The sequence below is a fragment of the Streptomyces rugosispiralis genome, from assembly GCF_024505145.1.
GTDB lineage: Bacteria > Actinomycetota > Actinomycetes > Streptomycetales > Streptomycetaceae > Streptomyces > Streptomyces rugosispiralis.
This window is the reverse complement of the sequence record NZ_JANIAA010000003.1, coordinates 57672-510447: the sequence shown is the minus strand read 5'-3', so window position 1 is coordinate 510447 and position 452776 is coordinate 57672. Positions and strand designations below refer to the sequence as shown.

Annotated in this window: 382 protein-coding genes, 12 pseudogenes and 3 riboswitches (1 of these 397 running past the window's edge); of the genes and pseudogenes, 205 read left to right on the top strand and 189 right to left on the bottom strand. The window is 71.9% G+C overall.

Features of this window, described 5'->3' with window-relative positions; genetic code table 11:
* Both NP777_RS08725 and NP777_RS08720 read right to left on the bottom strand, forming a co-directional pair.
* Positions 1–2415: hypothetical protein (locus tag NP777_RS08725; RefSeq protein WP_256649485.1), on the bottom strand; the 2415-nt coding region annotated here is incomplete at its 3' end.
* Positions 2416–2472: 57 nt separating this feature from the next.
* Positions 2473–4104, bottom strand: coding sequence for a purine-cytosine permease family protein (locus NP777_RS08720; protein ID WP_256649484.1), 1632 nt, complete (start codon positions 4102–4104; stop codon positions 2473–2475).
* Between the two features lie 447 nt (positions 4105–4551).
* Between NP777_RS08720 and NP777_RS08715 the strand changes: the two genes are divergently transcribed.
* A complete protein-coding gene (locus NP777_RS08715; protein ID WP_256649483.1) occupies positions 4552–5496 on the top strand; it encodes a LacI family DNA-binding transcriptional regulator in 945 nt (314 codons plus the stop codon).
* A 69-nt stretch (positions 5497–5565) separates the two neighbouring features.
* Here NP777_RS08715 and NP777_RS08710 read toward each other — a convergent pair whose 3' ends face one another.
* Together NP777_RS08710 and NP777_RS08705 are read right to left on the bottom strand one after the other, a co-directional pair.
* Positions 5566–6465, bottom strand: a complete 900-nt coding sequence (locus NP777_RS08710) for a geranyl diphosphate 2-C-methyltransferase (protein ID WP_256649482.1) — start codon at positions 6463–6465, stop codon at positions 5566–5568.
* A 17-nt stretch (positions 6466–6482) separates the two neighbouring features.
* Entirely contained in the window at positions 6483–7784 is a 1302-nt protein-coding gene (locus tag NP777_RS08705; protein WP_256649481.1) for a family 2 encapsulin nanocompartment cargo protein terpene cyclase, read from the bottom strand.
* A 753-nt stretch (positions 7785–8537) separates the two neighbouring features.
* Here NP777_RS08705 and NP777_RS08700 point away from each other — a divergent pair.
* Genes NP777_RS08700 through NP777_RS08690 form a run of 3 tightly spaced genes read left to right on the top strand, consistent with a single transcriptional unit; the run spans position 8538 to position 12893 of the window.
* Positions 8538–10796: an MMPL family transporter gene (locus NP777_RS08700; protein WP_256649480.1), complete on the top strand. Its 2259-nt coding sequence runs from the start codon at positions 8538–8540 to the stop codon at positions 10794–10796.
* A gap of 7 nt (positions 10797–10803) precedes the next feature.
* Entirely contained in the window at positions 10804–12204 is a 1401-nt protein-coding gene (locus NP777_RS08695) for a sensor histidine kinase (RefSeq protein WP_256649479.1), read from the top strand.
* Positions 12201–12893, top strand: coding sequence for a response regulator transcription factor (locus tag NP777_RS08690; protein WP_256649478.1), 693 nt, complete (start codon positions 12201–12203; stop codon positions 12891–12893). Before NP777_RS08695 ends, NP777_RS08690 begins: the two co-directional genes overlap by 4 nt.
* 201 nt (positions 12894–13094) lie before the next feature.
* On the opposite strand, the gene NP777_RS08685 is transcribed toward NP777_RS08690, so the two are convergent.
* Positions 13095–14321: an FAD-dependent monooxygenase gene (locus tag NP777_RS08685; RefSeq protein WP_256649477.1), complete on the bottom strand. Its 1227-nt coding sequence runs from the start codon at positions 14319–14321 to the stop codon at positions 13095–13097.
* Complete coding sequence (locus NP777_RS08680) at positions 14318–15724, bottom strand: MFS transporter (protein WP_256649476.1); 1407 nt, start codon at positions 15722–15724, stop codon at positions 14318–14320. Before NP777_RS08680 ends, NP777_RS08685 begins: the two co-directional genes overlap by 4 nt.
* Before the next feature lie 302 nt (positions 15725–16026).
* Between NP777_RS08680 and NP777_RS08675 the strand changes: the two genes are divergently transcribed.
* The 7 genes from NP777_RS08675 (at position 16027) to NP777_RS08645 (ending at position 23469) form a co-directional block, all read left to right on the top strand.
* Positions 16027–17322: a flavin-containing monooxygenase gene (locus NP777_RS08675; protein WP_256649475.1), complete on the top strand. Its 1296-nt coding sequence runs from the start codon at positions 16027–16029 to the stop codon at positions 17320–17322.
* A gap of 10 nt (positions 17323–17332) precedes the next feature.
* A complete protein-coding gene (locus NP777_RS08670; RefSeq protein ID WP_256649474.1) occupies positions 17333–17821 on the top strand; it encodes a RidA family protein in 489 nt (162 codons plus the stop codon).
* On the top strand, positions 17818–18492 hold the full coding sequence (locus NP777_RS08665) for a DUF1028 domain-containing protein (RefSeq protein WP_256649473.1): 675 nt from the start codon (positions 17818–17820) through the stop codon (positions 18490–18492). Before NP777_RS08670 ends, NP777_RS08665 begins: the two co-directional genes overlap by 4 nt.
* A complete protein-coding gene (locus NP777_RS08660) occupies positions 18492–19634 on the top strand; it encodes a M20 family metallopeptidase (RefSeq protein WP_256649472.1) in 1143 nt (380 codons plus the stop codon). The genes NP777_RS08665 and NP777_RS08660 overlap by 1 nt, the downstream gene beginning before the upstream one ends.
* A 58-nt stretch (positions 19635–19692) precedes the next feature.
* Positions 19693–21045, top strand: a complete 1353-nt coding sequence (locus NP777_RS08655) for an MFS transporter (RefSeq protein ID WP_256649471.1) — start codon at positions 19693–19695, stop codon at positions 21043–21045.
* 290 nt (positions 21046–21335) lie between these two features.
* On the top strand, positions 21336–22259 hold the full coding sequence (locus NP777_RS08650) for a LysR family transcriptional regulator (RefSeq protein ID WP_256649470.1): 924 nt from the start codon (positions 21336–21338) through the stop codon (positions 22257–22259).
* Positions 22260–22782: 523 nt separating this feature from the next.
* Entirely contained in the window at positions 22783–23469 is a 687-nt protein-coding gene (locus NP777_RS08645) for a DUF899 domain-containing protein (RefSeq protein ID WP_256649469.1), read from the top strand.
* A gap of 76 nt (positions 23470–23545) precedes the next feature.
* Here the strand turns inward: NP777_RS08645 and NP777_RS08640 are convergent.
* Positions 23546–23995, bottom strand: a pseudogene (locus NP777_RS08640) (AfsR/SARP family transcriptional regulator); the annotation flags it as partial.
* 44 nt (positions 23996–24039) lie between these two features.
* Positions 24040–24489 (bottom strand): MarR family winged helix-turn-helix transcriptional regulator, encoded by a 450-nt coding sequence (locus NP777_RS08635; protein WP_256649468.1) that lies wholly within the window; start codon positions 24487–24489, stop codon positions 24040–24042.
* A gap of 61 nt (positions 24490–24550) precedes the next feature.
* On the opposite strand from NP777_RS08635, the gene NP777_RS08630 reads away from it, so the two are divergent.
* Entirely contained in the window at positions 24551–25357 is an 807-nt protein-coding gene (locus NP777_RS08630) for an alpha/beta fold hydrolase (RefSeq protein ID WP_256649467.1), read from the top strand.
* Positions 25358–25384: 27 nt separating this feature from the next.
* Here NP777_RS08630 and NP777_RS08625 read toward each other — a convergent pair whose 3' ends face one another.
* Complete coding sequence (locus tag NP777_RS08625) at positions 25385–25975, bottom strand: TetR/AcrR family transcriptional regulator (RefSeq protein WP_256649466.1); 591 nt, start codon at positions 25973–25975, stop codon at positions 25385–25387.
* A 111-nt stretch (positions 25976–26086) separates the two neighbouring features.
* Between NP777_RS08625 and NP777_RS08620 the strand changes: the two genes are divergently transcribed.
* A complete protein-coding gene (locus tag NP777_RS08620) occupies positions 26087–26971 on the top strand; it encodes an SDR family oxidoreductase (RefSeq protein ID WP_256649465.1) in 885 nt (294 codons plus the stop codon).
* 66 nt (positions 26972–27037) lie between these two features.
* On the opposite strand, the gene NP777_RS08615 is transcribed toward NP777_RS08620, so the two are convergent.
* From NP777_RS08615 to NP777_RS08595, 5 genes are all read right to left on the bottom strand, one after another.
* Entirely contained in the window at positions 27038–27190 is a 153-nt protein-coding gene (locus NP777_RS08615; protein ID WP_256649464.1) for a hypothetical protein, read from the bottom strand.
* 188 nt (positions 27191–27378) lie between these two features.
* The gene (locus tag NP777_RS08610; RefSeq protein WP_256649463.1) at positions 27379–27813 is read right to left on the bottom strand and encodes a DUF6069 family protein; all 435 of its coding nucleotides are present in this window, start codon (positions 27811–27813) and stop codon (positions 27379–27381) included.
* Between the two features lie 396 nt (positions 27814–28209).
* A complete protein-coding gene (locus NP777_RS08605; RefSeq protein WP_256649462.1) occupies positions 28210–28776 on the bottom strand; it encodes a hypothetical protein in 567 nt (188 codons plus the stop codon).
* 93 nt (positions 28777–28869) lie between these two features.
* The gene (locus NP777_RS08600; RefSeq protein ID WP_256649461.1) at positions 28870–29442 is read right to left on the bottom strand and encodes a transporter substrate-binding domain-containing protein; all 573 of its coding nucleotides are present in this window, start codon (positions 29440–29442) and stop codon (positions 28870–28872) included.
* Between the two features lie 105 nt (positions 29443–29547).
* A complete protein-coding gene (locus tag NP777_RS08595; protein ID WP_256649460.1) occupies positions 29548–30789 on the bottom strand; it encodes a PP2C family protein-serine/threonine phosphatase in 1242 nt (413 codons plus the stop codon).
* A 494-nt stretch (positions 30790–31283) separates the two neighbouring features.
* Here NP777_RS08595 and NP777_RS08590 point away from each other — a divergent pair, with 494 nt between their 5' ends.
* The 8 genes from NP777_RS08590 (at position 31284) to NP777_RS08555 (ending at position 38459) form a co-directional block, all read left to right on the top strand.
* Positions 31284–32075: a class A beta-lactamase-related serine hydrolase gene (locus NP777_RS08590; protein WP_256649459.1), complete on the top strand. Its 792-nt coding sequence runs from the start codon at positions 31284–31286 to the stop codon at positions 32073–32075.
* A 208-nt stretch (positions 32076–32283) separates the two neighbouring features.
* Positions 32284–32988, top strand: a complete 705-nt coding sequence (locus NP777_RS08585) for a GntR family transcriptional regulator (RefSeq protein WP_256649458.1) — start codon at positions 32284–32286, stop codon at positions 32986–32988.
* Positions 32985–33809 carry a LamB/YcsF family protein gene (locus NP777_RS08580; RefSeq protein ID WP_256649457.1) on the top strand — a complete coding sequence of 275 codons (825 nt, stop codon included), beginning with the start codon at positions 32985–32987 and terminating at the stop codon, positions 33807–33809. The genes NP777_RS08585 and NP777_RS08580 overlap by 4 nt, the downstream gene beginning before the upstream one ends.
* Positions 33806–34564 carry a 5-oxoprolinase subunit B family protein gene (locus NP777_RS08575; protein ID WP_256649456.1) on the top strand — a complete coding sequence of 253 codons (759 nt, stop codon included), beginning with the start codon at positions 33806–33808 and terminating at the stop codon, positions 34562–34564. Before NP777_RS08580 ends, NP777_RS08575 begins: the two co-directional genes overlap by 4 nt.
* Complete coding sequence (locus tag NP777_RS08570) at positions 34561–35499, top strand: 5-oxoprolinase subunit C family protein (protein WP_256649455.1); 939 nt, start codon at positions 34561–34563, stop codon at positions 35497–35499. The genes NP777_RS08575 and NP777_RS08570 overlap by 4 nt, the downstream gene beginning before the upstream one ends.
* Positions 35500–35593: 94 nt before the next feature.
* A complete protein-coding gene (locus tag NP777_RS08565) occupies positions 35594–36046 on the top strand; it encodes a VOC family protein (protein ID WP_256649454.1) in 453 nt (150 codons plus the stop codon).
* Between the two features lie 251 nt (positions 36047–36297).
* On the top strand, positions 36298–37632 hold the full coding sequence (locus tag NP777_RS08560; RefSeq protein WP_256649452.1) for an MFS transporter: 1335 nt from the start codon (positions 36298–36300) through the stop codon (positions 37630–37632).
* A complete protein-coding gene (locus NP777_RS08555; RefSeq protein ID WP_256649451.1) occupies positions 37629–38459 on the top strand; it encodes a putative hydro-lyase in 831 nt (276 codons plus the stop codon). The genes NP777_RS08560 and NP777_RS08555 overlap by 4 nt, the downstream gene beginning before the upstream one ends.
* Before the next feature lie 30 nt (positions 38460–38489).
* On the opposite strand, the gene NP777_RS08550 is transcribed toward NP777_RS08555, so the two are convergent.
* Positions 38490–39902 carry a hypothetical protein gene (locus NP777_RS08550; protein WP_256649450.1) on the bottom strand — a complete coding sequence of 471 codons (1413 nt, stop codon included), beginning with the start codon at positions 39900–39902 and terminating at the stop codon, positions 38490–38492.
* A gap of 242 nt (positions 39903–40144) precedes the next feature.
* Here NP777_RS08550 and NP777_RS08545 point away from each other — a divergent pair, with 242 nt between their 5' ends.
* Both NP777_RS08545 and NP777_RS08540 read left to right on the top strand, forming a co-directional pair.
* Positions 40145–41050: an AraC family transcriptional regulator gene (locus NP777_RS08545; protein ID WP_256649449.1), complete on the top strand. Its 906-nt coding sequence runs from the start codon at positions 40145–40147 to the stop codon at positions 41048–41050.
* A 156-nt stretch (positions 41051–41206) separates the two neighbouring features.
* Positions 41207–41956, top strand: coding sequence for an SDR family oxidoreductase (locus NP777_RS08540; protein WP_256649448.1), 750 nt, complete (start codon positions 41207–41209; stop codon positions 41954–41956).
* Between the two features lie 174 nt (positions 41957–42130).
* Here the strand turns inward: NP777_RS08540 and NP777_RS08535 are convergent, their stop codons facing one another.
* The 3 genes from NP777_RS08535 to NP777_RS08525 form a co-directional block, all read right to left on the bottom strand.
* Positions 42131–43795 carry an alpha/beta hydrolase gene (locus NP777_RS08535; protein WP_256649447.1) on the bottom strand — a complete coding sequence of 555 codons (1665 nt, stop codon included), beginning with the start codon at positions 43793–43795 and terminating at the stop codon, positions 42131–42133.
* Positions 43796–43952: 157 nt separating this feature from the next.
* Positions 43953–45476, bottom strand: coding sequence for a glycoside hydrolase family 28 protein (locus NP777_RS08530; RefSeq protein WP_256649446.1), 1524 nt, complete (start codon positions 45474–45476; stop codon positions 43953–43955).
* A gap of 22 nt (positions 45477–45498) precedes the next feature.
* Positions 45499–48510, bottom strand: a complete 3012-nt coding sequence (locus NP777_RS08525; protein WP_256649445.1) for an alpha-L-fucosidase — start codon at positions 48508–48510, stop codon at positions 45499–45501.
* 225 nt (positions 48511–48735) lie between these two features.
* Here NP777_RS08525 and NP777_RS08520 point away from each other — a divergent pair, with 225 nt between their 5' ends.
* The 3 genes from NP777_RS08520 to NP777_RS08510 all read left to right on the top strand — a co-directional run bounded on the left by NP777_RS08520 (position 48736) and on the right by NP777_RS08510 (position 51804).
* On the top strand, positions 48736–49740 hold the full coding sequence (locus NP777_RS08520; protein ID WP_256649444.1) for a LacI family DNA-binding transcriptional regulator: 1005 nt from the start codon (positions 48736–48738) through the stop codon (positions 49738–49740).
* Positions 49741–49864: 124 nt separating this feature from the next.
* The gene (locus tag NP777_RS08515) at positions 49865–51307 is read left to right on the top strand and encodes an MFS transporter (RefSeq protein ID WP_256649443.1); all 1443 of its coding nucleotides are present in this window, start codon (positions 49865–49867) and stop codon (positions 51305–51307) included.
* Positions 51307–51804 carry a MarR family winged helix-turn-helix transcriptional regulator gene (locus NP777_RS08510; RefSeq protein WP_256649442.1) on the top strand — a complete coding sequence of 166 codons (498 nt, stop codon included), beginning with the start codon at positions 51307–51309 and terminating at the stop codon, positions 51802–51804. Before NP777_RS08515 ends, NP777_RS08510 begins: the two co-directional genes overlap by 1 nt.
* A 27-nt stretch (positions 51805–51831) precedes the next feature.
* Here NP777_RS08510 and NP777_RS08505 read toward each other — a convergent pair whose 3' ends face one another.
* From NP777_RS08505 to NP777_RS08495, 3 genes are all read right to left on the bottom strand, one after another.
* Positions 51832–52509 (bottom strand): response regulator transcription factor, encoded by a 678-nt coding sequence (locus tag NP777_RS08505; RefSeq protein ID WP_256649441.1) that lies wholly within the window; start codon positions 52507–52509, stop codon positions 51832–51834.
* Positions 52506–53657 carry a sensor histidine kinase gene (locus NP777_RS08500; RefSeq protein WP_256649440.1) on the bottom strand — a complete coding sequence of 384 codons (1152 nt, stop codon included), beginning with the start codon at positions 53655–53657 and terminating at the stop codon, positions 52506–52508. The genes NP777_RS08505 and NP777_RS08500 overlap by 4 nt, the downstream gene beginning before the upstream one ends.
* A 203-nt stretch (positions 53658–53860) precedes the next feature.
* Complete coding sequence (locus tag NP777_RS08495) at positions 53861–54523, bottom strand: hypothetical protein (RefSeq protein ID WP_256649439.1); 663 nt, start codon at positions 54521–54523, stop codon at positions 53861–53863.
* 279 nt (positions 54524–54802) lie between these two features.
* On the opposite strand from NP777_RS08495, the gene NP777_RS08490 reads away from it, so the two are divergent.
* Positions 54803–55336 carry a hypothetical protein gene (locus NP777_RS08490; RefSeq protein WP_256649438.1) on the top strand — a complete coding sequence of 178 codons (534 nt, stop codon included), beginning with the start codon at positions 54803–54805 and terminating at the stop codon, positions 55334–55336.
* 204 nt (positions 55337–55540) lie between these two features.
* Positions 55541–56185, top strand: coding sequence for an AAA family ATPase (locus NP777_RS08485; protein ID WP_256649437.1), 645 nt, complete (start codon positions 55541–55543; stop codon positions 56183–56185).
* A gap of 61 nt (positions 56186–56246) precedes the next feature.
* On the opposite strand, the gene NP777_RS08480 is transcribed toward NP777_RS08485, so the two are convergent.
* The 3 genes from NP777_RS08480 to NP777_RS08470 form a co-directional block, all read right to left on the bottom strand.
* Entirely contained in the window at positions 56247–56942 is a 696-nt protein-coding gene (locus NP777_RS08480) for a carbon-nitrogen hydrolase family protein (RefSeq protein WP_256649436.1), read from the bottom strand.
* A gap of 142 nt (positions 56943–57084) precedes the next feature.
* Positions 57085–58374 carry an MFS transporter gene (locus tag NP777_RS08475; RefSeq protein ID WP_256649435.1) on the bottom strand — a complete coding sequence of 430 codons (1290 nt, stop codon included), beginning with the start codon at positions 58372–58374 and terminating at the stop codon, positions 57085–57087.
* Between the two features lie 104 nt (positions 58375–58478).
* Positions 58479–59267, bottom strand: a complete 789-nt coding sequence (locus NP777_RS08470; RefSeq protein WP_256649434.1) for a DeoR/GlpR family DNA-binding transcription regulator — start codon at positions 59265–59267, stop codon at positions 58479–58481.
* A 178-nt stretch (positions 59268–59445) separates the two neighbouring features.
* Between NP777_RS08470 and NP777_RS08465 the strand changes: the two genes are divergently transcribed.
* The 6 genes from NP777_RS08465 to NP777_RS08440 all read left to right on the top strand — a co-directional run bounded on the left by NP777_RS08465 (position 59446) and on the right by NP777_RS08440 (position 66013).
* The gene (locus tag NP777_RS08465; protein ID WP_256649433.1) at positions 59446–60114 is read left to right on the top strand and encodes an HAD family hydrolase; all 669 of its coding nucleotides are present in this window, start codon (positions 59446–59448) and stop codon (positions 60112–60114) included.
* Positions 60115–60119: 5 nt separating this feature from the next.
* The gene (locus tag NP777_RS08460; RefSeq protein WP_256649432.1) at positions 60120–61190 is read left to right on the top strand and encodes a 2-hydroxyacid dehydrogenase; all 1071 of its coding nucleotides are present in this window, start codon (positions 60120–60122) and stop codon (positions 61188–61190) included.
* Entirely contained in the window at positions 61187–62647 is a 1461-nt protein-coding gene (locus NP777_RS08455; RefSeq protein WP_256649431.1) for an FGGY-family carbohydrate kinase, read from the top strand. The genes NP777_RS08460 and NP777_RS08455 overlap by 4 nt, the downstream gene beginning before the upstream one ends.
* Entirely contained in the window at positions 62644–64389 is a 1746-nt protein-coding gene (locus NP777_RS08450; protein ID WP_256649430.1) for a dihydroxyacetone kinase family protein, read from the top strand. Before NP777_RS08455 ends, NP777_RS08450 begins: the two co-directional genes overlap by 4 nt.
* A complete protein-coding gene (locus tag NP777_RS08445; protein ID WP_256649429.1) occupies positions 64386–64850 on the top strand; it encodes a ribose-5-phosphate isomerase in 465 nt (154 codons plus the stop codon). Before NP777_RS08450 ends, NP777_RS08445 begins: the two co-directional genes overlap by 4 nt.
* Before the next feature lie 176 nt (positions 64851–65026).
* Positions 65027–66013 (top strand): BtrH N-terminal domain-containing protein, encoded by a 987-nt coding sequence (locus NP777_RS08440; protein ID WP_256649428.1) that lies wholly within the window; start codon positions 65027–65029, stop codon positions 66011–66013.
* On the opposite strand, the gene NP777_RS08435 is transcribed toward NP777_RS08440, so the two are convergent.
* Entirely contained in the window at positions 65989–66843 is an 855-nt protein-coding gene (locus tag NP777_RS08435) for a class I SAM-dependent methyltransferase (protein ID WP_256649427.1), read from the bottom strand. The genes NP777_RS08440 and NP777_RS08435 overlap by 25 nt on opposite strands.
* Before the next feature lie 47 nt (positions 66844–66890).
* The gene (locus NP777_RS08430; protein WP_256649426.1) at positions 66891–67847 is read right to left on the bottom strand and encodes an alpha/beta hydrolase; all 957 of its coding nucleotides are present in this window, start codon (positions 67845–67847) and stop codon (positions 66891–66893) included.
* 191 nt (positions 67848–68038) lie between these two features.
* Here NP777_RS08430 and NP777_RS08425 point away from each other — a divergent pair, with 191 nt between their 5' ends.
* Positions 68039–68908 carry a helix-turn-helix domain-containing protein gene (locus NP777_RS08425; protein WP_256649425.1) on the top strand — a complete coding sequence of 290 codons (870 nt, stop codon included), beginning with the start codon at positions 68039–68041 and terminating at the stop codon, positions 68906–68908.
* Between the two features lie 10 nt (positions 68909–68918).
* Here NP777_RS08425 and NP777_RS08420 read toward each other — a convergent pair whose 3' ends face one another.
* Positions 68919–69494, bottom strand: coding sequence for a TetR/AcrR family transcriptional regulator (locus NP777_RS08420; RefSeq protein WP_256649424.1), 576 nt, complete (start codon positions 69492–69494; stop codon positions 68919–68921).
* A gap of 94 nt (positions 69495–69588) precedes the next feature.
* Here NP777_RS08420 and NP777_RS08415 point away from each other — a divergent pair, with 94 nt between their 5' ends.
* Positions 69589–70362 (top strand): oxidoreductase, encoded by a 774-nt coding sequence (locus NP777_RS08415; protein ID WP_256649423.1) that lies wholly within the window; start codon positions 69589–69591, stop codon positions 70360–70362.
* A 29-nt stretch (positions 70363–70391) separates the two neighbouring features.
* Here NP777_RS08415 and NP777_RS08410 read toward each other — a convergent pair whose 3' ends face one another.
* Positions 70392–71018, bottom strand: a complete 627-nt coding sequence (locus NP777_RS08410; protein ID WP_256649422.1) for a TetR/AcrR family transcriptional regulator — start codon at positions 71016–71018, stop codon at positions 70392–70394.
* Between the two features lie 70 nt (positions 71019–71088).
* Here NP777_RS08410 and NP777_RS08405 point away from each other — a divergent pair, with 70 nt between their 5' ends.
* Positions 71089–72753: an FAD-dependent monooxygenase gene (locus NP777_RS08405; RefSeq protein WP_256649421.1), complete on the top strand. Its 1665-nt coding sequence runs from the start codon at positions 71089–71091 to the stop codon at positions 72751–72753.
* A gap of 78 nt (positions 72754–72831) precedes the next feature.
* Here NP777_RS08405 and NP777_RS08400 read toward each other — a convergent pair whose 3' ends face one another.
* From NP777_RS08400 to NP777_RS08390, 3 genes and pseudogenes are all read right to left on the bottom strand, one after another.
* Entirely contained in the window at positions 72832–73827 is a 996-nt protein-coding gene (locus tag NP777_RS08400; protein WP_256649420.1) for an aldo/keto reductase, read from the bottom strand.
* Between the two features lie 84 nt (positions 73828–73911).
* Positions 73912–74928: pseudogene (locus tag NP777_RS08395) on the bottom strand (chitinase); the annotation flags it as partial.
* A gap of 639 nt (positions 74929–75567) precedes the next feature.
* Entirely contained in the window at positions 75568–76065 is a 498-nt protein-coding gene (locus NP777_RS08390; RefSeq protein WP_256649419.1) for a hypothetical protein, read from the bottom strand.
* 170 nt (positions 76066–76235) lie between these two features.
* Between NP777_RS08390 and NP777_RS08385 the strand changes: the two genes are divergently transcribed.
* Entirely contained in the window at positions 76236–76403 is a 168-nt protein-coding gene (locus NP777_RS08385; RefSeq protein ID WP_256649418.1) for a hypothetical protein, read from the top strand.
* A 271-nt stretch (positions 76404–76674) separates the two neighbouring features.
* Here NP777_RS08385 and NP777_RS08380 read toward each other — a convergent pair whose 3' ends face one another.
* Both NP777_RS08380 and NP777_RS08375 read right to left on the bottom strand, forming a co-directional pair.
* Positions 76675–78459 carry a coagulation factor 5/8 type domain-containing protein gene (locus NP777_RS08380; protein WP_256649417.1) on the bottom strand — a complete coding sequence of 595 codons (1785 nt, stop codon included), beginning with the start codon at positions 78457–78459 and terminating at the stop codon, positions 76675–76677.
* Between the two features lie 14 nt (positions 78460–78473).
* Positions 78474–79508: a chitinase gene (locus tag NP777_RS08375; RefSeq protein ID WP_391858471.1), complete on the bottom strand. Its 1035-nt coding sequence runs from the start codon at positions 79506–79508 to the stop codon at positions 78474–78476.
* Between the two features lie 437 nt (positions 79509–79945).
* Between NP777_RS08375 and NP777_RS08370 the strand changes: the two genes are divergently transcribed.
* The 8 genes from NP777_RS08370 (at position 79946) to NP777_RS08335 (ending at position 87925) form a co-directional block, all read left to right on the top strand.
* Positions 79946–81226: a ricin-type beta-trefoil lectin domain protein gene (locus tag NP777_RS08370; protein ID WP_256649416.1), complete on the top strand. Its 1281-nt coding sequence runs from the start codon at positions 79946–79948 to the stop codon at positions 81224–81226.
* Positions 81223–81741, top strand: coding sequence for a hypothetical protein (locus tag NP777_RS08365; protein ID WP_256649415.1), 519 nt, complete (start codon positions 81223–81225; stop codon positions 81739–81741). The genes NP777_RS08370 and NP777_RS08365 overlap by 4 nt, the downstream gene beginning before the upstream one ends.
* A 246-nt stretch (positions 81742–81987) precedes the next feature.
* The gene (locus NP777_RS08360) at positions 81988–83025 is read left to right on the top strand and encodes a substrate-binding domain-containing protein (protein WP_256649510.1); all 1038 of its coding nucleotides are present in this window, start codon (positions 81988–81990) and stop codon (positions 83023–83025) included.
* Positions 83016–83159: a hypothetical protein gene (locus NP777_RS08355; protein WP_256649414.1), complete on the top strand. Its 144-nt coding sequence runs from the start codon at positions 83016–83018 to the stop codon at positions 83157–83159. Before NP777_RS08360 ends, NP777_RS08355 begins: the two co-directional genes overlap by 10 nt.
* Complete coding sequence (locus NP777_RS08350; protein ID WP_256649413.1) at positions 83156–84244, top strand: mandelate racemase/muconate lactonizing enzyme family protein; 1089 nt, start codon at positions 83156–83158, stop codon at positions 84242–84244. The genes NP777_RS08355 and NP777_RS08350 overlap by 4 nt, the downstream gene beginning before the upstream one ends.
* On the top strand, positions 84241–85320 hold the full coding sequence (locus NP777_RS08345; protein WP_256649412.1) for an ABC transporter permease: 1080 nt from the start codon (positions 84241–84243) through the stop codon (positions 85318–85320). Before NP777_RS08350 ends, NP777_RS08345 begins: the two co-directional genes overlap by 4 nt.
* A complete protein-coding gene (locus tag NP777_RS08340) occupies positions 85317–86384 on the top strand; it encodes an ABC transporter permease (protein WP_256649411.1) in 1068 nt (355 codons plus the stop codon). The genes NP777_RS08345 and NP777_RS08340 overlap by 4 nt, the downstream gene beginning before the upstream one ends.
* Complete coding sequence (locus tag NP777_RS08335; protein WP_256649410.1) at positions 86381–87925, top strand: sugar ABC transporter ATP-binding protein; 1545 nt, start codon at positions 86381–86383, stop codon at positions 87923–87925. The genes NP777_RS08340 and NP777_RS08335 overlap by 4 nt, the downstream gene beginning before the upstream one ends.
* A gap of 107 nt (positions 87926–88032) precedes the next feature.
* Here the strand turns inward: NP777_RS08335 and NP777_RS08330 are convergent, their stop codons facing one another.
* The 5 genes and pseudogenes from NP777_RS08330 to NP777_RS08310 form a co-directional block, all read right to left on the bottom strand.
* Positions 88033–88752 (bottom strand): GntR family transcriptional regulator, encoded by a 720-nt coding sequence (locus NP777_RS08330; RefSeq protein WP_256649409.1) that lies wholly within the window; start codon positions 88750–88752, stop codon positions 88033–88035.
* A gap of 137 nt (positions 88753–88889) precedes the next feature.
* A pseudogene (locus tag NP777_RS08325) lies at positions 88890–89800 on the bottom strand (NAD(P)-dependent oxidoreductase); the annotation flags it as partial.
* A 22-nt stretch (positions 89801–89822) separates the two neighbouring features.
* Entirely contained in the window at positions 89823–90437 is a 615-nt protein-coding gene (locus NP777_RS08320; protein WP_256649408.1) for a histidine phosphatase family protein, read from the bottom strand.
* The gene (locus NP777_RS08315) at positions 90434–91921 is read right to left on the bottom strand and encodes an FGGY-family carbohydrate kinase (RefSeq protein WP_256649407.1); all 1488 of its coding nucleotides are present in this window, start codon (positions 91919–91921) and stop codon (positions 90434–90436) included. The genes NP777_RS08320 and NP777_RS08315 overlap by 4 nt, the downstream gene beginning before the upstream one ends.
* The gene (locus tag NP777_RS08310) at positions 91914–93506 is read right to left on the bottom strand and encodes an FGGY-family carbohydrate kinase (protein ID WP_256649406.1); all 1593 of its coding nucleotides are present in this window, start codon (positions 93504–93506) and stop codon (positions 91914–91916) included. Before NP777_RS08310 ends, NP777_RS08315 begins: the two co-directional genes overlap by 8 nt.
* A gap of 314 nt (positions 93507–93820) precedes the next feature.
* Here NP777_RS08310 and NP777_RS08305 point away from each other — a divergent pair, with 314 nt between their 5' ends.
* From NP777_RS08305 to NP777_RS08285, 5 genes are all read left to right on the top strand, one after another.
* Entirely contained in the window at positions 93821–94597 is a 777-nt protein-coding gene (locus tag NP777_RS08305) for a DeoR/GlpR family DNA-binding transcription regulator (RefSeq protein WP_256649405.1), read from the top strand.
* Between the two features lie 563 nt (positions 94598–95160).
* Complete coding sequence (locus NP777_RS08300) at positions 95161–96393, top strand: ABC transporter substrate-binding protein (RefSeq protein ID WP_256649404.1); 1233 nt, start codon at positions 95161–95163, stop codon at positions 96391–96393.
* A gap of 5 nt (positions 96394–96398) precedes the next feature.
* Positions 96399–97379: a carbohydrate ABC transporter permease gene (locus tag NP777_RS08295; protein WP_256649403.1), complete on the top strand. Its 981-nt coding sequence runs from the start codon at positions 96399–96401 to the stop codon at positions 97377–97379.
* Complete coding sequence (locus tag NP777_RS08290; protein WP_256649402.1) at positions 97372–98241, top strand: carbohydrate ABC transporter permease; 870 nt, start codon at positions 97372–97374, stop codon at positions 98239–98241. Before NP777_RS08295 ends, NP777_RS08290 begins: the two co-directional genes overlap by 8 nt.
* Before the next feature lie 43 nt (positions 98242–98284).
* A complete protein-coding gene (locus NP777_RS08285; protein WP_256649401.1) occupies positions 98285–99571 on the top strand; it encodes an alpha-L-fucosidase in 1287 nt (428 codons plus the stop codon).
* A 25-nt stretch (positions 99572–99596) separates the two neighbouring features.
* Here the strand turns inward: NP777_RS08285 and NP777_RS08280 are convergent, their stop codons facing one another.
* From NP777_RS08280 to NP777_RS08255, 6 genes are all read right to left on the bottom strand, one after another.
* Positions 99597–100865, bottom strand: a complete 1269-nt coding sequence (locus NP777_RS08280; protein WP_256649400.1) for an alpha-L-fucosidase — start codon at positions 100863–100865, stop codon at positions 99597–99599.
* Positions 100866–100906: 41 nt separating this feature from the next.
* Complete coding sequence (locus NP777_RS08275; RefSeq protein WP_256649399.1) at positions 100907–103990, bottom strand: glycoside hydrolase family 2 TIM barrel-domain containing protein; 3084 nt, start codon at positions 103988–103990, stop codon at positions 100907–100909.
* Positions 103990–104826, bottom strand: coding sequence for a carbohydrate ABC transporter permease (locus NP777_RS08270; RefSeq protein ID WP_256649398.1), 837 nt, complete (start codon positions 104824–104826; stop codon positions 103990–103992). Before NP777_RS08270 ends, NP777_RS08275 begins: the two co-directional genes overlap by 1 nt.
* A 9-nt stretch (positions 104827–104835) precedes the next feature.
* A complete protein-coding gene (locus tag NP777_RS08265; protein ID WP_256649397.1) occupies positions 104836–105819 on the bottom strand; it encodes a carbohydrate ABC transporter permease in 984 nt (327 codons plus the stop codon).
* Positions 105820–105822: 3 nt separating this feature from the next.
* A complete protein-coding gene (locus NP777_RS08260; protein ID WP_256649396.1) occupies positions 105823–107103 on the bottom strand; it encodes an extracellular solute-binding protein in 1281 nt (426 codons plus the stop codon).
* A gap of 240 nt (positions 107104–107343) precedes the next feature.
* Positions 107344–108393, bottom strand: a complete 1050-nt coding sequence (locus NP777_RS08255; RefSeq protein WP_256649395.1) for a PfkB family carbohydrate kinase — start codon at positions 108391–108393, stop codon at positions 107344–107346.
* 126 nt (positions 108394–108519) lie between these two features.
* On the opposite strand from NP777_RS08255, the gene NP777_RS08250 reads away from it, so the two are divergent.
* The 3 genes from NP777_RS08250 to NP777_RS08240 all read left to right on the top strand — a co-directional run bounded on the left by NP777_RS08250 (position 108520) and on the right by NP777_RS08240 (position 113975).
* Entirely contained in the window at positions 108520–109269 is a 750-nt protein-coding gene (locus NP777_RS08250) for a DeoR/GlpR family DNA-binding transcription regulator (RefSeq protein ID WP_137976861.1), read from the top strand.
* A 47-nt stretch (positions 109270–109316) separates the two neighbouring features.
* Positions 109317–110663, top strand: a complete 1347-nt coding sequence (locus NP777_RS08245) for a 6-phospho-beta-glucosidase (protein WP_256649394.1) — start codon at positions 109317–109319, stop codon at positions 110661–110663.
* Between the two features lie 171 nt (positions 110664–110834).
* Positions 110835–113975, top strand: coding sequence for an alpha-mannosidase (locus tag NP777_RS08240; RefSeq protein WP_256649393.1), 3141 nt, complete (start codon positions 110835–110837; stop codon positions 113973–113975).
* Here the strand turns inward: NP777_RS08240 and NP777_RS08235 are convergent.
* Positions 113970–114917, bottom strand: a complete 948-nt coding sequence (locus tag NP777_RS08235) for a cobalamin-binding protein (protein ID WP_256649392.1) — start codon at positions 114915–114917, stop codon at positions 113970–113972. The two genes, NP777_RS08240 and NP777_RS08235, sit on opposite strands and share 6 nt — an antisense overlap.
* A gap of 154 nt (positions 114918–115071) precedes the next feature.
* Positions 115072–115199: riboswitch (cobalamin riboswitch) on the top strand.
* A 36-nt stretch (positions 115200–115235) separates the two neighbouring features.
* Here NP777_RS08235 and NP777_RS08230 point away from each other — a divergent pair.
* Together NP777_RS08230 and NP777_RS08225 are read left to right on the top strand one after the other, a co-directional pair.
* Complete coding sequence (locus NP777_RS08230; protein WP_256649391.1) at positions 115236–115457, top strand: CbtB domain-containing protein; 222 nt, start codon at positions 115236–115238, stop codon at positions 115455–115457.
* Between the two features lie 21 nt (positions 115458–115478).
* On the top strand, positions 115479–116240 hold the full coding sequence (locus NP777_RS08225) for a CbtA family protein (protein ID WP_256649390.1): 762 nt from the start codon (positions 115479–115481) through the stop codon (positions 116238–116240).
* A gap of 118 nt (positions 116241–116358) precedes the next feature.
* Here NP777_RS08225 and NP777_RS08220 read toward each other — a convergent pair whose 3' ends face one another.
* Positions 116359–117000, bottom strand: a complete 642-nt coding sequence (locus NP777_RS08220) for a TetR/AcrR family transcriptional regulator (protein WP_256649509.1) — start codon at positions 116998–117000, stop codon at positions 116359–116361.
* A gap of 123 nt (positions 117001–117123) precedes the next feature.
* On the opposite strand from NP777_RS08220, the gene NP777_RS08215 reads away from it, so the two are divergent.
* Complete coding sequence (locus NP777_RS08215; RefSeq protein ID WP_256649508.1) at positions 117124–118614, top strand: FAD-dependent monooxygenase; 1491 nt, start codon at positions 117124–117126, stop codon at positions 118612–118614.
* A gap of 145 nt (positions 118615–118759) precedes the next feature.
* On the opposite strand, the gene NP777_RS08210 is transcribed toward NP777_RS08215, so the two are convergent.
* From NP777_RS08210 to NP777_RS08195, 4 genes are read right to left on the bottom strand one after another with little or no spacing between them, the layout of a single operon-like run.
* Complete coding sequence (locus NP777_RS08210) at positions 118760–120262, bottom strand: sensor histidine kinase (protein WP_256649389.1); 1503 nt, start codon at positions 120260–120262, stop codon at positions 118760–118762.
* Positions 120259–120963 (bottom strand): response regulator transcription factor, encoded by a 705-nt coding sequence (locus NP777_RS08205; protein ID WP_256649388.1) that lies wholly within the window; start codon positions 120961–120963, stop codon positions 120259–120261. The genes NP777_RS08210 and NP777_RS08205 overlap by 4 nt, the downstream gene beginning before the upstream one ends.
* A 29-nt stretch (positions 120964–120992) precedes the next feature.
* The gene (locus NP777_RS08200; protein WP_256649507.1) at positions 120993–122330 is read right to left on the bottom strand and encodes an MFS transporter; all 1338 of its coding nucleotides are present in this window, start codon (positions 122328–122330) and stop codon (positions 120993–120995) included.
* 14 nt (positions 122331–122344) lie between these two features.
* Positions 122345–122914, bottom strand: coding sequence for an alpha/beta hydrolase (locus tag NP777_RS08195; RefSeq protein WP_256649506.1), 570 nt, complete (start codon positions 122912–122914; stop codon positions 122345–122347).
* A gap of 382 nt (positions 122915–123296) precedes the next feature.
* Between NP777_RS08195 and NP777_RS08185 the strand changes: the two genes are divergently transcribed.
* On the top strand, positions 123297–123695 hold the full coding sequence (locus NP777_RS08185; RefSeq protein WP_256649387.1) for a RidA family protein: 399 nt from the start codon (positions 123297–123299) through the stop codon (positions 123693–123695).
* Positions 123696–123720: 25 nt separating this feature from the next.
* Here the strand turns inward: NP777_RS08185 and NP777_RS08180 are convergent, their stop codons facing one another.
* Positions 123721–124605 (bottom strand): NAD(P)H-binding protein, encoded by an 885-nt coding sequence (locus NP777_RS08180; RefSeq protein ID WP_256649386.1) that lies wholly within the window; start codon positions 124603–124605, stop codon positions 123721–123723.
* Between the two features lie 119 nt (positions 124606–124724).
* Here NP777_RS08180 and NP777_RS08175 point away from each other — a divergent pair, with 119 nt between their 5' ends.
* Both NP777_RS08175 and NP777_RS08170 read left to right on the top strand, forming a co-directional pair.
* Positions 124725–125408 (top strand): helix-turn-helix transcriptional regulator, encoded by a 684-nt coding sequence (locus NP777_RS08175; RefSeq protein ID WP_256649505.1) that lies wholly within the window; start codon positions 124725–124727, stop codon positions 125406–125408.
* Between the two features lie 193 nt (positions 125409–125601).
* Positions 125602–126603, top strand: coding sequence for a threonine ammonia-lyase (locus NP777_RS08170; RefSeq protein ID WP_256649385.1), 1002 nt, complete (start codon positions 125602–125604; stop codon positions 126601–126603).
* Between the two features lie 100 nt (positions 126604–126703).
* Here NP777_RS08170 and NP777_RS08165 read toward each other — a convergent pair whose 3' ends face one another.
* The 7 genes from NP777_RS08165 to NP777_RS08135 all read right to left on the bottom strand — a co-directional run bounded on the left by NP777_RS08165 (position 126704) and on the right by NP777_RS08135 (position 132987).
* A complete protein-coding gene (locus NP777_RS08165; protein ID WP_256649384.1) occupies positions 126704–126934 on the bottom strand; it encodes a DUF5133 domain-containing protein in 231 nt (76 codons plus the stop codon).
* 64 nt (positions 126935–126998) lie between these two features.
* Positions 126999–127817 (bottom strand): SigB/SigF/SigG family RNA polymerase sigma factor, encoded by an 819-nt coding sequence (locus NP777_RS08160; RefSeq protein WP_256649383.1) that lies wholly within the window; start codon positions 127815–127817, stop codon positions 126999–127001.
* 270 nt (positions 127818–128087) lie between these two features.
* Positions 128088–128684, bottom strand: a complete 597-nt coding sequence (locus NP777_RS08155) for a TetR/AcrR family transcriptional regulator (protein ID WP_256649382.1) — start codon at positions 128682–128684, stop codon at positions 128088–128090.
* Positions 128685–128830: 146 nt separating this feature from the next.
* Positions 128831–129682 carry an oxidoreductase gene (locus tag NP777_RS08150; protein WP_256649381.1) on the bottom strand — a complete coding sequence of 284 codons (852 nt, stop codon included), beginning with the start codon at positions 129680–129682 and terminating at the stop codon, positions 128831–128833.
* A 177-nt stretch (positions 129683–129859) separates the two neighbouring features.
* Complete coding sequence (locus NP777_RS08145; RefSeq protein WP_256649380.1) at positions 129860–130381, bottom strand: flavin reductase family protein; 522 nt, start codon at positions 130379–130381, stop codon at positions 129860–129862.
* A 99-nt stretch (positions 130382–130480) separates the two neighbouring features.
* The gene (locus NP777_RS08140) at positions 130481–131914 is read right to left on the bottom strand and encodes an LLM class flavin-dependent oxidoreductase (protein WP_256649379.1); all 1434 of its coding nucleotides are present in this window, start codon (positions 131912–131914) and stop codon (positions 130481–130483) included.
* 278 nt (positions 131915–132192) lie between these two features.
* Positions 132193–132987: an IclR family transcriptional regulator gene (locus tag NP777_RS08135; RefSeq protein ID WP_256649378.1), complete on the bottom strand. Its 795-nt coding sequence runs from the start codon at positions 132985–132987 to the stop codon at positions 132193–132195.
* 242 nt (positions 132988–133229) lie between these two features.
* Between NP777_RS08135 and NP777_RS08130 the strand changes: the two genes are divergently transcribed.
* From NP777_RS08130 to NP777_RS08115, 4 genes are all read left to right on the top strand, one after another.
* Complete coding sequence (locus tag NP777_RS08130; protein WP_256649377.1) at positions 133230–134573, top strand: flavin monoamine oxidase family protein; 1344 nt, start codon at positions 133230–133232, stop codon at positions 134571–134573.
* 114 nt (positions 134574–134687) lie between these two features.
* Positions 134688–135302, top strand: a complete 615-nt coding sequence (locus NP777_RS08125; RefSeq protein ID WP_256649376.1) for a hypothetical protein — start codon at positions 134688–134690, stop codon at positions 135300–135302.
* Between the two features lie 335 nt (positions 135303–135637).
* Positions 135638–136774, top strand: a complete 1137-nt coding sequence (locus NP777_RS08120) for an LLM class flavin-dependent oxidoreductase (RefSeq protein ID WP_256649375.1) — start codon at positions 135638–135640, stop codon at positions 136772–136774.
* 67 nt (positions 136775–136841) lie between these two features.
* Entirely contained in the window at positions 136842–137861 is a 1020-nt protein-coding gene (locus NP777_RS08115; RefSeq protein ID WP_256649374.1) for an LLM class flavin-dependent oxidoreductase, read from the top strand.
* Between the two features lie 30 nt (positions 137862–137891).
* Here the strand turns inward: NP777_RS08115 and NP777_RS08110 are convergent, their stop codons facing one another.
* Positions 137892–139178, bottom strand: coding sequence for a hydroxyacid-oxoacid transhydrogenase (locus tag NP777_RS08110; protein WP_256649373.1), 1287 nt, complete (start codon positions 139176–139178; stop codon positions 137892–137894).
* A gap of 237 nt (positions 139179–139415) precedes the next feature.
* Here NP777_RS08110 and NP777_RS08105 point away from each other — a divergent pair, with 237 nt between their 5' ends.
* Both NP777_RS08105 and NP777_RS08100 read left to right on the top strand, forming a co-directional pair.
* A complete protein-coding gene (locus tag NP777_RS08105; RefSeq protein WP_256649372.1) occupies positions 139416–139724 on the top strand; it encodes a hypothetical protein in 309 nt (102 codons plus the stop codon).
* The gene (locus NP777_RS08100; RefSeq protein ID WP_256649371.1) at positions 139721–139987 is read left to right on the top strand and encodes a hypothetical protein; all 267 of its coding nucleotides are present in this window, start codon (positions 139721–139723) and stop codon (positions 139985–139987) included. The genes NP777_RS08105 and NP777_RS08100 overlap by 4 nt, the downstream gene beginning before the upstream one ends.
* A gap of 96 nt (positions 139988–140083) precedes the next feature.
* Here NP777_RS08100 and NP777_RS08095 read toward each other — a convergent pair whose 3' ends face one another.
* Positions 140084–140854 carry an NADPH-dependent F420 reductase gene (locus NP777_RS08095; RefSeq protein ID WP_256649370.1) on the bottom strand — a complete coding sequence of 257 codons (771 nt, stop codon included), beginning with the start codon at positions 140852–140854 and terminating at the stop codon, positions 140084–140086.
* Between the two features lie 213 nt (positions 140855–141067).
* On the opposite strand from NP777_RS08095, the gene NP777_RS08090 reads away from it, so the two are divergent.
* Both NP777_RS08090 and NP777_RS08085 read left to right on the top strand, forming a co-directional pair.
* Positions 141068–141715 carry a TetR/AcrR family transcriptional regulator gene (locus tag NP777_RS08090; RefSeq protein ID WP_256649369.1) on the top strand — a complete coding sequence of 216 codons (648 nt, stop codon included), beginning with the start codon at positions 141068–141070 and terminating at the stop codon, positions 141713–141715.
* A gap of 92 nt (positions 141716–141807) precedes the next feature.
* Positions 141808–142581, top strand: coding sequence for an IclR family transcriptional regulator (locus tag NP777_RS08085; protein WP_256649368.1), 774 nt, complete (start codon positions 141808–141810; stop codon positions 142579–142581).
* A gap of 40 nt (positions 142582–142621) precedes the next feature.
* Here NP777_RS08085 and NP777_RS08080 read toward each other — a convergent pair whose 3' ends face one another.
* Entirely contained in the window at positions 142622–143002 is a 381-nt protein-coding gene (locus NP777_RS08080) for a VOC family protein (protein ID WP_256649367.1), read from the bottom strand.
* A gap of 136 nt (positions 143003–143138) precedes the next feature.
* Complete coding sequence (locus NP777_RS08075) at positions 143139–143657, bottom strand: DUF2165 domain-containing protein (protein ID WP_256649504.1); 519 nt, start codon at positions 143655–143657, stop codon at positions 143139–143141.
* A 194-nt stretch (positions 143658–143851) separates the two neighbouring features.
* Here NP777_RS08075 and NP777_RS08070 point away from each other — a divergent pair, with 194 nt between their 5' ends.
* The 7 genes from NP777_RS08070 to NP777_RS08040 all read left to right on the top strand — a co-directional run bounded on the left by NP777_RS08070 (position 143852) and on the right by NP777_RS08040 (position 150466).
* Positions 143852–144325, top strand: coding sequence for a carboxymuconolactone decarboxylase family protein (locus NP777_RS08070; RefSeq protein WP_256649366.1), 474 nt, complete (start codon positions 143852–143854; stop codon positions 144323–144325).
* Positions 144326–144372: 47 nt separating this feature from the next.
* The gene (locus NP777_RS08065; protein WP_256649365.1) at positions 144373–145302 is read left to right on the top strand and encodes an RNA polymerase sigma-70 factor; all 930 of its coding nucleotides are present in this window, start codon (positions 144373–144375) and stop codon (positions 145300–145302) included.
* A gap of 21 nt (positions 145303–145323) precedes the next feature.
* Positions 145324–145538, top strand: a riboswitch (cobalamin riboswitch).
* 60 nt (positions 145539–145598) lie between these two features.
* On the top strand, positions 145599–146639 hold the full coding sequence (locus NP777_RS08060; RefSeq protein WP_391858470.1) for an ABC transporter substrate-binding protein: 1041 nt from the start codon (positions 145599–145601) through the stop codon (positions 146637–146639).
* A 26-nt stretch (positions 146640–146665) separates the two neighbouring features.
* The gene (locus tag NP777_RS08055; RefSeq protein ID WP_256649364.1) at positions 146666–147694 is read left to right on the top strand and encodes a FecCD family ABC transporter permease; all 1029 of its coding nucleotides are present in this window, start codon (positions 146666–146668) and stop codon (positions 147692–147694) included.
* Positions 147691–148521, top strand: a complete 831-nt coding sequence (locus NP777_RS08050; protein ID WP_256649363.1) for an ABC transporter ATP-binding protein — start codon at positions 147691–147693, stop codon at positions 148519–148521. The genes NP777_RS08055 and NP777_RS08050 overlap by 4 nt, the downstream gene beginning before the upstream one ends.
* Before the next feature lie 98 nt (positions 148522–148619).
* Positions 148620–149066 (top strand): response regulator, encoded by a 447-nt coding sequence (locus NP777_RS08045; RefSeq protein WP_391858469.1) that lies wholly within the window; start codon positions 148620–148622, stop codon positions 149064–149066.
* A gap of 224 nt (positions 149067–149290) precedes the next feature.
* A complete protein-coding gene (locus NP777_RS08040) occupies positions 149291–150466 on the top strand; it encodes an epoxide hydrolase family protein (protein WP_256649362.1) in 1176 nt (391 codons plus the stop codon).
* A 32-nt stretch (positions 150467–150498) separates the two neighbouring features.
* On the opposite strand, the gene NP777_RS08035 is transcribed toward NP777_RS08040, so the two are convergent.
* The 4 genes from NP777_RS08035 to NP777_RS08020 are packed head-to-tail and all read right to left on the bottom strand — an operon-like array spanning position 150499 to position 155984.
* A complete protein-coding gene (locus tag NP777_RS08035; protein WP_256649361.1) occupies positions 150499–152880 on the bottom strand; it encodes a bifunctional salicylyl-CoA 5-hydroxylase/oxidoreductase in 2382 nt (793 codons plus the stop codon).
* Between the two features lie 11 nt (positions 152881–152891).
* Complete coding sequence (locus NP777_RS08030; RefSeq protein WP_256649360.1) at positions 152892–154559, bottom strand: AMP-binding protein; 1668 nt, start codon at positions 154557–154559, stop codon at positions 152892–152894.
* Positions 154560–154599: 40 nt separating this feature from the next.
* Positions 154600–155502, bottom strand: a complete 903-nt coding sequence (locus tag NP777_RS08025) for an acyl-CoA thioesterase (protein WP_256649359.1) — start codon at positions 155500–155502, stop codon at positions 154600–154602.
* Entirely contained in the window at positions 155499–155984 is a 486-nt protein-coding gene (locus tag NP777_RS08020; RefSeq protein ID WP_256649358.1) for a cupin domain-containing protein, read from the bottom strand. Before NP777_RS08020 ends, NP777_RS08025 begins: the two co-directional genes overlap by 4 nt.
* Positions 155985–156108: 124 nt before the next feature.
* Between NP777_RS08020 and NP777_RS08015 the strand changes: the two genes are divergently transcribed.
* On the top strand, positions 156109–156531 hold the full coding sequence (locus tag NP777_RS08015) for a RidA family protein (protein ID WP_256649357.1): 423 nt from the start codon (positions 156109–156111) through the stop codon (positions 156529–156531).
* Positions 156532–156599: 68 nt separating this feature from the next.
* Positions 156600–157451 (top strand): PaaX family transcriptional regulator, encoded by an 852-nt coding sequence (locus NP777_RS08010; RefSeq protein WP_256649356.1) that lies wholly within the window; start codon positions 156600–156602, stop codon positions 157449–157451.
* A 2-nt stretch (positions 157452–157453) separates the two neighbouring features.
* Here NP777_RS08010 and NP777_RS08005 read toward each other — a convergent pair whose 3' ends face one another.
* From NP777_RS08005 to NP777_RS07995, 3 genes are read right to left on the bottom strand one after another with little or no spacing between them, the layout of a single operon-like run.
* Positions 157454–157960, bottom strand: a complete 507-nt coding sequence (locus NP777_RS08005; RefSeq protein WP_256649355.1) for an inclusion body family protein — start codon at positions 157958–157960, stop codon at positions 157454–157456.
* 4 nt (positions 157961–157964) lie between these two features.
* Positions 157965–159812, bottom strand: a complete 1848-nt coding sequence (locus NP777_RS08000) for a thiamine pyrophosphate-binding protein (protein WP_256649354.1) — start codon at positions 159810–159812, stop codon at positions 157965–157967.
* On the bottom strand, positions 159809–161845 hold the full coding sequence (locus NP777_RS07995; RefSeq protein ID WP_256649353.1) for a flavin monoamine oxidase family protein: 2037 nt from the start codon (positions 161843–161845) through the stop codon (positions 159809–159811). The genes NP777_RS08000 and NP777_RS07995 overlap by 4 nt, the downstream gene beginning before the upstream one ends.
* A 1108-nt stretch (positions 161846–162953) precedes the next feature.
* Here NP777_RS07995 and NP777_RS07990 point away from each other — a divergent pair.
* From NP777_RS07990 to NP777_RS07980, 3 genes and pseudogenes are all read left to right on the top strand, one after another.
* A complete protein-coding gene (locus NP777_RS07990) occupies positions 162954–164159 on the top strand; it encodes an MFS transporter (protein ID WP_256649352.1) in 1206 nt (401 codons plus the stop codon).
* Between the two features lie 77 nt (positions 164160–164236).
* A pseudogene (locus tag NP777_RS07985) lies at positions 164237–164422 on the top strand (heme-binding protein); the annotation flags it as partial.
* A 107-nt stretch (positions 164423–164529) separates the two neighbouring features.
* On the top strand, positions 164530–165354 hold the full coding sequence (locus tag NP777_RS07980) for an aldo/keto reductase (protein WP_256649351.1): 825 nt from the start codon (positions 164530–164532) through the stop codon (positions 165352–165354).
* A 52-nt stretch (positions 165355–165406) separates the two neighbouring features.
* On the opposite strand, the gene NP777_RS07975 is transcribed toward NP777_RS07980, so the two are convergent.
* The 3 genes from NP777_RS07975 to NP777_RS07965 all read right to left on the bottom strand — a co-directional run bounded on the left by NP777_RS07975 (position 165407) and on the right by NP777_RS07965 (position 170826).
* Positions 165407–165994 (bottom strand): hypothetical protein, encoded by a 588-nt coding sequence (locus NP777_RS07975; protein ID WP_256649350.1) that lies wholly within the window; start codon positions 165992–165994, stop codon positions 165407–165409.
* Between the two features lie 82 nt (positions 165995–166076).
* On the bottom strand, positions 166077–167216 hold the full coding sequence (locus NP777_RS07970; protein ID WP_256649349.1) for an acyl-CoA dehydrogenase family protein: 1140 nt from the start codon (positions 167214–167216) through the stop codon (positions 166077–166079).
* A gap of 52 nt (positions 167217–167268) precedes the next feature.
* Positions 167269–170826, bottom strand: a complete 3558-nt coding sequence (locus tag NP777_RS07965; RefSeq protein ID WP_256649348.1) for an indolepyruvate ferredoxin oxidoreductase family protein — start codon at positions 170824–170826, stop codon at positions 167269–167271.
* A 185-nt stretch (positions 170827–171011) separates the two neighbouring features.
* Here NP777_RS07965 and NP777_RS07960 point away from each other — a divergent pair, with 185 nt between their 5' ends.
* A complete protein-coding gene (locus tag NP777_RS07960) occupies positions 171012–171452 on the top strand; it encodes an Lrp/AsnC family transcriptional regulator (protein ID WP_256649347.1) in 441 nt (146 codons plus the stop codon).
* A 1-nt stretch (position 171453) separates the two neighbouring features.
* Here NP777_RS07960 and NP777_RS07955 read toward each other — a convergent pair whose 3' ends face one another.
* Entirely contained in the window at positions 171454–171993 is a 540-nt protein-coding gene (locus NP777_RS07955; RefSeq protein ID WP_256649346.1) for a MarR family winged helix-turn-helix transcriptional regulator, read from the bottom strand.
* A 184-nt stretch (positions 171994–172177) separates the two neighbouring features.
* On the opposite strand from NP777_RS07955, the gene NP777_RS07950 reads away from it, so the two are divergent.
* From NP777_RS07950 to NP777_RS07940, 3 genes are read left to right on the top strand one after another with little or no spacing between them, the layout of a single operon-like run.
* Complete coding sequence (locus tag NP777_RS07950; RefSeq protein ID WP_256649345.1) at positions 172178–173242, top strand: alkene reductase; 1065 nt, start codon at positions 172178–172180, stop codon at positions 173240–173242.
* Positions 173243–173272: 30 nt separating this feature from the next.
* Positions 173273–174175, top strand: coding sequence for an AraC family transcriptional regulator (locus NP777_RS07945; RefSeq protein WP_256649344.1), 903 nt, complete (start codon positions 173273–173275; stop codon positions 174173–174175).
* Positions 174176–174234: 59 nt separating this feature from the next.
* Positions 174235–175419 carry an epoxide hydrolase family protein gene (locus NP777_RS07940; protein WP_256649343.1) on the top strand — a complete coding sequence of 395 codons (1185 nt, stop codon included), beginning with the start codon at positions 174235–174237 and terminating at the stop codon, positions 175417–175419.
* Positions 175420–175440: 21 nt separating this feature from the next.
* Here NP777_RS07940 and NP777_RS07935 read toward each other — a convergent pair whose 3' ends face one another.
* A complete protein-coding gene (locus NP777_RS07935) occupies positions 175441–176373 on the bottom strand; it encodes an SDR family NAD(P)-dependent oxidoreductase (RefSeq protein ID WP_256649342.1) in 933 nt (310 codons plus the stop codon).
* A 151-nt stretch (positions 176374–176524) separates the two neighbouring features.
* On the opposite strand from NP777_RS07935, the gene NP777_RS07930 reads away from it, so the two are divergent.
* Complete coding sequence (locus NP777_RS07930) at positions 176525–177391, top strand: helix-turn-helix transcriptional regulator (RefSeq protein ID WP_256649341.1); 867 nt, start codon at positions 176525–176527, stop codon at positions 177389–177391.
* A 72-nt stretch (positions 177392–177463) separates the two neighbouring features.
* On the opposite strand, the gene metE is transcribed toward NP777_RS07930, so the two are convergent.
* The 5 genes from metE to NP777_RS07905 form a co-directional block, all read right to left on the bottom strand.
* Entirely contained in the window at positions 177464–179782 is a 2319-nt protein-coding gene (gene metE, locus NP777_RS07925; protein WP_256649340.1) for a 5-methyltetrahydropteroyltriglutamate--homocysteine S-methyltransferase, read from the bottom strand.
* Between the two features lie 169 nt (positions 179783–179951).
* Positions 179952–180172, bottom strand: a riboswitch (cobalamin riboswitch).
* A 69-nt stretch (positions 180173–180241) separates the two neighbouring features.
* Complete coding sequence (locus NP777_RS07920) at positions 180242–180460, bottom strand: hypothetical protein (protein WP_256649339.1); 219 nt, start codon at positions 180458–180460, stop codon at positions 180242–180244.
* 124 nt (positions 180461–180584) lie between these two features.
* A complete protein-coding gene (locus NP777_RS07915) occupies positions 180585–181499 on the bottom strand; it encodes a helix-turn-helix domain-containing protein (protein WP_256649338.1) in 915 nt (304 codons plus the stop codon).
* A gap of 174 nt (positions 181500–181673) precedes the next feature.
* Entirely contained in the window at positions 181674–184730 is a 3057-nt protein-coding gene (locus NP777_RS07910) for an endo-alpha-N-acetylgalactosaminidase family protein (protein ID WP_256649502.1), read from the bottom strand.
* Between the two features lie 302 nt (positions 184731–185032).
* A complete protein-coding gene (locus tag NP777_RS07905; RefSeq protein ID WP_256649337.1) occupies positions 185033–185260 on the bottom strand; it encodes a hypothetical protein in 228 nt (75 codons plus the stop codon).
* 233 nt (positions 185261–185493) lie between these two features.
* Here NP777_RS07905 and NP777_RS07900 point away from each other — a divergent pair, with 233 nt between their 5' ends.
* The 5 genes from NP777_RS07900 to NP777_RS07880 all read left to right on the top strand — a co-directional run bounded on the left by NP777_RS07900 (position 185494) and on the right by NP777_RS07880 (position 193286).
* Positions 185494–186669 (top strand): sensor histidine kinase, encoded by a 1176-nt coding sequence (locus NP777_RS07900; protein WP_305889530.1) that lies wholly within the window; start codon positions 185494–185496, stop codon positions 186667–186669.
* Entirely contained in the window at positions 186670–187362 is a 693-nt protein-coding gene (locus NP777_RS07895; protein ID WP_256649335.1) for a response regulator, read from the top strand. It begins immediately after the preceding gene.
* A gap of 118 nt (positions 187363–187480) precedes the next feature.
* Positions 187481–190591, top strand: coding sequence for an isoleucine--tRNA ligase (gene ileS, locus NP777_RS07890; protein ID WP_256649334.1), 3111 nt, complete (start codon positions 187481–187483; stop codon positions 190589–190591).
* A gap of 50 nt (positions 190592–190641) precedes the next feature.
* Positions 190642–192249, top strand: a complete 1608-nt coding sequence (locus NP777_RS07885) for an amino acid adenylation domain-containing protein (RefSeq protein WP_256649333.1) — start codon at positions 190642–190644, stop codon at positions 192247–192249.
* A complete protein-coding gene (locus tag NP777_RS07880; RefSeq protein ID WP_256649332.1) occupies positions 192246–193286 on the top strand; it encodes a GNAT family N-acetyltransferase in 1041 nt (346 codons plus the stop codon). Before NP777_RS07885 ends, NP777_RS07880 begins: the two co-directional genes overlap by 4 nt.
* Positions 193287–193465: 179 nt before the next feature.
* Here NP777_RS07880 and NP777_RS07875 read toward each other — a convergent pair whose 3' ends face one another.
* From NP777_RS07875 to NP777_RS07810, 14 genes are all read right to left on the bottom strand, one after another.
* Positions 193466–194485 carry a class I SAM-dependent methyltransferase gene (locus NP777_RS07875; protein WP_256649331.1) on the bottom strand — a complete coding sequence of 340 codons (1020 nt, stop codon included), beginning with the start codon at positions 194483–194485 and terminating at the stop codon, positions 193466–193468.
* 40 nt (positions 194486–194525) lie between these two features.
* A complete protein-coding gene (locus tag NP777_RS07870) occupies positions 194526–195308 on the bottom strand; it encodes a class I SAM-dependent DNA methyltransferase (protein ID WP_256649330.1) in 783 nt (260 codons plus the stop codon).
* Positions 195309–195402: 94 nt separating this feature from the next.
* A complete protein-coding gene (locus NP777_RS07865) occupies positions 195403–196365 on the bottom strand; it encodes an LLM class flavin-dependent oxidoreductase (RefSeq protein WP_256649329.1) in 963 nt (320 codons plus the stop codon).
* Between the two features lie 2 nt (positions 196366–196367).
* Positions 196368–196628: a phosphopantetheine-binding protein gene (locus NP777_RS07860; protein WP_256649328.1), complete on the bottom strand. Its 261-nt coding sequence runs from the start codon at positions 196626–196628 to the stop codon at positions 196368–196370.
* Between the two features lie 46 nt (positions 196629–196674).
* Positions 196675–197679: an aldose epimerase family protein gene (locus NP777_RS07855; protein WP_256649327.1), complete on the bottom strand. Its 1005-nt coding sequence runs from the start codon at positions 197677–197679 to the stop codon at positions 196675–196677.
* Complete coding sequence (locus NP777_RS07850) at positions 197679–198248, bottom strand: hypothetical protein (RefSeq protein WP_256649326.1); 570 nt, start codon at positions 198246–198248, stop codon at positions 197679–197681. Before NP777_RS07850 ends, NP777_RS07855 begins: the two co-directional genes overlap by 1 nt.
* 2 nt (positions 198249–198250) lie before the next feature.
* Entirely contained in the window at positions 198251–199894 is a 1644-nt protein-coding gene (locus NP777_RS07845) for an aldehyde dehydrogenase family protein (RefSeq protein WP_256649325.1), read from the bottom strand.
* Complete coding sequence (locus NP777_RS07840) at positions 199891–201588, bottom strand: class I adenylate-forming enzyme family protein (RefSeq protein ID WP_256649324.1); 1698 nt, start codon at positions 201586–201588, stop codon at positions 199891–199893. The genes NP777_RS07845 and NP777_RS07840 overlap by 4 nt, the downstream gene beginning before the upstream one ends.
* A gap of 3 nt (positions 201589–201591) precedes the next feature.
* Positions 201592–202314 (bottom strand): cupin domain-containing protein, encoded by a 723-nt coding sequence (locus NP777_RS48055; RefSeq protein ID WP_256649323.1) that lies wholly within the window; start codon positions 202312–202314, stop codon positions 201592–201594.
* On the bottom strand, positions 202311–203507 hold the full coding sequence (locus tag NP777_RS07830) for an SIS domain-containing protein (protein ID WP_256649322.1): 1197 nt from the start codon (positions 203505–203507) through the stop codon (positions 202311–202313). The genes NP777_RS48055 and NP777_RS07830 overlap by 4 nt, the downstream gene beginning before the upstream one ends.
* Positions 203504–204310 carry a BtpA/SgcQ family protein gene (locus NP777_RS07825; RefSeq protein WP_256649321.1) on the bottom strand — a complete coding sequence of 269 codons (807 nt, stop codon included), beginning with the start codon at positions 204308–204310 and terminating at the stop codon, positions 203504–203506. Before NP777_RS07825 ends, NP777_RS07830 begins: the two co-directional genes overlap by 4 nt.
* Before the next feature lie 3 nt (positions 204311–204313).
* Positions 204314–205885 carry a pyridoxal phosphate-dependent aminotransferase gene (locus NP777_RS07820; protein WP_256649320.1) on the bottom strand — a complete coding sequence of 524 codons (1572 nt, stop codon included), beginning with the start codon at positions 205883–205885 and terminating at the stop codon, positions 204314–204316.
* Between the two features lie 59 nt (positions 205886–205944).
* Positions 205945–206862, bottom strand: coding sequence for a TauD/TfdA family dioxygenase (locus NP777_RS07815; RefSeq protein WP_256649319.1), 918 nt, complete (start codon positions 206860–206862; stop codon positions 205945–205947).
* Between the two features lie 18 nt (positions 206863–206880).
* A complete protein-coding gene (locus tag NP777_RS07810) occupies positions 206881–208110 on the bottom strand; it encodes an MFS transporter (RefSeq protein WP_256649318.1) in 1230 nt (409 codons plus the stop codon).
* A 375-nt stretch (positions 208111–208485) separates the two neighbouring features.
* Here NP777_RS07810 and NP777_RS07805 point away from each other — a divergent pair, with 375 nt between their 5' ends.
* The 6 genes from NP777_RS07805 to NP777_RS07780 all read left to right on the top strand — a co-directional run bounded on the left by NP777_RS07805 (position 208486) and on the right by NP777_RS07780 (position 213490).
* Positions 208486–208875: an NUDIX domain-containing protein gene (locus NP777_RS07805; protein WP_308405045.1), complete on the top strand. Its 390-nt coding sequence runs from the start codon at positions 208486–208488 to the stop codon at positions 208873–208875.
* 164 nt (positions 208876–209039) lie between these two features.
* Positions 209040–210098, top strand: coding sequence for a helix-turn-helix transcriptional regulator (locus NP777_RS07800; RefSeq protein WP_256649316.1), 1059 nt, complete (start codon positions 209040–209042; stop codon positions 210096–210098).
* Positions 210099–210538: 440 nt separating this feature from the next.
* The gene (locus NP777_RS07795; RefSeq protein ID WP_256649315.1) at positions 210539–211030 is read left to right on the top strand and encodes a hypothetical protein; all 492 of its coding nucleotides are present in this window, start codon (positions 210539–210541) and stop codon (positions 211028–211030) included.
* A 223-nt stretch (positions 211031–211253) separates the two neighbouring features.
* The gene (locus NP777_RS07790) at positions 211254–211481 is read left to right on the top strand and encodes a hypothetical protein (RefSeq protein WP_256649314.1); all 228 of its coding nucleotides are present in this window, start codon (positions 211254–211256) and stop codon (positions 211479–211481) included.
* A complete protein-coding gene (locus tag NP777_RS07785; RefSeq protein WP_256649313.1) occupies positions 211478–211828 on the top strand; it encodes a response regulator transcription factor in 351 nt (116 codons plus the stop codon). The genes NP777_RS07790 and NP777_RS07785 overlap by 4 nt, the downstream gene beginning before the upstream one ends.
* Positions 211829–211834: 6 nt before the next feature.
* On the top strand, positions 211835–213490 hold the full coding sequence (locus NP777_RS07780) for an AfsR/SARP family transcriptional regulator (RefSeq protein ID WP_256649312.1): 1656 nt from the start codon (positions 211835–211837) through the stop codon (positions 213488–213490).
* Positions 213491–213704: 214 nt separating this feature from the next.
* Here the strand turns inward: NP777_RS07780 and NP777_RS48050 are convergent, their stop codons facing one another.
* Positions 213705–214286 (bottom strand): CGNR zinc finger domain-containing protein, encoded by a 582-nt coding sequence (locus NP777_RS48050; RefSeq protein ID WP_256649311.1) that lies wholly within the window; start codon positions 214284–214286, stop codon positions 213705–213707.
* Between the two features lie 220 nt (positions 214287–214506).
* Here NP777_RS48050 and NP777_RS07770 point away from each other — a divergent pair, with 220 nt between their 5' ends.
* Both NP777_RS07770 and NP777_RS07765 read left to right on the top strand, forming a co-directional pair.
* Positions 214507–214749, top strand: a complete 243-nt coding sequence (locus NP777_RS07770) for a hypothetical protein (RefSeq protein ID WP_256649310.1) — start codon at positions 214507–214509, stop codon at positions 214747–214749.
* Positions 214750–214873: 124 nt separating this feature from the next.
* Positions 214874–215356 (top strand): molybdopterin-dependent oxidoreductase, encoded by a 483-nt coding sequence (locus NP777_RS07765; RefSeq protein ID WP_256649309.1) that lies wholly within the window; start codon positions 214874–214876, stop codon positions 215354–215356.
* A 42-nt stretch (positions 215357–215398) separates the two neighbouring features.
* Here NP777_RS07765 and NP777_RS07760 read toward each other — a convergent pair whose 3' ends face one another.
* Positions 215399–216250, bottom strand: coding sequence for a putative RNA methyltransferase (locus tag NP777_RS07760; RefSeq protein WP_256649308.1), 852 nt, complete (start codon positions 216248–216250; stop codon positions 215399–215401).
* Between the two features lie 779 nt (positions 216251–217029).
* Between NP777_RS07760 and NP777_RS07755 the strand changes: the two genes are divergently transcribed.
* The 6 genes and pseudogenes from NP777_RS07755 to NP777_RS07730 all read left to right on the top strand — a co-directional run bounded on the left by NP777_RS07755 (position 217030) and on the right by NP777_RS07730 (position 223176).
* On the top strand, positions 217030–217824 hold the full coding sequence (locus NP777_RS07755; RefSeq protein ID WP_256649307.1) for an IclR family transcriptional regulator: 795 nt from the start codon (positions 217030–217032) through the stop codon (positions 217822–217824).
* Between the two features lie 120 nt (positions 217825–217944).
* On the top strand, positions 217945–218184 hold the full coding sequence (locus NP777_RS07750) for a hypothetical protein (protein ID WP_256649306.1): 240 nt from the start codon (positions 217945–217947) through the stop codon (positions 218182–218184).
* A 61-nt stretch (positions 218185–218245) separates the two neighbouring features.
* Complete coding sequence (locus NP777_RS07745) at positions 218246–219385, top strand: Gfo/Idh/MocA family protein (protein WP_256649305.1); 1140 nt, start codon at positions 218246–218248, stop codon at positions 219383–219385.
* Between the two features lie 249 nt (positions 219386–219634).
* Entirely contained in the window at positions 219635–219772 is a 138-nt protein-coding gene (locus tag NP777_RS07740) for a hypothetical protein (RefSeq protein ID WP_256649304.1), read from the top strand.
* A gap of 243 nt (positions 219773–220015) precedes the next feature.
* Positions 220016–220759: pseudogene (locus NP777_RS07735) on the top strand (ThuA domain-containing protein); the annotation flags it as partial.
* A 29-nt stretch (positions 220760–220788) separates the two neighbouring features.
* Positions 220789–223176 (top strand): glycoside hydrolase family 95 protein, encoded by a 2388-nt coding sequence (locus NP777_RS07730; protein ID WP_305889521.1) that lies wholly within the window; start codon positions 220789–220791, stop codon positions 223174–223176.
* A gap of 104 nt (positions 223177–223280) precedes the next feature.
* Here the strand turns inward: NP777_RS07730 and NP777_RS07725 are convergent, their stop codons facing one another.
* The 9 genes and pseudogenes from NP777_RS07725 to NP777_RS07685 all read right to left on the bottom strand — a co-directional run bounded on the left by NP777_RS07725 (position 223281) and on the right by NP777_RS07685 (position 230940).
* The gene (locus NP777_RS07725) at positions 223281–223988 is read right to left on the bottom strand and encodes an HAD family hydrolase (RefSeq protein WP_256649302.1); all 708 of its coding nucleotides are present in this window, start codon (positions 223986–223988) and stop codon (positions 223281–223283) included.
* 5 nt (positions 223989–223993) lie between these two features.
* Positions 223994–225118: a TIGR03364 family FAD-dependent oxidoreductase gene (locus NP777_RS07720; protein ID WP_256649301.1), complete on the bottom strand. Its 1125-nt coding sequence runs from the start codon at positions 225116–225118 to the stop codon at positions 223994–223996.
* Between the two features lie 131 nt (positions 225119–225249).
* Complete coding sequence (locus NP777_RS07715) at positions 225250–226005, bottom strand: GntR family transcriptional regulator (RefSeq protein WP_256649300.1); 756 nt, start codon at positions 226003–226005, stop codon at positions 225250–225252.
* Between the two features lie 34 nt (positions 226006–226039).
* Positions 226040–227404 carry a pyridoxal phosphate-dependent decarboxylase family protein gene (locus NP777_RS07710; RefSeq protein ID WP_256649299.1) on the bottom strand — a complete coding sequence of 455 codons (1365 nt, stop codon included), beginning with the start codon at positions 227402–227404 and terminating at the stop codon, positions 226040–226042.
* 70 nt (positions 227405–227474) lie between these two features.
* Positions 227475–227570: pseudogene (locus NP777_RS07705) on the bottom strand (fumarylacetoacetate hydrolase family protein); the annotation flags it as partial.
* Positions 227547–227726, bottom strand: a pseudogene (locus tag NP777_RS07700) (aldehyde dehydrogenase family protein); the annotation flags it as partial. The pseudogenes NP777_RS07700 and NP777_RS07705, both read right to left, overlap by 24 nt.
* A gap of 144 nt (positions 227727–227870) precedes the next feature.
* A complete protein-coding gene (locus tag NP777_RS07695) occupies positions 227871–228446 on the bottom strand; it encodes a MarR family winged helix-turn-helix transcriptional regulator (protein ID WP_256649298.1) in 576 nt (191 codons plus the stop codon).
* 273 nt (positions 228447–228719) lie between these two features.
* Positions 228720–229466, bottom strand: coding sequence for a dienelactone hydrolase family protein (locus tag NP777_RS07690; protein ID WP_256649297.1), 747 nt, complete (start codon positions 229464–229466; stop codon positions 228720–228722).
* A gap of 532 nt (positions 229467–229998) precedes the next feature.
* Positions 229999–230940 carry a LysR substrate-binding domain-containing protein gene (locus NP777_RS07685; protein WP_256649296.1) on the bottom strand — a complete coding sequence of 314 codons (942 nt, stop codon included), beginning with the start codon at positions 230938–230940 and terminating at the stop codon, positions 229999–230001.
* 98 nt (positions 230941–231038) lie between these two features.
* On the opposite strand from NP777_RS07685, the gene NP777_RS07680 reads away from it, so the two are divergent.
* The 5 genes from NP777_RS07680 to NP777_RS07660 all read left to right on the top strand — a co-directional run bounded on the left by NP777_RS07680 (position 231039) and on the right by NP777_RS07660 (position 236080).
* On the top strand, positions 231039–232352 hold the full coding sequence (locus NP777_RS07680) for an aspartate aminotransferase family protein (RefSeq protein WP_256649295.1): 1314 nt from the start codon (positions 231039–231041) through the stop codon (positions 232350–232352).
* A 137-nt stretch (positions 232353–232489) separates the two neighbouring features.
* On the top strand, positions 232490–233416 hold the full coding sequence (locus tag NP777_RS07675; protein ID WP_256649501.1) for an ABC transporter ATP-binding protein: 927 nt from the start codon (positions 232490–232492) through the stop codon (positions 233414–233416).
* The gene (locus NP777_RS07670) at positions 233413–234228 is read left to right on the top strand and encodes an ABC transporter permease (protein ID WP_256649294.1); all 816 of its coding nucleotides are present in this window, start codon (positions 233413–233415) and stop codon (positions 234226–234228) included. Before NP777_RS07675 ends, NP777_RS07670 begins: the two co-directional genes overlap by 4 nt.
* A gap of 35 nt (positions 234229–234263) precedes the next feature.
* Positions 234264–235478 carry a sensor histidine kinase gene (locus NP777_RS07665; protein ID WP_256649293.1) on the top strand — a complete coding sequence of 405 codons (1215 nt, stop codon included), beginning with the start codon at positions 234264–234266 and terminating at the stop codon, positions 235476–235478.
* A complete protein-coding gene (locus NP777_RS07660) occupies positions 235475–236080 on the top strand; it encodes a response regulator transcription factor (protein ID WP_256649292.1) in 606 nt (201 codons plus the stop codon). The genes NP777_RS07665 and NP777_RS07660 overlap by 4 nt, the downstream gene beginning before the upstream one ends.
* 50 nt (positions 236081–236130) lie before the next feature.
* Here NP777_RS07660 and NP777_RS07655 read toward each other — a convergent pair whose 3' ends face one another.
* Positions 236131–237120, bottom strand: coding sequence for an alpha/beta fold hydrolase (locus tag NP777_RS07655; RefSeq protein ID WP_256649291.1), 990 nt, complete (start codon positions 237118–237120; stop codon positions 236131–236133).
* Between the two features lie 146 nt (positions 237121–237266).
* Between NP777_RS07655 and NP777_RS07650 the strand changes: the two are divergent.
* From NP777_RS07650 to NP777_RS07625, 5 genes and pseudogenes are all read left to right on the top strand, one after another.
* Positions 237267–237479: pseudogene (locus tag NP777_RS07650) on the top strand (hypothetical protein); the annotation flags it as partial.
* Between the two features lie 299 nt (positions 237480–237778).
* A complete protein-coding gene (locus NP777_RS07645; protein WP_256649290.1) occupies positions 237779–238717 on the top strand; it encodes a phosphate/phosphite/phosphonate ABC transporter substrate-binding protein in 939 nt (312 codons plus the stop codon).
* Positions 238714–239631 (top strand): phosphonate ABC transporter ATP-binding protein, encoded by a 918-nt coding sequence (phnC, locus tag NP777_RS07640; RefSeq protein WP_256649289.1) that lies wholly within the window; start codon positions 238714–238716, stop codon positions 239629–239631. Before NP777_RS07645 ends, phnC begins: the two co-directional genes overlap by 4 nt.
* Positions 239632–241410, top strand: a complete 1779-nt coding sequence (gene phnE / locus NP777_RS47685) for a phosphonate ABC transporter, permease protein PhnE (protein ID WP_308405044.1) — start codon at positions 239632–239634, stop codon at positions 241408–241410.
* A 109-nt stretch (positions 241411–241519) separates the two neighbouring features.
* Positions 241520–242248, top strand: coding sequence for a GntR family transcriptional regulator (locus NP777_RS07625; RefSeq protein WP_256649288.1), 729 nt, complete (start codon positions 241520–241522; stop codon positions 242246–242248).
* Positions 242249–242296: 48 nt separating this feature from the next.
* On the opposite strand, the gene NP777_RS07620 is transcribed toward NP777_RS07625, so the two are convergent.
* Positions 242297–243625: a family 43 glycosylhydrolase gene (locus NP777_RS07620; protein ID WP_256649287.1), complete on the bottom strand. Its 1329-nt coding sequence runs from the start codon at positions 243623–243625 to the stop codon at positions 242297–242299.
* A 127-nt stretch (positions 243626–243752) separates the two neighbouring features.
* Here NP777_RS07620 and NP777_RS07615 point away from each other — a divergent pair, with 127 nt between their 5' ends.
* Positions 243753–245732 carry an aconitate hydratase gene (locus tag NP777_RS07615; protein WP_256649286.1) on the top strand — a complete coding sequence of 660 codons (1980 nt, stop codon included), beginning with the start codon at positions 243753–243755 and terminating at the stop codon, positions 245730–245732.
* 10 nt (positions 245733–245742) lie between these two features.
* Positions 245743–246303 carry a YceI family protein gene (locus tag NP777_RS07610; RefSeq protein WP_256649285.1) on the top strand — a complete coding sequence of 187 codons (561 nt, stop codon included), beginning with the start codon at positions 245743–245745 and terminating at the stop codon, positions 246301–246303.
* A gap of 24 nt (positions 246304–246327) precedes the next feature.
* On the opposite strand, the gene NP777_RS07605 is transcribed toward NP777_RS07610, so the two are convergent.
* A complete protein-coding gene (locus NP777_RS07605; protein WP_256649284.1) occupies positions 246328–247854 on the bottom strand; it encodes a sulfatase family protein in 1527 nt (508 codons plus the stop codon).
* A gap of 150 nt (positions 247855–248004) precedes the next feature.
* Positions 248005–248982, bottom strand: a complete 978-nt coding sequence (locus NP777_RS07600) for an MsnO8 family LLM class oxidoreductase (RefSeq protein ID WP_256649283.1) — start codon at positions 248980–248982, stop codon at positions 248005–248007.
* A gap of 122 nt (positions 248983–249104) precedes the next feature.
* On the opposite strand from NP777_RS07600, the gene NP777_RS07595 reads away from it, so the two are divergent.
* A complete protein-coding gene (locus NP777_RS07595; RefSeq protein ID WP_256649282.1) occupies positions 249105–249545 on the top strand; it encodes a PPOX class F420-dependent oxidoreductase in 441 nt (146 codons plus the stop codon).
* A gap of 94 nt (positions 249546–249639) precedes the next feature.
* The gene (locus NP777_RS48045; protein WP_256649281.1) at positions 249640–253413 is read left to right on the top strand and encodes a CHAT domain-containing protein; all 3774 of its coding nucleotides are present in this window, start codon (positions 249640–249642) and stop codon (positions 253411–253413) included.
* 128 nt (positions 253414–253541) lie between these two features.
* Here NP777_RS48045 and NP777_RS07585 read toward each other — a convergent pair whose 3' ends face one another.
* Together NP777_RS07585 and NP777_RS07580 are read right to left on the bottom strand one after the other, a co-directional pair.
* Positions 253542–254198 (bottom strand): maleylpyruvate isomerase N-terminal domain-containing protein, encoded by a 657-nt coding sequence (locus tag NP777_RS07585; protein WP_256649280.1) that lies wholly within the window; start codon positions 254196–254198, stop codon positions 253542–253544.
* A gap of 116 nt (positions 254199–254314) precedes the next feature.
* Positions 254315–254779 carry an RrF2 family transcriptional regulator gene (locus NP777_RS07580; protein ID WP_037965781.1) on the bottom strand — a complete coding sequence of 155 codons (465 nt, stop codon included), beginning with the start codon at positions 254777–254779 and terminating at the stop codon, positions 254315–254317.
* 219 nt (positions 254780–254998) lie between these two features.
* On the opposite strand from NP777_RS07580, the gene NP777_RS07575 reads away from it, so the two are divergent.
* Both NP777_RS07575 and NP777_RS07570 read left to right on the top strand, forming a co-directional pair.
* Entirely contained in the window at positions 254999–257758 is a 2760-nt protein-coding gene (locus NP777_RS07575; protein ID WP_256649279.1) for an FAD/NAD(P)-binding protein, read from the top strand.
* A gap of 311 nt (positions 257759–258069) precedes the next feature.
* Complete coding sequence (locus tag NP777_RS07570) at positions 258070–258588, top strand: lytic polysaccharide monooxygenase auxiliary activity family 9 protein (protein WP_256649278.1); 519 nt, start codon at positions 258070–258072, stop codon at positions 258586–258588.
* A gap of 146 nt (positions 258589–258734) precedes the next feature.
* On the opposite strand, the gene NP777_RS07565 is transcribed toward NP777_RS07570, so the two are convergent.
* Positions 258735–259958, bottom strand: coding sequence for a DUF418 domain-containing protein (locus tag NP777_RS07565; protein ID WP_256649277.1), 1224 nt, complete (start codon positions 259956–259958; stop codon positions 258735–258737).
* Between the two features lie 164 nt (positions 259959–260122).
* Between NP777_RS07565 and NP777_RS07560 the strand changes: the two genes are divergently transcribed.
* Positions 260123–260911, top strand: a complete 789-nt coding sequence (locus tag NP777_RS07560) for a TetR/AcrR family transcriptional regulator (RefSeq protein WP_256649276.1) — start codon at positions 260123–260125, stop codon at positions 260909–260911.
* A 49-nt stretch (positions 260912–260960) separates the two neighbouring features.
* Here NP777_RS07560 and NP777_RS07555 read toward each other — a convergent pair whose 3' ends face one another.
* The 5 genes from NP777_RS07555 to NP777_RS48460 form a co-directional block, all read right to left on the bottom strand.
* Entirely contained in the window at positions 260961–261422 is a 462-nt protein-coding gene (locus NP777_RS07555; protein WP_256649275.1) for an ATP-binding protein, read from the bottom strand.
* Positions 261423–261513: 91 nt separating this feature from the next.
* Entirely contained in the window at positions 261514–262548 is a 1035-nt protein-coding gene (locus NP777_RS07550) for an ABC transporter substrate-binding protein (protein WP_256649274.1), read from the bottom strand.
* Positions 262549–262652: 104 nt separating this feature from the next.
* On the bottom strand, positions 262653–263447 hold the full coding sequence (locus NP777_RS07545) for an ABC transporter ATP-binding protein (RefSeq protein WP_256649273.1): 795 nt from the start codon (positions 263445–263447) through the stop codon (positions 262653–262655).
* Entirely contained in the window at positions 263420–264229 is an 810-nt protein-coding gene (locus NP777_RS07540) for an ABC transporter permease (RefSeq protein WP_256649272.1), read from the bottom strand. The genes NP777_RS07545 and NP777_RS07540 overlap by 28 nt, the downstream gene beginning before the upstream one ends.
* Before the next feature lie 131 nt (positions 264230–264360).
* Positions 264361–264444: a putative leader peptide gene (locus tag NP777_RS48460; RefSeq protein ID WP_391858472.1), complete on the bottom strand. Its 84-nt coding sequence runs from the start codon at positions 264442–264444 to the stop codon at positions 264361–264363.
* Positions 264445–264545: 101 nt separating this feature from the next.
* Between NP777_RS48460 and NP777_RS07535 the strand changes: the two genes are divergently transcribed.
* Entirely contained in the window at positions 264546–264965 is a 420-nt protein-coding gene (locus tag NP777_RS07535; protein WP_256649271.1) for a YjbQ family protein, read from the top strand.
* Positions 264966–265066: 101 nt separating this feature from the next.
* Here NP777_RS07535 and NP777_RS07530 read toward each other — a convergent pair whose 3' ends face one another.
* Both NP777_RS07530 and NP777_RS07525 read right to left on the bottom strand, forming a co-directional pair.
* Entirely contained in the window at positions 265067–267532 is a 2466-nt protein-coding gene (locus NP777_RS07530) for an FtsX-like permease family protein (RefSeq protein ID WP_256649270.1), read from the bottom strand.
* Positions 267526–268266 carry an ABC transporter ATP-binding protein gene (locus NP777_RS07525; RefSeq protein ID WP_256649499.1) on the bottom strand — a complete coding sequence of 247 codons (741 nt, stop codon included), beginning with the start codon at positions 268264–268266 and terminating at the stop codon, positions 267526–267528. The genes NP777_RS07530 and NP777_RS07525 overlap by 7 nt, the downstream gene beginning before the upstream one ends.
* Before the next feature lie 167 nt (positions 268267–268433).
* Here NP777_RS07525 and NP777_RS07520 point away from each other — a divergent pair, with 167 nt between their 5' ends.
* Entirely contained in the window at positions 268434–269723 is a 1290-nt protein-coding gene (locus tag NP777_RS07520) for a sensor histidine kinase (RefSeq protein ID WP_256649269.1), read from the top strand.
* Positions 269696–270355, top strand: a complete 660-nt coding sequence (locus NP777_RS07515) for a response regulator transcription factor (RefSeq protein WP_256649268.1) — start codon at positions 269696–269698, stop codon at positions 270353–270355. Before NP777_RS07520 ends, NP777_RS07515 begins: the two co-directional genes overlap by 28 nt.
* Before the next feature lie 28 nt (positions 270356–270383).
* Here the strand turns inward: NP777_RS07515 and NP777_RS07510 are convergent, their stop codons facing one another.
* Positions 270384–270857, bottom strand: a complete 474-nt coding sequence (locus NP777_RS07510) for an SbtR family transcriptional regulator (protein WP_256649267.1) — start codon at positions 270855–270857, stop codon at positions 270384–270386.
* Between NP777_RS07510 and NP777_RS07505 the strand changes: the two genes are divergently transcribed.
* A complete protein-coding gene (locus NP777_RS07505; protein ID WP_256649266.1) occupies positions 270844–271491 on the top strand; it encodes an SDR family NAD(P)-dependent oxidoreductase in 648 nt (215 codons plus the stop codon). The two genes, NP777_RS07510 and NP777_RS07505, sit on opposite strands and share 14 nt — an antisense overlap.
* 30 nt (positions 271492–271521) lie before the next feature.
* Here the strand turns inward: NP777_RS07505 and dacB are convergent, their stop codons facing one another.
* Positions 271522–272865, bottom strand: a complete 1344-nt coding sequence (gene dacB, locus NP777_RS07500; RefSeq protein ID WP_256649265.1) for a D-alanyl-D-alanine carboxypeptidase/D-alanyl-D-alanine endopeptidase — start codon at positions 272863–272865, stop codon at positions 271522–271524.
* A 311-nt stretch (positions 272866–273176) separates the two neighbouring features.
* Here dacB and NP777_RS07495 point away from each other — a divergent pair, with 311 nt between their 5' ends.
* Complete coding sequence (locus tag NP777_RS07495; protein ID WP_256649264.1) at positions 273177–274607, top strand: DUF1996 domain-containing protein; 1431 nt, start codon at positions 273177–273179, stop codon at positions 274605–274607.
* Positions 274608–274687: 80 nt separating this feature from the next.
* Here the strand turns inward: NP777_RS07495 and NP777_RS07490 are convergent, their stop codons facing one another.
* The 5 genes from NP777_RS07490 to NP777_RS07470 all read right to left on the bottom strand — a co-directional run bounded on the left by NP777_RS07490 (position 274688) and on the right by NP777_RS07470 (position 278655).
* Positions 274688–275626, bottom strand: a complete 939-nt coding sequence (locus tag NP777_RS07490; RefSeq protein WP_256649263.1) for a D-alanyl-D-alanine carboxypeptidase family protein — start codon at positions 275624–275626, stop codon at positions 274688–274690.
* Between the two features lie 119 nt (positions 275627–275745).
* Complete coding sequence (locus tag NP777_RS07485) at positions 275746–276426, bottom strand: HAD family hydrolase (RefSeq protein ID WP_256649262.1); 681 nt, start codon at positions 276424–276426, stop codon at positions 275746–275748.
* Between the two features lie 29 nt (positions 276427–276455).
* On the bottom strand, positions 276456–276953 hold the full coding sequence (locus tag NP777_RS07480; protein WP_256649261.1) for a hypothetical protein: 498 nt from the start codon (positions 276951–276953) through the stop codon (positions 276456–276458).
* A 14-nt stretch (positions 276954–276967) separates the two neighbouring features.
* Positions 276968–278104, bottom strand: coding sequence for a hypothetical protein (locus NP777_RS07475; protein ID WP_256649260.1), 1137 nt, complete (start codon positions 278102–278104; stop codon positions 276968–276970).
* Positions 278104–278655, bottom strand: coding sequence for a hypothetical protein (locus NP777_RS07470; protein WP_256649259.1), 552 nt, complete (start codon positions 278653–278655; stop codon positions 278104–278106). The genes NP777_RS07475 and NP777_RS07470 overlap by 1 nt, the downstream gene beginning before the upstream one ends.
* A 184-nt stretch (positions 278656–278839) precedes the next feature.
* Here NP777_RS07470 and NP777_RS07465 point away from each other — a divergent pair, with 184 nt between their 5' ends.
* Entirely contained in the window at positions 278840–279874 is a 1035-nt protein-coding gene (locus NP777_RS07465) for a lactonase family protein (RefSeq protein ID WP_256649258.1), read from the top strand.
* 98 nt (positions 279875–279972) lie between these two features.
* Here the strand turns inward: NP777_RS07465 and NP777_RS07460 are convergent, their stop codons facing one another.
* The 5 genes from NP777_RS07460 to NP777_RS07440 all read right to left on the bottom strand — a co-directional run bounded on the left by NP777_RS07460 (position 279973) and on the right by NP777_RS07440 (position 285311).
* Positions 279973–280971 carry a hypothetical protein gene (locus NP777_RS07460; protein WP_256649257.1) on the bottom strand — a complete coding sequence of 333 codons (999 nt, stop codon included), beginning with the start codon at positions 280969–280971 and terminating at the stop codon, positions 279973–279975.
* A 310-nt stretch (positions 280972–281281) separates the two neighbouring features.
* On the bottom strand, positions 281282–282547 hold the full coding sequence (locus NP777_RS07455) for an N-acetylglucosamine kinase (RefSeq protein WP_256649256.1): 1266 nt from the start codon (positions 282545–282547) through the stop codon (positions 281282–281284).
* A gap of 4 nt (positions 282548–282551) precedes the next feature.
* The gene (locus tag NP777_RS07450; protein WP_256649255.1) at positions 282552–283373 is read right to left on the bottom strand and encodes a phospholipid scramblase-related protein; all 822 of its coding nucleotides are present in this window, start codon (positions 283371–283373) and stop codon (positions 282552–282554) included.
* Between the two features lie 39 nt (positions 283374–283412).
* Entirely contained in the window at positions 283413–284090 is a 678-nt protein-coding gene (locus tag NP777_RS07445) for a uracil-DNA glycosylase (RefSeq protein WP_086885372.1), read from the bottom strand.
* Positions 284091–284222: 132 nt separating this feature from the next.
* Entirely contained in the window at positions 284223–285311 is a 1089-nt protein-coding gene (locus NP777_RS07440) for a WD40/YVTN/BNR-like repeat-containing protein (protein WP_256649254.1), read from the bottom strand.
* 257 nt (positions 285312–285568) lie between these two features.
* Between NP777_RS07440 and NP777_RS07435 the strand changes: the two genes are divergently transcribed.
* Both NP777_RS07435 and NP777_RS07430 read left to right on the top strand, forming a co-directional pair.
* On the top strand, positions 285569–286648 hold the full coding sequence (locus NP777_RS07435) for an NADH:flavin oxidoreductase/NADH oxidase (RefSeq protein ID WP_256649253.1): 1080 nt from the start codon (positions 285569–285571) through the stop codon (positions 286646–286648).
* A gap of 138 nt (positions 286649–286786) precedes the next feature.
* Entirely contained in the window at positions 286787–287170 is a 384-nt protein-coding gene (locus NP777_RS07430) for an ArsR/SmtB family transcription factor (protein ID WP_256649498.1), read from the top strand.
* Here NP777_RS07430 and NP777_RS07425 read toward each other — a convergent pair.
* From NP777_RS07425 to NP777_RS07415, 3 genes are all read right to left on the bottom strand, one after another.
* A complete protein-coding gene (locus NP777_RS07425) occupies positions 287084–288472 on the bottom strand; it encodes a nucleobase:cation symporter-2 family protein (protein ID WP_256649252.1) in 1389 nt (462 codons plus the stop codon). The genes NP777_RS07430 and NP777_RS07425 overlap by 87 nt on opposite strands.
* Positions 288473–288670: 198 nt before the next feature.
* Entirely contained in the window at positions 288671–290014 is a 1344-nt protein-coding gene (locus NP777_RS07420; RefSeq protein ID WP_256649251.1) for an FAD-dependent oxidoreductase, read from the bottom strand.
* A gap of 231 nt (positions 290015–290245) precedes the next feature.
* Positions 290246–290935 carry a DUF305 domain-containing protein gene (locus tag NP777_RS07415; RefSeq protein ID WP_256649250.1) on the bottom strand — a complete coding sequence of 230 codons (690 nt, stop codon included), beginning with the start codon at positions 290933–290935 and terminating at the stop codon, positions 290246–290248.
* A 192-nt stretch (positions 290936–291127) separates the two neighbouring features.
* On the opposite strand from NP777_RS07415, the gene NP777_RS07410 reads away from it, so the two are divergent.
* Positions 291128–292609, top strand: a complete 1482-nt coding sequence (locus NP777_RS07410; RefSeq protein ID WP_256649249.1) for an LVIVD repeat-containing protein — start codon at positions 291128–291130, stop codon at positions 292607–292609.
* 67 nt (positions 292610–292676) lie between these two features.
* Here the strand turns inward: NP777_RS07410 and NP777_RS07405 are convergent, their stop codons facing one another.
* The gene (locus NP777_RS07405; RefSeq protein ID WP_256649248.1) at positions 292677–293303 is read right to left on the bottom strand and encodes a TetR/AcrR family transcriptional regulator; all 627 of its coding nucleotides are present in this window, start codon (positions 293301–293303) and stop codon (positions 292677–292679) included.
* Between the two features lie 205 nt (positions 293304–293508).
* Entirely contained in the window at positions 293509–294222 is a 714-nt protein-coding gene (locus NP777_RS07400; protein WP_256649247.1) for an HAD family hydrolase, read from the bottom strand.
* A gap of 826 nt (positions 294223–295048) precedes the next feature.
* Between NP777_RS07400 and NP777_RS07395 the strand changes: the two genes are divergently transcribed.
* From NP777_RS07395 to NP777_RS07375, 5 genes are all read left to right on the top strand, one after another.
* Positions 295049–297892 carry a helix-turn-helix transcriptional regulator gene (locus NP777_RS07395; protein WP_308405043.1) on the top strand — a complete coding sequence of 948 codons (2844 nt, stop codon included), beginning with the start codon at positions 295049–295051 and terminating at the stop codon, positions 297890–297892.
* A 142-nt stretch (positions 297893–298034) separates the two neighbouring features.
* Positions 298035–299228 (top strand): cytochrome P450, encoded by a 1194-nt coding sequence (locus tag NP777_RS07390; RefSeq protein ID WP_256649245.1) that lies wholly within the window; start codon positions 298035–298037, stop codon positions 299226–299228.
* 126 nt (positions 299229–299354) lie between these two features.
* Entirely contained in the window at positions 299355–299549 is a 195-nt protein-coding gene (locus tag NP777_RS07385; protein ID WP_037961789.1) for a ferredoxin, read from the top strand.
* Positions 299550–299624: 75 nt separating this feature from the next.
* Positions 299625–300683 carry a 3-dehydroquinate synthase family protein gene (locus NP777_RS07380; RefSeq protein ID WP_256649244.1) on the top strand — a complete coding sequence of 353 codons (1059 nt, stop codon included), beginning with the start codon at positions 299625–299627 and terminating at the stop codon, positions 300681–300683.
* A gap of 319 nt (positions 300684–301002) precedes the next feature.
* Positions 301003–303792: a helix-turn-helix transcriptional regulator gene (locus tag NP777_RS07375; RefSeq protein ID WP_308405042.1), complete on the top strand. Its 2790-nt coding sequence runs from the start codon at positions 301003–301005 to the stop codon at positions 303790–303792.
* Positions 303793–303858: 66 nt separating this feature from the next.
* Here NP777_RS07375 and NP777_RS07370 read toward each other — a convergent pair whose 3' ends face one another.
* Positions 303859–304515: a class I SAM-dependent methyltransferase gene (locus NP777_RS07370; protein WP_256649243.1), complete on the bottom strand. Its 657-nt coding sequence runs from the start codon at positions 304513–304515 to the stop codon at positions 303859–303861.
* A gap of 231 nt (positions 304516–304746) precedes the next feature.
* On the opposite strand from NP777_RS07370, the gene NP777_RS07365 reads away from it, so the two are divergent.
* Genes NP777_RS07365 through NP777_RS07340 form a run of 6 tightly spaced genes read left to right on the top strand, consistent with a single transcriptional unit; the run spans position 304747 to position 310534 of the window.
* A complete protein-coding gene (locus NP777_RS07365; RefSeq protein WP_256649242.1) occupies positions 304747–305613 on the top strand; it encodes a 3-hydroxyacyl-CoA dehydrogenase family protein in 867 nt (288 codons plus the stop codon).
* Complete coding sequence (locus tag NP777_RS07360) at positions 305610–305885, top strand: acyl carrier protein (protein ID WP_256649241.1); 276 nt, start codon at positions 305610–305612, stop codon at positions 305883–305885. The genes NP777_RS07365 and NP777_RS07360 overlap by 4 nt, the downstream gene beginning before the upstream one ends.
* The gene (locus NP777_RS07355) at positions 305882–307015 is read left to right on the top strand and encodes an acyl-CoA dehydrogenase family protein (RefSeq protein WP_256649240.1); all 1134 of its coding nucleotides are present in this window, start codon (positions 305882–305884) and stop codon (positions 307013–307015) included. The genes NP777_RS07360 and NP777_RS07355 overlap by 4 nt, the downstream gene beginning before the upstream one ends.
* Positions 307012–308130: an HAD-IIIC family phosphatase gene (locus NP777_RS07350; RefSeq protein ID WP_256649239.1), complete on the top strand. Its 1119-nt coding sequence runs from the start codon at positions 307012–307014 to the stop codon at positions 308128–308130. Before NP777_RS07355 ends, NP777_RS07350 begins: the two co-directional genes overlap by 4 nt.
* A gap of 51 nt (positions 308131–308181) precedes the next feature.
* Entirely contained in the window at positions 308182–310242 is a 2061-nt protein-coding gene (locus tag NP777_RS07345) for a carbamoyltransferase family protein (RefSeq protein WP_256649238.1), read from the top strand.
* A 4-nt stretch (positions 310243–310246) separates the two neighbouring features.
* Positions 310247–310534: an O-linked N-acetylglucosamine transferase gene (locus tag NP777_RS07340; protein ID WP_256649237.1), complete on the top strand. Its 288-nt coding sequence runs from the start codon at positions 310247–310249 to the stop codon at positions 310532–310534.
* 93 nt (positions 310535–310627) lie between these two features.
* On the opposite strand, the gene mhpA is transcribed toward NP777_RS07340, so the two are convergent.
* The 3 genes from mhpA to NP777_RS07325 are packed head-to-tail and all read right to left on the bottom strand — an operon-like array spanning position 310628 to position 321737.
* Complete coding sequence (gene mhpA / locus NP777_RS07335) at positions 310628–312244, bottom strand: bifunctional 3-(3-hydroxy-phenyl)propionate/3-hydroxycinnamic acid hydroxylase MhpA (RefSeq protein WP_256649236.1); 1617 nt, start codon at positions 312242–312244, stop codon at positions 310628–310630.
* Positions 312245–312261: 17 nt separating this feature from the next.
* On the bottom strand, positions 312262–313047 hold the full coding sequence (locus NP777_RS07330; RefSeq protein ID WP_256649235.1) for an arylamine N-acetyltransferase family protein: 786 nt from the start codon (positions 313045–313047) through the stop codon (positions 312262–312264).
* The gene (locus tag NP777_RS07325; RefSeq protein ID WP_256649234.1) at positions 313044–321737 is read right to left on the bottom strand and encodes a type I polyketide synthase; all 8694 of its coding nucleotides are present in this window, start codon (positions 321735–321737) and stop codon (positions 313044–313046) included. Before NP777_RS07325 ends, NP777_RS07330 begins: the two co-directional genes overlap by 4 nt.
* Positions 321738–322177: 440 nt before the next feature.
* On the opposite strand from NP777_RS07325, the pseudogene NP777_RS07320 reads away from it, so the two are divergent.
* From NP777_RS07320 to NP777_RS07300, 5 genes and pseudogenes are all read left to right on the top strand, one after another.
* Positions 322178–322630, top strand: a pseudogene (locus tag NP777_RS07320) (tellurite resistance TerB family protein); the annotation flags it as partial.
* 69 nt (positions 322631–322699) lie between these two features.
* Positions 322700–323065, top strand: coding sequence for an ArsR/SmtB family transcription factor (locus NP777_RS07315; protein WP_256649496.1), 366 nt, complete (start codon positions 322700–322702; stop codon positions 323063–323065).
* A gap of 111 nt (positions 323066–323176) precedes the next feature.
* Positions 323177–323734: a DUF1707 SHOCT-like domain-containing protein gene (locus NP777_RS07310; protein ID WP_256649233.1), complete on the top strand. Its 558-nt coding sequence runs from the start codon at positions 323177–323179 to the stop codon at positions 323732–323734.
* 114 nt (positions 323735–323848) lie between these two features.
* Positions 323849–324313 carry a hypothetical protein gene (locus NP777_RS07305; RefSeq protein WP_256649232.1) on the top strand — a complete coding sequence of 155 codons (465 nt, stop codon included), beginning with the start codon at positions 323849–323851 and terminating at the stop codon, positions 324311–324313.
* The gene (locus NP777_RS07300; RefSeq protein ID WP_256649231.1) at positions 324310–324627 is read left to right on the top strand and encodes a winged helix-turn-helix domain-containing protein; all 318 of its coding nucleotides are present in this window, start codon (positions 324310–324312) and stop codon (positions 324625–324627) included. Before NP777_RS07305 ends, NP777_RS07300 begins: the two co-directional genes overlap by 4 nt.
* A 90-nt stretch (positions 324628–324717) precedes the next feature.
* Here NP777_RS07300 and NP777_RS07295 read toward each other — a convergent pair whose 3' ends face one another.
* Positions 324718–326691, bottom strand: a complete 1974-nt coding sequence (locus tag NP777_RS07295; protein WP_256649230.1) for an APC family permease — start codon at positions 326689–326691, stop codon at positions 324718–324720.
* A 304-nt stretch (positions 326692–326995) separates the two neighbouring features.
* Between NP777_RS07295 and NP777_RS07290 the strand changes: the two genes are divergently transcribed.
* Positions 326996–331234: a molybdopterin-dependent oxidoreductase gene (locus NP777_RS07290; protein ID WP_256649229.1), complete on the top strand. Its 4239-nt coding sequence runs from the start codon at positions 326996–326998 to the stop codon at positions 331232–331234.
* Between the two features lie 13 nt (positions 331235–331247).
* Here NP777_RS07290 and NP777_RS07285 read toward each other — a convergent pair whose 3' ends face one another.
* Both NP777_RS07285 and NP777_RS07280 read right to left on the bottom strand, forming a co-directional pair.
* Entirely contained in the window at positions 331248–332180 is a 933-nt protein-coding gene (locus tag NP777_RS07285; protein ID WP_256649228.1) for a M56 family metallopeptidase, read from the bottom strand.
* 15 nt (positions 332181–332195) lie between these two features.
* Positions 332196–332573, bottom strand: coding sequence for a BlaI/MecI/CopY family transcriptional regulator (locus NP777_RS07280; protein ID WP_256649227.1), 378 nt, complete (start codon positions 332571–332573; stop codon positions 332196–332198).
* 242 nt (positions 332574–332815) lie between these two features.
* On the opposite strand from NP777_RS07280, the gene NP777_RS07275 reads away from it, so the two are divergent.
* From NP777_RS07275 to NP777_RS07265, 3 genes are all read left to right on the top strand, one after another.
* On the top strand, positions 332816–334042 hold the full coding sequence (locus NP777_RS07275) for a glycosyltransferase family 4 protein (RefSeq protein ID WP_256649226.1): 1227 nt from the start codon (positions 332816–332818) through the stop codon (positions 334040–334042).
* Between the two features lie 82 nt (positions 334043–334124).
* Complete coding sequence (locus tag NP777_RS07270; protein ID WP_256649225.1) at positions 334125–334961, top strand: undecaprenyl-diphosphate phosphatase; 837 nt, start codon at positions 334125–334127, stop codon at positions 334959–334961.
* Complete coding sequence (locus tag NP777_RS07265; protein WP_256649224.1) at positions 334958–336499, top strand: hypothetical protein; 1542 nt, start codon at positions 334958–334960, stop codon at positions 336497–336499. The genes NP777_RS07270 and NP777_RS07265 overlap by 4 nt, the downstream gene beginning before the upstream one ends.
* A 27-nt stretch (positions 336500–336526) precedes the next feature.
* Here the strand turns inward: NP777_RS07265 and NP777_RS07260 are convergent, their stop codons facing one another.
* Positions 336527–338500, bottom strand: a complete 1974-nt coding sequence (locus NP777_RS07260) for a heavy metal translocating P-type ATPase (RefSeq protein WP_256649223.1) — start codon at positions 338498–338500, stop codon at positions 336527–336529.
* A 109-nt stretch (positions 338501–338609) separates the two neighbouring features.
* On the opposite strand from NP777_RS07260, the gene NP777_RS07255 reads away from it, so the two are divergent.
* On the top strand, positions 338610–339011 hold the full coding sequence (locus tag NP777_RS07255; protein ID WP_256649222.1) for an ArsR/SmtB family transcription factor: 402 nt from the start codon (positions 338610–338612) through the stop codon (positions 339009–339011).
* A gap of 100 nt (positions 339012–339111) precedes the next feature.
* Here the strand turns inward: NP777_RS07255 and NP777_RS07250 are convergent, their stop codons facing one another.
* Positions 339112–340080: a pirin family protein gene (locus NP777_RS07250; protein WP_256649221.1), complete on the bottom strand. Its 969-nt coding sequence runs from the start codon at positions 340078–340080 to the stop codon at positions 339112–339114.
* A 122-nt stretch (positions 340081–340202) separates the two neighbouring features.
* Here NP777_RS07250 and NP777_RS07245 point away from each other — a divergent pair, with 122 nt between their 5' ends.
* Positions 340203–340880 (top strand): O-methyltransferase, encoded by a 678-nt coding sequence (locus NP777_RS07245; protein ID WP_256649220.1) that lies wholly within the window; start codon positions 340203–340205, stop codon positions 340878–340880.
* A gap of 221 nt (positions 340881–341101) precedes the next feature.
* Here the strand turns inward: NP777_RS07245 and NP777_RS07240 are convergent, their stop codons facing one another.
* From NP777_RS07240 to NP777_RS07230, 3 genes are all read right to left on the bottom strand, one after another.
* Complete coding sequence (locus NP777_RS07240) at positions 341102–341791, bottom strand: phosphatase PAP2 family protein (RefSeq protein WP_256649219.1); 690 nt, start codon at positions 341789–341791, stop codon at positions 341102–341104.
* A gap of 142 nt (positions 341792–341933) precedes the next feature.
* A complete protein-coding gene (locus tag NP777_RS07235) occupies positions 341934–342869 on the bottom strand; it encodes a M56 family metallopeptidase (protein ID WP_256649218.1) in 936 nt (311 codons plus the stop codon).
* Between the two features lie 122 nt (positions 342870–342991).
* Positions 342992–343618: a DUF5134 domain-containing protein gene (locus NP777_RS07230; protein ID WP_256649217.1), complete on the bottom strand. Its 627-nt coding sequence runs from the start codon at positions 343616–343618 to the stop codon at positions 342992–342994.
* Positions 343619–343843: 225 nt separating this feature from the next.
* On the opposite strand from NP777_RS07230, the gene NP777_RS07225 reads away from it, so the two are divergent.
* Positions 343844–344263, top strand: coding sequence for a PPOX class F420-dependent oxidoreductase (locus NP777_RS07225; RefSeq protein ID WP_256649216.1), 420 nt, complete (start codon positions 343844–343846; stop codon positions 344261–344263).
* Positions 344264–344329: 66 nt separating this feature from the next.
* On the opposite strand, the gene NP777_RS07220 is transcribed toward NP777_RS07225, so the two are convergent.
* Entirely contained in the window at positions 344330–344716 is a 387-nt protein-coding gene (locus tag NP777_RS07220) for a VOC family protein (protein WP_256649215.1), read from the bottom strand.
* Positions 344717–344970: 254 nt separating this feature from the next.
* Between NP777_RS07220 and NP777_RS07215 the strand changes: the two genes are divergently transcribed.
* Positions 344971–345531, top strand: a complete 561-nt coding sequence (locus NP777_RS07215) for a GNAT family N-acetyltransferase (protein WP_256649214.1) — start codon at positions 344971–344973, stop codon at positions 345529–345531.
* A 116-nt stretch (positions 345532–345647) separates the two neighbouring features.
* Here NP777_RS07215 and NP777_RS07210 read toward each other — a convergent pair whose 3' ends face one another.
* Positions 345648–346331: a glycerophosphodiester phosphodiesterase gene (locus NP777_RS07210; RefSeq protein ID WP_256649213.1), complete on the bottom strand. Its 684-nt coding sequence runs from the start codon at positions 346329–346331 to the stop codon at positions 345648–345650.
* A gap of 308 nt (positions 346332–346639) precedes the next feature.
* Here NP777_RS07210 and NP777_RS07205 point away from each other — a divergent pair, with 308 nt between their 5' ends.
* Genes NP777_RS07205 through NP777_RS07195 form a run of 3 tightly spaced genes read left to right on the top strand, consistent with a single transcriptional unit; the run spans position 346640 to position 349931 of the window.
* Entirely contained in the window at positions 346640–348037 is a 1398-nt protein-coding gene (locus NP777_RS07205; RefSeq protein WP_256649212.1) for a DUF6421 family protein, read from the top strand.
* Positions 348038–348090: 53 nt separating this feature from the next.
* Positions 348091–348873 carry an SDR family oxidoreductase gene (locus NP777_RS07200; RefSeq protein ID WP_256649495.1) on the top strand — a complete coding sequence of 261 codons (783 nt, stop codon included), beginning with the start codon at positions 348091–348093 and terminating at the stop codon, positions 348871–348873.
* The gene (locus NP777_RS07195) at positions 348870–349931 is read left to right on the top strand and encodes a threonine aldolase family protein (protein WP_256649211.1); all 1062 of its coding nucleotides are present in this window, start codon (positions 348870–348872) and stop codon (positions 349929–349931) included. Before NP777_RS07200 ends, NP777_RS07195 begins: the two co-directional genes overlap by 4 nt.
* 54 nt (positions 349932–349985) lie before the next feature.
* On the opposite strand, the gene NP777_RS07190 is transcribed toward NP777_RS07195, so the two are convergent.
* Positions 349986–350717 carry a lysophospholipid acyltransferase family protein gene (locus NP777_RS07190; protein WP_256649210.1) on the bottom strand — a complete coding sequence of 244 codons (732 nt, stop codon included), beginning with the start codon at positions 350715–350717 and terminating at the stop codon, positions 349986–349988.
* A gap of 183 nt (positions 350718–350900) precedes the next feature.
* Here NP777_RS07190 and NP777_RS07185 point away from each other — a divergent pair, with 183 nt between their 5' ends.
* The 7 genes from NP777_RS07185 to NP777_RS07160 all read left to right on the top strand — a co-directional run bounded on the left by NP777_RS07185 (position 350901) and on the right by NP777_RS07160 (position 356860).
* A complete protein-coding gene (locus NP777_RS07185) occupies positions 350901–351260 on the top strand; it encodes a TlpA family protein disulfide reductase (protein ID WP_199334534.1) in 360 nt (119 codons plus the stop codon).
* Positions 351261–351318: 58 nt separating this feature from the next.
* Positions 351319–351399 carry a putative leader peptide gene (locus NP777_RS48455; RefSeq protein ID WP_346768659.1) on the top strand — a complete coding sequence of 27 codons (81 nt, stop codon included), beginning with the start codon at positions 351319–351321 and terminating at the stop codon, positions 351397–351399.
* 57 nt (positions 351400–351456) lie between these two features.
* Positions 351457–351963: a flavin reductase family protein gene (locus tag NP777_RS07180; protein WP_256649209.1), complete on the top strand. Its 507-nt coding sequence runs from the start codon at positions 351457–351459 to the stop codon at positions 351961–351963.
* Between the two features lie 263 nt (positions 351964–352226).
* A complete protein-coding gene (locus NP777_RS07175) occupies positions 352227–353012 on the top strand; it encodes an electron transfer flavoprotein subunit beta/FixA family protein (protein WP_256649208.1) in 786 nt (261 codons plus the stop codon).
* An 84-nt stretch (positions 353013–353096) separates the two neighbouring features.
* The gene (locus tag NP777_RS07170; protein WP_256649207.1) at positions 353097–354059 is read left to right on the top strand and encodes an electron transfer flavoprotein subunit alpha/FixB family protein; all 963 of its coding nucleotides are present in this window, start codon (positions 353097–353099) and stop codon (positions 354057–354059) included.
* 157 nt (positions 354060–354216) lie between these two features.
* Positions 354217–355512, top strand: coding sequence for a DUF6986 family protein (locus tag NP777_RS07165; RefSeq protein WP_256649206.1), 1296 nt, complete (start codon positions 354217–354219; stop codon positions 355510–355512).
* A 136-nt stretch (positions 355513–355648) separates the two neighbouring features.
* Positions 355649–356860 carry a hypothetical protein gene (locus NP777_RS07160; RefSeq protein ID WP_256649205.1) on the top strand — a complete coding sequence of 404 codons (1212 nt, stop codon included), beginning with the start codon at positions 355649–355651 and terminating at the stop codon, positions 356858–356860.
* 63 nt (positions 356861–356923) lie between these two features.
* Here NP777_RS07160 and NP777_RS07155 read toward each other — a convergent pair whose 3' ends face one another.
* On the bottom strand, positions 356924–357556 hold the full coding sequence (locus NP777_RS07155) for a GAP family protein (RefSeq protein WP_256649204.1): 633 nt from the start codon (positions 357554–357556) through the stop codon (positions 356924–356926).
* Positions 357557–357731: 175 nt separating this feature from the next.
* Between NP777_RS07155 and NP777_RS07150 the strand changes: the two genes are divergently transcribed.
* On the top strand, positions 357732–358115 hold the full coding sequence (locus NP777_RS07150) for an SHOCT domain-containing protein (protein WP_256649203.1): 384 nt from the start codon (positions 357732–357734) through the stop codon (positions 358113–358115).
* Positions 358116–358327: 212 nt separating this feature from the next.
* On the opposite strand, the gene NP777_RS07145 is transcribed toward NP777_RS07150, so the two are convergent.
* Both NP777_RS07145 and NP777_RS07140 read right to left on the bottom strand, forming a co-directional pair.
* Positions 358328–358780, bottom strand: coding sequence for a hypothetical protein (locus NP777_RS07145; protein WP_256649202.1), 453 nt, complete (start codon positions 358778–358780; stop codon positions 358328–358330).
* Positions 358781–358957: 177 nt separating this feature from the next.
* Complete coding sequence (locus tag NP777_RS07140; protein WP_256649201.1) at positions 358958–360022, bottom strand: LacI family DNA-binding transcriptional regulator; 1065 nt, start codon at positions 360020–360022, stop codon at positions 358958–358960.
* A gap of 145 nt (positions 360023–360167) precedes the next feature.
* Here NP777_RS07140 and NP777_RS07135 point away from each other — a divergent pair, with 145 nt between their 5' ends.
* Positions 360168–361145 carry an ROK family protein gene (locus NP777_RS07135; RefSeq protein ID WP_256649200.1) on the top strand — a complete coding sequence of 326 codons (978 nt, stop codon included), beginning with the start codon at positions 360168–360170 and terminating at the stop codon, positions 361143–361145.
* 370 nt (positions 361146–361515) lie between these two features.
* Here the strand turns inward: NP777_RS07135 and NP777_RS07130 are convergent, their stop codons facing one another.
* On the bottom strand, positions 361516–363525 hold the full coding sequence (locus tag NP777_RS07130; protein ID WP_256649199.1) for an NPCBM/NEW2 domain-containing protein: 2010 nt from the start codon (positions 363523–363525) through the stop codon (positions 361516–361518).
* A 261-nt stretch (positions 363526–363786) separates the two neighbouring features.
* Here NP777_RS07130 and NP777_RS07125 point away from each other — a divergent pair, with 261 nt between their 5' ends.
* From NP777_RS07125 to NP777_RS07110, 4 genes are all read left to right on the top strand, one after another.
* A complete protein-coding gene (locus tag NP777_RS07125) occupies positions 363787–365070 on the top strand; it encodes an ABC transporter substrate-binding protein (RefSeq protein WP_256649198.1) in 1284 nt (427 codons plus the stop codon).
* Positions 365071–365082: 12 nt separating this feature from the next.
* Complete coding sequence (locus tag NP777_RS07120; RefSeq protein WP_256649197.1) at positions 365083–365997, top strand: carbohydrate ABC transporter permease; 915 nt, start codon at positions 365083–365085, stop codon at positions 365995–365997.
* A complete protein-coding gene (locus tag NP777_RS07115) occupies positions 365994–366914 on the top strand; it encodes a carbohydrate ABC transporter permease (protein ID WP_256649196.1) in 921 nt (306 codons plus the stop codon). The genes NP777_RS07120 and NP777_RS07115 overlap by 4 nt, the downstream gene beginning before the upstream one ends.
* Positions 366915–367143: 229 nt before the next feature.
* The gene (locus NP777_RS07110) at positions 367144–368178 is read left to right on the top strand and encodes an NUDIX hydrolase (RefSeq protein WP_256649195.1); all 1035 of its coding nucleotides are present in this window, start codon (positions 367144–367146) and stop codon (positions 368176–368178) included.
* Between the two features lie 56 nt (positions 368179–368234).
* On the opposite strand, the gene NP777_RS07105 is transcribed toward NP777_RS07110, so the two are convergent.
* Entirely contained in the window at positions 368235–369596 is a 1362-nt protein-coding gene (locus NP777_RS07105; protein WP_256649194.1) for a dipeptidase, read from the bottom strand.
* A 171-nt stretch (positions 369597–369767) separates the two neighbouring features.
* On the opposite strand from NP777_RS07105, the gene NP777_RS07100 reads away from it, so the two are divergent.
* The 3 genes from NP777_RS07100 (at position 369768) to NP777_RS07090 (ending at position 373369) form a co-directional block, all read left to right on the top strand.
* Positions 369768–370973, top strand: coding sequence for a geranylgeranyl reductase family protein (locus NP777_RS07100; protein WP_256649193.1), 1206 nt, complete (start codon positions 369768–369770; stop codon positions 370971–370973).
* A 381-nt stretch (positions 370974–371354) separates the two neighbouring features.
* Positions 371355–372590, top strand: coding sequence for a sensor histidine kinase (locus NP777_RS07095; RefSeq protein WP_256649192.1), 1236 nt, complete (start codon positions 371355–371357; stop codon positions 372588–372590).
* A gap of 113 nt (positions 372591–372703) precedes the next feature.
* Entirely contained in the window at positions 372704–373369 is a 666-nt protein-coding gene (locus tag NP777_RS07090) for a response regulator transcription factor (protein WP_256649494.1), read from the top strand.
* 265 nt (positions 373370–373634) lie between these two features.
* On the opposite strand, the gene NP777_RS07085 is transcribed toward NP777_RS07090, so the two are convergent.
* The 5 genes from NP777_RS07085 to NP777_RS07065 form a co-directional block, all read right to left on the bottom strand.
* The gene (locus NP777_RS07085; protein WP_256649191.1) at positions 373635–374561 is read right to left on the bottom strand and encodes a DUF2797 domain-containing protein; all 927 of its coding nucleotides are present in this window, start codon (positions 374559–374561) and stop codon (positions 373635–373637) included.
* A complete protein-coding gene (locus tag NP777_RS07080; RefSeq protein WP_256649190.1) occupies positions 374561–374803 on the bottom strand; it encodes a DUF6332 family protein in 243 nt (80 codons plus the stop codon). Before NP777_RS07080 ends, NP777_RS07085 begins: the two co-directional genes overlap by 1 nt.
* A gap of 6 nt (positions 374804–374809) precedes the next feature.
* Positions 374810–375340 carry a DUF4442 domain-containing protein gene (locus NP777_RS07075; protein ID WP_256649189.1) on the bottom strand — a complete coding sequence of 177 codons (531 nt, stop codon included), beginning with the start codon at positions 375338–375340 and terminating at the stop codon, positions 374810–374812.
* A 346-nt stretch (positions 375341–375686) separates the two neighbouring features.
* Positions 375687–376421, bottom strand: a complete 735-nt coding sequence (locus NP777_RS07070; protein WP_256649188.1) for a maleylpyruvate isomerase family mycothiol-dependent enzyme — start codon at positions 376419–376421, stop codon at positions 375687–375689.
* Between the two features lie 53 nt (positions 376422–376474).
* The gene (locus tag NP777_RS07065) at positions 376475–377731 is read right to left on the bottom strand and encodes an MFS transporter (protein WP_256649187.1); all 1257 of its coding nucleotides are present in this window, start codon (positions 377729–377731) and stop codon (positions 376475–376477) included.
* Between the two features lie 17 nt (positions 377732–377748).
* On the opposite strand from NP777_RS07065, the gene NP777_RS07060 reads away from it, so the two are divergent.
* Positions 377749–378978 carry an ROK family protein gene (locus tag NP777_RS07060; RefSeq protein ID WP_256649186.1) on the top strand — a complete coding sequence of 410 codons (1230 nt, stop codon included), beginning with the start codon at positions 377749–377751 and terminating at the stop codon, positions 378976–378978.
* 12 nt (positions 378979–378990) lie between these two features.
* Here the strand turns inward: NP777_RS07060 and NP777_RS07055 are convergent, their stop codons facing one another.
* Positions 378991–379578: a DUF4865 family protein gene (locus NP777_RS07055; protein ID WP_256649185.1), complete on the bottom strand. Its 588-nt coding sequence runs from the start codon at positions 379576–379578 to the stop codon at positions 378991–378993.
* A gap of 226 nt (positions 379579–379804) precedes the next feature.
* Here NP777_RS07055 and NP777_RS07050 point away from each other — a divergent pair, with 226 nt between their 5' ends.
* Entirely contained in the window at positions 379805–380107 is a 303-nt protein-coding gene (locus NP777_RS07050; protein WP_256649184.1) for an SHOCT domain-containing protein, read from the top strand.
* Positions 380108–380529: 422 nt separating this feature from the next.
* Here the strand turns inward: NP777_RS07050 and NP777_RS07045 are convergent.
* Together NP777_RS07045 and NP777_RS07040 are read right to left on the bottom strand one after the other, a co-directional pair.
* A pseudogene (locus NP777_RS07045) lies at positions 380530–380970 on the bottom strand (ATP-binding protein); the annotation flags it as partial.
* A gap of 184 nt (positions 380971–381154) precedes the next feature.
* Entirely contained in the window at positions 381155–381490 is a 336-nt protein-coding gene (locus tag NP777_RS07040) for a hypothetical protein (protein ID WP_256649183.1), read from the bottom strand.
* Positions 381491–381642: 152 nt separating this feature from the next.
* On the opposite strand from NP777_RS07040, the gene NP777_RS07035 reads away from it, so the two are divergent.
* Positions 381643–382791, top strand: coding sequence for a PLP-dependent cysteine synthase family protein (locus NP777_RS07035; RefSeq protein ID WP_256649493.1), 1149 nt, complete (start codon positions 381643–381645; stop codon positions 382789–382791).
* Between the two features lie 106 nt (positions 382792–382897).
* Here the strand turns inward: NP777_RS07035 and NP777_RS07030 are convergent, their stop codons facing one another.
* Together NP777_RS07030 and NP777_RS07025 are read right to left on the bottom strand one after the other, a co-directional pair.
* On the bottom strand, positions 382898–383368 hold the full coding sequence (locus tag NP777_RS07030; RefSeq protein ID WP_256649182.1) for an SRPBCC family protein: 471 nt from the start codon (positions 383366–383368) through the stop codon (positions 382898–382900).
* Positions 383369–383392: 24 nt separating this feature from the next.
* Complete coding sequence (locus NP777_RS07025; RefSeq protein WP_256649181.1) at positions 383393–384238, bottom strand: DeoR/GlpR family DNA-binding transcription regulator; 846 nt, start codon at positions 384236–384238, stop codon at positions 383393–383395.
* A 203-nt stretch (positions 384239–384441) separates the two neighbouring features.
* Between NP777_RS07025 and NP777_RS07020 the strand changes: the two genes are divergently transcribed.
* Positions 384442–386823: a hypothetical protein gene (locus tag NP777_RS07020; protein WP_391858468.1), complete on the top strand. Its 2382-nt coding sequence runs from the start codon at positions 384442–384444 to the stop codon at positions 386821–386823.
* Here NP777_RS07020 and NP777_RS07015 read toward each other — a convergent pair.
* The 5 genes from NP777_RS07015 to NP777_RS06995 all read right to left on the bottom strand — a co-directional run bounded on the left by NP777_RS07015 (position 386793) and on the right by NP777_RS06995 (position 393657).
* Complete coding sequence (locus NP777_RS07015; RefSeq protein WP_256649180.1) at positions 386793–389228, bottom strand: right-handed parallel beta-helix repeat-containing protein; 2436 nt, start codon at positions 389226–389228, stop codon at positions 386793–386795. The two genes, NP777_RS07020 and NP777_RS07015, sit on opposite strands and share 31 nt — an antisense overlap.
* A 191-nt stretch (positions 389229–389419) precedes the next feature.
* Positions 389420–390022, bottom strand: a complete 603-nt coding sequence (locus NP777_RS07010; RefSeq protein ID WP_256649179.1) for an Rv1733c family protein — start codon at positions 390020–390022, stop codon at positions 389420–389422.
* Positions 390023–390103: 81 nt separating this feature from the next.
* Positions 390104–391861 carry a GAF domain-containing sensor histidine kinase gene (locus NP777_RS07005; RefSeq protein WP_256649178.1) on the bottom strand — a complete coding sequence of 586 codons (1758 nt, stop codon included), beginning with the start codon at positions 391859–391861 and terminating at the stop codon, positions 390104–390106.
* A gap of 115 nt (positions 391862–391976) precedes the next feature.
* A complete protein-coding gene (locus tag NP777_RS07000) occupies positions 391977–393170 on the bottom strand; it encodes a universal stress protein (protein WP_256649177.1) in 1194 nt (397 codons plus the stop codon).
* 61 nt (positions 393171–393231) lie between these two features.
* Positions 393232–393657 (bottom strand): ATP-binding protein, encoded by a 426-nt coding sequence (locus tag NP777_RS06995; RefSeq protein ID WP_256649491.1) that lies wholly within the window; start codon positions 393655–393657, stop codon positions 393232–393234.
* 260 nt (positions 393658–393917) lie between these two features.
* Between NP777_RS06995 and NP777_RS06990 the strand changes: the two genes are divergently transcribed.
* Positions 393918–394367: a Crp/Fnr family transcriptional regulator gene (locus NP777_RS06990; RefSeq protein ID WP_020873493.1), complete on the top strand. Its 450-nt coding sequence runs from the start codon at positions 393918–393920 to the stop codon at positions 394365–394367.
* A gap of 123 nt (positions 394368–394490) precedes the next feature.
* Positions 394491–395183 (top strand): response regulator, encoded by a 693-nt coding sequence (locus NP777_RS06985; protein ID WP_256649176.1) that lies wholly within the window; start codon positions 394491–394493, stop codon positions 395181–395183.
* A 397-nt stretch (positions 395184–395580) separates the two neighbouring features.
* On the opposite strand, the gene NP777_RS06980 is transcribed toward NP777_RS06985, so the two are convergent.
* A complete protein-coding gene (locus NP777_RS06980) occupies positions 395581–396078 on the bottom strand; it encodes a DUF6643 family protein (protein WP_256649175.1) in 498 nt (165 codons plus the stop codon).
* 237 nt (positions 396079–396315) lie between these two features.
* Between NP777_RS06980 and NP777_RS06975 the strand changes: the two genes are divergently transcribed.
* Positions 396316–397734, top strand: coding sequence for a TerD family protein (locus NP777_RS06975; RefSeq protein WP_256649490.1), 1419 nt, complete (start codon positions 396316–396318; stop codon positions 397732–397734).
* A gap of 49 nt (positions 397735–397783) precedes the next feature.
* On the opposite strand, the gene NP777_RS06970 is transcribed toward NP777_RS06975, so the two are convergent.
* Positions 397784–399112: a glycosyltransferase gene (locus NP777_RS06970; RefSeq protein ID WP_256649489.1), complete on the bottom strand. Its 1329-nt coding sequence runs from the start codon at positions 399110–399112 to the stop codon at positions 397784–397786.
* A gap of 80 nt (positions 399113–399192) precedes the next feature.
* Here NP777_RS06970 and NP777_RS06965 point away from each other — a divergent pair, with 80 nt between their 5' ends.
* Together NP777_RS06965 and NP777_RS06960 are read left to right on the top strand one after the other, a co-directional pair.
* The gene (locus tag NP777_RS06965; protein WP_256649174.1) at positions 399193–399987 is read left to right on the top strand and encodes a glutamate racemase; all 795 of its coding nucleotides are present in this window, start codon (positions 399193–399195) and stop codon (positions 399985–399987) included.
* Between the two features lie 98 nt (positions 399988–400085).
* Positions 400086–400643 (top strand): hypothetical protein, encoded by a 558-nt coding sequence (locus NP777_RS06960; protein ID WP_256649173.1) that lies wholly within the window; start codon positions 400086–400088, stop codon positions 400641–400643.
* 71 nt (positions 400644–400714) lie between these two features.
* Here the strand turns inward: NP777_RS06960 and NP777_RS06955 are convergent, their stop codons facing one another.
* Positions 400715–401740 carry an O-antigen ligase family protein gene (locus NP777_RS06955; RefSeq protein ID WP_256649172.1) on the bottom strand — a complete coding sequence of 342 codons (1026 nt, stop codon included), beginning with the start codon at positions 401738–401740 and terminating at the stop codon, positions 400715–400717.
* 203 nt (positions 401741–401943) lie between these two features.
* Here NP777_RS06955 and NP777_RS06950 point away from each other — a divergent pair, with 203 nt between their 5' ends.
* The 3 genes from NP777_RS06950 to NP777_RS06940 all read left to right on the top strand — a co-directional run bounded on the left by NP777_RS06950 (position 401944) and on the right by NP777_RS06940 (position 405627).
* The gene (locus NP777_RS06950) at positions 401944–402423 is read left to right on the top strand and encodes an NUDIX hydrolase (protein WP_256649171.1); all 480 of its coding nucleotides are present in this window, start codon (positions 401944–401946) and stop codon (positions 402421–402423) included.
* Positions 402424–402478: 55 nt separating this feature from the next.
* On the top strand, positions 402479–403285 hold the full coding sequence (locus tag NP777_RS06945) for a 3-hydroxybutyrate dehydrogenase (protein ID WP_256649170.1): 807 nt from the start codon (positions 402479–402481) through the stop codon (positions 403283–403285).
* Positions 403286–403506: 221 nt separating this feature from the next.
* Positions 403507–405627 carry a helix-turn-helix domain-containing protein gene (locus NP777_RS06940; RefSeq protein WP_391858467.1) on the top strand — a complete coding sequence of 707 codons (2121 nt, stop codon included), beginning with the start codon at positions 403507–403509 and terminating at the stop codon, positions 405625–405627.
* Here NP777_RS06940 and NP777_RS06935 read toward each other — a convergent pair.
* Positions 405621–407063, bottom strand: a complete 1443-nt coding sequence (locus NP777_RS06935) for an MFS transporter (protein ID WP_256649168.1) — start codon at positions 407061–407063, stop codon at positions 405621–405623. The two genes, NP777_RS06940 and NP777_RS06935, sit on opposite strands and share 7 nt — an antisense overlap.
* A gap of 212 nt (positions 407064–407275) precedes the next feature.
* Positions 407276–407956: a TetR/AcrR family transcriptional regulator gene (locus NP777_RS06930; protein ID WP_256649167.1), complete on the bottom strand. Its 681-nt coding sequence runs from the start codon at positions 407954–407956 to the stop codon at positions 407276–407278.
* A 123-nt stretch (positions 407957–408079) separates the two neighbouring features.
* On the opposite strand from NP777_RS06930, the gene NP777_RS06925 reads away from it, so the two are divergent.
* Positions 408080–409294 (top strand): cytochrome P450 family protein, encoded by a 1215-nt coding sequence (locus NP777_RS06925; RefSeq protein ID WP_256649166.1) that lies wholly within the window; start codon positions 408080–408082, stop codon positions 409292–409294.
* A gap of 74 nt (positions 409295–409368) precedes the next feature.
* On the opposite strand, the gene NP777_RS06920 is transcribed toward NP777_RS06925, so the two are convergent.
* The 7 genes from NP777_RS06920 to dhaK all read right to left on the bottom strand — a co-directional run bounded on the left by NP777_RS06920 (position 409369) and on the right by dhaK (position 417003).
* The gene (locus NP777_RS06920; RefSeq protein ID WP_256649165.1) at positions 409369–410730 is read right to left on the bottom strand and encodes a cytochrome P450; all 1362 of its coding nucleotides are present in this window, start codon (positions 410728–410730) and stop codon (positions 409369–409371) included.
* An 82-nt stretch (positions 410731–410812) separates the two neighbouring features.
* Entirely contained in the window at positions 410813–412174 is a 1362-nt protein-coding gene (locus NP777_RS06915) for a cytochrome P450 (protein ID WP_256649164.1), read from the bottom strand.
* A gap of 14 nt (positions 412175–412188) precedes the next feature.
* Entirely contained in the window at positions 412189–413112 is a 924-nt protein-coding gene (locus NP777_RS06910; RefSeq protein ID WP_256649163.1) for a terpene synthase family protein, read from the bottom strand.
* The gene (locus NP777_RS06905) at positions 413109–414188 is read right to left on the bottom strand and encodes a polyprenyl synthetase family protein (RefSeq protein ID WP_256649162.1); all 1080 of its coding nucleotides are present in this window, start codon (positions 414186–414188) and stop codon (positions 413109–413111) included. The genes NP777_RS06910 and NP777_RS06905 overlap by 4 nt, the downstream gene beginning before the upstream one ends.
* Before the next feature lie 719 nt (positions 414189–414907).
* On the bottom strand, positions 414908–415318 hold the full coding sequence (gene dhaM / locus NP777_RS06900) for a dihydroxyacetone kinase phosphoryl donor subunit DhaM (RefSeq protein WP_256649161.1): 411 nt from the start codon (positions 415316–415318) through the stop codon (positions 414908–414910).
* Complete coding sequence (dhaL, locus tag NP777_RS06895; RefSeq protein ID WP_256649160.1) at positions 415315–415950, bottom strand: dihydroxyacetone kinase subunit DhaL; 636 nt, start codon at positions 415948–415950, stop codon at positions 415315–415317. The genes dhaM and dhaL overlap by 4 nt, the downstream gene beginning before the upstream one ends.
* Positions 415951–416010: 60 nt before the next feature.
* Positions 416011–417003 carry a dihydroxyacetone kinase subunit DhaK gene (dhaK, locus tag NP777_RS06890; RefSeq protein ID WP_256649159.1) on the bottom strand — a complete coding sequence of 331 codons (993 nt, stop codon included), beginning with the start codon at positions 417001–417003 and terminating at the stop codon, positions 416011–416013.
* A gap of 141 nt (positions 417004–417144) precedes the next feature.
* Here dhaK and NP777_RS06885 point away from each other — a divergent pair, with 141 nt between their 5' ends.
* Positions 417145–419253, top strand: coding sequence for a pyridoxamine 5'-phosphate oxidase family protein (locus NP777_RS06885; protein WP_256649158.1), 2109 nt, complete (start codon positions 417145–417147; stop codon positions 419251–419253).
* A 136-nt stretch (positions 419254–419389) separates the two neighbouring features.
* Positions 419390–420568, top strand: coding sequence for an acyl-CoA dehydrogenase family protein (locus NP777_RS06880; RefSeq protein ID WP_256649157.1), 1179 nt, complete (start codon positions 419390–419392; stop codon positions 420566–420568).
* 36 nt (positions 420569–420604) lie between these two features.
* Here NP777_RS06880 and NP777_RS06875 read toward each other — a convergent pair whose 3' ends face one another.
* Complete coding sequence (locus NP777_RS06875; protein WP_256649156.1) at positions 420605–422998, bottom strand: ATP-binding cassette domain-containing protein; 2394 nt, start codon at positions 422996–422998, stop codon at positions 420605–420607.
* 250 nt (positions 422999–423248) lie between these two features.
* Here NP777_RS06875 and NP777_RS06870 point away from each other — a divergent pair, with 250 nt between their 5' ends.
* From NP777_RS06870 to NP777_RS06835, 8 genes and pseudogenes are all read left to right on the top strand, one after another.
* Positions 423249–423677: a helix-turn-helix transcriptional regulator gene (locus tag NP777_RS06870; RefSeq protein ID WP_256649155.1), complete on the top strand. Its 429-nt coding sequence runs from the start codon at positions 423249–423251 to the stop codon at positions 423675–423677.
* A 10-nt stretch (positions 423678–423687) separates the two neighbouring features.
* On the top strand, positions 423688–424104 hold the full coding sequence (locus tag NP777_RS06865) for a VOC family protein (RefSeq protein ID WP_256649154.1): 417 nt from the start codon (positions 423688–423690) through the stop codon (positions 424102–424104).
* 63 nt (positions 424105–424167) lie between these two features.
* Positions 424168–425111 (top strand): annotated as a pseudogene (locus tag NP777_RS06860) (oxygenase MpaB family protein).
* Between the two features lie 22 nt (positions 425112–425133).
* Positions 425134–427404, top strand: coding sequence for a serine/threonine-protein kinase (locus NP777_RS06855; protein WP_256649153.1), 2271 nt, complete (start codon positions 425134–425136; stop codon positions 427402–427404).
* 67 nt (positions 427405–427471) lie between these two features.
* Positions 427472–429028, top strand: coding sequence for a phytoene desaturase family protein (locus NP777_RS06850; protein WP_256649152.1), 1557 nt, complete (start codon positions 427472–427474; stop codon positions 429026–429028).
* A gap of 119 nt (positions 429029–429147) precedes the next feature.
* Positions 429148–430251 carry an NAD(P)H-dependent flavin oxidoreductase gene (locus tag NP777_RS06845; RefSeq protein ID WP_256649151.1) on the top strand — a complete coding sequence of 368 codons (1104 nt, stop codon included), beginning with the start codon at positions 429148–429150 and terminating at the stop codon, positions 430249–430251.
* A 77-nt stretch (positions 430252–430328) separates the two neighbouring features.
* Positions 430329–431900 (top strand): acyl-CoA synthetase, encoded by a 1572-nt coding sequence (locus NP777_RS06840; protein ID WP_256649150.1) that lies wholly within the window; start codon positions 430329–430331, stop codon positions 431898–431900.
* 227 nt (positions 431901–432127) lie between these two features.
* Positions 432128–432733, top strand: a complete 606-nt coding sequence (locus tag NP777_RS06835) for a chorismate mutase (RefSeq protein ID WP_256649149.1) — start codon at positions 432128–432130, stop codon at positions 432731–432733.
* A gap of 8 nt (positions 432734–432741) precedes the next feature.
* Here the strand turns inward: NP777_RS06835 and NP777_RS06830 are convergent, their stop codons facing one another.
* The gene (locus NP777_RS06830; protein ID WP_256649488.1) at positions 432742–433299 is read right to left on the bottom strand and encodes a GNAT family N-acetyltransferase; all 558 of its coding nucleotides are present in this window, start codon (positions 433297–433299) and stop codon (positions 432742–432744) included.
* A 34-nt stretch (positions 433300–433333) separates the two neighbouring features.
* Positions 433334–434962, bottom strand: coding sequence for an acyl-CoA synthetase (locus NP777_RS06825; protein ID WP_256649148.1), 1629 nt, complete (start codon positions 434960–434962; stop codon positions 433334–433336).
* Positions 434963–435137: 175 nt separating this feature from the next.
* Here NP777_RS06825 and NP777_RS06820 point away from each other — a divergent pair, with 175 nt between their 5' ends.
* From NP777_RS06820 to NP777_RS06795, 6 genes are all read left to right on the top strand, one after another.
* Positions 435138–435944, top strand: coding sequence for a crotonase/enoyl-CoA hydratase family protein (locus NP777_RS06820; protein WP_256649147.1), 807 nt, complete (start codon positions 435138–435140; stop codon positions 435942–435944).
* Positions 435945–436002: 58 nt separating this feature from the next.
* Positions 436003–436962 carry a Zn-ribbon domain-containing OB-fold protein gene (locus NP777_RS06815; RefSeq protein WP_256649146.1) on the top strand — a complete coding sequence of 320 codons (960 nt, stop codon included), beginning with the start codon at positions 436003–436005 and terminating at the stop codon, positions 436960–436962.
* Positions 436963–438039, top strand: a complete 1077-nt coding sequence (locus NP777_RS06810; protein WP_256649145.1) for a thiolase domain-containing protein — start codon at positions 436963–436965, stop codon at positions 438037–438039. It begins immediately after the preceding gene.
* Positions 438036–439202 (top strand): thiolase domain-containing protein, encoded by a 1167-nt coding sequence (locus NP777_RS06805; protein ID WP_256649144.1) that lies wholly within the window; start codon positions 438036–438038, stop codon positions 439200–439202. The genes NP777_RS06810 and NP777_RS06805 overlap by 4 nt, the downstream gene beginning before the upstream one ends.
* Positions 439203–439295: 93 nt before the next feature.
* Positions 439296–439541, top strand: coding sequence for a DUF397 domain-containing protein (locus tag NP777_RS06800; protein WP_037958670.1), 246 nt, complete (start codon positions 439296–439298; stop codon positions 439539–439541).
* 305 nt (positions 439542–439846) lie between these two features.
* The gene (locus tag NP777_RS06795) at positions 439847–441655 is read left to right on the top strand and encodes an AMP-dependent synthetase/ligase (RefSeq protein WP_256649143.1); all 1809 of its coding nucleotides are present in this window, start codon (positions 439847–439849) and stop codon (positions 441653–441655) included.
* A gap of 79 nt (positions 441656–441734) precedes the next feature.
* Here the strand turns inward: NP777_RS06795 and NP777_RS06790 are convergent, their stop codons facing one another.
* A complete protein-coding gene (locus NP777_RS06790) occupies positions 441735–442835 on the bottom strand; it encodes an isoafricanol synthase (RefSeq protein ID WP_256649142.1) in 1101 nt (366 codons plus the stop codon).
* 256 nt (positions 442836–443091) lie between these two features.
* On the opposite strand from NP777_RS06790, the pseudogene NP777_RS06785 reads away from it, so the two are divergent.
* Together NP777_RS06785 and NP777_RS06780 are read left to right on the top strand one after the other, a co-directional pair.
* A pseudogene (locus tag NP777_RS06785) lies at positions 443092–445954 on the top strand (ATP-binding protein).
* Positions 445955–446015: 61 nt separating this feature from the next.
* Positions 446016–446516 (top strand): hypothetical protein, encoded by a 501-nt coding sequence (locus NP777_RS06780; RefSeq protein WP_020873536.1) that lies wholly within the window; start codon positions 446016–446018, stop codon positions 446514–446516.
* 134 nt (positions 446517–446650) lie between these two features.
* Here NP777_RS06780 and NP777_RS06775 read toward each other — a convergent pair whose 3' ends face one another.
* Both NP777_RS06775 and NP777_RS06770 read right to left on the bottom strand, forming a co-directional pair.
* Positions 446651–448675 (bottom strand): N-acetylmuramoyl-L-alanine amidase, encoded by a 2025-nt coding sequence (locus tag NP777_RS06775; RefSeq protein WP_256649141.1) that lies wholly within the window; start codon positions 448673–448675, stop codon positions 446651–446653.
* A 167-nt stretch (positions 448676–448842) separates the two neighbouring features.
* Positions 448843–449946, bottom strand: coding sequence for an aminoglycoside phosphotransferase family protein (locus NP777_RS06770; protein WP_256649140.1), 1104 nt, complete (start codon positions 449944–449946; stop codon positions 448843–448845).
* Between the two features lie 247 nt (positions 449947–450193).
* Here NP777_RS06770 and NP777_RS06765 point away from each other — a divergent pair, with 247 nt between their 5' ends.
* Positions 450194–451702, top strand: a complete 1509-nt coding sequence (locus NP777_RS06765; RefSeq protein WP_256649139.1) for a DNA-binding protein NsdB — start codon at positions 450194–450196, stop codon at positions 451700–451702.
* 150 nt (positions 451703–451852) lie between these two features.
* Here the strand turns inward: NP777_RS06765 and NP777_RS06760 are convergent, their stop codons facing one another.
* Positions 451853–452776: the 3' portion of a PP2C family protein-serine/threonine phosphatase gene (locus tag NP777_RS06760; protein WP_256649138.1), read on the bottom strand. 651 nt of this gene lie beyond the right edge of the window; the window shows 924 of its 1575 coding nt (coding positions 652–1575); its start codon lies beyond the right edge, outside the window — the gene reads right to left on this strand; the stop codon is at positions 451853–451855.

Genomic DNA, 452776 nt, shown 5'->3' with positions numbered 1-452776 from the left:
GCCGGACTCGAGCGTCTCCGGCGCCGACCACTCCGGGGGGCGGTGACCGGCCGCGGCCGCGGAATCCGCCGTGGCGTGCGCCGGACCGGAAGCGTGCTCCGCGCCCCTGCGCACACGCAACAGGCGCAGCGCGTTCTGCTCCAGCCGCAGCACGACCGGGTTCCCGGCCGCTTCGAGGGTGCGTACGGTGCCGTCGGCGGCCTCCCATTCCTCGATGTGCCAGGGCCCGTCGGGCAGCAGGAGTTCCACCGTCCCCTCGGTCTCCGCGAAGCACGCGAAGCGGAAGCCGCCGACCGCGTCCGGGCCGCCGCGCCAGCGCACCGCCGAGCCCTCGGGCACGCGCGGCGTCGGCTCAGTCCGCTCACGCGGTGCGACGAGCCCGCGCAGCACCGCCTCCTCGGGGGCCGCCGGGAACAACTCCACGGCGGGGGCGAGGTCCGCCCAGTCCTCGGCGGCGGTCTGTGGGCCCTCCTGGTAGACGGCGGGCGTCGCGCCGCTGGCGAGCACCCGTACGCCCGATTCGGTCAGGCGGCGAAGTTGGCGCAGCGACGCGGCCGAGCGCAGCGTCGTCACGGCGGGGAGCACGAGCGCCCGGTACCGGCGGTCCCCGATCCACACCGCGCCTTCCGCCACGGTGGCGCCCTCGAGATCGCGCTCGTCCACGAGGTGGAACCCCACCCGGGATTCGGTGAGCGCGCGGGCCCACTCGCCCGTCGCCGACGCCTGCTCGCCGAGTTGACCCGCGGTCCACACCGTACGCAACGGGTACAGGACCGCCACATCGCACTGTGGTGACACCGGTTCGAGGAATTCGCTCAGCCGCGCGCTCTCGAGCGCGAACCGCGCGTGATGTTCGGCGAACCACGGCTCGAAGTTGATGCCCGGGGGAAAGTCGAAGCGCGGATTCCGCAGCGACTCGTGATCGTCTCCATGGCCGTGGGTCTGGTAGAAGCCGTGGAAGATCATCTGCCGCATGCCCTGCAGATGGTGGTTGATCGCCGTCGTGCGCAACTCCTGCAGGGTGAGCCCCCAGTGGCCGGACCACGGGGTCCCGCCTTCGGGCGGGGTGACGAAGTACTGCTCGACCATCGTCCCGCCGCGGCCGTGGTGGCGGGCGACCGAGTCGCCGAACACGGGGCTGAGCTGCACCAGGGCGTCCTGCGCGTCCACCGCGGTGAGATCGCGGTAGCCGTCCACGCCGAAGTGGTCGAGCCCGAAGTTCACGCGCAGGTCCCAGTTCGCGAACGCGGTGTCGAGCGCCCAGCCGCCGACGTGCCCGAGGACTTCATGGCCGGACTGCCGCAGGCCGTGGGCGTGGCTCCAGGTGCGCAGCTTGCCGAGGAACGTCTCCATCGCGTAGCCGCTGAAGTGCTCGTAGAACTGGGCGCGGAGGCTCAGCCGCTCCGGGTCGTCCCCGTCGAGCACGGCGGCGAGCACCTGGGGGGTCCGCCCGCCCCAGCGCTCCCGGATCGAGACGGCCAGGCTCTCGTGGAACGGCATCGCCGAACGCAGGTCTCCCGTGCGCTCCGCCCAGTCGTAGTACACGGCGTGCGGCTGGTCGAAGAACATATAGGCGACGGTGGAGCCGAAGAAGTCGCCCAGGGCGTCGGCGAAGGGCTGGTAGCCCGCCTCGATGAAGCGATCGACCGCGACCGGGTCGACGGGGTTCACGAGCCGGGAGGTCGCGCAGCGGGCGGAGACGAACACGATCGCCTCCGCGCCGTCGGGCACGGACTCGACGAGGCGGACACGGCACCTGTCGGCGGCGCCGTCCACGTGGCCGACCAGCTCGGGCCGCTCGGCGGCCGTGCCGCCGCGCTCCCCTTCCACGGCTCCTGTGGTGTCTGCGGCTTCCACGGCCTCCGTGTCTTCCACGGCCTCCGTGGCTTCGACGACGAGCGCGTACTCGACCCGCCAGTCGGCCCAGGCGACGACGCCGCCCTCGTAGTGCCAGTCCATCGCGGCCGGGCCGAGGTTCTCCGTCGCCGAGCGGATGCCGCTGAGCGAGCCCTCGCTCGCGCCCGCCGGGATCCGCACCCAGAACAGATGCCGTTCGCGCAGCTCGTCGTGGCCGGTCACGGCCCGGCCCGCCGCGTGGCCGGTCTGCCAGTTGTAGTCGTCATAGATGCCGACCACCATGCCGAGCTCGGCGGCCGTCGCGACGGCCGCACGGCACGCGGCGAGGTAGTCGTCGTCCAGGTAGCCCTCGATCGGGTACGACAACCGCGCCTGTACCTGGAAGCTCCGGATCCCGGCGTCGTGCATCTGCCGCACCTGGGCGCGGATCGTGTCCTCGTCGGGCAGCCGGTGCCAGAACCAGTAGGCGGCGGGCGCATGCCATGGATCCGGGTTCCGGAATCGGCACAGCGCGGTCTCCTGCGCGGACGAGGCGGGCAAAGCGGGCAAGGCGGACAAGGGGTCAGCTCCTCGAGCGGCGGCGAGACGCGCGAGGGTCTCGCCGCCACGGGTCGGTCAGCGTTCGGTGAAGTCGGCCGTGTTCCTGCGGGCAGCGTTCCCGCCGACCGCGCTGCTGTCGGCCGTGTTCCCGCCGACCGTGTTCCTGTCGGCCGCGTCGGGGGCCGGAGCCTCGGGCCCGCCGTCCTCGCGAGCGGCGTCTCCGCCGGTCACGAGCGAGTAGTCGGGCTTCGGGTCCAGCCCGAGTCCGAACGTGAGGATCGCGTAGAGCGCGGCGCCGAGTACCAGGGCGATGACGATGCCGAGCCCGCTCGACCCGAACACGCCGGTGCGGCCCTGCTCGGTGAGGAGGAATCCCGTGATCTTCGCGAAGTTCGGGTCGGAGCTGGTCACGAGGCCGAGGCCGACGACGGTTCCGGTGATCAGACTCAGGATCGCCGTCCAGCGCCCGTCGCGGCCGCCGTAGCCGCGCGGGTTCGCCATGCCGGTGTTCCAGCCCATGCGGCGCTGCCGGATGAAGTCGACGAGCTGGATGCCGCCCATGGTGCCCATCATCACGGCGATGAGCGACAGGAACGACTGGAACGTCGCGAGGAACGAGGTGGAGATGAACAGCAGGTAGAAGGCGCCCGCCGCGATGATGATCGCGTTGATCGCGGTCGTCACGGAGCGGCGCAGCGGCACGCCGACCGCCATGAGCGCGAGGCCGGAGCTGTACATGCCGGTGATGGCCGCCGAAACGAGCGAGATGACGATCACGATGGAGAAGGGGACGAAGAACCACATCGGCAGGAGCGCGGTGAGCGCCCCGATCGGATCGGACGCCGTGGCGGCGCCGAGCTTGGAATCCCCGCCGACGAGAAGCGCGCCGACGGCGAGGAGGATGACGACCGGCAGGCTGAGCCCGGTGACCGTCCAGCCGATCACGCCGCGCGCCGGGGTGTCGCGCGGGAGGTAACGGGCGAAGTCGCCACCGTAGTTGAGGAAGCCGAGGCCGACGAGGGTCATCGCCATGATGATGCCGCCGATGAACACCAGCGGTCCGCCGGCGGGGGTGTCACCGAGATGCGCCCACGCGATCTCGGGCACCATGAATCCGAGGAACGCGACCGTCATGATGCCGGTCACCCACGAGATCCAGACCTCGACCTTCATGATGAGCTCGTGGCCGAGGACGGAGACCGCCATCGTCAGGGCGAGCACCAGCACGAACCACAGCACGATCGTGGATGTGGCGCTCGATCCGTCCGTGTCGGCGAACACCGACGGCCACAGCTTCGCGAACAGGTTCGCACCGGTGGTCGAGGCAAGGGTGATGATCGTCACCTTCCAGCCCATATTGGACAGGTAGGCGAAGAACGCGGGGATCCTGTTGCCCTTCATGCCGAACGCGAACCGCGTCTGGGCGAGGGTCGGCAGTCCCGTGCGGGGCCCGCCGACCGCGAGGATGCCGACGAGGGTGGCCGATATGAGGTAGCCGACGGTCCCGGCGACGATCGTCTGCCAGACGTTCAGGCCGAGGCCGAAGACGAAGATGCCGTAGCTGATGCCGAGGATCGAGATGTTCCAGGCGAACCACACAGCGAACAGGCCCTGCGGCTTCCCGCGCCGTTCGGCATCGGGAACGGGATTGACGCCGTTCGATTCGACGGTCGTGCCTCTACGACCTTGCTGAGCCTCACTGCTCATGGAAGGGCGCCTTTCGGTGTGTGGCGGTGTGGGGGAGGAGCGGATGGTCGAGCTTCGAGCTCGGGGAAGTCATGGGTTCGTGTTCGGGGGTGCGTCGGCCGCGTCCGGGGATGACGCGGCTCCGCGTGAGAGGTGTGGCGTGTGCGGTGCGCCCCGCGCGGTGACCGCCGTCGCGCCCGCGGTGGGAGGCGTGTACGGCGGTGAGGCGTGGCGCTAAGGGGTCCTTGCACTATGAGCGACCCGGGCGGGCATAGTGCAAGGACCCCTAAGCGGCGGGGTGGACCGCTAAGCCGCTGTCGTAAGGTACTCTCACCGCCGGGAAAACCATTTCCGAACCAAAGCACGTCGACCCCTGCCGCGTCAATGGGTCGTCGAGACCGTCCTGATAGCATCGCCGGGCGGAAATCAGGGGAGATCAGGATGGGCTCGCGCATAGGCTTGAAGGACGTGGCGCTGCGCGCGGGGGTCTCGGTGCCGACGGCGAGCCGTGTGCTGTCCGGCGTTCAGCGCAATGTCGATCCGGAGCTGGCGCTGCGGGTGCGGAACGCATGCGATGAACTGGGCTACCGGGTGAACGCGGCGGCGCGGGCGCTGCGGATTCAGTCGACGGATTCCTTGGCGCTCGTCGTTCCGGCGATCGCGAACGCGTACTTCGCGGAGCTGGTGTCGGCGTATTCACGCCGCCTGGATCTTCAGGGCAAGCGGCTGGTGACGATCGACACGGGCGAGAGCCCGGAGAGCGAGGAGCGCCAGCTCGGCGCCATGGACCGGGTGCTGGTGGACGCGGTGCTCGTGGTGCCCGCGGCGTTCGAGCGCAGCGGCGCGGCGATCACGGAGCTCGCGCGCTCCAACCGCGTCGTGCAGGTCGACCGCCGCGCACGAGGCGTCGAAGCGCCCTCGGTACGGCTCGACAACGCGGCGGGGGTCCGCCTGCTCGTGGAGCACCTGCGGGCGCGGGGCCGCCGCAGCATCCTGATGGTCGACGCCCAGGAAGACTCCTCGTCGAGCATCGAGCGCACCGCCGCGTTCCGCGCGCTCGCCGGGCCGGACGACCGGGTTCTGGAAATGCCGAACTTCACCGTGGCGAGCGGCACCGACGCGGCGAAGCTCCTGCTCGCGAACCCCGGCGACACAGACGCGATCATCTGCACCGCCGACACGGTCGCACTCGGCCTGCTGACGGCGCTTCAGCACGCCGGTAAACGCGTGCCCGCCGAGTACGCGATCACGAGCTTCGACGGCACGTACATCTCCGACACCGCCGCGCCGGGCCTCACCACCCTGGGCTCGACCGCCGAGCGCATGGTCGAGGCCTCCCTCGCCCTCCTCGACGACGGCAGCGATGACGTCGTCCTCAAACCCGAGCTCGTGGTCCGCGGCTCCAGCGGCTGACCGCGCCCCGGGCGGGAACATGGGCGCCCGCTGGACCCATGCCCCCGCCCGCGGGACGGAGGCCGACGATCAGACGCGGTCGGCCGCGATGAGCAGGTACTGGAAGGAACCGTCCTCGTAGGAGTTGATGAACGCCTTCTCAATCCCTGTGACCAGGGAGGACGTGGCCCGCAGCTTCCAGTAGGGCAGGGTCGCGGGGGTCAGGTCGATGACCGCCTGCGGCACGAGGCGGTTGTCGGCCATGGCGCGCAGGTATTCCCGGCGGGAGTGGATGTTGCACTCGAAATGTGCGTTGATCTGGGAGACATACTTCGAGGGCTGGCCGTAACGCGGGTTCCAGCAGCCGGTGATGGTCACATAGCGGCCGCCGATCGCGAGGATGCGGGAGTGCTCGGCGAAGAGGTCTTCCAGGTCGACGTACATCGTTGACTCGTTGTTCCACGAGGCCGCGACCCGCCCGGTCTCGAAGGGCGTACCGAGCATGTTGCACACGCGGGCGTGGACGTGGTCCTCGACGCCGAGTTCGTGGGCCCGCCGGTTGGCGAAGTCGGCTTGCTTGGCCGACAGGGTGACGCCCTCGACCCGGCACCCGAAGCGCTGGTGGGCCATGACCATCGAGCCGCCGCGGCCGCAGCCGGCGTCGACGAGTGTGTCATCACGTTCAATGGGGCCGAGGTGGTCCAGGAGGAGTTCGGCCTGGGCCGACTCCAGGCGGTGGAGCTCGGCGATCAACTTCTTCTCGTATGCGCTGTCGTCGGCGTCGCCGAGGGCGGCGCGGTCGACCTCCCCGATGCCGTAGTGGTGGTGGTAAAGGCCGTCGACATCGCCGAGACGCAGGTTCACGGGCCTGGCCTCGCGGTCCCAGTAGCGGGCGATGTCGCCCTGGTAGGGGGTCGCCGGGGCGGGGATGAACATGGAGGCGCTGGAGGAGTCGGCGGCGACGTCGGCGCTGAGGTCAGTGCTGGTCACAGAGGGTTCCAATCTTTTTACCAGAAATCGGGCAGGCTGTAGCGGAAGGTGTTGGTCTGGTGCCAGTAGTGGTTGCCGTCGACCCACGCGGCCACGCCACGGAGAAAGCGCTGCACGGTCGGGATGGGGAAGGCGACGGCCGCGGCCGCGGCTTCGGCCTCGAAGTCGTGCATGAGGTCGTTGTGCACCTCGACCGCCTTCAGATAGGCGTCGCGGTCGGAGAGGCCCTCACGTTCGGCGATCACCACGGGCAGGTTCAGGTGTCTGCCCGGACCGGCGAGTTCCTTGGTGTACGAGTACAGGTCGTTCACGATGGTGGTGGCGTTTCCGGCGAGCGCGATGACCCGCTGCATGGCGGGCTGGGCGTGCAGATCGGCCGGTAGTTCATAGCCGCCGACGGTGTCGGTGATGGTGGGGCAGGGGCGGAAGTTGTTGAACTGGCGCATCGCCAGGTACTCCCACACCTCGGGGACGTGGTCCGTCTGGGCCCAGGCGGCCTCGGCGAGGTACCCCATGTGCAGACGGGCCATGTCGTGCCGGTACCGGTCGGCCTGGGAGGCACCGGCCGCTCGTACGAAGTACTCCATGGCGGAGCGGTAGGCGCGTCGGGGCGCGTCCGAGTGGAGCGACTCGGCCCATCGCGGCTGGTACTCCCGCGTCGTGTGCAGGGCGTCAAGGGCGGTGTGCGCCAGCAGAAGGCGTCCGCCGAGGCCGATGGGCGAGCCTCCGTGGTCCTCGCAGTAGCAGTCGTCCACCGCGTTCTCGGCCACCATCAGGCGGGTGGCGAGCATCAGGTGGTCGACGGTGGGAGCGTCCGGATGGCAGGCGACCATGTAACGCCCCACGGAGAAGCCGTCGAACTGCTCCTCCCACTCGTCGGGATACAGGTCCACCTCGTCCAGAGCCCAGGCCTTGATCCGGCGGCTGACCTCCTCCACCCGTACCGGGTCGGGCTCCGGCACGGGGTGGTGGTAGAGGCCCGGGACCGGGGTGCCCTCCGCCGGAACCGCCGGCGGTGCCGACGGCGTTGGCGGCTCCTCGCGCCGGGCCAGGTGCAGGCCCGCCGTGCCGAGGCCGCTCGGACCACGCAGGATCCGGTCCACGTCGGCGCCGGGTGTCCCCGCCTCGGCGGTGGGGAGGTCGGCGGGAAGGACGTCTACGGGAGGCGGGGCGGGCGAGGAAGGCGCAGGGGGGCGGGCACCGGTGGCGGCCTTGATGTCGTGGGCGCGGGCGGCGGCTTCGGCGAGGACGTTCGCCCCGGAGCGGGAAGCGGCCGCAGGCAGGCTCGATCGCGGAGGGGAGGGCTCAGGGGCGGGCATGCGTGGCTCCTCGGTGGGGTGGGTGGTCGTCCCGGAGGGGGCGGATGGCTGTCCCGGAGGTGGGTTGCGGTGGCTGTCCCGGAGGTGGGTTGGGCGGCTGTCCCGGGCCGTGGGCGTGCCTGGACGGCCCGAGCCGGTCCTGCAGTCGTGGCCGCGGGCGGTCTGCACGTTCCTCAACACGCCGAGCGCGCCCGGCACCAGGACAGCGGCGGAGCAGTAGGCGGTGACTGCTGTCCGCCACGGCCGCGTCAGGCAGATCTCCGTCGGCAAGTACGGCGATGTGCTTCCGGGCCGGTGTCAACTGTCATCGGGCGGGCTCTCTTTCATAGGGGAGGTGGCTGGCGCGCGTGTCACCGGGAAAGAGGAAGGGAGGGGGAACGTGCAGGAATCCCTCCAGATCTTCGGGAACACTAGCGGCTGATGTCCCCGGTCGGCCCGGAGAAGCCGTTGACGTTAACTCGATAAGATGATCTAGTCCCGCGCGATGTTTGCCCGGCCGGTTGATGGTCTGAGGAGCGCCGGTGGGGTCCGGCCGCGGCCCAGGTCACCGAACTCCTCACAGGTCGAGCCCCGCCCCGGCCCGAGCCGGCCTGTAGTGCGTAGGCACCAGGGACATATGAGTGGCTGGTCCGGGCGCACCAGACGAAGACGGCGGCGGGAGACGATGCCCGGCGCGGCACCGGAAGGAAGTGTTGGAGGCGCGTGAATCGCGCGCGTTTCCCCTTGCCTAGCGGTGTCTGGAGTGATCAACAGGTGGCGACATTTCTTTACCGGATCGGACGGTGGGCCTTCCGGCGGCGCCGGCTCGTGGGTGGTCTGTGGCTGGGCGTCCTGCTGCTGGCCGTCGCCGCCGCGGCCATGGCGCCGGAGGGGAAGGAAGAGGACCTCTCCATGCCCGGCACCGAGTCGCAGAAGGCGTTCGACCTGCTGGACGAGCGCTTTCCGCAGAGCAACTCCCAGGGCGCCGAGGCCCGTTTGGTGTTCCGGGCCCCGGACGGGCAGCGGGTGACGGCCAGGGAGCACAAGGCGGCCGTCGAGGACACGCTCGGCTCGCTGGACGCGGGCGAACAGGTCGCGTCGACCACCGACCCCTATGAGACCGGCGCCGTCAGCGAGGACGGCACCATCGCCTACTCCACGATCACCTACACCGCGGGCGCCGTCGACCTGACCGAGCGGACGAAGAGCGCCCTCGAGGACGCCGCGGACCAGGCCCGGGACGCGGGGCTGACCGTGGAGATCGGCGGCTCGGCCCTGGACGCGGAGGAGGAACCGGGCGGTACGACGGAGATCATCGGCGTGGCGGTGGCGGCCGTGGTGCTGGTCCTCGCCCTCGGGTCGCTGGTCGCGGCCGGACTGTCGCTGCTGACCGCCTTCGTGGGCGTGGCCATCGCCTTCGGCCTGGTCTCCGCGCTGGCCGTGCCGCTGGGCCTGACGTCCACCGTGGCGATCCTGGCGCTGATGCTGGGGCTGGCGGTCGGCATCGACTACGCGCTCTTCATCACCTCCCGCTTCCGCGACGAGCGCGCCCGGGGCAGCGAGCCGGAGGAGGCCGCCGGCCGGGCGGTGGGCACGGCCGGGTCCGCCGTCGTCTTCGCCGGTGCGACCGTCTTCATCGCCCTGGTCGGTCTTGGGGTCGTCGGAATCCCCGAACTCACCAAGATGGGCATGGGCGGCGCGGGCGCCGTGGCCCTCGCCGTACTCGTCGCGCTGACCCTGGTCCCCGCGCTGTTCGGCTTCTTCGGCAACAAGGTACTGTCCCGCGCCGTCCGCAAGGCACCCTCGAACCGCCGGTCGGGAGGCGAGCGCCCGCACCCGGTGCCCACCGCGGCCGGCCGGTCCGGGCTCGGCACCCGCTGGGCGCGGTTCGTGCTGCACCGGCCGGTGGCCGTGCTGATGATCGCCGGACTCGGTCTCGGCGCCGTCGCCCTACCGGCGCTGAGCCTCGAACTCGGGCTGCCCGGAGACGAGTCCAAGTCGGTGGAGACCACTCAGCGCCGCGCCTACGACCTGCTGTCGGAAGGCTTCGGCCCCGGCTTCAACGGCCCGTTGACCGTGGTCGTGGACGCGTCGAAGTCCGGGGACACCCGGGCCGCCACGAACCTGGTCGTCAAGACCGTACGCGGAGTGGACGGGGTCGCGTCGGTCGGTGATCCGGTGCTCAGCCGCACCAAGGACACGGCCGTCCTCACCGCCGTCCCGCGGACCGCGCCGAACAGCGGCGAGACCAAGGACCTGGTGCACGCGATCCGGGGCGCGGTCTCCGGCGTCGAGGCCGACACGGGCGCCACCATCCTGGTGACCGGCACCACCGCGATGAACATCGACATCTCCGAAGCCATGTCGGACGCCCTCATCCCCTATCTGACCGTGGTCATCGGCCTGGCGGTGCTCCTGCTGATGGTGGTCTTCCGCTCGGTCCTGGTCCCGGTCAAGGCAGCGCTGGGCTTCCTGCTGTCGGTGGGTGCCGCCTTCGGCGTCCTCGTCGCCGTCTTCCAGTGGGGCTGGGCGGCGGACCTGATCGGCATCGAGCAGACCGGGCCGGTCATGTCGCTGATGCCGATTCTCATCATCGGCATAGTGTTCGGCCTCGCCATGGACTACGAGGTCTTCCTCTTCACCCGGGTACGGGAGGCCCACGTCCATGGCGCGTCGCCCGGCGAGGCGATCGTGAGCGGCTTCCGGCACAGCGGACGCGTGGTGGCCGCGGCGGCGATCATCATGATCAGCGTGTTCGCCGGATTCATCGGGATGAGCAGCCCGACCATCCAGACGATGGGCGTCGGCCTGGCCGCCGCCGTCGCGTTCGACGCCTTCGTGGTCCGGATGGCGATCGCACCCGCGGTCCTGGCACTGCTCGGCCACCGGGCCTGGTGGCTGCCTCGTATCCTGAACCGTGTGCTGCCGAATGTGGATATCGAGGGTGAGGCATTGAGCAGGCGGGTCCCGGCCTCCGTGACCGTGCCGGACGCGGCGGTACCGCGGTTCCTCGTCGGCCAGGACCGGCGCTGAGCCGGCCATGACGAACACGGGTGGCGGCGGCCCGCGACCACGCGGCACGTGGTGGCGGGAGGGAGCGATCACGGCGACGGCGTTCGCGCTCTGTCTGCTCGGCGGCGTGGTGCGGGAGGACGGCCGCACGCTGTCATGGCCGCCTGCCGCCGCCTATCTCATCGCCGTGGTGTCCTGTGCCGTGCTGCCGGTGCGGCACCGGGCGCCCCTGGCCGCCATGGCGGCCACGACCGCGGCCGGCGTGCTGGTGCCGTTCCTGGGCCTGTTGCTGAGCCCGCTCGTCGTGGCCCCCGCCGTGATCACCGCCTACTCGCTCACCGCGCGCACCGAACGGCACGCGGTGAGCGCGGTGTCGCTCACCTCCGTTGCGCTGCTGGTCGCCTCCACCCCCTTGTTCGGGGCCCTCTCGTGGAAGGACGCGAGCAGGGTGGGGGCGGTGGCGGCGTTCCCGCTGGTGGCCGGCGTGCTCGGGCACTCGGCGCAGAACCGGCGGGCCTACCTGGCGGCCGTGGAGGAGCGGGCCCGGCGGGCCGAGAAGACCAGGGAGAGCGAGGCGCGCCGGAGGGTGGCCGAGGAACGGGTGCGCATCGCCCGGGAACTGCATGACCTGGTGGCCCATCAGATCACCCTGGCCAACGCGCAGGCCACGGTCGCCGCCCACTTCTTCGACGCCCGCCCGGAGCAGACCCGCAAGAGCCTGAACGAACTCGTCGAGACCACCGGCGACGCGCTCGACGAACTGCGGGCCACGGTCGGCCTGTTGCGTCAGTCCGGGGAGGCGGACGTGCCCGCCGATCCGGCCCCCGGGCTGTCCCGGCTCCCCACGCTCCTCGAGTCCTTCCACCGCGCGGGTCTGGAGGTTTCGGTGCACCAGGAGGGCACGGCCAGGCCGCTGCCGCCGGGCGTGGACCTCACCGCCTACCGCATCGTCCAGGAGGCCCTGACCAACGTGACCAAGCACGCAGGTACCGGTAGCGCCCGGGTGCGCCTCGCCTGGACGCGCGACCACGTGACCATCACCGTCGCCGACGACGGACGGGGCACCCGTACGGCGCGGACCGCGTCCACCGCACCGACCGCGTCCGCGCTGACGGACCGTCCGCCCGGTTACGGTCTGATCGGGATGCGCGAACGTGCCACCGCGGTCGGCGGGCACCTCTCCGCGGGCAGGCGCCCGGAGGGGGGCTTCCTCGTCTCCACCCGGCTGCCCCTCCCGCCCGCCAAGGACACGGCACGGAGGACTGACGGAGTGACAACCATCGAGGGGCGAATGGCCGACGGATCGACAGGCGACGTACGGACGGACGACGTACCGACGGGCGAGGTACGGGTGGGCGACGTACGGACGGACGACGGAAAGGCGGGCGACGTACGGACGGACGACGGAGAGGCGGGGGACGCGCCATGACGCTCCGCGTGCTGCTCGCAGACGACCAGGCCCTGCTGCGCGGGGCCTTCCGGCTGCTTCTCGACAGTGCCGACGACATCACCGTGGTCGGTGAGGCGGCCGACGGCAGGGAGGCGGTGAGACTCACCCGGGAGTTGCTCCCGGACGTGGTGATCATGGACATCCGGATGCCCGGGGTGGACGGTCTCACCGCCACGTCGGAGATCTGCGCGGACCCCGAACTGCGGGCCAGCCGCATCCTGATCCTCACCACGTACGAGACCGACGAGTACGTCGCTCAGGCGCTGCGCGCGGGGGCCGGCGGCTTCATCGGCAAGGGCATCGGGGCCGAGGACCTGCTGCACGCCGTCCGTACGATCGCCGAGGGCGAGACTCTGCTGTCCCCCGCCGCGACCCGCTCCCTGGTCGCCCGTTTCCTGGCCACACCGGACGACGCGCCGCGGCACCACCCCGAACAGCTCGCCGTGCTCACCCCGCGCGAACGCGAGATGGTGGCCCTGGTCGCGACCGGCCTGTCCAACCAGGAGATCGCCGAGCGGATGTTCCTCAGCCCCTTCACCGTCCGCGCCCACGTCCAGCGCGCCATGACGAAGCTGCAGGCCCGCGACCGGGCGCAACTCGTCGTCATCGCCTACCGGACGGGCCTGGTCCAGGCCGCCGCACCCGACGGCGGCACCGCCTCCAGTTAGGGCCTGTCTGGGGTTGTGATCTGGGCTCGCGGGGCGTGGCACGTACGCTCGCGGCGTTGCCGAAACGCCCTAGTAGCTCCGCTACGAGGGCCTTCCGGCGCCTTGCGATCGCACGCACCACGCCCCGCTCCCTGATCCAGATCACAACCCCAGACAGGCCCTAGCGCGGTGCCGCCGTCTCTCCGAACGGACTCCGTCAGGTCACGGCATGGCGGCGAATTCGGGCAGCGTAAGGGCCGAGTGGGCCGGTCGGGCCGGTGCGGAGGGCATGGTGACGAGGCCGCGCAGCATGGTGTTGCGTTGCTCCAGGGCCCGCGCCGTGGTGGGGAAGAGCGTGGCCGCACCGTTGTCGACCAGTGCCTGGTTCATGGCCACGAACTCGCGAACGTCGCGTTCGTAGGCGGCGAGGGCCGCGGTGTGGTCCCGGTTCGTGGCCAGGGCGTTGGCCAGCATGTAGGCACCGACCAGGGCGAGGCTCGAGCCTTGTCCGGTGAGGAACGAGGGTGCGTACGCGGCGTCGCCGACGAGCGCGACGCGGCCGTTGGACCAGTGGGGCATGCGGATCTGACCGGCCGTGTCGAAGAACAGGTCATCCGCCTCGCGCATGGCGTTGACCATGCCGGGAACCTCCCATCCCGCGTCCGCGAAGACCGTGGCGACCAGGTCCCGCTGGGCGTCGGGGTTGCGGAGGGCGCCGAACGGCGGTTCCGGCTGGTGGAAGTTCAGGAAGGCGTGCAGCTCGTCGTCGCCCCCGACCGCGTAGAGGGCCGCGGCTCTCCCGGGGGTGTTCCACATCATGAGTTCGCGGGAGAGCCCGAAGGTGTTCGGCATGGTGAAGATGGCGAAGCAGTAGCCGAGGTAGCGGTGGAACCGTTCCTCGGGGCCGAACACGGACTCCCGGGTATGTGAGTGCATACCGTCGGCGCCGACCACCAGGTCGAACGTGCGCTGTCGCCCACTGCGGAAAGTGATGTCGACCCCTTGTCCGGAGGACTGGTCGAGGGTGCCGATGGAGTCGCCGAAGAGGAATTCCACGTCGTCGCGGACTTTTCCGTGGAGAGTCGCGGTCAGATCCCCACGACGCACCTCGAGGTCCTGTCCCTCGACGCTGCCGGCGACGGCGGCCGCGCCGACCGAGGCCACTTCACCGCCGTCGGCGTCGAGGAAAGTGGCGTGACGCGAGTCGATGTGCGCGTCCCGCAGTCGCGGCAGTATCCCCATCCGCCGGACCACCTCGATCGCCGTACCGCGGATGTCGATCGGGTAGCCACCGTCGCGCGGCGCGCTCGCCTTCTCCACCACCGTGACCGCGAATCCGGCCCGGTGCAGCCAGTACGCGAGGGCGGGTCCGGAGATGCTGGCCCCGGAGATCAGGACCGTGCGCTTCGCGGTGGTACGCACGTCCATCGACAGACCGGTGGATGTCATGCCTGGGCTCCCTTTTTCTTCGTGATACGGACGACGAGCAGTGACAGCGCGGCGACGAGGCCGGCGACGACGAAACCGGTGACGAAGGACGATTCGGCAGGCAGGCCCGTCGTCGGGTCGGCCGCGGCGTCGAGGATCGCGGCGGCGATCTGGACGCCCAGGGCGATGCCGACCACGCGTGTCACCACGAGCACGCTGGTGGCGATGCCGGTGTCCTTGGTCTCGACGGCGCCGGCGGCGCTGGTGAGCAACGCCGTGGTAGCGGCGCCCGCGGCCATCGCGGCCAGCGCCTTCGCGAGGACGAGCTGCCATTCCGCGGTGTGCAGCGACACCAGGGCGATCATCGTGGCCGCGGTGACGACGGCGCCCACGCTGACCACGGCACGCAGACCGAATCGCCGCGCCGTGATCCCGCCGACCGAGTCGCTCACCGCCCCGGCGATGGCGCCGGGGAGCAGGAACAGTCCAATGTCGGTGGTGTCGGCTCCGAAGCCGTACCCGTCGCCCGGTACCCCGAACAGCTGTGGGAGCAGAAAGCTCACCATCCCGAAGCTGGTGGTGATGACGATGGTGAGCATGCACGCATGCCACATCGCGGGCTTCGCCAGCATGCGGAGATCGACCATCGGCGAGGCGGCCCGGCGCTCGACGACGACCCATCCGGTCGCGAGGGCGGCCACGACCACCGCGAGGGCCCCGATCGCGAGTGGCGGCAGGCCCTCGTCGCCCGTCACCCTCACGAGCCCGAGCATGAACGCGAGCAGCGTGCCGCTCAGCAGAACCACGCCCGGCCAGTCGAACCTGTACTCCGATTCGATCGGCGGATCATGCGGCATCAACCGGGCCACGACCAACGTCATCGCGATGATCACGATCGTCGGCAGCGCGAACATCCAGTGCCAGGAAAGTCCTTCCGCGATCGGCCCGGCGGTCAGCGTTCCCACCATGCCGCCGCCCGTGAACAGCGCCATGACCAGCCCCATCCCGAGCTGTGACTCTCCCGCCGGGAGGTGTTTGCGCACCAGGAGGAAGGAAAGGGGCAGCGCCCCCACCATGGCGCCCTGCAATACCTGACCGAGCAACAACACCGGCAGATTCGGGGCCAGGCCGGCCAGCAGACCACCGGCCGAGACCACGGCCATCAGCCGGACCAGCACCCGCTTCCCGCCGTAGCGGTCGCCGAGTTTGCCCGCGACGGGCGCGACGGCGGCGCCGGTGATGAGCACCGCGTTGGAGACCAGCGCCCCTTCGCCGGAGCTGACTCCCAGCTCACGTTGGAGCAGCGGGAGCGCCGGATCCACCACTGTCTGCAGGGTGCCGAGGGCGAGCGCCAAGATGCCGAGGGCACCGATCGACAGCCTCCCGATACGGACCGGGGGAACCACAACTTCGGATGTCGCCACCTGTTGATCACTCCAGACGCCGGTGGGCAAGGGGAACGCGCGAGATTCACGCGCCTCCAACCCTTCCTTCCGGCGCCCCGCCGGGCATCGTCCGTCGCCGCCGTCTTCCCTTGGTGCGCCCGGACCAGCCATGCGCGTGTCCTGGTGCCCACGCACTACGGGGATTGCTGAATCTATAAATCAGATCGCCTACCACGGAAACATCTGTTGGACAGAACTGCGGGCATGTCCAAGGATCCCTCGTGCGGTGGCCCGGTCAACGCGACACCGGGATGGACCACCGCCTGAGTGGAGGCTGAACGTTGAGTGAAGAGACCGAAGTAGTCGTCGTCGGGGCGGGCCAGGCCGGTGTGGCGATGAGCGAGCACCTGGGAGCCCACGGGGTGCCGCACATCGTGCTGGAGCGGCACCGTATCGCCGAGCGGTGGCGGTCGGAGCGGTGGGATTCCCTGGTGGCGAACGGGCCCGCGTGGCACGACCGGTTCCCGGGGCTGGAGTTCTCCGACGTCGACCCCGGCGTCCACCCCGATGCCTTCGCCTCGAAGGACCAGATCGCGGACTACTTCGTCACCTACGCCGAGAAGATCGGTGCCCCGATCCGGTGCGGTGTCGAGGTGACCTCGGTGCGCGGACTCCCCGGCCGGCCCGGCTTCCGGGTCGAGACCTCGGAGGGCTCCATCGACGCGCGCTTCGTCGTGGCCGCGACCGGGCCGTTCCAGCGGCCGGTGATCCCGCCCATCGTCCCGGACGGCGCCGTCCCCGTGCAGATCCACTCCAGCGGCTACCGCAACCCGGGGCAGCTCCCCGAGGGCGCGGTCCTGGTGGTCGGGGCCGGGTCCTCGGGGGTGCAGATCGCCGATGAGCTGCGCCGGTCCGGTCGCCGGGTCCTCCTCTCCGTCGGCCCGCACGACCGCCCCGCCCGCGAGTACCGCGGACGTGACTTCTGCTGGTGGCTCGGTGTGCTCGGGCGCTGGGACGCGGAGACGCCTCCGCAGGGTGCCGAACACGTCACCATCGCGGTCAGTGGCGCGCGTGGCGGCCACACCGTGGACTTCCGCGCCCTGGCCGCCGACGGCATCGAGCTGGTCGGTCTGACCACGTCCTACGACGACGGCGTGCTGCGCTTCGCGCCGGATCTCGCCACGAACATCGCGCTCGGCGACGCCAAGTACCTCGAACTCCTCCGGGCGGCCGACGAGTACGTCGAGCGCAATGGGCTCGACCTCCCCGAGGAGCCGGAGGCCCACGTCCTCGGGCCGGACCCGGCGGGCGTGGCCGACCCCAGGCCGGAGCTGGACCTGGCCGGGGCCGGGGTCACCTCGATCGTCTGGGCGACGGGCTTCGCCACCGACTACAGCTGGCTCGAGGTCGACGCGTTCGACGAGCACGGCAGGCCGGACCAGCGGCGCGGTGTGTCGTCCGAGCCCGGCGTCTACTTCCTGGGCCTGCCCTGGCTGTCCCGCCGCGGCTCGAGCTTCATCTGGGGGGTCTGGCACGACGCCCGGTACGTCGCCGACCACATCGCGACCCAGCGGGGCTACCTCGCGTACGGCACCACCGACCGGCCCGGCGCCACGCCGGCCGCCTGGAAGAACTGAGGAGCAGACGATGACCTCCACGAGCGAGGGCCGCCGGGCGAAGGCCGGCCCGGCCGTCAAGGCCCCGATCGTCGCCGGCGGGCACACCCGGATCCGCCCGTTCAACACCCGCGACACCTATCCCGAGCAGAACCTCGACAACGACCTCTGTCAGGCCGTCGTCGCCGGGAACACCGTGTACGTCCGGGGCCAGATCGGCCAGGACCTCGACACCAGCGAGTCGGTGGGCATCGGCGACGCCGGGGCGCAGGCCGAACAGGCCATGGCGAACATCGCGATGCTGCTCGAAGAGGCGGGCAGCCGGATGGAGCACCTGGTCAAGCTGACCATCTATCTGATCGACCCGCGCTACCGCGAGGCGGTGTACCGCACCGTGGGCCGCTGGACCAAGGGCGTCCACCCGATCTCCACCGGTCTGGTGGTCTCGGCACTGGCCCGTCCGGAGTGGCTGTGCGAGATCGACGCCGTCGCCGTGATCCCCGAGGAGGTGCGGGCATGACGTTCTCCCTGGTGGTCCGCGACGGCGAGCGGTTCGCCATCGTGGCCAGCTCGTCCAGCCCCGCGGTCGCCGCCCGGGTCGCCCATCTGCGGCCCGGGGTCGGCGCGGCGGCCTCGCAGAACATCACCGACCCCACGCTCGGCACCAGCCTGCTGGAGGGGCTGGCGGAACACGGCGACGCGGAACGTGCCCTGGCCGATGTCACCGGCGCGGCGCGCAACGCGAAGTCCATCGCCTACCGTCAGCTGACCGTGGTGGGCCGCTCCGGGCCCGGGTTCGCCCACAGCGGTTCGCACACCCTGGGCAGGTACGCCTCGGCCACCGCCGAGGGCGCGGTGGCGGCCGGCAACATGCTGTGCGGCGAGCACATCCCCGGCGTCCTCCTCGACGCGTACTCCGCCGCCACGGGAGAGCTGGAGGAGCGGCTGGTCATCGCCCTGAAGGCGGCCGTCGCGGCCGGTGGCGAGGAGGGCCCGGTGCACTCCGCGGGCCTCGCGGTCGTCGCGGACGTGGACTGGCGGGTGACCGACCTGCGCGTGGACTGGGCCGACGACCCCGCCGACCGGCTCGCCGAACTCCTGGCCGTCTGGCTGCCGCAGCGGGACGACTACGTACGCCGTGGCCTCGATCCCGCCTCCGCCCCCTCGTACGGCGTCCCGGGCGATCTGTGATGAGCGCGCTGAAGGAGGCCGCCCGGCGTGCGGTCGACCGGCACGCCGAGGAGCTGATCGGCCTGTCCGAGCGGCTGCACGCCGACCCGGAGACCGCCTGGGAGGAGCACCGGGCGGCGGCCGCCGTACCCGAGCCGCTGGACCGCGCCGGATTCGACGTCACCTCGTCCTATCTGGGTCTGGACACCGCCTTCCACGCCCGGTTCGGCAGCGGGCCGGTCCGGATCGCGCTGTGCGCCGAGTACGACGCGCTGCCCGGCCTCGGCCACGCGTGCGGGCACAACCTCATCGCGGCCAGCGCGGTCGGCGCCGCGCTGGGCCTCGCCGCCGTCGCCGACGACGCCGGCCTCACCGTCGAGGTCTACGGCACCCCGGCGGAGGAGGGCGGCGGCGGCAAGATCGAGATGCTCGACCGGGGCGCCTTCGCCGGGGTGGATCTCGCGATGATGGTGCACCCGGCGCCGGTCGACGTCGCCGAGGCCCGCCCGTTCGCGGTCAGTCACTCCAAGATCTCCTACACGGGGAAGTCCGCGCACGCCGCCGCCTATCCCGAGGCCGGGATCAACGCGGCCGACGCCTTCACCGTGGCCCAGGTCGCGATCGGGCTGCTCCGCCAGCAACTGCCGTCCTCCGCCCGGGTGCACGGCGTGGTGACCCACGCCGGGGACGCCCCGAACGCCATCCCGGAGCGGGCCACCGGCCGCTGGTACGTCAGGGCGGAAACCCTCGCCGAACTGGCCGAGCTCGAACCGCGCGTCATACGGGCCTTCGAGGCGGGCGCCCTCGCCACCGGGTGCGAGCTGGAGATCGAGCCGGAGAGCAAGCCGTACGCGGAGTTCCGTCACGACGAGACGGCCCTCGGCCACTACCGCGCGAACGCCCTGGCCCTGGGGCGGGAGTTCGCGCCGCCGGGGCAGGCCGCCCGGATGAACCGCGCCTCCACCGACATGGGCAACGTCTCGCAGGTGGTGCCCGCCATCCACCCCTACATCGGCATCGGCTCGCTGCCCGCCACCAACCACCAGCACGAGTTCGCCGCGTTCTGCGTGGGCGGGACCGCCCAGCGGGCCCTGCTCGACGGGGCGACGGCGCTGGCCTGGACCGGTGTGGACCGGAGCCCGGCCCGAGACGCGAGCCACTGACCGAGGCGGCACCCGCACAGCTCCGGCTCGTTCCACCCCATCCCCAAGGAGGCGCGCAATGCCCACCACTCACACCGACGTCACCGCGGCCGAGGTCGAGGTGGCCACCGACGCCGTCACACTGCGCAGAAGCGTCGCCGCGGGAGCCGTCGGCGTGTTCGTGCACTGGTTCGACTGGGCCGCCTACGCCTATCTCGCCGGCACCGTCGCGACCGTGTTCTTCCCGGACGAGAACAGCACCACCGGACTGCTCGCCGTCTTCGGCGTGTTCGCCGTGTCCTTCGGCATCCGGCCCATCGGCGCCATGGTGTTCGGGCCGCTCGGCGACCGGATCGGCCGCAAGCGCACGCTGTCGCTCGTCATCTTCATGATGTCCGGCGCGACCCTGACGATCGGTCTGCTGCCCGGCTACGCCGCGATCGGGGTCGGCGCCCCGGTGCTCCTGGTGATCCTGCGCCTGATCCAGGGATTCGCGGCGGGCGGCGAGTTCGGCAGCGCGGCGAGCTTCCTCGCCGAGAGCGCCCCCCGGCGCCGCCGCGGATTCGGGGTGAGCTGGCTGGAGGTCGGCTCCCTGCTGGGCTTCCTCGCCGGTTCGTTCGTCTATCTGCTGCTGTCGACCGGGCTCGACGAGGCCCAGCTGACCTCCTGGGGCTGGCGCGTCCCCTTCCTCATCTCCGCACCGCTCGGCGTCATCGGCTTCATCATCCGTAACAAGATCGAGGACACCCCCGAGTACCGGACGCTCGAGGCCAACGACACCGTGCCGCGCACCCCCGTACGGGAGCTGTTCCGCCACCACAAGCGGCGGCTGCTCCAGGCGGCGGGCCTGATGGCGGCCATGCACGTGCCCTTCTACGCGGTGCTGACGTACCTGGTCACCTACGAGACCGACCACCTGGGGCACTCGGCGGGCAGCGCCGCCCTGCTCTCCACGGTGATCTCGCTGCTGGGTCTTGTGCTGGTCCCGGTGTTCGGGCTGCTGTCCGACCGCGTGGGGCGCAAACCGGTCTTCGTCGGCGCCACCGCGGCCCTCCTGGTCGCCGCCACCCCCGCGTTCCTCCTCATGCGGACCGGGCTCGCCGGAACCTGGATCGCCGGTCTGCTGCTCGGTGTGATCCTCGCCGCGATCCTCGGCACCTACGCGGTGTGGTCGGCGGAGATCTTCCCCACCCGCACCCGCCAGAGCGGCCTGTCCATCGCCTACAACCTCACCGCCGCCCTGTTCGCCGGCACGGTCCCGTACCTGATGACCGTGCTCATCTCCGCGACCGGCTCCACCCTGCTGCCCGGCCCCTATCTGATGGTGTTCGCCGCCGGCGGTCTCATCGCCGCCCTGTCCCTGGAGGAGACCACCGGGTCCGCCCTGCTGCGCCCCGAGGACGTCGCCGACGCGTCCCCCGAGCGCGGCTAGGGCCTGTCTGGGGTTGTGATCTGGGCTCGCGGGGCGTGGCACGTACGCTCGCGGCGTTGCCGAAACGCCCTAGTAGCTGGCGGATCGGTGGAGGTCGGCTGCGGTCCGGTGGCGCCCCGAAGGGGCGCGGGGCCGTGTCGGCATGCGGCTCCGCCGCGCGGGCGCGAGCCGCCACGACGGCGCCGCGGACGATCGACGGCGGGTCAGGGCAGGTCCAGCGGAGCGCTTGGGCGCCGCAGCATAGGGTCGGCACCGGCACGGACACCGATCACCAGGCGCGAGGGTCAGGCATGACATCACCGGTGGGTTTCACCCTCCTGCAACTCCGCTACTTCCTCGTCGCCGCCGAGCGCGGTTCGATGACGGAGGCGTCGGGGGCGCTCCACATCGCGCAGTCCGCCGTGTCCGCGGCCATCCACAACCTGGAGCGCGATCTGCGGGTGCAGCTGTTCATCCGCCGCAGGGGCCGGGGACTGACCCTGACCCCCGCGGGGGAGCGGCTCCAGAGCCACGCGCGGGAGCTGCTGGCCCGCGCCCGCGAGGTCGAGCGGGAGGCCCGGGGAGACGGCGAGACGATCTCCGGGCCGGTGGCCGTCGGCTGCTTCGTGACGCTGGCCCCGTACTATCTGCCACCCCTGTTCAGCGAATGCACCCGCCGCTACCCGGGCATCGAGATCGACGTGGTGGAGGCGGAGACCGATCAGCTCGTCCAGGCCCTGGGCGCGGGGCGCATCGACTTCGCCCTCACCTACGGCCTCGGCCTGTCGGCCGAGCCGGAGCTGCACGGCGAGACCATCGCGCGGGCCCCGGCCTACGTCATCGTCCCGGCCGATCATCCGCTGGCCCGGCAGGGCACCGTGGAACTGGCCGAACTGTCCGCGGAACCCCTCGTCCTGCTCGATCTGCCGCACAGCCGCGACTACTTCCGCTCGCTGGTGGCCGCCACCGGCACCGCGCCCGATGTCCGCTACCGCACCCGGAGCTATGAAACGGTGCGCTCCCTGGTGGCCCGGGGACTCGGCTACTCCGTGCTGAACCAGCGGCCGGCCACCAGCCAGACCTACGGTGGCGGCGAGATCGCGGAACTGGAACTGCGGGACGGAAGCCCCCCGCTCGAAGTCAAGATCGCCTCGCTGAAGGGGGTGACCCAGACCGCCCGCGCCCAGGCCGTGATGGGGCTGCTGCGGGAGGTGGCCGCCCCCACGGTCCCGTGACGGACGGCGTGCGTCAGGCCGACGGCCCGCGGTGTTCCCCGTGGGCGGCCGCCCGGCCGCGGCCGCCGGCGCGTGTCCGGGCCATGAGGAGGGCGATGTCGTCCTCCGGGGGAGCGTCCGTGGTCATCCTCGCGATCACACGGGCGCACAGGTCCTCCAGACTCGCCGAGGGGCCGTGCAGCGCGGCGAGCAGCCGGCGGACGCCCGGCGCGTGCCAGGGTGCGGACGCGGGTGGCCGGGTCGTAGCCGGCGTAGAGGCAGGTTCCGCCGGTGATCGACGAGTACTCCGGGGACCAGGTGCCCGTCTCGGCGAGCCGGGCGGTGACCGGCCCCGGCTCTACCCGCCATCCCGATACCCTCCGTAGCCACCGATATCGGTCGATGTCTCGCCAAAAGGGTAATGCGCCGGGGTGCGGTCGGGGCTTTCCCGATCGGGTGGCCGGTCACCGATGAGTTCGGCGGCCGAGCGGGGTCTACACCTACACATCGCACGCCACACACATGATCAGGAAGGGGCCGTGGCATGACCGCCAACGCACTGCCGCCCGTTGTGGATGCCGACACCTGGCAGCGGGAGCTCGAAGCGCTGCGCGTCCGGGAGAAGGCCGCGACGCGGGAACTCGACGCGATCGCCGCCCAGCGCCGCCGCCTGCCGATGGTCGAGATGCCCGACTACACCCTCGAGGGCGAGGACGGGCCGGTTCGGCTGGTGGACCTCTTCGACGGCGGGAAGCAGCTGATCGTCTACAGCCACATGTGGTTCCCCGGTGAGACGTGGCAGTGTCCGGGCTGCACGGGGTTCACCTCGCAGTTCACCAGGCTGGAGCTCCTGGGCAACTACGACGCCCGGTTCGTCATCGTCACCCAGGGCCCGATCGACGAGGCACTCGCCTACAAGCGGCGGGTCGGGAACGCGATGGCCTGGTACTCCACGGCGAACAGCCCGTTCGGCGCCGACGTCGACGCCCCGCCCGGCGGTGGATTCGCCGTCAATGTGTTCCTGCGCGACGGCGACACCGTCTACCGCACCTGGCACACCAACGGCCGTGGCATCGAGCAGCTCAGCCACTCCTTCGCGCTGATCGACCTGTTGCCGTACGGGCGGCAGGAGGAATGGCAGGACTCGCCCGACGGGTGGCCACAGCAGCCCACTTACAGCCGGTGGGCCGTTTCCGAGGACATCGCCGCGCTCTACGGCCAGGGCACGTGAGGGTGGCCGAAGATCTCATGTACCCGTGAGGAGGACTCGTCGCATCGCGCGCTGTCGTGTTGTCGAGCCTGGATCGCAGTCGGCGGGTATCGGCGTAGACGGCGAGGGCTTCGGCCTGGCGGCCGCTGCGGTAGAGGGCCGGCATGAGCAGTTCGCGGAGTCGTTCGCGCAGCGGGTGGGCCGCTGTGAGCGCTGTCAGCTCGGAGACGGCTTCGGCGTGGTGGCCGAGTTCGAGGTCCAGGTCGAGGCGGGTTTCCCGGAGTTGGAGCCGCCACTCCTCGAGCCGGAGACGCTGGTTCTCGGCGAACGGACCGGGGACGTCGGCCAATGTCTCGCCCTCCCGGAGTGCCAGAGCCCTGCCGAGGAGTTCGCGTGCCTGCCGTGCTTCACCCGCCGCGTGTTCCCGCTCCGCCTGTAGGGCGAGGTCCTCCGCCACGGAGAGGCCGAGCGATGCCGGTACGATGCGCGGCGCGTAGCCCCCGGATTCGCCGGCGAGTACGTCAGCGTTGGGGCCGAAGGCCTTGCGCTCAGCTCGACCCAGTACCCCGCGCTCGTCATCGCGGTTCCGCGTCACGCCGGGGTGACGCCGTGGTCGGATTGATGGGGGTCGGCCTCGCCGTTGAGCTGTCGCAGCAGGCCGAGCAGGGTTGCCCGGTCCGCGGGCGGGAGGGGTGAGAAACACTCCGCCAGGACCTTCTGGCTGACCTGGTGACCGGCGGCCAGGGTCTGTTCCCCGGCGGGTGTGAGGCGATGTTCGATGCGGCGTCCGTGGCCCGGCCTGCGCTCCACCAGTCCCTGGGCGGCCAGGCGGCCCACGAGCGCCCCGAACGCCTGCTCGCTCTGGAACGTCACCGCCGCCAGCTCGCGTGCCGACGCTCCGGGCCGGCCGCTGATGGCGCGCAGCGCGTCCCACTGCGCCAGCGTCGTGCCGACCTCGCCCAGTGCGCTGTCCAGCGCTCGGTGCTGCCGGTACTGCGCCTGCTTGACCGCGCGCCCCAAAACCTGCAGATCAGCATCCATGCGGCAAGTCTACCCGCAATGAAACTAGCTTAATTAAAGAAGCTTAGTTAGAGTCTGAGTCATGACAACGGACATCAACTCCCTTGCCCATGCGGCCCCGTGCGACGACCTGGACCTCACCCTCTCCGAGTCGGGCACCGGCCGCCCGGTGCTCGTCCTGCACGGAGGCGGCGGGCCCGCCACGGTCGCAGGTATCGCCGCGCATCTCTCGCGCTCCGCGCACACGCTCACGCCCGTGCATCCCGGCTGGGAGGGGACGCCCCGCCCCGACTGGCTGACCGGCGTGGACGATCTGGCCCTGACCTATCTGCACCTCCTGCACGACCGCGGACTGCGCGACGTCCTGGTCGTCGGCTCCTCGCTCGGTGGCTGGATCGCGGCCGAGATGGCGGTACGGGACACCGCGGGTGTCATCGGCGGCCTCGTGCTGATCGACGCGGTCGGGGTGCGCATCCCCGACGAGCCGATCACGGACTTCTTCGCCCTGGACGCCCGCGGGGTGGCGGAGCATTCCTGGCACGACCCGGACCGCTACTACGTGGACCCCGCCGACGCGCCCGCCGGCCAAAGCGCCATCCGGCAGGCCAACATGGCCACCATGCGCGTTCTCGCGGGCGAGCCGTACATGCACGACGCGAAACTGCTGCGCCGGCTGCGGCGTGTGGACACGCCCGCACTCCTGCTGTGGGGGGAGAGCGACCGCATGGTCACCCCGGCCTACGGCGCCGCGTACGCCGCGGCCTTCGCCAACGCCCGCTTCGAGGTCGTCCCCGGAGCCGGCCATCTGCCGCAGATCGAGCGGCCCGAGGCCACGTTCGCTCTGATCGACGCCCACGCCCGCCGCACGGCCGACTCCGGCGCCGTCTGAAGTCCGGGCGGCTCCGGTGGGCGAGTCCTAGTCGAGTGCGGCCAGTGCCGCGCGGAGTTCATCGAGGGTGCGGCGGGTGAGTTCGGTGAGCGTCTGCTCGCTCGCCGGATCTGCCCACTGGTCGAAGGCGTCGTAGAAGGCGCGGATGCCGAGTTCGGCGGCGAGGCTCGCGGTCGGTTCCGGTACGCCGCGCCTGTGGAGCGCGTCCGTCACGGCCTCGGTGAGTTTGGCGCGCTTCAATGCGGCGCGCTCCTGGAGTTCGGTGTGACCGGCGATGACCGGGCGGAGCCTGGTGCCGACGTCGCGGCGGTCGTCGGTGAAAGTGGCGGTGAGGGCGTCGAGGGCCGCGCGGACCGCTTCGAGCGGTGTGACCGGGCCGTCCGCCGCGTCGATCGCGTCGATCGCGTCGATCGCGTCGGCGAGCAGCCGGGTGTGCGTGTCCTGGCCGGCGAAGAGCACTTCCCGCTTGTCGCGGAAGTGCCGGAAGAAGGTGGTCTTGGTCAGACCGGCTCGATCGGCGATCTCGTTGACGGTGGTGGTGTCGTAGCCCTGCTCGGTGAACAGCTCCAGCGCGGCGCGCACCAGCCGTTCCTGTGCGTTCGGTTCCCATCGAGCCATGCGCACAGCATAAGTGATGTGACTTGGTACCGTCACTTGGGCTACGGTGACGGTACCAAGTCACATCACTTTGCTCCGCTCGGGCGGAGCATGCCTCCAGGAGAGCTGCGCATGCGTGTTTTCGTCACCGGTGCCAGTGGCCATATCGCATCGGCCGTGGTGCCCGAACTGATCCAGGCCGGACATGAGGTCGTCGGCCTGGCCCGGTCCGACGCCTCGGCCGCCGCCGTCGACGCCCTGGGCGCCGAGGTGCGCCGCGGCGACCTCGACGACCTGGACGGTCTGCGCGAGGCCGCGGCCGACGCGGACGCGGTCGTCCACCTCGCCTTCAATCACGACGCCATCCACGCCGGGAAGTTCGCCGACGCGGTGGCGGTCGACCTGGCCGTGGTGCGGACCTTCGGCGACGCGCTGGCCGGTACCGGCAAGACCCTCATCGGCGTCGGCTTGACGCCCACCGGTGACGCGCGGCGCGACGCGGCGATAGCCGCCAACCCCCGCTCCGCCGTCGCGCGTGCGATCAGCGACTTCACCGAACGCGGCGTGCGGACCGTGCTCGTCGCGATCCCGCCGGTGACGCACAGCGCCCGGGACGGGGGCGGTTTCATCCCGATGCTGATCAAGATCGCCCGCGACACGGGCGTGTCCGGCTACGTCGGCGACGGCGGCAACCTCTGGCCCGCCGGTCACACCCTGGACGTCGGCCGCCTCTATCGGCTGGCGCTGGAGAAGGCCCCGGCCGGTTCGCAGCTGTACGCCGCGGCCGAGGAGGGCATCGCGGTGCGTGAGATCGCCGAGACCATCGGCCGCCACCTCGACGTCCCGGCCGTGAGCATCCCGGCCGAACGGGCCGCGGACCACTTCACGGGCTTCCCGTTCATCACCATGGACATCACCATGCCCAACGCGGACACCAGGCGGTTGCTGGGCTGGGAGCCGGTCCACCCCGGCCTGATCGCCGACCTCGACGACGGCCACTACTTCACCACCGGCTGACACCGACGGGCGTGGCCGGGCCAGGGGCCGGGGCGTCCGCGACACGCACCCGGCCCGAGCGCCTCATCAGGTGAAGAGCACCATGTAGGACGAGGTGAGGCCCGAGGCCAGCCAGAACGATCCGCCGGCGATACCGACGATGATCAGTACAGCCAGCGCACTGTCTATCTTTTCCACCAACGGGGACGGAGGCCGGGGCTCCAGGTCGTGTTCACTCATCCGCCCAACATATGCCAAGAAGTAGGTGTGTGCGGCAGCCTGTTGAGGTTTCTGTGACCACAGGTTGTCCCGAAAGACACCGCGCGTCCGCCGAAACAGGATCATTGGGCAGGAAGCTCACCGAAGACCATGCGATGGCCACGCGCTGTCGAAGACCGCGGAGACCTGGCCGGAGCCGTGCGACGCGGTCAGGCGTCCGTCGACGTGGTGGTCAGCGTGCCGATGCGCGGCAGGACGACGAGGAGCACGGCTGCCGCCGCGAGCAGATGCAGCACTTCGAGGGCTACGACGGTCAGGGCCTGGTCGGCGCCCACCAGCGGCCCGACGAGTAACAGCACCACGGCGATGGTCACGATCGCGGCGAAGGTACGCGTCGGCTGGGCCGTGCGCCGCGCGACGAGCAGCGCGACGGTGCCGCCGATCAGGCTCACCAGGAAGGCCGCGAGGCACGCCTGGACCGCGGTGACGGTGCTCTCGGTGCCGGACATGGTGACGTCGAAATCGGCCCCGGCGGCGTCGAAGATCAGGTAGCCGACGAGGACGGCGACCGCCGCGGCCAGGGCCGCGGGTATGACGAGGCGGGCGATGGCGGCGGTGGGGCGGGTGGATGCGGTGTCGGTCATGAAACTTCTTCCGTGGATGGGGAAAGTGGGTGGTGAGCAGCCCCGCGGATCGGTTGGGGCGGGGTCGGGGCTGTTTTGGGCCACGTCATTCTGGTCGTTGATCGTTTCAGAGGGCGCGCTTCCGGCCACTGGGCGAACCACCGGCAGACATGGCGAAGCCCCCCGAGGTCTGGGGTACCTCGGGGGCTTCGACGCGTCTACTCCTGGCGAAGCGCCTTGAGAGTGGCCTTTTCGGGTCGGTCGGCCCCTTGTCGCGTATGGGGCGAAGCGCATGTCTATGGGGCGAAGCGCACGTCGGGGTGGGGCGGAGAAGGCCCGTCGAGCAGGTGTCGCGGTCGGGTCGCGATGGCCTGTTTGCGGTGCGCGAGGTCTGTCAACGGGTGGTGTGCCGACGTGCTAGCCGAGGTTCCACCTGCCCGTGCGTTCCTCGTCGACTCCGTTTGCGTCTATCTGGTACGTCACGGCCGTGATCTTCGCGTCCTCCGGCACATCGAAGACGACCCAACCGGTGGCCCGCTTGCCCGGCGTGAGGATCAGCGGGATGGACAGGGACTCGCCGACGGTGGGGGAACCGGGTTTGCCGACGTACCCCTGCCCGGTCGAGTCGATGACCTTGGCTCCGTCGTACCCGCCCCGGTAGGTGCCCGTTCCGGTGCTGACGATCGTGAACTCCGTCGCGACCAGGCGCTTTCCGGCGGGAGCCTTGAAGTAGTCGACCGCCGCCTGGGCGCGGTCCACGTACTTCTTCAATGTGAAGTCGGCCCGGACCGTGCCCGTGGTGTCCAGGTTGCTGGGCGATCCCTCCAGCGCGAGGGTGTCGCCCAGCTTGCCGACCAGCGACCCCGCGCCGCTGGCCACGGCGTCGGGCGTCCGCTCACCGCCGGGTCCGGCGGCGCTGCTGGAGCCGGTGTTCTTCGTGGGTCCGGACTTGTCGCCGTCCCCGTCCGAACCGCCGCATGCCACAAGGGTGGCGGTGAGATCCTTGTACAGAACGGTGCGCAGGGAATGTGTGTTTCTATAACCGAACGGTTCCAAGAGGATCTCGCCCCGCGTCGTTCATCGCTCCGTCGGCGCGGCCAGCGCCGGGTTCTGTCCGGACCGGCCGAGCGCCTCGGCGACGAACCCGGAGGCCGTCAGGTGGGCCACGGTCTCGCTCAGGAAGCCCACGGTCTCCGGACGTCGTGTCCTCGTCGTTCCTACGGCCTGCCGGATGGTCATGAACGCGGGCTCGACCAGGCGCAGTTCGGGCCGTTCGGCGAGGTGCGCGGTGCGCGGCTGCCGGATTCCCGCCGCGGCCTCCAACTCCTCGGCGTGGAAGACGTCCACCCCCTCCGGGCCCCGGACCACGGTGGCGTGGCGCAGGGTGCGGGTGAGGTACAGGTCGTAGGCGGAGCCCTGCTTCACCCCGATACGGACGCCCGGACGGTCCACGTCCTCCGGCGTCCGCGGTGGGGACTCGGCCGGGACGGCGTACACCCCCTCGATGTGCACATACGGAGGGGTGAACGCGATCTCCGCCTCGCGGGCCGGTTCGATGGCGAGGAAGCACAGATCGGCGTGGCCGGTGGCCATGGCCTCGTAGGACTTGCGGGCCGACGATGTGCTCGACGAAATGGTCGCTCTGGCCAAGCCCGGCGCCACTGTGGCCGTGCCGGACGTCGACTGGCTCGCCACCCTGTTCCAGGCGTGGGGCACCCGGCCGGCCGGCGCGTGACCGGACGGGACCTCACAGACTCACAGCCGGACGACGATCAGGGCGATGTCATCGGGTCCGCCGTCGGCCACGCCGAGGCGGGTGAGCAGGGTGTCGGCCAGGTGGTCGGGGCCGAGAGAGGTGTGGCGGGCGAGGGTGCCGGTCAGGCGGCGCAGCCCGACGTCGATGTCCTCGCCACGGCGTTCGATGAGCCCGTCGGTGTAGAGCACGAGGGTGTCGCCCGGGGCGTAGGACACCGTGGCCTGTGGGCGGGGGAGGTGGTCGGCGACAAGGCCCAGCGGGGGGTTGGTGGCCTGGTCGAGCAGGTCGACCGTGCCGTCCGGCCGGGCCAGGACGGGCGGCGGGTGACCGGCGCTGGTGTAGGTGATGCGCTGGTGGCGGGTGTCGACGACGGCCTTGGCCGCGGTCGTGGCCAGCGCGCCCTCGAAGGTGCGGGCGTAGACGCTCAGGACGTCCATCGCCCTGCCGGGTTCGCTGATGGCGCGGACGGCGGCGGACAGGGCGCTGCGGAGCATGCCCATGACGGCGGCGGCCTCCAGCCCGTGGCCGACCACATCGCCGACCGCGACGGTGAAGGTGTCGGCGGACAGGTCCACCACGTCGTACCAGTCGCCGCACACATTGAGCGAGCGGGCGGCGGGCATGTAGCGCACGGCGATCTCGCGGTGTCCGGCCAGGTCCGGGGAGTGCAGCATGGCCTCCTGGAGGGTGAGGGCGGTGCGGCGCTCCCGGTCGTGGGCCTCGCGGAGTTCCTCGTTGAGGCGCTGGAGTTCCCGCGCCCGCGTGTACAGCTCGGCCTCCATCGCCTCGCGCTCCCCGCCCGCGTCCTCCGGTCTCGGGCGCAGCGGGCGGGTCAGCACGAACTCGGTCATGTCCTCCACCCGGTGGATGATCCACCGCACCTCTCCGTCGGGTCCGAGGACGGGTGTGTTGATGGGCGACCACCACTTCGCCCGGAACACTCCCGGACGCCCGGAGACGGGGATGTCGTACTTCTGCATCGCCATCGTGTCCGGTCGCTTCGAACGCAGGACCCGCTGGAGCGAGGCGTCCAGATTGCGTACCCCGTCGGCATCCGGGTCCGCCGGATTGTCGGGGTGGACCTCGAAGAGGTAGCGGCCGATCAGCTCCTCCCTGGTCCGCCCGGTGGCCCGTAGATAGGCCTCGTTGACCTCGACGATCACCAGGTCGGGGGCCAGTACCAGGTAAGGGCTGGGCGTGACGGCGAACACCGCCTGGTAGTCGATCCGCGGTGTGCTCACAGCCTTCTCCTGTTCGGCCCGGCCCCTGTCTGATCCCCGATTCTCGACTATGCGGCCCGCCCCGAGTGACGGACTGTCGGCTCGCCGACCATCGAGGGCGCCAACCGGGCGCTGACGTCCGCCCTCGCGCGGGGCGCCCGGGAGTGGTTCCCGTCCTGCGCCGGGGTGACGCCTCTCGCGGCGATCCCTGGCCACCCGGCGCCGGGCGGCCTCGCCGCGCCCTGTCGGCCCCCGGCGTGCTGTGCCGGTTGTGGAGCGATCTTGTGAGATTCGGACACGTTTTTGAACCTCGTCCACCGGTCGGTCGTCCTCCAGTGCTGGAGTACGGGGATGTCTTCGCGACGATGCGAAGGCCCCCGCGTGATGAACCGCACCGCGAGCGAATGGACAAGCACACCATGGGGCGACACCGACGAATATCCCGGCTTCCCCGGACCACTCTGGCGTCACGAGCGGCGCTGGCCGCGGGGGCACTCGTGCCGACGATCGCCTCGGTGGGGTCGGCTCACGCGGCCACTCCGCAGGCGGCGATCTGCACCTCGGACCGGCCGGGGCTCGCCGACAAGCTCTCCGAGGACATCAACGCGGCGCTGGACGGCTCCACCGCCACGACGGCGATCAGCCTCCACGACCGCACCACGAACACCACCTGCACCCTCGATGCGGACCGGACGTTCGACTCCGCGAGCACGGTCAAGGTGACCGTGCTCGCCACGCTGCTGTGGGACGCGCAGAAGGATGGTCGCGCCCTGACGCAGGAGGAGAAGGGCCGTGCCACGGCCATGATCACGAAGTCCGACAACGATGCCACCACCGCGCTGTGGAAGCAGCTCGGGACGGACAAGATCAACGGATTCCTCCAGGCCGCGGGCATGGCCAGCACCGTCCTCGACGGCGAGGGGCACTGGGGGCTCACCCAGATCACCGCCAACGACGAGGAGAAGCTCCTCGACCTGGTGACCCACGCGAACCCGGTGCTCGCCGAGGACTCCCGCGCCTACATCCTGAAGCTGACGGGCGAGGTCATCCCCTCGCAGCGCTGGGGGACCCCGGCCGGCGCGCCGGGCGACGCACAGGTGCATGTGAAGAACGGCTGGCTGGAGCGGGCCACGAACGGCTGGCGGGTGCACAGCCTCGGCGCCTTCACCGGTGGCGACCACGACTACACGATCACGGTGCTCTCGCAGGACAACGCCACCATGGACGACGGCATCGCCAATATCGAGGGCGTCGCCCGCGCGGTCCACCAGGACCTCGACGCACCCGCCTCCGGCGCGCGGCCGTAGCCGCGGTCCCTCCGGCCGGCGCGTCAGGGGAGCTCCTCGGGAGGCCCGGGTGCGGTGGCCGGGGGAGGGGGAGAGATCGTGATGGTGTCGCGGCGCCGGTCGTCGGGGTCCGGCGCCCGTCCGACGAGGCCACGCTCCGGTCCGGCGGACGGATTTTCTGCGGTCCGACCTCTTCACGCATCCGGTGCATGCACTGTATACACAGTATATGAGCCGAGAAGACAGAGGCCGCCGCGGTGACGCCCAAGGCGCCGACGCCCTCACCGACGAGCTGCGTCGGCTGATCGTCGAGGGCGTCTACCCGCCGGGCCACCGACTGGTCCAGGACGAACTCGCCGACCGTTTCGGGGTGAGCCGCATCCCGCTGCGGGAGGCCATGCGCACCCTCGCGAGCGAGGGTCTGCTGCGCTCGACGCCGGGCCGCGGCACATTCGTCACGGTGCTGGACCTCGAGGAGATCGACGAGATCTACAACCTGCGGCGGCTCATCGAGCCGAGCTTCGCCGAGCATGTCACCGAGCGGGTCTCCCGGCGCGACATCAGCCGGTTCGAGGAGATGGCGACCGCGATGGAGCGGGCCGCGGGGTCCGGCGCCGATATCTGGTCGCGGACGAACCTCGCCTTCCACCTGGACATGTACCGGCTGTCCCGGCTGCCCATGCGCTACGAGATCATCTCGCAGATGTACCACCGGCTGGAGCCGTACTCCCGGTTCTACGTGCACGGCACCTCGGCGTACGGCCGGGTCCACCATGAGCACGCCGCGATGGTCCAGGCGCTGGCCGACGGGGACGCGGAGGAACTGGCCCGGCAGATCACGGCACACATCGACGGCGGCCAGAAAGGGCTGCACACGGCCTGGGAGAACAGCGGCGGCGCGCTGCAGGCGTACTGGGCGGAGTCGGCCCGGTGACCGCCCTCGCGCTCAACACCGATGTGGGCGAGGGGTTCGGGGTCTGGGGGCCGGCCGACGAGGGCGAGCTGCTGGACCAGGTCACCGCGGCCAACGTGGCCTGCGGGTTCCACGCCGGGGACCCCGACATCCTGCGCCGCACCTGCGAGGCGAGCACCGCCCGGGGGGTGGCGATCGGGGCCCAGGTCTCCTACCGCGACCTGGCCGGTTTCGGCCGCCGCTTCATCGACGTACCGTCGGCCACGCTGGTCAACGAACTCCTGTACCAGATGGGCGCGTTGGAGGTGTTCGCCCGGCTCGCGGGCGGTCGCGTCGGCTATGTGAAGGCCCATGGCGCGCTCTACAACGCGGCGGCCCGGCACACCGGGCACGCGGCCGCGATCGTCGAGGCCGTCGCCCTCTACGACCGGGCGCTGCCGCTGCTCTGCCAGCCGCGCACCGCGGTCTGGGAGCGGGCGGTGGCGGCCGGGGTGCGCCCGCTGGCCGAGGGGTTCATCGACCGCGGCTACACCGACGAGGGGCTGCTGGTGCCCCGCTCCGCGCCCGGCGCCCTGGTCACCGACCCGGCCGAGGCGGCCGAACGCGCCCTGCGGATGGCGGAGTCGGGGACGGTGGTCTCGGTGAGCGGCGGCGTCGTGAGGATCGCCCCGGACGGCGGGGAGCTGGCCGCGCTGTGCGTACACAGCGACACCCCCGGCGCGGCCGGGCTGGCCGCCGCCGTACGGGAGGCGCTGGCGTCGGGGGGTGTCGCGGTGGGTCCGCCCGGTGCCACCGCGGGCCCGCCCGGAGCCGCCGCCGACCGGGTCGGGGCGCGGCCGTGACCCCGGAGGAGGTGCCTCCGGCGGACGTGGCCCCGGAGGAGGTGCCTCCGGCGGACGTGACCGCGGCGGACGTGGCCCCGGAGCAGATGCCTCCGGCGGACGTGACCCAGGCGTACCCGGCCCCTGGCAAAACGATTCTGCGGAGGGCCGGCGACCGGGGCTGGCTGATCGAGTGCGCGGACCGGCACCCGGCCGAGGTCGCCACCTCGATCCGCGCCCAGCCCTGGGCGTCGGGGCTGCGGGAAGTCGTGCCCGCCGCCACGACCGTGCTGGTGGTGGCCGAGACGGCCGCCGGGATGGGCACGCTCGCCGCAGGACTGCGCACCGTGCTCGACGGGACCGGCGCCCACCCCACCGGACCGCCACCCGGCAGACGGATCGTGATCCCGGTCCGCTACGACGGACCCGACCTGCCCGAGATCGCCGAACGCCTCGGCCTGGACCCGGAGGAGGTGGCGCGGCGGCACGGCGCGGGGGAGTACCGGGTCGGCTTCTTCGGCTTCGCGCCCGGTTTCGCGTATCTGGACGGCGTACCGGAGAGCCTCCGGCTGCCCCGGCTGTCCAGTCCGCGACCGAGAGTGGCCGCCGGGGTGGTGGCCATCGCCGGGAACCAGACGGTGGTCTACCCCGGCGGAACCCCCGGCGGCTGGCACCAGATCGGCGTCACCACCACCCGGCTGTGGGACGTGACCGCCGAGCCGCCGAACCGGCTCGCGGTCGGCGACCGGGTCGTCTTCGAGGCGGTGACGCCATGACGGTCACCTCCGCCGCCCCGGGCCGCCGGGTCCGCACCCGGCACCGGCCACCGGACCACGGCACCGGCCCGGAGCCCGCCGTACTGACGGTCGTCCGGGCGGGCCCGGCGGCCAGCGTGCAGGATCTGGGCCGTCCGGGGATGGCCCACCTGGGCGTGCCCGCCTCGGGTCCGGCCGACCGGCGCAGCTTCCGGCTCGCCAACAGGCTGGCGGGGAACCCGGAGGACACTCCGGCCCTGGAGGTCACCCTCGGCGGTCTCGCGATCACCTTGTCCGCCACCCGCCACGTGGCGGTCACCGGGGCCCCGGCGCCGCTGACGGTCGACGGGGTGCCGGTCGACGGCGCGCCGCGGCTGTGGCTGCGCGCCGGATCGGTGCTCGCCGTCGGCCGCCCGTGGGCGGGCTGCCGCACCTACCTCGCCGTCTCCGGCGGGCTCGAGGCGGAGCCGGTGCTGGGATCGGCCTCGCGCGACTTCCTCACCGGGCTCGGCCCCGACCCGCTGCGCGCCGGGGCGGAGTACGGACTGGGCCCGGCGCGCCCGGTCCCGGCGATCCCGCTGGAGCTGGCGTTCAGCGTCGTCCCGTGCGGCGGCCCGGCCACCGTCCGGTTCCGCTGGGGCCCGCGGCACGAGCTGTTCGACGCCGCGGACCGGCACCGGCTCACCACCACGCCCTGGCGGGTCTCCGCCCAGTGCGACCGGGTGGGCGCGCGGCTGACCGGACCGCCGCTGGCCATCGGCTCGGTCGACCTGCCCAGCGAGGGGACGGTGCGCGGCGCCATCCAGGTGCCGCCCTCCGGCGAACCGATCGTCTTCCTCGCCGACCACCCGGTCACCGGCGGCTACCCCGTCATCGGGGTGGTCACCGACGCCGACATCGATCTCGTCGGCCAGACCCTCCCCGGGGACGAGCTCCGGCTCGCCCCCATCCTCTGAGCCCCCTGAAAACCACCCCCTGAAAATCTCCGAACCCCCTGAAAGCCTCAGAACCCGCCTGAAACACCCTGAGAAACCTCAAGGAGACACGCACATGACCGCTCAGCCCGACTCCCTCGTCCCCTTCCACCTGGCCATCCCGGTGGACGACATCGAGGCCGCCCGCGAGTTCTACGGCAAAGTGCTCGGCTTCGCCGAGGGCCGCTCGGACACCAAGTGGATCGACTGGAACTTCGGTGGCCACCAGGTCGTCACCCACCAGGTCGGCGACGGCCCGTCCGGTACGCCGCGCGACGGCGTCGCCGGGACCAATCCGGTCGACGGCCACCAGGTGCCGGTGCCGCACTTCGGCCTGGTGTTGCCGGTGCCGGAGTTCCAGAAGCTGGCCGAACGGCTCACCGCGGCGGGCACGGAGTTCGTGATCGAGCCGTACGTCCGCTTCCAGGGCGAGCCCGGTGAGCAGTGGACGATGTTCTTCCTCGACCCGGCGGGCAACGCGCTGGAGTTCAAGGCGTTCGCCGACCTCGGACAGCTCTTCGCCGTCTGATCCGCCACCCGCCCGGCGGTCCTCATCCGCCCGGCGGGGTCTTCACCGACTCACCACCGACCCACCGACCCACCGACCCACCGACCCGCCGACCGCCGACCCACCGGCGCGGTGGCGCCCGGCCCGGCAGGACGACGGTCATCAGCAGGAGGACTGGTCCCGCGGATGACCGTCGTTACGGGCCCCCGGCGCCGTACCGGCGGCACTGACAGCACATCCCGGCCAAAGGACATGTCAGACCGGAGGAACCCATGACGAGCGTATCAACGGCCGCAACGGCATCCGGAGACACCGGGGACGCGGCCGCCGTGGCCACCGCGGCGCGCGGCGGCCCGCGCCGGGCGGCGCTGGCGGCGGCCGCCGGCACCGCCATCGAGTACTACGAGTTCGGCGTCTACAGCTATCTGGCCGTGGTCATCGGCCCGCACTTCTTTCCCGGGGACGACCCCACCGCCGCCCTGCTGGCCACCCTCGCGGTGTTCGGCAGCGCGTTCCTGATGCGGCCGCTGGGCGGCATCGTGCTCGGCCGGCTCGGGGACCGGGTGGGCCGCAAGCCCGTACTGATCCTCACCGTGACCGGGATGGGCGGCGCCACCGCGGCCGTCGGGCTGCTGCCCACGGCCGAGGCCGTCGGCGTGGCCGCGCCCGTCGCCCTGCTGGTGGTGCGGCTCGCGCAGGGGTTCTTCGCGGGCGGTGAGGTGACCGGTTCGGCCACCTATCTCGCCGAGTCGGCCCCGGCCGGGCGGCGCGGCTTCTTCGGGGCCTTCACCCCGGTCGGGGTGGCCCTCGGCGGCGGGGCCGCGGCGCTGGTCGCGGGTGTCACCACGACCGCGCTGAGCGAGCGCCAGCTCGAAGCCTGGGGGTGGCGCATACCGTTCCTGCTCTCGCTGCCGCTGATCGCCGTCGCCCTGATCGCCCGCAACCGGCTCGCGGACTCCGAGAGCTTCCTCGCGGCGAAGTCGGAGCGGGCCACCGCCAAGGCACCGCTGACCGAGGTGTTCACCCGCCACCGCGGCCCGGTGCTGAAGGTGACCCTGCTGGCCATCGGCTCCAACTGCGGCTACTGGGTCGGCCTGATCTTCATGAACATCTACCTGACCACCGACCTCGGCTACCCCAAGGACTCCACGTTCTGGATCATGGGCGGGATCAGCCTGTTCGTGGCCGTCCTGATGCCGGTGTGCGGGGCGCTGTCGGACCGGTGGGGCCGCAAACGGCTCATCACCGTCGGCTTCGCCGGGTACGCGGTCCTGGTCGTCCCCGCGATGCTGGTCATGGGTCTTGGCAGCTTCCCGCTCGCCGTCGCGGCCATGGTGGTGCTGGCCCTGCCGATGCCGGTCGTCCAGTCCGTCACGTATCCGACGTACGCCGAGCTGTTCCCGACCCGGGTGCGGTACACCGGGCTCTCGTTCAGCTTCAACATCGGCACCATCGTCGGCGGCGGGCTCAGCCCCTATCTGTCCACCTGGCTGATCTCGGCCACCGGCAGCCTGCTGGCCCCGGGTTTCCTGCTGATGGCGACCATGGTGGTCGCCCTGCTGACACTGCGCACCGTCACCGAGTCCAGCCACGGGGAACTGGCGTGACGGCCGCCGCTCCTTCGGGAGCCGGCCTTCCCGGTCCCGGGGACGTCCCCGCCACCCCGGCGGAGCTGCGGCGCCTGGTGGCGGACGGCCGGTGGACCGGGCCCACGGCCGGTCTGCTGGACGGGTACCAGCAGGCCAACCTCGTGATCGTCCCGCGCGACCTCGCCTTCGACTTCCTGCTGTACTGCACCCGCAACCCCGCGCCCTGTCCCGTCCTCGCCGTCACCGAGCCGGGCGACCCGGTGGTGCGGCTCGGCACGACCGTCGCCGACCTGCGCACGGACCTGCCGCGCTACCGGGTCTGGCACGACGGCGAACTCGCCGCCGAACCACACGACATCACCGCCCACTGGCGCCCGGACGCGGTCGGCTTCCTCCTCGGCTGCAGCCACACCTTCGAGGGCCCGCTGCGCGCCGCGGGCGTCCCGGTCCGGTACGCCCCGGAGTCCGCGGCGCCGCCCGTCTACGTCACCGACGTGGCCACCCGCCCCGCCGGGCGGCTGTCCGGACCGCTGGTGGTCAGCATGCGCGCGATACCGGCTCACCTCGTGGCGCGTGCCGTGGAGATCACCGCCCGCTATCCGGCCGGGCACGGTGCGCCGGTGCACATCGGCGACCCGGCGGCGCTCGGCATCGCCGACCTGGCCCGGCCGGACTTCGGCCCCTCCCCGGTCGTCGAGGACGGCGACGTCCCGGTGTTCTGGGCCTGCGGGGTGACACCCCAACTGGCGCTCCCCGCCACCCGGGCCCGGTACGCCATCACCCACTACCCGGGCCATATGTTCGTGTTCGACCACACCGTCGACGCGGGCCCGGCACCGGGGTGAACGGCCATCCGCGGTCCGGCGGCGGGCGTTTCAGGGAGCGATGCCCACACCGTCGATCCGGCTCCAGGCCCGCTCCTGGGCGGACGTCATGGCCGGCCACGCCAGTCCGCCCGGCCGGGGCCGGACACGGGAGGCGTACGGCTTGGGGTGGTAGCCGGAGTCGTAGAAGCACCCGGTGCCGTAGACGCGGTCGAACGTGGCGCATGCGGATGCGATGGACCGCGGTGTGGGCTTGGTTCCGGTGCGCGCCCAGGAGTCCAGCGCGGCGATGGAATCGGCGTACTCGGCGTCGCTCAGCTCGCTGTGTTCGCTCTCCTTGGTGAAGGTCTGCACGACGTTCTTCCCGTGGTGCGCGCCATCGACGGTCGCCCGGTACGCGGCCTCGTGCTCGACGAACGCCGTGGGGTCGTCGATGGCGTGCATCGTCAGCACCGGGATGGACACGCGCCCGGTGAGGTCGCTGTCGTAGGAGAGGTCACGCCGGGCGCCGGGGTCGGCGGAGAAGCGCTCGACGCCCGCGTTCAGCGCCGTGTCGTCGTGTGAACCGGAGTACCACACGCCCTGGTTGCCGAACGGATTGCGGTCGCCGAGCCGGCTGTGCACGATGTCGCGGAAGGTGAACACCGAGAACCGCAGATGGGACTCCAGGGTGCGCTCCGGAAGGCGGGTGACGGCGAGGATGTCGTCGAGGTTGCGCTGTTGGAGCGCGGTGCGTTCCTCGGGCGCGGAGGCGTAGCCGGTGCACTCCTGAAGGCGGGCGCGCAGCCCGGCCGTCGTCAGGGTGGACCCGGGGCGCAGCCCCTGCCAGAGCGGGTACTGGGGCTCGCCGGGGCGGGGCAGGTTGTGGCAGTAGTACTGGTAGACCACGCGCAGATCGACGCGATAGTCGTAGCCCCGGGAGCCGCCGCCCAGCACACCGCTGGTGAGGAGGGCGCCGTCGTAGGGGCCGTTCTTCTTGCCGTACGTCTCCACGACCTTGGCGGCCACGTTTCCGCCCCAGGACTGGCCGTGTACATAGGTCCGCTCGGGCCTGCCGAAGTCCGCCACGAACAGGCGGCGCAGATTCTCCGTGTCGGCGGCCGCCATGCGTGTTCCGTAGCCACCTCGCCGGTACGAGGAGCCCGCCCAGGCGTAGCCCTCGGACACCATCACCGACCAGCGGTCCAGGTCGCCGACGCTCCGCTCGGGATCGGACCCGTCACCCAGGTCGGGACCGCCGTGCGAGTGGACGATCAGCGACCCGTTCCACTTCTTCGGAATGGCGATCGCGTAGTACGCCCCGTCGCTGTCCTGGCCGGTGTAACACGTGGCCTTGTCGCCCACGCTCGCCGGGCACGCGACCGGCGCGGGGCGCGGCTGGGCCGCCTGGGCCGGACCGGCATTGCCCAGCGTCCCCGCGACGATGCCCGCGACGCCGACGGCCGATGCCACGGTGCGCCGCATACGCGTCAGGCTCCGCAGAAAGGAGGAAGGTACGTTCCGACTCGAGCTGTGCACAGCGACGCTCCTGACCTCAGTGGCGCTCCCTCGCGCCAAGCGTTGCGATGTTAAGGACACCTGTTCCGCCGGCACTATTGAGCAGGGAGTTCTGTTCTTAACGTTCTCGGGCGCGATGGCGTTGCGCGGGGGAGCCCGTGGACTCCGTCACGGGAGCGCGGACGCACGGTGGATGCTGCAATGGACGCATGTCCCTCGACGAGCTCCGCACCCTGCTGGCCAGGCACGCCCGGCCCGACTGGACCACCGCCATCGACGGCGTCCTCGTCTCGAAGGTCGACCGGCCGGATCCGCCGGCGCCCTCCATGTCCGGCATGGTGCTCGCGGTCATCGCCCAGGGCGGCAAACGCCTCGCGCTGGGCGACCGCGTCTATGCGTACGGACCCGGGCAGTACCTGGTGGCATCCGTCGACCTGCCCGTCACGGGCCAGTTCACCCGGGCCGACCCGGAGCGGCCGGCCCTGGGCTTCGGTCTCACGCTGGAGCCGTCCGCCGTCGCCGAACTGCTGCTGCAAGCCGGTCCCGGGGATACGCCCCGCGCGGGCGGAGGCGTTCCGTCGGGGATCGCCGTCAGCGAGGCTTCGGACGCGCTGCTCGACGCGGTGGTCCGGCTGCTGCGGCTGCTCGACGAGCCCCGTGACCGGGCGGTACTGGCGCCGCTGGTGAAGCGCGAGATCCTGTGGCGCGTGATCACCGGCGAGCAGGGCGCGACGGTTCGGCAACTCGGTCTGGCCGACAGCGGGCTGAGCCATGTCTCCCGGGCGGTGCGCTGGATCCGTGAGCACTACGCGGAGCCGTTCCGGGTCGAGGACGTGGCGCGCAGGTCCGGTATGAGTGTCTCCGCCTTCTACCGCAACTTCCAGGCGGTGACCGCGATGAGCCCCATCCAGTTCCAGAAGCAGATCCGGCTCCAGGAGGCACGGTTGCTGCTCGCCACCCATCCGAACGACGTCACCGGGGTCGGTCAGCGGGTCGGCTACGACAACCCGTCGCAGTTCAGCCGGGAGTACCGCCGCCAGTTCGGCGCGCCCCCGAGCCGGGACGCGGCCCGGCTGCGGAACACCGTACGCGCCCCCGCGGGCGTCCTGCCCTGAGCGGGGGCCGGGCCGGCGGGAGGATCGTGCAGGTGCGGGCGAGGATAGTTCTATCGTTTCCGCAGGTCGGAGCGGTGCAATGGGAGTGTCAGTTCGCCCGCGGAGCAGGAATTGCCTGTTCCGCCGCGGATCCCATCACATCGCAGGGGCCACACCATGAGCACCGTTCTGATCACCGGTACGTCGTCCGGGTACGGGCGGGAGACCGCCCTCCACTTCCATGCGCGGGGGTGGAACGTCATCGCCACCATGCGGACACCACGTCCGGGCGTCCTCCCCGAGTCGGACCGGTTCCGCGTCGTCGAGCTCGACGTGACCAGGCCCGAGAGCATCGCCGCCGCGTTCGAGGCGGCGGGGCCCGTCGACGCCCTGGTCAACAACGCGGGCATCCCGTCGATGGGGGTGTTCGAGGGCATCTCCATGGCCCAGGTGCGGGAGGTGTTCGAGACCAACACCTTCGGTGTGATGGCGACGACCCAGGCCGTGCTGTCCCAGTTCCGCGAGCGCGGCTCGGGCGTGGTGGTCAATGTGACCTCCAGCGTGGTGCTGGGACACATGCCGCTCACGACCGTGTACAAGGCGAGCAAGACGGCCGTCGAGGGGTTCACCTCATCCCTCGCGCTCGAACTCGCGCCCTTCGGCGTGCGGGCGAAGACGGTTGAGCCGGGCGCCTGCCTGACGACGAACTTCGGGGCCAGGGCGACGCACGATGCCCCGTTGCACGAGCTGGTCCCGGCGCCTTACGCGGCGTTCGCGAAGAAGTCCATGGACGACTTCGGGGGCCAGGACGTGTTCACCAAGGAGAGCGACGTGGCCGAGACGGTGTGGCGGGCCGTGCACGACACCACCGGCCAACTGCGCTTCCCGGCCGGTCCCGACGCGGTCCGGCTCGACCAGGCGAAGTGACCCGCCGGCGGGCGCGGTGTTCGTAGCTCCGGCGCGGACGGGGCGGACGGCGCGGACGGGGCGGACGGCGCGGACGGGGCGGACGGGGCGGACGGGGCGGACGGGGCGGAATCGGACGGGGCGGAACCCGCCGGAGGTCCCGCCCCGTCCCCTGTGCGTGTCGGACGCCGTCCGTCAGAAGCGGTCCGGGGAGCGCTGCGGAAGCGGGGCGCCGGGACGGACGTCCCGCTTCCGGTCCTCCCGGGCGCCGCCGTTGGAGTCGCCCGTCGCCTCGCAGGTCACGTCCTTCGCCGGCAGCTTGCCGGTGGTCAGGTAGTCCGCCACCGTACCGTCCGTGCACGCGTTGCCGCTCGGGTAGACGCCATGGCCCTCGCCACCGAGGACCGTCAGCATCCGCGAGCCCTTCAGGTCGGCGTGCAGGGCCTGACCGCTCGGCAGCGGGGTCTGGGAGTCCCACTCGTTCTGCACGACCAGCGAGCCGACCTTGTTGTTCACGACGGTGGCCCGCTCGACCGACCTGTCCCAGAACGCGCAGGGCTTGATGCTGGACGCGAAGTCGCCGTAGAGCGGGTAGCGGCCCTTGTCCTCGATGGCGTCCCGCCGGTAGCTCTCGGGGTCGCGGGACCAGGCGGCCGAGTTGTCGTTGCACACCACGGCCCAGAAGCTCGCGGTCATGTTGTCGGCCGGTACGTCCGCGGAGCGGGCGGCCGGACCTGGCGTTCCGGCCGGATCCGGGAGCTTCTCCGCCGAGGCGGGCCGGCCGGCCGCGGCCTTCTTCAGCTCCACGACCAGTTCGGTGCCCTCCCGCACGCTGAAGACCGCGGGGCGCATCATGCTCCGGACGTCATCGCCGGTGTACTTCTCCCCGTCCATCTCGATGGGCTTCTCGTTCGCCCGCTGGACCAGGTCCCAGAACGTCCGGTCGACCTTCTTCGGCGTGTCGCCGAGGCCGTACTTCTCGGAACGCGCGGCGGCCCACTCGGTCCACCGGTCGAACGCGGGCTCGGCGCCCTCCGCCCACCACTGGATCATCTTCCGCCAGGCACGCGCCGGATCGACCGCGCTGTCCACCACGACCCGGTCGGCCCGGTTCGGGAACAGCTGGGTGTAGACGGCGCCGAGGTACGTCCCGTACGAGTAGCCGAAGTACGAGAGCTTCTTCTCGCCGAGGATCGCCCGGAGCAGATCCATGTCACGGGCCGTGTTGCGCGTGGTGATGTGTTTGAGCGTGGCGCCCGACTTTTCACGGCACTTGTGTGCGACGTCCCGCGCCCAGGCGACGTCCTTGTCGAACGTCGCTTCCTTGTACGGCCGCAGCCAGTTCTCCTCCTCCGGCGTCAAGCCGCAGGTGACGGGCGTGCTCCGGCCCACCCCGCGCGGGTCGAAGCCGATGAGGTCGTAACTCTGCCGCGCGGACTCGGGCAGCATGTCCTTCATCTGCAGCGGCATGTCGAGCCCCGGCCCGCCGGGGCCACCGGGGTTGGCGAGCAGGATGCCGTGCCGCTTGTCCGGTGTGGTGGTCTTGATCCGGGATATGGCCATGTCGATTCGCTTGCCGCCGGGAGCCCGGTAGTCCAGCGGCACCTTGATCGTCGCGCACTGGTACTCCGCCGGTTTGTCGGCCTCGCACCGCTGCCACTTCGGCTGCTGCCTGACGTACGGGTCCAGGGCGCTCGCGGTGGCGGACGCCGGGGCGGCGGCCTGGGCGGTGCCGGTCTGTGCGGCACTGGTCTGAGCGGCACCGGCCTGGGCGGCGCTTGCCGTCGAGGTGGCGAGCGCGGGAGCTAACGTTGCCGTGACACCGATGGCCAACAGCGGCGCGAGACCTCGTCTACGCACGAACTCGTTCCTTCCGGTCGCGTATCGGGACAGGAACGATCATTCAGGGAGTGTGCGCCGGGGAACATCGGCCGTGCGTCTCCAACTCCCCTCCCCCTTGGGAGGGATGTGACGGCCGTGGGTGGTCCCCTGGTTGTACGGGCCACCCGCGCGTCGGTCAGGGTTGGGGCACCTCCTGGCCGTTGACGAACACCCGCCGGAAGGTCAGGTCCTCGGTGTGGACGACGCTGTCGGGGGCGCGGATGCCGGTGAACGTGGAGTGGGAGAGATGCACATCGCGCAGCTGGTCGGTCTCCAGGCCGACCAGCCGCAGCACGGACTGGGCGCCGTCGATCTCCATCCGGTCCAGGTGGATGTTCCGCACCGACACCGGCAGTGTCCCGTCCTCGCCACCGTTGTAGTCCATGGTCACGAAGGCGATGTCACGCTCCACGCCCTGCCCGGTGAAGTTCCGGATGTGCACACCGTCGATGGAGCCACCGCGCTTCTTGTTCGCCTTGACGTACAGCGGGTACTTGACGGGGTGACGGCCGGGGAAGTCCGACGGGTTGATCTGGCAGTCCTCGGCGAAGACGTCACGCACCCCGCCGGACATCTCGCTGCCGACCGTCATCCCGCCCCAGCGGCCGGAGAACCGGCAGTCGCGCACCACGATGTTCCTGCTCGGCACGTTGACCCGGTGGCCGTCCTCGTCCCGGCCGGACTTGACGGCCACGCAGTCGTCGTTGGTGTTGAACCGGCAGCCGGTGATGAGCACATCGGAGCAGCATTCGGGGTCGCAGCCGTCGGTGTTGTAGAGCGTGCTGTCCACGGTGACATCGCGCACGGTGACGTTGCTCGACAGCACCGGATGCACGGTCCACATCGGCGGGTCGACGATGGTCAGGCCGCTGACCATGACGTTGCGGCAGCGGTAGAACTGCACCATCTTCGGCCGCAGATGGTGGCCGTCGCCGAAGACGCGCCGCGCCACCGGCACCCCCGTGGCGCCCATCTCGCGCAGCAGCTTCTGGTCGGCCCCCTGCGGTCCGCTGTCGCGGTACCAGCTCTCCCACGGCCCGAGCCGCGCCTGTCCGTCGAGCGTGCCGGGGCCGGTGACCGCCACGTCCCGCTCGCCGTACGCGTAGATGAAGGGCGAGTAGTTGTAGGCCTCGGTGCCCTCCCAGCGGGTGAGCACCACCGGCAGGAAGTCACCCGGATCGGGGCTGAAGGCGATGGTGGCGCCCGCGGTGACATGCAGGTCCACCCGGCTGCGCAGATGGATCGCGCCGGTGAGGAACCGGCCCTCGGGGACGACGACATGGCCGCCGCCCGCGCGGTGGCAGGCGGCGATGGCGGCCCGGAACGCCGGGGTGTTCATCGTCCGCCCGTCACCGACCGCGCCGTAGTCGGTGACCCTGAACATGCGCCGGGGGAAGGCGGGCGGCCTGATCCGGGCCAGGATCCCCGGCACCGCGCGCCACGCCCCGGTGTAGGCGGCGGCCGCGCCGGTGTGCCACGTGGCTTCGCCGGTGTGCGGAGTGGCCGCTCCGGTGCGCGAAGTGGCCGCTCCGGTGCGCGAAGTGGCCGCGTACGCCTGCTCCGCGTACGCCTGCTCCGCGGACAGCGGCGGAAGCAGCGTGCCCACCGCCAGCAGACCGCCGGTGCGCAGCGCCGCGCGGCGGGAAGGTCTCGGGTGCATGGCCTGCCTCCTTGGCAACGCTCTAGCTGACGGAGATCCGGTCCAGATCGGGCGCGGACTCGGTGTCGTTGGAGATCCTGATGGTGTTGGCGCCGGGCTTCAGGGTGACGGGGAGGGCGGTCGTACGGGGCGTGGTGTTCCCGGTGTCGGTCACCGTCACCTTGGCCGCCGGGCCGCCGTTGACGCTCACCTGGAACGAGCGGGTGCCGTTGACCGTGTAGTCGAGGTGCAGCGTGTGCTCCCCGCCGTCGGCGACGACCACTTCGGGGAACACCATGGCCGCCTGCTCGCTGCCGCCGATGTTGCGCACCTTCTCGCCCCCGGAGCACGGGCCGCAGCCGGTGATGCCCGTGCTGCCGAACTGGTTGGCCGAGTCCTCCGCCTCACGCGCCCATATCCGGCCGGCGGGCAGTGGCCGCACCCGGACCTGGTCCGAGACCGACTTCTGCCGCCCGAGCAGCGCGTAGTCCGCCGTGACGGGGATGTCGGCCGACCCGGCGTCCTGGCCGGGCGGGGAGGTGACGGTCCAGGTGCCCCGCACCGTCTGGCCGAGCCGCAGCGACCGGGCCGTGACCGGCCCACCGTCCGCGGTCCAGCCGGCCGGCAGCCGGGGGGCAAGGCTGACGTTGTCGAGCTGCTCGTCCTCGTCCAGCCGGAGCGTCGCCGTGACGGTGAGGGACCGTTGCCCGGGGCCGGCCCACTGCAGACCGTGGGGCCGTACGGTGAGCGTGGTCTTGGGGGTGTACGAGGCCGGGGGCAGCGGGGCCACCGCGATCCGGTCCAGACCGGGGCCACGGCGGGCGGTGCTGAACACCTTCACCGTATTGGCACCGGCCTCGAGCGGCACGGACACCGCCGTGCTCTCCGGCACCTCGGAGCTGTCCGCGGCCACGGGCACCTCGACCGGTGCCGCGCCGTTGACACTCACCGACAGGGACGAGTCGGTCGCCGCGGTGTGGTCCAACTGGAGCCGGTAGTCGCCCTGTTCGGGCACGTGCACATCGCGGTACGTCACGGAGTCGCGCGGTCCGCCGCCGAGGCCGTCCACCCGCCGGCCGCCCGAGCAGGCGCCGCAGGCCACGGAGTGGGCCGCGCCCGACGGCCGGTTCTGCCATGCCTCGGCCTCCAGCGGCAGCGCGGTACGGGTGGTCCTCGAGCGGCCGTACGCCACCTGGATCTCGTCGATGCGCAGCTGGTTGTAGAACTCCGGCGCCTGCGGACCGCCCCACAGGCTGCGCACCTCCAGCTTCAGATAGCGGGCGGTCCGGTCGCCGATGTCGATGGTGCGCACCCCGCGCGCACTGGGCAGTGTGCCCGAGCGCACCTGGGTCCAGCGCTTGCCGTCGCCGCTGGCGTAGACGCGGTAGTCCTTGATGCGCGCGGAGTCCTCGGGGCGGCCGAAGGACGACCGGGCGTGCGTCGGGGACCACTCGCGCTGGTTCACCGCCAGCGCCGTGGTGTGCTTGCGTGCGCCGAGGTCGAGGGTGACGGAGACGGGCAGCTTGCCGTCGCTGTCCCAGTAGGTCTCGTAGTCGCCGTCGGCGAGGTCGGCCGCCGGGTGGCCGGTGCGCGCGGACGTGGCGGTGGCGCCGACACCCGACTGCGGGTAGAGGGGCCGTCGGCCGTCCGTCTCGACCTTGAAGACGGTGTCGTACGGATCCCAGTCGTGGATGCCGAGGATCGACAGATGGCCGCCGGACTGGCTGAAGCGCATCGCCTCGCCGGTGCGCAGGTCGGTGACCCGCCGCACGGTGTAGCCGTTGTCGCCCAGCCGCACCGTGTCGGTGCTGGGCCGGGTGACCACGTGCACATACTGGGTGCGGTCGCCGTTCTCGCCCCGGCCCACCGTGACCACGCCGTGGGCGCCGTCGTTCCAGAAGCCGGGCCGCATACCGCCGTACATGTAGCCGCCGCCCTCGACCCCGTACACCGACTCCCGGATGGGCTCGACCCACTTGCCCATGAAGTCGTTGAACTTCTCCTGCTGCGGTGGGAGTTCGCCGTTCACCATGGGTGTCTCGGCCATGAGCGACTTGATGGAGGAGCCCGCGTTGGTGATGTAACGGCCGGTGCTGAGCCGGGCGTCCACCTCGTGGTCACCGCCGTCGTACCACCAGTCGCCGGTGGTCGGCAGCTTGTAGTCGGCCTCGGTCAGCCGGGGCATGGGGACGGTCACGGCGGCGGGGTAGTCGTACGCCGGGGTCATGCCGGTCTTCTGCTCATTGCTGACCGTGTCCATGATCGGCGTGTCTTCGTTGTTGTTGCTCAGCAGCCAGTCCGGCCGGCGCTCGCGGATCTTCTCGTAGAGACCGTTCTCCTCCCAGTACTCGTTGTCGTTGTCGATCCAGAACCCCGACAGATCCGGGTACTTGTCCATGACCTCGAGGAACAGGTCGTAGCTGTACATGCCGAAGCCACGGCGCGTGGTCAGGTCCACCTGCCGGCCCTTGTACTTCGAGTAGGCGGCCGAATCCAGCGTCTCGGTGCCCGACTCGTTGTGCCACTGCGGGTCGTCGGTCATGTAGAGGATGATGTGCACGCCCTTGGCCTTGGCCGCGGCCACGAGTTCGCCGAGCAGATCGCGCCCGGTGGCGCAACTGCCGGGGATCTTCGAGGGCCAGGGGCGGGCGTAGCCCAGTCTGCTGTGGAAGGCCGCGAGCACGATGTACGAGGCGCCGAGCTTGCGCGCCTCGTCCACCCAGTAGTCGGGGTCCCAGCCGCCCTCGGTGACATCGCGCTCCCAGGTGGCGCAGTCGCGGTGCTGGGGGTGGGTGAACATGCCCCAGTGCAGGAAGAGCCCGGCGGTGGACTGGCGCAGCCACTCCTGCCGGGGGTGCTGGACCTCGGCCTGGGCGGGGGCGGCCAGGAGGCCGATGGCCAGGGCGAGTACGACCGCCGCGCACAGTGTGCGCCACCGGGAGCGGGTGGCGCGTGCGGCGCGTGTGGCACCGGCGGCGCGTGTGGCACCGGCGGCGCGTGCGATGCGTGTCGCAGGGACGCGGATGGGGCGGAGCGGGATCCTCGGCGTGGGCATGTCCTGTCCTCCGTGAACGTTCCCGTGAGCGTTCACGGAGCACTGTCCGGCCCACCCGGCCGCCGTGTCAATATGTGTGCGAGGTTGGGGTGTTCGGCTGTGGGGTTCCGTTGACGCCCGTCGTCACCGCGGTGATTATCGAGGAGGAGCGCTTCGGGGATCACCTCAGTGAGCGCTCCGAGTGCCACGTCGTACCGCGTCAGGGTGGGGAGAGGGGTGGGGCCCGTGCCCACGAGCGCCAGGCCGCGCCGCATCACCATCGAGGATGTGGCGCGCTCGGCCGGGGTGTCCCGGCAGACGGTCTCCCGCGCGGTCAACGACAAACCGGAGATCGACCCCGCCACGCGGCAGCGGGTGCTGCGGGTGGCCCAGTCGATGGGGTACCGGCCCAGCCGGTTCGCTCGTGGCATGGTCGGCCCGCGGCTCACCACGCTGGGGCTGGTCATCGCGGATGTGCTCAACCCCTTCTTCCCCGAGGTGGTTTCCGGTGTGCTGGCGGCCGCCGACGAGCGCGGCTGGCAGGTCGCCGTCTACAGCACCGGCTCCGCCCTGGAACGCGAGACCGCGGTGGCGCGGACCGTGGTGGACCAGGTGGACGCGTGTGTCGCCTTCCTGCTCGACCCCGGCGCCATCGGGCTCATCCACCGCTCCGGTATGCCCTTCGTCCTGCTCGACAACGAGCACCGGCCACCGAGCGTCAGCGGCGGGCGGATCGACTTCGCCACCGGCATGCGGCATGCGGTAGGCCACCTCGTCGAGCGCGGCCACCGGCGGATCGCGATGCTCGACGACCGCGGCCGCCCGGACGCCGGCGGCCACGGCACCCGCCACTCGCTGTTTCTCGGCGCCGCCGCCGAACACGGGCTGCCCGCCGACGAGGGGTGGGTGTTCCCGGCGGCCAACTCCCTCGAGGGCGGGGCGGCGGCCATGGACGACGTGCTGGGCGGTGGCTTCGGGGCGACGGCGGTGCTCGCGTACAACGACCTGATCGCCATCGGCGCCATGCGCCGCGCCCGCGCCCGCGGTATGCGGGTGCCGGAGGACTGCGCGTTCGTCGGGTGCGACGGGCTGACGCTGAGCCGGCTCGTGGACCCGCCGCTGACCACCCTGACGGTCGACAAGGAACTCCTCGGCCGGTCCGCGGTGCGGCAGGTCGCCGCGCAGATGGCCGGTGCCGGAACGGGGGAGACGGTGATCGTGCCACGCCTGGTGGTACGCGCGTCTTCCTGATCAACGCTGCCTTCCTGATCAACGCTGCCCGGTCCCGGGACATCAGGCCCTGTTTAGTTGTGTGCATATAATGATTGTGGCAACACAATTAAAGGGTGACAACACATTTAAACGGAGGCCCTCCATGCCCGATCTCGCTCCGCGGCGACGATGGCTCGTGCTGGCCATCTGCTGCATGAGCCTGCTGATCGTCAGTCTCGACAACACGATCCTGAACGTCGCCCTGCCCTCCATCCAGCGCGACCTGCACACATCGGTGTCCGGGCTGCAATGGACGGTCGACGCGTACACGCTGGTGCTGGCGAGCCTGTTGATGCTCTCCGGGTCGACCGCCGACCGGGTGGGCCGTCGCCGTACGTTCCAGGCGGGGCTGGTGATCTTCACCGCGGCCTCGCTGCTGTGCAGCCTGGCTCCCGGGCTCGGCTGGCTGGTCGTCGCGCGGATGCTGCAGGCGGTCGGGGGGTCGATGCTGAACCCCGTCGCCATGTCGATCATCAGCAACACCTTCACCGACCCCCGGGAACGGGCCCGTGCCATCGGTGTGTGGAGTGGTGTCGTGGGCATCAGCATGGCCGCCGGGCCGATCATCGGGGGCGCGCTGGTGGAGTCCGCCGGTTGGCGGGCGATTTTCTGGATCAACGTGCCCATCGGACTTGCCGCGCTCTTCCTGACCCGGAGGTATGTGCCGGAGTCCCGGGCGCCGCGGGCCCGCCGAGTGGACCCGGTCGGGCAGGCGCTCGTCGTCGTGCTGCTCGTCGCGCTGACGTACGCGATCATCGAGTCGCCGAACCTGGGCTGGACCTCTCCGGTGGTCGCCGGGTGCGCGGGCGCGGCGCTGTGTGCGCTGCTGGGGCTGCTGTGGTACGAACCGAGGCGCGCCGACCCGCTTATCGACCTGCGGTTCTTCCGTTCCGCGCCGTTCTCGGGCGCCACCGTGATCGCGGTGGCCGCGTTCGCCGGTCTGGGGGGTTTCCTGTTCGTCAGCTCCCTGTACTTGCAGGATGTGCGGCGGCTCGATCCGCTGCACGCCGGGCTGTTCATGCTGCCCATGGCAGTCATGGCGCTGCTGACCGCGCCCTTGTCCGGCCGGATGGTGGCCTCGCGGGGGCCGCGTACCCCGCTGCTGCTCGCCGGGGCGGCGTTGTGCGCGAGCGCCGTACTCCAGGCGCTCACCTACTCCGAGCACCTTCCGGTGACCCTGCTGGTCGTCGCGTATCTGCTCTTCGGCACCGGCTTCGGGCTGGTCAACGCTCCCATCACCAACACCGCCGTCTCGGGGATGCCCCGTTCGCAGGCCGGTGTCGCGGCCGCGGTGGCCTCCACCAGCCGGCAGACCGGCCAGTCCCTCGGCGTGGCCGTCATCGGTGCCCTCATGGCCGGGGGAGCGCACGCGGACCCGGCGGCCTTCACGGACGCGGCACGGACGGCATGGTGGATCATCGCCGGCTGCGGCGCCGCGGTGCTGGTCATGGGTACGCTCACTTCCGGCCGCTGGGCTCGGGCAACCGCCCAGCGCACGGCGAAGCGGCTCGCCGCCGAGGAGATCAAGGAGACGGTGAACGTCTGATGGAGCGCCCACATGACAACGAGCCGCACGAGCCGCACGAGCCGCACGAGCCGCACGAGCAGCACGAGGGGGACGAGGGGGACGACGAGACCGTCAGGACGGCGACCCGAGCCTGGCAGGGGTTGAACACGCTCCTGATGGAGCGTTACAACCGCCGCAAGGCGGTCGCGGAGAGCCTGGGCATGAGCTTCAGCCGCGTCAGAGCGTTGCGCCGGCTCGCCGCCGACCCGATCACCCTTCGCGAACTGGCCGAACGGCTGGGCGCCGACCCGCCCTACACCTCCGTCATCGTCGATGATCTCGTACGGCGCGGCCTCGCCGAACGCCTCACCAACCCGGCCGACCGCCGGTCCAAGCTGGTCCATCTCACCGAGGACGGCCAGGCGCTGGCCGCCCGCGCCATCGCGATCCTCACCACCCCGCCCGACGCCCTGCTCGCCCTGCCGCTCGAGGACATCCAGGCGCTCGACCGCGTGGTGGCCAAGCTCCTCGACTGAACTTCGAGCGGCACAGCCTGGATCCGGTCAGTCCAGGCCGTGGTCGCGGGCGTAGCGGGTGGCCGCGACCCGGTCGCGGGAGCCGGTCTTGGTGAAGACCCGGTTGATGTGGGTCTTCACGGTGTTGCCACTCAGGAAGAGGGCGGCGGCGATCTCCGCGTTGGTCGAACCGCGTGCCATCAGCGTGAGGATCTCCGCCTCACGACGGGTGAGGCCGTCCGGGAGCGGCCGGTCCGCGGCGTCGGGCTCCGGGGGAGGGGCGGTGGGAGCGCTCGCCGCGGCGAGCAGGGTGGCCTGGACCCTGGGGTCGAGGACGGAGAGCCCCGCGACGGCGCTGTGCAGGGTACGGGCGATGTGCAGGCGGTCCGCGTCCTTGGTGAGGTAGGCGCGGGCCCCGGCGCGGAGCGTCTCCAGGACGGAGGTGTCGTCGGCGTAGGTGGTCAGGACGACGACGGCGACCTCGGGATGTTCGGCGGTGAGTCGGCGGGTGGCCTCGGTGCCGTCGAGCACCGGCATGTGCAGGTCGAGGAGGATCGCGTCCGGGTGGTGCTCGGCGACCTGGTCGAGCGCTTGCCGTCCGTTGGCCGCGGAGCCGACGACGTCGATGTCCGGCAGCAGGTCGAGCATGAGGACCAGGCCCTCCCGCACGCTGGCCTGGTCGTCGGCGACCACGATCCGCAGCGGCCGGATGTCCTGGGCGCTCATCGCGGCACCTCGGCCCGGACGCGCCACTGTCCGTCCCGTACCCCCGCGTCGAGTGTCCCGTCCAGCAGCAGGAGGCGCTCGCGCATTCCGGTGAGGCCGTAGCCGCCGTCGACGGTGGCGAACGCGGGTGCTTGCCGAGGGGAAGGTGGTGCGCCGAGCGGGTTGTCGACGGTGAGCGTCACGTGTTCGTCCTCATAGGTCAGGGTGACCTCCACCGGCTGGGCGGGGGCGTGTTTGGCGGCGTTGGTCAGGGCTTCCTGCGCGGTACGGAAGAGGGAGAGGGCCTGGTCTGCCGGGAGCGGGGAGGGCTCGCCCTCGACCTTGAGCCGTACCGGAACGCCGTGCCGCTGCCGGTGGGTGTCCGCCATCGTGCCCAGTTCCTCGTCGAGCGGCGCGAGGTCGGAGCGCAGGGCGTGCACCGCGCGGCGGGTCTCGGCGAGCCCGTCGGCGGTCAGCCGCCTCGCCCCGTCGAGCACGGCGACGGCACGGTCGATGTCCCGGTGATCCGTCAACACGGCGCTCGCGGCCTGGATCTGGATGCTCAGGGCGCCCAGCGAATGGGCCAGTACGTCATGGATCTCACGGGCGATCCGGGCTCGTTCGTCCAGTACGGCCACCCGGCGCTGCTCCGCGCGCAGCAGATCGCTCTGGGCGAGCATCGCGGCCGATTGCTCGGCGCGTACCCGGTAGGCGCGCCGGTTGTGGCTCGCGATCAGGACCAGCGCCACCAGCACCGGATAGCCCAGTGCGAACCCGCGGCCCGCCCCGGCGACCAGGACCCCGGTCTCCAGGGCCACCACCGTGCAGCCCGCCACGGCCCAGCCCACCGGGAGGCTCAGCTCGGTGCCCAGGTGCATGACGGCCATCAGCGAGAGCCCGATGAGCGCTCCGGCGTGCGGGAAGGCGCTGGCGTAGCCGGAGAGGGCGGCGGCGACGCCGAGCAGGATCGGCATCCGCGGCGCACGCCGCGCGGCCTCGTCGCCGAGGGCGTGGGTGAACTCCCACAGCAGCAGCGCCAGGCCGCCCAGCGCGTACGTGACGACGGCCAGGGTCACCGCCCCGGCCCCGGCCGGAGGGCCCGTGAAGGTGTGCAGGCCGATGAACGCGTACGCGCCGGCCCTCATCAGCCATGACACCGTACGCAGCACGGATGCAGGATAGCGACCCGCGGACGGCTCGGCCGCGGCGCCGGGGGGTACCTCGTCCGCGGGCGCCGCTCCTTCGCCGGCTCGTGTGGATGCCGGGTGCGGGTCGCCTGCCGGGCGCCGCCCGGCCATCGCTGTTCCCGGCGGCGCCGGTCGGTGTCGTCCGGTCATCGCTGTTCCCGGCGGCGCCGGTCGGTGTGGTCCGGTCATCGCTGTTCCCGGCGGCGCCGGTCGCGTAGCAGGTCACGCGCCGACCGGTCGTTCGACGCCGCGGGGCCGGGATACTCCGTGGGCCGGGGCTGCCGCGTGGGCCGCTCCGCGCCGGGCGCCGACGGGTCGCCCGACCCGCCCAGCAGCCCCGCCAGCGCGCCCCGCATATCGAAGGGGCGGCCGTCCTTCTCCGGCGCGAACGGCACACCGGAGGCGAGGGCGCGCGGTGTGACGACGGCGGCCTGGCCGAGCCGGTTGAGGCCGAGCAGCATCAGGACGGGCGCCGAGGAGCCGGCCACGGGAGCGTGCAGCGCCATGGCGACGAGCGTCATCACGACCCGCGAGACCACCAGCGCGAGCCACAGCCACAGTCCGTACGCCGGCATCCGCGCCCACAGCACCCCGGCGCGCGGCTCCAGCCGCAGCAGCGCGCCCTGGGCGGTGCCGATTCCGGCCGCGATCACCGCGCTGATCACGAGGCAGGCGAGATCGGTCGTGGTGAGATGGCGGCCACCCTTGCCGAGGCTGGTGAATCCGATGACGGCGATGATCGCGGGAAGCAGGATCAGCCGCTTGCCGCGCAGCGGCTCGCCGCGTAGCTGACGCGCGACGACGAAGATCACGATGGCGATCGCGGCCAGCACTTGCAGCACGTTCACTGGAGGACTCCCGTCGGCCACGCTTCGGTCGCGTCGCCTGTCGACTCGCCCCGAGGCTAGGAAGGCCCGAGGGGCGCCGCGTCACCCCGAGCGGTGACCTCCGGGGTGATCCGTGGGGTGATCCGCGGGTGGTACCGGCGCCGGGAACCGGTACCACCGGGCGGCCGAAGTGATCACCCCGGAGGTCACCCTCCGCTACGGCGCGCGGGAACGCGTACCGGAACGAGCCTGAGCGGGCCGAATCCGCGGCACACCGTCCACCGAGAGGCTCGCCATCCCATGTCCACCATCGGTCAAGCCATGATCATCAACGGTGCGGTCCTGATCGCCGTCCTGGAGGCGGACCTCGGACCCCACCGCAAGATCGGGAAGCTGCGCGTCCTGCGGCCGCTGCTGATGGCCGCCGCGATCGTCCCCCTCTTCATCAAGAGCCCGGCCACCCACGGCTCCGGCCTGGCGCTCGAACTCGCCGCCGTCGTCGCGGGGTTGATCGTCGGCCTGCTGGCGATGACCTTCACCACGGTCTACGCGAGCCCCACGACCGGCAAGCCGGTCAGCCGCGCGGGCTTCGCCTACGCGGCGCTGTGGATCGTCGTGATCGGCGCACGGGCCGCGTTCTCGTACGGATCGGAGCACTGGTTCGCCCGGCAGCTGGGCCGTTGGATGGCCGACCACCAGGTGACCGCGGACGCCCTCACCGACGCGCTGCTGCTGATGGCCGTGGCGATGACGCTCACCCGAACCATCGGACTCGCCACGCGAGCGGCCACCGCCGGCCGCCGGGTGCCCGCCGCCGGGCCCGCAGCCGAGTAGCGGTGGCGTACGGTGCGACACGACACGCGGCCAGGATCGACTTCACCGTCAGCCGGCCATCGGATCCCCCCAGACAGGCCCTGGGCGACGGTCACGGCGCGCGGGTGAGCGTGCGCGCTCCCGCGACACCTCGGGGCCCACCAGGTACCTTCATCTGGTCGGCCCTCGGATCGGAGAGATATGCGGCCCGGACAGTACGAAGAAGTGGCCGACGCCGCGGAGCTCGCGGCGCGGCTGCGCCACGTCTTCTGGCTCGGTGGCGGGAGTGGCGCGGGCAAGTCGACCATCGCCCGCCGGCTCGCCGACCGCCACGGGTGGCGCCGCTACGCGACCGACGACGTGATGCGGGAACACGCCGGGCGGACCACCCCCGAGGAGGCGCCGTTTCTGCATCGGTTCATCGCCATGGACATGGACGAGCGTTGGGTGAACCGGTCTCCGGAGGTCATGCTCGAGACGTTCCACTGGTTTCGGGGTGAGGGCTTCGGCCTGATCGTCGAAGACCTTCTTCGTCTGCCGCCGGAGCCCTGCGTCATCGTCGAGGGGTTCCGGCTGCTGCCGCGTCTGGTGAAGCCGCTGCTCGACGCTCCTGAGCACGCCGTCTGGCTTCTTCCCACCCCCGATTTCCGTCAGGCCGCCATCCGGAGCCGGTCGGCGGCGGAGGAAGGGTTCGTCCGGAGGACCAGCGATCCGGCGCGGGCCGGGCGCAACCTCGCCGAACGGGATCGCATGTTCACCACGCGCCTCGAGAAGGAGGCCGAGCGCCTCCGGCTGCCCACCATCGAGGTCGACACCATGACGACGGAAGACGCTCTCGCCGAGCGGGTGAGCAGGGCGTTCCGACTCTGACGCGATGACTCCCGCGGCCGCTCCGCCCCGGCTCACTCGATGGAGCCGGGTGAAGCCGGGCTCATTTCACGAAGACCGCTCGCGCGATCCCATCGGGCGTGGCGCCCGCCTCGGCGAGCAGCTCCCCGGCCGCGGACCAGATGCCCGAACGGCCGGACGTACGGTCGAAGCCGCCGCCGGTCGGACCCGCGAAGGCCGCCGTGGCGACCCACACGCCGTGGTCGGCGGCGACCCGGCGGGCGCGCTCACCGTGGAGCCCGGCCTCGTGTTCGGCGTGCACAACACCGGCCACGTAGCCGTCGATTCCCAGCGCCGCCGTCTTCGCGGCGTGTTCGGGGAAACCGGTGTCGCGGCAGACGGCGAGCCCCAGCCGCCACCCGGCCACGTCGATCGCGGCGGGCTGTTCCCCGGGCACGAAGTGGACGGCCTCACCGCGGTGCAGGTGGACCTTTCCGTAGACCACCCGTGCGCCATCGCCGTCCAATGCCAGGATGCCGATGCGCGGACCCGCCACCGGCGCGCCGACCAGGGCGAGCGTCCCGGTCCCGGCGCACGCGGCGACGATCGGGGCCAGCCGCTCGTCGTCCGGTGCCACCGGTGTCGCGTCCAGCTCGTATCCCGTCAGCGACATCTCGGGGAAGACCACCACCCGCGCGTCCGCCGCCCGAACGGCCTCCGCGTGGGCCACCGCGTTGGCCGCCACGTCATGAGCGGCGCACCTCGGCTGCGCCACCGCGATGCTCAATGGCCGTGCCATCACCCCGGACTCCCCTCGTCGCGTCGCGCGAGCAGCCTATCCAAGCCCGTACGGCGGACATCGCCGGAACCTGGTGGAGGCGCTGCGCCGGCAGCCCGACCCCGTGGTTCGGGCTGCCGACGCGGGGCCCCGCACCCCAGGCTCAGGCGGGCGAGGAGGTGGTCGAAGCCGTGCCGGTCCGGGACCGCCGCCCGTCGTCCGCCGCGCTCGGGGCCGACGGCTCGCCGTCGCGTTCCTCGGGGAGCTTGAGCGTCAGCGTCAGGACGAGCGCGACCAGGTAGAGGGCGAGGAAGATCAGCGTGACTCCGCCGGCGCCGACGAGGGGGAGGAAGAGGCTGGCGACGGCCGGGCCGACGAAGGCCGCGCCGCCCGCGCCCAGGTTGAGCAGGGCCATCGAGCCGCCCTTGTTCTCCGGCGCCATCGACGGGATGAGGGCCGAGATGGGGACGAATCCCGCGAGGGTCGCGCCGTAGAACATGCCCGCGAGCACCGCGACCCAGTAGTAGTCCGGACCGAGCCAGGTCGGTACGAAGTACAGCGTCGTGACGCTGATCGCGCAGCCCAGCGCGCCGAAGCCGGCGATGGTCGTGCGCCAGCCGATGCGGTCGGAGAGGACGCCGAAGATGAGGTTGAAGAAGATGTTCGTGCCGTAGATGATCGCCAGCAGCTGGAGCCACTTGTCCTCGCCGAAGCCGACGTCGTCGGAGAAGATCCGCGGCAGGTACACCAGCATGCCGAACTCCGGAGCGGTGTTGATGACCCGGACCAGGCAGCCCACCAGCACCCGCGGATGGGTCCAGATGATGGAGACGGAGTTGCGCAGGCTCTCGCCGGTGGTGACCTCCGGGGGCGCCATCCGGTCGCCGCCGGGCCTGTTGCGGGCGCCGACCAGGGCGATGGCGCCGCCGATGAGGATGAGGGCGAGTGCCGACCACAGGGTGCCCAGGCGGCCGAGCGAGGGGATCGTCAGGCTCGACCACAGCGAGCCGAGGGTGGGCAGGCCACCGGTGAAGGCGAAGTAGAACCAGCCCACCGCGGTGCCCAGCCGGGCCTTCGGCGCCGTGTTGGTGATCCATACGAGGAAGCCGAACGCGAAGAGCGGATAGCCGAAGCCGCGGAGGCCGTAGAAGATCAGCATCATCGGGTAGTTCTCGGTGCCCAGCGCGAAGAGCAGGTACGCGGCGTCGAAGACGGCCCAGATCGCCAGGCCCGTCCACATCACCCGGCGTGGCCCCCACACCTGGCAGAGCGCGCCGGAGAACCACGACGCCAGCATGACGGCGATGCCGTAGACCGTGATGACGTACCCGGCCCGTACGTCCGTCGCCGCGCCGTGATCGGCCATGTACGGAGCGATGAAGCCGGATTCGACACCGTCGCCGATCATGAACAGGAGTACGCCCAGATAGCCCAGGACCAAGGGTTTCGGCATCGCTTCCTCCACTCTGCGGGGATGACGGAGTACGACCGCAGATACTCAAGCGAGCCGAGAGAAATATCAAGAGGTCTGGTAAGAATAACGAGATTCGTTGGTAACTACTCGGTCTCGACGACTCTCACATCCGTCAGCTCCCGCATCTCCCGGAGCAGCTCCTCGTCCACCGGACCGGTCAGCAGGACATGGTCGAAGGAGTCCACGCTCTCCAGCCGGTGCAGCGCGCGACGGCCCACCTTGCTGTGGTCCATCAGCAGTACGCTCGTCGCGCCCGCCTGCCGGGTCGCCCGCTTGATGCTGACGATCTCCTGCTCCTGGTGGAAGGTCATGCCCGCGGTGATCCCGGAGGTGGAGAGCACGCTCAGATCGACGGAGATGCCGCTGATCATGTCCATCGCCGGCAGCCCGATCCATGAGTCGTGGGTGCGCGAGTACTCGCCGCCCACGCAGATCAGCCGGATGCCCTCGGCGCTCCGCAGCTCCTCCGTGATCAGGCGGTAGTTGGTCACCACGGTCAGCGGCCCGACCTCGGGCAACAGCCGCGCCAGGGCCAGCGCCGAGGTCGAGTCGTCCAGCATCACCGACATCCCCGGGGCCACGAACCGCAGGGCGGCGCGGGCCAGCGCCCGCTTCTCGTCGGTGTGGGCGTGCAGCCGGAAGTCCGAACTGGACTCGAAGACCATCGAGGGCTGCGCGGAGACGCCGCCGTGGTACTTGCGCAGGATGCCGCGGTCCGCCAGTTCGGCGACGTCCCGGTGGACCGTCATCAGGCTGACGCCGGTCAGCTCGACCAGTTCGGACACGGCGGCGTCCCCCTGGGCCAGAACGTGCTCGACGATCAGTTGCTGCCGCTGTTGCCGCGCGCCGCGCGACGACGGGGGAGTAGTCATGTCCTCCATCCTGCCGTGTTTATTTCTCACATAGAACCAGTGACAACTCACGCTGTGACTGTTAATTTCGCTGTGACGGACACCGCCGGGTGCCACCACCTGGCGGACACCGCCGGGCGCACGGACATCTTCGTGCCCCGCCAGCCAGACATCATCAGCCGGGAGATCAGGGGTACGCATGGCCGACGCAGTGGTCTTCGACATGGACGGCGTGCTCGTCGAGAGCGAGCATCTGTGGGAGGAGCTGTGGGCCGGCTACGCCGCCGCGCGCGGCAGCGTATGGGGCCCGGAGCAGACGCGCGACGTCCAGGGGATGAGCGCCCCCGAATGGGCCGCGTACCTCACCCGGTTCTGCGCGGCGGGTGACCCCGCCGCCAGCACCGAACGGGAGGTCGTGGACGGCATGGTCCAGGCCCTGGCCGACGGCCGTATCGGTCTGTTGCCCGGAGCCCGCGAGATGATCACCGACACCGCCGAGCTGGCCCCCGTGGCGCTCGCCTCCTCCGCGCCGCGCCGGGTCATCGACGCCGTGCTCGTCCACCACGGCGTCGACCACCACTTCAAGGCGACCGTCTCCAGCGCCGAGGTGGAGCGCGGAAAGCCGAGCCCGGACGTCTATCTGGCCGCCGCGCGGGCCCTCGGCGTGGCCCCGGAGCGCTGTCTGGCGGTGGAGGACTCCAGCAACGGACTGCGCGCCGCCGCGGCCGCCGGGATGACCGTCGTGGCCATCCCGAATCCGCAGTACCCACCCGCCGAGGACGCCCTGGCCGCCGCCGCATACCGTTCTCCGGACCACCATGCCGTACGTGACTTCCTGCTCAGCAGGCTCGACCCCCGAGGGGAGTGACCGACATGACCACGGTCCTGGTATCGGGCGACGACTTCATCGCCCCCGAGCTCTTCTCCGCCGCCCTGAGCGAGAGCCTGCCCTCCGCCGGGCTGACCTTCCGCACCCTGCGCACCCGCTGGCCGAACGAACCCTTCGGGCCGGTCGGGGCCGACGGGCAGGGGAACGGCGGGGTCAAGGAGGCCAGCGGCACCGAGGAACAGGTGCTGGAGGCGCTCGGTGACGCGAGCGTCGCCGTCACCCAGATGGCGCCCTTCACCGCCCGGGTCATCCGCGAGGCACCCGGCCTGAAGTTCATCGGCGTGGCCCGCGGCGGCCCGGTCAACGTGGACGTGGCGGCCGCCACCGCCGCCGGGATCCCCGTCACCTTCACCCCGGGCCGCAACGCCGCCGCGGCCGCCGAATTCGCCGTCGGCCTGATCCTCGCCGCCATGCGCCGCATCACCCATGCCGACGCGGCCCTCAAGGAGGGCACCTGGCGCGGCGACTACTACGCCTACGAGAACGCGGGTCTTGAGCTCGACGGCGCCACCGTCGGCCTCGTCGGGTACGGGGCCATCGGCTCGATCGTGGCCCGGGTGCTGCGTGCCTTCGGCGCGGACGTCGTCGTCTCCGACCCGTACGCGGACCCGGCGCGGGCACACGCCGACGGCGTCGAGCTCACCGCCCTGGAGGACCTGCTGCGGCGCAGCTCCGTGGTGAGCCTGCACGCCCGGGTCACCCCCGAGACCCGGCATCTGCTGAACGCGGACAACCTCGCGCTGCTGCCCGAGGGCGCCGTCCTCGTCAACTCGGCCCGCGGTGAGCTGCTCGACTACGCCCCGCTGCCCGGCCTGCTGGAGTCGGGCCGGCTCGGCGCGCTCGCCCTCGACGTCTACGACATCGAGCCGCCCCCGGCCGACTGGCCGCTGCACAAGGCACCCAACGTCATCACCACACCCCACCTGGCGGGCGCCACCCGGCAGACCGCCGACCGGGCCGCCCTGATCACCGCCGGCGAGGCCGCCCGCTTCCTGCGCGGCGAACCGCTGCGGCACGTGGCCAATCCGGAGGTGCTGACCGGGAGCCGGCCATGATCGTCGGAGTCGACATCGGCACCTCGGTCACCAAGGCCCAGCTGATCTCCCGCGACGGCCGGACCACCCCCGCGCACGAGGCCCGCAGCACCGTCTACACCCTGCCCGGACACCGCGTCGAGCAGGACCTGGACGACGTCGTGGGCACCGTGGAGACCGTCGTACGGGCGGCGCTCGCCGACGCCGCGCAACTGGGCGACGAACCGGCCGAGGCCCTGGCCCTCACCGGGCAGGGCGACGGCCTGTGGCTGCGCGACGCCACGGGCGCCCCGGTCGGCCGCGCGCTGTCCTGGATGGACGGCCGGGCCGCGGACCGGCTCGACCGGTGGACCGCCGACGGCACCCTGCGCGCCCTGCACCGGCGCACCGGGGTCGGACTCTTCCCCGGCTCCGCGGCACCCCTGCTGGCGCATCTGGCCGAACACGAGCCGGAGCGGCTGGAGGCGGCCGAGGTCGCCGGATACTGCGTGGACGCCGTCGTGCAACGGCTGACCGGCGCCGTGACCGTCGATGTCTCCGACGCCTCGCAGCCGTTCCTCGACGTGGCCACCCGTACCTACGACGAGACCACGCTCGAGCTGTGCGGGCTGTCCGCACACCGCCGGCTGCTGCCGGACCCGGCGCCGCCCGGCACCCTGCACCGGCTGCTGCCCGACGCCGCCCGGCGGCTGGGCCTGCCCGCGGGGCTGCCGGTCTCGGCCGGGCCGTTCGACATCCCCGCCTGCGCCTTCGGCTCGGGGGTCGCCGAACCGGGGGAGGGCAACCTCATCATCGGCACCACCCTCGCCGCCCAGGTCCTGGACACCGAGCCGCGCCCGGCTCTCGCCGAGGACCCGGCCGGGATGGTGCTGGCCACCCCGTACGAGGGCCGGTTCCTGCGGGTCATGCCCGCGATGATCGGCACCGCGGGCCTGGACTGGCTGCTGAAGCTGCTCGATGTGAAGATCGATGCGCTGGACGCGCTGCTCGTCCAGTCCCCGCCCGGCGCCGCGGGCGTCACCGCGCTGCCGTTCCTGTCCACCAGCGGCGAGCGGGCGCCCTTCGTCGACCCGCGGGCCCGTGGCCGGTTCGACGGTCTCTCCCCGCTGGCCGGCCGTGCCGACCTGGTACGGGCGCTGTGCGAGGCCGTCGCCTACTCGGCCCGGCACTGCATGGAGACCCTCGGCGTCACCCGCACCGTCACCGCCTGCGGCGGTGGTGCGCGCTCCGGGGAGTGGGCGCGCATCTTCGCCGGTGTCCTCGGCGGCGACCTGGAGGTCTGCGACGACGCCGTGGGCATCCGCGGCGCGGCCCATGTCGCCTGGCGCTCCCTGGGCACCCCGGTCGACCCCGGCGCCTGGCGCGCCCGGCTCCGTACCGTCACCGCCGAGCGCGGGCTGATCGACCACTACGCCGAGGGCTACGCCGCCTACCGGCAGGCCCTCGACACCGCACGCGAAGGCTGGAGCACACGATGACCAGGCTCTTCAACGACCCCGCCCGGTTCACCGACGACATGATCACCGGCTTCGCCGCCGCCCATCCCGGGCACGTACGGGCCGTGCCCGGCGGTGTGGTGCGCGCCCGCCCCGCCCGCGCGGGCAAGGTGGCGGTGCTCACCGGCGGCGGCTCCGGCCACTACCCCGCCTTCTGCGGTGTCGTCGGCCCCGGATTCGCCGACGGCTCGGTCATCGGCGATGTCTTCACCTCCCCGTCGGCCGCCCGCGCCCGCTCGGTCGCCGAGGCGGCGGAGGCGGGCGGCGGGGTCCTCTTCCTCTTCGGCAACTACGCGGGGGACGTGATGAACTTCGGCCTCGCGGCACGGCAGTTGGAGGGCGACGGGATTCCCGCCCGCTGCTTCGCCGTCACCGACGACATCGCCTCCGCCCCCGCCGACCAGACGGCGCGGCGGCGTGGCATCGCGGGTGGCTTCGTCGTCTTCAAGACCGCGTCGGCGGCGGCCGAGGAAGGCGCCTCCCTGGAGGAGGTCGTCCGCGTCGCCGAGCACACCAACGCCCGTACCCGCACGCTCGGCGTGGCCTTCGACGGCTGTACCCTGCCGGGCGCCGAAGCGCCCCTCTTCACCGTTCCCGAGGGCCGGTTGGGCCTCGGCCTCGGCATCCACGGCGAACCGGGGGTCAGCGAGGACACCCTGGGCACCGCGGAGGACCTGGCCCGCGCCCTGGTGACGGGGCTGCTCGCGGACCGGCCCGCCGGGGTGGGCGACGGCGGGCGGGTCGCGGTCGTCCTCAACGGGCTCGGCGCCACGAAGTACGAGGAGCTGTACGTGCTGTGGGGCGCCGTGGCCCGCCGGCTGGAGGAGGCGGGGCTCACGCCCGTACGCCCCGAGGTCGGCGAACTCGTCACCAGTCTCGACATGGCCGGTTGCTCCCTGACCCTGAGCTGGCTGGACGAGGAGCTGGAGCGGCTGTGGCTCGCCCCGGCCGACTCCCCGGCCTTCTGCCGGACGCCACCGCCGGAACCCCCGGTGGACGACGCCGCCGTACGGCCCGCCGCGGCCCCGCGCCGCCCGGAGCGGTCCGCCGCCACCGCGTCCGGCGCGGCGGTCGAGGTCGCCGAACTGACCGTCCACGCCCTGCGCGCCGCCCGCGACGTACTGCACCGCGACGCGGAGGACCTGGGCCGGCTGGACGCGGTGGCGGGCGACGGCGACCACGGCCGTGGCATGTCCAAGGGCGTCGACGCGGCACTCGCGGCCGCCGAAAAGGCGCACACCGACCGGCTCGCCCCGGCGGCGGTGCTGGCCGCCGCCGGTGACGCCTGGGCGGCGGAGGCCGGGGGCACCTCGGGGGCGCTGTGGGGAGTGGGCCTGCGCGCCATCGGCGCGGCGCTGCCTGCCGACCGGGCGCCGGAGCGCGCGGAGTTGGCGTCCGCCGCCACGGCCGCGCTCACCGCAGTCACCTCGCTCGGCGGGGCCGAAGTGGGCGACAAGACCCTGGTCGACGCCCTCGCGCCGTTCGCCACCGCCTTCACCACGGGGCTGCGGAGCGGAGCCCCGGTGTCCGAGGCGTACGCGTCCGCCGTGGCCGCGGCCCGTACGGCCGCCGAGAACACCGCCGGGCTGCGCCCCCGCCTGGGCCGCGCCCGCCCACTCGCCGACCGCAGCGTGGGCACCCCCGACCCCGGAGCCACCTCACTCGCCGCGGTGCTGACCGCGGTGGCCACTCTCCCCGCGACGACAGGAAGCGAATCCGTATGACCACCGCGCGTCCCTTCCGGATCGTCGTCGGCTGCGACGACGCCGGTTACGACTACAAGGAAGCCCTCAAGCGGGATCTGCAGGCCGACCCCCGGGTCGCCGAGGTCATCGACGTCGGCGTGGGCAGCGACGAACACACCGCCTATCCGCATGTCGCGGTGGAGGCGGCCCGGCGGGTGGCCGAAGGCGCCGCGGACCGCGCGCTGCTGGTGTGCGGCACCGGCCTCGGCGTGGCCATCAGCGCCAACAAGGTCCCCGGCATCCGCGCGGTCACCGCCCACGACAGCTACTCGGTGCGCCGCTCGGTCCTCAGCAACAACGCCCAAGTCCTCTGCTTCGGCCAGCGCGTCATCGGCCTGGAACTCGCCCGCGCGCTCGCCGACGACTGGCTCGCGCAGAGCTTCGACGAGACCTCCCCGTCGGCGGAGAAGGTCGCCGCCATACGGAGCTACGAGGGCTGATCGCTGACGGGGCCGGGCCGCCGCGCGGCTCGGCCCCGGTGTCACGGGTCCCTCGCCACCGCCGGGGGCCATCACCGTCCGCGCGCCGGCCGTCGGCCGGCGCGCGTTCTCGCCGTCATACGGACGGTCCCGGACGCCGGGCTACGATGTGCCCGACGGAGGGGAGAAGTGATCACGTGTCACTCATCGACGCGCAGCCGTTCGTCGGTAGACATTGCGAATCGACCACGCTCGTCAACCTTCTGCGGCAGTGCGACATCGATCTGTCGGAGCCGCTCGTCTTCGGCCTCGGCAGCGGTCTGTCATTCGGCTACTGGCACACCAAGAAGATGCCGACGCCATTCATCGGGGGCCGCATCAGACCCGATCGGTTGACTGCCAATGTCACCGATTCGCTGGGTCTCCGGTTGACCGTCCGGGAGACGTCCTCGCCGAAGCGGGCGCGTGAGCGGCTGGTCCACGAGCTGGACTCGGGGACTGCCGTCGGACTCAAACTCGACCGCTTCCACCTCGACTACTCCACCGACCGCTACCGGTTCGCGGCCCACTACGTCGCCTGTATCGGGCGCGAGGACGACAGGTTCGCCCTGGTCGAGACCAGGCCGCTGGGGCTTCAGTGGACCTCCGGCGATGCCCTCGCGCTGGCCCGGAGCGCACGCGGCCCGATGAGCTCACGGAGCCTCTCGTTCACGATCAACCCGCCCGAGGGCTCGCTGCCCGACCTGGGTGACGTCGCCCGTCAATCCATTCGGACGACGGCCGAAGACTTCCTGAACCCCCCGATCTCCAACTTTGGATTCAGGGGAATGCGCAAGGCCGCCGGTCTGATGCCGGGATGGATGGACAACCTCGAATCCCCCGAAGAAGCGCTTGCCGAGATTTCCACGATCATGGAAGACGGGGGAACCGGCGGGGGACTCTTCCGCGCGATGTGGGCCGACTTCCTCGCCGAGGCCGCCGATCTCACGGGTGTCCCCGAGTTCCGCGATCTCTCGGACGCGTACCGCGTGGTGTCGAGGAAATGGACCGACGTGGCGGAACTCCTCCGCGAAGCGGGCACCGCCTCGTCCCGTGGCCCCGTTGAGCACGCCGCGAAGCTGGTGCGTGAACTCGCGGAGGAGGAACTGCATCTGATGCGTCAGCTCATGGAGCGTTCTCGCTGATGCCGCCCGGTCCGCCGGCCGACCCGGAGGACGCTCAGATAGCGGCGTGACGCCCTGTCGCCCATTCGGGTGAGGATGCGCTCGGCGATGGCGTCGAGCAGGGGCTCGCGGACATCGCGGTCGAGCCTCCGGTAGAGCGACGTCGAGCGAAGGTGATCGGCGAAGCCCTCGCCGTTGAACCACTGAACGGCCGGGTACCACCGGACCGTCGTCGGGCCGAACAGCCCGCCGGGGCCGTCGGCCGGCCCCCAGCCCTCGTCGGTGCCGCGTACGTCGTCCTCGAGCGGCGGATGGCCCCAGTCGGGGTTCCCGGGGCAGAACCGTTCGTGGAGATCGGCGGTCTCGGCGTACACCTCCGGCTCTCCCGGGCGGCGGACCACGACGTTGCCGAGCAGCGCCAGCCTGCCTCCGGGACGGAGCACATCGTGCGCTCGCCGCCAGCCGATCGACGGGTCGATCCAGTGCCAGGAGGACGCGGCCACGAGGGCATCGAAGCGTGCGCCGCGATCGTCCCACTCCTCGAATGTCGATGTCTCGACTTCGACGTTGGGGAAGGCGGCGAGCCGTTGGCGGGCGAGCGCGGCCATTTCCCGGCCCGGCTCGATGGCGGTCACCGAACATCCGAGCGCGGCCAGCGAGCGCGTCGCCTGACCGGTGCCGCAGCCCACCTCCAGCACCGACGACCTCTCGTCCACGCCCGAGATGGCGACGAGGTCCGCGAACAGCTCGTCGGGGTACCCCGGCCGGACCCGGTCGTAGACCTCCGCCACCTCGTTGAACACCCGACCGAGGGCACGTCGGTCCGCACGCTTCTCCGGATCACCAGTCACGAGCGCACAAGCTATGGGGCTCGGCCACGGGGACGCCACTGGTTAAATCAGCGCTGCCCGCCGGTCGGATGGCCGACGGGCACCGGGTGGGGTTTCAGGTGCTCGCCGAAGAACGCGGTGAGCTCGGCCACGGCGAGGGTGACGTATTCGTCCCTGTCGTACAGGTCGATGTGGCTGGCGCCGTCGATGATGACGAGCTTCTTGGGCTCGGCCGCCTTCTCGATCGCCTCCCTGCTGAAGTACGCGGTCTCCGCCTCCGAACCGGCGATCATCAGCAGGGGGCGGGGCGAGATGAGCCGGATCATCGCGTACGAGTCGTACTGGGCGATCAGGTCGATGCTGCGCAGCACCCATCCCTGGTTCGCGCGGGGGTGGTAGCCGCGCGGGGTGCGGTAGAACTCGTACGTCTCCCGGAACTGCCGGGTGGCGGTCTCCAGCAGCTCCTCGGCGTTGTCGGGAATCCACGCCTCCAGCCGCAGGGCCGCGCCGTGTGCCTCCGCGGTGCGCAGCGCGCCGGCCTGGTCGAGCATGGCCTGGAGGACCGCCGGGTCCTGTGTGCGGCCCAGTCCCTCGCGGAACACCGACCCGAGGTCCCCGGCGCTGACCGTGGCGACGCCCTTGATGCGGTGGTCGGTCTGCGCGGCGTAGGGAACGTAACCGCCGGACGCGCAGATGCCCAGCGCCCCGATACGGTCCGGGTCGATGTCGTCACGGGTGGTCAGATAGGTCACGGCGGACTTGATGTCCTCGGCTCGCTGGAAGGGGTTCTCCAGACCTCGCGGCTCGCCCTCGCTCTCGCCCTGGTAGGCGGCGTCGAAGACGAGCGCGGCGAACCCGGCGCCGGCCAGCCGCTCGGCGTAGATGCTCGGGCTCTGCTCCTTCACACCGCCTCCCGGGTGCGAGATGACAACGGCCGGCAACCGGCCGCCGCCGTGGTCGTCGGGGGTGAAGAGAATCCCGGCGATGGCGAGGTGGTCGCTGGGAAAGGTGACGTTGGCCTTCACGGTTCTGTGGCTCCTGGGTGGGTGCGGATGGTGGGTGCGGATGAGTGGGGCGGGCCGTCCGCCGGTCACGGCACCGACGCTCGCATGCGCCACGCGAGCGGGTAAGGGGCGTCTTCTGTCCCCGGACAACGCTGTCCTGGGACAGGCCAGGCCCCCTGTCACGACCGTCGTTGTTTGTCAGACTTGTGGCTATGAGCAGCAGCGACGCGCACCACAGCGAACTGGGCGCCTTCCTCAAGGCGCGGCGCAGGGAGCTGAGCCCGGCCCAGGTCGGGCTGCCCGATTCGGCGGGCAGGCGCAGGGTCAAGGGGCTGCGCCGGGAGGAAGTGGCCTTGCTGGCGTCGATCAGCCCCGACTACTACACGCGCCTTGAGCAGGGCCGCCGCCAGGCTTCCGAACCGGTGCTGGACATCCTCGCGCGCGTTCTGCGGCTCGACGACGGCGAGCGTGCCTACATGTTCGAGCTGTCCGGCCGGGACGCCGCCCGGCCCCGTCGGCGCACCGCGCAGAAGGTCCACCCGCAACTGCGGCGGCTGCTGGACGACCTCGCCACCACGCCCGCCGTCGTCCTGGGCCGGCGCACCGACATCCTGGCCTGGAACCCCATGGCCGCAGCCCTGTTCACCGACTTCGCGCGCATCCCGGTGGAGCAGCGCAACTTCGTACGGCTGGTCTTCCGCGAACCGGCCATCAGGTCGCTGTACCCGGACTGGGACTGGGTGGCACAGACCAGCCTGGCGCAGCTGCGCATGGAGGCCGCCCGGGACCCGAAGGATCCACGGCTGGCCAAGCTGGTGGGCGAGCTGTCACTTCAGGACCCCGACTTCCGGCGGTGGTGGGGCGCCCATCGCGTCGCCGTCCAGGGCACGGGCACGAAGGTCCTGCGGCATCCGGTCGTCGGCGAGCTCACCCTCGACTGGTCCTTCCTCACCTGCACCGACGACCCCGACCAGCAGCTCATCACCCTGACCGCCGAACCCGGCACACCCAGCCACGACCGGCTGCGCATCCTCGCTTCATGGGCCGCGCAGTCCGTCGGCCACCCGGTGGCGGACGACTGACGCGGGCCGTTCAGCCGCGGCTCGCCGCGCCGAGGCGCAGCCCGTCGTAGAGGATCGCGGTGATGCGTACCGCGTCGTCCTCCCACCCCTTGGCGCGCATTCCGCAGATGCCGCCGAGCGCGCGTAGCAGGACGCGTCCGCTGACGCCGGGGCGGATGGCACCGGCGGCGACCCCCGCGGCGAGCAGTTCGTCCAGGGCGCGAGCCATCTCGGCGCGTGCGTCGTCGAAGATCGGGGAGTCCGTCGCCATGATGCTCTCCAGCGCCTCGGCCATGCCTTTGCCCACGGCCGAGTGGGCCACGAGCAGCAGCAGGAAGCGGCGCAGAGCCTCGTCCGGGGCGTGGTCCGCGAGCAGCCGGGCGGGGGCCGCGCAGAGTTCGGCGACCTCCTGGCGGTACACCTCCGCGACGAGCGCTTCGCGCGTCTCGAAGTGGCGGTAGAGCGTGCCGACCGCCACCCCGGCTCGCCGGGCGATCTCCTCCACATGGGCGTCGGCGTCCCCGGTGAGGAATGCCTCGCGCGCCGCGGTCAGGAGCGCTTCGCGGTTACGGCGGGCATCGGCGCGCAACGGGCGTGATGACGGCAACGGTCCTCCATAAGGTGAGTCGGACTCCGGTTGTGTGTACAGTTTCTCGAGTCGGTTTCCGGAGTCCGGTTCACCTTACTGAAGGAGTACCCGAATGACGATCGTGGATGAGGGGTTCAGCGGCCTGCGAGTGCTGGTCACCGGCGGCAGCCGTGGACTGGGAGAGGCGACGGCCCGTCGCTTCGCCGCCGCCGGCGCGACCGTACTGACGGCCTCGCGCACCGCGCCCCCGGAAGACCTGCCGGCCACCTTCTTCCCCGTGGACCTGCGGTCCGAGGAGGGCGTGGCGGACCTCGGCCGACGGGTGCTGGACAGCGTCGGGGGCATCGACGTCCTGGTCAGCAACGCGGGAGCCGCGACCGCCCCGATGCCGACCCTCAAGCGGTCCGACGCGTCCTGGCTCGCCGACCTGGAGATGAACCTGCTCAGCGCCGTCCGGATCGACCGGGCCCTGGTGCCCGGGATGGTCGAGCGCGGCTCCGGCGTCGTGGTGCACGTCTCCTCGATCGCGAGTCGGCTCCCACAGCGTGCCGAGGCGTCGTACGCCGCGGCGAAGGCGGCGCTCAACGCGTACAGCCGCGAGCTGGCGACTGAGGTGGGGGAGCACGGCGTCCGCGTGGTGTGCGTGCTGCCCGGCTTCGTCGCCACGGAGGGAGCGGTCGGCCACCTCCAGCGGATGGCCGACCGCCAAGGGGTCACCTTCGACGAGGTGAAGCAGCAGATCGTGGACCACCTGAAGGTGCCGATGGGGCGCCCCGGCGAACCCGAGGACGTGGCGGAGATGATCGCGTTCCTCGCCTCCCACCGCGGCAAGTGGCTCACCGGGGCCGAGTTCCGGGTCGACGGCGGCATCATCCCGGTGGTCTGAGCCGCCCCCGCGACGGCCTCCGGCGAGACTCAACTCCCCGTCGGCGACGCCCTGTTCAGTCCACCCGCCAGCGCGTCGAAGGCGAGCCTCAGACGGCGTTGATGCGCGGCGCCGATCTCCTCGATGTCCGCTCCGGAGAGTCGTCGCTGCACCGTGTCGATGGCGACCGTGCGGTACGCGGCGACGAGCAGGGCCGCGGTCAGCGTGCTGTCACCGGAGAAGCGCGCGTCGGCGTCGAGTTCCGCCGCGAGTGTCTCCTCCATCTCGGACGCGAAGAGGCGGAGCCGTGCGATCAGCGCGGGGGACGCCATCACGGTACGCAGGAACGGCTCGACACCCTCCCCGAGCCCGGACAGCACATGGCGTTCCGTGGCCAGCGCGAGGGCGGCTCGGCGCATCGCTTCGACGGGGTCCATGTCATCCGCGCGCTCGCGGAGCACGGTTCGCACGGTGTCGAGGGCCTCCGGGAAGCGGTCGAACAGGAGGTCCTCTTTGCGGTCGAAGTGTGCGAAGACCGTCACCTTCGACACTCCGGCGGCCGCTGCGACCTCGTTGATGGTCACGTCATCGAACCCGCGCTCCAGGAACAGCTCGGTCGCGACGGAAGCGATGCGAGCCCGGGTCTGCGCTCCGCCACGGTCCCCTCGATTCGGCATGTGACAACGCTAGCCCTTCCCGTTACCTTTACCGAGTAAGTTTACCGGGTAAATGCAGAAGGAGCGTGTCATGCGGCGCAGCGATGTGATCGTCGTCGGAGCCGGGCCCACGGGGCTCTTCCTCGCCGGCGAACTGGCACTCCAGGGCGTACGGGTGATGGTCCTGGAGCGGCTTCAGGAGCCCGATCCGACGATCAAGGCCGGGTCGATCAATGTCGCCAGCGCGGAGATCCTCGACCGGCGCGGGCTGTTGCCGGCCGCGGAGGATGTGCAGCGCCGGCTGCTGGCGTCCGTCGGTGCCTTCGCGGGCCGCGGCCGGAAGAACGCCCTCGTCGACCAGTTGGACCGGGGTGCGCGGGGTGCGCGCCGCTTCCCGGTCGCCGGGCATTTCGCGGGCATGCTGTTCCGCGATGAGCTGGTCGATCAGGGCGACCCGGTGCTGGCCGCGCACACCGCGGCCTCGGGTGGCGTCCTCGTGCCCCAGTACGATCTCGAGCTGCTGCTCGGGGAGCACTGCGCCCGTCTCGGCGTGGAGGTGCGCCGCGGTGTCGAGGTGCGCGGTGTGCGGGTGCGCGATGCGGGTGGCACGCGACCCGCGGCGGAAGCGGACCTCACCGGCGACGCCGATGTCGTGGTGGAGACCAGCGCGGGCGAGATGACGGCCGGGTGGGTCGTCGCGGCCGACGGCGGCCGCGGCGCGATCCGCGGGCAACTGGGCATCGGCTTCACCGGCACCGATCCCCAACTGGTGGGGTACCAGGCGGTGGCCGACTTCGACGACCCCGGCGCGCTGAGCCGCGGCTGGACGTGGACACCCCGTGGCATCTACGCCTATGGCCCGATCCCCGGGCGCGTTCTCGTCGCCCGTTTCGGCCCGCGGCCGCAGGACCGCGACGCCCCCGTCACGCTCGACGAACTCCAGGAGGTCATACGCGAGGTCACCGGTGTCGATGTGACGCTCAAGGGCCTGCGCGGCCGGGCGACCCGCTGGTCCGACAACGCCCGGCAGGCCGAGTCCTACCGGCGCGGCCGGGTGCTGCTCGCGGGCGATGCCGCGCATGTGCACGCGCCGTTCAGCGGCCAGGGCCTGAACCTCGGCCTCGGCGACGCGGTCAACCTCGGCTGGAAGCTCGCCGCGACCGTGCGGGGAGACGCCCCGGCCGGACTGCTCGACACCTACGAGAGCGAACGCCACCCGATCGCGGCGTGGGTGCTCGACTGGACGCGGGCGCAGGTGGCCCTGATGCGCGGCGACGAACACACGGCGCGGCTGCGCGAAGTCGTCGGCGGGGAACTGTTCACCGTGCCGGGCGCGATGAACCGCGTGGTCGCGCTGACGTCCGGGATCACACAGCGCTATGACGTGGCCGATGGGGCGGCGGGGCCGGTCGGCGCGATCGCCGGGGATGTCGCGCTGTCCTCCGGCGACCGGCTCGCCGACCACGCCCACGACGGCCGTTTCGTCCTCGTCGACCGTTCGCCCGACGGGCGATTCGGGCGGGCCGTGCGGCCGATGGAACACCGGATCGCGTACGTGGCGGATCCCGCCTCCGCCACGTCGCCACCCAGCCTGCTCGTACGTCCCGACGGTGTCATCGCCTGGGCCGACTCGCGCGACAGCGCAACGTCCGAGGGCGCAACGTCCGGAACCGCCATGTCCGGCACCGCCATGTCCGACGACGGCGTCCTCAAGGGGCTCGACGCGGCGATTCAGCGGTGGGTCGACTCACGCTGAGCACACCGCATACCACACACCGCATACCACACACCGCATACCACACACCGCATACCACACACCGCATACCGCCTCCGCTCACCGCCCCAGGATCCGCTCGACATCGGCCATCTGCCCGGCCGTGAGCGGCCCCTTCGTGATCGCGCCCGCGTTCTCCTCGGCCTGGGCGACCGTACGGAAGCCGGGGATGGGGATCGTCCGCGGGCTGCGGGCCCAGATCCAGGCGAGGGCGCCCTGCGCGAGGGTACGGCCGTCGCTGGTGAGGATGGACCGCAGGGCGTCGACCCGCTGGAGCCAGGCCGGGTCCGCGCCCGCGTTCGCGATGAACCCCGGCAGCCAGGCGGGCGGTGCGTTGCGGATGTCCCCGCTGTCCAGGGCGCTCCCGGCGGTGTGCTTGCCGGCGAGCAACCCCATGGCCAGCGGGCTGCGGTTGACGCTGGCGAGGTCCGACTCCGCGCAGAGCGCGAGGAGTTCGGGCGCGTCCTGGAGGATGTTCAGGCGGTGCTGGACGGCCGCGCAGTGCGGGCCCTCGGCGAAGACGGCGGCCCGGGTGGGGTCATCGGTGCTCCACGCGTACCCGCGGATCAGTCCCTCGTGCACCAACTCCTCGCACGCCTCGCGGAGTTGGGCGGCCCGCTCGGGACCGGCGTCGGAGATGTGAAGCTGGTACAGATCGATGTGGTCCGTGTCCAGGCGTCGCAGCGAGGCGGTCAGGGCGCGGCGTACGTGCTCCGGCGAGTCGTCCTGGCCCTCGCGGATCCGGGTCCGCTCGTCGAAGACATTGCCCCATTTCGTGGCGACGACGACATCGCCGCGGCGCTTGCCGAGGGCCCGGCCGAGCACGCGTTCGCTGTGGCCGGTGCCGTACGCGTCGGCGGTGTCGAAGAAGGTCACGCCGAGGTCGAGTGCGCGCCGGATCGCGCGCACCGACTCGTCGTCGTCGACCTTGCCCCAGCCCAGGGGCTGCCCGTCGGTGGACTGCCACTCACCGCCGATGGCCCAGCAGCCGAAGCCGAGGGGGCTCACGTCGATGCCGCTGCGGCCCAGGGTCCTGTTGTGCGCCATGGTCTCCATGCCGGTGAACGGTAGGAGTTGAAGCGCACACGAAGGCAAGCCCCGGGCATGGGCGCCACCGACGCCCATGCCCGGGGCGATGGCTCAGCGGCCGTAGTAGGTGTCGAAGTTCTTCGAGAACTCGCCGCCGTTGAAGCCGTCCCAGTTGATCGACCAGGCCATCAGCCCGCGGAGGGCGGGCCAGCTGCCGTGGGGCTCGTAGCCGCCGCAGTCGCTCTTCTTCGTCAGGCAGTTGAGGGCCTTGGACACATCGCCGGGCGTGGTGTGGCCGTTGCCCGCGTTGGGGCTCGCGGGCAGGCCGATCGCCACCTGGGAGGGGTCCAGCGGGGGGAAGACGTTGTCGCTCTTGCCCGCGACGGGGAAGCCGGTGAGCAGCATGTCGGTCATCGCGATGTGGAAGTCGGCGTTGCCCATGTTGTGGAACTGGTTGTCGAGCCCCATGATCGGCCCGGAGTTGTAGTCCTGGACGTGGAGCAGGGTGAGATCGTCCCGCAGTGCGTGGATGACCGGCAGATACGCCCCGGAGCGGGGGTCCTGGCCGCCGGAGGCGCCGGAGCCGTAGAACTGGTAGCCCAGCTGTACGAAGAAGGTTTCCGGGGCCATGGTGAGGACGAAGTCGGAGCCGTACTTCGCCTTGAGCGACTTCACGGCCGCGATGAGATTGACGATCGAGGGGGTCTTCGGGTTCTTGAAGTCGGTGTCGCCGTCGTCCAGCGACAGCGAGTGGCCCTCGAAGTCGATGTCGAGGCCGTCCAGTCCGTACTTGTCGATGATCGCCCCGACCGACTCGACGAACTTGTCGCGGGCCGCGGTGGTGGTGAGCTGCACCTGGCCGTTCTGTCCGCCGATGGATATCAGTACCTTCTTGCCCGCGGCCTGCTTGGCCTTGATGGCGGCCTTGAACTCGTCCTCCGACTCGACGTTCGGGCATTCGCTCTGGGGGCAGAGGCTGAAGCGGATGTCGCCGGAGGTGGTGGAGGTGGGTTCGCCGAAGGCCAGGTCGATGATGTCCCAGCTGTCGGGGACATCGGCCATCCGGGTGTACCCGGAGCCGTTGGCGAAGCTCGAGTGGAGATAGCCCACGAGCGCGTGCTCGGGGAGTGCCGCCTTCGTGGTGGCGGAAGTGGTGCCCGTGTGGGAGGTGGTACCCGCGTCGGCGGTCGTCGTCGAGACCGTGGCGAGCAGCCCGGCCGCGGCGACGGAGGCGCACACGCCGGTCAGGACCCTCTTGCCGGAGGGGAAACGGAGGCTCATGGGGGCCGCTCCTTGGTGTGGGGGGAAGGCGGAGCTGAAGTGAGGGGGGGAGGAGGGGGATGGTGGGGAGTGATGGTCGGGAGGCATGGGGGAGGTCGCGCGCCCACGAGACAACAGGACTAGACCACTAGTGTCAATGGTCCGGACCAAATCGGGCGGCGGATCTTTACGTTCAGTGTTGCGTCGCCGCGGCGTTTGCTCCACGGCTGGTCGGCCGTATGCGGAGCGCCCCGCGGACGGGCTCAGCATCAACAAGAACAGCGTCCTCGGCCACTTGCGGCGCGACGGGCCCATGTCGGCCGGTGCCCTCGCCGCCGACGACCGTCAGCAGCCGCAATCCCTGACCCCGCGATATGGCGCAGCGTGACGCATGGCTGGACACCGCGCTGACCGGCCTCAATGAGACCGAGCGCCAGGTCCTGCTGCTCGCCACCCGTCTGATGGACCGCATCGCCGACTCTTGAAAGTGGCCCCGCGAGGCGGGCGTCAGACCGTGGACAGGTCGATGGCCCGGTCGACGTCGTCGGGGCGCAGCACTCGCAGAATGCCTTCGAGCAGGTAGTAGTCGGCGTAGGGGAGCGAGATCTCGACGCCGTCCTCGCTCGGGCGGTTGCGGGTGCAGCGTGCCACGATCGCCTCGGCGCGGGCCGAGTTCGTGGTCAGGCAGGTCCGCGACAGCGCGGTGAGCAGCCGCAGCGCCGCCTCGCGGTAGCGCGGTTCGCCGGTGGCCCTGGACAGGTCGAGCAGACCGCAGGCCATGACCGCGCCTGCGGAGGCGTCCTTGATGTCATGGGGTGCTTGTGGTGCGAGGTAGTCCCACACGGGGACGCTGTCCGGGGTGAGCGCGCCCAGCGCGAAGTCGGCGAGCTTCCGCGCGGTGGTGAGGAATTCCCGGTGGCCGGTCCGGCGGTGGATGGTGGTGAATCCGTAGATCCCCCACGCCTGCCCGCGTGACCAGCAGGAGGCCGGGCTGTAGCCCTGCACGGTGGCCGGGCCGAGCGGAGCGCCGGAGGACGGGTCGAAGTCGTAGACGTGCGGGGTGGATCCGTCCGGGCCACGCGGTGACCCATGACGGGTAGAAGAGGAATCCGAGGTCGTGGGTGCCGGTGTCGTTCTGGCGGGGGGCGAGCTTCTCCGCGGCGGCGAGGGCCAGGGTGCGGAACCGTTCCTCGCCGCTGTGCAGCCACGCCATCCACAGCGTCCCGGGCCAGAACCCGCCGACCCAGTCGCCGTTCTGGGAGTACGTCCACTTCTCGAACTTCGTACCGACCGGAAAGCCACTCACCCCCGGTGCGACCGCGCGCAGCTTCGCCACCGCGTAGTCCGCCGTCTCGCGGAAGGTGCGGAGCGTGGCGGCGTGGCCGGGGACCTCCGCCGCCTGGGCCGGGGGAGCGATCGAAGTGGCCGCCACCGCGGTACCGGCCGCGGTGGTCAGCAGGGCTCTCCGGGAAACGCTCATCAGTGTCCGCCCTTCACGAGTGGTGAATCCGACAAAGACATGACGACATGCGGTCCGTGCGCTCAAGCCGCCTGTGGGGCGCGGGCGACGTGCCCGCGCCCCACAGGCGAACCGGTGGAGCCGGTGGAACGGGATCAGGGGTACTCGGTCACGTTCGCCACGTTGCTGTTGGCGTCCGAGGGACCTCCCGTGCCATTGATGACATGGTTGATGGTGCCGGTGCCGCCGAGCGAGACGGTGACCATGTCGTGGAACTTCACATCCGGGCTCTGGGGAACCTCGAAGGCGTGCTCGGCGGTGACGGACTTGTCGGTGTTGAAGAAGCAGTAGCTGCCCAGGCCCCACGCCTCATGGCGGTTGACCGAGTCGGCCACCTTGTAGGCGGCGTACCCCTTGGTGGAGCCGTTCATCCAGGCGTCCTGGTCGGGCGGGTCGTAGGGCATCTCGTTCTGGTAGAAGTACGTGCGGCCGCCCTCGCCGTTCCATGTCGTCTGGTGCTTCTGGTAGTGCTCGACGAACAGGCCGTACATGGTCACGTCGTCGCCGTTGACGACGAGCCCGTTGTCGGCCGTGTTGGAGTCCCAGCCCACGCCGTCGCCGTGGTCGGCGCGCCAGATCCAGGTGTGGTCGCCGATCACGTTCGAGCTGTTGACCACCAGGCTGGTGGACGCCTTGCCCACGCCCGCGCCGCCGACCCGGAAGAACACATCGTGCAGCGAGGTGGGGTTGTCTGCGTGGTTCGCGGACGAGTCCTTCGGGCCGACCTCCATCAGCGTGTCGGAGTTATCGGTGCCCGCGTCGATGAGCAGGCCCGCGAGCTTGACGCCGTCCACATCGGCCACGTTCATCGCCGAGACCCCGTTGTCGGGAACGAGCGTAGCCAGTCCCAGGCCCAGTACGACGGTGTCGGGGTGGGTCACCTTCAGCGGTGTGTCGAGGTGGTAGACGCCCGGGGTGATGAGCAGGTGCTTGCCCGCGTCGAGCGCCGCGTTCATCTCCTCGGCCGTGGCGTCCGGCTTGGCGATGAAGAAGTCGCTCAGCGGGAGCGATGTGCCCTTCGGCGTACCGGAGGACCAGGACGTGCCCGTCGAGTCCTTGCGCACGTCCGGCACGAACACCTTGTACGCACCGTCGTCGTCGACGTACAGGAACGGCTTCTCACGGGTGACGGGTGACTTGTCGACGCGGGTGTACGGCGGGTTCGGGAAGTCCCCGGCCGGGGCGTTCCGCGCGCCGACGAACACCATGTTCCAGTTGGAGCCGGTCCAGCCGCCCCATTCGGTGTTACGGGAGAGCCACTGCTGCTGCGATCCGGACTTCACCTGCCCGTCGACCTTGGTGTCGGCCAGCAGACCGCCGCTGGACCAGCCGCCGTCGTCCAACTGCAGATCGCCCTTGAGGTGCATACGGCGGTACGGGGCGGCCTGTGAGACGGCCCAACGGTCCGCGCCGCCGTCCGGGTTGACGGCCAGGTTCTCGGCGTCGCGCCAGAAGTTCTGCGTGGCGTTGCCGTCGAACCAGTCGGCCTCGGCGTGCACCTGGCCGTTGATGGTGGTGTCGTCGGGCGACAGGCCGAGGCCCGCCACCTGGGTGTAGAAGCCGACGTTGGCCTTGACGTCGTACGAGCCGGGCTTGAACAGCAGGGCGTGCCGGGCCTGGCCGAACTGGTTCTTCTCCTGCTCGCCGAAGACCGAGTCGAGCTTGCCCTGGATCTCCTGCGCGGACGTCGACGGGTCGAAGATCTGCACATTGGGACCTAGGTCCGGCTCGGCGTCCGCGCCGTGCGCCGCCGGTACGGTCAGCGCCGCGGCGACGGCTCCGGTCAGCACCGCGAACGCGGCGGTGGCGCGGGCGACGCGGCGGCGTCGGCGGTGTCCGGGCGGGGTGGTGTCGCTCGTCCCAACAGTGTCGTGCGTCATGGTGATGTGCCCCCTCAGCCCTGGTACCGGGCGAATATCCCGGTGAACTGCCAGGGCTCCTGGGCGACTCCGGAGCAGGTGTCGTCGTTCGGGTAGTTGCCGGGGCAGGGGCGGTCGCGGTTGACGGACCAGAACGAGAGCCGCGACAGGTGGTGTTCGGAGGCGTAGCCCAGGATCGACTCGAAGTCGTCCGTGGTGACGGTCTCCTTGACGTCGGTGATGCCGTTCATCGAGGACAGGCCGCTGTGCCGGTAGGCGTCCTCGTCGCGGTAGCCGTAGGCGCCCTTGACGGCGTTCTTCAGCCCGTCGGTGGCCTGCTTGGTCAGCTCGGCCATGTTCTGGCCCTCGCCGCCGAAGTCGAACGGCATGATGGTCCAGCTGTCGGCCTCGAAGCCGGATTCGGCGGCCCGGCGGATCATGCCGTCGTCGGGACCGTGTCGATCACTGGGGAAGGTGACGTAGGTGAGCAGCCCCTGGTTGTCGGCCTTCACCTGCTTCAGGGCGTCGATCGTCTTCTGCTGGACGGCCGGGTCGTTGTAGGCGTCGCCCTCGATGTCGATGTCGATGGCCTTGAGACCGTAGGCGTCGATGACCTTCTGGTAGGCCCCGGCGAGGGCCTGCGCGTCGGCGCAGGACTGCTCCAGCTTGTTGCCGCTCGCGCCACCGAAGGACGGCACCACATCGCCGCCCTTGGCCCGTATGGCCTTCACGGCCTGCTCGTCGGCGCCGCCGGCCAGCGGGCGGCTGCCGTCCCACTGGGGGTCGCAGTCGCCCGCGTCGAGGACGAAGGCGAGGGTGAACCAGCCGACGCCGGTGGCGTCCATCACCTCGCCCGGGTCCGGGGGGTTGCCCCATCCGTTGTAGAGGTAGGGGGCCACGGCGGCGGGTGCGGCGGATGCCGAGGCGCGGTCCTGGCCGGTGTGGTCGGCCCAGGCGGCCGCGGTGGTGCTCGCGGCGGTGGCCGCGAGGGCCGCGGCCGCGGCCAGGACGGTCCGCCGGCGGCGGCGCCGCACGCGGTCCCGGGCGGAGAGGTCTTCGCTGTGATTCATGTGGGGGGATGCCTTCCTGACACGCGGACGGGCCCCGGCAGTGGGCATGTCCGTCGGACAGGCGCCGCCGTCGCAGCCCGCGACATGCGGTGTCCGGCCGGAAGGTCACGGCCGGACTCTCGGGCCCATATATTTCGGGAGTTGAACGTGTCTCGTCAATAGGTCCGCACCAATGAATGAGATGCCTTCAAAGCCCGAACTCGCTGGCCGCGTGGGCGGGGTCCTCGGCGGCGAACGGCCCTGCGCGCCGCGACTTGTTGGCATATCTGGTCCATACCAAACCCTTGACAGGCTTTTCCTTCACTTCTTAACTCACGTAATGAACTAAGTACCGCTCAGATCGCTCACGCACCCGGTCGGGGCGCCGTAACCACTTGGTCCGCATGCGCCTCATGCCTCTCCGCACCTGTCATCACCTGCTTCTGGAAGGGAGAGTCATGGACTCCCCGCGCTTACCCCGGCGACTGCTGGTGTCCCTCGTCTCGGCCCTCGCCCTCGTGTCGCTGTCCACCGGACTGGCACAGGGCACCTCGGCCTCCGCGGCGGGCCCCGCCGCGAAGTCCACCGCGAGACCCGCCACGGCGGCCGCCGTCACGTTCTCCGACGAGTTCGACGGGCCCGCCGGCTCCGCCGTCAACGGCGGCAAGTGGCAGATCGAGACGGGGGACAACGTCAACAACCACGAGCGGCAGTACTACACGGCGGGCAACAGCAACGCCGCCCTCGACGGCCAGGGCCACCTGGTCATCACCGCCCGCCGCGAGAACCCGGGCAACTACCAGTGCTGGTACGGACGGTGTGAGTACACCTCCGCCCGGCTGAACACCTCCGGCAAGTTCACCACCACCTACGGCCGGGTCGAGGCCCGGATGAAGATCCCGCGCGGGCAGGGCATGTGGCCCGCGTTCTGGATGCTGGGCAATGACATCGGACAGGTCGGCTGGCCCAACTCCGGTGAGATCGACATCATGGAGAACGTGGGCTTCGAGCCCTCCACGGTCCACGGCACCCTCCACGGCCCCGGGTACTCGGGCTCCGGTGGCATCGGCGCCGGGTACTCCCTCCCCAACGGCCAGGCGTTCGCCGACGCGTACCACACCTTCGCCGTCGACTGGAGCCCGAACGCGATCAGCTGGTCCGTCGACGGCACCGTGTACCAGCGGCGCACCCCCGCCGACCTCGGTGGCCGGCAGTGGGTGTTCAACAAGCCCTTCTTCGTGATCCTCAACCTCGCGGTCGGCGGCTACTGGCCCGGAGACCCCGACGGCAGCACCTCCTTCCCCCAGCAGCTCCTCGTCGACTACGTCCGGGTCAGCACCGACAGCGGACAGCCGAGCGGCGGTGCCATCACCGGTGTCGGTGGCAAGTGTGTGGACGTGGCGGGTGCGAACAACGCCAATGGCACGGCCGTGCAGCTGTATGACTGCAATGGAACCGCCGCGCAGCAGTGGACGGTTGGTTCCGATGGCACGATCCGTGCGTTGGGGAAGTGTCTGGATGTGGCGTCGGGTGGTACGGCCGATGGGACTCTGGTTCAGCTGTGGGATTGCAATGGGAGCGCGGCGCAGCAGTGGGCGGTTCCGGCGGCGCGTGACATTGTGAATCCGCAGGCCGATAAGTGTCTGGATGCCGCGGGCGGTAGTTCGGCGAACGGCACGCGGCTGCAGATCTGGACCTGCACCGGCGCCGCGAACCAGAAGTGGACGGTGACCAGATGAACACCGGCCTCCTGCGCGGATCGGGGATACGCGGGCTGCTCGGCGCCGCGGCCGCGGCTGCCCTCATCGACCAGCAGACCGTCAACACCGTGCGGTCGGCCGGTGGCGATGTCATCCCGTCCTTCGGCGGCTGGAGCGGCAACAAGCTGGAGAGCTCCTGGACCATCATGCCGTTCGACTTCGGGGGAGCGGGCCAGAACATGGGCCAGCTCACCATCCGCGCGGCCGAGGGGCTCAAGAACACGGTGAAGAGCGCCTACGGGTACTCGGACGACCAGGCGTACCGGCACTCCGGCATCTCGTCGATGAACGGCATCACCGACAACAGCGAGACGGTGACCGTCGACGACTTCCGCACCATCCTGGGTTACGCCCAGCAGAAGCACCTCGCGCGGCTGACCTTCTGGTCGGTCAACCGCGACCGGCCCTGTACCGGTGGCGGAGCCGACACCTGCTCGGGCGTCTCCCAGCAGCCGTGGGATTTCACACGCGTCTTCGCCCAGTACGGCGGCTGATCCACGGCTCGACGCATCCATTTCCTATAGGAACCTGAGAGGCGAGATCCGGTGCCCGACCCACGGGGGCGCCGGATCTCGCGCTTATCGGGCGTCTCGCAGGGGATTTTGTCGAGAGTCTTGACGGGGTCGCTCGACTGGCACACCATCGCGGCATCAATTTCCTATTTGATTCGTGGGGGTGAGGGGGTGCGTCTCCGGACCAGACCTCTGCTGCCGGGAGTTGTCGCCGTGGCGTTGCTGGCCATGTGCTCGACAGCCTGCACACTCAAGAACTCGGGTGAGCCGACCGGCGGGCGGGCCCCCGCGTCCGCACGGGCGGGCGGCGGCTCGGCCGTGCTCGCGGACGGGTCCGCCACCAAGGTCGCGCTCGTCCCCGGCGGCGCCCACCCCTACTTCCAGCCCTGGAAGACCGCCGGTGCCAAGGCGAAGAAGACCTACCGGCTCGGGGATGTGAGATTCGACGAGACGGCGGAGTGGGACCAGCAGAAGCAGAACAACCTGCTGTCCACGCTCGCCGCCCGCGGCTACAACGCCTTCGGTGTCTTCGGGGTCTCGCCGACCGACGTCAACACCACGTTCGCCGACCTGAAGTCGCAGGGCCTCGCCGTGGCATCGCTCGGCTCCTGCCCGGCGGGGAAGAAGAACGAGGCCGACTTCTGTCTCTCCACGGACGTCGAACTCGCCGCCTACAAGGCGGCCAAGGCCGCCATCGACGCCATGGGCGGCAAGGGCAGACTCGTCCATCTGACCAGCAACAACGTGGACGCCAACACCCAGCTGCGGATCAAGGGCGTGGCCAGGGCCGTCGAGGAGTCGGGCGGCAAGGTGCGGCTGCTGCAGACCGTCACCGACATCGACAAGGACCTGCAGACCGCGCAGAAGGCGGTGTCCGACCTGCTGACGGCCAAGGGCAACCAGATCCAGGGCATCGTCTCCACCGCCTACAACCCGGCCGTCGCCGCCGCCGACGCCGTCCGGAGCTCCGGTTCGCGGGCGAAGGTCGTGGCCATCGACGACGACGCCAAGATCCTTAGCTCGATCAGCCAGGGCACGGTCACCGCCACCGTCGTGCAGAATCCGGTGGGGCAGGCGGAGGTCGGGGCGTGGGCCCTCGCGCTGCTCCAGACCGAGCAGTGCGCGATGCGCGACCCCGGCCAGTCCATCGACTCGGGCTCGTTCGTCGTCACCAAGCAGAACCTCACGACCTACGACCGTGCGCGGAAGGCGAAGACCGCCCAGCTGAAGAAGCGGTTCGCCGACGACGTCCTGGCGTGCGGCTGATCCCCGCCGTCGCCGCACCGCAGAAAGTCGCCGCACCGCAGAAAGTCGCCGCACCGCAGAAAGTCGCCACACCGCAGAAAGTCGCCGCACCACAGAAAGTCGCCGCACCACAGAAAGCGGACATCACAGGATGAGCATCATCACCACCGCCACGGCCAAGCTGGCCGATATCGCCGTGGAGACCGACCGCACCGACGCGGTGCAGTCCTTCGTCAAGCAGGAGACGGTCCTCGTCGACCTCACCACGGCCGACGGCAGCGCGGGCACCGGCTACGCGTACACCATCGGCACCGGCGGCACCTCCGTACTGGCCCTGCTGCGGGACCATCTGCTGCCCGCCCTCATCGGGCAGGACGCGCGCAACGTCGAGGCGCTGTGGCGGCGGCTGTTCGCCCTGACCCGCGCGACCACCACCGGAGCCATCACCTCGCTCGCGCTCGCCGCCGTCGACACCGCGCTGTGGGACGTGCGCTGCAAGCGCGCGGGCGAGCCACTGTGGCGGCTGGCCGGCGGCCACCGCCAAGAGGTTCCGGTCTACGACACCGAGGGCGGCTGGCTCCATCTGACCGCCGACGACCTGGTGAAGGGGGCGCTGCGGGCCCAGAAGGCCGGATGGGGCGGCGTCAAGATCAAGGTGGGCAAGCCGCACCCCGCCGAGGACGCCGAGCGGCTGCGCGCGGTACGCGAGGCGGTCGGCCCCTCGCTGCACATCATGACGGACGCCAACCAGTCGCAGACGATGTCCGCCGCCCTCCGGCTGGCGGCCGCGCTGGAGCCGTACGACCCGTACTGGATCGAGGAGCCCCTCCCGGCGGACGACATCAGCGGCCATGCCCGGCTGGCGCGGGCGACCCGGATTCCCGTGGCCGTCGGCGAATCCCTCTACGCGCTCCCGCAGTTCCGCGGCTACCTCGAGACGGGCGCCGCCTCCGTCGTGCAGGTCGACGCCGCCCGTGTCGGTGGGATCACCCCCTGGCTCAAGGTCGCCCACACCGCGGAGAGCCACAACGTGATGGTGTGCCCGCACTTCCTGATGGAACTGCATGTCAGCCTCGTGGCCGCGGTGCCCAACGGCAGCTACGTCGAGCACATCCCGCAGCTGCGGGCCGTCACCCGCGGTGAGCTGACGATGCGTGACGGGATGGCCGTGGCGCCCGACCTGCCGGGCATCGGCATCGACTGGGACATGGACGCCATCGACGACCGGAGGGTGGCATGACGGCACCCGTCGCCCCGCCGGGCGGTGACACCCGCTCCGACCGGCCCACCCCCGCGCGCCCCGCGCACCGGCTGCCGTTCCGGGCCGACCAGCGGCTCGGCCTGCTGGTGCTCGTCGTCGGGCTCGGCGCCCTGTTCGGTGTGGTGCGGCCGACCTTCCTCGACGCGCGGCTCGTGCTGTTCCCGCTGTTCCGGGACGTCTCGACGCTGACCGTGGTGGCGCTCGCCCAGATGGTCGTCCTCTCGGTGGGGCATATGAACCTGGCCGTCGGGCGGATGGCCGCCTTCGGCGCGCTGTTCGCGGGGCTCGGATACGACCGGCTGGGCCTGCCACTGCCGCTCGGCCTGCTGCTGTGCCTGTGCGCCGGAGCCGCCATCGGCGCGCTGACCGGCTGGATCATCACCCGTACCGGGGTGAGCTCCTTCGTCGTGACCCTCGCGATGGACTTCGCGCTGCTGGGACTCGTCTCGCTGCTCTACTCGGCCCTGACCGAGAACGCCGCGTTCACCACCAAGCCCTCGGGGCTCGCGGAGCTGCGCTCGTACTCACTGGCCGACATCTGCGTCGGGCCCGTGTGCGGATCCCCGGTGATACCGCAGCTCGCGCAGTTCACCGTGCTGGCCCTGCTCGGCCTCGGATTCCTGTACGGCGCCACCCGTATCGGCCGGGAGCTGCTGCTCACCGGCGCGAACCCGGCGGCGGCGGAGCTGTCCGGCATTCCCACCGGCCGCCGTGTCGTCCTGGCGCACACGCTCTCGGGGCTGCTCGCCGCGCTCGCCGGATTCATGGCCGCCGTCGGCACCGGAACGTTCCGCGCCTCCATCGGGGACGACTTCATGCTGCCCTCGTTTCTCGGCTCGGTGCTCGGCGGCACCCTGCTCACCGGTGGCGTCGTCTCGGTCGTGGGAGCGCTGCTGGGCACGGCCCTGGTCGGCGTCATCCGCAAGGGGCTCGAACTGCTCGGGGTGGGTCTGGAGAGCCTGAACATCTACCTCGGCTGCGTGCTGCTCCTGGCCCTCTCGGCCGACCGGGTGCGCACCGTGGTGTCCCATCGCAAGGTGGTGCGTTCCACATGATGACGATCCGCGACCGGGGCGCCGCGGCCCTGCGCCGCTTCTCCCGCTCCACGACGACGACCCTGCTGTGCGTGGTGCTCGTCGGCTACCTCGCGCTGGGCGTGGCCTCCTCCGGCTCGTTCTTCGAGGGCCCGTCGGTGCGCACCTTCCTGCGGTACCTGGCCACGCCCGTCCTCATCGGGCTGGCCCAGATGGTGGCGCTGTGCGTGGGCCAGCTCAATCTCGCGGTCGGCGCGCTCGGTGGCTTCACCGCCTGCCTGATGGGCGTCCTCATGGCGGACCAGGGTGTGCCCGCCGGGGTCGCTGTGGTGGCCGGGGTGCTGGTGGCCACGGCCGTGGGTCTGGTGACGGGGCTGTTCATCGTGGTGACGAAGATCAACGGCTTTATCGTCACCCTCGGGACGATGACGATCCTCCAGGGGGCGCAGTACGGGCTGACCGGTACGCGCACCGTCGACGGATACTCCGCCGCGCTGAGGGACTTCGGCCGCGCGGCCCCGCTGAACGTGCCGCTGGTGTTCCTCACCGCGCTGGCCGCCGCGGCCCTGCTCGCCGCCTTCCTGTACCGCGCCACCGCCGGCCGGCGGCTGCTCGCGGCGGGCGGCAATCCGCTGGCGGCCAGGCTGTCGGGCATCTCCACCGACCGGCAGATCGTGCTCGCCCACACCGTGTCGGGGCTTCTGATCGGCGTGGCCGCCCTGACCGCGACGGCGTCGCTGCCCGGAGTCAACCGCAGCGTCGGCGGCGACTGGCTGCTGCCCAGCTTCGCGGCTCCCATCATCGGCGGTGTCGCGCTCACCGGAGGTTCGGTCGCGGTGCTCGGCACGGTGCTGGCGGCCTTCGTGATGCGGCTCATCGACGCCGCACGGGCGCAGTTCTCGCTCGACCCGAGCTGGGTGAACTTCCTCATCGGCGTGGTCGTGCTCGGCACGGTGGTGGGCGGCCGTATCCACCAGAGCCACGTGGCCAAGCGGGGCGGTTCGCGTGGCAGCGCACCGCCCGCACCACCGCGAGGCGACGCGCGGCCCGCCGCCGTGTCGCCGCACCCGGGAGGTTCCGGATGACCGACGTCCTTCTCGAATGCCAGGCCATCGTCAAGGTGTTTCCCGGCGTACGGGCCCTGGACGGCGTCGGCCTGCGCCTCACCGCCGGGTCCGTGCACGCGCTGCTCGGCGAGAACGGCGCGGGAAAGTCCACCCTCATCAAGGTCCTGACCGGAGTGCACACCCCCGACAGCGGCCGCCTCCTCTGGCGCGGTGGCGAGGTGCGTCCGCGCTCGCCGCTGGAGGCCACCCGTATCGGCATCGGCGTGGTGCACCAGGAGCGCAATCTGATCCCGGGCTTCTCGGTGGCCGAGAACATCACGCTGCAGAGCCCTCCCTCGCGCCGGGGTCTCATCGACCGCGCGGCCATGACCGACCCCGCTCTGCGCTGCCTCGGTGAACTGGGTCTGGACCTCGACCCGGACCGGCCGGTCCGTGAACTGTCCGTCGCGCAACAGCAGTTGGTGGAGATCGCGAAGGCCCTGTACACCGAGAGCCGGGTGCTGCTCCTCGACGAGCCGACCGCCTCCCTCTCCCCGCGCGAGGCGGAGCGCCTCTTCGAGGTCGTGCGGCGGCTGAAGGCCCGGGGGACGTGTGTCGTCTTCGTCAGCCACAAACTGGAGGAGGTGTTCGCCATCTGCGACACCGTCACCGTGTTGCGCGACGGTGCCTCCGTGCTCGAGTCGTCGCCGCTCGCCGAGCACACGCCGGACGACGTGGTCGGTCTCATGGTGGGCCGCGCCCACGCGGCGACCCAGCTGCGCCCGAGGGAAGTGGACACCTCCGCGGCGCCGGTGCTCTCGTTGGACGCAGTGTCCACCGCCGCCGGTCACCGGGACATCAGCCTGGACGTCCGGGCCGGCGAGATCGTCGGGCTGTACGGGCTGGTCGGCGCGGGGCGCAGCGAACTGGTCAAGGCCGTGCTCGGCCTCGACCGCGTCACCGGCGGCGAGATCCGGGTGCACGGCGAGCCGGTGCGCATCGCCTCTCCCCGGCAGGCGCTGCACCGCTTCGGCATCGGCTATCTCACCGAGAACCGCAAGGAGGAAGGGGTCTTCCTGGACCAGCCCATCGCCCGGAACATCACCGTGACGGTGTGGAAGAGGCTGGCGAAGGCGCTCGGTTTCGTCTCCGCGCGCGAGGAGCGGGACGTGGCGCACGACCTCGTCGAACGTCTCGGCATCCGCATCGCCGGGCTCGAGCGACACGCCGGTGAGCTGTCCGGCGGCAACCAGCAGAAGGTGAGCCTGGCGAAGTGGCTGGCGGCCGACACCCGGCTGCTCATCGTGGACGAGCCGACCGTGGGTGTCGATGTGCGCACCAAGCACGCCTTCCATGAGCTCATCTGGGAACTGGCCCGCGATGGCCTGCCCATTCTGCTGATCAGCAGCGACCTCGCGGAGATGATCACGCTCGCGGACCGGGTGGTGGTGATGGCCGACCACCGGATCCGCGGTGAGGTGGACAACGACCGCGACTACGAGCGGATGAGCGGCCGGATCATCCGCGTCATCCACGACCGCGCGACCTCGGCGGTGCGCCCGCGGGCGGTGGAGGCGTGACGCACGCGACGCGGCCCGTAACGCACGTGGCGCGGGTCGTGACGCACGTGGCGCGGGTCGTGACGTATGTGGCGCAGTGGTGCGGGGACCTGACCCACGTACGCGGGTCAGGACTCCTCGTCCCGGCCGAGCTGGCGCCGGAGGCTGTGGGCGAGGTGCTCCGCCATCGCCTCGGCCGCGCGGTCGGGGTTGCGGCGCAATATCGCGTGCACCACGCGCTGGTGCTCCGCGAGGGTCGGGTCATCGGCGCCGAGTTGGCTGCTCAGCCGGAAGATGTGCAGATGGGAGTGGAGCCGCTGCACCGCGTCCGCGAGCAGCGGCCGCCCGGACGCCCGGGCGATCGCGTCGTGGAGGCGCTGGTCGAGGGCGGCGAAGCCGCGGTAGGCCGCATAGCGCCCGGCGGCGGTCCCGGGGTGGGTGTGCATCTCCTCCGCGATCCGCTCGATGGCGTCGAGCTGGTCCTCAGTGGCGTTGACCGCGGCGAGCGCGGCCGCCCTCGGCTCCAGCAACTGCCGCATCTCGAAGAGCTCCTCGAGCCCCTGCCGGGTCAGCAGCTCGGTGGTGCGGTACCCCGACAGCGGCCGCTTCACCACCAGGCCGTCCGCCTCCAGCCTGGCCAGCGCCTCCCGGATGGGGGTCGGGGAGACGCCGAGGGCGCGGGACAGGGCCTCGATGCTGACGCGTGCGCCGGGGGTGATCTCATGGTCCATGACCATGGCCTTGATGTTCTCGTAGACGCTGTCCGAGAGCGCCTGCCGGGCGGGTGGCACATCCCGCCCCCGCCCTTCCCGCGGTGCCCCGGGCGCGGAGGTGTCCTGCGGCGGCATCCGGCCTCCTGCTGCTGATCGGGGCGTATCGGGGCAGCGACAGTTTACCCAGGTGAGGGACGCCGTTCAGGGGCGAGCCGAGGCGGGCCCGACCGTCGCGGGAACTGATCGGCGAGTGGCGTCACCCGCGCGGGGGGCAGCGCCTGGGGGTTGGCGCAGTGGGCGAGGGGTTCGCCGCGCAGAAACCGGGCCACTTCCGCCGCCACGATCCGGGCGGCCTTGTGCGCCACCTCGCGGCGTCGCACACCGCGTCGTAGTCGACCAGCGCGCCCCGTGCGCAGTTGACCAGCACCGCTCCGCGTGGCATGGACGCGATCCGGTCCCGGCCGATCATTCCGCGGGTCTCGTCCGTCACCCGGGCGTGGAGGGAGACGATCCGCGAGCGGGTGAGCAGTTCCTCCAGGGAGACCAGCCGGGCCACGCCCGCCACGGTGTCGGGTCGCACATAGGGGTCGTGGACGAGGACGGTGGCGCCCATGGCGGCCAGGGCCCGTGCGACACGGGAGCCGATGGCACCGAAGCCCACCAGCCCGATGGTCGAGCCGTCGATCTCGATGCCGCAGTTCTCGTAGTCGTAGGTGTCGCCCCGCCAGACGCCCCGCTTGAGGTCGGTGTGGACGTCGCCGACGCCCCGGGCGGCGGCCAGGATGAGGGCGAGAGTGTGTTCGGCGGTGGCCACCGCGTTGCGGCCGGGCGCGTAGCACACGGCCACACCGTGGCGGGTGGCCGCCTCCAGGTTGGCGTTGACCGGGCCGCCGCGGCTGACGCAGAACAGTTCGAGGTCGGGGCAGGCGCGCAGGACGCGTTCGGTGAGCGGGGCCATCTGTGTCACACAGATCCGCCGCCCGCGCAGCGCCTCGATGAGTTCCTCCTCGGTGCCGGACGCCTCGTCGACCTCGGCGACCTTGCCGAACGGTGTGTGCGGCCAGGGCAGTCGCAGCTCGCGGATGTCGAGTGCGCCGTGGTCGGGGACGGCGTTCCGCAACTCCCCGGTGAGCAGTCGGGGCAGCACGAAGTGGTCGCCGGCGGCGAGGACGGTGGTGGGCACGGTGGCACTCCGGAGGAAGGGGTCAGTCGGTGGTCGGGGCAGGGGCGTTGAGCCGCAGTAGCGAAGCCCGGCCGTCCCGCAGGCGCAGTTCGGTCAGGGCGCCGTTCTCCAGCCGGGGAAACACCTGGCGGTAGCGGGCGAGCGGAATGCCGAGCAACTGGCACAGCACGAGGCGGACGAGGGTGGAGTGGGCGACGACCAGGACACGTCCCTCGGGCACCTCATGCGCGATGTCCGTGAGACAGGCGATCGCGCGGTCGGTGGCCGCCGCCGGGTCCTCACCGCCGGGCAGGTGGTGGGCGACCGGATCGGCCAGGAACGCGTCCAGCTCCGCAGGGAACCGCTCCCGCATCTCCGCCCGGGTCAGCCCCTCGCCGCGCCCGAAGTCCACCTCGTACAGCCGCTCGTCGACGCGCGGGGTGAGGCCGAGCGCGGCCGCGGCGGGCCCGGCGGTGAGCCGGGCGCGGGACAGCGGTGAGCTGAGCACCGCGTCCAGCCGCTGTCCGGCGGCCCAGGCGCCGAGCTCGGCGGCCTGCCTGTGCCCGTGTTCGGTCAGTGGCACATCGGTGCGGCCGGCGTAGCGGTTCTCCGCGTGCCATACGCTCTCCCCGTGCCGTACGAGGACGAAGTCGGTCACTGGTCGGCCTTTCTGTGGGCGTGGGCGGCCACTTCCGGCTCCAGCCAGCCCCGGCGGACCAGTTCGTCCACGAAGCCGAGGTAGGCGGGCAGCAGCCGTGCGGTGCGGGTGGAATCGGGGCGCAACTCGACTCCGTCGCGCACCATGGAGGCGGCGGCCCGCTCCAGCGTGACGCCCGAGGCGGTGGCGGCGAGCACCGCCATGCCGACGGCGCTCTCGGCCTGCTCGGGCAGGGTCACGCTCCGGCCGAGGAGGTCGGTGCGCAGCTGCGACCAGTAGCGGTTGCGGGCGCCGCCGCCGGTCAGGCTCAGCGGGCCGTCCACGGGCGCGCCGATGTGATCCAGGTGGTCGAGGCAGAGCCGCTCCACACAGGCCACGCCGAGCAGACAGGCATGGAACTCCTCAGCCGCGCCGGAGGGTTCGCCCAGGACGAAGGGGTGCGCGTCGGGCGCGCGGAACGGGAACCGTTCACCCCGCTCGCCGACGAGCGGGTAGACGACCGCCGTGGAACCGGTGGCGGCGGCCGCTTCGGTGAGGGCGTCGGGATCGGCGCCGGGGAAGTGGCGGGGCAGCACCCCCGCGCCGCTGCTGGAGGCGCCGCCGGGCAGCCAGCCGCCACCGGGCCCGCGGTGGCAGTAGACCACCCCGGCGGGGTCGTGCACCGGACGGGGAGCGGCGCCCTTGAGGACGAGGGTGGTGCCCAGTACCGAGTTCCAGGCGCCCGGGCCGAGCGCGCCCGCCCCGATCTGGGCCGCGCAGCCGTCGGTCATCCCCGCGACCACGGGGGTGCCGACGGGGATTCCGGTGACGGCGGCGGCCCGCGAGCAGACCGTGCCGATCACCGTGCCGGGCCGTACGACCTCCGGCAGCAGGCCATCGGGGACGCCGAGGGCGGCCAGTTCCTCGGTGGGCCAGCGGTCGGCGAGCAGGTCGTAGCCGGTCTTCAGGGCGTGGCTTGCGTCGCCGGGGGTCTGCTGTCCGGCCAGCCGCCAGGTGATCAGGTCGGCCTGGTGCAGCAGCCGGGCCCCCGGCGGGACATCGGTGTGCTGGAGCAGCCACAGGAGTTTGGGCAGGGCCCAGGACGGCTGCATGGTGCGGTAGCCGAGCCTTTCCCATATCGCCGCGCCGACGGCGTTGACGCGCCCGGCGTGGTCCGCGGCGCGCCCGTCGTCGTACATCAGGGCCGGGGTGAGGGGCGTTCCGGACGGATCGGCGAGCAGGACGGTCCCGGAGGTGGCGTCCACCGCCACACCCCGCACCCGCCCGGCGTCGATGCCGCTCAGGGCCTCGCGGCAGGCGGCACCGGCGCCGGACCACCACTGCTCGGGGTCCTGTTCGTGGCGTACGCCGGCACGGTGGCTGGTCAGGGGGCGGGAGGCCGCGGCGAGCAGCGTCCCGGTGCCGTCCACGGCGACCGCGCGCACGCTCTGCGTACCGAGATCCAGGCCGAGATGGACGGCGTCGGGGGAGAGGGCGTCAGACATACGAGGTTTCCGGACGGGGGTCGTGGGGGCGCTGGGCGGGGGTGTCGGCGGGCGGCCGGGTCGGCGACGAGCCCGGTCCCCGGGTCGGCGGCGAGGCCGGTCCCCGGGACGGCGACCAGCCCAGGGTCCGGGCGGCGTCCCGCCAGGCGAGGTGTGCCGCGGACAGCTCGTCGTAGAGCGCGGCCCGGTCCGGGTCCGGCGCCCAACCGGCGCCCATACGGACGTACGTGGCGGCGGCCGCCTCCATGCTCCGCTCGGCGCCGGTGAGCACCAGACCGGTCAGGAAGGCGCCCTTCGCGCCCAGCTCGGTGTCGGTGCCGCGCGCCGTCGGGACGCCGGTGGCGTCGGCGATGAGCTGACACCAGCGGTCGCTGCCCGCGCCTCCGCCGCACAGCCGCAGCTCGCGCACCTCGGTTCCGGAGGCTCGCAGGCAGTCCCGTACGACGAGGGACAGCCCCTCGAAGACCGCGCGGGCCAGGTCGGCGCGGGTGTGGTCCAGCGACAGGCCCCAGAAGGTGCCGCAGGCCCGTCCGTCGAGGAACGGGGCGCGTTCCCCGGCGGGTGAGAGATAGGGGAGGAAGCCCAGCCCGGCGGCGCCGGGTTCGGACGCGGCGGCGAGGTCACCGAGCGCGGCGGGGCTCTCGACGGCCAGCGTCCGGCACGCCCAGTCCAGCACCTCGGTGCCCGAGAGGGTGGGCAGGGCGCGCAGCAGGCGGTCGTGGCGGCCGAAGGCGATGGTGACGCCGCACGGCTCGCCCGAGGCGTCCACGCATCGGCGCACCACCTCGGTGCACAGGGTGGTGCCGAGGATGGCACACGCCTGTCCGGGATCGACGACCCCGGCGCCGCGGGCGGTGGCGGCGATGTCGTAGGGCGCCATCACGACGGGAAGGCCGGTGGGGAGGCCCAGTGCGGCTGCCGCGTGGTGGGTGAGCTCGGCGACGCACTCGTCGTGTCCGAGGACACGCGGTAGCAGCCGGCGCGCCCACGCCAGGCCGAACAGGTCCACGATCGCCGGGTCGTACGCGCCCGTGGCGTGGTCGAGGAAGGGGGCCGACGCGTCGGAGGCGTCGATCGCCGTGACGCCGGTGAGGCTCAGGAACAGCCAGCCCGCCGCGGTCAGCGCGGTGTGCGAGCGCTCCAGGCGCGCCGGGTCGTGCTCGGCGAGCCAGGCGAGCACCGCGTTGGGCATGCCCGCGCAGGTGAGGGAGCCGTTGCGGCGGTACGCCTCGTCCAGGACGCCATCGGCCTCCCAGCGCGCGAGCAGCTCACCGGCGCGCCCGTCGGACCACAGGATCGCCGGTCCGGTGGGGCGGCCGTCGCCGTCGACCAGCCAGCAGCCGTCCCCCTGGGCCGTGAACGCGATCAGCCGCACCGCGTCATGTCCGGGCCCCAACTGGGCCAGAGCGCCGCGCACGGTGGAGACGACCCCGCGCCACACCGCGTCCATGTCCTGCTCGGCCCACCCGGGGTGAGGCCGCAGCACCTCCGTACCGACGCGGGAGACCGCCACTTCCCTTCCCTCGGCGTCGAACACGACGGACTTGATGACCGACGTGCCGACGTCGACAGTGAGAACCGTCATGACCGAAATACCTGCCCCTTCACCACGGCTGGAGCGGCGGCGTACCAGTGAATCGCCGCCGCCCCGGGGAACCGACGTCGCCGGCGGAATCCCGTGCCGGCAAACCCAGAGAATCGCCGCCGGTAAGCCACGTCAATCGGGGCGCGGTATTATCCCGCGGCCGGCCCACGGCACCGTGCGATGTCCTGGGCCACCGGCCCCGCACAGGGGGGACGCGGCGTCCCGTCCCCGTGTTACCTTCGCGTGAGTTTCACATCAGGTCGTCTCACATCGGTCCGCCGGGGTGGTGCGGAAGCGATAAGGAGCCGCCGGCCATGACCCGTACGGATGGGCAGGAGGAGCGGCGGCGCCGGCTGCGCGAGCTGGTCACGACCAAGGGCTTCGTCCGCACCTCGGACCTGGCGGCCGAGTTCGCCGTCAGTGTGATGACCATCCACCGCGACCTGGACGCCCTCCAGGCGCAGGGCTGGCTGCGCAAGGTGCGCGGCGGCGCGAGCTGTCTGCCGTCCACGCAGTTCCACGGCAGTGTCGGCGAGCGCATGACGACGATGACGCAGACCAAACAGCGGCTGGCGCGGGCGGCCGCCGAGGAACTGGCCCCCGGCCAGATCGTGGTGATCGACGACTCCACCACCTGCCTGGGCCTGACCCAGCACCTGCCCCACCACACACCGATCACGGTGATAACCAACTCGCTGCCCGTCATCGCGGCTCTGGCCAAGAAGCCCGGAACGGCGCTGGTGGCGCTCGGCGGCACCTACTTCCCGGCGTACGACGCCTTCATGGGACCGCACACCGCGCAGAGCATGTCCGCCTTCCGCGCCGATGTGCTGTTCATGTCCACCACCGCCGTCACCGCGGGCCGCTGCTACCACATGTCACCCGAAACGGTGCAGGTCAAGCAGGCGATGATGGCCGCCGCCGCACGTCGCGTACTCCTCGTCGACCATACGAAGTTCGCCAACCAGGGCCTGTACGCGCTGGCTCCGCTCACCGACTTCGACCTGCTCGTGGTGGACGACGCGGCACCGGCCGGGGAGGTGCGCGGGCTGCGCGAGCGCGGCGTCAACGTGCGCGTCGTCCCCCGGTGATGTCACGTGAACATCACGTCGATCTCACCCGAGAGCTGGGCCTTCGCCCTGCTGTACCTCGCGAGCGCTCTGATGTCGGCGTTCCGCACTCTCCCGCGCTCCGACGTGTCCGCCGTGGCGCGGTGTGAGACACATGGGGACTTGCCGGAGACGTCCAAGCTCTGACGCCGACGGCGGAAGATTTGGCGCGGAGATCGGGCCCGTACGACACCTTGACACTCCAATACATCGGATGTTCTGATGCCGATGCGTCCTGGTAAAAAGGGCCGGCCAAAGGAGTCGCAATGGGTCGGATCACGACAGTGACGGTCAGGGACTTCAGTTTCCGTACGTATCGAGCGCACCATGGAGCGGCCGCCGTACACACGGCGCCCGTCTTATTCGGTTTCTGACGTTCACCACACCCGCCATATCTTCTCGCCCCACTCCACTCATCGTGGTCGGGGCTTTCCCACAGCAGCCGCAGCGGCATCCGCATGCGCGTTCCACACCCGCGTTCCATGCCCGCGTTCCGTGCTGTCCGTGTACGGCCATCCGAGCACGCACATGAAGTGGACTCTGCTATGAAAAGACGACTCCTCGTCGGTGTTACCGCGGCGGCCGCCGCCTGGGGAATGCTGGTGGGATGTTCCTCCAGTTCCAGCACGTCCAACCAGTCGAAGGACAAACTCGTCTGGTCGATGTGGATCGCGGGCTCGTCCGACAAGGCAGCCTGGCAGCAGGTGGCGAATTCGGTGAGCGCCCAGGGCGGTCCGAAGGTCACGATCCAGGGCGCGCCTTTCAACGACTACTTCACCAAGCTCCGCACCCAGCTCAGCACCGGGAGCGCGCCGTGCGTCGTGAGCATCCAGAGTCTGCGCGCCGCGAATTACACCGATGTCCTGCGGCCGATCGACTCCTACGCCAAGAAGGGCGGGTTCGATCTTTCCGCGTTCGACACCACCGCCCTGAACGGAATGAAGGTCGACGGAAAGCTGTACGCCCTGCCGTATGACACCGGGCCCATGCTGCTCTTCTACAACAAGGACCTCTTCAAGCAGGTCGGTGCCGAGGAGCCGAAGCCCGGCTGGAAACTCGCCGACTTCACGGCGGCCGCGGCGAAGTTCAAGGCGGCGGGAAAGACGATGTTCGCCTCGAGTGTCGCGGACATGAATCTCGAATCGATGATCCTCGGCTACAACGGCGGCCGGGTCATCAAGGCCGACGGAACGCTCGATCCGTCGAACCCCACCTTCGCCAAGGGGCTCGACTGGCTCTCCTCGCTCGTCAAGAACGGCACCGCCACCCAGGCCGGCGCGGACAACGACACCCCCTCCAACAACTTCGTGTCCAAGAAAGTCGGCATGTATCTCGACGGCCCCTGGTCCCTGCTCAGCCAGAAGGACAAGGTGAAGTTCCCGATCGGGGTCACGACCATACCCACCGGCCACACCTCCGGTCCGTCCACCTTCTCGGCGGGCTCCGGATTCGGCATCTCCAAACAGTGCGCCTACCCCGACCAGGCGTTCACGGCCATCAAGACGATGACGAGCCAGAAGGTGCTCACCACCCTGGCGCGGCAGGGCCGGGCCTTCCCCGGCCGCACCGCCGCCCAGCAGACGTGGTACGAGAACGCGCACATCGACGGCGTGGAGAGCGTCCTCAAGACAGCCCAGAAGGCATCGACACCACTGCCCGGCAACAAGCAGAGCGACCAGCTCCAGCAGCTCTTCTCGCAGTACGGCATCCAGGCCGTCAACGGACAGCAGTCGGGCGCCGAGACCATGAAGTCCATCGCGGGCCAGCTCGGGCAGTGACGGCCGTGACTACCGAGCAGGCCGCCCCGGCCGAGGAGGAGGTGGTGACGGTGGAGGTGGCCGCCCCGGGCACCGCCATCGCGGTGGACGAGGAGCCCGAGGCGCGGCGCCCGGCCGAGATCGGGCGCCGCACATGGTGGGGCGCGGCGTTCGCCGCCCCGCACTCGATCGGGCTGGCGCTCTTCACCGTGGTCCCGATCGTCGCGTCCCTCGTCGTGAGCTTCATGAACTGGCCGATGATCGGCGGCCACACCTGGACCGGACTGGAGAACTACCGCCGGCTCTTCGATGATCCGATCTTCTGGGTCGTGGTGCGCAACACGGCCGAGTACGTGATCCTCTATGTGCCGCTGAACCTCGTGGTCTCCCTCGGGCTCGCGGCCTGGCTGACACCGCGGATCAGACACCGGCACATCTTCCGGGTGCTGTTCTTCATCCCGACCATCACCCCGCTGGTGGCGAACGTCGTCGTCTGGCGGATGCTGTACCAGCCCGACGGCCTCATCGACGCCACGCTCCAGTCGACCCTCGGCGAGCACGCCCCCAACTTCCTCGCCGACGACACCTGGGCGATGTTCGCGGTCGTGGCGATGAGCGTCTGGGCGGGGTTCGGCTACAACATGCTCATCTTCTCCGCCGCGCTCGACGCGGTGCCGGACAGCCAGATCGAGGCCGCCCAGCTCGACGGCGCGAGCCCGTGGCGGACCTTCTGGCATGTGAAGTTCCCGGCCATCTCGCCGTCGATCTTCTTCGCCACCATGATGACGCTCATCACCTCGTTCCAGGTGTTCACCCAGCCGTTCCTGCTCACCAAGGGCGGCCCGGGGACGGAGACGGAAACCCTCGTCCAGTACATCTACAACACCGGCTTCCAGAACCAGCAGCTCGGGCTCGCCTCGGCGGGCGCCTGGGTGCTGTTCGTGATCATCCTCGGCATCACGGCGGTCCAGTTCCTCGGCCAGAAGCGGTGGGTGCACTATGAGTAGCGGCATCAGTGGCGGCGGTACGCGGACGACGGGAGCGGCACCGCGGGTGCGGCGCGCGATCGGCTATGTGATCCTGTGCCTCATCGCCCTGGCCTTCATGGCGCCGCTCATCTACATGGTGGCCACCAGCCTCAAGCCCGAGTCGGACACCTTCACCACCCCGCCGACGCTCTGGGGCTCCGCGCTCCGGTGGCAGAACTACACCGACGTCTTCAGCTATCTGCCGTTCGCCCGCTTCATCCTCAACGGTGTCCTCGTCGCCGTCGTCGGCACCGCCATCAACGTGACCGTCGCGGCACTCAGCGGATACGCCTTCTCCCGGCTGCGCTGGCGCGGCCGCAACGTGGTGTTCCTGCTGTTCCTCGCGACCCTGATGATCCCGCAGGACGTCCTCGTCATCCCGATGTACGTGATGATGCAGAACCTCGGATGGGTGGACACCGTCCAGGCGCTCATCATCCCGTGGGCGTTCACCGCGCTCGGCGCGTTCCTGCTGCGCCAGTTCTTCCTGACCGTTCCCCAGGAACTGGACGACGCGGCCCGGGTCGACGGCGCCGGGACCGTGCGCACCTTCCTCAACGTGATGGTGCCACTGGCCCGGCCCACCCTCGCCGTGCTCGCTGTCTTCACCTTCATCAGCTACTGGAACTCCTTCCTGTGGCCCCTCGTGATCGTCAACGATGTCAACGCGCGAGCCACCATCCCGCTCGGCCTCCAGGCGTTCTTCGGACAGCAGGGCAATGAGTGGAGCCTCGTCATGGCGGCCTCGGTGATCTCGATGCTGCCGACCGTGATCATCCTCGTCCTCCTCCAGAAGCACCTCGTGCGCGGCATCGTCACCAGCGGCCTGGGCGGCCGCTGACCCCCTGTGCGCCTCCTCATCTCCGGGAAAGGAATCCCCCTCGATGGCCATCCCCGCCTGGTTCACCGAAGACCGCTTCGGCATGTTCATCCACTGGGGCCTGTACGCCCTGCCCGCCCGCCACGAGTGGGTGAAGAACCGCGAACGCATCACTGACGAGGACTACGACCGCTACTTCCGACACTTCGAACCGGACCTCTTCGACCCCCGCGAGTGGGCGCGGTCCGCCAAGCGCGCCGGAATGAAGTACATGGTGCTCACGACCAAGCACCACGACGGCTTCTGTCTGTGGGACTCCAAGCTCACCGACTACACCTCGATGAACACCCCGATCGGCAAGGACCTCGTCGCCGAGTTCGTCGAGGCCGTGCGCGCCGAGGGGCTGCGCGCCGGCTTCTACCACTCGCTCATCGACTGGCACCACCCGGACTTCGTCGTCGACGGCCTCCACCCGCGCCGTGACGACCCGCCGGAGGAGATCAAGCGGCTCAACGAGGGCCGTGACATGGCCCGTTACCGCGCCTATCTGCACGGTCAGGTGGAGGAGCTGCTGACCGGCTACGGCACCATCGACTACCTCTTCTACGACTTCTCGTACAAGGACGACGACCACCACGACGTGTGGAACGGCAAGGGCAAGGAGGAGTGGGGCTCGGAGGAACTCCTCGCGCTCACCCGCGGGCTGCAGCCCGAGATCATCGTCAACGACCGGCTCGCCATCCCCGGTGACCTCGTCACACCCGAGCAGTACCAGCCCGACAGGCCCATGGAGGTCGACGGGCAGCCGGTGGTCTGGGAGGCGTGCCAGACCCTCAACGGCAGCTGGGGCTACGACCGCGACAACCTCAATGTGAAACCGGTCGACCTGCTGGTCCGGATGCTCGTCGACGGCGTCTCGAAGAACGGCAACATGCTGCTGAACGTCGGCCCGACCGGACGCGGTGACTTCGACGCCACCGCCCTCGCCACGCTGGAGGGGATCGGGGCGTGGATGTCCCGCCACCAGCGCTCGATCTACGGCGCAGGGCCCTCCCCGCACCGCGCCCCGGTCGACACCCGCTACACCCAGCGCGGCAACCGCCTCTATCTGCACCTCTTCACCTGGCCCTTCGGCCATGTCCACCTGCCGGACCTGGCGGGCAAGGTCGAGTACGCGCAGTTCCTGCACGACGCGTCCGAGATCAAGTACCGCGAGATCGACCCGTCGATCAAGGCGCAGAACACCGGCCTCGGCGGCCAGCCGCCCGGCACCCTGACCCTGAGCCTGCCGGTCGTCCGCCCCGATGTGGCGGTACCGGTCGTGGAACTGTTCCTGCGCCAGGACACCTGACACCTGATCGGACCGCGCGGGCCGCTCAGAAGCGGCCCGCGCCCCGGTACAGGTCCAGCTCGCCATCCAGCTCGACGGCGAGGACCGTCGCGTGTTCGTCCAGGTCAGCGGCGCTGGGCGGGTCGATCCACAGCACTCCGGGTACCTCGTGCAGGCCGCCGGTGACCTGGTGGCCCAGCTCCGTGCCGGTGCCGAGGACGCCGACCCGCCGCACCGGGGTGCGCAGGCCGCGCACCCCGATGGGGCCGCGGGGAATGTCGAACACGGTGAGGTAGAGCGTGCGGCGGTCGGCGGAGAGCGTGCTGGGTCCGTAGTGGTGCCCGGCGGGCAGGCCCCGGACCGTGCCGTAGACGGCCTCGGCGTGGCGGGCGAGCCACGCGCCCATGCCCTCGAGGCGCTCGACCTGCTCGGCCGGGATGGTGCCGTCCTCCTTGGGGCCCACGGACAGCAGCAGGTTTCCGCCGCCGCCGATGGTCTCCGTGAAGTACCGGATCAGCCGGCCGGTCGACTTGTAGTTGTGGTCGTGGTGGCGGTAGCCCCATGAGTCGTTGAAGGTCAGGCACAACTCCCAGGGACCGGCGGGCGGTTCGATCGGCACACCCTGCTCGGGGGTGGCGTAGTCGCCCTCGCTGAGCATGCGCGCGTTGAGCACACACCGCGGCACCTCGGAGCGGATCAGCCGGGCCAGGTCCTTGATCCGCCACTGCTCCTCGGTGCGCTCCCACTCGCCGTCGAACCACAGCAGGTCGGGACGGAACCGGGTGGTCAGCTCCCGCACCTGGCCGTCCCGGTAGGCGAGGTAACGGGCCCACGCCGCCAGGTCCTCCTCTTCCTTCGGCACCTCGGCGTACGGGTTGTTCTCCTGCTCGGGCGGACGGCCCTCGTAGCGGGTGGAGGCGTAGTCGGGGTGGTTCCAGTCGTTGTGGGCGTAATAGAGGCCGACCTTGATGCCGCGCTCCCGCATCGCCGCCGCGTACGGGCCGACCAGATCGCGTCCGGCCGGAGTGTGCCGCACCACATTGAGGTCGCCCTCCGCGGTGTCCCACAGGGCGACGCCGTCGTGGTGGCGCGAGGTGAGCACGGCGTACCGGGCACCGGCACGGGCGAAGAGGTCCGCCCAGTCCTCCGGGGCGTAGTGGCGGGCGGTGAAGCCGTGTCGCTGCGCCATGTACTGGTCGTGGGGGACGTCGCCCTCGAAGAACGACCAGGACTCCTGGACGCCGTCGACGGCGTAGATGCCCCAGTGGATGAAGATGCCGAACTTGGCGTCGGGGAACCAGGGTTGCATGGCCATGGTGTGGTGAACTCCCGTTTCCTGGAGGGTCCTGGAGGGTCCTAGAGAGCGGAAAGCGTCCAGGACCAGCGGTATGTGCCGGGGCCGACGCGGTAGCGGGCAAGGGTGTCCGGGCCGCACGAGGCGGTGCCGACACCGCGGTGCGCGGCGTCGATGTGCACCACGCAGGTGTCGCGCGGGACCAGTTCGTCGTGGTGCGTGGCGGCGGCCAGATCGGCGGCGCGATGGCGGGTGACGGAGACCTGGCGCGGCGCGTCGAGGGCGATGTGCCACCGGTCGTCGAGCGTGAAGTGGCGCACCGCGTGCCGTCCGCCGCTCTCCTGCGGGCGCAGATACGGCGTGAACAGCTCGTCCACGGTGGCCTGGTGGTGCCCGACGGCCCCGCCCGCGCACCGGTCCGGATAGGTCTCCCAGGGGCCCGGCCCGTACCAGGCGAGGCGGTCGTGCCGGGCGGCCGTCTCGAAGACCGTGCCCACGCGGGGCACATCGGTCAGCCCGGCGGGCAACTCGGCCGTCTCCTCCACATGGATCCCGGCATGGATCCCGGCATGGATCCCGGCATGGATCCCGGCGTGGGTCCCCGCGTGGGTCCCGACACGGCTCCCGGCCCGGATCCCCTCCGGCACCGGTCGCAGCACCTGGCGGTGGCGCACCGGACCAGCGGTGGTGTCGTACTCCGCGAGGACGGTGACGGCCCCGGCGGCGTCCCGCTCGACGGACACCAGCCGGCGGCGCGCGGCATCGAGCCCCCAGGCCCGCCACCGCTCGCCGAGCCCGCCCAGCTCGTCATTGTCCGTCGGCGCCCGCCACAGCGAGAGCACCGGCGGCGCGGACAGCGCCGGATGGGCCAGCAGCCCGTCCTCGCCGACCTCCACCGGCGGCAGGCCGCGGCCGTCGACCGGCGTGGCGGACCCGGTGGACGTGGCGGACGCGGTGGACGCGGTGGACGCAGTGGACGCGGTGGACGGCGCACGCTCCCGCAGCCGCACCCGCGGCGTGCACACCTCGGTCCCGGCCGCCGCCCACGCCTCCGCCTCCGCCGTACGGACCCGCAGCGTCAGCCATGCCTCGCCGTCGCCGGACGCCGGCCCGGCCGGCAGGTCGGGCGGCAGCTCGACCGGGGCGCTCGCGCCCGGCGGGAGGTCCGGCAGTCGCGCCGGGACCGGCGGGTGGTCCGCGCCGTGCCCGTCGACGGACAGCACCCACTCGGCCGCCAGCCACGACAGATCGCGGAAGTGCTGGCGGTTGTGGACGCGCACCCCCTCCGCGTCGTGGGTCAGCCGCACCGGCGCGGCGATCTCCCGGTGCTCGTACAGGACCGGCTTGGGCGTGCGGTCCGGGAAGACGACGCCGTCCGCGACGAACGCGCCGTCGTTCGGCGTATCACCGAAGTCGCCGCCGTACGCCCAGCGCATCCCCGGCCCGGCGACCCCGCCGCCGTATCCGCCCGCGCCCGCGAGCCCCGCCGGGCGGCCGTCGGAGAGCCGCTGGAGGATGCCGTGGTCCCAGAACTCCCAGATGAATCCGCCCTGGAGACCGGGGGTGGACTCGATGGCCGCCCAGTAGTCGGCGAGGCTGCCGTTGCTGTTGCCCATGGCGTGCGAGTACTCGCACAGGATGAGCGGCTTGGTCTGCTCACCGGAGCGCGCGTGTGCGGTGATCTCGTCGATGGAGGCGTACATCGGGCAGACGATGTCGGTGACGGTGCCCGAGTGGGTCCAGCCGCGGTGCAGCGCCCCCTCGTACTGCACGGGACGGCTCGGGTCGTGGCGGCGCACCCACCCGGCCGCGGCGTCGTGGTTGGCGCCGTGGTCGGACTCGTTGCCCAGCGACCACACGATGACCGACGGATGGTTCTTGTCGCGCAGCACCATCCGCGAGACGCGGTCGGTGAACGCGGCGAGGTAGCGCGGGTCGTCGGCGATCTCGTGGGCGTGGTCGTGCGCCTCGATGTTCGCCTCGTCGACGACGTACAGGCCCAGCTCGTCGCAGAGATCGAGGAAGACCGGGTCGTTGGGGTAGTGGGAGGTGCGCACCGCGTTGAAGCCGAAGCGCTTCATGGTGACGAGGTCGGCGCGCATGTCGTCGTACGACACCACGCGCCCGGTCAGCGGGTGGAAGTCGTGGCGGTTGACCCCGCGGATGAACACCCGCTCGCCGTTGACCAGCAGATCCCGGCCGCGCACCGCGACATCGCGGAAGCCGACGCGGTGGTACGAGGTGTCCGCGACCGAACCGTCCGCGCGGTGCAGCCGGATCACGCAGCCGTAGAGGTGCGGGGTCTCCGCGGACCAGCTCCGCACCTCCGGCACGGCGGTGTGCAGCCGGGCCTCGCCGAGGAAGTCCGACACCCGCTCCTCGGCGGCGCACCAGGCGGCGTACTCCGCGTCGAACCGCAGCTCGCCGACGCCCTCCAGCGACCCGGTGACATACCACCCGGCGGGGAGGGCGCCGTGCGCCGAGCGGACCAGCACCTCGGCCCGCAGCCGCCCGTCCGCCGGTGCGGTGATCCGCACATCGGCCAGGTGCAGCGGGTCGACGGCGTAGAGGTACACGGATCGGGTGATGCCGCCGTGCCACCAGTGGTCCTGGTCCTCGATGTGCGAGGCGTCGGACCACTTGACCACCGTGAGCCGTACGGTGGTGCGCCCGCCCGGCCGCACGGCGTCGGTGATGTCGAACTCGCTTGCCAGGTGGGAGTCCTTGCCCATGCCCACGGGACGGCCGCCGGCCTCGGCCAGCAGCACGCTCTCGAAGGCCCCGACGTGGAGCACGATCCGCTTGCCCGCCCACTCCGCGGGGATGTCGACCTCGCGCTCGTACACGCCCGTCGGGTTCTTCGCCGGGGAGGCCGGGGGGAACTCCGGCCACGGCATCGTGAAGTTGGTGTAGTGCGGGAGGTCGTCGGTGCCCTGCGTGGTCCAGCAGCCGGGCACCCGGGCGGTTCCCCACCGCTCGGCGAGGGGCTCGTCGGGCGAGGGCAGCAGCTGGAACCGCCAGTCGCCGTCGAGCGCCGTCCGGCCGGTGTCCGTGGCGCCGCGCACCACCGCGTGCAGCGGCAGCCGGCGCCAGGACGTGAGCTCGGGCGTCTCCCAGGGGCGGGTGTACGGGGGCGGGTGGTGCATCAGCGGATGGCTCCCTTGGCCAGGTCGGCGATGAAGTGGCGGGCCGCGAAGATGAACATGATCAGCAGCGGGATCAGGGCCAGCAGGGCACCGGCCATGACCATGCCGTAGTCCGTCATGCTGTGCACGCTGTTGAGCTGGGACAGCGCCACCTGGAGGGTGACATGGTCCGGGTTGGTCAGGGCGATCAGCGGCCAGGCGTAGTCGTTCCACTGGCTCATGAAGGTGAAGATGCCGAGGAACGCCAGGCCCGGCCGGACCACGGGCAGGGCCACATGCCAGTACTGGCGCAGGAAGCTGCAGCCGTCGAGCCGCGAGGCGTCCATCAGCTCGTCGTGGATGGCGCCCGTCATGTACTGGCGCATCCAGAAGATGCCGAACGCGTTGGCCGCCGCCGGGACGATCAGCGCGGTGAGCGAGCCGATCCAGCCCAGCTTCGCCATGATGACGAACTGCGGGATGGCGGAGAGCTGTGCGGGCAGCATGAAGATGCCCATCATCAGCCCGAACAGCAGCTTGCGGCCGGGGAAGTCGAACTTGGCGAAGACGAACGCCGCGAGCGAGTCGAAGAACAGCACGAGGACGGTCACGGTGCCCGCGACGATCAGCGAGTTCAGCATCGACCCGAAGAAGTCGACGTTGTCGAAGAGGTGGCCGACGTTCTCCCGGAAGTGCGATCCGGGCCAGAGCTTCGGCGGGTACGAGAAGATCTCGCTGGAGGTCCGGGTGGCCATCACGACGGCCAGATAGAACGGGAAGATGGACAGCAGCACGCCCGCGATCAGCGCGGTGTGCAGCGAGACACCGCGGGCCATGGCCCCTTTGGTCCTGCTCATGACGGCCTCCTAGCCCTTTTCCCGGCGGTTGACCAGACGCCAGTTGATGAGGGAGAAGACCACCACGATCATGAAGATCGCCCAGGCGATGGCCGCTCCGTAGCCGAAGTCGTTGTTGTCGAAGGTCTGCTGGAAGAAGTAGAGGACCACCGTCTGTCCGGCGTGTTCGGGCCCGCCCGCGAAGGTCGACATGCCGTCGTTGCGGCCGAGCAGCACCTGGGACTCGGAGAACGACTGCAGGCCGGTGATCGTGGAGACCACCACGGTGAACAGGATGACCGGGCGCATCATCGGCATGGTGACCGAGAAGAAGGTCCGGACCGGCCCGGCGCCGTCGACCCTGGCCGCCTCGTAGAGCTCGGTCGGGATGGTCTGCAGACCGGCCAGGAAGATGATCGCGTTGTACCCGGTCCACTGCCAGGTCATCAGCGCGGCGACGGCCACCTTGATGCCCCAGGGCTCGTTCAGCCAGGCCACCTCGCCGATGCCGACGGTCCTCAGCACGGCGTTCATCAGGCCGAAGCTGGTGGAGAAGATGGAACCGAAGATGACGGCGACGGCGACGACCGAGGTGACGGACGGCACGAAGTAGGCGAAGCGGTACACCCCCTTGAAGCGCACCGCGGAGTTCAGCATCACGGCGCTGACCAGGGCGATGAACAGCATGGGCAGGGTGCCCATGGCCCAGATCTCGAGCGTGTTGACCACCGCGTCCCAGAACTGGGTGTCGGCGAGCAGATAGCGGAACTGCGAAAGCCCCGCGTACTCCATGTCCCCCAGACCGTCCCAGCGCTGGAAGGCGAGGAAGAGGGAGAAGCCGGCCGGGACCAGCCCGAAGCAGAGGAACAGCAGATAGAACGGTGAGATCGCCGCGTACAGCCGCCAGTGGCGGCGGATGCGGCCCTTGCCGCCGGACGGCGTCGCGCCCACCGTTCCGGTGGGGCTCGGCGCGGCCGCGATCGCCGCGGCCGGTGCGGTCTTCATGTCGGCCATGGCTCAGCTCACCCCCAGGTGGTCCGCGATGCGTCGGCATGTGCTCATGGCGTCCCGCCAGGCTCGCCTCGGGTCCTTGCCGGAGACGTGGACCGAGGTCAGCTCGTCCATGATCGGCTGCTTGAGGGCCATGTCGTACGGGCTGTTGTAGGCGACCTGGATCCGCTGGGCGGCTCGGGCGAAGATGTCGTTGGTGATCTGACCGCCGAAGAACGGGTCGGGCTTGCGCATCGCGGCCATCTCGTAGGACGCCGGGGTGGAGGGGAAGAGCGACGCCTCCACGAAGCCGCGGGTCTGGTTCCTGGGGCCGAGCAGCCAGGTGATGATCTCGAAGGCCACTTCGGGTCTGCGGCAGTACTTGGTGATCCCGAGGAACGAGCCGCCGTCGTTGGCCGGCCGCTCGGGCATCGCGGCCACCCGCCACTTGCCGGCGGACTTCGTCAGCTGCGACTTGAAGTCCCCGGACACCCACGAGGCGCCGAGCTGGCTGGGCAGCCTGCCGTCCTCCAGCGCCGCGGTCTGGTCGACCGTGCCGGACTTGAAGGGGGAGACGAGACCGCGCTGCTTGCACTCCAGCGCCAGATTCCAGGCGCGGACGATGTGCTCCTGGTCGCCGATGAAGTGGCGGTCCTTGTCGACGAAGCGCTTCGCCGACTGGCCGATGCCCATATTGAGGACCGCGAGCAGGTCGGTGACCAGGTACGCGCCCTTGACCCGGGTCCTCAGCCGCTCGCCCGCGGCGAAGTAGTCGTCCCAGGTGCTCATCGCGGCGGACACCTCGGCGGGCTCGGTGGGCAGGCCCGCCTTCCGGAAGACATCGGGGCGGTAGTAGTGCACACACGGCCCGGTGTCGATGGGGAAGCCGATCTGACGGCCGTCGTCGGCGGTGCCCTGGGCCCACTTCCAGTCCAGGTACTGGCTCTTGAGCCGGTCCGCGCCCAGCGTGTTGAGATCGATGAACTGGTCGGCGTTGGACAGCAGCGAGGCGATGTCCTCGCCCTTCAGGCCGGTGATGTCGGGCGCGTAGGCGCGGGCGGTCAGTGTCGTCAGCAGCTTGGAGCGGAAGTATCCGCCGATCTGGGTGGCCTTGAGGTCGACCTGGGTGAAGCGCTTGGCGGCGTCCTCCACCAGCTTGTCGCTCAGTCCACCACCCCAGTACCAGAGCGTCATGTTCCGGCCGGTCGATCCGGCCGGGACCGCACAGCCCGCGGCCGCACCGCCCAGCACGGCGGCCGAGGTGGTTGCCAGGCCCGCGCGAAGCAGTCCTCTGCGTGAGGGGTGCACTGCTTCACCGCCTTTCGGTGTCTCGTCGTTGAGGTGTCGGGGTGTTGCCGTGGGGGGGTGTCCTTGGGAAGGGGCTTCCGTGAAAAGGGTGTGGCGCCGCGGCACCACGGCGTGGCCGGCCACAGCGGTGTGGCGGTCACGGTGACGCGGTGGGGCACAGCGGTGTGGCGGTCACAACGGTGTGGCGGTCACAACGGTGTGGCGGGGCACAGCGGTGTGGCGGTCACCACGGCGCGGCGGTCACAGCGGTGTGGCCGGCGCCTCCGGTGGCGGCGGGCCGACGCCGGCCGGGATCCGGTCGGCGAGGAAGCCGTACGTCCGGCGGAGCTCCTCGGCGCCGGGGTCGGCCACGACCTCGCGCCACCACTCCGCGACGCCGCCCCAGCCGGGCGCCGCCAGCGCTCCACCGTGGCGACGGGTGGACAGCCCGGAGGCGAGCACCGCGAAGCGCAGCCGTTCGGCGAGCGGCCAGCCGGCCAGGGTGGCGGCGACGAAGCTCGCGCCGAAGACATCGCCGGCGCCCGTCGCGTCCAGGACATCGATGTCGAGCGCGTCGGCCTCGGCGTACTCCCCGGTGTCCTGGTCCACCGCGATCGCCCCGTCCCGGCCGCGGGTGACCACGGCGACCGGCACCAGGCCGGCGAGTGCGCGCAGGGCCGCCTCCGGGGTGGCGGTGCGGGTGTACGCCATGGCCTCGGCCTCGTTGGGCAGGAAGGCGTGGCACAGGGAGAGCTGGTCGAGCAGATCCGTGGACCACCGCTGGGAGGGATCCCAGCCGACGTCGGCGAAGACCCGGGTGCCGGAGGCGGCCGCCTTGGCGATCCAGTCCTGTGGTTCGGGGCCGATGTGCACGAGCGCGGAGCGGGCCGCCGGGGGGTCGCCGATCAGCTCGTCCTGGCCGTACGGGGGTTCCGCGCCGCCGGTGACCAGTGCCCGGTCCGCCCCCAGCGCGAGCGAGATGGTGACGGGCGTGTGCCAGCCGGTGGGTGCCGTACGGGACGGCGAGAGGTCGACGCCCTCCTGCCCGGCGAGCACCGCACGGCAGTAGCGGCCGTAGAGGTCGTCGCCGAACACCGTGGCGAGCGAGGTGCGCAGCCCGAAGCGGGCGGCGGCCACCGCGAGATTCGCGATACCGCCGGGGCCGCTGCCCATGCCCCTGGCCCAGATCTCCTCGCCCGGCACGGGTCCCCGGCCGAGGCCGGTGAAGACCAGGTCGTAGAAGAGCAGTCCGGTGAGCAGGACGTCGGGAGCGGTATCGCCCGGTGACCCGTGGGGGAGCGGCTCGCTCACGAGCGCGTCCTCTCGTCAAGGGTGTGCAAGTTCTGACGTGGATCGTGAGCCAATTGAGCAAACTTTTCAAGACCTAATCAAAAACAAGCATGGAGTTGATTGAAATTGCAGGGTAGTGTGCGGCGCATGCTGGCAGAGCGACGACATCAACTCATCCTGCGGGCATTGCGCTCCGGTGGTCCCGCGTCCGTGACCGACCTCTCCGCCGAGCTCGGGGTGAGCGCCGCCACCGTGCGCCGCGACCTGATCAGACTGGAGGAGGACGGTCTGCTCACCCGGGTGCACGGGGGTGCGGTGGCGGAGGACGGCGATCAGCCCTTCGCCGAGGTCGCCGAGGTCCGGGTCACCGACAAGGACGCCGTGGCGGAGCGCGCCGCCGCGATGGTCCAGGACGGCCAGACGGTGCTGCTCGACATCGGCACCACCGCCTACCGCCTGGCCCGGCAGCTGCACGGCCGCCGCCTCACCGTGATCACCAGCAATCTGGTGGTGTACGAGGAGCTGGCGGAGGACACCGGGATAGAGCTGGTGCTGCCCGGGGGCGTGGTGCGCCGGGAGTACCGCTCGCTGGTGGGCTTCCTCACCGAGGACAGCCTGCGCCAGTTGCACGCCGACTGGCTGTTCCTGGGCACGAGTGGCATCCGGCCCGGTGGCCATGTGATGGACACGACCGTGGTCGAGGTGCCGGTGAAGCGGGCCATGATGGCCGCCGCCGAGAAGACGGTGCTGCTCGCGGACGCCGGGAAGTTCCCCGGCCGCGGGATGGCCAAGGTGTGCGGTCCGCAGGACATCGACTTCGTGGTGACCAACGCGTCCGCGGATCAGGCCACATGTGCCGTCCTCGCCGAGGCCGGCGTCGAAGTGATCAAGGTCTGACCGCTCCCGGAGCGGACAGCGAGTCGGGACATCTCGGAGGTTCTTCAGTGAGACTGACCATTCTCGGCGGCGGTGGATTCCGGGTGCCGCTGGTGTACGGGGCGCTGCTCGCCGACCGCGGGGAGGGCCGGGTCACCGGCGTGACCCTGCACGACCTGGACGCCGGCCGGCTCTCCGCCATCGCCCGGGTGCTGGCCGAGCAGGCCGCCGACCATCCGGACGCGCCGACCGTCACCGTCACCACGGACCTGGACGAGGCCCTCAAGGGCGCCGACTTCGTGTTCTCGGCGATCCGCGTCGGTGGCCTGGAGGGACGGGCGGCCGATGAGCGGGTGGCGCTGGCCGAGGGCGTGCTGGGGCAGGAGACGGTCGGCGCCGGTGGCATCGCGTACGGACTGCGCACCCTGCCGGTGGTGGACCACATCGCCCGGCGGGTGGCCGCGCTCGCCCCGGACGCCTGGTTCATCAACTTCACCAACCCGGCCGGTCTCGTCACCGAGGCCATCTCCCGCCATCTGGGCGACCGGGTGATCGGCATCTGCGACTCGCCCGTGGGCCTGGGCCGCCGGGTGGCCCGGGTGCTCGGCGCCGAGCGCCCGCGGGACGCGTGGATCGACTACGTCGGGCTCAACCATCTGGGCTGGCTGCGCGGGCTGCGCTTCGACGGCCGCGACCAGCTGCCGCGGCTGCTCGCCGACCGGGAGCTGCTGGGCTCCTTCGAAGAGGGCAAGCTCTTCGGCCCGGAGTGGATCCAGTCGCTGGGCGCCGTCCCCAACGAGTATCTGCACTACTACTACTTCAACCGCGAGGCGGTGACGGCGTACCGGGAGGCCCGGCAGACCCGCGGCGCGTTCCTGTGCCAGCAGCAGGCCGGGTTCTACGACGCCCTGCGCGACCCGGCCGCGCCCGCGCTGAGGACGTGGGACAGCACCCGGGCCGAGCGCGAGGCCACGTACATGGCGGAGAACCGCGAGGCGGCGGGCGCGGGGGAGCGGGACGAGGAGTCCCTGACCGAGTCCGGCGGCTACGAGAAGGTGGCCCTGGCCCTGATGCGGGCCATCGCCCGCGACGAGCGCACGACGCTGATCCTCAACGTGCGCAACCGCACCACACTGGCCGCCCTGGACGAGGACGCGGTCATCGAGGTCCCCTGCCTGGTCGACGGCAACGGCGCCCATCCCGTGGCCGTCTCCCCGCTCCCCGCCCACGCCACCGGCCTGGTCTGCTCCGTCAAGGCGGTGGAGCGCGAGGCCCTCGCGGCGGCCGCCTCCGGCTCCCGCGCCACGGCCGTCAAGGCGTTCGCCCTGCACCCCCTCATCGATTCGGTCGAGGTGGCCCGCCGCCTGGTGGACGCCTACCGCCGGGCACATCCCGGGCTCGCGTACCTCAACTGAGCGGTCCGCAGGAAGTGCCCCGACACGCCGTCGATCGTCTGCGACGCCGTCGTGGCTGGTCGCGCAGTTCCCCGCGCCCCTTCGGGGCGCACGGGCGAACGCCCGGCGACCGGTGCCCCGAGCGACGCGGCCGACCCCACGCCGTCACCCCAACCCCGAAAAGAGTTCCCCGTGCACGACGAACGCCGCCGGATCGAGGAGCGCGTCGAGCGCGTCCACGACCAGCGCATCAAGCCCGCCGTCTACTCCGCCACCACCCCGCTGACCGTCGAAGCCTGGCACGCCCCCGGCGAGCCGGTGCCCTTCGCCGAGGCCGAGCAGGCCGCGTACGAGCCGTTCGCGATGGACACGCCCTGGGGCCCGCCGTGGGGCACCACCTGGTTCCGCATGCGCGGACAGGTGCCCGCGGAGTGGGCGGGCAAGCGCGTCGAGACGGTGATCGACCTCGGCTTCGTCGGCGACTGGCCCGGCAACCAGGCCGAGGCCCTCGTCCATCTGCCGGACGGCCGTCCGCTGAAGGCCGTCAACCCGCAGAACCAGTACGTGCCCGTGGCCCGTGCCGCCGTCGGCGGCGAGGAGATCCACTACCTGGTGGAGGCCGCCTCCAACCCGGACATCCTGGCCGACGACTTCATCGGCCCCACCCCGCTCGGCGACCGGCTCACCGCGGGCGACAAGCCGCTGTACACATTCAAGCGCGCCGACCTCGCCGTCCTCGACGAGGAGGTCTGGCACCTCTCCCTGGACGTACAGGTCCTGCGCGAGCTGATGCTGGAGCTGGACGCGCACGATCCGCGCCGGCACGAGATCATGACCTGTCTGGACCGGGCCCTGGACGCCCTGGACCTGGACGACATCCCCGGCACCGCCACCGACGCCCGCGCCGTGCTGCGGACGGCGCTGGACCGGCCCGCGCACGCCAGCGCGCACACCATGTCGGCGGTCGGCCACGCGCACATCGACTCGGCGTGGCTGTGGCCGATCCGCGAGACCAAGCGCAAGACGTCCCGCACCTTCTCCAATGTCACCGCGCTGGCGGAGGAGTACGAGGAGTTCGTCTTCGCGTGCTCGCAGGCCCAGCAGTACGCATGGGTGCGCGACAACTACCCGCATGTGTGGGCCCGTATCCAGCAGGCCGTCAGACGCGGCCAGTGGGCGCCGGTCGGTGGCATGTGGGTGGAGTCGGACGGCAACCTCCCCGGCGGTGAGGCGATAGCCAGGCAGCTGGTGCACGGCAAGCGCTTCTTCATCGAGCACTTCGGCATCGAGACCAAGGGCGTGTGGCTGCCGGACTCCTTCGGCTACAACGCGGCCTACCCGCAGCTTGCGAAGCTCGCCGGGAACGAGTGGTTCCTCACCCAGAAGCTCTCGTGGAACCAGACCAACAAGCTTCCCCACCACTCCTTCTGGTGGGAGGGCATCGACGGCACTCGTATCTTCACCCACTTCCCGCCGGTGGACACCTACAACGCCGAGTTCTCCGGCAAGGAGATGGCGCACGCGGTGCGCAACTACCAGGACAAGGGCGTGGGCACCCGCTCGCTCGCCCCGTTCGGCCACGGCGACGGCGGTGGCGGCCCCACCCGCGAGATGCTGGAGCGGGCCCGCCGCCTCGCCGACCTGGAGGGCTCGGCGCGGGTACGGGTCGAGCACCCGGACACGTTCTTCGCCGAGGCGAGCAAGGAGGTCCCCAAGGACCAGGTGTGGTCCGGGGAGCTGTATCTGGAGCTGCACCGCGCCACCTACACCTCGCAGGCCCGCACCAAGCAGGGCAACCGGCGCAGCGAACACCTGCTGCGCGAGGCGGAGCTGTGGGCGACGACGGCCGCGCTGCACGCGCCGGGCTACCGCTATCCGCTGGCGGATCTTGACCGGCTGTGGAAGACCGTGCTGCTGCACCAGTTCCACGACATCCTGCCCGGCTCGTCGATCGCCTGGGTGCACCGGGAGGCCGAGGCCGAGTACGCGCGGGTGGCGGCCGAGGTGCGGGAGCTCACCGAGCGGGCCCTCGACGCCCTCGCCACGACCGGTGACGGTTCGCCCGCCGTGTTCAACACCAGCCCGCGCGACCGCGCCGAGGTCGTCACGGTACCGGCGGATCTCGCCGCCGATCAGCAGGAGCTCACGGACGGGCAGACGCTCGCGGACGGTTCGGTGGCCGTGTGGACGCGCGTCCCGGCGAACGGCAGCGCACCGCTCGCCCCCCGGGGGACGCCGCCGCGGCCGGTCACCGTCCAGGGCCGGGTGCTGGACAACGGCCTGGTACGGGTGGAGCTCGCGGCGGACGGCACCATCGCGTCCGTACGCGACCTGGCGGCCGACCGCGAGGTGCTCGCGCCGGACGCGGCGGGCAACCTGCTCCGCCTCCACAGCGACCTGCCCAACTACTGGGACGCCTGGGACATCGACAAGCACTACCGGAACCGCTACACGGACCTCACCGACGCGGAGTCCGTCACGGTGGCCGAGGACGGCCCGCTGCTGGGGGCGCTGCGCGTGGAGCGCCATTTCGGCAAGGGCTCGCGGATCGCGCAGACCGTCGTGGTGCGGGCGGGCAGCCGCCGTATCGACATCGAGACGGAGATCGACTGGCATGAGGCGGAGAAGATCCTCAAGGCCGCCTTCCCGGTCGACGTGCGGGCCGACCACTCCCGCGCCGAGATCCAGTTCGGCCATGTGCAGCGCCCCACCCACACCAACACCAGCTGGGAGGCGGCCCGTTTCGAGGTGTACGGCCACCGCTGGGTGCACATCGGGGAGCCGGGCTACGGGGTCGCGGTGCTCAACGACGCCACGTACGGCCACGACGTCTCGCGCACCACACGGGAGTCGGACGGCGGGACGACCACGACGGTCCGGCTCTCCCTGGTGCGCGCTCCGCGTGTGCCCGACCCGGAAGCCGACCAGGGCAGGCACCGCTTCACCTACGCGCTGCTGCCGGGCGCGACGGTCGAGGACGCCATCGCGGAGGGGTACGCGCTGAACCTGCCGCTGCGCGTCGGCTCCGCGGCCCCGGCGGCCCCCGTGATCACCAGCGACCATCCGGCGGTGACGGTCGAGGCGGTCAAGCTGGCCGACGACGGATCGGGCGATGTGGTGGTGCGGCTCTACGAGTCGCTGGGCGGCCGGGCGCGTGCGGTGCTGCGCACGGGATTCCCGCTGGGCGGGGCCCAGGTCACGGACCTGCTGGAGCGCCCGCCGGCCGAGCGGCCCGCGGAGCTCTCGGCGGCCGGGGAGGACCAACTGGCCGTGACACTGCGGCCGTTCCAGATCCTCACCGTGCGGCTGACCCCCGCGGCACCCGCGTCATGACGTGACGTCCGGGCCACCGGACGCGGCGGCCGGGAGCGGGAGCGCCTCGGCCGCCGTCACCTCGTCCCCGGCCCGTACCCCGTGCAGGACGTGGGCCAGCACCTCGGCCCCGCGCACCACGCGCGGGCCGGGGCGGTTGAAGTAGGCCGGGCCGTCCAGCACCCAGACCCTCCCGGCCCGTACCGCGGGCAGGTCCGTCCAGCCCGGCAGGCGGGTGAGCAGGTCCGTCTCCCGCAGGGTGCGCTCGGGCGGGAAGCCGCACGGCAGGACCAGCACCACCTCCGGCCGGGCGGCCCGCACCGCCTCCCAGGTCATCGGGCTGGTGTGCTGCCCGGACGCGGCGAGCAGCGGTTCGCCTCCGGCGGTGGCGATCTGGTCGGGGACCCAGTGTCCGGCGGGCCACAGCGGGTCGAGCCATTCGATCGCCACGACCCGCGGCCGGGCCCGGCCCGCCACCGCCCGGCGGATGCCGTCGAGGCGGTCGCGCAGGACGGCCCGGCGCCGCTCGGCGCGCTCGCGCACCCCGAGCAGCTCGCCCACCGTCACCAGGCAGTCCAGTACGTCGTCGAGAGTGTGCGGCTCCAGGCTGAGCACGCGGGTGCCGGCGTCCAGCAGCCGGACGGCCCGGCTGACCTTCCGGTACGACACGGCGCACACCTCGCACAGGTCCTGGGTGAGCACCACATCGGGGCGCAGGGCCGCCAGCGCCTCGGTGTCGAGGGTGTAGAGCGACGACCCGGAGTGGGTCGCGCCGCCGACCGCGTCGGAGATCTCCCGGCTGGTGAGGGCGTCCTGGTCGAGGCCGGTGGCGGTCACCACGGGGAGGTCCGCCACCGCTTCCGGCGGCCAGTCGCATTCGTGGGTCCGGCCGGCCAACTGCTCGGCGAGCCCGAGTTCGGCGACGATGTCGGTCGCGGCGGGCAGCAGGGAGACGATGCGCATACCGCGACTGTAGGCGGGTTGACCGGGGCATTGGTGGCAGGCGAGGCGCGGGCGGCGGCGTGCCGTTGGTGTTTCCGCCGTCGGACCGCGGCGCGTCCTCGCGACGTCTCACCGGGTGGGCGGTCTTGGCCGGGCATCCGACACGCGGTACCGTCGATGCGATATCGACGATGGTCTGACGGAAGCCGGTGGGAATCCGGCACGGTCGCGCCACTGTGAACGGGACGTATCCGAAGGGGACGTTCCGTGAGTCAGACCCGCGGCCATCGTCCTGTGCACCACCGATGGGACGCGAACTCCCTCAAGGAGGCCACTGCCATGGCGCAGCATGTCGCGCAGCCGACAGCCACCACGCCCACCCTCCCCGCCACGCTGCCGCTGAAGGCGATAGCTCCCTGGGCCGCCTTCTTCGGCATCCTGATGCTGGTCCTGCTGTACTTCGTCGGCGCCGAGCAGGGCGCCACCGCGGTCGTCTCCGGCGAGGGCGTCCACGAGTGGGTGCACGACGCCCGCCATCTGCTCGGCTTCCCCTGCCACTGACGCGAGGGACGCCGCACCCCCATGAACTCCGCAACAGTGAGAAACCTGTTGGTGCGGGGCATGCTCGCCGGTCTTGGCGCCGGTGTGCTCGCCCTGATCGCCGCCTACTTCCTCGGTGAGCCGAACGTCGACCGCGCGATCGGCTTCGAGGAGGGCCACGCGCCCGCGCATGAGCACGAGGTCGAGATCGTCTCCCGTAGTCTGCAGTCCACCGCCGGTCTGGCCACCGGTGTGCTGATCTACGGGATCGCGTTCGGCGGCATCGCCGCCCTCGCCTACTGCGTGGCCCTCGGCCGCGTCGGCCGCTTCGGCCCGCGGGCCACCGCGCTGCTGCTGTCCGGCTGTGCGCTGCTCGCGGTCTATGTCGTGCCGTTCCTGAAGTATCCGGCCAACCCGCCCGCCGTCGGCAACGGCGACACCATCGGCGAGCGGACGACGCTGTACTTCCTGATGATGGTGCTCAGCGTGCTCCTCGCGATCGCCGCCACCATCCTCGGCAAGCGGCTCGCCCCGAAGCTGGGCACCTGGTACGCCACCGTCGCCGCGGTGGCCGCCTTCGCCGTCGTCATCGGGCTGGCGTTCGCCTTCCTGCCCGTCGTCAACGAGGTCCCGGCGGACTTCCCGGCCACCGTCCTGTGGCGGTTCCGGCTGTCCGCCCTCGCCATGCAGGTGATCCTGTGGGGTGGCTTCGGTCTCCTCTTCGGCGAGCTCGCCGAGCGGATGCTGAACCCCAGGCCCGCGAAGGCCGAGGAGAGCCGGGCGATGGCGGCCGCCCCGAACTGACCACGCCGAGACGCACGAGGGCCCGCGGAGCCATCCGGGGGCCCTCTCGCGTCGGGCGGGCACGTCCCGGCACCTGGCGGCCCGACGGCCCGGAGCCATCCGTGCGGGGCGCCTGGAGTCACTTCCGCGGGGGCAGGTGCCGCAGTCCGTTCTCCAGCAGCGCGAACGCGTGCTCCGCGTCGGCCACCGCATCCGCGTAGCGCTCGTCGGCCGGTTCCCCGTACGTCACGCGTGCGGTGTTGTCCTGCGCCAGTGACCACTGGACGGCGACGATTTGGACGGCGGCCAGCCGCGCGGTGAGTTCCGGGGTGTCCGCCGTCTCCCGCAGCGCCTGCGCGAGGGCACGTTCGGCGCCGGCCTTGAACCGCTCCATCCGGGCCACCAGCGAGGGTGTGTCGAGGATCATCCGGGTGAGCTTGAGGATCTGGGGATGGTCGTTCAAACCGGTGATCGGGTCCCGTTCGCGCAGGCCCTTGAGGAAGTGCTCGCGCAGTGCGGCCAGCGGGGTGGTGCGGGGCGGGCGGTCCCGTACGACGCGGGCGCTTTCGGTCTCGTGGTCGGCGAGGCGGTGCACCACGAGGTCTTCCTTCGCCGGGAAGTAGGCGAAGAGCGTGCGCTTGGACACCTCGGCGGCCTCGGCCACCTGGGCCACCGAGACCTGGTTGAAGCCGTGCTCGAGGAAGAGCGTGATCGCCGCCTCGGAGATCGCCGCGTGGGTCCGCTGCTTCTTCCGTTCCCGTAGCCCTGGCTTGCCGTCCACGTCGATCACCGTAGCAGAGTACTTGCCCCCAGAGGATTTCTGCACCTGGTATACATATAGACCGAGGCGAGAAATCGAGGAGGAGCGGCAGTGCCGACGGAGAAGACGGGGAAGAAGGAGACGATGGGGAACGCGGCCGACGTCGTCATCGCGGGCGCCGGCCCGACCGGGCTGATGCTGGCGTACGAGCTGGCGCTGGCCGGGGTCGAGACCCTGGTGCTGGAGAAGCTGGACCAGCGCATCGAGCAGGTGAAGGGCGGCGCGATCCAGCCCCGTACAGCCGAACTGCTGGAGTTCCGGGGGCTGTTGGAGCCGATGCTGCGGCGGGCCACCCCGCGTGACCCGGTGGGCGGGCACTTCGCGATGCTGCCCGTGCCCTTGGACTGCACTCCATGGCGGACCAGCCACAACAACCCGATCGCCATACCCCAGTGGGAGATCGAGGAGGTGCTCGAGGAGCGGGCGATCGCCGCGGGCGCGCGGGTTCTGCGGGGCGCCGCCGTCTCGAAGGTCGCGTCGGACGAGGACGGCGTGACCGTGACGGCGAACGGTCTGGCGGTGCGGGCGCGCTACCTGGCGGCCTGCGACGGCGGCCACAGCACGGTGCGGAAACTGCTTGAGCTGCCATTTCCCGGGCGGGCCGGGACTCAGCAGGCGGTGCTGACCGACATCCGGCTGACCGCGGTGTCCCCGCTGGTGCCGAAGCGGATGGGGCACATCAGCACCATGACCCGTCATGTGGGCGGCTACTGGGCCATGCTGGTCCCGATCGGCGGTGACCTCTACCGCTTCACCTTCGGGCGCGAGGACCAGGTGGACACCGCCCGCGACGCGCCCGTCACCCATGAGGAGATCGCCACCGCGCTGCGGGAGGTGTACGGCGAGGAGACCACCCTCGGGGCGGTGGACAACTCCTCGCGCTTCGGCGATGCCACGCGACAGCTGGAGCGGTACCGCGTGGGCCGCGTGCTGTTCGCGGGCGACGCCGCCCATATCCATTCGCCGCTGGGTGGCCAGGGGCTCAACCTCGGTATGCAGGACGCGATCAACCTCGGCTGGAAACTGGCCGCGGTCGTCCAGGACCGGGCGCCGAGCGGCCTCCTGGACAGCTACCACGCCGAACGGCACCCGGCCGCGGCCCGGGTCCTGCATCACACTTCGGCACAGCGCGTCCTGGCGGACACCAACCCGAGCGAGGACGTGGCCGCCCTGCGCGACATCTTCATCGAGCTGCTGCGGCTGCCCGATGCCAACCGCCACCTCGCCGGACTGATGTCCGGTCTCTCGCTGCGCTACGAGCTGCCCGGCGAACATCCCCTCACCGGGCGGCGCGTGCCGGACGCCGACCTGGTCACCGAGGCCGGTGCCACCCGGCTGTCGGCGCTGTTCGGCTCGGGCCACGCCGTTCTGCTCGATCTGGCCGGAACCGTCCCGGACGGCCTCCGGCTTCCGCCGCGCGTCGACCTCGTCCGGGCCACCTGCGCCGACGACCTGGGCGCCGCCGCCCTGCTCATCCGCCCCGACGGCTATGTGTGCTGGGCGACGGACACCTCGGCCGCCTGCGGCGAGACCCTGCTCGCCACCATCGGAAGCGGGCTGACGACGGTGCGCTGAGAGCCTGTGTCATATCCCCGGCCGGGCGTGCGACGCCTGGCACGCTCCCCCAGCTACCGCTGGGAGGTGCCCCCTGACGCCGCACGCTGATCCGACCGAGGATATGACACAGGCTCTGAGCCGGGCGCGTCAGGCCCGGCGGCGCTCAGCCGTCCAGGGGGAGCAGCACGCGGAACGTGGCGCCCTCGTCCGGGGCCGTGCGCACCTCCACCCGGCCGTGGTGGGCCGTCACCAGGGAGTGGACGATCGCGAGGCCGAGCCCCGCGCCTCCGCTCTCGGTGCGGCCGCGGGCGTCGTCCGCGCGGTAGAAGCGGTCGAAGGCGCGGGCGGCCTGCTCCTCGGACATCCCCGGACCCTCGTCGTGCAGCTCCAGCACGGCCAGACCGTCCTGGGTGCCGACGCCGATCCGGACCGGAGTGCCGGGCGGGGTGTGCGCCACCGCGTTGCCGACGAGATTGGAGGTGACCTGGCGCAGTCTCGCCTCGTCGCCGAGCACCGGCGCGCCACCCGGCGGCCCGCCGCCGGGCCCGGTGAGGGCGACCGGGCGCCGTGGATCGAGGGCGCGCAGGTCGTGCAGGGCGTCGACGGCCAGGGTGCGCAGGTCCATCGGGCTGGGATGGAGCGGGAGGTCCGTGGCGGCGGCGTACTCGTCGAGGCGGGCGAGCAGCAGCAGGTCCTCGACCAGCCGGACCAGCCGTGCCGCTTCCCGCTCGATACGGCCCATCGCGGCGTCGACATCGGCGCGCTCGGGCATGCCGCCCATCCGGTACAGCTCGGTGAACCCCTTGATGCCGAAGAGCGGGGTGCGCAGCTCGTGGCCGACGTCCGCGATGAACCGGCGCATCCGCTCGGCGACGGCCGCCCGCGCGGCGTCGCTCTCCTCGACCCGGTCCAGCATGCCGTTGAGCGCCGCGGCAAGACGGCCGAGTTCGGTGCGGGAGGCGGCCAACTCCGGGACGCGGCTGGACAGGTCGCCCTCCGCGATGGCCGCCGCGGTGGTCTCGATCCGGCGCAGCGGGCGCAGCCCGGCCCGTACGGCGAACCACCCGGCCCCGCCGAGCAGCGCCAGCACCAGGGAGTCGATGAGCAGCATCCGGGTGCCGAGCTGTCCGATCGTCGCGTCGACCTGGGCGAGGGAGGCCGCGACGACGACGCTGCCGCGGGCGCCCTCGGCCTGCTCATGTTCCTCTCCCCGCGCGTCGAGCGGTACGGCGATCACCCGCCATGCCTCGCCGCCGTCGGCGGCCGGGGCCTCGAAGGGCCGCCGGCCGCGCTCGCCGACCGCCGCCGCGTCGAGCGGGGGCAGGGCGGGAGCACTGTGCGCCGCGGGCCGGATGACCCGCTGGACGCGGCCGTTCGCGCCGACGGAGGCCAGATAGACATCGCCGGTCAGCTGCTGCTCCACGGTGTCGCGCACCCGCGATGTCCGATCGCCCGCCGGGCCGGACGGGTCGGTGAGGCGCGCGGTGTCCGTGGCGGCGGTGCGGAGCCGGTTGTCCAGCTGATGCAGCAAGTCGCGCTGGAGCAGCACGACGGCCAGGGCGTTGCTGCCGAGCAGGGCGGCCACGAGCAGCGTCAGGGCGATCGCCAGCAGCCGACCGCGCAGCGAGAGCCGGCCACGCGGCCCGCGTGCGGGGCCCTCGCTCACCGCGGCGGCCTGCGCAGTACATACCCGGTGCCGCGCACCGTATGGATCAGCTTCGGTTCGCCCAGGTCCACCTTGCGCCGCAGATAGCTGATGTAGGAGGCGACGATGCTGTCGTCGCCCCCGAAGTCGTACTGCCAGACCAGCTCCAGGAGTTGGGACTTCGACAGCACCCGCCCGGCGTTCTCCATCAGCACGCGCAACAGGCCGAACTCGGTGGGGGACAGCCGCATCGGCTGCCCGCCCCGGGTCACCTGATGGCTGTCCGGGTCCAGCTCCAGATCGCCGACGACCAGTCGGCCGTCCGACTGCCGACCGCTCACGCGGCGCAGAATGGCCCGGATGCGCAGCACCAGCTCCTCCAGGTTGAACGGCTTGGTGACATAGTCGTCACCGCCCGCCCTGAGCCCGCTGATCCGGTCCTCGGGCGCATCGCGGGCGGTGAGGAACAGCACCGGGGGATGGCCCGCCGCCGCGAGCGGACGCTGCCCGCGCAGCCGGTGGACGACCTCGAAGCCGTCGATGCCGGGCAGCATCACATCCAGCACGATCAGGTCGGGACGCCGCTCCCGCACCGCGGCCAGCGCCTCTTCGCCGGTCGCGACCGCGACCACGGCGAAGCCCGCCAGCCGCAGACTCGCGGAGAGCAACTCGCGGAGCGTCGGCTCGTCCTCCACCACCAGCAGCCGTTCCGATGCCGTCATCCGTCCCGCCCTCGCCCGTCGCCAGTCCTCTAGTCTCCCCCGCCCGCGCGGCGGTGGGTGCGCAGCAGGATGACCACGACCACGGCCGCGGCGATGAACGCGCCGGCGGCCAAGGCGATGTAACTGTGCACTCCCAGCGCCGAGTTCACCGTCTCTCCACCGACGACCGTGTTGGTGGACTTGAGTACGGCCGAACCCACGAACTTCAGGATCACCGCACCGGTCGCCACCATCACCATGACCATGCTGGACACCACGCCCTGCCGTTCCGGGGGTGCGAGCGTCGCGGCCATGTTGAAGCCTGATGTCACGAGCGTTCCCGCGGTCAGGCTCAGCAGGAAGGAGCAGACGACCGCGAGCGGGAGCACCGAGTCCCCCAGGAACATCCCGACGGTTCCCACCGTTCCGATCGCCACTCCGCCCGCCAGCGCCACGGCCGGTCCGAGACGGGTGCTGAGCACCCCCGCCAGGGTGCCGCCGAGCACGATGCCGATCGCCGGTATGCCGTACAGCAGGCCCAGCGCCCCCGGGGCGGCGAGCCCGTACCCGAGGCCCTGATCCGCCGAGACCTTGGCGATGAGGCCGAAGAGCGTGAGCATGCTCTGGTACGCGCCGGTTCCGAAGACGACCACGAGCAGCGTGAGCACCAGTGGCCCGCCGAGGTTTCTGATGTCGATCACGGGCTCGGGGATCCGGCTCGCCACCAGGAACCACCGGGCCAGTGCCGCGGCGCCACCGACGAGGAGGGCGAGCGGACCCACGGCGAACCAGCCGAACTCCGACCCGAGGCTCACATAGCTGAGCACCGCCGCCAGCCCGCCGCCGAGGAGGACGGCCCCGGCGATGTCGACCTTGCCCGGCGTCCTGATCGTGGACTGGGCGACGAGGCGGTGCACCAGGACCGCCGCGATGGCCGCGAAGACCGCCGATGCCACGAACACGCTCCGCCAGCCGAACTCCGCGGCCGTCACCTCGAAGAGGGCGGGCATGACGATGCTGAGGAGCGCGGAGCCGGAGGTCACGACGCCCGTGACGACCATCGCCATGTCCGGTGCGCACATGTCACGGATGAGCGCGACCGTGAGGAACACGGCTCCCACGGCCGCCCCCTGGAGCAGCCGCCCGAAGATGAACACCCAGAGATTGGGAGCGACGAGGCATACGAGGGCGCCCGCCAAGGCGGTGACCAACGTCGCCACCAGCACTCCGCGCTTGCCGTGGATATCGGCGCTCTTCCCGAGCAGCGGCGCCCACATCGCCCCCGCCAGCAGCGAGCTGGCGTCGATCCACGCCGACTGATCGGTGCCGAAGTGGTCGAGCATCTCCGGAAGGACGAGGAGCGGTGCGGTGACGACGGTGTCCACCATGGTGTTCACCAGGATCAGGATGGCCACCTGGCCGATGAGGCGTCTGTTCCACCTCTTGTGTGGTTCGCCGCCGAGCGGTCCTGCGCCGGTGCCGGTGCCGGTGTTCGCGCTGGTGCCGGCGCTCGTGGTGGCGCTGCCGATGCTGCCGTTGGGCATGAGGCGCACTTCCTTCTGTCCCTCTGGACCTGGTCGCGGTCGCCCGACGTCGTCGTGGCGCGTCGCACCACAGTGATCCGCTGTTCTGGGACGGCTCTGCACGAGTCCGGGTGTCGCATGAGAACCGGCAGTCGGGTCCGGGGGAAACCGGCAGGTCGCGGCAGCCGACCTGCCGGTGATTCACAGAAACTCACAGAAAGTGGGCGACGCCGCGCACCGGGCAGCCGGTGCCGGAGCCGCCGTGCGCCCTCGATGGGGGTGACGGGGTCGTGGGCGGAGGCGACCAGCAGGACGGGCGGGGCGTCGGGGCTGCCGAGCCGGGTGCGGTGGGCGGGCCGGTGGTGCCAGTAGGCGCAGGTGGACGCCTCGATACCGGTGAGGACCGGCCGTGGATCCAGCCGCCGTGTCCGGCGGATGTCGGCGGCCACCTGGCGGGGCGTGGGGGCGTGGCCGTCCGCGCACTTCACGATGCGGTTGGCGGCCTCGTAGTTGCGTGACTCCGGACCGTCGAAGGGCTCGTCGGGGCGGAGGGACCCGGTGCCGCCGTCGCGCAGGTAGCCGCGCAGGCCGTCACCCGTCGGGACATCCTCGACCACCTCGTCGCCCTGCCCCACGACCACGCCGACCTGGCCCTGATCCTCATCACCCACGACCTGGACGCGGCGGCCCTGGCCACCCGCATCGCCGTCCTGGAGGCGAGCGAACTGATCGAGCAGGGCCCGGCCCAGCAGGTGCTCACCACTCCGGGCCACCCGTTCACGGCCGACCTGACCCGCGCCTGGTCGGCCCTCACATGATTACGCTGCACCCATGAGTGAGCTGATCAGGATCCCCGCCCCGGACGGGGTCGCGCCCGCCGCCCAGTACTCCCATGTCGTCCAGGGCACCGGGCGGTTCGTGGCCGTTTCCGGCCAGATCGCCCTGGACGAGGCGGGCAACGTCGTCGGCGAGGGTGACCCGGAGGCCCAGGCCCGCCAGGTCTTCGAGAACCTGCGGCGCTGCCTCGCCGCCGCCGGTGCCACGTTCGACGACGTGATCAAGCTGACGTACTTCGTCACGGACATGGCCCATATGCCGGCCATCCGCGAGGCCCGCGCCGCGTGCATCCCCGACGACCGGCTGCCCGCCGCCTCGGCGGTGCGGGTCGTCTCGCTGGTGCGGCCGGAGTTCCTGATGGAGATCGAGGCATTCGCGGTGGTGGCCGGGTGACCACCGAGGACGGCCCGCGGATCGCTTACGAGATGCCGTCGGCGATCCGGTGTCGCAGATGGGCGTAGGCCCAGGCGGCGAGGGTGGTCGGGGTGGTGGTCCGGAGGGTGCGGGGCTGTTCTGGTACGAAGTCCTCGCGTAGGCCGGTCGACATGCCGAGCACGGCCTCGACCAGGCTCTCGGCCATCCCCGCCCGGCGGAGTCGCGCACGCATGGCGTCGTCGGTGATCCGCTCGACGGCGACCGGCCGGCCGATGGCGGCGGTGAGGATGTCGCCGACCTGCCGCCAGGTGAGGTCGGCGGGCCCGTGAACGGCCTGTACGCACCGGCCGGACCAGACGGGGGACAGCAGCCGGGTGGCGGCGACCTCGGCGATATCGCGTGGCGCCACCCACGCCATGGGCTGGTCGAGCGGCAGGATCACCTGGAGGGCGCCGGCGCGCAGGGCGTCGAGCTCGAATTCGAGATTGGTGAAGAAGTAGCCGCAGCGCAGATGGGTGACATCGACGCCGGTGCCGTCCAGAGCGATCTCGGTCCGTGCCAGTCCGTCGATCTCACCGGCGCCGTGGCGCTTCTCGGCGCCGACGCTGCTCTGGAACACCACCCGGCCGATCCGGTTCTCGGTGACGGCGCGCACCACGCCGCCGGTGGCGCGGGCGTATTCGGCGAGGGGATCCCCGTGGCCGCTGGTCGGGTTCACCCAGAACAGCGCGTCGATATCGCGGGTGGCGGCCGCCACCGCGTCGGCGTCGTACTGGTCGACCGGCACCGCCTCCACCTCGTCCCGGACCTCGGGCGCCAGCCGCCCGGGGTCGCGCAGCAGGACACGCGGCCGGACCCCGGCGCGGACCAGTGTGGCGACGACATGGCGGCCGACGTTCCCGGTCGGGGTGGTGACGGCGATCCGCATGGTGGCTTCCTCTCGTCGATGGCTCGACCGCACCCTAGGTACCGAGGCGGCCCGAACCTGTCCTCCTCTCCTGGAAGGCTGAGGGCATGGAGCTCGATCCGACGATCAGGACCTTGACCATGCTCACGCTGCTCCAGTCAGGGGGCGAGTGGACGGCCACCGAGCTGGCCGAACGGCTCGGCACGAGCGTCCGCACCGTGCGCCGCGACGCCCAGCGGCTGCGCCGCCTCGGGTACACCGTCGAGGCCCGCCCGGGACCGGGCAGCGCCTATCGGCTGAGCCCCGGGACCAGGATTCCGCCGCTGCTGTTCACCGCCGACGAGATCACCGCGCTGGTGGCCGGGCTGCATCTGATCCGCGCCTTCCTCCCCGGGGAGGCGGTCGCCTCGAGCGCGCTGCTCAAACTGGACCAAGTGCTGCCCCGCCCACTGCGACGCCGCGCGGCCGCCACCGACCTGGCCACCGAGGTGCTCCAGCAGCCCGGCGCCGTGGTCTCGGCGGCGACCGTCGGTGTGATCGCCGACGCGGTGGCCGAGGACGGCAGACTCCGCTTCCACTACACCGACCAGCGCGGCCGCGCCTCCACCCGCCTGGTCGAGCCGTACCGCCACTTCCTGCGCGCCGGACACTGGTACCTCGTGGCGTTCGACGCCGACCGGGACGACTGGCGCGCCTTTCGCCTCGACCGGATCACCGATATCTCCCGCGTGGCGGGCACCTACCGGCCGCACGCGTTCCCCGATGAGTCCATCGAGCACTGGCTGACCACCGACTTCGGCCGCGCCCCGCACGGCGTGGCGTGACGTTCCGGGACGCCCGAGGGTCCGCTGGAAGGTCCGCCGGTACGCGGAGGGCGCGGTGCCGACCGCGTCGCGGAACCAAGGTCTGGACGGACGCGGTGGCCGCCCGTGCGGCGGAGCCGATGCGCCACATTGACCGCGGCCGTGCCGGTCGGCTATCCACGGGGCAAGGACCTTCAGCGAGAGGACACCACCGTTGTCCGACATCCACGCCGACGGCGCCGTGCCCGGCTTCGGCATCGACGCCATCCACGCGGCCGCGCGGCGCCTGACCGGCCATGTGGTCCGGACGCCCCTGCTCAGCTCCCCGATGCTGGACGAACTCGTCGGCGCCCGCGTTCTGGTCAAGGCCGAATGTCTCCAGCTGACCGGCTCGTTCAAGCTGCGCGGGGCGCTCAACGCGCTGCTCACCCTGGACGAGGACGCCCGCCGCGCCGGGATCGTGGCCTACTCCGCCGGTAACCACGGGCAGGGCGTGGCCGCGGCGGCGCGGCTCGCCGGGTGCCCCGCGGTCATCGTCATGCCGAGCACCGCCCCGCGTATCAAGGTCGACAACTGCCGCTGGTGGGGCGCCGAGACGGTCCTGTACGACCCGGGGACCGAGGACCGGGAAGAGGTCGCCCGGAAGATCCTCGATGCGCGCGGGATGACGCTGATCCCGCCCTTCGACGACCCCCGCGTCATGGCCGGGCAGGGCACCGTCGGCCTGGAGATCGCCGAGCAGGCGCGCGAACTGGGACTGACCCCGGACACGGTGCTGGTGAACTGCAGTGGCGGCGGGCTCGCCGCCGGTGTGATCACCGCGCTCGACGACGCGTTCCCCGGCCTCGCGAACCACATCGTCGAACCCGCGGGCTTCGACAAGATGGCCCGGTCCCTCGCCACCGGCCGCGTATGCGCCAACCCCCACCCGCCGGACGGCCTCATGGACGCCCTCTCCGGCCCGGCGGCCGGTGCCCGCCCCCTGGCCGTCCTCCGCCACCACGACGTGACCGGCCTGACCGTCACCGACCAGGAGGTCCTGGCCGCCATGGGCACCGCCCACCGCCTCCTCAAGCTCGTGGTCGAGCCGGGCGGCGCCGCGTCCCTGGCGGCCCTGCTGTCCGGGAAGGTGGACGTCCGGGGCAAGGTCGTGGCGCTCGTGGCATCGGGCGGCAATGTCGATCCGGCGGTCTACCGCGAGGCCCTGGCGGACTGAAACCGTTCCACCGAGGGGCGCCGCGCCGACATCGCCCCGGCCGGGAAGATCAGGCGCCGAGGCCTCTCAGGCGCTGGGGCCTCTCAGGCGCCGAGGCCTCTCAGGCGCTGGGGACGAGGGAGTCGTCCTCGGGGTGGGCGCCGGGGAGCTGGTGCCGGGCGGCGATCAGAGCGGCGTCGATGTCCCGGGTGCCGGTGACGACGCACAGCGTGTACGCGACGTCGGCGAGCCGCTGCCGCGCCTCCGGGCTGCCGTTCTCGGCGTGCAGCATGCGGAGGGTCTCGTACTGCTGGATGAGGTCGGTCAGCACGGCGGGGTGGGCCATCAGCATGGCAGGCTCCTTCTTGTCCTGGGGACGGGGACGGGGACGGGGACTGGGGCGGGGCGGGGCGTTGCTATGCGTGGACCGGGATCCGGTCGGGCCGGGGCTCGGTCTCGACCTGGCTGCGGATCCGGGCGCAGCTTCGGGAGATGAGGCGGGAGACGTGCATCTGGGAGATGCCCAGCTCCTCGGCGATGCCGGCCTGGGTCATATCGCGGAAGAACCGCAGATACAGGATGTGCTGCTCCCGCTCAGGGAGCCGGTTCAGGCACGGCTTGACCGATTCCCGGGCGAGGACGGTGTCGTAGCGGGTCTCGGACCGGCCGAGGGTGTCGGCCAGCGAGTAGCCGTCGTCCGCGCCGGCGAGTTCGGCGTCCAGGGACAGGGACCGGAAGCTGTCGATGGCCTCCATCCCGGCGACGACGTCCTCCTCGCTCATGTCGGCGGCCTCGGCGACCCGGGCCACGGTCGGGGAGCGGTCGGTGCCTTCGGCCGCGGCGAGGTCCTGAATGGTGGCGCGGACCCTGTTGCGCAGCTCCTGCACCCGCCGGGGGACGTGGAGGTCCCAAGCGCAGTCGCGGAAGTACCGCTTGAGCTCCCCGACGATCGTCGGGATGGCGTAGGGCTGGAAGGCGCCGCCGCGTTGGGGGTCGTAACGTTCGACGGCCTTGACCAGGCCCAGGGCGGCGACCTGCTCCAAGTCCTCCAGATTCTCTCCGCGGTTGCGGTAGCGGCGGGCGAGGCGGTGGGCCATCGGCAGCCATGCCTCGACCAGCTTCTCGGCCAGTGCCTCCCGCTCGGGTCCCTTGGGCAGGGACGCCAGCCGCTCGAAGCCGGCCGCGGTGTCAGGAGTGTCGTCGTGGCGGCGGACGCCTGAACACGTGGCGCTCATCAAGGTCCTCTTCTCTCCCTGCTCGGTTCGCTGTCCAGCGGAGCGGGAGGCCGACATGGCACATCTGGGGCTCACAGCGCGCGGCACGCGCCTCCCGCCAGGTGTGCCTGCCTTCCGAAGCACCTTGGTCACTGACTCTTCTAGCCAGGGCCACGCAGCTCAAACCAATGAATTCACGAATCGTGGTTCGTGTTCGATTCTTCAGGAGTTGCCGCTGGCCACGGCGGCGGGGCACAGGGTGACGTCGGCCGCGCCGGGTTTACGGTCGCGTCAGTTGCTCATGACGCGACGCCAGATGGCGACGGTGGTCGCGGTCGCGGCGGAGTAGTCCTTCTCGGGGGAGCAGGCGGCGCGGTAGAAGGTCCGTTCCGTCAGCCAGCACAGTGCGTGGGCGAGCGCGGCGGCTCCGTCCGGGCCGCTCCCGTCGGGGATCCCCGCCCGCGCCAGCACCTGGGTCATGGTGCGGGCGAAGGCGTCGACCGTGTCGTTCCAGGCGGCTCCGATGACCGGGTGCAGCGCGGAGTAGTCCACCGCCGCCCGCATGACGGTGCCGTGCTCGCGCCAGACCCGCTCCACGCCGTGCACGGCCCGCTCCATCACCTCGACGGGTGGGGACGTCGCGTCCTGCGCCGTACTGTCGGCCGCGGCCCGGATGGTGCGCAGGGTGCGCTCGACGAGGGCGGCGAGGACCTCGTGCTTGTTGCCGAAGTAGAAGTAGAGGGAGCCACGGGAGATCCCGGCGCCTTTGGCGATCGCCTCGACCGTCAACTCCTCGAGGCCGGTGTGCTCGAGCAGCGCCTCGGCGGCGTCCAGGAGGGCCTGCTCGCGCAGGTCTCCCTTTCTCGGGGCGGCGCTGCGCCTTCCCACGGTGATCTCCCCTGATCGGCTCGCTCTTGCGAGCACTGTACTTCCGCCGGACCAGGACCAAGGACAGGGTCCAGGACGCCCGGGGCCCCAGGGTCCAGGACGCCCGGGGGGCGAGGTGTGGCCCTCGTCCTTGTCCGGCAGCGGGTTCACGCGCTGGTGATCTGCGCTCCGTCGGGGAAGTCCGTCGTCCGCGACAGCTTCTCCCAATCGCGGATGTCGTCGTCCACCGCCTGCCGGGCCGCCGCGACCAGGCGCAGCGCGTCCGAGCCCAGCACCAGGTGGCCGGGGGGCTCGGGGACGTCGAGGATGTGCAGCAGCGCCTCGGCGGCCTTCCGCGGGTCGCCCAACTGGTTGCCGCTGGCCGCTATCCGCGCCTCGCGGATCGGTGTGAACAGCGCGTCGTAGTCGGCGATGGTCCGCTCCGCGCGGGTCATCGACCGGCCCGCCCAGTCCGTACGGAACGAGCCGGGTTCGACGGCCGTGACATGGATGCCGAACGCGGCGACCTCCTTACGGATGCTCTCGAGCATGCCCTCGAGCGCGAACTTGCTGCCGCAGTAGGCCGACATCCCGGGCACCGCCATCAGCCCGCCCATGGAGGTCACCGCCATCAGGTGGCCCGCGCGCCGCTCGCGCATATGGGGGAGGACGGCCTGCAGTGTCGCCGCGGCCCCGAACACATTGGTCTCGAACTGTGCCCGGACCGCCGACAGCGGTGTCTCCTCGAAGATCCCCTCCAGGCCGTACCCGGCGTTGGCGATGGCCACGTCGAGCGGACCGACGGCCGCCTCGACCTCGTCGACCACGGCGCGTACGGCCACGTCATCGGTGACATCCAGCCGCCGCGCATGGGCCCGTCCCGGCGCCAGGGCCTCGAACGCCTCCCGGTCGGCTTCCCGGCGCACGGTGCCGACCACCGTATGCCCCGCGTCGAGCGCCCCCTCGGCGAACGCCCGGCCGAGCCCACTGCTCACACCGGTGATCAGGAAGGTCTTCATATCCGCTCACATCCCTTGGCCGCGGCAGTCGCGCCGCGCATAGACTCCGGCCCCTCCTCTCAAAAATCTACACCACGTCGATTTTTTTCATCGCGGTGTAGCCCGGGACCGGGGCCGGCAAGCTCGTCCGGTGTCCGGTGTCCGGTGTCCGGTGTCCGGTGTCCGGTGTCCGGCGGCTCAGGCGGCGACCGTGTCCCGATAGCTGCCGAGCCTGCCCTTGTGGAAGACCAGGGGCTCGCCGGGACCGGTGGACATGCGCAGTACGCGGGCGACGACGATGACGTGATCGCCGCCGTCGAGTTCCTGCTCCGGTTCGCAGTCGATCCAGGCGACGGCGCCGTTGACGCGCGGGGCGCCGTCGGGGGAGGGGTGCCAGGGCACATCGGCGAACTTTTCGCCGCTCTTGCGGGACAGCGACCGGCACACCGCGTCCTGTCCCTCGGCGAGGACGCTGGCGCTGAACCGGCCGCCGCCGCGGATCTTGGGCCAGCTGCTGGAGGTGCGGGCGATGCTGAAGGCGACCAGCGGAGGGTCGAGGGAGAGCGATGCGAAGGTGCTGACGATCAGGCCGACGGGCCGCGCCGAGGCGGGCTCCACGCCGGTCACCGCCACCACACCGGTGGGCAGGTGGGACATGACGTGCCGGAAGTCCGCCTGGTCGAGTTGGCGGCCGGAGGCGGTGGTCGGGGTGGTGGTCATGGTGATGCTCCCTTCGATGTGGTGGCGATGTGGTGGTGGCGTGGTGGTGGCGTGGTGGCGTGGTGGTACGGATGAGGGCGGCCGCCGTGCGCCGACGGATCAGACCGGTGTGCCGACGGGTGTGCTCACGGCGTCCGGAAGCTGGTCGCCCGCGCGCCGCGCGGCGCGGATCCTGGAGGCCGGGTGGTCGGGCAGGGTGCGGCGTAGGCCCGCGCCGTAGAAGCTCTCGCGCAGGGTGGTGGCCCGCTCGTCGTAGCCGTCGCGGGCCAGGCCCTGCCGCCGCAGCTCGGGGAGTGCCAGCTCGATGAAGTCCGCCCAGCCGCCGGGCTTGGTCGCGTAGCTGAGGTTGAATCCGTCGAGGCCGGCCTTGTCCCGCCAGGTGCGCAGTTCGGCGGCGACGGTCCGCGGGGAGCCGACGATGACCGCGCCGGTGCCGCCGATGCCGATGAACTCGGCGATCTGCCGGGAGGTCCAGGTCCGGGTGGGGTCCGCCCTGGAGAACATCTCCACCAGCGAGCGCGAGCCGTCCACGTCCGCGTACTGGAGCGGCAGGTCCGGGTCCAGCGTGCTCAGGTCGATCCCGGTCCAGCCCGCGTACCGGGCCAGCGCGCCCTCGTAGCTCACGTTCGCGAGGTGGCGCTCGTACTTCGCCCGCGCCTGCGCGTCGGTGGGCGCCACGATCACGGTGATCAGGGCGAGGATCTTGACGCTCCCGGGGTCACGTCCGGCCGCCGCGACCGCGGCCCGGATCCGGTCGACGCCGTGCCGGGTGAGTTCGGGTGTCATCGTGTTCACGAAGACCGCCTCGGCGTTCCGCGCGGCGAAGAGCATGCCGCGCGAGGAGGCACCGGCCTGGAAGAGCATGGGGGTCCGCTGCGGCGACGGCTGGCACAGATGGACGCCGGGGACCTCGAAGTAGGTGCCCTTGTGGCCGATGGGGTGGATGCGCCGCGGATCGAGATAGGCACCGGCTTCCGCGTCGCGGATGACCGCGTCGTCCTGCCAGGAGCTCTCCCACAGCTTGTAGCAGACCTCCAGGTACTCGTCCGCCATGTCGTAGCGCTTGTCGTGCGGGATCTGCGTACCGAGCCCGAGGTTGCGCGCGGCCGATTCGCTGTAGGAGGTGACGATGTTCCAGCCGACCCGGCCCGCCGTCAGATGGTCCAGCGTGCTGAACTTGCGGGCCAGCGCGTACGGCTGCTCGTACGTCAGGGACGAGGTGATGCCGAAGCCCAGGTGGCGGGTGACCGAAGCCATCGCCGGGACGATCAGAGCCGGGTCGTTGATCGGGAACTGGGCGGCGTCGCGCATCGCGGCGTCGGGGGATCCGCCGTAGACATCGTGATATCCGACGGTGTCGGCGAAGAAGATGCCGTCGAAGCAGGCGTCCTCCAGCATCCGGGCCATGTCGGTCCAGTAGCCCACGTCGGTGTAGCGCCGGCCCTCGTCCTCCGGGTCGCGCCAGGAACCCGCGGTCAGATGGGCGGGAGCGGCGACGTCGAAGGCGAAGAACTTCAGCGGCTGATTGCTCATGCTGCGCTCCAGGGCGAGAGGCGGGGCCTTCCTGCGGTGAAAATCCGCAGAGCACCTTGAGGTGAGGAGAGTGATGCCATTGCGGCGTTCAGTATGCGAACGCGGCGTTCATGTTGAGCATGCTGAAGTCTCGCGAGGGCCGGTGTCAACAGGTCGGCCGGACGCGGTACGTGCCCACGGCGGGGCGGAGTCGATAAATCGCCTACGGAGCGGAGGAGGGCATGCGGGGGCCACCGGCCCCGGGGGCGGGACGCCCGGATCACCCGGATCACCCGGATCTAGGCGGACGGCGAGTCCTGCCAGAACGCCTCGGTCAGGCGGTCGACGGTGGAGCGCATCTCCTGGAGGGCCTCGGGGATCCGGTCCCGGCCGAACCGGTACCTGGGCCCGTCCAGGGCCAGGATCGCCACCAGGGTCCCGGACGAGTCGCGGATCGGGCGCGCCAGGGACAGCAGCTCTTCCTCGAGTTCGTTGTCGATGACGCCGAAGCCCTGCTCGCGGACCTGCTCCAGATCCTTGAGCAGGGTCGCGCGGTCGGTGATGGTGCGCGAGGCGTAGGGCTCCAGCCGCTCCGGCAGGAGGGCGAGCACCTCCTCCACGGGCAGGTCGGCGAGCAGGACCTTGCCGGTGGAGCTGGCGTGCAGGGGGTAGTGCTCGCCGACCATGTTCCGCGGCACGATGCTGACCACGTGGGAGCCCGCGGCCTCGGCGATCAGCTCGACCCCGCCTCTGAGGTCCGGCACCGACAGGGTCACCGACTCGTTGAACCTGTTCGCCAGCTCCTGCAGCAGGGGCTGGGCGCGGGCGGCGAGGCCCGCGTGGGGGTCCGCGTAGCGGCCGAGTCGGGCCAGCTCCCAGCCCAGGATGTAGTTGTTCTCGACGCGGTCGACGAGCCCGCTCTGCTCCAGGCTGTAGAGCAGGCGGAAGGCGGTGGGCCGGGAGATCCCCGCCGCCTTGGCGAGGGTGGTCACGGTGGCTCCGGACCGGGGCTGGGCCGCCAACTCGCGGAGCAGCCGGACCCCTTTGGTCACGGACTTGTTGGTCATGTCCGCCGGTCCGGACGCGTCGCTCATGGGGCCCTTTCGTCGTGCGGATCGTCGCGCGGAGTCGCTCCGCGCGCGACCTTTCCCCTCACCGTACCGTCGGCCTGTTCAGGGAGTGAACGCCGTCACCGCGAGGAGCCGGGGGCCGCGGCCGCGCGAGGTCTTGACAGCGGGGCGGCGGGTGCGGCCCACTATCCGTACGCGCTGATATGAACGTCACGTTCAATATGTGGACGCGCCTCGGAGTCGGGGCTCTACGAAGGAGGACTCACGTGCTCGGGCAGGCAGACGTCGTCGTCATCGGAGCCGGAGTCGCCGGCCTGATCACCGCTCGTGAACTCGGCCGGAAGGGAGCGCGGGTCGTCGTCCTCGAGGCACGCGACCGGATCGGCGGCCGGACCTGGACCGATCACCGGCTGGGGCGGGACCTGGAGATGGGCGGCACCTGGGTGCACTGGGTCCAGCCGCACGTCTGGGCGGAGATCACCCGCTACGGCCTGGAGATCACCCGTGGCCCCCGCTCGGAGGAGACCTACTGGCTCGCCGGTGACCAGGTGCGCCGCGGGACCCTGGACGACTTCATGCGGCTCATCGACCCGGGCATGACCCGGCTGCTGGAAGACACCATGAAGTGGATCCCCCGCCCGAACGCGCCGCTGACCGTCCCACGGCTGGCCGACGTCGACCAGTTCAACCTCCAGGAGATGCTCGACGACCTCGAGCTGTCCATCGAGGAGCGGAACGCCAACGAGGCCGCGTGGGTCGGCCACTTCAACGCCCCGCTCGACCAGTGCGCCTACACCAGCGCCCTGCGCTGGACCGCCGCCACCGCCGGGTCCTGGCATCTCATGCACGAGGCATCCGCGATCTTCCGGCTCACCGGCTCCACCCGGAGTCTGGTGGAGGCCATCGCCGCGGACGCGGAAGCCGACATCCGCCTGTCGTCACCGGTCCGTTCCCTCACCCACGACGACCAGGGCGCCGAGATCACCTACGGCGACGGAGACACCATCACCGCCCGGCGTGTGGTGATCACCGTGCCGCAGAACGTCCTGCACCAGCTCGACATCGCCCCCGCGCTGCCGGACGGCAAGCTCCGCCCCAGCCTGGAAAAGACCGCCTCCCGCGGCGCCAAGGCATGGATCCGGGTGCGCGGCCGCATCAAGCCCTTCTTCGCCTACTCCTCCCAGGCCCACCCCCTCGCCGTCGTACGCACCGAGTTCGTCGGGGAGGACGACGCCGTACTGGTCGCCTTCGGCCCGGACTCGACCCGGATCGACGTCAACGACCCGCAGGCCATCGACGCGGCCCTGAAGGTCTGGCGCGACGACCTCGAGGTGATCGAGACCGGCGGCCACGACTGGATGGCCGACCCCTACTCCCAGGAGACCTGGCTGATCCAGCAACCCCACCACCTCACCCGCTACCACCGCGCCCAGCAGGAGAACACCGGAGTCCTGCACTTCGCCAGCAGCGACTACGCGAACATCTGGGCCGGTTTCATCGACGGCGCCATCGAAAGCGGCACCCGCGTGGCCCGCCAGGTCCACCAGGACCTCCAGGTTCACCAGGACCTCCAGGTTCACCAGGACCTCCAGCGGCCCTCCGCCCGCTGACCGGCATCACACGCCTCGGCGCCCACCCCGGGGCACTTCGGCTCCCCGCCCTGCACTCGGGGGGCGCGGTGGCGAGGTCCGCGAGGAGCCGCAGCGCCGCCGCCGAGGGGGAGGGTGAAGTGGGGCGGGCTGATCGGTTTCATCACGCTCGGGATGTGCGGCGGAACGACGGTCCTGCTGAGCCTGTATATGCAGGACGTCCTGGGCTGCTCCGCGCCGGCCACCGGTGCGGGCTTCCTCGCGGAGGGCATCGCGGCGCTCATCGGCGGCATGCTGGCCGCCCGGCTGATCGGCGCGCTCGGCACGGCGGGGGTCATGGCCACCGGCCTGGCCGTGCAGGGGCTCGGCACCGGCGCGATGGTCCTGCTGCCCGAGGACGGCGGTCCGGCGCTCCTCCTGCTGACCTCCGGGACCATGGGCTTCGGACATGTGCTGACCGTCGTCTCGTTCATCACCGCCATGACGTCCGGACTGCGGGACGACGAACAAGCCGTCGTGGGTGGCCTGTCGCAGCTGCCGCAGTTCCTCGGCGCCATCGGGACCGCATGTCTGGCGGCCATCGTCACCGCACGCACCAAGGCCCTGGCCACGACGGCGAGTCCGACGCTCGCCACGCTGGGCGGGCTGCACACGGCGATGCTCACGGCGGGGTTCGTCTGCCTCGTCGGCGCCCTCCTCGCGGTGCTGTTCCCGCGGCCGACCCCGTCCCGATGGGATCTGCCGCAATGAGACACCAAAAGGTGTCCATTGACAGCGGCCCTCGTGGTCACGACCATTGGGATATGCATTCGACGCATCCGGGCGTGCTCTGCCGCTACGTGGACTACCTGCGCACCTCCAGCGCGCTCTGTCGCTGACCGGGCGGTCGTACCGCCCCCGGAGGTCGGCACCCGCGGCCGACCACCTCCTGCCACCGGACCGGCCCGGAATTCCGCTCTTCCTCGGCACCGTGCGTTCCGTGCGCGCGTGTGCGGTGCTCGGGTACTCGGCTGCGCCGCGTTCATGACGGTCCGGCGGCCGCCCTTGCCGCGTACAACTCGCCTGCCCCGAAAGGCAATTGACCCATGTCCGCATCCGCCCCCGCACCCGCGTCCTCGGTCGAGTTCATCGGCATGATCGAGACCCAGGAGGTCTCCGAGACCCGGCCCGCCACCGGTCCGGCGATCGACCCGGAGTACACCACCCGCTTCGCCCGCGCCCACGAGGACGCGGGCTTCGACCGGATCCTCATCGGTTACAGCTCCCGCCGGCCCGATGGAACGCAGGTGGCCGCGCACGTGGCGGCCCGCACCGAGCGGATCGGTCTGCTCATCGCCCACCGCCCCGGTTTCGTCGCCCCCACCCTCGCCGCGCGGAGCTTCGCCACCCTCGACCAGTTCACCGGCGGGCGCGTGGCCGTGCACACCATCACCGGTGGCAACGACGCGGAACAGCGCAAGGACGGCGACTTCCTGGGCAAGGAGGAGCGCTACGGCCGCACCGACGAGTACCTGGGCATCCTGCGGCGTGCCTGGTCCTCCGCCGAGCCGTTCAGCCACGAGGGCCGCCACTACCGGTTCGAGGACTACTCCTCCGAGGTTCTGCCGCACCGGGCCACCGGCATCCCGCTGTACTTCGGCGGCTCCTCCGAGGCCGCCTACCGGGTGGGTGGCAAACACGCCGACACCTTCGCGCTGTGGGGCGAACCGCTCGCGGAGACCGCCGAGCAGATCGCCTCCGTACGCGCCGCCGCGGCGGCCGCCGGACGTGTCCAGGCGCCCGGGATCAGCGTGTCCTTCCGTCCGATCCTGGCCGCCACCGAGGAGTTGGCCTGGGAACGGGCCCATCGCGTCCTGGACACCATCAGGACCGGGGCCGGTCGCCCGTTCTTCCATCAGCGGAACGGCGAGCGCGCACCCCAGAACGCCGGGTCCCAGCGGCTGCTCGCGGCCGCCGCCAAGGCCGACCGCCACGACCGGGCGCTGTGGACCCCCACCGCCACCGCGACCGGCGCGGGCGGCAACACCACCGCACTCGTCGGCACCCCGGAGACGGTCGCCCAGGCGCTGCTGGACTACGTGGACATCGGCGCCACCACCCTCCTCATCCGTGGCTACGACCCGCTCGACGACGCCATCGACTACGGCCGCCACCTCATCCCCCTCGTCCGCCAGGAACTCGCCCACCGCGCCGCCATCCCGCTGTCCGTCCCGGCCGGGTGAACCACTCCGCGACAATGGAACGGCAATGGTGTGCGGCGGAGTACGCCGCGGACGCTGGAGGAATCCTGTGCCGCTGACCTCGAAACCCCTGCGGAAGCTGGGCTTCTTGACCATCGGGCTGTTCGACGCGGCCGACCCCCGCCGGGGCCATGAGTCGACACTCGAGATCATCGAACTGGGTGAACGGCTGGGTTTCGACAGCGCCTGGGTGCGCCATCGCCATCTGCAATACGGCATCTCCTCACCCGTGGCCGTTCTGGCGGCGGTATCGCAGCGCACCAGCCGCATCGAGCTGGGCACGGCCGTCATCCCCATGGGATGGGAGAATCCGCTGCGGCTGGCCGAGGACCTGGCGACGGTCGACATCCTGTCCGGGGGCCGTCTCAACCCGGGGGTCAGCGCCGGTCCGCCGCACCACTACGACCAGGTCAAGGGCGTGCTCCACCCCGACACCGCCGACGCCGAGGACTTCAGCCACGAGCGGGTGCGACGGCTGCTGGACTGCGTACGCGGCGAACCGGTCAGCGACTTCAGCGGTGTCGAGGGCTTCGAGCTGTTCTCCGACCGCGTCCAGCCGCACGCCCCGGGGCTCGGCCGCCGCATGTGGTACGGCGGTGGCAGCCTGCGGTCGGCCCAGTGGGCCGGGGAACACGGCATGAACCTGCTCACCAGCAGTGTGGTGAAGGCGGAGGAGTCCGAGGACTTCGCCGAGATCCAGCTCTCGCACATCCGGACCTTCCGCGCCCACCACCCCGACGGCGACCGTGCCCGGGTCTCCCAGGGGCTCGTCGTCATCCCCACCGACACCGCGACACCCGAGCAGCGCGCGAAGTACGAGCGGTACGCCCAGCAGCGGCTGCCGCGCACCGCCACCCCCCAGGGACCGGCGCGCATGATGTTCGCGCCCGATCTCGTCGGCACCTCCGAGGACATCGCCGAACGGCTCACCTCGCACGCCGCGTTCCGGGAGGTCGAGGAGGTGGCGTTCGCGCTGCCCTTCACCTTCGACCACGAGGACTACGTACAGATCCTCACCGACATCGCCACCGAGCTGGCCCCGGCACTGGGCTGGCGACCGGCCCCGTAGCGCTTCCCGGAGGCTGCGCGGGCTTCGTCCTCACCAGAGCGACAGCGAGCGGTCGAAGATCCCGGCGAGGTCGTCCTCGGTGACCTCGCGCGGGGCGGTGGCCAGCAGCCGCTGCTGCTTCATGGCGCCGTCCACCAGCGCGGGGATGTCGCCCTTGCCGTAGCCGACACCGCCGATGCCGTCGGGCATCCCGATGTCGCGCATCAACCGCTGGATCGCGGTGGGCAGATACTCGACCGGGTCGGCGGGGCGTTCCATCCCCGGGGCGAGGAGTTCCGCGGCCCGCAGATGCCGTTCTGGCTGGGCGCCGAAGGTGAAGCGGAACGCCTCCGGCGCGGTCAGCGAGACGGCCATCCCGTGCGGCACCATCGGCTCGTGCGCGGGGTAGCCGGCGGGGTGGAAGTCCTTCACCCGCCCGGCGATCGGATAGGCGTTGGCGTGCGGGATGTGCACCCCCGCGTTGCCGAAGCCGAGACCGGCGAAGGTGGCCGCCAGGGCCATGTCGGAGCGCGCCTCGGGGTCCCCGTCGCGGACCGCGGTACGGAAGGACCGCGCGAGCAGGTGCAGCGCCCGATCCGACCACGCGTCGGAGATGGGGTTGGCGCCGCAGTACGGCACCCGCTGCTCGGGGTGTTTGCGCGGGTAGGTGTCGTACGGGCGGGCCGTGTAGCTCTCCAGCGCGTGGCAGAGGATGTCCATGCCGCTGGCGGCGGTCACCCCGGCGGGCAGGGTGAGGGTCAGGTCCGGGTCGATGACCGCGAGCGTGGGCCGCAGCCGGGCGTGGCTGATGCCGGTCTTCACCTTCAGCTCCAGCACGTCCAGCACGCAGATGGTGGTGGACTCCGAGCCGGTTCCGGTGGTGGTGGGGACCGCGACCAGCGGTTTCAGCGGGTTGCCGGGCGCCAGCGCCCTGCCCACGGGCGCGTTGACGTAGTCCATCAGCGTGCCGGGGTTGGTGCTGAGCAGGTTGACGGCCTTGGCGGTGTCGATGCTGGAGCCGCCGCCCACCGCGACGAAGGCGTCCCACGGGCCCGACGCCCGCGCGTGGTCGACCGCCTCCCGCAGGCTGACGTCGGTGGGCTCCACACGCACCCCGTCGAAGACCTGGGCCTCGATGCCGAACGCGGTCATCCGTTCGGCGATGCGGTGTGGCGCGCCGGTGGCGGCCACCCCGGCGTCGGTGATCACGAGGACCCGGCGGACCCCGTGCTGGGAGAGGTCGAAGCCGATCTCGTCGGACGCTCCCGGCCCGAACTTCAGCGCCGGGGCGCCGTAGGTGAACACGGACTCGGGGCGGGCCGGAACGGTGCTGCTCATACGCGTCCCTCCTGGGGATCGGAGTAGGTCCCGGCACCGCGGCGAGCGGGGCTCGGAGCGTCGGCCGGGTCCGGACGATCAAGCGTAGAAGCCATCGGGGGCGAGCCGCATCGAGCGCGGCTGCTCGGCGTCGTGGCCGAAGACGACGGTGGCGTCCGACCGCTCGGCGATGCCGCGGATCTTCCCCACCGAGGCGTACCAGGCGGTCAGGTCTCCGCCGCCGTCGACTCGGCCGCGATGGAATCTGCCGCGGTGGACCCCGCCCTGGCCGATCGGCTCGATGGCCTCGAGACGGCCTATGCCGTCCAGGCCGCCACCCACGACCTGGCGATCGCGGCCGGTGAGCGGGCGATCGGCGACAAGGTCGGCCTCACGGCGCGGCCCGCGCGGGAGTCGTACGGTGCCGATGAGCCCGCCGCCGGGTATCTGCTCGCGAGCAGGTTGCTCGAGGACGGCGAATCCCTCGCCGCGGCCGGGCTGTTCGCCCCGCTGGCGGAAGTGGAGGTCGCGTTCGCCCTCGGCGAGGCGCTGCCGGTCCGCGGGTGACCGCGCGGGACGTGCGCGACGCCACCGCCGCCGTGACACCGGCCTTCGAGATCGTCGACAGCCGCCGGCGCGGCGGCGCGCGGACGCTCCCCACGCTCGTCGCCGACAGCACCAACGCCGCTCGCGCGACGGTGGGCCCCGCGGTCGCGCCGTCGGTGTGCGTGGACCCCGCGAAGATCGCCGTCACGCTGACGATCGGCGCGGGTGACCGCCTGGTGGCCGACCTCGGTGAACTGGGCCGGATCGCCCTCGACGTCAACTGACCACCAGGGGCCGGGGCCAGGACGTATGTGGCCTCAGCCCCTGTGCGTGTGGGGGCGGGGGCGTATGTGGCCTCAGCCCCTGCGCGTGTGGGGGCGTCAGCGCATCACGCGGTCCGCGGTGAGAACGCGGGGCGTCTCGGCCAGCAGGGCGCGCAGCCGGTCGGCGGACAGCGGGGCGCCCGGGTCCGCGGGGGGCCGGGTCTGGAAGGGGCGGCCGGACCTGATCTCCTCGCCCATCTTGGCCATGGCGGCCTTCAGCGCTTCGGCGTCGGCGAAGTAGGGCACCGCATAGGCGGCGGTCTCCGGCTCGAAGCGCCAGCTTTCGGCCAGGGGGCCGACGTCGACGGTGTCGAAGCCCAGCCGGCCGATCAGGGCGGCGGCGCTCGCCCTCGCCTCCGGGTCGTCGCCGGCGATCGGCAGGGCGGTGCGGTCGGCGGCTCCGGTGGGACGGGCGAGCGCCGGGATCTGCCCGTCGCCGATGTTGTTGAACGCCTTCACGAGCTTCGCGCCGGCCAGGTGCCGTTGAACGAGTTCGCTCGTGGTGATCTGGCCCGAGTCGAGCTCCTCGAAGTCCCCGTCGCGGAACGGGTAGTAGTTGATCGTGTCCAGCACGACCTTGCCGGTCAGCGCGGCGGCCGGGAGCTTGCGGTAGGCGGCCAGCGGGATGCTCACCACCACCCAGTCGCCCGCTCGGGCCGCCTCCTCGGGCGTCGCGGCCCGAGCGCGCTCCCCGAGTTCGGCGATGGTCCGGGCCAGGGTCTCGGGCCCGCGGGAATTGGACAGGACGACGTCGATGCCCGCCGCGATCGCGAGCCGGGCGACGTTCGTGCCGATGTTGCCGCTGCCGATGAAGCCGAGCGTTGCCATGAAAGAGGTCTCCTCATCTGACGGACCCGTGGTCCGCGGGCGCTTCTGTCTCAGTCTCCGAGCCGGGCCCGGGTGGGAACGGGTGCGGGGAGGCCGGGCCTCGCACACCGCCGAACCGGAGCGAGTGCTCCTGTTGACGGTAACACAATCGGAGCACTCGCTCCGTAATATCCGGAGCGAGTGCTCCGCAAAGCCGCCTGTACGCTGAATGCCGTGACCAGCGCCGACCAGTCCACGCCCCCGCGGCCCCCCGCCAGGCGCGCCCGCCGCGCGGACGCCGAGCGCAACCGTGCCGCGATCATCGAGGCGGCCGCTGTGGTCTTCGCCGAGCAGGGTTGCGCCGTCGACGTCCGTGAGATCGCCCGGCGCAGCGGCGTCGGCATGGGCACGCTCTACCGCCACTTCCCGACCAAGGACGAACTGCTCGCCACCGTCCTGGAGCGGGAATTCACCGCCTGGCTCACCGCCGCCCACCAGGCGGCGGCCGCGACGGAGGACCCCTGGGAGGCCCTGACCGGCTTCTTCGAGCAGGCCCTCGCCCACCAGGCCGGCAACCGGGCCCTCGTCGAGAGTCATACCGCCACCGGCGCCGCCTCGCGCGTGTGCGCCCGGCATCGCGAGGCCTTCATCGATGAACTGCGTACTCGCTGTGTGGACGCCGGACTGCTGCGCGAGGGGGTCACCACCGCGGACCTCGTCCTGCTCAGCGCCTCCCTGAGTCAGGTCATCCAGGCCACCGGCGACAGTCACCCCGGTCAGTGGCGCCGCCTTCTGCGCATCTCCCTCGACGGCCTCAGCAGCCGCAACACCGAACCACTGCCGGAGCCGGGGTCGCGCGCGGAGTCGTCCGCGAACGGCTGACCCGCCGACCGGAAGCCGCGTCCGCGCCGTCTGATATTTTGGACACCGTCTGCGCGAACGTGCTCCGCCGAAACGTGTGCTGGGAGGCCATCGTGGCGCGTCTCACCGCTCCGGCGCTTCGCCGGGGCCTGGACATCCTGGAACTGCTCATCGACCAGGATGAGGGGCTACGGGTCCCGGAGATCACCCAACACCTCGGCCTGCCCCGTGCCACCACGCACGAACTCGTCAACACACTGGCCGACCGCGGCTATGTGACGATCTCCAAGGAGACCGGACGCGTCGCGATGGGGCTCGGCGCCCTGCGTCTCGGCGCCGGTTACGAACGCGGGCTCGACCTCGCCACCGTGGGCCGGGAGTGCGCCGGCGAGGTGGCGCGGGAATGCGGTGAAACGGTCCAGGTCGTCGTGCGCGACGGCGGTTTCGCGGTGTTCGTCGTGCGCATCGACAGCAAGTACTCGGTCCGGCTGGTGTCCCAGGTGGGCAGCCGCCTGCCCGCCTCCTGCACCGCGGGCGGCAAGGCCCTGCTCAGCGCCCTCCCGGCCCGGGAACTCGACGAACTGTTCCCCGACGACAAGGCGCTGCGGCAGATGACCTCCCACAGCATCTCCACACGCAAGCGGCTCCTGTCCGAAATCGAAACGGCCCGCGAGCGCGGCTGGGCCGAGGAGTTCTGCGAGTCCAACGACCACGCGGCCTGCGTCGCCGCCCCGGTGCACGACCGCCTGGGCGACTGCGTGGCGGCCATGAGCATCTCGGTGCCCACCCCACGGTGGGGCGACGCGGAAAAGGAGCACTACGTCGAGCTGGTCCTGGGCGGTGCGAAGGCCATGGCGCAACGCCTGGGGGCGAGCGTGGCGTCGTAACCACGGCAGGAGGACGCACGCGCCCTCCTGCGAGCCCACATCAGGGCCACACATTGGCCTGCGCCCGAAAGGCCTCCGGATCGCTCTCCACCGGCAATACGCACACCAAGTGACCGCCCGGCACCCGCAGCACCCGGCACTCCTGCCACCGCGCGATCCGCTCGGCGCCCAGCGCGATCAAGCGCGCGGTCTCCGCCTCGACATTGTCGGTCTCGAAGTCCAGATGGATACGAGGCGCGTCGTCGACGGCCTGGACGGCGGTGACCAGCCCCGGAAGCGCCTCATGGAGCGTGGTGAATTGGGGTTCCGGCGGAAACGGCAGCGCGGTGACACCGAGCGCCGCCGACCAGAAGGCGGTTGCCCGCGCGACCTCGGCTTCGGGGGTATCGATCAGAACGGCGTACACACGGCTTCTATGCATGCACGGAACCTACCCACCTATTGAGCCCCGGCGGCGGGGCGTGCGCCCCCCCCCGCACGGGCTTCCTCCGGGGACGAACTCCGTCCGTGCGGGCCCGACCAGTCCGTGCGGGCCCGATCAGTCCGTGCGGGCCCGATCAGTCCGTGGAGTCGGGCTCGGCCCGCTCGGTCGCGAGCAGGTGAATGAGCAGCAGCACGATTCCGGAGATCAGGAAGACACGGGTGGCGGCCTCCAGCCCGTTCCACTGCTTGGACTGCCACATGGCGAACCATTCGCCGCCGATGGCGATGAACCCGGCGCCGAACAGCAGCATCAGCATCAACAGCCCCACGGTGCTGGCCTGACGGGCGCGGCGGACGCCGCCTCCGCGCAACCCCGCGCCCCACATGGCCGTCGCGGCGAGGAGGACCAGAGCGGCGACGGTCTCCCAGGCGATGATGGCGACGTAGGCGGTGTCCTGGAGCGCGGTGGACGTGATGGCCCGCCACATCAGGTCGTCGTCCTTGAACGTGGTGTCCATCGCCAGGACATGGCGGACGAATTGCTGATTGGTGTCGAAGTCGGTGATGTTGCCGAAGGCGACGAGCGCGATGTACAGCGCGATCGTCCCGGTGAGCACCGCCGAGATGGCGGAGTAGGCACGAGGGGAACGTATTCTGCCGGCTCGCTCGCTCACGATGACTCTGTCTCCCCGTTGTATTCCGTTGATCGGACCGAGCCGTAGCGTACAACTGTTTGGCTCAGTGGGCCCGGTGGCGGGGAGACGCAGGTCACATCTGTCCATGTCACAGGGGGTCGGGCCATCTCGTCTCAGGGGTGTAGCCACTGACAACCACCGAGGAGCACATCATGGACGCGCGACTGAACTACTCCGCCAGCCCGACCGCGGGCAAGGTCCTCAAGCCCGTCATGGCGGCGGGCAAGGCGGTCAAGGAGTCGCCGCTGCCGCCCGCCACGCAGGAACTGGTGGCGCTGCGCGTGAGCCAGATCAACGGCTGCGCCGGCTGCCTCGACATGCACACCAAGGAAGCCGCCGCGGCCGGTGAATCCGCGGTGCGGCTCCACTTGGTGGCGGCATGGCGGGAGGCCACCGTCTTCACCGACGCCGAGCGTGCCGCGCTGGAGCTGGCGGAGGCCGGGACCCGGGTCGCGGACGCGGCCGGTGGCGTCAGCGACGAGGTGTGGGCGAACGCCGCCGAGCACTACGACGAGGACCAGCTCACCGCCCTGGTGATCCTGGTCTCGTTCATGAACATGGTGAACCGGCTGAACGTCATCACTCGGCAGCCGGCGGGCAACTACCGGGCCGGGCAGTTCCACTGACCGGCGCTACGCTGTCCGGCCGGTGGTCCAGGGGGAGGGGAATCCGCGTGAGCGAGGTCGAGGAATTCGAGGAGCTGCGGCCGCTGCTGTTCTCGATCGCCTACCGGATCCTGGGCAGTGTGAGCGAGGCCGAGGACGCGGTGCAGGAGACGTGGCTGCGCTTCGACGCCTCGGCCACCCGGCCCACGTCCACCAAGGCGTATCTGTCGGCCACGGTGACACGCGTCTCGATCGATGTGCTGCGCTCCGCGCGGGTGCGACGGGAGGAGTACGTGGGCCCGTGGTTCCCCGAACCGCTGCTCAGCGATCCGTATCAGGATCCGGCCCGGGCGGTGGAGCTGGCCGACTCGGTGTCGATGGCGGCGCTGCTGCTCCTGGAGCGGCTCAGCCCGCTGGAGCGGGCGGTGTTCGTGCTGCGGGAGGTGTTCGCCTTCGGGTTCGACGAGATCGCCACGGCGGTGGGGCGGTCGGAGGCGGCATGCCGGCAGCTGCTGGTGCGGGCGCGGCGCCATATGGAGGCCGGGCGGCCGCGGTTCGCGGCGGACCGGCGGGAGCGGCAGGAGCTGGCCACCCGGTTCTTCGACGCGCTGAAGGACGGCGACGTGGGCGGGCTGCGGAAGCTGCTGGCCGCCGATGTGCGGCTGGTCGGGGACGGTGGCGGCAAGGCCCCGCAGCTGGCCAGGGCCGTCATGGGCGCGGAGAACGTGGCGCGGTTGCTGGGCGGTGTCTTCCCCTGGCTGCTGCGCGTCGATGTGTCGCTGGAGCCGCGCGAGGTCAACGGCCAGCCCGGCGCCATCTTCCGCGACCGGGACGGCAAGGTGCTCCACACCCTGGTCCTCGATGTGCTCGACGGGCGGATCCAGACCATCCGCACGGTGGTCAACCCCGACAAGCTGGGCCACCTCGGGCCGGTCGGTGACGCCTGGGCCGTGGACCGCGAGGTGAAGCGGGCACGTCGGCGGCCGAACCGACCGTGAGGCGGGGCCGTTCGGCGCTCTTGGTAGTCTCGGGGTGCCAGTCGTGCCACATCCGAGGCCAGGGAATCCGGTGTGAATCCGGAGCTGACGCGCAGCGGTGAGGGGGACGGGCGGGGCAAGACGACACCACTGGGAGGAGTCCGTGACGGCCGCGGGGCCGTCGCGAACGAGCACCGGGAAGGGGCCCCGTCCGGACGAACCCGAGTCCGAAGACCTGCTGGCACCTCCGCGCCCGGTGCGCGGAGGACGTCCGTAGGCCAGGCTCCGCGTACGAGCCCCGACCACCGAGGCTGCCCGTGCTCCGCTCCTTCCGCCGTACCGCGGCGTTCCTGCTCGCCCCCGCCCTGCTGCTCACCGCGTGCGGTGGCTCCGGCCATGACGGCGCGGGCGCCGGAAAGCCCGCCGGTTCGGGCTTTCCGCGCACGATCGACAACTGTGGTCACAAGGTCACGTTGACGTCCGCCCCGAAGCGGGCCCTCTCGCTCAACCAGGGCACCACGGAGATCCTGCTCTCCCTCGGCCTCGCCGACCGCATGGCCGCCACCGCCACCTGGACCGATCCGGTGATGAAGGGCCTGGAGAAGGCCAACGCCACGGTGGAGCGGCTGGCGGACAACGCGCCGTCCTTCGAGAAGTCCCTGGACCTCGAACCCGACTTCGTCACCGCGTCGTTCGTCTCCACGCTCGGCAGGGGCGGCGTGGCCACCCGCGAGCAGTTCGAGAAGCTGGGCGTGCCCACGTATGTCTCGCCCTCCGACTGCGCGGCGGGCAGGGACACCGACAGCGGTGGCGACGGCTCCCGCGACAAGCCCCTCACCCTTGATGTCGTCTACGGCGAGATACGCGATCTGGCCCACGCGTTCGGGGTCGACGAGCGCGGTGAGAGGCTGGTCGCACGGCTGAAGGGCCGCGTTCACAGAGCCACGGAGGGACTGGACGCCTCCGGTGTCTCCCTCATGTACTGGTTCGCCAACTCCCAGTCGCCCTACCTCGCCGGCTGCTGTGGCGCGCCGGGCGCCATCACCCGGGCGGTCGGGGCGGAGAACGCCTTCTCCGACACCCATGACGAGTGGCCGCAGATCAACTGGGAGACCGTGGCCGACCGCGACCCGGACGTCATCGTCCTCGGCGATCTCACCCGCAAGCAGCAGACCGCGGAGACCGCCAAGGCCAAGATGCGGTTCCTGGAGACAAACGCCGCCACCCGCAATCTCACCGCGGTGCGGAAGAAGCGGTACATCCTGCTGAGCGGGCAGGCCATGAACCCGACCATCCGCACCGTCGAAGGGGTGGAACAGGTCGCCGCCGGGCTGCGCGACTTCGGGCTCGCCAAGTGAGCACCCGCCAAGTGAGTACCCGCCAAGTGAGTACCCGGCGTGTCAGTACCCGCCTCCTGCTGCTGATCGGGGGAGGGCTGGCCGCGCTGCTCGCGTCGGTCGCCTTCGCCGTGACCATCGGTCCGGCCGACATCTCCACGGCCGACGTATGGGCGGCGGTCACCGCCCATCTCGGCCTGGGGGAGAGCACCTTGCCGCCGCTTCGGGACGGCATCGTGTGGAACTTGCGCATGCCGCGCACGCTGCTCGCCGCCGTGTGCGGGGCGGGACTGGCCCTCTGCGGGGCCGTGATGCAGTCCCTGCTGCGCAATCCGCTGGCCGACCCGTTCGTCCTCGGGGTGTCGTCGGGCGCCTCCACGGGCGCCGTCACCGTGGTCGTGCTCGGCGTGGGCGGCGGGGCCGTGTCCCTGTCGGCGGGCGCCTTCACCGGTGCGTTGCTGTCGTTCGGCCTGGTCCTGGTGCTCAGCCACAGCCTCGGCGGCAGCACCGACCGGGTGGTGCTGTCCGGGGTGGCCGTCATGCAGATGTTCTCCGCGCTGACCTCGTTCATCGTCCTCACCTCCGCGGACGCCGACACCACCCGGGCCGTGCTGTTCTGGCTCCTCGGCTCGCTCACCGGCGCCGGGTGGGGCGATGTGCTGCTGGGTACCGCCGTGCTGGCCGCCGTCCTCGTGGTCTGTCTCGGCTACGCCCGCACCCTGGACGCGTTCGCCTTCGGGGAGGAGGCCGCGGCGGCGCTCGGCGTCCGGGTGGCCCGCACCCGTCTCGTCCTGCTGTGCGCGACCGCGCTGCTCACCGCGACCCTGGTCAGCTCCGCCGGGGCCATCGGCTTCGTCGGCCTGGTCCTCCCGCATGCCACCCGCGCCCTCACCGGTCCCGGCCACGCCCGTCTGCTGCCGGTCACCGCACTGGCCGGGGCCGTCTTCCTGGTGTGGGTGGACACCGCCGCCCGTACCGTCATCGACCCCCAGGAGGTCCCGGTGGGCGTGGTGACGTCCCTCATCGGCGTACCGGCCTTCGTCGCCGTGCTCTACCGCGGCCGGAGGAAGGCATGACCGACTCCACCACGGAAACCCCCGACGTGGAGCCCGCCGCCACCCCGGAAGCGGGGTCCGGGCTCCGCGCCGACCGCGTCAGCCGCCGCACCGACGGCCGGCTGATCGTCGACGGCATCAGCCTCACCCTGCGCCCCGGCGAGACGGTCGGCCTGCTCGGCCCCAACGGCTCGGGGAAATCAACCCTGTTGCGGCTGCTCGCCGGGATCCTCACCCCCTCCGCCGGAGTGGTCACCCTGGACGGCCGCGCTCTGCCACAGGTCGGCCGCCGCGCCACCGCCCGCCGTATCGCCACCGTCGAACAGCACGCCCACACCCAGACCGAGCTGACCGTCCGCGAGGTGGTGGCCCTCGGCCGGGTCCCGCACCGGCGCGCCTGGGCGTCGGCCTCCGCCGCGGACACCCGGGCCGTCGACGCGGCCCTGGAGCGCGGCGGACTGACCGACCGGGCCGGTCAGTCGTGGCACACCCTCTCCGGTGGCGAGCGCCAGCGCACCCAGATCGCCCGAGCCCTCGCCCAGGAACCGCGCGAGCTGCTGCTCGACGAGCCGACCAACCACCTCGACATCCAGCACCAGCTCGACCTGCTCGACCTCGTCGTCAGCCTGCCGATCGCCACCGTGATCGCCCTCCACGACCTCAACCTCGCCGCGATGTACTGCGACCGCCTGCTCGTCCTCCACGAGGGACACGTCGTGGCCGAAGGCGCGCCCGGCGATGTGCTGACCCCGTCCCTGATCAAGCGGGTCTACGACGTCGAGGCCGTGGTCACCCACGATCCGGGCCACCCGGTCATCCGCTTCCTGCGCCGGTCACCGAGGCCGTGAGATGGTGGGCGGTACTCTGCCAACCGGTCGCACGAGCTGAGGAACCACCACGTGAGCGATGCGGCGGACCCCGGCCTCCCGCGGACGCCTCCATCCGTGTGCTGATCGCGGATGACCAGGCGATGGTGCGCACCGGGTTCCGGCTGATCCTCGACTCCCAGCCCGGCATCGAGGTGGCGGGCGAGGCCGCCGATGGCTCCGAGTGCGTGGAGTTGGCGCGGCGGCTCCGTCCCGAGGTGTGCCTGGTCGACATCCGGATGCCGACCCTGGACGGCCTGGAGGTGACCCGGCTGCTCGCCGGGCCCGGAGTGGTGGATCCGCTGCGGGTCGTCGTGGTCACCACGTTCGACCAGGACGACTACGTGGACACCGCGATCCGCAGTGGGGCCGGTGGCTTCCTGCTCATGGACGCCGGGCCCGAACTCCTGGTGGAGGCGGTGCGGTCGGCCGTGCGCGGTGGCGCGATGGTGTCCCCGGCGGTCACCGTGCGGCTCCTCCGGCAATGGGCGAGCCGCCCCCGCCGCGCCACCCGGGCGAACCCCTGACCGGCCGGGAACTGGAGCGGGCAGTTCGGCGGGGTGGACGAAGACCACGGCGCCGCATCAGCGACTGGGGACACCTCCCGGTCGGCCGGACCATCCTCGACCGGCTCGGACAGTTCCGCCTCGGCGCCCGCTCCCCGGCCCGGCCCGGCCCGGGACCACCGTGCCCGCCCTGAGCGCCCCGGCATTCCCGACGACTGACACGGGCGGCTTGTAGGGTACGTGGCATGCCGGATGCCTCGCCCCGACCCGAGCCGTTCACCCCGCGGACCGACCCGGCCGCGATCGAGGACCTCCGCGCGCGGCTGCGCGCGACGCGCTGGCCGGACGCTCCCGAGGACGCCGGGTGGGCGCTCGGGACCGACCTCGACTACCTCCGTGAGCTGGTCGCCTACTGGGCGGACGGGTTCGACTGGGCGGCGCGGGAGGCGGCGCTCGCCCGGCTGCCCCGGTTCCGGGTCCGGCTCGGCGGCCTCGGGATCCACTTCGCACACGTCAAGGCCGCCGCCCCGGCCGGGCCCGTGCTCCCGCTGGTGCTCAGCCACGGCTGGCCGGACTCGTTCTGGCGCTATACGAAGGTCATCCCGCACCTGACCGACCCCGGTGCGCACGGCGCCGACCCCGCCGACGCCTTCGACGTGGTCGTGCCCGACATCCCGGGCTACGGGTACTCCGACCGGCCCACCGGCCCGCCACTCGACTCCATCGCCGTCGCCGGGCTGTGGGCCGAGCTGATGGACGTCCTCGGCCATGAGCGGTTCGGCGCGGCGGGCGGGGACATCGGCAGCCATGTGAGCCGCTACCTCGCGCTCGACCACCCCGACCGGGTGGTGGCCGTGCACCGCATGGACGGCGGCCTGCCCGTCTTCACCGGCGACCCGGCCGACCTCGCGCCCGAGGAGCGCGCCTGGTTCGACAGCGTCACCGGCTGGGGCCAGGCCGAGGGTGCGTACGCCGCCATGCACCGCACCAAGCCGCAGACCGCCGCCTTCGGGCTCACCGACTCACCGGCCGGGCTCGCCGCGTGGATCGTCGAGAAGCTGCGGGCGTGGAGCGACTGCGACGGTGACATCGAGCGGAGCTTCACCAAGGACGAGATCCTCACCAACGTCACCCTCTACTGGCTCACGGGCACCATCGGCTCCGCGATGCGCATGTACCACGCCAACGCCGCCATCCCGCCCGCGCAGCACGCCCGCCGGGTCGAGGTGCCGTCCGGCTTCTCGCTCTTCCGCGGCGATATCGTCCGCCCGCCGCGGGCGTGGCTGGAGCGCACCACGAACCTCGTGCGGGTGACCGAGCCCGAGCGCGGCGGACACTTCGCACCGTTCGAGGAGCCCGAGCTCTACGCGGAGGAGCTGCGCGCCTTCTTCCGCCCCTACCGGGCGGCGGCGACGCGCTGACACCCGCTTCCGGCCCCGCTGCCACCCCCTCATCAGGGCACGGGGGCCGGAGCACGCGTCGGCGTCCAGCGCAGATGAACGGCCCGGTCGGTGGGGCCGGGCCGGAGCAGTGACAGCCGCGGCCGTACGGCGTCGGTGCGCGCGGCCGGGGGCTTGCGGCCGCCCGCGCCGAACTGCACCGGCCAGGTGGCGCCCGGGCCCCGGTACTCCTGCTCGGCCGCCGCGTGCAGGGTCCAGTGCGGGTCGTACAGATGGGCGCGGCCCACGGCGCACAGATCGGCGCGGCCCGCCAGCAGCAGCGAGTTGACGTCGTCGTACGAGGCGATCGCGCCCACCGCGATGACCGCGGCCCCGGTGGCGGCGGCCACCTCGTGGCGGATGCGGTCCGCGAACGGGGTCTGGTAGGAGCGGCCGAAGGCGGGTTGCTCGTCCTTGGTGACCTGGCCGGAGGAGACGTCGATGGCGTCCGCGCCATGGGCGATGAACGCACGGGCGATCTCCACGGCGTCATGCTCGGTGTTGCCGTCCGGCACCCAGTCGGTGGCGGAGATGCGCACGATCACCGGCCGTTCCGCGGGCCACACCTCCCGTACGGCGTCGAAGACCTCCAGTGGGAAACGCAGCCGGTTCTCCAGCGGGCCGCCGTACGCGTCGGTGCGGTGGTTGGCGATCGGGGAGAGGAACGAGGACAGCAAGTAGCCGTGCGCACAGTGCAGTTCGAGCAGATCGAACCCGGCCGCGGCGCCCCGGCGGGCGGCGGCCACGAAGTCCGCGGCGATCCGGTCCATATCGGCGCGGGTCAGCTCGCGCGGCACGGCCGAGCCGGGTCCGTACGGCAGCGGGGACGGGCCGACGACCTCCCAGTTGCCCTCCGGCAGCGGGTCGTCCATGCCCTCCCACATCAGCCGGGTGGATCCCTTGCGGCCCGAGTGGCCGAGCTGGAGGCCGATCCGGGCGGTGCTCCGCTCATGGACGAAGGAGACGATCCGCCGCCAGGAGTCGCCCTGCTCGTCGTTCCACAGGCCGGTGCAGCCGGGGGTGATGCGGCCGTCGGGCGAGACGCACACCATCTCGGTCATCACCAGTCCGGCGCCGCCCATGGCCTTGGTGCCGAGGTGGACGAGGTGGAAGTCGCCGGGCACGCCCTCGACCGCGGAGTACATGTCCATCGGGGACACGATCACCCGGTTCCTCAGCTCCAGCCCGCCCAGCCGGTACGGCTGGAACATCGCCGGTGCCACACCGTCGAGGCCCTGCGCGGCGGCGAAGGCCACGTCGACCCGGTCGGCGAACTCCGGGTCGCGGGTGCGCAGGTTGTCATAGGTGATGCGGCGGGAACGGGTCAGCAGGTTGAAGCAGAACTGGGTCGGCTCCTGGTGGACATACATCCCGATGTTCTCGAACCACTCCAGCGAGCCCTGCGCCGCCCGCTGGGTGGACTCCACGACCGGGCGCCGCTCGGCCTCGTACGCGGTCAACGCCCCCTCGGCGTCCGGGTGTTCATGCAGACAGGCGGCGAGGGCGAGCGCGTCCTCCATCGCCAGCTTGGTGCCCGAGCCGATGGAGAAGTGCGCGGTGTGGGCGGCGTCTCCGATGAGCACGAGGTTGCCGTGGTGCCAGCGCTCGTTCCGTACGGTCGTGAAGTTGAGCCACTTGGAGTTGTTGGCGAACACCTGGTGGCCGTCGAGTTCCTCGGCGAAGAGCTCGCGGACGCGCGCCACGGCGTGCTCGTCCGAGTCGCCCGGTGCGAAGTCGGCCCCCTCGGTGGCGTCGAAGCCCGCCCGCCGCCAGACGTCCTCGTGCATCTCGACGATGAAGGTGGAGCCGGTGGCGGAGTAGGGGTAGCCGTGCACCTGCACGACCCCCCATTCCGTCCGTTTGACGAAGAACTGGAACGCCTCGAAGACCCGGTCCGTGCCGAGCCACATGTATTTGCTGTGCCGACGGTCCAGGGAGGGGCGGAAGACCTCCGCGTGGGCGGCCCGCACGAGGGAGCTGACGCCATCGGCCCCCACCACCAGGTCGTACGAGGCGCGCAGCCGCTCGGTGTCCGGGGCGAGGGTGGAGAAGCGCAGGGCCACGCCGAGGTCGCGGCAGCGCTCCTGGAGCAGCCGGAGCAGTTCCTTGCGGCTCATGGCGGCGAAGCCCTGGCCGCCGACGGTGTGGCTCTCGCCCCGGTAGTGGATGTCGATGTCGGTCCAGCGGGCGAAGCGCCGGGCCATGCCCTGGGCGATGGTGGTGTCGGCGTTCTCGATGCCGCCGAGCGTCTCGTCGGAGAAGACGACGCCGAAGCCGAAGGTGTCGTCGGGGGCGTTGCGCTCCCAGACGGTGATCTCGTGGGCGGGGTCGAGCTGTTTCATCAGGGCCGCGAAGTACAGCCCGCCGGGACCGCCGCCGATGATCGCGATCTTCAAGGGGGTTCCTCTCAACTCTCGGCGACGGCCTCGGCGGCCGGCTCGTCCTCGGTGACCGTGCGCAGCAGCTTGAAGCGCTGCAGTTTGCCGCTGGTGTTGCGCGGCAGGGCGTGTCGGAACCGCACCTCGCGCGGGTATTTGTAGGGCGCCAGGACCCGCTTGACGTGGTCCTGGATCTCCTTCGCCTTGGCGGCGTCGCCGGGCACCCCGTCCCGCAGCACCACGAAGGCGCACACGATCGCGCCGCGCTCGGTGTCGGGGCGGGCCACGACGGCGGATTCCACGACGTCCGGGTGGGTGTCGATGGCGGCCTCCACCTCGGGGCCGCCGATGTTGTACCCGGAGGAGACGATCATGCTGTCGCTGCGGGCGTGGTAGTGGAAGTAGCCGTCCTCGTCCCGGTGGAAGATGTCACCGGTGACGTTCCAGCCCTCCAGGACGTAGTCCCGCTGGCGTTCGCCGCCCAGATAGCGGCAGCCGACCGGGCCGATGACCCCGAGTCTGCCCGGCTCCCCGGGGCCGAGTTCCGTGCCGTCGGGGCCGAGTATGGTGGCGCGGTAGCCGGGGACCGCCTTGCCCGTGGCACCGGGCCGGATGTCGTCTCCGGCCGCGGAGATGAAGATGTGCAGCAGTTCGGTGGCGCCGATGCCGTCGACGATCCCGAGACCGATGCGTGTCCGCAGCTCCTGCCAGGTGGCGCGGGGTATGTGCTCGCCCGCGGACACCCCGGTGCGCAGCCCGGCCAGCCGCCGCTCGGCGCCCTCGCGCAGGATCGCCCGGTAGGCGGTGGGCGCGGTGGCCAGGGCGGTGACACCGTGCCGCTCCACCAGCTCCGCGAGCCGCGGCGGAGTGGCGGACTCCGTGAGCAGGGCGCAGGCTCCGGCCCGCAGCGGGAAGACGACCAGCATGCCGAGGCCGAAGGTGAAGGCCAGGGGCGCGGTGCAGGCCACCAGGTCGTCGGGGAGCAGGCCCAGGGTGTGGCGGCCGAAGGTGTTGTCGATGGACAGGATGTCCCGGTGGAAGTGCATGGTGATCTTGGGCGCGCCGGTGGATCCGGAGGTGGGGCCGAGCAGCGCCACATCGTCGGCGGCGGTGTCCACGGTGGTGAACTCACCGGACTTGCCCGCCGCCCTGGCCACCAGATCGTCCGGGCCGCCACCGCCGTACTCCACCACCGTCAGCCCGGACAGCACGGTGTCCCGGACCGTACGGACGTCATCGGCGAACCGGTGGTCCACCAGGGCGATCGACGGCAGGGTGCGCTCGGCCACGGGGACGAGCTCCCGGGTGCGCAGGGCGGCCATCGTGGTCACCACCACGCCACCCGCCTTGAGGACGCCGAGCCAGGCCGCCACGGTCCAGGGGGTGTTCGGCGAGCGCAGCAGGACCCGCTGCCCCGGCACCAGCCCCAGGTCCTCGGTGAGCACCTGGGCCACCTGATGGGCGCGGATGCGCAGTTCGCCGTAGGTCCACACCTCGCCGGACGGGGTGCGCAGGGCGGGGCGGCCGGGGCCGAACAGCGCGGTGGGGGTGTCGATGAGTTCGGCGGCCGCGTTGAGCCGGTCCGGGTAGCGCAGTTCCGGCGTGGTGAACTCGAGGGTTGGCCACAGATGTGCGGGGGGCAGCCGGTCGCGGGTGAAGGTGTCGAGGTGCGCGGAGGGGGAGAGGGGAAGCGTCACGGAAGTGTCCTTCCGGGAGCCCGCTGGGAGGGGCAGCGGGTCAGGTGGGGCGGATCAGGCCCTCCTGGACCACGGTGGCCAGGTGACGGTGATCGCGCGTGAAGAAGCGCCCCGTGCCCAGGCCCCGGCCCGCGTCGGCCGCGACGGCTTCCTGGACGTAGAGCAGCCAGCCGTCCACCGGCCCCGGGCGGTGGAACCACATCGCGTGGTCGAGGCTCGCGGTGACCAGCCCGGGTCTGGCCCAGGGCAGGCCGAGCACCCGCAGTACAGGTTCGAGGATCGTGTAGTCGCACACATACGCCAGGGCGGCCAGGTCCCGCTGGGCGTCGGTCAGCCCGTCGACCGGGCGCAGCGGGTCGAAGGGCCTGAGCCAGACCGCCTGGTGCGGAAGGCGCTCTCCCTCGACGGTGAGATAGACCGGTCCGGGGACGTGCCGCATGTCGAAGCCGCGGCCGCCGGACCAGTACGCCTTGGACTCCCCGGTCATGGAGCCGCCGTCGCGCTCGGCGAGGTACTCCGCCGAACTGGGCAGGTCCTCCGGGTCGGGCACGTCCGCGCCGAGGCCGGTGTGGAAGGCCGCACCGGCCTCGCCCGCGGCGAATCCGGCCAGGCAGACGTACAGCGGCTTGCCGTTCTGGTAGCCGCGCACCTGCCGGGTGCTGTAGCCGCGGCCGTCGCGCACCACCTCCACCTCGTAGCGGACCTCGGCGCCGATGTCGGCGGGGCGCAGGAAGTAGCTGTGCATCGAGTGCGGTGACTTGCCGTCGGTCACCGACCGCATGGCCGCCGCCGCGGCCTGCGCCACCAGATCGCCGCCGTACGCCTTGGGCCAGGGGCAGGGCTGGGTGGTGGCGGTGAAGGCGAGGTCGAAGTGTTCGGGCTCGGTGGGCTTCAGGGTGACGGCGGCGGTGAAGACGGCGGAGGTGGGGGGCGTCCGGGTCATCGGCGGTCCAGCCAGTCGCGCAGCTCGGTGTCGGCGATATCGGGCAGGTTGACCACGATGTTCTCCGGCGTCCGGGTGGTCATCCAGGTCAGCGGCTTGGAGCGGGAGAGGTTGCACTCCACGTGCGGCAGATACGGCGGCACGAAGACCCAGTCGCCCTCCTCCATGTCGACGTAGTCCCGGAGTTGCTCGCCGAAGTAGATACGGGCCCGGCCGGACAGGACATAGCCACCGGTCTCGGCCTCGCCGTGGTGATGGGTCACCGAGCGATAGCCGGGTTCGTTGCTGACCTTGCCGAACCACAGACGGGTGGCGGGGGTGTGCTGGATGCTCACTCCCGAGACCCGGACGGCACCGCCCGAGTCGGCGGTGTTCGCGCTCTCGAGGCCGCCGCGCGTCACCACGGGGGCGACGATGCCACTGGGCAGCCGGTACATCGAATTGTCGCCCTCGAGGCGGTACTTGCTCAGATCGGGCTCCATGGGGTCGGCTCCGTTCAGTCGGGGACCAGGATCCGATGTCTCGTGTTTCTCACGGTCGTCATCTAAAGTCAATACACCTGTCCGGCCGTGGGACAGGACGGAACACAACCGAGCCGGAGGCCCCATGACCCCCGTCCCCGTGAACCCGCCCGATCTGCCGAAGCCCAGCGGCTACTCACACGGAACACTCGCCGGAAACACCCTCCACCTGGGAGGGCAGACCGCCCTCGATGCCGATATGAAGATCGTTCCGGGGGGCATCGTCGAGCAGTTCCGGCAGGCGTTCGGCAATCTGCTCACCACGCTGCGCGCGGCCGGCGGACGGCCCGAGGACCTGGTGAGCGTGACCATCTACCTCACCGACATCCCCGACTACCAGGCGCATGGCAAGGAGATCGGCAAGGTCTGGCGCGAGCTCGCCGGACCGGTCTACCCGGCCATGGCCGGCATCGGCTGTACGGCGTTGTGGCAGCCCGAAGCCATGATCGAGATCCTGGGCGTGGCCGTGATACCGGAGGAACGGCCGGCGGCACCGTTGCAGTACTAGGGCCTGTCTGGGGTTGGGACCGCGCCCGTGTGATCACCATCGCCGCGCCAGACGTTAGGGTGCCGGGAATGACCGCGCAGACGACACCGGCCACCACCGTGGCGGGCGAGCGGGAGTCCCGCCACGCCCCGCTCATCCTCACGCTCTACGGCCTCTACGCCCGGGGCGAGCACAACTGGCTCTCGGTCGCCTCGCTGATCGGCCTCATGGCGGACCTCGGTGTGGAGAGCCGGGCCGTGCGGTCCTCGGTCTCCCGGATGAAACGCCGCGAGGTGCTGCGCGGCGAGCGCCGCGACGGCGTCGCCGGGTACTCGCTCGCCGACTCGACCCTGCAGACGCTCGCCGAGGGCGACGTACGCATCTTCCGGCAGGCCAGGGCGTCCCGCGAGGACGGCTGGGTGCTCGTGGTGTTCTCCGTGCCCGAGTCCGAGCGCGAGAGGCGGCACGCCCTGCGGACGGCCCTGACCCGGCTGGGCTTCGGCACCGCCGCGTCAGGCGTCTGGATCGCCCCCGGACATCTGGCGGACGAGGCGCGGCGAACCCTGGAACGCCGGGAGCTGTCCGCGTACGTCGACATCTTCACCGGCGACCACGTGGCCTTCGGGGACCCGCGGGAGAAGGTGCGCTCCTGGTGGGATCTGGACGAACTCACCGCCATGTACGCGGACTTCCTGCACCGGTACGGCCCCGTGCTGGAGGCGGTGACGCACCGCGGGCCACAGCCGCTGGAGGCGTTCCGGACCTATGTGCCGATGCTGACCCAGTGGCGGCGCATGCCCTACCGCGACCCGGGGCTCCCGCTGGAACTGCTTCCCCCGGAGTGGAACGGCGTGGCCGCGGGCGAGCTGTTCGACCGGCTCCACACCCTGCTGAGTGCCCCCGCGGCGGCACACGCCGCGGGGGTCTTCCACGCCCGCTAGGTTCAGGAGCGCTTCTCGATGGTGATGAACGGGTCCCATTGGAAGTACCCGACCAACTGCTGGTCGCTGTCCAGGATCTGGAAGTAGAAGTGGTAGGTGACCTGGCCGACCTTGTTGACGTCCGCTTCCCAGAAGTGATCCTCGTAGTCCTGCGTTTCGAAGTCGGGCCGGTCGGTGGCCCCCTCCTTCGGCATCGGATAGGTGCCGTCGGCGACCACGATCCGCGGGGTGCTGATGAGCGGGTCGTAGCTCACGTACCGGTACAGCAGGGCGCAGTACTCGCTGTTGAGCGACAGCGTCGTCTCCCGCCACCTGATGATGTCCCGGGGGTTGGCCGAGAAGTTCAGCTCGGCCCCCGAGGTGCCGACGACGCGGTCCTGGCGCGTCGTCATGTAGATCAGGCTCTGGTCGATCTGTGTCGGCGAGTCGTAGTCCTTTGACGCGTCGGGATACCGCTTGGCGATTGAGTACGCATCGAACGCGATCAGCACGTTGATGATTTCCGACATGTTCCTACTCCCCTTTGACTTTGTACGCCATCGCCCGCGGATAGTCGTGCCGGTGCAGGCGGACCCGGACCAGCAGTGGGCCGGAGTTGACCGGGTCGGTCGCGTCGGTGAGGCGGGCCAGCAACTCGTCCAGCTCGGAGGTGTGCGCCACGCTGACGCCGTGCGCCGGGGTCTTCTTGCCGGAGAAGACATCCGCCAGCCGCTCGTAGTGCCACGGGTGGAGGACGTTGTAGAAGTCCGCGCCATCCGTGTCATCGGCGCCGTGGGCGTCCCGGTCCGCGAAGTAGTCCGGGTGCACCAGCATCTGCTCGATGCCGTAGAAGTGCCCGTTGTCCATCACGAACACCACCGACCGCAGCCCGAGCCTGGTGTGGGTGGAGATCTCCTGGCAGGTCTCCTGGAAGGCGCCGTCGCCGACGAACACCATCGGGCGGGCGTGGCCGCGCTCGGGGGCGAGCGCCGCGCCGGTGGCCGCGCCGACGGACCAGCCGATGGACAGCCAGCTGACCTGCGACAGGAACCCGCCCGCTGGCAGGGTCAGGTTCATCGAGCCGATCAGGGAGAACGCGGCGTCGGAGACCACCGTCCAGCTCTCCCGGGTCTCCTTGGCCAGGAAGTGGTTGATCCGGTCGAACACCCCGTCGTATGTGAGCCGTTCGCCGGACCCGGACGACGAACCGCCGGCGCGGAGCGTCGTGGCGCGGTGGTCCTCGAGGGAGGCGGGACGGCCCTCGGGCGCGCCGTGGTGGGCGTGGGCCTCGGCGAAGTAGTCGGCGGTCAGGCCACCGGAGCCGAAGCGCGCCACCAGCGCGTCCTGGAGGGCGGGTATCAGCCGGGCGAGCTGGACGTCGGGGAAGAACTGGGTGCCGACGCCGACACCGCCCCGGGCCGCCACCACCCAGTCCGTGCCGACGGACAGTTCACCGCCGAGGTTCTTCGAGGTGGACCAGGTGCCGAGGCCGATCCGGCAGGTGGCCCAGTCCTTGAAGATCGAGTGCACATCCGGATGGCTGGCCTTGCCGTTGTAGACGCCGTGGAACTGCGGCAGCCGCTCGTCGAGGACGGCCTTGGCGCCGACGGTGGTGCAGAACGGCACCCCGGTGGCCTGCGTCAGATCGGACAGCTGTCCGGAGAGGCGGAACCGCTCGACCTCCTCGCCCGCCCACACGATCGGGCGGGGCCTGCCGTCCGGTCCCGGGTGCTCCTCGACCAGGGCGAGGATCGCGGCGACGGCGTGGTCCAGCATGGTCCGGTTGCGGACGCTGAACGGCCGCTCGCGGCGCAGCAGTGGATCCTCGGCGACGGCACACGGCTCGTCCCACAGGTCCTCCATCACCTCCAGATAGACGGGTCTGCGCTCGGACAGACAGGCGGTGAGCGCGGCGTCGATCTGGCCGGGCGCCAGGCCCGGGTTGGAGATGACCTGAGCCTCCACGGTGACCTGCCGGTAGGCGTCCAGGTTGCTCTCCCGGCGCGGGCTCATATGGGAGGTGAGCAGGCCGAGGGCGCGGTAGTTCTGCCACTGCTCGTACGGCGGGCAGGCGTTGATGGCGATGAGCGGGACGTGCTCCACATACGCCCCGCCGCAGGCGTTGAGCAGGTTGAACGCGCCGACGCTGTAGGTGACCGCGGCCGCGCCGATGCCGTGGAGACGGGCGTAGGAGTCGGCGGCCTGGCCCGCGCCGCCCTCGGTGGGGGTGCCGACCCACTCGACGTCGCCCTCGGCCCGCAGGGTGGTGAGGAACGGGCCGAGGTGGTTGCCGGGCACCCCGAACAGATGGGTGATGCCCAGCTCGGCGAGGCGGCGGGCCAGATAGCGGGCGACCGTGCACTCGGGGGTGATCGCGGTCATGAGCCGCCCCCCTGGTCCGGGCCCGGGGTGGTGAGGGGCGGTGCCTGGTGGACGGCGGTGGCGGCGCGGATGGCGCTCTCCAGGGCGCCCTCGATCCAGGCGTGTTTGAGGGAGGTGTGCTCCCCGGCGAAGTGCACCGGGCCCTCGGGGCGGGAGGCGTCCAGGTGGAAGCTGGTCATCTGGTGCGGGGTGTACGTGGCGGCCTCGCCGAAGGCGTACGGGTCGCGGGCCCAGCTCTTGGTGGCGCCCAGGCCGGTGAAGAACACCTCGATGCGGCGGCCGTGCAGGGCCTGGAGGTTGCGCAGGGCGTAGACATAGCGCTCCACCTCGCGCATGGAGTCCCAGCGCGCGGCGTCGTCGGACCAGGAGTACGAGGCGAGCACCACACCGCCGGTGCTGCCCTCTACCGGGTGCGAGGGGTAGTAGATGAACCGGTTGGGGTTGTCGGTGGCGGAGCCGCCCCCGAAGCAGTGGGTGGCGGGGCGCACGGCCGGGCCGCGCAGCGGCATGACGCTGTTGACCTGGCGTAACTCCTCGGTGACCCCGCTGTCCTTGACCGCGGCACCGAGCAGGTCGCGGCCCGCCTCGGCGAGCGCGGGCACGGGATCGGCACCGGTCTCGCCGCCGCGCTGGTAGTACTCGTAGAGGCCGGGTGTGATGCTGTCGAGCTCCTCGCGCCAGTCGTCCTCGGTGAACTCCCACCACCGGTGGCTGAACTCCAGCAGCACCTTGGTGGCCGAGTCGTAGTGGGTCTCGATGATGGCGCGGCGCTTCTTGTACGACATCGAGGGGACGATCTCCACGAAGCGCAGGGTGGAGAACGGGATGGTGACGATCGCCAGGTCGGCGGTCCACAGACGGGTGGGGCCCGCCGGGTTGTCCTCGGCCACGGTCCGCACGGCCACGCCCCATCCGTCGGGTCCGACGGCGCCGGTGCCCTCGGGCGCGGAGTCGTGGCTGGGGTCGAAGTACTCCAGGCGGATCATGCGGTGACCGAACCGCACCTCGTCGCGCAGGCCCCGGTGGAGGGCGTCCGGAAGGCGCCAGCTGCCACCGGGTATCTCCCAGTAGCGCACACCGGGGCTGATGTCGGTGTGGCTCAGGAAGCTGTGGAAGAAGGAGAGATGGAGCCGCGAGGACATGTTCTCCAGCGTTCCGACCGCCTCGATGGCCTCGTCGCTGAGCCCGGCGTAGTCGCGCAGGAAGCCGCCCATCGAATAGCCGTCGAAGTCATGGATCACCCGGGCCCAGCCCTCGATCCACTCCTCGAGCGGCTTGTTGACCCGCTTCCCGTCCACGACGTCGGAGTAGTAGTCCCGCACGCTCTCCAGCGCGTCGTCGACCATCTGCACGGCGGGGGCGCGGACCTCGTCGTCGGTGAGGTGGAAACCCTCGTTGATCTTCTCCGGGACGGCGCCGTAGTCGGCGCGCCGCACCTGGACGCGGTTGGTGCGGATCCAGGTGTTGCCGCGCTTGTCGGGCGCGCGGAAGTCGGGGCTGTCGTCGCCGTAGGTCCAGGTGCGGCCGGTGAAGGAGGTGTACGTCACCGGGGGGACGGGGACATCGGGGCCGCTGCCGGTGGTGGGGTCGACGTCCACGTTGTAGAACAGGCGGCGGCCGAGCCCGAGTTTGTCGACGAGGGCGAGGACGAGCGGGTGGAAGTCGGGCAGCCGCATGGCACCGGCCTCGGCGTACTGGGCGGCGTCGTCGAACGGCTGATGGTGCTTGGTGGTGCGGAAGGTCTTGATGCGCCCGCCGGCCCGGCCGGTGTTGGCCTCCAGGATGGTGACGTCGTGGCCCGCGTCCTTCAGCAGACGGCCGGCCACCAGGCCGGTGATACCGGCGCCGATGATGAGGATCTTCTTGCGGGGGTGGCGGGTGACGCCGAGGCTGCCCGTGTCGATGAGGGTGTGGAGATAGCCGAGTTTGAGGTCGGTGTCGTCCGGTCCGATGAGGAGGAGTTCGCGGGCCAGCTTGAGACAGGTCTGCCAGCGCGCACGGGTGGCGGAGTTATCGCGTGGAGCGTCGGTCATAGCTTGCGATCGTAGATTTGCAGAAACGATTTCTCGTTTCTTCCACAAGGTAATGTGTAGGTAAAGTCCTAAAAGGGTGGACCTTGTGGCTGACGGAATTTCGACTTGCTGGAATTTCCCTGGAAGGAGCCCGAGATCCGGCTGAGGCCTGTGCTTCACCAGGGGCCGAAGGGGGGGAGCTGCGGCGGCGCCACCGACTCGGTGAACTCGGTGGTCATCGCGACGACGGGCGCAACGGGGCCGGGTCGGCCATATTCGCGATATGGGCGGATGTCGAACTCCTGCCCGATGATGAAGAAAGCGGCGCCGCAGCAACACCTGTGGCCGCTCGGATGCCGTTCAGAAACTCATTCCGGCCGGCCGACCGCCCATCCGAATTGGTTTCAGGCCGTCAAGGACGTGGCGTACGGGAAATGGGATGAGCGGGTTTCCGGCGCGCCGGAAACCCGCTCATCCGCCGTATGCGGACTCGGTGCGGGCTCGGCGCGGAGTCGGTCACCGCTTCCCGGCTCACCGCGTCGTGTGCCCGGCGTGGCGGCCCGTCGGGCGGGCGGACCCGCCAGGGTGTCGCGCAGGGCGGCGAGCCCGTCGGCGTAGCTGCCGTGGAAGAGCGCGACGGCCTCGTCGAGGGCCGCGACATCCTCGGCGATGCGGCTGGGCCGGGTCGCGCCCGGCGCCGGAGCTGTACGGGCCGCCGACGAGGCCGACGCCCTGGTCGGCCGCCGTGGGGGGGCAGGCGCTGCAGGGCGCGGTCGTGGTCCAGCGGTGTGCGGCGCCCGGCGGGCAGGAAGGCGTCCGGCTTCGGCTCGCCCAGGTCGAGGGTGGGCCCCCGCCCCCGGGGTGTGAGGTCAGCCGGGGGGCTCGCACCACCCCGGAATTCGGAGTGACGAGGGGGCAACGGGCGACGCCTCCAGGAGCCCACGGCCGCGATCAGGGGGATGAGCCGCGGGTACCGCGCCGCCAGGCCCGGCGCCTCGCGCAGGGCGCCTTCGCGGGTCGGCCGGGCCTGATACGCAGCACGAGCAATATAGCGCGTTTGCAAGTAGTGTGCTTGCAAGTATTGTGGATGCTCGTAAAGGGCGGTAGCAATCACTTGGAGTGAACTTTCATGCCCGTCGCACTGCTGGCCCTCGCCATCGGGGCCTTTGGGATCGGAACCACCGAGTTCGTGATCATGGGGCTGTTGCCCGAGGTCGCCCGGGACTTCGATGTGTCCATCCCCACCGCCGGATTCCTGGTGACCGGCTACGCGCTCGGCGTCATGGTCGGCGCGCCGCTGATGACCGCGCTCGGTACGAAGATCGCCCGCAAGCGCATGCTGATGCTGCTGATGGGGCTGTTCGTGGTGGGCAATCTGCTCTCCGCGCTGGCCCCCGCCTTCGGCGTGATGGCCGTGGGGCGGATCGTCGCCTCCTTCGCGCACGGCGCGTTCTTCGGCATCGGTTCGGTGGTCGCGGCCGACCTGGTCGCGCCCGAGAAGAAGGCCGGAGCCATCTCGATGATGTTCACCGGCCTGACCGTCGCCAACGTCGTCGGAGTGCCGCTGGGCACCTCGATCGGCCAGTCGCTGGGGTGGCGGACCACCTTCTTCCTCGTCGCGGGGCTCGGTGTGATCGGCCTGGCGGGCATCGCCAAGCTCGTTCCCGACATCCCCAAGCCGGAGGGTGTGCACCTGATCCATGAGCTGGCGGCCTTCCGCAACGCACAGGTGCTGCTGGCCATGGCGATGACCGTGCTCGGCTTCGGCGGTGTCTTCGCCGCCATCACCTACATCGCGCCGATGATGACCGAGGTCGCGGGCTTCGCCGACTCCTCCGTCACCTGGCTGCTGGTCCTCTTCGGCCTCGGCATGGTGGGCGGCAACCTCCTCGGCGGCCGGTTCGCCGACCGGGCCCTGATGCCGATGCTGTACGTGGCGCTGGGCGCCCTCGCGCTGGTCCTGGCCGCGTTCACCTTCACCGCCCACGACAAGATCGCGGCCGCCGTCTCCATCGCCCTGGTCGGCGCCCTGGGCTTCGCCACCGTGCCCCCGCTACAGAAGCGGGTGCTGGACCACGCGGCGGGCGCCCCCACCCTCGCCTCCGCCGTCAACATCGGCGCCTTCAACCTGGGCAACGCGATCGCGGCCTGGCTCGGCGGCCTGGTGATCTCGGCCGGACTCGGCTACACCGCGCCCAACTGGGTCGGCGCCATCCTCGCCGGATCCGCCCTGGTCCTCGCCGTCCTCTCGGCCGCCCTGGAGCGCCGCACCGCCCGCCGCGGCCACGAGGGTGCCACCTCCGAACCGGCCCACGCGTTCACCGGCCGGCACTGAGCCGCCCCGTACCGGACACCCAACACCGAACACCGCACTCCGAACCGCACCACCTCCATCAAGGAGACCGGCCCGCCATGAGCACCCCCGAGACCGCCGTCGCCCCGCTGACCACGAAGGACGCCGAGGCCCTCGTCCAGGCCGCCCGTGCCGCCGCCGAGGCGGCCGGGGTGGCGGCCGCGATCAGCGTCCTCGACGCCGGTGGCCATCCGCCGGCCTTCCGGCGCGACGACCGGGCCGTACTGATCGCGGGGGAGACCAGCAGATCCCGAACCACCGAGATCCCGAACCACCGAGTCCCCGAACCACCGAGACCCCAGAACCACCGACCAGCACAGCGCAGCACACCCACGACCCGACGAAGGACGCCATGACCTCCGTACCCAACCTCACCCTCCACACCGGCCTCGAGATCCCGCAGCTCGGCTTCGGCGTCTTCCAGGTGGAGGACGAGCGGACCACCGGCGCGGTGCTCTCCGCCATCGAGGCCGGCTACCGCTCCATCGACACCGCGGCCATCTACGGCAACGAGGGCGGCGTCGGCCGTGCCCTGGCCGAGTCCGGCGTCCCCCGCGAGGAGCTGTTCCTCACCACCAAGCTGTGGAACGCCGACCAGGGTTACGACTCCACCCTCACGGCCTTCGACACCAGCCTGGCCAAGCTCGGCACCGACTATGTGGACCTCTACCTGATCCACTGGCCGGCCCCCGCCCGCGACCTCTACCTGGACACCTGGCGCGCCCTGGAGAAGCTGCTGGCCGACGGCCGCACCCGCGCCATCGGCGTGTCCAACTTCCAGCCCGCCCATCTGCGGCGGCTGCTGGACCACAGTGGTGTGGTCCCGGTCCTCAACCAGGTCGAGCTGCACCCCTACCTCCAGCAGGGGGAGCTGCGGGCCTTCCACGCCCAGCACGACATCGCCACCGAGGCGTGGAGCCCGCTGGCCCAGGGCGCCCTTCTCGAGGACCCCGCCCTCACCGCGATCGCGCGGCGGCACGGCAGGACCCCCGCCCAGGTGGTCCTGCGCTGGCACCTCCAGTTGGGGAACGTCGTGATCCCCAAGTCCGTGACCCCGGCCCGCATCCGGGAGAACATCGACGTCTTCGACTTCACCCTCACCTCTGCGGACATCGAGGCGATCGGCGCTCTCGACCGTGGTCAGCGCACCGGGCCGGACCCCGACACCCTCAACTGACACTCCCGTTCCCCGGGAGGCCCGCCGGTGGGGAGCTGACCACCGCGGCCGGTCACCTGGACACGATCCGCAGGGTCGCCGTGCCGTTCTCCCCGGCGGCCATGAGGATCACCACGGCGCCGGGCTGGGCGGCCGGGCGCATGGTGCTCACCCTTCCGCACACGTTGCTGCTGCCGTGGTCGCGCAGCACGGTGAGGCACCCCTGGCCGGGGCCGCTCGTCCCGCCCTGGGAGTGGTTGCTGCCCGACTCCACCGTGTACGTGACCTTGTTCGGGCCGAGCTCGTCCACGGTCAGCGTGGCCGGACCGGCCGGGCCCTTGAAGCGGACCGTCACCCGCTCGGACACCGCGATCTCGCAGTTGCCGTCCGCGCAGGCGCCGACGTCACGCCCGTCCGCCGCCGACACCGACGGTTTCGCCGAGGCGCCGAGACCGCCCGAGGGGCTGCCGGAGGGGCTGCCCGAGGGCTGCGCGGAACGGGACTCCGACGGGTTCCCGCTGTGCGAGGGAGCCCCGTCGGTCGTGTCCGACCCGCCGCAACCTGCCACGGTCAGAGCGGCCAGCACCGCCGTCACCGCCGCCGTAAGGCCTGATCCCGGCTGCTGCGCTCGCGCCCCGCGCGTTCCACGTACCGATGTCATGGTGGTCATCATGACCGGCGTCCCGGCGTGCCCGGGTGCGACATTCCGTCACGGGGCCGATCAGGGGCCGGTCAGGGGCCGGTCAGGGGGCGAGCTGGCGGCTGATGATGAGCCGCTGGATCTGGTTGGTGCCCTCGAAGATCTGCATGATCTTCGCTTCGCGCATAAAGCGCTCCACGGGGAAGTCGCGGGTGTAGCCGTAGCCGCCGAAGACCTGGACGGCGTCCGTGGTCACCTTCATGGCGGCGTCGGTCGCCGTCAGCTTGGCGACGCTGGCCTGACGGGTGTACGGGCGCCCGTGGTCGCGGCGGCGGGCCGCGTCCAGATAGGTGGCACGCGCGGAGTCCACCGCGGCGGCCATGTCGGCCAGCAGGAAGCCGAGCCCCTGATGGTCGATGATCCTGCGGCCGAAGGCGGTGCGCTCGTGGGCGTAGCCGACCGCGGCGTCCAGGGCGGCCTGGGCGAGCCCGGTGGCGCAGGCGGCGACGCCCAGCCGGCCGGAGTCCAGGGCGCTGAAGGCGATGTGGAGCCCCTGGCCCTCGCCGCCGATGAGCCGGTCGGTGGCGAGCAGCGCGTCGTCCCAGAAGGCGGAGGTGGTGGGGATGGCGTGCAGGCCCATCTTCTCCTCGGGCCGGCCGAAGGTGAGGCCGTCGGTGTGGCCGGGCGCGAAGAAGCAGGAGATGCCGTCGCTGCCGGGGCCGGTGCGGGCGAACAGGGCGTAGAAGTCCGCCTTGCCGCCGTGGGTGATCCACGCCTTGGCGCCGTTGATCCGGTAGCCGTCGGGGGTCTTCTCGGCGCGGCAGGTCAGGGCCGCCGCGTCGGACCCGGCCTGGGGCTCGGACAGGCTGTACCCGCCGATGAGCCGGCCGCCGAGGATGTCCTCCGCCCAGCGTTCGCGCTGCTCGGTGGTGCCGAAGGTGAGCAGGGGGAAGGCGGCGAGGGTGTGGACGCTGGTGGCGATCGCGACGGCGGCCCAGCGCGCGGCCAGCTCCTCCAGCACCTGGAGGTAGACCTCGTAGGGCTGGCCGCCCCCGCCGAACTCCTCCGGGTAGGGCAGGCCCAGCAGCCCGGCGTCGCCCAGCAGGCGGAACAGGCCCTCGGGATAGGTCTCGGTGCGTTCGTGCTCGTCGACACGGAGGGCGAGCTCCTTGTCGGCGATCTCGCGGACGAGGTCGAGCAGGTCCTCGGCCTCACGGGTGGGCAGCAGGCGGTCGACGGGCATGAGGGGCGCTCCTGTGGTGCGGACGGGCGAGGCGAGGTGCTGCGGGCCGGGGTCAGACGGAGACGGCCGCGGGGGCGTCGGCGGTGGCGGTCAGATCGTCCAGGGCCGCGCGGGCCGTGGCGCGGAACTCCTCGACCCGGGCCAGCTTGATGTCCTCGTAGCCGCGGACGGCCTCGACGAGCCGCACCAGATCCTCCACGGCGGTGGCGTTACCGGGCGTCAGCCGGGCGAGGGCGTCACGGACCAGGCGCGGGTACTCCTCGATCAGCGCCCGCTCCTGACGGCGGACCTCGGCGTATCCGAACAGGTCGAGCCGGGTGCCCCGCAGCCGCCGCAGGGCGCGCAGGAGCGAGAAGAGGGCGGGCGCCGTGCGGCGGAGCCGGATCTTGCGCTTCATGCCCAGCGCACGCAGCGCCGGAGGGTGCAGCAGGACGGAGACGTCGGCGTCGGCACCGAACTCGTCCGCGACCCTGGCCCGTTCCACGGTGTCCAGATGGAGCCGGGCCACCTCGTACTCGTCCTTGTAGGCCATGAGCCTGTGCAGCCCCTCGGCGTAGGCGACGGCGATGCGCTCGCCCGCCTCGTCACCGGCCCGCCGCCGGGCCGTCGCGGCGACATCCTCCACCTCGGTGGCGTACCGCTCGGCGTAGGCCCGGTCCTGATAGCCGATCAGGTCGGCGGCGCGCAGGGCGATGGTGTCCTGGAGCGCTCCCGGCCGGGCGGCCGCGGCCGCGATGGTGTGCGCCTCGGGGGTGACCTCCAGGACCGGCCGTTCCGGTGTGGCGAGGGCGCGCCGTACGGCCTCGGGGTCGAGGGCGGCGGCGCGTCCCCAGCGGAAGGCCGCGAGGTTCTTCTCCACGGCGGCGCCCAGACGGATCGCGCCCTCGATGGCGTCTTCCGTCAGCGGGACGCAGCCGTGCTGGAAGGCGGCTCCGACCAGCAGCATGTTGGTCGGCATATGATCGCCGAACAGGGCCTCGGCCATGCTCTGCGCGTCGAGGTAGAGGTTGTCCCCGGGGCGGGTGGCCGACTCGATCCGCTCCAGGGCGTCGTCCGGGGAGCCGGGCACCACGACCCGGTTGGTCACCATGGCCGCGGTGGGGACGATGGCGGAGTTGACGACGGCGATGGTGTGGCCGGGGCGGGCGATGCGCAGATTGGTGTCGGCGGCCGCCCCGAGCAGATCGAAGCCGATGAGCACATCGGCGGTCGCGCGGGAGGCCCGCACGGCACCGGTGACCGGGGTGGCCGAGATCCGTACGTCGCTGACGACGGGCCCGCCCTTCTGGGCCAGCCCCGTCTGCTCCAGTCCGGCCGCGTAACGGCCGTCGAGATGGGCGGCCCGCTGCAGGATCTGTGAGACGGTCACGACGCCGGTGCCGCCGATGCCGGGCATCCGCAGCAGTGTGCTGTTCCCGGCCACCGCCGGGGTGGGCGCGGTCAGGGCCACGGGCGGCTGGGGGACGGCACGGGGCCGCGTGCCCTTCGCCTCCTTCGCCACCTTCGCCTCCTTGGCCATCTTCGCCTTCTTCGTCTTTGTCTTCGTCGTCTTCGGCTCGACGAGGAGGAAGGAGGGGCAGTCGCCCTTCAGACAGCTGAAGTCGGAGTTGCAGGACGCCTGGTGGATCCGGGTCTTGCGGCCGAAGGTGGTGTCCACGGGCTGCACCGACAGACACGTGGACACGTCCCCGCAGTCGCCGCAGCCCTCGCAGACCCGCTCGTTGATGACCACCTTCTCGGCGGGGGTGGGCAGCTGACCGCGCTTGCGCAGCCGCCGCTCCTCGGCGGCGCAGCGGTCGTCGTGGATGAGCACGGTCACGCCGTCGGTGGCGGCCAGCTCCTTCTCGGCCCCGGGCAGGTCGTCGCGGTGGCGCACCGTGGCGATCGGGTCGAGGCGTACGCCGCGGTAGTCGGCCGGTGCCGCGGTGGTCACCACGACCTTCCGTACGCCTTCCAGGGCGAGCCAGCGGGTCAGCGCCGGGACGTCCAGCCGCCCCTCGGGCCGCTGACCGCCCGTCATCGCGACGGCGTCGTTGTAAAGGAGCTTGTACGTCATGGTCACGCCCGCGGCCACCGCCGCGCGGATGGCGAGGGAGCCGGAGTGATGGAAGGTGCCGTCGCCGAGGTTCTGCACGAAGTGCCGGTCGTCGGTGAACGGGGCCAGGCCGATCCACTGGGCGCCCTCGCCGCCCATCTGGGTCAGCCCGATCTGATGGCCGCGGCCCGCGCCATCGAGGGCGATCATGGCGTGGCAGCCGATGCCCGCGCCGACGAGGGTGTCGTCGGCGGTGCGGGTGGAGGTGTTGTGCGGGCAGCCGGAGCAGAAGTAGGGGGTGCGCGCCGATACGGTGGGCAGCGCGATCCGGGGCGCGGGCGGCGGTGCCAGCGAGGCCAGCCGGGCGGTCGCGGCCCGCGGCAGCCGGTCCGGGCCGATGCGCCGGGCCAGGGCCTCGGCCACGTCCTCGGCCCCGAGGGTGCCACGGGCGGTGAGCAGCGGCCGGCCGTTCTCGCCGCGGCGGCCGACCACCACGGGCGCGTCGGCGCTGCCGTACAGGGCGGCCTTGAGGTGCCCTTCGAGGAAGGGCACCTTGTCCTCGACCACCAGGACCTGCTCCAGATCGCCGGTCATGGCCACCAGGTCCTCGTCGCAGAGGGGGAACGGCATCGCCAGCCGGATCAGCCGCACCCCGAGCGCCTCCATGTCCGCCTCGCCGATGCCGAGGTCGGCCAGGGCGCGCCGCACCACGGCGTACGAGGTGCCGGAGGCGACCACGCCCAGGGTGGCGTGCGCGGCGCCGAAGGTGATGCGGTTCAGCCCGGCGGCACGGGCGTAGGCGCGTGCCAGGTCCAGCCGGCGGGTGAGCATGTCGTGTTCGGCGTCCCGGGACGCGGGGCCGACGAGGGTGGGCGGCGCGCCGCGCGGGGCGGCGGGCGGGGCGGGGATGTCGGGCCGGAGCGCGTCCAGGTCCACGACCGCCGAGGCGTCCGCGATATCCGCGACGATCTTCAGCCCGGCCCAGAGGCCGGTGGCCCGGGACAGGGCCACGGCGTGCAGCCCGAATTCGAGGATCTCGGGTACGGAGCCGGGTGCGAGCAGGGGCATGGCCAGGCTCTGGCACATCGGTTCGCAGGAGCTGGGCACGGTCGAGGACTTGCTGCCCGGGTCGTCGCCGATCCAGGCCACCGCGCCGCCCAGCGCCGCCGTACCGGCCACCGTCCCGTGCCGCATCGCGTCGGCCGCGCGGTCGAGACCGGGGTTCTTGCCGTACCAGAACCCGGTCACCGCCTCGTGGCGGCGTCCGGGCACCTGCCCCAGCAGCTGGGTCCCGGCCACGGCGGTGGCGGCCAGCTCCTCGTTGAGGCCCGGCCGGAACACCACACCGGCGGGGTCGAGGAAGCGGCGTGCCCGGTCCAGCTCCAGATCGACCCCGCCCAGCGGTGAGCCCGGATAGCCGGAGACGAACGCGCGGGTGTCCAGACCGCGCGCCTCGTCCAGCCGGCGCTGTTCGAGGGTGAGCCGGACCAGGGCCTGGATGCCGGAGATCAGCACGCGGCCGCTGCGGGCGGTGTAGGGGGCATCGGGCGAAACCGCGGCGGGGTCGGTGCTCATGTGAGCCTCCTCGACATATCTGGGGTCCGGCTCAAGGACAGCAACACCCTCCGAAGGAGCACAAGTAACTTGCGGCGGATCCGGAACAAGACGCAAACTGCCGGGGAAATTCGCTGGGCCGACTAAAAGAGTTTGCGTGCGCTGTGCGGGTCGCACGGGTGCGCGCGGCGCGGAGTGGAGGGCCGATGCCCGAGTTCGACGATGTGGACCGGCAGTTGCTGCGCATGCTGCGCGACGACGGGCGGCGCACCTTCTCCGAGATGGCACCCGAGGTGGGATTGTCGGTGGCCGCGGTCAAGCGCCGGGTGGACCGGCTCAAGGACACCGGGGTGATCAAGGGCTTCACGGTGCAGATCGACCACACCAAGCTGGGCTGGGGCATCGAGGCGTTCGTGGAGCTGTCCTACACCGGTACGACACCGGTCGGGGAGATCGTCCGCACCTGCTACACGGTTCCCGAGGTGCAGGCCGTCTTCACCATCGCCGGTGACCCCGATGCCCTCGTGCACGTCCGGGTGCGGGACATCGAGCATCTGCAGCAGGTCATCGACGGGCTGCGCCGCGTCGGCCTGGTCACCGGCACCAAGACGCTGATGGTGCTGGGTTCGTGGACACGCCACGCCTGATCTAGGAGCGCCCGGAGTCCTCGGGGTCCCCTCCGCCTTCTCCCGCTTCTCCCGCTTCTTCCGCCTCTTGCGCTTCTTCCGCGGCGAGGTTCTTCTCGACCTTCATGAGGATCCTGGCGAAGGCCTCGCGCTCCCCGTCGTCGAGCCCGTCCAGGATGTGCTCCTCCAGCCGCGCCCAGGCCGCCGCGACCTGGGGTCGCAGGGCGTAGCTCCGCTCCGAGGCCCGGACGAGCATGACGCGGCGGTCCCGCGGATCGCGGGCGCGGGTGACATGCCCGCCCTGCTCCAGCCGCCGCAGCATCAGGGTCACGGTCGACGGGTCCAGGTCGAGCGCCCTCGCCAGTTCGGACTGCCGGACCGATCCCGCGTCCCACAGGGTCATCATCAGGAATTCCTGGCCGGAGCAGAGGCCGGTCGGGCGCAGCAGCCTGCCCCCGGCGAGCCGGTGCAGGCGGGACACCCGCGCCAGGGTCTGGCTGACGTGGCCGCCGTATCCGACCTCCGTGGCGTCCGCGTCGCTGTGCGGGAGCTCTGTGGTCATGGTGGCAAGGCTATCGTGGCCGACCAATCATTGGCCACCCAATGAATGGGTTATGGTGGCTTCGCCGTGAGATCGTTGGTCGCCCAATGATCTCGTTGCCGACTGTTGTGCCCCATCGACCGTCATGCCCCATCGACTGTCGTGTCCCATCGACCGCCATGTCCCATCGACCCCGGGAGCCGTTGTGTCCACACCCTTCGATCCGATCGACCTTGCCGGGCTGCGGCTCCGCAATCGCCTGGTCATGCCCGCCATGGGGCGCGCCCGTGCCTTCGGGCCCGGCAATACGGCCACCGACTCCATGGCCACGTACTACGCGCAGCGGGCCACGGCCGGGCTGATCATCACCGAGGGGTCGCAGCCGTCCGTGGTCGGCCAGGGCTTCCCCCACACCCCGGGGCTGCACAGCGCCGAGCAGATCGCCGCCTGGCGCCGCGTCACCGACGCGGTGCACGCCGAGGGCGGGGCGGTCTTCGCCCAGATCTCGCACGTCGGCAGGGTCGGTGACCCCGGGCTGCTGCCCGACGGGCTGATGCAGGTCGCTCCCTCGGCCGTCGCCGCACCCGGCCGGCTGTTCACCGCCGACGGGATGAAGGACTTCACCACCCCGCGCGAGCTGACCTCCCAGGAGGTGCGGGAGACGATCGCGGACTTCGCCCAGGCGGCACGGAACGCCATCGAGGCGGGGTTCGACGGGGTCGAACTGCACGCCGCCTACGGCTACTTGATCCACCAGTTCCTGGCCCCCAGCTCCAATCTGCGCACCGATGAGTGGGGTGGTTCGGCCGAGGGCCGGATCCGGTTCGCGGCCGAGGTGGTCGCGGCCGTGTCGGCGGCCGTCGGAGCGCGGCGCACCGGGATACGGATCTCGCCCGGGATCCGTTACAACGGCATCGAGGAGCCCGACCTCGAGGCCACGTACGTCCCGCTGATCCGCCGCCTGAACGAGACCGGCCCCGCCTATCTGCACCTGGTCGAGGACTCCCGCGACCTGACCGGCATCCTCCGCAAGGAGTTCTCCGGAGCACTCGTCCTCAACCCCGCGACGGACGGGTTCACCACCGCGGAGGAGCTCGCGCTCATCGAGGACGGTACGGCCGACATGCTGTCCTTCGGGGCGCTCTTCCTCGCCAACCCCGACCTTCCGGCCCGGCTGCGCGCGGGCGGGCCGTACAACACACCGGACCAGTCGACCTACTACGGCGGCACCGACAAGGGGTACATCGACTACCCGTATCTGAACGTCTGAGGGCCGACCTCCCCGGCCACGGTCGTGGCTATGCTCGATGCGGTGTTGTGTGACGTTCCTGGTTTCGACCTCGAGCCGTATGCCGGATTCGACGCGAACCCCTATGTCGAGCGGACCTTCAACAGCTGGGACAGCCTCGGCTGGCGGTCCCTGCTGCTGCAGCGGTTCGACCACACCGCCCGCGTGGAGCGGGTGGCGTTGCCCGCCACCGACGACCTGCATCTCGTCCTGACCGTCGCGGGCGACGCGGCCATGGAGATCTGTACCGATGGGCGCTGGCGGCAGCGGCACTGGACGCCCGGACAGCTGGATATGGCGGTTCCGGGCGTGGCGTCGGTACGCCGCTATCGGTCCGTGGTTCCCCTGCGGACCCTCCAGGTGCACATTCCACGCGTCACCGTCGCCCGTACGGCCGAGCAACTGGGCGGGGAGCGCGTCGACTACCAGCGGATGGCCGCGGCGGTGGCCTCGGGGGACCCGCTGGTCGAGCACACCATCCGGTCGTTGGGCGCGGCCCGCGAGGTCGATGACCTGTACGCGGAGTCCGCGGCGACGTTCCTCGCCGTGCACGTGCTCACCAGCGGCGTCCGGCCACCGAAGGCGCTCCGGCCGGGCGCCACCGGGCCCTGGGTGCACAAGGCCGTGGCGATGATGCGGGACCGGCTGGGCGGCCCCTTGACGGTGGCGGACCTGGCCTCCGAGGCCGGCTTCAGCGTGTACCACTTCATCCGGGCCTTCAAGGACGCCACGGGCCAGACGCCCCACCGCTATCTCACCCGGCTGCGGATCGAGGAGGCGCAGCGGCTGCTCCGGGCGGGTGGGCTGTCGGTGTCGCAAGTGGCCACGCGGTGCGGATTCGGCAGCCCCGGCTCACTGTCCACGGCGTTCCTGCGGCATACGGGCGTACGGCCGTCGGCCTACCGCAATCGCTGATCCGCGGACGGCAATCGCGCGCATTCCCGTGATCCCGGGGCGCTTCTAGCGTTCCTGGTGTGCCGACTTCTTCTTCACCGGGCGGAGCGACGCCCGACATCGAACCCTTTGCCATCTCCGTTCCCGACGCCGACCTCGAAGACCTGCGCCTGCGACTGGAACGGGTCCGCCTGCCCGAATCGGAGACCGTGGCGGACGCCTCCCAAGGTGTGCCGCTGGACCGGATGCGGGCGCTCCTCGCGGCGTTGCGCGAGCTGGACTGGCGGGCCCGCGAGAAGGCATGGAACGCCATCGGCCACTTCCGCACCGTCATCGACGGCCTGGAGCTGGCCTTCTGGCACGTACGGTCGCCGGAGCCCGGGGCGATGCCCCTGCTGCTGACGCATGGCTGGCCCGGGTCGGTCCTGGAGTTCGAGCAGGTCATCGGCCCGCTCACCGATCCGGCCGGCCACGGTGGCGACCGGGCCGACGCCTTCGACGTCGTCGTTCCCTCCCTGCCCGGGTTCGGGTTCAGCGGCCGTCCCGCGCGGACCGGGTGGAATCCCGCGCGGACGGCCGACGCCTGGGCGACGCTGATGAGCCGGCTGGGCTACGAGCGCTTCGGCGCGCACGGCGGCGACTGGGGTGCGTTCATCAGCACCGAGCTGGCCCGCCGCTTCCCCTCGCGGGTGGCGGGCCTGCACCTGACGATGCCGGTGGCCGGACCGCTCCCGCGGGACCGCGAAACCGCCACCCCGGCGGAGGCGCGGATGATCGAGCGGCGCGATCTGCACCTGGCCGACGGCTATGGATTCGGCATCCAGATGGGCACCCGGCCGCAGACCCTCGGCTACTCCCTGGTCGACTCGCCCGCCGGACTGGCCGCCTGGCTGGGCGAGAAGTTCGCCGCCTACGCCGACACCCGGGCCGAGGCGGGCGGGGGAGTGAGCCTTGAGCGCCAGGCCGAGGGCATCGCCCTCTACTGGCTCACCGGGACGGGAGCGTCCAGCGCCCGCTGGTACTGGGAGGCGCTGCGCTGGACACCGCGCGGCGCCGAGGAGGAGAACGCCCGGCCGGTGACCGTGCCGACCGCGTGCACGCTGTTCCCGGCCGAGCCATGGCCCACCGCCGAACGCTGGGCCGAGCGGCGCTATACGGATCTGCGCTCCTGGCACGAGATGGAGCTGGGCGGCCACTTCCCCGGACTGGAGCAGCCCGAGCCGCTGGTACGGGAGCTGCGCGACGCCTTCCGGGGTTTGCGATGACGGAGTGGCCCGCCGCGCCGCTCAGGCCAGGTGGGTCACGGTGAACCGCTCGACGGCGTCCCACAGTTCGCGCTCGCGCCGCGGGTCGTAGGACTCCTCCGACGACCGCGCCACCCGGGCGCGGTCGACGTAGGAGCCGGTCGGCGCCGTGGTCGTGCCCAGGACCACATCGGCGAGGTGGCGGCCCGCGGCACCACGCCCGGTGGCGAACGGCGTGAGGGCCATCACCGGCAGGACGCGCCGCATCGCGAAGCGGGAGAGCGGACCGGCGTTGCGGGCGAGACCGGTGCCGGGGACGAAGCCGGGGTTGTACGCGATGGCGTCGATCCCGGCCGGAAGCCTCCGCGCGTACTCGTGCACGAGATGGATGGCCGCGAGCTTGCTGGTCGAGTACGCGGTGCGCCCGCCCGCCGTGCTCGACGGTTTGGGGAAGGCGCCCGGACGGGCCAGGACATCGGGGGAGTTCCAGACCGGGCCGGGCACCATGCCCATGTTGTGCTTGAAGTCCCCGAAGTGGGTGTCGCTGACGGTGATCACGATCCGGGCGGGTGCGGCGAAGTGGTCCTGGAGCGCACGGACGAAGAGGTGGTTGGCCAGCACGTTGATGGCGAAGGTGGCCTCGTACCCGTCGGGGGACTCGGTCAGCGCGTTGGTGTACTGCATCCCCGCGTTGCCCACGAAGCCGCGCAGCGGTGGCAGATCACCGCGCTCCAGCCGGTCACGGATCTCGGTGGCGGCGGAGCGGACGCTCCGGAGCGAGCCGAGGTCCGCCGGGACGTACGAGACCGGGCGCCCGCCCGTGGCGAGCTCATCGGCGAGCCGGGCGCCGGAGGACGCGCGGGCCACGACGAGGAGGTGCGCGCCGGGCGACCGGCGCACGATGTGCTCCGCTGCGACCCGCCCGATCCCGCGGCTCGCGCCCGTCATCACGATGGTGTGTTCCGTAGCGGGCATGGAAGGCTCCCTCACTGGTCGGCCGATGGCACCCGGTCCGGGCGCCGCGGCTCCACGTTCGCCGCCCCCGGCCACGCCGACCAGTGCCGTCCCCGTCACTAGGACTGGCAGTACCCAGGCTCATCCGGCGCCGCGCGGCGAGAATGCCCCCATGGCTTCCTCCCGCTCCGACTTCGCCGCCCTGCTGCGCGCCTGGCGCGACCGCCTCGCCCCGGCCGACGCCGGCTTCGCCCCGAAGCCGAGCCGTCGCGCCCCGGGTCTGCGCCGCGAGGAGCTCGCCGAGCTGGCCGGACTCTCCGTCGACTACATCCTGCGCCTGGAGCAGGGACGCGCCAACCACCCGTCGGACCAGGTCGTCGGCGCCCTCGCCCGCGCCCTCCAGCTGTCCCGCGCCGAACGCGACCAGCTCTACCGGAGCGCCGGGCTGCTGCCGCCACGGGACGGGACGGTCAGCGCCCATGTGCCCCCGGGCATCCAGCGGCTCGCGGCGCGCCTGGGCGACGTACCGATCGGGGTGTTCACCGCCGACTGGACCCTGGTGTGGTGGAACGCCATGTGGAGCGCCCTGCACGGCGACCCCGCCGTCCTCCCGGCCGCCGAACGCAACCTGGCCCGCGCCCTGTTCGGCACCGGTGTCGGCCACGACTCGGTGCTCCGCGTGCGCCCCGAGCGCGGACCCGACACCTTCGAAACCTCGATCGTGGCCGACCTCAAGGACGCCGTCTCCCGCTACCCCGCCGACACCCGGCTCGCCCGCCTGGTGCGGGAACTACGCGCGGAATCCGAGGTCTTCGCCCGGCACTGGGCCACCCGGACGACCGCCGCCCAGCACACCTCCGACCGCAAGACGATCCGGCACCCGGAGATCGGCGACATCCTGCTCGACTGCGATGTGCTCATCGTCCCCGGCGCGGATCTGCGCATGGTCACGTACACGGCGGCGACCGGAAGCGGCGACGCGGGCAAGCTGGACCTGCTGCGCGTCACCGGCCCCCACCCCGCCGTACCCCGCCCGTGACCGGTCCTGTCCACGGCGGCGTGGGGCCGGGGCCGGAGCGCGTGGCGCCCCGGCCCCGGCCGGGCGTCCGGGTCAGGACGCGGGCAGCTCACCGCGGACCGTACGGGCCGCGGTGACCAGGTTCTCCAGTGAGGCGCGGGTCTCCGGCCAGCCGCGGGTCTTCAGCCCGCAGTCGGGGTTGACCCACAGCCGCTCGGCGGGGATGGCCTTCAGGCCCGTCCGCAGCAGCTCGGCCGACTCCTCCGCGCCGGGCACCCGCGGGGAGTGGATGTCGTACACCCCGGGCCCGGCCTCGCGCGGATAGCCGTGGGCGGCGAGCTCGCGGGCCACCCGCATATGGGAGCGGGCGGCCTCCAGGCTGATGACATCGGCGTCGAGGTCGTCGATCGCCTGGACGATGTCGCCGAACTCGGCGTAGCACATATGGGTGTGGATCTGGGTGCCGGGGCGTACACCGCCGGTGGTGAGCCGGAAGGCCTCGGTCGCCCAGGCCAGATAGGCGGGCCGGTCGGCGGTGCGCAGCGGCAGGGTCTCGCGCAGCGCGGGCTCGTCCACCTGGATGACCGAGGTCCCGGCCGCCTCCAGGTCGTTCACCTCGTCGCGCAGGGCGAGCGCCACCTGGCGCGCGGTCTCGCCGCGCGGCTGGTCGTCGCGGACGAAGGACCAGGCGAGCATGGTCACCGGCCCGGTGAGCATGCCCTTGACCGGGCGGTCGGTGAGGGACTGCGCGTACGCCGTCCAGCGCACGGTCATCGGCTCGGGGCGCGAGATGTCACCGGCCAGGATCGGCGGGCGGACGTAACGGGTGCCGTAGGACTGGACCCAGCCGTGCTGGGTGGCCAGAAAGCCGGTGAGCCGCTCGGCGAAGTACTGGACCATGTCGTTGCGCTCGGCCTCGCCGTGCACCAGCACATCCAGGCCGGTCTTCTCCTGGAAGGAGATCACCTCCCGGATCTCGGCCCTGACGCGCTCCTCGTACCCGGCCGTGTCGATCCGGCCCGCGCGCAGGTCGGCGCGGGCGGTGCGCAGTTCGCCGGTCTGCGGGAAGGAGCCGATGGTGGTGGTCGGCAGCAGCGGCAGGCGGAGGTGGGCGCGCTGGGCCGCGGTGCGCTCGGCGTACGGCTGGGAGCGGCGGGTGTCGGCCTCGGTGACCGCGGCGGCGCGGGCGCGGACGGCCGGGTCGCGGGTGATCGGGGAGTTGGCGCGGGAGGCGAGGCCGGCACGGTTCGCGGCCAGCTCGGCGGTGATCGCGCCGGTGCCGCCGGCCAGGCCCTTGGCGAGGGTGACGATCTCCGCGGTCTTCTGCCGGGCGAAGGCCAGCCAGCGCAGGATCTGCGGGTCGATGTCCCGCTCGGCCGCCGTGTCGAGGGGGACGTGCAGCAGTGAGCAGGAGGCGGCCACATCGACCCGGTCCGCCAGGCCCAGCAGGGTGCCGAGCGTGGCCAGGGACCTCTCCAGGTCGTTGACCCAGACATCGCGGCCGTTGACGACACCGGCGACCAGCCGCTTGCGGGGCAGCCCGCCGACGGCGGCCAGTCCGTCCAGGTTCGCCGCGGCGGCCTCCGTGAAGTCCAGCGCCAGCCCCTCGACCGGGGCCTTGGCCAGCACCGGCAGCGCCTCGCCGAGGCGGTCGAAGTACGAGGCGACCAGCAGCTCCGGGCGGTCGGTGAGGGCGCCGAGGTCGCGGTAGGCGCGCCCGGCCGCCTTCAGTTCGGCGGGGGTGCGGTCCTGGACCAGGGCCGGCTCGTCGAGCTGCGCCCACTCGGCACCGGCCGCCCGCAGATCGGCCAGGACCTCGGCGTACACCGGAAGCAGCCGGTCCAGGAGGGTGAGCGGCTCGAAGTCGGCGGGCGCGCCGGGCGCGGGCTTGGCGAGCAGGAGGTAGGTGATGGGGCCGACGAGGACGGGCCGTGCGGTCAGCCCGAGGGCCAGGGCCTCCCTCAGCTCCGCGACCTGCTTGGCGGAGTCGGCCGCGAACACCGTGTCCGGACCCAGCTCCGGCACCAGATAGTGGTAGTTGGTGTCGAACCACTTGGTCATCTCCAGCGGCGCCACCTCCTGTGTGCCCCGCGCCATCGCGAAGTACCCGTCGAGCGGGTCGGCGGCGACGGCGTCCCGGTGGCGGTCGGGGATGGCGCCGACCATGACGGTGGTGTCCAGCACATGGTCGTAGTACGAGAAGTCGCCCGTGGGGACTTCGTGGATGCCCGCCCCGGCCAGTTGGAGCCAGTTGGCGCGGCGCAGGCCGGCGGCGGTGGACCTCAGCGCGCCGGCGGTGACGCGGCCCTTCCAGTAGCCCTCGATCGCCTTCTTCAGTTCCCGGTTCGGGCCCTGGCGGGGGTAGCCGTACACGGTGGCCCGCGCTGCCGCGGCTGCGGACTTGGTGGTCACGGAGATCTCCTTCGCGAGATGAATCCCTGAGAGGTCCCGGCGACGGGAGGAGAGCGCGAAGGGTGACGGACCGGACGCCACGACCTCGCGCGGCAGGCGCGCGGTCGTCCGTCTGGTGCCTGTTCGCCGACCTGCCCTCGAGGTCACCGGGATGTCCGCGCACGGGTGGTCCGCACACGGGCAGATGGCAGGTCTTCGGACTCACGGGCGCGCCCTCCTTCGGAGGACACCTACTGGCCGTCGCTTCCCAGGCCCGCTCATCGGGCCCAGTGCGTATGACGGCGGTCGTTCCCGCTCACCGCTGCGGGGCAGTCCCGGATTCCCACCGGGTTCCCTCTTGCGACGCGTCCCGCCTGGCGGACGGGGCGAACCAGCTGCACCAGCCAGCCTACGGCACGGGAAACCCCCGGCCGCGCCGGCCGGGGGTTTCCGTTCCTCACGGGCTCGTGGCGCGGGGGGTCAGCACGAGCTGGAGTCCGACTGGCTCCCCAGGCCGACCGGGACGGTGATGAAGGAGAACTGGTTGCTGGCGCATACGCCGGGGAAGGTCGTGTTGCTGGCGTTGTTGACGGTGACATCGGGGCCGTCCTCCGCGACGGCGCCGGTGGCGCCGACGGCCAGGGAGGCGGCGGTGAGGGCAACCGCGGAGAGGGCGGTCAGGGCGGTCCGCATACGCATGGGAACTCCTTGCTGGGGATGAGCGGCCGGAAATGACCGGCTTCGCATGCATGGTGCCCCTTTGTCGGACGGATCGCGGCCCAACGTCCCCCCAATGGGGTAAGCCGCGTCAAGCGCTGTCACGTCATGCGCCACCGAGCCGTGCGTCGTCCGCCGGGGCGCACGGCGGGATCGTCGGCGGGCGGCTCGGGTCGGGGACGCGGTTGGTGAAACCGCCGGGGACCGAGCGGCACTGCTGCTCGCGGAAGCGGACCGGTGCGGTGCCCACGCGGCGGGCGAACAGCCTGCTGAAGTAGGCGGGGTCGTCGTAGCCGACGCGGCGGGCGATGGCGGCCACCGGCAGTTCGGTGCCGACGAGGAGTTCCTTGGCCCGGCCCAGCCGGATCCCGAGGAGGTAGTCCTTGGGGCTGCACCCCGCGCCGCGCCGTACCGCGGTGCGCAGTTCGGCCGGTGTCATGCCGTGCCGGGCGGCGTGCTCGGCCACCGACAGCGGCTGGAAGGCGTCCCGGGCCAGCGCCTGGAGCACCGGATGTCCCCCCGAGCCGGTCCCGGCGCGCACGTGGCGCAGGGCGACGAGGAGTTCATGGACGGCGGCGGCCGTCTCGACCTCCAGGAACGGATTGCCCTGGCGCGCGGCGCGGACGATCCGGCCGATGGCCGTACGGGCGGTGGCGGTGTCGGTGAGCGCGACCACCGGACGGTCCGGGTCGATATAGCCCAGATCGGCGTATGCGGCGGTGGCCGGTCCGGTGAAGTCGACGAACGCCTCGTCCCATCCGGTGACCGGGTCCGGGGCGTAGTGGTGGGTGACACCGGGGGTGAGCCAGAGCAGCGCGGGCGCGGTGACGGTACGGCGGCGGCCGTCCGCGCCGCGGAACCAGCCGCGGCCCGCGCTGATGACCACCGCCACATGGTGGTCCAGGACGCGCGGGCCGACGACGGGCAGGGCGCCGTGCTGGAGTCCGACACCCAGACACACCAGGCCGAGCCGGTGATGGGCCGGGCTGGGCGTGAAGTACCGCATCCAGGTGTGATACATCCGCGGTCCCCTCCGGTCGGCTGCGTCCCCGCACCCGCCGATCCTTGTCCACGGACCGCCCGCTCGCCAGGGGGCGAGCGGGGGCCGTGCGGCGGGGTGGACGGACGGGTAACCGGAAGTGGGGGCCGCGGGGAACGGGACGAGTGGGTGCGTCGGCCCGTGCCCGCCGCGGGGTCAGTCCAGTTCCTCCACGGTGAAGGAGTCGAGCGTGAACTCCGCGGTCCCGCTGTCACCGGTCTTCCGCAGCCCCACCCACAGCTCGCCGTCCGCGGGCGCGGTGACGGTGTAGCCGTGCGTGGCCCGCCCGGTGGCGGCGGGCAGCGGGGTGCGCTCCAGCTCGCGCGTCCCGGGCTCGTCCACGGCCGTGACCCACGCGTACTGACCGGCCGCCTCGTTGGCGTAGGTCAGGGTCACCCGGTAGCGCCGCCCGGGGCGGAAGCGTGCGGTGTGCGGCACGGTGCGATAGACGAGCCCCTGGTTCTCGCCGCGTGACTTCAGCGACTGGCCGCCTTCGAGCACGTCGTCGATCACCTTGCCGTTCCAGCCGGCCTGGGTGTACGGGGCGTGCCGCTGGGCGATATGGGTCCGGGGGTCGGTCACCCCGCCCGCGTCGCCCTTGACGAACGGGCCCCAGCCCTGGGGCACCCGCTCGAAGTCCTCGTACACCAGCGCGCCGGGCTTCGTGGTCCGCCGGGCCCGCACCACCCGCAGCCGGTCGAAGCGGACCCGGGCCCGGCCCGCCGCCACGGCGAGGGTGAGGGTGACGGGGCCGCCGCCCTCGGGGACGGTGAAGTGGGTGAACATCCGCTGGAAGCGGGTGCCGTGTTTGCGGTCGGCCGCCATGTGGTTGACGGCGGTCGAGGTCTCGGTCCAGTTCTCCGCGGTGACGCCGTCGGCGGTGTGCACCCGCAGCGCGGCCCGGCGCCGCTCACCGGCCGCCGCCCCCACCTCCACCTGTACGGAGGCCACATAACCGCCGGGGGCCAGCCGGCCGAGGCGCTGGCCGACGGTGGCGGCCGCGCCCTCGCCGATGACCAGTTCGTAGTCGCCCGGCGCGCCGCGTTCGACGGCGGCCGGGCCGGTGGTCTGCCAGCCGCGCAGCGAACCGGAGTGGAAACCGGGGTCGTACAGCGGGGTGCCCTCGCCCCAGCCGGGTGCCGCCTGGGCAGGGGCGGGGGAGCGCAGCACCACATAGGGGACGCCGGGCTGGGCGGTGATGCCGATGTGGCCGTCGCGCACCGGCAGGGTGACCGGCTCGGCGCGCCCCTGGTCGGTGAGGCGGTACAGCACCACGGACCGCCGCCCCGACCAGCCGCGCGGCAGCCGCCAACGGGTGGTGCCGCCCGCCGGGTTGTAGTGGTAGAGCTTGGCCGGGTCGGTGGCCTCGCGCGGCTCCCAGGGCAGCAGATAGCCGCCGCCGTCGTAGACCAGCCGCCCGTCGGTGGTGATGCGGCGGACGCCGCCGGTGTCGGTGACGGAGGTGGAGCCCGGCCCCTCGAAGGTGATCTCGTGCTCGCCCCAGGTGCGGATGGGGTACGCCTGGAGGTACTTGGCGGGCAGGCTGTGGGTCCAGATGAGCCGGTGGAAGGCGGTCCAGTCGGTCTTGCCGGTCCAGCCCTCGAAGTTGCCCATCCGGGGGATGCCGAGCAGGGTGGGCCACTTGTCGGCGAAGACGTCCTTCTGGTGGTTGCGGATGAAGCGGATCAGCCGGGAGTTGACACCGCGCGAGCTGTCCGGGCCGTAGTCGGTCTCGGTGGCCCAGTGCGACCACAGCGAGGAGCGCTCCAGCCCGTGGCCCCATTCGGTGGCCACCCGCCAGCCCTGCTCGCGCAGGGCCCGCTGGAGCCGGTCGGAGTTCCAGCCGGACTCGCGGAACACATCGATGTAGAGACCGGCGAGGGCCGGGTCGGTGTCGTTCCGCAGGTCCTGGAAGCGCCGGATGATGTCGCCGGAGACCAGGTCGCGGCGGGCGTCGATGCGGTACGACTGGTCCAGCCAGTCCCACTGCCTGTCGTGTCTGTCGACCAGGGTCTCGGAGAAGGCGTTGGCCACCGGATAGGACTCGGTGGCGTTGACGTGCACCGCGAAGTCGCTGTTCCAGTGGCGTCCGGAGCGCAGCAGGGTGTTGAGGTCGGCCAGGCCACCGGCGCGGGTGTTGTAGTTGCCCGCGTAGTCGGGGTGGGCGGAGTCATGGCCCTCCGACTGATAGCCCTTGAGCAGGGTGAACTGCCGCAGTCCATCGGTGGCCAGCGCGATGCGCTTGACGTTGTCGAGGGTGTCGAGGAACGGGTTGGTGGCCTGGCTGGCGAAGTTGAACGGGATGTGCGGGACGACCCGCAGATGCTGCTCGTCGGCGCCGAGCGGATTGACCATGATGTCGCGGAAGGCGATGGCGGCGTCCTGCCAGTCGATCACGCCGTCGCCGTTGCGGTCCCGGGTGAGGACCACGGTGGCCCAGGGCAGCGGTTCGGTGGCGCCGACGGGCGCGGTGGCGGCCCGGTGGGTCCATTCACCGCAGCCGAGCCGGGCGGTGATCTGCCCGTCCTCGCGCACCGTCTGCCGCCACAGCCGTCCGTTCTCCCACGTGGTCCCCGCGGCGGAGGAGGGCTTGTCGCAGACCGTGTTGGTCTCGACGGCGGCGGCGAGCCGGTCGGTGCTGACGACGGCGTACGCGCAGCCGATGGGGGCGGCGTCGGTGGGGGTGTCGGCCGTGGGCCGGACGACGGTGTCACCGCTCTTGGCCTGGTCGAGGTCGATCCGCGCGGCCAGCAGGGTGGCGCCCGGCTGGTCGGCGCGGACGCTGAGGAACGCGAGGCCGGGGATGCGCAGGGTGCCCACGCGCAGCGCGTCGGTGTCGGCGATCCGGGTGACCCGCCAGTCGACCTGCCATTCGCTGACCCGGACGCGGATGTCGATCTCGGTGTCCGCGCCGAAGGCGAGGGTGTAGCCGATGTGGTCGGGGCCGCTGGTGACGGCGGTGGTGCGGGGGGTGTGTTCGACGCCGTCGATGAGCACCGTGCGGACCGGCTCCCGCTGTCCGTACAGCACCGCGCAGCTCTCGCGGTCGGTGTACGCGACGATGCGCGGGAACTCCGGGTCCACCCGGACCTCCAGCCGCTTCGACCGCAGGGTGCGCTCGGTGGCGCGGACGGGTGCGGCGCCGTGGGCATGCGCGGTGCCACCGCCCGTGCCGACGGCCGTTCCGATTCCGGCCAGTGTGGTGGTGACCATGACCGCTCTGCGACCGGGCCGCCACTCCTCCGGCCGCCCCTCATCTGTACGGGTCAACGAGCCGCTCCTCCCTCGCTGGTGGGAACAGTGCTCCACCTTGGGACGGCGGCGGGGCGGCCGCCCATGGACAAGTGCGCGGTGGTGTTGGACTAAGGGGTCCTTGCACTATGCCCGCCCCGCCGCCCCGCCGCCCCGTCGAGCAGTCGAGCAGTCGGCTGTAGCGCAGCCGCAGCGCCCGCTCCAGCCGGCCGGTGCCGCCCCGGACGGGGAAGACGGCAGGGACTGTCCGTCCTGGTCGGCCGTCACCGCCGGGGCCCGCTTCCGGGGCCGCCGGCCTGTTCGGTGTCCGGTTCCTTGCGCGTGTGCGCCCAGCCGCCGAGCACCACGGTGACCAGCGCGATGAGTCCGAGGAGGACCAGCCGGCCGGTAAGGCCGCCGGGGACCCCGTCGACGATGCCCCACAGCGGCTCGGAGTCCGGGTTGAGCAAACCGCGGATCACCGCTTGGGCGGCCAGCGCTGTGATCACCATCCCGACCGCCTCGAGGGCCGTATAGCCACCCCTGCGAATCGTGCTTCTCCGCCTGGTGTTCGGTTGTCTCGGCATGTGAACGAGTCTGTCCGTGCGGAGCGGCGGGCACATCGGCCCGGCGGCTCGCATCGCCTTCGACCACGGGCGGGGCGGTGATACGACTCCGGTCGAGGGCACATCAGCCCCCGGTCCGCTGCCCTGCCGGAGTGTGTCGCGATAATGACCAGGTGAACATGGACGTCGCGGCACGGCTCGGGTGGTGGCAGCAGACCTGGCGGCTGGTGGCGGCCGCGGCGGTGGGCGCGCTCCTCTGGCTCTCCACCGGTGTGGTGCTGCGGGGGCAGGCGACCGGACCGGGCTCGTGGTTCTTCATCGGTGATCCGCTGGTGGCTCTGGGCTGTCTGACGGCGCTCGTGTGGCGGCGGCGGTACCCGCTGGCCGTCGCCATGACGGTCGTGATCGCCTCGACCGCGTCGGCACTCGCCTCCGGCGCCGGGTTTCTGGCGATGGTCTCGATCTCCACGCGTCGCCGTCCGGTGGAGATCGGGGTCGTCGCGCTGGCCCTCGTGACCGCGTCACAGCTCGCCGGCGGGATCTACCCGATCCAGAACACGCCCGGCGCGATGTGGTACCAACTCGTCTTCCCGGTACTGATCGCGGGCATCGCGGTGGCCATGGGCATGGCCATCGGCGCACGCCGCGTCGAGGTGCGGACCTTGCGGGACCGGGCGGAGAGCGCGGAACGGGAACAGACCGCACGAGCGGCGCAGGCACGGGCCCTGGAACGAAACCGGATCGCCCGCGAGATGCACGACGTGCTCGCGCACCGGATCTCCCTGGTCGCCATGCAAGCCGGAGTGCTGGACCACCGCGGCGACCTCACAGCCGAGGAGAACCGGGTGCTGGTCCGCTCCATCGCCGATGGCTCCCACCAAGCCCTGGAAGAACTACGGGACGTGCTCGGGGTGCTCCGGGCCGACCCGGGCCGCCCGGAACCACCGCAACCCTCCCTCGACCGAATCCCCGACCTGGTGGCCGACGCGCGCACATCCGGACTGGACGTCACGCTCACCACCACCGTGACGGGCACACCGTCCGACGTCGTCGGACGCACCTGCTACCGGATCGTCCAGGAAGGGCTGACCAACGCCGCCAAACACGCCCCGGGCGCGCATGTGCACATCACCCTCGAAGGAACCGCGGGCGGCACACTCGACGTCAGCGTCCGCAACTCCCCGGCCGCCAGGGCGACCTCGCCACCACCGGCGTCGGGATTCGGTCTGCTCGGCCTCGGCGAACGCGTCACCCTCGCCGGCGGAGAACTCGACCACCACCCCACAACCGGCCACGGATACCTCCTCACCGCGCGACTGCCCTGGCCGAACCCCACCCACGGAAAGAGAGCATGAGTGGATACCGAGCGGGAGCCGGTGCGCATCGTCATCGTCGACGACGACCAACTGGTGCGGATGGCGCTGCGACTCGTCCTCGAGGTCGAACCGGACCTGAGCATCGTCGCGGAGGCGGCCGACGGGGACGCCGCGATCACCGCGGTCGACGAGCAGCGGCCGGACGTCGTGCTGATGGACGTGCGGATGCCCGGCCGTGACGGTCTCAGCGCGACCCGGGAACTCCTCACCCGACCGGCCCCGCCCCGGGTGCTCATGCTGACCACCTTCGACTCCGACGATCTGGTGCTCGGCTCACTGCGCGCCGGAGCGCTCGGGTTCGTCCTCAAGGACACCCCGCCGGCGCGGATCATCGACGCGGTGCGGACCGTCGCGGAAGGGAACCCCGTGCTGTCCCCGGTGGCCACGGCACGGGTGATCGCCGCGGCCACCGGGCCACAGTCCGCCACGGCCCGCGACTCGTCCCGCGAAGCCGCGCGGAAGCAGCTGTCCACCCTGACCGAACGAGAACTCGACACCGCTCGGGCCGTCGCGGACGGGCTGGGCAACCCGGAGATCGCCGAGCGGCTGCACATCAGCGTCGCGACCGTCAAGGCGCACATCAGCAATCTGTTCGCCAAGCTGGCGGTGGAGAACCGGGTGCAGATCGCACTCCTGGTCCGCGACGCGGAGGATCCAGGAATCGCCGGGTAATCGCGCGGCCACGGCGGCACGTACGGCGATGTTTCCACGATTACCGGACGCTGCCCAGCCCCTCGTTAGAGTCGGCCCTCACTGCACTGCGGGCCGACCCTGCGAGGTTTACTGAGCGATGGCATATCCGATGGCCGGGGCCGATGGCGTACCCGCGAGACCACATTTTCCCGAGGTCGAACTCGACATCCTGGACTACTGGGAGAAGAACCACATCTTCCAGGAGACCGTGGCAGCGCGGAAAGCCGAAAACGCCGAAGAATTCGTGTTCTACGACGGGCCGCCGTTCGCCAATGGCCTGCCGCACTACGGGCATCTGCTGGCCGGCTACGCGAAGGACGTGGTGCCGCGCTATCAGACCATGCGCGGCCGCAGGGTCGAACGGCGCTTCGGCTGGACCTCGCACGGGCTGCCCGCGGAACTCGACGCGGAAAAGCAACTCGGCATCACCGCCAAGTCCGATATCGAGCGCATAGGCGTCGAGCGGTTCAACGAGGTGTGCCGTACGACGGTGATGCGCTATACCGGCGAATGGCGCGACTACGTCAATCGGCAGGCCCGCTGGGTCGACTTCGACGAATCCGTCAAAACCCATGACCTCGACTACATGGAGAGCGTCATGTGGGCGTTCAAGACCATGTGGGACAAGGGACTGATCTACCAGGGACATTCGGTTTCCTGGTATTGCGCGCACTGCGAGACCCCGCTGGCCAACGCCGAGAGCAGCGGCCGTATCGACGGCAGCGACACCCATCGCGAGGTGCCGGGCACCACCGCGGTCGTGGGCGTGCCGCTGGACGGCGGCGAGCTGCTGCTGGTGGAGTCCGAGCAGCCCTGGGCGCTGCCGGGCGCCACGGCGGTGGCGGTGCACCCCGACGCCGAGTACGCCGTGGTGGAGAGCGGCGGGCGGCGGCTGGTGGTGGCGGCCGACCGGCTCGACGCCCATGCCGATCTGGTGGGCGGCGGACCCGTGGTCGCCCGGCACCGCGGCGCCGAGCTGGCGGGCCGCCGGTACACCCCGCTGTTCGACTTCTCCGCCACCGCCGGCGACAGCCATGTCGTGGTGGCGGAACGCTTCGTGGACACCGCCGAGGGCACCGGCGCCATGGCCGTCACCCCGTGTTTCGACGAGCGGGACCACGCCCTCGCCACCGAGGCGGGCATCGGCCGGACCTACCCGGTCGACTCCGGCGGCCGCTACACCGACGAGGTGCCGCCGTGCGCCGGAGCCCCGGTGCTGGAGTCCGCCGAGACCGTGCTCGGCCTGCTGGAGGCGAGCGGCGCGCTGCTGGGCTCCCGGCCGCACACCCGCTCCCGGCCGCACTGCTGGCGCTGCGGCACCCAGCTGCTGCAACACGCCATCGCCACCTGGTTCGTCGCCGTCACCCGGATCCGCGCCCGGATGCTCGAACTCAACGAGCGGATCAGCTGGACCCCCGAGCATGTGCGGGACGGACAGTTCGGCAACTGGGTGGGCGGCGCCAAGGACTGGAACATCTCCCGAAACCGCTACTGGGGCGCCCCCATCCCGGTGTGGGTGTCGGACGACCCGGCCCACCCCCGGGTCGATGTGTACGGCTCCCTGGACGAGCTCGAGCGCGACTTCGGCGTACGTCCAGGCGATCTGCACCGTCCGTACATCGACGAGCTGACCCGCCCCAACCCCGACGACCCGTCGGGCCGGTCGGTGATGCGAAGGGTGCCCGAGGTGCTGGACTGCTGGTTCGAGACCGGCTCCATGCCGTTCGCGCAGGTGCACTATCCGTTCGAGAACGCCGAGTGGTTCGAGCGCCACTCCCCGGGCGACTTCGTGGTCGAGTACTACGCCCAGACCCGGGGCTGGTTCTACAACATGCACGTCATGTCGACGGCGCTGTTCGACCGCCCGGCCTTCGCCAACTGCACCGTCCTCGGTGTGGTGCTCGGCCACGACGGACAGGCCATGTCCAAGGCGCGCAACAACTACCTCGATGTCAACGACGTCTTCGCCCGCGACGGCTCCGACGCCATGCGCTGGTTCCTGATGAGCTCGCCTCTGCTGCGCGCCCGTGACCTGGAGGTCACCGAGGCCGGCAGCAGGGAGGCCCTGCGCCAGGTGCTGCTGCCGCTGTGGAACGCCTGGCACTTCCTGACCCTGTACGCGGGCGACACCGAGGGCGAAGTCCGCACCGACGCAGGCCATCCGCTGGACCGCTATCTGCTGGCCAAGACCCGTGACCTGGTCGAACTGACCACCCGCGCGATGGACGACTACGACCTCTCGCGCGCCTGCTCCGCACTCCGGGACCACCTCGATGTGCTGACCAACTGGTACATCCGCTGCTCCCGTGACCGGTTCACCGCCGGGGACCGCGCGGCCGTGGACACTCTGCACACCGCGCTCGAAGTGCTGTGCCGGCTGATGGCGCCGCTGCTGCCGCTCGTCACCGAGCGGATCTGGCGCGGGCTGACCGGCGGCCGGTCGGTGCACCTGACCACCTGGCCCGCGGCGGAGGAACTGCCGTCCGACCCGGAGCTGGTGCGGGTGATGGACCGGGTGCGCGAGGTCGCCTCGACCGCGCTCGGCCAGCGCAAGAGCCACCGGCTGCGGCTGCGGCTGCCGCTGGCGCGGCTGGTGATCGCGGACCCCGACGCCCCCGCGCTTGAGCCCTACACCGGGCTGCTCCGCGACCAGCTCAACGTCAAGGACGTGGCGCTCACCACCGATGTCTCCGCCCACGGCCGGCTGCGGCTGACCGTCGACCCCCGCAAATGCGGCCCCCGCCTCGGCGGGGCGGTGCAGGAGGTCATCCGCGCCGCGGCCACCGACGACTGGACCACGGACGAGGACGGAAACGTCGTGGCGGCGGGGCGGGAACTCCTGGCCGGGGAGTACGAGTTGCGGCTCGCCGCCGACGGACCGGGCGCCGTCGCCGCGCTGCCCGGCGGCGCGGGGCTGATCGTGCTCGATGTCGAGGTGACCGAGGAGCTGGCGGCCGAGGGCGCGGCACGCGACCTGGTGCGCGTGGTGCAGCAGGCACGCCGCGCGGCCGACCTCGAGGTGTCCGACCGCATCGCGCTGAGCGTCGAGCTGCCCGAGGCGGTGGCGGCGCGGATCCGGGCCCATGACGCGCTGCTGACGGCCGAGACCCTGGCCGGGCGCCTGACGTACGGCCCCCTCGCGGACGCCGGTCATGAGGGCGTCATCGGCGACGGCACCGCGGTCCGGGTGCACATCGACAAGCTCTGACCCGGCTCGACACGGCTCTGACACGGCTCTGATACAGGAAGAGAAAACGGATGACCCGTCTTGATGGGCTTGTGAGCGCACAGGCCACGCGAACACCGGACGCGGACGCGGTCGTGTTCGGCCCGACGCGGCTGACCTATCGGGAGCTGGACGAGCGGGCCGGCCGGCTGGCGAACGCCCTGCGCACCGGCGGGCTGCGCCCGGACGACCGGGTGTGCGTACTGGCGCCCAAGGGCCCGGACGCGGTGGTGTACCTGCTCGGTGTGCTCAAGGCCGGTGGCGTCTGTGTGCCACTGGACACGGCGTCGCCCGCGGACCGGCTGGTGTCCATCGTCAATCAGACCGGGCCGTGCCGGATCCTCGCCGACCGGCAGCGGACCCCACTGGCCACCGAGGTCTCGGCCGCCGCGGGGCCCGGCGCGGTGGTGGGCCTGTGCCTGCCCGAGGGCGACGCCACGGGCTCCCTGCCCACGGGCTCCCTGCCCACGGTCACCGCGGCCGATGTCGCCTCGGCGCCCACGAGCGCGCCCGAGCCGGTCGGTGGCGCATCCGATGTGGCGTATGTGCTGTTCACCTCCGGCTCGGCGGGGGAGCCCAAGGGCGTACCGCTCACCCACACCGCCATCATCCACTTCGTGACCTGGGCCAATGAACACTTCGGGCTCAGGTCCGACGACCGGATCTCCTGCCATCTCCAACTGCACTTCGACGGATCGCTGTGGGATGTGTACGGGCCGCTGATCTGCGGGGCCGAGCTGCATCTGGTCCCGCCGGAGGCGAGCCTGCTGCCCACCACGCTGGCCCAGTTCATCCGCGACGCACGGCTCACCCAGTGGCTTTCGGTGCCGTCCGTGCTCAGCGCGATGGCACGCCACGAGGTGGTGGAGAAGGACGACTTCCCGCAGCTGCGCCGGGTGTTGTGGGGCGGTGAGGTGTTCCCGCCCACGGATGTGGAGTACTGGATGCGGCGGCTGCCCCATGTCACCTTCACCGGGTTCTACGGCACCACCGAAACCACCATCGCCAGCTCCTTCCACACCCTGACCGAACTGCCCGACGAGGCGCTTCCGGTCGGCCGGGCCATCCCCGGCGAGTGGCTGGAGCCCGTCGACGACCAGCTGCGCCCGGTCGCCCCCGGTGAGGTGGGCGAGATGGTGATCGGCGGCGCGGGGGTCAGCCCGGGGTACTGGCGGGACCCCGAGCGCACCGCGACTTCCTTCATCGAGCTTCCCCCCGGCTCCGGGCGGCGCGCGTACCGCACCGGCGACCTCGGCAGCCGGGACGCGGACGGGCTGCTGCGCTTCCACGGCCGCGCCGACCGCCAGGTCAAGGTCAACGGCTACCGCGTGGAGCTGGACGAGGTGATGACCGAGCTGCACGCACTGCCGGAGATCGCCGCCGCGGCGGTGGTGGCGGCGCCGAGCCGCACCGGAGCGCCGCTGATCTGCGCGGCCTACACCCTCGCCGCCGGGGTCTCGCTGACCACGGCACAGGTGAAGGCCCGCCTCGGGAGCAAGGTGCCCGGGTACATGCTGCCCACCCGCTGGCTCGCGCTGGAGTCACTGCCCGTCAACGCCAACGGCAAGACCGACCTGCGCGCCCTCCAGCAGCGCTTCACCGCCGACGAGGCCGTCCCCGGCGGCGGTGGCGGCGCGTGACCGAGTTCTCCTTCACGGGCTGCGCGGCCCGGGACCGACTGGAGATCGCGGACTTCCAGGACTCGCTGTGGCGCGGCGGACGCCGCGCCAACCTGGCCTATATGGACTGGAAGTACGCCACCAACCCCCACCTCGACGACCGCTATGTCACCCTCGCCCGCGAGGGGGACGAACTGGTCGGCATGGTGGGGGTCTTCGGCGCGTGCTGGGAGGTGGCGGGGGAGCGGTTCATGCTGCCCTGCCTGACCGACACCGTGGTCGCCCCCCGCCACCAGGGCAGTCCGCTGTTCCGGATGCTCACCGACGAGGTGGTGGCACGGCTGCGCGCCGACGGGGTGCCCTGGCTGCTGGACTTCGGCGACCAGGGGGCCGGCCCCGCCATGCTGATGAACGGGTGGCGCCCGATCGGACCCTGGGCACAAGCGGTGGTCAAGCGCGCGAGGCCACTGGTGGCCGACCGGCCGTGGCATGAGCTGCCCGTCACGCGGGGGGCCAGGTCCGGTCGCACACTGCGTCCGCTGCCCGCCGTGGCCGCGGAGGCGATGGCGGGGCTGGTGGCCCGGCTGCCGGGCGGCGAAGGCCCGCGCCCGGCGCGGGACGCCGCGTACTTCCGCTGGCGCGCCGCCAACCCGCTGGCGCGCTACTTCCATCTGGTCGCCGGTGACGGCCCCATCGAGGGCCATCTCATCGGGCACCGCTCGGGCGTCGACACCGACGACGGCGAGACCCCGACGACCATCGTGGACTGCGAGGCCACCTCCGACGAGGTGTTCGCGGACCTGGTGGAGGCCGCCCTGGCGTGGCTGCCGGGCGCCGAGGTGCTGATGTGGACCCGCGATCTGTCCGCGGTACGGGTGGCGGCGCTGCGTTCGCTCGGCGCCGAACTCGACGCGCCCACGGGCCTGTTCACCCGCGATATGTACCTCCCCAGCCTGATGGTCCGGGCCACCGGCGCCGAGATGCCGCCCGCGCTGCGCCACCTCGACAAGGCGGACGGCTGGAATCTGAGCGGAGTGTCGGGCCGCGCCTGGCGTTGACATCGGCTGACCCGTCCCGACGGACGAAAGCGCCGCTCGCCCCCTTCCGGGAGGCGAGCGGCGCTTTCGTCGCAGCTCTACGGGGTGTCCGGCTTTCCCCTCCGCGCCTCTTCCCAACTGGGGCTCCGCCCCCGGACCCCGGGGGGCCAGGGGCGGAGCGCCCCGCCACGCGGCCGTGCTCAGTTGCTCGGGCGCAGCTCGAAGAGCAAACCGCCGGGCGGCCGGTTGAACTCCTGGACCGCCTCGCACTCCCAGCCCGAGGCGTCGAACGCGGTCATCCAGTCCGAACGCGTCGGCAGCGTCACCCCCATCAGCGCGTGGGCGAACTCGAAGCCCAGGGTGAAGATCGGCGTGTGCGGACCCGGCGCCACCTCGCTGCGCACCACATCGCACAGCAGGAACCGCTCCACATCGGGGAAGACCTCGCGGATCCTGCGCAGCACCGTCACGCACTTCTCGTACGGCCAGAAGTCATGCCCCATGAACACGCAGGTGACCACGTCGATCCCGGCGAACTCCGGCAGCTGGGGCAGCGCGTGCACATCGCCGTGGTGCACCGAGATCCGGTCCGCGAGGCCGGCCTCGGCCACGGAGGCCCCGGTCAGCTCCACGGCCGCGGGCGCGATGTCCACTCCCACGCCACGCACACCGGGGTGGTTTCCCGCGATGCGGATGAGCCGCTGGCCGGAGCCGCAGCCCAGGTCGCACACCGCACGGGGCGGCTGGTCTGCGAGGATCTTGTCGAAGCGCAGCTCGACCTCGACATCGCCGATCATCCGGGAACTCACCGCGACGGCCCGCATGTCCCGGTGGTAGAACTCGCCGTGCCGGTTCCGCTCCAGCGCGACATGCGGCGCCCGGCTGGTCAGCTCGCCGTTGCCACCGGCAATCCAGTAGAAGTAGCCGCGGTCGAGGTAGGCCGCCTCGAAGCCCGGCCCCGGGCGGGCGGAATGGTCGTCCAGCACGACGATCCCGGCCCACTCCAGGGGCAGCAGGATGCCGCGGAGCACGGCGGGGTCGATCCGGTCCTGGCCCTCCTGACGGCCGTCGAACCGGATCTCCCCGCGGTCCTTGAGGTCGTCGAGCAGCCCGAGTTCCACGGCGGCCGACAGCGCGGAGACCGCCACGGACGCGGAGAACAGGGAATCGGTGCTCGGAGTGGTCGCAGGAGTGGGGGTGAAGTGCGGTGTTGTCGTCATCACTGCTCCTTGTGTGGTGAGGGGGTGTGCCGGCGGCCGATCACTTCTGCTCGAGGGGCTTGCGGGCGCGGTAGATGGTGCGGCAGGGGACGGGGGTCAGGGAGCACGAGCCCGAGTCGCATTTGACGTAACGCTGCTCGAAGTCGTGCTCGGCCGGGACGAGGCCGGCCGACTCCAGCGCCCCGGCCACCTCGGCGTCGTCGTACTCCCAGCTGCGCAGCGTCTGGTCCACCCGCTGGGCGGACATCCCGCTGCCGAAGACGCCCGAGACGCGCAGCATTCCCGTCCGGGTGCCGTCGTCCCAGACGCCGCGCTTGACGATGACCGCCTCGTCGTCGTCGGTCAGCGTGATGTTGTTCCAGTGGCGGAAGTGCGATCCGGCGTAGAGGTCGAAGACGAACTCCCCGCCGGGGAGGAGCGCGTCGTGCACCGAGGTGAAGCACTGGGTCAGCTCCGCCACCGAGCCCAGGTGGTTGAGCGCCCCGTCCAGGCTCACGCAGGCGGCGGCCCGGCGCGGGGTGCGGAAGCTCCGGGCGTCGGCCTCGATCAGCGTGAGCGTGTCGTTCTCCACGGCGGGGGCGAGCTTCTTGCGCGCGATGTCCAGCATGGCGCTCGATCCGTCCACGCCGGTGGACCGCCAGCCCGCCGCGAGGAAGACCGACGCCGTGACGCCCGTGCCGCAACACAGGTCGATCACCGAGCGCTCCGGCAGCCCCTGCCGGTCGAGGTGTTCGGCGAGCCGGGGCGAGAAGGTGTGGACCCACCCCGTGTACCGGCTGTCGAAGAAGGCCGCGAAGCCGTCGCTGTAGTAGTAGTTCGCCATGGTGAGCCTCCGTGGGCCGCGGTGTGGGGGAAGGTGCGGGAAGGGGGGATGGGGGGAAGGGCGGATGAGGGGAAGGGGGATGGGGGCCGGTCGCTCAGCCGGCCGGGTGGGCGCGCAGCTCCGGGGCGACATGCCGGGCGAAGAGCTCGAGGGTCTGCCAGTCGACCGGTGGGCGGGCGCCGAGCAGGAAGTCGCGGACGCCCAGCTCCAGATAGGGCCGCAGCCGCTCCACGCACTGCTCGGGCGTGCCGAAGACCAGATACTCCGGCCACACCGGCGAATCGGGGCCCACCCGCTCCAGCAGCCGCTCCTTGCGCTCCAGCGCCTGCCGCTCGTCCTCGGCGAGGATCGCCCGGAACGTCACCGACTGGCGGATGGTCCCGGGGTCGCGGCCCACGGCGGCGGCGTGTTCGGCCAGCTTCCGAACCTTGCGGCGGTAGGTGTCCGGGGTTCCGGCGAGGGTGTTCCAGATGTCGGCGTGTTCCGCCACGATCCGCAGCATCCGCCGCTCGCCCTCGCCACCGATGACCAACGGCAGCCGCTGCTGGAGGGGGCGCGGCGCCAGATGGGCGTCCGCCAGTTGGAAGTGCTTCCCAGCGAAGGTGGCCGGTCCACCGGCCCACAGCGCCCGGAGCACCTGGCATGCCTCGTCCAGCATGTCCAGCCGGGTCCCGGCACCGGGGAAGTCGATGCCGTACTGGCCGTAGGCCAGATCCGCACCGGCCGCGCCCATCCCGAACTCCAGACGCCCGTCCGAGACATGGTCGATGGTGGCCGCGGTGGCGGCCGCCAGCGCCGGATGCCGCCAGGTGACCGCCGAGACGAGCACGGCGCAGCGGATCCGGCTGGTGCGTGCGGCGAGCGCCGCGAGCAGCGACATGCCCTCGAAGCACGGCCCCGCCGGGCCGCCCATGGGCGGGCGGAAGTGGTCGAAGAGGGACACCCAGTCGTATCCGAGCTCCTCGGCCGTCTGCCACAGCTCCAGCGCCTCGGCGAAGGCCGGGTACTGCTGGCCCGAGTGGACGCCCACCCGGACGGCGTCTCCGTGGATCCGCATGGTCAGCCGGCCTGTGGCGCGCACAGCGTGCGGACCGTGTCGGTGAGGGTGCGGATGGTGCGGAACACCTCGGGGGTGACCGCGTCGTCGGGGAACCGGAAGGTGAGGGTCTCCTCCAGGTCCACGATGAGTCCCGCCACCCCGAGCGAGCTCACCCCGAGGGACGACAGCTCGGCGTCCGGGTCCAGGTCGGTGGTGGCCGGTGGCGGCGTTTCCGCGCGGCGCCGCACGGCCTCCGCCACGGAAGCCATGAGTGGGTCCATGTACGTGATACCTCCTGTGGATCGGGCCCTTTGGGCGGGCGTCGGCTCAGTGGGCCGAGAAGTGATGAACGGTGCGATGGCGGTAGGTCTCGCCGGGGTCGAGACGCACCGGGGGGTAGTCGGCGCGGTTGGGCGCGTCCGGCAGCGGGCCGGCCTCCAGACAGATGCCGGAGCGCCGCCGCCCCGCGAAGCCGTCGGCCGAGTACACCCCCACCGCGGGCTGGTCGGTGACCACGCGCATGGTGCGCCCCGAGGCGGGGTCGTGCAGCCGCGCCGCCCAGTCCGGGCCGTCCAGGACGAAGCAGTTGTCCAGCCGCCGGCCGCCGATCGGTTTGGGCTCGCGGTGGTCAAGCGGGCCTCCGGTGAGGTCCGCGGGCGGCCCCGGGAGGGGGATCAGCTCGCCGTCGAAGACCACCGCCCGGGTGGCGTTGAGCGCGAGCAGATGGCCGTCGATCCGTCCGGCGCCGGCCAGGTTCCAGTAGGCGTGGTTGGTGAGCCCCACGATGGTGCTCGCGGTGGTCGTGGCCCGGTACTCGAGGGTCAACGTTCCCTCGCGGGAGACCTGGTAGAGCACCTCGGTGGACAGCGCGCCCGGGTAGCCCTGGTCGCCGTCCGGGCTGTCCAGGCGCAGCCGCAGCGAGAGCACACCGTCCGAGCGCTCCGCCTCCGCCTGCCACACATACCGGTCGAAGCCGAGGGCCCCGCCGTGGATGTGGTGGTCGCCGTCGTTGCGGTCGAGGTGGTGTTCGGCGCCGTCGAGCCGGAACCGGCCGCCCGCCACGCACCGGCAGTAGCGGCCCACGGTGGAGCCGACATACGGATTGGCCGCCCGGTCCTGATAGCTGTCGAGGTCCGGGAGGCGCACCACCACATTGCCGGTGCGGCCTTCCCGGTCGGGGACCAGGACCTCCACGAGCTGCGCCCCGTACGTCCACACCACCACGGCCAGGCCCTCGCCGGTGTCCAGGGTGTAGGCGTCCACCTCGGTCGGCCCCTGGCCGCGGTGGCCCGCGGTGGTGCCGACCCTCTCCCGCCGTATCGTCGCGCCCATCAGCCCTCCCGGTCCGGGCCGGAAGCCGCCGTGCGGAGCGTCTTCTGCAGGTGGACGCGGCGGCTGCCGCCCGCTTCGCCGAGCGTGGGCCCGTACTGCCGAAACCCCAGGATGTCCAGCAGCGACCGGGTCTCCCGCAGCTCCGGATTGGCCTCCGAGCGCAGCGCGTCCGCACCGGCCCGCGCCGCCTCCTCGATGGCGTGGCGTACGCAGCGCAGCCCCACCAGCGAGCCCTCCGCGAGCCACTCGGGCGCCACGGCCAGCCGGGAGAGGTGGATCGGCCGGTCCGCGTGCGGATACACCCCCTCGGCCACGGTGAACGGCCGGTCCCAGGTCAGGGTGAACATCCCGGCGGCGTGTGCGCCGTGGCGCAGCAGCCGCACCGAGCCGGACCGCACCCGGGCCTCGGTGGTCTCCGGGCGGCGCCGGGGCGCGGGGGTGCCGGAGGCCGCCGCCTGGTGGGCGTCGCACGCGCACAGCAGCGCGTGCGCCTCGTGCGGGTCGCGGCTCACCTCCCACCGCCACCCGGCCGTCGTCGCCCCCTCGGCCGGGAGCCGGGTCTCCGCCACGCTCAGCCCCTGCCCACGCGTACGGTCACGGTCTTGGGGCGCTGGTACTCGGTGAGCGCCAGCACGCTCATGTCCGTGCCGTGCCCGGAGCTGCCGCGCCCGCCGTGCGGGAGTTCCGCGGTCTGTTCCAGATGGCAGTTGACCCACACCTCCCCGGCGTTCAGCCCTCCGGCCAGCTCCAGGACCTCGTCCGTACGGGCGCCCCAGACGCTCGCCGCGAGCGCCTGCGGCACCGAGTTGGCCAGGGCCAGGGCCTCGGCGTGGCCGTCCGCCGCCTGCACGGTGAGCACCGGCGCGAACACCTCCTCCAGCACCGCCGGATCGTCCGGCGGCAGGTCGGCGAGGACCCGGCCGGGCCGCCAGTGGCCGCCCTCCTCGCCCGGCGGCGGGGCGAGCGGCGCGATGTGCTCGATGCCCGCCGCGCTCTGCCCGACGATCCGGTCGTAACGGGCCGCCTGGTCCGCGTTGTTGAGCGGACCGAAGTGGACACCGGCGCGCCGGTCGGCCATCGCCTTGGCCAGCCCCTCGACGGTCTCCAGGTAGTTCTCCCGGAGGGTGATGACCCGGGCGGGGGCGGCGCAGCTCTGCCCGGCGTTGTAGGTGGCGGCCCGTACGAGCGCCTCATAGGTGTCCGGCGGGGCGTCGGGCAGCACCAGCGCCGGGCAGTTGCCGCCGAGCTCCAGGCTGACGCGGCGCAGGCCCGCCCGGGAGACGATGTCGCGGCCGCCCGCCTCGCTGCCGGTGAACGCCACCGCGTCGATGTCGCTCTCCACCAGCAGCCGGCCGGTGTCGCGGTCGCCCGGCACGGTGAGCAGGACGCCGGGGCCCAGTGCGGTCGCCGCGTCCCGGGCCAGGAGCAGCGCGGTGTCCGGGGTGGTCAGCGCGGGCTTGAGGACCACCGTGTTGCCGGTGGCCAGCGCGGGCCCGATCCGCCACGCGGCCATCATCAGCGGGTAGTTCCAGGGCACGATCACCCCGATGACGCCCAGCGGCTCCCACCGCACCCAGCTCTCCCGGCCGGGCAGATAGTGCCCGCCCGCGGGCGAGATGCCGGCGCGCACCGCGCCCGCGTAGAAGCGCAGCAGATCGGCGCAGTTCGCCACCTCACCGGCCGCCTCGGCCGCGGGTTTGCCGGTGCCCGCCCGCTCGGCCTCGGCGTACTCGGCGGACCGCTCCTCGACCAGATCGGCGAAGCGAAGCAGCCGCCGTGCCCGGTCGCGGGGCGCGAGCGAGGCCCAGGAGGCCGTGGCGGCGCGGGACTCGGCCACCGCGGCCGCCACCTCCCGCTCACCGCCCGGGGCGATCCGCCGTCGCTCGTGTCCGGTGCGCGGGTCGGTCAGCACCGTCTCGGCGACGGCGGGGTCCTGCTCGGCGACGGCGGGGGTCTGCTCGGCGACGGCGGGGCCCTGCTTGGTGGCCACGAACGCGGCGATGCGCTCGACGGTGCGGAAGCTGTCCGGGGTCAGGTCGGCGGCGGTCACGCCGATGCCGAACTCCTTCTCCATCGCCACGAACAGATTCATGAAGCCGATGGAGTCGAGCAGACCGGTCCCGATCAGATCGGTCCCCGGTGGCGGCGGCTCGATCTGGAGGACCGCACACAGCAGGTCCATGACGCGGGAGGTCATCCCGGAGTCGGTGTTCATGGGGCACTCCTGGGGCTGGGCGGGGAGGTTGCGGGGGCCGGGTGCGGGTGGCCGGTGGCGCCGTGCCGTGCCGTGGCGGCCAGCCGGCCGGCGAGTTCCCGGCGCAGGACCTTGCCGGTGCGGGTCCTCGGGATGGCGTCGAACAGCTCCACCCGGCGCGGCAGCACCCCGGGCCGGAACGCCGCGGCCAGCGCGGGCAGCACATCGGGCGGGCCGTCGGCGCCGGGCACCGGCACCACGGCCGCCACGATCTCCTCGCCCAGGAAGCGGTGCGGAAGCGCGGCACACGCGGCGTCCCGCACCCGGGGCACGGCGCGCAGCACCCGGTCCATCTCGTCCAGGGAGACGGTCTCGCCCCCGACCTTGGCGATGTTCTTACGGCGCCCGGTGACCACGACGAAGGGCTCGGCGCGGTCCGGGTCGGCCACCTCCATCCCCAGGTCCTGGGTGTGGAACCAGCCGCCCGCGAACGCCTCGTCGGTCGCGGCCGCGTTGGCCTCGTAGCGGGACATCACATTGTGGCCGCGCACACAGATCTCTCCCACCTGCCCGGGGGCCACGCGCTCGCCCTCCGGGGTCAGCACCGCCACCTCGTTGCCGAACAGGGCCGTGCCGATCGACGGGATGTCGGTGTCGAGCATCAGCCGCCGGTAGGCGTCCTCGGACAGATCGGCGGGGAGCGTGGTGGAGAAGTTCACCGTCTCGGTCAGCCCGTAGCCCTGGAGCACCCGGGCGCCGAACCGGTCCCGTACGGCCCGCACGGTGCGGGTGGTCAGCGGTGCGGCGGCGGAGACGAAGTACCCGAAGTCGGAGCGGAGTTCGGGCGTCCGCCACGTCTCCAGCAGCGCCTCCAGCACGCTCGGCACGACGCTGGCGATCCGCGGCCGGAACCGCTGGAGCAGCCGGGGGTGGCGCAGCGGGTCGAAACCGGCCGCGAGCAGCACATGGGCACCGGCCGCCAGGACGCCGAGCACGGTGAAGTGCAGCCCGTTGACATGGTGGACGGGAAGGCAGCCCAGCAGCCGGTCACCGGGGCGCAGCCCGTGGTGGCGGCGAAGCGCCTCCGCGTTCACGGCCGCGTTGTAGTGGGACTGGGCCACCAGTTTGGACACCGCGGTGGACCCCGAGGTGGCGAAGAACAGGGCGTCCTGATCCGGGTGGAGCTCCGGCTCCGCGGGGTCGCCCTCCGGGTCCTCCAGGGTCCGCGGATCGGGGAGTACGACCGCCTCCGGCAGCGCCTCCGCGGACACCGACGGCGGCCGGAGCACCACCCGCGCCCGTACGGCCCCGGTCTGCTGCCGTCGGCGGTCGGCGGGGTCCTGCGGGCCGAGCAGCAGCAGGGGGCAGCCCGCCCGCAGCACCCCGAGGACGGCCACGATCGAGACCGGGTCGTTGACCGGGGCGAGGGCCACGGTCCGGCCGGGCGCCACCTGGAGCTCGGCGCGCAGCCATCGGGCCAGCCGCCGGCTCAGCCGGTCGGCCTCGCCGTAGCTGAGCGTGGTGAACTCACCGTCGTCCGCCACGGTGGTCAGGAAGGGGGCCCCGCCCCGGGTCCTGGCGTGGTGCGCCAGCCAGGACACCAGGGTGGGGTGCGGGGTCAGCCGGTCCTCGAAGGGGGCGCCACGGTAGGTGTGGGCCAGTTCGGCGTCGGTGCGTGGCGCGGACACCGCGCCGGTGGGGGATGGCGAGGCCATCGCTCACCCGAACCGGTGGGGGGAGTGGGTGCAGCCCTTCGCCGCGAGCTCCTCACCGCTGGTGGCCCGGATGTCGCAGAGCCGGCAGGTGATCTCCCCCAGCTCGCCCAGCAGCGCCGCGTACGCCGTCAGCTCCTGCCGGTCCGGGCTGTCCAGGCGGCGGTGCGGCGCGCCCACGGACAGGATCATGTGGTCGGTGACCGCGCCCACCGCGTGGGTGACGGCCCCCTGGACCATGTACACCTGACCCGGCTGGGTCCGCACGATCTCACCGGCCACCGCGATCGTCCCGGTGCCCGCGAGCACGAACAGCAGATGGTCCCCGGGGTGGGTGTGGGGTGCGAAACCGCTGCCCGCCGGGACATGGAGGATGTCGGCTCCCACATGGCCGCTGGACACCAGGGAGTGTCCGGTGGCGGCGGCCGTCTTCATCACCTTCGTGGGGCCGGGCTCCACCGTGATGCCGAGTTGCTGCGTCGAGCCGTCCAGACCGAGGTCTTCGGCCCAGTCGCAGATGAGCAGCGGGCCGGGCGGGGTCTCGGGCGCCTCGGGGCGCTCCTCGGCGGGCAGCCCGTCGGCCTTGGCGCGGCCGAAGACCGAGAGCAGTTCGAGCGATTTCGCCTTGCGCTCGGCGGGGTCGAGGTCGTGCAACTCCTCCGTCAGCAGGGAGATGATCTGCTGGGTGGACAGGTCGGTGGACGGGTCTTCCGTCGTGGTCCGGGTCACGGTGTCTCTCCGCGGTGTCGGGGGGTGGTCGGGGTCGGACGGGGCAGGTCGGCCAGGAACGGCGCCCGCCCCAGGTGTTGGGCCAGATGGCAGGAAAGAGGGGCGGCGAACACGTGGTAGAGGAGGGGCGAGAACTCCTCGCGTACCCGCCCGGTCACCGGCAGCGCGGCCCAGCCGTGCCGGGTGACGCCGGGATCGTCCTCGGGCGCCACGGTGATGACACGCCGCCCGAGCGCCGCCGCCCTCGCGGCCACTTCCGCGGCGTGCCCGTAGGTACGCCCCGGCGCGGCCACCACGATCACGGGCGTCCCGGGCGGGCGGGCGAACCGCTCGACATGGCACCACTCCTCCAGGTCCTGCCCGGCGGCGAAGACACCGGAGGTCTCGATCACCTTGGCGGCCGCGAAGAGCGCGGTGCCGTGGGAGGGGCCGCTGCCGAGCACGCTCAGCACGGCCGCGTCGGCGATGCGTTCGGCGATCCCGGGGCACCGGGACCGGGCCGCCCCGGCGGTCGCCTCGACCGGTCCGGCCAGCGCGGTCAGTTCGCCGCGCAGCGCCTCCGCCTCCCGCCCGGTCAGGCGGCCGCGCAGCACGCCGAGACGGATGGCGATCAGCAGCAGGCCCAGCACACTGGCCTGGTAGGTGCGCACACCCGGCGACCGCTCGGTGTCCGGCAGGGTGACCAGGAGGGTGTCATCGGCCGCCCGCGCCACCGGGCTGTCGGGCGTTCCGGTGACCGCGATGGCGTGCGCCCCGCCCGCACGGGCCCGTTCGGCCGACCGCACGACGAGCGGGGTACGGCCCGAGGCGGAGACCGCGAGGGTGAGTTCGTTACGCGGCTGGTGGCCGTCGGCACCGGGGTTTTCGCCGGGGCGGTCGACGGGGTGGCCGTACTCCACGAAGCGCAGCGCGTTCACCGGGCGGCAGTCCACCCCGGCCAGCGAGGCGAAGGCCATCCGCACGGCGCAGGCGGCGTGGTAGGAGTCGCCGTCGCCCACGATGCTCACGGTGTCCACCGCCGCCCACCGCGCGGGCAGCAGGGTGCGCACCCGCTCGTCGAAGGGCCCGGTGCGCTCGCGGAGGTCCCCGGCGAGGGCATCGGCCTGACGCAGCATCACCGCCGGGTCCAGAGATGGCGGTGGCGCCTGGATCCCGGCTCCGGCCCGCGGGCCGGGAGCGTTGCGGCCGGTCACCGCTCCAGCCCCCGTACGATGTCCACGTACTCCGCCACCCGGTCGCGGTCGATCTCGCCGCCCCAGCCGTCGTGCTCCAGGCAGGTGCCCACGAACGCCCCGTCCGCCGCGGCCACCAGCCGTGCGGCGTTCTCGTGGCGGGTGTGTCCGGCGAGGATCACGGGCAGGCCGGGGGCGGCCTCGCGGACCGAGGCGATCATCTCCAGCGCGGTGTCCTCGTCCGGGTGGCACAGCGACACCGCGTCGGCACCGACGGTCTTCGCCGCGCGTGCCACCTCCGCCGTGGTCTTCTGCCCGTCGGGCCACCGGAAGTGCATCGAGTCGATCTCGGCGATGATTTTGACGTGTTCGGCGCCGATCCGGCGGCGGTAGTCCATCACCGCCAGCGGATCGGCGCGCACCATGCCGTGCGCGGTGAGGGTCTGCCCCACCAGGGCGCCCGCGCGGATGTAGCCGCCGCCCGCCACCTTCGCCACCGCCAGGGACGCCTTGAGGGCGTTGCGCATCAGCTGCACCCCGATGTGGAACCGCTCGTCGGTCGCCTCGGCCACCGCGCGTGTGATCAGGCCCATGGCCACCGTGCGCGCCGGGTCGGACTCCTCGTCGACGGTGTACACCCGGTCCACGGTCTGGATCAGGCAGCCGTCCGCCCCGCCCTCGTACAGCGCCCGCGCGGACCGTACGGCGGTGTCGAGAATCCGGGAGAAGGAACCGTCCTCGTGGAAGGGGGTGCCGGGCAGCGGTGACAGGTGCACCATGCCGAGGACCAGCTTGTGACCGCCCGCGGTCAGCCATCCGTCCATGGGTCAGCCTCCGAGTCCGGGGGCGGCGTGGATACGCAGCCGGTCGAGGGCGGGGGCCAGCTCGTCCCACGGCCGGGCCGTGGTGACACGGACGACGCCGCCGGAGAGGCAGAAGTTGAGGATCCCGGGGAACACCGAGACACCGGTCTCCCGCAGGACATCGCGGAAACACCGGTAGGAGTCGTCCCAACCGGGCAGCTCCACCGCGGTGTTGATGGAGAAGCGCGGCGGAAGCACCCGGCCGGGGATCTCCGCCAGCCGTACGGTGGCCGCGTCCCGCAGGACGGTCAGGTCCTCGGCCCGGCGCAGCCGCTCGACGCGATAGCCCCGGTAGGCGTTCCGCAGCCGTGCCAGATCGATGTCGTACGAGGACTCGAACTCCTTGGCCTCGGCCGGACCCGGTGTTTCGACGCCCGTGATGAGCCACCGCTCCAGACGGGCGAGCACCTCGATGACCGTGTAGAAGAACGAGGGCGGGCCGCCGAAGGAGGACGACGCGTACTCGTAGTACTCGTCGATGAACGTCGGATCGGCCAGGAACCACCCGGCCTTCAGCCCCGGCGCCGACCAGGTCTTGGAGAGGCTGGACACCCGCACCACCTGGGGCGCGGCGCGATCCGCCGACCGCTTCTCGTAGTCCCCGAGCCATTCGTGGCACTCGTCCAGCACGATGACCGTGGACGGCGAGGCGGCCCGGATCAGCCGGGCCAGATCGGCCTCGGCCACGGCGGCGCCGGTCGGATTGCCCACCGTCTGGAGCATCACCAGCGGGGTGTCCGGGGTGAGCGCGGCGATCAGCGGCTCGAGGGAGGTCTGGCCGCCCTCGGAGGCCAGGGGCACCAGCCGCACATCATGCCTGCGGGCTATCGTCTCCACCAGTGGCGGGTAGTTGGGGATCGCGCACAGCGCCGGTGCGGCGGGGCGTGAGCCGCCGTGCAGCACGAAGTCGGCGAGCGTGCTGATGGCGAAGGTGCCGCCCATGGTGATGGCCACGTTCTCGGTGCCGTAGCGCACCCCCTCGATGCGGGCGTTCTCGTACGCGGCGATCGCCTCGCGCGCCGGGACCCGGCCGCGCGAGTCGGAGTAGCCGTACCAGTCCCGGTGGAGGGCGTAGCGGATGCACTCCTTCAGGCTCTCCGGCAACCCCCACCGCTCCTCGTCGATCGACCCGCTGGAGAGGATGTAGCGGGCGCTGTCCCGCAGCTCGCCGTAGAGGTCGTCGCGGAAGAACCAGTTGAACAGCTCCTTGACGAAGCGGACGGTGGCGCGGGAGGAGAGCACCTCCTCGGCCTCGACGGCCCGGCGCGGCCTGCTGGCGCGCCAGGTCTCGGCGAGCGCCGGGCGCAGGGCGTCGCCACCGAGCTCGTGCTCGACCCGTCCCAGCCACAGGTCCCGCAGCTCCAGCGGGTCGTGGGGGTCGCGGGCGCGGGCGTAGACCTCCAGGACACGGTGGTCGACACCGGGTGTGAAGACATCGCGGATGCCACCGGGACGCGGTGGGCGCGCCGCGGTCTCGCGCGCGTCCGGCGGGGCGTGACACGGACGCGGAGACGGTACGGATTCGAAGAGTTTCATGCGTTTCCCCGAGTGGGCCGCCCCTGTGGGCGAGCGTGAACGGATGGCATGGGCGGGCCCTACACGACGCGCAGGCGCTTGAGGTGCCGCAGCCGCGCCTCGGGCGTGGCCGAACCGCTGGTTCTCCCGTGGAAGAAGTAGGTGTTGTCGATGACGACGAGCAGTCCGCGCCGCCACTGGAGGCCCCGCGCGTGCTCGGGCGCGTACATGGCCGCCAGCAGCTCGCGGAGCGCGTCGCCCACGGCCGTGGCGTCCTCCTCCGGCCCCTCGTACGACCACCGGAGCTCATCGGCGAGGAAGTCGCGGAAGGAGAACACCCAGCGGTCCCCGACCCGCCGGGCGATCGTGGGAACACCGGGCCGGTCGCGGTAGCGGGTGCGGGAGAGCACGGCCAGCGTCTCCGGGGACAGCCGGCGCGCCACCTCCCGCATCGGCACGAGCACCGTCCTGGCACCCTGCGCCGCGTCCCCGGGGGCGAGGCACATCAGCACGATGTAGCGCGGCTGTGTGCCGACGGGGGCGCCACTGCTCTCGGTGTGCAGCGAGAGGTGGTTGACGGCGAAGGGCTGCAGGGACACATCGTCGGTGCGGGCGTGCTCGCTGCGCAGGTTGAGGATCACCTCCCGCTCCACGTACGGCGCGACGGCCGGGTCCCGTTCGGGCATGGCCGTGCCCAGGAACGCGCCGAGCGCGGTGAACCGGTCGTCGGTCAGGGGCTCGTCGAGCTGGATCGCGGCCAGGCCACGGCTCCAGAGCTGCTCGGACACCTCCTCGTGGAGGGCGTCGCGCGGCCCGGCCGTCAGATCCGGCCGGGGACGGCCGGTGACGTCGGCCAGCGGGACGCCGTTCCCCAGCAGCCGCTCGCGCGGTGTGCGGTGCGGATCGGCCGCGCCGGCCAGGAAGGTGCCGTGGGCGGGCCCGTCCCCGGCGCTCCGCACCGGGGGCCGGGCGGGGGAGAGGGCGGATCGATGTTCCATCGCAGTGCTCCTTGGGGGTCAGCCGCTGTGGGCGAGCCGCGGGGCGCGGGTGCGCTCGGCCCAGCCGACGACCGGCTTCATGGCCAGGCCGGCGAGGATGAACAGGCCGCCGAGCAGCAGCCAGCCGAGGGCACCGCCCTGGAGGACGGTGGCGGTGAGGAAGGTGGGCGCGATCATGGCGGAGGCCGCGTAGCCGGAGAAGAAGAACCCCTGGTACTGCCCCTGCTTGTCCGATGGCGCGAGGTCGAACCCGATGACCCAGGCACCGGCCGACAGCACCATCTCCCCGTACACGTGCACCGCGCCGGCCAGCAGCAGGAAGGCCACGGCCATCGCCACGCCGTCCGCCGACGACGCGGCGAACAGCACACACGCGCCGCACAGGACGAAACCGGCCCGCCGGACGGCCCGTACGGCGAGCGGAAGCGCGGACACCCGCTTGGCGATCCGCACCTGGAACGCCACCACGTTCCCCGTGTTGAGCAGGAACAGGGCCGTCACCATCCAGCGAGGCGCGTCCGTATGGCCGGCGATCCACAGCGGCACCACGATCTCCAGCAGCACCGCGTGCAGGGACAGCACCGCGCTCAAGGCGGTGACCAGGGCGAAGGGCCGGTCGCGCAGTACCGCGAGCCGGGGCTGCCCGGGGTCGCCCTGTTCCGCGGCCACCGGCGCCATCTTCGGCAGGGTGGTCAGCACGGCCGCGGCCACCAGGAAGGACAGGGCGTCCAGCACCAGGACGGTACGGAACGCGGCGGGCGAGCCCAACTGCAGGGCGATGCCCGCGAAACCGGCGCCCACCGCCACGCCCACATTGGTGATCGCGCGCAGATACGCCCGGGTCTCCACCAGGTCCGCACCCCGCAGGGTGCTCGCCACGCACGTCTGGAGGGCCGCCCGGCTGCCGCGCTCCAGCACCACGAACAGGCATGCCGATACGGTGAATTGGGCGAAGGAGCCGACGACGAGATAGCCGGCGGCCGCCAGCCCGTTGAGGGCGATCAGCAGCGCCGCCGTTTCACGCCCGCCGCGGCGGTCGGCCACATGCCCCAGGGGAACTCCGGCGAACAGCCCCACCGCTCCGGCGATGGTCAGCCCGAGTCCCAATTGGGGCACGGAAATTCCGACCACCGTGGTGAAATAAAGCGCCGAACACGTCATGAAGGCGCCCTGCCCCATGGTGATGAAGAGGGTCGCCAGGGCCAGCACGCGGCCCGGCCCCGAAGCGGGGAGAAGTCGATTCAGCACGCAGCCAACTGTAGGGATCGGGCGGAATTCGCCGGGAACTGTGAAAACGGCGGCGGCGGTTGGGGAAATGACCGCGCGATGACCGGAGCTTTCCCCGGGCCGCCGGTCCGCCGGGCCCGTGGGGGCCCGGACGGAGCCGGTCCGGTCGTGGGCTTCCCCACTGGTGCGGCGGCCAGATTGTTGTATGTTGCCTGCTGCCGCATGCAGAGGAAGCGGAGTGGGAGACTCATGGGGTACACGCGCGGACGCCGCGTCACACACTGTTCCTACTGCGGTACCGCCTTCGCCGAGGGAGCCGGCTGGCCGCGGGACTGCTCCGGGTGCGGTGAGACCCAATGGCGCAACCCACTGCCCGCGGCGGTGGTCCTACAGCCCGTGGCAACGTTGTCAGGCGGGCTGGGAGTGGTCGTGGTGCGCCGGGCCATCGAGCCCGCCCTGGGGCGGCTGGCGCTGCCCGGCGGCTATGTGGAGGTCGGCGAGACCTGGCAGGAGGGCGCCGTGCGGGAACTGCGGGAGGAGACCGGCCTGGCGGCCGATCCGGGGCGGGTCCGCCTCTTCGACGTGCACTCCACCCGCGACACCCTCGAGGTCTTAGCCCTGCTGCCGGTGCGCGACGCCGAAACCCTGCCCGAGGCCGCGCCGATGCCCGAGACGGCCGGATGGCAGGTCCTCGACGCACCGGTCACGCTGGCCTTCGACGGACATACGACGGCCGTCGCCGCCCTCCTGGGGACGGCCTCGCCCGGCGCGGCGGGGCTCGGGTGAACCCGTCCGCGGCGATGGACGTCTGTCACACCAGAGCGTTTCTGACAGGACCAGTGGGAGAAGAGAAAAGAAAGCGAAATGCTGCAGAGACACCGGCTGTCCGATGTCGGATTCCCGTCCGATGGCTCGTCGACAAGACTCCTCGGCGGACGAGGGGAGAGCCTGTGAAGCTGCCCATCCAACGGGCCGCTTGCGGTTCCGGCTATGTGAGCGACACCGAAGTCGCGGTGTATTCCTGCATACTGCGATTCCAGCAGGTGACCAGGAAATTCCTGTGCACGTTATCCGAGCTGGAAATGTCCGGGGAAGAGCTCGACGCGGCGGTCGACCGGCTGAAGGAACTGGGTCTGCTGCGCTCCCACTCGAAGGACCCGGCGCTGCTGGTGCCCGTCGATCCCGACCTGGCCGCGGCCGCGCTCACCGCCCCGATCCAGGAGTCCCTCCAGGAGCGGCGGCGGCAACTCGACCAGATCAGCGTCGAGTTCGGCCGGCTGCGGGCCCACTTCCTCGAAGGCAGGCGCCGTCACGCCGCCGGGAGCATCGAGGTGGTCGGACATCTGGACGAGGTACGGGCCGCCTTGAACCGCGCCTCCAACGAGTGCAAGGAGGAGGTGCTGAGCAGTCAGCCCGGCGGCGGACGGGCGCCCGAGGTGCTGGAGGAGGCGATCAGCCGGGACACGGCGTTACTCGCCCGCGGGGTGCGGATGCGCACCCTCTACAACCACACGGCCCGGTTCAACGCCCCGAGCCAGGCGTACGTGGCCGTCATGTCCGGGCTGGGCGCCGAATACCGCACCGTCCACGATCCCTTCGGCCGCCTGATCGTCTTCGACCGGGACCTCGCGTTCATCCCCGACGGGGACGGAAGCCTGGGGGCGGTGATCGTGCGCGAGCCGTCCGTCGTCGGCTATCTCTGCTCGGTCTTCGAGAACGCCTGGGCCCACGCCCGGCCCTTCTCCGACGCCGCCGTCGACGGTCTGGAATCCGTGGCGAAAGAGCTGGACGGAACGATCCTTCGCCTGCTGGCGGCGGGCTACAAGGATGAGGCGATCGGCCGCAGACTGGGGATGTCGCTGCGCACCACGCGCAAACACGTCGCCGACATCATGGACACCCTCGGCGCGGTGAGCCGGTTCCAGGCCGGAGTCCTCGCCGCCCGCGCCGGTCTGCTGGACCACGACGAGAGCGAACCGGACGCCGGGGTGAGCGAGGCCGCCCGGTAGCCGGCGCCCGTCCGGCGGCGGGCGGGGAGGTGAGGCCGCGACGGTGGTATACCGTCGCGGCCTCATGTGTTCCGGCGGAACGTGTCGGTCAGCGCGGCCTCTTGCGGCCTGGCCGGATGTGTCCGTCACCGCGGCCATGCGCGTCCTGGCCGAATGTGGCTGTCACCGTGGCCATGCGCGTCCTGGCCGAATGTGGCTGTCACGCCGGCGCGGGACCGCCGGTGCGTGACTGGCACACCGGGCCGCCGGCGCGCGAGGATGGGCAGCCGCCTGCGCGGGGGGTTCCGCGGACGACACTTCCGGCGGCCCACCGGGCCGTCCTCTGTCGTCAGCTGCCCATGCCTGCCGTGTGATCGGTGCTCGATCGCCTCGGAGAGCTTGCGTCGTTCCGTTGCCGGTGGCGGTCACGAGAAGCGACCTTTCGAGAGCGAAGGGCAAGGGTGTCCGATACCGACTGGGAACTCTTCCTCCGCGACCTGGCGCTGTGCCTGTCGACGTACCAGGACAGGGGCCCCGCGGTGGTGTGGCCCGAGCGTGCCCACAGCGTCCTCCCGAGCCTTGACGGGACGTACGGCGGGGAAGTGGCGGACACGGAGTGGCGGCCCGCGCCCCCCGGCGCGCGTGCCCGCCAACTGGCCGCCGATCTGGGCCATGTCATGGGCTACCCCGTCGAGGCGTACGAACGGCTGCTGCCGGCCGGGACGGCGCTCCCGCTCGGGCGTGTCGGCGCCGATGTCCTGCTCTTTCCGCTGAGCGGGGGAGCGCGCTGCCGCGTCGAGGACCCGGACCCCGTGGCCCACCGGGGCGGGGGTGTCGAACTGCGGCTGCGCGCCGGGGAGATGGTCTTCGTGCCCGCACGCCATTCCTGCACGCTCTCCGAGGTCTGGGCGCCGTGCCGGCTGCTGCTGTTGGTGCTCCACGCCACACCATGATCGCGCCAGTGCGGGGGCGGCCATGGGCCACTGACGCCTCCTCGCGGTGACGCCGGACGACCGAAGAATCCGATTCCGTCCGCTTATATCCCCCCCTCGTTTTGGTGCCGGGCACCTTGGTGAGCGGCGGAACGCGTGGTGCGGGGGCCGGGGTCGAGCCATGATCGACCCATCCGAGCCCAGGGCCGATTCCCATACCGGATCTCTTCCACCGGAGGCCAGAATGCGTACGTTGCTCCTCACCGCCGTCATGACCGCGATCGCCGCACCGGCCCTCTCGCTGTTCCTGAGCACGGCCGCACACGATCGAGCCGGAACCGGCACCGGCGGCCTTCACCCGCTGGCCGTCGCCGTGGACGCCACGCCCCTGGCGGCGGTCGGCGCCAAGTCGCCCGGTGAGGACGACACCGGCTGGGGCCTGCACGGCATGGCTCTGCCCTCGGGCCGATGAATGCCGGACGGCCCGGCCGTCAACCGCTGGACTTACTCAGCGACCGTGAACGCGAGGTGCTGGACCGCGTCCTGGAGGGGCACACCTACCCCTCCGTGGCGCGTGCTCTGGGCCTCAGCCCGCACACCGTCGACACCTATATGCGACGCATCCGTGCCAAGACGGGGGCCACCCATCGCCTGCAACTGCTGCGGCTCGCGATGGCCGACGCCCTTGAGACGGGTTCGCGGGCCACAAGGAACACGCGGGCCACAAGGGATACGGGGGCCACAAGGGATACGGGGGACGCAAGAAATACGGGGGACACGGGGGAAACACGGGGACAGGCGCATCCAGACAGAAGGTGAGGTTCCGTGGACTTCCACTTGCTCGGCCCCCTCGAGGTGCTCGATGACGGAGTGCCGGTGCCGCTGGGCGGAGTGATCAAGCGTGGGGCGCTCGCCCATCTGCTCATCCACGCCAACAGCGTGGTGGCCACGAGCAGGTTACTGGCCGCCCTGTGGCCCGGCGACACCCCGCTCACCGCCCGGAAGATGCTCCAGAACGCGGTCCGGGACCTGCGCCGGACCCTGTCCTGCGAACCCGGCTCCGAGGGGCGGGCCACGCTGCTGACCGACGCCCCGGGGTACCGGCTGCGGGTGGACCCCGACGCCGTCGATCTGCTCCGCTTCCGGCGGGCGGTGGAGCGCGGCCAGGCCGAGGTGGCCGCCGGCTCCCACGAGTCGGCCGCGCGGGTGCTGCGGGAGGCCCTGGGGCTGTGGCGGGGGCCCGCGCTCGCGGACCTCGTCGAGGACGGCCTCGTCTGGCCGGAGTTGACCGCCTGGGAGAACAGCCGGCTCAACGCCCAGGAGGACCTCTTCGAGGCCGAGCTGGCGTGCGGCCGTCACCACGCGGTCCTGGGGGAGCTGCAGGCGGTGGCCGCCGCCGAGCCGACGAGGGAGCGCCTGAGCTGTCAGCTCATGCTGGCGCTGTACCGCTGCGGACGGCAGACCGAGGCGCTCGCCGCCTACCGCCACCGCCGCGTGGAGCTGGTCGAGCGGTACGGCCTCGAACCCACCCGCGAGATGCAGAAGCTGGAGCGGGCGATCCTCGCCCACGACCCGGAGCTCGACCCTCCGTCCCGTCCCGCGCTGGTCGATGTGACGCCCCTGCCCAGGCCCGACACGGCGCGGGAGGCCCCGGCCGGCACCCCGGCCCAGGGCAGGGCGGGTCTCGCCGCGGTGGGCGGACGCGCCACCCGGCCGCGGCGGCTGAGCGAATCCACCGTGGAGCACAAGCGGATCAGCCTCGTTTGGGTGCGCCACGCGTTGGAGGGTCACGGCCACGATCCCTCGACCGTCCAGGACGCGCTGCGGGAGGCCGAGGGGGTGGTCCGCGAGGAGGTCGCACGGTTCGGCGGGACCATGGCCCATGCGGCCGGACCGGTCTTCTCGGCGCTGTTCGGCCACCCCGAGACGTGTGAGGACGACGCGGCGCGGGCGGTGCGGGCGGCGTTCGCGATGCGCGACCGTTTCACCGGCCGTGGCACGGGTCCCGCCGGTCCCGCCGGTCCCGCCGGTCCCGCCGGTCCCGCCGGTCCCGCGCTCAGGGGTCCCGGCCCCGCGTGTCTCCATGTCGCCGTGGTGACGGGCGACGCCTATCTGTTGTTCCGGCCGGGGGAGGCGGACACCGCCCCGAGGGTGATGGGGGAGGCGGCCGACCGGTGTTTCCGGCTGCTGGCGCTCGCCCCGCGGGGGCAGGTACGGGTATGCGAGGTCACCCGTCGCGCCAGCGAGCCCGACATCGCGTATCGCGTCGGCCCGGAGCCCCCCGATGGCTGGGAGGCCGTCCGGGTCCGCAGGCGGGGACACGGCATGGAGGTCCGTCAGGGACACGGCGCCGAGGTCCGCCATGGACACGGTGCGGAGGTCCGGCGTACGGCCGGAGCCGGACCCGGAGCCGGACCCCGGGAGTGGGCGGCGCTGCCCGCCCCGGACCCCGAGGAGATCCCCGCCCACGCCGCGCTGTGACGGCCGGGGCGCGGTGAGCGCCGAGGCGCCGCCTGGTCGGCGAGATCGACATCACGGTTCGTGAGATCGACGACTGCCTCGAGCACCTGGAGGAGTGGCTCGCCCCGCGGCCCACGGAGGTCACCGTCTCCCATCTGCCGGAGGGGACCACGGCCCGGACCGAGTCCGACCCGCTCGGTGGCGCCCTGGTCCTCTCGGCCTGGAACTATCCGATCTATCTGCTGCTGTCCCCCGTCGCCGCCGCGCCGGCCTTCTTCCGGGCCCGGTACGCGGCCACGTTGCTCTTGTTGCCACAGGTGTCGTACGCGTGCCAGCGCTGGGTGCGGCTGCGTGTGGTGTCGTAGAACGCGTGGTCGCAGCGGACATTGGCGCAGATACGGATGCGTGGCCAGGTGCCGTCGGAGACGAGCTCCGCCACCGCGAGGGTGATGCCGCCGAGCACGGGGTCGCCGCCCACCTGCCGCAGCCGCACCTTCCCGGGCTCCGGGAAGTCCTGCCGCAACGTGACGGAGGACGCGCGCTCGGCCAGCTGTGCCCAGCCGGGTGCCGCCGCGCCGTCCGGTGCGGTGATGATGTCCATGAGGGTCGTGCGCAGCGCGCGGATCTTGGCCATGCGCTGCGGTGACGGTCGCTCCGTGGCGGGCTGGCCGAACGGGCGCAGCACGGCGCTCGCCGTCTCGGGGTCCTGGAGCGTCTCCGGGAACGCCGTGCCGTGCGGCCGGGAGTTGAGCAGGTCCACGATCGCCTCGGCGGTCGCGGGGTTCCGCCGCCCGGAGTCCGATTCTTCTCTGGCCACCCAGCCAGGGTAGCGCAGGGTCTATTGACGAATGAGGCTTACACCCTGGTGGCCGTGCGTGCTATAACGTTCCGCCGTACACAGCCCCCGCCTCCCGTGGCTCGCGGAGCGCGAGCATCAGTCTGCCGGTGATCTCGCTGGGCTCGGCGGGCCTCGGCGGGGCCTGGCAGGCGGCGGCCTCCGCCAGGGGTTCGCCCTCGCGTACGTTCCCATCATCGGCATGCTGATCACCGGCCACTTCTCGCGCTTCGGCCAGGAGGGGGCGCGCTGGGCCTACGCCGCCTTCCTCGTGGCGGCCGCGCTGGTGGCCACCCGTCTGCTCGCCCGCTGGTTCACCGGCACCCTCGGCGAGACCGCCCTGCACCCCGGCTATCTGCTGCCGGTCTCCTCCGGGCCGTACATCGCGAGTATCACCGCCTCGGCACTGCGCCTCCCCGAGTCAACGGTGAGCCGTTTGTCCTAGCCGCAGATGCGAGGTAGAGGCAGGCTTCTCCCTCGCATGAGCGTGATCTTTGGTCTATGGGCATGGCATGTGCGTTTGCCCGGGATGGGTGTTCGGGTAACGCTCCTCCAGGAGGTGGTAGCCCGTGCGTGACTCCCTCGCGGCCGCCAGTACGGCCGCCGGTCCGATGGCGGAAGTCGCCCTCACCGGCGATCTGAGCCGCCCCGCCCGGCTGACGGTGTCCGAGCTGCTCTCCTGGCCCCAGCACGGGGCGCAGGTGAGTTTCGACTGCGCCACCAGTGGCATCCAGCGCCACCGCTTCACCGGGCCGTTCCTGCACGACGTCCTGATCGCCGCCGGCCCCGGTTTCGACCCCGCCCGGCGCAAGGACCGGCTGCGCTTCCTGATCGCCGTACGTGGCGTGGACGGCCACCGCGCGCTGCTGTCCTGGGCCGAGATCGACCCGGACTTCGGCCGTGCCCCCGTCCTGCTCGCGGTCACCATCGACGACACCCCGCTCGACCGCGCGGGCCCCCAGCTCGTCCTGCCCCAGGACCGCTGTGGCGCCCGGTACATCAGCGGTATCGAGGCGATCCGGGTGGACGGCGGATACACCGTCTGGACCTGACCCCGGCGAGCGGAGCGCGGTGAGGGCCGCCGGGGCCCGGCGTCAGACCAGCGGGCGGTACGCGGTGAGGGTGACGGACAGGGTCACATCGCAGGGCTCGGGCAGCCGCGCGATCCGCTCCTCCAGCCGTTCGCCCTGCTGATGCCAGGCGTTGGGGCCCATCCCCACCAGCTGCGGTACGGCCTTGTGGTCCAGCGCCATGGTGCTCCGCGACCGCTCGCGGGCCACCTCGGTGAAATGCGCCGAGAGCCGGTCGGCCAGCCGCTCGTCCTTCTGCTCGCCCACCCGCAGCAACCCGAGGGCCGCCACCAGCTCCCGTAGATGATCCGGCCGGGGCGTCACCACCAGCAGCACACCCCCCGGACGCAGAATCCGCCGCAGCTCGGCCGGATTGCGCGGTGCGAAGACGTTGAGAACCACCGACGCGGCCCCGTCGGCGAGCGGCAGCCCGTCCCAGGCGTCGGCCACCACCGCACTGATCCGGGGATGCGCCCGCGCGGCCCGGCGGGCGGCGAACTTGGAGATGTCGAGCAGGATCCCCTCGGCGTCCGGGAACTCCGGCATCACCCGGGCGAGGTGGTAGCCCGTGCCGCCGCCGATGTCCACGACACAGCCGGGGTCCCCGCCCGCCGCCTCCGGTGCCGTCTCGCGCGCCAGCGCGGCCAGTGCCCCGGCGATCGGCGCGTAGTGACCGGCGGCCAGGAAGTCCGCGCGGGCCGCCACCATGGCGGCGGTGTCCGCGCTGAACTTGGCGGCGCCACGCAGCAGATTGACATACCCCTGCTTCGCCACGTCGAAGCTGTGCCCCTGGAGGCACCGCAGCGTGCCGTCGGTCATCGTCATGGACCCGGAGCAGTACGGACAGTGAAGGTACCGAACCGCCTCTTTCCGCATCGTGTCCCCCGTTGCCGCCGTTGTCCTGACAGGAACCCAGCCTATGCGCAGGTCCCCGGGGTGCCGCGTACCCACCCCCCGCCTCGGTCGGCGGGCGCGCTCGTTCCTTGACATAGCACGAGAGGCCGGGCCGTCGGTGAATCGGAGGTGGCTCCCGCCGCGCCGGCTCCCGCCGCGGCGAGGGCCGCCGCGCCTAGGGCGCCCGCGGCGGTGCGGGTCGGAAAGGTCCGGCGCGTGGTGCCGGGGCTCTGTGCCATCTCACGTTCCTTCCGTGTCCGTGGCGGAGGAGCACCTCGGAGCCCTCGTCAGCGGGGGTCCTCGGTGACGGCGTCCGCGGTGCGCCGGCCGTGGGTGGGCCGGGGAGGAACCCAGCGGCCCGGCGCGGCGCGAGATGTCGTACCGCCCCGCGAAGCGGGACAGCGGCGGCGCCGCCACGTACAGCACACGGCTGCCGCGCGTCTCGGCCGCGAGCGCGGCCGCACCGCCGCCGCGGCGTCGCGGGTGTCCGGCCCGTACGGGGCCTCGGCGAGCGTGGCGTGTGTTTCGCCGACCGGTACGCAGCGGGGTGAGCGCGGGTGGGGCCGACCACGCGAGACCCGGCGCCGGAAAGGGGACAACTGGTCTGCGTACGAGCCTCCGCCCGATGCGAAGCGTTCGGAAGACCGAATGGCGTTGGAGTGACGGAACATAGGCTTGCCGTGATATAGCGTCAAGACGAGCTACGGAAGTTGTCGGGGACCGGGGCCGGTGCGGCGCCGGGCCGGGGAGCGGAGGCCGGCGTGGAATCGGTGTCGGGAGCAGCGCGGGTCCGGCGTCACGAGGACGTCAAATCCGCGGCGCGCGTCCTGGAAGTGCTCGAACTCCTGGGCGCCGAGGGTGCCCGGCTCTCGCTCGCCGACATGGCGAGCACCCTGTCCGTGCCCAAGAGCAGCCTGCACGCGGTGCTGCGCACCATGGAGTCGCGCCGCTGGGTGGAGACCGACCCGTCCGGAACGCTGTACAGCCTCGGCCTCAAGGCGCTGCTGACCGGCACCGCCTATCTGGAGAGCGACGACCTCGCCGGGATCGCCGGGCCCGTGCTCGACCTGCTGGCCGAGGAGACGGGCGAGGCCGTCCACCTCGGCCGGCTGGACCATACGGACGTCGTCTACCTGGCCAAGCGCGAATCCCGGCACGCCCTGCGGATGTACTCGGCGGTCGGCCGCCGGCTGCCCGCGCACGCCACCGCGCTGGGCAAGGCGATCCTGTCCCAGTACGACGCGGCGGAGGTCCAGCGCCGCCTCAACTGGCCGCTCCCGGCGCTGACTCCGAGCACCGTCACCGACCCGGACGAGCTGCTCGCCCAGCTCGCCGACGCCCGCAAGCGCGGCTGGGCGGAGGACGAGGGCGAGAGTTCGGTGGACATCCGCTCTGTGGCGGTCCCGCTCGGCACCGGGCACGACGGCGGCGACGCGATCAGCTGCTCGGCGCCGCGCAGCCGGATGGACGACGCCCGGCTGAGCGAGATCGCCGCCCATGTCGCGGAGGCGGCCCACTCGTTGCGCGTCCTGCTGAAGCGGCTCGGGGAGCACTGAGCCTCCGGGCCCCGCGGGCGCCCGGGTCCGGCCATATCCCGGCACGGTCATTGACACCGCTCCTGAACCCTCTTTACGTTCGAATGGACGATCGCCATTCGGCTATGGGAATGGGAGCGTATGTCCGCACCTCGCGAGCCGCACCTCCCGCCGGCCCAGGCCCCCTGGGTGGCGGAGCGCGGCGACAAGCTCCGCGTCACCGCCGTACGCACCTTCCTGACGACTCCTCAAGGCTGCCCGCACCTCTTCCCCGCCTTCGGCGTCCAGGAGGCGGCCACCTTCCGCGAGCCGGTTCTGGGGGTCTTCCCCGGCGCGATCGTGCCGCTGCGGACCACCGACGGGAGCGTGCGGAGGCCGTGACACCGAATGCGATGAGTGGATGGAAGCCCGAGACGCGGGCGCTGACCGGGAGGGGGCTGCCATGGGCGAGCCGCTGAGGATAGGGCTGGTCGGAGCGGGCAAGATCAGCGGGGCCTATCTGGACACGCTGCCACGGCTGCCGGGACTGCGCCTGACCGCCGTGACCGACCTCAACCGGGCCCGCGCGGAGGCCGCCGCCAAGACCGCGGAGGCGGCCGTCAAGAGCGCGCAGAGCACCGGCGGCGTGGCCGTCGCCGCGTCGGCCGACGAGCTGATGGCACGCGACGACGTCGACGCCGTACTCAACCTGACCATCCCGGCGGCGCACGCCGAGGTGGCGCTGGCCGCGCTCGCCGCGGGCCGGCATGTGTACGGCGAGAAGCCGCTGTCCGGCACCCGCGAGGAGGCCGACGCCATCCTGCGCGCGGCCGACCTCGCCGGGCTGCGGGTCGGCTGCGCGCCGGACACCGTGCTCGGTCCGGGCACCCAGACCGCGCGCAAGGCCGTGGACGACGGGCTCATCGGCACACCGGTCGCGGCCACCGCCTTCATGACCACCGCCGGGCACGAGGCGTGGCATCCGGACCCGGAGTTCTACTACCGGCCCGGCGGTGGGCCGCTGCTGGACATGGGCCCGTACTATCTGTCCGCCCTGGTGCATCTGCTGGGCCCGGTGGTCCGGGTCACCGGGGCGGCGTCCCGGCCGCGCGCCCAGCGGAGCGTCGGCAGCGGGCCGCGCGCGGGCGAGCGCTTCGCGGTCGAGGTGGACACCCATGTCACGGGCGTCCTGGAGCATCGAGACGGCGCGCTCACCACCCTGCTGATGAGCTTCGATGTGCACGCGGCCCGGCTGCCACGCATCGAGGTCCACGGCACTGAGGGCTCGCTGTCGGTGCCGGACCCCAACACCTTCGACGGCCCGGTGGAGCTCTGGCGCGGCGGCGCCTGGGAGCCGCTGGCGCCGTCGGCCGGATACCCGGGCTCCGCCCGGGGTTACGGCCTGGCCGACCTGGCGCGGGCACTCGGCGCGGGCCGCCCGCACCGGGCCTCCGCCGAACTCGCCCGGCATGTCCTGGACATCATGCTCACCCTGCTCGACGCCGCCCGGGAGCGGACCTCGCTGCCGGTCGGCACCACCTGTTCCCGTCCCGAACCCGTGCCCTTCACCGATGAGCTGTCCGCGTCGGCGGGCCACGGCTAGGGCCTGTCTGGGGTTGTGATCTGGGCTCGCGGGGCAGATCACAACCCCAGACAGGCCCTAGGGCGGTGTCGAGTACGGGCACAAGGGTTCCCGCCACCCTGCCGAAGGCCCGTACCGCGGCGCGGCGGCGTGCGCCTGCGCTCAGCACGTCCGCGAGTATCCCCCACCGCATACGGAGGACTTCCGAGCACAGGAAACGCCTGAGACTGCGCAGATCCCTCGCGCTGTTCGCCGGAACGCTGCTCACCGGTGCCACCACTGCGCCGCGTCGATGTCGAACGGTCCGTGCTGAGCCGCGAGGCCGCCGCGGTCGGGGCCGCGTCGGCCATCTTCCACGCCACGTTCACCCCGCGGCTGGCGGGCCGTCCCGCACCCACGAGGCGGTGAGCGGATGACCGGGCACAGGATTTTGTCAACGGGCTTTGCAAAGGAGGGCCGACTCGGTACGGTCCCCTTACGCTCAACGGACGCGGCCCCCTCACCGGGGCTCGCATCCGTGCGGCGCCCCAGGCGCGACGGTGCGCGCTGTGCCCAACCCCCTTTGAGAATCACACTTCTCCCCGGAGGTTCCCCGTGCACAGGAAACGTCCCGACCTGCCCACCCCCGGCCCCGCCCCGCGCCGCTCCGTGATGAGGGCCGCGGCCGGCGCCGTCCTGATCACCGCGGCGAACGCGCCCGCGTGGGCCGCGCCCGTCCGCAGGCGGCCGAAGGCGGGCCGGGTGCTGGTGTTCTCCAGGACGGCGGGCTTCCGCCACGACTCCATCCCCGACGGCATCGCCGCCATCCGGCAACTGGGCACCCAGGCCGGGTTCGCCGTCGATGCCACCGAGGACGCCACCGCCTTCACCCCCGGCAACCTCGCCCGCTACGCCGCCGTGGTCTTCCTGTCCACGACCGGGGACGTCCTCGACACGGGTCAGCAGACGGCCTTCCAGGGCTATATCGCGGCGGGCGGCGGCTACGCGGGGGTGCACGCGGCCGCCGACACCGAGTACGACTGGCCGTTCTACGGCGGTCTGTGCGGTGCCTGGTTCCAGTCCCACCCGGCGATCCAGCAGGCCACGGTGAAGGTCGAGGACCACGCCCACCCGGCGACGGCCCACCTCGGAAACGCCTGGGTCCGCACCGACGAGTGGTACAACTACCGCACCAACCCCCGTGGTACGGCCACCGTGCACGTACTCGCCGCGCTGGACGAGTCCTCGTACAGCGGTGGCACCATGAACGGCGATCACCCCATCAGCTGGTACCAGGCGTACAAGGGCGGCCGGGCCTTCTACACCGGACTCGGCCACACCAAGGAGTCCTACGCCGAGCCCGCCTTCCGGCAGCACCTCCTCGGTGGCATCACCTACGCCATGGGCGTGGCCAAGTGACCCCTGACGTCCCGCGCCGGCGGTTCATGACCCTCGCCGCCACGACCACCACGGGCCTCGCCGCCACCGGCCTGCCCGCCGGGTCCGCCCACGCCGCGCAGCACGGTGGCCATGAGGCGGCGGACCGGCCGCTGGCGCTGTGGTACCGCGCACCCGCCGCCGACTGGCTGAGCGCCCTGCCGCTGGGCAACGGGCGGCTCGGCGCGATGGTGTTCGGGGGGACCGAGACCGAGCGGCTGCAGCTCAACGCGGACACCGTCTGGGCGGGTGGGCCGCACGAGTACGACAACCACAAGGGCCTCGCCGCCCTGCCCCGCATCCGGCAGCTCGTCTTCGACGGAAAGTGGCCCGAGGCCGAGACGCTGATCAACTCCGACTTCCTCGGTGTGCCCGGTGGCCAGGCCCAGTACCAGACCGTCGGCAACCTGCTCCTGAAGCTGCCGACCGGCGGCCCGGTGGCCGGCTACCGGCGGGAGCTGGACCTGGACTCCGCGATCGCCACCACCACCTACACCCGCGACGGTGTGACGTACACCCGCGAGGCGTTCGCCAGCGCCCCCGACCGCGTCATCGCCGTCCGGCTGTCCGCCTCGAAGAAGGGCGCCCTGTCCTTCGGCGCCACGTTCGACAGTCCGCTGCACACCTCCCCGTCCTCGCCCGACCCGCTCACCGCCGCGCTCGACGGGACCGGCGACGCCACGGGTGGGGTGGACGGCGCGGTGGGATTCCGAGCGCTGGTGCGGGTGCTCGCCGAGGGCGGCACCACCACCAGCGCGGGCGGGTCCGTCACCGTCCGGGGCGCCGACGCGGCCACCGTCCTGGTGGCCATCGGCACCACCTATGTGAACTGGGAGAACGCCCATGGCGACGCGGCAGGCCGGGCGGCCGGGGACCTCAACCCGGCGGCGATCCGCCCGTACGGACAACTGCGCGGCCGCCATGTCGAGGACCACCGCGCGCTGTTCCGCCGCACCTCGCTGGACGTGGGCACCAGCGACGCGGCGGCCCTGCCCACCGACGAGCGGGTCGCCCGCTTCGCCTCCGGCGGTGATCCGCAACTGGTCGAGCTGCACTTCCAGTACGGTCGCTATCTGCTCATCGCCGCGTCCCGCCCCGGCACCCAGCCGGCCAATCTCCAGGGCATCTGGAACGACCTGACGAGCCCGCCCTGGGGCTCGAAGTACACCATCAACATCAATACCGAGATGAACTACTGGCCGGCCGCCCCCGCCAACCTCCTGGAGTGCTGGGACCCGGTCTTCGCCCTGCTCGACGAGCTGGCCGTGGCCGGGCGGTCCACGGCGCGCACCCAGTACGGCGCGGACGGCTGGGTCACCCACCACAACACCGACGCCTGGCGCGGCACCGCGCCCGTGGACGGCGCCTTCTGGGGCATGTGGCCCATGGGCGGCGCATGGCTGTCCATGGCCATCTGGGAGCACTACCGGTACACCCGCGACACGGCGAAACTGCGGGCGCGCTACCCCGTACTCAAGGGCGCGGCGGAGTTCTTCCTCGACGCGCTGGTGACCGATCCGACCACGGGCGCGCTGGTCACCTGCCCCTCCGTCTCCCCGGAGAACGCCCACCACGGCGGGGGCGGCGGCTCGCTGTGCGCCGGGCCGACGATGGACACGCAACTGCTGCGCGACCTGTTCGGCGCCGTGGCTGCGGCCGCCGACCTCCTTGGCACCGATGCCGCCTTCCGGGACCAGGTGCTCGCCGCGCGCGGGCGGCTCGCCCCCATGAAGGTCGGCGCGCGGGGCCAGCTCCAGGAGTGGCAGCAGGACTGGGACGCGGGCGCCCCCGAACAGCAGCACCGCCATGTCTCCCATCTGTACGGGCTGCATCCGAGCAACCAGATCAGCCGGACGCGCACCCCGGACCTGTTCGCCGCGGCGCGCACCACCCTCGTACAGCGCGGTGACGCGGGGACCGGATGGTCGCTCGCCTGGAAGATCAACTTCTGGGCGCGGCTCCAGGAGGGGGACCGCTCCTACAAGCTGCTGACCGATCTGCTGACCCCCGAGCGCACCGCCCCCAACCTCTTCGATCTGCATCCGCCGTTCCAGATCGACGGCAACTTCGGCGCCTGCGCCGGGGTGACCGAATGGCTGCTGCAGAGCCAGCACGACGAGCTGCATCTGCTGCCCGCCCTCCCGCCGAACCTGCCGGACGGCAGCGTCCGGGGCCTGCTGGCGCGGGGCGGTTTCGAGGTGGACGTCAGCTGGCGGGGCGGGGCGCTGGGCGAGGCGCGGCTGTTGGCACGGGCCGGAGGGCCGACGCGGCTGCGGACGGCGAGGGCCGTGCGGGTGACCTCCGGGGACGCACCCGTCGCCACCACCCGGCCGGAGCCGGGGGTCACGGCCTTCACCGCGAACGCGGGCGCCACCTATGTGGTCCGTCCCGGCTGACCGCGGACTCGGCTGCCGGTGGCCGGCTTCCGGGCGTCGGTGCGGGACGGGAGGTTCTTCCGGATGCCGTCCCGGCCGGGCTCGAAGCCCTCGAAGCGGATCCATCAGCCGACTTCCCGCAGCAGGGCGGGAAGGCCGGCCACCGAGTCCAGTACGTGGGTCGCCCCGGCCGCGCGGAACGCCTCGTCACCGTGGGCCCCGGTGCGCACCCCGGCGACCAGCCCCGCCCCGGCCCGTACCCCGCTGAGCACGTCGTAGGAGGTGTCGCCGACGACGGCCACCCGCGCCACGTCCTCCGCGGCCTTGGTCCGCAGGAACGCCTCCAGCACCATGTCCGGGTACGGCCGCCCGCGCCCGCCCGCGTCGGCGGGGCACAGGGTGAGCGGCACCAGACCGCGCCAGCCGAGCGCGTCCAGGATGGCGTCCTGGGTGACACGGGCGAAGCCGGTGGTGAGGACGACGGTGCGGCCGTCGGCGGCGAGTTCCTCGACGGCCTCGCGGGCGCCGGGGACGGGGGCGATCAGACCGCCGTCGACGAGTTCGCCGTACGCCCGCTCGAAGGCGGCGTTGGCGCGCTGGGCCAGCTCCTCGGCGCCGAACAGATGGCGGAAGACCGAGATCTTGGACTCGCCCATGGTGGCGCGCACATAGTCCAGCTTCTCGGCGTGGCCGGGGGTGCCGGGCTCGACGCCCAGCTCACCGGCGGCTGCGTCGAAGGCGCGCTCGACCAGGCCGCCGTCGGCGACGGTGGTACCGGCCATGTCGAGGGCCACCAGGCGGATGCCGCCGGTCATGGTGTTCGTGGTGGTCATGGGTGTCACCAGCCCTGCTCGTTCGCGGTGGTTTCGGCTATCGCGGGCGAGCAGGTCATACCGCGCCCGCCGGGCCCGGTGACCAGCCAGACCCCGTCGCGCACCCGCCGGCGGTGCACGACCCGGCTGGTGTCGGTGCACTGCGCGTACACCCCGGCCCAGCGGCGCCGGACCTTCGGCAGCGGGCGGCCGAGGAGGGACTCCACGACATCGGTGAGGTGGTCGTAGGGGTCCTCGAGGGTGTCGAAGGCGAAGGGGTGCTCGTACTCGTGGGTGTCGCCGATGGTCAGCCCGCCGTCGGCGCGCTGCACCATCAGCAGCTGCATGCGGTGCTCGGCGGCCGTGTCGGCCTGCGGCTGCCGCCCGTTCAGCTCGTCCAGGGCGGGGGAGGCGTACGCCGGGTAGTAGCGGAAGCTGTCGGCGTCGGCGACCGAGGTGGGCAGCGGCTCGCCGAGCGGGTCGGTCTGCATCATCTGGAGCCGGACGCGCCGTACGGGCAGGTCCGGACCGGCCAGCTCGCGCACCAGACCGCCCAGCCAGGCGCCGGTGCACAGCACGACGGTGTCACCGGTGTGCACCTCGCCGTGGTCGTCGCGGACGGCCCGCTCACCGATCACCTCCCGGACCTCGCGGCCGGGCAGGAAGGTGTACCCGGGGGCCTTCCGCAGCTCGGCGCGCAGGGCGACCTGGGCGGTGCGCGGCTCGACGGCCGCGTCCCGCTCGCAGTACAGGGCGGCGTCGAACTCCCCGCGCAGGGCGGGGTTCAGGGCCCGCGCCTCGTCCGGGGTCAGCAGCTGGTAGCCACGCGCGGCGGCGTCCGTGCGGGCCACGGCGGCGTTGGCCACGGCCCGCTCCAGCTCGCCGCGGATCGGGGTCAGGGAGCCGTTCGGGCGGAAGCCCAGCGCCGGTACCCGGCCGCCGATCTCCTCCCACAGCTCCCGGGCCCGCAGCGCGGTGTCCAGTTCCTCGCCGCCCGCCCGGCCGCTCACCCAGATCTGGCCGAAGTTGCGCAACGAGGCGCCGCGGGCCTCCGTCTCGCGCTCGATCTGTACGACCTCATGGCCGCGTTCCACCGCATGCCAGGCGTGCATGGTGCCCACCACGCCGGCTCCGACGACTATCACTCTCACGTCCGTCACGCTCCATCGCATCGGGGAACCGGAGACATCCGGCTGACAGCGAAAGCGTGAACCGGGCGCCACGTTTGGACTAGACCCGTTATCCTTTCGTGATGTCGCAAGAGGGGTTAAAGGGGTATTTTTCAGCCGCGCAGATGGGTCGTGAACGAGAACCGGTCACCCCGGTACAGCGTTCGTACCCGCTCCAGCGGACGGCCCTCGGTGTCCCGTGAGACACGGTGGATGAGCAGCATCGGAAGGGCCGGCGGGGTGCCGATGATCAGGGCCTCGCGCGGCGTGGCGAGCACGGTCTCGATCCGCTCGTCGGCGTCCCCGAAGGCGATGCCCCGCTCGGCGAGATGGGCGTAGAAGGACGAGTCCGGATCGAAGGCGGTGTTCAGATCGGGCACCCGCGCCGCGGCCACATACGTGCTCTCCAGCCCGACCCGCTCGTCGTCCGCGAGCAGCACCCGCTCCAGGTGCCAGACGGGCTCGCCCCGGGTCAGACCGGTCTCGGCGGCGAGCGCGTCGGGGCAGGGGAAGCGGTCCAGGGTGACGAGCGAACGGCCGGGGGTGCGCCCCTGGCGCCGTACGCCCTCCGTATAGCTGGCCAGCGACAGCGGCTGCGCCAGCTTGGGCCCCGCCACCACCGTCCCACGGCCCTGCCGCCGCAGCTTTCCCTCGAGCACCAGCTCGCGCAGTGCCTGCCGGACCGTCTCCCGCGCGACCTCGAACCGCTCGGAGAGGTCGCGTTCGGTGGGGATGGGCGCGCCCTCGCCCAACTCGTCGACGAGCAGGGCGATACGCGCCTTGACGGCGTAGTACTTGGGCACCCGGCCGTGCTCCGGGATGCCGGAGCGGACGGGGGCGCCGGGGGCCTGGTCGTTCGGGTAGTCCACGCGGAGATCGTCGCAGACGGTGCGGGGGCGGCCGTCACGGACGCGCGAGCCGCTCCAGACGCTCGTGGAGCTGGACGACATAGCCCTCGGACTCCGGCTTCATCAGCACACTCCGCAGGACGCGGGCCCCGTCGGCGTCCCGGACGAGCTTCGGATGGAGGGCGGTCAGGCGATCGGCGCCGACGCGGAGCGTGCTCACGAAGACGGGGTCGTCGCTGTCCGTCATCCCCTCCTGGAGGACGCGGTTGCTGGCCGCGTCGATCTGCGACAGCGTGGCGGGCTCGGTCACCGGGAAGTAGCTGACGATGTCCAGCTCCGGGGCCTGGTAAAGCTCCAGACGCTCCGAACCCTCGATCAGTTCGGCCCAGCGCAGCGCCGCCCGCCGGCCCGCCGCGAGCGACTGCCCCAGCCCCTCCCGGGTGGGCGGTATCAGCTGGAACGTGAGCCACAGGGCGGCGGCCGCGGCGCCCGCGCGGGAACACTCCAGACTGATCTCGCCGAGGTGCAACTCCTCGGAGGTGAAGTACGTGTACGGCGAGTCGTGCAGATAGAACCGGCCCACCGAGGGATCGCGGAACAGCACGGCGCCGCAGCCGTACGGCTGGAGGCCGTGCTTGTGCGGGTCCACGACGATGGAATCCGCCTCGGCGATGGCCCGCCACGGCTCCTCGGGCAGGCCCTCGGGGCCCGGCGCCCCGGCCAGCAGGGTGAAGAAGCCGCCGTAGGCGGCGTCGACGTGGATGCGCACGTCGTAGCGCTCGCGCAGCGCCAGCGCCTCGTGGATCGGTTCGACGGCCCCGAGCCCGGTGGTGCCCGCGGTGAGCACGACGGTGCCGACGCGGCCGGTCCGCAGGACCCGCTCCAGCGCGTCGAGATCGATCCGCCCGAGGTCGTCCACCGGGACCGGATGGCCCTCCACCCCCAGGACACCGCACATCCGGCCGTGGGTGTAGTGGGCCTCGGTGCTGTAGGCCACGCCCTTGCCGGGGTGCAGTTCGCGCGCCACGAAGAGCGCCTCGAGGTTGGCGATGGTGCCGCTGGTGGTCAGATGGCCGAGGTGGGTGTCGTAGCCGAACATCGTGGCGAGCTGCTGGACGGCCTCCCGCTCCATCTCGGCGGTGGCCGGACCGCCGTCCAGGGCGTGGTTGTTGGGATTGATCAGCATCGCCGTGAGGTAGCCCACGACCGCCGCCGGATGCGGCGGCTTGAGCATCTGGCCCGCGTAACGGGGGTGGAAGAAGGGGTAGTTGTCCTTGAGCCGCTCGGTGAAGACCTCGAACGCGGCGGCGAACCGGTCGTCGTCGACCGCCAGCGCCGGATGGGCCTGGTAGGGGCCGAAGCTCTTCACCCAGTCGGCGTTCGACGCCACGGCCGTGGCGAGCCAGGCATTCAGATCCATGTGGTCCACTCCTTGGTCGGGCCGGAGGTTCTGTTCGGGGCCGCTGGTGCGGTCAGGGCCGCTCGGGCGGGCGGATGCCGCGGAACTCCCAGTCGGTGACCAGCCCCGGCCCCAGCGGGCGCAGGGTGTCGGACCCCTTCACCCGGAGCATCGAACCGGCGTCGGTGCCGACGATCGCCGGCTCTTCGAGGCGCTCCCCGGCGCCGTCGGCGATGGCGTGGAGGACGTGGGCGCGCTCGGCCGGGGGAGTGGCGGCCCAGCCGGGGAAGGCGGCCCTGGCGGCGGCCACGGCGGCCTCGGCGATGCCGCCGCGGGCGCGCTCACGGCTGTGTCCGGCCGTTGGGGCATGTCCCGGTCCTCCATTTTATTTGATCCCAAACAAGCTAGCCGTGCCGCGGGGCCGGGTCAAGGTCGCCCAGGCGGCCGGGGCCTGGGGAACCGCTCCGGGGAGGTGTCCGGGCCGCGGTCACGGGCGCGAGCGGCGGCCCGAACGTCGCGGGGCGAGATCCCTTCCGTCGAGCAGCTGCCGTCGGCGCTCCTCGCCGTGCTCCTCCAACTGCGCCACGATGGCACGCAGCCCGTTGGCCAGCCGCAGACACTCCTCGGCGCTCAGCGGCGTGGCGACGAACGCCTCTTCGGCGTTGAACGCGGGGAAGAGGCGCTCCATGAGCTCCTCGCCCTCGGGGGTGATCGAGAGCAGCACGCGCCGCCCGTCCTCCGGGTGGGGCGCGCGGGCCACGAGGTGACGCGACTCGAGGGTGCGCGCGATCCCGGTCAGCGTCCCCTTGGAGATGCCCGCCTCTTCCGCGACCGACCAGGTCTCGGCCTCACCCCAGATCCACAGCACCCACAGCACCACGAAGCCGGTCCAGGTCAGATCGTGCGGGCGCAGCGCGGAGTTCTCCAGGTGCTGGCGGACGGCCGCGGCGGCGCGGTGGATGTTCGCGACCGCGGCCATCTGTTCACGCTGCAACTCGAAGCCGCCGAGGCGTTCCTGGACGGCCTGTTCGGTCTCGGCGATGGATCGGCGGCGCCCGGACACGGTGGATCCTCCTCGGCTTCGGGCGGCCTGGGCCGCCGGGTGATTCGTTCGTGCTCAAATGTAGCCCCGGGCGCGGTGGGTGCCGGGCGACGGCGGCGCCGGGGGCTGGGCGACGGCCGCGCCCCGGCCCGCGGACGGCCGCGCACGCCGGAGCAGCCGACCTGGAAGCCGACGACGAGCTCACCGACGCGCTCGGCAAGCCCTTCGTCGGTCTCAGGCAAGGTCTCAGACGAGGCCTCAGACGAGGTCCCAGACTCAGACGAGGTCCCAGACTCAGACGAGGTGCCGGGCGAAGAACCTCAGCGTGCTGTCCAGCTCGAAGGCCGGGACCTCGCCGTGTGCGCCGGGGTTGGCGTGCAGTGTCTTCTCGGCCGAGGCCAAGGCGTCGAAGAGCGCCAGGCTCTGGTCACGCGGCACCCGCTCATCGTCCCACTGCACCAGGAACTCCACCGGGACGGTGATCCGCGCGGCGGCCTCGGCCGAGGCCAGGGCTCCGCCCAGGCCCAGTACCGCCGCGCGGACCCGGGGTTCGGCGGCGACGAACGGGACGCCGAGCCCGCAGCCCAGCGAGATTCCCCAGTAGCCCACCGGACCGGCGCCGACGTGATCGAGTCGCTGGACCGCGTCCAGGACCGCCCGCCATTCCGGGACGGTCCGGCGGGCCACGAGCGCCTGGAAGTCGGCTATCAGCGGGGCCAGTTCCGCTCCGGCCGCCACACGCGCCTGGTTCTCGGTGGCGATCCGGTGGTACTCCTCGTGCGGTGGCCGGTCGCCGTGTCCCGGCACATCGACCGCCACCGCCGCGAAACCGCACTCGGCCACGAAGCGGTGGGCACGGGCCAGGATGTCCGGGGCCTTCTTGTGCTGACCGCCGCCGTGCCCCAGCAGGATCAGGGGGCGGGTACCGGCGGCGCCCTGCGGCGTCCACAGCACGCCGGGAATCTCGCCGAGGGTGAAGAGCTGTTCGCGGACACCGTCGGACGACGTTTCGCCGTACGGCATTTCAGAGATGAAGCGCATTGCGTCGCAAGCCTTTCGGGATGCCTTCTACGGGCACTCCCTAGGCCATGCGGGAGAAGGGGGCCCGATCTGTCACAGCGTTGATCGGTCTCACCTCCTCGGTTCGCGGCAGCGCACGGCGGCACCGAAAGTATCACGCCCCGCCCGCCGGGCCGTGGGCGCGAACGGGCCACGGCCTGGCAGCGGATGGTGGAGCGCCGGTCAGTGGCTACGGGTGCGCTCGGCGCCGTACTGCTCGTCGGTGCTGTGCTCCAGCCAGGTGGTCTCCGGCCGGTCGTCGTCTGAACCACTCCGCCGGGCCCTTGCCGGTGGCCCGCTGCTCCATGAACTGACAACCAGATCCGCGGCTGCGTCGCCCGGCTGCGCGCCCTCGCCGGAACCGACCCCGACAGCCCCCGACCACGACGCCGTCCTCCTGCTGGACCTGACCGCCCCGCAACACCGAGCCGAGCCCGTCCGAGCGGCGGCGATAGCCGGCCGGACCGGGCGGCCACGCCATCCCCGAGCGCCCGAGCGCCCGAGCGCCCGGCCGTCAGCGGTCCCGGGCGGGGTGCTGGTTCCGCTGGTTCGGGGCGGACAGGGCCGGGATCTCGGGGTGGTCGCGCAGGGCCGCCACGACCGCGTTCACCGCGGCGCGCTGCGTCGTACCGCGCCGCACCGCGATGGTGATGTTGCGGTGCACCGGTGTGCTCAGCTCGCGGGTGGCCACGGCGTGGTCCGGGGTGATGGCGAGGGCGGGCAGCAGAGTGATCGACCGGCCCGACTCGACGTGTCGCAGCAGCATCAGATAGTTGCTGAACCGGCAGGCCACCCGGGGTTCGAACCCCGACTCACGGCACAGCCGCACGGTCAGGTCCGCCATGTACGACTGCGGTCGGTCACACGCCCAGGTCTCCTCCGCGCACGCCGCCAGGTTCACCGTCGTACGGCTGGTGAGCGGGTGGTCGCGCGGCAGCACCAGCACGATCGGGTCGGTTCCCAGCGGGATGACCTCGAGGTCCGCGCCCCACGAGAGGCCGACGTAGTCGGTGGTGGTGACGATGACGTCCGCCTCGCCCGCGCGAAGGGCCGGTCCGCCCTCGTGCGGCTCCAGCTCGATCAGTTCCAGGTGCAGTCGTGGATGGGTGGTGGCCAGGCGTGTCGCCGCCGGGACCGCGAAGGTGTAGATCGCGCTCTGGAACGCCCCGAGCCGGACGGTGCCGATGGGCTCGTCGTTCAGCGCGTGCAGCTCGGCCTCGGCCTCCGCCATCTGGTCCAGGATCTCCCGGCCCCGGCGGGCCAGCAGCAGTCCGGCCGGGGTCAGCCGCACCGTGCGCCCGGTCCGCTCGATCAGCCGGCAGCGGGTCTCGGTCTCCAGGACCGCCAGTTGCTGGGACACCGTCGACGCGCTCAGGTGCAGCGTCTCGGCGACCGCGCGCACGGTGCCCAGGGTTTCCAGCAGGCTGAGCAGCCGCAGCCGACCCGAGTTGAGCATGGGCCCGATACTACGGTTCCGCTGTGCGGTTTCAGCGAACAGAACGGTCGGATCTGTGCGATGGACGCGCGCAGTGGTGCATCCCTAACGTCGTTCGTATGGATCCCGAGACTGCCGGTGGCGCCGTGGAGCGCCACCTCATCCGCTACTCCGGCCGAGCCGCGTTCACCCCCGAGGTCATCGCCCGCGCCGCGGGCACATCGGTGTTCACCGAGAGCGGCCGCGAGCTGCTCGACTTCACCTCCGGCCAGATGAGTGCGATCCTCGGCCACTCACATCCGGAGATCGTCGCCACGGTGCGCGAGCAGGTCGCCCACCTCGACCATCTGCACAGCGGTATGCTCAGCCGCCCGGTCATCGACCTCACCCGGCGGCTCGCCGAGACCCTGCCCGACCCCCTCGACAAGGCGCTGCTCCTGACCACCGGCGCGGAGGCGAACGAGGCCGCGGTGCGGATGGCGAAACTCGTCACCGGCCACCATGAGATCGTCTCGTTCGCCCGGTCCTGGCACGGCATGACCCAGGCCGCCGCGAACGCCACCTACAGCGCCGGGCGCAAGGGCTACGGACCCGCCGCGCCGGGCAACTTCGCACTGCCGGTACCGGACCGCTTCCACCCCGACATCGTCGACGCCGAGGGCGCGCTCGACTGGCGCCGCCAGCTCGACCTGGGCTTCGACCTCATCGACGCCCAGTCGGTCGGCAGTCTCGCCGCCTGCCTGGTCGAGCCGATCCTCAGCTCCGGTGGCGTCATCGAACTCCCGCCGGGCTATCTCGCCGCCCTGGCCCGGAAGTGCCGGGAGCGGGGCATGCTGCTGATCCTCGACGAGGCGCAGACCGGGCTGTGCCGCACCGGCGACTGGTACGCCTTCGAACACGAGGGCGTCGTCCCGGACATCCTCACGCTGTCCAAGACGCTCGGCGCGGGGCTGCCGCTGGCCGCCGTGGTGACCAGCCCGGAGATCGAGCAGCAGGCGTACGACCGGGGGTTCCTGTTCTTCACCACCCACGCCGGCGACCCGCTGCCGGCGGCCGTCGGCAACACCGTCCTCGACGTTCTGGTCCGCGACCACCTCGACAAGCGTGCGCGCGAACTCGGCACGGCACTGCGCGGTCAGCTCGATGAGCTCGCCACCCGCCACGATGTCGTCGGGGACGTCCGCGGCCGCGGGCTGCTGCTGGGCATGGAGCTGGTCGGCGACCAGGTGCTGGGCGCCGGTGGCGCCGACCGGCTCGGCGCGGCCGTCACCCGGCGCTGCTTCGAGCTCGGGCTGCACATGAACATCGTCCAGTTGCCCGGCATGGGCGGCACCTTCCGGATCGCGCCCCCGCTGACCGCGAGCGACGACGAGATCGCCCGTGGTGTCGCCATCCTCGACCAGGCGCTCACCGACGCCCTCCGCGGCATCTGACGCCATGTCATGTGTTCGCATGACGCCACGTCATGGGTCCGCGTGACGCCATCTCATGAGTCCGCATGACATCTGTCATGCGGACTCATGACACACCGCACTCCTCCCGGACCCGCCGTGCCGGAAACCTGGAAGGCATGGACACCGTCATCGAGACCGCCGACCTACGGCGGCACTACAAGGGCTTCGAGGCCGTGCGCGGCATCGACCTCACGGTCGCCCGTGGCGAGCTCTTCGCGCTCCTGGGGACCAACGGGGCCGGTAAGACCTCCACCCTCGAGGTCCTGGAGGGGCAGGCCACCCCCACCTCCGGGTCGGTTCGGGTGCTGGGCGCCGACCCGTACCGCGACCGCGCCGCCGTACGCCCCCGGATCGGGGTGATGCTCCAGGAGGGCGGCTTCCCCACCGAGCTCACGGTCACCGAGACCGCGCGCATGTGGGCGGGGTGCACCAGCGGCGCCCGTCCCGTGGCCGAGGCCCTGGAGCTGACCCGGCTGACCCAGCGGCGGGCGGCGCGGGTCAAGCAGCTCTCCGGTGGCGAGCGCCGCCGCCTCGATCTCGCCCTGGCCCTGCTGGGGCGGCCGGAGGTGCTGTTCCTGGACGAGCCGACGACCGGCCTGGACGCGCAGTCCCGCCACGAGACCTGGGAGCTGATCCGGGAGCTGACGGAGCAGGGCACGACCGTGCTGCTCACCACCCACTACCTGGAGGAGGCGGAGCAGTTGGCCGACCGGCTGGCGATCATGCACGCCGGGCGGATCGCCACCTCGGGCCGGGTCGCCGACGTGGTCGCCGAGCGGCCCTCGCGGATGAGCTTCGAGCTGCCCCTGGACTACTTCATCGGCGATCTGCCACCGCTGGCACCGCTGGGGGTGACCAGGCAGGAGAACACCGGGCGTACGGTCCGGCTGGAGACCGCCGACCTTCAGCGCACGGCGACTGCGCTGCTGCTGTGGGCCCGGGACAAGGACGTGGCGCTGCGCGGGTTCGACGCCCGGTCGGCCACGTTGGAGGAGGCGTTCATGGAGATCGCGAAGGGCCTGGAGAGCGAGGGGGCACGATGACGACGTCAGCAGCCCGTACGGGACGCACCCACGCGGCCACGTCCACCCGGGTCACCGCCGTCGACCGGCTGACCGCCCTCGGCCGCGCCGAGCTGACGCTGCTGGCGCGCAGCAAGGCGTCCCTGGTCACCGCGGTGGTCCTGCCGAGCGTCATGGCCTTCGCGATGCGCGGCGTGGTCAAGGAGCTGGACCTGGGCGGCACCGGCCTGTCGGTGGCCACCGTCATGCTGCCCGCCGCGCTGGCGATGGCGCTGTTCTTCTCCGTGTACACCAACCTGGTCGGCGTGTATGTGCTGCGCCGCGAGACCCTCGTACTGAAGCGGCTGCGCAGCGGCGAGGTGCGCGACTGGGAGATCCTGGCCGGCAGCGCCCTCCCGGCGTTCCTGCTGGCGGTCGTGCAGTCCGTGCTGCTGGCGATCGGGATGACCGTGTTCCTGGACGCGGACGCGCCGGCCGCCCCGCATCTGGCGGTGTTCGGCCTGCTCGTCGGCGTGGCCATGCTGGTGGCCGCGGGAGCGCTGACGGCGGCGTTCACCCGGACCGCGGAGAGCGCACAGCTGACGTTCCTGCCGTTCCTGCTGGTGACCATGGCCGCCTCCGGGGTCTACGCGCCGCGTGCGGTGATGCCGGACACGATGGCCGACATCGCCGCCTGGCTGCCGTTCTCGCCGGTGATGGACCTGCTGAGGGGCGGCTGGACGGGCGACCTGGACGGTCTGGACCAGCTTCGGGCGGCGCTCCTCGCGCTGGCCTGGACGGGCCTGGCAGTGTTCGGTGTGCGTCGGTGGTTCCGCTGGGGACCGCGGGGTTGAGGACGGCGGAACCGAAGGTGATGGAGACGATGAGTATGAGCGTGGATGTCTGGGTGGAGCGGTTCGGGGGCCCGGACGGCCCCGAGCGCTACCGCCGCTACACGCTCGCCACCGTCGTCTTCCTCGCCGCCACCGAGGCGGCGCTGTGGGCGTTCTGGATCGCGACGACGGAGGCCGGCACGCTCGGGTTGGCCCTGGTGGCGGGCGTGGGCACGGTGCACGTCGCCGTCCAGGCGCGGCTCTCCCGCGCCGCCCTGCTCCACTACCTCGGCGCCGGACCGCGCCCGGTCTGGCTGGTCGCGCTGTACGCCGCCGTCACCGTGGCCATGGCCGCCCTGGGCTGCGCGCTGCTGGCCACCGGACGCATCCACGGCGGGAACCTGGCGGCGTATCTGGTCTGGCTGCTGATGTACTACGCCGGTCCGCCGATGCTGGCGCTGCCGCGTCGCGCCGGGGCGATGGTGGTCGGGGCGGTGCCGGTGGTGGCGCTCGGCGCGGCGGCGGCCAGCGGGCTGTCGGGCGGGTCGCTGGCCCTCGTGATCGGCGCCGGCCTGCTCATGGTTCCGTTCATGGCCATCGCGCTACGGGTCTCGGGGTGGAGCGTGCGGCTGATCGAGGAGCTGGCCAGGGCGCGGGCGACGCAGGCACGGCTGGCGGTGGCGGAGGAGCGGCTGCGGTTCGGCCGCGATCTGCACGATGTGCTGGGCCGTAACCTCGCGGTGGTGGCGCTGAAGAGCGAGCTCGCGGTGGAACTGGCCCGCCGGGGCCGGGAGGAGGCGGTGGCCCAGATGGAGGAGGTGCAGCGGATCGCGCAGGAGTCACAGCGGGAGATCCGCGCGGTGGTGCGCGGCTACCGCACCGCCGATCTGCACGCCGAACTGGCCGGTGCCCGGTCCGTCCTCGAAGCGGCCGGGATCGACTGCCGGATCGAGAACGGCCCGGCGGCGCGGCTGCCCGCCCGGACGCAGGTGGCGCTCGGCTGGGTGGTCCGCGAGGGAACGACGAACGTGCTGCGCCATGCGCAGGGCGCGTCCCGCTGCGAGGTGTCGGTGCGCACCACGATCTCGGGCTCGGTGGCACTGCTGATGGAGAACGACGGGGCGGACCCGGACCCCCGACCGGGCACCGGCAGCGGTCTGCCGGGGCTGCGCGAGCGCCTGGCCGAGGTGGACGGCGCCCTGTCCACCGAACGGCACCCGGACGGGACCTTCCGACTGACCGCGACGATTCCGTGGGAGACGGCCGAATGATCAGGGTTCTGCTGGCCGACGACGAACACCTCATCCGGGGCGCGCTCGCCTCCCTCCTCGCGCTGGAGGACGACATCACCGTGGTGGCGGAGGCCGCATCGGGCGACGAGGCACTGGCCATGGCCCGCGCGCACCGCCCCGACGTGGCCGTCCTGGACATGCGGATGCCCGGACACGACGGGGTGTCGGTGGCGGCGCTGCTGCGCGAGGAGGTGCCGGAGTGCGCCTCGATGATCGTCACCAGCCATGCCGGGGCCGGGGCGCTGAAACAGGCGCTGGCGGCGGGCGTGCGCGGCTTCGTGCCCAAGACGGTGTCCGCGCGGCGACTGGCCGAGATCATCCGTACGGTGCACACGGACGGCCGCTACGTGGACCACGAACTGGCGGCGGACGCGATCGCCGCGGGCGAGTCGCCCCTCACTCCCCGCGAGGCGGAGATGCTGTCGCTGGCCGAGGACGGGGCACCGGTGGCGGAGATCGCGTCCCGCGCCGCGCTGTCGCCCGGGACGGTGCGCAACTACCTCTCCGCCGCCGCGGCCAAACTCGGCGCGGAGAACCGCCATGTGGCGGCGCGGATCGCCCGCGAGCGCGGGTGGCTGTAAGGGGTTCGCGCCGGCTCGCCGGACACCTGCCGGCGGTCGTCGGCAGCCGGTCAGCGCGGACGCCGGCCTCGGCGGCCGACGAGGAGGGCGCTACCGCCCAGGAGCAGCGCCGCCGCGCCCGCGGTCACCCACGCGACGGCCGTGTCGGCGGGCCGGGACTCCGCCCGGGTGCGGGAGCCGGAGGCGTTGCCCGCGGGCGACGGCCGGGCCGAACCGGTGGCCGTGGCGGCCTTGACGATGAGGTCGGTGACCGCCTGGGGGTGGGCGATCATGGCCACGTGGGAGGAGTTGATCTCCACGGTGTGCGAGTGGGCGCGCTTGGCCTCGAAGCGCTCCTGCCGGGGGTTGATGGTCTTGTCCTGACGGGCGACGAGAAACCAGGACGGGATCTGCCGCCACGCCGCCGCCTTGGCCTTCTCCGAGAACGCGGCCGTACTGGCGGGCCGTTGGGTCACCGCCAGCAGCCTCGCCGTACTCGCCGGCAGATCGGCGGCGAAGACCCGGTGGAGCTTGTCCCGCTTGAGGTACAGATCCGTGCCCCGCACCCCGCCACCGGCCCGGTAGGGCACCGCCCTGGTGGCGGTGGCGAGTTCGCTGGGGTACCGGGCGGCCAGCGACTGCCCGCTCTCCCCCTTGTCGGGCATCAGCGCGGACACGTACACCAGCGACTTCACCCGGGAGTTCCCCGCCGCGGCCACGCTGATGACCGAGCCGCCGTAGGAGTGGCCCACCAGCACGAGCGGGCCCTTGACGCTGTCCAGGACGGAGGCGATGTACGCGGAGTCGGTGGTGAGGCCGCGCAGCGGGTTGGCGGGGGCGACGACGGGATAGCCGCGGCGCTCCAGCCGCTGGATGACACCGTTCCAGCTGGAGCCGTCCGCGAACGCGCCATGGATCAGGACCACCGTGGGTTTACGGGCCGCCGCGTCGTCCTCCGCGGCGGCCGGGGCCGCCACCGCCGCGCACGCCGCGACAGCGCACCCGGCCGCCACGGCACGTGTGCGGATCCGTCCGGAGCCGAGAGCCGGAGACGCCGCCATGGTGTTCTCGCTTCCCTTGAGGGCTTTGGCTCCTCAACGGTCGCCGGACCCGCGGCACATGGCCGCACAGCGGCGTCCGACCGGGTGAGACGGCTGATCCATGGCCGGTCCACCCGGGTGGCACGGCGCCGAATCATGGCCTGATGCCCTGGACGGTGGTCAAGAGCAACGACAAGAAGCGGGCGCGGGTGGAGGCCATGCGCAGTGTGCTCGCCCGTTTCGACTACTCCGACAAGGACGAGGAGGTCGTCGGCACCCCCGACCCGCGCATCGTGGGCGCGGCGGCGGGCCTGTTGGAGGAGGGCGAGGACGACGCGAACGACGCCACCGGCGAAAGCAGCGACGGCGACGGGCGGTGACCAGCACACCGAAGACGCGCATCGAAGACCGGCGCGGCCGAAGACCGGCGCACCGAGGACGCGCACCGAAGCCGTACGCCAGGGCCGGGCCCGCACGCCGGGGCCCGGCCCTGGCGCGCGGTGGCGCGTCGGACCGCCCCGGGTTGTCCGGTCAAGCCGCCCGTTGTCTCCCGCATCGTTCAGACGGCCGTAACCAACGACGCGGGGTGTGCACACCTGTTCTCCGCAGGGTTGGCGTCATCCCCGGTGCCCTCACTCCCCGAGAGGCCCGATTCGCCCCACCGCCCGAAGGACGACGCATGCCTCGCAACCTCCGCATCCCCCTCGCTGCCGCGCTGCTGCCGCTTGTGCTCACGGCCTGCGGGGCCAGCGCCTCCGACAACGGCTCCACCTCGGAGGGACGGGACCCCGGCAACCTGGTGGTCGCGGCGATCCCGTCGGAGAACTCCACCTCGCTCGCCCAGCAGTACGCGCCGATCGTCAAACTGCTGGAGGCCGAGACCGGCAAGAAGGTCCAGATGCAGAAGGCGACCAGCTACGCCGCCGTCATCGAGGCGCAGCGGGCGCACAAGGTGGATGTCGCGCTCTACGGTCCGCTCTCCTACGTCGTCGCCAAGGACGGCGGAGTGGGGGTGAAGCTGGCCGGTGCGCTGGTCAGCGCCAAGGGCGGGAAGCCGGGCTACCAGTCGTACGGCATCACCCGCAGCAGCAACAAGGACATCAAGAGCCTCGCCGACTTCAAGGGCCACAAGGTGTGTTTCGTGGACCCGACCTCGACGTCCGGCTATCTCTACCCGCAGTCCGGTCTGCTGAAGGCGGGCGTGAAGCCCGGCGACTACACCAAGGTCATGGCGGGTGGCCACGACGCCTCGGCGCTGTCCGTCGCCTCCGGTGACTGCGACGCGGGCTTCGCGTTCGACACCATGGTGGACAGCGATCTGATCAAGCAGGGCAAGCTCAAGAAGGGCCAGCTCAAGACCGTCTGGAAGTCCACCGAGATCCCCGGCTCGCCCGCCGCGGTCTCGACCGACCTCACCGCGAGCCTGCAGAAGAAGATCGTCGACGCGTTCGAGACCAAGGCCAACGCCGACTACATGGAGTCCAAGGGCTACTGCTCAGGCGACGGCTGCAAGATCGACGACAACTGGGGCTTCGTCGCGGTGAAGGACTCCGACTACGACAGCGTCCGCGCCGTCTGCGATGCCACCAAGGACGCGCAGTGCAAGGACGGCTCGTGACGGCCCCGGCCCCGACCGCCGCGCATGTCACCGGCTCCCCGGCCGCCGCCGGGGAGCCGGTGATCCGGCTGGACGGTCTGACGAAGCGGTTCGGCAGCGGCGCCGACTCCCTGCTCGCCCTGGACGATGTGTCGTTCGAGGTGCGGCCCGGCGAGGTCGTGGCCCTGCTGGGGCTGTCCGGCTCCGGCAAGTCGACGCTGCTCTCCCTGCTCGACGGGCTCCAGCCGCCGACCTCCGGCGACGGCACGGTCCTCGGCACCGCGCTGGCCCGCGCCGGCCGGTCCGAGCTGCGCGCTCTGCGCCGCCGGATCGGCTTCGTCTTCCAGCAGTTCCATCTGGTGGGCCGGCTCAGCGTCCTGGAGAACGTGTGCACCGGCGCCCTCGGGTCGCTGCGCGGGCCCCGGCTGGGGCTGCTCAGCTATCCGCGGGCGGTGCGGGAGCGCGCACTGGACGGGCTGGAGCAGGTGGGCCTGGCCGCGCACGCCTTCCAGCGGGCGGACACCCTGTCCGGCGGCCAGCAGCAGCGCGTCGCGGTGGCCCGCGCCCTGATGCAGGAGCCCGGTCTGCTGCTGGCCGACGAGCCGGTGGCCTCCCTCGACCCCGAGTCCTCGGCCCAGGTCATGCGGCTGCTGGCGCGCGTGGCGCGGGAGCGGGAGCTGACCGTGCTGTGCAGCCTGCACCAGGTCGATCTGGCGCTGTCCTGGGCGCACCGGATCGTCGGTCTGCGGTCGGGCCGGGTGGTGATGGACGTCGCCACCGAGGGCATCGACCGCGCGACGGTGATGCGGCTGTACGAGGAGGTGGCCGCCGAGAGTGCCGAGGGCATGGCCGCGGCCGTCGCGGCGGGCGCGACCGTCGCCCGCCACCCCGTCTCCGCGTCCGCACTCGTCCCAGCGCTCACGAAGGGGGACTGAGTGTCGGTAGTCGAACGGCATCCCGCGGCCGCGCCCCCCGGCGGCCCCGACCCGGGTCCCGGCGCGGCGCGTTCGCACCGGCGGACCCTGGCCCGGCCCACCGCGGCCGGGCTCGGCGCGGCCATGGCACTGCTGCTGTGCGTGGGCGGCGGGGTCTGGGCGTTCATCGCGCTCCGGCTCAACATCGCCACGCTCATGGACAGCGCCGACAACGCGGTGGCCTTCCTCTCGCGGGCGCTCCCGCTGGACTTCCCGCCGGTCGGTGAACTGCTCTCGCTGATCTGGCAGACGCTGGCCATCGTGGTCTCCGCCACCGTGCTCTCGGTGGTGCTCAGCGTGCCGCTGGCCCTGCTGGCGGCCCGTAACACCACCCCGGGGACCGCCGCCAGGGCCGCCTCGCGCGGGGTGATCGTGCTGTGCCGCGCGGTCCCCGAGGTGGTCTTCGCCATCGCCGCCTTCCGTGTCTTCGGGCTGGGCGGGATGACGGGTGTGGTCGCGCTCGGTGTCCACTCCGTCGGCATGGTGGGCAAGCTGTACGCCGACGCCGTCGAGCAGACCGACGAGGGCCCGCGCACCGCGCTGCGCGCGACCGGCGCCGGGCGGCTGCAGCAGATCACCGGCGCGGTGCTGCCGCAGGCGCTGCCGTCCCTGGTGGCCACCGCCCTGCACCGCCTCGACATCAACCTGCGCGCCTCGGCCGTGCTCGGCTTCGTCGGCGTCAACGGTCTGGGGTACGCGCTGTCCACGGCGATCACCACCCTCGACTACCGGCGGGCGATGGCGATCGCCCTGGTCCTGCTGCTGCTCTGCTTCGTCGCCGAGTCGATCTCCGGCGCCATCCGGCGCACCCTGCTCCAGGACGTCACCGCGCGACGGCGGCCCCGCCGTTCGTGGCCGGTGTTCCCGGGCGTGCGCCGCGCCGACCGGCCGGGCGGCACCATCGCCGCCGCCGCGGGCGCCGACGCGCCCCCGGCCGACGGTGCCACGCCCGTACGGCGCCGCAGCCTGCCGCGCTGGAGCGCCCGGCGGATCCGCCGGGCCACCTGGCTGGTGCTCACCGTCGCCCTGGTCGTGGCCTCGGCCGTGCGCTCCGGCCTGTCGTGGGGCACCCTGCGGCGCGGCGCCGAGTCGTTCCTCCCGACGCTGGGCGACTTCCTGCCGCCCGGCACCGGCGGGATCGGCGGCCAGCTCTGGGACGATCTGTGGGTCACCGTCCAGATCGCGCTCGCGGGCACCCTCATCGGGCTGGTCCTGGCGCTGCCGCTGGGCACTCTCGCGGCCCGGAACGTGGTGGGGTCGCCCCGGGTGGCGCGGTTCTTCCGCACGGTCATCCTCCTGGTGCGGGCCATCCCGGAACTGGTCCTGGCGATCGTCTTCGTCGTCGTGACCGGCCTGGGCGCGGTCTCCGGCGCGCTGGCCCTCGGCGTCGGCTCGGTCGGTCTGCTCGGCAAGCTGGTGGCGGACTCCCTGGAGGAGACCGAGCCCGGCCCGGCCCGCGCCCTGGTAGCCACCGGTGCCCGCAGGCACCAGGTGTTCTTCGGGGCCGTCCTGCCCCGGGCCTGGCCCGCGGTGGTGGGGCATCTGCTGTACCAGCTGGACGTCAATCTGCGCTCGGCGACCCTGCTCGGTATCGTCGGCGCCGGTGGCATCGGCTACGACCTGCTGAACGCGGCCCGGGTCCTGCAGTTCCCGGTGGTCACCACCATCGTGCTGACGGTGCTTGCGCTGGTGCTGCTCATCGAGGGGCTGGCCGTCTGGGTGCGCAAGGTGTACGCCTGATCCGCCCGGCCGGAGGACACGACAACTGTTCCCACCGTTCACCCGCTGGAAGCGGAGTGGTTCATTTCACTGACTTGTCCGGACAACTGGTGAGGTCCAGAGTGGCGAGGTGCCCAGTCGAAACCGCTACACAGAGATTGCCGAGGTGCTCGCCGCCGAGATAGCAGACCAGCCGACTGACGTCCGCGTCGCCAGCGAGCACGAGATCGCGGCCCGCTTCGGCGTCAGCCGGGCGGCCGCCCGGTCCGCCCTCCAGGAGCTGGAAGGCCGCTATCTGGTCCGCCGGGTCCGGGGCGCGGGCACCTTCGTCAACCGTCCGCTGGACTATGTGCTCTCCCAGAGCCGGGTCCCCTCGATGCACCAGACCATCCGCGAGGCGGGCGGTGTGCCGCGCACCGTGGTACGCGACGTGACCACCGTCCCGGCCACCGGCGCCATCGCCGAGCGGCTGGAGCGCGAGGAAGGCAGCGCGGTCCATCTGCTGGTCCGGCAGTCGTACATCGACGGCCTGCTCAGCGGCTGGTCCCAGGAGTGGATCCCGATCGACATGCTGCCGGAGCTGGACGCGGCCGTGCACGCCGTGGAGTCGCTGGACTCCATCCTGCGGCAGATGTGCGGGGTGACCCCGGTGCGCTCCTGGTGCCGGGTGAGCAGTGTGCTGCCGGACCGGCAGGTGGCGGAGGGGCTGGAGACGGCGCACAACCGGCCGGTGTGGCTGGTGGAGAGCCTGAGCCGGGACGCGGCCTCCGGCCGGGCGGTGATGTGCAGCTCCAGCTGGTCCCGCCCGGACAGCATCCGGATCATCGTGGAACTCGACGGCCCGGCCGACGCCCCCTGACCCCGCCCGGCCCCGTCGCCCCGCCACCCGGGCGACGGGCCCGGTCGTTCACCGGTGGCGGCGTTGGACGTACAGCCGACGGCCCTCCGGACCGGTCCACTCCAGCCGTACGACACCGGGCACGGCGGCGTCGGCGACGCGTGACGGGTCGGACCAGTAGCCGAAGTTCGGGTTGCGGAAGAACGTGGCCCACAGCCGGCCGCCGTGGTCCTCGAAGACGTTGTTGTGGCCGGCCCCGACCCCCGCGGTCCACCGCTTGGAGTACGGCCCCTCGAAGCGGTCCGAGACGGCGATGACGGCGTCGTAGTGGTATTGCGTCCGGCCCGGACCGGGCGGGTCGTAGGCGTAGCGGGTGCTGCCGTCGGGATTGACCGACGTCCGGTTCCACGCGGCCTGGAGGAGGTAGTACGCGCCCCCGTACTTGAACACGTACGCACCCTCGAGATACGGCTCGGGGGCGTAGGGCCGCTGGCGGAACGTCGGGAGGCCGGTCGTCGGGACGATGTCCTCCATGTCGTCCCGGAACCTCGCGTACAGGTTGTTGTGCAGCACGAGCCACGCGTCGTCGCCCTCGGAGAAGAGGCTGCCGTCGATGTGGTGGTACGCGCCGGGCTCGATGAAATCCGGCCCCCCGATGAACGGATCGCCGAAGGGCTTGTCGTGATTGCCCTCGACGAGCCGGTACGGGCCCTCGACCCCGCCCTCGCTCACCAGCAGGAACGAACCGACCTTCCGGGAGTGGTCGCCCATGCACGCGACGATGTACCAGGTGCCGCGGAAGTAGTGCAGCTCCGGGGCCCAGACATTGCCACGCTTGCCGAACCGCTCGTCGTACCAGTACTCCTGCCACGGGGCGACGACGGTGCGTCCGGGCCGGTTCTCGCCGACGAACTCGGGCGACCACACCTTGCCCCGCTCGGCGCCCGGCCGGATGCCGGTGGTGTCGGCCAGCCTCCAGGGGCCCCGCAGGGACGGGGCCACCCACACGAAGATGCCGTCGTTCCACGGGCCGGCGGCGGTGAGCCCCGGCACCCGGGTGGTGCCCGTGGCCACGTAGACCGGACGGCCGTCCACGACGAAGCAGTTGACGTAGGTGTCCCGCATCCAGACCAGGCCGCGGTCCCGGTCGCGGGGGCGCGGCTCGAGCGGGAGGATGAAGGAGTTGTCCTTGCGCGGCCACAGGTCGGGGCGGGTGTCCGCGAGGCCGTAGGGCTCGGGTTCGGGCCAGTTCGACGGGTATCGCCGCATCGCGGCGGCCTCCGGGGGCGATGCCTGGGCGGCCGCGGGCAGTCCCGCCGCCACGCCCAGGGAACCCGCGACTCCGGCCAGCAATGTGCGTCTGTGGATGGGCGACCTGTTCTCGGAGCTGGTTGGCATGGGCACAGCATGCGGATGCCCGCTGATTTACGTCAAGAGCCAGGAAAAAATATGACGCGGCGCGGACCGGGTACCCGATGTGGGCGCCCGGAGGGCCCGGACGCTCCGCCCGGAAAGGCGGTGGCCCATGGATCTGCCCCGTGCCCGTGCGCACGGCACCGTGACCCAGCGGCTCATCGGTGATCATCTGCTGACCGGCCGGATGGAGCCGGGGGAGGAGATCGCGCTGCGGGTGGACCAGACGCTGACACAGGACGCCACCGGTACGCTGGTGATGCAGGAGCTGGAGGCGCTGGCCCTGGACCGGGTCCGTACCGAGGCCAGCGTCCAGTACGTCGACCACAACATCCTCCAGGCCGACGAGCGCAACGCCGAGGACCACCTCTTCCTGCGGTCGGCCGCCCGCCGCTTCGGCCTGTGGTTCTCCAAGCCCGGCAACGGCGTCTCCCACCCGACCCATATGCACCACTTCGGCGCCCCCGGCAAAACCCTGGCCGGCTCCGACTCGCACACCTGCGCCGCCGGTTCCCTGGGCATGCTGGCGATCGGCACCGGCGGCCTGGAGGTGGCGCTCGCCATGGCCGGACGCCCGCTCCACCTCACCATGCCGAAGGTCTGGGGCATCCGGCTGACCGGGGAGCTGCCACCGTGGGTCAGCGCCAAGGACGTGATCCTGGAACTGCTGCGCCGCCACGGGGTGCAGGGAGGCGTCCATCGTGTCCTGGAGTACCACGGCCCCGGTCTGGCCTCCCTCACCGCGATGGACCGCCACGTCATCGCCAACATGGGGGCGGAACTCGGCGCCACCACCACCGTCTTCCCCTCGGACGGGGCGGTGCGCGGCTTCCTCGAAGGGGTCGGGCGCGGCGAGGACTTCGTCGAGATCACCGCGGAGGAGGACGCGTCCTACGACCTCGACGAGGAGATCGACCTGTCGTCCCTGGAACCGCTCATCGCACGGCCCACGTCCCCCGGAAACGTCGTGCCGGTCAGGGAGGCCGCCGGGGAGCCCATCGCCCAGGTTGTCATCGGCTCCTCCGCCAACCCCGGATTCCGCGACTTCGCCGTCCCCGCCGCCATGGTGGCCGGGCGCCAGGTCCCGGCCGGGGTGAGCTTCGACATCAACCCGACATCCCGCGAGATCCTCCAGGACCTGACCCGCCTCGGCGCCACGTTCGACCTGATCGCCGCCGGTGCCCGCATCCATCAGTCGGGCTGTCTGGGCTGCATCGGCATGGGACAGGCCCCGGCCTCGGGAAGCAACTCCCTGCGTACCTTCCCGCGCAACTTCCCCGGTCGGTCCGGCACCGCGGACGACGCGGTGTGGCTGTGCTCACCGGAGACCGCCACGGCCTCCGCGCTGACCGGCGCCATCGTGGATCCGCGCGACTGGGCGGACCGCGTCTCGGCGGCGGCCCCTCCCACGCCGGACGCCCCCGACCCGCCCTCGAACAACGACGCCATGCTGGAACCACCGCTGCCACCGGACGAGGCCGCGCGCGTCCCGCTGGTACGCGGCCCCAACATCTCCGCCCTGCCGGAGCTGGATCCGCTGCCGGACAGCATTCACGGCCCGGTGCTCCTCAAGGCCGGTGACGACGTCTCGACCGACGAGATCTCCCCGGCCGGGGCGGACGCCCTGCCCTACCGCTCCAACATCCCCAAGCTGGCGGGATTCACCCTCATCCGGCTGGACCCCGACTACCCGCGGCGCGCCGAGGCGGTCCGGGAGGACACCGGGCATCTCATCGTCGCCGGTGCGAACTACGGACAGGGCTCGTCCCGCGAACACGCCGCCATCGCCCCGCGCTACCTCGGTCTGCGAGCCGTCATCGCCAAGTCCTACGCCCGCATCCACTGGCAGAACCTGGTCAACTTCGGTGTGCTGCCGCTCGAATTCGAGGACCCCGCCGACTACGACCGCGTCGGCCCCGACGACCGGCTGCATATGTCCGGTCTGCGCGACGCCCTCGCCCCGGGCGGCGCTCCGACCCTCCGCGTCCGCAACGCGACCCGGGACGAGGAGTACACCGTCCGCCACCGCCTCTCGCCCCGGCAGCGGGAAGCGGTGCTCGCGGGCGGTATCATCCCGGCTCTCGCACACTGAGGTGAGTGCTATGACACTGAGCGACGGTACGTATCGGATAGGCCCGCCGGACGCCCGGCTGCTGATCAGGACCAGCCGTACCGGGCTCGGCCGGCGGGCGGGACACGATCTGACCCTCGAGGTCACCCGGTGGTCCGGGGACGTGGCGGTCGCCGCCGGCGCCCCTGAGCGGTCGTCGGTGAGCGTGACGGTCGAGACGGACTCTTGGGACATCCGGGAGGGGACCGGCGGGCTGAAACCACTCACCGACGGCGACCGGGCCGACATCAAACGGACGCTGGAGGGGAAGGGGCAACTGCACACGGCGGAGCACCCCACGATCACCTTCCGCTCCACCCACATCACCGGTACGCCTCAGTCCTTCGAGATCACGGGCGACCTCACCATCAAGGGCCGGACCCACCCGGTGACGCTGCGCGGGAGCGCCGATCCGGACGGCACGCTGCGCGGCTCGGCGTCCATCACCCAGTCCACCTGGGGCATCAAGCCGTACGCCGCGTTCCTGGGCGCGCTGAAGCTGGCCGACGAGGTCCGGGTGGAGTTCATATGCCCCGGCGTGGCGGGCCGTTGAGGGCCCGCCACGCCGGGGGTTTCGCTAGCTGTCGCTGCCGGTCCGGGACGCGTCCTGGCAGCTCTCCGCGCCCTTGCACCGCTGGAGCGCGGTGAGGGTGCGATGCAGGGCGGCACGTTGCTCGGCCGTGAGGGACGCCGCCCGGTTGTCCAACTGCTCGGGGTCGGCGTCCAGATCGTAGAACTCCCGCTCCCCATCGGTGTATTCGACATAGAGGGAGTCATCGGTGCGCATCGCCGCGTAGGTCGGGGGGTCGCCCGCGTTCTTGGGCGCCGCGTCGGGATCGCCCTTCCTGGACGCCGCGCGATGGTGCTCGACCAGGACGGCCTCGCGCCACTCCTCCTCCGCGCGTCCGTGCATCAGGTCGTTGAGGCTGCGCCCGTCCACGGTCGACGGCGGGTCCACGCCCGCGAGGTCCAGGAAGGTCGGGTTGAGATCGACGTTCTCCGCGAGCCGCGACACCTTCTCACCGGCCGGAACATCGGGTCCGGTGACCATCAGCGGCACGTTGACATCGGTATCGTAGGCGGTCTGCTTTCCGGTGCGGAGCCGGTGTTCGCCCATGTGGAAGCCGTTGTCCGACCCGAACACGATATAGGTGTCGTCCGCCAGACCCTTGTCCTCGAGTGTCTTCTCCATCTGACCGATCATGGCGTCGACCGCCTGGACCGAGCGCACTCGCTTGGCGAAATTCCGGTCGATCCTCGCCTTCTCCTTCGACGTCAGCGGCGACAACGAGCGCTGCCACTTCGGCGCGTTGCGGGTCGCCTTGTCATAGGCATCGGTCCGCGGCGCCTTGAGCCCCGGGAACTTGTCCTTGTCGCGCGGCGCGGGTGTGTAGGGGCCGTGCGGTGCGAACGTGGCCACCTCCAGCATGAACGGCTTCTTCTTCTCTTCCGCCGAGGAGCCGATGAACGAGGTGGCCTTCTTCGACAGGACATCCGTCAGATAGTCCTGGGGGGCCTTCCCATAGGGCACGACCTTGCCATTCTCGTTCAGCTCGTAGTCGTACTCATGGTAGCCCTCCCCGGCGACGTCCCACTCGTCCCAGCCGGAGGGCACATAGGGCTTGCCGGTGCCGTTCTTGTCGCCCGGCTGGTATCCGTTGAGGTACTTGCCCATGAACCCGGTGCGATAGCCGGCGCGTTGCAGCGCGGGCCCGAAGGTCTTCTTCTCGTTGCCGTTCTTCAGGAAGGCGCGGTAGCCGCCGTCGTCGCCGCTGTTGGTGAAGACACCGGTGTTGTGCGGGTACTGCCCGGTGAGGATGGATGTGCGCGACGGGCAGCACAGCGAGTCGGTGGCGAAGAAGTTACTGAAGGTCGTCCCCTTCTTCTGCATCTCCTGTACGTGCGGCATGTACTTCACGAGATTCCATGCCAGGTCGTCGGTGAGGACGTACACGATGTTGGGCTTCGTGCCGGAACGCGAGGCGTCGGGGCCGGAGGTGGCATCGTCGGCCGTGTTCACCGTTCTGCTGCACGAGGCCAGCATGGTGACGGCCAGGGCCGCACACAAGGCGGCGAGGACACGTGGACGGCGACTGCCGAACATGGCGCAACCTCCTACGAGTTGTGCGTCTTCGTCGCCGGGAACCGTAGGAGACGGCTTTGTGTGATTCTTGTGAGACACCGGCGCCCCGGGCCATGAGCGGCCCGGGGCGCCTGCCGTGAGTCTGTCCGAGCAGTGCCGAGGCGCCGTCGCCTACGGCGTGGCGGCGTGCTGTTTGACGAGTTCGTAGCTGCGCAGGCGCGCGGCCAGCGCGTAGACCGGTGTGACCAGCATCAGCTCCTCCGCGCCGGTCGCCTTCGCCACCTCCGTCAGCCGCCGCAGGACGGTCTCGGGCGTGCCGTACGCCTGATGGGCCCCGAACGCCGCGACCCCCGCCCGCTCCTCGGCGGTGAACGGATGCGCCGACGCCTCCTCGGGCGAGGGGAACGGGACCTCGCTGTGCCCCTTGAGCAGACCGGCCTTGACGACGTTCATCGGGCCCGCCAGCCACCCGGCCTCGTCCTCGGTCTCGGCGCAGATGGTTTCCACGCACACCAGGACACGGGGGCTCTCGCACCACGGGGAGGGGGAGAAGTGGGCACGGTAGTGGTCGAGCGCGGCGAGGGTGTTGTCGGGGCGGATGTGATGGGCGAACGCCATGGGCAGGCCGAGCCGCGCGGCGAGCGCCGCACCGGCGTCGCTGGAGGCCAGCAGCCACGGCTCCGGGAGCGTGCCGAGCGCGACCTCCTCGACCAGGAACCGCAGCGTCGCCGCCACATCGTCCCGGTACCCGTCGTCCGTCGTCGGACCGGCGCCATGCCGCAGCGCCCGAGCCGTGGCCTCGTCGAAGGTGCCGGGACCGCGGCCGATGCCCAGGTCGATCCGGTCGGGGTGCAGCGCGGCGAGGGTGCCGAACTGCTCCGCCAGCATGATGGGGGCGTGGTTGGGGGCCAGTACGCCTCCGGAGCCCAGCCGGATGGCCGAGGTCGACGCGGCCGCGTGGGCGGTCAGGACCACGGGTGGGAAGGCGCCGATGGCGGGGGAGTGGTGGTGCTCGGCGTACCAGAGTCGGCGGTAGCCGAGGGCGTCGAGACGCTGGGCGAAGGCGGTGGTGTCACGTAGCGTGTCCACGGCTCGCGTACCAGCTTGGACCATGGCGACTTCCAGCGCGGAGAGCGGCACATCGATCATGCTCCGAGCATACGGAGTGCCGGTGGTGTGCGGCAGCGGTTCCCCTGACCCCGGGTGTTCGGAACCCCCGTGGTCAGGGTATGCGTTGACGGTTTGGCCTTACGAAAGAGGAGCGCGACCGCATGGCTGCCACGCTGGACGACATCACCCGCACTTGGCTTCGGGAACCCCGGTTCTGGCAGGTGGCCACGCTCAACCCGGACGGTTCGCCGCAGCTGACGCCGATGTGGGCCGATCTGGAGGACGGCCTGGTGGTGATCAACACCTCGGCGGGCCGGATCAAGGAGGAGAACCTCCGGCGTGATCCCCGCGTGTCGCTGTGCTGCATGGACACCGAGGACCCGTATCACCGGGTGGAGATCCGGGGCAGCGCCGTCCGTTTCGTCGAGGGCGATCCGGCCGTACGGGTGATGGACCGTCTCGCGCGGAAGTACCTGGGCACCGAGACGTTCCCCTGGCTGGCCGACGGCGAGGTGCGGGTGGCGGTCTACATCGAGCCGCACCATGTCCACCGCGTGGCCGGCGTGGAGAAGTTCCGGCCGGGGGTGCTGCCGGACGCCTGAGAACGCCCCGCGGCCGCTCGAGTGGGGACCGTACTTCCCGCTCCGTGGGATGGTGGTCGTCAGGGGACGTATCCGGACATCGGGGGAGTGCGGAGTGGACGAGGAACGACGCCGCGAGGACGGCGACGACGGCGAGGACGGCGAGGACGGTGCGCGGGCCCTGCGCGTATGGGCCACCCTCGCGGCCCGCCAGGCCCAGGACGTGTTGCGTCGCGCGGCGGACGACCCGGCACGGCCCGTCGCGCTGTCCCGGACGATCGAGCATTTCGCCGCCATCGAGCGGCTGTTGCCCGCGGACGATCCGCTCCGGGACCACTTCGTGCCCTTGCTGGGCGTCATGGTGTGCATGCGGTTCGTCGGCCGTGAAACGGGCGACACGTCCGAGGACGCCCGGCTCGAGCGCGAGCATGCCCTGCGCCATCTGCGCTGGGCCGACCGCACCAGACCGCTCACCGACCCGTTCGCGGTGAAGGCCCGCAGCGCGCTGCTCCAACTGCTCGTCCCGGAGCACTGCGCACGGGCCCTGCGCGCGTGGCGCGACGGCCCCCGCCGGAAGCCGCCGCTCCGGGCCTCCGGCCCGCGGCCGCCGACCGCGTCCCCGCCGGAGGACCTGGCGGAGGCCAGGGAGGTGCTGAAGCGCCTCACCGCCGGCCCGGAAGATCCGGACATGCGTGGGATCCTCGGATGCCTCGCGTCCGAGATCGACCCTGCGCGGCCCTCGCCCTCGTCCTCCTCCCAATTCTCCGCCCCGCCCGGGGGGAGTTCGCCGATCGCCACGGAGCCGCCCGCCGGGGTGGAACCCGGGGAACGCGCCGAGGACCCGCCGGCCGACGCCGTCCAGGGCGTGCTGCGCTGGGCCACGGACGACATACCGCGGTTCACGGAGCTGGTGGTGTGGCTGTACACGGCCGTGGGCCGGCGCGCGAACTCCCCCGAGGAGGCCGACGCGGAAGTGGCGGCCCTGGGCCTGGACCGGCCGGGCCTCGCCCCGCTGCGCGAGCTGCTGACCGGGCTGGGGTCGGGCGCGGGCGACCCCCGGGCGCTGGCCCAGGACGTCCGGCGCGGCGCGGACGTGGCCCGGCGGGCGCTGCGGGAGCTGCCGGCGCACACGCCCGAACGGGCCCGCATCGCCAGGCTGCACGCCGTCCTGCTGGTGTGGGCCAACCTCCTGGTGCCCGGCACGATGGACTTCGACGAGCTGGACGAGGCCATGGCCGAGCCGGGGCCCGACCCCGCCGACCGCCCCGGCGGCCCGGGGTACGTCGGTGTGGAGCAGCAACTGGCCACTCTGGTCGATTCCGTACGGGTCTCCCAGACCGGCGATCTGGCGCACCTGGAGACGAGCGTCGGCCGGATCCGGGGGATCGTCGACTCATTGTCCGAGGACGGCGAGGGGGCCGCGGCCGTCCGCCGTGCCCTGGCCTTCGGCATGGCCGGGAGTCTGGACGCGGTGGCGACGCTCGGGGGCAGCCTCCAGGCCGCCGACGCAGCCCTGAACCTGGCCAGGGAAATGCGCGCCGCTCACGAGTTCGAGGGCTCACCGCCGTCCTTGAACACGCTCACCGCGGTGGTGTCCGCCTGCCAGCACGAGCTGGCTCTGGCCCGCCGCAGCGGGGACTTCACCGTGCTGCCGCGCCTGGTCGAGGAGCTGACGGACCTGTACGCCGTCCTGCCGCCCGACCAGGAGAACCGCTTCGCCGTCGCCGCCGTGCTGGCCGAGGTCCACCGGGAGCAGGCGGCCCGCGACCAGGACCAGGCCGGATTCCGCGCCGCGGCCCGGTATCTGAGGGAGGTGGTGGCGACCGACCCGCGGCAGCTCGCGCCCATACTCATGCCGTACTTCCCGGCCGTGCGCGTCTCCGCGCTGCTCCAGTTGATGATGATCGAACCCAGCAGGGACGCGGCCGACGAGGCCATCGCGGAGGTCCACCGGACCGTCGAGGGACCGCGGCCCACCCCCCACGAGGAACTCCGGCTGCGCTACCAGCTCGGCCGGGCCCTGCTGCACACGGCCCGCCACCTCGACGACCCGGACCTGCTCGACCTGAGCATCACCGAGCTGTCCCGGGCCCGCGAGCTGATCGTCGGAGGAGACGGTCTGCCGCACACCGCCGACGCCCTGACCCAGCTGTCCGAAGCCCACTGGCTGCGTCGCTCGCGCGGCGGGCCGCGCGCCGACGAGGACCGGGTGGCCGGCCTCGCCGCCAGAGGCCAGGCGCTGGCCAGGCTGTCCTCGGACGTCCTCCTCCAGCCCGGCTCCGAACACGGCCTGGCCGTGGCCCGCTTCGGGTCGGCTCAGGCGCTGTGGCTGGCCTACTGGAGCACCGTGTCCGGCCGTCCGGCCAATGCGGTGCACGCGCTGGAACTGGGAAGGGCCCTGGTGCTGCGGGCCGGTGCCGCGTCCCGTGGCATGCCCGAGACGCTCGAGGCCCGGGGACACCCGGACCTGGCCCGCCAGTGGCGCGCCGAGGTCGCCGCGGACCCGCCCCAGCCCGACACCGCGGCCACCGTGCCGGGCTGGGCCACCGGCCCGCGGATCCCGGGCGGCCTGCGCCGCAGGGCACTTGAAGCGCTGGGCGCGGGCAAGGGCGCGGACGCCTGGAAGCTGCTCGACCCCCCGGACGTGCCGACGCTTAAGGCCGGGCTCACCGCGGCCGGTGCCGATGCGCTCGTCTACCTCGTCCCCGGGCAGGCCCCCGGCATGCCAGGCGTCGCCCTGATCCTGCGCCCCGGCACCGGCGACGAGCGGCCCACCGTCCTGAAGCTGCCGCTGCTGACCCCCGGCAGCCCGCCGCTGGAGCGCTACCTCGACGTCACCGCCCGGCGTTCCGGGGCAGCCGGCGGCACGGCCGACCCGGGCCGTCGGACGGAGTGGGACGGGCCGTGGGAAGCGGCGTTGCGCGAACTGTGCGACTGGGCCTGGCCCGCCGCGATGGGCCCCGTCCTGGCCGCCGTGGGCCCGCTCCACCAGCCGCCCAGGATCGTGCTGGTGCCGTGCGGGCCACTCGGCGCGGTCGCCTGGCACGCGGCCCGTACCCCGTACGGGAGCGACGGGCGCGAGTACCGGTACGCCTGTGCGGAAGCGGTGCTCAGCTACGCTCCCTCCGGCGCCGAGTTCCTGCGGGCCGCGCCCCGGGACCGGCTGCCCATCACCGCCGGGCAGGTCCTGGTCGCCGACCCCGAACTCAGCCTCGTATGGGCCGAGATCGAGGCGGAGGCGCTGCACACGGCGTGCTACCCCGACGGCCTCCGCTACGGCGAGTTCCCCACGGCCGACGTCAGCGACGCGCCGGGGACACCCGAGGACATCCTGGCCGCCCTGCCCGGTGGTGCCTCACCGGCGGCCGTGCTGCACATCTGCTGTCACGCCCTGGCCGGTCCTGACCCCACGCGCTCGGCACTCTGGCTCGCCGCCCCGCCCGCCGGTCCCGAGGACGCCGGACGCCTGACCGTGGCCCGCATCCTGGACGGCGCCGTCACCCAACAGCCGGGCGGGGCGGGCCCGTTGGTGGTGCTCAGCGCCTGCGAGACGGATCTGAGCACCCGCGACCACGACGAGGCCCTGACCCTGTCCACCGCGCTGGTCGCCCGTGGCGCGGCCGATGTCATCGGCTCGCGCTGGGCCGTGAACGACGCGCCGACGGCCCTGATGATGGCCGTCTTCCACGACTTCGTCACCGCACACGGCCTCGCCCCGGTGGACGCCCTGCGCGCCGCCCAGCTCTGGATGCTCGACCCGCGCCGCGAGCCCCCGCCCACCCTCCGCGGCGAACTCCGCGGCGAGGCCACCCGCACCGACCTCGACCACATCCACTTCTGGGCCGCCTTCACCCACCAGGGCAACCCGGCGGCCCGGGGTGCGCGCTGACCCCGGCTCCGCGCCCCGCGCCGTCCGGCCGGAGAACGGAGGCCGGAGAACGGAGGCCGGACGACGGAGGCCGGACGACGGAGGCCGGACGACGGAGAACGGAGAACGGAGGTCGGAGGACGGAGGGGCTATCCGAGGACGAGCGGGAGCTTCGCGGCCAGTTCGCCCAGGTCGGCCCGCTCCTCGGCGGTCGGGGCCCGTCGTCCGGTGCCGACCAGCAGCGTGTCCTTGTCGGACCACCCCGCGGGGAACGCCGCCCCGGCGATCCTCTCCAGCATCCCGCGCGCCCCGGCGAGGCTCTCGGCGGGAGGGTCCGCCGCGCCCGGGAGATGGGCGATCAGGTCGAGATGGTGCAGGGTCCACTCCATGACGTACGCGGAGAGGTAGTCGCCCGCGGTGAGCACCACATCGCGGGTGCCGACCCGGACCGCCGGGTCGGCGAGCCCGGCCGCGCGCCCGGCGGCGGAGCCCACGTCGTCGAGGTGGAACTTCAGCAGCCACGGGTCCTCGTACGCGGCGGCCAGCCGGACGATCAGCGCGTCGAGCGGGTCGTCGCCGGTCGGCGGCGTGTCGGCCACTTCCCAGTAGGTCACCGCGTCGCGCGTGGGTTCCGCGTCGGTGGGGGTCGCCAGGGTGATCAGGACGTCCTGGGCGTCGATGACCAGGTGGCACACCAGGTCCCGTACAAGCCAGCCGGCACAGCCGGAGGGCCGTGCGAAGTCCTCGTCCGGGAGCTCGGCGACCGCCGTGCGCAACGCCGTCCACGAGCGTGAGAAGAGATCCACGGCCGCAAGCTAGCAGCGCGCCGCCCGCCCCGCGACCGATTTCCTCCCGGCCCCGCGAACGCCCAACCCGGTCTCGGAAGCGGGCGGTTGGGGCCGATACCGGCGGCCTCAGCCCATCACGTGTCGTAGTGGCGGACGTCGTCCAGGTATTCGCGCGCCCGCTCCTGGACCAGCGGGGGCAGCTCCCCGGCGGCCAGATCCGCGAAGGTGGTCTTCTCCAGCACCTGCCGCAGACTCGCCCGCACCGCGCGCCACACATCGGGCAGCACCGCCGCGGCTCCGGGGTACTCCAGACCGCTGAGGCCCACGTCCCGTACGTTGGCCAGCGGGCCGTCGATGGCGCGGATCGCGTCGGCGAGGGTGATCTCCCGCGCCGGGCGCGCCAGCAGATATCCGCCTTCCGGGCCCCGCACACTGCGCACCAGATGGGCCAGGCGCAGCTCGCGCAGGATGCCGAAGAGGAAACGCAGGGGGATGTCCTGCCGGGTCGCCACCTGTTCGGCGGTCAGGGCTGAGCCCTCCGCGGCCGCCAGTTCGGCCATCGCCCGGACGGCATAGTCCGACTTGGCTGTGATCCGCACCAGGGCAAGTTATCACGCACGTCCGTTTCATGGGGCCGGGCCCCATACCACCGGCTTGGGCATCCACCCTGGTGGGACCAAGGGTGCCTCGTTGTTCCACCATGAGTTCACCAAGTTCATTGAATTGGTGAACTTAGCTGGCTAGCGTACCGGTTGCGTGAGTGGGGCATCGATCCTTTCCCGCTCCGCCGCCGGTTCCGGGGAAGCAGGAGGTATCACATGGCATCGCCAGAGCCGTGTAGCACGTCAGGGCCGTGTACGAGGACCGTCGCCGTCGTGGGGGCGGGGGCCGCCGGCGCGCTGGTGGCGATCCAGCTCTGCGAGACGGCGGCACGCCGCCGGGTCCCGTTCGAACTCCTGCTGATCGACCCGGCCCCGGAGGCCGGCCGTGGCATCGCCTACTCCACCCTCGACCCGCGCCACCGCCTCAATGTGGTGGCGGGCAAGATGAGCTGCTACCCCGACGATCCCGGACACTTCGTGCGGTGGCTGTGCCACCACGGCGAACCGGGTGTGCGGAGTGGCGACTTCGCGGAGCGCTACCGCTACGGCGCCTACCTCGCCGACACCCTCGGCCGAGCCATCATGGCCGCCCAGGGCGTCGTCACCGTCCGCCGACTGCGCACCCGGGCCACCGGCTGCCACTGGACCACCTCCCCCGGCGGGGACCCGCGGGCCCGGCTGGAACTCGCCGACGGCCGTACCGTCGAGGCGCATCGCGTGGTGCTGGCCACCGGTCCGTCCCGCGCCACCGCCGGCTGGGCCCCCGGGGATCTGCGTGGCAGCGACCGCTTCATCGCCGACCCCTGGGCGCCGGGCGCACTCGACGCCGCCCTCCAGGACGGCCAGAAGGAGGATGTACTCCTCGTCGGCACCGGGCTGACCTCGGTGGACATCGCCATGACGCTCGACCGCCCCGGCCGCACGGTGCACAGCGTGTCCCGTGGCGGAAGGCTGCCGCAGGCGCATGCGGTGGACCCGCTGCCCGCCGCCACGTGTGCGACGCCACTGCACGGTCTCCCCCTGACCGCGCTGCGGGCCGCGGTACGTCAGCACGTCGGCCGCGTCATGCGCACCCACGGCGACTGGCGGCCCGCGGTGGACGGGCTGCGCCCGGTCACGGCCGAGATCTGGGCGTCGATGTCCACCGAGGAGCGGGCCGAGTTCGTGGAGCGGGACGGCTCGTTGTGGAACACCCACCGCCACCGCATGCCCCCGGCCACCGCCGAGGCGGTCGGGCGCATGCGCCGCACCCGGCGGATGCGGACGTACCAGGGGCGGCTCGCCGCCGCCTCGGCCCGGCCCGACGGCTCCCTGACCGTGTCCCTCGCCTCCGCCGACGGTCCCCGCACGCTGCCCGTGGGCTGGGTGGTGGACTGTACCGGGCCGGGCCTGCGGCTCTCCGACACGGCCGACCCGCTGTGGCGGAGCCTGCTCGACCAGGGCGCCGCGCTGCCCGGCCCGCTGAGCATGGGCGTCGCCACCGACCACGGACGGCTGCGCGGCGCCGGCGGCGGCACCCCCCGCCCCCTGTGGACCCTCGGCGCGCCCCGCCGCGGCGAGTTGTGGGAGACCACCGCCATCCCGGAGATCCGGGCACAGGCCGCCACCATCGCCGAGGCCGTCCTCGACCCGTGGACGGCCCCCGCGCTCCCCGCCACCGGCGGCCCCGCCCGGCGCCGGACACGTCGGCCCGTGGACACCTCGGGCCTTCCCCTCAGCACCCACGCGGCCGCCGCCACCGCCTACCGCCTCGGCGTGGACCGGCTGCTGAAGGTCAGGACCGGGGCCGCACAGGCGCTCCGCCGATCCGTGGCGCTCGACCCCGGATTCGCCGTCGGTCACGCCGCGCTCGCGCTCATCGGCCATGAGTGCGGGGCCGACGTGGATGTCCCGCGCGCCCTGGCCGACGCCCGGCGCGCGGTGCGCGAGCGCGCCGACGACTACGAACGCTCCTTCGTGGACGTCGTCTCCCGCCGCGTCCTGCACTCACCCGCGGACGGTGACGCCGCCCTCCTGCGCCACCTGGAGGAGTACCCGGGTGACGCGCTGGCGCTCGCCGTCGCCGTACCCACCATCGCCTTCTCCGGTCTGCGCGATCTCGACGGCGGCACCGCGCTCCACGTGGTCGAGCGCACCGCCCCGGCGCACGGGGAGGGCTGGTTCCACACCTCCCTGCTCGCCTTCATGCGCCAGGAGCAGGGCCGTTACGACGAGGCCGGGGTCCTGGCCGAGCGGGCCCTGGCCGCCGAGCCCGCCTCCGGCCACGCCATGCACGCCCTCGCCCATGTGCACTACGAGTCAGGTGACCACCAGGCGGGCCGTGAGCGGCTCGAACGATGGCTGGCCCACCAGGGCCGGGGTGGAACACACCGCGCCCACTTCTCCTGGCACGCCGCCCTGCACGAACTCGCCCTCGAGGACACGGGGGCGGTGCGCCGCCGGTGGGCGGAGCAGTTGTCGCCGGGGAAGGTGTACGGGGTCCGCGCCCTGGTCGACTCCGGCTCCCTGCTGTGGCGCGCCCGGCTGGCGGGCGCGTGGCAGGGCCCGTTCCCGATCGGCGACGTCCTGGACACGGCGCCCGCGGATGTCCTGGAGCGTCCGGCCACCGCGTTCGTGGCCCTGCACTCCGCCATCGCCCTCACCGCCGCGGACGACCTGCCGGGGCTGCGACGGCTGCGGGCCCACGCGCTGCGCGCCGACGAGGTGCAGCGAAGTGTCATCGCCCCGCTGTGCGCGGCGTTCGAGCACATCCTGGAGGAGCGCTGGACGGACGCGGCAGGTGGATTGGAACGTCTCCTGCCACGGCTCCCGGGGGTGGGCGGCAGCGCCGCGCAGCGCGAGATCGTGGAGGAGGCCCTGCTGTACGCGCTGGTGTCCGCGGGCCGGTGCGAGGCGGCCCGGGATCGCCTGGAGGAGCGGCTGGACCGCCGTTCCTCTCCCCACGACAGGCGACGGCTGACGGCCCTCTCCTCCTGACCGCGCCGCGAACGCCCGCGGCGGGCTGGTCCGCGGCGTCGATGTTCTCGTTCCGACCGCGTGGCGCCCCGGCCCGGATTCCCGGGCCGGGGCGGTGACTTGTGCGCGGATGACAGTGGACCAGACCACTTCCGTCCGATGTCTTGACCGTGAACAGACAGAGGGTATGGTCTAGACCTAGTGCGGCGCTGATTCACGGCCGCCCCTTGCGGCCCAAGCGTTCCGTGCAGCCACCCCCCACATCCCCCCACATCCCCACCTTCGGCAAGGACTTCCCGTCTGGCGTGGGGCCTCGCCGTGAAGGAGTTGGCATGAACATGAAACGAAAGTTGGCGGTTGTCGTCGGCGCGGGGATAGCCCCCATGATCGCTCTGAGTCTCCCCGCGAGCGAGGCCAGCGCGCACGGCTACATCTCCACCCCGCCGAGCCGCCAGGCCCAGTGCGCGGCCGGGACCGTGGCCTGCGGCGACATCAAGTACGAGCCGCAGAGCGTCGAAGGCCCCAAGGGGCTGACGAGCTGCAGCGGCGGCAACGCGAAGTTCGCCGAACTCGACGACGACGGCAAGGGCTGGGCGGTCACGCCCATCCCGTCCAAGGCCGACTTCACCTGGAAGCTGACCGCGCGTCACGCGACCAACACCTGGCAGTACTTCGTCGGTGGCCAGAAGGTCGCGGAGGTCGACGACGGCGGTGCGCAGCCGGGCGAGACCGTCACCCATCAGGTGGACTTCGGCAGCCTGAAGGGCAAGCAGAAGGTTCTCGCGGTCTGGAACATCGCGGACACCGCCAACGCCTTCTACGCCTGCATCGATGTGAACATCGGCGGCTGATCGCGAGCGGGTGAACGCGAGCGGCTGACCGCGGGCCGTTGACCGCGGGCCGTTGAACACCGAAGGCCGTTGAACACCGAAGGCCGGTCGCCTCCGAGGCGGCCGGCCTTCGGCGTCGCCGTGAGCGCGGTGCGCATGGCGCTCGGCTACCGGGGTCCGTATGTAAGCCTGCGCAGCAGCTTCTCGGCGGGCCCCGGAAGCGAACGGCGCTGCAGGAGATGGGCCCCGGCCACGGTGGCGAGCCAGACCAGGACGGCGCTCAGACACGCGGTGAGCGTCGGGCTGCCGGTCCGCTCTCCGAGCGCGAGGGCGAAGGGGGAGAGCAGCACCACCCACGCGAGGGACTGGAACAGATAGCCGCTCAGCGACCGCCGGCCGAGAGCCGCCAGCGCCGTCACGGGAAGCTTCCGCCCGGAGGCGGAGCGGGACTTCGACAGGCGCAGGGCGATGAGCCCGAAGAGTGCCACATATCCCGGGCCGCCGAACTGGCCGCTCACTTCGTACAGGCTCAGGAACGCGTCCGCGGTGGCGTCGTCGACATGTACGAATCCGCCGCTGACCAGGCCGATCGGCACCCCGCCCGCGAAGGTGACGCCGAGTGCGACCACGGCGGTGCGGACCAGCAGCCGCCGGTGGCGGGCCGGGTCCTCCAGGACGCCGCGCCGCGCGGCCCACGCGCCCAGCCAGACGATCGCGATGAATCCCAGCACGGTCAGCGTGTGGATCGGCCACTCGCGGAGCCGGTCGGCCACGGAGGTGAGGTAGTCGGGGGCCGAGAGCGAATCGACATCGTCCGTCGGCACGGCGGCGGACCCCGGGCCGCCGTGGGTGGCGCGGTACACGGCCACGGCCGCCAGGGCGGCGGCGTACACCACCGTGCAGCCCCACAGCCACAGCACGACGCGCTGCACACGTTCGCCGCGGCGCAGGAGCAGCAGGGTGAAGACGATGCCGACGATGCCGTAAGCCCCCAGGAAATCACCGAAGTTGAGCAGTGCGGCATGGACGAGGCCGAAGGCGATGAGCCATGCGTTGCGCTTCAGCAGCACCGAGCGGGCCGCGCCCGGCCCCGACCCCTCCGCGTCCTGTCTGCGGGTGAGCTGCACCAGCCCGTAGCCGAACATCACGGCGAACATCGGATAGGCGCGGGCGTGCACGAAGACGAACATGGCGAGGTTGAACGGGCGCTCCCAGCCGTGCGGCGACGCCTCCGCGCCCGGCTGGTTGCCGAAGGTGGCCACCGCGGCGTTCGCGAGGGCGATGAACAGCAGCATGGTGCCCCGCGCCAGATCGGGGGCCAGGGCCCGTTCGGTCGGGCGGACGGGGCCCCGTGCGGGGCCCGGGGCATGGGACTGCGTTATGGCTGTCACCTGGATCTCTCTCCGTCCTGACATGAGGGCCCAGCGGACAAGGGGCATGGGTGGACCCTCTCCGTCCGGGCTTAGTATAAGCCATAATCTATATGGCAGATACTAAGTAGCGGTAGGTCATGATGTACCTGGTGAGAAACCGAGGTACGAGGAGGAGAGGCGCCATGTCGGCCGAGCAGGAGGAGGCGCCCGCCGAACTGGCCCGACTGTGGAGGCTCCCGGTCTCGGCCTCGGGCCTCGGCCGGCCCGCCGCGCTCGACACCGAGCGCGTGGTGCGGACGGGAGTGGACCTGGCGGACCGGGACGGGCTGGCGGGCGCGACGCTGCCGAAGATCGCGAAGGAGCTGGGCGTCTCCCCGATGTCCCTCTACCGCCATGTGGGGTCCAAGGACGAGCTCCTCGTCCTCATGCGGGACCTCGCGCTCGGCGATCCGCCAGAGGTCGAGACCGCGCCGGACCGGTGGCGCGAGGGGCTACGGCAGTGGACCGTCGCCCAGCGGCTGGTCCACCACGACCGCCCCTGGCTCCCTCGCCTCCCCATCGCGGGGCCGCCGATGGGGCCTCATGAGATCGCCTGGATGGAGGCGGGTCTGAGCGCGCTGAGCGGCACGGAGCTGGACTGGGCCGCGAAGGTCGGCAGTCTGACCCTGCTCAGCGGCTATGTGCGCCACGTCTCCCTGTTGTCCCAGGAACACGCGCAGGGCAGGAGCGAAACGGGACTGAGCCAGGAGGAGACCGAGCGGGCCTACGGCAGGACCCTGGCGCGGCTCATCACCCCGGACCGCTTTCCGCAGGTGGCGCTGTTGTTCTCGTCGGGCCTGTTCGAGGCGGCGCCCGACGGGGCGTACGACGATCCGGCGACCGACCATGACTTCGTCTTCGGCCTCGAACGCGTCCTCGACGGGATCGCCGTGGCCGTCGACCGCGCGCGGGCGGGGACGGGGACGGGCTAGAACGGGACGGGGCAGGGGTCGATGACGTCACGCGGGGGCACGGAGGGAGTCAACTCGGTGTCGGGGCGGTGGCACGCCCCGACACCCGTCCTCTCCGGGCGATGACCGCGGTCACGGTCTTGCCCCCCGGCTCCTCGCTGACGGTCGTGGCCGTGGCCATGCCGCTGATCATCGGCCAGCCGAAACCGCCGGTCTCGCCGCGGACGTCCGGAGTGCGCCGGTGTGGCGGTACGCGGCTGGCATCGCCGACCGCGATGGTGATGGCGTCGGGGTCGGCCGACACGCGCAGTGAGCAGAACCGGCCACCCGAGTGCCGTACGGCATTGGTGACCAGCTCCGAGACGACCAGCATCACCGCGTCGGCGGCGCCCTGATCGGGCGCCGGACGCAGGCCTTCCAGAAAGGTGCTGGTGAGATGTCGTGCGTGCGCGGCAGCTTCGGGGCGGCATTCCAGGGTCTCCCGCACCGCGGACGGCGAGGCGGCCGTCCGCCGGGCCGTGGCGGTGTGCATGACGCTCACCTCGTTTCATCGGGTGTGTATCGCGCGGCTGGCGGTTTCCACGCGCTTACCCGATGCGGCGCTCCCGAAAAGGGGTGTCCTCTCAGGATCCCTTTCCGTAGGTGCGCGGTGCGGAGGTGGAGGGCGGCAGATCGCCGTTGAAGCGGGTGTCGACGTAGTCGGCGAACGAGAAGCGGCGCGGGGTGAGCTTCAGCTTCGCGAAGGTGTCCGCGATCTGCTGCTCCGAGGCGATGGCGGGCTTGTCGACGGCGACGTACACCCGGGTGCCGTTGGTCCGCTTCACCGAGTCCAGCGCCACCTGGTACGGCAGCCCGGTCTCCTTGCCCCACACCTTGGCCCACTCCTCGGGGTGCTTGTAGACCCAGTCCTGGGCCCGGCGCAGCCGCCCGAGATAGTCCTTGATGGCCTTGACCTTCTTCTTGTCCTCGAGGGAGGAGGGGTTGGCCACCTGGAAGTTGAGGCCGTTGACCACGCCCCGGCCCGTGGTGAGGACCCGCGCGTCCGACTGGCGCAGCGCCTGGGAGGTGTACGGGTCCCAGACGGCCCAGGCGTCCACTTTGCCGCGGGTGAAGGCGGCCAGGGCGTCGGCGGGCTGCAGGAGGTTGACCTTGACGTCCTTGAGCGAGAGCCCGGCCTTGGCGAGCGAGGCGACCAGCTGGTAATGCGCCGAACTGCCCTGCGCGACCGCCACCGACTTGCCCTTGAGGTCGGCCGTCTTCTTCAGCGACGACCCCTTCTTGACCAGGATCGTCTCGCCGTCGGAGGTCCCGTGCTTGGCGGCCACGACCTTGATGTGGGACTTGGCGGCCGCGGCGAAGACCGGCGGGGTGTTGCCGACCCCGCCGATGTCCACGGCCTTGGCGCTCACGGCCTCCAGGATCGGCGGGCCGGAGGTGAACGTCGACCACTTGATCTTGTAGGGGAGGTTCTCGAGCTGCCCGGCGGCGCGCAGCACCGCCTCGTCATTGCCCTTCTGGTCACCCACGTTGAGGGTCACATCGCCCTTGCCGTCGGTGTTGCCGGAGGAGCCGGAGTTGTTCTGCGCGTGCGAGCTGACGCAGGCGGACAGCAGCAGGGCGAGGGGAAGGGACAGGGCGGGGACGATACGCCATCTCATGTCAGCAGGGTCCGTTCGGGAGGTGCGGGCAGTGCGGGTGGCGCGGGGAGTTCTGGGGGATTTCGGGCTGGACCTGGCCGGTTCGGGAGGGACCGGGCGGCCGTTCAGGCGACCTTGTGGACGGCCGGTTCGGGCGCCTGCACACCCAGCCGGTCCAGCAGCTCGGTGCGCAGCTCGGCGAGGAGCGGATCGGCGATGTCGCGCGGCCGGTCCCGGTCCACCCGGACCTGATGCGCGATGACGCCCCCGTCCATCACCAGGACGCGGTCGGCGAGCAGCAGCGCCTCCTCCACGTCATGCGTGACCAGCAGCACCGCGCAGCCGCGTCGCTGCCACAGCTCGGCCACCAACTGCTGGGCGGTGATCCGGGTGAGCGCGTCCAGCGCGCCGAACGGCTCGTCCAGCAGCAGCAGATCGGGCTCGCGCACCAGCGCACGGGCGAGCGAGGCGCGCTGCGCCTCACCGCCGGAGAGGGTCTTGGGCCAGGCGTCGACGCGATGGCCGAGCCCGACCTCGTTGAGCGCCCGCTCGGCCACGGCCCGCCCGGGACGGCCGGGCAGCCCGAGCAGCACATTGCGCCAGACCCGCTTCCAGGGCATCAGCCGGGGTGCCTGGAAGGCGACGGCCTTGCGGCGCGGCACCAGCACCTCGCCCTCGATCTCCCGGTCCAGCCCGGCGAGCACCCGCAGCAGCGTGGACTTGCCGCAGCCACTGCGGCCGAGCAGCGCCACGAACTCGCCCGCCGGTACGTCCAGTTCGAGGTTGTCGATGACCGCGCGGCCGTCGAACGAGCGGGTCAGCGAGCGCACCCGCACCGCGGCTGCGCCGCTCTCGCCGCCCTGCTCCTGCCCCGACTCCTTTTCGACGGAGTTCACTTGCCGGTGAAGTTCGGTCGCCATTGCAGCAGCAGCCTCTCCAGAGTGCGGACGATGAAATCGGCGAGCAGGCCGAGGGCGGCGTAGACGATCAGGCAGACCACGATCACATCGGTCTGGAAGAACTCCCGTGCGCGGTTGAGCAGAAAGCCGATCCCGTCGTCGGCGTTGATGGTCTCGCCGAAGACCAGCGCCAGCCAGGCGGTGGCGAGGGAATAGCGCAGCCCGGTCATCGCGCCGGGGAGCGCGCCGGGCAGTACCACATGGCGGATCAGCCCCCAGCGGCCGAGCCCGAGCGAGTTCCCGGCCTCGATGAGCTGGGCGTCCACGCCACGGATGCCCGCGTAGACGTTCAGATAGAGATGGAAGGTGACACCCAGCGCGATGAGCGCGATCTTCGGGGCCTCACCGATGCCCATCCAGATGATGAACAGCGGGATCATGCCGACCCAGGGGATGCTGCGCAGCATCTGCACACTCGCGTCGACGAGGTCCTCGCCGAGCCGGGACAGCCCGGAGACCAGCGCGAGCGCGACGCCGATGACACCGCCGAGCGCCAGCCCGATCAGCACCCGTTGTACGGACACCAGCATGGCGTGCGGGAGGGTGCCGTCCTTGAGCAGGTCGGAGGCGGTACCGGCGATGGTCCCGGGAGAGGCCAGGGTGTCGGAGGGCAGGACACCGGTGGCGCTGGACACCTGCCAGAGCACCAGCAGCAGAAGGGGTCCGGTCGTACGGCGCAGCCATCGCGGCACGGAGCGGCGGCGCGCCGAGAGCGGCACGACCGGTTCGAGAACCGGGGACATGGGGGCTCCACAAAGGGGTACGCCTCGACGCCCGTACCGGCCCGTACCCGCCGTACGAGACGACGATCAGCACGGTACGGCGGAACGAGACCGAGGCGAGGGGGAGGAGAGGCGGGGGAGGGAGAGAAAGGTCAGCGGGGGCCGGGACACGCGGCGGACGCCACCCGCAGCAGGTCGATATGACCGCGCGTGGTGAGCAGGGCTGACGTAAACATGCCCTCGAAGCTAGCGAGGACGTCCGGAACCGGTCAACGGTGTCTTGATCCTCGGACCTTTGTTGCGGGAGTTTTACGCGGCGGCGTATCAGGATGGTTCCATGAGCACATTCCGTACCCACACCATCAGCGTCACCACCGGATCCACCGAGACCGTCGCCGACCTCACCGCCGACTGCGAGGCGTACCTGCGCGAGGTGGCGGACGGCGGCGACGGCCTGCTCAACGTCTTCGTCCCGCATGCCACGGCCGGGATCGCCATCCTGGAGACGGGCGCAGGCAGCGACACCGATCTGCTCTCCGCCCTCCGCGACCTCCTCCCCGCCGACGACCGCTGGCGCCACCGTCACGGCAGCCCCGGCCACGGCCGCGACCATGTCCTCCCCGCCTTCGTACCCCCGCACGCCACCATCCCGGTCATCGGCGGCGGGATGGCGCTGGGCACCTGGCAGTCGGTGTGCCTGGTCGACACCAACCGGGACAACCCCGAACGCCAGGTGCGGCTGAGCTTCCTGGGCTGAGCTGAACGGCGGTTGATATGGGCCGACATGGGCCGACACGGGCCGGTGAGGGCCGACGTGGATTGACGTGGGCCGGCATGGGCCGGTGTGGGCCGGCGTGGTCACTCCCGCAGCCCCGCCAGCGCCACCGCCCGGCGGCGGAGGGCGAACGCGGCGGGGGCGACCGACGAGACCACGGCGAGTACCGCGCAGGCGGCCACGGCCGCGCCGACGGCCGTCCAGGGGAGGGCGATCGTGGTCCGCACCGACAGCAGGGCCAGGGCGCTCCACATGCCCACCAGGTTGAGCCCGGTGACCAGGAGGCCCAGGACCGCGCCGACCGCGACCACCGTCAGCGCCTCGGCGCCCACCAGCCGCAGCACCTGCCAGGTGGTGGCTCCGGCCAGGCGCAGCACGGCCAGGTCGCGGACGCGTTCGGAGGTGGCCATCACCATGGTGTTGGCCACGGAGATGCCCGTGTAGAGGAGGGCGATGCCGAGGACCAGCAGAAAGCCGAGCCGGGTCGTGCGGTTGGTCCCGGGGTAACTCGCCCTCACCCATTGGTCCTTGGTGAACACGTGGCCGCCGGTGGTGCGCACCGCCGCACGCAGCCCGGCGGCCGCGGCGCCCGGGTCGGCGCCCTGCGCGAGGGCGATGTCGACCCGGTCCACGGTCGCACCGGGCGCGTTGCGCGGGGTGACGTGGACGCCGTTGTCGCCGGTGCCGGTGGCCATCACCGCGGCGATCCGCAGCGACCGCTCCGTGCCGTCGCCGAGCCACACCCGCACCCGCTCGCCCACGGTGTGCCGTTGCCACTCGCCATTGACGATGATCGAGTCGTCGTCCAGATCGCGCGCCTTCCCCGCCACGATCGGCAACCGGGACGTGGTGGCGAGCGCGCCCGGATCGGCGGCGCGGGCCTCGGACTTCATGAGCGACACGCCGTCCTCCAGGACGTAGACGGCGCTCGACGAGGTCGCCGACACCTCGACACCGGGCACCTCGCGCAGCCTGCGCAGCGCCGCCGTATCGAAGCCCGCACCCCCGGCCGGGGTGACGACGAAGTCGGCGGCCGTCCGCTGCCGGGTCTCGGCGGCCCGCGCCCGGTTCAGCGTCGCGGTGGCGCCCAGGAGCGAACCGGCGAGGGCGACCGTGACCAGAACGGGCGCCGCGATGGCGGCCGTACGGCGCACACCGGCCGCGGCGTTCTCCCGCACCAGCATGCCGCCGGCACCCGGCAGCCGGGCCGGGAGCCAGGCGATCAGCCGGGTCAGCGGCCGCACCGCCACCGGTGCGAGCAGCGCGACCGCGCTGATCAGCAGCATCGGGCGGCTCACATAGGTCTTCCGGTGCAGCAGGTCGCCAGGGTCGGTGAGCAGGGTCAGGCACAGCGTCACGGCGGCGGTCACCAGCAGGGCCAGGCCGGAAAGCCATCGGCCCCGGGTCATCGTCCGGCCCGTCCCGCTGTCCGCGGACGCCTCGCGCAGCGCCTGGGCGGGGCCGGCGCGCCCCGCCCGCCAGGACGCGGCCGCCGCACCGCACAGCGCGACGCACAGCCCCGTCCAGAAGGCCAGGTGGTACGGCCAGACATGGTCGCCGATGGCGAACCAGCGCGGCGCGAGACCACCGTCGGCCACCCGGCCGGCCAGCCGTGGCGCGCCGTACGCGCCGAGCAGACAGCCGGTGGCCGAGGCGGCCGCACCGACCACGAGCGCTTCGGCGAGGACCATCCGGCGGATCTGGCCCGGGGTCGCCCCCGCCACCCGCAGCAGCCCGAACTCCCGGCGCCGCTGGGCGACCGCGAACGCGAAGGTGGAGGCCACCACGAACACCGACACGAAGGCGGCGACACCGCCCGCCGTGCCGAACATCGCGTTCATCGCGGTGAGGGCCTCCCGGTCCCGGTCCGGGTCGGGGTCGGCCCGGTGGCGTTCCCGCCCGGTGAGGACCCGGACCCCGTCGCTGCCGCGCACCGCCTCGCGGACAGCCGCCGGGTCGGCGTCCACGACGAGCTGGACGCCGGTCGGTGACAGCCGGGCGGCGTGTGCGTCGGTGTAGAAGACGGCGTTCTCGAAGCCGCGCCCCGCGACGGTTCCGACGACCCGCACGGTGCCGCGGTCGGTCCGTACGCGGTTCCCCGGGCTCGCCCAGCCCCCGCTGACCACGACCTCGTCGGCCGCGCGGGGCGGGCGTCCCGCGTCGATCCGGTACGGGGCGAAGGCGGCGGTGGACCAGGGGTGCCCCACGAGGTCGTCCGGCCCGCCCCGCGCCCGTACGGCGAAGGACCGGTCCATGACGACGGCGCCGAGCCTCCGCAGCTTCGCGACGGTCCCGGCGGGCACGGCACGCGGGTGTGCGAGCCTCTGGACCTGGACCCCGGCCGAGGTGTCCACCCGCAGGGTGTCGGCTCCCCTGACCACGACCGGCGCGGCGGCGAACCGCTCGGGCCCGCGGTCGGGCGCATCCAGGGACGAGGCGAGCGCCAGGCCCATCGCCGCGGTCAGCGCGACGCCCAGGGCGAGGGCGACGAAGCTGCCGGCGAAGGTGGCCCAGCGGGTGCGCAGGGTGCACAGGGCGACGCTCAGCACGGCACGGCCTCCAGCGTGGCCATGTGCGCGGCGATGGTGTCGGCACCTGCCCCGGCCAACTCGCCGCTCACCCGCCCGTCGACGAGGAAGAGCACACGGTCGGCGCAGGAGGCGGCCACCGGGTCATGCGTGACCATGACGATCGTCTGGCCCTCGCCGTCGGCCATCCCGCGCAGCAACGTCAGCACCTCACGGCCGGTCCGCGAGTCGAGGGCCCCGGTCGGTTCGTCGCCGAAGAGCACATCGGGCCGGGTGATCAGGGCGCGGGCCAGGGCGACACGCTGCTGCTGGCCACCGGACAGCTCCGCCGGACGGTGCCGCGCCCGCTCGCCGAGCCCGACCTGCTGGAGCACCTCACGCACCCGGGCCTTGGCGGGGCGGTGACCGGCGAGGCGCAGCGGCAGCGTCACATTCTGCTCCGCGGTCAGCGCCGGCAGCAGGTTGAACGCCTGGAACACGAACCCGACGCGCCGGCGGCGCAGCAGGGTCAGCCTGGTCTCGCTCAGCCTCGTCAGCTCGGTCCCGGCCACGGTGACCGACCCCGACGTCGGGCGGTCCAGCCCCGCGGCGCACTGCAACAGCGTCGACTTGCCGGATCCCGAGGGGCCCATGACGGCGGTGAACGATCCCCTGGGGAACGACAGCGAGACGTCGTCGAGCGCCGTCACCGCGCCATCCCCGGAGCCGTAGCGTCTGCTGACCGAACGCAACTGGATCACGTCGTTGTTGTTCATCTGTCCCCACTCCGCCGGGTTGCCGTCCTCGGTGATCTCACGAAACCGCGCGGAGGCACCGCGCCGCAGTACGGCGGGGGCGAGACCTGGGGTAGGGCCAGGCATACCCCCGAAGGGCTCCCTGGCCCGATGGCACCGGCGGGACCGGGCCTTCTACGGTGACCTCCATGCATCCGCGCAACGTGTGGCACGCCATGGCCGGGCCTGGCTTCCTGCTGTCGGCGTGGCCGTGGCGCGCCGCCGGTTATCTGCTCAGCGGAGCGGTGACCGGTGCCGTCGCGCTCGTGATGATCGCGGCCACGGCGGCGGCCGGAGCCGTTCTCGCCCTCGTACTGGTCGGGGTCCCGCTGCTCGTCCTCGTGGCCCTCGCCGGAATCCCGGTGGCCTGGGTGGAACGGCGGCGGATGCGTCTGATCGACGCGGACCCCGCCGTCGACCCGCACCGGGCGCCCCTCGCCCATGGCCTCTGGGCCTGGCTGACCACGCGGACGAGGGAGCAGGCGACGTGGCGGGAGCTGGGCCATGCCCTGCTGTTCGCGGTGGTGCTGTGGCCGGTCGACGCGCTCGTCGTCGCCGTCGCCCTGCTCTGCCCGCTGTCCATGGCCGCGACCCCGCTGCTGATGGCCACGGTCGGCGGTGGCCAGGAGACGAAGGTGCTCAAGCAGTGGACGGTCACCACCTGGCCGTCGGCCCTCGCGATCGCCGTGCTCGGTGTGGTGCTCCTGATGCTGGGCGGCTATGCCCTGGGGGTGGTGGCGGGCGCCCGGAGCGGTCTGACACGTCTGCTGATCGCTCCGGGCGAGGCCGAACTGGGCACGAGGGTGGTCGAGTTGACCCGTTCCCGGCTCCGGCTGGTGGACGCCTTCGAGGCGGAACGGCGGCGCATCGAGCGCGATCTGCACGACGGGGCGCAGCAGCGGCTGGTGGGACTGACGATGACGCTCGGCCTGGCCCGCCTGGACGCACCTGCCGGGCCGGTCGCCGATCAGCTCGCGAAGGCCCACCGGGAGGCGGACGAGGTGCTCGCGGAGCTGCGCGAACTCATCCGCGGCATCCACCCCAAGGTGCTGTCGGACCATGGCCTCCCCGCGGCCGTCGCCGACGCCGCGGACCGCTCCGCGATCCCCGTGGACGTGGATCTGGCCCTGTCCGGACGGCTGCCCCAAGCGGTGGAGGCCGCCGCGTACTTCGTCGTCCGCGAGGCCCTCACCAACGTCGCCAGGCACAGCGGGGCGAGCCGCGCGGAGGTGAGCGGAGGACACCGGGACGGCCGGCTGTTCCTCCAGGTGCGCGACAACGGCCGGGGCGGTGCGGACACCGGCGCCGGTACCGGCCTGACCGGACTCGCGGACCGGGTCGCGGCGCTGGATGGCAGAATCTCCCTGTCCAGCCCGCCGGGCGGACCGACCCTGTTGCGTGTGGAGATTCCTTGCGTACGGACCGACCGCTCCGCGTAGTACTGGCCGAGGACAGTGTGCTGCTGCGGGAGGGGCTCATCGGCCTGCTCGGCCGCTGCGGGCATGACGTCGTCGCGGCCGTCGGCGACGCTCCCGCACTGCTCGCCGCGGTCGAGGAGCACGCTCCCGACATCGTCCTGACGGATGTGCGGATGCCCCCGGGGTTCCAGGACGAGGGCCTGCACGCGGCGGTGCGGCTGCGCGAGACGCTGCCCACGCTGCCCGTCCTGGTCCTCAGCCAGTACGTACAACGGACATACGCCGCGGAACTGCTGGACTCCGGTGACGGAACGGGCGTCGGCTACCTGCTGAAGGACCGGGTCGGGCAGGTGGCGGACTTCGTGGCCGCCCTGTGCGAGGTCGCGGACGGTGGCACCGTCGTCGACCCCGAAGTGGTGCGCCAGTTGCTGCGCCGACGCCGCGACCCGCTGGAGCGGCTCACCGCGCGGGAGCGGGAGGTGCTGGGGCTGATCGCGGAGGGCAAGTCGAACGGTGCCATCGCCCGTGAACTGGTCGTGTCCGAGGCGGCCGTGGGCAAACACATCGGCAGCATCCTCACCAAGCTGGACCTCCCTCCGGCGGAGGAGACCCATCGCAGGGTGCTGGCGGTCCTCGCCTACCTGCGGGCGTGACGCGGACGATCCGGCCAGGCCGGTCCGGCTATCGCGGGCCCGTGAGGTTCTCCATCACCTCGTAGACCTGATCCGGGGTGAGCGGGCCGACGGGGAGCGGCGGGCGGGCGGCCTCGGCGCGCAGTCCGTCGAGGAGGAAGGCGATATTGCGGCGCCAGGCGTCAGGGGCCGTGCGGGGGGTGGCCCGGGCCAGCACGGCGTTGGAGCCGAGGACGAACACCAGGTCCTCGGTGGTGAAGTCGGGGCGTAGCGCACCCGCGTCCTGGGCCCGCTCGATGATGCGCTTGGCGGCGTCCAGCGTCCGGCCGCAGACGGCCATGAGGCGCTCGGCGCCCGGGTAGCGGCCCCCGACCACATCGGCGACCGCCGGATCGACGGCCTGTATCCGGCAGAGCCCCTCGATGTAGTGCGCGAACCCCTCCCAGGCGTCCTCGTGGGACAGGGCCCGCTCGGCGATCTCCTCGCGCGAAGGCTTCCGGGTCGCCCTGGTGGCGCGCCGCAAGGACCGCCTGGACGGGCTCGTCGAGCGGCTCGCCGGTGAAGGGATCGAGGCGGCCGCCTTCTCCGCCGATCTGTCGAAGCCCGCCGAGGTGCCCGCCCTGATCGCGGCCATCCGTGACCGCTTCGGCCGGATCGACGCCGTCGAATACGGGCCGATCAGCGGCGACCAGGGCTTCACCGCCGCCACCAAGCTGGACGCGGCCACCCTGGAGGGGCTGATCCCGCTGCTCCTGCTCACCCCGGTGGAGGTGGTCCGCGCCGTGCTGCCGGAGTGGACCGAGCGCGGCGACGGCGCCTTCCTGCTGACGCATGGCTACTCGGCGGCGCAGCCGATACCCCACCTCAGCGGCGTGGGCCCGGTGATGGCCGCGGCCCGTAACTACCTGTACTCACTCAACGGCGAGCTCGCCGGCACCGGCGTCTACGCGGGCACGCTCGCCATCGGGGCCATGATCGAGCGCAGCGAGATAGCGGAGTCGGCCACGTTGTCCGCGGCCGACGCCGAAGCGCTCGCGAACTTCCCGGTCGTCGACCCGGACGACCTCGCGGAGCACTACTGGGACATGTACACCGAGCGCGACCGTGTCGAGCGGTTCCACCCGGAGCCCCCGGCCACGCAGGCCAACGCCGGGTGACCCGCGAGGCCGGGGACTTGGGCCGTGCGGCTACGCCCAGCAGCCGTTGACCGTGGCGGCCAGGCCGTCGAGGGCGTCCTTGGTGGCGGCCGGGTCGGCGGAGGACTGGTTCTCGATGAAGGAGAAGACCTTCCACCGGCCGTCCTCCGCCTTCGTCAGGCCGCTGAGCGCGATGGCGCCGGTCAGCGTGCCCGTCTTGGCCTTGACCTGGCCGACGGCGCACTGGGAGTCCGGGGTGTCGAAGCGGCCCCACTCGGGGCCCAGGGTGCTGCCCGCCTCGCCCGCCACCGGCAGGCCCTCGTCGATGGAGCGCAGCCGCCAGCCGTAGCGCGGGTCGGTGAGCAGGTCGAGGATGTCCGCCACGGTCCGCGCCGGGATGCGGTCCGCGCGGGAGAGCCCGCTGCCGTCGTGGATCTCGAAGTTGGCCATCGAGACCCCGTAGTGGCGGCTGAGCACGTCCCGCACCACGGCCGTGCCGTCCTCGTAGGTGGCGGGCCTGCCGGCGCCGAGCGCGGTCATGCGCAGCACCGTCTCGGCGATGTCGTTGTCGCTCTTCTTGAGCATCTTCTTGATCGTCTCGGCCAGCGTGGGGGACAGGTGCCGCCCCACCGGGACGTCCGTGGCCGAGGCCGTGCCGCGGGTGACCTCGCCGTCGACCGTGACGCCCTGGTCGGCGAGTTGCCGGGCGAAGACCTTCCCCGCGTCGATGGAGGTGTCCGCGGACAGCTTGCCGTCCACCACCAGGGAACGCACCGGCGACACCTGGTCGTCGTAGTAGGAGTCGTTCCAGCCGGTGGCGATGGTCGGCTCGGCGAAGAGGCTGTCGTCGACGCGGACCTTCACCGAGTCCAGGCCGCCGACCTTCACCCCGGCGGCGGCCGTCTTGGCGAGTTCGGTGAGGTCGGCGGTGGTCAGCATGCGGTCGCCGCCGCCGATGAGGGTGAGCGTGCCGTCGCCGTAGACCACCTTGGTGGTGAACCGGTGCTCGGGGCCGAGCACGGTCAGCGCCGCCGTGGCGGTGGCCAGCTTGGCGTTGGACGCGGGCATCAGCGCGGTGTCGGCGTCATGCCCCCAGATGACCTTGTCGGACGCGGAGTCCAGCACGATGCCGCTGAAGGTGTCGCCCAGACTCGGGTTCTGGGCACGGGTGTTGAGGTTCTCCGCGATCCGCTGCTCGGCGGGGTCCAGCCCGTCGGCGGCCACGGACTGGGCCGTCGCGGTGGGCTTGGCGCTCTTGTCGGCGGCGAGCGCCGACGGAGCGGACAGCAGTGCGCCCGTGACCGGGACGGCCGCGACGATGAACGCGCGGCGCACGGCGAGACTCAGGGGCTTGGCTTTGCGATGACGCCCGCTGGACGAGGTCGCGCTGGACATGGGGGGCTCCGGGGCGCGTAGAAGGACATTGGGGGGTGGTGAAACGAAGCACTCACTTTAGCCGTAGCTGATCACCTTCGTCCCGTCGGTCCGTGGACATGTGGTGAAGCCGATGCGGAGATACCTCACTCCACCGACTCCTCCGGCTATTTACGAATGTTGCGGCCACCGTTGAGAACGATCGCCCCGCCGTCCGTATCCATCGGCGTCGGGTTGTGCCCTCCCCTCCGGGACGGGTGGCGGAGCGCGCTCCGACATGGCCGAGGGCAAGGCGTCCCCGGCGTATGAAGACTGCCGATGAGGGGCGAAGGATGAGGAACAAGAAGAGACACAAGCGATCCAGGGTCATCGGGCTGACCGTGGTCGGAGTGACCGCACTGGCCGTGGGCGGCGGGGCGCTCCTGATGACCGACAACGATGCTTCCGCCGCCCGTCAGCCGGCCGGGCAGCAGGCGCCGGCGCGGACGGCGATGACCGTCAAGTGCCCGGATGCCGCGACCCGTCTGGCGAGCGTGCCGCAGCAGGCGCGGCCCGCCGTGGACAAGGAACTGGCCACGATGGACAGCCAGGTGGCCGACGCCTACAAGCAACTGGCCGCGCGCGGCCCCGGCGCCGACCGGGACTGGGTGCGCACCCGGGTGCTGGAGCCGCTGACCGCCCAGCGGCGTGGTGCGCTGGACCGCATCGGGAACGAGATCGGCCGGGTGGCGAGCCGCCCGTCCGGCCTGGACACGATGGCGTCCTGCACCGTGCAGGAGTCGCCCGGCCCCGCCGCCGCACCGGCCGCCGCTTCGGCGGGCGCCACCCCCGCCGCGGGAACGGCCGCCCCCTCCGCTCCGGCCGCGGGCGGCCAGGCGCAATCCGGTCCGGTACGGGCGGACTTCGTGGACATCCGCAAGGTGAAGCCGAACGTCAAGAACCCCCGCACCCAGGGCAACGCCTCCCGCGGCACCTTCTCGTCGCGCTGCGGACGCAATGAGAACAAGCACTTCAACTCGGACAACGTGATCGTCGCCCCCGGGGTGTCCAACGGCGCCCACCACATGCACGACTACGTCGGCAACCGCGACACCGACGCCTTCTCCACCAACGACGGCCTCGCCGCCGCCGGGACCACCTGCACCAACGGCGACCGCTCCACCCACTACTGGCCGGTCCTGCGGCTCCAGGACGGGACGAAGGAGGTCGACGCCGACGCGCCGGGCGGTGGCACCGAGGGCAACATCGGCCGGATCCTGCGGCCGGCCACCGCGTCGATCACCTTCCGCGGCAGCGCGGTGTCCAAGGTCGTGGCGATGCCGAAGTTCCTGCGCATCATCACCGGCGACGCCAAGGCCTTCACCAACGGCACGGCCAACGCCAACGCCTCCTGGAGCTGCACCGGCTTCGAGAACCGGCAGCTGAAGGACAAGTACCCGCTCTGCCCGAAGGGCAGCAAGGTGGTCCGTACGTTCAAGTTCCAGAGCTGCTGGGACGGCAAGAACGCCGACAGCGCGAACCACCGCACCCATGTGGCGTTCGCGGACGCCAAGGGCGCGTGCGCCAAGGGGTTCAAAGCCATCCCGCAGCTGGTCCAGCGGATCACCTACAAGGTCGCACCCGGCTCGCTCTTCGCGGTCGACAGCTTCCCCGAGCAGCTGCACAAGCCGGTGACCGACCACGGCGACTTCATCAACGTGATGTCCGACTCGCTGATGAAAAAGGCCGTGAAGTGCATCAACACCGGGCGCAAGTGCGGCTGACAGCCGCTGCCCGCAAGGCCCGGTGCCCCGGCCGGACTTCAGATCCGGCCGGGGCACCGCCCATGTGTGGTTCAGCCGGTTCAGTCCTGGGGCGTGCCCTTGGGCAACTGCCGCCACGTCACCTTGGTGTTGGCCCGGAACGCCCAGTCGAGCATCTTCTTCGCGTCCGGGTAGCGCTTGGGCGCGTTGAGGATCACGCCCACGACGGTGCGTCCGTCACGCTTCGCGGCGAAGACCAGACACCTGCCGGGTGCGGTGCCGGTGCCCGTCTTGATGCCGATCGTGCCGCTGTACGAGCCCAGCAGCCGGTTGGTGTTGTTCCAGTAGTACGTCCTGGTCCTGCCGTTGGCGGCCGGCGCCTTCTGGATGGTGTCGACGGACTTGACGACCGTGCTCAGGGTGGCGTTGCGCAGCGCGTGCCTGGCCAGCTTGGTCATGTCGCGCGGCGTGGTGTAGTTCTGTCCCCCCTCCGATATGCCGTCGAAGGTGTCGTAGTGGGTCTTGGTCATCCCCAGCGCGGACGCCTTCTTGTTCATCTGCGCGATGAACGACTTGGTGCGCTTGGCGGTGGTGTCACCCGTGCCGAACGTGTCGGCGAGCGCCATGGCCGCGTCGCAGCCGGACGGCAGCAGCAGGCCGTACACCAGCTGCTTGACGGTGAGCTTGTCCCCCTTCTGCAGGTCCGCCTTGCTGCCACCGACGCGCGCGGTGTAGTCGATGTACGACTGCTTGACGGAGACCTTCTTGCTGAGATCCAGCCCCCGGCTGTCGAGCACCACCATCGCCGTCATGAGCTTCGTGGTGCTCGCCATCGGCCGCTTGGTGTCCGCAGCCTTGGCCCACAGCTGCTTGTTGGTGCCGTTGTCCAGCAGATACGCGCCCTTGGCACTGACCCCCGACGGCCCCGCGGTCTCGGTGGCCTGAGCGGTGCTCGCCGGCACGGCGACCGTCAAGGCCGCCGCCGAGGCGATGACCGCCGTCCCCCAGCGGCGGATCGCCTTACCCCCACGTCTTTCCATACGCCCTCCGTCTCTCCTATGACATGCCGGTGAATGTCCGGGCATGCGCGCATCGTCTCACTGGAGGGCGGATGACGATGTCCCGGGGTGGCCGACGGCGACCGCGTCGCCGGGCGCCGTCAACGACCGTCCGTGACCCACTCATAGGCCCGCCGGGCGTCGAACTCCGGCTGCCCGCCCCGGAAGAGCAGTTCCGCGGAGGCGAACAGCTCCCCGTCCGGCGACGGCCCACCCGCGTACGGCACGGCGATGCACCGCATCCCGGCCCGCCGCGCCGCCTCCACCCCCGGACCGGCGTCCTCGACCACCACACACTGCACCGGATCGACGGCCAGCAGCCGCGCCGCGGCCAGGAACACATCCGGCTCCGGCTTGCCACGGCCCACGTCCTCCGCGGACACATAGACGGGCAGCAGCGCGTCCAGCCCGGTGGCCTTGAGCGCGGTCTCGATCGCGGAACGCGACGACCCGGAGGCCACGATCAGCGGATGCCCGGCGGCCCCCAGCCGCTCCACGAAGGCCCGCATCTCGGGAAAGATCTCGGTCGTGGCCGCCAGCTCCAGATAATGCTGGTTCTTGACGGCGAGCAGCTCATCCACGGGCGCCTCGATGCCATACCGCTCGCGCAGCGTCTCCAGCGTCTCGCGGGTCCCGATCCCGATGAACTGCGTATGCTCCTCCCAACTGAAGCCGGTGACCCCATACCGCTCGAGGGTCCGCCTCCCCGCCTCGTAGTAGAGAGGCTCGCTGTCCACAAGAGTGCCGTCCAGGTCGAAGATCACGGCGGGCATGGTGCTCATGGGGACAGCATGCCAAGACTTCGCTCCCGCTATCGCCGGAACTCCGCGTCGGGGCATTTGTCGGGGTCGTCCTGGGCCAGGAGCACGGGGTCATCGGGCGAACCGCCGACCGTCAGCTTCTGGTCCTCCGTTGGAACGTCGCTCTCGGGGGTGCCTTCCTGGAAACCGAGCCGCACCCCGGGGATGACATCCCCGTCGGTGGCCTCCGTCGCGTCGTAGGACCAGACGCCCCGGCCCTCGAACCGGCGTTCGTCGTCCAGGAACGGGTCGTACGGCCACTTGCGCACCTCGAGCGACCCATCGGTGTCGAGAGTGATGCGCATGCCGTGCGGGCCTCGGTAGGTCCCGGGCAGATCGCTCTCGGACACCTTGGCGTTCGGGCGCGCACATTCCCCCGACACGGCGTTGAGCACGCCGACGCACCCCACGGGGAGCAACACCAGGCACACCAGCCCGATCAGCGCGAATCTGAGCGGGCGGATGCGCCAGATTCTCCGGAGCGATCCCGGTTCTTTCGTCTGTTTCATTCTCGATGTATCTGTCAGTGATCGGCCGGATCGATACGTTCGGTCCAGACCAGACGTTCTTTGATGTCCGCTCCTGGGCCGTTGTCGTGATTGAAGACCTTCTGCCATTTCGAGTAGCCGGGCACGAAGGATTCCATGTCGGTGTCGTTCCTCACCGTGTACTGCACCACGAGCTTGCCATCGGGGTCGGTGCCCTTGACGACATAGTCGATGTCGTAGGAGCCGAAGAGTGATTGCGCCTCGTTGGTGTCGCCACCCCACAGGTTGTCGATCCCGGACAGCCCGGCCATGTCCTTGGCGTACGTGCCCACCTGTCCGAGGAATGACTGCCCGGCGATTCTGTGGTGGAGCGTGCCCTCCGCGTGGCCGGCATTCCACTTGTCCAGGGTCTGGCCCCGGATCGTGTGCATGCTCTCGCTCTTCCGAAGCTGCTCGACGAGCGGATCGTGCTGAGAGAATTCGTACGTGTCGTCCCCCGTCCCGGCGACCCAGTTGGCCAGCAGGGTGCGGGGCGTGAGGTGGTTCGCGGCGGGGTACGGGTCCAGGCCCCGCAGCTCGCGGCCGTACGCGTCGAAGCGGTCCGTGCTGATACCGCTGGTGTGGTTGATGTCCGTCCGCACCTTCCCGGTGTTGAACCATATGTCGAGGCCGATGTTGTCCATCAGGGTGATCGACAGGTCCTGGTCCGCCTCGAACGCATCGCGGAGGATCAGGTTGAGCTTCTTCTGCGCGGCGTTGACCTTGGCGGTGTCCTTCTCGGAGAGGTTGTCCTTCACATCGCATGCGCTGCTCAGGGTCACCTCACCTTTCGGGCCGACGTACATCCCCTCGTCGCCGAACCCCTTCACTGCCTCGTGCAGCCGCTTCTGGACGGCCTTCAGCTCTCCCGCCCCGTCCTCGATGGCCCTGCGCACCGCGTCGACGACCTTGGCGGCGGCGGTCGCCTGACGCTGGATGTCATCGATCTGCGCCCAGGCGTAGGGGGCGGCCATGCCCTCCCAATAGCCTTTGTCCCGCAGCGGCTTGAGCACCTCGTCCCGGATCTTGTCGTCCAGGTTCTTGATCTTTTCGTGAACGCCTTTCCACTTCGACGCCAGGGTGTCCAGGGCGCCGAAGTCGGCCGTCCGGAAGTCCTCGTAGAAGTACCCCATCAGTACCTCCAGATCGACGAGGCGGACGGGTCCTGGGTGACGCCCTGGTTCTTCGGATAGGGACTCTGGCCCTTTCCGTCGCCGAAGGAATCCCCAGTGCCCCCGTCCTGCCGCACGTGGGCGTTGGCCGCCTGTCGCAGGCTCTCGGAGATATGGGCGAGCCAGGCGGTGACCGTCCCGGCCTGTTCCTCCCAGTGCTTGTGCGAACGCTTCAGCGCACTCTCCACCTGGAGGCCGGCCACGGCCTTGGCCGCTGTGGCCGTCGGCTCTTCCAGGGAAGCCGCCTGCTTGTGGAGCGTGTCGTAGACGTCGTCCGCCTTCCCGGCCGCCCCGCGCAGCACGCTGGGCGCGATCGCGAGGTTCTGTGCCACCGGCCCCTGCACCCCGGGTCCCAGGGGGCGTTTGGGGATGGGAGCGGTGGGGTCGTAGATGTTGGCCCTGTCCGGCTGAGACGCCAGGGGCGGTGGTGCGAAAATTCCGTCGGTGATCGGTTTCCCCGGCGGGAGCGGCAGCTCGTCGTCCTTCGGCTCCGGCAGGTCCTCGTCGCTCATAAATCCCCCCGATTGTGAGCACGACAATCCTGCCGGCATGCTAACTGACCACCGTCGAAAGGCTCAGGTGCCACATGCCGCAGGTGGTCACCGAGTGCGCGGTGTGGCGGCGTGTTGGTCTAGACCGCTCTGTTAGCGTCGGCCCGAGCGGATACCGAACCGGAGTCGGCGGAAGGGTAGTGCGGTGGATGTGACCGGGAGTGGGTGGCGGGCGTATATCGGGTCGTTTACCTCGGCGGGGGGTGCCGGGATCACCGTCGCGGATGTCGATGACGAGACGGGGGCGCTGCGGATCCGGAACTCTACGGACGCGGTCGTCAATCCGTCCTATCTGGCGGTCGCGCCCGGTGGGCGGATGCTGTACGCGGTGAGTGAGACCGACGATGGGGCGGCCGCCGCTCTGGATGTCGGGCAGGAGCCGCCCTCGTTGGCCGGGGAGGCCGTGGCGGTGCTCGGGTCGGCGCCTACTCATCTGGCGCTCGCCGGTGGGCAGCTGCTGACGGCCAACTACGGGTCCGGGAGTGTCACGGCGCTGCCGGTGCTGGAGGACGGCCGACTCGGGGAGTCGGTGGCCGTGTTGCGGCATGCGGGCAGTGGGCCGCATCCGGAGCGGCAGCAGGGGCCGCATGCGCATGCCGTGGCGGCCGATCCGTCGGGTGGCTGGCTGCTCGCCGTGGATCTGGGGATCGACGCGGTGTGGGTGTACGCGCTGCCCGGACCGCGTCCGCATCGTGAGGTCCGGCTGCGTCCGGGGAGCGGTCCGCGCCATCTGGCGTTCCATCCGCGCGGCGACCGGGCGTATGTCATCAACGAGCTCGACCCGACGATCACGGCCTGCCGTTGGGACGCGGTGTCCGGCGTTCTGGAACCGCTGGGCGAGACCCGTCTGGTGCCCGAGGGCACGGACATCGAGACCTACCCCGCCGAGGTGGTGGTCTCCGGGGACGGCCGCTTCGTATGGGCCGCGAATCGCGGACATGACAGCATCGCGACGCTCGCCCTCGACGCGTCGGGCGACCGCATGGAGCTGGTCACCACCACGCCCTGTGGCGGCCACTGGCCGCGCGATCTGACGCTCGGTCCAACGGGACGGCGGCTCTATGTGTCCAATGAGCGCTCGGGCGATGTCACCTGGTTCGACATCGATCCGTCGAGCGGGGTGCCGCGTCGTGGGGGTTCGGTTCCGGCCCCGGCGGCGTCCTGTGTGGTCTTCGGGTGACGTTCGGCGGGTGACGTTCGGCGGGTGACGCGAGTGGGGGCGGTGACCTTGGTGGTCACCGCCCCGCTTCGTCGTCCGTCTTGCCGTCGTCCGCCGCGTCAGCGCATCGCCGGGGACGCCTGCTGCAGCGTGATGCCCAGCGCCGCCGCGTACTTCGCCAGCGCCAGCTTGCCCACGGCCGGGTAGTCGCCCAGCGCCTCGGCCGCCGAGCAGCCCGCCTCCTCGGCCGCCGCCGAGATCAGCTCGGCGGAGACCTCCGGGCCGATGAGGTACGGCGCGAGGGCGAGCCGCGCGGAGCCGGCCGAGCGCAGTTGCTCGGCGACGCGGAGGACGGCCCCGTCCTCGTCCAGCGCGGCGGCCATCACCGGCACCGCGAGGCGCGCGGAGAGCAGCATGCCGGTGATGCCACCGGCCTGGGCCGCCTCCTCGCCGCCCACCGTGGCGAGGATGATGCCGTCCGCGGCGGTCGCGACCGTGAAGAGACGGGCGCGGTCGGCGCGGGCCAGGCCCGCCTCCGACAGCCGCACGTGCAGGGCCTCGGCGAGCAGCGGATGCGGGCCGAGGACATCGGTGAGTTCGGCCGCCGAGCCACTGCTCATGACGGCCTGGCGTATGCGGCGCAGCTGGCCGTTGTCCGGGCCCGCGAGCAGCGGGACCACGACGGCCGCCGGGCCGTCCGTGGGCACCGTGGGGACGGGCGGGACCTCGTCGACGACCTCGCCCGCGGCCTCGGCCGCGGCGATCGCCTCCGCCGCCTCGTCGGCGAGGGCCTTGGCGGCCTCGGCCGCCTGCCGCAGCCGCTCGGGGTTCTCCTGGGCGGCGCGCGTGAGCACCGCCTCGAGCTGCGGGAACTCCTCGCCGTCGCCGTCCAGGAAACCGATCTGGGCGTCGAGTCCGGGCATCTCGGAACGGGCGATGCTCAGAAGCTCCTCGGCCAGGCGCCGGGCACCGTCATTCGGCGCACCGGGGACGGCCAGCACCAGCGGAGGCGCGCCGAGAGGTACGGCGGCGGGCTCCGGTCGGCGGTGCCGTCCGGGCTGGCGGGGACGCGGCATTCGTACAGGCAGGCCGGACGCGGGCCCTGTGGGGGAGCTCATGGCGCCGCATGTTAGTCGCTCAATGGGCTCGGCTGTTCGGGAGGGGGTGACTGGGGGCATCTGTCCCGCTTTGTCGACCGGTGTTGTGTGTTGATGTGCGCTCAGCGGCCACACTTGGCCGAAGAATCAGTCATGTGTCCGGAATGGTCGGTCATGGTGTTCGATATGGGGCGCCGGGTGTTGGGTGCTCGTATGGGACGCCCGTGTCGGCGCCCCGTGTCGTGCGCGTCTCGTTCTCTGCGTGGGGTGTGGGCTCAGACGATCTCCGTATGGGGCGTGGGCTCAGACGATCTCCGTATGGGGCGTGGGCTCATACGACGCCGAGCAGCGCCGGGTCCCGTGGCAGCCGCAGATCGTCCGTCGCCAGCGCCGCCGCGACGCACAGCGCCCCGTCCAGCGGGTCCCCGGCCGCCTCCGTGACCCGGACCCCGGGCAGCCGCGCCGCGAGTTCCTCGCGTACGGGCGTCAGCAGCGGCGCGCCCATGCGGAACAGCCCGCCGGTGAGCGCCACCTCGCTCGACTCCAGCCGGGGGCAGACGGCCTCGGCGGCCTCGGCGACATGGCGGGCTGCGGTCCGCAGGATCGCCTCCGCGACCGGGTCCTCGGCGGCGCACCGGCCCACCTCGGGGGCGAAGGAGGCGAGGACGGCGGGGCGGTCGGGGCGCGGATACAGCTTTCCCGGCAGCCCTGTCGCGGGGCCGAACACGGCTTCCAGACGGGCCAGCAACGGCTTGGAACCGCCGTCGCGCCCGTCGTACGCGCGCATCGCCGCCTCCAGGCCCGCCCGGCCGATCCACGCACCGCCGCCGCAGTCGCCCAGCAGATGGCCCCACCCGTCGGCCCGCCGCCAGCCGGTCGCGGCCCAGTGGGTGTCCCCGCCCGGGGCGGTGGCGTCCAGGCCAGAGGTGGCGTCCGTGCCGGCCGCACCGCCCGTGCCGGCCGCACCGCCCGTGCCGGCCGCACCGCCCGTGGTGGGTACGCCGCCCGTACGGGATGCGTCATCGGCGTCGGGCACGCCGCCCAAGCCGTCCGCGACTCCTTCCGGCACCGCCCCCAGCGCGATCAGCCCCGTCCCCGCCGCGACCACCGCACCGGGGCGCTGGCCCAACGCTCCGGCGTACGCGGTCACCGCGTCCGCGGCCAGCGCGAGTCGCCGTACGCCCAGGGCGGCGGCGAGGGCGTCCGGGAGCTTGGCGCGCAGGTCGTCGCCGAGTGTGGCCATGCCCGCCGCGCCGACGCAGACCGCGCCGAGGCGCCGGGCCCCGGCTTGGCGCAGCAGTTCCCGGGCGGCGGGCAGGACCCGCGCCAGCAGATCCTCCGCGTCGATGCCCCGGTCGCCGACGACGGCCGGCGTGGACGAGGACCACGTCAGCGGTGGCGAGGACCACGTCGGCGTCGGCGAGGACCACGTCGGCGGTGTGGACGAGGCCGGCGGCGGGGGCCCGGTCAGTGGGTTCTCCGCGGCGGAGCCGCCGTAGGCGTCCGCGCGGGCCACCCCCACCCGTACGCCCGAGCCGCCCGAATCGATCCCGAGCACATGCGTCGCCGCGGCGTCGGGCACCGTGTCGTCGGCCACCGGCTCAGCCGAATCCGCGGGAGTCCTGCTTGAGCGCCGTGTCCACGGTGAGGGCCGTGGCGATCACAAGGCTCAGCAGCGGGTCGGGCAGCTGGCGGTGGATCTGGAGGACGTAGTTGTCCGCCGTCGTGAACATCGTCTTCGCCAGGCCCTCCCACGTCTTGGTGATCCGGGCGACCTCGCTGTCCGTGTGGTCGACGATGGCGAAGTTCCAGGCCCGCCAGTTCTCCGCCTTGATGGCGCCGACCTGCTGGCCGTTGACGTGGATGCCGAAGTTGATCTTGCCGAAGACGTTCTGCTGGACGATCTCACCGACCGGCTGCCCGTCCGGACGGGTCACCAGCACCTTGGACTTCACGAACTTCGCGGGCCGGGTGAGCACCAGATGCGGCTGCCCGTTGGCGTCGCGGATCTCCAGCCGGTGCGTCATGAACTGGTCGAGGCTCGTGACGAACCGCGCGACCTTCTTCAGCGTGCTCTGGCCGACCTGGACCACCGAACCGATGGTGCGCCCGTGCTGGTCGAAGACGCTGTACTCATTGGTGAGCTCGATCAGCTTGGCCTTCTGGTTCACCACCAGCACCGGTTCGGTGAACAGCGTGCCGCCGCCGCCCGCCGTCGGCCCCACATGCGCCTGCTGCTGCACCTGGTGCTGGACCTTGCCGGGGTTGTGGTTGGGCGGGGCGGTCTGCTGCGGCGGGGGCTGGCCGGGCTGGCCCGCGTGGGTATGGGCGGTCCACTGGGCACCGTCCCACCAGCGCAGCTGGTTCGGCGTGCCCTGGGGGTCGGCGTACCAGCCCGCAGGGGTGTTCGTAGGTGATGTCATGGCGGGCAGACTACCCCTGGCCCACCTGGAACGATGGGGTCAGGGAAGGCGCCAGTCGACGGGCTGCGCGCCCTGCTGTGCCAGCAGTTCATTGGCGCGGCTGAAGGGACGGGAGCCGAAGAACCCGCGGTCGGCGGACATGGGGGAGGGGTGCGCGGACTCGACCGCCGGAAGGCTGCCCAGCAGCGGCCGTACGTTACGGGCGTCGCGGCCCCACAGGATGGCCACCAGGGGGCGGCCGCGTCCGGCCAGCGCGCGGATGGCCTGCTCGGTGACCTCCTCCCAGCCCTTGCCGCGGTGGGCGGCGGGGCGGCGCGGGGCCGTGGTGAGCGCCTTGTTGAGCAGCAGCACGCCCTGCTGGGTCCAGGGCGTCAGATCGCCGTTGGACGGACGCGGCAGCGCGAGGTCGGTGTGCAGTTCGCGGTAGATGTTCTCCAGACTGCCGGGCAGCGGCCGGACCTCGGGCGCCACCGAGAAGCTGAGCCCCACCGCGTGTCCGGGCGTGGGATACGGGTCCTGACCCACGATCAGCACCTTCACCTCGTCGAAGGGCTGCTGGAAGGCGCGCAGCACATTCGGCCCGGCGGGCAGATAGGTGCGGCCTGCCGCGATCTCGGACCGCAGGAAGTCGCCCATCGCCGCGATGCGTTCCTCGACGGGCTCAAGTGCCTTGGCCCAGCCCGCTTCCACAATTTCGTTCAAGGGTCGTGCTGCCACACCGCGTCACTCTAGTGGCTCAGCGGGTGGCCGCGTGACACCTCACGATCACTCTCAGCCGATCACGGCGAGTCCCTCAGCCGATCACGGCGAGTCCCTCAGCCGATCCGCGGCCGATCACCCCGCCCGCTCTCAGCCGATCACCGCGGCCCGGACACACAGCACATCCGGGAGATGGCGGGCGATCTGCCGCCAGCTCTCGCCCTCGTCGGCGCTCGCGAACACCTCGCCGTTGCGATTGCCGAAGTAGACCCCGGCCGGATCGGCGTCATCGGTGCGCAGCGCGTCTCTCAGCACCACCCCGTAGTGCGGCTCGCCCGGCAGTCCGGCGCACCGCTCCTCCCAGGTGGCGCCCGCGTCCTCGGTGCGGAACACCCGGCAGCGGTAGCCCGGAGGGTAGCGGTCCGAGCCGTCGCCGGCCGGGAAGACGTACGCGACACCGCTCCGGCGCGGATGGACGGCGACCGCGAAGCCGAAGTCCGCCGGGAGGCCCTCGCTGATCTCGGCCCAGTGCGCCCCGCCGTCGTCGCTGCGGTACACCCCGCCGTGGTTCTGCAGATAGAGCCGGTCGAGGTCGACCGGGTCCCGGGCGATCTTGTGGACGCACTGCCCGAACTCGGGATACCGATCCGGCAGGAACTCCGCCTTGAGGCCGCTGTTGGACGGCGCCCAGCTCTCCCCGCCGTCCGCGGAGCGGTACACCCCGCCGGAGGACACGGCGACCATCAGCGCCCGCGGGTCCCTCGGATCGGTGACGACCGTGTGCACCGCCTGCCCGCCGAATCCCTCGCCCCACTCCGGCCGCTGGGGGTGGTCCCACAGGCTGCGGACGAACGCGAAGGTCTCCCCGCCGTCCTCGGAGCGGAACAGCGCGCCCGGCTGGGTGCCCGCGTAGACCACCTCCGGCTCGTCGGGCCCGGCGGGCTCCAGCTGCCACACCCGCTCCAGCGAGGTGCCGGTGCCCTCGGGGAACTTCACCGCGGGCCTGGCGGGCTCGTGCCAGCTCGCCCCGAGGTCGTCGGAGCGGAAGACCGAGGGGCCCCAGTGCGAGCTGTCCGCGCCGGCCAGCAGCCGGGGGCGGTCGCCCCGGGTGTCGATGCCGACGGAGTACACCGCCTGCATGGGGAAGTGGGGACCGGTGAAGTCCCAGCCCCCGCGGCCGCCGGGGCGGCCGAGGAAGAGACCCTTGCGGGTGCCGACGGCGAGCAGGACATCGTTCATGACGGCTCACTCCTTGGAGTGCGGGACGGCGGAACGGATGGATGTGTCCGTCATCACAGAGTCTGCACCCACCCACTGACAACGGCCCGGAAGCAACCGCGTCACCCGAGGTCACACGCGCCACAGGAGATCCCCGCGGCGCGGGAGCCCATGCGCGTCATACGAGAGGCTTCGTAATTTGACGATCGTCGTACTACGGTGGTTACCGTACTAAGCGGCGGTCCGGCCGGACCCCACGACGAGAAACGGAGACGTTCATGAGTGCCCTCTTCGACCCCTTCACCCTGCGGTCGCTGACCATCCCCAACCGCCTCTGGATGTCGCCCATGTGCCAGTACAGCGCGGACCCGGACGAGGGCGCCGGGGTACCGCACGACTGGCACTTCGTCCACTACGGTGCCCGCGCCACCGGCGGCACCGGACTGATCCTGGTCGAGGCGACGGCCGTGTCCCCCGAGGGCCGCATCAGCCCCGGAGACCTCGGCATCTGGAACGACACCCAGGTCGAGGCGTTCCGTAAGATCGTCGGCTTCCTCAAGGGGCAGGGCACCGTCCCGGGCATCCAGCTCGCCCATGCCGGCCGTAAGGCGTCCACCGGCGCCCCCTGGAGGGGCGGCGCGCCGCTCGGCGCCGACCAGGGGGGCTGGCAGCCGCTGGGGCCGAGCCCGGTCCCGTTCGACGCGGGCCATCCGGTGCCGGACGAGCTGTCCGAGGAGCGGATCGGCGAGATCACCCGCCAGTTCGCGGACGCCGCACGGCGTGCGCTCGCGGCAGGTTTCGAGGTGGCCGAGATCCACGGCGCCCACGGCTATCTCATCGCCGAGTTCCTCTCCCCGCACAGCAACCACCGCACCGACGGCTACGGCGGCTCCTTCGGGAATCGCGTCCGGTTCGCCCTGGAGGTCGTCGACGCGGTCCGCGCGGTCTGGCCGGAGGAACTGCCGCTGTTCTTCCGTATCTCGGCCACCGACTGGCTGGAGGAGAACGGCTGGACCCCGGATGACACCGTCCGGCTCGCCGCCCTGCTGAAGGACCACGGCGTGGACCTCCTCGACGTCTCCAGCGGTGGCAACGCCGCCGGGGTGCGCATTCCGGTGGAGCCGGGCTACCAGGTGCCGTTCGCCGCGCGGGTGCGCCGGGAGACCGGGCTGCCGGTGGCCGCCGTCGGGCTGATCACCGAGGCGGAGCAGGCCGAGAAGATCGTCACCAATGGCGAGGCGGACGCCGTCCTGCTGGGCCGCGAGCTGCTCCGGGACCCCTACTTCGCCCGCCACGCGGCGGCCGAGCTGGGCGGTCAGGTGCGCAACCCGGACCAGTACCACCGCGCGGTCCGGTAGACCGCGAACGTCACCGCCGGTCCCGTCCGGCACCTCGAGTAGTTCGGAGCCGAATTAGTACGGCGATCGTCAAACTACACTGGAGGTCTCGGAACAAGGCGATGAGGAGCAGCCGTGCAGACGCAGACCACGCCGACCGTGTCCCGGTCCCAGCCCCAGGCGTCGTCCCAGCCCCAGGCGTCCGGGCGCTCGCTGGAGCATCCCCGGCGGGAGGCGATCCGCCTCGAGGATGTGCTGCACGCGCTCTCCGACCCCATGCGGATGCGGGTGGTGCGGACGCTCGCCGAGGAGACCTGCGAGCTGTCCTGTTCGGTCTTCGACCTGCCGGTCAGCAAGTCCACCACCACCCACCACTTCCGGGTGCTGCGCGAATGCGGTGTGATCCACCAGATCTACCGGGGCACCGCCAAGATGAACGCGCTGCGCCGCGACGACCTAGACGCGCTGTTCCCCGGACTGCTCGACCGCGTCCTCGCCGCCGCGGCTCTCCAGGAGGGGCGCCTCGGCGGCGACCGGGGCTGAAGTCCGGCCGCCCGGCAGGTGGTTGAAGAGCAGATTGAGCGCGATCGCGGTGACGCACCCGGCGCTGATCCCGCTGTCCATCACCGTCTGGAACCAGTCCGGGAACTCCTGGTAGATCCCCGGTACGCCCACCGGCAGCAGCCCCACGGCGACCGACACCGCCACCACCGTCAGATTGTGGTTGTCCCGGAAGTCCACCCCGGCCAGGGTGCGCAGCCCGCTCGCCGCGACCGTACCGAACATCACCAGACCCGCCCCGCCCAGTACCGGGGCCGGGATCGCGGCCACCACCGCGCCCAGCTTCGGGCCCAGCCCGAGCAGCACCAGCAGCCCGCCCGCGGCCGCCACCACCCAGCGGCTGCGCACCCGGGTCATCCCCACCAGGCCGACGTTCTGCGCGAATGCGGTGTACGGGAAGGTGTTGAAGACCCCGCCGAGCACGGTCGCGGCGCCGTCCGCGCGCAGTCCGTCCGCCAGCCGCCGCCCGTCCACCGGGCGCTCGGTCAGCTCGCCCACCGCGATGAAGTCGCCGGTGGTCTCGGTCATCGTCACCAGCGCGACGACCAGCATGGACACCACGGCCGGCGTCTCGAACGTCGGGGTGCCGAAGTGGAACGGGGTGGAGACGCCGACCCAGTCGGCGTCGCCCACCCCGGAGAAGTCGGTGAAGCCCAGGGGTATCGCGGCCGCCGTCCCGGCCACGATCCCCACCAGCACCGCCACCCGGCTGAGGAACCCGGGCGCGAAGCGCTGCACGGCCAGGACGAGGACCAGCACCCCGGCGGCCAGGCCCAGGTTCTTCGGCACGCCGAAGTCCGGCGCGCCCTGGCCGCCCGCCGCCCAGTTGCCCGCGACCGGCAGCAGCGAAAGGCCGATGATCAGTATCACCGTGCCGGTCACCAGCGGCGGGAAGAACCGCAGCAGCCGCCCGAAGACCGGCGCCAGCACGATCATCGCCACCCCGGCCACGATCACCGAGCCGTAGATCGCGCGCAGCCCGCCGCCCTCCGTGCCGATCAGCACCATGGGGGTGACCGCCGCGAAGGTGCAGCCCTGCATGATCGGCAGCCGGACGCCGAACCGCCACAGCCCGACGCACTGCAGGACCGTGGCGATACCGCACAGCAGCAGATCGGCGTTGATGAGATACGCCAGATCGGCGGCGGACAGCCTCATCGCCCCGCCGACGATCAGCGGTACGGCCACCGCGCCCGCGTACATGGCCAGCACATGCTGGAGTCCGAAGGCGGCGAGCCGGCCGGGCGGCGGCACCTCGTCCACGGGATGGCGTACGGACGTCATGGCGGCTCCTCGCGCGGCGCAGGGGTGGGCGGCGGATCAGATGAGGCGACCGTAGAAGGCTTCAACAATCTGTTGATTTCAGGGGTGTTGCCGTCCTGTGTCAACCCCTTGGACCGCGCGGACCCGCTGTTCTGTGCCAACCATGGACCGCGCGGACCTGCGGACCGCCGACGGAAGCCGACCCTCGTCCGGTCCGGATCACTCCTGCCCGCGCGCCGCGCCCAGCAGCCCCGTCCAGTCCGGGATCTTCACCTTCGTACGCCCCAGCGCCTCGCCGAGCGCCTCCTCGGCCGCCTCGATCCGCAGCCAGCCGGTCCACTCCACCGGCTCCACCCCGGCCTCGCGCAGCGCCCGCAGCGGATCCGCCACCACCGGGCGGGCGGCGAGCGCGTCCGCGTCGGCGAGCAGCGAGGCCACGGTCTCCTTCGCACACGGCCGGTTGGTGCCGATCACCCCGGTCGGGCCGCGCTTGATCCACCCCGCCACGTACTCCCCGGGCGAGGGCTCACCACCGCGCAGCACCCGCCCCGCCGCGTTGGGGACCGTGCCGCGCTCCTCGTCGAACGGCAGCCCCGGCAGCGGCACACCCCGATAGCCCACCGACCGCAGCACCAACGGCGCCTCGATGTCCTCGAAGACCCCGGTGCCCGCCACCCCGCCGCGCCCGTCCGGCGCGGTCCGCTCGAAGCGCACCGCCCGCACCGCGCCCTCGCCGAGCAGCGCCACCGGCTTGAGGAAGAACCGCAGATGGATCCGGCGCGGGCGGCCCGTGGGCTCGCGCCGCGCCCAGTCGCGCAGCACCTCGACATTGCGCCGGTTGATCCCCGGCAGCCCCGACGGGTCCGCGTACGCCGGGTCCAGCGCCAGCTCCTCCGGGCGCACCAGCACATCGGCGCCGGTCAGCGCGCCCAGCTCACGCAGCTCCTTGGTGGTGAACTTCGCCTGTGACGGCCCGCGCCTGCCGACCATATGGATGTCCGAGACCTGGCTCTCGGACAGCGTCCCGAGGGCGGCGTGCGGCACGTCGGTGGGCCTCAGCTCCTCCGCCCCACGGGCCAGAATGCGTGCCACGTCCACCGCGACATTGCCCACCCCGATGACGACGGCGGAGCCCGCCCCGAGCGCGAAGGTGTCGACGGTCGCGTCCGGATGAGCGCTGTACCAGGAGACGAACTCGGTCGCGGAGAAGCTGCCCGGCAGTTCCTCGCCCGGCACGCCGAGCCGCCGGTCGGTGGCCGCGCCCACGCAGTAGACCACCGCGTGGTAGAGCCCCAGCAGCCGCTCGGGCACCAGCGGGGGCGGGCCCACCTGCACATTGCCGAGGAAGCTGACCCGGGGGTGCTCCAGGACCGCGCGCAGCGTGTTCTGCAGCGACTTGATCTTCTCGTGGTCGGGCGCGACACCGTAGCGCACCAGCCCGTACGGACAGGGCAGCCGGTCCAGCACATGCACCGACACCTCGGGGACGGCCTGCTGCTGGACGAGCGCTTGGGCGGCGTACACCCCGCTCGGCCCGGAACCGATGACCGCGACGCGAAGCACGAGGAGCTCCTTCCGCAGGATGTCTCCAGCATCCCACCCGGCGGGGTGCCCTGTCCGGCACTACGCGCCGAGGAACCGGCCCGGGTGACATCGTCCGGCCGCCGGTCCATGGGCCCGCGACCGCGCCGCGAGCCCGGCTCGAAGCCGATTCAACTGTCCGCCAGGGTTCCAACTGTCCGCCAGGGCTCCACGCGCCGCCCGCTACGAGCTACGACATCGGCGCGCCGCCCGCTACGACATCTGCCGCATCCGCCGGATCTCGCTGCTCTGCTGCGCGATCACGTCGTTCGCCATCTCCTCCACCCGGACGTTGTTGCCCTGGGCCAGCACATCCGTGGCCATGGAGACCGCGCCCCGGTGATGGGCGATCATCAGCTTGAGGAAGAGCGCGTCGAAGTCGGCGCCCTCGGCGGCGCGCAGCCGCGCGAGCTGGGCCTCGGTGGCCATCCCCGGCATCTTCGCGGCGTGGCCCTCGTGGCCCTCGTGGCCGTCCCCGCCGCCCTTCGGCCCGCCGCCATCGGTCTTCTGCCAGCCGCGCATCGCGTCGATCTCCGGCTTCTGCCCGGACGCGATGCGCTCCGCGAGCCGCTTGACCTTCGCCGACTTGGCCCGGTCGGCGGCGAGGTCGGTCATCACCAGGGCCTGCCGGTGGTGCTCGATCATCATGCGGACGTAGGAGCGGTCGGCGGAGTTGGGGGAGTCGTCGTCGCCCGCCTTCGCCGCCTCCTCGGCCGACAGCTTCTTCGCCGCCTCGCCGGGCTTGCCCGGAGCGATCACCGCGGGCTTCCCGTCCTTGCCCTTCCCCGCGTCGGCCCCGCCGCCGCTCTCCGTGTCACAGCCGGTCAGGACGAGTGCCAGGGCGGCAGCCGCAGCGGCGGCCGCGAGGGAAGCGGAGTGGAGCGTCGTACGGCGGTGCAACACCGTGGCCTCCTGGGGCGCTTGGGATCCGCAGACCGTCTTAGCACGTCAGCGGCGCTCCCGAGCCGGGCGTGTTGGGAAAATCTCTTTACGAACATGTTGCTGCCTGTTGTGGTGTACATGGATAGAGCGATACTTCCCCCGGTCCGTCAACCGTTCAACTCCGAGCGGAGACGGCGACAAAGGGAGGACGCAGTGAAGCCGTGGGAAAGATCTCCACAGCGGCGCAGATATCTCGGCGCGGCCGCGGCCGCCTTCGGACTGGTGGCCACCTTGCTGGCCGCGGGACCGGCGGCCGCGACGCCCGACCCCGGTGACGCTCCCCACAAGGAGCGGGTGACGAAGAGCCAGCAGTCGGAAGCCAGGGCCGCCATCGAGAACGGTGACATCCCCGGTGTGGACCAGATCGTCCACAGCGACAACGTCAGCCACCTCACCAACATCCCCAAGCAGGACCTCAAGGGCGTCAACTCCGACCTGGCCTTCCAGGGCAAGTACGCCTTCGCGGGCAACTACGACGGCTTTGTCATCTACGACATCAGCCGGCCGAAGAGCCCGAAGATCGTGAGCCAGGTGCTCTGTCCGGGCTCGCAGAACGATGTGTCGGTCTCAGGAGACCTGCTCTTCCTCTCCACCGACTCCTCGCGCAGCGACAACTCCTGCAACAGCACCACCCAGCCCGCGACCGAGAAGTCCTCGTGGGAGGGCATGAAGGTCTTCGACATCAGCGACAAGCGGAACCCGGAGTACGTCGCCGCCGTCGAGACCGCCTGCGGTTCGCACACCCACACCCTGGTGCCCGAGCGCAAGGACGTGTACATCTACGTCTCCTCGTACTCGCCCAGCGTCACCTTCCCGGACTGCCAGCCTCCGCACGACGGCATATCCGTCATCAAGGTGCCCCGCAAGGCGCCCGAGAAGGCCGCGGTCATCGACTTCCCCGTGCTCTTCCCGGACGGCGGAAACCCCGGTGCGCCCACCAACCCCGGCGTCTCCCAGACCACCGGCTGCCATGACCTCACCACGTTCCCCAAGCTGAAGCTGGCGGCGGGCGCGTGCATGGGCGACGGCATCCTGCTCGACATCGCCGACCCCGCCAAGCCGCGGGTCATCGACCGGGTCGAGGACAACGTCAACTTCGCCTTCTGGCACTCGGCCACCTTCAACGAGCGCGGCACCAAGGTCGTGTTCACCGATGAGCTGGGCGGCGGCGGGGCCGCCACCTGCAACACCGAGGTGGGCCAGGACCGCGGCGCCGACGGCATCTACGACATCGTCGGCAAGGGCGACAAGCGCAAGCTGGTCTTCCGGAGCTACTTCAAGATCCCGCGCCACCAGGCCGACACCGAGAACTGCGTCGCGCACAACGGCTCGCTGATCCCGGCCGAGGGCCGCGACATCATGGTCCAGGCGTGGTACCAGGGCGGCGTGTCCATCTGGGACTTCACCGACTCCGACCGGCCGAAGGAGATCGGCTACTTCGAGCGCGGGCCGCTCTCCAGCGACACGCTCATCACCGGCGGATCCTGGTCCGCGTACTACTACAACGGCTACATCTACTCCAACGACATCAACAAGGGCTTCGACGTCCTGAAGATCCACGACCGGCGCACCGACAGCGCCGATTCGGTCCGGCTGAGCGAGCTCAACACGCAGACGCAGCCCGACTACCGCTGAGCGCCGGGTCCCAGGCCCGGAGCGCTCACCGGCCGGCCCGGAGCGTTCAGGGGTCGGCCCGGAGCACTCACCGGCTCCCGTCGGGCGGTTCGTCGCCCGGCGGGAGCCCCAGCTCCCAGTCCAGTCCGTAGCGGTGGAACAGCTCCGCCCGCAGCCGCTCGGGCGCCATCGGCGCGCCCGGCAGCAGCACCGCGACCACGGCGCCCATCAGCAGGGCGCGCAGCAGCCGGTAGTCGGCCTCGGGATCCTCGGAGCCGTAGCGCGTGACGGTGTCCCGCAGCAGGCCGGCCAGCCGCTGCTGCTCGGGGCACTGGATGAAGCCCTCGGCCGTGAGGATCCCCGCCATATGCGTCCGCATCAGCCGGGGCCGGTCCCGGGCCAGGCCCAGTATCGCGTCGATCGCCCGCGCCAGCAGCTCCCGCCCGGCCTCCTCGCCCTCCGGCCGCGGCTCCCGCTCGAGCCCCCGGGCCAGCTCCATGTGCATCAGCCGGTGCACGGCCGTCTGCAGCAGCTGCCGCTTGCCCGGGAAGTAGTACGACACCAGACCGCGGGCCGCCCCGGCCCGGTCGGCGATATCGGCGAGGGTGGTGGCCTCGTAGCCGTGTTCGCCGATCAACTCGACCGTCGCCTCCAGCAGACGGGCCTGGGATCGGCGCCGCAACTCCTCATTGACCGACGGGCTTCGGGGGACCATGCTGTAACTCCTGCGTTGGCTGGCTGTCAGCCAATATACTCAGGGGACGTGCGGTTGTCCGCCGTTCCCCTGCGGGCGGATGAGGGCGGACGCATGCCTCCGCCGGTTCGGGCGACACGGGGGGATCGCCCGAACCGGTGGGTCCGCCGCTTTGGAACGCCCTCGGATCGTCTCTGGAATCCCTTGCGGGGCCTGGCCCCGGGCGCTACGGGGCCGTGCCGGGGTCCGGCGGCGGGCCGAGAACCGCCCGCAGCGCGTCCGGGCGCCGGTCCACCGGGAGATGGTCCACCAGATGGACCCGGCAGCCCAGGGCCGCGGCTCCCGCGTCCGCCCGGCGGTCGTCCCCCACCATCACGGCGTCACCGGGGTCCAGGCCCAGCGCGTCGCACGCGGCCTGGAACAGCCGTGGATCCGGCTTCTGGACGCCGTGCTCGTACGAGAGCGCATAGGCGTCCACCAGCTCGTCCAGGCCGTGGGCGCGGAAGACCGGGCGCAGATCCCAGCCGATGTTGCTGACCACCGCGATCCGCACACCGCGCCGGCGCAGCTCGCCCAGCACCTCGTGGGCGTCGGGGTAGGGCCGCCAGGCGGCGGGCTCCCGGTGCCGGTCGTAGAGGGCGTCGTACAGCTCGGGGCGGGGGAGCGGCACCTGGCGGGCAATGCCGGTGTAGGCGGCCCGGTGCAGCTCGGCGTCGCGGTCCCGTACGCGCCACACGTCCGCCAGGTGCGGCGGCACCGCGAGCGGCGGGGTGCCGCCGGGAAGCGCCCCGGCGTCCTCCAGCTCCCGCGCGTACCGTACGAACTCCTCGTCCGGGACGGCGGTCCCGGTCCGCTCCAGCGCGGCACGGAGCCAGGACTCGGTGGACTCGACGCGGAACAGTGTCCCCGAGAAATCGAACAGGGCACCCTTTACGGTCACAGTTGACGCTCCCTCATCTTTGATGTGGCCAGGAGCCAGGACTTCGGGCATCGTATGGCGTGGGTCCGGCCCCGTTCAGCCACCGGCGCATCCGTTTCGGCCGTTTTGCTGGCAGATAAATCCCGGCCGAATCAAGGCGTAGAGTTTAGGGGAATCATGAGGTGGAGGCCGTTTATGGTCTCGCTGTCGTGGTGATCATACAGGGGTCAATCCCCGCAACTCCGCGACCGAGTCGGGGCAGGCGGTATCTGCTGAGGGCGAGGAGGTTGCCGGTAATGGTACGTGACATGACGTCGAGGCAACCGGGGGATGGCCACGGGTTGGGCGCATGCCGGTCCGGAGTCCGCCGCGGCGGGCGAGGCGCGGTGACCGACCGGGGTGGCTGCTGGTAAATGCCAGCTTTGCAAAAGGTAAAGGGTATTGCCGGTTTCGCAACCGGTTTCATAGGCTGAGGTCTTATTCGCGTCGGCATGCCGCACTCTTCCTTTCTTCTGCGCGCCGTCGCCGGTGGCGTCCCGCCCTTTCTGGGGTGTGCGGACAGGCCACCGCCCGCTCAGTCGAGCGTGCTCACACGGGGGCATACGGGGGCGCACGGGGGCAGGAAACCGTGGCTGAGGTCACAACCGATGGAAGGTATCGTTCCGGTTGTGTCTCTGCTTGTATGACCGTCAAGACCACTGGCTCCCACCGGAGGTGATCCACATCAGGGAATTCGTTGCCGCCGACGCAGCGGATATCTGTCCCGTCAGCGAACTCTTCTTCCGCAGGGTGGGATGACTGCGGAGATCAACTCATCGCTCAAACGCAACCCCCACAGCGAGGACTGATGAGTATGGGACTGACAGATTATCAATCCGAACTCCGTGATATTCTCGCCACGGCAGCAAACGGAAATGGCGGGCTTCTTCAGGTGATCGGGGGGCCCGGTGTCGGGAAGACCACCTTATTGGGAAGTCTGAAGCGGCGGGCGGCCGTATCGGGCGCGGTCTGTCTGACGGCGTCCGGATTCGCGGACGACACCGCTATTCCGTTCAATGTCGTGGAACAGCTGATCCGATCCTCCACGGCCACCGGCGCGTTGGATGTCGTGGCACGCTGGAGGGCCGCCGGAGAGCGGTATGCGGAAGCCGAACACGACCTGCTGAGAAGTCTGGTCCGGGAGATATCCGATGTGCTGCACCGCATCGCGGGCGGCAGGCAACTGATCCTCGCGGTCGACGATGCCGAGCATGCCGACTACCCCTCCCTGATGTGCCTTCTGCATATCGCCCGGCATGCGTCCGGCACCCGCACACTCGTCGTGATGACCAGCGGGCAGACCCACCACCTGGGCACCCGAATTCACAGCTGCCACCACCTTTACAAGATCGATATCGGCACCCTCCCGGAGTCCGAGGTCGGACGCCTGCTGGAAGGGCACGGCCATGCCGACCTGGCCGACCGGGTCCGCGCTTCCTGCCACGCCATCAGCGGAGGCAACCCGAGGCTGGTCAAGGCCCTGCTGCGGGACCACCTCGCGGCCGCTCGGAGCGGGGCCGGTGGAGAGGTCACGGTCGGAGCGGAGTTCCGGGAGTCCTATCGCCGGTCCCTGCTGTGCCATCAGGCGCTGCTCCAGGTGGCGCAGGCGCTCGCCGTGCTCGGCCCGTACGGCAGCCCCTGGCGAGTGGCCAGTCTGCTCGAATACGGTGCGGAACGCGCGTCCCGGGCCATGGACCTCCTCAACTCCGCGGGCCTGCTGGAGGACGGGCGTTTCCGGCACCCCGCGGCCCGTTCCGTCGCGCTGGAGACGCTGACGGCGGAGGACCGGGCCCTCCTCAGCGCGAAAGCGGCCGAACTCCTGTACACCGAGGGGGCCGACCCGATCGCGGTGGCCGAACTCCTCGTCGCCGCCGACAAGACGCCGGATCAAAAGGGCGTGGCGGTGCTCTGGCAGGCCGCCCAGAAGAATCTCGACGAGGGTTGTACGGAGGACGCGATCGCCAGTCTGCGGCTCGCCGACCGCGCGGACCTCAGCCGGCGTGAGCACATGGACATTCTCATGGCGCTCGTCGGCGCGTTATGGTCCAGCAATCCGGCGACCGCCGAACCCGAGCTGGACCGCCTGCTGGCCGAGATACGGGCGGAACCCCCCGCGGACATCCCGGAGCAGTATCAGTGCTTCCTGCTCTTCATGGTGCTGTGGTTCGGCCGGTACGCCGACGCGGAAGAGACCTTCAAATGGTCGTCGGGCAGTGGTGACGCCGATACCGCGTCCAGTATGGCCGCCCTGCGGGTGACCCGGCAGTGGGTCACCTTCCTCAAACCGATGCTGATCCATGACTTCCCCGGGCAGGACGGCCCGGACGGGGAAGTCGACGGTTTGTGGGCGGCCAACCTGGAGCACGGTCTCCAGCTCTCCGTGGACGAGCTGGGCATGGAGATCGGGCATCTCCAGGATCCTCGGCAGGTGGCGCACTTCTCCCCCGACACCATGCACCTGTTGTCGCCCTCCAACCATTTCTGGTTCGCTTACGCATACGCCTGCCGGATCGTCTGGGCATTGGCCGCCCGAGGGGAATCGGAGGCGGCGGACCGGCTGTGCGTGGCGCTTTTCGCCGCGGCCGACAAGCTGAACATGAAGACCCCGTGCGCCGTCGCGCTGTCCATGCGTGCCTATATCCGATGCCGTCATGGGGATTTCACCACCGCCATTGATCTCGCGGGTACGGCATTGCGGTCCATCCCGCCGCGCGGCTGGGGCGTCGCCATCGGATTGCCGCTGTCCGTGCTGGTGGCGGCCCACACCGCCATCGGCCGGCTCGATGAGGCCCAGCGGTATCTGCATTACTGGGTGCCGAAGGAAATGTTCGACAGCGTGGTGGGACTGGAGTACCTCCGGGCCCGGGGGCAGTACTGCCTGGCCACCAACCGCCCGTACGCCGCGCTGAACGACTTCATGGTGAGCGGGATGCTGATCGACCAGTGGCCCGTGGACTTCGGTGACCTCGCGCCCTGGCGCATCGACGCCGCCGAGGCGTATCTGCGGGTCCATGAACCGGCGGAGGCCAAGAGGCTCGCCCTGGAAGAGCTCAAGCTCTCGCCGGACCGGCCGTTGAGCACCCGGGGCAGAGCGCTGCGCATCCTGGCCATGGCCGAGGATCCGGACAAGCGCAGGCTGCTCCTCTACCAGTCCGCCAAGTGCCTGCGCGAGCAGGGCGACCGTTATGAACTCGCCCGTACGCTGGCCGAGCTCAGCCAGGACTACCTCAGCACCGGGGAGACCCAGCAGGCGCGGACCACCTGGCATGAGACGCAGAAGCTGATGGACGAGTGCGGGATGAGCGCCCAGCACGAGAGCCGACGAGAGCTCGTCGTGGACGGTGCCGAGAGCCGCGGGCGCTCACAACCGCCGGACGAGGCGGGTGAATCCGAGGGCTCTGATGACGACGCCCCCGGCACCGCGGCCGAGAGCGCCGAGCAGCCCGTGCTGTCGGAGGCCGAGTGGCGGGTGGCCACACTGGCGGCGTCCGGAATGACCAACCGGCAGATCGCCAAGAGTCTGTACATCACCGTCAGCACCGTGGAACAGCATCTGACCCGTATCTACCGCAAGCTCTCGGTGGGAAATCGGCAGGAGCTGTCACGCCGTCTGTGGCTGCTCATCGGCGCCACGGGCGCGTCCTCCGGCTGATGGCGCCGCCCTTGGACAAGACCCAGGGCAAGGGGGGATAGGGGAGTGGTTAGGGGATGGGGGAGCGGGCGCGCGGACCAGACTTGGCAATCCGTAGGGCGGCGCAGTGGTGGCGATGGAGCGACTGACGGGACGGACAGGCATGGACGAGATACGCGACTACCCCGAACTGCGGGCTGCTGCATGCCCGTTCTCACCCCCGCCGGGGTATGAGGAACTGCGCGAGCGGTCCGCCGTCACACGGGTGCGGATGTGGGACGGCAGCACCCCGTTCCTCGTCACCGGCTTTCACGAGGCGCGGATCGTGCTCGGCGACGACCGGTTCAGCGCCGACGGTACACACGAGGCGATGCCCCGCTTCGTGAAGTTCGAGGTGCCGGCCGATGTGTTCAACCTCGGGAGGATGGACGATCCGGAGCACGCCCGGATCCGCCGCATGCTCACCGCGCACTTCACCATCCGGCGCACCGAGGCGATGCGCCCGATGATCCAGGACATCGTGGACGGCCTCCTGGACCGGCTGATCGCCGAGGGGCCGCCGGCCGACCTGGTGTCCGACTTCGCCTTCCCGCTGCCGTCCCAGGTGATCGCCGTGATGCTGGGGGTCTCGGACGCCGACTTCGCGGAGTTCCAGCGGGCGTCGCAGGGCGTCATGGACTTCACCGTGTCGACCGAGGAGATGGGCGCCGCGCTCGGCGTGATGGTGGACTACGTCTCCCGGATGTGTGCGGCCAAGCGCGCCGATCCGGGGGACGACCTCCTCAGCCGGCTCATCGTCGACCAGGAGCGGACGGGCGCGCTCACCCAGCAGCAGGTGGTGGCCACCGCCCTGGTGCTGCTGCTGGCCGGGCACGAGACCACGGCCAACATGATCGCCCTGTCCACCGTCCTGCTGCTGCGCCACCCCGAGCAGCTCGCCCGGCTGCGGGCGGACCCCGGGCTGATGCCCAACGCGGTGGACGAACTGCTCCGGTACATCACGATCGTCCAGGAGGGCACCGGACGGGTGGCCATCAAGGACGTCGAGGTCGGCGGCGTACTCATCCCGGCCGGTGAAGGGGTGATCATCAACCTGCCCAGCGCCAACCGCGACCCCCACTTCTCGGACGCCCACGAGCTGGACCTGGGCCGGCCGAACGCCCGTGAGCATGTCGCGTTCGGCTTCGGGGTGCACCAGTGCCTGGGGCAGACCCTCGCCCGGGTCGAGCTCCAGATCGCCCTGGAGACCCTGGTGCGCCGGCTGCCGACGCTGCGCCTGGAGGGCCCGTTCGAGGATCTGGCGTTCCTGTACGAGTCGATGAACTTCGGCGTCGCCCGAGTGCCCGTCGCCTGGTGACCACGGATCGGTGACCAGGGATCGGCGACCGACGAGCGGCGACCGACGAGCGGCGACCGACGGCCGACGACCGATGACCGCGGACCGGCGGCCGGGCGGACAACAGAAGGAGAGGGGAGCACCATGGTGAAGGTCTCGGTGGATCAGGAGAAGTGCTGCGCGGCCGGACACTGCGCGCTGGCCGCGCCGGAGGTGTTCGACCAGCGGGAGGAGGACGGGGCCGTCGTCCTGCTGGACCCGAACCCGCCGCTCGCGCTCCGCGACAGCGTCGCCGAGGCGTCGTTCCTCTGCCCGGCCGCCGCGATCGCGGTAGAGGATTAGCAAGCGCTCCACACCCGATCGCGGCCCCGGCGAGACCTTTCTCGCCGGGGCCGCGCAAGCGAGGGGAAGGCACTCTTGACCACGTCGACTTCCAGTCCGGCCGCCAGTTCCGCGTCTGCTTCCCGGCAGGTCACCGTAGGACTCGCCGACCGCTCGTACACCGTCCACATCGGACACGGTGTGCAGCGGCTGCTTCCGGAGGTGGTGGCCGCCCTGGGTGCGCGCAAGGCGGTGGTGGTCACCGCGCGGCCCCCCGAGCGGACCCCCGACCCGGGCGTGCCCTCGCTCGTCGTACCGGCGCGCGACGGGGAGGAGGCCAAGGACCTGGCCGCCGTGACGGACCTGTGCCGCCGGTTCGTCGGATTCGGGCTGACCCGCTCGGATGTGGTGGTGTCCTGCGGCGGCGGCACCACGACCGACACGGTGGGCCTGGCCGCCGCCCTCTACCACCGGGGCACACCGGTCATCCATGTGCCGACCTCGCTGCTGGCCCAGGTGGACGCGAGCGTCGGCGGGAAGACCGCGGTCAATCTGCCCGAGGGCAAGAACCTGGTCGGCGCCTACTGGCAGCCCGCCGCAGTGCTCTGCGACCTCGACCACCTGGACACCCTGCCCGAGCGGGAGTGGCGCAACGGCCTCGGGGAGATCGCCCGCTGCCACTTCATCGGCGCGCCCGATCTCGACCGGCTGCCGCTGCTCGACCAGATCGCGGCCAGTGTGACGCTCAAGGCGGGCGTCGTCGCCGCGGACGAACGCGACTCGGGCCTGCGCCACCTCCTCAACTACGGCCACACGCTGGGGCATGCGCTGGAACGCGCCACCGGGTTCGCACTGCGGCACGGGGAGGGCGTGGCCGTCGGCACGGTGTTCGCCGGGCGGCTCGCCGGCGCGCTGGGGCGCATCGGCCCGGAGCGGGTCGCCGAGCACCGTGACGTGGTCGCCCGCTACGGCCTGCCGACCGCGCTGCCCCCGCATGTCGCCGTTCCCGAGCTGGTGGCACTGATGCGGCTGGACAAGAAGGCCACCGACGGGCTGACGTTCGTCCTGGACGGCACAGAGGGGCCCGGACTGGTGCGCGGGATCTCCGAGGAGACGGTCGGCGCCACCCTCGCGGAGATGCCCCGCGAGCCGTAGAGGTGATGCCCCGCGAGCCGGAAGGGCGCGCGAGCCGGAGAGGTGATGCCCCGCGAGCCGGAATCGCGGTACGCCGCGGTATTCGGCCCGTCCGCTTTAGGGGCACAGAGTCCCGGTAGGGGGTTGACCGTACGGCGTGCGCCCTGGATAACAGAACACCACGGCGGGTAAATCGAGATGCGTTGGGGTCGGTTAGGGGGCGGAGGTTCCGGTAGGGGTTGATGCTGCCAGGGGCGTGCTGATGGAATCGTTTCCCGATCAACGTTTGGTCTGACCCAAGGGCCGCGAGTCCGCATTTCGTCGACCTCGATCGGGGACCATGAACATGCCCTACAGCTATGCCATGCCGGTGAATACCGAGCGGAATTCCCGTCCCACGGACAGATTGCGGAATGCCGCGGCGCACCTCGGACATCCATTCGGTGACTCTCCGGTGCGGCCCGGGCAGGCCCTTCTCGTGGACGGACCGCTGGCATGCGGAAAGACGACCCTGCTCCGGTCGTTCGCCGAGCGGGCCTCGGAGGCGGGCTATCTCGCCGTCACGGCGACGTGTTCGCCCAGCGAGCGGGACCTCCCCTTCGGGGTCGTCTGCCAACTCGCCCGCGGGGTCTGGAAGTCACCGGGTGGGCTGCCCGAGGTGCCGGGGCTGTCGGCCATCCTGCACGGGACCAGCGATCCGGCGGACGAGGCCGAGATCGCCCGGCTGTCCCATCGGCTGTGCACCTCGCTGATCGACCATGCGGAGCACACGCCGCTGCTGCTCGCCGTGGACGACGTACGGCACGGCGATCCGGCCTCCGCGCACTTCCTCCTCCAGCTGGTACGGCGCCTGGACGCGGCACGGATCGCGGCCGTGTTCACCGACGATCTGAGCCTGCCCGCCCCGTCCCTGCCGCTCCGCTACGAACTGCTGCGCTCCCAGAGCCTGCGCCGCATCGGCCTGGGCCCGCTCACCCGCGAGCAGGTGTCCGAGGTGGTGGTGGCGGAGCTGGGCGAGACCGCGAGCCACCGCACCGGCGACGTCTACGCCGCCACCGGTGGCAACCGGCTGCTGCTGCACACCTTGCTGGCCGACTACGGCGAGCACGGCGAGCCCCGCCAGGCGGGCTACGGCCAGTCCTTCCTGAGCTGTCTGCACCGCAATGAGCCGATCTTCCTGGACGTGGTGCGGGCGCTGGCCGTGGTGGGCACCTCGTTACCCGCCGCCGACCTCGCCTGGCTGACCGGACACGAACCCGAGCCCATCGGCCAGGTGCTGGCGGCGCTGACCGGGGCCGGGCTGATGGACAAGGGCGCGTTCCGGCACGAGGCGGCGCGGCTCGGCGTGCTCAACGACATGCCGGCGCAGGCGCGCCGGACGCTGCACCAGCGGGCCGCGCGGCTGCTGCACGACCAGGGCAGGCCCGCCACCACGATCGCCCGCCATCTGGTGCGCGCCGGGCGGATCCCCGACTCCTGGCCCGCGGAGGTGCTGCTGGAGGTGGCCGAGCAGGTGGCGGTGGGCGAAGAGCCGTCCATCGCCGTCGACCTGCTGGAGCAGTCCTTCGAGCAGTGTCCGCACGAAGAGCGGCGCGCCGCCCTCCAGGCCAAACTCGCCGAGGCGGAATGGAAGATCAACCCCTCCACCGCCACCCGGCACCACACACCGCTCTACGGCGCCGTCCGAGCCGGTCGGCTCGGCCTCCCCGACAGCGTCACCCTCCTCATGCAGCTCCTGTGGAAGGGCGGTCTGACCGACGTGGAGGGGCTGCTCGCCCATCTGCGCGACGACCCCGCCGCCACGGACCAGCTGCACGCCATCGAGGCGGCGCTCACCTGCACCTACCCCTGGCTGGCCGAGCGGCGGACCGCCCCGGCCCACCACGGTGGCTCCGCGGTCACGCGGGCGGCGGTGTGGCCCCGGGCCGGCACCGTGCTGGCGGACGTGCTCACCGGCGGGCAGACCCACGACACCGTACGGCGCGCCGAGGAGGTGCTGCGCGAACTGCAGCTCGGCCACGACCCGGCATGCCAGGAGCAGGCGGGGCTGTTCGCCCTGCTCGCGCTGGTCTACGGCGGCCGGATCGACCTCGCATCCGCCTGGTGCGAGGGCGCGCTCGGCGAGACCGGCGGGGGACCGCACGTCCCCATGCGGCAGGCGGTGCTGGCGGCGGCCAGGTCGGAGATCGCCCTGCGCCGCGGTGACCTCGCCGAGGCCGCGGAGCGGGCCCGTGCCGCCCTCACCCATGCCTCCCCCGGCGCGTGGGGGGTGGCGATCGGGCTGCCGCTCGGCTCGCTCATCCTGGCGTGCACGCGGATGGGCCGGCACGAGGAGGCGGGGTTCCACGTGGCGCAGACCGTGCCCAACGCCATGTTCAAGAGTTCCTACGGGCTGCACTACCTGTACGCCCGCGGCCACTACTTCCTCGCGGCCAACCGGCACCAGGCGGCGCTGGCGGACTTCCTGCTCTGCGGTGAGCTGCTCACCGACTGGGGGCTGAGCAGCGGCTGCGACCCGGTGCCGTGGCGGATCGGGGCGGCGGAGGCATGGCTCGCACAGGGCAACCACGACCAGGCCCGGATCCTGGTCTACCAGCAGCTCAGCCGTCCGCACACGGACGGCGCCCGAGCCCGCGGACAGTCGCTGCGCCTCCTGGCGGCCACCAGTTCGGCGAAGCGGCGGCCGCAGTTGCTCAACGAGGCGGTGGGGCTGTTCACCGAGCAGGAGGACAAGTACGAGCTGGCCCGTACGCTGTGGGACCTCAGCCAGGCGTACCACGCGCTCGGTGAGAAGAAGCAGGCCCGCCGGACCATGCGCCGGGCGTGGCATGTGGCGAAGATGTGCGACGCGGCGTCGCTGTACGAGGAGTGGCTGCCGGCCGACGACCCCTCCCAGGCCACGGCGCTGATGCCGAAGTCGGACACCGGGATCGAGCGGCTGACGCACTCCGAACGGCGTGTCGCGTCGCTGGCCGCCATGGGCTACACCAACCGGGAGATCGCCGGGAAGCTGTACGTCACGGCCAGCACCGTGGAGCAGCATCTGACCCGGGTATTCCGCAAGCTGGACATCAGGCACCGGGAGCAACTGCCCACCGAACTCTACGCCGACCGCATGGAGTTGGCGTGACAGCGGACGGCCATTCCCCGGGAGGACCCGGGGAATGGCCGTCGTGGGTGTGCGGTGTGCGCGGTGTCAGCGCTTGACCGCGAGCGTGATGCCATCACCCACGGTGAGCATCGAGATCTCGACGCGCGTGTCCTCCCGGAGCAGCTTGTTCACCTCGCGCAGGGCGGCGGTGTCGGCGTCCTGCGCGGCCGGGTCGACCACCCGGCCGAAGAACAGGGTGTTGTCCAGGACGATGAGGCCGCCGCGCCGGAGCAGCGCCAGCGACTCCTCGTAGTAGTGGGCGTATCCGGTCTTGTCCGCGTCGATGAAGACCAGGTCGAACTCCCGGCCCTCCCGCCGCAGTCCGGCCAGTGTGTCCTTCGCGTCACCGATGCGCACATCGATGCGGTCCGCCACTCCGGCGCGCTCCCAGAACGGCCGGCCGAGCCCCGGCCACTTCGGTGTGATGTCGCAGGTGACCAGCGCGCCGTCGGCCGGCAGCGCCCGCGCCATGCACAGTGTGCTGTATCCGGTGAAGGTGCCGATCTCCAGCACCGAACGGGCGCCGACGAGCCGCACCAGCAGCCCGAGGAGCTGGCCCTCCTCGGGCATCACCTGCATGGCCTGTGCGGCCGGCAGACCGGCGGTCTCCGCCCGCAGCCCGGCCAGGACCTCGTCATCGCGCAGGGACAGTTCCCGTACATAGCCGAGAATTTCCTCGGTCACATCGACTTGCTGAGCCATCGGATTGCCGCACCCCGCAAAGGTGAAAGGGAAAGCCAATGTGGCCCATGCTAAGAATCCGCCGACGCGCCGCGCAATGGCGCCTGCCGGGATGCCGGAACTCATATTCCGGCTGAGGGGGGTCTAGGGGGGATGCTTAGGGGATTTGCGCGATCGCCCGGACAATATCGTGAACGCGGAAGCGCGTGTCATGGTCGGCACGTTGTTCACAACGCGCTGCGGAGGCGATGAATGAGCGGACATGCGGAGGCGCCGCGGCTCATGGTGCTGGGCGCAGGAACGATGGGACTGGGAATCACCTCGCTCGCCGTCGGCCACGGAATCCCGGTGACGGTCGTCGAGGTGGACGAGACCAGGGCGGGCCGGACACGGGCCGCGGTCACCGAACGGCTCCGCATGGCCCAGCTCATGGGAGCCCTGCCGGCCGGCCGCCCGCGGGGCGAGCTGACGGTCACCGCGTCCCCGGCCGACGGCCGGGACGCGACCGCCGTGGTGGAGGCCGTCACCGAGGACACCCCCACCAAGGCCAAGGTGCTGGAGGCGGTCGCCGGGCTCACCGGAGCCCAGGTGCCGCTGATCTCCAACACCTCCTCCATCCCGATCGACGAACTGGCCGGTTTCATCGCCGATCCGGCACGGCTGGTCGGCACCCACTTCATGAACCCGCCCTATCTGATCCCCACGGTGGAGGTGATCCGCGGCCCCCGCACCGGGGACGCGGTGATGACCGCCGTGACGGATCTGCTGCGGGTGCTGGAGCGCAAACCGGTCGTCGTCGGCGACGGGCCGGGGTTCGTCACCAGCCGGGTGCTGCACCCGATGATCAATGACGCGATCCGGGTGGTGCAGGAGGGCACCGCGACGGTGGAGGCCGTGGACGACCTCATGCGGGAGTGTCTGGGCCACCGCACCGGACCGCTGCGCACCGCGGATCTGATCGGCCTGGACAACCTCGCCGACTCGCTGCGCGTACTGCATACGCGCACCGGGGACTCCCGGTGCGCGCCGAGCGAATTGCTGCTGGAGAAGGTCCGCGACGGCCACCTGGGCCGCAAGTCGGGCCGCGGGTTCTACGCATACGGGAAGGAACTGGCGTGACCATCTCATCGAAGCCGGGCAGCCACACCGCCGAGACGGTGGCGCAGGAGGTGCAGCAGTTCCTCGAACAGCGCACCAAGCAGACCTGGGACCCGGACACCGATCTGTTCAGCAGCGGGGCCGTGTCCTCGATGTTCGCCATGGAGCTGGTCGTACACCTGGAGTCGACCTTCGACGTGGTGATCACCGGCCCCGACCTGGCGCTGGACAACTTCCGCACGGTGAACGCGATGACCGGGATGGTCCTGCGCCTGCGCGAGGCACAGCCGTGACCGACGCCGCCACCAGCCACGCGGAGCTGGTCAGCGGGTTGATCGGGGACCGGGCCGACGCCTGGGACGTGGCCGGGGAGCTGCCCCGCGACCTGCTGGTCAAACTCGGCGCCGCCGGAGTGCTGTGCGCACAGGTCGGCCCCGAACACGGCGGCACCGGACTGGACAGCCTGGCCAACGGGGAGCTCACCGCGCGGGTCGGCGCCCTGTGCAGCTCCCTGCGCAGCGTGATGACCTCGCAGGGCATGGCGGCGTGGACCGTGCGGAGGCTCGGCGGCACGGAGCAGTGGGACGCCTTTCTGCCCCGGCTGACCTCCGGCGACCTGGCGGCGGTCGGATTCAGCGAGCCCGGCGCGGGCAGCGATCTGTCGGCGATGGAGACCGAGATCACCGACGACGGCACACAGGTGGTCGTCACCGGGCGGAAGGTGTGGATCACCGCCGCCCACTACGCCGATCTGCTGGTGGTGTTCGGGAAGTACCGGGGCGGCGCCACGGCCGTGGTCGTGCCCGCCCGGGCCCCCGGAGTCCGGATCACCCGGGTGGCGAACCCGCTGGGCTGCCGCGCCGCCGGCCACGCGGACATCACCCTGGACGCGGTCCGGGTGCCCGCCGACCACGTACTCGGCGGCACCGGGCTGCCGCTGCCCTTCGCGACCACCGCCGCGCTCACCTATGGGCGGATGTCCGTGGCGTGGGGGTGCGTCGGCATCCTGCGCGCGTGCCTGGAGGCCGCCGCCGCGCACACCGCCACCCGGGAGCAGTCCGGCCGCGTACTCGCCGACCACCAGTTGGTGGCCCGGCATCTGACCGAACTGTATGTCGCGGAGCGGCACGCCACCCGGGCCTGCGAACACGCCAGTGACTCCTGGGACACCGGCTCGCCCGACATGGCGGTGGACGCGGTGCACGCGAAGTACGTGGCCTCGCGCGAGGCGGCCGAGGGCGCGGCCCGCGCCGTACAGCTCCTGGCGTCCGCCGCGGCCTCCGACGGCCATGTGGTGGCCCGCGCGTACCGCGACGCCAAGCTGATGGAAGTCATCGAGGGCACCAGCGAGATCTGCCAGCTCATCCTGGGCCGGCACACGCGGAAGCTGGCCCAGCACACGCGGAGGAAGGTGCAAGCATGACGGAGGGGAAGCCCGTGAGCGGGAGCGAGCCGCCGGCGGCCGTCAAATGTCTCGTCTGGGACCTGGACAACACCCTGTGGCGCGGCACCCTGCTCGAGGACGGCGAGGTGCCGCCGTTCGAGTGGGTGCGCGATGTCATCACCACCCTCGACGGACGTGGCATCCTCCAGTCGATCGCCAGCAAGAACGACCACGACCACGCCTGGGCGCGGCTGGAGGCGCTGGGTCTCGCCGAGTACTTCGTCCTGCCCCACATCGGCTGGGGGCCCAAGTCGGAAGCGGTGCGCGCCATCGCGGAGCGGCTGAACTTCGCCCACCGCGCCATGGCCTTCGTGGACGACCAGCCCGCCGAACGCGCCGAGGTCGCCTACCAGCTCCCCGCGGTGCGCTGCTACACCGCCGAGGACGTGGCCGGGCTCACCGGACTGCCCGAGTTCAGCCCCGCCGTGGTCACCGTGGACTCGCGGCAGCGCCGGACCATGTACCAGTCGGGGTTCCGCCGGGACGCCGAGCGGGCCGATTTCACCGGCCCCGACGAGGAGTTCCTGCGCACCCTGGACATCCGGATGGGGATCGCCCGCGCCACCGAGCGGGAGCTGTCCCGGGTCGAGGAACTGACCCTGCGCACCAGCCAGATGAACGCCACCGGTGTGCACTACTCCGACGCCGTACTGCGCGGACTGCTCACCGACCCCGCCCATGAGGTGCTGGTCATCACGATGGCCGACCGGTTCGGGCCGCACGGGGCCGTCGGCATCGTGCTGCTGGAGAGGCACCCCGAGGTGTGGCATCTGAAACTGCTCGCCACCTCCTGCCGCGTGGTCTCCTACGGCGCCGGGTCCACCGTGCTGAACTGGCTGGCCGACCAGGCGGCGCGGGCCGGGGTGCACCTGGCCGCCGACTTCCGGCGCACCGACCGCAACCGGATGATGGAGGTCGCCTACCGCTTCGCAGGGTTCGCCGACACCACCTGCGGATGCGCCGCCGCCCTCGCCGCCCCCGGCGAGGAGGGGGTCGAACGCCTCCATCTCACCCCCGCGTCCCAGCCGGCCCCGACGACGCTGCGGCTGACGGCGCCTGAGCTCGCCGACGCGGCGCTGCCGCACTCCCGCTGACCGGCGGGCGCTTCCGCCCCGGATCCTCGCGTTCGCCTCTGACTGGTTTGGGTGATCACTGTGCTTGTGCTCGGGCTCAACGGCAACTTCTCCGCCGCGGACACCGATGTGGTGCCGCAGCTGGGCGAGGTGTTCTTCCACGACTCGGCGGCTTCCTTGATCCGCGACGGCGAACTCGTGGCCGCGGTGGAGGAGGAGCGGCTCAACCGGATCAAAAAGACGACGAAATTTCCCCTCAACGCGGTCCGTGAGTGTCTGGCCCTGGCCGGTGCGCGGCCCGAGGACGTCGACGCGGTGGGCTACTACTTTCCCGAGAACCACATCGACACCGTCCTCAACCACCTCTACACCGAATATCCGCGGGTGCCGCTGCGCTACTCCCGGGAGCTGATCCGGGAGCGGCTGAAGGAGGGCCTGGGCTGGGACCTGCCGGACGAGAAGCTGGTGTACGTACCGCACCACGAGGCACACGCCTACTCCTCGTATCTGCACTCCGGCATGGACTCGGCCCTGGTCCTGGTGCTGGACGGGCGTGGCGAGCTGCACTCCGGCACCGTCTACCGCGCCGAGGGCACACATCTGGAGAAGCTGGCCGACTACCCCGTGCCCAAGTCGCTGGGCGGGCTCTATCTGAACGCCACCTATCTGCTCGGCTACGGCTTCGGCGACGAGTACAAGGTGATGGGCCTGGCCCCGTGGGGCAACCCCGAGACCTACCGCGACACCTTCGCCAAGCTCTACACCCTCCAGGACAACGGCGAGTACGAGTTGCACGGCAACATCATGGTGCCGAACCTGGTCAGCCCGCTGTTCTACGCCGAGGGCTTCCGGCCGCGCCGCAAGGGCGAGCCGTTCACCCAAGAGCACCGCGACTTCGCCGCCGCGCTCCAGGAGACGGTCGAGAAGATCGTGCTGCACATCCTCCAGCACTGGGCGAAGACCAGCGGTCTGTCGCGCCTGTGCTTCGGCGGCGGCGTCGCCCACAACTCCAGCCTCAACGGCCTGATCCTCAAATCCGGGCTCTTCGACGAGGTGTTCGTGCACCCCGCCTCGCATGACGCGGGCGCGGGCGAGGGCGCCGCCTACGCCGCGGCGGCGAGCCTCGGCACCCTCCAACGGCCGAGGAAACGGCTGCTCAGCGCGAGCCTCGGCCCGGCGCTCGGCGACCGGGCGCAGATCAGGGCCCGGCTGGCCGACTGGGCGCCGCTGATCGAGGTGGAGTTCCCCGAGGACGCCGTGGAGACCGCGGCCGGACTCCTCGCCGGGGGAGAGGTGCTCGGCTGGGCGTACGGCCGGTCCGAGTTCGGCCCCCGCGCCCTGGGGCACCGCAGCATCGTCGCGGACGCGCGCCCCGAGGAGAACCGCACCCGCATCAACGCGATGGTGAAGAAGCGCGAGGGCTTCCGGCCGTTCGCCCCCGTGGTCACCGCCGAAGCCGCGCCCGACTACTTCGACCTCTCCGGCGCCGAGGGCCACCACGAGTTCATGTCCTTCGTGGTGCCGGTGCTGCCGGAGCGGCGCACCGAACTCGGCGCGGTCACCCACGTGGACGGCACCGCCCGGGTGCAGGTCGTCTCCGCCGAGTCGGGCGAGCGGTTCCACCGGCTGGTGCGGCGGTTCGGCGAGCTCACCGGTACCCCGGTGCTCCTCAACACCTCCTTCAACAACAACGCCGAACCCATCGTGCAGAGCCTCGACGACGTGGTGACCAGCTTCCTCACCACCGACCTGGACGTCCTGGTGGTGGAGGACTGCCTGGTACGCGCCAAGCCCTCGCCCGACCTGGGCGCCCTGGTACCGCGATTCCGCCCGGTGACCCGGCTCGCCGAGCGCAGGACCGCCGGCCCGGACGCCTCGGCGGGAGCGAGGACCCACGAGATCTCCCTCGACTACGACGGCGGCCCGACCGCGAAGGTGTCGCCCGAGCTGTACGAACTGCTCGGCGCGGTGGACGGCACCACCACGCTCGGGGATCTGGCCAAGACCGTCGTGGGCGGGCTGTCGGAGGCGCTGGCCGCCGAGGTGTTCGCCCTGTGGGAGCAGCGGTTCCTCATCCTGGCCCCGGCCGGGGACATGGGGCCGTCGGCGGACGACGGTACCCGGGGGCGCTGACCCGATGGCGGCGGACCCGATCAGCGAAGCGCACCGGGAGATCACCCGGCTGTTGACGAAACTGGGCCGGCCCTCCGGCACCCGCCCCGACGCCCTCGTGGAGGCGTGCGTGGCCTGCCTGGAGGCCGCCCAGCGCACCTCGGCCGCCGCCACCGGCCAGGAACCCCCGGACACCGGCGCCCAGGAAGCGCTGCGCGCGGTCAACGCCGCGGCCCTGGCGATCAGATACGCCCTGATCAAGGTGGGTGACGAACGCCGCCGCGCGGCACGGACGGGGGAGAGCGTCACCTAGACGCTCCGCAGAGCGCGTAGGGCGCGAAACCAACTGGTCCCTTCCCCCAAGTGGTTCGGGGGAAGGGACCAGTCATGTCCGGGGTGGGGAGCCTTATGGCTGGGCGGGGGGCGGGTTCAGCTGGGTGGCCAAGTCGTCCACGAGGAAGTGGAGTTCTTCCTCGTCCCTCGCGATGCCGAAGAGGTAGAAGTCCGGGCGTACCAGCACCGCCAGCGCGCCCATCTCCGACAGGTAGGGCAGGTACCGGTCCTCCACGTCCAGCGCGTCCCGTGGGTCCAGGTCGGCCGTGGATGTGTCCGCGGGGACCAGGCGCACCAGCCGGGTGCCGATGCCGTCGAGGAACTTCAGGCGTCGTGCGTCCAGTGCCGGGACCACGTCCTCGGCGTAGAGGAGGACGAAACCGGTGCCCACCACGTCGTCGAACAGGCCGGTGGTTTCCGCGCGGCGCACTCGCCACTGGGGGCCCGCCTGGCCGGCGTGCGGTGCCGGGCGGCCCTGGTCGTCCAGGTGCAGCAACCCGTCCACGAGCGGCCGCACCACGGAACGGCGGGCGGCGCTCGGGCCGATGTTGCGTTTGCGTGCGGCCAGCATGGCCGCGTCACGGTCCGCCGCCGCGGCCGGGTCCGCCATGCACACCACCCGGCCCAGGCCCACCGACATCTCCACCGCGTGCCGCACATGCGCCCGCCGCTCGGTGGTGTAGGTGTCCAGCAGCGCCGGTGCCGCGTGTCCGCCCAGGACCAGGTCGAGTTTCCAGGCCAGATTGGCCGCGTCGCGGAATCCGGAGCACATGCCCTGCCCGGCGAACGGTGGCATGAGGTGTGCCGAGTCCCCGGCCAGCAGCATCCGCCCGGCCCGCCAGTGCTCCGCCCAGCGGGCCTGGAAGGTGTAGACCGCGTGCCGGTCCAGGACGCCGTTGTCGGGCGTCACATCGAACAGCCGCAGCAGCTCCCAGGCGCTCTCCACGGTGCCGAAGTGCTCGGGGTCGTCCGCGGGCACCCGCATGAACTCGTACCGCCGGTGGCCGGGGCCCGCGGACACCGCGGTCCGGGGGCGCGCCGGATCGCAGATCTCCAGGTTGTTCGGGCTGAACTCGCGGTGCTCGTGCAACCGTACGTCGCAGATCAGCCAGTCGTACGAGAAGTCGAGGTCGGTCATGGTGGTGCCGACACCCGTGCGCACCAGGCTGTTCGCACCGTCGCAGCCGACCACCCACAGCGCGGTGAGATCCGTCTTCTCCCCGTCCGGGCCGACCACGGTCAGGGTCACATGGCCGCCGTTGTCCGCGAGTTCCACCGCCTCGTATCCGCGCAGGATCCGCAGCGGCGGCAGCGTCGCCCCGTGCTCGATCAGCGCGGACTCGAGGGCGGGCTGATAGGCCGACAGCGCCTCCGGCCAGGTGCAGTGGCCCCGGTCGGCCACCTCGTGGTCGATCAGGGTCTCGCCCTTGGTGTTCTGCCAGGCGTGGTCCCGCGCGGGTTCGGTGAACTTGTCGAGCGAGTCGCCGATCCCGGCCGAGGCCAGGATGCGCGCGGCCTCGCTGTCGAACCCGACCGCCCGGGGGTGCCGGTACGGCTCCGGCCAGCGCTCCACCACCGTCACCCGCCGGCCGCGCTGGGCCAGCAGCACCGACAGCAGCTGGCCCACCGGTCCGTAGCCGACGATCAGCACCTCGGCCTCGAGGCTGTCCGATTCTCGCGCGGTGTCCACCACCGTCTCCCTCCCGCTCATTCGCCCGCCAGGATCAGATCGACCACGTCCTGGAATTCGTCCGCCTTCACCAGCACCTTGGTGCGCTCCACCCCGTCCTCGACGGTGAAGTAGCGCCTGCCGATCAGCACGATCTTTCCGTTGCCCGTGGCCCGGCTGCGGAAGGTGGTTCCGGCGAGCACCGAGTCCTGTGCGTAGTCGTCCAGGCTGTCCAGCCGCACCGCGTCCCAGCCGGCGGGGTCGGCAAGCTCCGGCCGGAACCGGTACACCGGCTGCCAGTCGGTCTCCTTGGGCCGCCGTTCCACCACCCGGTAGCCGTCCTGTTCGGTCACGCGGTACGAGCAGCCGTACTGGTGCTGCTCCTCCTCGGACAGGGACAGCGGCTCCGAATACGACGGCCCGGGGAAGCCGACGTCCACGAGGTGGGTCCGGCCGTCGAGATGGACCAGGTCGAAGGTGTGCTCCCGCTCCGGGCCGAAGGTGCCGTTCGCCTGCCGCACCGCCGCCGCCACCATGCGCACGTCGTAGCCGAGTTCGGCCAGCAGGGTGTGGAACAGCCGGTTCAGCTCGTAGCACACCCCGCCATGGCCCTCGGTCACCACATGCTCGAAGACCAGGTCCAGCGGGACGTTCGTCAGGTGCCGCGAGGCCGGGAGCCGGTCGGGGGCCGTGGAGTTGTCGTACGGGACCGCCATGAGATGCCGTTTGTGCAGATGGCGGAGGGTGTCGAGGGTCGGCGGGGGTGTCCCCTCCACCCCGATGCGCCGCAGATACTTCGCCACGTCGAACATGCTGTGTGTCACCTCTCCGTGCTCTGGTCGTCGTCTTCCGCCGCCTCCCGGGCCGCCCCGTGTGCGTCCGTGGTGGCCGCGTCCAGCGCGAGCTGGTCCTGGAGGTGCTCGGCGGCCATCGACGGGGTGGGGTAGTCGAAGAGCATCGCCGCCGCGAGCTGGAGGCCGGTGGCCGCGTTGAGGCGGTTGCGCAGTTCCACCGCGGTCAGTGAGTCGAACCCGATCTCGAAGAGCGCGTCGTCCGGCCCCACCGCGTCCGTGGTGGCGTGTCCGAGGACGGCCGCGGCCTCGGCGCGGACGAGTTCGGTGAGGCGCTGGTGCCGCTGGGTCGGGTCGAGGGCGGCCAGCTCTTGGGCGAGGGACGGGGCGTCGTCCTCGGGCTGGGCCGTGGTGTGGGCGGTGGGGCGGTGGTGGCCGCGGATGAGGGTGCGGAGCAGGGGCGGGAGGGTCTGGGGGCTGGTGTTGTTCTGGAGGGCGGCGAGGTCGAGTTTGAGGGGGATGAGGTGGGGGTGAGAGGTGGCGAGCGCGGTGTCGAGGAGGCGCATACCGTCGGCGTCGGCCAGCGGGACGACACCGCTGTCGCGGGTGCGTTGCTGCTGGGTGGTGGTCATGCCCGCGGTGAGGGCGCTGGTGGTCTCCCACAGGCCCCAGGCGAGTGAGGTGGCGGGGAGCCCGGCGGCGTGGCGCTGCTGGGCGAGGGCGTCCGCGTAGGTGTTGGCGGCCGCGTAGTTGGCCTGGCCGGGGGTGCCGAGGGCGCCGGTGGCCGAGGAGTAGACGACGAACGCCGAGAGGTCGAGATCGCGGGTCAGGTCGTGGAGATGGGTGAGGGCGTCGACCTTGGGGCGGAAGACGGTGTCGAGGCGCTGCGGGGTGAGATCGGTGAGCAGCGCGTCGTCGAGGGTTCCGGCGGTGTGCACGACGGCGGTGAGGGGGTGGTCGGCCGGGATGTCGGCCAGCAGGGCGGTGAGTTGGCCGCGGTCGGCGGTGTCGCAGGCGGCGATGCGGACGTGTGCGCCGAGTTCGGTGTGGTCACCGACTTCGGTGAGTTCGGTGGCGAGGTCCGTGGCGCCGGGCGCGTCGGGCCCCTGGCGGCTGACCAGGAGGAGGTGGCGCGCGTGGTGGTGGGTGATGAGGTGGCGCGCGGTGAGGGCGCCCAGCGTGCCGGTGCCGCCGGTGATGAGGACGGTTCCCTCGGGGTCGAGGGCGAGGGGCTCGGGTGTGGTGGCGGGTGCGGGCGTCAGGTGGGGGGTGTAGGCGGTGGCGTCGCGCAGGGCGAGTTGGGCCTCGGTGGTGGCGAGCGCGATGGGCAGGGCCTGGTGGGAGCGATCGTCGGTGTCGATGAGCTGGACGCGGCCGGGGTGCTCGGACTGGGCCGAGCGGACCAGGCCCCAGACGGCGGCCGCGGCCGGGTCGGTGACCTCGGCGGTGTCGTGGACGGCCATGGCGCCCTGGGTGAGGACGACCAGGCGGGTGTCGGCGAGTTCGGGCCGGTCCACCCATTGCCGCAGCAGATCCAGGACTTGGGCGCAGAGCGCGTGCGTACGGTCGATGGGCCCGGTCTTCTCCGGCACCCAGGCGGACACGTCGGCGACGAGCACGGCGGGCCGCTCCCCGGCCTCCGCCACCCCCACGGCCTCCGCGACCCCGGAGACATCGGCGAAGCTCGGCGGGGAATCCGGGAGCCGGCTCTCCCCGAGCGTGGCCCACCGGGCTTCCGAATCGCCGAGCCCGCACTCGGCCCAGTCGACCGCCCACAGCGCGTCGCCGCCCGATGCGGCGGACAGGGCGCGCAACTGGTCGGGTGTGGTCTCCCGGAGCTGGAGGGAGCCGATCGTGGCCACCGGCACGTCCTGCGGATCGGTGATCCGTACGCACAGCCCGTCCCCGTCGGACACCGTCGCCCGCACCCGTACGGCGGTGGCCCCCACGGCGTGGAGCCGCACGTCGGTCCATGCGAACGGCAGCATCGTGGGCCGCTCACCATCGGACTGGAAGCAGAAGTTCCCGGCGTGCAGGGTGGCGTCCAGCAACGCCGGATGGATGCCGAACCGCCCGGCCACCCCGGTCTGCTCCTCGGGCACGGACACCTCGGCGAACACCTCGTGGTCCCGCTTCCACACCGCCCTGAGCCCGCGGAACGCCGGGCCGTACTCGTACCCGACCTCGGCCAGATGCTCGTAGAACCCCTCGAGGGCGACCGGCTCCGAGCCCTCGGGCGGCCACGGCCGGGCGGCCTCGGCCGCCGGGGCGGTGGCTCCCGCGGTCAGGGTGCCGGTGGCATGCTCGGTCCACTGCCGCATGCCCTCCGGGCGCGAGTAGACCGCCACCTTGCGGCGCCCGCGGTCCTCGCCACCGACGAGCACCTGGACGTGCAGAGTGCCCTCGTCCGGCACCGTCATCGGCCGGCTGATGACCAGCTCTTCCAGGGTGGGCGTGTCCGCCTCGTCCCCGGCGCGCACCGCCAGCTCGACCATCGCCGTACCGGGGAGCAGGACGGTGCCGGAGACGGCGTGGTCGGCCAGCCAGGGGTGGCTGCGCAGGGAGAGACGTCCGGTGAGCAGCACACCTCCGGTATCGGGCACGCTCACCACGGCACCGACCAGCGGATGGCCGGTGTCCTCCAGCCCCACGGCACGGACGTCGCCCGGACCGCCGCGGTCCAGCCAGAACGTCTCATGTTCGAAGGGGTAAGTGGGGAGCGGGATTTGGGAGGGTTGTGATCCGGTGTACGCGGTGGGCCAGTCCATTGGTGTTCCCCTGGTGGACAGTTCGGCGAGGTGGGTGAGGAAGCGGGTGGGGGTGTCGTCGTCGCGGCGGAGGGTGCCGGTGACGGTGGTGTGGGGGGTGTTGGTGGTTTCGAGGGTTTCTTGGATGGCGGTGGTGAGGACGGGGTGGGGGCTGATTTCGATGAAGGTGCGGTAGCCGTTCTCGGCGAGGGTGCGGATGGTGGGTTCGAATTGCACGGTTTGGCGGAGGTTGCGGTACCAGTAGTGGCTGTTGGGGGTGTCGGGTTCGATCCACTGGCCGGTGACGGTGGAGAGCCAGGGGATGGTGCCGGGTTGGGTGGTGATGTCTTGGAGTGCGTGGTGGAGCTGGTCTTCGATGGTGTCGACGTGTCCGGTGTGGGAGGCGTAGTCGACGGGGATGATGCGGGCTCTGGTGTTTTGGTTGGTGTAGTGGGTGTGGAGTTGGTGGAGGGCGTCGGTGTCGCCTGCGATGACGGTGGTGTTGGGGCCGTTGTGGGCGGCGATCCAGAGTTTGCCGTGCCAGTCGGTGAGGTTGATGGTGTTGGCGGGGGCGGCGAGGGACATCATGCCGCCGTGTCCGGCGAGGTGGTGGGCGATGGTCTGGCTGCGGAGGGTGACGATTTTGGCGGCGGTGGGGAGGGTGAGGTGTCCGGCGATGTGGGCGGCGGCGATTTCGCCTTGGGAGTGGCCGATGACGGCGTCGGGGTGGATGCCGACGGATTGCCAGAGGGCGGCGAGGGAGACGACGACGGCGAAGGTGGCGGGCTGGACGACGTCGACTCGCTCGAGGGAGGGTGCGTCGGGTGTGCCGGTGATGACGTCGATGAGGTTCCAGTCGGTGTACGGGGCCAGGGCCTTGGCGCACTCCTGCATCCGGGCGGCGAAGACCGGTGAGGTGCCCAGGAGTTGGGCTCCCATGCCGACCCATTGGGCGCCCTGGCCGGGGAAGACGAAGACGGTTTTGCCGTCCGTTCCGGTCTGTCCGGTGATCAGCTGTGGGTCGGGTCGTCCTTCTGCCAGGGCGCGGGCGGTTGTGGTGCCGCCTTCGGTGTCCGTGGCGAGGATGATGGCGCGGTGTTCCAGGGTGGCGCGGGTGGTGGCCAGTGACCAGCCCACGTCCACCGCACGTGGGGCGTCCGCTGCTTCCAGGTGGTTGACCAGGCGCTCCGCCTGGGCCCGCAGCGCGGCCGGGGTCTTGCCGGACAGCACCCAGGGCACCACTCCGCCGGTGGCCACCAGCCCAGGCGTACCCTGCTCGTCCGTCTCCGCTTCCGCTTCGGGCGCTTCCGCTTCCGGTGCCTGCTCCAGGATCACATGTGCGTTCGTCCCGCTGACGCCGAAGGACGAGATTCCCACGCGGCGTGGGTTTCCCGTCTCCGGCCACGCCCGCGCCTCGGACAGCAGCGACACCGCACCCGAAGCCCAGTCCACCTTGCTGGTGGGCTCCTCGGCGTGGAGCGTCTTCGGCAGCGTGTCGTGCCGCATCGCCAGCACCATCTTGATCACACCGGCCACGCCCGCCGCCGCCTGCGCATGCCCGATGTTGGACTTCAACGACCCCAGCCACAGCGGACTTTCGGCCGGGCGGTTCTGGCCGTAGGTGGCCAGGAGTGCCTGGGCCTCGATGGGGTCGCCGAGGCTGGTACCGGTGCCGTGGGCTTCGACCGCGTCCACATCGGCCGCCGACAGCCCGGCGTTCGCCAGCGCCTGCCGGATCACCCGCTCCTGCGACGGGCCGTTGGGGGCGGTGAGGCCGTTGCTGGCCCCGTCCTGGTTGACCGCCGTACCGCGTACGACGGCCAGCACCTGATGTCCGTTGCGGCGGGCGTCCGACAGCCGTTCCAGCAGCACCAGACCGACACCTTCGGACCAGTTGGTGCCGTCAGCCCCCTCCGCGAAGGACTTGCAACGGCCGTCGGGGGCGAGGCCGCGCTGGCGGGAGAACTCGATGAACGACGTCGGCCTGCTCATCACCGCGACACCCCCGGCCAGCGCCAACGAGCACTCGCCCGTACGCACCGCCTGAACCGCCAGGTGCAGCGCCACCAGCGAGGACGAGCAGGCCGTGTCCACGGTCACCGCGGGCCCGGTCAGGCCCAGCGCATAGGCCACGCGCCCGGAGACGACGCTCCCGGCGCTGCCCACGCCGAGATGGCCCTCCAGGCCCTCCGCCGCGGTCCCGGCGTCGGCCCCGTAGTCGTGGTACATCACCCCGCTGAACACGCCGACGTCGGTGCCGTGCAGCGACGTCGGGTCGATTCCCGCGTTCTCGAGAGTCTCCCACGCCGTCTCCAGCAGCAGCCGCTGCTGCGGATCCATGGCCAGCGCCTCACGGGGTGAGATGCCGAAGAAGGCGGCGTCGAACCCGCCCGCGTCGCTGAGGAAACCGCCCTCGCGCACGTAGGACGTGCCCACGGCGTCCGGATCGGAGTCGAACAGCCCGGCCAGATCCCAGCCCCGGTCCTCCGGGAACCCGGCGATCGCGTCCCGGCCGTCGGCCACCAGCCGCCACAGGTCCTCGGGGGTCCTGACGTCGCCCGGGAGGTGGCAGCCCATCGCGACGATGGCCACCGGCTCGTCGGACATCCCGCGTGCCCGCACCGGCGCCCGCTCCTGCTCGCTCCGCCTCCCGGTGATCTCGCGCACCAGATGCCGCGCCAGCGCGGCGGGGGTCGGGTGGTCGAAGACCACCGTGGCGGCGAGCCGTGCGCCGGTGGCCGCGTTCAGCCGGTTCCTCAGCGCGACGGCGGTCAGGGAGGTGAAGCCGAACGCGCTGAACGCCTGGTCGGCCTCAACGGCGTCGGCGGAGGCCAGCCCCAGCGTCGCCGCGGCGTGTTCGCGCACCAGCCCCAGCGCCGTGCGCTGCCGTCCGGACTCGCTCTCGGCTTCCAGCCGCCGCCGGAACTCCGCGACGGCGGGCTCATCCGACGCCGGTGCGCCGGACGGCGTGTCCACCAGGTGGCGCAGTACCGCGGGCACCGGCTCGCCGCCCGGCAGCCCCGTGGTGCTCGGCCTGAGCAGCACCAGCGGGCCCTGGTCGGCGGTCAGCGCCGCGTCGAAGAGGGCCAGCGCCTCGGGCAGGGGCACGGCACCGGCCACCGGCGCCGTGCCGTGCTCGCCCGGCAGCGGGCCCCATGCCAGGGCCAGCCCGCCGAGGCCCAGCGCCCGGCGCCGCCGCACCAGGGCCTCGCCGAACTGGTCGGCGGCAGCCCGCTCCGGGTGGCCCGGCGACCCCAGCACCCCGGCGGCGGAGGTGACGACGACGAACAGCGCCGGGTCGGCCCGCCGGGCCAGCTCCTCCAGGTGCGTCATGCCACGCAGCGACGCGTCGAGCGACCGCTCCGGGCCCGGCTCCTCGATGTGCACCGCGGCGGTCACCGGCCGGTCCCGCGCGTCCAGCGCCGAGTCCAGCGCCGTCCGGTCGGCCGGGTCGCACACGGCCATCGAGACCTCTGCCCCGTCCCGCTCCAACTCGCCGCGCAACGCGGCCGCCGCGTCCTCCGGCAGACCGTTCGCGCTGAGCAGCAGCAGGTGGCGGGCGCCGTACGCGGTCACCAGGTGGCGGGCCAGGGCGGTGCCACGGGTGGTGTCGCCACCGGTGATCACGACCAGGCCGTCCGGGTCGAGGGCCGGGGCGGGATCCGGCTCCGGGGGGACCGAGGTCCGCGTCAGGCGCGGCACCAGCAGTACGCCGGTACGGATCGCCGCCTGGTCGTGCCCGTCCCCGACGGCACGCCGCAGCGCGGCCACCCGGTCGTCCTCCCCGGCCCCCTGGACGCCCGTGGATACGCCGACGTCCGCGGATACGCCGACGTCCGCGGATACGCCGACGTCCGTGGACGCGCCGACGTCCGTGGACGCGCCGACGTCCGTGGACGCGCCGACGTCCGCGGATACGCCGACGTCCGTGGACGCGTCCGAGCCACCGGACACGTCCACCAGCGTCAGCCGGCCGGGGTACGCGGCCTGCAGCGACCGCACCACACCCCACAGCGCCGCCGCCAGTGGCTCCGGTGCGGCCTCCTCGGCGCCGGTGGCCACCGCGCCCGTCGTGGCCACCACGAACCTCGTCCCGGCCAGCCGGTCGTCGGCCAGCCACGCGCCCAGCCGGGCCGCCGACTCGCCGATCGGGTCCTGCCCTGCACCGGGCGTGCCCCGCACCGCGGGCGTCACCACGACCACATCCGGGCTCGGGGAGCCGTCCGCCACGGCGCCGTCCGCCACAGCGCCGTCCGCCACGGCGCCGTCCACCACCCGTACGTCCACCCCGGCGCCCCGCAGCCCCTCCGCGAGGCCGAGCGCGTCGGAGTCCGCCAGCGCCCAAGCGCCGCTCTCCGCCGGGGCGTCCGGCAGCGCCGCCTGCGGTACCCAGTCCAGCCGCAGCAGCGAGTCGTACTGGCCGTCCCCGGCGGCCCGCAGCCGTGCGGGCAGCTCCAGCAGTACGTGCCGGGTGATCTTTCCCGAGGCGGTGCGCGGCACCCGCGCGATCTCGTAGATCTCCTCCGGGACCTTGAAGTACGACAGCCGCTCGCGGCAGGTGGTCAGCAGCGCCGACGGATCGAAGCCGTCCGGGCCGGGCACCACGAAGGCCACCGGCACCTCGCCGAGCACCGCGTGCGGCTTGCCCACCACGGCCACGTCCGCCACGCCGGGCACGGTGCGCAGCACGGCCTCGACCTCGCCCGGGTGGATGTTCTCCCCGGCGCGGATGATGAGTTCCTTGATCCGGCCGGTCACCGTGCAGAACCCGGCCTTGTCGCGGCGGCCGAGGTCCCCGGTGCGGTACCAGCCGTCGCGCAGCGCCGCGGCCGTCGCCTCCGGCTGGTTGTGGTACCCGGCCATGATGTTCGGCCCGGACACCCAGAACTCGCCCTCCTGCCCGGCCGGAACGTCCACACCCGTGTCCGGATCCACCAGCCGCACCGTCAGCCCCGGTACCGGCAGCCCGCACGAGCCCTCGACGCGCTGGCCGGTGGGCCAGTTCGCCGCGATCGCGCCACATGTCTCGGTACTGCCGTACGCGTCGACGAGCGGCACCCCGAAGGTGGACTCGAACGACCTGACCAGGTCCGCCGTGGCCACCGCCCCGCCCACGAGGGCGATCCGCAGCTGGGGGGCGGCGAAGTCACGCTCCCGCGCCGCCTCGATCAGGTGGTGATAGAGCGTCGGCACTCCGGCGACGAAGGTCGAGCGGTCCTCGCGCAGCGCCTCCAGCACATCGGGCGTCGACACCCCGTCCACGATCCGGGTACTGGCCCCGACGGCGGTCGCCGCCAGCAGACATACGATGTGCGAAAGGCTGTGGAAGAGGGGGAGCGGCCACAGCACGCGGTCCTCTGCGGTCAGCCCGGTCACGGGTACGTAGCACGCGGCCAGGGACCACAGGCAGTTCCGCTGGGTGGACAGCACGCCCTTCGGCAGGCCGGTGGTGCCCGAGGTGTAGAGCATCCACGCGATCTCGTCCAGGCCCAGGTCGTCGCGGGCCGCCAGCTCCGGCTCCGTGTCCGGCAGCGGCTCGAACGCGATGAAACCCTTCGGCAGCGGGCCGTCCCCGCTGACCACCACCCTCAGCTCCGGGAACCGCTCCCGCAGCCGGTCGAACTGGTCGGCGTGGGCGATATCGGTGAGCACCAGCCGGGCGCCGCTGTCGGCGAGCAGATACGAGAGCTCCGCATCGGTCGAACGCGGGTTGACCGGCACCGTGATGGCGTTCGCGCGCAGGACGCCGAAGTAGCTCTCCAGCATCTCGACGCGGTTGCCCAGGCAGATCATCGCGCGGTCGCCGGGGTGCAGCCGCAGCCCGGCGAGATGACCGGCCAGCCGCCGGGTACGGCGCTCGAGATCGGCATGGCTGACCGTACGGTGGCCGTCGGAACAGGCCGGCTTGTCACCGAAGCGATCCGCGTTGGCCTGGAGCAGTTCCGGCACCGGCCGGATCAGGTCAGTCCGTAGCATGCCGCCACACCTCTCGGTTCGAAGCAGGGCGCGCGGGAGCAGCGACCGACCCGCGCGGGATCGCCCCGCGCGCGGGACAGCCGCGCTCCGGTTGCGCGGCCTGGGGGAAAGAAGGCCCGGGAGAGAAAGCTCCAACGAGCTCGAAGAAGCTCGCCGCTGTTGTTGAAATTCTTGTTCCGGCGGCGAGCGGGCCGTCCCCTAAAGATCCCCCTCATTCCCCCTGACCGCGGTGGCGGCAGCGGCGGTCAGGAGGAACGCGGGGGAGGGGGGATGGCCGGTGAGGTGACGAATGGCCGCGGGAGTGACATACGGGAGGGCCGCTCCCCGGTCACAGTGGCGGGACCACGCCGGACTCGCACCGGCTTTCGCGCGGCGGATCTACAAACATGTAGATTCTGTTTTCCGCCCACAATGGAGGTATTACTGAGAAGGAGATGCAGATGACGCTGTGGGACCGCCTCAGAGACTCGGTCCAGACGATGCAGGCTCAGCTCACGGCGAAGAAGCACGAGTTGCAGAGCGGGGCGTTCCGGGACGCGAGCATGGCCATGTGTGCCTTGGTGGCGGCGGCGGACGGCACGATCGACCCCTCCGAGCGGCGGCGCGTCGCCCAGCTCATCGCCACCAACGACGTGCTCCAGAACTTTCCCCCGGACGATCTGCACCGCCGCTTCGAGGACCACCTCGACGAGCTCACCACCGACTTCACCCTCGGCACGGCGAGCGCCATGCGGGAGATCGGCAAGGCGAAGCGGCGGCCCGCCGAGGCTCGGGCCGTCATCCAGATCGGCATCGTCATCGGCTGCGCCGACGGCTACTTCGACGAGAGCGAACGGGACGTCGTCCGCGAGGCGTGCTCAGCCCTGGACATCCCTCCGACCGAGTTCGACCTCCACCGCCCCCTCCGCGTCCCCCGCCCGTACCGGGTCCCGGACGAGCGCCCGCGGGCGGCCGGTGACCGGGTGTCCGGGCGGGCGGAGCCCGGTGCGGGACGGGCGATAGGCCCCGGGGCCGCCGTACCCGGCGATGACCTCCAGGTCTTCCTCAAGGCGCTGACCAGCGGAACCCGTCAGAAGCTCTTCGCGCACTTCGCCGACGGGGAGGAGCTCACCGTCGGCGAGGCCGCCGAGCGTGCCGGACTCGGCCCGTCGACCGCCTCCGAGCACCTCGCGGTCCTCCGTCGCGGCGGTCTCCTCCAGTCGACGCGCAGCGGCAAACTGGTCCGCTACCGCGCCGACAGGGAAGGCATCGCGGAACTGCTCGGGCAGCTCCATTCGTACCTCCTCGCCCCCTCCGAACCGCGGGACACCCCTCCTGCCCATGGCTAGGGTCCTTCTGGCCCCGCGGCCCCGCGGCCCCGCGGCCCCGCGGCCGCGCGGATGCGCCGGATAGGGTCATCGCCGCGGCTCAGGCGCCGGGCACGGCAGTAGAGTGCGACGGTGACCTCTCCGCCGGAAGACCCGCCGTCACTCGTCAGCGAAGACGACCGCGACACCGCCGTGCGGCGGCTGCAGGACGCGTACGCCGAAGGGCACATCTCGCACGAGGAGATGGATCAGCGCCTTGACACGGTGCTCACCGCCACGACCCGCGGTGAGCTGGAGTCGGCTCTGGCCTCGCTTCCGGCGGAGCCCCCGGGCACCGCGTCCACGATCGCCGCCCACAGCGGACGGATCCGGCGGCGCGGTCCATGGCGGGTGCCGCGAATCCTCAAGGTCGAGTCGGCGTTCGGAAGGGTGCACCTGGACCTGTCCCGGGCGGTCATCGAGCATCCGGTCGTCGACATCGAGCTGCAACTGGGCACCGGCAGGGCCAGGATCACGGTCCCGCGCGACGCGATCGTCGACGTCGAGGGCCTGCACACCGGGTGGAAGGACCTGCGCTACAAGCCCCGACCGGCTCTGCCCGGCGGCCCCGGCGGCCCCGGCGGCCCGAAGATCCGGATCTCCGGAGCCGTGGGGTTCGGACGCTTGAAGATCCGCCACGCGCGGCGTTGAGGCTCCCTCCGGCGCCAGAACCGCCCGGCACTCCATGGTGGATCCCCCGACTCTTGACTTTCCTGTCAGGAAAGTAGGACGCTTACTTTCCTGGCAGGAAAGTGAGGTCTCGTCATGGACAAGATCGCTCCGGAGCAGGCCCGCACCGCCCTCGACGCCGCCGACCGTGCCCGGCGGCAGGTGGCCGAGGAAGTCGGCCTGCCCCGTGGCTACTGGTGGGCCATGGCGGCCGGCTGGGTTCTGCTGGGTGTGCTCGGCAATGTGCTTCCGCCCTGGCCGGCCGGGGTCGCGACGGTGGGCTTCGGTGTGGGGCACGGGGTGTTCGCGTCCCGCCTGCTCGACGGACGCCGGCGCACGGATCGGCTGCGGGTGAGCACGGCGGTCGCCGGTCACCGCATCCCCCTGGTCGTGGTCGGCATGCTGCTCGGGCTCATCGGGGTCACCGTCCTGGTGGCGCTCGCGCTCGACGCCGACGGCGCCGGCCATGCCGGCATCTGGGCGGCGGTGCTGACCGCGACCGTCGTCGGGTTCGGCGGACCGGAAATGCTGCGCGTTCTGCGTCGGTGGGCGCGGGCATGACGAAGGCGCGATTCGACGAACTGATCCACCCCAGCACCCGCCTGTCGCTGGTGGCGACCCTGGCGGCCGCCGACTGGGCGGAGTTCGCCTTCCTCAAGGACCGGCTCCAGCTTTCCGACTCGGCGCTGTCCAAACAGCTCACGACACTCGAAGAGGCCGGGTACGTCGCCACGGAGCGCCGGCTCAGCGGCAGCCGCCGGAAGGTGCGCGCCCGGCTCACCAGCGCCGGCCGGGATGCCTTCAACGGCCACATCGAGGCACTGCGGGCCATCGTCGCCGACGCCGCGGCGCCGACCCGGGAGCCTCCGGCGTGAGGCCGTCGAGGACCCGTGGGCCTCATGGGTCAGCCGGTACGCCCACGGCCCGGGTCGCCGTCGGCCCCGGCTTCAACGGGATCCCGGCGCTCAGCCGACGTGAACGTGTGGCCGACGGGCCCGGTCGGGCTCGGCCTCGCGGAGCACTTCCCTGGTGACGGGTGCGACCTCCCCCTGGCCGAACAGGAAGAACCGCAGGAACTGGGCGAACGGGCTGCCCTCGGTCCACTCGAAGTAGATGTGCGGCCGCTGCCCGGTGGCGTCCCGTATGTGGAGCAGCAGGGCGGCCAGCGAGTTGGGGATGCTGGAGCCGTCGAGGGTGAGCACCCGGTACCGGCCGTGCAGCACCTCGCCGCGCACCCGCACCGCCGTCTCGAAGTCGGACGGATCACGCACGCTGACCTCGACGAAGATGAGGTCCTCAGTGGCCGGGATGTCGTTGTCGGTACGGATTTGCTGAATCTTGTCGCGGTATTCGGCCGGGTCGCGGTTGTCCGGCTCATTGGCGATGAACCGTATGCGCCGGGTGGCGGCGTCCCGGACGAACCGCTCCGCCGTGTCGTCCAGCTCCATGTCCGTCACGCGCAGTTCGAAGGCGCGGGCGAGCCGGGACAGCAGTGAGACCAGGATGATGCCCGCGATGAAGCACGCGCCGATCTTCACACCGTCGGGGCGTTCCACCACGTTCACCGCCGTGGTGTAGACGAAGACCACGGAGATCACGCCGAAGCCGACGGTCCAGCCCCGCTGCCGGGCGCGGCGGGCGGCGATGGTGACCGCGACGGCGGCGGAGGTCATCAGGACCAGCACCCCGGTGGCGTAGGCACCGCTCTGGGCGTCCACGTCGGCGTCGAAGAGCCAGGTGACCAGGAAGCCGATCAGGGTGAAGACCAGCACCATGGGACGCACCGCGCGGGCCCAGTGCGGGGCCATGCCGTAGCGGGGCAGATAGCGCGGCATCAGGTTGAGCAGCCCGGCCATCGCGGAGGCGCCCGCGAACCACAGGATGCCGATGGTCGCGGCGTCGTAGACGCTGCCGAAGACGGACCCCAGATAGTGGTGTGCGAGATACGCGAGGGCTCGTCCATTGGCCGCGCCGCCGGCCTTGAACTCGTCCTGCGGGATCAGCACGGTGGTGATGAAGCTCGTGGTGATCAGGAAGGCGCTCATGATCACGGCGGCGGTGGTGAGCAGCTTCCTGGTGTCCCGGATCCGTCCGGTGGGACGCTCCTCGGTGTCGCCGGGGCCGCCGTCCACATGGGGCATGACGGCCACACCGGTCTCGAATCCGGACAGGCCCAGCGCGAGTTTGGGGAACACCACCAGCGCCAGACCGACCATGACCAGCGGGTTGCCGTGCTCGGCGGTCAGCGCCCGGGACCAGTCGGTGACCACATGGGACGCGGTGGCCACATGCCACAGCCCGACGACCACGACGACCGCGTTCAGCGCCAGGTAGCCGCCCACGAGCACCACCGCCACACCGATGGCCTCCATGAAGCCCTTGAGGAAGACGGCCCCGAGCAGGGCGATCAATCCCAGCGTGATGACCACCTCATGGCCGTGCAGAACGCTGGTGAAGTGCGGGTTCTCCACCAGGTGGGTGGAGGCGTCGGCGGCCGAGAGGGTGATGGTGATCAGGAAGTCGGTGGCCGCGAACCCCAGCAGCGCCAGCACGAAGAGCTTGCCCTGCCAGAACGACAGCAGCCGTTCCAGCATCGCGATCGACCCCTCGCCGTGCGGGCTCTCCTTGGCCACCCGCCGGTACACCGGCAGCGCCCCGGCCAGGGTCACGGCCACCAGCACGATGGTGGCGACGGGGGACAGCAGCCCGGCGGCGAGGGCGGCGATGCCGGGCTGGTAGCCGAGCGTGGAGAAGTAGTCCACGCCGGTGAGGCACATCACCCGCCACCACCGCTGGCCCTTGTGCCCCTCCGGGGGCTGGGCGTGCGGCCCCGGCTGCTGCTTGGCCATATCGGACAGGCCCTCCAGTAGCCAGCTCCGCAGCCGACCCCCCTTACGGGCCTCCTCCGGGTGCGGTTCCACGTCGGTGGAGGTGGCCATCGCGTACTCCTGGTCGCATAGCGGTCGCTGAGCGTGCCGTCCACGGACGAACGGCCGAATCAGGGTAAGCCGGACGTTCGGCGGGGCTCACAGTGGCATGTCCATCACGGCGGCTCCCGACGCGGTTCGGCCGGAGCCGCCGGTCCTCCCGGCCTCGCGAAGTATGATCCCTGCTGACAGGCGCCCTGCGGGCCCTGTGCGGTGGGTTTTCCCCCTGGTGACCGGCCTGAGAGACCTGCGCGATGAGCGGTTCGTACGGTCCCGGAAGGCTGGACCGGACCGAGCACAGGAAAAGGAGGCGCCCGTGGTCGCGTCGGGTTCCCGGAGCGAGAACACGACGAACACGACGAAGGTGCGGACGGTCTGCTCGTACTGCGGTGTGGGATGCGGCTTGGTCCTCGATGTCGGCAGGGGGCCGGACGGGCGCCGTACGGTCCTGAAGGCTTCCGGGGACAAGGCGCACCCGGCGAATTTCGGCCGACTGTGCGCCAAGGGCGCCACCACGGCCGATCTGCTCGCCGCCCCCGGGCGCCTGACCACGGCGCTCCGGCGGCCGCATCGTGCGGAAGAGCCGGTGCCGACGTCCAGGGACGAGGCGATCGCCGAGACGGGGCGCCGGCTGCGGGCGATCGTCGACGAGCACGGGCCGGACGCGGTCGCCCTCTATGTGTCCGGGCAGATGAGCCTGGAGGCCCAGTACCTCGCGAACAAGCTGGCCAAGGGGTTCCTCCGCACCAACCAGATCGAGTCGAACTCCCGGCTGTGCATGGCCAGTGCCGGCACCGGCTACAAGCTCTCGCTGGGCGCGGACGGGCCGCCGGGCTCCTATCAGGACTTCGACAGGGCCGATGTCTTCCTCGTCATCGGCTCCAACATGGCCGACTGCCATCCCATCCTCTTCCTGCGGATGATGGACCGGGTGAAGTCGGCCGGTGCCAAGCTGATCGTCGTCGATCCGCGCCGCACCGCCACCGCGGCCAAGGCCGACCTGTTCCTGCAGATCGAGCCGGGTACGGACCTGGCACTGCTCAATGGGCTGCTGCACCTCCTGCATGCCGACGGCCACACCGACGCCGAGTTCATCGCCGCGCACACCGAGGGCTGGGAGGCGATACCGGAGTTCCTCGCCGACTACCCGCCCGCCACCGTCGCGGAGATCACCGGCATCCCGGAGGACGACATCCGCGAGGCGGCCCGGCTGATCGGCGGGGCGGGCGAGTGGATGAGCTGCTGGACGATGGGCCTCAACCAGTCCACGCACGGCACCTGGAACACCAACGCGCTGGTCAACCTCCACCTCGCCACGGGCGCGATCTGCCGCCCGGGCAGCGGGCCCTTCTCCCTGACCGGACAGCCCAACGCCATGGGCGGCCGGGAGATGGGCTACATGGGTCCGGGACTCCCCGGTCAGCGGTCGGTGCTCGCCGATGCCGACCGGGCCTTCGTCGAGCACCTGTGGGAGCTGCCGCCGGACACGATCCGCGCGGACGGCGTCGGCAAGGGCACCGTCGAGATGTTCCGGAAGATGGCCGACGGGGACATCAAGGCATGCTGGATCATCTGCACCAACCCGGTCGCCTCCGTCGCGAACCGCAAGACGGTCATCGAGGCCCTGGAGGCCGCCGAATTCGTCGTCACGCAGGACGTGTTCGCCGAGACGGAGACGAACGCGTACGCCGATGTCGTGCTGCCCGGCGCGCTGTGGACCGAGACCGAGAGCGTCCTGATCAACAGCGAGCGCAACCTCACCCTCGCCCGCCCGGCCGTCGATCCGCCCGGCGAGGCGCTGGCGGACTGGCGCATCATCGCGGCCGTGGCCCGTGCCATGGGCTTTGAGCAGGGCTTCGGGTACGACAGCGCGGAGGAGGTCTTCGAGGAGATCAAGCGTGCCTGGAATCCGGTGACCGGCTGGGATCTGCGCGGTGTGAGCTACCAGCGGCTGCGGTCCACCCCGGTGCAGTGGCCCGCCGCGAGCGCCGAGGGGTCCGACCGCAATCCGATCCGGTACGTCGGTGCGGACGGCTCGCCGCGCTTCCCGACCGCGAGCGGCCGCGCGGTCTTCCACCCCCGCCCGCACATACCGGCCGCCGAACTGCCCGATGACGACTACCCGTACCTACTCAACACCGGCCGCCTGCGGGATCAGTGGCACACCCTGACGAAGACGGCCAAGGTGCCCCGGCTGAACAAGCTCAGCCCCGGCCCGTTCGTGGAGGTGCACCCGCGGGACGCGGCCGGGCTGGGCGTCGCCGAGGGGGATTCGGTGGAAGTCGCCTCGCGGCGCGGCCGGGCCGTACTGCCCGCGGTCGTCACCGACCGGGTGCGGCCCGGCTGTTGTTTCGCCCCGTTCCACTGGAACGACCTGTTCGGGGAGTACCTCAGCGTGAACGCGGTGACCGGCGACGCCGTCGATCCGCTGTCGTTCCAGCCCGAGTTCAAGGTGTGCGCGGTTTCGCTGACCAGGGTGGCCACCCCGGTGACGGTGCGGCCTCCGGCGTCGGCGGGCGCACAGTCCACGGCCACGGCGTCCACCGCGGGCACGGCGGTCCCGCCACCGCCCGCCGTCCCAGCTTCCGCTCGCGCACTCTTCGGGCTGGAACCCGCCCCGCCGCCGGCCCTCACCGAACCCGAACGCCGGTATCTGACCGGCTTCCTCGCCGGTATCCCGTCCGGGGCGCCCGGCGTGCCGATGCTGCCCGCGGACGCCCCGTTCAGCCCGTCACACGCCCTGTGGGTGAACGGCGTGCTGGCCGGGATGTACTCCAGAGCCGCCGGATCCTCCGGAGCCACCGGAGCCTCCGGAGCCGAGGCGGCGCGTCCCACCGCGCACGACGTCGGCGACTCCCCGCGGTCGTCCTCCCCGGCCGCGGACATGCCGAGCCGCCAGATCGTGATCCTCTGGGCGTCCCAGACCGGGAACGCCGAGGAGTTCGCGGCCGCCACGGTGGAGCGGCTCACCGCGCACGGCCACGCCGCCTCCCGCGTGCCCATGGACGAGGCCGACCCCGCCGCGCTGCCGTCCGACGCCGACCTGCTGCTGATCACGAGCACCTTCGGCGACGGCGACGCACCGGACAACGGCACCCGCTTCTGGGCCGCCCTCACCGCGCCCGACGCGCCGCGCCTGCCGGACCGGCGCTACTCCGTTCTGGCCTTCGGCGACTCCTCCTACGACGACTTCTGCGGCCACGGCCGCCGCCTCGACCGGAGGATGGAAGAACTGGGCGCGATGCGGCTGGCCCCGCGTACCGACTGCGAACCGGACTACGAGGCCGAGGCCGGGGCCTGGCTCGACCAGGTACTCACGGCGCTGAAGAACGCCACGCTGAAGAGCGCCGAGCTGAAGAGCGCCGAGCCACCGGCGCCCGCCCCGCCTCCCCCCACAGCCGGGACGCCGCTCGGGTCGGGCATTCCCGCCACCGCCACGGCCCCCGCCAACGCCCGCCTGACCGGCAACCGTCGCCTGGGTCTGCCTGGCGCGGGCAAGGAGGTCCGCCGCTTCACCTTCGACACCCGCGACAGCGAGACCCCACTGGGCTACGAGGCCGGTGACGCCCTGGCGGTGCGACCGCTCAACTGGCCCGGCCTCGTCGCCGAGTGGCTGGCCGTCACCGGCCTCGACCCGAACGCGACCGTTCAGGTCGAGAGCGTGGGAGAGGTGCCCTTCGCCGAGGCCCTGTCGCGCCATCTGGACATCACCCGTATCACGCCCGGCCTGCTGCGCTTCGTCGCCGATCGCACCCGCGACCCCCGTGACCTGCGGAAGCTCCTGCGCCCGGACAACCAGGGAGAGCTGGCGAAGTGGTCCTGGGGACGGCAGGCCGTGGACGTGCTCGCCGAGTTCGGCATCCGGGCCGGGGCGCAGGAGTGGACCGATGTGCTGGGGCGCCTGCGGCACCGCCTGTACTCCATATCGTCCAGCCCGCTGACCGACCCCCACCTGGTGTCGCTGACGGTCTCCGTCGTCCGTTACGAGAACCTGGGTGGCCGTACGCGCCAGGGCGTCTGCTCCGCCTTCCTCGCCGACGCCGGGCCGGGCACCCGAGTACCGGTCCGGGTCCAGCGCGTACCCCACTTCCGCCTGCCCGCCGACCCCGCCACCCCGGCGGTGATGGTCGGCCCCGGCACCGGCATCGCGCCCTTCATCGCCTTCCTGGAGGAACGCCGGGCCCGCGGCCACCGCGCCCCGAACTGGCTGTTCTTCGGGGAACAGCACCGCGCCACCGACTTCTACTACGAGGAGGAACTGGCCGCGTTCCTCGCCGATGGCATCCTCACCCGCCTGGACACCGCGTTCTCCCGCGACGAGCGCGCCAAGAAATACGTCCAGGACCGCATGCGTGAACACGGCCACCTGCTGTGGTCCTGGCTCCAGGACGGCGCCCACTTCTACGTCTGCGGCGACGCCTCCCGCATGGCCGAGGACGTCGACCAGGCCCTGCGGGACATCGCCGCCGTCCACGGCGGCCTGGACGAGGCCGGGGCGGCGGCGTACGTCAAACAACTCGCCACCGACAAGCGCTACCTGCGCGACGTCTACTGACCGCCGCGTTCCATCAGGCGCCGACGGCCTCCAGCAGGAGATGGAGGTCGTGGGTGGCCTCGGCGGTGGACAGGGCGGTGACGGCGAGGACCGTGGCTGTCGCGACGGTGAGGAGGGGGTGGCGGCCGAAGGGGGGAGCGAGGAGGGCGGCGACGCGGCGTGGCACGGGCCCGGCGGCGGCGAGCGGGGTGCGGCGGCCGAGGATGGCCAGGGCGGCGCCCGGGGTGCGGCCGGGGGCGTGGTGGGCGGCGAGGGCGGCCTTCCCGACGGTGCGGGCGACCCGCTCGCGGTCGCCGGTGGCGGTGGCCGCGTTCTCGTCGGCCCACCGTTCGATGGTGTACGTCACGGCCGTGGCGAGCGGGCGTAGCAGGGGGTTGGCGGCGGCGCCGAGCTGGGTCAGGGCGACGAAGGCGTAATGGTGGGCCGTGAGGTGGGCGCGTTCGTGGGCGAGCAGGATGTGGCGCTCGGTCTCGTCCAGGGTGTGCAGCATGCCGGTGGAGACGACGACGCGGCCGGGCAGGCCGGGGATGGCGAAGGCGTTGGGGGCCTCGTCATCGATCACGACCAGGCCGTCCTCGGCGGGCATACAGGCCGCTTCCAGGGCGGCGGTGGCCAGGGTGCGGGCGCGCCGCCAGAGCATGCGGGCGGCCATGAGGACGGCGGCGCCGAGCAGGAGGCCGGCGATCAGGGCGACGGACAGCTCGGCGGGGTCGTCGCGCTGCGCGGTGTGGGCCGACCAGTGGCCCAGACCGGCCAGCTCGGGGACGCGGATCAGCCCGGTGATGGCCAGCAGGCCCAGTGAGATGGTGGTCGCCGTGCCCAGCACGAGGGCCGAGGCGGTGAGCAGCCAGGTCGCCAGGCGGGGTTCGCACCGCTCCGCCAGGGGGCGTGCTCCCAGGGGAGCGAGCAGGGAGAGCAGCAGCGGGATGTAGACGGCGATGCGCATCTCGGCGGCCTCTTCCTACTGGTCGGGGTCGAGCAGTTGGCGCAGCAGATCCGCGTCGGTGGTGGACAGGCCGTCGGCGAAGCGGGCGAGGACGTCCTGGCGGTCGGACCGCTCCTCCAGGACCGAGCGCATGCGGCGGGCGGCGAAGCCGGGGTCGTCGGTCACGGGGGCGTAGGCGTAGGCCCGGCCGCGCGGAGTGCGGGTGAGCAGCCGCTTGGTGTGCATGCGGGTGAGGATCGTCACCACGCTGTTGTACGCCAGCTCGCTGCCCAGACGTTCGGTGACCTCGCGGGGGGTCAGCGCGCCATCGGCCCGCTGCAGCAATTCGAGGATCTCGGCCTCGCGTGCACCGTTGGGCAGCTTCGGGCCCTGTCCTGGCGTGCGGGTGCCCATGCGTTTGGCGTCCCTTCCGTTATCTCCTACACTCGTGTAGGACTCCTACACCGGTGTAAAAGTCGCTGTCTCCCCAGTGTGCCATGTGCTCGTACCAGGGCAGAACTCTGCCCTGGGCGGCGCGCGGCCGGAAAGGACCCCGCGGTGCCTTTGGCTCTTGATCCGCTGGATGCCGCCCCCTTCCTGATCGGCCGTCGCGCCCGGACCCGTACCGCCGCGGAGCCGACCGTGGGGAGCGCCAAGTGAAGATCACCTTCCTGATCCACAACGTGTACGCGATCGGCGGCACGATCCGCACCACTCTCAATCTCGCCGCCGCGCTCGCCGACCGGCACGAGGTGACGATCGTGTCGATGCTCCGCCACCGCACCCGCCCGCGGTTCGCCGTCGATCCAAGGGTGACGGTGGTGCCCCTGGTCGACCTGCGCGCGGACGCCGCCGACCCGCTGCTGCACCGGCCGGCCGAGGTCTTCCCCGCCGCCGAGAAGCGGTACGAGCAGTACAGCCGCCTCACCGACCAGCGGGCGCGGGAGTACCTGCGGAACTGCGAGGCGGACGTGATCATCGGCACCCGGCCGGGCATCAACGTGTACCTGGCCCGCTTCGCCCCGACCCGGGCGCTGCGCATCGCCCAGGAACACCTCACCCACGACATGCACACCAAGAAGTTGCGCGCCCAACTCGCCCGGAACTACCGCGACCTGGATGCCCTGGTCACCACGACCGACGCCGACGCGGCCGTCTACCGGGCGAGGATGCGGCTGCCGGGCGTGCGGATCCTGGCCGTCCCCAACGGCGTGCCCGACCCCGGCCTGCCGCCCACCGACGGCACCGCCCCCACCGACGGCAGCGCCCCCGTCATCGCCGCGGCCGGACGCCTGGTGCGCGCCAAGCGTTTCGACCTGCTCATCGAGGCGTTCACCGAGGTCGCCGCCAAGCACTCCGACTGGTCGCTGCGCGTCTATGGCGCGGGCGCCGACAAGGACCGGCTCCAGCGGCTGATCGAGGAGCGGGGCCTGAGCGGTCGGGCGGCGCTGATGGGCGCGGTGTCCCCGATCGAGGCCGAGTTCGCGAAGGCGTCGATCGTCGCCTCCGCCTCCGACGCGGAGTCCTTCGGCATGACCCTGGTCGAGGCGATGCGCTGCGGCATACCGGTGGTCGCCACCGACTGCCCGCTCGGCCCCGCCGAGATCATCGACGACGGCGTCGACGGCCGCCTGGTCCCCATGGGCGACCGGCAGGCGCTGGCCGCCGCGCTGAGCGACCTGATCGCCGACGAGCCCGGCCGCCGCCGCATGGGCGAGGCCGCCCGCGCCGCGGCCCGCCGCTTCGATCCGGCCCATGTGGCCCACGCCTACGAGGAACTGTTCGACGACCTCGCCGCCACGCGTTCCTCGCGTGCCCGGCAGCGCCGCAAGGCCCGCTGGCGCAGCCGCGTGGGCCGGGCCCTGCGCCGACCGCGCCGCTGACTCCCATCCCACTCGCCGCGGTCGCACCACGCCGTTCCGCGGCGGACCCGGCCCGCCCCCTCCACCACAGAAACGGATCCAGATGAGCGCCATCAGCATCGGCCAGGCGGCCATCCTCGGCATTGTCGAAGGCATCACGGAGTTCCTCCCGGTCTCCTCCACCGGCCATCTGAAGATCACCGAAGGGCTGATGGGCATCCCGGTCGACGACACCTCCGTGGTCGGCTTCACCGCCGTCATCCAGGTCGGCGCGATCGCCGCGGTGCTGGTGTACTTCTTCAAGGACATCGTGCGGATCGTCTCCGCCTGGGGTCGCGGACTCGCCCACCGCGAACAGCGCCACCACCACGACTACAAGTTCGCCTGGTGGGTCATCTACGCCACCATCCCGATCGTGATCGTGGGCCTGGCCGCGAAACCCTTCATCGAGGGCCCGCTCGCATCCCTGTGGGTGGTCGCAGGCTCCCTCGTCGCCGGGTCCGCTGTGATGTGGGTGGCCGATCAGATGGGCCGCCACAAGCGCGGCGAGGACGACACGAGCTTCAAGGACGCGATGCTGGTCGGCTGCTCGCAGATCCTCGCGCTGCTCTTCCCCGGCTTCTCCCGCTCCGGCGCCACCATGTCCACCGCGCTCATCCTCGACCTGGACCGGGTGGCCGCCACCCGGCTGTCCTTCTTCCTCGGCATCCCGGCGCTGACCGGCGCGGGCCTGTACGAGCTGAAGGACGCCGTCGGCGCCGGGGTCGGCGCCGCCCCCCTCGTGGTGGGCACCGCCGTCTCGTTCGTGGTCGCCTACGCCTCGATCGCCTGGCTGCTGAAGTTCGTCGCCAAGCACTCCTTCAACGCCTTCGTCGTCTATCGCGTCGTCGTCGGCCTGCTGCTGCTCGGCCTGCTGGGTACCGGGGTGCTCACCGCGTGATCGCTTCGCGTACGGCCATCCGCCCGCCACGCCGGATACCGTGGCCGGCGCTGGTCGCCCTCGCCTATGCGGTGGCCCAACTCGCCCTCGTCGTCCCGCACCTGGGGCTGGGCTGGGACGAAACGGTGTACCTCTCCCAGGTCGATCCGCACCGCCCGGCGGCGTACTTCAGCGCCCCGCGCTCGCGCGGTATCAGCCTTCTGGCCGCCCCCGTCCTCGCCGTCACCGACTCCGGTGGCGGCACCGTGCTCCGGGTCGTCCTGGCGCTGCTGTCCGCCGCCGCCCTGTACGCGGCCTACCGCGTCTGGCAGCCGCTGCTCGGCCCCGGGCGGACCGCCCTGGCCGCGCTGCTCTTCGCCGGTCTGTGGACCACCCTGCTCTACGGGCCGCAGGCCATGCCCAACCTGTGGGTGGCCCTGTCCGCGGTGGCGGCCGTCGGCTGGTTCCTGCGTGCCGCACGCCCCCCTGTGGGGCGGCGGGCCCTGCTCGGTCTGGGCGCCACGGTCGCGGCCGCCACCTGCTTCCGCTTCTCCGACGGCGTCTGGCTCGCCCTGCCCCTGCTCGCGGCGTGCGCGATCGTCCCGGCCTGGCGGCGTCCGGCGCCCGCGCTCGCCGTGGCAGGCGGGTTCGCCGTGGGCGGCGCCGAGTGGGTGGCGGAGGCGTACGCGCGCTGGGGCGGGATCGGCGCCCGGCTGCACCTCTCCAGCACCACCGAGGGCGGCATGGGCACGCACTGGGTGGGCGGCATGGCATGGCGCAGCCTCAACGGCCCCCTGCTCTGCCGCCCCTGCCACCACCCGCTCACCCACCCCGAGCTCACCCTGTGGTGGCTGGCCCTGCCCGTCCTCGCCCTCATCGCCTGGGTCCTGGCCTGGCGGGCCCGGCGCGACGCGGTCATCCTGCTCCCCATCGCCTGCGCCGCCACGCTGAGCATCCCCTACCTGGTGCTCATCGACTACTCGGCGCCGCGCTTCCTGCTGCCCGTCTACGCCCTGCTCTCCCTTCCGCTCGCCGCCCTGGCCGCACACACCGCGCGGGCCATCCGCCCGCCCCGGGCCCGCGCCCTGGCCGCCGGGCTGGCGGCCGCGCTGCTCGCCCTGCACCTGGCCGCGCAGTACGAGGTGCTCGACCGCAATACCGCCGCCGCCCGCGCCACCGCCGCCCGCTACCGCACCGCCGCCCACGACCTGCGCCGCCTCGGACTCACCCCGCCCTGCCTGGTCAGCGGCGAACACGCCCCGCCCATCGGCTACGACGCCGGCTGCGCCTCGGCCAACGTGGGCGGCAACAACCGCGACATCACCGCGCCCGCCCTGCTGCGCCGTGCCACCCGCGAACCCACCGCCGCCCTCGCCAGGACCGGCTCCGGCCCTCCCCACTACGCCCGCACCTGGACCCCCCACCGCCTGCCGGGCACCGGACTCACCGCCTACGTCCAGAAACCGTCCACGTCCGGAAGGGGAACCCTGATGGCTGCGCCCCCGCCTCCCGGCGTCCTGGCCGATGTCGCCCCACCGCTGGACCACTACGGGGGCTGACCGGCCCCCGCCGCCCCGCTGACGGCCCTACGCGTGGTCCCGGGCGCTCCGCCAGGCCGCGTCGCGCAGCAGGCGCAGGCCGTTGAGGCCGACGATGACGGTGGAGCCCTCGTGCCCGGCGACACCGAGCGGAAGCGGCAGGGTTCCGACCAGGTCCCAGACGACCAGACCGGTGATGAACACCCCGGCGATCACCAGGTTCTGGGTGACCAGGCGGCGGGCGCGACGGGAGAGGGAGACGGCGGTGGGGATGGTGGCCAACTCGTCCCGGACGACGACGGCGTCGGCGGTCTCCAGGGCGAGGTCGGAGCCCGCTCGTCCCATGGCGACGGCCGTATGGGCGGCGGCCAGGGCGGGCGCGTCGTTCACGCCGTCACCGACGACCAGCACCCTGCGGCCCGCGCCCGCCAACTCCTTGACGGCGGTGACCTTGTCCTGGGGCAGCAGCCCGGCGCGGACATCGGTGATTCCGACCTCGGCCGCCAGGGAGCGGGCGGCGCGCGGGTTGTCCCCGGTGAGCAGCACCGGGGCGGTGCCCGTCAGCGTGGTGAGTGCGGCGACGGTGGCGGTGGCGTCCTCGCGCAGTCGGTCGGCGATGCCGAGCACGCCGACGGCCGAGCCGTCGACCTCCACCAGGACGGCGGTACGGCCGGCCGCTTCCAGCCGGGTCGCCAGCGCGGTGGCGGGGTGGTCGGGGTGCGGCGCCCGCGGGCGGTCGGGGCTGCCCACCGCGACGACGCGTCCGTCGACCGTGGCGATCACGCCGGTGCCCGGGGTCGAGGAGAAGTCCCGGACCGCCGGAAGCTCCAGGCCACGCTTCCGGGCGGCATCGCCGACGGCACGGGCCAGCGGGTGCTCGCTGGGGTGCTCGGCCGCCGCCGCCAGGGTCAGCAGGGCCTCCTCGGTCAGGCCCGAGTGGTCGAGCGGGCACACGTCGGTGACTCGAGGGGTCCCCTCGGTCAGGGTGCCCGTCTTGTCGAGGGCCACGGCGTCGACCTGGCCGAGTCGCTCCATGACCACGGCGGACTTGATGAGGACACCGTGGCGCCCGGCGTTGGCGATGGCGGACAGCAGGGGCGGCATGGTCGCCAGCACCACCGCGCACGGAGAAGCGACGATCATGAAGGTCATCGCCCGCAGCAGGGTGGGCTGCAGCGCCGAGCCGAAGAACAGCGGCACCGCGAAGAGCGCCAGGGTGGCGGCCACCATGCCCAGCGAATAGCGCTGTTCCACCTTCTCGATGAACAACTGGGTGGGGGCCTTCGTCTCGGAGGCCTCCTCGACCATCCGCACGATCCGCGCGATCACCGAGTCCGACGGATCGCGCTCGACCCGCACGGTCAGCGCGCCGGTGCCGTTGAGCGTGCCGGCGAACACCTCGTCACCGGCCGTCTTGGCCACCGGCAGCGGTTCCCCGGTGATCGTGGCCTGGTCGACCTCGCTCGCGCCCTCCCGTACCCGGCCGTCCGCGCCGACCCGCTCCCCGGGACGTACGAGGATCACATCGCCCACCGCGAGCCGCTCGGTGGGCACCGCCTCCTCGGCGCCGTCCCCGGACAGCCGGGTGGCGGTGGCCGGGGCGAGGTCGAGCAGACCGCGCACCGAGTCCGCGGTCCGCGCGGTGGCGATGGCCTCCAGCGCCCCCGAGGTGGCGAAGATGACGATCAACAGCGCCCCGTCCAGCACCTGCCCGAGCGCGGCCGCGCCGAGCGCGGCGACCACCATCAGCAGGTCGACGTCCAGGGTCCGGTCCTTGAGGGCCCGCAATCCGGCCCATCCCGGCTCCCAGCCGCCGGTGAGGTAGGTGAGCGCGTAGAGCGGCACCCATGACCATGCCGGTGCGCCGAGCAGTTGGAGCGGCAGCGCGATCAGGAACAGCACCAGGGCGGCCGCCGCCCAGCGGGCCTCGGGCAGGGCGAAGATCCGCGTCCGGCGGCCGGGCGTGGCCGGATCACGGACCACTCCGGGCGGCGCGACCGGGCGGGTGACGGTCGATGACATGGCAGGCGGCGTCCTTCAGTGGAGGCGGCAACGGGCTCGATGCCTCCACGTTACAGGATTGAATGAATAACTCTTCATGTGTTCCTGAGCGGGTCGGTAGGCTTGACGCATGGGCCATGGAGTCGCACCCGCCGCTGACAACGCCGTACCGCGCGCCCGCCTGGACGCCGGCAGCGCCCCGAGAGTCGCCGCGACGCTGCAGGCGCTGGCGACGCCATCCCGCCTGCTGATCCTGGCCCGGCTGCGGGAGGGGCCCTTGCCGGCCACCGAACTGGCCACCGCGGTCGGGATGGAGCAGTCCGCGTGCTCCCACCAGCTGAGGCTGCTACGCAACCTCGGCCTGGTCGTGGGCACCCGTGATGGCCGCTCGGTGGTGTACTCGCTGTACGACAACCATGTCGCCGAACTGCTGGACCAGGCCCTCTACCACGTTGAACACCTGCGGCTGGGGCTGAGCGACGCGTCGGCCGAGTCGGCCGACGAAGTGGACGAGGTGTCCGCGGCCCTCTGAGAGGTGCCCGCCGCTCTCCGAGAGGTACCCGCGGCTCTCCGAGAGGTACCCGCCGCTCTCTGGAACGCCGTACCCGCGGCGCCGCGGCGGCTGTCGCCGGTCAGCGCGTCCGGCCGCGCGGCTTCAGGGGTACGGGCGGGAGCTCCGGGGCGGGCAAGGGGGCGCCGTCGTAGCCGTGGACCTCGCCGAAGCGCGAGCCCGACGACCAGTCCTCGCGGGCCTGGGAGATCTCGTCGTGGGAGCGCCCGATGAAGTTCCACCACATCACGATCTTCTCCTCGAAGGGCTCCCCGCCCAGCAGCATGAACGCGCTGTCCACGTCCGCCCGCAGCGGCAGTTCGGCGCGTCCGCAGCCGAGGTAGAGGAGGGAGCCGGGGGCGAGGCGCACCCCGTCGACCTCGGCCTCGCCGGACATGGTCAGGGCCGCGTACTCGAAGTCGGGCCGCACCGGCAACCGGGTGTCGGTACCGGCCGCGAGGGCGATGTCCGCGCCCATCAGGGGAGTGAACGTGGTGCCTGGCGAGGCCGCGCCGTCCAGTTCGCCGAGGACGACCGTCGCCCGCAGCCCTCCGCCGCCGGTCACCCGGGGCAGCTCGGCGTGGTGCTCCCACATGGGGGCGACGTGGCGGTCGCCGTCGGGCAGCGCGACCCACAGCTGTGCGCCGTGCAGCAGCCGGGCGTGCTCGCGCGGGGACTCCTCGGAGTGGGCGATGGCCCGGCCCGAGGTCATCAGCCCCAACTCGCCGGGGCGCACCGTCTGCAGGCTGCCGACGCTGTCGCGGTGCAGCACCTCGCCGTCGTGCAGCCAGCTGACCGTCTGCAGCCCCATGTGCGGATGCGGAGGCACCTGCATCCCCGGCTCCTGGGCGATGTCGTCCGGGCCGTAGTGGTCGATGAAGCACCAGGCGCCGACCATGCGCCGCCCGAGGTTCGGCAGAAGCCGGCGCACCATGGTGGACTCGCCCAGCGGGACCTGCTTGGCGGCCAGCAGTTCACGGACCGGCCGGGCGGTGACGTCCTGGCGGCCGCCGCACACGGTCGGCGCGGGCCTCAGATCGAGATTGCTCATGACCGCACTCTCCTGTCGCCCCGGGCAGCTCAGGGGGAGCCAGGGGGATGTTTAGGGGGCGGTCGGATCGCCGCCGGAAGAAGAATCTATCCGGTGACCGCACCGACCCTGAAGGAGATCGTATGCCGTCCACACTGCACACCGAGGCCGTGGCGACCGTCCTGGACGGACTGCTGGAGGCCGAGCGCGAAGGCGATGAGCGCGCGTTCGCCGAGACCGGTGTGACCGACCCCAAGTCGGCCTGGGCCGAGCTGGACGCCGGCCAGATGGCCGAGGTGTTCAAGGACGCCTCCATGTCGGTGTCCAAAGAGGGCGGTGAGCTGCTCTACCTGCTCACCCGGGCGACCGGCGCGCGGACCGTCGTCGAGTACGGAACCTCCTTCGGCGTGTCCACCCTCTACCTGGCCAGCGCGGTGCGGGACAACGGCGGCGGGCGGGTGATCGGCACGGAACTGCAGGCGGACAAGGTGGCCAAGGCCACGGAGGCCATCGCCGCCGCCGGGCTCTCCGACATCGCCACCGTCCGCGTAGGCGACGCGCGGGAGACGCTGCGGGACCTGCCCGAGTCGGTGGACCTGCTGCTGATGGACGGCTGGCCGAACCTCAACCGGGCGGTGCTGCAGGTGGTGGAGCCCCGGCTGCGCCGGGGCGCGCTGGTGCTCGTGGACGACCTGGACATGGACTTCGGCTTCGACATGCACCGGGAGATGCGGGAGTACCTCGCCGACCCGGCGAACGGCTACCTCTCGCTGCGCCTGCCGGTCGCGCACGGGATCCTGGCCGGGGTGCGGCTCGGCTAGGGTCTGTCGTTCGGATCTCCGCGGCGTCGCGTCGCCCGGCACGCGCACCTGCTGCGTTGTCGTCGGTCGACGACTCCCCCAGCTACCGCTGGGAGGTGCCCCCTGACGCCGCGGGCCCTGCGGCGCCAGCCGCTGATGCCACAGGCGCGAAGATCCACCGGACAGGGCCCAGCACCCGGGCGGGATCGCCGTTCCCGGTGGCCGGAGGGTGGTTTCGGGGCTCATGAGCGCGCACTCCCCCCGGGGGACGCCTCGCGCTCGCCCGTACGGCTCTGGGCGTAGCCGTACGAGGCGATCGCCCCGTACACCAGCGCCGCGCCCAGCAGCCAGCCGGCCAGGACGTCGCTGGGCCAGTGGACGCCCAGATAGAGCCGGGTGAAGCCGACCCCCAGCACGGACACGGCGGCCACGACGGCCAAGGCCCGCAGCCACTTCGCGGGCGCCCGGTGCAGCGTCATCAGCCACAGCAGCAGCCCGAAGGTGACGGTGGTGGTCAGGGCGTGACCGGACGGGAAGGCCGCGTAGTGCGCCGAGTCCACCGGATCCGGCCACTGGGGACGTGCCCGGTCGACGCCGGCCTTGATCGCCTGTTGCAGCGCCGTGCCCGCCGCCGCCGTGACGGCGACCCAGAGGGCGAGTTGCCACTCCCGGCGCCACAGCAGCCACCCCACGGCCACCGCCAGCAGCGCACGCATCGTCCACGGGTCCCAGACCCAGTCCGTGAGCACTCTGTTGGCCTTGGTCCAGCCGCGGTGCTCCACGGCGGAGTGGTGCAGGGCGACGACGATGTCCCGGTCGGCGCTTCCCAGCGGCCCCCAACGGGTGGCCACCAGGGCGAGCAGCACCAGGAAGAGCGCGGTGCACACGGCCGCGCCGAGGGCGGCTCGGCGGTGAAGGGTTGCCGGCTGCATGGGTCGATGATCGCCGAAGGGCGGGCCCCGGAGCCAGCAGGCCGTCGATCTTCCTCGAGCTTCCTCGAGGCCGTCGATCTTCCTCGAGCCGGGAAGCCCTCGATCTCCCCCGAGCGAGGAGCCGCCGTAGTACCGAGAACGCCTACCCCAGCACCCGCAGCGCCGGGACCAGGGTGACCAGCAGCGGGACGGCCGGGACGAGCGCCGCGGTGGCCGTAAGGCGCCAGCGGCGCCCCGCCGGGAGGCGGGAGGCGGGGGCCAGCAGCCGGTCCACCCGCTGCGGCACCTGGGCGAGCGCGCTGGGGCAGGGGCCGAACACCCCGCGGTCCTCGTTGAGTTCGACCAGCGCGAGCGCGGTGGTCGTCCGCCCGAAGCGCCGTGACGCGGAGTCGTCGGCGGCCAGCTCGACCAGCCGGTGCACCTCGTCGCGGAACGCCGCGAACATGGTCACCTGCGGAAAGCCGCTGGCCAGCGCGGTCGAGCAGTGCAGCAGCCAGTGGTGGCGGGCGCGGGCGTGGCCCTGCTCATGGGCGATGACGGCGTCCAGCCGACGGCCCTTGAGGCGGCGCAGCGCCGCCGTGGTGATGACGAGCTGGGGCGTGGTGCCCGGCAGCAACCAGGCGTCCGGCTTGTCGCTCTCCAGGACCACCAGACGCTCCTCGCTGGGCTCCTCACCGGGCAAGGCGGGGGAGCGGACGAGGAGTTCGGCGCGGTGCTGCCTGCGCCAGGCGCGGGCGCGGCCGATCTCGCGGGTGAGCATCACCGCGCTCCAGACGGCCCCGAAGGCGAGCACGAGGGCGACGGGCGCGGCCAACGGCCCGTAGCCGGACAGCGCGTACGCCTCCACCACGCCCTTGGGCGCGGGGGCGAAGACATTGCCGCGCACGGCCTCCCAGGCGGCCGCCCCGGTGAGCGCCATGGTCAGCGCGCAGCACAACAGCACTGCGACGACCACGCACTGCCACACCCAGAGGGCGAGCACGGGTTCGCGGTCGATCCAGTCGGAGCGGGACAACAGGCGCGGCGCCATTGCCGCCGCCAGTGCGCCGAGGCCCATCAGCGCGAACGGGACCATCATGGCCGTCAGCCTATGATCGCGACGCTCGGGCCGGGTACGGTCACGGCGGGGAAGTGACGCACACCACGGTGCGCCCGCGCATGGCGGCTACGGATCGGGCCACTGCCCGGCCCGCCGCCCCTTCACAGGGCCAGGAGCATCGCGAACATCCCTATCCCCATCGACAGCCTGCAAGCGTGCCGCAGCTCGGGCCGCCGCGACCACCGGGCGCCGGAGGACACGCGCCCCGTGCCGTCCACGGCCCCTTCGACCGTTCCGTCCACGGCCCCGTCCGTCATCGGTACGAGCCGCAGCCCGGACCGTACGACGTAGACCGCGAAGTACACGAGCAGCACCCCGGTCAGCAGGGGCACCCCGCCCGCCATCCGGCCCGGGGCCATCTCGCCGGTGTGATGGTGGCCGCCCGTGGTGCCCGCCATCATCGCGAGCGCCATATAGACCATCGCCAGCGCTCCGACGGTGTGATGCAGACGGTGCCCCGGGAGCCCCGCGCCGCGCTCCACCGGCAGCAGCGCCCTTACGGCGGCCACCGCGAAGACCGCCGCGAAGGCGGGCGGACCCCAGGGCCGGGGGTCCAGCACGGTGGACGGCACCGCCATCACGGCCATCCCCCATCCCATCAGCGCCTCGGCGCCCGCGATCCGCCGCCCCGGCCCGGGCGGCTCACCGCGCATCTGCAGCAGACAGTAGCCACCCGTGGCCGCGCACAGCGCGACCAGCAGCCAGCCGATGAGTGGAGGTCCGTGCACGGCCACACCTCCCGAAGGGGGACGTAATACCGGGAGACATCCCCTGTCGCGGCACCACACACGGGAGCGCATGGGCGCAGTGGGGGAGCGCGAGGCGTGCAGAGTAGCGGAGTAGGTGGGGAGCGCGAGGCCCGGTATGGCACGGTGAGAGGTACGGCCCGTGGATCACGCAGGCCCCAGCCGCACCACGGGACGTGAACAGCTGTCCAAAGAGGAGGAGAGCCCGTGTCGAATCCACCGCTTCCCGAGGTCGCGGTCGCCATGCTCGAGAAGCCCAATCCGGCCGTGATCGCGACGATCCGGTCCGACGGTCAGCCGGTGTCCACGGCCACCTGGTACCTCTGGGACGACGGCCGGGTCCTGGTCAACATGGACGAGGGCCGTAAGCGGCTCGACCACATCCGGAACGACCCCAGGGTCACGCTCACCGTGATCGACGAGGCGAACTGGTACAACCACATCACCCTCATCGGCCGGGTCGTCGAGCTCCAGGACGACAAGGACCTGGCCGGAATCGACCGGCTGGCCCAGCAATACCTCGGCAAGGAGTACCCGAGGCGGGACCGCGCCCGGATCAGCGCCTGGATCGAGATCGACCGCTGGCACGGCTGGGGCGAGCACAAGGAGAACAGCCAGCCCGGCTGAGTCCCCACGGTGTCGCCCGCCCCGCCACCGCGAGCCGTGGCGGGGCCGACGGCACGAGGGGAGCCATCAGGGGCGGTAGCGCAGCGGATGGTCCTCGGGGACCTCCACGACCGCGATCCGCACGCCGTCCGGATCCGCGATCCACATCTCCACCAGCCCCCACGGCTCCTTCTTCGGCGGCCGCAGCACCTCGACCCCCTGGGCGGTGAGCTCCTTGTACGCCGCCGCCGCGTCCGCCACCTGGAGCCACAGCTGCAGGCCCGGGGCGGGCGGGGTGTCCGAGCGGCCGGAGACCTCCAGGAAGCCCCCGCCGAGGAAGTAGACGGTGCCGCGCTCGGGGCCGGTCCCGAACTCCCGGTAGACCGCCAGGCCCAGGGCCTCGCCGTAGAACGCCCGGGAGCGCTCGGGGTCCGTCGGCCGCAGCAGAGTGCGGCTGCTCAGTACGTGAACCATGCCCGCGACCCTACGCAACCTGACCCCTTCGGGGCAGGTTAAGGTCTATTTGCCGCCACCGGCCGTCACACCGGCCACCGGCCGTCACACCGGCCACCGGCCGTCACACCGGCCACCGGCCGTCACACCGGCCACCGGCCGTCACACCGGCCACCGGCCGTCACACCGGCCACCGGCCGTCACACCGGCCACCGCACCGGCCCACACCGGCGAGCGGCCGCCACACCGTCACCGAAGGGAACCCCGCCGACGCCATGGACACCGCGGACGCCACCGTACGAGCAGCCACCGACCCCCTCACCTTCCGCACGGCCACCGAGGCCGATGTGGACGGACTGGTGGCCCTGGTCGAGTCGGCCTACCGCGGGGACGCCAGCCGCGCCGGATGGACCACGGAAGCGGACATCCTGGACGGACAGCGCACCGATCCGGAGGGCGTCGCGGAGGTGGTGGGGGCCGAGAACGGCCGGATGATGATCGTCGAGCGGAACGGTGAGCTGATCGCCTGCTGCCAGCTCGAGCACCGCGGTGACCACACCTACTTCGGCATGTTCGCGGTCCGGCCCGCGCTCCAGGGCGGGGGCCTGGGCAAGGTGATCATCGCCGAGGCCGAGCGGTTCGCGCGGGCGGAGTGGGGTGCCAAGGAGATGCATATGACGGTGATCTCCGCCCGCGAGGAGCTGATCGCCTGGTACGAGCGGCGCGGCTACGCCCGTACCGGCCGGATGACCCCGTTCCCGTACGGCGAAGAGCGCTTCGGCGTGCCGCGCCGCGCCGACCTCGAGTTCGAGCTGCTGATCAAGCCCCTCGACTGAGTCGACTGAGTCCCGCCGAACGCCCCCGAACAACGCCCCCGAACGTCTCCGAGGGCCCTCACGGACCCTCAGAGCGCCGCGTTACGCCGTACGGGTGATGGATGTCCGCGCGTGCGTCACGCCGTGAAGCGCGCCGCCCGCCGGATCTCCGGGAAGTCGGTCGTGGCGCCGTCCAGGCGGAGGCCGCGGACCAGCTTCAGCTGGTCGGGGGTGTTCACGGTCCACGCGATGACCTTGAGGTCGTCGGCGTGCGCCTTCTCCACCAGCTCCAGGGTCAGCCTGCGGATGTTGAGCACCAGCATCCCGGCGCCGATGGCATGCGCCCGGTCGATCACATCGAGGCCGTAGCGGCTGGCCACCAGGGCGGTGCGGGCGGTCGGGAGCAGGGTGCGGATCTCCGCGAGCGCCTCGTCGTGGAAGGACAGGATGTCCACCCGGCCCAGCAGATCGCGGCGGGTCAGCACCTCGGCCAGCGCCCGGGCGGCCGCCGTGTCCTTGATCTCGGCCTGGAGCGGCGCCGCCACGGCGTCCACGACCTCCTCGAAGACCGGGATCCGCTCACCCTCCCCGGCGTCCAGCTCACGCAGCTCCGCGAGGGTGAAGTCGCTGATCGGGCCCTTGCCGTCGGTGGTGCGGTCGACGTCCGCGTCGTGCATCACCACGAGCGCGCCGTCCTTGCTGAGGTGCAGGTCCAGTTCGATGACGTCCATGCCCTCGTGCTCGGCGCGGACGAAGGACCGCAGGGTGTTCTCCGGCTCGACACCCATCACTCCGCGGTGTCCGATGGTGAGAAAAGTCAACGCTGTCTCGCTCTTCTGACGGCCCTCGACGGCCTTCGTCGGGTCGTCTGCGTCGGGTCGGGGGAGGCAGTGGGATGGCTGATTCATCGGCACGCGGCGGACGGGCCGCCCGGACCGGCGCACACCATACCGGCCGCTCATGACAGGACCGTTCAAGCGGGGCCGTGGCATGAGTCGAGCCGATGGGGGCAGGAAAAACTGCGGTGGTGCGGGTGTGACGCAGGATGATTTCCCGTACCGCCGCTTGAGCGAGGGAGCGTCCATGGATACGGTGGTCATACGCGAGTTTCTTCGGTTAAGGAGTGGCCATGACGGAAATCCTTTCGTCTGCGATAGGTGAGGGTGTCGTTCTGCCCGCAGAGCGTGTGGTCGACCATCCGGCCTGGCCAACTCTCAAGAACGCTGTCGAAACGTTTCGCCGGTGGCAGTCCAAGGACGGTTCCATCGACTTCGACGCCGAGGGCGCACCCACTCGGGAGACCGCCGCGGCGACCGTCGCCCAGGTGATCGGGGCCATCGAGGAGATCGCCCCGCTGCTGCCGCACGACGCCGACTACCACCGGGCGGCCGTCGCGGATCTGCGCCGCTGGACCGAGGAGGGATTCGGGGTCCCCGACTTCCTCGACTCGCTGCTGGCCTTCCAGCCCGCCCGCACACGCGCCGACGGCCTCCAGCACCTCGTGGTCTTCCCCATGTACACGCAGAACGGCAACCCGGACCGCAATCTGGAAGCCGTGGTGCTGCGCATGGTCTGGCCGGACTGGCTGGCCGAGCTGGAGCGCACCCGCTATGACAACCCGCTCTACTGCGGACTGGCCTTCGAGGACTTCACCTCCGGCTACGACACCAACTCCGCGGTGCTCTTCCCGGAGACCATCGCCGTCCGCGAGGCCCCCGAGCGGTTCAGCTGGGGCGGCATCTTCTGCGACCGCGAGGCGGCCCGGTTCCGCCGGGTCAGCGAGGCCGCCGTCCGGGCCCTGGGGATCGAACTCCCCGACGACATCCGGGACATGCTCGCCGACCAGCGCCGCTGCCAGGAGGCGTTCGCCCTGTGGGACATGGTCCACGACCGCACCCACAGCCATGGCGACCTGCCGTTCGACCCCTTCATGATCAAGCAGCGGCAGCCGTTCTGGATGTACGGTCTTGAGGAGCTGCGCTGCGACCTCACCGCCTTCAAGGAGGCCGTGAAGCTGGACGCCGAGGGCGTCGCCCAGGGCCGTGACGTCCAGTACGCCGTGATCTTCGACCGGATGTTCCGGTTCCCGGTCACCGGCGCGCGGGTCCGCAACTACGACGGGCTCGGCGGCCAGTTGCTCTTCGCCTACCTCCACCAGCACGACGTCGTACGCTGGACGGACAACACCCTGCACATCGACTGGTCCCGCGCCTCGCAGGTCACCAACCAGCTGTGCGGCGAGATCGAGAAGCTCTACCGGGACGGCATCGACCGCCCCAAGCTCGTCCACTGGTTCAAGGCGTACGAGCTGGTGTCGACCTATCTCGCCCCGCACCCCGGCTCGGTCTGGGCCAAGGGCCCCGAAGCCCTGGACCTGAGCCAGCCGCCGCGCAAACTCGTCGACGACGTGCTCCCCGACGAGTTTCCGCTGAGCATGTTCTACGAGGCGCTTGGGAAGAAGCTGCGAAACGTGGTCGCCTCCACCAAGGGCATCACGGCCGACAGCGAGCTACCGGCGGCGGCATGACCACCGCGGCGGCGCACAGCCCCCGGGCGGGGCAGGACGAGGAGGCGGCGAGCATGACCACACCGACATCGAGCCCGAGCCCGAACGAGCCGGGCGAGCGGCCGCTGGACGGTGCGGTGGTGGCGGTGGCCGGCGCGGCCGGCCCGGCGGGCCGGGCCGCGGTGCTCCGCCTCGCCGAGGCGGGCGCCACCGTCATCGCCTCCGACGCCGACCCGGTCCGGCTGGCCGAGGTCGTGGACGCGGCGCGCTACGCCCACGGCGGCGCCAGCGTCACCGGCGAGACGGTCGACCTGCTCGACCTCGACGCGGCCCGCGCCTGGGCCGACCGCACCGAGAAGGAGTTCGGCCGGGTCGACGGGCTGATCCACCTGGTCGGCGGCTGGCGCGGCGGCAAGACCTTCGCCGACGCCCCGCTCGCCGACTGGGACACCCTGCACAATCTGCTGATCCGCACCGCCCAGCACACCTCCCTCGCCTTCCACGACGCCCTGCTGCGCAGCGGCAAGGGCCGCTATGTGCTGATCAGCGCGGCGGGCGCGTCCAAGCCCACCGCGGGCAACGCCGCGTACGCCGCCGCCAAGGCCGCCGCCGAGGCCTGGACGCTCGCGCTCGCCGACTCCTTCCACAAACTGGGGGGCGAGGGCGGTCCGTCGGCGGCCGCTGCCATCCTGGTGGTCAAGGCGCTGGTGCACGACGCCATGCGGGCGGAGCGCCCCAACGCGAAGTTCGCGGGCTTCACGGACGTCAAGGAGCTGGCCGAGGCCATCACCGGACTCTGGGACCGGCCCGCCCAGGAAGTGAACGGAACCCGCCAGTGGCTGACCCCCAAGCCGTGAGGACCGACGCCCGCCGCCACCACGACCCCGAGGTACGCGGCTTCGCCAGCGACAACTACGCCGGCACCCACCCGGAGATCCTCGCCGCGCTCGCCCTCGCCGACGGAGGCCATCAGGTCTCCTACGGCGAGGACGACTACACCGCGCATCTGCAGTTCGTCATGCGCAGCCACTTCGGCCCGCACGCACAGGCGTTCCCGGTCTTCAACGGCACCGGCTCCAACGTGGTCGCCCTCCAGGCCCTCACCGACCGCTGGGGCGCGGTCATCTGCGCCGAGTCCGCCCATATCAACGTGGACGAGTGCGGGGCGCCCGAGCGCGTCGGCGGGCTGAAGCTGCTCACCGTCCCCACCGAGGACGGCAAGCTCACCCCCGAGCTCATCGACCGCCAGGCGTGGGGCTGGGAGGATGAGCACCGGGCGATGCCGCAGGTGGTCTCGATCGCCCAGAACACCGAGCTCGGCACCGTCTACACGGTGGACGAGATCCGCGCGATCTGCGACCACGCGCACGAGCGCGGGATGAAGGTCCACCTCGACGGCGCCCGGATAGCCAACGCGGCCGCGTCCCTGGACGTGCCGATGCGCGCGTTCACCAACGCGGCGGGCGTCGACGTCCTGTCGTTCGGCGGCACCAAGAACGGGATGCTCTTCGGCGAGGCCGTGGTCGTCCTCGACCCGGACGCGGTGGGCGCCATGAAGCATTTGCGCAAGCTGTCCATGCAGCTGGCGTCCAAGATGCGGTTCATCTCCGTCCAGCTGGAGGCCCTGCTCGCCCGCGACCTGTGGCTGCGCAACGCCCGCCACGCCAACACCATGGCCCAGCGGCTGGCGGACGGCGTGCGCTCGGTGGACGGGGTGAAGATCCTCCACCCGGTCCAGGCCAACGCGGTCTTCGCCCGGCTGCCACACGAGGTGAGCGAACGCCTCCAGAAGCGCTACCGCTTCTACTTCTGGGACGAGGCCGCGGGCGATGTGCGCTGGATGTGCTCCTTCGACACCACGGAGGAGGACGTGGACGGCTTCATCACGGCCCTCAAGGAGGAGATGGGCCGGTAGGCCGTCCGCCGAGTGTTCGGGCGGGCCGCACGGCCCGCCCCGCGGTCTTCCGTCCTAGCGGCCCCGGTCCAGGGCCAGCGCCTCGGCCGGGGTGGGAGCGGTGCCGCCCAGGTGGGCCGGGACCCACCAGGTGTCGTCCGGGCCCTTGGGCCGCACCGGATACGCCCGCTGCGCCGCCTCCAGCAGCTCCTGCACCCGGCCGCGCAGCCGCTCGGTCAGGGTGTCCGAGGGCTCGGTCGGGTCGGCCTCCATCGGCTCGCCCACCCGCATCGTGATCGGGTAGTGATGGCGGCCCAGCGCCCGCTTCTGGCCCTTGGTCCACAGCCGCTGCGTGCCCCACAGCGCCATGGGCAGCAGCGGGACGCCCGCCTCCTGCGCCAGCCGGGCCGCGCCCGACTTGAAGTTCTTGAGGGTGAAGGACCGCGAGATCGTCGCCTCCGGGAAGACGCCGATGATCTCGCCGGAGCGCAGCGCCCGCAGGGCGTGCTTGTACGCGTCCATGCCCGCCGCCCGGTCCACCGGAATGTGCTTCATCGCGCGCATCAGCGGCCCGGAGACCTTGTGCCGGAAGACCGACTCCTTGGCCATGAACCGCACCAGCCGCTTGGCCGGACGGGCGGTCAGCCCGCAGAAGACGAAGTCGAGATAGCCGATGTGGTTGCTCACCAGAACCGCGCCACCCGTCCGCGGGACATTCTCGGTGCCCTTGATGTCGAAGCGCAGATCGAGCGCCTTGAACATGGTGCGGGCCACCCCGATCACCGGCGGGTAGACGAGCTCTGCCATTGAGGACCCTTCGTCGTATGCCTGGGGAGGGTTCTCCCGGCGGAAGTTACGCGGCCGTAGGTATCCGGCTTCTGGCAGATGGTGCCCGATGTCGTCCCTTTGTGCTACCGCGCGGCACGGCCCGGTCGCGAGATCCTCATCACGTCGGGTGGCCGCCGGGGAATCCCCGGGCCGCCCAGGACGCTGCACCAGGGAGGCCCGACCGGGAGGAGACAGGTGCGAGACGGCGACGGAAGCCGGCGGCTGGGCGCCGCCGAGCTGGGCGCGGAGCTGGGGGAGCGGGCGACGCTGGTCCAGTTCTCCAGCGCCTTCTGCCAGCCCTGCCGGGCCACCCGGCGGACGCTGTCCGAGGTGGCCGCGATGGTGGACGGGGTGGCGCATATCGAGATCGACGCCGAGTCCCGGCTGGAGCTCGTCAGGGCGCTGGACATCGCCCGTACCCCCACCGTGCTGGTGCTCGACGCGGCCGGGCGGGTCGTACGGCGGGCCTCCGGGCCGCCGCGCCGGGCCGATGTCATCGCCGCTCTGGGTGATGCCGTGTGAGCCTCCGCGCCCCGGCCCCACTTGACGGTCCGCACCCCGCGTGGTCAGGGTGAACGGCATGCGGCCTGGACTCCTTCTTTACGGACGTGTGCACGTGGACCTGATGCGGACCGCCGGCGCACGGTGTCCGGGCGGGTGAGCGAACGAGGACAAGCGCGACCCCCCCCGCCCGTACCTCCCGCAGAAGGGCAACTCCATGACGGCGACGCACGACCTCGGCACGTCCCCGCTGACGACGTCCGACCTCTTCCGCTCCGTCTTCCGCCGGCACGCCTCCGGCGTCGCCGTGATCACCGCCCAGGGCACCCGCCCGGTCGGCTTCACCGCCACCTCCCTCGCCTCCGTGGCCGCCGAGCCGCCGCTGCTCTCCTTCGGCGTGGGCACCGGCTCCTCGAGCTGGCCCGTGCTCTCCGAGGCCGAGTACGTCGGTGTCCACATTCTGGGCGAGCACCAGCGGGAGCTGGCCGCGACCTTCGCGCGCAGCGGTGCCGACCGCTTCGGACCGGCCACCGGCTGGCGCTCGGGGCCGGAGGGCGTGCCGGTGCTCGACGGGGTGCTGGCGTGGCTGCTGTGCCGGGTGGTGGCCCGGATACCAGCCGGGGACCACCGGGTGCTGATCGGCGAGGTCACCACGGGTAGCGCGGCCGGGACCGGCCGTCCGTTGCTGTACCACCAGGGGCGCTTCAACGCGCTCCGCGACTGAGCCGCCGAGCGCTACGCGGCCGGCCCGCGCCGCTCCGATTGGCATGTACACCTCGTATTGATCAACGCCGTTGGCAAGGTCACAGTTCAAGCGGGTTGCGTACGGGGAATGAGCTGGGTGTACTGACGAGTAATATTTTGCTGCGGTGCATGGGCCGCCCGGCAGGAAACCGCCCGCGGTACCGCCCGGGTCCCGCCCCCGAAGGCGCCTATGCTGCCAGCAACAAGGCAGCTCGGTAGAGACGATGCAGTAGGAGAGCCGGCGTGAGCTTGAGGATCGTTGTCTGTGTTAAGTACGTGCCCGACGCCACCGGCGACCGGCACTTCGCCGAAGACCTGACCGTCGATCGCGACGACGTGGACGGCCTGCTCTCGGAGCTGGACGAGTACGCGGTCGAGCAGGCCCTGCAGATCGCCGACGAGGCCGATGACGCCGAGATCACCGTCCTGACCGTCGGCCCGGAGGACGCCAAGGACGCGCTGCGCAAGGCGCTGTCGATGGGCGCGGACAAGGCCGTGCACGTCGAGGACGACGATCTGCACGGCACCGACGCGCTGGGCACCTCGCTGGTGCTGGCCAAGGCCATCGAGAAGACCGGCTACGACCTGGTGGTCTGCGGGATGGCCTCCACCGACGGCACCATGGGCGTGCTTCCGGCGATGCTGTCGGAGCGCCTCGGCGTGCCGCAGGTGTCGCTGCTGTCGGAGGTGTCGGTCGAGGACGGCACCGTGAAGGGGCGCCGTGACGGGGACACCGCGACCGAGCGGCTGGAGGCGCGGCTTCCGGCGGTGGTGTCGGTGACCGACCAGTCCGGTGAGGCCCGCTACCCGTCGTTCAAGGGCATCATGGCGGCGAAGAAGAAGCCGGTGGAGTCCTGGGACCTGGAGGACCTGGAGATCGAGTCGGACGAGGTCGGTCTCGAGGGCGCCTGGACCGCCGTGGACGGCGCCACCGAGCGTCCGGCCCGCACCGCGGGCACGATCGTCAAGGACGAGGGCGAGGGCGGCAAGCAGCTCGCCGCCTTTCTCGCGGAGCGCAAATTCATCTGATGCTGCCTCGCGGGTCAGAAGTTCATCTGACCGGTTCCCGCCGCCCGTCCCAGATCTTTCGCATTTCGCAGGAGAGCGATTCCCATGGCTGAAGTCCTTGTCTACGTCGACCACGTGGACGGTGCCGTCCGCAAGCCCACCCTCGAGCTGCTGACCCTGGCCCGCCGCATCGGCGAGCCGGTCGCCGTCTCCCTCGGCTCCGGTGCCGAGAACACCGCGTCCACCCTCGCCGAGCACGGTGCCGTGAAGGTGCTGACCGCCGACGCGCCCGAGTTCGCCGACTACCTCGTCGTCCCGAAGGTGGACGCGGTCCAGGCCGCGTACGAGGCCGTGTCGCCGTCCGCCGTACTGTTCCCGTCCTCCGCGGAGGGCAAGGAGATCGCGGCCCGGCTCGCGGTCCGCATCGGCTCGGGCATCATCACCGACGTCGTGGACCTGGAGGCCGGTGACGAGGGTCCGGTGGCCACGCAGTCGGTGTTCGCCGCCGCCTTCACCACCAAGTCCCGGGTCAGCAAGGGCACTCCGGTGATCACCGTGAAGCCGAACTCGGCCGCCGTGGAGGCCGCCCCGGCCGCGGGCGAGGTCGAGGCACTCGAGGTGTCCTTCTCCGACAAGGCCACCGGCACGAAGGTCGTCTCGCGCACGCCGCGTGAGTCGACCGGGCGCCCGGAGCTGACCGAGGCCGCGATCGTGGTCTCCGGCGGCCGTGGTGTGGGCGGCGCGGAGAACTTCCCCGTCGTGGAGGCCCTGGCCGACTCCCTCGGCGCGGCCGTCGGCGCCTCGCGCGCCGCGGTGGACGCGGGCTGGTACCCGCACACCAACCAGGTGGGCCAGACCGGCAAGACCGTCTCGCCGCAGCTCTACATCGCGGCGGGCATCTCGGGCGCGATCCAGCACCGCGCCGGTATGCAGACCTCGAAGACCATCGTGGCCGTCAACAAGGACGCCGAGGCCCCGATCTTCGACCTGGTCGACTACGGCGTGGTCGGCGACCTCTTCGAGGTCGTCCCGCAGCTGACCGAGGAGGTCAAGACCCGCAAGGGCTGACACCCGCCGGACCTCCGCGAGGCCCCGTACGCGATGCGCGTGCGGGGCCTCGCGGCTGCCGGGAGGGTGTTGACCCGCCGTTCCATGGCTGGCTAACTTCACTGCACGGATCATTGTTTCCGTAAGGCGGAAATGACGGGAAGGGTGGCGAACGGACATGGAGCCTCACGGGGAGACGGTGCGGACCAGCCTGCCCGGCGCGGTACGGACGACCATCGCCGACTCCCTCGCCGCCGTCGACGCCGAGCTGGCCCGCCGCTACCCCGGCGACCCGGGCACCCGTCAGCCCGTCCACACCGTCTACGTCCCCGCCGACCTCCTCACCGCCGGTACGGTGCGCGACTGGGGCGACCAGGCGCTGGCGGCCCTCGACCGGCACGCCCCCGACGCCGCCGCCTTCGCCGCCGTCCTCGGCCTCCCCGGCGAACTCGCCGAGTCCGTCCACACCCGGGTGCGGGCCAAGCTCGAGCGCGAGCCCGTGGAGGATCTGCGGATCGACTTCGAGGACGGCTACGGTCCCCGCCCCGACGCCGAGGAGGACGCCGCGGCCGCTCACGCCGCCTCGCTCGTCGCGGCCGCCCGCGCCGAGGGCACCGCGCCGCCCTATATCGGCATCCGCATGAAGTGCCTGGAGGCCGCCGTGCGCGACCGCGGCATCCGCACCCTCGACATCTTCCTCACCGGGCTGATGGCGGCCGGAGGGCTGCCGGACGGCCTGGTGCTCACCCTGCCCAAGGTGACCTACGCCGAGCAGGTCACCGCGATGGCCCGGCTGTGCGAGGAGTTCGAGAGGGCGCACGGGCTCGCCCCTGGACGCATCGGCTTCGAGATCCAGATCGAGACCACCCAGGCCATCCTCGGCCCGGACGGCCGCGCCACCGTCGCCCGGATGATCGACGCCGCCGGGGGACGGGCCACCGGACTGCACTACGGCACCTTCGACTACAGCGCATCCTGTGGGGTCGGCGCCGCGTATCAGTCCATGGACCATCCCGTGGCCGACCACGCCAAGGCCGTGATGCAGGTCGCCGCCGCGGGCACCGGCGTACGGCTCTCCGACGGTTCCACCAACGTGCTGCCGGTCGGCCCGACCGAGCGGGTCCACGAGGCCTGGCGGCTCCACCACCGCCTGGTCCGGCGGTCGTTGGCGCATGCGTACTACCAGGGCTGGGACATGCACCCCGGCCACCTCCCGACCCGCTACGCCGCCGTCTACGCGTTCTACCGCGAGGGCCTGGAGGCGGCGGCGGAACGGCTCGCCGCGTATGTGGACCGTACGGCCGGATCCACCGGCATCGCCGACGAACCGGCCACCGCGAAGGCGCTCAGCGGCCACTTGGTGCGCGGGCTGGACTGCGGGGCCCTCGACGGCGCCGAGGTCGAGCGGCTGACCGGGCTCGGCCGCGCCGAACTCGACGCGCTGGCGGGCCGCGCCGCCCCGGCCGCCTCCTGACCCCGGAACACCGGATCCGCGGGAGTCCACAGATCGGCCCGTCCCGCCGGGACCGCTGATCCGCTTGGCCACATCCGCTCACCCGCACGTGTCACCCGGGGTGCGACCCCGCCGGTGAGGGCGGGAGATGGGTGTCATGGCCAGAAGCGCCGTGTCGGCCCTGCTGATCCTGCTCGGTTGCCTCCTCGTACCGGTGTCCGTGCTGACGGTGTGGGTCCACGACATCGTCCTGGACACCGACCGCTATGTGGCGACCGTCGCCCCGCTCGCGAAGGACCCGGCGATCCAGGACACCGCCGTGGAACAGGTCAGCCAGGCCGTCGACATCCGCCACAACAGCCATGAGATCACCGCCGACATCGCCTCCTGGCTGCGCGCCCACGGCCTCCCGGAGCGGGCCGCCGACACCATCGAGGGGCTGGCCCCGCAGCTCGACTCGGCCCTGGACCAGGCGGTGCGGAAGGTCGCCGCCCACATCGTGCGCAGCGAGCAGTTCCCCGCCGTGTGGACCGGCGCCAACCGGGCCGCCCACACCGCCGTCGTGAGCGCCCTCACCGGCAAGGGCGGCGGGCCGGTCGGCGTCGAGGGCCACACCGTCACCCTCAACGTCGGCGCCGCCGTGGAGCGGGTCAGACAGCAACTGGTGGACGCCGGGCTCCCCGCGGTGACCGGCATCCCCGACATCCACCAGCGGCTGGTCCTCTTCCACTCCGACCGGCTCGACACTTTTCGACGGTCTGCGCGCCTGCTCGACCTGGCCGGGAACTGGCTGCCCGCGCTGACGGTGACCCTCGGCGGCACCGGAGTGCTGCTCGCCCACCGGAGCCGCCGGGCCCTCGCCCGCGCGGCCCTGGGCACCGCGCTCGCCTCCCTCGCCCTGGCGCTGGCCCTCGCGGTGGGCCGCCGCTACTACCTCGACCATGTGCCGACGAGCGTGCTGTCCCGGGCGGCCGCCTCGGCCCTCTTCGACACGGTGGTGCGCTTCCTGCGGGTCACCGTGCTCACCGTGCTGGTGCTCGGCCTCGTGGTCGCGCTCGGCGCCTATCTGGCAGGGCCGGGGCGGCTGCCGAGCACCGTACGGGGCCGGGCCGAGGTCCTCGCCGACGGCGCGGCCCGCTGGGGCGCGGCCCACGGGATGCGCACCGGCCGGGCCGGCACCTGGACCGCCGACCACCGGCGGGGACTGACCACGACGGCCCTGCTGGTGCCGGTCGCGGTGTTCGCCCTGTGGAACCACCCCACCGTGCTGACGGTGCTCTTCCTGGTGCTGATCCTGCTGGCCGCCCTCGCGGTGATCGCGCTCCTGGCCGCCACGGGCCGCACGGGCGCACACGGCCGGGGCGGCTGAAGCCGGGTCGGGGTTTCGCGGGGCCCGGCCACACGCCGTCAGCCGGGGGCCGCCCGGAGACCGTCAGGGGGCCAGGATGAGCACGATGAAGATCAGGCACGCGGCGACGTTGACCACCCAGCTGTGGGTGGTGAGCCATTCCCGGAGCCGGGGCATCGCGCGCTGCGCCCGCTTGCCGAGCAGGAGGTAGACCAGCAGCGGCAGTGCCGCGATCAGCACGGTGGCGGCGATGAACGGCAGCGCCGCCGTCCACCCCACGTCATGCTGGACCAGATTCGCCCCCACGGTCAGCATGACCGCGATGTCGGACGGCATGAGCAGGATGATCAGAAAGCCGGTCGTGAACGCCTTACGGGGACCGGCTTCCATCAGCGAGCCCAGCCACTTCGGCGGCTCGACCGTCCGCCGCCGCACCACGTTCTTCACCGCGACCAGCGCCAGCAGCCCCACCAGCACCAGCTGGACGACGACCGCCGCCACCTCCCGATCGGACGGGCGGCCCGGCGCGAACGCCTGCCCCAGCAGTGCGAAGATCCCCCGTGCGATGGCAACTCCCAGCGCCGTGGCGATCGCCACCCCCAGCACAAACGCCAGGCCCACCCGCACCGGCCGCGCGCTGGTCACGAGGACGACGGCGGCCACGATCTGCGGCCCCGCCATCATCGTGACGGCCAGGGGAAGAATCTGGAGATCCATGGCCACCCGCCCTTCCGGCCTCCGCCGCGTGGTGACGCCCCGCCTTCCCATTGGTACGCACCGCTCGCCCTGGTGGCATCCGCTGCTGCGCCGACCGGGGGCCGCCGTAAGCTGAAGATGTGGGCCCTGGTGGGGCCCTGGGGTCCCGCCGGGCGTGTCCGACGGGAGGCAGACGATGGACTATCCACTGCTGAATATTTTCCTGACCACGATGTGGGTCTTTCTGTGGATCCTGTGGCTGTTCCTGCTGTTCCGCGTGTTCGCCGATCTCTTCCGCGACGACTCGCTGAACGGATGGGCCAAGGCGGGCTGGACCGTCTTCGTCCTGGTGCTGCCCTTCCTCGGCGTCTTCGTGTACCTGGTGGCACGGGGCCGTGGGATGGGCATGCGTGAGATGCGGCGGGCGGAGAAGGCGGAGGCGGACTTCCGGGAGTTCGTCCGGACGACCGCCACCACGGGCCGCGCGGAGGAGCTCGAGCACCTCGTGGAGCTCAAGAACCACGGCGACCTCACGCCCGAGGAGTACGAGCGCGCCAAGGCGAAGGTGCTCGCCGCCTGAGAGGTCGTGGAACCGACCGGCAGGGGCGGGGTGGGTGCGTGGTTCGGCGTGCGCCCGCGTGGGCGCCGGGGAACTTCCGCACGATGGGGGCCACCTCGTCCAGCCGGTTTCGAGGCGGAAGTGGCCACCGTCCCGGAGACAGCGGGTGCGGCGGTCGAGGCGGAGGTGGTCGAGGGGCTCGGGTCGCGGTGGCCGGTGCCGGTCGGTACGGGTCAGTACCGCACCGCCGTGCCCACGTTCGCCGTGATGTGGCCGGTGAGCTTGCGGTGGCTGCGGGCGGTGGCCGGAGTGGGCTGGTTCGGGGGCACCTTGGACAGTCGCAGGAAGACGGCGTCCACCAAGTCCCCGCTCGCGTTGCGGAAGTTGACCTCGATGGCGTAGCCGGCCGGGTGCTTGCTCCCATTGGTCACGGTCAGCCGTGCCACGGCCCGTCCCGCGCCGTCGCGGCTCACCCGGCCGACCTTCACCTCGCGCTTGGCCTGGGAGCCGCCCTTGATCTTGTCCAGCTCGGCCTGCGCCGACGCCTTCGCGGACGCGACGGCGGCGGAGGCCCGGGACACCTCGGACGACGGGGTGCCCCCGTCGTGCGAACAGCCGACGGCGGCCGGCGCCAGCACGGCCATGAGGCTCACCGCGCAGATCGTCCGCGTTCGGCGCCCGCTCATCGCGTCTCCCTCGTTCCGTCGGACGGGCCCCGGGCCCTCCGCCTCCACCCTCGGGGCGGTGGGAGACCGAGGCAACCGGAGCGGGGCCGTTCAGGCGTTCGGGGAAAGCGCCCCGATGGGGGAGGGGCGATCGGACGTCCGGGAGAGGGCGGCTCAGGGTGTCGCGGGCGGGGGCGCTCAGGGTGTCGCGGGCGGGGGCAGCTCGCCCGAGCCGCGCGGGATCAGCCGGGTCGGCAGGACGAGCCGCCGGGGGTCCCCGCCCGCGCCGTCGAGGCGGCGGAAGAGCAGATCGGCGGCGGTGCGGCCGAGCTGGGCCGAGTCCTGGGCTATGACGGTGATCCCGGGGGAGAGCAGATCGGCGAGTTCGAAGTCGTCGAAGCCGATGAGGGCCACCGGCGCGGCGGGCGGGCGCTCGGCCAGGACCCGTACGACCGTGACGGTGACCCGGTTGTTGCCCGCGAAGAGCGCGGTGACCGGCTCGGCGGCGTCCAGCATCGCGGTGGCCGCGGTCCGGACCCGCTCCGGATCGGTGGGGCCGAGCGAGACCCAGGCGTCATGGACCGGCAGCCCGGCCTCGCTCATCGCCGCGTGATAGCCGCGCAGCCGCTCGGCGGCGGTGTGGATGCCCGGCAGGTCGCCGATGAAGCCGATCCGGCGGTGGCCGTGGGCGATCAGATGGGCGACGGCGTCGCGGGAACCGCCGAAGCTGTCGGCGAGCACGGCGTCGGCGTCGATGCGCCCCGCGGGCCGGTCGACGAAAACGGTGGCGACCCCGGCCGCCATCTCGGGGGCCAGATAGCGGTGGTCATGGCCGGCCGGGATGATGACGAGGCCGTCGACCCGGCGTGCGCACAGCGCGAGCACCAGCTCCTGCTCGCGCTCGGGGTCCTCCGCGCTGGACCCGTTGATCAGCAGCGCGCCATGGGCCCGGGCGACCTCCTCGACGGCACGGCTCAGCGGACCGTAGAAAGGGTCGGCCAGATCCTCCAGGACCAGTCCGATGCTCGCTGTACGGCCCTTGCGCAGGATGCGGGCGCTGTCGTTGCGGCGGAAGCCGAGCGCGGTGATGGCCTCCTGGACGCGGCGCTCGGTGTCGGGGGTGACGCCCGGCTCGCCGTTGACCACTCTCGAGACGGTCTTGAGGCCGACCCCGGCCCGCGCGGCGACGTCCTTCATAGTGGGTCGGGTGCCATAACGGCGTGTGGGGGTGCGGCTGGCGGTGCCCGGGGCGGTGTCGGTCACAGTGCGCTCGTCCCGTCGCTGGTCGTCGTGGGGAAAGGAGTGATGAGCATAGCCCCTGGACAACGTTGTCAGCGCCGGGAAGACTATTGCCGCACACCGAACACGCCCATGCCCACCAGCATGCCCACCAGGAGAGTCGACACCTATGCCACGTGACCTCATCGCCGCACTGGACATCGGCGGGACCAAGATCGCGGGCGCTCTGGTGGACGGGAGCGGAAAGCTGGTCGCACGGGCCCGCCGCGCCACCCGCGCCCAGGAGGCCGGCGCCACCGTGATGCGCCAGGTCACCGCCGTGCTCGAGGAGCTCGCGGCCACCGCGCACTGGTCGCGGGTCGCCGCCGTCGGCATCGGCAGCGCGGGCCCGGTGGACGCCTCCGTGGGCACCGTCAGCCCCGTCAACATCCCCGGCTGGCGTGACTTCCCGCTGGTCGCCGGGGTCCGGGAGACCACCGGCGCACTGCCGCTCTCGCTGGTCGGCGACGGGCCGGCGATGACGGCCGCCGAACACTGGCAGGGCGCGGCGCGCGGCCGTAAGAGCGCCCTGTGCATGGTGGTCTCCACCGGCGTGGGCGGCGGGCTGGTCCTGGGCGGCAGGCTGCACCCGGGCCCCACCGGAAACGCCGGGCACATCGGTCACATCAGCGTGGAGCTGAACGGCGACCCGTGCCCGTGTGGCGGACGCGGCTGCGTGGAGCGGATCGCCAGCGGCCCCAACATCGCCCGCCGCGCCCTGGACGGCGGCTGGCGCCCGGGGCCGGACGGCGACACCAGCGCCGAGGCCGTCGCCGCCTCGGCGCGGGCCGGAGACCCCGTCGCGCGGGCCTCCTTCGAACGGGCCGCCCAGGCCCTGGCCGCCGGGATCGCCGCGACCGCCGCGCTCGTCGAGATCGAGGTGGCGGTCGTCGGCGGCGGGGTGGCGGGCGCCGGGGACGTGCTGTTCGCGCCCCTGCGGCGCGCCCTGCGCGACTACGCGACCCTGTCGTTCGTCCAGGGGCTGGAGGTCGTCCCGGCGCAGATGGGCACCGACGCGGGCGTGGTGGGCGCGGCCGCGGCGGCGGCGCAGGACGCGCGGCTGGAGGGGTTCGGCCCGGCGGCGGGCACACGTCCCACCGGCGACTGAGCCCGCCCCGGCGAAGGATCCGCCGAGCGAGCCGGCGGGCCCGGGGAGGACCGCCGGCCTGGGCGGCGGTAAGGCGAGCGCCAGGCCGGGCAGGGCGGCGCGGAGCCGGATGACACGGCCTCGCCCACCGCGGGCGGCGGCAACGGCGGCCAAGTCGGCCCGGCGACGACAACGGCCATCGGGATGGCTATGTGAGCGTCGGCCACGTCAAGGGCGGCGACAATGACGCGCCCCTTCCCGGGCTGCCCGAGTGCTGAGCCCGGGACGGCCGCGAGAAGGGGCGGACCTCATCGGTGGATCTCATCGGTGGATCTCGTCGGCGGATCTCGTCGGTTGATCCTCAGCCGAGTGGAGCGGTCCGAACGAGGGCTCAGCAGGTGAAGGCCGCGTCGGCCCAGTCCCCGTGGTCGCTGGTGATCCCGTCCCCGCCGTCGGTGACGACGAGCCGGACCGTCTTGGCCCCGCCGATGGCGGCGTCGAGGGCGGTGGCCGGATCGGCGTTGGTCAGCGTCTTCGACGACGCCACCTTGGTGTCGTCCGCCCAGACCTCGAAGCCGACCGTCCCGGCGGTGCCCTCCTCGTCGTCCACGCCGACCTGCGCGGTGAACCGCGAGCACCGGCCTCCGGTGTAGTACGTGACCTCGCTGGGCGCGTGCACGCCCAGGCCCTTGTCGTACGTGGTGCCGCCGATGGTGAGCGGATGGCCGTCCCCCGCGTCGTTCTCGCCGACGCTGGTGTTCTTCTCCACCGGGCCCCAGCCGTTGAGCGCGCTCAGCCAGGGCAGATCGCTCGCGTACGAGCTGCCGGAGGGCGGCGCGACCACCACATGGACGGCCGAGACCAGCCGCGCGGCCGCCTTGTCGCCGCCCGGTGAGCGGTAGTCGGCGCTGACCGTCAGGTCGTACGCACCGGATGCGGCCCCGGTGGGCGCGGTCACCTGCCAGCGCGTGGCCAGTTTCGAGCCGCTGGGCAGCGAGGCGGCCCGGGTCGGGGAGGTGGCCTTGATCCGCCAGCCGTCGGGGCCGGTGAGCCGCACCGAGACCTGCTGGGCCGGGGTGCGGCCGAGGTCGGTGAGGGTGGTGTCGACCTGGGCCGTGGCCCCGGCCTCGGTCAGCGCCGTGCCGTCGAGGCCGAGTTCGGCGGCGGGCGGGTAGGAGGCCCAGCGGGTGTCGGCCGAGGCCCGGTAGAGCACGGTGCCATGGGCCGGGACGGTGGCCGAAATGGCTCCGGCGGTGTTGTAGTCCTTGTGCGCCCACAGGTCGCGCAGCCGGTACGCGGTCGCCCGGGGCAGTCCGACCCCGGTCGCCGTGGTGGCGATGTGCTGCGGCCGGTCGGTCTCGTTGAACAGCGCCACGGCGCGGCTGCCGTCCGCCATCTCCTTGGCGATGACCCAGCGCCCGCCCTCGGAGGAGACCACGGTGCCCTGCTTGCCCAACGGGTCCTGATCGACGCCGATCACCTCATGATTGCCGAGGATCTCGTAAGTCTCGGCGTTGGCCTTGCGCAGATCGGTACCGATCAGCAGCGGCGCGGCCATGATCGACCACAGCGAGAAGTGGCTGCGGTACTCGGTGGCCGTCATCCCGCCGTTGCCGACCTCCAGCATGTCGGGGTCGTTCCAGTGGCCGGGTCCGGCGTACTTCGTGAGCGGCAGGTTCTGCTTGGCGATCGACAGCATGCTGCCCCAGCTGTCGCTGATGTCGCCCGTGGTCCGCCACAGCTGGCCGACTTCCCCCGCCCACTCCCAGGGCTTGTTCTCGCCCCATTCGCAGATGCTGTAGACGATGGGACGGCCGGTGGTCTCGGTCGCGGCCTTCAGGGCGTCGCGCATGGTGCGGTAGCGCTGCTTGGCGTCGACACCCTGGTTATTGCAGTTGTCGTACTTGAGGTAGTCGATGCCCCAGTCGGCGAACTGCTGGGCGTCGGACATCTCATGGCCGAGCCCCCCGGGGAAGCCGGCGCTGTTGCAGGTCTTGGTGCCCGCGCTGGTGTAGATGCCGATCTTCAGTCCCTTGGAGTGGACGTAGTCGGCGACGGCCTTGATGCCGTTCGGGAAGCGGACGGGATCCGGGACCAGCTTGCCGTTGGCATCGCGCTGCGGCAGCGCCCAGCAGTCGTCGAGGTTGACGTACTGGTATCCGGCGTCCTTCAGTCCCTTGGCCACGAAGATGTCGGCGATGCCCTTGACCATCGCCTCGTTGAACTCCGCGCGGCAGTGGGTGGAGTTCCAGTTGTTGAAGCCCATCGGAGGGGTGAGGGCGAGCCCGTCACCGGGCGCGGCATTCCGGGCGGAGGCCGATGGGGTGACCTCGGCGGGCTGCGCCGGCTGGGCGACGGCCGGGAGGGCCAGGCCGACCGTGGCCAGCAGGCCGGCGCTCATTGCTCCGATGACTCTTCGCTTCGCGGGTCGAAAACAGCGGTGGCGCACCATGCGGGTCCTCCGTTCTCAACGGGGGTGACGCAGTGTCATGGCTGCGTCACATGCGAGCGTTTACGGTAGACCCTGTTGGAGTCTGTTGGAAGAGATGCGATAACAGTTGTTCGATACCTCGTCAAAACCCTTGACGATTCGCCTGGTCGCCGGGTGAGATCCCCTCACTCGCGTTCGGTTGTGTTTGATTGAACCTCTGTGGAGGGGCACATGGCACCGTCATCGTCAGGACATCCGATCTCCCGCCGTGCGCTACTACGAGGCACCGCGGCCGGGGCCGGCGCGGTCGCCCTTCCGATGCTGCTGACCGCCTGCGGTGGTCCGGGCAACGAAGTGAAGATCGGCTCCAATGCCTCCGACGCCGTGCCCCGTAAGGCGTTCGCCGAGGTGTTCGACGCGTACGAGAAGAAGTCGGACAAGAAGGTCAAGGTCAACACCGTCAATCACGAGGCCTTCCAGGAGGGCATCAACCGCTATCTGAAGGGCACCCCCGACGACGTCTTCATGTGGTTCGCCGGGTACCGCATGCAGTTCTTCGCCGAACAGGGGCAGCTCGCCGAGATCAGCGACCTCTGGAAGGGCTTCGACGGCTTCTCGGACGCGCTCAAGGCGCAGTCCACGGGCAAGGACGGCAAGCAGTACCTGGTGCCGTACTACTACTACCCCTGGGCGGTCTTCTACCGGAAGAGCGTCTTCGCCCAGCGCGGCTACGAGATCCCGAAGACCTTCGACGAGTTCCGCGCGCTCGCCAAGCGGATGGACAAGGACGGCCTCGACGCCATCGCCTTCGGCGACAAGGACGGCTGGCCCGCCATGGGGACCTTCGACTATCTCAATATGCGGGCCAACGGCTACGACTTCCATGTCTCCCTCATGGGCGGCAAGGAGTCCTGGACCGATCCCAAGGTCCGGCATGTCTTCGACCTGTGGCGCGGACTGATGCCGTATCACCAGAAGGGTGCCAACGGGCGGACCTGGCAGGAGGCCGCCCAGAGCCTGGCGCAGAAGAAGTCCGGTATGGCGGTCTTCGGACTGCCCCACCCCGGGCAGCAGTTCTCCGCCGCCGACCGCGAGGATCTGGACTTCTTCCCCTTCCCCGAGATCGACTCCGCCTACGGCCAGGACGCGGTTGAGGCGCCGATCGACGGCTTTCTGCTGGCGAAGAAGTCCAAGCGGCAGAAGGAGGGCAAGGAGCTGATGAAGTACCTCGCCACCCCCGCCGCCGAGGAGATCTACCTGAAGCGGGACCCGAACAACATCGCGGTCAACGACAAGGCGTCCACCTCCTCGTACAACGCGCTGCAGAAGAAGGCCGCCGACCTCGTCTCGAACGCCAAGCAGATATCGCAGTTCATGGACCGCGACACCCGGCCGGACTTCGCGTCCCAGGTGATGATCCGGGCCATTCAGCAGTTCATCAACAAGCCGAACGACATCGACTCCCTCACCAAGGACATCGAGTCCCAGAAGAAGACCATCTTCGCCAGCGACTAGGAGATTCGCGCCGTGCCGCTCATGAACGCGCGGCGTGCCAAACGGCGGGGTCCGCGGCGATTCACCTCCCGCGACCTCGCCGTCATCGGCGTGCTGCTGGGCATACCCGTCCTGCTCGACCTGGCCCTGATCTGGGGCCCGACCCTCGCCTCCATCGGCCTGTCCTTCACCAGTTGGGACGGCATCGGCGATATCCACTGGGTGGGCATCGACAACTACAAGACTCTCTTCACCGACTATCCGCCGTTCTGGCCCGCGGTCCGCAACAATCTGCTCTGGGTGGCCTTTCTCGGCTTGGTCGCGACGCCCTTCGGACTGCTGCTGGCCGTACTGCTGGACAAGGGTGTCCGGTTCAGCCGCTTCTACCAGTCCACCCTCTATATGCCGGTGGTGCTCTCCCTCGCCATCGTCGGCTTCATCGCGCAACTCGTCTTCTCCCGTGACCAGGGTGCGCTGAACGCGATCCTCGCCAACAAGAACGACCCGGTGGACTGGCTCGGGGACCCGGACCTCAATATCTGGATGGTGCTGCTGGCGGCCGCCTGGCGGCACACCGGGTATGTGATGATCCTCTATCTGGCCGGGCTGAAATCCGTCGATCCCTCGCTCAAGGAAGCGGCCGCGATCGACGGCGCCAGTGAGACCCAGACCTTCTTCCGGGTGGTGCTGCCCACTCTGCGCCCGGTCAATATCATCGTCGGTGTCATCACGGTGATCGAGGCATTGCGCGCCTTCGACATCGTCTACGCCATCAATCATGGCCGTAACGGGCTCGAACTGCTTTCGGTGCTGGTCACCGACAACATCATCGGCGAGGCCAGCCGAATCGGATTCGGCTCCGCGATCGCCGTCGTCCTGCTGACCGTGTCCCTGGGATTCATCGTGACCTATCTGGTCCAGGAACTGCGAGGGGGGAAGAAGGGATGACAGTCACCACTCCGCCCGCCCCCGTGCGGACCGTGACCCCGGCGACCGGCACCGGCAAGCGCCGGGTGACCCGTGGCCGGCTCGGGCTGCACGCCTTTCTGATGGTCGTGTCGCTCGCCTTCCTCGCCCCGCTGCTGCTCGCCGTCTACGCCTCGCTGCGGCCGTACGAGGAAACCGCGAAATACGGCTATTTCTCGCTGCCGCGCCATCTGTCGTTCGACTACTACGCCAAGGCGTTCAACGACTCCGGGATGGGCAAGTACTTCGTCAACTCGCTCATCATCGCGGTGCCCGGCGTGCTGCTGACGCTGTTTCTCGCCTCGTTCGTCGCCTTCTGCGTGACCCGGCTGAGGATACGCGGCGGGCTGGTGCTGCTGATGGTGTTCACGGCGGGCAATCTGCTGCCGCAGCAGGTCATCGTCACCCCGCTCTATGTGCTCTTCACCAAGATCAATCTGCCCTATTGGATGTCGGACTCGATGACGATGTACGACTCCTACTGGGCCGTGCTCTCCGTTCAGGTCGCCTTCCAGGTGGGATTCTGCGTCTTCGTCCTCGCCAACTTCATGCGCACGATTCCCGATGAGATCGTGGAGGCGGCGCGGGTGGACGGGGCGGGGGTCTGGACGCAGTACTGGAACATCACGCTTCCGCTGTGCCGGCCCGCGCTGGCCGCGCTCGCCACCCTGCAATTCACCTGGATGTACAACGACTTCCTGTGGGCGCTCGTCTTTATCTCCGACGGCGACAAGCTGCCCATCACCTCCGCGCTCAACAATCTGCGCGGCCAGTTCTTCACCGACTACAACCTGCTCGCGGCGGGCTCGGTGATCGTGGCGCTTCCCACGGTGCTGGTCTTCCTGCTGTTGCAGCGCCACTTCATCGCCGGTCTCACCCTCGGCGCCAGCAAGGGCTGACACGGCACCGGCACGGGGCTGATACGACAGGGGTCACCGTGGCTCACCTGGCCATGGTGACCCCTGTGGCACAAGGGCCACACGATCCCCGACCGTGCTCCGCCGCCCCGCCCCGCGTCCCGTGCCCAACCCGTCCGGAGCGACGCGATCCGTCACTCGGTCGTCTTCGCGCGTTTCCATGGCAGGGTGATGCGGGCAACTGTCAGGAGGCGATGGAATAGGGGGAAATGTGATCGTCTGGCTGAACGGTGCGTTCGGTGCGGGTAAGACCTCCACGGCCCGCGAATTGGTGGACTTCATGCCCGGCAGCACGTTTTACGACCCGGAGCTGGTCGGTAACGGTCTGCGGATGATGCTCCCGCGGAAACGTCTCGAGCAGGTGTCCGACTACCAGGATCTGCCCTCCTGGCGCCGGCTGGTCGTGGACACCGGAGCGGCGCTGATCTCGGAGGTCGGCGGCCCGCTCGTGGTCCCGATGACGGTCCTCAGACAGGAGTACCGGGATGAGATCTTCGGCGGCTTCGCGGCCCGCCGCATCCCCGTACGGCATGTTCTGCTGCACACCGATGAAACGATCCTTCGCGAGCGCATAGCCGAACGCGAGGCGATACCCGGGGACGCGGACGCGAGCGAGTCCGTACGCCGGTGGTGCCTGGCCCATCTCGCGCCCTACCAGGCGGCCCTGACCTGGCTGACCACCGATGCCCATGTCGTCGACACCACCGGGCTCACCCCGCGCCAGACCGCCCAGCACATCGCCGACGCGGTCCGCGAGGGCGCCGGGATCTGCGACATCGTGCAGACCCCGGAGCCGAGGGCGGAGACGCTGGCCGCCGGGGTCCTGCTCTTCGACGAGGAGGACCGGGTGCTGCTCGTCGACCCCACCTACAAGCCCGGCTGGGAATTCCCCGGCGGCGTCGTCGAGCCGGGCGAACCCCCGATGTGCGCCGGGGTGCGCGAGGTCACCGAGGAGCTGGGGGTACGGCTGGACGAACCGCTGCGGCTGCTGGTGGCCGACTGGGAACGCCCCCAGCCGCCCGGCTACGGGGGCCTGCGGCTGCTCTTCGACGGCGGCAAGCTCTCCAGCGCGGCCGCCCGGGAGGTGCTGCTGCCCGGCTCCGAACTGCGCGGCTGGCGCTTCGTCACCGAGAGCGAGGCCGCGGCGCTGCTGCCACCGGTGCGGCTGAGCCGGCTGCGCTGGGCGCTCCGCGCCCGTGAGCAGGGCCGCCCGCTGTATCTCGAAGCGGGCGTCCCCACGGGCTGATCACGGCGGCCCGGTCCGGGGGACCGCCCGCCGACCGTCTGCGAGAGGGAGGGGGCTCAGCTCTTGCTCGCCGCGTACATCCCCAGGAACAGCGCCTCGGTGAGCGAGAGCTTCTCCAACTCCTCGGGCGAGACGCTCTCGTTGACCGCGTGGATCTGCGCCTCCGGCTCGCTCAGCCCGATCAGCAGGATCTCCGCCTCCGGGTAGAGCGAGGCCAGCGTGTTGCACAGCGGGATCGAGCCGCCCTGCCCGGCGATCGCCATCTCCTGGCCGTCGTACGCCAGGCGCATCGCGTCCCGCATCGCGGCGTACGCCGGGCTCGTGGTGTCCGCTTGGAACGGCTGGCCCTGGCCGATCTGCTCAACCGAAAGCCGCGCGCCCCACGGCACCGAGGACCGGAGGTGCTCGGCCAGCAGCCGGTTGGCCTCGGCCGCGTCCACGCCCGGCGGCACCCGCAGGCTGATCAGCGCCCGCGCGCCCGCCTGGACGGACGGGGTGGCGCCGACCACCGGCGGGCAGTCGATGCCGAGCACGGTGACCGCCGGGCGCGCCCAGATGCGGTCGGCGACCGTACCGGAGCCGATCAGCCCGACCCCGTCGAGCACCTTGGCGTCCTTGCGGAACTCCTCGTCCGGATACTGCAGCCCGTCCCACGCCGCGTCCGCGTCGAGGCCCTTGACCGTGGTCGAGCCGTCCTCGGCGCGCAGCGAGTCCAGGACGCGGATCAGCGCGGCGAGCGCGTCCGGGGCCGCCCCGCCGAACTGGCCGGAGTGCAGATTGCCCTCCAGGGTCTCCACCGAGACCCGCAGCATGGTCATCCCGCGCAGTGTGGCCGTGACCGTCGGCAGCCCGACCCGGAAGTTGCCCGCGTCGCCGATCACGATGGTGTCGGCGGTCAGCAGCTCCGGATGGGCCTCGGCGTAGCGCTCCAGACCGCCCGTGCCCTGCTCCTCCGAACCTTCCACGATCACCTTGACGTTGACCGGGACCCCGCCGTTCGCCTTGAGCGCACGCAGCGCGGTGAGATGCATGATCACGCCGCCCTTGCAGTCCGCGGCGCCCCGCCCGTACCAGCGGCCGTCGCGCTCGGTCAGCTCGAAGGGCGGGGTGTGCCAGGCGTCCTCGTCCAGCGGGGGCTGCACGTCGTAGTGCGCGTAGAGCAGCACGGTCGGGGCACCGGCCGGACCGGGCAGGAAGCCGTACACGGACTGGGTGCCGTCGGGCGTGTCCAGCAGCGCCACGTCCTCGAACCCCTCGGCGCGCAGCGCGTCGGCGACCCACCGGGCGGCCGCCTCGCATTCGCCGGGCGGGAACTGCGCCGGGTCCGCCACCGACCTGAAGGCCACCAGCTCGGCCAGTTCGGCCCTGGCACGCGGCTGCAGGGCGGCGACGGTGGCGGCGAGAGGCGCCTTCTCCATGGGGGGACCCTCCTGGGGTGCGACGGGCTCGGGGGCGGGATGCGCGGCGATGGGCACGTATGTACGACTTGATGCCGCGTGGCCGATCATCCCACAGCGGGGTCATCCGGCGGGGAGCCGTAGGATGCCGGGTAGGCGCATCAGGTCGGTCGATTGGGAGCGGATCCACACGTGAGCAGCGACAACGCAGCCCCGGACAATGAGACGGTATGGGACGTCGTCGTGGTGGGCGCGGGCCCCGCGGGTGCCTCCGCGGCCCATGCCGCCGCCTGCGCCGGACGCCGGGTGCTGTTGTTGGAGAAGGCCGAACTGCCGCGCTACAAGACCTGCGGCGGTGGCATCATCGGCCCCTCGCGGGACGCCCTTCCGCCGGGTTTCGAACTGCCGCTGCGGGAGCGGGTGCACGCGGTGACCTTCTCGCTGAACGGCAAGCTGTCCCGCACCCGCCGCTCCAAGCACGCGCTCTTCGGGCTGATCAACCGGCCGGAGTTCGACGCGGCCCTGGTCGACGCGGCCAAGGACGCGGGCGCCGAGGTCCGTACGGGCGTCGCGGTCTCCCGCGTCGAGCAGCACGGCCCGGCCGTGCCCGACCGGCGCACGGTCGCCGTGGTGCTCTCCGACGGTGAGACGGTGCTGGCTCGGGCCGTGGTCGGCGCCGACGGCAGCGCGAGCCGCATAGGCGCGCATGTCGGAGTGAAGCTGGACCAGGTGGACCTCGGCCTGGAGGCGGAGATCCCCGTTCCGGAGACCGTCGCGGAGGACTGGGCGGGCCGGGTGCTCATCGACTGGGGCCCGATGCCGGGGAGTTACGGCTGGGTCTTCCCCAAGGGCGACACCCTTACCGTCGGCGTCATCTCGGCGCGCGGCGAGGGCGCCGGGACCAAGCGCTATCTGGAGGACTTCATCGCCCGGCTCGGCCTCGCCGGATTCGAGCCGAGCATCTCCTCCGGCCATCTGACCCGCTGCCGCGCCGACGACTCGCCGCTGTCGCGCGGCCGGGTCCTGGTGTGCGGCGACGCGGCCGGACTGCTGGAGCCCTGGACCCGCGAGGGCATCTCCTACGCGCTGCGCTCGGGCCGGCTCGCGGGGGAGTGGGCGGTGCGCGTCGCCGAGGCCCACGACGCGGTGGACGCCCGCCGCCAGGCCCTGAACTACGCCTTCGCGATCAAGGCGGGGCTGGGTGTGGAGATGGGCGTCGGCCGCCGACTGCACACGATCTTCGCCCGCCGCCCCGGGATGTTCCACGCGGCGCTCACCGGCTTCCGCCCGGCGTGGCGCGCCTTCACGAAGATCACCCGCGGTACGACCACGCTGGGCGACCTCGTCCGCACCCACCCGGCCGCCCGCCGCGCCCTGGGGGCGATGGACCGGGGCTAGGGTTCGGCCTCGGCCGTGTTGGGCTGATCTTCGCGGGCCCGTGACGCCCATGCCGCCCGTACGGGGAGAGGCGGCGCTGCCGGGGGCGGGCGGCGCGAGGGCCCCGGCGGGCATGCCGGGCGACCCGCTGCCCGTGTGCGCGCTCGGCCGGCTCGTCGCTGCGCGCGTTTGAGCCCTCCCCACGGCTGGGCCCTCCTCACGGCTAGGCCCTCCCCACGGCTGGGCCCTCCCCACGGCCGCCGCGCCGCGGTGGGGAGCCGGGCTCGGCCCTGTCCCGGGATCCGCCCGGCAGGGCGCGGGCAGGCGTACTCCGTCGGGAGTAGGCGCAGCCACCGCGCAGGGGGGACGCCCGCGCCGCCCGGCCGGTTTAGCGTTGCCCGTATGCACGGATTCACGGGGGAGCACGGCCCGGGGCGGCGGCCGGGCGGATGGCGGCGCGGAGCGCCCTTCGATCCATCGCGTTCGGCGCTGCCCTGGCGCTCCTCGGTCGCCATCGCCGTCATCCAGATGGTGGGCACCGGATTCGCCGCTCATGATCAGCCCGCCCGGGTGGACCTAGGAGCCGGGAGCGCCGTGCTGCTGCTCGCCGGACCCGCGCTGCTGCTCATGCGCCACCGCCGTCCCGGGACGGTCGTGGTCGGCACGGCGGTGGTGACCGCCGTCTACCTCGCCGCCGGATATCCGTACGGGCCCGTCTTCCTCAGCGTCGTCGTCGCCTGTGTGGCGGCCATCGCGGCCGGGCGGCGGATCGCCGCGTGGAGCGCGATCGGGCTGCTGTGGGGGAGCCATCTGCTCATCGGCCACTGGCTCTACCGCTGGCTGCCGCCGGGCGATGACGGGCCCGTCGGATGGGGGCAGGAACTGGCGGTCACCGCCTGGGCGACGGCGATCGTGGCCGCGTCCGAACTCGTTCGCGTACGGCGTGAGCAGTGGGCCCGGGAACGGGCCGAACGGGAGGCGGCGGCGCGGCGCCGGGCGGACGAGGAGCGGCTGCGGATCGCCCGCGAACTGCATGACGTCCTCGCCCACAGCATCTCGGTCATCAACGTTCAGGCGGGTGTCGGGCTCGCCCTCCTCGACCAGGACCCCGAGCAGGCCCGCACCGCGCTGACCACCATCAAGGCGGCCAGCAAGGAGGCGCTGGGCGAGGTCCGCCAGGTCCTCGACACCCTGCGGACCTCCGGCTCCGGAGCGCCCGACGCCGCGCCCCGCTCACCCGCGCCCGGCCTGGACCGGCTGACGGAGCTGACCGGGCAGGCGGCGGACGCGGGGCTCGCGGTGCGGGTGGAGGTGGAGGGCGTACGGAGGGCCCTGCCGCCGGGCGCCGATCTCGCGGCGTTCCGTATCGTGCAGGAAGCCCTGACCAACATCGTCCGCCACTCCGGCTCCCGGAACGCCCATGTGCTGCTGCGCTACGCCCCCGGTGAGTTGGAGCTGCGGGTGGACGACGACGGCCCCGCGACCGGGGACGGGGCGACGGGCGGCGGCAACGGCCTGGTCGGCATGCGCGAGCGGGCCGCCGCGCTCGGCGGCACGGTGGAGGCGGGCCCGCGCCCGGACGGCGGCTTCCGCGTCCGGGCCAGGATTCCGTTCAAGGGTGGGATGGAGACCCCATGAGGGATGGAGACCCCGTGAGGGATGGAGACCCCGTGAGGGATGGAGACCCCGTGAGGGATGGAGACCCCGTGAGGGATGGAGACCCCGTGAGGGATGAGGACGGGCCCGAGACCGTGATCCGGGTCGCGCTCGCCGACGACCAGCTTCTCGTGCGCGCCGGTTTCCGCGCCCTGCTGGCGGCGCAGCCGGATATCGAGGTGGTCGGCGAGGCGGCCGACGGGGAGCAGGCGCTGGCGCTCGTACGGGAGCGGCGCCCCGATGTCGTGCTCATGGACATCCGCATGCCGGTGCTCGACGGCCTCGCCGCCACCCGCGGGATCACCGGGGACCCGGCCCTCGGCGAGGTCAAGGTGGTCATGCTGACCACCTTCGAACTCGATGAGTACGTCTTCGAGGCGATCCGCTCCGGCGCCTCCGGCTTCCTGGTCAAGGACACCGAACCGGATGAGCTGCTGCGGGCGGTGCGCGCGGTCGTCGGCGGCGACGCGCTGCTGTCGCCCGGGGTGACCCGCCGTCTCATCGCCGAGTTCGCGGCCCGGTCCAGGGAGCCCGCGCCCGCGGCGGCGCTGGCGGAGTTGACCGAGCGGGAGCGGGAGGTGATGGCCCTGGTCGGCATGGGGCTGTCGAACCAGGAGATCGCCCGGCGGCTCGTGGTCAGCCCGCTCACCGCCAAGACCCATGTGAGCCGGACGATGGTCAAGCTGGACGCCCGGGACCGCGCCCAACTCGTCGTGCTCGCGTACGAGTCGGGCCTGGTCCGGCCGGGCTGGCTCGGCTGAGCGAGGGGCCGGGGTCCGAGTTTCGTGGTCCGGGCCGTGTGCTCCGGGTTTTGTGCCACGGGCTCCTCGTCCGGCACGGGCCTCTCGCTCCGCACGGGCTTCCGTCCGGCACGGGCCCCTCGCCCCGCACGGGCTTCCGTACGGCGCGGGCCCCTCGCCCCGCACGGGCTTCCGTACGGCGCGGGCCCCTCGCCCCGCATGGGGTCCTCGCTCCGCGCGGGCCTCCGTCCGGCGCGGGCCGCCCCCCTCAGATCGACCCCTCCGCTCAGAACAGCCCCTCCGGGGCCTCCGCTTCCCGTTCCCGCCGCGCCACCGGCGCCGTCGTCGGGGCGTCCACCGCGGCCGCCGCCAGCGGCCACCCCGCCAGCTGCCGGGTGTCCAGCAGCAGGGCACGGCCGTCCGCCGAGGTCAGATGGATGTCCGGGCCCGCCACGGCGTCGATACGACCGGCCACGGTGGCCTCGGGGACGAGCCGGATCAGCCCCGGCGCGGGGCGCACCCGGTCCAGCTGGAACGCCACGTCATGGTGCACCGGCTCGAACGGGGCCAAGGTCAGCGACTCCGGCAGACCGCCGCCCAGGCCGCGCGCCCGCTGGTGGAGCGCGGCGAGGTCGGCGGCCCGCCGCTCCGGGGGCGGCGGGGCCTCGCGGGCGGTGCGCTTGGCGGCGTAGGGGAAGCGGTCCGGGACACCGAGCGCGGCGCCCAGCACGGCCTCCGCGCGGCGCGCGGCCATCAGCGGTCCTCGGCCCAGCAGGCAATAGGAGAGCGCGGCCTGCTCCAGCAGCCGTGCCCCCTCCCGCTCGGCCGCGGTGATCCCGACCTTGATCAGCTCCGGGCCGAACCAGGCGAGATAGACGTCGTAAGGGCGCGGATCGTCCGTACGGGTGTCGGCGGCCACGGAGTACGAGCGGTCCAGCCGGGCGCAGTCCGGGCACTGGGCCGATACGGCGGAGGCCGGGACCTCGGCCCCGGCCGGGCACGGGGTGTGCCGGGCGCCCCTGCGGACGCCGACGCACGCGCGCCGGGGGCCGGTGGTGAACGAGAGCGGGCGGTCCGGTGTCAGTGGGGAGAGCCGTTCCCCCTGGGCCGGATGGCGCCAGACCAGCGAGGGCCCGCCGCGGCCCCAGCGCGCCCCGGCGCACTGCCACCGGGCCGGCCGCGGGTCCTGGCTCTGGCCTCGGCCCTGGGGCATCAGCGCCGCTGCCGGGAGAAGAGCCACAGCGCCCGCACCAGGCGGACGGCGAATCCGACGGTGGCGACCGCGAAGGCGGCACCCTGCCAGGCTCGCTCCTGGGCCCGGCCCAGGTCGCCGAAGAGGGCGGGGCTCGCGACCGCGACATAGAGCACGGCTGCCAGCAGACCGGCCGTGACCAGGGCGAACACTATCTCGATGGTGAGCGCGTCGCGTTCGTCCTGGGTACGGGGTCCGGTCATCTCGTCTCAGCCCTTCGTCCGCTGTCCGGTGGCCGCCGCCGGGTCGGTCCTCCCCGGCCCCGGCCCGCGCTGCCCGTCATGGTGCTTCCGGCGCACATACAGCTGTTTCCGCACGCGTGCTACGACCGTACCGTCCGCGGCGACCACCTGGTTCTCGAACCACGGCAGGGCCTTGCCGCCGTCCGCCGTGGCCTCGCGGATCTCCTCGAGCCGCTCCTCGGTGAGCTTGAAGTCGGCGAACACATCACCTCGGCCGGGCGAGACGAAGTCGATCTCGCCGGCCTTGTCCCAGACGATGTAGTCCCGGCCGAGCCGTTGCATCACCAGCAGCATCCAGAACGGGTCGCTCATCGAGAACAGTGAGCCGCCGAAATGGGTCCCCACGTAGTTGGAGTTGAAGCGGTGCAGCCGCAGCCTGACGCGGGCGCTGCTCCAGTCCTCCGCGAGATGGACCACCCGCACTCCGGCGAAGAGATAGGGCGGCCACCAGTTCATCGCGCGGCGCAGTCCACGCGGCGACATCGATCGACGTGACATGACAGGAAGCTAACACGGGTTATTACTCATCGGTAACCCAAGTGGTCGGCCCACCCGGGCGGTGGGCGCGATCAAGCGGCACGCGTACCCGAGCGGTGGGCGCAACCGAGTGGCGCGCGTCCCCGGGCGGTGGGCGCAACCGAGTGGCACGCGTCCCCGGGCGGTGGGCGCAACCGAGTGGCGCGCGTCCCCGGGCGGTGGGCGCAACCGAGTGGCACGCGTACCCGAGCGGTGGGCGCAACCGAGTGGCGCGCGTCCCCGGGCGGTGGGCGCAACCGAGTGGCACGCGTCCCCGGGCGGTGGGCGCGACCCGAGTGGTGTGGTCGCGCCCCGGGCGGTCGGGAGGTCAGATCCCCGAGTGCTCCCGCCACAGCTCGGCCAGCTTCTCGTCCCCCTCCGTGGTCAGCGCCGTGATCGGCAGCCGGTTCCAGAGCGCGAGATAGAGGTCGCGGGCCGGGCCGCTGAGCTCGCAGTCTGCCGCCCCCTCGCCGTGGCGCTCGGTGCGCGGAGCGTCCTGGGACAGCCGCATCGTCCAGACCGCGCCCTGGTCCGTGGTCCGCACCCGGAGCGTGCGCGGGGTGTCCGTGCGCACCCGGGACCGGTCCAGGCTGTGGAAACCGGCCAGCAGCTCATCGACCCCGTCGGCCGCGAACTCCGGGGTGAACGGCGAGAAGTCCCCGCCCCGGGCCGACTCCGCGTCGATCCGGTGGATGGCCGTCTCATGGGCCTGGCGCCGGGCCCAGAACTCCAGCGGGTTCTCCGAGGGCAGGAAGGTGAAGCACTTCACCTCGGGGTCGGCATGGGTGAGGACGTCGACAAGACGGCCATGGACCTCGCGGTACCACGACACCAGCTCGGCGTCGGCCGGTGCCGCCTCGACCGCCGGCCGGACCGGCTCGGTCAGACCCTCGGCGACGAACCGGGCGGCCCAGCCGTGCACCCGGCCGATGTGCGACAGCAGATCACGGACGCGCCAGTCGGGGCAGGTGGGCACGGGGGCGTCCACCCCGGCCTCGGCCGCGGCGTCGGCCAGCGACCGGCCCTCGCGGTCGACGATTTCGATCAACTCGGCAGTCTCCATGTCGGAATCATGCCAGCCGCCTCTGACAACGCCGGGCCGGGGCGGACGCGATGTCAGCTTCCGGCCGTGCGCGCGGCATTCCGCGTGCCGTACGCGACGACCGCCGCCACGGCGGCCAGCGCGGCGACCGTGGTGAGCGCGACCGGCAGCGAGTACCAGTCGGCGAGGAAGCCGATCGTCGGCGGGCCCAGCAGCATGCCGCCGTAGCCGAGCGTGGAGGCCGCGGCGACCCCGCCCGGCCCGGTCAGCGCGCCCGCCCGCGCGATGGCGACGGGGAAGAGGTTGGCCAGCCCCAGCCCGGTGACCGCGAAGCCGAGGAGCGCGAGCCAGATCGTGGGCGCGAGCGAGCCCAGCAGCATTCCGGCCGTGGCCGTGGCGCCGCCCGCGATCAAGGTCCTGGTCTGGCCGAGCCGTTCGAGCAGCATGGTTCCGCTCAGCCGCCCGACGGCCATCATCAGGGCGAAGACGGCGTAGCCCGCGGCGGCGAGCCCGGCGGACGCGTCGAGGTCCTGGTGCAGATGGAGTGCGGCCCAGTCGGCCATCGCGCCCTCGCCGTACGCCGTGCAGAGGGCGATCAGGCCGAACACGGCGACGAGCCACCGGGCGCCGCCCGGCCGCCGCACATCGGGGGACGACTCGAGGCCGGCGGTCTGCTCGGACTCGGCCGCGGGCCCCGTGCCGCCCCGCGGCGTGGGCACCGGCAGCGAGAGCAGCGTCCGGCCCGCGGCCGCCGCGAGCAGCAGCCCGAAGACCGCGAGCAGCGACAGATGGCGGGTGGGGGAGAGCTGATCGGCGATCAGCCCGCCCAGCCCGGCCCCGGCCATCCCGCCCAGGCTGAACGCGGCGTGGAAGCTGGGCATGACCGGGCGGCGCAGGGCGGCTATGAGGTCGACCGCCGCGCTGTTCATGGCCACGTTGAGCGCGCCGAACCCGGTGCCGAAGACCAGCAGCACCAGCCCGAGGGCGAGCGCGGAGTGGGTCAGCGGCGGCAGCGCGACGGAGCCCGCGAGCAGCACACCGGCGGCCACCGTCGTCGGATGGTTGCCGAAGCGGCGGCACAGGCGTCCGGTGGCCATCATCGTGGCCGTACCGCCCGCGGACACGCCGAGCAGCGCCAGCCCCAGCGCGCCCTCCGAGGCGCTGGTCTGGTCCTTGATCGCGGGGATCCGGGCGACCCACCCGGCGAACACGAATCCGTCCATGAAGAAGAACGCGGTGATGGCGGCGCGGAGTCGGGCGAGGTCGCGGTCGGTGGAGACGGAGCGGCGCACGCCCGGGATGGCCGTCCGTATTTTGTTTGGAGTCGGCACAAAGTGAGAATAGAGGCGTGACCCAGACACGGACAAGGCTCGAGCGCGGCCGAAGCGCTCTTGGCCCGGCACTGGCACTCGTCCACACCGGCCGCGCCCCCACCCGCGCCGTGCTCACCGCCGAACTCGGGGTGACCCGCGCGACCGCGGGCGCCGTCGCCGCCGAGTTGGAGGCGCTCGGGCTGATCCGGGTCGACTCACGGCCGCTCGGGGCCGCCGGGGCACAGGGCCGTCCCTCGCACCGGCTGTCGATCGCGCCGCACGGGCCGGTCGCGCTCGCCGCCCAGGTGCACGCCGACGGCTTCCGGGCGGCGCTGGTCGGGCTCGGCGGGCAGACCGTGGCCACCGCGCCCGGCTGCATGACCGTACCCGCGGACCCGGCGCATGTGATCGACGCGGTCGTCGAGGCCGGTGTCCGGCTGCTGCGGGAGACCGGCCGCCGCTGTGTGGGCGCGGGGCTCGCCGTCCCGTCCGCGGTCGCCGAACCGGAGGGCACCGCCCTGAACCCGCTGCACGTCGCCTGGCCCGCGGGCGCCCCGGTGCGCGAGCTGTTCAGCCGCAGCCTGGCCGCGGCCGGGATCCGCGGCGACGACGGTGAGCCGGTCACCGGCTTCGCGGGCAATGACGTCAACCTGGCCGCGCTCGCCGAACACCGCCATGGCGCGGGCGGCGGCGCCCAGCATCTGCTCTGCGTCGCCACCGGGCACCGGGGCGTCGGTGGCGCGCTGGTGCTCGACGGACGGCTGCACACGGGGAGCGCGGGGCTGGCCCTCGAGGTGGGCCATCTGACCGTCAACCCCGAGGGCCCGCCCTGCCACTGCGGCAGCCGCGGCTGTCTGGACATCGAGGCCGATCCGCTCGCCTTCCTCACGGCGGCCGGGCGCGAACCGGGCCCGGAGGTGTCCCTGCTGCAACAGGCTCGCGATCTGCTGCGCGAGGAGTACGCCACGGCGCCGTCCGTAAGGGCGGCCACCGAGCAGCTCATCGACCGCCTCGGCCTCGGCCTCGCCGGCCTGGTCAACATCCTCAACCCGGACCGCATCATCCTCGGCGGGCTGCACCGCGAGCTCCTGGAGGCCGATCCGGAGCGGCTGCGCGCGGTGGTGGCGGAGCGCAGCCTGTGGGGCCGCAGCGGGGGCGTGCCGATTCTGCCCTGCACGCTGGACCACAACAGCCTGGTCGGGGCGGCGGAGTTGGCGTGGCAGCCGGTGCTGGACGACCCCTTGGCGGCCCTGGGCGTGGGCTGACCCGTCCAGCGGTCACCACTGCCGCCCCCGGGGGAGCGCCTCCAGGTCCGGGGTCGACAGATGGAGCACCTGGTAGCGGTCGCCGGGCTCCGACGTCGGTGCGGAGTCCTCCCAGAGCGTGAAGTGGATCAGCTCCCAGCCGCGCGGGTCGATGCCGAGGGCCGTGGTGTGGACGCCGTCCTTACGGGCGCGCTCGGCCAGCCGCGCCAGCGCGCCCTCGACGGCGGAGGCGGGGTCGGCGGCGGCCGGGACCGGCTCGGCGTGGCGGGTGGCGGCGCGCGGCACGGTGCCCGCGGCCGGGCCCCGCTCGAACGCGAGCCCCTGCCAGTGCTCGACCGAGGGTCTGCCGAAGTCCCGGACGATGCCCTGGAATCCGGGGCCCCACAGAAAGCGGTTCATGGCCTCGGGCGCGGTCCACAGATAGAACGGCGCGTACTGATGGACCGGCGAGCCGTCCACCCCGCGCTCCCGGATGCCGTACGCCTTGAGGCCCAGCCCTGAGAAGCCGTCGAGCAGCGGCCCTTTCGTCTCCACCCGGCGCCGGATGATCTTCATGTCGTAGTCGGCGGGCAGGGTGATCCGGTACTGCATGGCGAGCATCGGTGAACTCCTGTCGGCGGGGTGTGTGTTCGCATGCGGTCGTCCTCGGCTCCTTCGATCGTACACACTAGTAGGTACAGAGCGGCCGGGCCGCTGCGCGTACTCCCCGGGAGGTACCGGAACTGTCGTCGGCCGTACGACGACCGGGGCACCGTAAGGGAGTGATCCTCGGGAGTGGCCACGAGACGAGGGCCATGAGAAACCACTCCAGAGGAGCGCGATCACCATGACCACCCTGGCGCACGGCTTCGCCGACGGCGATGGCCCCGGACCCTGGATTCTGCTCTTCCCACTGATGTGGGCGCTGGTCGTCGGCGGCGCGGTCTTCGTGCTGCGGCGCGCCGGATGGCGCGGACGCGCCCCCTGGCGGCACGGCCCCGGCCCCGTGGACTTCGGCGAGCGATCGCCGATCGCGGTGCTGGGCCGTCGCTTCGCGGCCGGTGAGATCGACGAGGACGAGTACTGGCGCCGACTGTCGGTCCTGGACGAGCAGTTCGGCCGCCACGCGACGAAGGGCGGGGCCCTCTGACGGCGGAGGCCGGGCCGTACGGTCCGCCGGGTCTGTCCGGGCTGTCCCGCCTCGCCGGAGGCGGGACGCTCGCGTGCTCAGCGGGAGGCTGCCGACCGGGCGGCCGCGGGGGCCCGCTCGCGCACCGCGGGCGCCGGAGCGGCCGGTGCGGGGGCCGGGGCCGGAGTCGGAGCCGGGGCCGGGGCCGGTGCGACGGCGGCAGTGGGGGCCGGTGCGGCGGCGACGGGTTCGGGGGCGACGGGCGCGGGCGCCGGTGCCGGGGTGACGGGTATCGGGGCGACGGGCGCCGGTGCCGGGGTGACGACAGGCTCGGGTGCGGGCCCGGGGCCGGTGCGGGGCGCGGTGGGCGCCGGCGCCGGACGGGAGGCGTCCGTACGCGTACGAAGGCGCGGCGCGGTGCGGCCCGTTCCAGCGGTGCGGCCCGTTCCAGGCGAGGCGAGGGGCGGCTTGGCGGTGGCGGTGGGCAGCGGCACGGCCAGCGTGAACCAGACGACCTTCCCGCCGCCGTCGTCCCGCGCCTGCATCCCCCAGCTCTGGCTGACGGCCGCGACCAGCGCGAGCCCCCTGCCGTGGGTGGCGAAGGGATCGCACGCCTGGACGCGAGGCAGTCGCGGATCCTGGTCGCGGACCGAAACGGTCAGCCGGTCCAGCATGAGAACGATCTCCACCGTGCACTGCTTGTCCGGCTGGGCGTGCCGATGGACATTGGTGAGCAGTTCGGTGACGCCGAGCGCCGCCGGGTCGATGAGCGGATCCAGATGCCAGTAGCGCAACTGCGCCGACACGATTCTGCGGACCTGTCCGATCCGCGACGGCAGGGCCTGCAGCTCCACCGTGCAATGCCTGCTAGGACGACTGATCACGGCTGCGACTCCCTGAAGACGTGGGGCTAGCCTGATTCAGATGCGGGCGACGAACACGTTCAGCAGTGGTGGCTGCTGGGCGCGACCGGTGGGACGGTTCTCAGCGTCACCGCTTGTTGACCCTCAGTGATACTGATACTCGTCCAGGGTCGGTCCCACCGCGCGCACGCGCAACTCGGCCGCCTCACCTCTTCGGGGCATGCCCCCGGGCAGACCGGACGGCGTCGAGGAAGCGGCTGGCGGCGCCCGAGCCGGACTTGGCAGCGGTGGACTTGGCGTCCTGCGAGCCGAGGGTGAGGCGGTAACGGGTGCCGTTCACGGTGGCCATGGCCTGGTCCCCGTCCACGAACCAGGGCTTGCTCGCCCGCACCGATTGCACGGGCGCGCTGTCGATCTCGCTGCCGTAACTGGTCAGCAACTGCAGCCTGCCGTCCTTGATCATGACCTGTCCGGCGCGGGTCACCGAGCGCAGGAACCGCTCGATCCGCACTCCCCTGGCGTTGAACTCCGTATCGGCCATCACAACCGCCTCCCCGATGGCTCCGACTGGCACTGTGCCGCCGCCTCTCATTTTCCCTGTTGCGCAGTGTGCCCGTGACCGGCCCCGGACACCAGGGCGCACTGGGGGACAATGAGGATCGAAACGGCATGAGTATGCCACCTGGGCTGGGCATGAGGCACAAGCAGAAGGAGTGGGCGTTGGACGGCACGGCGCGCGGCAGTATCGAGACGATCGACGTGGACCGCAGCGACCACGGCTACCGCGAGTGGCTGAAGGACGCCGTCCGCAAGGTGCAGGCCGACGCCCAGCGGTCCGCGGACACCCATCTGCTGAGCTTTCCGCTGCCCGAGCGCTGGGGGATCGACCTCTACCTCAAGGACGAGTCCACCCACCCCACGGGAAGTCTCAAGCACCGCCTGGCACGCTCGCTGTTCCTCTATGGGCTGTGCAACGGCTGGATCCGGCCGGGCAAGCCCGTGATCGAGGCGTCCAGCGGCTCCACCGCCGTATCCGAGGCGTACTTCGCCAAGCTGATCGGGGTGCCCTTCATCGCGGTGATGCCCCGCACGACCAGCCGGGAGAAGTGCCGCCTGATCGAATTCCATGGCGGCCAGTGCCATTTCGTGGACGACCCACGGACGATGTACGAGGAGTCCGCCGCTCTCGCGGCGGAATCCGGGGGCCACTACATGGACCAGTTCACCTACGCCGAGCGGGCCACGGACTGGCGGGGCAACAACAACATCGCCGAGTCGATCTATCAGCAGCTTCGTCTGGAGCGCTATCCCGAACCGGCGTGGGTCGTGGCCACGGCGGGCACCGGTGGCACCTCGGCGACCATCGCCCGCTATGTCCACTACATGCAGTACGACACCCGGGTGTGCGTCGCCGACCCGGAGAACTCCTGCTTCTTCGACGGCTGGGTGCACCATGACGCCCACGCCTCCAGCGACCACGGCTCACGCATCGAGGGCATCGGCCGTCCCCGGATGGAGCCCAGCTTCGTACCGGGCGCGATCGACCGGATGATGAAGGTCCCGGACGCGGCGAGCGTCGCGGCCGTGCGCGCCCTGGAGCGGGCCATCGGCCGTAAGGCGGGCGGCTCCACGGGGACGGGGCTGTGGAGCGCGCTGCGGATCGTCGCGGAGATGGTCGCCGCCGGGCGGACCGGGAGCGTGGTGACGCTGCTGTGCGATCCGGGGGAGCGGTATCTGGACAAGTACTACTCGGACGCGTGGCTCGAGGAGCAGGGGCTGGACATCGAGCTGTATGTGAAGACGCTCGACATCTTCCTCACCACCGGCAACTGGACGGACTGACCGCCGCCCTTACGGCCGTCGTCAGGCGCGCGTATGGCCGCCGTCACGTCCTTACGGCCGTCGTCAGGCGGCGTGCATGGCCGCCGTCACGTCCTTACGGCCGTCGTCAGACCGCCGCCACCATCCGGTCCAGGTTCCGCACCGCCTGGTGGAACGCGCGCCGCAGACCCGGCCGCATCGCCCGGACGGCACCGCGCAGCACCGCCGTGCCGTCCACCGCGAAGACATAGCGCACCACGGTCCCGCCGTCCGAGGGCCGCAGCGTCCACTCCTCGAGCAGCGCCCGCAGCCCCGGCACGTTGGTCTCGTCGACGCGGTAGGCGTAGCGCTCGTACGGATCCGCCGCCATGACCGTCTCGCGGAAGCGGGTGCCGCCCATGAGGCGGATCTCCCGTCGCTTGCCGCCGTCCGTGGAGCGGGCGTCCCTCACCTGCCGGAACCACCGGGGCCAGCCCTCGACATCGGTGAACGCCTCGAACACCGCCTCGGGGGCGGCCGGGATCTTGGCGACGAAGACGAGCCGCACCGGGGCGGTCTCGGCGTACTCCAGCCCGACGGAACGCAACCGGTGTGTCATGGACACACGATAACTGGCGGGGTGTCAGATGTCTGCGGTGCGGACCGGCTCGCCCGCCACCACCAGCTCCGGCAGATACTCGGAGATCTCCGCCCGTGCCTCCTCCGGCAGCCCCGGGTCCGTGACCAGCGCGTCCACCTGGTCCAGCGAGGCGAACGAACTCAGCCCCACCGTGCCCCACTTGGTGTGGTCCGCGACCACCACCACCCGCCGCGCGGCCCTGACGAAGTGGCGGTTGGTCTCCGCCTCCGCGAGGTTCGGCGTCGACAGACCCGCCTCCACCGATATGCCGTGCACCCCGAGGAACAGCACATCGAAGTGGAGGGAGCGCACCGCCGCGTCCGCGACCGGCCCCACCAGCGTGTCCGACGGTGTCCGCACCCCGCCGGTGAGCACGACGGTGGCCGCGCCCGGGCGCGGGCCCACCCCGCCGAGCGCCGCCGACCGCTGGGCGTTGTAGAACACATCGGCCACCCGGACCGAGTTCGTGACCACCGTCAGGTCGGGCACCTCCAGCAACTGCTGGGCCAGTGCGAAGGCCGTGGTGCCGCCGGCCAGGGCGATCGCGGTGCCCGGCGTGACCATCGCGGCCGCCGCCTTGGCGATGTCCTCCTTGGCGCTCAGCTCGAGGCCCGACTTGGCCTCGAACCCGGGCTCGTACGTGCTCGCCTCGGCCACCGGCACGGCCCCGCCGTGCACCTTCTCCACCACGCCCAGCCGGGCCAGCGCGTCCAGATCGCGACGAACCGTCATGTCCGAGACATTGAGCTTGCGCGTCAGCTCGTTGACCCGCACCCCGCCGCGCCGCCTGACCTCATCGAGAATCAGGGCACGCCGCTGCTCCGCCAGCAGGTTCTGGTTGTCGCTCACCCTGCCTCGTCTCCCTCCGGTCGGCCCTCGTCGGCCGAGCGTTCATCTTCGCACGAGGTGAGGACAGCCGAGCGCCGGTGCACCCGGGGTTACGATTTCGCCACGCCCGCCGTGTCAGGGTCGGGGACGGTGGCCGATGGGCACAATCCTGGAGCCAGCACGACCGCACCACACCGGGATCGGGGGACACGGTGCCATCGACCATGCGTACGGACACACCGGCCGACGCTGCGGAACAGGCGAAGACAGCCCGCAAGGGCGGGGCGCCGCCACCCGATCTGGAACTCCTCGTCCACGGAGTGGGCGGCACCACCCCCGAGGAGATGCTGGGCGATCCGCGCACCAGCCTGGTCACCGGCGACGAGACCGCGGCGGTCTACCGCAGGGCGGACGACATCGACGCCGAGCAGCGCCCGCCGGAGGACCGCGAGGGCCCGGACCGCGACGGCCCGATCCGTGAGGCGTACGTCTGGTGCAACCTCACCTCGGGCAACGGCTCCCGCGCGCTGTGGCTGCTTTTACTGCCGTTCATGGTCGCCAACCTCGCCCACTGGATGCGGCCCCCGGCCGACCGCCGCGAGCGGACCGTGCGCACCTACGGCCTGCTGGTCCGGCTCGTGGCGCTCACCCTGACCGTGCTGCTGATCGCCGGGGCCTGCGAGGTGGCCCTGGACCTGGTCGCCTGGCAGTGCGCCGGTTCGGCCGACTGCGCCGGGGGCAAGTCCTGGCTCGGCTTCCTGTCCCCGGAGAACCACGGCTGGTGGAGCCAGCCCGGCCGCAGGCTCGCGCTCGCCGCGGTGCTGCCCGGCGCGCTCACCGGACTGCTGTGGTACCTGTCGAACCGCACCTGGAGCGCGTACGAGTCGTCCCCGCCGCTGGAGCGCCCGGTCGACGAGTCCGCGCCCGAGGCGGGCAACCGCCCCGCGCTGTGCCTGCCCGGCTTCTGGTACGGCCGCAGGATCGTCGCCCGGCTGCGCGCCGCGCACACCGCCGCCGGCTTCCTCACCATCGCGGCGGGCCTGACCCTGCCCACCACCACCTACGACCGCGAACCGGGCGGCAGCGGGCCGCAGGACGCCGCGGGGTGGGCGCTGCTGACGCTGCTCTGCGCGGGCGCGGTCACGGTGGTGGCCGTGGTCTGCTACCGCGGCCGCAGTGAGACCAAGGTCGACGCGAACCTGGACCGCCTCACCATCACCGCGCTGCCCGGCGCCGCCCTCGGGGTGCTGGCGCTCTCCGTCCTGTACGCCGGCTGGTCCCGCCCCGGCTGGGTCTCCACCGACCAGCTGCCGGGCAACCAGGCGTTCTGCGCCATCGCCATCGGGGAGGGCGCGCTGATCGTGATCATGGCGGTGTGCGCCCTGGTCCTCCACCGGGCCGCGCCCGGCCGCACCCCGCTGTACGGGCTCGCCGGGCCCGCCGTCGCGGTGCTCGCCTGTGGGCTCGGCGCGGTGCTCGCGGGCGGTGTCGCCCAGCGCTTCGCCGACTGGCTCGACGGCGGCGGCACCCCGGGCGAGGGGCCGGGGATAGCGCCTCCGGTGCTGCTGACCTGGCTGGCCACGGCCATCCCCGCGCTGCTGCTGGCCCTGGTCGTCCTGCTGCTGATCTTCACCGTAAGGGTGTGGCGGGTGCGCGACCGGCTGTTGCCGACCATCATGGACGGCTACCCGGGGGAGCGGCCCGACGCCGTACGGACCCGGCGGATCGCGAGCACCATCGCCCGCGCGGGCCTCACCGACTCCGTCCCCTGGATCGTCGGCCCCGTCGCGTTGCTCACCCTGCTGTTCGGCGCCCTGGCCGTCACCGCGGCCTGGGTCACCAACGAGGTGCCGGGGCGGGCCGCCGACGGCGCGCCCGGGGTCGTGGACGCCGCCGCCCAGACCGCGCAGGCGCTGGGCTCCTGGCTGATGGGGCTGGCCTTCCTGATGCTGGTCACCTTTGCCCGCCGCGCCTACCGCAGCCCCTCAGCCCGCCGCACCATCGGCATCCTGTGGGACGTGGGCACCTTCTGGCCGCGCGCCGCCCACCCCTTCGCGCCGCCGTGCTACGCCGAGCGGGCCGTTCCCGATCTCACCTGGCGGATGGAGACCTGGACCCGCCGGTACGGCGGTCGGCTGGTCATCTCCGGCCACTCCCAGGGCAGTGTGCTGGCCGCGGCCGCGGTCTGGCAGGTGGACCACCGCACCCGCGGCCGGGTCGCGCTGCTCACCTACGGCTCACCGCTGGAGCGGCTCTACGGGCGCTGGTTCCCCGCCTACTTCGGGCCCAGCCAACTGCTCTCGCTCCACGGCGAGGTGCGCTGCTGGCGCAACTTGTGGCGCTACACCGACCCGATCGGCGGCCCCATCAAGCTGCCCGACGGCAGCGGGCCCGAGGTCGACTGCGACGCCCTCAAGGACCCGCTGGCCTACGGCCGGACGACCGAACACCCGCTGCCCGCGCCCATCCTGGGGCACGGCGACTACCAGGCCGATCCCGTCTTCGACCGGGAGCGGGCCGGGCTGCTGGCCCGGCTCCCGGAGCAGACGCCGCCCCCCGCGGAGGAGGCCGCCGGTCAGATGAGCTCCGGCAGGTCCTCGGGATAGAGCAGTGTGAGGTCGTCCGTGGTCGGGTCGCTCAGCTGGGCGACCCGGCCCGCGTGCCGCTCCACCATCGCCTCGAAGGTCTGCCGGGCGGTGCGGCCGTTGCCGAACGCGGGGCCCTTGGGGAGCGCCGTGAAGTACTTCAGCAGCCCCTCCGAAGCGCCCTCTCCGATCCGGTACTCATGCTCCTCGGCCTGCTGCTCCACGATCCGCAGCAACTCCTCCGGGCTGTAGTCGCCGAAGGTGATGGTGCGCGAGAAGCGGGAGGCCACACCGGGGTTGACGGACAGGAAGCGCTCCATCTCCGCCGTGTACCCCGCGACGATGACCACGACCGCGTCCCGGTGGTCCTCCATCAGCTTCACCAGGGTGTCTATGGCCTCCCGGCCGAAGTCCCGGCCGGAGTCCTCCGGGGAGAGGGCGTACGCCTCGTCGATGAACAGCACCCCGCCGCGCGCCCGGTCGAACGCCTCCTGGGTGCGGATGGCCGTGGAGCCGATGTGCTCACCGACCAGGTCCACCCGGGAGACCTCCACCAGATGGCCGCGCTCCAGCACCCCGAGGGAGGCCAGGATCTCCCCGTAGAGCCGGGCCACCGTGGTCTTACCGGTACCGGGGGAGCCGGTGAAGACCAGATGGCGGCGGACGGAGGCGGCCTTGAGCCCGGCCTCCTGACGCCGCCGGCCCACCTCGATCATGTCGGTGAGGGCCCGCACCTCGCGCTTGACGCTCTCCAGCCCGACCAGCGCGTCCAGTTCGCCCAGCACCGCCGTGGACGGGCGGACGGCGACCGGGGGCTCGGCGGCGGGCGCGGAGGTCTGGGCGGCTCGCTGCGCCGGGACGCCGCCCAGCAGCCCGCCCGTCGAGGCGGTCTCCACGGCGGGCGCGGTGACCTGGGGCTGGATGGGCGCGCCGGGGGAGCCCAGCGCCGTGGTGGCGCTCTCGTCGCTGGTGCAGTCCTCGACGATGGGCCCCGCCTCGGAGAACTCGTAGCCCCCGCGCGCACACCGCTCCGTACGGCACCGGGTCAGGGTGGTGCGGCAGCCGTCGATGACGTGGAAGCCATAGCCACCGCTGCCGGTCACCCGGCAGCCGGTGAAGGTGCCGCGGCCCTCGGCGGAGACGTAGAACCCGGCCTCCGTCGGCCCGGAGACCGTGGTGCGCTCGACCGTCGGATCGGCGCCCTTGGTGACGATCACTCCGGTGGCGGCGCCGTCTATGGTGCAGTTGGCGAGCGTGCCGCCGCTGCCGTGGTCGCGGAACCAGGCGCCGGTGGCCGCCTCCCGGATGCGGCAGTCGTCGAGCTGGACGATGGCCCCGTCGCTGACCGAGACCGCGGTGGAGCGCACCTGGGACAGATCGCTGTCGACCACATCGACCCGCGACCCCCGGTCCAGGACGAACAGCGCGTCCGGCACCTCGCGCACCCGGCACGAGTCGAGCACGGCGGTCGCCCCGTCGCTCACCCACACCGCCGGATAGTCGCCGGTGCTCTCGTGCAGCTCGCACTGGTTGGCGTCCACCCGGGTGCCCGGGTCCCACACCGACAGGCCGTTGCGCCCGAACCGGCGGACCGTGGAGCGGGTCAGCGTCAGCACCGAACGCGACCTCAGATCGATCGCGTTCTCCGGGATGTCATGGATCTCGCAGTCCGCGAGCGTGAGCACCGCGTCCGTGTCCAGATTGACGCCGTCGGCCGTCGTGCGGTGCACCCGGCAGTCGGTCAGATTCCCGGTCGCGCGGCCGGAGACCTGCACCCCGGCGCCCCGGATCTCGTACACCTCACAGCCGACGGCCTCCAGCGAGGAGCCCTCGCCGGTCAGCGAGAACCCCGCCCCGGAGGCGTGGTGCACCCGGCAGCGGTCCAGGCGCGGACGGGCGCCGCCGCGCACCGCCACCCCGGACTGCCCGGCGGCCACCACCTCGCACTCCTCGAACACCCCGCCCGCGCCGTCCAGCACGCTGAGCCCGACGCCCGCGGGGTTGTCCACGGTGCAGCGCCGCACGGTCGGGCGGGCGCCGCCGCGCACCTCGATGCCGACCGCCGAGCGCGTGGCGACCCGTACGTCCGTCAGCTCCGGGGTGCCGTCCTCGATCAGCAGCGCGGGGGCGGCCGAGTCCTGGCCCTCGACATGCAGATCCTGGACCACGGCGGAGGCCCGTATCGTCAGGGCGACTCCGTCGACCGGCGCGATCCGCACCGAACCGCGTGCCGAGCCCTCGGGCCCGCGCAGGGTGACGGCCCGGCCCACCACCAGATTCTCGCGGTAGGTGCCGGGCGAGATGGAGAGCACATCACCGTCCCCGGCGGCCTCCAGGGCCGCCGTGAGGGAGGCGTACTCTCCGGTGCGGCGCCGCCACCGCGACGTCCCGCTGTGCGTCACCTGGACGACCGAGCCCTGTGCCATGGTGCTGCTGTGCCCCCACCTCGTGCGTTGCCGGTGTGCGCGCCTGACCGCCGCTGCTGACTGCCGCTGCGCATATGGAATGCCCCACCGTAGCGTGCGCGAGGCGCCATGAGTTGACCTGGCTGTGGAGCACGGGGGGAGTTGTGTGTTCGTATGACAACTCCCGGCCGGATGTAGCCCGCTCGCACAGGTCAGCTGTCGGCGTCCGCCCGTCCCCAGTCCTGACCGGCTCGCTCCCACGCGGTGTCCCACTGTGTGTAGCGCCGCCGCATGAGCCGCCATACGACCAGCCGCCGGGCGCCGTCCACCAGGACCGCCGTCACCCCGGCCGCGCCGATCCCGGCCAGCACGGCATGGGTGGCCGCCGTCGCGGTGTCCAGCGGGCGGCCCACCGGGCGGCCGTGGTCATCGGTCCAGATCCGGAACCGCTCACCGGGATCCGCGCCGGGGTGGGCACCCAGCGTGCCCTCGTGTCTGCTGCCGTCCGGCCCCGTCCAGCGGGCGAGGACGCGGCGATGGGCGTCTCTCGCGGAAGCGGTCTCCGGATCGGAGTCGATGGGTGGATGCGGCAGCACCTTCACCACGGTGGCCGAGAGCGGATGACGCTCGGCCCGCTGCTTCTGCGCGGCCTTCACCAGCGCCCCGTGTGCCAGGGACCCCGACGTCCAGCCGACGATGGGGGCGACGAGCAGGATGAGCGCCGCGGCGATCAGCGCCGCGCACGCCTCCATCACATCCGTCTTACGGCGCAGCAGGTTGCGCCGCCAGCGCCACAGCCCCCAGATCATTCGCATGGATCACATACCCCCTTCCCCATTCGTGAGTACCGCATGGCGGGCCGGATATGCGCAGTATTCGGTGGAGAGAGAGCAATATCACGGGGTCAGTCCCTTCGCTGTTCCGGCGGGCCGTCGGCGGTGCAGGGGGACCCGCCAGACCAGCCGGGTGCCGCCCGCCTCGGGCTCCTCGATGTCCAAAGTGCCGCCCAGGAGTTCGGCCCGGGACCGCATATTGACCAGTCCGCCGCTGGGTGCGGCGCCCCCGGTGCCCACCCCGTTGTCCGTGACTTCCAGGGTGATGTCGGCGCCGACGGTCAGCCGCACCTCCACCCGCTGGGCGTGGGCGTGCCGCACCGTGTTGCTGAGCGCCTCGGCCAGCACCGCCAGCACATGGTCGCCGGTCTCGTCCGGCACATCGGTGTCCACCGGGCCGTCCAACAGCAGCGACGGGGTGAAGCCCAGGGTGTCCGAGGCCGAGCGGACGGCCTTGACCAGCCGGCGCCGCAGCGTGGCGGGTTCGCCGCCGTCGTCCCCGACCGTGCGCAGCGCGAAGATCGTGGAGCGGATGATCTTTATGGTCTCGTCCAGGTCGTCCACGGCCCGCCCCACCCGTTCGGCCGCCTCCGGGCGCTCGATCAGCCGGCCCGCGCTCTGCAGGGTGAGCCCGGTGGCGAAGAGCCGCTGAATGGCCAGATCGTGGAGGTCCCGGGCGATCCGGTCCCGGTCCTGGAGCAGCGCCATATGCTCGGACTCGGCGCGGTGCCGGGCCAGTTCCAGGGCCAGGGCCGCCTGCGCCGCGAACCCCGAGAGCAGCTCCACCTCGTGGTCGTCGAACGGCTGCCGCCCGGCCAGCCGGCACAGCCGCAGCGCACCGGAGGCCCGCTCGCTCGCGACCAGCGGTACGGCCACCACCGGGCCGAACTCGCTCTCCGGAGCCGGCAGCGGCCAGGACCGGGCCCGCGAGTCCACCCGTACGTCCGAGGCGACCGCGGGGCGTCCGGTGCGGGCCGCGAGCCCGGCCAGCGAGCCGTCGGACGGCACCACGAGCCCGCCGATGAGCTCGGCGTCATGCCCCTCGGCCACCTCGACCATCAGCGAGTCCGTGCCGGTGGCCGGCAGCAGGATCGCCGCCGAGTCGGCCAGGGCCACCTGGAGGGCGAGCCGGGCGATCAGGCTCAGCACCTCGCCGGCCGAGGTGCCCGCCAGCAGCGTACGGGTGATGACGCCGAGCGCTTCCAGCCACTGCTCACGGCGCCGGCTCTCGTGGTACAGCCGGGCGTTGTCGATGGCCACCCCGGCGGCGACCGACAAGGTGGCCAGCACCGCCTCGTCATCGGCGTCGAACTGGGCGCCGCCGCGCTTCTCGGTCAGGTAGAGGTTCCCGAAGACCTCGTCACGGACCCGGATCGGGACGCCCAGGAACGAGCGCATCGGCGGATGGTGCTCGGGGAAGCCGTAGCTGGCCGGATGCTCCGACAGATCGGTGAGCCGCAGCGGCTGGGGGTGGCGGATCAGCTCGCCGAGCAGTCCATGGCCACTGGGTAACGGGCCGATGCGGTACGCCTGTTCCTCGGACATGCCCACCGGCAGGAACTGCGAGAGCCGATGCCGGTCGACCACGCCCAGCGCGCCGTACTCCGCGTCGGCCAGCACCACCGCGGACTCCACGATCCGGCGCAGCACCTGCTCCAGGTCCAGCTCGCGGCCCACGCTGAGCACGGCCTCCAGGAGGCTGTGCATCCGGCCCTGGGTGGAGCGGGCCGCGTCCAGCCGCGCCTGGAGCTCGTCGAGGAGCTGGTCGAGCCGGAGTTGGGGGAGAGCCGGATGGCGCCCCTGATCCGCGCTGCCCGACACCTGGCCTCCATCCCCCCATGACCCTCTCACCAGCAGGGTAGCCGGGGCGGGGGCAGGTGGTGGCGGGGATGGAAGGAACTCGGCCAGGGTCGCGGGGCCGCCGGGGGACCGGCGCCTAGGAAACGGGCACCACGGCGACCGGGCACTTGGCGTGATGCAGCACGGCGTGGTTGACAAGGCCCAGTTGCATGCCGAAGTGCCCCTGCCGCCGCCGGGCCCCCACCACCAGCAGATCCGCGTGCGCGGAGGCGTCCAGCAGCGCCTTGCGCGCCGAGCCCTCGACCGGGCGGTGGGCCACCGGCACCGGCGGCAGCCCGGCCGCCGTGGCGCCGCCCAGCGTCTCGTCCAGCAGCTCGGCGGCCCGTCGCTCGTGCGCCTCACGGGCCCCTTGAGGCTCACGCGCACCTTGCACCGCAGGTACCCCTCGCGTCCCACGTGTCCTGCGGACCTCGTGTGTCCCGTGGACCTCACGCGCCCCCTGCTCCTCGTGCGCGCCGCGGTCCCCGGGCCCGCCGTGGTTCCCGGGCCCGCCGTGGTTCCCGGGCCCGCCGTGGTTCCCGGGTCCGCCGTGGTTCCCGGGTCTCTCGTGGTTCCCGGGTCCGCCGTGGTTCCCGGGTCTCTCGTGGTTCCCGGGTCCGCCGTGGTTCCCGGGCCTCTCGCGGTCCCCGGGCCTCTCGTGGTCTTCGGGGCCCGCGCAGCGCCAGGCGTGCACCGCCTCCAGCTCACCGCCGCGCAGCCGCGCCTCGCGGAGGGCGAACGCCGCGGCGGCGGAGGGCGGTGCGGGCTCCTGGTCGCCCGAGCGCTCGCGCTCTGCGATCCCCACCACCACCCGGTTCATCCCGCCGCGCATGTTCTCCGGGCGGCCGCGCACCACGACCACCGGGCACTGGGCGCGGGCCGCGATGCCCAGTCCGACCGAGCCGAGCAGCAGCGAGGCGAACTCGCCCCGGCCGCGCGAGCCGACCACCAGCGCCTCGGCGCTCTTCCCGGCGCGCAGCAGGGCGGTCACCGCGTCATCCGCCGCCAGGTCGGTCATCACCTTCAGGGCCGGCACCCGCCGCCCGGCCCGCCTGGCCGCGGCGGCCAGCACCGCCTCGCTGTGGAGCCGCTCGGCGGGGCGGTCGGCGGCCGTTCCGGGGATATAGCCCTCGTACCGCTCCCACAGCGAGGCGTGCACGACGCGCAGCGGCAGCCCGCGGCGCCCGGCCATCTCGGCCGCCCAGTCCAGTGCGTCCGAGGCGGCGTCCGAACCGTCGACCCCGACGACCACGGGAAGCTCCACCGCGCCCACCGCCTCTCCTGCCGGCACCTGGAAATGTCCCTTCCCATTGTCCCGCCGAAGCGGTCGCCGAGGGAATCCGGCGGCTCACTCAGCGCAGCCGCATGGCCAGCGTCACCACGGCGCCCACCGCCCCCGCGCTGATCACCAGCCGGTCGGTGACCAGCTGGGTCAGCCACAGCCCGCGGCCGCTGGTCGCGCCGTCCAGCCCCGGCAGGATCCGCGGGATGACGTCCTCGGAGAAGCCGGGCCCGGAGTCGCTGATCCGGCACTCCAGCTCGTCGCCGATCCGCCGCAGCAGCAGGGATCCGGTGCCGCCCGCGTGCTCGACGGCGTTGTTGGCGATCTCGTCCACGGCCAGCACGAAGTCCCCGCGGCGGGTCTCGCTGAGCCCGGCCCAGGCCGCGCACTGCTCGACCTGCACCCGCAGCCGGGGCAGCTCATCGGCGGTGAAATGACGGTGGAGCAGGTGTTCTCCGGCTCGATCGGCGGACCGACGACGAGGGTCGGCTAGCACCAGTGCCTCCCGTTTGGTGACGAGTACGAGCGACAACACAGGGTCGGTGAAGCAGCCGAGGGTACGGGGAGCGGCGCCTCATTGGTCACAACGACCACGAATGACGTGTCATATCGGAAACGTGACCGAAAATGGGTAAGGGTGAAGCGATACCCGATCGACGGCGTATCGCTTTGGATCGGCTGTCTCTTGTCAGCACGGCTCGTCCGCTCAGAGACCGCCGAGGGGCGAGGGGGGAGAGGAGACGGCAGAGTGAGGTCATGATGGGACTGCTGAGCGCGCTGAAGACCGAACACCGTGAGCGGCTGATGGCGCTCGCCCACGATGTGTCCTTCCCCTCGGGCGGCCGCATCTTCGAGGAGGGCCGCAAGGCCGACCGCTTCTGGATCATCCGCACCGGCGCGGTCACCCTCGATCTGCATGTCCCGGGGCGGCGGGCCGCGGTGATCGAGACCCTCGGCCCCGGAGAGCTCATCGGCTGGTCCTGGCTCTTCCCGCCGGACACCTGGCACCTGGGCGCGGAGGCGCTCAGCCCGGTGCGTGCGCACGAGTTCAACGCCGAGGCGGTGCGCCGGCTGTGCGACGAGGACCCGGAGCTCGGCTACGCCCTCGCACTCGCCTGCGCCCAGGTGATCGGGCGCCGGCTGCAGAGCGCCCGCACCCGGCTGCTGGACCTGTACGGGCCCTACGCGGGCGGAATCTCGCCATGACCGGACCGGAGGGCGCAGCCGGCGGCCCGGGGGCCGAACGGCCCCTTACGCTTCCCCGCACCAGAACGTAAAGCTGGGCAGCCGGATCGCGACCGGCGACCCGCGCGCCATGGAGGAGAGGCCGTGCCCCAGACAGCCGACCCCGACGGCCCCATCGGGGTCTTTCTGCTCGACGACCACGAGGTGGTGCGGCGCGGACTGCGTGATCTGCTCGACGCCGAATCCGATCTGAAGGTGGTCGGCGAGGCGGCCAACGCCCGCGAGGCCATCGCCCGCGCCCCCGCCGTACGGCCACAGGTCGCGGTGCTCGACGTACGGCTGGGCTCCTCGGGCGAGGGCGGGGACCACGAAGGGATCGAGGTCTGCCGGGAGTTGCGGGCCCGGCTCCCCGATCTCGCCTGCCTGATGCTGACGTCCTTCGACGACGACGAGGCGCTGTTCGACGCCATCATGGCCGGGGCCGCGGGCTATGTGCTCAAGCAGATCAACGGGTCCGACCTGGTGTCGGCGGTGCGCACCGTGGCCGAGGGCCGCTCCATGCTCGACCCCGGCGCCACCGCCCGGGTGATGGCCCGGCTGCGCGGCCCCGCGCCGAGCGGGCCGGTGGAACTGGAGAAGCTGTCCCCGCGGGAGCGGGAGATCCTCCAGCTCATCGGCGATGGGCTGACCAACCGGCAGATCGCCGAGCGGCTGTTCCTGGCCGAGAAGACCGTCAAGAACCGCATCTCCTCGATCCTGGCCAAGCTGGGCGTGGGACGGCGCATCCAGGCCGCGGTGATCGCCGAGCGGATCAAGGAGCGCGAAGCGGGTCAGTGAGCCCGTGGGCGGTGTGGCGGGACGCGGATGACGTCCTTACGGTGGCCGCCACGGTTCCTTACGGTGGCCGCCACGGTGGCCGCGTGCGTTTCGCGTGGAGCGCGAGACCGGTCCCCTACCGGCCCCGCGCCCCACGCCGAACGGGGCGGACCGGTCGACATGCTCATCACCGCAGTGGAGTGAGAGCCCGGCCCACCCCCGGTGGTGGAGGTGGCTCGCGGAACTGCGGTCCAGCATCGCGGTGTGCCCCGACGCCGGGGAGGGGCCGAACGGCCCTCATAAATCGGGCGCGGACGCCCCTCACGACAAATCAGGGGCCGGACGGGGACACCCCATCCGGCCCGGACCTTCCCGCGACCGGGCACGGCTGCCCGGTCGCATCACCTCCCGACGTGTGTCAGTAGCCGCCTCCCGGCTGCGGCGGCCGGCCGCCCGGGTACTGCTGACGGCCGTAAGGGTCGTCGTACTGAGAGGGCGCGGGCGCCGCCGGGCGAGGCGCGACCGGACGCGTCATGGCCGGGCGCATCGCCTCGTACCCCATCGGCGAGGCCGGCGCGGGGCGCTGCGTCTGCGGCTGCTGGGCGCCCGGGTAGCCCCGCGGTCCCGTCGACTGCGGCGGGATGTAGGGCGAGTGCGCCTGCTGCAGACCGGTGGGCTGCGGCGCGTGCTGCTGGTAGCCCTGGTGCATGGGCTGCGGGGAGGGGGCGGCCGGCAGTGCGGGGAGCGCCGAGGGCAGCGCCGGAAGGTGGCTTCCGGTGTCGTAGGCCGACGGCACCCTGATGGGTGCGATCTGCGGTGTCCCCCGCTCGGCGACAAGACTGTCGTAGATGGGGGTGTCCGGGAAGGACGGCGAGGAGTAGTAGCCGCCACCGTAAGTGCTGCGGGGGGAGGTCATAGACCATAAGTTAAGCCCACCATGTGCTGATTGGGGAGTCCGGTAGGAGGGTTGTTTTCAGTGTTCGGAGTGGCCGTGGATCCCCAATCCGAGCGAACCAGGGAAAATCGGTCGTCAGGGTACGTTGAGATCGTGTAAAGAGCGCGTTTTCAGCGGGTAGCCACCCGTCGTCCGCGCTGTGCGACGGCTGTACGGCCCGATCCGAGCGAACAGAGAGGCAGGGGGACGGAAATGGCGATGCGCAAGGGCGGTAACACGCCAGTACCGGCTGACGCGGTACGGATCGAGCTCGGCTGGCGCGCCGGTCCGGGGGCGCCGGACGTGGACGCCTCGGCGCTGCTGCTGGTGTCCGGAAAAGTCAGGTCCGACGGGGACTTCGTGTTCTACAACCAGGCGGCGCACTCCTCCGGCGCGGTGCGCCACGAGGGGAAGCGGACCGCGGGTGACACCGTGACCGACGCCCTTTCGGTGGACCTCGCCCGCGTCGAGCCCGCCGTCGACACCGTGGTCCTCGCGGCCTCGGCCGATGGCGGAACGTTCGGTCAGGTCCCCGGTCTGCACATCAGGGTGCTGAACGCGGCGGGCGGCGCGGAGGTCGCCCGCTTCGACAGCGAGGACGCCACGGTCGAGACCGCCTTCGTCCTCGGCGAGCTGTACCGCAGGCAGGGCGCCTGGAAGTTCCGCGCGGTGGGCCAGGGGTACCAGAGCGGTCTCGCGGGGCTCGCCACGGACTTCGGCATCACGGTCGACGAGCCGCAGCAGGCGCCGGCTCAGCCCGCCGCCCCGGCTCCCGCCCCCGCGGCCCCGCCGAACGCCGGGCAGAATCCGTACGCGGCGCAGAACCCGTACCCGGCCGCGCAGAACCCGTACGCGGCGCCGCCCGCCGCCCCCGCGCCGCTGTCCGGCCCGCCCGCCGGGGCGTACCCGCCTCCGGCGCCCACGGCCGTCTCCACGCCGCTTCCGCCGCCCCCGCCCACCGCACCGGCCGCCCCGGCCCCCGGGCCCGCCTCGGCGCCGGTGAGCCTCAGCAAGGTCACCCTGACGAAGGAGGCGCCCTCGGTCTCGCTGACCAAGCAGGGCGGCACCTCCGGCGCCATGCGGATCAACCTCAACTGGCAGGTGCACAAGCAGTTCTCGGGGTGGGCCTCCAAGCTGGGCCGGGCGATGGCCATGCACAGCGACCTCGATCTCGACCTGGGGGCGCTGTTCGAACTCTCCGACGGCAGCAAGGGCGTGGTCCAGGCGCTCGGCAACTCCTTCGGCTCGCTGCACCAGCCACCCTTCATCCAGCTGGACGCCGACGACCGGACCGGTGCCCGGGCGACCGGTGAGAACCTCACCATCAACCTCGACCACCAGAAGCTGTTCCGCCGGATCCTGGTCTTCGTGACCATCTACGAGGGCGCCCGCAGCTTCGCCAACCTTCACGCCACGGTCACCCTGCAGCCGCAGTTCGGTGCCCCGATCGACTTCTCGCTCGACGAGTGCACGGTCCCGTCCCCGGTCTGCGCGCTCGCGCTCATCACCAACACCGGCGGTGAGCTCGTCGTACAGCGCGAGGCCCGCTATCTGGTGCCGCAGCGCGGCACCAGTCCGCAGCGCACCCTCGACCACGCCTACGGCTGGGGCATGAACTGGACCCCCGGCCGCAAGTGAATCCCCGGTGCACGGGGCGTGGCCGTCAGGGCGCGGCGGGGCGTGGCCGTCAGGGCGCGGCGCTGGGGCGGGTGTAGGTACGCCCCTTCCAGGCCGCGCCCTGCCCGAGGTAATGCCGCACCGCCGAGTCCACGGTCATCAGCAGATAGAGAAGGGCCGTCAGGGGCAGCAGCGGCGCCAGCCACAGCGTCTGCCGGTAGTAGCGCAGCATCGGGATGTAGGTGCCCGCCATCAGCGCCCAGGCGGCGGCGCCCATCGCCAGCGGCGCGGGACGCTCCGTCAGCACCCCGGCGACCACGGCCGCGGGCGGCACGAGATACACCACCGCCAGCCCCGCGACCGTCACCAGCAACAGCAGCGGGTTGTGGCGCAGCTGGGTGTACGCGCTGCGCGAGACCATCCGCCACAGCTCGCCCAGCCGCGGATACGGCCGCACGCTGTCGACCCGGTCGGCCAGCCCGAGCCAGATCCGTCCGCCGGACCGTTTCACCGTGCGGGCCAGCGCCACGTCGTCGATGACCGACTGCCGGATCGCCTCGGGGACCCCGGTTCGCTCGGCCGCCTCCCGGCGCAGCAGCACACAGCCGCCCGCGGCCGCCGCGGTGCGCCCCCGGGGCCGGTTGACCCACCGAAAGGGGTACAGCTGCGCGAAGAAGTAGACAAAGGCGGGCACGATCAGCCGCTCCCAGTAGGTCACCACCCGCAGCCGCGCCATCTGGGAGACCAGATCCAGCCCGTTCGCCTCGGCCGCGCGCACCAACTCCCGCAGGGAGTCCGGCTCATGCGCGATATCCGCGTCCGTCAGCAGCAGGTAGTCCACCCCGGCGTCGCCCTTACGGTCCGCACGGTCCGTGTCCCGGCCGTCCGCGTCCCTACGGTCCGCACTGCCCACGTCCTTACGGTCCGCACCGTCCGCGTCGCCACGGTGCGCGTCGCCACGGTCCGCGGCGAGGCGGGTCGTGGCGAGCGCCATCCCGTGCCGCACCGCCCACAGCTTGCCGGTCCAGCCGGGGCCGGGTTCGCCGGGGGAGCCGACGGTCAGCGGCAGGCCGCCGTGCTCGTCGGCGAGTTCACGGGCCAGCTTTCCGGTGCCGTCCGAGCTGCCGTCGTCGATCAGGAAGATCTCCGCCGGCCCCGGATAGTCCTGGGCGAGCAGCGAGGGCAGGCTGGCCGGAAGCACCGCGGACTCGTCCCGGGCGGGCACCACGACGGCCACCGAGGGCCACCCCGCGGGCTCCGGCGGCCCGGACCCGTCCGGCTCCGGCGGCGCCGAGCCGTCCGGGCCGGTCCGGGGCAGCCGTACGTCCGTACGCCAGAAGAAGCCCTGGCCCAGCAGCAGCCACAGCCATGCGGCCAACGACCCGGCGGCGATCCACATCAGCGCGCTCACCCGCCGAAGTCTGCCCGAAGGTGCGCCCGGCGGACGGGCGCACGGGACCGATCCATTAAAGTGACCGGGTGAAGATCGCGCTCATGGACTCCGGAATCGGACTGTTGCCCACCGCCGCCGCGATGCGCCGACTGCGACCGGACGCCGATCTCGTCCTCTCGTCCGACCCCGCCACCATGCCGTGGGGCCCGCGCACCCCCGAGGGCGTCACCGGGCTGGCCCTGGGCTGCGCCCGGGCCGCGGCCGCGCACCGCCCCGACGCGCTGATCGTCGCCTGCAACACCGCCTCCGTCCACGCCCTGCCCGCGCTGCGCGCCGCACTGGAGCCCGAGCTGCCGGTCATCGGCACCGTGCCCGCCATCAAGCCCGCGGCGGCCGGGGGAGGGCCGATCGCGATCTGGGCCACCCCGGCCACCACCGGCAGCCCGTACCAGCGCGGACTGATCCGCGACTTCGCGGACGGCGTCGAGGTGACCGAGGTGCCGTGCCCGGGGCTCGCGGACGCGGTGCAGTACGCCGACAACGAGGGGATCGACGCCGCGGTGGCCGCCGCGGCGGCACGCACCCCGCGCGATGTAACGACCGTCGTCCTGGGCTGCACCCATTACGAACTCGTCGCCGACCGCATCCGGACCGCCGTACAGCAGCCGGACGCGCCGCCGATCGTCCTCCACGGCTCGGCCGGGGCCGTCGCCGCCCAGGCCCTGCGCCGGATCGGCGCCGACCCGTTCCCGCCGGACGGACCGGTCACCCCGGGCGGTCTCACCGTCATCCTCGGCGGACGCGAGGCCGCCCTGCCGGAGGTCGCCCTGACCTACGCCGAAGGCGTGCTGCTGGCACCCGTCGCCCCGACACGCGCTTGACGGCGATGCCTCGTGCGGTGAGCTGACCGAAACGCTCCTCACCAGCGGATTCCCCCGCCCCGCTGCCGTGGTGCCGGAAGGTGAGTACGCTGCCAACCATGAGGCACCACGACCACGGAGAGCCGACCGCCCACGGGCAGCCGCCCGCGGTCTGGATCGGACGGGCCCACAATCGCGTGCAGTGGCTGCTGGCCGTGGCGGGCGCCGCGTGCCTGGCGCTCGGTGTCGACCTCGCGGTCGACTCGCCCTGGGGCTCGGGCATCGCCCCGCTCCTGATGGCCGTCATCGGCTGTGTCGCCGCCGGGCTGCTGATGCTCTTCGGCACCCTCGCCTTCGTCCATGTGGCGGTACGGGTGGACGACGAGGTGCTGGAGATCCGCTGCGGCCATATGGGGCTCCCACGCCGCCGCATCCCGCTCAGCGACGTGGTCCACGCCGATGTGGCCCGTAAGGTCACCCCCTGCCAGTGGGGCGGCTGGGGCTACCGCTGGCGCCCCGAGAAGGGCACCGCGGTGGTGGTGCGCAGGGGCGAGGGCGTGGTGGTCCGCCTCGGGGACGGCCGCGTCTTCACGGTCACGGTGGACGACGCCGAGGCGGCGGTCCGGGTCATCCGCGACCGGCTGCGGCTGATCGCGGCCCGCACCTCCCAGGTCTAGCCGATCCCCGTTCCCCTCTTTCGGGGGATGCGCTCTCTTCTTCCGGGGCTCCCGGGGCTCCCGGGGCTCGCTCATGGCACCGCTCCCGGGTCGTCGGTCAGGCGGCGGGCGGTCGCCAGTCCGGCGAGGAGGCCCGCTCCCGCGGTGATCTGGGAGAAGCTGAGAGCGTTGCCCAGACAGGACTCGACGGCCAGGGCCGTGAGCGTCGCGGCAGCCGTAAGGACCACGGGAGTGGGACGCGGGGAGCGCCACAGGGCGTGGAGCATCCAGCCGAAGGCCGCGCCCAGCAGGGCCACCCCCGGCAGCCCCTGGCCGGCCGCCTGCTGTAACGGCGCCGAATGCGGCTTGGCCTCCGGGCCCAGCGGCTGGGTCACCGCGGGGCTCAGCTCGCCGAAGCGGTCCGGGCCCGCACCGCGCAGCGGGTCCGTCTCCTCGATTCGGGCGGCGTCCTGCCACAGCCGGATCCGGTGCTCGGTGAGATGGGCGCGCAGGGCGGGCGACAGTCCGCCCGGGACCGCGTCCTCGGCCACCGCCCAGGTGCCGCCGACCGCGACCGCCGCGATCAGCGCGCACGCGGCGAGCGTCGGCAGCCGCCGCTGTGGCCGGGCGGCGATGAGCGAGCACACCAGGACGGCGCCGCTCGCCACCGAGCCGACCGTCGAGCCGCCCACCACGGCCGTCAGCGTGATCGCCGCGGCCAGCAGCCCCAGCGCCGGGCGGAGGGCCCGCGGGGCGGACCAGGCCGCGCAGCAGACCGCGCCCGTGGCCAGGGTGAGCTGGGCCGCGCCCGGCCCCTCATGGCCGCCGAGCCCGTACGGCGAGGTGCAGGCCAGGCCGAACCCCGCGAGCCCGGCGGCCGCCGCCCCGGCGACCGGCAGCAGCGATCCGGCGATCCGGCCGCAGGCGTACCCGGCGGCCACCGCCAACACCGCCAGCAGGACCCCCTCGGGGCGGGCCGGCCGCCCCATGGCCGCGATCAGCGCCCATACGGCGCAACCGGCCAGGATCAGAACCCCCGCGACATCGGACGCACCGGCGCAGCCGTCCGCCGGTCTGCCGTGGTCCCGCACGGCAGGCTCCACCACTGATGACGTCATCCCGCCGACCCCCCGTCGTGACGGGCACCGCGCCGACGCCCTTACGGCCGTCGCGCGAGCCATGACACCCGAAACCGTAGCGCTTGTCGTAAGGAATGTGTATATGGTGCGCAGAAACGATGAGTCGGTCGTGAAACGCCCGCCGTGGAGAGCGCCGTACGGCAGCCGCGCACGCCCGCGTTTCCGCCCGATACCCTCGGCCCATGCCGACCCCCGACTTCATCCGTGACCTCAGAGCCTCCATCGGCCACGAACTGCTCTATCTGCCGGGCGTGAGCGCCGTGGTCTTCGACGACCAGGACCGGGTGCTGTTGGGCCGCCGGGCCGACAACGGCCGCTGGACCATCATCTGCGGTATCCCCGAACCCGGTGAGCAGCCGGCCACGGCGGTGGTCCGCGAGGTCGAGGAGGAGACCGCGGTGCGCTGCGTCCCCGAACGCATCGTGCTCGTGAGGACCCTGGCACCGGTGACCTACCCCAACGACGACAAGTGCCAGTTCGTGGACGTCTGCTTCCGCTGCCGCGCGGTCGGCGGCGAGGCCCGGGTGAACGACGACGAGTCGCTGGACGTCGGCTGGTTCCCGCTCGACGCGCTGCCCGAGATGGAGGACTTCTCCCTGTCCCGGATCAAGCAGGCGCTCGAGGACGGCCCGACATGGTTCGAGCCCATCGTCGGGGAGTGAAGTATGTGCCGCCCCCACATCGGTCCGGGCCCGACGGCTGCCTAATGTGCCCCTCATGAGCGCGTCCACCACACCAGGCCCGGACTCACGGCCGTCCGGCGGCCTCGATCTCTCCGGCCGTACCGCACTCGTCACGGGCGCCGCCGGGGGCATCGGCCGGGCCTGCACGCTGCGGCTGGCCACCGCCGGGGCGCGGGTGCGGGCCGTCGACCTGGACGCCGAGGGCCTTACCGACCTCGCCGCCGCGGCCTCCGGACTGCCCGGCCCGGTCGAGGCCCACCCTCTGGACCTCACCGACCTCGACGCCGCCGAGCGGGCCGCCGCGGGCACCGACATCCTGGTCAACAACGCCGGGCTCCAACTCGTGCGGCCCATCGAGGACTTTCCGCCCGAGGTCTTCTCCCGGGTGCTCACCGTGATGCTCGAGGCCCCCTTCCGGCTGGTGCGCGGCGCGCTGCCGCATATGTACGCCCAGGGCTGGGGCCGGATCGTGAACATCTCCTCGGTGCACGGGCTGCGCGCCTCCCCGTACAAGTCGGCCTATGTGGCCGCCAAACACGGTCTGGAGGGGCTCTCCAAGGTCGCCGCCCTGGAGGGCGCGGAGCACGGGGTGACGTCCAACTGCGTCAACCCCGGCTATGTGCGCACCCCGCTCGTCGAGCGGCAGATCGCCGATCAGGCCGAGGCCCACGGGATCTCCCCGGAGCGGGTCGTCGCCGAGGTGATGCTGGCCGACGCGGCGGTCAAGCGGCTGGTCGAGCCCGAGGAGGTCGCCGAGGCCGTCGCGTACCTCTGCGGTCCGCACACGTCCTTCATCACCGGGGCCTCGCTCAGCATGGACGGCGGATGGACCGCCCACTGAGCGGCCCATCGGATCGGTCCCCGGCCCTTGATGGCCGATTGGCTCAGCCACTGGACCATGAAAGCCGATTGGCCGAGCCACCGGCGGACGGTGGCCGATTGGCTGAGCCCTCTCCGGATGGTGGCCCATTGGCTCAGCCACCGGACCACCTATTGCCCGGCCGCCCCGTCGGCAAGGCACCGGGCCGCCTTACGGCTGGCGCCGCCGCGCCCGGCGGGGGTATGCCTGTGCCCATGCCCGACGACCGGCCGGAGACGCCCTACCTGGAACTGCTCGCACGTGGCGCGCCCGCCGAGGCGTACGAGCGCCCGGTGCTGCGCGCCCGCGCCGAGAAGGCCCCGGCCGACCGGCTGGCCGCCCTGGAGCACGCCAAGCTGCTCGCCCTGCGGGTGCGGGGTGAGCTGGAGGGGCGACGGCGCCGCGAGGCCGAGCTGTCCGCGCTCTTCGAGACCGCCCACGACCTGGCGGGGCTGCGCGACCTGGACGCGGTGCTCCAGGCCATCGTGCAGCGCGCCCGCTCCCTGCTGGGCACCGAGGTGGCCTATCTGACGCTCAACGACCCGACGGCCGGTGACACCTATATGAGGGTCACCGACGGTTCGGTCTCGGCCCGCTTCCAGCAGCTTCGGCTCGGCATGGGGGAGGGGCTCGGCGGTCTGGTGGCCCAGACCGCCCGCCCCTATGTGACCGAGAGCTACTTCCACGATCCCCGGTTCCAGCACACCCACGCCATCGACGCGGGCGTCAGGGACGAGGGACTCGTCGCCATCCTCGGGGTGCCGCTGCTGCTCGGCAGCGGTGTCATCGGCGTGCTGTTCGCGGCCGACCGCCGGGCCCGGGTGTTCGAACGCGAGCAGATCGCGCTGGTCGGCTCGTTCGCCGCCCACGCGGCCGTGGCCATCGACACCGCCCATCTGCTCGCCGAGACCCGTACGGCGCTCGCCGAGCTGGAGGCCGCCAATGAGATCATCCGGGACCGCAGCCGGGTCATCGAGCGCGCCTCCGACGTCCACGACCGGCTCACCGAGCTGGTGCTGCGCGGTGGCGGGGTGCACGACGTGGCCGACGCCCTGGCCGAGGTGCTCAGCGGTTCGGTGGAGTTCCTCGAGGCCGACGAGGCGCCCGCGGCGGCCGTCGACCGGTCCCGGGCCGATGGTCACGCGGTGCGCGACGGCGAGGAGGACTGGGTCGCCGCGGTCTCGGCGGGCGGCGAACTGCTCGGCGCGCTCGTGCTGCGCGGCCACCCCCGGCTCGACCCCGTGGACCAGCGCACCCTGGAGCGCGCCGCGATGGTCACCTCGCTGCTGCAGCTCGCCCGCCGCTCCGCGGGCGAGGCCGAACAGCGGGTCCGCGGTGAGCTCCTTGACGACCTCCTCGACGCCCCCGACCGCGAGCCCCGGCTGCTGCGCGAGCGCGCCGCGCGGCTCGAGGCGGACCTGGACACTCCCCATGTGGTGCTCGCCGCCGGCATCGAGGCCCCGGGCCCCGGCACACCCGCCACCGGGTGCGGCAACGCACACGGCAACGCACACGGCACCACGCACGGCACCACGCACGGCACCACGCACGGCACCACGCACGGCAACACCCACGGAACCGGGCCCGGAAGCACGTCGACCACGTCCGGCACCTCGAGCACGTCCGGCACCTCGAGCACGTCCGGCACGTCCGGTGGCGCGCCCGCCGAGGACGCCGCGGGCCGTCGGCGGCTGTGGTCCGCCGCGTCCCATCTGGCGGCCACCCGGCACGGTCTGGCCGCCGCCCGCGACGGCGGCACCGTCCTGCTGCTGCCGCTCGCCGACGGCGACACCGCCGACGCCCTCGCCCGCCGCACCGCCCGCCAGCTGGGCACCGCCGTGCACGCCGCGGTCACCGTGGGCGCCTCCGCGCCGGTCCCGGCGCCCGCCGCGCGCCCCGGGGAGGTCGCCACGGGCTACGCCGAGGCCCGGCGCTGTCTGGCCGCCCTGCGGGTGCTGGGCCGGGCCGGACAGGGCGCCGCCGCCGAGGACTTCGGCTTCCTCGGTCTGCTGCTGGCCGGGACCCGCGAGGGCGCCCCGGACGGCACCGGCGTCCAGGACTTCGTGAACCGCACCGTGGGCGCCGTCATCGACTACGACGAGCGGCGCGGCACCGAATTGATCCGCACGCTCGACGCGTACTTCGCCGGCGGGATGAGCCCGGCCCGTACGAAGGACGCCCTCCACGTGCACGTCAACACGGTGGCGCAGCGGCTGGAGCGGGTCGGGCGGCTGCTCGGCCCCGACTGGCAGTCACCCGCCCGCTCCCTGGAGATCCAGCTCGCCCTGCGGCTGCACCGCCTGGCCTCCGCCATGGGCTACTGAGCCGAGGCCGAACGGGCCGGGCGCTCCGCCGGCTCCGCCGTCTCCGCCGCCGACCCGGACCCGGGGGAGGGGGCCGAGGTCGGTTCGACGGAGGCCAGATCGCGGTCCCGGGTCTCCTTGGCGATGCCCACGGCCACCAGGGTGAGCAGCGCCGCCGCGATCACATAGAGGGCGATCGGCGTGGCGCTGTCGTAGTCGGCCAGCAGCGCGGTGGCGATGAGCGGTGCGGGCGCACCGGCCGCGACGGACGCGAACTGCGCGCCGATCGAGGCACCCGAATACCGCATCCGGGTCGCGAACATCTCGGAGAAGAAGGCCGCCTGGGGCGCGTACATCGCCCCGTGGAAGATCAGCCCGACCGTCACGGCGAGCACCAGGGCCGGGAAGCCCTTGGTGTCGATGAGGAGGAAGAACGGGAAGGCCCACGCGCCCACGCCCACCGCGCCCAGGAGATACACCGGACGGCGCCCGATCCGGTCCGACAGCGCGCCCCATGCCGGAATGACCGCGAAGTGCACGGCCGACGCGACCAGTACGGCGTTGAGCGCGGTCTGCTTGCCCAGGCCCACATGGTCGGAGGTCGCGTAGACGAGGACGAAGGCGGTGATGACGTAGTAGCTGATGTTCTCGGCCATCCGCGCGCCCATGGCGATCAGCACATCCCGCCAGTGGTCGCGCAGGACCGCCACCAGTGGCATCTTCTCGGCGGTGTCCTCGGCCCCGCCCGCTGCCGCCTTACGGGCCTCGGCCCGGGCCAGCGCGGCCTTGAACACCGGCGATTCATCGACAGAGAGACGAATCCACAGGCCGATCAGCACCAGCACCCCCGAGAGCAGGAACGGCACCCGCCACCCCCAGGACTCGAAGGCGTCGTCGGAGAGCGTGGCCGTCAGCGCGGAGAGCACCCCGGTGGCCAGCAGTTGGCCCGCGGGGGCGCCGGTCTGCGGCCAGGACGCCCAGAACCCGCGCCGCCGCGCGTCCCCGTGCTCCGAAACCAGCAGCACCGCCCCGCCCCATTCGCCGCCCAGTGCGAACCCCTGGACCAGACGCAGCGTGGTGAGCAGTACGGGCGCCGCCGAGCCGACCGTGGCGTGGGTGGGCAGCAGCCCGATGGCGCAGGTCGCGCCGCCCATCATCAGCAGGCTCAGGATCAGCAGCTTCTTACGGCCGAGCCGGTCGCCGTAATGGCCGAAGACCAGGGCGCCGATGGGCCGGGCGGCGAAGCCGACCGCGTAGGTCAGGAACGACAGCAGCGTGCCGACGAGCGGGTCGGAGTCCGGGAAGAAGAGCTTGTTGAAGACGAGCGCGGCGGCCGAGCCGTAGAGGAAGAAGTCGTACCACTCGATGGTGGTGCCGATGAGGCTCGCGGCGACGATACGGCGCAGTGAGCCGGGCGGGGTCGGGGGAGCGGGCGCCGGAGAATCCGGGGTAGGCATGGGTCACCACTTCCGAGCGAGGTGCGGGGACGGTTTTGTGTTGCCACACCGTAGAAATCCGCAGTTCGGCTCGGATATGTAGGCGGGCGACATACTTCACCCGGCCACTGTGGTGACACGTCCTTCCCAGGCTGCCCTTCGTCGGCCGCCCCCTCGGGGCCCCGCGTCGGCCCGCCCCGGAGACCCTCTGGTCGGCCCGCCCCGGAGACCCCCTAGTCGGCGCGTCCCGTGCGCGGCCGCCGTACCTTGCCGAGCTGGAGCATGGCGGCGTTGAGCTGGTCCGGGGTGAGCGAGGGGGCCGGGAGCGGATGGGACCCCTCGGGGCGCAGCCCGTCGAGCAGCAGGGCCAGATAGCGCCGCCAGGCCAGCGGTGCGGCCACGGTCGAGCCGGGGACCGCGCGGCCGAGCGCGGCCAGCATGAACTGGAGGTCCTCCGCCGTGGCGTCCGGCCGGACCTTGCCCTGCTTCTGGGCGCGGCCCAGGAGGTCGTCGAGCGTCTTGTGGTTCTCCTTACGGAGCGCGTCGAGCGAGGGGACGCCCTGGATGCCGGTGGTCATCAGGTCGTTGGTGCCCCGGTCGGCGGCGAGCAGCCCGAAGATGCGCTCCAGGTAGGCTGTGAGCCCGGCCCAGGCGTCGGTCGCGGAGCGGGCCTCCTCGGCGGCCCGCAGAATGTCCCGAAGGGAATCGCCGAATACCGCCTCGATGAGTTCCGCCCGGCCGGCGAACCGCCGGTAGAGGGTGGCGCTGCCGACTCCGGCCCGACGGGCGATGTCGTCGAGCGGGGCGTCCACACCCTGATCCGTGTAGATCTCCCGGGCGGCAGCTATCAGCATCTCGCGGTTGCGCCGTGCGTCTCGGCGCAACGGTGTCTCTTTCTCCACACGGCTGCCCATGGCCCGCAACCCTAACACTAACCGGGGGAATCTCTCCGGTTAGGTGTTAAGATCATCGCCAGAGCGGGGAACGATCCCCGGTTCTGGCTTCGGGGGAAGCCGCCAACCGACTGAGGGGATCACATGCCCCAGGATCTGTCCGCGCTCGGCGCGGATTTCGTCGTCAACCCGTATCCGGTCTACGCACGTCTGCGGGAGCGGGGCCCGGTCCACCGGGTGCGCACCGACGTCTCCGGTGAGTTCTGGCTCGTCGTCGGCCACGAGGAGGTCCGCGCCGCGCTGACCGATCCCCGGCTGAGCAATGACGTCCGGTACTCGGCCGCGTGGCAGGACGACGGCGGCAACGCCATCGGGCGGAACATGGTGCAGACCGACCCGCCGCACCACACCCGGCTGCGGGGGCTGGTGGCCCGTGCCTTCACCCCGGGCCGGATCGAGGCCCTGCGCCCCCGCGTCCGGCAGATCGCGGACGAACTGCTGGACGCGATGGCCCCGCTGGGCCGGGCCGACCTCGTCGAGGACTACGCGCTGCCGCTGCCCCTGGCCGTCATCTGCGAGCTGCTGGGCGTGCCGGAGACGGATCGCAAGGCGTTCCACGACTGGTACCTCGAGAGCACCGACCTGAGCCGCCCGGAGGCCGCCGGTGCCGCCGCCCAGGCCCTGACGGGCTACTTCGCGGAGCTCATCGAGACCAAGCGCCGCGCATCCGGCGACGATCTGCTCAGCGCCCTGGTCCGCACCATGGACGGGGACGGCGACGCGCTCTCCGACGAGGAGATGCTCGGCATGACCTTTGTGCTGCTGGTCGCGGGCTACGAGACCTCCGCCAACCTGATCTCCAGCGGCACCCTCGCCCTGCTCCGCCACCCCGAGCAACTGGCCGCGCTGCGCGCCGACTGGTCGCTGCTGGAGGGCGCGATCGAGGAGATGCTGCGCTACGACGGCCCGGTGGAGAGCGCCGCGTTCCGCTTCACCCGGGAGCCGGTGGAGATCGCGGGCACGACCATTCCGGCCGGGGAGCCGGTCGGGGTCGTCCTGGCCGCCGGGTCGCGCGACCCCCGGCGCTTCGCCGAGCCGGACCGCTTCGACATCCGGCGCGCACCGCGCGGCCATCTCGGCTTCGGCCATGGCGTCCACCACTGTCTGGGCGCCCCGCTCGCCCGGCTCGAAGGGGCCATCGCCTTCCGGGCCCTGCTGGAGCGCTGCCCCGAGCTGGCCCTGGACGCCGATCCGGCCGAGCTCGCCTGGCGGCCCAGCCTGATGCTGCGCGGGCTGCGGCGACTGCCGGTACGTTTCACCCCGGTTCCGGACGCCCGAGCCCGCGTTCCGGACGCCTGAGCCCCCGGCCAGGAGCACTCCACGGACCGCGGTGGCCGGCCACCGCGGTCCGTAGGGTCCGTGGAGCACGGCGTTCAGCGTGGTTCCGGAATCATCCGCAGCGGACCGGCCGTGAGGCTCATCTGCGGCCTCGGCCGGATCTTCGTCCCCGGAATCGGGCGCATCCGCCAGCGGCCCGCGATCGCGGCCAGGGTGAGCGTCGCCTCCGTCATGCCGAAGACATCGCCGATGCACTTGCGGCTGCCACCGCCGAACGGCAGATACGAGCCGCGCGTCACCTCCTTGGCCCGCTCGGGGAGCCAGCGGTCCGGGTCGAAGGACTCCGGGCGGGGGAAGAGGGCCGGGTCGCGGTGCAGCACGTACGGGCTGATCAGCACGTCCGACGCCGGGGGCAGCCGCCGCCCGCCGAGCTCGGTGGTCTCGGTCGTGGTCCGGGTGAACAGCCACGCGGGCGGGAAGAGCCGCAGCGCCTCGCTGAACACCCGCTGGGTGTACGCGAGCCGGGGGACGTCGGCGTAGCGCGGGGCGCGCCCGCCCAGCACCTCGTCGACCTCGGCGTGCAGCGCGGCCTCGGCCAGGGGGTTGCGGCCGAGCAGGAACCAGGTCCAGGTCAGCGCGGAGGCGGTGGTCTCGATCCCGGCCAGCAGCAGGGTCATGACCTGGTCGTGAATCTCCTGGTCCGACATCGTGCCGCCGGTCTCGTCGTCCTGCGCCGCGAAGAGCGCGGACAGCACATCGCCGCGGTCGCCGTCGTCCGACGCCTTGTAGTCGTCGATCATGCGGTCGATGAGCTGGTTGAGCCGGGCGAGCGCGTCGTCGAAGCCCCGGTTCGCCGCGAGCGGGAGCTTGGCCAGCAGCCCGGTGGGGTCGATCGCCTGCCGGTAGGCGCCCTCCACGACGATGGGCAGACAGTGCTGGATCTCGGCCACGGCATGCGGTGCCATATCGGTCGAGAAGAGCGCACGGGCCGTCACCCGCGCGGTGAGCGCGAGCATCTCGTGGCTCACGTCGATGGGGCGGCGCGCCGTCCACGCCGTCGACTCGGCCTCGCACTCCCGCTCCATCACCTCGGCGTACTTGGCGATCCGGGCGGTGTGGAAGGCGGGCTGCACCAGCCGGCGCTGTCGCCGGTGGTCCGCCCAGTCGGAGGTGATCAGGCCGTTGCCCAGGATGGGCTTGGCCTTCTCCTTGACCGGCCCGCCGGTGTCGTAGACCCGCGCGTTCACCAGCACCTGCTGGATCAGCTCCGGATGACAGGGCAGATAGACGGGCCGGGGCCCCAGCCGGAGCTCGACCAGATCGCCGTGGGCGGGCAGGGAGGCCAGGAACTGAAGCGGTTTGCGGCCCATGAGCAGGGCATGGCCGGCCAGCGGAAGCCCGCCGGGGGCGACGGCGTGCCGCCAGTGGCGCGTCGCCGGGTGCTGCGCGGTCCTCATGCGGAAGATGTCCTTCACTCGCGAGGTGGGGTACGGAAGGTACGGGGCGCCCGGTCCGGGGCGGACCCCGGACCGGACGTCGTCAGCGCGGCTCGCACACCATGGGCAGCGGGCCGGGTTCGAGTGTCGCCTTCGGCTCGGGGCGCAACGTCGTCCCGGGCACCGGGCGCAGACGCCAGCGGCTCGCGATCGTCGCCACGATGAGGGCGGTCTCGGTCAGCGCCAGGACGTCGCCGATGCACTTGTGGCTGCCCGCGCCGAACGGGAGCAACGCCCCGCGCTCCACCTCCTTGGCGCGGTCGCCGAGCCAGCGCTCCGGGTCGAACCGCTCCGGGTCGGGGAACAGTTCGGGGTTGTGGTGCAGCGCCTGGGCGCTGTAGAGGATCATCGTCCCCGCCGGGACGGTCCGGCCGCCGAGTTCGGTCTCGTCCGCCGTGACCCGCATCGCCATCCAGGACGGCGGATACAGCCGCAGCGACTCGGTGATGACCCCGCGGGTGTACTCCAGGGACGGCAGGTCCTCGAAGGTGGGGCTGCGGCCCTCCAGGGCCTCGTCGATCTCGGCGTGCACCCGCTTCTCCACCTCCGGGTGGGCGCCCAGGAGATGGAAGACGAAGGCCAGGGTCGAGGCGGTGGTCTCGCTCCCGGCCACCAGGAAGGTGACCACCTGGTCGAGGACCTCGCCGTCGTCAAGGCCCTTCCCGGTCTCGGGGTGTTCGGCGCGCAGCAGCGTGGAGAGCAGATCGCCGTGGTCGGCGCCGGAGCGCCGGCGCTCGCGGATCATCTCGTCCACGATCTGCCGCAGCCGGGCATTGGCCCGGTCATAGCGCCGGTTGCCCGGGGTGGGGAGCTTCTCCATGATCCCCAAAGGCGCCATCGTGCGCTTGTAGATGCCGTCCGAGACGATGCGCAGACAGTGGCGTGCCTCGTCGATCGTCGCCTCGTCGATCCCGGTGGAGAACAGCGTCCGCGCGGCCACCCGCATCAGCAGGGCGTGCATGGTGTCGCTGATGTCCAGGGTGCGCCCCGGCTCCCAGGAGCCGATCGCGGCGCGGGTGTCATCGGCGACCGCGGCGGTGTAGGCGGCGATCTTAGGGGTGTGGAACGCGGGCTGGATCATCCGGCGCTGGTAGCGGTGGTCCTCGCCCCGGGAGACCGAGAGGCTGTTCCCGAGCAGCTGCCGCGCCTTGTCGAAGACCCCGCCCTTGTCGAACACCCGGGGATTGAGCAGCACCTGACGGACCAGCTCGGGGTGGCAGGCCAGATAGGCGCGGCTGGGTCCCAGCCTGACCTCCACCAGATCGCCGTGGGCGGGCAGGGAGGCCAGGAACTGAAGCGGACGGCGCCAGAGCGCCAGGGTGTGCCCCAGCAGCGGCACCGAGCCGGGCGCGGTGCCGGTGGTCCAGGAGCGCTCCGGCTGTGCGGAGCTCTTCGCGGGAGTCACGGATCCCCGTTCCCTCACTGGATGCGAGAGTTGACGTCGTTGACGGCCGTCTTGTAGCGCTTGTTGCTGGTGGTCCAGACGAAGTTGCCGTAGATCAGATCGAGGAAGACGTCCTGCGTCAGCCGGTCGAACGCCTTGATGCACTCGATGTCCTCGACCATGTCATCCAGCCGGGCCTGGAAGAACTCCTTGAACGCCGTCTCATCGCTCACATCGCAGAGCCGGAAACAGTTGGTGATCTGGTCCAGGGAGACCTCGCGGTCATAGGAGTAGAAGTCGTTGACGATGGTGAGTCCGCGGGTGGTCATGCGCGCGGCCAGGCTGGTCTTGGCGTGTTCGGTGAACTCCGGATGCCGGTAGATCGGATACGACATCTTCATCCAGAAGTCGACGCCGATGTCGGTGACCCGGAAACGGAAATACTGCTCGGGGGAGGTGGTGCACAACGCCGCCTTGATGGGCGAGTTGCGGAACATATGGTCGCTGGTGACGAAGGCGCGGGCCGCCTCGTACGCGACCTCCGCGTCCTCGGGGCCGTAGTACTTCTCGCAGATCTTGCGCAGCTCGGGCAGGAAGAGGCCGAAGTCGTGGAGTGCGGGATCCATGTCGTCCCACACGAACGTCACGCAGTTCAGGACGCAGACGGCCTTGAACGCCTCCATGTCCTTGATATGGCGGGGGCTCTGGGACCACAGCACCACCCCCACATAGGATATCCAGCGCTCATCGGAAACCGATTTGCCGAGCGGGGCCACCGCCGCGTTGCAGTCGTCGACGACCTCGCGCAGTTCCGCGTCGGTCAATTCGACCTTGGTGGGCCGGGTGACGACATGGCGGTCGAACATCTCCTGGAAGCGGCGGGTGCACTCCGCCAGGTACGGGCGGACGCTGTTCCGGCGGATGTGCTGGGCCCCGGCCGTGGAAAATCCTGTCGTCATGAGTTCCTCACAGTGGCCATGCGGGCGATCTGCTTCAGCGCGTTGACCGCGTCCGCGGTGAATGGGGCGTCGTCGAGGGCCCGCAGGGCCTGCGTCCGGCGGTCGTCGATCATCTGCTCGACGGCGTCCCGGGCGGTGGTGGCGGCGAAGATCTCCTGAATGGTCGCGGCGTCCCGCTCGTCCAGCAGCGGATTGCCGATGAGGCTGCGCAGCCGCGCCGCCTGGACGCTGTCGGAGCCGCGCAGGGCGAGCGCGATCAGGGTGGTGTTCTTCCCGGCCCGCAGATCGTCCAGCTGGGACTTGCCGGTCGACTCCGGATCGCCGTACACGCCCAGCAGATCGTCGCGGAGCTGGAACGCCTCGCCGAGCGGCAGGGCGTAGGCGGTGAACGCCTCCATGGCCTCCGGGCGGGCGCCCGCGATGGCGGCTCCGACGTGCAGCGGACGCTCGATGGTGTACTTGGCGGTCTTGTACCGGTTGACCGTGAGGGTGGCCTCGACGTCGTCCGTCAGCTCCCCGGTGGCCTGCAGATCGAGGTACTGGCCCAGCATCACCTCGGTGCGCATCTCCGACAGCAGCGGCAGCACGGCGTCGAACTGGACGGGGGTCAGGCCGGCCGAGTGCAGGAGCTCGTCCGACCAGGTGAGGGCGAGGTCGCCGAGCAGCACCGCCCCGCTGACCCCGAACCGCTCGATCTGATCGGGGCTGCGGTCGGTGGTGCACAGCGCGGCCAGGGTGCGATGGATGGTCGGCCGGCCGCGACGGGTGTCGCTGTCGTCCATGACGTCGTCGTGGATCAGCGCGAAGGCGTGGAACATCTCCAGGCAGGCGGCCACCCGGAACACCGTCTCGGTGTCCTCGCCGCCGCCGACGGCCTGCCAGCCGGTGACACACAGCAGGGGCCGTATGCGCTTTCCGCCGGACAGGAAATCCCTGAGCAGCCCGGAGAGATAGGGCAGATGGTGCTGCGGGGTGGTGCTGGCCTTGGCCGTCAGGAAATCTTCGAGTACGACGTCCACCGACTCGCGGACGGTATCCGCATCCAAGCGGCCGGGGCTGAGCGTGGGTGTGGTCATGCGACTGACTCCTCCACGTCGAAATGTCGAAATCCGTTGATTAAGGAGAAGAAAACAGGCACGCGGAAACCCTTGCTTTGTATGGAAAAAGATGGATTGCCGTCCGTGCTCTGTACGGCGCCATGAAGGCAGACGTGAGACGCGACCGCCGCCATGGTCGATATGTCGAACGCCCCGTGAAGGGTGCGAAGATCAGACGCTCAGGGAATCGTCCGGTCGGCGCGGAGAGGTCATTTCCGCGCATGGAATCCGGGCCGGGCCACAAAGGGACCCCGGCCGGTGCGACACCCGCGTGGACATCATCGGTTCGATGGATGCCAGGTGCGCGCGGGCACACTCAATTGCGCTCATTTATTCCCCCTGAGTGCCGCCGGTCCCCCCACTCGGACATGAGCAGTCTAGACGCAAGATCGACGGATTCGGAAGCCCGTTCTGCTATCGCGCCTATCACTTGACGGCCGAAGGGGGCGGGGTGCTGTCACCGGGCCCGGAGCGGTCCGAAACCGGGCAACTCGCCCCGTACGCGCCGAGTATCAGCGGAATAAGCGGCGGTGCAAATATGCGTCCTGAGTGTTCGTTGAAAGATGAACAGAGCCCGGACGGAACTGGGTTGGGGGGGAACTGGGTTCGGGCGGAACGGGGGCTCGGACGGAACGGGGCTCGGACGGAACAGGGCCCCGCCGGTGTCGGCGGGGCCCGTTCAATGGCGTGCGGCGGTATCAGACCTTGCGGTAGTCGTACGCCTCCGAGGCCGCCTGGAGCACCGCCTCCACATCCGCCCCGGTCGAGGCGGTGACGAGCGCCGCGACCGCGCCCTCCACGAGCGGCGCGTCCACCAATCGGGTGCCGTCGGGCAGTTCGTCGCCCTCGGCCAGCAGCGCCTTGACGGACAGGACCGCGCTGCCCAGGTCCACCAGGACCGCCACTCCGGCGCCCCGGTCGACCGCCTGGGCCGCCTCCGCTATCAGCTCCGGACTGGTGCCGAAGCCGCCGTCCGGGGTGCCGCCCGCGGCGCGGACCGGCGCCGTGCCGCCGCCGGACAGCGCCTTCGCCAGCTCGGCGACGGAGTCGGCCACCGCCGCGCTGTGCGACACCAGGACTATGCCGACCTTCCCGCTCTCCTCGGTCATCGGGCCGCCTCCGCCAGCGCGCCGATGATCAGCGCGGAAGAGGTGGCGCCCGGGTCCTGGTGGCCCACGCTGCGGTCACCCAGATAGCTGGCCCTGCCCTTGCGGGCCAGCATCGGCACGGTGGCCAGCGCCCCCTTCTCGGCGGCCTCGCCCGCGGCCGCGAACGACCCGGCGTCCCCGCCCAGCGCCTCGACGGCGGGGAGCAGCGCGTCCAGCATCGTCTTGTCGCCGGGCGCGGCGCCACCGAGCTGCGCCACCGCGTCCACCCCGGCCCGCAGCGCGTCCGCCAACTGCTGCGGGGTGATCTGCTCGGCGTCGCCGAGCGCCTTGCCGGCGCGCCGCAGCAGCGTGCCGTACAGCGGTCCGGAGGCCCCGCCGACCTTGGAGATCAGCTGGCGCCCGGCCAGGATGAGCGTGGCCCCGGGCGAGCCCGGGGGCTCCTTCTCCAGCGCCTCGGTCACGGCGGCGAAGCCGCGCTGCATATTGGTGCCGTGGTCGGCGTCGCCGATCGCGGAGTCCAGGTCGGTGAGACGGGCCGCCTCACGGCTCACGGAGGTGGCCGCGGCGGTGAGCCATCGGAGGAAGAAAGGGGTGTCGAGCACGTCGTCGACGGCGGGTTCACTGCTGGACACAGACGCCTCCTCGGGGTGTAGCCAATGGCGACAGCGTACGTATCGGGGGGCCGGCCGGTCTCAGGCGCCCCAGCGCAGCCCGGCGGTCCGCACCGGCGCGTCCCACAGCCGCAGGAGGTCCTCGTCGACCTGGCACAGCGTGATCGAGGCGCCCGCCATGTCGAGTGATGTGACGTAGTTGCCGACGAGCGTACGCGCCACCGCCACCCGGCGCTCGCCGAGCGCCCGGTGCACCTCGGCGGCGAAGCCGTACAGCTCCAGCTGCGGGGTCGCCCCCATGCCGTTGACGAGCAGCAGCACCGGGCTGTCCGGGCGCAGGTCCTCGATCACCACCTCCACCGCGTAGTCGGCGATCTCGTGGGAGGTCATCATCGCCCGCCGCTCACGCCCCGGCTCGCCGTGGATGCCCACGCCCAACTCCAGCTCCCCGGCGGGCAGATCGAAGGTGGGGCCGCCCTTGGCCGGGGTGGAGCAGGCGCTGAGCGCGACGCCGAAGCTCCGCGAGAGCTCGTTCACCCGCCGGGCGATCGACTCCACCCGCTCCAGCGGCGCGCCCTCGTCGGCCGCCGCGCCCGCGATCTTCTCCACGAACAGGGTGGCGCCGGTGCCGCGCCGGCCCGCCGTGTAGAGGCTGTCGGTGACCGCCGCGTCGTCGTTGACCAGGACCTTGGCGACCTGGATGCCCTCGTCCTCGGCGAGCTCGGCGGCCATGTCGAAGTTGAGCACGTCGCCCGTGTAGTTCTTGACGATGAACAGCACGCCCTTGCCGCTGTCCACCGCGGCCGCCGCGCGCACCATCTGGTCCGGCACCGGGGAGGTGAACACCTCGCCGGGGCAGGCGGCGTCGAGCATGCCGGGGCCCACGAAGCCGCCGTGCAGCGGTTCATGCCCCGACCCGCCGCCGGAGACCAGTCCCACCTTGCCCTCGACCGGCGCGTCCCGCCGGACGATCACCCGGTTGTCGACGTCGACGATCAGCTCGGGGTGGCAGGCGGCCAGTCCGCGCAGCGCGTCGGGGACCACGGTCTCGGGGACGTTGATGAGCATTTTCATAGGTGTGTCCGTCCTCCGCCGGATGGGGGTGTGCACCGCTGCAACAGCGTACGGATCCGCCGCGTCCCTGGCACCCCTTGGACACTGAGCCGAACGGCCTAATAGGACGAAAAAGGTACATAGTCATCATATGGTGCGCGCATGGAGAATACTGCCGCACCGGCGGCCGCCGTCCTGCCCCCGCGCCCCCAGCCCCGCCCGCCGCAGCGGTACCGCCGTCCGGCCCCCTGGCTCGGTCTGGTCGCCATCGGATACGCCGTGGTCCAGCTCGCCGTGGTGATCCCGCACACCGGCCACGCGCTGGGCTGGGACGAGTCCGTGTATGTCTCCCAGGTCGATCCGCGCACCCCGCCCGCGTACTTCAGCGCACCCCGCTCGCGCGGTGTCAGTTTCCTGGTCGCGCCGATCGTCTCCGCCACCGACTCCATTCCGGCGCTGCGGATCCTGCTGATGCTGCTGTCCGCGGGCGCGCTCTACGGCGCCTTCCGGGTCTGGACCCGGCTGCTGCCCGCGCCCCAGGTGGCCCTGGCCGCGCTGCTGTTCTCCGGGCTGTGGATCACCCAGATCAGCGGGCCCGCGGTGATGCCCAACCTCTGGGTGGCGATCGGCGCCGTCGCCGCCGTCGGCTGGTTCCTCCGGGTGCCGGACGAACCGAACGCCCGCTGGTGGCTGGCCGCCGTCCTCGCGGGCGTCACCCTGGTGCGCACCCCCGACGGGGGATGGCTCGCCCTGCCGCTGCTGATCGGCGCGATCGGGATGCGCACCTGGCGGCCCGCCCTGCTTCCGCTGATCGCCGGACCGCTGCTCGGCGCCGCCCAGTGGATCGGCGAGGCGTACGACCGCTTCGGCGGCATCGGGGAGCGGCTGAGCGCCTCCAGCGATGTCGAGGGCGGCATGGGCCTCCACTTCAGCGCCGGCGCCGCGCTGCGCAGCCTCAACGGGCCCCAGCTGTGCCGCCCCTGCGAGGTGCCGCTGCGCCATCCGGAGCTGACCGTGTGGTGGCTGGCGCTGCCCGTGCTGACCCTCCTCGCCGTCCACATCGCCCTGCGCGACCGCCAGGAGCTGCGCCGGGTGCGGGTGGGGCTCGGCCGCCCGGCGGTCCGGCCCCCCGCCGTACCGCTGACCGTGCTGCCCATCGCCTGCGCGGCCACTCTCGCCCTGCCCTATCTGCTGCTCATCGGCTACTCCGCACCGCGCTTCCTGATGCCCTCGTACGCGCTGCTGGCGCTGCCGATCGCCGGGCTGGTGTTCCGCGCCGTACGGGCCGCGCGCTCACCGCAGCACCTGGCGGTCGCCCTCGGGGTGATCATCACGCTCCATCTGGCGAGCCAGATCGTCATCCTCAACCACACCGCCGAGCAGTCCGACGCCACCACCGGCCGCTATCGCACCGCCGCGAAGGGGCTGCAGCGGCTGGGGCTGCGGCCGCCCTGCCTGGTGACCGGCGACCGCGCCCTGCCCGTCGCGTACCACGCCGGCTGCTCCTCCGCCCAGACCAGCGGGAACAACCGGTCCACCACCCGGGCGGCGCTGCTGCGCCGCGCCGCCCGGGAACCGACCGCGCTGCTGCTGCGGCGCGGGCAGGCCCGGCCCCCGGACTACGCCCGCACCTGGGTCGCCTATCCGCTGCCGGGCACCGAGTGGAACGCGTATCTGCCCCCGGATCAGGCGCGGGAGTGGGAAGCCCGGAAATCCCGACAGGAGGTGTCCGGAAACGGTCCGAGCATGGGCGCCATGACGATGACCTACCCGACCACCAGCTGGGCCGGATTCGCGGCGGCCGAGCCCGCCTTCGCCGACTACGCCCAGGACCGCTTCCGGCGCTACCGCCACCATGTGCTGGCCACCCTGCGCCAGGACGGCTCCCCGCGGCTGACCCCGCTCGAAGTGAACTTCCTCTCCGGTGAGTTGTGGCTCGGCATGATGCCCGAGTCCCGCAAGGCGCTGGACCTGCGCCGTGATCCGCGGTTCTCGGTGCAGGCCAACCCCGGTCCGGGCGCGGACCTCACCGAGGGCGACGTGCGGGTGAGCGGCCGGGCGGTCGAGGTGACCGACCCCGGGACGCTCGCCCGCTTCGCCGCGGAGGTCCGGCCGCCCGAGCCCTTCCACCTCTTCCGCGCCGAGGTGACCGAGGTGATGCACACCGCCCTGGAGAACGGGCGGATGGTGCTGCGCACCTGGCGTCCGGGCCGGCCGGTACGGTCCGTACTGCCGGGCGGCGAGGACACCCCGCCCCGGGCGGAGGGCTGAGACCCGGGCCGTGGACCGGGCCGACCGGTCCGGTCCACGGCCCTTCCGTATTGTTGGAACACGTTCTACCGTGCCCCTCGATCCCAGGACGCTCCCAGCCCGCCGTCATGGCGCACGCGAGACTCCAGGAGGGGCCGTGGACCTCGAATACACCCCTGATCAGCGGCGGTTGCGCGATGAACTGCGCGCGTACTTCGCCGAACTGGTCCCCGATGACGCCTATGCCCGCTACGCCGACTCCACCGGGCAGAAGCGGTTCTACCGCGAGACCATCCGCCGACTCGGCACCGACGGCTGGCTGGGGGTGGGCTGGCCACGGGAGTACGGCGGGCGCGGGCTCGGCCCGGTCGAGCAGTTCATCTTCTTCGACGAGGCGGCCCAGGCCGGGGTGCCGCTGCCGCTGATGGCGCTCAACACCGTCGGGCCCACCATCATGCGGTTCGGCACCGAGGAGCAGAAGGCGTACTTCCTGCCCAAGGTGCTCTCCGGCGAGATCGACTTCGCGATCGGCTACAGCGAGCCCGACGCCGGTACCGACCTCGCCTCCCTCAAGACCCGCGCGGTGCGCGACGGCGACGACTACATCATCAACGGCCAGAAGACCTGGACCACCAACGGCGACACCGCCGACTGGGTCTGGCTCGCGGTCCGGACCGACCCCGACGCCAAACCCCACAAGGGCATCAGCATCCTGCTGGTCCCGACCGACGACCCCGGCTACTCCTCCACCCTCATCAAGACCCTCGCCTCCCACGACACCACCGCCAGCTACTACGAGAACATCCGCGTTCCGGCCACCCGCCGCGTCGGCGCCGAGAACGAGGGCTGGCGCATGATCACCACCCAGCTCAACTACGAGCGGGTCACCCTCGCCGCCCACGGCACCATGGCCATCCGCGCCCTGCGCGGCGTCCGCCAGTGGGCCGCCGACACCAAGCTCCCCGACGGCCGCCGGGTGATCGACCTGGGCTGGGTCCGCGCCCGGCTGGCCCGCACCCACGCCCGGCTGGACGCCATGAAGCTGCTCAACTGGCAGATGGTCGAGGCCCTCGAGCGGGAGGCCCTCACCCCGCAGGACGCCTCCGCCGTCAAGGTGTACGGCTCCGAGGCGCGCCGCGACGCCTACGCCTGGCTGATGGAGGTCGTCGGCGCCGCCGGTCCGCTCAAGGAGGGCTCGGCGGGCGAGGTCCTCCACGGCGAGCTGGAGCGCGGCTACCGCAGCAGCGTCGTCTTCACCTTCGGCGGCGGCAACAACGAGATCCAGCGGGAGATCATCTCCTGGATCGGGCTGGGGATGCCCCGGGTGCGCCGCTGAGCCACCGCACGGCGGCGCGCCCCACGAGGATTCCGGTCAGCCGCCGACGTACTCCGCGAGATGCTCACCGGTGAGGGTGGACCGGGCGGCCACGAGGTCGGCCGGGGTGCCCTCGAAGACGACGCGGCCACCGTCGTGACCGGCGCCGGGGCCGAGGTCGACGATCCAGTCGGCGTGCGCCATGACGGCCTGGTGGTGCTCGATGACGATGACCGACTTGCCGGAGTCCACGAGCCGGTCCAGCAGACCGAGCAACTGCTCCACATCGGCGAGGTGCAGCCCGGTGGTCGGCTCGTCGAGCACGTAGACCCCGCCCTTGCCGGCCATGTGGACGGCCAGCTTGAGCCGCTGCCGCTCGCCACCGGAGAGCGTGGTGAGCGGCTGGCCGAGGGTGAGATAGCCGAGTCCGACGTCCGTCAGCCACTGAAGGATCTTGTGCGCCGCCGGGGTGCGTGCCTCGCCGCTGCCGAAGAACTCCTCGGCCTCGGTCACCGGCATCGCCAGCACCTCGCTGATGTCACGGCCGCCGAGGTGGTACTCCAGCACCGAGGCGCTGAACCGCTTGCCCTCGCAGTCCTCGCAGGTGGTGGCCACACTCTGCATGATCGCGAGGTCGGTGTAGATGACGCCCGCGCCGTTGCAGGTGGGGCAGGCGCCCTCGGAGTTGGCGCTGAACAGGGCCGGCTTGACGCCGTTGGCCTTCGCGAACGCCTTGCGGATCGGGTCCAGCAGCCCGGTGTACGTGGCCGGGTTGCTCCGGCGCGAGCCCCGGATCGGGGTCTGGTCCACCGAGACCACGCCCTCCGGGGCCGGGATGGAGCCGTGGACGAGCGAGCTCTTGCCGGAACCGGCGACGCCGGTGACGACGCAGAGCACCCCGAGCGGGATGTCGACGTCGACGTCCCGCAGGTTGTTCGCGGACGCGCCGCGGATCTCCAGTTGCCCGGTGGCCTTGCGGACCGTCTCCTTGAGCGTGGCCCGGTCGTCGAGATGGCGGCCGGTGACGCCGTCGCTCGCCCGCAGCCCCTCGACGGTGCCCTCGAAGCACACGGTGCCGCCCGCCGTCCCGGCGCCGGGGCCGAGGTCCACGACATGGTCGGCGATGGCGATCGTCTCCGGCTTGTGCTCCACCACGAGCACCGTGTTGCCCTTGTCCCGCAGCCGCAGCAGCAGGTTGTTCATCCGCTGGATGTCGTGCGGGTGCAGACCGATGGTGGGCTCGTCGAAGACGTAGGTGACATCGGTGAGCGAGGAGCCGAGATGGCGGATCATCTTGGTGCGCTGCGCCTCGCCGCCGGAGAGCGTGCCCGAGGCCCGGTCCAGCGAGAGATAGCCGAGGCCGATCTCCACGAATGAGTCCAGGGTGTGCTGGAGCTTGGTGAGCAGCGGCGCCACCGACGCCTCCTCGAGTCCGCGGACCCAGCCGGCCAGGTCGCGGATCTCCATCGCGCACGCGTCGGCGATGCCGACCTTGCCGATCTTGGAGGAGCGGGCCTGTTCGCTGAGCCGGGTGCCGTCGCACTCGGGACACTCGGCGAAGGTGACCGCCCGGTCCACGAAGGCCCGGATGTGCGGCTGCATCGACTCCCGGTCCTTGGACAGGAAGGTCTTCTGGAGCTTCGGGATCAGACCCTCGTAGGTGAGGTTGACCCCGTTGATCTTCACCTTGGTCGGCTCGCGGTACAGGAAGTCGTGCCGCTCCTTCTTGGTGTACTCGCGGATCGGCTTGCCCTTGTCGAAGAAGCCCGACTCGGAGATGACCCGTACCACCCAGCCGTCCCCGGTGTACGTGGGGATGGTGAACGGGTCCTCGGAGAGCGACTTGGCGTCGTCGTACAGCTGGGTGAGGTCGATGTCGGAGACCGTGCCCCGGCCCTCGCAGTGGGTGCACATGCCACCGGTGCGGCTGAAGCTGACCTTCTCGGTCTTCGTCTTCTCGGCCCCGCGGTCGACCGTGAAGCCACCGGTCGCCGAGACCGAGGCCGTGTTGAAGGAGTACGCGGCGGGCGGGCCGATGTGCGGTGTGCCGAGCCGGCTGAAGAGGATGCGCAGCATCGCGTTGGCGTCGGTGGCGGTGCCCACGGTGGAGCGGGGGTCGGAGCCCATCCGCTGCTGGTCGACGGTGATGGCCGTGGTCAGCCCGTCGAGCACGTCGACCTCGGGGCGCGCCAGGTTCGGCATGAAGCCCTGGAGGAAGGCGCTGTAGGTCTCGTTGATCAGCCGCTGTGACTCCGCGGCGATGGTGTCGAACACCAGCGAGCTCTTGCCCGAGCCAGAGACGCCGGTGAACACCGTCAGCCGGCGCTTGGGGATCTCGATGCTGACGTCCTTGAGGTTGTTCTCACGCGCGCCGTGCACCCGGATCAGATCGTGGCTGTCGGCGGCGTGGGGCTCGGGCGACCGCGCGTCCGTGTCCGTGGCCCTGCTCATGGTGTCTCCATCTGTTCGGGCGGGGACCGTCTGCGCGGCCCCCGCCGGTGTCGCCCGAATCGACCCGACCGGCTTCGAACAATACGTCCGATTCGCAGGTCGTGGCTCGACGCTAGCCACACCCCCGCGACCGGGGCTTCTTCATTCCTGACCGGTTACCCTCCGCTTCCCCTCCGCGCCGGGTTCTCCCGCTCGGTCCGGACCCCCGCCGCTCCCGGTCCGCGTCCGCCCGCTGTGGGAAACTGGGCCGGTGAAACGGCAGGATCTCGATGACCTCGTCCGGCTGCGGCGGGCCCGCGACCGGATGGACCGCGACTACGCCGAGCCGCTCGACGTCCCGGCGCTGGCGCGGGGCGCCCTGATGTCGCCGGGCCACTTCTCCCGCAGCTTCCGCGCCGCCTTCGGTGAGACCCCGTACGGGTATCTGATGACCCGCCGCATCGAGCGGGCCAAGGCGCTGCTGCGCCGTGGCGACCTTACGGTGACCGAGGTCTGCATCGCGGTCGGCTGTACCTCGCTGGGCTCGTTCAGCTCGCGCTTCACACAGCTGGTCGGCGAGAGCCCGAGCGGCTACCGGGCCCGCAGCCATGACCACGGCGCCGCCATCCCGGCGTGCATGGCCAAGATCCACACGCGACCGGTCAGGAACGGAGAAGCGGGCCCCGCCGCGCGGCCGTAGCGTGAGCCGCATGGACATCACTCTTTCCACCTGCTTCATCGCCGTCGACGACCATGACAAGGCGATCCCCTTCTACCGCGATGTGCTCGGCCTCGAGGTGCGCAATGACGTGGGCTTCGAGGGGATGCGCTGGGTGACCGTCGGGTCGCCCTCGCAGCCGGACGTGAGCATCGTCCTGGAGCCGCCCCTCGCCGACCCGAACGCCTCGCCGGCCGACCGGCAGACCATGGCGGAGCTGTTGGCCAAGGGCCTGCTGCGCGGCGTCCTCTTCGCGACGGACGACTGCGACGCCACCTTCGAGCGCATCAGAGCCGCGGGCGGCGAGGTGCTCCAGGAGCCCATGGACCAGCCTTACGGTGTACGCGACTGCGCCTTCCGCGACCCCGCCGGCAATCTGCTGCGCTTCACCCAGCCGCTCAAGAAGTGAGCCCAGGGCGGTCCCGCCCCGGGGCCGGCTGACGCCTGGGCTGGCCGTCGGGAGGTGGTGGCCATGGCGGCGGCCATACGGCGGGGCGGATCGGACGGCGACCCGGGGCTCTACGGTCCCGGTCGGTCACCTGGCAGATGCACGGCGACCCGGTGATGTGGATCGCGGGGGTGCGCGCCCTGTACCTCCAGGCCCTGCATCCGCTCGCGGTGCGTGGCGTCACCCAGAACTCCGACTTCCGCAAGGACGCCCGGGGACGGCTGCTGCGCACCGCGCGGTTCGTCGCCACCATCACCTACGGCACCACCGAGGCCGCCGAGCGGGCGGGCGCCAAGGTCCGGGGCATTCACCGCGGGCTCTCCCTGACCGACCCGGCCACCGGGGTCCGGTACGGCGTCGACGAGCCCGAGCTGCTGCTGTGGGTGCACTGCGCCGAGATCGACTCCTACCTCCATGTGATGCGGCGCTCCGGCTATCCGCTCACCGCCGCCCAGGCGGACGCCTACGTCGCCGAGAACGTGGTGTCCGCCCGGCTGGTCGGCCTCGACCCCGCCGTCGTACCGGCCGATACGGCGGCGCTCGCCGCGTACTTCGCCACGGTGCGCCCCGAACTCGCCGCCACCCCCGAGGCCCGCGAGGTGGACGCCTTTCTGCGGCGGCCCCCGGTCCATGCCCTGCTCGTCCCGGCGCGCGAGGTGATCTGGGGGCGCTTCGCCTCGCTCGCCTACGGGACCCTGCCCCCGTACGCCCACGCGCTGTACGGGCGGCCCCCGCCGCGGGTGGTCAGCGGCAGATTGCGGGTGATGGGCAGGGCGCTGCGCTGCATCCCGCCCACGGCCCGCTGGCAGCTGCCGCCGAAGCACATCATGCGGGCGGTCGAACGGCTCGGCCCGGGCAGCCGCCCCTCGCCCTACAAACTGCGCAGAAACGCGGCCATACTGGACAGCGGGGATGTGACGGGGACGCGGACGTTCGCGGCCGGTCTCCACGGGGGCGGCGGGAGCTGACTTCCGCCAAGGCAGGGGGAGCATGGCGGACATCAAGTTGATCCAGGGCCGGTACCGGCTGCTGGAACGGATCGGGCGCGGGGGAATGGGCGAGGTGTGGCGGGCGCGCGATGAGTCGCTCGGCCGCCGCGTCGCCGTGAAATGCCTCAAACCGCTGGGGTCCCGGCACGACCCCTCGTTCACCGGTGTGGTGCGCGAGCGGTTCCGCCGGGAGGCGCGGGTGGCCGCCGCGCTGCAGCACCCCGGGGTCACCGTGGTGCATGACTTCGGCGAGCACGAGGGCGTGCTGTACCTGGTCATGGAGCTGCTGGAGGGCCGTGACCTCGGCCGGCTGCTGGCCGACAACGCGCGCCGGCCGCTGCCGGTCCCCGAGGTGCTGGACATCGCCGAGCAGGTGGCCGAGGCCCTCGCGTACACCCATGACCAGGGCGTGGTGCACCGCGATCTGAAGCCGGCCAACATCATGCGGCTCACCGACGGCACCGTGAAGCTCTGCGACTTCGGCATCGCCCGCCTCGGCGACGACGTCGGATTCACCTCCCGGCTCACCGGCGCCGGCGTCGCCATGGGCACTCCGCACTACATGTCGCCCGAGCAGATCGCGGGCGACCCGGTCGACCACCGCAGCGATCTGTACTCGCTGGGCTGTGTGCTCTACGAACTGGCCACGGGGGCGCCGCCGTTCGCCCTCGACGAGGCCTGGGCGATCCTCGTCGGCCACCGCCACACCGCGCCCGACCCGCCGCGCCGCCAGCGGCCCGAGCTTCCCGAGCCGTTCGAGCGCGCCGTCCTCGACCTGCTGGCCAAGACCCCGGAGGACCGACCGCGCGACGCCGCCGAGTTCGCCGGGCGGATCGCCCCGGGGCGGGCGTCCCGGCGGCCGTCGCCGTTCCCCGGGCCGCGCGGGGTGCTCCCGGCCGCCGGACCGCCTGCTCCGCGCCTGCTGACCGCCGGACCGCCGGCTCCCCGCCTCCCGGCCTGGGCCCGCCGTATGACCACCGGCTCCAAGGCGCACACCGGCGGCGTGGGGCTGCTGTCGGCGACCCCGCCCGACGCGGCGGCCGCGCTCACCGATGCCTGGACCGGGGGTCGCGAGGTCCCCGCCGACCCCGCCCCGCCCGGAGTGCCGGGCCAGTTGGCCGAGCGGCACCGCGCCGGGCTGGACCTGGGGCGGTCGGGCCGCTGGGCGGAGGCCGTGGAAACCCATCGCACGGTGGCCGCCGAGCGCGAGCGCGCCCTGGGCGCCGACCACCCCGACACCCTCGCCAGCCGCTATGAGATCGCCTTCGCCCTCGGGGCCCTGGGCCGCCCGGGCGACGCGCTGCGCGAGTACGAGCGGGTCGCGGCGGGCCGCCGGCGCGTGCTGGGCCCCGACCATCCGGACACCCTCGCCGCCCGCCAGGAGACCGCGTTCACCCTGGGCCGCCTCGGACGCTTCGCCGAGGCCCAGGACGTCTACACCGCCGTGCTCGCGGCCCGTGAGCGGACCATGGGCACCGACCACCCCGACACCCTGCGTTGCCGCCACAACCTCGCCTTCAACCTGGGCTGTCTGGGGCGCCGGGCGGAGGCGTACCGGATGGCGGAGCGGGTGGCCGCGGCCCGCGCCCGGGTGCTGGGTCCCGACCACCCCGACACGCTGGTCACCCGCTACGAGGTGGCCTGCGCCCTCAGCCGCCTCGACCGCTGGGGGGAGGCCCTGGGCATCTTCCGCGAGGTGACCGCCGCCCGCGCCCGCACCCTGGGCCCTCACCACCCCGACACCCTGGCGGCCCGCTACGAGATCGGCGCCGGTCTGGGGCGGCTGGGCCGGGGCGAGGAGGCCCTCGCGGTCTACCGCGCGTTGGTCGAGGACCGCACCCGCGCCCAGGGTCCCGCCGATCCGGAGACCCTGCGCGCCCGGCACGGCCTCGGCGTCGGCCTGGGGCGGCTGGGCCGCTGGGAGGAGGCGCTCGCCGAGGCGCAGGAGGTCCGCGCCCTGCGCGAGCGCGCCCTGGGCCCGGACCACCCCGACACCCTGGTCAGCCGCCGCGAGGTGGCCGTCGCCCTGGGCTGGCTCGGCCGCTGGTCGGACGCGCTGGCCGACTACCGCCGGGTGACCCGCGCCCGCGTGCGCGTCCTCGGCCCCGACCATCCCGACACCCTGGTCAGCCGCGGCGACGAGGCGCACTGCCGGGAGCGGCTGGGCCGCCACGAAGAGACGGCGGAGTCGGCTGAAACGGCCGAGGTGGCTGAGGCGGCTGAGGCGGCCGAGACGGCCGAGACGGCGGGGCAACGGGCGCGGCCGAGGTGACCCCCGGCGGCCGAGGTGACCCCCGGGCGGCCTGGCCCCGGCGATCACCGCGTGCTAACCAGAGGGCATGTCTCACAGCGATGCGTACGACGTCGTCATCGTCGGCGGTGGTCACAACGGCCTGGTCGCCGCCGCGTACCTCGCCCGCGCCGGGCGGAGCGTGCTGGTGCTCGAGCGCCTCGGCCACACCGGTGGCGCCGCGGTGTCCACGCGGCCCTTCGCCGGGGTGGACGCACGGCTCTCCCGCTACTCCTACCTGGTCAGCCTGTTGCCGCGGCGGATCGTCGACGACCTCGGACTGCGCTTCGCGGTGCGCAAGCGCGCGGTGTCCTCGTACACCCCCGACGTCCGGGGCGGGCGCCCCACCGGGCTGCTGGTGGACACCGCCGCCACCGGCAGGACGCGCGCCGCGTTCGAGCGGCTGACCGGGTCGGACCGGGAGTACGCGTCCTGGGAGCGGTTCTACGGCATGACCCGGCGCGTCGCCGAACGGGTCTTCCCCACGCTGACCGAGCCGCTGCCAACCCGGGAGGAGCTGCGGGCCCGGATCGGGGACGACGCGGCGTGGCAGGCGCTGTTCGAGCGGCCGCTGGGGGAGGCGATCGAGGCCGCGTTCGACGACGACCTCGTCCGGGGCGTGGTCCTCACCGACGCGCTCATCGGCACCTTCGCCCGAGCCCACGACCCCTCGCTGCGTCAGAACCGCTGCTTCCTCTACCACGTGATCGGCGGCGGCACCGGCGACTGGGACGTGCCCGTCGGCGGCATGGGCGCGCTCACCGACGCCCTCGCCGACGCCGCCCGCGCGGCGGGCGCGCGGATCGCGACCGGGTGCGAGGTCATGTCGATCGCCACCGACGGCACCTCGGCGGAGGTGCGGTACGAGGGCGGGGCGGGGGAGTCCACCGTGGCCGCCCGGTATGTGCTCGCCGGGGCGGCGCCGCGCGAGCTGGCCCGGCTGCTGGGCGAGGAGCCGCCCGCGCCGCCCGCCGAAGGGGCGCAGCTCAAGGTGAACATGCTGCTGCGCAGGCTGCCCGCGCTGCGCGACCGCGAGGTGGACCCGCGCGAGGCGTTCTCCGGGACGTTCCACATCGCCGAGGGGTACGGCGCGCTGGAGGAGGCGTACCGCCAGGCGGCCGCGGGGGAGCTGCCGCACCGGCCGCCGTCGGAGATCTACTGCCACTCGCTGACCGACCCGTCGATCCTCGGCCCGGAACTCGCCCGCGAGGGCTGTCAGACCCTGACCCTGTTCGGACTGCACACCCCCGCCCGGCTGTTCACCGAGGACAACGACGCGGCGCGCACCGCGCTGCTGCGCGCCACCCTCGCGGAGCTGGACGCGCATCTGGCCGAGCCGATTACCGACTGTCTGGCCAGGGACGCCGACGGGCGGCCGTGCATCGAGGCCAAGACCCCGCTGGACCTGGACGCCGACCTGCGGCTGCCCGGCGGCAACATCTTCCACCGGGACCTGGCCTTCCCGTACGCCCAGGAGGGCACCGGCCGCTGGGGCGTGGAGACGCGACACGCCAATGTGCTGCTGTGCGGCGCGGGCGCGGTGCGCGGCGGTGGGGTGAGCGGAATCCCCGGGCACAACGCGGCCATGGCGGTGCTGGAGAAGTGACCTCCGGGCCCCCTCCGGACGGCCCGGGGCGCGGTTTTCTCGTTCGAATCTGACGTCAATCTGACGTAGCGTCAGAAAAACTCTTCCTTCGTCCGGCGCCCTGCGGCATCCTGCCGCTCATGCAGACGGAGCTGAGCACAAGGCTGGGTGTCGAGCACGCCGTCTTCGGCTTCACGCCGTTCCCCGCCGTGGCCGCGGCGATCAGCCGGGCCGGCGGCCTCGGTGTGCTCGGCGCGGTCCGCTACGCCGCGGGCGAGGAGCTGGCCCGCGACCTCGACTGGATGGAGGCGCACACCGACGGCAGACCGTACGGCCTGGACGTCGTGATGCCCGCGAAGAAGGTGGAGGGGGTCAGTGAGGCCGATATCGAGGCGATGATCCCCGAGGGCCACCGCGCCTTCGTCCGGGACACCCTCGCCAAGCACGGCGTCCCCGAGCTCGCCGAGGGCGAGGCGTCCGGCTGGCGGATCACCGGCTGGCTCGAGCAGGTGGCCCGCAGCCAGCTCGACGTGGCCTTCGACTACCCCGTGAAACTCCTGGCCAACGCGCTGGGCTCACCCCCGGCCGATGTCGTGGCCCGCGCCCATGACCACGGCATCCTCGTGGCCGCCCTCGCGGGCAGCGCCCGCCACGCCCTCCACCACAAGGAGGCGGGGCTGGACGTCATCGTCGCCCAGGGCTATGAGGCGGGCGGCCACACCGGCGAGATCGCCTCCATGGTGCTCACCCCCGAGGTGGTGCGGGCCGTGGACCCGCTGCCGGTGCTCGCCGCGGGCGGCATCGGCAGCGGTGAACAGATCGCCGCCGGACTGGCGCTCGGCGCCCAGGGCGTATGGATCGGCTCCCTCTGGCTCACCACCGAGGAGGCCGAACTCCATTCGGCGGCCCTCACCCGCAAGCTGCTGGCGGCCGGATCCGGGGACACCGTGCGCTCCCGCGCCCTCACCGGCAAACCCGCCCGCCAGCTGCGCACCGAGTGGACCGATGCCTGGGAGGACCCGGACGGCCCGGGCACGCTGCCCATGCCGCTCCAGGGGCTGCTGGTGGCCGAGGCCGTCTCACGCATCCAGAAGTACGAGGTGGAGCCGCTGCTCGGGACGCCGGTCGGCCAGATCGTCGGCCGGATGGACTCCGTCCGCCCGGTGCAGGCGGTCTTCGACGAGCTGACCCGCGGCTTCGAGCGCGCCATCGACCGCGTCAACCGCATCGCCGGACGCGCCTGACCGCGCCCGCCCCGCGCACCCGCGTACCCCGTTCGACATTCCCCTGACCCCGCCGTCAGAAGGAGGACCGGACCGCCATGTCCCCTACACCCAACGGCTTCTGGGCCCAGGCCGCGCTCGAGCCCGACCGCACCGTGCTCATCGCCCCGGACGGCGAGGAGTGGACCGCCGGGCGGCTGCACAGCGCGTGCAACCGGCTCGTCGGCGGGCTGCGCGCCGCCGGGCTGCGCCGCGGCGACGCCCTGGCGATCGTCCTGCCCAACGGGGTGGAGTTCTTCGTCGCGGCGCTCGCCGCCACCCAGGCCGGGCTCTATCTGGTGCCGGTCAACCACCATCTGGTCGGCCCCGAGATCGCCTGGATCGTCTCCGACTCCGGTGCCAAGGTGCTGATCGCCCATGAGCGCTACGGTGGGCAGGCGGCCGCGGCCGCCGACGAGGCCGGGCTGCCCGTGACCCACCGCTACGCGGTCGGTGCCATCGACGGCTTCCGCCCGTACGCCGAGCTCATCGAGGGGCAGCCGGAGGAGCCGCCCGCCGACCGCGAGCTGGGCTGGGTGATGAACTACACCTCCGGCACCACGGGCCGGCCGCGCGGAATCCGCCGTGCGCTGACCGGAATGCTCCCCGAGGAGAGCCATCTCGGCGGCTTCCTGCGGTTCTTCGGCATCACCCCGCGCGCCGAGGAGCCCGACCACGTCCATCTGGTGTGCTCACCGCTCTACCACACCGCCGTACTGCAGTTCGCCAGCTCCTCGCTGCACATCGGCCATCCCCTGGTGCTCATGGACAAGTGGACGCCCCAGGAGATGCTGCGCCTGATCGACACCTACCGCTGTACGCACACCCATATGGTGCCGACCCAGTTCCACCGGCTGCTCGCCCTCCCCGACGAGGTCAAGCGGTCCTACGACGTCTCGTCGATGCGGCATGCCATCCACGGCGCCGCGCCCTGCCCCGATCACGTCAAGCGCGGGATGATCGACTGGTGGGGCGGCTGTGTCGAGGAGTACTACGCGGCCAGCGAGGGCGGTGGCGCCTTCGCCACCGCCGAGGACTGGCTGAAGAAGCCGGGGACCGTCGGCCGCCCCTGGCCCATCAGCGAGATCGCCATCTTCGACGACGAGGGCACCCGGCTCGCCACCGGTGAACTCGGCACCGTCTACATGAAGATGAGCACCGGGGGCTTCGCCTACCACAAGGACAAGTCCAAGACCGAGAAGAACCGCATCGGCGACTTCTTCACCGTCGGCGACCTCGGCCTGCTGGACGAGGACGGCTATCTCTACCTCCGCGACCGCAAGATCGACCTGATCATCTCCGGTGGGGTCAACATCTACCCCGCCGAGATCGAGGCCGCGCTGCTCACCCATCCGGCCGTGGCCGACGCCGCCGCCTTCGGGATCCCCCACGAGGACTGGGGGGAGCAGGTCATCGCGGTCGTGGAGCCCGCCGAGGGGCATGCGCCGGGGCCCGGCCTGGCCGAGGAGATCCTCGCCCACTGCGCCACCCGGCTCGCGGGCTACAAATGCCCCAAGTCGGTGGAGTTCATCGCCGAGATGCCACGCGACCCCAACGGCAAGCTGTACAAGCGGCGGCTGCGCGAGCCGTACTGGGAGGGTGTGGTCGACGCGGGGCAGACCCCGCACTGAGCGTGGGGTCGGCCGACCACGGCCCGCCCGATCCGGCCATCTTTCGCTTACGGGGCCGGTTCCGCTTCCCGCGGAACCGGCCCCGTGGCGTGCTCGCGGTGCGGCGCCCTATCGTTCCAGGCCCGGCCACCCGGCCACCCGGCCACCCGGCCACCCGGCCACCCGGCCACCCGGCCACTCGGACGGTGGCGGGGGCCGCCCGTACCGCCGAGAGAGGAACTCCGCCCATGCGACCGCATCCGTCCCCGCGCCATGCGCTGATCGCCGTGCTGGCCACCGCCGTGCTGGCCACCGGGGCCACCGCCGCCGTCGCCGCACCGGCCGGCCCGGCCCGTGTCCAGCACGGCACCCTGCGGCCGCTGGTCGACCTGTCCGCGCAGCGGGTGCTGGTGGCCGACGAGGTCGCCGCCGCGAAGTGGGGCACGGACAGCCCGATCGACGACCCGGCGCGGGAGCGGGAGGTGCTGGAGGCGGTGGCGCGGCAGGCCGAGGAGCTGGGCGCCGACCCGGTGGCCACATCGAGGATCTTCCGCGACCAGATCGAGGCCAGCAAGGTCGTCCAGCGCGGCCTCTACAGCCGCTGGGACGCCGACCCCGCACAGGCGCCCACCGAGCGCCCCGACCTCGGCCGGGTCCGGCTGGAGATCAACCGCATCAACGGCGAACTCGTGCGCGCCATCGCGGACTCGGCTGCCGTGCGCGAGTCCCCCTCCTGCGTGGGACACCTCACGGCCGGGGCCGCCGCCGTGGTCCACGGGCGGCATCTGGACCCGCTGCACACCGTGGCGCTGGGCCGCTCGCTGCCCTCGGTGTGCGAGCGCGGAGAGCGGTAAGGCGGCGGTCAGGCCGCGGGGCGGTCGTTGAGGACGCGCTGGAAGAGCAGATGGTCCCGCCAGGCGCCGGCGATGTGCAGATACTCCGGTGCCATGCCGATCCGGGTGAATCCGCAGCCCAGCAGCACGCGTTGGGACGGGACGTTCTCCACCAGTGTGCTGGCCTCGATCCGGTGCAGTCCGAGCCGCTCATCGGCCGCCCGGCAGATGGACCGGACGGCCAGGGTGGCCAGCCCGCGGCCGATGTGCCCGGCGTCGATCCAGTAGCCGAGATGGGCATTGCGCCAGGGCCCGAGGACGATATGCGACAGGGTGACCGCGCCCAGGACGCGCTCGCCGCCGGCCAGCACCCAGGGCACCATCCGGCCGGCCTCCCACTGCTCCAGCTGGTCCCGCAGCCGGGCGGCCTGGCCGTCGGCGGTGAAGAAGCTCTCGTCCCGCCGTGGGCTGGTGGGGCCCAGATGCTCCTCGTTGCGCGTGAACGCGTCAGCGAGCGCCGCCGCGTCGTCCTCGACGGCGATCCGCAAGGTGATCCCGTCGGCCAGGGTCACAGGAGGGGGAACGATCACCCGTTCAGCCTACGGGGTGTCCGGCGGGGGTTCATCCACCGTGCGAGGTGTCCTGGTCCGCTCCCTCCGCCACCGTCCGCGCCCAGCGGTAGTCGGCCTTGCCGCTGGGGGAGCGCTGGATGCGGTCGGTGAAGACGACCGTACGCGGGATCTTGTAGCCCGCGAGCCGTTCCCGGCAGTGGTCGCGGACCGCGTCGGCGGTGAGCCCGGACGCCTGCGCGCGGGGCTGGACGACGGCCGCGACGCGATGGCCCCAGCGGGTGTCCGGAACGCCCGCCACCAGCGCGTCGTACACATCCGGATGGGCCTTCAGGGCCTGTTCGACCTCCTCCGGATAGACCTTCTCGCCCCCGGTGTTGATGCACTGGGAACCGCGCCCGAGCACGGTGATCACACCGTTCTCGTCGACGGTCGCCATGTCGCCGAGCAGCACCCAGCGCTCCCCGTCCGCCTCGAAGAACGTCTCGGCGGTCTTCTTCGGGTCGTTGTAGTAGCCGAGTGGCACATGGCCGCGCTGGGCGACCCGGCCGGGCTCACCGGGCGCCACCGGGGTCAGGGTCGCCGGGTCCACCACCGTCGTCCGGGCGTTGACGCGCAGCCGGAAGCCCTTCTCGGGGCCGGAGTCGGCGGTGGCCGTGCCGTTGAACCCGGACTCCGAGGAGCCGAAGTTGTTCAGCAGCAGGGTGTGCGGGGAGAGCTCGGCGAACTGGGCGCGTACGGTCTCCGAGAGGATCGCGCCCGAGCTGCTGACGCTGAGCAGCGAGGAGAGGTCGGTGCCCTTGAGGGGGCCGGTCAGGGCATCCACCAGGGGCCGCAGCATCGCGTCGCCGACCAGCGAGACCGAGGTGACCTTCTCCTTCGCGATCGTCCTCAGCACCTCCTCCGGCATGAACTTCCGGTGCAGCACCACCTTCTGACCGAAGTTGAACGCGATGAAGGCCGTAAGGGTGGAGGTTCCGTGCATCAGCGGTGGGGTGGGGAAGAAGACCAGCCCCTCGCCGCCCGCGGCCACCCGCTCGGCCAGCTCCTCCGGGCGCTCGACGGGCCGGCCGGTCGGGGCCCCGCCGCCAAGACCGGAGAAGAAGAGGTCCTCCTGCCGCCAGACCACCCCCTTGGGCATCCCGGTGGTGCCGCCGGTGTAGATGATGAAGCGGTCGTCGGCGGACCGGGCCGGGAAGCCGCGCTCGGGCGACCCGGACGCCTCGGCCTCGGCGAACGCCACGGACGGGCCGGGGCCGTCCCCGGTGCCGACTCGCACCAGATGGCGCAGGGTGCGAGTGTGGGGCAGCGCGGCGGCCACCCGCTCGCCGAACTCGGCGTCGTAGACCAGCGCGGCCAGCTCCGCGTCGCGGTAGAGGTAGACCAACTCATCCTCGACGTAGCGGTAGTTGACGTTCACCGGCACCGCCCGGATCTTCAGGCAGGCCAGCGCGGTCTGGAGGTACTCCACCCCGTTGCACAGATGCAGTCCGACATGCTCGCCCGGGGCGATACCGCTGTCCATCAGATGGTGGCCGAGCCGGTTGGCGGCCGCGTCCAGCTGGGCGTATCCGAGCCGTCGCCCGGCCCCGGTGCCGGGATGGTCGAGGTACACCAGCGCCTCTCTGTCGGGCACGGTGTCGACGATCGACTCGAACAGGTCGGCAAGGTTGTACTCCACGACTCCTCCTGACCCCTCGATACCTCTCGATCCGGCGGCTCGGCGCTCATTAGAGCCGCGCCGGGATGAGGTGGGAAGGCCTGCGGAACAAGAAATCTGACTGAGCATCAGGTTTCTCTTGAAGTCGGTCCCCGGCTGCTGCAACCTGTTCTAGGTCTCGAGACGGGAGGACGTCGTGACAAGCGGGACCGAACACCTCATCGCCGAGCGCGTCGGCGCGACCCTGGTGCTCACCTTGAACCGGCCCGAGGCCAGGAACGCGCTCTCGCTGCCGATGCTGGTCGGGCTGTACGACGGCTGGACCGAGGCCGACGAGGACGACGCCGTGCGCTCCGTGGTGCTCACCGGCGCCGGCGGGGCCTTCTGCGCGGGAATGGACCTCAAGGCGCTCGCGGGCGGCGGCCGGATGGACGGACAGCATGTCCGCGACCGCCTCGCGGCCGACCCCGATCTGCACTGGAAGGCGATGCTCCGCCACCATCGGCCGCGCAAGCCGGTGATCGCCGCCGTCGAGGGTCCGTGTGTCGCGGGCGGCACCGAGATCCTTCAGGGCACCGACATCCGGGTCGCGGGCCGCGGCGCCACCTTCGGGCTCTTCGAGGTCCGGCGCGGGCTGTTCCCCATCGGCGGCTCCACCGTACGGCTGGCCCGCCAACTGCCCCGCACCCACGCCCTGGAGATGCTGCTCACCGGGCGCCCCTACCCGGCCGAGGAGGCGGCGCGGATCGGGCTGATCGGCCATGTCGTCCCGGACGGCACGGCGCTGGAGAAGGCCCTGGAGATCGCCGAGCTGATCAACGCCAACGGCCCGCTGGCCGTCGAGGCGGTCAAGGCGTCCGTCTACGAGACCGCCGAGATGACCGAGACCGACGGTCTGAAGTCCGAACTCGAGCGCGGCTGGCCCATCTTCGACACCGCCGACGCCAAGGAGGGCTCGAAAGCCTTCGCCGAGAAACGGCCGCCGGTTTACCGCCGGGCGTGACCCCACACTCAGGCCCGCCGCACCCACCCCGCGGCCGCGCGGAAGGAGACGCACCCCCATGACCCCGGCCCCCACCCCCGAGGTGCTCAAGGCGCCTCTGGTCGTCGAGTTCCCGTTCACCCGCTCCCTCGGCCCGGTCCAGAGCGCCTTCCTCACCGGACTGCGCGAACACACCGTGCTGGGGGTGCGCACCACCGACGGCCGGGTGCTGGTGCCGCCCGTCGAATACGACCCGGTCACCGCCGACGAACTGGCCGACCTGGTCGAGGTCGCCCCCACCGGCACCGTCACCACCTGGGCCTGGAACCCCGCGCCGCGCCGCGGCCAGCCCCTGCGCACCCCCTTCGCCTGGGTGCTGGTGCGGCTGGACGGCGCGGACACCGCCCTCCTCCACGCCCTCGACGCACCAGGGCCCGACGCCGTGCGCACCGGGATGCGGGTGCGGATCCGCTGGGCCGCGGAGCGCGAGGGCGCCATCACCGACATCGCCTGCTTCGAACCGTACGACGGCGCCGACGGCGGCGAAGCCGTCCCGCACACGGGTACGTTCACCGACCCGGTCAGCGGCATCGTGGCCCCCGCCCGCCTCGACTACACCTACGCGCCCGGCCGGGCCCAGTCGCGCTATCTGCGGGCCCTCGCCGACCGCACCACCTACGGGGAGCGCTGCCCGTCCTGCCGCAAGGTGTACGTCCCGCCCCGGGGCGCCTGCCCCACCTGCGGCGTCGCCACCGAGGAGCAGGTGGAGGTCGGCCCGCGCGGCACGGTCACCACCTTCTGCATCGTGAACATCAAGGCCCGCAACCTCGACATCGAGGTGCCCTACGTCTACGCCCACATCGCCCTGGACGGCGCCGATCTGGCCCTCCACGCGCGCATCGGCGGCATCCCCTACGACGAGGTGCGCATGGGGCTGCGCGTGGAGCCCGTATGGAGCGAGGACGGCCGCTACCCCGACCACTACCGCCCCACCGGCGAACCCGACGCCGACTACGACACCTACAAGGAGATGTTGTAGATGCGAGAGGTGGCCATCGTCGCCTTCGGCCAGAGCGACCACCGGCGCGACACCGCGGAGATCTCCGAGGTCGAGATGTTGATGCCCGTCCTCCACCAGGTGCTCGACGCCGTCGGACTCCGGGCGGGCGAGATCGACTTCACCTGCTCCGGCTCCTGCGACTACCTGGCGGGCCGCGCGTTCTCCTTCACCATGGCCCTCGACGGCGTCGGCGCCTGGCCGCCCATCTCGGAGTCCCATGTGGAGATGGACGGCGCCTGGGCGCTGTACGAGGCATGGACGCGGCTGCTGACGGGCGAGGCGGAGACCGCGCTCGTCTACTCGTACGGCAAGTCCTCGCCCGGCGATCTGCGCGAGGTCCTCACCCGCCAGCTCGACCCGTACTACGTGGCGCCCCTGTGGCCGGACTCGGTCTCCCTCGCCGCCCTCCAGGCCCAGGCGCTGCTCGACGCGGACGACACGGGGGACGGCGTCGCGGACGAGCGGGCGCTGGCCGGGGTCGCGGCGCGCAGCCGGACCGCGGCCGAGGACAACCCCCATGCCCAGCTGGCCGGTTCACCCCCGCCCGAGGCCCTCCTGGACGAGCCGTATCTGGTGCGGCCGCTGCGCCGCCACGACTGCCCGCCGGTCGGCGACGGCGCGGCCGCCGTCGTGCTCGCCGCCGGGGACACCGCGCGCCGGCTCTGCCGCCGCCCCGCCTGGATCCGTGGCATGGACCACCGGACGGAGGCGCACAGCCTGGGCGTACGGGACCTCACCCGCTCCCCGTCCAGCCGGCTCGCCGCCGAGCGCGCGGGCGCCTTCGAGGCCCCGGTCGACCTCGCCGAGCTGCACGCGCCGTTCACCTCGCAGGAGCTGATCCTCCGCCGTGAGCTGCGGCTGGGGGAGGACGTACGCGTCAATCCGTCCGGCGGGGCACTGGCCGCCAACCCCATCATGGCCGCCGGGCTGATCCGCCTCGGCGAGGCCGCCGCCGCCATCCACCGCGGCGCCGCCGACCGGGCCCTCGCCCACGCCACCTCGGGCCCCTGTCTCCAGCAGAACCTGGTGGCCGTCCTGGAAGGGGATGCGTCGTGACGAAGGAGCCGGTGGCCGTCGTCGGGATCGGCCAGACCAAGCACACCGCCGCACGCCGGGACGTCTCCATCGCCGGACTGGTCCGGGAGGCCGCCGTACGGGCCCTGGAGGACGCCCAGTTGACCTGGGCGGACATCGACGCCGTCGTCATCGGCAAGGCCCCCGACTTCTTCGAGGGGGTGATGATGCCCGAGCTGTACCTCGCCGACGCGCTCGGCGCGGTCGGCAAGCCGATGTTGCGCGTGCACACCGCGGGCTCGGTCGGCGGCTCCACCGCGCTGGTGGCCGCGGGCCTGGTCGCCGCCCGGGTCCATCGGACCGTCCTCACCCTCGCCTTCGAGAAGCAGTCGGAGTCGAACGCCATGTGGGGGCTGTCCCTGCCCATCCCCTTCCAGCAGCCGCTGCTGGCCGGGGCGGGTGGCTTCTTCGCCCCGCACGTCCGGGCGTATATGCGGCGCACCGGCGCGCCCTCCGGCATCGGCGCCCTGGTGGCCTACAAGGACCGCCGCAACGCGCTGCGCAACCCCTACGCGCATCTCCACGAGCACGATCTGACGCTGGACCAGGTGCGGTCGTCCCCGATGCTGTGGGACCCCATCCGCTACTCCGAGACCTGCCCCTCCTCGGACGGCGCCTGCGCCATGGTGCTCACCGACCGCACGGGCGCGGACCGCGCCCCGTATCCGCCCGCCTGGATGCACGGCGGCGCCATGCGCAGCGAGCCGACGCTCTTCGCGGGGAAGGACTTCGTCTCGCCGAGGGCCGGCCGGGACTGCGCGGCCGATGTCTACCGCCAGGCCGGGATCACCGACCCGCGCCGGGAGATCGACGCGGTGGAGATGTATGTGCCCTTCAGCTGGTACGAACCCATGTGGCTGGAGAACCTGGGCTTCGCGGACGAGGGGGCGGGCTGGAAGCTCACCGAGTCGGGGGTGACCGAACTCGACGGCGAACTTCCGGTCAATCCCTCGGGCGGGGTGCTGTCCACCAACCCCATCGGCGCGTCCGGCATGCTGCGGTTCGCCGAGGCCGCGCTCCAGGTGCGCGGGCGGGCGGGCGAACACCAGGTCGATGGCGCCCGTAAGGCGCTCGGCCACGCCTATGGGGGAGGCTCGCAGTTCTTCTCGATGTGGGTGGTCGCGGACACGTCACCCGCCGGGTGAGTCTCCTGCTCACTCCTCCTTTCGTGGCCTGTGCGGCACCGGCCACGATCGCTAGGGTGGGGCGCGGACGACGATGCGGGAGGATGAGCTGACGTGGCCGATACCACCACCACCGAACAGCCACTGACAGGAAGCGGCGAGAAGCCCGAACTCGACCTCTCGGGCGCCCAATGGCAGTCGAGCAGCCAGGGCGTGGGCGATGTGGAGATCGCCTTCGTGGAGGGATTCATCGCGATGCGCCACGGCCGCCGTCCCGAGGGCCCGGCGCTGATCTTCACCCCGGCCGAGTGGCGCGCCTTCGTCCTGGGCGCCCGGGAGGGCGAGTTCGACCTCACCTGAACCGGGGAGGGTGATCGGGGCGGGCGGATCCGGCCGGACCGGATGGCCCGCCCCGTAGTGCGTTATCGGCCAGGATCAGAACGCGCCGCGGCCTGGTGGACCCCTTCACTCCGCATGCCGAAACGTGAGCGTGACTCACGGTAACACCGGCAGGTCGCGCCGGGTCCCCATGGGTGGGAACAGAATCGTCCACCGCTCTATGCAGCCCCGGCCCCGGGAGGTAGTTTTCCCTCCCACCTCCCCGTTGCGCGGGGCGGAAAGTCGGCTGAAAAGGGGGTGCCGTGCGCGAATTCAGTCTCCCTCACATGGTGGAACCGCTGCGTGCGGGTGGGCTCGCGGACTCGGTGTACGAGCTGGCGGACCGCGAACCGGACAGGGTCCAGTTCGCCCGGCGCGACCCCGCCGACCGTGCTCAGTGGACTCCGGTGACCGCCGCGGCCTTCCGGGACGAGGTCCTGGCGCTGGCGAAGGGCCTGCTGGCCGAGGGGGTGCGGTTCGGGGACCGGGTGGCCCTGATGGCCCGGACGCGCTACGAGTGGACGCTGTTCAGCTATGCCCTGTGGTCCGTCGGCGCCCAGGTGGTGACCGTCTACCCCACCTCCTCGGCGGAGCAGGTGGGCTGGATCCTGGCCCGGACGCGGGCCGTGGCCGTGGTGGTGGAGGGCGAGGACGGCGCGATGACGGTCGGCGCCGTCTGCGACGCCCTGCCCGCGCTGCGCTCCATCTGGCAGATGGACCAGGGGTGCGTCACCGAGCTGTGGCGACGCGGCGCCGAGGTCCACGACGAACTGGTCACCGAGCGGCGCTGGCTCGTCGAACCGCGCTGCACGGCGGTCATCTGCTACACCTCGGGCACCACCGGACGGCCCCTGGGATGCATGATCACCCACGCCAATCTCGCCGCCGAGTGCGACACCCTGTTCGCGGGCTGGGGCGGGCTCTTCGCCGAACCAGGACAGCGGCCCGCCATCCTGGCCTTCCTCCCGCTGGCGCACATCTACGGACTGATGGTCCAGGTGCTCTGTGTACGGGGCGGCATCCTCATGGGGCACGAACCCGAGCTCAGCCCGTCGTCGCTGCTGCCGTCCCTCGAGTCCTTCCACCCGACCTGCGTCTTCGCGGTTCCCTACATCTTCGAGCGGATCCTGGGAGCCGCCCGGACCGCCGCCCAGGACGCCGGCAAGGGCTCGCTCTTCGAGCGGGCCATGGACACGGCGGCGCGCTACGCCGCGGCGGTCGAGCAGCAGTCGCGGGGCGCGGGAAAGGGGCCGGGCCCCGGGCTCAGGGCCGCCCACGCCGTCTTCGACCATATGGTCTACCGGCGGCTGCGGGCCGTCCTGGGCGGGCGGGTGCGCTACGCGGTCACCGGCGGCTCACCGTTCAGCCGGGAGCTGGGGCTGACGTTCGCCGGTGCCGGGATCACCGTCTACAACGGCTACGGCCTTACCGAGACCACCGCCGCCATCACCGCGCAGCCGCCCGGCCGCCCCCGGCACGGCACGGTGGGCCGCCCGATGCCGGGCACGGCGGTGCGCATCGCGCCGGACGGCGAGGTGTGGGTGCGCGGCGGCACCGTCTTCGCGGGCTATGTGGACGATCCGGAGGCCACCGGGGACGCGCTGCGCGACGGCTGGCTGCGCACCGGAGACGTCGGATTCCTCGACGGCGAGGGCTATCTGACCATCACCGGCCGTAAGAAGGACATCATCATCACCAGCGGCGGCAAGAGCGTCTCCCCGCTGTTGCTTGAGGAGCGGCTGCGGGCGCATCCGCTGATCTCGCAGTGCGTCCTGGTGGGCGACAACCGCCCCTTCGTCGGCGCGCTGATCACCCTGGACGCCGAGATGCTGAGGCGCTGGCACCAGGTGGTCGGCGCGCGGCTTCCGGTCGGCCGGGAGCACGCGTCGGCGAACAAGGCGCTGCACGCGGAGATCCAGCAGGCGGTCTCCACGGCGAACCTCTCGGTGTCCAGGGCGGAGTCGATCAGGGCCTTCCGCATCCTCCCGAACGAATTCACCGTGGCGGACGGGCTGTTGACGCCCTCGCTGAAACTGCGGCGCGACGCGGTCTACAAGCTCTGCGCCGCGCAGATCGAGCAGCTCTACGCGAGCTGAGCGACCGGGCGGCGCTACGGTGGCCGAGCGATCGGCGCCGCGGCCGCCGAGCGATCGACTACGCCGACTGAGCGATCGGCTAAACCGACTGAGCGCCGGTCAGCTGGGCCCAGGGCCGCTGCCGCCCCCCGCTGACCGCCTCGGTGCCCTGTTCGTCGTACCGGGCCGTACGCAGCGACCAGCCCAGATTGCCCGTCATCACATGCCGCATGCCGTCCACATAGCGCGCCACGGCGCGGTGGGTGTCCGGGTCCGCCCCCGACTCGGCGAGCAGCGCGGGCAACTCGGCCGCGGTCTCCTCGAACCAGCGGTAGCGGGCATTGGCCAGGTCGGCGATATGGCGTACCGCGTCCTCCAGTTCACCACCCGCGCGCTCCCACTGGACGATGACGCTGTTGTGGACGTCGCCGACGGCCAGCTCCTTGTCCAGGGAGGCGATGTCATTGGTGAAGACCACCACATCGTCCGTAGCCTCCCGCATCCGTTCCAGCGGGAAGCCGCCGTGCAGCGCGGGCGGCAGGGTGTAGCCGCCGAACGGCTCGTTCAGATCGAGACAAGGCTGTACGCCGATCGAGTGGCGCCGCAGCGCCAGTACGTCCTCCACCGAGCGCGGCGCGTCCGCGCCGCCGGCCCCGGACGGGGCGCCGGTCCGCTCCAGCGCCTCGCGGTGGTAGGAGTGCAGATATTCCAGCCAGTGGTGACGGAAGCGGTCCCGCCACACCTGGGGCCGCCCGGAGTTGATCCGGCGCCACAGGTCGCGGAAGCTCTCCAGCAGCGGCCCGTCGTCACCGCCCGCCCTGCCGTGCGCCAGGTCCTCGTCGGTGATCCGTATGACGTCCGCCACCAGCCCCGCCACCGCCTCCGGACGGCTGCCCAGCTCCCCGTCGAACTGATCGTCGAAGACGAAGTACCAGCCCACGAGGTCACTGCCCAGGTCCAGGTCGGCACCGGTCGCCCGGGGGTAGAACAGGCCCGCCAGCACGTCGAAGCGGAGCGCGTCGTACTCGGCGACGGACGCGTGGTCCGCGAAGACGCCGAAGCCCGAGAGCCATTGGATGGTGTGGTGCCTGGCCGCCTCGGTGCCGGGGCTGAGGTCCGTCGAGGCCGGAAAGGCGAACTGGGCCGCCCGGCGCGGCAGTGCCGTCCGCCGGGCCTGTGGTCGCGCAGCGTGCGTGTGCATGAGTCGTCTCCGCCCCCTTCGTCGTGCGGGCGGCCGGAGTCCGCCCGCATATACCACAGGCGAAAGCGGTATCTGGCCAACCCGTTGAATCCGGTCATCCTCGCGTGCGGGACGTGGCATCGATAGAGGAGACGGTGAATTGGCGTGTGCCACTGGCAATGCCCGGCGGAAATCCCTCCATGGGGGAGCTACGCAGCGTGCCATCCGCGCTACGCTCGGCGTCACCTGCCGGAGGGGAAGCAACGTGGCGGAGTACATGAGCCAGCAGAACCGGACGCGTCGGAGGACACTGCTGGAGCGGGAGCGGGAGCTGCGCGCGGTCGACGCCGCGCTCACCGAACTGTGCGGCACCGATCCCGCCGACGGGGCCGAGACCCGCGGCGGCGGGGTGATCGCCTTCGAGGGGCCCGGCGGCGTCGGCAAGACCGCGCTGCTCGGCGAGGCGCGCCGCAGGGCCGCCGCCCGCGGCTGCACCGTGCTCCGGGCCCGCGGCGGCGAGCACGAACAGGGCGCGGCCTTCCATGTGGTGCGCCAGCTCTTCCAGCCGGTGCTCGCGGAGACCGGCGAGGCCGAGCACCGCAGGATCCTCGGCGGCTGGTACGAGATCGTCGCGCCCGCGGTCGGCCTGGTGGTCTCGGGCCACGGCGGCGCACCCGATCCGCAGGGCGTCCGCGACGGCCTCGACTGGCTGGTGACCCGCTTCGCCGTGGAGCACGCCCCGGTCGTCATGATCCTCGACGATGTCCACTGGGCCGACCCCGAATCGCTGGACTGGCTGACCCGGTTCGCCCCGCGCACCGCCGACCTGCCCCTGCTGCTCGCCGTCGGCTACCGCCCGGAGGACCTGACCGCCGACGTCGCCGCGATACGGACCCTGGCCGAGCGCCAGGGATCACGGCCGCATGTGCTGTCGCCGCTCACCCCGGGCGGAGTCGGCAGGATCGTCCGAGAGGTCCTCGGGGACCACGCCGACGAGGCGTTCTGCCGCGAGTGCTGGGCGATGACCGGCGGCAACCCCTGGGAGATCACCGAACTCACCGCCAAGATCCGCGACCGCCGGCTGAAACCGCAGTCGGAGAACCTGCCCGCGCTGCGCGAGCTGGTCTCCTCCGCCAAGGACAGCGGGCTCAACGACCGGCTGACCCGCCTCGGCACCGCCGCCGTCCGCCTCGCCTGGGCCGTCGCCGTCCTCGGCATCGAGGCCACCCCGGCGCTGACCGCCAATGTCGCCGGGCTCAGCGAGACCGAGGCCGCCGATGTGGTGGCCCGGCTCGTCGACGCGCGGATCCTGGCCCCGCCGCGCGCCGGGAATGGCGCCCGGCCCCTGGAGTACCTCCACCCGCTCATCGCCACCGCCGTCTACCAGGCCATCCCCGGCGCCCTGCGGGTGGCCATGCACGGTCAGGCCGCCACCGTGGTGCTCGGCGCGGGCCTGGGCTCCGCGGCCGCCGGCCGGCATCTGCTGGAGATGCACCCCGAGGGCGACCCCTGGGTGGTGCGTCATCTGCGGGCGGCCGCCCGGGAGTATCTGCGCGCCGGAGCCCCCGACGCCGGGCGCCGCTGTCTGGCCCGAGCCCTGCGCGAACCGCCCGCCCTGGAGGAGCGCGCCGCCGTGCTGTACGAGCTGGGCTGTGCCGCCCAGCTCACCGAGCCCGACGTCACCGTCAACCATCTGCGGGCCGCGCTCGAGGAGCCCGAGCTCGGCCCCGAGCTGCGCGAGGCGATCACCTACCGGCTCGCCCAGGCGTACGGCCACAGCGGCCGGATGGAGGAGGCCGCCCAGGTCTTCGCGGACGAGGTCGGGCGGGCCACCAGCGCCCGCACCCGGCTGCGGATGCAGACCGAGCAGCTGATGTGGAACATGTTCCGCGCCGACGAGAAGGAGTCGCCCGCCCGCTCCCGGCGGCTGGCCCGGCTCGCGGACCACCTCACCGGCCGCGGCATGGCCGAGCGCTATCTGATGGGGCTGCGCGCCTGGGACGCGATGACGCGCGGAGAGCCGGTCGCCACCGCCCTGCACTACGCGGAAGAGGCCCTCGGCGACGGCCTCAGCTGGACCGACGACGACTGGGGCTTCGAGGTGCCCATCCTGGTCGCCCTGGTCTTTCTCCACTGCGACCAGCCCGGCCGCGCCGAGGAGCTGTTCAACAAGGGCATCGCCGAATGTGAGCGCAAGGGCTGGCGCGGCTCCCACCTGGCGTTCGGCTTCACCCTTCTCGGCTACGCCCGTCTGCGCCGCGGCGCCCTCGGCGAGGCGGAGGAGCTGGCCCGTGAGGGGATGCGGATCGCCGATCTGGTGGGCTCCTCGACACCCGCCCACTGGACCGCGGTCGGCACCCTCATCGGAACGCTGATCTGCCGGGGCCGGGTCCAGGAGGCGCAGGAGTTCGCGGCCCGGCACCGCGGCGAGACCCTGCCGCAGGCCACGCTCTGCCCCGATGTCCCGGCGGTCCGCGGCGAGCTGCTGCTGGCCGCCAATCTCCACCGCGAGGCCCGTGGCCGGCTCACCGAGGTCGGCCGCCGCATGGACGGACGCGGTATGCGCAATCCCGCCTGGTGCCCCTGGCAGCTCCACCTCGCCCAGACCCTCGCGCTGACCGATCCCCGGCAGGCCGCCGAGGTCGCCGACGACGCGGTGCGCCGCGCCCGTCAGTTCGGCACCCACTCCGCCATCGGCAAGGCACTGCACACCGCCGCCACCGTCACCCAGGGGCCGGACCGGATCAAGCTGCTGGCCGAGGCCGTCAGCCATCTGATGCGGTCACCGGCCGCGTACGACCTGGCCTTGGCGCTGGTCGACCACGGCGCCGCGCTGCGGGGCCGACGCGCTCGCGGCACGGGCCCGCGACGAGCTGTCCGCGGCCGGACTGCGTCCCATGCAGCTGCGGGTCGATCACACCAGCCCGCTGACCTCACAGGAGCAGGCCGTCGCCGAGCGGGCCGCCGAGGGCTGGTCGGACGCCCGGATCAGCGAGGCCACGGGTCTCGATGAGCGCGAGGTCGCCCGGCTGCTGTCCGATGTCTACCGTAAGGTCGGCACCGACCGGGCCGGGCTGGCCAAACGGCTCATCACCCCCACGGTCGGCCTGCCCCAGCGCCCGGCGCCCGACCCCGGATGAGGGGTGCGGCCCGGCCGCTCCCCGGCACGGCAACCGGCGCGCGGCCACGTACCATGTCCGCATGTCCTTCCTCCGCCGCCGCAGCGCCGCCACGCCCACCGGGCCGGACTTCGACGTCCTCGCCATGGACCCGGGAGACTGGCCCGGCGATCTCGGGGCGGGGCTGCTGCCCGCTCCGGACGGCACCTGCCAGGGCGTCTTCCTGCGCTACGACCTGTTCGGCGGCCGCGGCCCGGCGATGATCATCGGCAATCTGCCCGAGGGCTCCCCGGCCCGGGAGGTGGCCGAGGGCCAGCCGCCGTTCGAGGTGACCCAGCTGCTGGCGGCGCTGGGGAACGACGAGCCGGTGCAGGTGGTGGACACCGAGGACAGCCCGGTCATGCACGAGGACAATCTGCTCATCGTTCGCCGGATCAAGCTCTCCGAGGGCCGGATCTCCTGCGCCCAGTTCGACCGCAGCGACGGGGTGCTCGTCACCATCGCCAGCTGGGACCGGCCGATCACCGACGATCTCTACCGGCTGCTCAAGCCGCTGCCCGCGGAGATGTTCCAGCAGCGCTGAGCGAAGCGGCGCTGAGACAAGCAGCGCTGAGACAAGCAGCGCCGAAAAACCTTCGCCGCGGGCCGTGAGACGCCCGTACGGTCGCTCACGGCCCCCGGCCGTCCGTCATACGGCGGACTGACGGCCCGTCAGACTCACTTCCCCGAGCGCCGGACCGTCACATCGGCGGCGCGGACGAACGCGACCCGGTGCCCGAACTGGATCTGGTAGTACACGTCCTGGCCGCGCACCACCTTGTGACCGGCCGGATCGAAGGTGGTCGCCCACAGATACTCGCCCCGCACCCTGAGCCCCAGCGGATAGGACTGCCCGGCGAGCAGCTTGTACGGCAGCGGTGAGACCGCCTGCACCGGCACCCCCTCCGGGTACGCCTCCTTCTCCGGGTAGGCGCGGCCGTACACCGGAACCTCCGCCGACCCGGCCTTGGGCGTCACCACGAGCCCCTCGGCGCTCACCGCCGTCGGCCGCCGCTTGGGGTTCTGGAACCAGGCCCGCTGGCCGAGGTACCAGATCGCCGTCCAGTCGCCCTCGTGCCCCGCGACCGCGAACTGCTGTCCGGTGGTGGCGCGGGCGCCGGTGTCATTGACCCCGGTCGTCGAGTCCGCGCCGTCCGGGCGCAGCCCGATGTCCTTGACCAGCGGGGCGTCCGCGCTCGGCGCGGTGTGCAGCCGCACCGCGGACGAGCCGTGCGGGGCACATGCCTGGCCCGCCGTCTCGCAGTCGGTGTAGACGGGCTGGTTGGTGCCGTAGTCGGGGCGGATGATGACCAGACCGCCGGAGGAGCCCGCGGTGCGCCGGAAGGGCGCGCCGAGCAGGGTGAAGTAGTGCGCCCAGTCCCAGTAGGGGCCGGGGTCGGTGTGCATGCCCTTGATGGTCGAGGTGGTGGTGCCGGGCACATTGTCATGGCCCAGGATGTGCTGGCGGTCCAGCGGGATGTCGAACCGCCTGGCGAGGTAGCGCACCAGCCGCGCCGAGGAGCGGTACATCGCCTCCGTGTACCAGGCGTCCGGGGCGGTCAGGAACCCCTCGTGCTCCAGGCCGATGGACTTGGCGTTGACGTACCAGTTGCCCGCGTGCCAGGCCACGTCCTTGAGCGGCACATGCTGGGCGATATGCCCGTCGGAGGAGCGCAGAGTGTACTGCCAGGACACATAGGTGGGGTCCTGGACCAGCTTGATGGTGGTGTCCCAGGAGCCCTCGGTGTCATGGATGACGATGTAGTCGACGGACTGCGAGGAGGGGCGGTCGCCCAGGTCGTGGTTGCCGTAGTCGTTGTCCCCGAATTCCTCGTAGGGTGCCGGGATCCACTCGCAGGACACGTCCTTGGGGGCCTCGACCCGCGGATCCCGGGCCCGGGACGGCAGACCGAGCGCCCGCAACTGCCGGGTGTCCGGGGCGACATCGGGGGCCGCGTCGAGGGAGACCCGCTCGCCACCGGCGGTCGTCCGCGCGGCACCGCCGCGGATCACCCCGTACACCTCGTCGGCGAAGAAGGCGGCGGCTCCGGCGTCACCGGCGCCGGAGTAGGCCGCCACCGCCGCGTACCAGTCGGCGGGGTCCTTGCTCGACGGGAGCCCCAGCCGCTTCTGCGTGGCGGCCAGCAGCGCCGCGCCACCGCGCACATTGGCGCTCTCGTCGCCGCGCAGCGCCTCCGCGGACAGCCCGGTGAGGTCCGCCGCGCGGCTGAGGGTGCGCAGCCGGGCGGGCAGCTGCCGGGGCTGGGGGACGGTGGCCTTGGGCACCCGCGGCGGCCGGGCGAGATCGCCACGCGCGTCCTCGGTGCCCTCGCTGTGGTGCGAGGCGGTGAGCAGCGCGGCGTGGGCGTCGGTGAGGTGCATGGGGCCGTAGCCGCCGGTGACACTGGGCGCACCGCCGTGGCCGTCCCAGCGCGACTGGAGATACGACACGCCCAGAAGCACGCTCAGCGGAACGCCGTACTCGGCGGCCGCGGCCGCGAAGGCGCGCTGCAGGGCGCCGCCGCCGGCACCAGGCCCATCGGCCCGCCGCTGGTCGGCATGGGCGGCGGGGGTCGCGGAGACCAGCGGGAGCAGAAGGGCGGCGGATGCCGTGGCTCCCGCGGTGCGCAGCGTGGTTCTCCGGGTGGGACCGGACGGGGCTCTGTTCGCGTCGTGGGCGCTGTCCTGTGCGGATCCTGGCATTGCAGCCTCCTCAAGCGGGCCGGGCCGAGCCGAGCCACTTAGAGATATGCGCTGCCAGGCGTGGCGTCAATCGCCGTCACCCGGACGGACGTTCGCACGTCCACCCGCCTGCGGCGCGTCACCGGTCCAGACCGGTGACGCGCCGGGCGGCCGCACCCCGCCTCCGCTCAGCGGGTGCCGACCGCCGCCCGCACCGCGCGCCGGGCCAGCGCGCAGTCGTCGTGCAGCCGGCGCAGCAGCAACCGCTGCTCCTCACCGGCCGGCACCGCGCCCGGCACCACGGGAGCGGGGTCGTGCATGGTGCGCTGCACCGCGGTCTCGTACTGCCGGATCTCCCGCGTCAGCACCAGCATCAGATTCACCAGAAAGGAGTCCCGCGCGGCCGGGCCCGCGGCCTGTGCCAACTGGCTGATCTGGCGCCGGGTGACGGGGGCGTCGCCCAGCACGGTCCACAACGTGGCCAGGTCATAGCCGGGCAGATACCAGCCCGCGTGGTCCCAGTCGAGGAGCACCGGGCCCGCGGGGGACAGCAGGACGTTGTTCAACAGGGCGTCGCCGTGGCAGAACTGCACCGGGGTCTGCCGCCCGCAGGCGTGCGAGACGCCGCGCAGCAGCTTCTGCAGATCGCCCATGTCCCGGTCGGTCAGCAGCCCGAGCTCGTGATAGCGGGACAGCCGGGCGGCGTAGTCGATGGGGGCCTCGAACCGATCGGCGGGCGGCCGCCACTGGTTGATCCGGCGGATGGCACCCAGCACCGCGCCCAGATCGGCACGCGGCGGGGGCTCGGTGGGGTGGCGCTGCGCGGCCGCGATCCGCCCGGGCATCCGCTCGATGACCAGCGCGCAGTTGTCCGGGTCGGCGGCGATCAGCCGGGGCACCCGCACCGGCGGGCGCTGGCGGACGAACGCCCGGTACATCGCTATTTCCCGGCGGAACCGCTCGGCCCACGCGGGGGAGTGGTCCAGCAGGCACTTGGCCACCGCCGTGCTGCGCCCGGTCGCCCCGATCAGGAGCACGGACCGTCCGCTGCGCCGCAGCACCTGCACCGGGTTGAACTCCGGACAGATGCGGTGGACCGAGGTGATCGCGGTGCGCAGCTGCGCACCCTGTGGACCGGACAAGTCGAGTCTCCCGCGAGGCGGCACGGGGCCGAGGGCGGCGGTCCGCCTGGCCCGGCCGCCGGGGGCGGGATCGAGGTACGGCCCATTGCCGGGCAGCTGCCGCCGGTACGGCCGGGGCGGGGCGGACACGGAGGACGATGCTGCGTACATGGGCGAGACAGATCCCTTCGTGTGCCGACGAATTGCGTACGCACCCGGCCCCGGGGCGGGGCCGCACCCTGGGGAATGCGGTTCGGTCGAACTCGAGCCGCCACCGGGCCGGGTAACGCACTCCTACATCACACCCGTGTGCGGGTGGCACACCATCTGGCGGACCCTGGCGAACCCTGGCGAATAGTCGCACGGCTCGTGACGGGACCGTTACTGTCAAGTCAGCCGAGGAACCTGGGGGCTTGACGTGACGAGGGAACCCAACACCCGTCTTGCGGACCTGTTCGGCCTCGCCGGCTGGTCCAAGGGGGAGCTCGCGAGGCTCGTGAACCGGAAGGCGGCGGCCATGGGCCATCCGCAGCTGGCGACCGACACCTCGCGGGTGCGGCGTTGGATCGACACCGGCGAGACGCCGCGCGATCCCGTGCCCAAGGTGCTGGCGGCCCTGTTCACCGAGCGCCTCGGTCGAGTCGTGACCACTGAGGATCTCGGGTTCGGACGAGGGGGGCGCGCGGGAAAGGGGCAGTCCGGCGACGGGCTGCTCTGGCCGCCCGAGTCCACGGCCGCGGTCCTCACCGAATTCACGGGAATGGACCTTATGTTCAACCGACGCGGCTTGGTGGGTGCGGGTGCCGCGCTCGCCGCGGGATCCGCCATCACCGGTGCCATGAGCGACTTTCTGCTCTCCGACCCCACCCTCGCGACCGACGCGCCCCGTACCGACAATCCCCTCTCCGTCGAGCCCGTGGGCTTCGACCGCTACGAGGCCGCCCCCGTGGGCTCCCAGGAGATCGACGCCCTGGAGACCTCGGTCGAGGTCTTCCGGGCCTGGGACGCGGCCCGCGGCGGCGGGCTCCAGCGCAAGGCCGTGGTGGGCCAGCTCAACGAGGTGGGCGGCATGCTCGCCTATCGCCACCCCGAGCACCTGCAGCGCAGACTGTGGGGGGTGGCGGCCAATCTGGCCGTCCTCGCCGGCTGGATGTCCCATGACGTCGGCCTGGAGCCGACCGCCCAGAAGTACTTCGTCATCGCCGCCCACGCGGCCCGCGAGGGCGGCGACCGGCCCCGGGCGAGCGAGGCGCTCTCCCGGGCCGCCCGGCAGATGGTGCACCTGGGCCGCCCGGACGACGCCCTGGAGCTGATGAGACTGGCCAAGGCGGGTGCGGGCGAGGCGGCGCTGCCACGCACCCGGTCCATGTTCTGCACCATCGAGGCATGGGCCCAGGCGTCCAAGGGTCAGGGCCAGGCGGTGCGGCGCGCCCTGGGCGAGGCGGAGGAGCTGTTCGTCTCGGACCGGGACGACGGTCCGGCGCCGAGTTGGATGCAGCTGTTCAACGAGGCCGATCTGCACGGGATGCAGGGGCTGGTCTACCGCACGCTCGCCGAGCACGAGCCGGCGGCGGCGGGGATCGCGCAGAGCCATGCCAAGAAGGCGCTGCGGATGCGGGAGGGCGGGCGCCAGCGGTCCCAGATCTTCGACCACATCTCCATCGCCTCGGCCTGTTTCCTCGGCGACGATCCCGAGCAGGCCGACCGCTACGCCCGGATGGCGCTGCTGACGATCGAGCAGAACTCCTCGCACCGCACCTGGGACCGGCTGCGCGAGATGTACCGGCTCACCGGGCGGTACGGCACCTCACCCGCCATCCGGGAGCTGCGCGAGGAGATCCAGCAGGTGATGCCGAAGGGAGGCACGGGGAAGGGCGGAGCGGGGCTGAAAGGGTCCGGCTCCATCGCCAGGAGCGCGGCCGTCTAGCGACCGGGCCACGCCGTACGAAGGGCATGACGAGGGGCATGACGAAGGGCAACACGCGGGGTCAACGCCGTACGAGGGGCTGACGTCTCACGCGGGGTCAACGCCGTACGAGGGGCCGTTCACCGTGCCGCGGCGACGCGGGGCACCGCGTCATGCGCGGGCGCCGGTGACCCTGGCGATCAGCACGCAGGCGTCGTTCTCGCGCGGCTCGTCGCCGAACGCCTCGGCCACCGTCCGTACGCACTCCTGTGCGCCGTGGGCGGCGGTCAGCCGTGGCGCGAGCGCGAGCAGCCGCTCGGTGGCGCCCTCGGCGTCCCGGGCGAGCCGTCCGGTGTGCAGCACCAGCAGATCGCCCGGCTCCAGCCGCTCCTCGCACTGGGTGTACGCGGCGCCCGCCGTGGCGCCGAGCAGCATGCCGTCGGGAGAGCGCAGCGGGCGCCCCGTCCCGTCGCGGAACAGCAGCGGGGCGGGGTGTCCGGCCCGCGCCCACACCAAGGTGCGGGCGCGCGGGTCGTACTGTGCGCAGACGGCGCCGACCAGCGCGGGCTGGGAGGAGACGGCGAGCAACTGGTTGAGCCGCTCCATCAGCGTGCCGGGCTCGATCCCGGCCACCGCCATGCCGCGCACGGCGCCCAGCAGCATGGCCATGCCGCAGGTGGCGGTCACCCCGTGGCCGGTGAGACCGCCGACGCTCAGCAGGGTGTCGCCACCCGGGAGTTCGAGCGCGTCGTACCAGTCGCCGCCGATCTGGGCGCTGGACTCGGACGGGAGGTAGTGGGCGGCGAGGTCGAGGGCGGCGTCGCCGGGCGCCGGACCGGCGCCCGGGAAGCCGTCACGGGCCGGCAGCCGGAGGGAGCCGCGCCACGGCGGCAGCACGGCCTCCTGCACCTCCACGGCCAGCCGGCGCTCGGTCCGGGCGATCCGCCGCTGGTGGCGCAGTGTGTCCCGGCTCTCGCGCACCGCCCGCTCGCTGCGGCGCAGCTCGCTCACGTCCCGGAGCACGGCCCACATGGAGGCGGTGCTGCCGTCGGTGTCGAGCACCGGCTCGCCCGCCATATGGACGGTGCGCACCGC

Excerpts from the sequence above, each read along its gene's own strand:
- NP777_RS08720 (WP_256649484.1), bottom strand. The coding sequence starts at position 4,104 with ATGAGCAGTGAGGCTCAGCAAGGTCGTAGAGGCACGACCGTCGAATCG.
- NP777_RS08705 (WP_256649481.1), bottom strand. The coding sequence starts at position 7,784 with ATGCCCGCCCCTGAGCCCTCCCCTCCGCGATCGAGCCTGCCTGCGGCC.
- NP777_RS08695 (WP_256649479.1), top strand. The coding sequence starts at position 10,804 with ATGACGAACACGGGTGGCGGCGGCCCGCGACCACGCGGCACGTGGTGG.
- NP777_RS08690 (WP_256649478.1), top strand. The coding sequence starts at position 12,201 with ATGACGCTCCGCGTGCTGCTCGCAGACGACCAGGCCCTGCTGCGCGGG.
- NP777_RS08685 (WP_256649477.1), bottom strand. The coding sequence starts at position 14,321 with ATGACATCCACCGGTCTGTCGATGGACGTGCGTACCACCGCGAAGCGC.
- NP777_RS08670 (WP_256649474.1), top strand. The coding sequence starts at position 17,333 with ATGACCTCCACGAGCGAGGGCCGCCGGGCGAAGGCCGGCCCGGCCGTC.
- NP777_RS08665 (WP_256649473.1), top strand. The coding sequence starts at position 17,818 with ATGACGTTCTCCCTGGTGGTCCGCGACGGCGAGCGGTTCGCCATCGTG.
- NP777_RS08660 (WP_256649472.1), top strand. The coding sequence starts at position 18,492 with ATGAGCGCGCTGAAGGAGGCCGCCCGGCGTGCGGTCGACCGGCACGCC.
- NP777_RS08655 (WP_256649471.1), top strand. The coding sequence starts at position 19,693 with ATGCCCACCACTCACACCGACGTCACCGCGGCCGAGGTCGAGGTGGCC.
- NP777_RS08650 (WP_256649470.1), top strand. The coding sequence starts at position 21,336 with ATGACATCACCGGTGGGTTTCACCCTCCTGCAACTCCGCTACTTCCTC.
- NP777_RS08645 (WP_256649469.1), top strand. The coding sequence starts at position 22,783 with ATGACCGCCAACGCACTGCCGCCCGTTGTGGATGCCGACACCTGGCAG.
- NP777_RS08635 (WP_256649468.1), bottom strand. The coding sequence starts at position 24,489 with ATGGATGCTGATCTGCAGGTTTTGGGGCGCGCGGTCAAGCAGGCGCAG.
- NP777_RS08630 (WP_256649467.1), top strand. The coding sequence starts at position 24,551 with ATGACAACGGACATCAACTCCCTTGCCCATGCGGCCCCGTGCGACGAC.
- NP777_RS08625 (WP_256649466.1), bottom strand. The coding sequence starts at position 25,975 with ATGGCTCGATGGGAACCGAACGCACAGGAACGGCTGGTGCGCGCCGCG.
- NP777_RS08620 (WP_256649465.1), top strand. The coding sequence starts at position 26,087 with ATGCGTGTTTTCGTCACCGGTGCCAGTGGCCATATCGCATCGGCCGTG.
- NP777_RS08615 (WP_256649464.1), bottom strand. The coding sequence starts at position 27,190 with ATGAGTGAACACGACCTGGAGCCCCGGCCTCCGTCCCCGTTGGTGGAA.
- NP777_RS08610 (WP_256649463.1), bottom strand. The coding sequence starts at position 27,813 with ATGACCGACACCGCATCCACCCGCCCCACCGCCGCCATCGCCCGCCTC.
- NP777_RS08585 (WP_256649458.1), top strand. The coding sequence starts at position 32,284 with ATGAGCCGAGAAGACAGAGGCCGCCGCGGTGACGCCCAAGGCGCCGAC.
- NP777_RS08570 (WP_256649455.1), top strand. The coding sequence starts at position 34,561 with ATGACGGTCACCTCCGCCGCCCCGGGCCGCCGGGTCCGCACCCGGCAC.
- NP777_RS08565 (WP_256649454.1), top strand. The coding sequence starts at position 35,594 with ATGACCGCTCAGCCCGACTCCCTCGTCCCCTTCCACCTGGCCATCCCG.
- NP777_RS08560 (WP_256649452.1), top strand. The coding sequence starts at position 36,298 with ATGACGAGCGTATCAACGGCCGCAACGGCATCCGGAGACACCGGGGAC.
- NP777_RS08550 (WP_256649450.1), bottom strand. The coding sequence starts at position 39,902 with ATGCGGCGCACCGTGGCATCGGCCGTCGGCGTCGCGGGCATCGTCGCG.
- NP777_RS08545 (WP_256649449.1), top strand. The coding sequence starts at position 40,145 with ATGTCCCTCGACGAGCTCCGCACCCTGCTGGCCAGGCACGCCCGGCCC.
- NP777_RS08540 (WP_256649448.1), top strand. The coding sequence starts at position 41,207 with ATGAGCACCGTTCTGATCACCGGTACGTCGTCCGGGTACGGGCGGGAG.
- NP777_RS08530 (WP_256649446.1), bottom strand. The coding sequence starts at position 45,476 with ATGCACCCGAGACCTTCCCGCCGCGCGGCGCTGCGCACCGGCGGTCTG.
- NP777_RS08525 (WP_256649445.1), bottom strand. The coding sequence starts at position 48,510 with ATGCCCACGCCGAGGATCCCGCTCCGCCCCATCCGCGTCCCTGCGACA.
- NP777_RS08515 (WP_256649443.1), top strand. The coding sequence starts at position 49,865 with ATGCCCGATCTCGCTCCGCGGCGACGATGGCTCGTGCTGGCCATCTGC.
- NP777_RS08510 (WP_256649442.1), top strand. The coding sequence starts at position 51,307 with ATGGAGCGCCCACATGACAACGAGCCGCACGAGCCGCACGAGCCGCAC.
- NP777_RS08505 (WP_256649441.1), bottom strand. The coding sequence starts at position 52,509 with ATGAGCGCCCAGGACATCCGGCCGCTGCGGATCGTGGTCGCCGACGAC.
- NP777_RS08490 (WP_256649438.1), top strand. The coding sequence starts at position 54,803 with ATGTCCACCATCGGTCAAGCCATGATCATCAACGGTGCGGTCCTGATC.
- NP777_RS08480 (WP_256649436.1), bottom strand. The coding sequence starts at position 56,942 with ATGGCACGGCCATTGAGCATCGCGGTGGCGCAGCCGAGGTGCGCCGCT.
- NP777_RS08475 (WP_256649435.1), bottom strand. The coding sequence starts at position 58,374 with ATGCCGAAACCCTTGGTCCTGGGCTATCTGGGCGTACTCCTGTTCATG.
- NP777_RS08470 (WP_256649434.1), bottom strand. The coding sequence starts at position 59,267 with ATGACTACTCCCCCGTCGTCGCGCGGCGCGCGGCAACAGCGGCAGCAA.
- NP777_RS08465 (WP_256649433.1), top strand. The coding sequence starts at position 59,446 with ATGGCCGACGCAGTGGTCTTCGACATGGACGGCGTGCTCGTCGAGAGC.
- NP777_RS08460 (WP_256649432.1), top strand. The coding sequence starts at position 60,120 with ATGACCACGGTCCTGGTATCGGGCGACGACTTCATCGCCCCCGAGCTC.
- NP777_RS08455 (WP_256649431.1), top strand. The coding sequence starts at position 61,187 with ATGATCGTCGGAGTCGACATCGGCACCTCGGTCACCAAGGCCCAGCTG.
- NP777_RS08450 (WP_256649430.1), top strand. The coding sequence starts at position 62,644 with ATGACCAGGCTCTTCAACGACCCCGCCCGGTTCACCGACGACATGATC.
- NP777_RS08445 (WP_256649429.1), top strand. The coding sequence starts at position 64,386 with ATGACCACCGCGCGTCCCTTCCGGATCGTCGTCGGCTGCGACGACGCC.
- NP777_RS08425 (WP_256649425.1), top strand. The coding sequence starts at position 68,039 with ATGAGCAGCAGCGACGCGCACCACAGCGAACTGGGCGCCTTCCTCAAG.
- NP777_RS08415 (WP_256649423.1), top strand. The coding sequence starts at position 69,589 with ATGACGATCGTGGATGAGGGGTTCAGCGGCCTGCGAGTGCTGGTCACC.
- NP777_RS08410 (WP_256649422.1), bottom strand. The coding sequence starts at position 71,018 with ATGCCGAATCGAGGGGACCGTGGCGGAGCGCAGACCCGGGCTCGCATC.
- NP777_RS08405 (WP_256649421.1), top strand. The coding sequence starts at position 71,089 with ATGCGGCGCAGCGATGTGATCGTCGTCGGAGCCGGGCCCACGGGGCTC.
- NP777_RS08400 (WP_256649420.1), bottom strand. The coding sequence starts at position 73,827 with ATGGAGACCATGGCGCACAACAGGACCCTGGGCCGCAGCGGCATCGAC.
- NP777_RS08380 (WP_256649417.1), bottom strand. The coding sequence starts at position 78,459 with ATGACGCACGACACTGTTGGGACGAGCGACACCACCCCGCCCGGACAC.
- NP777_RS08375 (WP_391858471.1), bottom strand. The coding sequence starts at position 79,508 with ATGAATCACAGCGAAGACCTCTCCGCCCGGGACCGCGTGCGGCGCCGC.
- NP777_RS08370 (WP_256649416.1), top strand. The coding sequence starts at position 79,946 with ATGGACTCCCCGCGCTTACCCCGGCGACTGCTGGTGTCCCTCGTCTCG.
- NP777_RS08365 (WP_256649415.1), top strand. The coding sequence starts at position 81,223 with ATGAACACCGGCCTCCTGCGCGGATCGGGGATACGCGGGCTGCTCGGC.
- NP777_RS08360 (WP_256649510.1), top strand. The coding sequence starts at position 81,988 with ATGTGCTCGACAGCCTGCACACTCAAGAACTCGGGTGAGCCGACCGGC.
- NP777_RS08350 (WP_256649413.1), top strand. The coding sequence starts at position 83,156 with ATGAGCATCATCACCACCGCCACGGCCAAGCTGGCCGATATCGCCGTG.
- NP777_RS08345 (WP_256649412.1), top strand. The coding sequence starts at position 84,241 with ATGACGGCACCCGTCGCCCCGCCGGGCGGTGACACCCGCTCCGACCGG.
- NP777_RS08340 (WP_256649411.1), top strand. The coding sequence starts at position 85,317 with ATGATGACGATCCGCGACCGGGGCGCCGCGGCCCTGCGCCGCTTCTCC.
- NP777_RS08335 (WP_256649410.1), top strand. The coding sequence starts at position 86,381 with ATGACCGACGTCCTTCTCGAATGCCAGGCCATCGTCAAGGTGTTTCCC.
- NP777_RS08330 (WP_256649409.1), bottom strand. The coding sequence starts at position 88,752 with ATGCCGCCGCAGGACACCTCCGCGCCCGGGGCACCGCGGGAAGGGCGG.
- NP777_RS08315 (WP_256649407.1), bottom strand. The coding sequence starts at position 91,921 with ATGTCTGACGCCCTCTCCCCCGACGCCGTCCATCTCGGCCTGGATCTC.
- NP777_RS08310 (WP_256649406.1), bottom strand. The coding sequence starts at position 93,506 with ATGACGGTTCTCACTGTCGACGTCGGCACGTCGGTCATCAAGTCCGTC.
- NP777_RS08305 (WP_256649405.1), top strand. The coding sequence starts at position 93,821 with ATGACCCGTACGGATGGGCAGGAGGAGCGGCGGCGCCGGCTGCGCGAG.
- NP777_RS08300 (WP_256649404.1), top strand. The coding sequence starts at position 95,161 with ATGAAAAGACGACTCCTCGTCGGTGTTACCGCGGCGGCCGCCGCCTGG.
- NP777_RS08290 (WP_256649402.1), top strand. The coding sequence starts at position 97,372 with ATGAGTAGCGGCATCAGTGGCGGCGGTACGCGGACGACGGGAGCGGCA.
- NP777_RS08285 (WP_256649401.1), top strand. The coding sequence starts at position 98,285 with ATGGCCATCCCCGCCTGGTTCACCGAAGACCGCTTCGGCATGTTCATC.
- NP777_RS08280 (WP_256649400.1), bottom strand. The coding sequence starts at position 100,865 with ATGGCCATGCAACCCTGGTTCCCCGACGCCAAGTTCGGCATCTTCATC.
- NP777_RS08275 (WP_256649399.1), bottom strand. The coding sequence starts at position 103,990 with ATGCACCACCCGCCCCCGTACACCCGCCCCTGGGAGACGCCCGAGCTC.
- NP777_RS08270 (WP_256649398.1), bottom strand. The coding sequence starts at position 104,826 with ATGAGCAGGACCAAAGGGGCCATGGCCCGCGGTGTCTCGCTGCACACC.
- NP777_RS08265 (WP_256649397.1), bottom strand. The coding sequence starts at position 105,819 with ATGGCCGACATGAAGACCGCACCGGCCGCGGCGATCGCGGCCGCGCCG.
- NP777_RS08250 (WP_137976861.1), top strand. The coding sequence starts at position 108,520 with ATGCTGGCAGAGCGACGACATCAACTCATCCTGCGGGCATTGCGCTCC.
- NP777_RS08235 (WP_256649392.1), bottom strand. The coding sequence starts at position 114,917 with ATGCGCATCGTCTCCCTGCTGCCCGCCGCGACCGACATCGTCGCCGAA.
- NP777_RS08230 (WP_256649391.1), top strand. The coding sequence starts at position 115,236 with ATGGCGCAGCATGTCGCGCAGCCGACAGCCACCACGCCCACCCTCCCC.
- NP777_RS08225 (WP_256649390.1), top strand. The coding sequence starts at position 115,479 with ATGAACTCCGCAACAGTGAGAAACCTGTTGGTGCGGGGCATGCTCGCC.
- NP777_RS08215 (WP_256649508.1), top strand. The coding sequence starts at position 117,124 with ATGGGGAACGCGGCCGACGTCGTCATCGCGGGCGCCGGCCCGACCGGG.
- NP777_RS08205 (WP_256649388.1), bottom strand. The coding sequence starts at position 120,963 with ATGACGGCATCGGAACGGCTGCTGGTGGTGGAGGACGAGCCGACGCTC.
- NP777_RS08200 (WP_256649507.1), bottom strand. The coding sequence starts at position 122,330 with ATGGTGGACACCGTCGTCACCGCACCGCTCCTCGTCCTTCCGGAGATG.
- NP777_RS08185 (WP_256649387.1), top strand. The coding sequence starts at position 123,297 with ATGAGTGAGCTGATCAGGATCCCCGCCCCGGACGGGGTCGCGCCCGCC.
- NP777_RS08180 (WP_256649386.1), bottom strand. The coding sequence starts at position 124,605 with ATGCGGATCGCCGTCACCACCCCGACCGGGAACGTCGGCCGCCATGTC.
- NP777_RS08175 (WP_256649505.1), top strand. The coding sequence starts at position 124,725 with ATGCTCACGCTGCTCCAGTCAGGGGGCGAGTGGACGGCCACCGAGCTG.
- NP777_RS08165 (WP_256649384.1), bottom strand. The coding sequence starts at position 126,934 with ATGCTGATGGCCCACCCCGCCGTGCTGACCGACCTCATCCAGCAGTAC.
- NP777_RS08160 (WP_256649383.1), bottom strand. The coding sequence starts at position 127,817 with ATGAGCGCCACGTGTTCAGGCGTCCGCCGCCACGACGACACTCCTGAC.
- NP777_RS08150 (WP_256649381.1), bottom strand. The coding sequence starts at position 129,682 with ATGAAGACCTTCCTGATCACCGGTGTGAGCAGTGGGCTCGGCCGGGCG.
- NP777_RS08145 (WP_256649380.1), bottom strand. The coding sequence starts at position 130,381 with ATGACCACCACCCCGACCACCGCCTCCGGCCGCCAACTCGACCAGGCG.
- NP777_RS08140 (WP_256649379.1), bottom strand. The coding sequence starts at position 131,914 with ATGAGCAATCAGCCGCTGAAGTTCTTCGCCTTCGACGTCGCCGCTCCC.
- NP777_RS08135 (WP_256649378.1), bottom strand. The coding sequence starts at position 132,987 with ATGAGCGACGCGTCCGGACCGGCGGACATGACCAACAAGTCCGTGACC.
- NP777_RS08120 (WP_256649375.1), top strand. The coding sequence starts at position 135,638 with ATGTCCGCATCCGCCCCCGCACCCGCGTCCTCGGTCGAGTTCATCGGC.
- NP777_RS08110 (WP_256649373.1), bottom strand. The coding sequence starts at position 139,178 with ATGAGCAGCACCGTTCCGGCCCGCCCCGAGTCCGTGTTCACCTACGGC.
- NP777_RS08105 (WP_256649372.1), top strand. The coding sequence starts at position 139,416 with ATGGAATCTGCCGCGGTGGACCCCGCCCTGGCCGATCGGCTCGATGGC.
- NP777_RS08095 (WP_256649370.1), bottom strand. The coding sequence starts at position 140,854 with ATGGCAACGCTCGGCTTCATCGGCAGCGGCAACATCGGCACGAACGTC.
- NP777_RS08080 (WP_256649367.1), bottom strand. The coding sequence starts at position 143,002 with ATGCATAGAAGCCGTGTGTACGCCGTTCTGATCGATACCCCCGAAGCC.
- NP777_RS08070 (WP_256649366.1), top strand. The coding sequence starts at position 143,852 with ATGGACGCGCGACTGAACTACTCCGCCAGCCCGACCGCGGGCAAGGTC.
- NP777_RS08050 (WP_256649363.1), top strand. The coding sequence starts at position 147,691 with ATGACCGACTCCACCACGGAAACCCCCGACGTGGAGCCCGCCGCCACC.
- NP777_RS08040 (WP_256649362.1), top strand. The coding sequence starts at position 149,291 with ATGCCGGATGCCTCGCCCCGACCCGAGCCGTTCACCCCGCGGACCGAC.
- NP777_RS08025 (WP_256649359.1), bottom strand. The coding sequence starts at position 155,502 with ATGACCCGGACGCCCCCCACCTCCGCCGTCTTCACCGCCGCCGTCACC.
- NP777_RS08020 (WP_256649358.1), bottom strand. The coding sequence starts at position 155,984 with ATGGAGCCCGATCTGAGCAAGTACCGCCTCGAGGGCGACAATTCGATG.
- NP777_RS08015 (WP_256649357.1), top strand. The coding sequence starts at position 156,109 with ATGACCCCCGTCCCCGTGAACCCGCCCGATCTGCCGAAGCCCAGCGGC.
- NP777_RS08010 (WP_256649356.1), top strand. The coding sequence starts at position 156,600 with ATGACCGCGCAGACGACACCGGCCACCACCGTGGCGGGCGAGCGGGAG.
- NP777_RS08005 (WP_256649355.1), bottom strand. The coding sequence starts at position 157,960 with ATGTCGGAAATCATCAACGTGCTGATCGCGTTCGATGCGTACTCAATC.
- NP777_RS08000 (WP_256649354.1), bottom strand. The coding sequence starts at position 159,812 with ATGACCGCGATCACCCCCGAGTGCACGGTCGCCCGCTATCTGGCCCGC.
- NP777_RS07995 (WP_256649353.1), bottom strand. The coding sequence starts at position 161,845 with ATGACCGACGCTCCACGCGATAACTCCGCCACCCGTGCGCGCTGGCAG.
- NP777_RS07990 (WP_256649352.1), top strand. The coding sequence starts at position 162,954 with ATGCCCGTCGCACTGCTGGCCCTCGCCATCGGGGCCTTTGGGATCGGA.
- NP777_RS07980 (WP_256649351.1), top strand. The coding sequence starts at position 164,530 with ATGACCTCCGTACCCAACCTCACCCTCCACACCGGCCTCGAGATCCCG.
- NP777_RS07975 (WP_256649350.1), bottom strand. The coding sequence starts at position 165,994 with ATGACATCGGTACGTGGAACGCGCGGGGCGCGAGCGCAGCAGCCGGGA.
- NP777_RS07970 (WP_256649349.1), bottom strand. The coding sequence starts at position 167,216 with ATGCCCGTCGACCGCCTGCTGCCCACCCGTGAGGCCGAGGACCTGCTC.
- NP777_RS07965 (WP_256649348.1), bottom strand. The coding sequence starts at position 170,826 with ATGAGCACCGACCCCGCCGCGGTTTCGCCCGATGCCCCCTACACCGCC.
- NP777_RS07960 (WP_256649347.1), top strand. The coding sequence starts at position 171,012 with ATGCCCGAGTTCGACGATGTGGACCGGCAGTTGCTGCGCATGCTGCGC.
- NP777_RS07955 (WP_256649346.1), bottom strand. The coding sequence starts at position 171,993 with ATGACCACAGAGCTCCCGCACAGCGACGCGGACGCCACGGAGGTCGGA.
- NP777_RS07945 (WP_256649344.1), top strand. The coding sequence starts at position 173,273 with ATGCTCGATGCGGTGTTGTGTGACGTTCCTGGTTTCGACCTCGAGCCG.
- NP777_RS07935 (WP_256649342.1), bottom strand. The coding sequence starts at position 176,373 with ATGCCCGCTACGGAACACACCATCGTGATGACGGGCGCGAGCCGCGGG.
- NP777_RS07930 (WP_256649341.1), top strand. The coding sequence starts at position 176,525 with ATGGCTTCCTCCCGCTCCGACTTCGCCGCCCTGCTGCGCGCCTGGCGC.
- NP777_RS07920 (WP_256649339.1), bottom strand. The coding sequence starts at position 180,460 with ATGCGTATGCGGACCGCCCTGACCGCCCTCTCCGCGGTTGCCCTCACC.
- NP777_RS07915 (WP_256649338.1), bottom strand. The coding sequence starts at position 181,499 with ATGTATCACACCTGGATGCGGTACTTCACGCCCAGCCCGGCCCATCAC.
- NP777_RS07910 (WP_256649502.1), bottom strand. The coding sequence starts at position 184,730 with ATGGTCACCACCACACTGGCCGGAATCGGAACGGCCGTCGGCACGGGC.
- NP777_RS07905 (WP_256649337.1), bottom strand. The coding sequence starts at position 185,260 with ATGGTGATCACAGCGCTGGCCGCCCAAGCGGTGATCCGCGGTTTGCTC.
- NP777_RS07900 (WP_305889530.1), top strand. The coding sequence starts at position 185,494 with ATGGACGTCGCGGCACGGCTCGGGTGGTGGCAGCAGACCTGGCGGCTG.
- ileS (WP_256649334.1), top strand. The coding sequence starts at position 187,481 with ATGGCATATCCGATGGCCGGGGCCGATGGCGTACCCGCGAGACCACAT.
- NP777_RS07885 (WP_256649333.1), top strand. The coding sequence starts at position 190,642 with ATGACCCGTCTTGATGGGCTTGTGAGCGCACAGGCCACGCGAACACCG.
- NP777_RS07875 (WP_256649331.1), bottom strand. The coding sequence starts at position 194,485 with ATGACGACAACACCGCACTTCACCCCCACTCCTGCGACCACTCCGAGC.
- NP777_RS07870 (WP_256649330.1), bottom strand. The coding sequence starts at position 195,308 with ATGGCGAACTACTACTACAGCGACGGCTTCGCGGCCTTCTTCGACAGC.
- NP777_RS07865 (WP_256649329.1), bottom strand. The coding sequence starts at position 196,365 with ATGCGGATCCACGGAGACGCCGTCCGGGTGGGCGTCCACTCGGGCCAG.
- NP777_RS07860 (WP_256649328.1), bottom strand. The coding sequence starts at position 196,628 with ATGGACCCACTCATGGCTTCCGTGGCGGAGGCCGTGCGGCGCCGCGCG.
- NP777_RS07855 (WP_256649327.1), bottom strand. The coding sequence starts at position 197,679 with ATGGGCGCGACGATACGGCGGGAGAGGGTCGGCACCACCGCGGGCCAC.
- NP777_RS07845 (WP_256649325.1), bottom strand. The coding sequence starts at position 199,894 with ATGAACACCGACTCCGGGATGACCTCCCGCGTCATGGACCTGCTGTGT.
- NP777_RS07840 (WP_256649324.1), bottom strand. The coding sequence starts at position 201,588 with ATGGCCTCGCCATCCCCCACCGGCGCGGTGTCCGCGCCACGCACCGAC.
- NP777_RS07825 (WP_256649321.1), bottom strand. The coding sequence starts at position 204,310 with ATGGACGGATGGCTGACCGCGGGCGGTCACAAGCTGGTCCTCGGCATG.
- NP777_RS07820 (WP_256649320.1), bottom strand. The coding sequence starts at position 205,885 with ATGAAACTCTTCGAATCCGTACCGTCTCCGCGTCCGTGTCACGCCCCG.
- NP777_RS07815 (WP_256649319.1), bottom strand. The coding sequence starts at position 206,862 with ATGGAACATCGATCCGCCCTCTCCCCCGCCCGGCCCCCGGTGCGGAGC.
- NP777_RS07790 (WP_256649314.1), top strand. The coding sequence starts at position 211,254 with ATGCGTACGTTGCTCCTCACCGCCGTCATGACCGCGATCGCCGCACCG.
- NP777_RS07785 (WP_256649313.1), top strand. The coding sequence starts at position 211,478 with ATGAATGCCGGACGGCCCGGCCGTCAACCGCTGGACTTACTCAGCGAC.
- NP777_RS07770 (WP_256649310.1), top strand. The coding sequence starts at position 214,507 with ATGCTGATCACCGGCCACTTCTCGCGCTTCGGCCAGGAGGGGGCGCGC.
- NP777_RS07760 (WP_256649308.1), bottom strand. The coding sequence starts at position 216,250 with ATGCGGAAAGAGGCGGTTCGGTACCTTCACTGTCCGTACTGCTCCGGG.
- NP777_RS07750 (WP_256649306.1), top strand. The coding sequence starts at position 217,945 with ATGTCCGCACCTCGCGAGCCGCACCTCCCGCCGGCCCAGGCCCCCTGG.
- NP777_RS07745 (WP_256649305.1), top strand. The coding sequence starts at position 218,246 with ATGGGCGAGCCGCTGAGGATAGGGCTGGTCGGAGCGGGCAAGATCAGC.
- NP777_RS07730 (WP_305889521.1), top strand. The coding sequence starts at position 220,789 with ATGACCCTCGCCGCCACGACCACCACGGGCCTCGCCGCCACCGGCCTG.
- NP777_RS07725 (WP_256649302.1), bottom strand. The coding sequence starts at position 223,988 with ATGACCACCACGAACACCATGACCGGCGGCATCCGCCTGGTGGCCCTC.
- NP777_RS07710 (WP_256649299.1), bottom strand. The coding sequence starts at position 227,404 with ATGGATCTGAATGCCTGGCTCGCCACGGCCGTGGCGTCGAACGCCGAC.
- NP777_RS07690 (WP_256649297.1), bottom strand. The coding sequence starts at position 229,466 with ATGCGCTTCATCTCTGAAATGCCGTACGGCGAAACGTCGTCCGACGGT.
- NP777_RS07685 (WP_256649296.1), bottom strand. The coding sequence starts at position 230,940 with ATGCTCAACTCGGGTCGGCTGCGGCTGCTCAGCCTGCTGGAAACCCTG.
- NP777_RS07680 (WP_256649295.1), top strand. The coding sequence starts at position 231,039 with ATGGATCCCGAGACTGCCGGTGGCGCCGTGGAGCGCCACCTCATCCGC.
- NP777_RS07675 (WP_256649501.1), top strand. The coding sequence starts at position 232,490 with ATGGACACCGTCATCGAGACCGCCGACCTACGGCGGCACTACAAGGGC.
- NP777_RS07670 (WP_256649294.1), top strand. The coding sequence starts at position 233,413 with ATGACGACGTCAGCAGCCCGTACGGGACGCACCCACGCGGCCACGTCC.
- NP777_RS07665 (WP_256649293.1), top strand. The coding sequence starts at position 234,264 with ATGAGCGTGGATGTCTGGGTGGAGCGGTTCGGGGGCCCGGACGGCCCC.
- NP777_RS07660 (WP_256649292.1), top strand. The coding sequence starts at position 235,475 with ATGATCAGGGTTCTGCTGGCCGACGACGAACACCTCATCCGGGGCGCG.
- NP777_RS07655 (WP_256649291.1), bottom strand. The coding sequence starts at position 237,120 with ATGGCGGCGTCTCCGGCTCTCGGCTCCGGACGGATCCGCACACGTGCC.
- NP777_RS07645 (WP_256649290.1), top strand. The coding sequence starts at position 237,779 with ATGCCTCGCAACCTCCGCATCCCCCTCGCTGCCGCGCTGCTGCCGCTT.
- NP777_RS07620 (WP_256649287.1), bottom strand. The coding sequence starts at position 243,625 with ATGCCAACCAGCTCCGAGAACAGGTCGCCCATCCACAGACGCACATTG.
- NP777_RS07615 (WP_256649286.1), top strand. The coding sequence starts at position 243,753 with ATGGATCTGCCCCGTGCCCGTGCGCACGGCACCGTGACCCAGCGGCTC.
- NP777_RS07610 (WP_256649285.1), top strand. The coding sequence starts at position 245,743 with ATGACACTGAGCGACGGTACGTATCGGATAGGCCCGCCGGACGCCCGG.
- NP777_RS07605 (WP_256649284.1), bottom strand. The coding sequence starts at position 247,854 with ATGTTCGGCAGTCGCCGTCCACGTGTCCTCGCCGCCTTGTGTGCGGCC.
- NP777_RS07600 (WP_256649283.1), bottom strand. The coding sequence starts at position 248,982 with ATGATCGATGTGCCGCTCTCCGCGCTGGAAGTCGCCATGGTCCAAGCT.
- NP777_RS07595 (WP_256649282.1), top strand. The coding sequence starts at position 249,105 with ATGGCTGCCACGCTGGACGACATCACCCGCACTTGGCTTCGGGAACCC.
- NP777_RS07575 (WP_256649279.1), top strand. The coding sequence starts at position 254,999 with ATGGCATCGCCAGAGCCGTGTAGCACGTCAGGGCCGTGTACGAGGACC.
- NP777_RS07570 (WP_256649278.1), top strand. The coding sequence starts at position 258,070 with ATGAACATGAAACGAAAGTTGGCGGTTGTCGTCGGCGCGGGGATAGCC.
- NP777_RS07560 (WP_256649276.1), top strand. The coding sequence starts at position 260,123 with ATGTCGGCCGAGCAGGAGGAGGCGCCCGCCGAACTGGCCCGACTGTGG.
- NP777_RS07555 (WP_256649275.1), bottom strand. The coding sequence starts at position 261,422 with ATGCACACCGCCACGGCCCGGCGGACGGCCGCCTCGCCGTCCGCGGTG.
- NP777_RS07550 (WP_256649274.1), bottom strand. The coding sequence starts at position 262,548 with ATGAGATGGCGTATCGTCCCCGCCCTGTCCCTTCCCCTCGCCCTGCTG.
- NP777_RS07545 (WP_256649273.1), bottom strand. The coding sequence starts at position 263,447 with ATGGCGACCGAACTTCACCGGCAAGTGAACTCCGTCGAAAAGGAGTCG.
- NP777_RS07540 (WP_256649272.1), bottom strand. The coding sequence starts at position 264,229 with ATGTCCCCGGTTCTCGAACCGGTCGTGCCGCTCTCGGCGCGCCGCCGC.
- NP777_RS48460 (WP_391858472.1), bottom strand. The coding sequence starts at position 264,444 with ATGTTTACGTCAGCCCTGCTCACCACGCGCGGTCATATCGACCTGCTG.
- NP777_RS07535 (WP_256649271.1), top strand. The coding sequence starts at position 264,546 with ATGAGCACATTCCGTACCCACACCATCAGCGTCACCACCGGATCCACC.
- NP777_RS07525 (WP_256649499.1), bottom strand. The coding sequence starts at position 268,266 with ATGAACAACAACGACGTGATCCAGTTGCGTTCGGTCAGCAGACGCTAC.
- NP777_RS07520 (WP_256649269.1), top strand. The coding sequence starts at position 268,434 with ATGCATCCGCGCAACGTGTGGCACGCCATGGCCGGGCCTGGCTTCCTG.
- dacB (WP_256649265.1), bottom strand. The coding sequence starts at position 272,865 with ATGTCCAGCGCGACCTCGTCCAGCGGGCGTCATCGCAAAGCCAAGCCC.
- NP777_RS07495 (WP_256649264.1), top strand. The coding sequence starts at position 273,177 with ATGAGGAACAAGAAGAGACACAAGCGATCCAGGGTCATCGGGCTGACC.
- NP777_RS07490 (WP_256649263.1), bottom strand. The coding sequence starts at position 275,626 with ATGGAAAGACGTGGGGGTAAGGCGATCCGCCGCTGGGGGACGGCGGTC.
- NP777_RS07485 (WP_256649262.1), bottom strand. The coding sequence starts at position 276,426 with ATGAGCACCATGCCCGCCGTGATCTTCGACCTGGACGGCACTCTTGTG.
- NP777_RS07480 (WP_256649261.1), bottom strand. The coding sequence starts at position 276,953 with ATGAAACAGACGAAAGAACCGGGATCGCTCCGGAGAATCTGGCGCATC.
- NP777_RS07475 (WP_256649260.1), bottom strand. The coding sequence starts at position 278,104 with ATGGGGTACTTCTACGAGGACTTCCGGACGGCCGACTTCGGCGCCCTG.
- NP777_RS07470 (WP_256649259.1), bottom strand. The coding sequence starts at position 278,655 with ATGAGCGACGAGGACCTGCCGGAGCCGAAGGACGACGAGCTGCCGCTC.
- NP777_RS07460 (WP_256649257.1), bottom strand. The coding sequence starts at position 280,971 with ATGAGCTCCCCCACAGGGCCCGCGTCCGGCCTGCCTGTACGAATGCCG.
- NP777_RS07450 (WP_256649255.1), bottom strand. The coding sequence starts at position 283,373 with ATGACATCACCTACGAACACCCCTGCGGGCTGGTACGCCGACCCCCAG.
- NP777_RS07440 (WP_256649254.1), bottom strand. The coding sequence starts at position 285,311 with ATGAACGATGTCCTGCTCGCCGTCGGCACCCGCAAGGGTCTCTTCCTC.
- NP777_RS07435 (WP_256649253.1), top strand. The coding sequence starts at position 285,569 with ATGAGTGCCCTCTTCGACCCCTTCACCCTGCGGTCGCTGACCATCCCC.
- NP777_RS07425 (WP_256649252.1), bottom strand. The coding sequence starts at position 288,472 with ATGACGTCCGTACGCCATCCCGTGGACGAGGTGCCGCCGCCCGGCCGG.
- NP777_RS07405 (WP_256649248.1), bottom strand. The coding sequence starts at position 293,303 with ATGGTCCCCCGAAGCCCGTCGGTCAATGAGGAGTTGCGGCGCCGATCC.
- NP777_RS07395 (WP_308405043.1), top strand. The coding sequence starts at position 295,049 with ATGAGTATGGGACTGACAGATTATCAATCCGAACTCCGTGATATTCTC.
- NP777_RS07390 (WP_256649245.1), top strand. The coding sequence starts at position 298,035 with ATGGACGAGATACGCGACTACCCCGAACTGCGGGCTGCTGCATGCCCG.
- NP777_RS07375 (WP_308405042.1), top strand. The coding sequence starts at position 301,003 with ATGAACATGCCCTACAGCTATGCCATGCCGGTGAATACCGAGCGGAAT.
- NP777_RS07370 (WP_256649243.1), bottom strand. The coding sequence starts at position 304,515 with ATGGCTCAGCAAGTCGATGTGACCGAGGAAATTCTCGGCTATGTACGG.
- NP777_RS07365 (WP_256649242.1), top strand. The coding sequence starts at position 304,747 with ATGAGCGGACATGCGGAGGCGCCGCGGCTCATGGTGCTGGGCGCAGGA.
- NP777_RS07350 (WP_256649239.1), top strand. The coding sequence starts at position 307,012 with ATGACGGAGGGGAAGCCCGTGAGCGGGAGCGAGCCGCCGGCGGCCGTC.
- NP777_RS07340 (WP_256649237.1), top strand. The coding sequence starts at position 310,247 with ATGGCGGCGGACCCGATCAGCGAAGCGCACCGGGAGATCACCCGGCTG.
- NP777_RS07325 (WP_256649234.1), bottom strand. The coding sequence starts at position 321,737 with ATGCTACGGACTGACCTGATCCGGCCGGTGCCGGAACTGCTCCAGGCC.
- NP777_RS07305 (WP_256649232.1), top strand. The coding sequence starts at position 323,849 with ATGGACAAGATCGCTCCGGAGCAGGCCCGCACCGCCCTCGACGCCGCC.
- NP777_RS07300 (WP_256649231.1), top strand. The coding sequence starts at position 324,310 with ATGACGAAGGCGCGATTCGACGAACTGATCCACCCCAGCACCCGCCTG.
- NP777_RS07295 (WP_256649230.1), bottom strand. The coding sequence starts at position 326,691 with ATGGCCACCTCCACCGACGTGGAACCGCACCCGGAGGAGGCCCGTAAG.
- NP777_RS07285 (WP_256649228.1), bottom strand. The coding sequence starts at position 332,180 with ATGCGCATCGCCGTCTACATCCCGCTGCTGCTCTCCCTGCTCGCTCCC.
- NP777_RS07280 (WP_256649227.1), bottom strand. The coding sequence starts at position 332,573 with ATGGGCACCCGCACGCCAGGACAGGGCCCGAAGCTGCCCAACGGTGCA.
- NP777_RS07270 (WP_256649225.1), top strand. The coding sequence starts at position 334,125 with ATGAGCGCCATCAGCATCGGCCAGGCGGCCATCCTCGGCATTGTCGAA.
- NP777_RS07260 (WP_256649223.1), bottom strand. The coding sequence starts at position 338,500 with ATGTCATCGACCGTCACCCGCCCGGTCGCGCCGCCCGGAGTGGTCCGT.
- NP777_RS07255 (WP_256649222.1), top strand. The coding sequence starts at position 338,610 with ATGGGCCATGGAGTCGCACCCGCCGCTGACAACGCCGTACCGCGCGCC.
- NP777_RS07250 (WP_256649221.1), bottom strand. The coding sequence starts at position 340,080 with ATGAGCAATCTCGATCTGAGGCCCGCGCCGACCGTGTGCGGCGGCCGC.
- NP777_RS07245 (WP_256649220.1), top strand. The coding sequence starts at position 340,203 with ATGCCGTCCACACTGCACACCGAGGCCGTGGCGACCGTCCTGGACGGA.
- NP777_RS07240 (WP_256649219.1), bottom strand. The coding sequence starts at position 341,791 with ATGCAGCCGGCAACCCTTCACCGCCGAGCCGCCCTCGGCGCGGCCGTG.
- NP777_RS07235 (WP_256649218.1), bottom strand. The coding sequence starts at position 342,869 with ATGATGGTCCCGTTCGCGCTGATGGGCCTCGGCGCACTGGCGGCGGCA.
- NP777_RS07220 (WP_256649215.1), bottom strand. The coding sequence starts at position 344,716 with ATGGTTCACGTACTGAGCAGCCGCACTCTGCTGCGGCCGACGGACCCC.
- NP777_RS07215 (WP_256649214.1), top strand. The coding sequence starts at position 344,971 with ATGGACACCGCGGACGCCACCGTACGAGCAGCCACCGACCCCCTCACC.
- NP777_RS07205 (WP_256649212.1), top strand. The coding sequence starts at position 346,640 with ATGACGGAAATCCTTTCGTCTGCGATAGGTGAGGGTGTCGTTCTGCCC.
- NP777_RS07200 (WP_256649495.1), top strand. The coding sequence starts at position 348,091 with ATGACCACACCGACATCGAGCCCGAGCCCGAACGAGCCGGGCGAGCGG.
- NP777_RS07190 (WP_256649210.1), bottom strand. The coding sequence starts at position 350,717 with ATGGCAGAGCTCGTCTACCCGCCGGTGATCGGGGTGGCCCGCACCATG.
- NP777_RS48455 (WP_346768659.1), top strand. The coding sequence starts at position 351,319 with ATGCGGCCTGGACTCCTTCTTTACGGACGTGTGCACGTGGACCTGATG.
- NP777_RS07180 (WP_256649209.1), top strand. The coding sequence starts at position 351,457 with ATGACGGCGACGCACGACCTCGGCACGTCCCCGCTGACGACGTCCGAC.
- NP777_RS07170 (WP_256649207.1), top strand. The coding sequence starts at position 353,097 with ATGGCTGAAGTCCTTGTCTACGTCGACCACGTGGACGGTGCCGTCCGC.
- NP777_RS07165 (WP_256649206.1), top strand. The coding sequence starts at position 354,217 with ATGGAGCCTCACGGGGAGACGGTGCGGACCAGCCTGCCCGGCGCGGTA.
- NP777_RS07160 (WP_256649205.1), top strand. The coding sequence starts at position 355,649 with ATGGCCAGAAGCGCCGTGTCGGCCCTGCTGATCCTGCTCGGTTGCCTC.
- NP777_RS07155 (WP_256649204.1), bottom strand. The coding sequence starts at position 357,556 with ATGGATCTCCAGATTCTTCCCCTGGCCGTCACGATGATGGCGGGGCCG.
- NP777_RS07150 (WP_256649203.1), top strand. The coding sequence starts at position 357,732 with ATGGACTATCCACTGCTGAATATTTTCCTGACCACGATGTGGGTCTTT.
- NP777_RS07145 (WP_256649202.1), bottom strand. The coding sequence starts at position 358,780 with ATGAGCGGGCGCCGAACGCGGACGATCTGCGCGGTGAGCCTCATGGCC.
- NP777_RS07135 (WP_256649200.1), top strand. The coding sequence starts at position 360,168 with ATGCCACGTGACCTCATCGCCGCACTGGACATCGGCGGGACCAAGATC.
- NP777_RS07130 (WP_256649199.1), bottom strand. The coding sequence starts at position 363,525 with ATGAGCGCCGGCCTGCTGGCCACGGTCGGCCTGGCCCTCCCGGCCGTC.
- NP777_RS07125 (WP_256649198.1), top strand. The coding sequence starts at position 363,787 with ATGGCACCGTCATCGTCAGGACATCCGATCTCCCGCCGTGCGCTACTA.
- NP777_RS07115 (WP_256649196.1), top strand. The coding sequence starts at position 365,994 with ATGACAGTCACCACTCCGCCCGCCCCCGTGCGGACCGTGACCCCGGCG.
- NP777_RS07105 (WP_256649194.1), bottom strand. The coding sequence starts at position 369,596 with ATGGAGAAGGCGCCTCTCGCCGCCACCGTCGCCGCCCTGCAGCCGCGT.
- NP777_RS07095 (WP_256649192.1), top strand. The coding sequence starts at position 371,355 with ATGCACGGATTCACGGGGGAGCACGGCCCGGGGCGGCGGCCGGGCGGA.
- NP777_RS07085 (WP_256649191.1), bottom strand. The coding sequence starts at position 374,561 with ATGCCCCAGGGCCGAGGCCAGAGCCAGGACCCGCGGCCGGCCCGGTGG.
- NP777_RS07080 (WP_256649190.1), bottom strand. The coding sequence starts at position 374,803 with ATGACCGGACCCCGTACCCAGGACGAACGCGACGCGCTCACCATCGAG.
- NP777_RS07075 (WP_256649189.1), bottom strand. The coding sequence starts at position 375,340 with ATGTCACGTCGATCGATGTCGCCGCGTGGACTGCGCCGCGCGATGAAC.
- NP777_RS07070 (WP_256649188.1), bottom strand. The coding sequence starts at position 376,421 with ATGGAGACTGCCGAGTTGATCGAAATCGTCGACCGCGAGGGCCGGTCG.
- NP777_RS07055 (WP_256649185.1), bottom strand. The coding sequence starts at position 379,578 with ATGCTCGCCATGCAGTACCGGATCACCCTGCCCGCCGACTACGACATG.
- NP777_RS07050 (WP_256649184.1), top strand. The coding sequence starts at position 379,805 with ATGACCACCCTGGCGCACGGCTTCGCCGACGGCGATGGCCCCGGACCC.
- NP777_RS07040 (WP_256649183.1), bottom strand. The coding sequence starts at position 381,490 with ATGGCCGATACGGAGTTCAACGCCAGGGGAGTGCGGATCGAGCGGTTC.
- NP777_RS07035 (WP_256649493.1), top strand. The coding sequence starts at position 381,643 with ATGAGGCACAAGCAGAAGGAGTGGGCGTTGGACGGCACGGCGCGCGGC.
- NP777_RS07030 (WP_256649182.1), bottom strand. The coding sequence starts at position 383,368 with ATGACACACCGGTTGCGTTCCGTCGGGCTGGAGTACGCCGAGACCGCC.
- NP777_RS07020 (WP_391858468.1), top strand. The coding sequence starts at position 384,442 with ATGCGTACGGACACACCGGCCGACGCTGCGGAACAGGCGAAGACAGCC.
- NP777_RS07015 (WP_256649180.1), bottom strand. The coding sequence starts at position 389,228 with ATGGCACAGGGCTCGGTCGTCCAGGTGACGCACAGCGGGACGTCGCGG.
- NP777_RS07010 (WP_256649179.1), bottom strand. The coding sequence starts at position 390,022 with ATGCGAATGATCTGGGGGCTGTGGCGCTGGCGGCGCAACCTGCTGCGC.
- NP777_RS06990 (WP_020873493.1), top strand. The coding sequence starts at position 393,918 with ATGATGGGACTGCTGAGCGCGCTGAAGACCGAACACCGTGAGCGGCTG.
- NP777_RS06980 (WP_256649175.1), bottom strand. The coding sequence starts at position 396,078 with ATGACCTCCCCCCGCAGCACTTACGGTGGCGGCTACTACTCCTCGCCG.
- NP777_RS06975 (WP_256649490.1), top strand. The coding sequence starts at position 396,316 with ATGCGCAAGGGCGGTAACACGCCAGTACCGGCTGACGCGGTACGGATC.
- NP777_RS06970 (WP_256649489.1), bottom strand. The coding sequence starts at position 399,112 with ATGTGGATCGCCGCCGGGTCGTTGGCCGCATGGCTGTGGCTGCTGCTG.
- NP777_RS06960 (WP_256649173.1), top strand. The coding sequence starts at position 400,086 with ATGAGGCACCACGACCACGGAGAGCCGACCGCCCACGGGCAGCCGCCC.
- NP777_RS06955 (WP_256649172.1), bottom strand. The coding sequence starts at position 401,740 with ATGACGTCATCAGTGGTGGAGCCTGCCGTGCGGGACCACGGCAGACCG.
- NP777_RS06950 (WP_256649171.1), top strand. The coding sequence starts at position 401,944 with ATGCCGACCCCCGACTTCATCCGTGACCTCAGAGCCTCCATCGGCCAC.
- NP777_RS06945 (WP_256649170.1), top strand. The coding sequence starts at position 402,479 with ATGAGCGCGTCCACCACACCAGGCCCGGACTCACGGCCGTCCGGCGGC.
- NP777_RS06940 (WP_391858467.1), top strand. The coding sequence starts at position 403,507 with ATGCCTGTGCCCATGCCCGACGACCGGCCGGAGACGCCCTACCTGGAA.
- NP777_RS06935 (WP_256649168.1), bottom strand. The coding sequence starts at position 407,063 with ATGCCTACCCCGGATTCTCCGGCGCCCGCTCCCCCGACCCCGCCCGGC.
- NP777_RS06930 (WP_256649167.1), bottom strand. The coding sequence starts at position 407,956 with ATGGGCAGCCGTGTGGAGAAAGAGACACCGTTGCGCCGAGACGCACGG.
- NP777_RS06925 (WP_256649166.1), top strand. The coding sequence starts at position 408,080 with ATGCCCCAGGATCTGTCCGCGCTCGGCGCGGATTTCGTCGTCAACCCG.
- NP777_RS06920 (WP_256649165.1), bottom strand. The coding sequence starts at position 410,730 with ATGAGGACCGCGCAGCACCCGGCGACGCGCCACTGGCGGCACGCCGTC.
- NP777_RS06910 (WP_256649163.1), bottom strand. The coding sequence starts at position 413,112 with ATGACGACAGGATTTTCCACGGCCGGGGCCCAGCACATCCGCCGGAAC.
- NP777_RS06905 (WP_256649162.1), bottom strand. The coding sequence starts at position 414,188 with ATGACCACACCCACGCTCAGCCCCGGCCGCTTGGATGCGGATACCGTC.
- dhaM (WP_256649161.1), bottom strand. The coding sequence starts at position 415,318 with ATGACCGAGGAGAGCGGGAAGGTCGGCATAGTCCTGGTGTCGCACAGC.
- dhaK (WP_256649159.1), bottom strand. The coding sequence starts at position 417,003 with ATGAAAATGCTCATCAACGTCCCCGAGACCGTGGTCCCCGACGCGCTG.
- NP777_RS06885 (WP_256649158.1), top strand. The coding sequence starts at position 417,145 with ATGGAGAATACTGCCGCACCGGCGGCCGCCGTCCTGCCCCCGCGCCCC.
- NP777_RS06875 (WP_256649156.1), bottom strand. The coding sequence starts at position 422,998 with ATGAGCAGGGCCACGGACACGGACGCGCGGTCGCCCGAGCCCCACGCC.
- NP777_RS06865 (WP_256649154.1), top strand. The coding sequence starts at position 423,688 with ATGGACATCACTCTTTCCACCTGCTTCATCGCCGTCGACGACCATGAC.
- NP777_RS06855 (WP_256649153.1), top strand. The coding sequence starts at position 425,134 with ATGGCGGACATCAAGTTGATCCAGGGCCGGTACCGGCTGCTGGAACGG.
- NP777_RS06850 (WP_256649152.1), top strand. The coding sequence starts at position 427,472 with ATGTCTCACAGCGATGCGTACGACGTCGTCATCGTCGGCGGTGGTCAC.
- NP777_RS06845 (WP_256649151.1), top strand. The coding sequence starts at position 429,148 with ATGCAGACGGAGCTGAGCACAAGGCTGGGTGTCGAGCACGCCGTCTTC.
- NP777_RS06840 (WP_256649150.1), top strand. The coding sequence starts at position 430,329 with ATGTCCCCTACACCCAACGGCTTCTGGGCCCAGGCCGCGCTCGAGCCC.
- NP777_RS06835 (WP_256649149.1), top strand. The coding sequence starts at position 432,128 with ATGCGACCGCATCCGTCCCCGCGCCATGCGCTGATCGCCGTGCTGGCC.
- NP777_RS06815 (WP_256649146.1), top strand. The coding sequence starts at position 436,003 with ATGACCCCGGCCCCCACCCCCGAGGTGCTCAAGGCGCCTCTGGTCGTC.
- NP777_RS06810 (WP_256649145.1), top strand. The coding sequence starts at position 436,963 with ATGCGAGAGGTGGCCATCGTCGCCTTCGGCCAGAGCGACCACCGGCGC.
- NP777_RS06795 (WP_256649143.1), top strand. The coding sequence starts at position 439,847 with ATGGTGGAACCGCTGCGTGCGGGTGGGCTCGCGGACTCGGTGTACGAG.
- NP777_RS06790 (WP_256649142.1), bottom strand. The coding sequence starts at position 442,835 with ATGCACACGCACGCTGCGCGACCACAGGCCCGGCGGACGGCACTGCCG.
- NP777_RS06780 (WP_020873536.1), top strand. The coding sequence starts at position 446,016 with ATGTCCTTCCTCCGCCGCCGCAGCGCCGCCACGCCCACCGGGCCGGAC.
- NP777_RS06775 (WP_256649141.1), bottom strand. The coding sequence starts at position 448,675 with ATGCCAGGATCCGCACAGGACAGCGCCCACGACGCGAACAGAGCCCCG.
- NP777_RS06770 (WP_256649140.1), bottom strand. The coding sequence starts at position 449,946 with ATGTACGCAGCATCGTCCTCCGTGTCCGCCCCGCCCCGGCCGTACCGG.